The 461373-nt window shown below is 42.4% G+C and carries 396 protein-coding genes, 1 tRNA gene and 2 pseudogenes (2 of these 399 only partly in view); 201 read left to right on the forward strand and 198 right to left on the reverse strand.

The window, feature by feature from the left end; translation table 11 throughout:
* A protein-coding gene (locus BFS30_RS21670; protein ID WP_069381198.1) for a hypothetical protein crosses the window boundary here: on the reverse strand, positions 1-194 show its start. 583 nt of this gene lie to the left of the window's left edge; the window shows 194 of its 777 coding nt (coding positions 1-194); it begins with the start codon at positions 192-194; the stop codon falls past the left edge of the window.
* Positions 195-399: 205 nt separating this feature from the next.
* Here BFS30_RS21670 and BFS30_RS21675 point away from each other — a divergent pair, with 205 nt between their 5' ends.
* Both BFS30_RS21675 and BFS30_RS21680 read left to right on the forward strand, forming a co-directional pair.
* Complete coding sequence (locus BFS30_RS21675) at positions 400-3405, forward strand: SusC/RagA family TonB-linked outer membrane protein (protein WP_069381199.1); 3006 nt, start codon at positions 400-402, stop codon at positions 3403-3405.
* Between the two features lie 18 nt (positions 3406-3423).
* A complete protein-coding gene (locus BFS30_RS21680; protein WP_069382599.1) occupies positions 3424-4821 on the forward strand; it encodes a SusD/RagB family nutrient-binding outer membrane lipoprotein in 1398 nt (465 codons plus the stop codon).
* A 50-nt stretch (positions 4822-4871) separates the two neighbouring features.
* Here BFS30_RS21680 and rocD read toward each other — a convergent pair whose 3' ends face one another.
* Positions 4872-6131: an ornithine--oxo-acid transaminase gene (rocD, locus tag BFS30_RS21685; RefSeq protein ID WP_069381200.1), complete on the reverse strand. Its 1260-nt coding sequence runs from the start codon at positions 6129-6131 to the stop codon at positions 4872-4874.
* A gap of 107 nt (positions 6132-6238) precedes the next feature.
* Between rocD and BFS30_RS21690 the strand changes: the two genes are divergently transcribed.
* Together BFS30_RS21690 and BFS30_RS21695 are read left to right on the forward strand one after the other, a co-directional pair.
* Complete coding sequence (locus BFS30_RS21690) at positions 6239-6691, forward strand: Lrp/AsnC family transcriptional regulator (protein ID WP_069381201.1); 453 nt, start codon at positions 6239-6241, stop codon at positions 6689-6691.
* 173 nt (positions 6692-6864) lie between these two features.
* A complete protein-coding gene (locus tag BFS30_RS21695; protein WP_167353180.1) occupies positions 6865-7572 on the forward strand; it encodes an Imm19 family immunity protein in 708 nt (235 codons plus the stop codon).
* Positions 7573-7619: 47 nt separating this feature from the next.
* On the opposite strand, the gene BFS30_RS21700 is transcribed toward BFS30_RS21695, so the two are convergent.
* From BFS30_RS21700 to BFS30_RS21710, 3 genes are read right to left on the reverse strand one after another with little or no spacing between them, the layout of a single operon-like run.
* A complete protein-coding gene (locus tag BFS30_RS21700) occupies positions 7620-8567 on the reverse strand; it encodes a DUF5777 family beta-barrel protein (RefSeq protein ID WP_069381203.1) in 948 nt (315 codons plus the stop codon).
* Positions 8567-9112, reverse strand: a complete 546-nt coding sequence (locus BFS30_RS21705; RefSeq protein WP_069381204.1) for a YceI family protein — start codon at positions 9110-9112, stop codon at positions 8567-8569. The genes BFS30_RS21700 and BFS30_RS21705 overlap by 1 nt, the downstream gene beginning before the upstream one ends.
* Positions 9113-9123: 11 nt before the next feature.
* Positions 9124-9510, reverse strand: coding sequence for a c-type cytochrome (locus BFS30_RS21710; protein ID WP_069381205.1), 387 nt, complete (start codon positions 9508-9510; stop codon positions 9124-9126).
* 233 nt (positions 9511-9743) lie between these two features.
* Between BFS30_RS21710 and BFS30_RS21715 the strand changes: the two genes are divergently transcribed.
* The 3 genes from BFS30_RS21715 (at position 9744) to BFS30_RS21725 (ending at position 14292) form a co-directional block, all read left to right on the forward strand.
* Complete coding sequence (locus BFS30_RS21715) at positions 9744-10331, forward strand: RNA polymerase sigma factor (RefSeq protein ID WP_069381206.1); 588 nt, start codon at positions 9744-9746, stop codon at positions 10329-10331.
* Complete coding sequence (locus tag BFS30_RS21720) at positions 10315-11421, forward strand: hypothetical protein (RefSeq protein WP_069381207.1); 1107 nt, start codon at positions 10315-10317, stop codon at positions 11419-11421. Before BFS30_RS21715 ends, BFS30_RS21720 begins: the two co-directional genes overlap by 17 nt.
* Before the next feature lie 78 nt (positions 11422-11499).
* A complete protein-coding gene (locus BFS30_RS21725) occupies positions 11500-14292 on the forward strand; it encodes a glycoside hydrolase family 2 protein (RefSeq protein WP_069382600.1) in 2793 nt (930 codons plus the stop codon).
* Position 14293: 1 nt separating this feature from the next.
* On the opposite strand, the gene BFS30_RS21730 is transcribed toward BFS30_RS21725, so the two are convergent.
* The 3 genes from BFS30_RS21730 to BFS30_RS21740 all read right to left on the reverse strand — a co-directional run bounded on the left by BFS30_RS21730 (position 14294) and on the right by BFS30_RS21740 (position 19961).
* The gene (locus BFS30_RS21730) at positions 14294-16762 is read right to left on the reverse strand and encodes a histidine kinase dimerization/phosphoacceptor domain -containing protein (RefSeq protein ID WP_083252175.1); all 2469 of its coding nucleotides are present in this window, start codon (positions 16760-16762) and stop codon (positions 14294-14296) included.
* On the reverse strand, positions 16746-18725 hold the full coding sequence (locus tag BFS30_RS21735; RefSeq protein ID WP_069381209.1) for a sigma 54-interacting response regulator: 1980 nt from the start codon (positions 18723-18725) through the stop codon (positions 16746-16748). Before BFS30_RS21735 ends, BFS30_RS21730 begins: the two co-directional genes overlap by 17 nt.
* A 129-nt stretch (positions 18726-18854) precedes the next feature.
* The gene (locus BFS30_RS21740; protein WP_069381210.1) at positions 18855-19961 is read right to left on the reverse strand and encodes a sigma-54 interaction domain-containing protein; all 1107 of its coding nucleotides are present in this window, start codon (positions 19959-19961) and stop codon (positions 18855-18857) included.
* Between the two features lie 193 nt (positions 19962-20154).
* On the opposite strand from BFS30_RS21740, the gene BFS30_RS21745 reads away from it, so the two are divergent.
* The 13 genes from BFS30_RS21745 (at position 20155) to BFS30_RS21800 (ending at position 30685) form a co-directional block, all read left to right on the forward strand.
* Positions 20155-20787, forward strand: a complete 633-nt coding sequence (locus BFS30_RS21745; protein WP_208602998.1) for a hydrolase — start codon at positions 20155-20157, stop codon at positions 20785-20787.
* A gap of 18 nt (positions 20788-20805) precedes the next feature.
* Positions 20806-22185 (forward strand): alginate export family protein, encoded by a 1380-nt coding sequence (locus BFS30_RS21750; RefSeq protein ID WP_069381211.1) that lies wholly within the window; start codon positions 20806-20808, stop codon positions 22183-22185.
* An 11-nt stretch (positions 22186-22196) separates the two neighbouring features.
* Positions 22197-22904, forward strand: coding sequence for a M17 family peptidase N-terminal domain-containing protein (locus tag BFS30_RS21755; protein ID WP_083252176.1), 708 nt, complete (start codon positions 22197-22199; stop codon positions 22902-22904).
* A gap of 36 nt (positions 22905-22940) precedes the next feature.
* On the forward strand, positions 22941-24836 hold the full coding sequence (locus BFS30_RS21760) for an amidohydrolase (protein WP_069381212.1): 1896 nt from the start codon (positions 22941-22943) through the stop codon (positions 24834-24836).
* A gap of 3 nt (positions 24837-24839) precedes the next feature.
* Positions 24840-25271: a DoxX family protein gene (locus BFS30_RS21765; RefSeq protein ID WP_069381213.1), complete on the forward strand. Its 432-nt coding sequence runs from the start codon at positions 24840-24842 to the stop codon at positions 25269-25271.
* 79 nt (positions 25272-25350) lie between these two features.
* Positions 25351-25824, forward strand: a complete 474-nt coding sequence (locus BFS30_RS21770) for a Dps family protein (RefSeq protein WP_069381214.1) — start codon at positions 25351-25353, stop codon at positions 25822-25824.
* A 4-nt stretch (positions 25825-25828) separates the two neighbouring features.
* The gene (locus BFS30_RS21775; protein WP_069381215.1) at positions 25829-26512 is read left to right on the forward strand and encodes a YoaK family protein; all 684 of its coding nucleotides are present in this window, start codon (positions 25829-25831) and stop codon (positions 26510-26512) included.
* Between the two features lies 1 nt (position 26513).
* A complete protein-coding gene (locus tag BFS30_RS21780) occupies positions 26514-27446 on the forward strand; it encodes a ring-cleaving dioxygenase (RefSeq protein WP_069381216.1) in 933 nt (310 codons plus the stop codon).
* A 29-nt stretch (positions 27447-27475) separates the two neighbouring features.
* Positions 27476-28141 carry a TMEM175 family protein gene (locus tag BFS30_RS21785; RefSeq protein ID WP_083252177.1) on the forward strand — a complete coding sequence of 222 codons (666 nt, stop codon included), beginning with the start codon at positions 27476-27478 and terminating at the stop codon, positions 28139-28141.
* Between the two features lie 31 nt (positions 28142-28172).
* On the forward strand, positions 28173-28994 hold the full coding sequence (locus BFS30_RS21790) for an alpha/beta fold hydrolase (RefSeq protein WP_069381217.1): 822 nt from the start codon (positions 28173-28175) through the stop codon (positions 28992-28994).
* A 125-nt stretch (positions 28995-29119) separates the two neighbouring features.
* Positions 29120-29890, forward strand: a complete 771-nt coding sequence (gene xth / locus BFS30_RS21795) for an exodeoxyribonuclease III (protein WP_069381218.1) — start codon at positions 29120-29122, stop codon at positions 29888-29890.
* A 140-nt stretch (positions 29891-30030) separates the two neighbouring features.
* Positions 30031-30192: a hypothetical protein gene (locus BFS30_RS27840; protein WP_157263002.1), complete on the forward strand. Its 162-nt coding sequence runs from the start codon at positions 30031-30033 to the stop codon at positions 30190-30192.
* Positions 30193-30232: 40 nt separating this feature from the next.
* Positions 30233-30685 carry an META domain-containing protein gene (locus tag BFS30_RS21800; RefSeq protein ID WP_069381219.1) on the forward strand — a complete coding sequence of 151 codons (453 nt, stop codon included), beginning with the start codon at positions 30233-30235 and terminating at the stop codon, positions 30683-30685.
* Positions 30686-30960: 275 nt separating this feature from the next.
* Here the strand turns inward: BFS30_RS21800 and BFS30_RS21805 are convergent, their stop codons facing one another.
* The 7 genes from BFS30_RS21805 to BFS30_RS21835 form a co-directional block, all read right to left on the reverse strand.
* Positions 30961-31356 (reverse strand): DoxX family protein, encoded by a 396-nt coding sequence (locus tag BFS30_RS21805; RefSeq protein ID WP_069381220.1) that lies wholly within the window; start codon positions 31354-31356, stop codon positions 30961-30963.
* A gap of 55 nt (positions 31357-31411) precedes the next feature.
* Positions 31412-32185 (reverse strand): DUF1223 domain-containing protein, encoded by a 774-nt coding sequence (locus tag BFS30_RS21810; protein ID WP_069381221.1) that lies wholly within the window; start codon positions 32183-32185, stop codon positions 31412-31414.
* A 119-nt stretch (positions 32186-32304) separates the two neighbouring features.
* Entirely contained in the window at positions 32305-33066 is a 762-nt protein-coding gene (locus BFS30_RS21815) for a LytR/AlgR family response regulator transcription factor (RefSeq protein ID WP_069381222.1), read from the reverse strand.
* Positions 33047-34066 carry a sensor histidine kinase gene (locus BFS30_RS21820; RefSeq protein ID WP_069381223.1) on the reverse strand — a complete coding sequence of 340 codons (1020 nt, stop codon included), beginning with the start codon at positions 34064-34066 and terminating at the stop codon, positions 33047-33049. The genes BFS30_RS21815 and BFS30_RS21820 overlap by 20 nt, the downstream gene beginning before the upstream one ends.
* A gap of 43 nt (positions 34067-34109) precedes the next feature.
* On the reverse strand, positions 34110-34562 hold the full coding sequence (locus BFS30_RS21825) for an organic hydroperoxide resistance protein (RefSeq protein WP_069381224.1): 453 nt from the start codon (positions 34560-34562) through the stop codon (positions 34110-34112).
* A gap of 38 nt (positions 34563-34600) precedes the next feature.
* Positions 34601-35656: an alpha/beta fold hydrolase gene (locus BFS30_RS21830; RefSeq protein ID WP_069381225.1), complete on the reverse strand. Its 1056-nt coding sequence runs from the start codon at positions 35654-35656 to the stop codon at positions 34601-34603.
* A gap of 144 nt (positions 35657-35800) precedes the next feature.
* Positions 35801-36178 (reverse strand): winged helix-turn-helix transcriptional regulator, encoded by a 378-nt coding sequence (locus BFS30_RS21835; RefSeq protein WP_069381226.1) that lies wholly within the window; start codon positions 36176-36178, stop codon positions 35801-35803.
* A gap of 81 nt (positions 36179-36259) precedes the next feature.
* Between BFS30_RS21835 and BFS30_RS21840 the strand changes: the two genes are divergently transcribed.
* On the forward strand, positions 36260-37000 hold the full coding sequence (locus BFS30_RS21840) for an SDR family oxidoreductase (protein WP_069381227.1): 741 nt from the start codon (positions 36260-36262) through the stop codon (positions 36998-37000).
* Here the strand turns inward: BFS30_RS21840 and tssD are convergent.
* Positions 36974-37477: a type VI secretion system tube protein TssD gene (tssD, locus tag BFS30_RS21845; protein WP_069381228.1), complete on the reverse strand. Its 504-nt coding sequence runs from the start codon at positions 37475-37477 to the stop codon at positions 36974-36976. The genes BFS30_RS21840 and tssD overlap by 27 nt on opposite strands.
* Before the next feature lie 275 nt (positions 37478-37752).
* Between tssD and BFS30_RS21850 the strand changes: the two genes are divergently transcribed.
* Positions 37753-38439 carry a Crp/Fnr family transcriptional regulator gene (locus BFS30_RS21850; RefSeq protein WP_069381229.1) on the forward strand — a complete coding sequence of 229 codons (687 nt, stop codon included), beginning with the start codon at positions 37753-37755 and terminating at the stop codon, positions 38437-38439.
* A gap of 5 nt (positions 38440-38444) precedes the next feature.
* On the opposite strand, the gene BFS30_RS21855 is transcribed toward BFS30_RS21850, so the two are convergent.
* The 11 genes from BFS30_RS21855 to nirB form a co-directional block, all read right to left on the reverse strand.
* A complete protein-coding gene (locus tag BFS30_RS21855; protein WP_069381230.1) occupies positions 38445-38861 on the reverse strand; it encodes a hypothetical protein in 417 nt (138 codons plus the stop codon).
* Positions 38858-39433: a molybdenum cofactor guanylyltransferase gene (locus BFS30_RS21860; protein ID WP_083252178.1), complete on the reverse strand. Its 576-nt coding sequence runs from the start codon at positions 39431-39433 to the stop codon at positions 38858-38860. Before BFS30_RS21860 ends, BFS30_RS21855 begins: the two co-directional genes overlap by 4 nt.
* Before the next feature lie 137 nt (positions 39434-39570).
* Entirely contained in the window at positions 39571-39780 is a 210-nt protein-coding gene (locus BFS30_RS21865; protein ID WP_069381232.1) for a hypothetical protein, read from the reverse strand.
* A complete protein-coding gene (locus tag BFS30_RS21870) occupies positions 39780-40511 on the reverse strand; it encodes a sulfite exporter TauE/SafE family protein (RefSeq protein WP_069381233.1) in 732 nt (243 codons plus the stop codon). The genes BFS30_RS21865 and BFS30_RS21870 overlap by 1 nt, the downstream gene beginning before the upstream one ends.
* Before the next feature lie 3 nt (positions 40512-40514).
* Positions 40515-42005, reverse strand: a complete 1491-nt coding sequence (locus tag BFS30_RS21875; protein WP_083252179.1) for a rubredoxin domain-containing protein — start codon at positions 42003-42005, stop codon at positions 40515-40517.
* A 1-nt stretch (position 42006) separates the two neighbouring features.
* The gene (locus BFS30_RS21880) at positions 42007-45522 is read right to left on the reverse strand and encodes a nitrate reductase (protein ID WP_069381234.1); all 3516 of its coding nucleotides are present in this window, start codon (positions 45520-45522) and stop codon (positions 42007-42009) included.
* Between the two features lie 14 nt (positions 45523-45536).
* Complete coding sequence (locus BFS30_RS21885) at positions 45537-46847, reverse strand: NarK family nitrate/nitrite MFS transporter (RefSeq protein ID WP_069381235.1); 1311 nt, start codon at positions 46845-46847, stop codon at positions 45537-45539.
* Between the two features lie 54 nt (positions 46848-46901).
* Positions 46902-48113, reverse strand: coding sequence for a molybdopterin molybdotransferase MoeA (locus BFS30_RS21890; protein WP_083252180.1), 1212 nt, complete (start codon positions 48111-48113; stop codon positions 46902-46904).
* Positions 48110-49024, reverse strand: a complete 915-nt coding sequence (moaCB, locus tag BFS30_RS21895) for a bifunctional molybdenum cofactor biosynthesis protein MoaC/MoaB (protein ID WP_069381236.1) — start codon at positions 49022-49024, stop codon at positions 48110-48112. Before moaCB (BFS30_RS21895) ends, BFS30_RS21890 begins: the two co-directional genes overlap by 4 nt.
* A 42-nt stretch (positions 49025-49066) precedes the next feature.
* On the reverse strand, positions 49067-49411 hold the full coding sequence (gene nirD / locus BFS30_RS21900; RefSeq protein ID WP_069381237.1) for a nitrite reductase small subunit NirD: 345 nt from the start codon (positions 49409-49411) through the stop codon (positions 49067-49069).
* 16 nt (positions 49412-49427) lie between these two features.
* Entirely contained in the window at positions 49428-51941 is a 2514-nt protein-coding gene (gene nirB, locus BFS30_RS21905) for a nitrite reductase large subunit NirB (protein WP_083252181.1), read from the reverse strand.
* A gap of 277 nt (positions 51942-52218) precedes the next feature.
* Between nirB and cobA the strand changes: the two genes are divergently transcribed.
* Positions 52219-52962 carry a uroporphyrinogen-III C-methyltransferase gene (cobA, locus tag BFS30_RS21910; protein WP_069381238.1) on the forward strand — a complete coding sequence of 248 codons (744 nt, stop codon included), beginning with the start codon at positions 52219-52221 and terminating at the stop codon, positions 52960-52962.
* On the opposite strand, the gene BFS30_RS27845 is transcribed toward cobA, so the two are convergent.
* A complete protein-coding gene (locus BFS30_RS27845) occupies positions 52910-53092 on the reverse strand; it encodes a hypothetical protein (protein ID WP_157263003.1) in 183 nt (60 codons plus the stop codon). The genes cobA and BFS30_RS27845 overlap by 53 nt on opposite strands.
* 245 nt (positions 53093-53337) lie before the next feature.
* Here BFS30_RS27845 and BFS30_RS21915 point away from each other — a divergent pair, with 245 nt between their 5' ends.
* From BFS30_RS21915 to BFS30_RS21945, 7 genes are all read left to right on the forward strand, one after another.
* On the forward strand, positions 53338-54606 hold the full coding sequence (locus tag BFS30_RS21915; RefSeq protein ID WP_083252182.1) for an epoxide hydrolase family protein: 1269 nt from the start codon (positions 53338-53340) through the stop codon (positions 54604-54606).
* 157 nt (positions 54607-54763) lie between these two features.
* Positions 54764-55318 (forward strand): RNA polymerase sigma-70 factor, encoded by a 555-nt coding sequence (locus BFS30_RS21920; RefSeq protein ID WP_069382608.1) that lies wholly within the window; start codon positions 54764-54766, stop codon positions 55316-55318.
* A gap of 98 nt (positions 55319-55416) precedes the next feature.
* Positions 55417-56391: a FecR family protein gene (locus BFS30_RS21925; protein WP_069381239.1), complete on the forward strand. Its 975-nt coding sequence runs from the start codon at positions 55417-55419 to the stop codon at positions 56389-56391.
* 206 nt (positions 56392-56597) lie between these two features.
* Complete coding sequence (locus BFS30_RS21930) at positions 56598-59186, forward strand: TonB-dependent receptor (RefSeq protein WP_237028637.1); 2589 nt, start codon at positions 56598-56600, stop codon at positions 59184-59186.
* Positions 59167-60273 (forward strand): PepSY-associated TM helix domain-containing protein, encoded by a 1107-nt coding sequence (locus tag BFS30_RS21935; protein WP_167353181.1) that lies wholly within the window; start codon positions 59167-59169, stop codon positions 60271-60273. The genes BFS30_RS21930 and BFS30_RS21935 overlap by 20 nt, the downstream gene beginning before the upstream one ends.
* Positions 60274-60483: 210 nt before the next feature.
* Positions 60484-60879: a hypothetical protein gene (locus BFS30_RS21940; RefSeq protein ID WP_069381242.1), complete on the forward strand. Its 396-nt coding sequence runs from the start codon at positions 60484-60486 to the stop codon at positions 60877-60879.
* 31 nt (positions 60880-60910) lie between these two features.
* Entirely contained in the window at positions 60911-61927 is a 1017-nt protein-coding gene (locus BFS30_RS21945; protein WP_167353182.1) for a serine hydrolase domain-containing protein, read from the forward strand.
* On the opposite strand, the gene BFS30_RS27580 is transcribed toward BFS30_RS21945, so the two are convergent.
* Complete coding sequence (locus tag BFS30_RS27580) at positions 61814-62212, reverse strand: DUF2809 domain-containing protein (protein ID WP_083252184.1); 399 nt, start codon at positions 62210-62212, stop codon at positions 61814-61816. The genes BFS30_RS21945 and BFS30_RS27580 overlap by 114 nt on opposite strands.
* The gene (locus tag BFS30_RS21950) at positions 62209-62556 is read right to left on the reverse strand and encodes a TfoX/Sxy family protein (protein ID WP_069381244.1); all 348 of its coding nucleotides are present in this window, start codon (positions 62554-62556) and stop codon (positions 62209-62211) included. Before BFS30_RS21950 ends, BFS30_RS27580 begins: the two co-directional genes overlap by 4 nt.
* A 149-nt stretch (positions 62557-62705) precedes the next feature.
* On the opposite strand from BFS30_RS21950, the gene BFS30_RS21955 reads away from it, so the two are divergent.
* Positions 62706-63545, forward strand: coding sequence for a 3-keto-disaccharide hydrolase (locus BFS30_RS21955; protein WP_069381245.1), 840 nt, complete (start codon positions 62706-62708; stop codon positions 63543-63545).
* Positions 63546-63588: 43 nt separating this feature from the next.
* On the opposite strand, the gene BFS30_RS21960 is transcribed toward BFS30_RS21955, so the two are convergent.
* Positions 63589-63972, reverse strand: coding sequence for a DoxX family membrane protein (locus tag BFS30_RS21960; RefSeq protein ID WP_069381246.1), 384 nt, complete (start codon positions 63970-63972; stop codon positions 63589-63591).
* 214 nt (positions 63973-64186) lie between these two features.
* Here BFS30_RS21960 and BFS30_RS21965 point away from each other — a divergent pair, with 214 nt between their 5' ends.
* Complete coding sequence (locus tag BFS30_RS21965; protein WP_069381247.1) at positions 64187-66316, forward strand: FUSC family protein; 2130 nt, start codon at positions 64187-64189, stop codon at positions 66314-66316.
* A gap of 65 nt (positions 66317-66381) precedes the next feature.
* Here the strand turns inward: BFS30_RS21965 and BFS30_RS21970 are convergent, their stop codons facing one another.
* The 3 genes from BFS30_RS21970 to BFS30_RS21980 are packed head-to-tail and all read right to left on the reverse strand — an operon-like array spanning position 66382 to position 67928.
* On the reverse strand, positions 66382-66630 hold the full coding sequence (locus tag BFS30_RS21970; protein ID WP_069381248.1) for a hypothetical protein: 249 nt from the start codon (positions 66628-66630) through the stop codon (positions 66382-66384).
* 38 nt (positions 66631-66668) lie between these two features.
* The gene (locus BFS30_RS21975) at positions 66669-67031 is read right to left on the reverse strand and encodes a nuclear transport factor 2 family protein (protein ID WP_069381249.1); all 363 of its coding nucleotides are present in this window, start codon (positions 67029-67031) and stop codon (positions 66669-66671) included.
* A gap of 54 nt (positions 67032-67085) precedes the next feature.
* Positions 67086-67928 (reverse strand): VOC family protein, encoded by an 843-nt coding sequence (locus BFS30_RS21980; protein ID WP_069381250.1) that lies wholly within the window; start codon positions 67926-67928, stop codon positions 67086-67088.
* 164 nt (positions 67929-68092) lie between these two features.
* Between BFS30_RS21980 and BFS30_RS21985 the strand changes: the two genes are divergently transcribed.
* Together BFS30_RS21985 and BFS30_RS21990 are read left to right on the forward strand one after the other, a co-directional pair.
* Positions 68093-68554: a hypothetical protein gene (locus BFS30_RS21985; RefSeq protein WP_069381251.1), complete on the forward strand. Its 462-nt coding sequence runs from the start codon at positions 68093-68095 to the stop codon at positions 68552-68554.
* 35 nt (positions 68555-68589) lie between these two features.
* Positions 68590-69012 carry a hypothetical protein gene (locus tag BFS30_RS21990; protein ID WP_069381252.1) on the forward strand — a complete coding sequence of 141 codons (423 nt, stop codon included), beginning with the start codon at positions 68590-68592 and terminating at the stop codon, positions 69010-69012.
* Positions 69013-69080: 68 nt separating this feature from the next.
* Here the strand turns inward: BFS30_RS21990 and efp are convergent, their stop codons facing one another.
* The 10 genes from efp to BFS30_RS22040 all read right to left on the reverse strand — a co-directional run bounded on the left by efp (position 69081) and on the right by BFS30_RS22040 (position 85456).
* On the reverse strand, positions 69081-69641 hold the full coding sequence (gene efp, locus BFS30_RS21995) for an elongation factor P (RefSeq protein ID WP_069381253.1): 561 nt from the start codon (positions 69639-69641) through the stop codon (positions 69081-69083).
* A gap of 157 nt (positions 69642-69798) precedes the next feature.
* Positions 69799-72459, reverse strand: a complete 2661-nt coding sequence (locus tag BFS30_RS22000) for a glycoside hydrolase family 78 protein (protein ID WP_157263004.1) — start codon at positions 72457-72459, stop codon at positions 69799-69801.
* A 182-nt stretch (positions 72460-72641) separates the two neighbouring features.
* Positions 72642-74159, reverse strand: a complete 1518-nt coding sequence (locus BFS30_RS22005; protein WP_069381255.1) for a RagB/SusD family nutrient uptake outer membrane protein — start codon at positions 74157-74159, stop codon at positions 72642-72644.
* An 18-nt stretch (positions 74160-74177) separates the two neighbouring features.
* The gene (locus tag BFS30_RS22010; protein WP_069381256.1) at positions 74178-77303 is read right to left on the reverse strand and encodes a SusC/RagA family TonB-linked outer membrane protein; all 3126 of its coding nucleotides are present in this window, start codon (positions 77301-77303) and stop codon (positions 74178-74180) included.
* Between the two features lie 217 nt (positions 77304-77520).
* Positions 77521-78918 carry an FGGY-family carbohydrate kinase gene (locus BFS30_RS22015; RefSeq protein ID WP_069381257.1) on the reverse strand — a complete coding sequence of 466 codons (1398 nt, stop codon included), beginning with the start codon at positions 78916-78918 and terminating at the stop codon, positions 77521-77523.
* Between the two features lie 3 nt (positions 78919-78921).
* Entirely contained in the window at positions 78922-80196 is a 1275-nt protein-coding gene (locus BFS30_RS22020; protein WP_069381258.1) for a TIM barrel protein, read from the reverse strand.
* A 10-nt stretch (positions 80197-80206) separates the two neighbouring features.
* Entirely contained in the window at positions 80207-82327 is a 2121-nt protein-coding gene (locus BFS30_RS22025; protein ID WP_069381259.1) for a bifunctional aldolase/short-chain dehydrogenase, read from the reverse strand.
* A 23-nt stretch (positions 82328-82350) separates the two neighbouring features.
* On the reverse strand, positions 82351-83430 hold the full coding sequence (gene rhaT / locus BFS30_RS22030) for an L-rhamnose/proton symporter RhaT (protein ID WP_069381260.1): 1080 nt from the start codon (positions 83428-83430) through the stop codon (positions 82351-82353).
* A gap of 112 nt (positions 83431-83542) precedes the next feature.
* On the reverse strand, positions 83543-84574 hold the full coding sequence (locus tag BFS30_RS22035) for a substrate-binding domain-containing protein (RefSeq protein ID WP_069381261.1): 1032 nt from the start codon (positions 84572-84574) through the stop codon (positions 83543-83545).
* Positions 84575-84679: 105 nt separating this feature from the next.
* The gene (locus BFS30_RS22040; protein ID WP_069381262.1) at positions 84680-85456 is read right to left on the reverse strand and encodes a hypothetical protein; all 777 of its coding nucleotides are present in this window, start codon (positions 85454-85456) and stop codon (positions 84680-84682) included.
* A gap of 223 nt (positions 85457-85679) precedes the next feature.
* Here BFS30_RS22040 and chrA point away from each other — a divergent pair, with 223 nt between their 5' ends.
* From chrA to cysQ, 3 genes are read left to right on the forward strand one after another with little or no spacing between them, the layout of a single operon-like run.
* Entirely contained in the window at positions 85680-86867 is a 1188-nt protein-coding gene (gene chrA / locus BFS30_RS22045; protein ID WP_157263005.1) for a chromate efflux transporter, read from the forward strand.
* Between the two features lie 23 nt (positions 86868-86890).
* Positions 86891-87904 (forward strand): sulfotransferase family protein, encoded by a 1014-nt coding sequence (locus BFS30_RS22050; RefSeq protein ID WP_069381264.1) that lies wholly within the window; start codon positions 86891-86893, stop codon positions 87902-87904.
* Between the two features lie 9 nt (positions 87905-87913).
* Positions 87914-88678, forward strand: coding sequence for a 3'(2'),5'-bisphosphate nucleotidase CysQ (cysQ, locus tag BFS30_RS22055; RefSeq protein ID WP_069381265.1), 765 nt, complete (start codon positions 87914-87916; stop codon positions 88676-88678).
* 17 nt (positions 88679-88695) lie between these two features.
* Here cysQ and cysC read toward each other — a convergent pair whose 3' ends face one another.
* From cysC to BFS30_RS22090, 7 genes are all read right to left on the reverse strand, one after another.
* Positions 88696-89247 (reverse strand): adenylyl-sulfate kinase, encoded by a 552-nt coding sequence (gene cysC, locus BFS30_RS22060; RefSeq protein ID WP_157263006.1) that lies wholly within the window; start codon positions 89245-89247, stop codon positions 88696-88698.
* A 93-nt stretch (positions 89248-89340) separates the two neighbouring features.
* On the reverse strand, positions 89341-93888 hold the full coding sequence (locus tag BFS30_RS22065; RefSeq protein WP_069381267.1) for an efflux RND transporter permease subunit: 4548 nt from the start codon (positions 93886-93888) through the stop codon (positions 89341-89343).
* Between the two features lie 23 nt (positions 93889-93911).
* On the reverse strand, positions 93912-95051 hold the full coding sequence (locus BFS30_RS22070) for an efflux RND transporter periplasmic adaptor subunit (RefSeq protein ID WP_069381268.1): 1140 nt from the start codon (positions 95049-95051) through the stop codon (positions 93912-93914).
* Positions 95052-95246: 195 nt separating this feature from the next.
* Positions 95247-95615: a hypothetical protein gene (locus BFS30_RS22075; protein ID WP_069381269.1), complete on the reverse strand. Its 369-nt coding sequence runs from the start codon at positions 95613-95615 to the stop codon at positions 95247-95249.
* Positions 95616-95698: 83 nt separating this feature from the next.
* Complete coding sequence (locus BFS30_RS22080) at positions 95699-96406, reverse strand: LytR/AlgR family response regulator transcription factor (RefSeq protein WP_069381270.1); 708 nt, start codon at positions 96404-96406, stop codon at positions 95699-95701.
* Positions 96396-97430: a sensor histidine kinase gene (locus BFS30_RS22085; protein ID WP_069381271.1), complete on the reverse strand. Its 1035-nt coding sequence runs from the start codon at positions 97428-97430 to the stop codon at positions 96396-96398. Before BFS30_RS22085 ends, BFS30_RS22080 begins: the two co-directional genes overlap by 11 nt.
* Position 97431: 1 nt before the next feature.
* A complete protein-coding gene (locus BFS30_RS22090; RefSeq protein ID WP_069382609.1) occupies positions 97432-98616 on the reverse strand; it encodes an acyltransferase family protein in 1185 nt (394 codons plus the stop codon).
* A gap of 169 nt (positions 98617-98785) precedes the next feature.
* Between BFS30_RS22090 and BFS30_RS22095 the strand changes: the two genes are divergently transcribed.
* Entirely contained in the window at positions 98786-99346 is a 561-nt protein-coding gene (locus BFS30_RS22095; RefSeq protein ID WP_069381272.1) for a GNAT family N-acetyltransferase, read from the forward strand.
* Here BFS30_RS22095 and BFS30_RS22100 read toward each other — a convergent pair.
* The gene (locus tag BFS30_RS22100; protein ID WP_069381273.1) at positions 99297-99665 is read right to left on the reverse strand and encodes a winged helix-turn-helix transcriptional regulator; all 369 of its coding nucleotides are present in this window, start codon (positions 99663-99665) and stop codon (positions 99297-99299) included. The genes BFS30_RS22095 and BFS30_RS22100 overlap by 50 nt on opposite strands.
* Before the next feature lie 122 nt (positions 99666-99787).
* On the opposite strand from BFS30_RS22100, the gene BFS30_RS22105 reads away from it, so the two are divergent.
* Entirely contained in the window at positions 99788-100321 is a 534-nt protein-coding gene (locus BFS30_RS22105) for an NAD(P)H-dependent oxidoreductase (RefSeq protein ID WP_069381274.1), read from the forward strand.
* Between the two features lie 59 nt (positions 100322-100380).
* Here BFS30_RS22105 and BFS30_RS22110 read toward each other — a convergent pair whose 3' ends face one another.
* The 5 genes from BFS30_RS22110 to BFS30_RS22130 all read right to left on the reverse strand — a co-directional run bounded on the left by BFS30_RS22110 (position 100381) and on the right by BFS30_RS22130 (position 105799).
* Positions 100381-101511, reverse strand: coding sequence for a DEAD/DEAH box helicase (locus BFS30_RS22110; RefSeq protein WP_069381275.1), 1131 nt, complete (start codon positions 101509-101511; stop codon positions 100381-100383).
* A gap of 33 nt (positions 101512-101544) precedes the next feature.
* Positions 101545-102300, reverse strand: coding sequence for an SDR family oxidoreductase (locus tag BFS30_RS22115; RefSeq protein ID WP_069381276.1), 756 nt, complete (start codon positions 102298-102300; stop codon positions 101545-101547).
* 78 nt (positions 102301-102378) lie between these two features.
* Positions 102379-102792 carry a helix-turn-helix domain-containing protein gene (locus BFS30_RS22120; RefSeq protein ID WP_237028638.1) on the reverse strand — a complete coding sequence of 138 codons (414 nt, stop codon included), beginning with the start codon at positions 102790-102792 and terminating at the stop codon, positions 102379-102381.
* Between the two features lie 44 nt (positions 102793-102836).
* Positions 102837-105212 (reverse strand): ABC transporter permease, encoded by a 2376-nt coding sequence (locus BFS30_RS22125; protein ID WP_069381277.1) that lies wholly within the window; start codon positions 105210-105212, stop codon positions 102837-102839.
* 179 nt (positions 105213-105391) lie between these two features.
* On the reverse strand, positions 105392-105799 hold the full coding sequence (locus tag BFS30_RS22130) for a Dabb family protein (protein WP_069382611.1): 408 nt from the start codon (positions 105797-105799) through the stop codon (positions 105392-105394).
* A gap of 127 nt (positions 105800-105926) precedes the next feature.
* Here BFS30_RS22130 and BFS30_RS22135 point away from each other — a divergent pair, with 127 nt between their 5' ends.
* Together BFS30_RS22135 and BFS30_RS22140 are read left to right on the forward strand one after the other, a co-directional pair.
* Entirely contained in the window at positions 105927-106373 is a 447-nt protein-coding gene (locus tag BFS30_RS22135; RefSeq protein WP_069381278.1) for a GNAT family N-acetyltransferase, read from the forward strand.
* Between the two features lie 69 nt (positions 106374-106442).
* On the forward strand, positions 106443-107150 hold the full coding sequence (locus BFS30_RS22140) for an AAA family ATPase (RefSeq protein ID WP_069381279.1): 708 nt from the start codon (positions 106443-106445) through the stop codon (positions 107148-107150).
* A 23-nt stretch (positions 107151-107173) separates the two neighbouring features.
* On the opposite strand, the gene BFS30_RS22145 is transcribed toward BFS30_RS22140, so the two are convergent.
* The 12 genes from BFS30_RS22145 to BFS30_RS22200 form a co-directional block, all read right to left on the reverse strand.
* Entirely contained in the window at positions 107174-109513 is a 2340-nt protein-coding gene (locus tag BFS30_RS22145; protein WP_069381280.1) for a S8 family serine peptidase, read from the reverse strand.
* 30 nt (positions 109514-109543) lie between these two features.
* Positions 109544-111145: an amidohydrolase family protein gene (locus BFS30_RS22150; RefSeq protein WP_083252187.1), complete on the reverse strand. Its 1602-nt coding sequence runs from the start codon at positions 111143-111145 to the stop codon at positions 109544-109546.
* A 12-nt stretch (positions 111146-111157) separates the two neighbouring features.
* On the reverse strand, positions 111158-112459 hold the full coding sequence (locus tag BFS30_RS22155) for a hypothetical protein (protein WP_069381282.1): 1302 nt from the start codon (positions 112457-112459) through the stop codon (positions 111158-111160).
* Positions 112460-112466: 7 nt separating this feature from the next.
* A complete protein-coding gene (locus BFS30_RS22160) occupies positions 112467-113696 on the reverse strand; it encodes a hypothetical protein (RefSeq protein WP_069381283.1) in 1230 nt (409 codons plus the stop codon).
* Between the two features lie 6 nt (positions 113697-113702).
* On the reverse strand, positions 113703-115358 hold the full coding sequence (locus BFS30_RS22165) for a glycerophosphodiester phosphodiesterase (RefSeq protein ID WP_069381284.1): 1656 nt from the start codon (positions 115356-115358) through the stop codon (positions 113703-113705).
* Positions 115359-115370: 12 nt separating this feature from the next.
* The gene (locus tag BFS30_RS22170) at positions 115371-115676 is read right to left on the reverse strand and encodes a Dabb family protein (protein WP_069381285.1); all 306 of its coding nucleotides are present in this window, start codon (positions 115674-115676) and stop codon (positions 115371-115373) included.
* 6 nt (positions 115677-115682) lie between these two features.
* Complete coding sequence (locus BFS30_RS22175; protein WP_069381286.1) at positions 115683-116387, reverse strand: DJ-1/PfpI family protein; 705 nt, start codon at positions 116385-116387, stop codon at positions 115683-115685.
* 11 nt (positions 116388-116398) lie between these two features.
* Positions 116399-118057 carry a GMC oxidoreductase gene (locus BFS30_RS22180; RefSeq protein ID WP_069381287.1) on the reverse strand — a complete coding sequence of 553 codons (1659 nt, stop codon included), beginning with the start codon at positions 118055-118057 and terminating at the stop codon, positions 116399-116401.
* An 83-nt stretch (positions 118058-118140) separates the two neighbouring features.
* Entirely contained in the window at positions 118141-118635 is a 495-nt protein-coding gene (locus BFS30_RS22185; protein WP_069381288.1) for a gluconate 2-dehydrogenase subunit 3 family protein, read from the reverse strand.
* Between the two features lie 12 nt (positions 118636-118647).
* The gene (locus BFS30_RS22190; protein WP_157263007.1) at positions 118648-119649 is read right to left on the reverse strand and encodes an HAD family hydrolase; all 1002 of its coding nucleotides are present in this window, start codon (positions 119647-119649) and stop codon (positions 118648-118650) included.
* A 154-nt stretch (positions 119650-119803) separates the two neighbouring features.
* Positions 119804-122614 carry a response regulator gene (locus BFS30_RS22195; RefSeq protein WP_167353183.1) on the reverse strand — a complete coding sequence of 937 codons (2811 nt, stop codon included), beginning with the start codon at positions 122612-122614 and terminating at the stop codon, positions 119804-119806.
* An 8-nt stretch (positions 122615-122622) separates the two neighbouring features.
* Positions 122623-123429: a hypothetical protein gene (locus tag BFS30_RS22200; RefSeq protein ID WP_069381291.1), complete on the reverse strand. Its 807-nt coding sequence runs from the start codon at positions 123427-123429 to the stop codon at positions 122623-122625.
* A 57-nt stretch (positions 123430-123486) separates the two neighbouring features.
* Here BFS30_RS22200 and BFS30_RS22205 point away from each other — a divergent pair, with 57 nt between their 5' ends.
* From BFS30_RS22205 to BFS30_RS22215, 3 genes are read left to right on the forward strand one after another with little or no spacing between them, the layout of a single operon-like run.
* Positions 123487-124656, forward strand: a complete 1170-nt coding sequence (locus BFS30_RS22205) for a DUF917 domain-containing protein (protein WP_069381292.1) — start codon at positions 123487-123489, stop codon at positions 124654-124656.
* 15 nt (positions 124657-124671) lie between these two features.
* Complete coding sequence (locus tag BFS30_RS22210) at positions 124672-125433, forward strand: helix-turn-helix domain-containing protein (RefSeq protein WP_069381293.1); 762 nt, start codon at positions 124672-124674, stop codon at positions 125431-125433.
* Positions 125434-125463: 30 nt separating this feature from the next.
* The gene (locus tag BFS30_RS22215) at positions 125464-126627 is read left to right on the forward strand and encodes an FAD-dependent oxidoreductase (RefSeq protein WP_069381294.1); all 1164 of its coding nucleotides are present in this window, start codon (positions 125464-125466) and stop codon (positions 126625-126627) included.
* Positions 126628-126668: 41 nt separating this feature from the next.
* Here the strand turns inward: BFS30_RS22215 and BFS30_RS22220 are convergent, their stop codons facing one another.
* Positions 126669-127712: an NAD(P)-dependent alcohol dehydrogenase gene (locus BFS30_RS22220; RefSeq protein ID WP_069381295.1), complete on the reverse strand. Its 1044-nt coding sequence runs from the start codon at positions 127710-127712 to the stop codon at positions 126669-126671.
* Between the two features lie 231 nt (positions 127713-127943).
* Between BFS30_RS22220 and BFS30_RS28245 the strand changes: the two are divergent.
* The 17 genes and pseudogenes from BFS30_RS28245 to ligD form a co-directional block, all read left to right on the forward strand.
* A pseudogene (locus tag BFS30_RS28245) lies at positions 127944-128282 on the forward strand (DUF6597 domain-containing transcriptional factor); the annotation flags it as partial.
* Between the two features lie 3 nt (positions 128283-128285).
* Positions 128286-128807 carry a helix-turn-helix domain-containing protein gene (locus BFS30_RS27980; protein WP_167353184.1) on the forward strand — a complete coding sequence of 174 codons (522 nt, stop codon included), beginning with the start codon at positions 128286-128288 and terminating at the stop codon, positions 128805-128807.
* Positions 128808-128849: 42 nt separating this feature from the next.
* A complete protein-coding gene (locus tag BFS30_RS28035) occupies positions 128850-130268 on the forward strand; it encodes a S41 family peptidase (RefSeq protein WP_208602999.1) in 1419 nt (472 codons plus the stop codon).
* Positions 130269-130298: 30 nt separating this feature from the next.
* Positions 130299-130520 (forward strand): DUF6266 family protein, encoded by a 222-nt coding sequence (locus BFS30_RS22235; protein WP_257785608.1) that lies wholly within the window; start codon positions 130299-130301, stop codon positions 130518-130520.
* Between the two features lie 77 nt (positions 130521-130597).
* Positions 130598-130996, forward strand: a complete 399-nt coding sequence (locus BFS30_RS27585) for a hypothetical protein (RefSeq protein WP_083252188.1) — start codon at positions 130598-130600, stop codon at positions 130994-130996.
* On the forward strand, positions 130915-131514 hold the full coding sequence (locus tag BFS30_RS22245) for a peptidoglycan-binding protein (RefSeq protein WP_237028639.1): 600 nt from the start codon (positions 130915-130917) through the stop codon (positions 131512-131514). Before BFS30_RS27585 ends, BFS30_RS22245 begins: the two co-directional genes overlap by 82 nt.
* A 200-nt stretch (positions 131515-131714) precedes the next feature.
* On the forward strand, positions 131715-132788 hold the full coding sequence (locus BFS30_RS22250; RefSeq protein ID WP_069381299.1) for a sensor histidine kinase: 1074 nt from the start codon (positions 131715-131717) through the stop codon (positions 132786-132788).
* Between the two features lie 186 nt (positions 132789-132974).
* Positions 132975-134003: a chemotaxis protein CheB gene (locus BFS30_RS22255; protein ID WP_069381300.1), complete on the forward strand. Its 1029-nt coding sequence runs from the start codon at positions 132975-132977 to the stop codon at positions 134001-134003.
* Between the two features lie 74 nt (positions 134004-134077).
* Positions 134078-138127 carry a CheR family methyltransferase gene (locus tag BFS30_RS22260; protein WP_069381301.1) on the forward strand — a complete coding sequence of 1350 codons (4050 nt, stop codon included), beginning with the start codon at positions 134078-134080 and terminating at the stop codon, positions 138125-138127.
* A 139-nt stretch (positions 138128-138266) separates the two neighbouring features.
* Positions 138267-138677, forward strand: coding sequence for a response regulator (locus tag BFS30_RS22265; protein ID WP_069381302.1), 411 nt, complete (start codon positions 138267-138269; stop codon positions 138675-138677).
* A 137-nt stretch (positions 138678-138814) separates the two neighbouring features.
* Positions 138815-139465, forward strand: coding sequence for a response regulator transcription factor (locus BFS30_RS22270; protein ID WP_069381303.1), 651 nt, complete (start codon positions 138815-138817; stop codon positions 139463-139465).
* Between the two features lie 49 nt (positions 139466-139514).
* Positions 139515-140612: an ATP-binding protein gene (locus BFS30_RS22275; protein ID WP_069381304.1), complete on the forward strand. Its 1098-nt coding sequence runs from the start codon at positions 139515-139517 to the stop codon at positions 140610-140612.
* 119 nt (positions 140613-140731) lie between these two features.
* Positions 140732-144199, forward strand: coding sequence for a PAS domain-containing protein (locus BFS30_RS22280; RefSeq protein WP_083252189.1), 3468 nt, complete (start codon positions 140732-140734; stop codon positions 144197-144199).
* Positions 144171-144563 carry a response regulator gene (locus tag BFS30_RS22285; RefSeq protein WP_069381306.1) on the forward strand — a complete coding sequence of 131 codons (393 nt, stop codon included), beginning with the start codon at positions 144171-144173 and terminating at the stop codon, positions 144561-144563. The genes BFS30_RS22280 and BFS30_RS22285 overlap by 29 nt, the downstream gene beginning before the upstream one ends.
* On the forward strand, positions 144532-145635 hold the full coding sequence (locus BFS30_RS22290) for a glycoside hydrolase family 130 protein (protein ID WP_335645341.1): 1104 nt from the start codon (positions 144532-144534) through the stop codon (positions 145633-145635). The genes BFS30_RS22285 and BFS30_RS22290 overlap by 32 nt, the downstream gene beginning before the upstream one ends.
* Positions 145636-145660: 25 nt before the next feature.
* On the forward strand, positions 145661-147232 hold the full coding sequence (locus BFS30_RS22295; protein WP_069381307.1) for an FAD-dependent oxidoreductase: 1572 nt from the start codon (positions 145661-145663) through the stop codon (positions 147230-147232).
* A 68-nt stretch (positions 147233-147300) separates the two neighbouring features.
* Positions 147301-150060 (forward strand): DNA ligase D, encoded by a 2760-nt coding sequence (gene ligD / locus BFS30_RS22300; RefSeq protein ID WP_069382615.1) that lies wholly within the window; start codon positions 147301-147303, stop codon positions 150058-150060.
* Positions 150061-150069: 9 nt separating this feature from the next.
* Here ligD and BFS30_RS22305 read toward each other — a convergent pair whose 3' ends face one another.
* The 3 genes from BFS30_RS22305 to BFS30_RS22315 all read right to left on the reverse strand — a co-directional run bounded on the left by BFS30_RS22305 (position 150070) and on the right by BFS30_RS22315 (position 153370).
* Positions 150070-150738 (reverse strand): DUF6766 family protein, encoded by a 669-nt coding sequence (locus BFS30_RS22305; protein WP_069381308.1) that lies wholly within the window; start codon positions 150736-150738, stop codon positions 150070-150072.
* An 18-nt stretch (positions 150739-150756) separates the two neighbouring features.
* Positions 150757-152964, reverse strand: a complete 2208-nt coding sequence (locus BFS30_RS22310) for a hypothetical protein (protein WP_069381309.1) — start codon at positions 152962-152964, stop codon at positions 150757-150759.
* A gap of 109 nt (positions 152965-153073) precedes the next feature.
* Positions 153074-153370, reverse strand: a complete 297-nt coding sequence (locus BFS30_RS22315; RefSeq protein WP_069381310.1) for a hypothetical protein — start codon at positions 153368-153370, stop codon at positions 153074-153076.
* Positions 153371-153619: 249 nt separating this feature from the next.
* On the opposite strand from BFS30_RS22315, the gene BFS30_RS22320 reads away from it, so the two are divergent.
* From BFS30_RS22320 to BFS30_RS22340, 5 genes are all read left to right on the forward strand, one after another.
* Positions 153620-154780 (forward strand): zinc-dependent alcohol dehydrogenase, encoded by a 1161-nt coding sequence (locus BFS30_RS22320; RefSeq protein ID WP_069381311.1) that lies wholly within the window; start codon positions 153620-153622, stop codon positions 154778-154780.
* Between the two features lie 55 nt (positions 154781-154835).
* Positions 154836-155846 (forward strand): SDR family oxidoreductase, encoded by a 1011-nt coding sequence (locus tag BFS30_RS22325; RefSeq protein WP_069381312.1) that lies wholly within the window; start codon positions 154836-154838, stop codon positions 155844-155846.
* Positions 155847-155895: 49 nt separating this feature from the next.
* Positions 155896-156153, forward strand: a complete 258-nt coding sequence (locus BFS30_RS22330; RefSeq protein WP_069381313.1) for a hypothetical protein — start codon at positions 155896-155898, stop codon at positions 156151-156153.
* 10 nt (positions 156154-156163) lie between these two features.
* Positions 156164-156439 carry a hypothetical protein gene (locus BFS30_RS22335; protein ID WP_069381314.1) on the forward strand — a complete coding sequence of 92 codons (276 nt, stop codon included), beginning with the start codon at positions 156164-156166 and terminating at the stop codon, positions 156437-156439.
* A gap of 231 nt (positions 156440-156670) precedes the next feature.
* Entirely contained in the window at positions 156671-157207 is a 537-nt protein-coding gene (locus BFS30_RS22340) for an RNA polymerase sigma factor (protein WP_069381315.1), read from the forward strand.
* Between the two features lie 125 nt (positions 157208-157332).
* Here BFS30_RS22340 and BFS30_RS22345 read toward each other — a convergent pair whose 3' ends face one another.
* The 5 genes from BFS30_RS22345 to BFS30_RS22365 all read right to left on the reverse strand — a co-directional run bounded on the left by BFS30_RS22345 (position 157333) and on the right by BFS30_RS22365 (position 163324).
* Positions 157333-158274: a manganese catalase family protein gene (locus BFS30_RS22345; RefSeq protein WP_069381316.1), complete on the reverse strand. Its 942-nt coding sequence runs from the start codon at positions 158272-158274 to the stop codon at positions 157333-157335.
* 35 nt (positions 158275-158309) lie between these two features.
* Positions 158310-158864 (reverse strand): ferritin-like domain-containing protein, encoded by a 555-nt coding sequence (locus BFS30_RS22350; protein WP_069381317.1) that lies wholly within the window; start codon positions 158862-158864, stop codon positions 158310-158312.
* A gap of 135 nt (positions 158865-158999) precedes the next feature.
* The gene (locus BFS30_RS22355) at positions 159000-161096 is read right to left on the reverse strand and encodes a family 1 glycosylhydrolase (RefSeq protein WP_069381318.1); all 2097 of its coding nucleotides are present in this window, start codon (positions 161094-161096) and stop codon (positions 159000-159002) included.
* A complete protein-coding gene (gene glf, locus BFS30_RS22360; protein ID WP_069381319.1) occupies positions 161074-162219 on the reverse strand; it encodes a UDP-galactopyranose mutase in 1146 nt (381 codons plus the stop codon). The genes BFS30_RS22355 and glf overlap by 23 nt, the downstream gene beginning before the upstream one ends.
* 1 nt (position 162220) lies before the next feature.
* Entirely contained in the window at positions 162221-163324 is a 1104-nt protein-coding gene (locus tag BFS30_RS22365) for a glycosyltransferase family 1 protein (protein ID WP_237028640.1), read from the reverse strand.
* 298 nt (positions 163325-163622) lie between these two features.
* Between BFS30_RS22365 and BFS30_RS22370 the strand changes: the two genes are divergently transcribed.
* Positions 163623-164279 (forward strand): DUF4142 domain-containing protein, encoded by a 657-nt coding sequence (locus BFS30_RS22370; RefSeq protein ID WP_069381321.1) that lies wholly within the window; start codon positions 163623-163625, stop codon positions 164277-164279.
* A 6-nt stretch (positions 164280-164285) separates the two neighbouring features.
* On the opposite strand, the gene BFS30_RS22375 is transcribed toward BFS30_RS22370, so the two are convergent.
* The 5 genes from BFS30_RS22375 to BFS30_RS22395 form a co-directional block, all read right to left on the reverse strand.
* Positions 164286-164549, reverse strand: a complete 264-nt coding sequence (locus BFS30_RS22375; protein WP_069381322.1) for a hypothetical protein — start codon at positions 164547-164549, stop codon at positions 164286-164288.
* 86 nt (positions 164550-164635) lie between these two features.
* Positions 164636-165904 carry a M20 metallopeptidase family protein gene (locus BFS30_RS22380; protein WP_069381323.1) on the reverse strand — a complete coding sequence of 423 codons (1269 nt, stop codon included), beginning with the start codon at positions 165902-165904 and terminating at the stop codon, positions 164636-164638.
* 81 nt (positions 165905-165985) lie between these two features.
* Complete coding sequence (locus BFS30_RS22385) at positions 165986-166360, reverse strand: DUF1801 domain-containing protein (RefSeq protein ID WP_208603000.1); 375 nt, start codon at positions 166358-166360, stop codon at positions 165986-165988.
* Between the two features lie 129 nt (positions 166361-166489).
* Positions 166490-167236, reverse strand: coding sequence for a DUF3667 domain-containing protein (locus BFS30_RS22390; RefSeq protein ID WP_069381325.1), 747 nt, complete (start codon positions 167234-167236; stop codon positions 166490-166492).
* Positions 167237-167266: 30 nt separating this feature from the next.
* Entirely contained in the window at positions 167267-167455 is a 189-nt protein-coding gene (locus BFS30_RS22395; RefSeq protein WP_069381326.1) for a hypothetical protein, read from the reverse strand.
* 143 nt (positions 167456-167598) lie between these two features.
* Here BFS30_RS22395 and BFS30_RS22400 point away from each other — a divergent pair, with 143 nt between their 5' ends.
* The gene (locus BFS30_RS22400) at positions 167599-168360 is read left to right on the forward strand and encodes a response regulator transcription factor (protein WP_069381327.1); all 762 of its coding nucleotides are present in this window, start codon (positions 167599-167601) and stop codon (positions 168358-168360) included.
* Positions 168361-168375: 15 nt separating this feature from the next.
* On the opposite strand, the gene BFS30_RS22405 is transcribed toward BFS30_RS22400, so the two are convergent.
* From BFS30_RS22405 to BFS30_RS22415, 3 genes are all read right to left on the reverse strand, one after another.
* Positions 168376-169071, reverse strand: a complete 696-nt coding sequence (locus BFS30_RS22405) for a hypothetical protein (RefSeq protein ID WP_069381328.1) — start codon at positions 169069-169071, stop codon at positions 168376-168378.
* Positions 169072-169146: 75 nt separating this feature from the next.
* Positions 169147-169608, reverse strand: a complete 462-nt coding sequence (locus BFS30_RS22410) for a GNAT family N-acetyltransferase (protein WP_069381329.1) — start codon at positions 169606-169608, stop codon at positions 169147-169149.
* A gap of 180 nt (positions 169609-169788) precedes the next feature.
* Positions 169789-170487 carry an HAD family hydrolase gene (locus tag BFS30_RS22415; RefSeq protein ID WP_069381330.1) on the reverse strand — a complete coding sequence of 233 codons (699 nt, stop codon included), beginning with the start codon at positions 170485-170487 and terminating at the stop codon, positions 169789-169791.
* 77 nt (positions 170488-170564) lie between these two features.
* Here BFS30_RS22415 and BFS30_RS22420 point away from each other — a divergent pair, with 77 nt between their 5' ends.
* From BFS30_RS22420 to BFS30_RS22445, 6 genes are all read left to right on the forward strand, one after another.
* Positions 170565-171131 (forward strand): Crp/Fnr family transcriptional regulator, encoded by a 567-nt coding sequence (locus tag BFS30_RS22420; RefSeq protein ID WP_069381331.1) that lies wholly within the window; start codon positions 170565-170567, stop codon positions 171129-171131.
* Positions 171132-171399: 268 nt separating this feature from the next.
* Positions 171400-172296 (forward strand): ABC transporter ATP-binding protein, encoded by an 897-nt coding sequence (locus BFS30_RS22425; protein WP_069381332.1) that lies wholly within the window; start codon positions 171400-171402, stop codon positions 172294-172296.
* Positions 172289-173056: an ABC transporter permease gene (locus BFS30_RS28250; protein WP_069381333.1), complete on the forward strand. Its 768-nt coding sequence runs from the start codon at positions 172289-172291 to the stop codon at positions 173054-173056. Before BFS30_RS22425 ends, BFS30_RS28250 begins: the two co-directional genes overlap by 8 nt.
* A gap of 8 nt (positions 173057-173064) precedes the next feature.
* Positions 173065-174522, forward strand: coding sequence for a sensor histidine kinase (locus BFS30_RS22435; protein ID WP_157263009.1), 1458 nt, complete (start codon positions 173065-173067; stop codon positions 174520-174522).
* Complete coding sequence (locus BFS30_RS22440) at positions 174497-175207, forward strand: LytR/AlgR family response regulator transcription factor (RefSeq protein ID WP_069381335.1); 711 nt, start codon at positions 174497-174499, stop codon at positions 175205-175207. The genes BFS30_RS22435 and BFS30_RS22440 overlap by 26 nt, the downstream gene beginning before the upstream one ends.
* On the forward strand, positions 175204-176328 hold the full coding sequence (locus BFS30_RS22445; RefSeq protein ID WP_069381336.1) for a serine hydrolase domain-containing protein: 1125 nt from the start codon (positions 175204-175206) through the stop codon (positions 176326-176328). Before BFS30_RS22440 ends, BFS30_RS22445 begins: the two co-directional genes overlap by 4 nt.
* A 96-nt stretch (positions 176329-176424) precedes the next feature.
* On the opposite strand, the gene BFS30_RS22450 is transcribed toward BFS30_RS22445, so the two are convergent.
* Positions 176425-176497, reverse strand: a tRNA-Lys gene (locus BFS30_RS22450).
* A gap of 140 nt (positions 176498-176637) precedes the next feature.
* Complete coding sequence (locus BFS30_RS22455; RefSeq protein WP_069381337.1) at positions 176638-177354, reverse strand: 4'-phosphopantetheinyl transferase family protein; 717 nt, start codon at positions 177352-177354, stop codon at positions 176638-176640.
* Between the two features lie 307 nt (positions 177355-177661).
* Here BFS30_RS22455 and BFS30_RS22460 point away from each other — a divergent pair, with 307 nt between their 5' ends.
* From BFS30_RS22460 to BFS30_RS22510, 11 genes are all read left to right on the forward strand, one after another.
* Positions 177662-178672, forward strand: a complete 1011-nt coding sequence (locus tag BFS30_RS22460; RefSeq protein ID WP_167353185.1) for a S41 family peptidase — start codon at positions 177662-177664, stop codon at positions 178670-178672.
* 3 nt (positions 178673-178675) lie between these two features.
* The gene (locus BFS30_RS22465) at positions 178676-179374 is read left to right on the forward strand and encodes a porin family protein (RefSeq protein ID WP_069381339.1); all 699 of its coding nucleotides are present in this window, start codon (positions 178676-178678) and stop codon (positions 179372-179374) included.
* 66 nt (positions 179375-179440) lie between these two features.
* Entirely contained in the window at positions 179441-180412 is a 972-nt protein-coding gene (locus BFS30_RS22470) for an alpha/beta fold hydrolase (RefSeq protein WP_157263010.1), read from the forward strand.
* Between the two features lie 100 nt (positions 180413-180512).
* Positions 180513-180716 carry a helix-turn-helix transcriptional regulator gene (locus BFS30_RS22475; protein ID WP_069382616.1) on the forward strand — a complete coding sequence of 68 codons (204 nt, stop codon included), beginning with the start codon at positions 180513-180515 and terminating at the stop codon, positions 180714-180716.
* A 44-nt stretch (positions 180717-180760) separates the two neighbouring features.
* On the forward strand, positions 180761-181954 hold the full coding sequence (gene porV, locus BFS30_RS22480) for a type IX secretion system outer membrane channel protein PorV (protein ID WP_069381341.1): 1194 nt from the start codon (positions 180761-180763) through the stop codon (positions 181952-181954).
* A 317-nt stretch (positions 181955-182271) separates the two neighbouring features.
* Positions 182272-182778, forward strand: coding sequence for a DUF4402 domain-containing protein (locus BFS30_RS22485; protein WP_069381342.1), 507 nt, complete (start codon positions 182272-182274; stop codon positions 182776-182778).
* Positions 182779-182792: 14 nt separating this feature from the next.
* On the forward strand, positions 182793-183644 hold the full coding sequence (locus tag BFS30_RS22490; protein ID WP_069381343.1) for a molecular chaperone: 852 nt from the start codon (positions 182793-182795) through the stop codon (positions 183642-183644).
* A gap of 49 nt (positions 183645-183693) precedes the next feature.
* Positions 183694-194217, forward strand: a complete 10524-nt coding sequence (locus tag BFS30_RS22495) for a LamG-like jellyroll fold domain-containing protein (RefSeq protein ID WP_069381344.1) — start codon at positions 183694-183696, stop codon at positions 194215-194217.
* Positions 194214-194744: a DUF4402 domain-containing protein gene (locus tag BFS30_RS22500; RefSeq protein ID WP_069381345.1), complete on the forward strand. Its 531-nt coding sequence runs from the start codon at positions 194214-194216 to the stop codon at positions 194742-194744. Before BFS30_RS22495 ends, BFS30_RS22500 begins: the two co-directional genes overlap by 4 nt.
* 30 nt (positions 194745-194774) lie before the next feature.
* Positions 194775-197657, forward strand: a complete 2883-nt coding sequence (locus BFS30_RS22505) for a hypothetical protein (protein WP_157263011.1) — start codon at positions 194775-194777, stop codon at positions 197655-197657.
* 26 nt (positions 197658-197683) lie between these two features.
* Positions 197684-198034 carry an MmcQ/YjbR family DNA-binding protein gene (locus BFS30_RS22510; RefSeq protein WP_069381347.1) on the forward strand — a complete coding sequence of 117 codons (351 nt, stop codon included), beginning with the start codon at positions 197684-197686 and terminating at the stop codon, positions 198032-198034.
* 39 nt (positions 198035-198073) lie between these two features.
* Here the strand turns inward: BFS30_RS22510 and BFS30_RS22515 are convergent, their stop codons facing one another.
* The 13 genes from BFS30_RS22515 to BFS30_RS22575 form a co-directional block, all read right to left on the reverse strand.
* Positions 198074-198961 carry a PorP/SprF family type IX secretion system membrane protein gene (locus BFS30_RS22515; protein ID WP_069381348.1) on the reverse strand — a complete coding sequence of 296 codons (888 nt, stop codon included), beginning with the start codon at positions 198959-198961 and terminating at the stop codon, positions 198074-198076.
* Between the two features lie 66 nt (positions 198962-199027).
* The gene (locus BFS30_RS22520) at positions 199028-205573 is read right to left on the reverse strand and encodes an Ig-like domain-containing protein (RefSeq protein WP_069381349.1); all 6546 of its coding nucleotides are present in this window, start codon (positions 205571-205573) and stop codon (positions 199028-199030) included.
* Complete coding sequence (locus BFS30_RS22525) at positions 205567-206637, reverse strand: Ig-like domain-containing protein (protein WP_257785609.1); 1071 nt, start codon at positions 206635-206637, stop codon at positions 205567-205569. The genes BFS30_RS22520 and BFS30_RS22525 overlap by 7 nt, the downstream gene beginning before the upstream one ends.
* Complete coding sequence (locus BFS30_RS22530; RefSeq protein ID WP_335645381.1) at positions 206634-206951, reverse strand: Ig-like domain-containing protein; 318 nt, start codon at positions 206949-206951, stop codon at positions 206634-206636. Before BFS30_RS22530 ends, BFS30_RS22525 begins: the two co-directional genes overlap by 4 nt.
* A gap of 42 nt (positions 206952-206993) precedes the next feature.
* On the reverse strand, positions 206994-207584 hold the full coding sequence (locus tag BFS30_RS22535; protein ID WP_157263013.1) for an Ig-like domain-containing protein: 591 nt from the start codon (positions 207582-207584) through the stop codon (positions 206994-206996).
* Positions 207553-208026 (reverse strand): Ig-like domain-containing protein, encoded by a 474-nt coding sequence (locus tag BFS30_RS22540; protein WP_069381353.1) that lies wholly within the window; start codon positions 208024-208026, stop codon positions 207553-207555. Before BFS30_RS22540 ends, BFS30_RS22535 begins: the two co-directional genes overlap by 32 nt.
* Entirely contained in the window at positions 208020-213356 is a 5337-nt protein-coding gene (locus BFS30_RS22545) for a beta strand repeat-containing protein (protein ID WP_157263014.1), read from the reverse strand. The genes BFS30_RS22540 and BFS30_RS22545 overlap by 7 nt, the downstream gene beginning before the upstream one ends.
* Positions 213357-213387: 31 nt before the next feature.
* Positions 213388-214593 (reverse strand): exosporium glycoprotein BclB-related protein, encoded by a 1206-nt coding sequence (locus BFS30_RS28160; protein ID WP_083252192.1) that lies wholly within the window; start codon positions 214591-214593, stop codon positions 213388-213390.
* A 146-nt stretch (positions 214594-214739) separates the two neighbouring features.
* Positions 214740-215903, reverse strand: a complete 1164-nt coding sequence (locus tag BFS30_RS22555; protein ID WP_083252193.1) for a helix-turn-helix domain-containing protein — start codon at positions 215901-215903, stop codon at positions 214740-214742.
* 347 nt (positions 215904-216250) lie between these two features.
* Positions 216251-216820, reverse strand: coding sequence for a DUF6620 family protein (locus BFS30_RS22560; protein ID WP_069381356.1), 570 nt, complete (start codon positions 216818-216820; stop codon positions 216251-216253).
* Between the two features lie 11 nt (positions 216821-216831).
* Positions 216832-217656 (reverse strand): hypothetical protein, encoded by an 825-nt coding sequence (locus BFS30_RS22565; RefSeq protein WP_069381357.1) that lies wholly within the window; start codon positions 217654-217656, stop codon positions 216832-216834.
* 3 nt (positions 217657-217659) lie between these two features.
* Entirely contained in the window at positions 217660-217908 is a 249-nt protein-coding gene (locus BFS30_RS22570; protein WP_069381358.1) for a hypothetical protein, read from the reverse strand.
* A gap of 10 nt (positions 217909-217918) precedes the next feature.
* Positions 217919-218872: an SPFH domain-containing protein gene (locus tag BFS30_RS22575; RefSeq protein ID WP_069381359.1), complete on the reverse strand. Its 954-nt coding sequence runs from the start codon at positions 218870-218872 to the stop codon at positions 217919-217921.
* A 214-nt stretch (positions 218873-219086) separates the two neighbouring features.
* On the opposite strand from BFS30_RS22575, the gene BFS30_RS22580 reads away from it, so the two are divergent.
* Positions 219087-220970 (forward strand): helix-turn-helix transcriptional regulator, encoded by a 1884-nt coding sequence (locus tag BFS30_RS22580; RefSeq protein ID WP_069381360.1) that lies wholly within the window; start codon positions 219087-219089, stop codon positions 220968-220970.
* 5 nt (positions 220971-220975) lie between these two features.
* Here the strand turns inward: BFS30_RS22580 and BFS30_RS22585 are convergent, their stop codons facing one another.
* Positions 220976-221911, reverse strand: a complete 936-nt coding sequence (locus tag BFS30_RS22585) for a hypothetical protein (RefSeq protein WP_069381361.1) — start codon at positions 221909-221911, stop codon at positions 220976-220978.
* Between the two features lie 203 nt (positions 221912-222114).
* Between BFS30_RS22585 and BFS30_RS22590 the strand changes: the two genes are divergently transcribed.
* Positions 222115-222729, forward strand: coding sequence for a competence protein (locus BFS30_RS22590; protein ID WP_069381362.1), 615 nt, complete (start codon positions 222115-222117; stop codon positions 222727-222729).
* A 67-nt stretch (positions 222730-222796) separates the two neighbouring features.
* Here BFS30_RS22590 and BFS30_RS22595 read toward each other — a convergent pair whose 3' ends face one another.
* From BFS30_RS22595 to BFS30_RS22640, 10 genes are all read right to left on the reverse strand, one after another.
* Positions 222797-223270 carry a hypothetical protein gene (locus tag BFS30_RS22595; protein ID WP_157263015.1) on the reverse strand — a complete coding sequence of 158 codons (474 nt, stop codon included), beginning with the start codon at positions 223268-223270 and terminating at the stop codon, positions 222797-222799.
* A 132-nt stretch (positions 223271-223402) separates the two neighbouring features.
* On the reverse strand, positions 223403-224038 hold the full coding sequence (locus tag BFS30_RS22600) for a response regulator (RefSeq protein ID WP_069381364.1): 636 nt from the start codon (positions 224036-224038) through the stop codon (positions 223403-223405).
* Positions 224028-226019, reverse strand: a complete 1992-nt coding sequence (locus BFS30_RS22605; RefSeq protein ID WP_167353187.1) for a tetratricopeptide repeat-containing sensor histidine kinase — start codon at positions 226017-226019, stop codon at positions 224028-224030. Before BFS30_RS22605 ends, BFS30_RS22600 begins: the two co-directional genes overlap by 11 nt.
* Positions 226020-226513: 494 nt before the next feature.
* Positions 226514-227908 (reverse strand): glycosyl hydrolase family 18 protein, encoded by a 1395-nt coding sequence (locus BFS30_RS22610; RefSeq protein ID WP_069381365.1) that lies wholly within the window; start codon positions 227906-227908, stop codon positions 226514-226516.
* Between the two features lie 214 nt (positions 227909-228122).
* A complete protein-coding gene (locus tag BFS30_RS22615) occupies positions 228123-229478 on the reverse strand; it encodes a glycine-rich domain-containing protein-like (protein ID WP_069381366.1) in 1356 nt (451 codons plus the stop codon).
* Position 229479: 1 nt separating this feature from the next.
* Positions 229480-231012: a serine/threonine protein kinase gene (locus BFS30_RS22620; protein WP_069381367.1), complete on the reverse strand. Its 1533-nt coding sequence runs from the start codon at positions 231010-231012 to the stop codon at positions 229480-229482.
* A 15-nt stretch (positions 231013-231027) separates the two neighbouring features.
* A complete protein-coding gene (locus BFS30_RS22625; protein WP_069381368.1) occupies positions 231028-231819 on the reverse strand; it encodes an FHA domain-containing protein in 792 nt (263 codons plus the stop codon).
* A gap of 26 nt (positions 231820-231845) precedes the next feature.
* A complete protein-coding gene (locus tag BFS30_RS22630) occupies positions 231846-235931 on the reverse strand; it encodes an FtsW/RodA/SpoVE family cell cycle protein (protein WP_083252196.1) in 4086 nt (1361 codons plus the stop codon).
* A gap of 5 nt (positions 235932-235936) precedes the next feature.
* Complete coding sequence (locus BFS30_RS22635; RefSeq protein ID WP_069381369.1) at positions 235937-237349, reverse strand: PP2C family protein-serine/threonine phosphatase; 1413 nt, start codon at positions 237347-237349, stop codon at positions 235937-235939.
* 95 nt (positions 237350-237444) lie between these two features.
* Positions 237445-238398, reverse strand: a complete 954-nt coding sequence (locus BFS30_RS22640) for a hypothetical protein (RefSeq protein WP_069381370.1) — start codon at positions 238396-238398, stop codon at positions 237445-237447.
* Positions 238399-238573: 175 nt separating this feature from the next.
* Between BFS30_RS22640 and BFS30_RS28140 the strand changes: the two genes are divergently transcribed.
* The 3 genes from BFS30_RS28140 (at position 238574) to BFS30_RS22650 (ending at position 240576) form a co-directional block, all read left to right on the forward strand.
* Positions 238574-238708 carry a hypothetical protein gene (locus BFS30_RS28140; protein ID WP_257785589.1) on the forward strand — a complete coding sequence of 45 codons (135 nt, stop codon included), beginning with the start codon at positions 238574-238576 and terminating at the stop codon, positions 238706-238708.
* A complete protein-coding gene (locus tag BFS30_RS22645; RefSeq protein WP_069381371.1) occupies positions 238701-239534 on the forward strand; it encodes a DUF6929 family protein in 834 nt (277 codons plus the stop codon). Before BFS30_RS28140 ends, BFS30_RS22645 begins: the two co-directional genes overlap by 8 nt.
* A gap of 64 nt (positions 239535-239598) precedes the next feature.
* The gene (locus BFS30_RS22650) at positions 239599-240576 is read left to right on the forward strand and encodes a Gfo/Idh/MocA family protein (RefSeq protein WP_069381372.1); all 978 of its coding nucleotides are present in this window, start codon (positions 239599-239601) and stop codon (positions 240574-240576) included.
* A 19-nt stretch (positions 240577-240595) separates the two neighbouring features.
* On the opposite strand, the gene BFS30_RS22655 is transcribed toward BFS30_RS22650, so the two are convergent.
* Positions 240596-240760, reverse strand: a complete 165-nt coding sequence (locus tag BFS30_RS22655; protein ID WP_069381373.1) for a Sec-independent protein translocase subunit TatA/TatB — start codon at positions 240758-240760, stop codon at positions 240596-240598.
* Between the two features lie 12 nt (positions 240761-240772).
* Positions 240773-241018: a twin-arginine translocase TatA/TatE family subunit gene (gene tatA, locus BFS30_RS22660; RefSeq protein ID WP_069381374.1), complete on the reverse strand. Its 246-nt coding sequence runs from the start codon at positions 241016-241018 to the stop codon at positions 240773-240775.
* Between the two features lie 137 nt (positions 241019-241155).
* On the opposite strand from tatA, the gene BFS30_RS22665 reads away from it, so the two are divergent.
* The 9 genes from BFS30_RS22665 (at position 241156) to BFS30_RS22705 (ending at position 250235) form a co-directional block, all read left to right on the forward strand.
* On the forward strand, positions 241156-242943 hold the full coding sequence (locus tag BFS30_RS22665; RefSeq protein WP_069381375.1) for a DUF885 domain-containing protein: 1788 nt from the start codon (positions 241156-241158) through the stop codon (positions 242941-242943).
* Positions 242930-243721, forward strand: a complete 792-nt coding sequence (locus tag BFS30_RS22670; protein ID WP_069381376.1) for a hypothetical protein — start codon at positions 242930-242932, stop codon at positions 243719-243721. The genes BFS30_RS22665 and BFS30_RS22670 overlap by 14 nt, the downstream gene beginning before the upstream one ends.
* A gap of 211 nt (positions 243722-243932) precedes the next feature.
* Complete coding sequence (locus BFS30_RS22675) at positions 243933-244457, forward strand: GNAT family N-acetyltransferase (RefSeq protein ID WP_083252197.1); 525 nt, start codon at positions 243933-243935, stop codon at positions 244455-244457.
* Between the two features lie 55 nt (positions 244458-244512).
* A complete protein-coding gene (locus BFS30_RS22680) occupies positions 244513-245241 on the forward strand; it encodes a sterol desaturase family protein (RefSeq protein WP_069381378.1) in 729 nt (242 codons plus the stop codon).
* Positions 245238-247115, forward strand: coding sequence for a beta-ketoacyl-ACP synthase III (locus BFS30_RS22685; RefSeq protein WP_069381379.1), 1878 nt, complete (start codon positions 245238-245240; stop codon positions 247113-247115). The genes BFS30_RS22680 and BFS30_RS22685 overlap by 4 nt, the downstream gene beginning before the upstream one ends.
* A gap of 11 nt (positions 247116-247126) precedes the next feature.
* Positions 247127-248014, forward strand: coding sequence for a DUF6999 family protein (locus BFS30_RS22690; protein WP_069381380.1), 888 nt, complete (start codon positions 247127-247129; stop codon positions 248012-248014).
* A 112-nt stretch (positions 248015-248126) separates the two neighbouring features.
* A complete protein-coding gene (locus tag BFS30_RS22695) occupies positions 248127-248894 on the forward strand; it encodes an isocitrate lyase/PEP mutase family protein (RefSeq protein ID WP_069381381.1) in 768 nt (255 codons plus the stop codon).
* A 10-nt stretch (positions 248895-248904) separates the two neighbouring features.
* Complete coding sequence (locus BFS30_RS22700; RefSeq protein WP_069382618.1) at positions 248905-249948, forward strand: bifunctional transcriptional activator/DNA repair enzyme AdaA; 1044 nt, start codon at positions 248905-248907, stop codon at positions 249946-249948.
* A gap of 86 nt (positions 249949-250034) precedes the next feature.
* Positions 250035-250235, forward strand: a complete 201-nt coding sequence (locus tag BFS30_RS22705; protein WP_069381382.1) for a hypothetical protein — start codon at positions 250035-250037, stop codon at positions 250233-250235.
* Between the two features lie 27 nt (positions 250236-250262).
* Here BFS30_RS22705 and BFS30_RS22710 read toward each other — a convergent pair whose 3' ends face one another.
* Together BFS30_RS22710 and BFS30_RS22715 are read right to left on the reverse strand one after the other, a co-directional pair.
* Positions 250263-251447 (reverse strand): MFS transporter, encoded by a 1185-nt coding sequence (locus tag BFS30_RS22710; RefSeq protein ID WP_069381383.1) that lies wholly within the window; start codon positions 251445-251447, stop codon positions 250263-250265.
* Positions 251448-251532: 85 nt separating this feature from the next.
* On the reverse strand, positions 251533-252438 hold the full coding sequence (locus BFS30_RS22715) for a helix-turn-helix domain-containing protein (protein ID WP_069381384.1): 906 nt from the start codon (positions 252436-252438) through the stop codon (positions 251533-251535).
* A gap of 134 nt (positions 252439-252572) precedes the next feature.
* Between BFS30_RS22715 and BFS30_RS22720 the strand changes: the two genes are divergently transcribed.
* The 3 genes from BFS30_RS22720 to BFS30_RS22730 all read left to right on the forward strand — a co-directional run bounded on the left by BFS30_RS22720 (position 252573) and on the right by BFS30_RS22730 (position 258400).
* Positions 252573-252983: a VOC family protein gene (locus tag BFS30_RS22720; protein ID WP_069381385.1), complete on the forward strand. Its 411-nt coding sequence runs from the start codon at positions 252573-252575 to the stop codon at positions 252981-252983.
* Between the two features lie 113 nt (positions 252984-253096).
* On the forward strand, positions 253097-255847 hold the full coding sequence (locus BFS30_RS22725) for a M14 family metallopeptidase (protein ID WP_069381386.1): 2751 nt from the start codon (positions 253097-253099) through the stop codon (positions 255845-255847).
* A 111-nt stretch (positions 255848-255958) separates the two neighbouring features.
* Positions 255959-258400: an alpha/beta hydrolase family protein gene (locus BFS30_RS22730; RefSeq protein WP_237028642.1), complete on the forward strand. Its 2442-nt coding sequence runs from the start codon at positions 255959-255961 to the stop codon at positions 258398-258400.
* Positions 258401-258470: 70 nt separating this feature from the next.
* Here the strand turns inward: BFS30_RS22730 and BFS30_RS22735 are convergent, their stop codons facing one another.
* Positions 258471-259232, reverse strand: coding sequence for a CPBP family intramembrane glutamic endopeptidase (locus BFS30_RS22735; protein WP_069381388.1), 762 nt, complete (start codon positions 259230-259232; stop codon positions 258471-258473).
* 431 nt (positions 259233-259663) lie between these two features.
* On the reverse strand, positions 259664-261253 hold the full coding sequence (locus BFS30_RS22740; protein ID WP_083252198.1) for a M20/M25/M40 family metallo-hydrolase: 1590 nt from the start codon (positions 261251-261253) through the stop codon (positions 259664-259666).
* Positions 261254-261392: 139 nt separating this feature from the next.
* On the opposite strand from BFS30_RS22740, the gene BFS30_RS22745 reads away from it, so the two are divergent.
* From BFS30_RS22745 to BFS30_RS22775, 7 genes are all read left to right on the forward strand, one after another.
* Positions 261393-262076, forward strand: a complete 684-nt coding sequence (locus BFS30_RS22745) for a pseudouridine synthase (RefSeq protein ID WP_069381390.1) — start codon at positions 261393-261395, stop codon at positions 262074-262076.
* A gap of 34 nt (positions 262077-262110) precedes the next feature.
* The gene (locus BFS30_RS22750) at positions 262111-262572 is read left to right on the forward strand and encodes a DUF4268 domain-containing protein (protein ID WP_083252199.1); all 462 of its coding nucleotides are present in this window, start codon (positions 262111-262113) and stop codon (positions 262570-262572) included.
* A gap of 90 nt (positions 262573-262662) precedes the next feature.
* A complete protein-coding gene (locus BFS30_RS22755; RefSeq protein WP_069381392.1) occupies positions 262663-264669 on the forward strand; it encodes a tetratricopeptide repeat-containing sensor histidine kinase in 2007 nt (668 codons plus the stop codon).
* Between the two features lie 22 nt (positions 264670-264691).
* Complete coding sequence (locus BFS30_RS22760; protein ID WP_069381393.1) at positions 264692-265489, forward strand: HipA family kinase; 798 nt, start codon at positions 264692-264694, stop codon at positions 265487-265489.
* Complete coding sequence (locus BFS30_RS22765) at positions 265467-265850, forward strand: DUF3037 domain-containing protein (RefSeq protein ID WP_069381394.1); 384 nt, start codon at positions 265467-265469, stop codon at positions 265848-265850. Before BFS30_RS22760 ends, BFS30_RS22765 begins: the two co-directional genes overlap by 23 nt.
* Before the next feature lie 13 nt (positions 265851-265863).
* Positions 265864-266445 (forward strand): Crp/Fnr family transcriptional regulator, encoded by a 582-nt coding sequence (locus BFS30_RS22770; protein ID WP_069381395.1) that lies wholly within the window; start codon positions 265864-265866, stop codon positions 266443-266445.
* Between the two features lie 58 nt (positions 266446-266503).
* Positions 266504-266962 carry a hypothetical protein gene (locus BFS30_RS22775; protein WP_069381396.1) on the forward strand — a complete coding sequence of 153 codons (459 nt, stop codon included), beginning with the start codon at positions 266504-266506 and terminating at the stop codon, positions 266960-266962.
* Here the strand turns inward: BFS30_RS22775 and BFS30_RS22780 are convergent.
* A complete protein-coding gene (locus tag BFS30_RS22780) occupies positions 266959-267588 on the reverse strand; it encodes a DUF4159 domain-containing protein (RefSeq protein WP_069381397.1) in 630 nt (209 codons plus the stop codon). The genes BFS30_RS22775 and BFS30_RS22780 overlap by 4 nt on opposite strands.
* A gap of 148 nt (positions 267589-267736) precedes the next feature.
* Here BFS30_RS22780 and BFS30_RS22785 point away from each other — a divergent pair, with 148 nt between their 5' ends.
* From BFS30_RS22785 to BFS30_RS22830, 10 genes are all read left to right on the forward strand, one after another.
* On the forward strand, positions 267737-268735 hold the full coding sequence (locus BFS30_RS22785) for an AAA family ATPase (RefSeq protein WP_069381398.1): 999 nt from the start codon (positions 267737-267739) through the stop codon (positions 268733-268735).
* Positions 268736-269623, forward strand: a complete 888-nt coding sequence (locus tag BFS30_RS22790; RefSeq protein WP_069381399.1) for a DUF58 domain-containing protein — start codon at positions 268736-268738, stop codon at positions 269621-269623.
* Between the two features lie 2 nt (positions 269624-269625).
* Positions 269626-271038 (forward strand): BatA domain-containing protein, encoded by a 1413-nt coding sequence (locus BFS30_RS22795; protein WP_069381400.1) that lies wholly within the window; start codon positions 269626-269628, stop codon positions 271036-271038.
* Positions 271031-273208 (forward strand): DUF4175 family protein, encoded by a 2178-nt coding sequence (locus tag BFS30_RS22800; protein ID WP_069381401.1) that lies wholly within the window; start codon positions 271031-271033, stop codon positions 273206-273208. Before BFS30_RS22795 ends, BFS30_RS22800 begins: the two co-directional genes overlap by 8 nt.
* Complete coding sequence (locus BFS30_RS22805; protein WP_069381402.1) at positions 273198-274982, forward strand: hypothetical protein; 1785 nt, start codon at positions 273198-273200, stop codon at positions 274980-274982. Before BFS30_RS22800 ends, BFS30_RS22805 begins: the two co-directional genes overlap by 11 nt.
* A gap of 68 nt (positions 274983-275050) precedes the next feature.
* Positions 275051-276685 carry a TldD/PmbA family protein gene (locus tag BFS30_RS22810; protein ID WP_069381403.1) on the forward strand — a complete coding sequence of 545 codons (1635 nt, stop codon included), beginning with the start codon at positions 275051-275053 and terminating at the stop codon, positions 276683-276685.
* Positions 276686-276687: 2 nt separating this feature from the next.
* Positions 276688-278004: a TldD/PmbA family protein gene (locus tag BFS30_RS22815; RefSeq protein WP_069381404.1), complete on the forward strand. Its 1317-nt coding sequence runs from the start codon at positions 276688-276690 to the stop codon at positions 278002-278004.
* A gap of 196 nt (positions 278005-278200) precedes the next feature.
* On the forward strand, positions 278201-279841 hold the full coding sequence (locus tag BFS30_RS22820) for a TldD/PmbA family protein (RefSeq protein WP_069381405.1): 1641 nt from the start codon (positions 278201-278203) through the stop codon (positions 279839-279841).
* 94 nt (positions 279842-279935) lie between these two features.
* Positions 279936-281576 (forward strand): TldD/PmbA family protein, encoded by a 1641-nt coding sequence (locus BFS30_RS22825; protein WP_069381406.1) that lies wholly within the window; start codon positions 279936-279938, stop codon positions 281574-281576.
* A gap of 5 nt (positions 281577-281581) precedes the next feature.
* A complete protein-coding gene (locus BFS30_RS22830) occupies positions 281582-282919 on the forward strand; it encodes a TldD/PmbA family protein (protein ID WP_069381407.1) in 1338 nt (445 codons plus the stop codon).
* Between the two features lie 132 nt (positions 282920-283051).
* Here BFS30_RS22830 and BFS30_RS22835 read toward each other — a convergent pair whose 3' ends face one another.
* The 8 genes from BFS30_RS22835 to BFS30_RS28145 form a co-directional block, all read right to left on the reverse strand.
* The gene (locus BFS30_RS22835) at positions 283052-284557 is read right to left on the reverse strand and encodes a RagB/SusD family nutrient uptake outer membrane protein (RefSeq protein WP_069381408.1); all 1506 of its coding nucleotides are present in this window, start codon (positions 284555-284557) and stop codon (positions 283052-283054) included.
* Between the two features lie 11 nt (positions 284558-284568).
* On the reverse strand, positions 284569-287661 hold the full coding sequence (locus tag BFS30_RS22840) for a SusC/RagA family TonB-linked outer membrane protein (protein WP_208603001.1): 3093 nt from the start codon (positions 287659-287661) through the stop codon (positions 284569-284571).
* 521 nt (positions 287662-288182) lie between these two features.
* Positions 288183-288611 carry a GNAT family N-acetyltransferase gene (locus BFS30_RS22845; protein WP_069381410.1) on the reverse strand — a complete coding sequence of 143 codons (429 nt, stop codon included), beginning with the start codon at positions 288609-288611 and terminating at the stop codon, positions 288183-288185.
* Between the two features lie 55 nt (positions 288612-288666).
* Positions 288667-290055 carry an efflux transporter outer membrane subunit gene (locus tag BFS30_RS22850; protein ID WP_069381411.1) on the reverse strand — a complete coding sequence of 463 codons (1389 nt, stop codon included), beginning with the start codon at positions 290053-290055 and terminating at the stop codon, positions 288667-288669.
* 9 nt (positions 290056-290064) lie between these two features.
* A complete protein-coding gene (locus tag BFS30_RS22855) occupies positions 290065-293223 on the reverse strand; it encodes an efflux RND transporter permease subunit (RefSeq protein WP_069381412.1) in 3159 nt (1052 codons plus the stop codon).
* 9 nt (positions 293224-293232) lie between these two features.
* Positions 293233-294360, reverse strand: coding sequence for an efflux RND transporter periplasmic adaptor subunit (locus tag BFS30_RS22860; RefSeq protein ID WP_069381413.1), 1128 nt, complete (start codon positions 294358-294360; stop codon positions 293233-293235).
* Positions 294361-294870: a DUF2480 family protein gene (locus BFS30_RS22865; protein WP_069381414.1), complete on the reverse strand. Its 510-nt coding sequence runs from the start codon at positions 294868-294870 to the stop codon at positions 294361-294363.
* Positions 294871-295026: 156 nt separating this feature from the next.
* Positions 295027-295155 carry a hypothetical protein gene (locus tag BFS30_RS28145; protein WP_257785590.1) on the reverse strand — a complete coding sequence of 43 codons (129 nt, stop codon included), beginning with the start codon at positions 295153-295155 and terminating at the stop codon, positions 295027-295029.
* Positions 295156-295292: 137 nt separating this feature from the next.
* Here BFS30_RS28145 and BFS30_RS22870 point away from each other — a divergent pair, with 137 nt between their 5' ends.
* From BFS30_RS22870 to BFS30_RS22905, 8 genes are all read left to right on the forward strand, one after another.
* Positions 295293-295889, forward strand: a complete 597-nt coding sequence (locus tag BFS30_RS22870) for a helix-turn-helix transcriptional regulator (RefSeq protein ID WP_237028643.1) — start codon at positions 295293-295295, stop codon at positions 295887-295889.
* A 17-nt stretch (positions 295890-295906) separates the two neighbouring features.
* Positions 295907-296659 (forward strand): arylamine N-acetyltransferase family protein, encoded by a 753-nt coding sequence (locus tag BFS30_RS22875; protein WP_069381416.1) that lies wholly within the window; start codon positions 295907-295909, stop codon positions 296657-296659.
* Positions 296660-296825: 166 nt separating this feature from the next.
* Positions 296826-297632, forward strand: coding sequence for a hypothetical protein (locus BFS30_RS22880; protein ID WP_069381417.1), 807 nt, complete (start codon positions 296826-296828; stop codon positions 297630-297632).
* A gap of 122 nt (positions 297633-297754) precedes the next feature.
* Positions 297755-299155 carry a glucuronate isomerase gene (uxaC, locus tag BFS30_RS22885; RefSeq protein WP_069381418.1) on the forward strand — a complete coding sequence of 467 codons (1401 nt, stop codon included), beginning with the start codon at positions 297755-297757 and terminating at the stop codon, positions 299153-299155.
* A 4-nt stretch (positions 299156-299159) separates the two neighbouring features.
* Positions 299160-300188, forward strand: coding sequence for a PfkB family carbohydrate kinase (locus tag BFS30_RS22890; protein ID WP_237028644.1), 1029 nt, complete (start codon positions 299160-299162; stop codon positions 300186-300188).
* 45 nt (positions 300189-300233) lie between these two features.
* Positions 300234-300893: a bifunctional 4-hydroxy-2-oxoglutarate aldolase/2-dehydro-3-deoxy-phosphogluconate aldolase gene (locus tag BFS30_RS22895; protein WP_069381419.1), complete on the forward strand. Its 660-nt coding sequence runs from the start codon at positions 300234-300236 to the stop codon at positions 300891-300893.
* A 38-nt stretch (positions 300894-300931) separates the two neighbouring features.
* Entirely contained in the window at positions 300932-302299 is a 1368-nt protein-coding gene (locus BFS30_RS22900) for an MFS transporter (protein ID WP_069381420.1), read from the forward strand.
* 33 nt (positions 302300-302332) lie between these two features.
* Positions 302333-303958: an NADP-dependent glyceraldehyde-3-phosphate dehydrogenase gene (locus tag BFS30_RS22905; RefSeq protein WP_069381421.1), complete on the forward strand. Its 1626-nt coding sequence runs from the start codon at positions 302333-302335 to the stop codon at positions 303956-303958.
* A 26-nt stretch (positions 303959-303984) separates the two neighbouring features.
* On the opposite strand, the gene BFS30_RS22910 is transcribed toward BFS30_RS22905, so the two are convergent.
* Positions 303985-304734: a DeoR/GlpR family DNA-binding transcription regulator gene (locus tag BFS30_RS22910; protein ID WP_069381422.1), complete on the reverse strand. Its 750-nt coding sequence runs from the start codon at positions 304732-304734 to the stop codon at positions 303985-303987.
* A 92-nt stretch (positions 304735-304826) separates the two neighbouring features.
* Here BFS30_RS22910 and BFS30_RS22915 point away from each other — a divergent pair, with 92 nt between their 5' ends.
* The 8 genes from BFS30_RS22915 (at position 304827) to BFS30_RS22950 (ending at position 316882) form a co-directional block, all read left to right on the forward strand.
* Positions 304827-305378 (forward strand): 5' nucleotidase, NT5C type, encoded by a 552-nt coding sequence (locus BFS30_RS22915; protein ID WP_069381423.1) that lies wholly within the window; start codon positions 304827-304829, stop codon positions 305376-305378.
* Between the two features lie 61 nt (positions 305379-305439).
* The gene (locus tag BFS30_RS22920; protein ID WP_069381424.1) at positions 305440-306024 is read left to right on the forward strand and encodes an O-methyltransferase; all 585 of its coding nucleotides are present in this window, start codon (positions 305440-305442) and stop codon (positions 306022-306024) included.
* Positions 306025-306077: 53 nt separating this feature from the next.
* Positions 306078-309437 (forward strand): DEAD/DEAH box helicase, encoded by a 3360-nt coding sequence (locus BFS30_RS22925; RefSeq protein WP_069381425.1) that lies wholly within the window; start codon positions 306078-306080, stop codon positions 309435-309437.
* A 49-nt stretch (positions 309438-309486) separates the two neighbouring features.
* The gene (locus BFS30_RS22930; RefSeq protein WP_237028645.1) at positions 309487-310704 is read left to right on the forward strand and encodes a hypothetical protein; all 1218 of its coding nucleotides are present in this window, start codon (positions 309487-309489) and stop codon (positions 310702-310704) included.
* A gap of 47 nt (positions 310705-310751) precedes the next feature.
* Positions 310752-311954: an SGNH/GDSL hydrolase family protein gene (locus BFS30_RS22935; protein ID WP_069381426.1), complete on the forward strand. Its 1203-nt coding sequence runs from the start codon at positions 310752-310754 to the stop codon at positions 311952-311954.
* A 51-nt stretch (positions 311955-312005) separates the two neighbouring features.
* Positions 312006-314657, forward strand: coding sequence for an outer membrane beta-barrel protein (locus BFS30_RS22940; protein WP_069381427.1), 2652 nt, complete (start codon positions 312006-312008; stop codon positions 314655-314657).
* Between the two features lie 17 nt (positions 314658-314674).
* Positions 314675-315172 carry a gluconate 2-dehydrogenase subunit 3 family protein gene (locus BFS30_RS22945; RefSeq protein ID WP_069381428.1) on the forward strand — a complete coding sequence of 166 codons (498 nt, stop codon included), beginning with the start codon at positions 314675-314677 and terminating at the stop codon, positions 315170-315172.
* Between the two features lie 12 nt (positions 315173-315184).
* Positions 315185-316882, forward strand: a complete 1698-nt coding sequence (locus BFS30_RS22950; protein WP_069381429.1) for a GMC oxidoreductase — start codon at positions 315185-315187, stop codon at positions 316880-316882.
* Here the strand turns inward: BFS30_RS22950 and BFS30_RS22955 are convergent.
* Together BFS30_RS22955 and BFS30_RS22960 are read right to left on the reverse strand one after the other, a co-directional pair.
* The gene (locus tag BFS30_RS22955; protein ID WP_069381430.1) at positions 316827-317906 is read right to left on the reverse strand and encodes a phosphotransferase enzyme family protein; all 1080 of its coding nucleotides are present in this window, start codon (positions 317904-317906) and stop codon (positions 316827-316829) included. The two genes, BFS30_RS22950 and BFS30_RS22955, sit on opposite strands and share 56 nt — an antisense overlap.
* Positions 317907-317985: 79 nt before the next feature.
* Entirely contained in the window at positions 317986-319005 is a 1020-nt protein-coding gene (locus BFS30_RS22960; protein ID WP_069381431.1) for a LacI family DNA-binding transcriptional regulator, read from the reverse strand.
* Positions 319006-319456: 451 nt separating this feature from the next.
* Here BFS30_RS22960 and BFS30_RS22965 point away from each other — a divergent pair, with 451 nt between their 5' ends.
* A complete protein-coding gene (locus BFS30_RS22965) occupies positions 319457-320809 on the forward strand; it encodes a Gfo/Idh/MocA family protein (RefSeq protein WP_069381432.1) in 1353 nt (450 codons plus the stop codon).
* Between the two features lie 93 nt (positions 320810-320902).
* Here the strand turns inward: BFS30_RS22965 and BFS30_RS27850 are convergent, their stop codons facing one another.
* Positions 320903-321163, reverse strand: coding sequence for a hypothetical protein (locus BFS30_RS27850; protein WP_157263018.1), 261 nt, complete (start codon positions 321161-321163; stop codon positions 320903-320905).
* Positions 321164-321422: 259 nt separating this feature from the next.
* On the opposite strand from BFS30_RS27850, the gene BFS30_RS22975 reads away from it, so the two are divergent.
* From BFS30_RS22975 to uxuA, 6 genes are all read left to right on the forward strand, one after another.
* Complete coding sequence (locus BFS30_RS22975; protein WP_069381434.1) at positions 321423-321761, forward strand: helix-turn-helix domain-containing protein; 339 nt, start codon at positions 321423-321425, stop codon at positions 321759-321761.
* Between the two features lie 250 nt (positions 321762-322011).
* Positions 322012-323934, forward strand: coding sequence for an LTA synthase family protein (locus BFS30_RS22980; RefSeq protein ID WP_237028646.1), 1923 nt, complete (start codon positions 322012-322014; stop codon positions 323932-323934).
* Between the two features lie 34 nt (positions 323935-323968).
* The gene (locus BFS30_RS22985) at positions 323969-324646 is read left to right on the forward strand and encodes a response regulator transcription factor (RefSeq protein WP_069381436.1); all 678 of its coding nucleotides are present in this window, start codon (positions 323969-323971) and stop codon (positions 324644-324646) included.
* Positions 324643-325896 (forward strand): sensor histidine kinase, encoded by a 1254-nt coding sequence (locus tag BFS30_RS22990; RefSeq protein ID WP_069381437.1) that lies wholly within the window; start codon positions 324643-324645, stop codon positions 325894-325896. The genes BFS30_RS22985 and BFS30_RS22990 overlap by 4 nt, the downstream gene beginning before the upstream one ends.
* Positions 325897-326011: 115 nt before the next feature.
* Complete coding sequence (locus BFS30_RS22995) at positions 326012-326833, forward strand: SDR family oxidoreductase (protein WP_069381438.1); 822 nt, start codon at positions 326012-326014, stop codon at positions 326831-326833.
* Positions 326834-326838: 5 nt separating this feature from the next.
* Positions 326839-328014: a mannonate dehydratase gene (gene uxuA / locus BFS30_RS23000; RefSeq protein ID WP_069381439.1), complete on the forward strand. Its 1176-nt coding sequence runs from the start codon at positions 326839-326841 to the stop codon at positions 328012-328014.
* On the opposite strand, the gene BFS30_RS23005 is transcribed toward uxuA, so the two are convergent.
* The gene (locus BFS30_RS23005) at positions 328011-329045 is read right to left on the reverse strand and encodes a LacI family DNA-binding transcriptional regulator (protein ID WP_069381440.1); all 1035 of its coding nucleotides are present in this window, start codon (positions 329043-329045) and stop codon (positions 328011-328013) included. The two genes, uxuA and BFS30_RS23005, sit on opposite strands and share 4 nt — an antisense overlap.
* Positions 329046-329226: 181 nt before the next feature.
* On the opposite strand from BFS30_RS23005, the gene BFS30_RS23010 reads away from it, so the two are divergent.
* The 13 genes from BFS30_RS23010 (at position 329227) to BFS30_RS23070 (ending at position 348151) form a co-directional block, all read left to right on the forward strand.
* Entirely contained in the window at positions 329227-330339 is a 1113-nt protein-coding gene (locus tag BFS30_RS23010) for a glycoside hydrolase family 18 protein (RefSeq protein ID WP_237028647.1), read from the forward strand.
* Positions 330340-330400: 61 nt separating this feature from the next.
* Complete coding sequence (locus tag BFS30_RS23015) at positions 330401-331078, forward strand: hypothetical protein (protein ID WP_069381441.1); 678 nt, start codon at positions 330401-330403, stop codon at positions 331076-331078.
* A 37-nt stretch (positions 331079-331115) separates the two neighbouring features.
* On the forward strand, positions 331116-333176 hold the full coding sequence (locus tag BFS30_RS23020; RefSeq protein WP_069381442.1) for a hypothetical protein: 2061 nt from the start codon (positions 331116-331118) through the stop codon (positions 333174-333176).
* A gap of 72 nt (positions 333177-333248) precedes the next feature.
* Positions 333249-334577, forward strand: a complete 1329-nt coding sequence (locus BFS30_RS23025; RefSeq protein WP_069381443.1) for a hypothetical protein — start codon at positions 333249-333251, stop codon at positions 334575-334577.
* 140 nt (positions 334578-334717) lie between these two features.
* A complete protein-coding gene (locus BFS30_RS23030) occupies positions 334718-335317 on the forward strand; it encodes a TetR/AcrR family transcriptional regulator (protein WP_069381444.1) in 600 nt (199 codons plus the stop codon).
* 163 nt (positions 335318-335480) lie between these two features.
* Positions 335481-336620, forward strand: coding sequence for an efflux RND transporter periplasmic adaptor subunit (locus tag BFS30_RS23035; RefSeq protein ID WP_069381445.1), 1140 nt, complete (start codon positions 335481-335483; stop codon positions 336618-336620).
* Positions 336621-336628: 8 nt separating this feature from the next.
* Complete coding sequence (locus BFS30_RS23040) at positions 336629-339820, forward strand: efflux RND transporter permease subunit (RefSeq protein ID WP_069381446.1); 3192 nt, start codon at positions 336629-336631, stop codon at positions 339818-339820.
* 23 nt (positions 339821-339843) lie between these two features.
* Positions 339844-341253, forward strand: a complete 1410-nt coding sequence (locus BFS30_RS23045; RefSeq protein WP_069381447.1) for an efflux transporter outer membrane subunit — start codon at positions 339844-339846, stop codon at positions 341251-341253.
* A gap of 99 nt (positions 341254-341352) precedes the next feature.
* Positions 341353-341952 carry an RNA polymerase sigma factor gene (locus BFS30_RS23050; RefSeq protein ID WP_083252202.1) on the forward strand — a complete coding sequence of 200 codons (600 nt, stop codon included), beginning with the start codon at positions 341353-341355 and terminating at the stop codon, positions 341950-341952.
* 55 nt (positions 341953-342007) lie between these two features.
* Complete coding sequence (locus tag BFS30_RS23055) at positions 342008-343207, forward strand: FecR family protein (RefSeq protein WP_069381448.1); 1200 nt, start codon at positions 342008-342010, stop codon at positions 343205-343207.
* Between the two features lie 116 nt (positions 343208-343323).
* The gene (locus tag BFS30_RS23060; RefSeq protein WP_069381449.1) at positions 343324-343770 is read left to right on the forward strand and encodes a protein-disulfide reductase DsbD N-terminal domain-containing protein; all 447 of its coding nucleotides are present in this window, start codon (positions 343324-343326) and stop codon (positions 343768-343770) included.
* Between the two features lie 7 nt (positions 343771-343777).
* Positions 343778-345469, forward strand: a complete 1692-nt coding sequence (locus BFS30_RS23065) for a protein-disulfide reductase DsbD family protein (RefSeq protein WP_083252203.1) — start codon at positions 343778-343780, stop codon at positions 345467-345469.
* A gap of 147 nt (positions 345470-345616) precedes the next feature.
* On the forward strand, positions 345617-348151 hold the full coding sequence (locus BFS30_RS23070; protein ID WP_069381450.1) for a zinc-dependent metalloprotease: 2535 nt from the start codon (positions 345617-345619) through the stop codon (positions 348149-348151).
* A gap of 77 nt (positions 348152-348228) precedes the next feature.
* On the opposite strand, the gene BFS30_RS23075 is transcribed toward BFS30_RS23070, so the two are convergent.
* The 3 genes from BFS30_RS23075 to BFS30_RS23085 all read right to left on the reverse strand — a co-directional run bounded on the left by BFS30_RS23075 (position 348229) and on the right by BFS30_RS23085 (position 350155).
* The gene (locus tag BFS30_RS23075) at positions 348229-348675 is read right to left on the reverse strand and encodes a carboxymuconolactone decarboxylase family protein (RefSeq protein WP_069381451.1); all 447 of its coding nucleotides are present in this window, start codon (positions 348673-348675) and stop codon (positions 348229-348231) included.
* 65 nt (positions 348676-348740) lie between these two features.
* Positions 348741-349325 (reverse strand): Crp/Fnr family transcriptional regulator, encoded by a 585-nt coding sequence (locus BFS30_RS23080; protein WP_069381452.1) that lies wholly within the window; start codon positions 349323-349325, stop codon positions 348741-348743.
* A gap of 26 nt (positions 349326-349351) precedes the next feature.
* Positions 349352-350155, reverse strand: coding sequence for a murein L,D-transpeptidase catalytic domain family protein (locus tag BFS30_RS23085; RefSeq protein ID WP_083252204.1), 804 nt, complete (start codon positions 350153-350155; stop codon positions 349352-349354).
* Positions 350156-350510: 355 nt separating this feature from the next.
* Between BFS30_RS23085 and BFS30_RS23090 the strand changes: the two genes are divergently transcribed.
* Positions 350511-353318: a lantibiotic dehydratase gene (locus tag BFS30_RS23090; protein WP_069381453.1), complete on the forward strand. Its 2808-nt coding sequence runs from the start codon at positions 350511-350513 to the stop codon at positions 353316-353318.
* On the opposite strand, the gene BFS30_RS23095 is transcribed toward BFS30_RS23090, so the two are convergent.
* Positions 353292-354389: a sensor histidine kinase gene (locus BFS30_RS23095; RefSeq protein ID WP_083252205.1), complete on the reverse strand. Its 1098-nt coding sequence runs from the start codon at positions 354387-354389 to the stop codon at positions 353292-353294. The genes BFS30_RS23090 and BFS30_RS23095 overlap by 27 nt on opposite strands.
* Before the next feature lie 84 nt (positions 354390-354473).
* Here BFS30_RS23095 and BFS30_RS27855 point away from each other — a divergent pair, with 84 nt between their 5' ends.
* The gene (locus tag BFS30_RS27855; protein WP_157263019.1) at positions 354474-354641 is read left to right on the forward strand and encodes a hypothetical protein; all 168 of its coding nucleotides are present in this window, start codon (positions 354474-354476) and stop codon (positions 354639-354641) included.
* Between the two features lie 21 nt (positions 354642-354662).
* Here BFS30_RS27855 and BFS30_RS23100 read toward each other — a convergent pair whose 3' ends face one another.
* Complete coding sequence (locus BFS30_RS23100; protein ID WP_069381455.1) at positions 354663-355409, reverse strand: LytR/AlgR family response regulator transcription factor; 747 nt, start codon at positions 355407-355409, stop codon at positions 354663-354665.
* A 689-nt stretch (positions 355410-356098) separates the two neighbouring features.
* Between BFS30_RS23100 and BFS30_RS23105 the strand changes: the two genes are divergently transcribed.
* Positions 356099-356668 carry a porin family protein gene (locus BFS30_RS23105; RefSeq protein ID WP_069381456.1) on the forward strand — a complete coding sequence of 190 codons (570 nt, stop codon included), beginning with the start codon at positions 356099-356101 and terminating at the stop codon, positions 356666-356668.
* Between the two features lie 78 nt (positions 356669-356746).
* On the forward strand, positions 356747-357085 hold the full coding sequence (locus tag BFS30_RS23110) for a cupin domain-containing protein (RefSeq protein ID WP_069381457.1): 339 nt from the start codon (positions 356747-356749) through the stop codon (positions 357083-357085).
* Here BFS30_RS23110 and BFS30_RS23115 read toward each other — a convergent pair whose 3' ends face one another.
* Together BFS30_RS23115 and BFS30_RS23120 are read right to left on the reverse strand one after the other, a co-directional pair.
* On the reverse strand, positions 357086-358291 hold the full coding sequence (locus tag BFS30_RS23115; RefSeq protein ID WP_069381458.1) for an MFS transporter: 1206 nt from the start codon (positions 358289-358291) through the stop codon (positions 357086-357088).
* 3 nt (positions 358292-358294) lie between these two features.
* Positions 358295-359020: a class I SAM-dependent methyltransferase gene (locus tag BFS30_RS23120; RefSeq protein WP_069381459.1), complete on the reverse strand. Its 726-nt coding sequence runs from the start codon at positions 359018-359020 to the stop codon at positions 358295-358297.
* An 85-nt stretch (positions 359021-359105) separates the two neighbouring features.
* Here BFS30_RS23120 and BFS30_RS23125 point away from each other — a divergent pair, with 85 nt between their 5' ends.
* The gene (locus BFS30_RS23125) at positions 359106-359681 is read left to right on the forward strand and encodes a TerD family protein (protein ID WP_069381460.1); all 576 of its coding nucleotides are present in this window, start codon (positions 359106-359108) and stop codon (positions 359679-359681) included.
* A 6-nt stretch (positions 359682-359687) separates the two neighbouring features.
* On the opposite strand, the gene BFS30_RS23130 is transcribed toward BFS30_RS23125, so the two are convergent.
* The gene (locus tag BFS30_RS23130) at positions 359688-361970 is read right to left on the reverse strand and encodes a PAS domain S-box protein (RefSeq protein ID WP_167353188.1); all 2283 of its coding nucleotides are present in this window, start codon (positions 361968-361970) and stop codon (positions 359688-359690) included.
* A 216-nt stretch (positions 361971-362186) separates the two neighbouring features.
* Here BFS30_RS23130 and BFS30_RS23135 point away from each other — a divergent pair, with 216 nt between their 5' ends.
* The 4 genes from BFS30_RS23135 to BFS30_RS23150 are packed head-to-tail and all read left to right on the forward strand — an operon-like array spanning position 362187 to position 366659.
* Positions 362187-362822, forward strand: coding sequence for a vWA domain-containing protein (locus BFS30_RS23135; protein WP_069381462.1), 636 nt, complete (start codon positions 362187-362189; stop codon positions 362820-362822).
* A 14-nt stretch (positions 362823-362836) separates the two neighbouring features.
* Entirely contained in the window at positions 362837-363889 is a 1053-nt protein-coding gene (locus tag BFS30_RS23140; RefSeq protein ID WP_069381463.1) for a TerY-C metal binding domain-containing protein, read from the forward strand.
* Between the two features lie 8 nt (positions 363890-363897).
* On the forward strand, positions 363898-365139 hold the full coding sequence (locus tag BFS30_RS23145; protein ID WP_069381464.1) for a PP2C family serine/threonine-protein phosphatase: 1242 nt from the start codon (positions 363898-363900) through the stop codon (positions 365137-365139).
* An 8-nt stretch (positions 365140-365147) separates the two neighbouring features.
* Positions 365148-366659 carry a helix-hairpin-helix domain-containing protein gene (locus BFS30_RS23150; RefSeq protein WP_069381465.1) on the forward strand — a complete coding sequence of 504 codons (1512 nt, stop codon included), beginning with the start codon at positions 365148-365150 and terminating at the stop codon, positions 366657-366659.
* A 1-nt stretch (position 366660) separates the two neighbouring features.
* Here the strand turns inward: BFS30_RS23150 and BFS30_RS23155 are convergent, their stop codons facing one another.
* The 4 genes from BFS30_RS23155 to BFS30_RS23170 all read right to left on the reverse strand — a co-directional run bounded on the left by BFS30_RS23155 (position 366661) and on the right by BFS30_RS23170 (position 370209).
* Positions 366661-367266 carry a hypothetical protein gene (locus BFS30_RS23155; protein ID WP_237028648.1) on the reverse strand — a complete coding sequence of 202 codons (606 nt, stop codon included), beginning with the start codon at positions 367264-367266 and terminating at the stop codon, positions 366661-366663.
* Entirely contained in the window at positions 367247-368047 is an 801-nt protein-coding gene (locus BFS30_RS23160) for a metallophosphoesterase family protein (RefSeq protein WP_069381467.1), read from the reverse strand. The genes BFS30_RS23155 and BFS30_RS23160 overlap by 20 nt, the downstream gene beginning before the upstream one ends.
* 138 nt (positions 368048-368185) lie before the next feature.
* On the reverse strand, positions 368186-368647 hold the full coding sequence (locus BFS30_RS23165; RefSeq protein WP_069381468.1) for a hypothetical protein: 462 nt from the start codon (positions 368645-368647) through the stop codon (positions 368186-368188).
* A 35-nt stretch (positions 368648-368682) separates the two neighbouring features.
* Positions 368683-370209 carry a PLP-dependent aminotransferase family protein gene (locus BFS30_RS23170; RefSeq protein WP_237028649.1) on the reverse strand — a complete coding sequence of 509 codons (1527 nt, stop codon included), beginning with the start codon at positions 370207-370209 and terminating at the stop codon, positions 368683-368685.
* A 57-nt stretch (positions 370210-370266) separates the two neighbouring features.
* On the opposite strand from BFS30_RS23170, the gene BFS30_RS23175 reads away from it, so the two are divergent.
* Positions 370267-370665, forward strand: coding sequence for a GNAT family N-acetyltransferase (locus tag BFS30_RS23175; RefSeq protein ID WP_069381469.1), 399 nt, complete (start codon positions 370267-370269; stop codon positions 370663-370665).
* A 68-nt stretch (positions 370666-370733) separates the two neighbouring features.
* On the opposite strand, the gene BFS30_RS23180 is transcribed toward BFS30_RS23175, so the two are convergent.
* The 7 genes from BFS30_RS23180 to BFS30_RS23210 all read right to left on the reverse strand — a co-directional run bounded on the left by BFS30_RS23180 (position 370734) and on the right by BFS30_RS23210 (position 375314).
* Positions 370734-371045 carry a hypothetical protein gene (locus BFS30_RS23180; RefSeq protein ID WP_069381470.1) on the reverse strand — a complete coding sequence of 104 codons (312 nt, stop codon included), beginning with the start codon at positions 371043-371045 and terminating at the stop codon, positions 370734-370736.
* Positions 371046-371219: 174 nt separating this feature from the next.
* On the reverse strand, positions 371220-371831 hold the full coding sequence (locus BFS30_RS23185) for an ExbD/TolR family protein (RefSeq protein ID WP_069381471.1): 612 nt from the start codon (positions 371829-371831) through the stop codon (positions 371220-371222).
* Between the two features lie 60 nt (positions 371832-371891).
* The gene (locus BFS30_RS23190; protein WP_069381472.1) at positions 371892-372470 is read right to left on the reverse strand and encodes an NAD(P)H-dependent oxidoreductase; all 579 of its coding nucleotides are present in this window, start codon (positions 372468-372470) and stop codon (positions 371892-371894) included.
* Positions 372471-372535: 65 nt separating this feature from the next.
* Complete coding sequence (locus BFS30_RS23195; RefSeq protein ID WP_069381473.1) at positions 372536-373102, reverse strand: Crp/Fnr family transcriptional regulator; 567 nt, start codon at positions 373100-373102, stop codon at positions 372536-372538.
* Between the two features lie 149 nt (positions 373103-373251).
* Entirely contained in the window at positions 373252-373563 is a 312-nt protein-coding gene (locus BFS30_RS23200) for a hypothetical protein (protein WP_069381474.1), read from the reverse strand.
* A gap of 176 nt (positions 373564-373739) precedes the next feature.
* A complete protein-coding gene (locus BFS30_RS23205) occupies positions 373740-374564 on the reverse strand; it encodes a hypothetical protein (RefSeq protein WP_069381475.1) in 825 nt (274 codons plus the stop codon).
* A gap of 168 nt (positions 374565-374732) precedes the next feature.
* Positions 374733-375314, reverse strand: a complete 582-nt coding sequence (locus BFS30_RS23210) for a hypothetical protein (protein ID WP_069381476.1) — start codon at positions 375312-375314, stop codon at positions 374733-374735.
* A gap of 123 nt (positions 375315-375437) precedes the next feature.
* Here BFS30_RS23210 and yiaA point away from each other — a divergent pair, with 123 nt between their 5' ends.
* The 4 genes and pseudogenes from yiaA to ribB all read left to right on the forward strand — a co-directional run.
* A complete protein-coding gene (gene yiaA / locus BFS30_RS23215) occupies positions 375438-375848 on the forward strand; it encodes an inner membrane protein YiaA (protein ID WP_069381477.1) in 411 nt (136 codons plus the stop codon).
* Between the two features lie 62 nt (positions 375849-375910).
* The gene (locus BFS30_RS23220) at positions 375911-376408 is read left to right on the forward strand and encodes a hypothetical protein (RefSeq protein ID WP_069381478.1); all 498 of its coding nucleotides are present in this window, start codon (positions 375911-375913) and stop codon (positions 376406-376408) included.
* Positions 376409-376430: 22 nt separating this feature from the next.
* On the forward strand, positions 376431-377291 hold the full coding sequence (locus BFS30_RS23225) for an AraC family transcriptional regulator (protein ID WP_069381479.1): 861 nt from the start codon (positions 376431-376433) through the stop codon (positions 377289-377291).
* A gap of 102 nt (positions 377292-377393) precedes the next feature.
* A pseudogene (ribB, locus tag BFS30_RS23230) lies at positions 377394-378011 on the forward strand (3,4-dihydroxy-2-butanone-4-phosphate synthase); the annotation flags it as partial.
* Here the strand turns inward: ribB and BFS30_RS23235 are convergent.
* Complete coding sequence (locus BFS30_RS23235) at positions 378011-379282, reverse strand: prephenate dehydrogenase (RefSeq protein ID WP_069381480.1); 1272 nt, start codon at positions 379280-379282, stop codon at positions 378011-378013. The pseudogene ribB and the gene BFS30_RS23235 sit on opposite strands and share 1 nt — an antisense overlap.
* Positions 379283-379463: 181 nt before the next feature.
* Here BFS30_RS23235 and bla point away from each other — a divergent pair, with 181 nt between their 5' ends.
* Positions 379464-380357, forward strand: coding sequence for a class A beta-lactamase, subclass A2 (gene bla, locus BFS30_RS23240; protein WP_069381481.1), 894 nt, complete (start codon positions 379464-379466; stop codon positions 380355-380357).
* A 72-nt stretch (positions 380358-380429) separates the two neighbouring features.
* On the opposite strand, the gene BFS30_RS23245 is transcribed toward bla, so the two are convergent.
* A complete protein-coding gene (locus BFS30_RS23245; RefSeq protein ID WP_069381482.1) occupies positions 380430-381170 on the reverse strand; it encodes an SDR family NAD(P)-dependent oxidoreductase in 741 nt (246 codons plus the stop codon).
* A gap of 94 nt (positions 381171-381264) precedes the next feature.
* Here BFS30_RS23245 and BFS30_RS23250 point away from each other — a divergent pair, with 94 nt between their 5' ends.
* A complete protein-coding gene (locus BFS30_RS23250) occupies positions 381265-381639 on the forward strand; it encodes a winged helix-turn-helix transcriptional regulator (protein WP_069381483.1) in 375 nt (124 codons plus the stop codon).
* On the opposite strand, the gene BFS30_RS23255 is transcribed toward BFS30_RS23250, so the two are convergent.
* Positions 381636-383903 carry a family 20 glycosylhydrolase gene (locus tag BFS30_RS23255; RefSeq protein WP_069381484.1) on the reverse strand — a complete coding sequence of 756 codons (2268 nt, stop codon included), beginning with the start codon at positions 383901-383903 and terminating at the stop codon, positions 381636-381638. The two genes, BFS30_RS23250 and BFS30_RS23255, sit on opposite strands and share 4 nt — an antisense overlap.
* Before the next feature lie 152 nt (positions 383904-384055).
* Between BFS30_RS23255 and BFS30_RS23260 the strand changes: the two genes are divergently transcribed.
* Entirely contained in the window at positions 384056-384925 is an 870-nt protein-coding gene (locus BFS30_RS23260) for a YegJ family protein (protein WP_069381485.1), read from the forward strand.
* A 255-nt stretch (positions 384926-385180) separates the two neighbouring features.
* On the opposite strand, the gene BFS30_RS23265 is transcribed toward BFS30_RS23260, so the two are convergent.
* The 4 genes from BFS30_RS23265 to BFS30_RS23280 form a co-directional block, all read right to left on the reverse strand.
* Positions 385181-386419: an MFS transporter gene (locus BFS30_RS23265; RefSeq protein WP_069381486.1), complete on the reverse strand. Its 1239-nt coding sequence runs from the start codon at positions 386417-386419 to the stop codon at positions 385181-385183.
* 180 nt (positions 386420-386599) lie between these two features.
* Positions 386600-387424: a DUF6266 family protein gene (locus tag BFS30_RS23270; RefSeq protein WP_069381487.1), complete on the reverse strand. Its 825-nt coding sequence runs from the start codon at positions 387422-387424 to the stop codon at positions 386600-386602.
* 262 nt (positions 387425-387686) lie between these two features.
* Entirely contained in the window at positions 387687-388607 is a 921-nt protein-coding gene (locus BFS30_RS23275) for a metallophosphoesterase (RefSeq protein ID WP_069381488.1), read from the reverse strand.
* A 143-nt stretch (positions 388608-388750) separates the two neighbouring features.
* The gene (locus BFS30_RS23280; RefSeq protein WP_069381489.1) at positions 388751-389920 is read right to left on the reverse strand and encodes an immunity 26/phosphotriesterase HocA family protein; all 1170 of its coding nucleotides are present in this window, start codon (positions 389918-389920) and stop codon (positions 388751-388753) included.
* Between the two features lie 160 nt (positions 389921-390080).
* Between BFS30_RS23280 and BFS30_RS23285 the strand changes: the two genes are divergently transcribed.
* Positions 390081-391973 carry a beta-N-acetylhexosaminidase gene (locus tag BFS30_RS23285; protein ID WP_083252208.1) on the forward strand — a complete coding sequence of 631 codons (1893 nt, stop codon included), beginning with the start codon at positions 390081-390083 and terminating at the stop codon, positions 391971-391973.
* Between the two features lie 113 nt (positions 391974-392086).
* Here the strand turns inward: BFS30_RS23285 and BFS30_RS23290 are convergent, their stop codons facing one another.
* Positions 392087-392836, reverse strand: a complete 750-nt coding sequence (locus BFS30_RS23290; RefSeq protein WP_167353189.1) for a M57 family metalloprotease — start codon at positions 392834-392836, stop codon at positions 392087-392089.
* 453 nt (positions 392837-393289) lie between these two features.
* Here BFS30_RS23290 and BFS30_RS23295 point away from each other — a divergent pair, with 453 nt between their 5' ends.
* The 4 genes from BFS30_RS23295 to BFS30_RS23310 all read left to right on the forward strand — a co-directional run bounded on the left by BFS30_RS23295 (position 393290) and on the right by BFS30_RS23310 (position 397952).
* Positions 393290-395188: a hypothetical protein gene (locus tag BFS30_RS23295; protein ID WP_069381491.1), complete on the forward strand. Its 1899-nt coding sequence runs from the start codon at positions 393290-393292 to the stop codon at positions 395186-395188.
* Positions 395189-395201: 13 nt separating this feature from the next.
* Complete coding sequence (locus tag BFS30_RS23300; RefSeq protein ID WP_157263020.1) at positions 395202-395774, forward strand: outer membrane beta-barrel protein; 573 nt, start codon at positions 395202-395204, stop codon at positions 395772-395774.
* A 343-nt stretch (positions 395775-396117) separates the two neighbouring features.
* The gene (locus BFS30_RS23305; RefSeq protein WP_157263021.1) at positions 396118-396363 is read left to right on the forward strand and encodes a hypothetical protein; all 246 of its coding nucleotides are present in this window, start codon (positions 396118-396120) and stop codon (positions 396361-396363) included.
* A gap of 53 nt (positions 396364-396416) precedes the next feature.
* The gene (locus tag BFS30_RS23310) at positions 396417-397952 is read left to right on the forward strand and encodes an endonuclease/exonuclease/phosphatase family protein (protein WP_069381494.1); all 1536 of its coding nucleotides are present in this window, start codon (positions 396417-396419) and stop codon (positions 397950-397952) included.
* A gap of 36 nt (positions 397953-397988) precedes the next feature.
* Here the strand turns inward: BFS30_RS23310 and BFS30_RS23315 are convergent, their stop codons facing one another.
* Entirely contained in the window at positions 397989-399179 is a 1191-nt protein-coding gene (locus BFS30_RS23315; RefSeq protein WP_069381495.1) for an MFS transporter, read from the reverse strand.
* 90 nt (positions 399180-399269) lie between these two features.
* Here BFS30_RS23315 and BFS30_RS23320 point away from each other — a divergent pair, with 90 nt between their 5' ends.
* From BFS30_RS23320 to BFS30_RS23335, 4 genes are all read left to right on the forward strand, one after another.
* A complete protein-coding gene (locus tag BFS30_RS23320) occupies positions 399270-400112 on the forward strand; it encodes an AraC family transcriptional regulator (RefSeq protein ID WP_069381496.1) in 843 nt (280 codons plus the stop codon).
* A gap of 158 nt (positions 400113-400270) precedes the next feature.
* On the forward strand, positions 400271-400918 hold the full coding sequence (locus BFS30_RS23325; protein ID WP_069381497.1) for a DUF6266 family protein: 648 nt from the start codon (positions 400271-400273) through the stop codon (positions 400916-400918).
* 315 nt (positions 400919-401233) lie between these two features.
* The gene (locus BFS30_RS28040) at positions 401234-401434 is read left to right on the forward strand and encodes a hypothetical protein (RefSeq protein WP_069381498.1); all 201 of its coding nucleotides are present in this window, start codon (positions 401234-401236) and stop codon (positions 401432-401434) included.
* Positions 401435-401479: 45 nt separating this feature from the next.
* Positions 401480-402823 carry a PAS domain-containing protein gene (locus BFS30_RS23335; RefSeq protein WP_069381499.1) on the forward strand — a complete coding sequence of 448 codons (1344 nt, stop codon included), beginning with the start codon at positions 401480-401482 and terminating at the stop codon, positions 402821-402823.
* Here the strand turns inward: BFS30_RS23335 and moaCB (BFS30_RS23340) are convergent.
* The 12 genes from moaCB (BFS30_RS23340) to BFS30_RS23395 form a co-directional block, all read right to left on the reverse strand.
* Positions 402814-403758, reverse strand: coding sequence for a bifunctional molybdenum cofactor biosynthesis protein MoaC/MoaB (gene moaCB / locus BFS30_RS23340; protein ID WP_237028650.1), 945 nt, complete (start codon positions 403756-403758; stop codon positions 402814-402816). The genes BFS30_RS23335 and moaCB (BFS30_RS23340) overlap by 10 nt on opposite strands.
* On the reverse strand, positions 403727-404170 hold the full coding sequence (locus tag BFS30_RS23345; RefSeq protein ID WP_069381500.1) for a molybdenum cofactor biosynthesis protein MoaE: 444 nt from the start codon (positions 404168-404170) through the stop codon (positions 403727-403729). Before BFS30_RS23345 ends, moaCB (BFS30_RS23340) begins: the two co-directional genes overlap by 32 nt.
* A gap of 1 nt (position 404171) precedes the next feature.
* Positions 404172-405278 (reverse strand): ThiF family adenylyltransferase, encoded by a 1107-nt coding sequence (locus tag BFS30_RS23350; protein WP_069381501.1) that lies wholly within the window; start codon positions 405276-405278, stop codon positions 404172-404174.
* 6 nt (positions 405279-405284) lie between these two features.
* Entirely contained in the window at positions 405285-405518 is a 234-nt protein-coding gene (locus BFS30_RS23355; protein WP_069381502.1) for a MoaD/ThiS family protein, read from the reverse strand.
* Between the two features lie 247 nt (positions 405519-405765).
* The gene (locus tag BFS30_RS23360) at positions 405766-406506 is read right to left on the reverse strand and encodes a sulfite exporter TauE/SafE family protein (RefSeq protein WP_069381503.1); all 741 of its coding nucleotides are present in this window, start codon (positions 406504-406506) and stop codon (positions 405766-405768) included.
* Positions 406507-406510: 4 nt separating this feature from the next.
* Positions 406511-407689, reverse strand: a complete 1179-nt coding sequence (gene glp, locus BFS30_RS23365) for a gephyrin-like molybdotransferase Glp (RefSeq protein WP_069381504.1) — start codon at positions 407687-407689, stop codon at positions 406511-406513.
* A gap of 8 nt (positions 407690-407697) precedes the next feature.
* Positions 407698-408678 carry a GTP 3',8-cyclase MoaA gene (gene moaA, locus BFS30_RS23370; RefSeq protein ID WP_069381505.1) on the reverse strand — a complete coding sequence of 327 codons (981 nt, stop codon included), beginning with the start codon at positions 408676-408678 and terminating at the stop codon, positions 407698-407700.
* Entirely contained in the window at positions 408675-409265 is a 591-nt protein-coding gene (locus BFS30_RS23375) for a nucleotidyltransferase family protein (RefSeq protein WP_069381506.1), read from the reverse strand. The genes moaA and BFS30_RS23375 overlap by 4 nt, the downstream gene beginning before the upstream one ends.
* A complete protein-coding gene (locus tag BFS30_RS23380; protein ID WP_069381507.1) occupies positions 409262-410380 on the reverse strand; it encodes an XdhC family protein in 1119 nt (372 codons plus the stop codon). The genes BFS30_RS23375 and BFS30_RS23380 overlap by 4 nt, the downstream gene beginning before the upstream one ends.
* A gap of 14 nt (positions 410381-410394) precedes the next feature.
* Positions 410395-412551 carry a molybdopterin cofactor-binding domain-containing protein gene (locus tag BFS30_RS23385; protein ID WP_069381508.1) on the reverse strand — a complete coding sequence of 719 codons (2157 nt, stop codon included), beginning with the start codon at positions 412549-412551 and terminating at the stop codon, positions 410395-410397.
* 17 nt (positions 412552-412568) lie between these two features.
* Positions 412569-413183: a hypothetical protein gene (locus BFS30_RS23390; RefSeq protein WP_069381509.1), complete on the reverse strand. Its 615-nt coding sequence runs from the start codon at positions 413181-413183 to the stop codon at positions 412569-412571.
* The gene (locus tag BFS30_RS23395) at positions 413180-413653 is read right to left on the reverse strand and encodes a (2Fe-2S)-binding protein (protein WP_069381510.1); all 474 of its coding nucleotides are present in this window, start codon (positions 413651-413653) and stop codon (positions 413180-413182) included. The genes BFS30_RS23390 and BFS30_RS23395 overlap by 4 nt, the downstream gene beginning before the upstream one ends.
* 309 nt (positions 413654-413962) lie before the next feature.
* On the opposite strand from BFS30_RS23395, the gene BFS30_RS23400 reads away from it, so the two are divergent.
* Together BFS30_RS23400 and BFS30_RS23405 are read left to right on the forward strand one after the other, a co-directional pair.
* Complete coding sequence (locus tag BFS30_RS23400) at positions 413963-414172, forward strand: hypothetical protein (protein WP_069381511.1); 210 nt, start codon at positions 413963-413965, stop codon at positions 414170-414172.
* 93 nt (positions 414173-414265) lie between these two features.
* Positions 414266-415486, forward strand: a complete 1221-nt coding sequence (locus BFS30_RS23405; RefSeq protein ID WP_167353190.1) for an erythromycin esterase family protein — start codon at positions 414266-414268, stop codon at positions 415484-415486.
* Positions 415487-415618: 132 nt separating this feature from the next.
* On the opposite strand, the gene BFS30_RS27595 is transcribed toward BFS30_RS23405, so the two are convergent.
* From BFS30_RS27595 to BFS30_RS23435, 6 genes are all read right to left on the reverse strand, one after another.
* A complete protein-coding gene (locus BFS30_RS27595) occupies positions 415619-416248 on the reverse strand; it encodes a hypothetical protein (protein ID WP_083252209.1) in 630 nt (209 codons plus the stop codon).
* Between the two features lie 81 nt (positions 416249-416329).
* Complete coding sequence (locus BFS30_RS23415; protein WP_069381513.1) at positions 416330-416830, reverse strand: DUF2938 domain-containing protein; 501 nt, start codon at positions 416828-416830, stop codon at positions 416330-416332.
* A 5-nt stretch (positions 416831-416835) separates the two neighbouring features.
* Entirely contained in the window at positions 416836-417873 is a 1038-nt protein-coding gene (locus BFS30_RS23420) for an NAD(P)/FAD-dependent oxidoreductase (RefSeq protein WP_069381514.1), read from the reverse strand.
* Positions 417874-417966: 93 nt separating this feature from the next.
* Positions 417967-418923 carry a helix-turn-helix domain-containing protein gene (locus tag BFS30_RS23425; protein ID WP_069381515.1) on the reverse strand — a complete coding sequence of 319 codons (957 nt, stop codon included), beginning with the start codon at positions 418921-418923 and terminating at the stop codon, positions 417967-417969.
* 11 nt (positions 418924-418934) lie between these two features.
* On the reverse strand, positions 418935-419522 hold the full coding sequence (locus BFS30_RS23430) for a GrpB family protein (protein ID WP_069381516.1): 588 nt from the start codon (positions 419520-419522) through the stop codon (positions 418935-418937).
* A gap of 257 nt (positions 419523-419779) precedes the next feature.
* Positions 419780-420979: a DUF418 domain-containing protein gene (locus tag BFS30_RS23435; RefSeq protein ID WP_069381517.1), complete on the reverse strand. Its 1200-nt coding sequence runs from the start codon at positions 420977-420979 to the stop codon at positions 419780-419782.
* Between the two features lie 385 nt (positions 420980-421364).
* Between BFS30_RS23435 and BFS30_RS23440 the strand changes: the two genes are divergently transcribed.
* On the forward strand, positions 421365-421940 hold the full coding sequence (locus BFS30_RS23440; protein ID WP_069382629.1) for a hypothetical protein: 576 nt from the start codon (positions 421365-421367) through the stop codon (positions 421938-421940).
* A 50-nt stretch (positions 421941-421990) separates the two neighbouring features.
* Here BFS30_RS23440 and BFS30_RS23445 read toward each other — a convergent pair whose 3' ends face one another.
* The 3 genes from BFS30_RS23445 to BFS30_RS23455 are packed head-to-tail and all read right to left on the reverse strand — an operon-like array spanning position 421991 to position 423218.
* A complete protein-coding gene (locus BFS30_RS23445; protein WP_069381518.1) occupies positions 421991-422449 on the reverse strand; it encodes an SRPBCC family protein in 459 nt (152 codons plus the stop codon).
* A 12-nt stretch (positions 422450-422461) separates the two neighbouring features.
* Positions 422462-422785, reverse strand: a complete 324-nt coding sequence (locus BFS30_RS23450) for an ArsR/SmtB family transcription factor (protein ID WP_069381519.1) — start codon at positions 422783-422785, stop codon at positions 422462-422464.
* Positions 422766-423218 (reverse strand): SRPBCC family protein, encoded by a 453-nt coding sequence (locus tag BFS30_RS23455; protein ID WP_069381520.1) that lies wholly within the window; start codon positions 423216-423218, stop codon positions 422766-422768. The genes BFS30_RS23450 and BFS30_RS23455 overlap by 20 nt, the downstream gene beginning before the upstream one ends.
* Positions 423219-423421: 203 nt before the next feature.
* On the opposite strand from BFS30_RS23455, the gene BFS30_RS23460 reads away from it, so the two are divergent.
* The gene (locus BFS30_RS23460) at positions 423422-424108 is read left to right on the forward strand and encodes a substrate-binding periplasmic protein (protein ID WP_069381521.1); all 687 of its coding nucleotides are present in this window, start codon (positions 423422-423424) and stop codon (positions 424106-424108) included.
* A gap of 15 nt (positions 424109-424123) precedes the next feature.
* On the opposite strand, the gene BFS30_RS23465 is transcribed toward BFS30_RS23460, so the two are convergent.
* Both BFS30_RS23465 and BFS30_RS23470 read right to left on the reverse strand, forming a co-directional pair.
* Positions 424124-424948, reverse strand: a complete 825-nt coding sequence (locus tag BFS30_RS23465) for an ion transporter (RefSeq protein WP_069381522.1) — start codon at positions 424946-424948, stop codon at positions 424124-424126.
* A gap of 27 nt (positions 424949-424975) precedes the next feature.
* The gene (locus tag BFS30_RS23470) at positions 424976-425680 is read right to left on the reverse strand and encodes an arylesterase (protein ID WP_069381523.1); all 705 of its coding nucleotides are present in this window, start codon (positions 425678-425680) and stop codon (positions 424976-424978) included.
* A 104-nt stretch (positions 425681-425784) separates the two neighbouring features.
* Between BFS30_RS23470 and BFS30_RS23475 the strand changes: the two genes are divergently transcribed.
* The 4 genes from BFS30_RS23475 to BFS30_RS23490 all read left to right on the forward strand — a co-directional run bounded on the left by BFS30_RS23475 (position 425785) and on the right by BFS30_RS23490 (position 430360).
* Complete coding sequence (locus tag BFS30_RS23475; protein ID WP_069381524.1) at positions 425785-426474, forward strand: ABC transporter ATP-binding protein; 690 nt, start codon at positions 425785-425787, stop codon at positions 426472-426474.
* Positions 426467-429040 carry an ABC transporter permease gene (locus BFS30_RS23480; RefSeq protein WP_069381525.1) on the forward strand — a complete coding sequence of 858 codons (2574 nt, stop codon included), beginning with the start codon at positions 426467-426469 and terminating at the stop codon, positions 429038-429040. The genes BFS30_RS23475 and BFS30_RS23480 overlap by 8 nt, the downstream gene beginning before the upstream one ends.
* On the forward strand, positions 429041-429430 hold the full coding sequence (locus BFS30_RS23485) for a DUF2784 domain-containing protein (protein ID WP_069381526.1): 390 nt from the start codon (positions 429041-429043) through the stop codon (positions 429428-429430).
* Between the two features lie 177 nt (positions 429431-429607).
* On the forward strand, positions 429608-430360 hold the full coding sequence (locus tag BFS30_RS23490; protein WP_069381527.1) for a hypothetical protein: 753 nt from the start codon (positions 429608-429610) through the stop codon (positions 430358-430360).
* Here the strand turns inward: BFS30_RS23490 and BFS30_RS23495 are convergent.
* Together BFS30_RS23495 and BFS30_RS23500 are read right to left on the reverse strand one after the other, a co-directional pair.
* Positions 430353-431210, reverse strand: a complete 858-nt coding sequence (locus tag BFS30_RS23495; protein WP_069381528.1) for an HD domain-containing protein — start codon at positions 431208-431210, stop codon at positions 430353-430355. The genes BFS30_RS23490 and BFS30_RS23495 overlap by 8 nt on opposite strands.
* Positions 431211-431324: 114 nt before the next feature.
* The gene (locus tag BFS30_RS23500) at positions 431325-432185 is read right to left on the reverse strand and encodes an SDR family oxidoreductase (protein ID WP_069381529.1); all 861 of its coding nucleotides are present in this window, start codon (positions 432183-432185) and stop codon (positions 431325-431327) included.
* Between the two features lie 119 nt (positions 432186-432304).
* On the opposite strand from BFS30_RS23500, the gene BFS30_RS23505 reads away from it, so the two are divergent.
* The 3 genes from BFS30_RS23505 to BFS30_RS23515 all read left to right on the forward strand — a co-directional run bounded on the left by BFS30_RS23505 (position 432305) and on the right by BFS30_RS23515 (position 436582).
* On the forward strand, positions 432305-433471 hold the full coding sequence (locus tag BFS30_RS23505; RefSeq protein WP_069381530.1) for an MFS transporter: 1167 nt from the start codon (positions 432305-432307) through the stop codon (positions 433469-433471).
* A gap of 131 nt (positions 433472-433602) precedes the next feature.
* Positions 433603-435288, forward strand: coding sequence for a sodium/sugar symporter (locus BFS30_RS23510; protein ID WP_069381531.1), 1686 nt, complete (start codon positions 433603-433605; stop codon positions 435286-435288).
* Positions 435289-435565: 277 nt separating this feature from the next.
* Entirely contained in the window at positions 435566-436582 is a 1017-nt protein-coding gene (locus BFS30_RS23515; protein WP_069381532.1) for a type IX secretion system membrane protein PorP/SprF, read from the forward strand.
* 63 nt (positions 436583-436645) lie between these two features.
* Here the strand turns inward: BFS30_RS23515 and BFS30_RS23520 are convergent, their stop codons facing one another.
* From BFS30_RS23520 to BFS30_RS23535, 4 genes are read right to left on the reverse strand one after another with little or no spacing between them, the layout of a single operon-like run.
* Positions 436646-437848, reverse strand: coding sequence for a Gfo/Idh/MocA family protein (locus BFS30_RS23520; protein ID WP_069381533.1), 1203 nt, complete (start codon positions 437846-437848; stop codon positions 436646-436648).
* A 2-nt stretch (positions 437849-437850) separates the two neighbouring features.
* A complete protein-coding gene (locus BFS30_RS23525) occupies positions 437851-439209 on the reverse strand; it encodes a Gfo/Idh/MocA family protein (protein WP_069381534.1) in 1359 nt (452 codons plus the stop codon).
* 12 nt (positions 439210-439221) lie between these two features.
* Positions 439222-440583, reverse strand: a complete 1362-nt coding sequence (locus BFS30_RS23530) for a 3-keto-disaccharide hydrolase (protein ID WP_069382630.1) — start codon at positions 440581-440583, stop codon at positions 439222-439224.
* 39 nt (positions 440584-440622) lie between these two features.
* Entirely contained in the window at positions 440623-441639 is a 1017-nt protein-coding gene (locus tag BFS30_RS23535; protein ID WP_069381535.1) for a PmoA family protein, read from the reverse strand.
* 185 nt (positions 441640-441824) lie between these two features.
* Between BFS30_RS23535 and BFS30_RS23540 the strand changes: the two genes are divergently transcribed.
* Entirely contained in the window at positions 441825-442853 is a 1029-nt protein-coding gene (locus BFS30_RS23540) for a S66 peptidase family protein (RefSeq protein WP_069381536.1), read from the forward strand.
* Here BFS30_RS23540 and BFS30_RS23545 read toward each other — a convergent pair.
* Together BFS30_RS23545 and BFS30_RS23550 are read right to left on the reverse strand one after the other, a co-directional pair.
* Entirely contained in the window at positions 442850-443089 is a 240-nt protein-coding gene (locus BFS30_RS23545) for a hypothetical protein (RefSeq protein ID WP_069381537.1), read from the reverse strand. The genes BFS30_RS23540 and BFS30_RS23545 overlap by 4 nt on opposite strands.
* A 9-nt stretch (positions 443090-443098) precedes the next feature.
* Positions 443099-443359: a YtxH domain-containing protein gene (locus tag BFS30_RS23550; RefSeq protein WP_069381538.1), complete on the reverse strand. Its 261-nt coding sequence runs from the start codon at positions 443357-443359 to the stop codon at positions 443099-443101.
* A gap of 101 nt (positions 443360-443460) precedes the next feature.
* On the opposite strand from BFS30_RS23550, the gene xseA reads away from it, so the two are divergent.
* From xseA to BFS30_RS27600, 3 genes are read left to right on the forward strand one after another with little or no spacing between them, the layout of a single operon-like run.
* Positions 443461-444834: an exodeoxyribonuclease VII large subunit gene (gene xseA, locus BFS30_RS23555; RefSeq protein ID WP_208603002.1), complete on the forward strand. Its 1374-nt coding sequence runs from the start codon at positions 443461-443463 to the stop codon at positions 444832-444834.
* Positions 444812-445015: an exodeoxyribonuclease VII small subunit gene (gene xseB, locus BFS30_RS23560; RefSeq protein WP_069381539.1), complete on the forward strand. Its 204-nt coding sequence runs from the start codon at positions 444812-444814 to the stop codon at positions 445013-445015. The genes xseA and xseB overlap by 23 nt, the downstream gene beginning before the upstream one ends.
* A 40-nt stretch (positions 445016-445055) precedes the next feature.
* On the forward strand, positions 445056-445976 hold the full coding sequence (locus BFS30_RS27600; protein WP_083252210.1) for a tetratricopeptide repeat protein: 921 nt from the start codon (positions 445056-445058) through the stop codon (positions 445974-445976).
* Here the strand turns inward: BFS30_RS27600 and BFS30_RS23570 are convergent.
* The 3 genes from BFS30_RS23570 to spt are packed head-to-tail and all read right to left on the reverse strand — an operon-like array spanning position 445971 to position 449314.
* The gene (locus BFS30_RS23570) at positions 445971-446957 is read right to left on the reverse strand and encodes an NAD-dependent epimerase/dehydratase family protein (RefSeq protein ID WP_069381540.1); all 987 of its coding nucleotides are present in this window, start codon (positions 446955-446957) and stop codon (positions 445971-445973) included. The genes BFS30_RS27600 and BFS30_RS23570 overlap by 6 nt on opposite strands.
* A 33-nt stretch (positions 446958-446990) precedes the next feature.
* The gene (locus tag BFS30_RS23575; protein WP_069381541.1) at positions 446991-448112 is read right to left on the reverse strand and encodes a hypothetical protein; all 1122 of its coding nucleotides are present in this window, start codon (positions 448110-448112) and stop codon (positions 446991-446993) included.
* On the reverse strand, positions 448109-449314 hold the full coding sequence (gene spt, locus BFS30_RS23580) for a serine palmitoyltransferase (RefSeq protein WP_069381542.1): 1206 nt from the start codon (positions 449312-449314) through the stop codon (positions 448109-448111). The genes BFS30_RS23575 and spt overlap by 4 nt, the downstream gene beginning before the upstream one ends.
* A 400-nt stretch (positions 449315-449714) precedes the next feature.
* On the opposite strand from spt, the gene BFS30_RS23585 reads away from it, so the two are divergent.
* Complete coding sequence (locus tag BFS30_RS23585) at positions 449715-450059, forward strand: hypothetical protein (protein WP_069381543.1); 345 nt, start codon at positions 449715-449717, stop codon at positions 450057-450059.
* A gap of 73 nt (positions 450060-450132) precedes the next feature.
* Here BFS30_RS23585 and BFS30_RS23590 read toward each other — a convergent pair whose 3' ends face one another.
* Positions 450133-450756 (reverse strand): hypothetical protein, encoded by a 624-nt coding sequence (locus tag BFS30_RS23590; protein WP_083252211.1) that lies wholly within the window; start codon positions 450754-450756, stop codon positions 450133-450135.
* Between the two features lie 205 nt (positions 450757-450961).
* Between BFS30_RS23590 and BFS30_RS23595 the strand changes: the two genes are divergently transcribed.
* Together BFS30_RS23595 and BFS30_RS23600 are read left to right on the forward strand one after the other, a co-directional pair.
* Positions 450962-451813: a dienelactone hydrolase family protein gene (locus BFS30_RS23595; RefSeq protein ID WP_069381544.1), complete on the forward strand. Its 852-nt coding sequence runs from the start codon at positions 450962-450964 to the stop codon at positions 451811-451813.
* Between the two features lie 221 nt (positions 451814-452034).
* A complete protein-coding gene (locus tag BFS30_RS23600; protein WP_069381545.1) occupies positions 452035-452340 on the forward strand; it encodes an RNA recognition motif domain-containing protein in 306 nt (101 codons plus the stop codon).
* 113 nt (positions 452341-452453) lie between these two features.
* Here the strand turns inward: BFS30_RS23600 and BFS30_RS23605 are convergent, their stop codons facing one another.
* Positions 452454-453053: a hypothetical protein gene (locus BFS30_RS23605; RefSeq protein ID WP_237028651.1), complete on the reverse strand. Its 600-nt coding sequence runs from the start codon at positions 453051-453053 to the stop codon at positions 452454-452456.
* Positions 453054-453151: 98 nt separating this feature from the next.
* Between BFS30_RS23605 and BFS30_RS23610 the strand changes: the two genes are divergently transcribed.
* Both BFS30_RS23610 and BFS30_RS23615 read left to right on the forward strand, forming a co-directional pair.
* Positions 453152-454378: a sterol desaturase family protein gene (locus BFS30_RS23610; protein WP_069381547.1), complete on the forward strand. Its 1227-nt coding sequence runs from the start codon at positions 453152-453154 to the stop codon at positions 454376-454378.
* Positions 454353-455042, forward strand: a complete 690-nt coding sequence (locus BFS30_RS23615; protein ID WP_069381548.1) for a lysoplasmalogenase — start codon at positions 454353-454355, stop codon at positions 455040-455042. Before BFS30_RS23610 ends, BFS30_RS23615 begins: the two co-directional genes overlap by 26 nt.
* On the opposite strand, the gene pbpC is transcribed toward BFS30_RS23615, so the two are convergent.
* Both pbpC and BFS30_RS23625 read right to left on the reverse strand, forming a co-directional pair.
* Entirely contained in the window at positions 455039-457429 is a 2391-nt protein-coding gene (gene pbpC / locus BFS30_RS23620; RefSeq protein WP_069381549.1) for a penicillin-binding protein 1C, read from the reverse strand. The two genes, BFS30_RS23615 and pbpC, sit on opposite strands and share 4 nt — an antisense overlap.
* Position 457430: 1 nt before the next feature.
* Positions 457431-461373, reverse strand: partial view of an alpha-2-macroglobulin family protein gene (locus tag BFS30_RS23625; RefSeq protein WP_069381550.1) — the 3' portion only. The gene runs 1646 nt beyond the window's last position; the window shows 3943 of its 5589 coding nt (coding positions 1647-5589); the start codon falls outside the window, past its right edge — the gene reads right to left on this strand; its stop codon occupies positions 457431-457433.

Consider the following 461373-nt stretch of genomic DNA (forward strand, 5'->3'; position numbering starts at 1 on the left):
ATATCAAAGGCTGCATAGAACTCTCCCAGATGCAAAAAAGACGACAGCATAAGAATAGCAGTTGAAATAGTAATGAAGTAGGCAAGATTCAATTTGCCATTTGGCTTTTTTGATTTCTTTGTCATCCATACAGCGAATTTTGCGATGATTCTTAAAAACCACGAGTCTGTAGATGTTAATGTTTCTGTGATCATGACAGTGTTTTAATGGTTAGGAATTATTTTGTTATTTAAAATATGATTTCTTTATTGGAAATCAGCCAGATATACTGTTGAACTATCTAAATAATGCTCTGTAACGTAAATGTTAATATTCTAGGAATATCGGACAATATGCTAATCATCTATCTGCGATTTTGCTTCTAGTTTTGGTTTAGTACTAAACCAAAAACAAACAGGGATGAAAATCAAATTAATTATGTTACTAATTTGTGGCTTCGCAATCAGTTTTGCAAAGGCACAAACCAGCACGATCAGGGGGAAAGTATCTGATGATTCTGGGATCGGGATACCAGGTATATCGATAAAAGTAAAAGGCACTTCCATTGGAACGGCAACAGATGTAAAAGGAAATTTCAACCTGCAGCATGCTGTTCCGGCTACGCTTGTGGTTACCGGCATCGGTTATCTGACCAAAGAAGTGGTATTTAACAATCAGCCGAATTTTACGGTAGTGCTGCAGAATGATATGCAGGACCTGAATGAAGTGGTGGTTACGGCGCTGGGGATCAAAAGGGAAAAGCGGATCCTGACTTATAGCTCGCAGGAGGTAAAGGGGGATCAGCTGACGCAGTCTAAGGAACCCAACCTGGTCAATGCCATTTCAGGAAAAGTATCCGGAGTGCAGATTACCAGTTCTTCAGGCACACCGGGAAGTTCATCCCGTATCGTGGTGAGGGGTGCCAATTCCTTTTATGGTAATAATGAAGCTTTAATGATCATCGATGGTATTCCGGTCGACAATTCGGAGCGGGGAAACCTCAACTCCGGACCTGGAACAAACCGGATTGCCGATCTGGATCCTAATATCATTGATAACATCAACGTACTGAAAGGCGGTGCAGCCACAGCCTTATATGGTTCTGACGGAGCAAAAGGGGTAATCATCATCACCACTAAAGCAGGAGTGAAAAACCGCAGGCCATCGGTGAACATCAGTTCTGGATTTTCATTTGAGAATCCATTGCTTCCTGAATTACAGAACAAATACTCTTTGGGAACCAACGGAAAGTATTATGATGGGGTAACACAAAAAACAAGTACCTCCTGGGGAGCTTTAATGGATACTTTGAAAATTAACGGACAGCCGGCGAAGGTATATGATCAATCTGATCTCTTTTTTAAAACCGGAAGAACATATAGCAATACAATCAGTGTCGATGGGGGCAGCAACATTGGTTCTTACTTTCTTTCTTATTCTAACCTGAAACAGGATGGAACGGTCCGGTCGACCTCATTCAACAGAAATACACTCTTTGCAAAGTACAATGTGCAGCTGATTAAAGACCTGAACATGACCTTTTCCCTGAATTATGCAAATACTAAGAATAACCGCCAGCCGGAAGGTTATGCTTTGGAAAGTCCGGTATGGACCATATTTTCTGCACCGGTATCTTATGATTTACAACCCTCTCTGAATGAAGATGGAACTCAGCGCTTGTTTCGGTTTTCCCGTAACAATCCTTATTGGGTAGTCGATAACATCAAGAACAGGTCTGTAGTAAACCGCTTCATTCCAACTTTTACTGCCGATTATAAGCCCTTATCCTGGCTGACGATAACGGAACGCTTTGGAGCAGACGTTTATGTGGAGCAGGATAAGTATATAGAATCCAGGCTGTCAGTATCCAATCCTAATGGCCGCCTGGTAGACAATAACGTCAACTTCAGACAGTACAATAATGACTTTATGGTGAATGCCAGTAAAACATTTGGTGATTTTACAGCCGACTTGCTACTTGGAAATAACATCATCTCTACCTATACCCAAAACATGTATGCAAATGGTCTGGGTATTACTGTTCCCGGACTGGACAACATGAGTGCTGCTTCTAACGTCACTTATCGGGAAGACAGTTACCTCAGCAGAAAAATTGGTTTTTATGCGCAGGCCAATGTTGATTACAAAAAGTTTCTGGTCTTGTCTTTAACCGGAAGGTATGACGGAAATTCCGTGCTGGCGAAACAGAGTAACTTTTATCCTTATGGTTCTGCAGCAACGAGTTTCATTTTTTCCAACTTCTTTTCTTCTGGATTGTCGGATGTCATGAACTTCGGTAAGTTAAGACTTTCTTATAGTACGGTTGGAAATGCGAGTATAGGCGCATACAGTTTACTGACTCCTTTTGAGAACCAGACAGTGAGAAATATCTCCTTCCCTTATAACGGACAATCCGGGTTTTTAATCGGCGGGGTATTAAATGATCCTAATTTAAAGAATGAGCGCATCAATGAGATTGAATTAGGTTTAGAGACCGGTTTTTTCAAAAACAGGGTAAACCTGGAGGTCACTTATTTCAGTAAGAAAACCGTGGATGGCATCATTCCAAACGTAGCGATTGCACCTTCAACAGGGTATAATTCGACCAGTGTAAACTCTGCTGAAATGCGTAATCGTGGGGTAGAGGTTCTGTTAAATGTAAAACCTGTTAAAACAGACAACTTTAGCTGGGATTTCACGCTAAACTATAGCCGCATCCGCAATAAAGTGTTGGCAATCTATGGGGATTTAAAACAGATCGGTAATGGTTTTACCAATATCATCATAGACCAGCCATATGGAGTAATCTATGGAACGAGGTACGATAGAAATGCAGAAGGAAAGTTATTGATCGATGACAGTGGGTTACCGGTTGTAGCAGAGAGACAGGGAATTATAGGTGATATCAATCCGGATTGGATGGGCGGTATCGTGAACAATTTCAGGTATAAACAATTCGGCCTGAGCTTTTCATTTGATATGAAAAAAGGTGGTGACATCCAGAATAACGTAGATGGTTACGGCTACTTTTATGGTACCCCTAAGGTGACGGAAAACCGTGGGCCAAGGGTAGTAGATGGAGTAAACATCAATACCGGAAACCCGAACCAGGTGGAAGTAAATGGTCAGAGTTATTACCAGCGCATTAACGGAATTCTGGAGTCTGTAATTCAGGATGGTACTTATGTGAAACTGAGAAATGTAAGTCTGGGTTATACGGTTAAGCCTTCGTGGATCGCAAAGAGTCCTTTTAAAGCCATTTCTTTTAACATCACCGGCCGGAACCTATGGATCTATTCACCGCATTTTACAGGTGGCGACCCTGAGGTAAGTTCATTTGGTTCATCAAACGGATCGCAGGGAATATACTCTTTCTCTACGCCCACATCGCGCTCCTTTGATTTCAGTTTAAAGTTAACCTTGTAATTTAATAATACGATGAAGATGAAAAAGATATACCTGGTTTTAACGGTCATCAGTCTGGTGATGAGTTCAGGATGTAAGAAATATATTGATGTAAATAATGATCCCAACAGGCCGATCAGCGTGACGGAACCTTTAATGCTGGCACCGATTGAAATGCTGATCTCCCAGAATATCAATGCTGCAGGGGACGGAAATCTAAGCATTGTTTTGCAGCAATACCTGCAGGTGATTGCGCTGAATCAGGTGGCCCCGAACTTCGGTACCTACCTGATGTACAGTCAGGATATGGATGGCGACTGGAACAATATGTATGTCAGGACACTGAATAACCTGTCTATCCTTAAGGTGAAAGCAGCTGCAAACGGCAATTTTAATTATTCGGGGATTGCTAAAATTTTAACGGCTTATTGTTTAGGGACAGCAACTGATGCCTGGGGAGATATTCCTTACTCGACGGCTTTTGCAGGCAAAGACAACCTCACACCGGTATACGATAGTCAGGAGTCTATATACAAGCAAATCAACAGTTTGTTAGAGGATGGGATTGCAGATATCGCTAAACAGGGAGGCATTAAGCCTGGTAGCGACGACTATTTCTATAATGGCGAGATGGAAAAATGGACGAAGCTGGCTTATACCTTAAAGGCGCGTTACCTGATGCACCTCACTAAAGCTCCGGGCTATAATGCAGCAACCCAGGCGCAGCTGGCTTTAACAGCCCTGACCAATGGGATGACCGGAAATGCGGACGACCTGAAAATGATCTTTGTAGGAACTCCGGGTACAGAGAACCCATGGCAGCAAAATTTCCTTCCGGCCAGTACTTTGGTGCTCGGAGATACTTTTGTAAACGGGTTTAAAACAAGAAATGATCCGAGGTTAAGTAAAATGGTGGCACCGGCAAAAGAAACAGGACTTTATACGGGTAGGGAAGCAGGGCTGAACGAAATCGGTAGTCTGGAATCGTATTCTATTCCGGCAGCTTTTTATGCTGCGCCCAGTGCTTTTAATTACCTGGTGAATTATACCGAAGCCTTGTTTTTAAAAGCAGAGGCGAACTTAATCATCTCAGGTGCGGCAGCAGCTCAGCCCATATATGCGGAGGCGGTCAGGACCCATATGACAAAAGTTGGGGTGAGTACCCTTGATGCGAATGCTTACCTGATCAGTCGTGGGAACCTGAGCTCAGCAAATGCATTGAGGCTGATTATAGAAGAAAAATCCATTTCGAACTTCCTGAATGCTGAGAATTATACAGACTGGCGCCGTACCGGATTTCCGGTATTAACAAAGGTTAAAAATGCGCTGTCGGAAATTCCGCGCAGGGTATTGTATCCGAATACGGAGATGATCTCCAATCCGCAACCGCAACAGAATGCAAAATTAACGGATAGGGTATGGTGGGATAAAAACTAAGCTTAAAAAAAGAACCTGTTTCCATCCCGAACAGGTTCTTTTTTTAATTTCTAAGCCACACTGAGCAATGATCGCTCGATAATGTCCAGGCTTTCAATAATTTGTTCTTCCGTAATCACCAATGGGGGAGCGAAACGGATTTTATTTCCATGAGTAGGTTTTGCAAGTAAGCCATTCTCTTTAAACTTCATGCAGATGTTCCAGGCCATATCAGATTCTTCTGCGCAATTGATGACAATTGCATTCAATAATCCTTTACCTCTTACCGATTGGATCAGGTCTGTTTTTGTGGCAATATTTTCTAATCCTGCCCTGAACAGTTTTCCAAGTCTATCCGCATTTTCGGCAAGATTTTCATCTATGACTACCTGTAAGGCCTCTTTCGAAACGGCACAGGCCAAAGGATTTCCTCCATAGGTTGAGCCATGTTCGCCAGGCTTAATGGTGAGCATGATCTCGTCGTTAGCCAGCACTGCTGAAACCGGTAATACCCCGCCTGAAATGGCTTTCCCCAGTATCAGAATATCCGGCTGGTTGCTTTTATCTTCAGAATTAACATCGTAGGTAGCCAGCATGCTTCCGGTACGTGCAATTCCAGTCTGGATTTCATCAGCTATGAACAAGACATTGTAAGCCTGACAAAGGGCTTTAATGCGTACCAGGTAGTCGGCATCTGGTACCACTACGCCGGCTTCACCCTGAATGGGCTCCACGATAAAACCCGCAATATTTTTATCTGCTTTTAACAAGGCTTCAAAAGCCTCCACATCATTGTAAGGAACATGAGTGATTCCACCTACAAAGGGACCAAAGTCTTTCTTTGCGCTTTCATCGTTAGAGGCGGAGATGACAGAAATGGTCCTGCCATGAAAATTTCCTTCGGCAAAGACAATCTTTGCCTGATCCGGGCTGATGCCTTTGATCTGGTAAGCCCATTTTCTGCAAAGTTTCATCGCCGTTTCCACTGCTTCCACTCCGGAATTCATGATCAATGATTTATCATAACCAAAGAGGTTACAGACGAATTCTTCAAAATCACCCAATTTGTCGCTATGAAATGCCCTGGAAGTCAGGGTAAGTTCTTCAGCCTGTTCTTTAAGTGCGTTGATGATCCTCGGGTGACAATGCCCCTGGTTCACAGCTGAATAGGCGGAAAGAAAATCATAATACCTCATTTCTTCAACATCCCAAACGAAGACGCCTTTTCCTTTTTTAAGGACAACAGGCAGAGGATGGTAATTATGTGCACCATATCTTTCTTCTTTTTCTATTAGCTCCTCGCTTTTGCTTAAATTTGCTGAAATTTTCATAATTGACTGTTTATTAGTGCAAATATAATAATATTTATTATTTTGTGTTTTAAATAAAGTGAATTTGACTTTTTGATTGGCGGAAATAAAATAACTTTAGCAGAAGTATGGACCACATTGATGAATTTGACATCCAAATATTAAAACAACTGGAAATAGATGGACGAATGGCTTATTCGGCTATCGCAACCACGCTTGGCGTATCCAACACCATGGTTCATCAGCGGATATCCAGGTTAACCGAACAGGGTATCTTAACCGGGATTAAACCTGTTCTGGACGAGAAGAAGATTGGGTACGACTGGGGCGCTTTTACCGGGATTACACTCGAAAAAGACCATGATTCCAACCGGATTATTGAAGAGTTAAAGAAAATTCCGGAGATTACGGAGTGTTATTATATTAGCGGTACGTATACTTTATACCTGAAAATCATTGCCAAAAATCATGAGCACATGAGGCAAATTCTCTATGAAAAAATCGACAATATCCCCGGTATTGCCAAAACAGACTCTATCATGGAATTGGGCTGTGCATTTAAAAGAAATATCATCCTGTAAAAGGCTTAATCCAGCCTAAAGAACGAAAAGTAAAAATTATGCCGCGAATATGTGGTATAATTTTTTATTTTCATTTGCCGCATTTATCTTTGGGGTAGATCGTTTCAATCATCCCCAATGTGACATGGTCCAACACAAACCCGTGGTTTTGCCACGATATCTTAATGGATACCATGAAATTAAACTTATCAAATAAGGATTTCTGCATATACCTGATTACTCAGTTTCCGTTCGCTGTGGACGATGAAAAGGAAATGATGTTGTCTGATTATATGATGGAAAATTTTAACATGCCCTCTGAAGAGTGGTGTAAAGAACTATCAGGTCTTACTGATGAAAACGGATTAGAGGAAGATCCATGGTATGGCTATACCTATGTACATGAGATCAATGATCAGGTGACCCTGTTTGCTGAATTTCATGCCTACAATACCGTTTATTTTTTTAACGACATCTACTTAGGAAACACAGGTGGACATTTTCATCTGTCTCTCTTTAGCTGGACTGAGCTAAAAGAAATCATCGCAAATGACAAATCGGAGTTGTCGCCCTTGTTTTTATTGCTGCTTCCGCTAACCATTGGAAATGAATCCGAAAGGGAGGAAATTGAAAGCAGGATCCTGGATTGCTTAAAACAGACTGCACTGGAGCTAAATGAAGATCAATTGGACCAGATGACCAGACTGATGGTCAGGCACCTCATTTTCCAGGACAGGGAGAAAAATATATTGACCCATCAGGAGCATCTTGGCCTGGTAACCTGCCGTAATCATTCGGAAAGAAACCTGAAACAGGTGGATGAAGACCTCATCAAAATCAATGAAATCATCAGCCTGGCAACGGGCCCTGTTAATGGCAGTGGCTGGTTTGCCATGAGATAAGATGTTAAAAGAAGCACCTGTTCAGGATCCTGAACAGGTGCTTCTTTTTAATGTGCAAATGAGAATCTTCTGGATATGCTGAATCCCCAGCGGTACTGGCCTTTTAGCCAAGAGCTGGTGGTTTGCGGAATATACTGCATCTCCTGAATGCCTGTTGCATTTGTAAAGTTCAGGTGGAATACGTGTCCTCCGGTTTCCATTTCCAGTCCTACACCCAAGGGGTTGTAAAATTTTGTGGCACTGACCTTTTCGAGATAGGCTTTGTCGGACTTGTTCCGGAATGGCAGAAAGTAATCTACCACAAGGGCCATCCGGCGACTGAACTTCAACCTTCCGCCAGCACCAATCGCAAACATATCATTCTGATCACGGAAGGCGGTAAAATTCCGGTGTACATAACTTGGTGTAAGCGTAAAAGACAGATTGGGACTGAATTTCTTAGCCAGGATGATTTGTGCCACCCAATTCTGGCGGTCTTTAAAGCCATCATAGGCGATAGGCGAGGCAGGGTCATCCTTGTTTGCAGCTACGGCTGCAATGGTATTGCTGCCAAACAGTGTAACCGCAAATGGAATGCGGTTGTCTGTAGTTTGCTGAAGTAAACGATATTTCAGGCTTCCTTCATAGAGTTGTTGTACCGCTGTTGCGCCTTTTGCCCTGGCCAGGCCTATGGTCAGGTTATCGGTAAGGCCATATTCAAATCCGATGCGCACGTCTGTTGAGGCATCTAATCCGAAAAACTTCCGGATTCCTCCGTTGCTTCCTGCGATATCGCCAAATCGGTGGTCGACCTTAAAATCGAGCTCGTTCTTGTAAAGCGTTTCATTGGTATGCCCGTTGATCAGCTTGGTAGATTTGAAGGTAGCGCTTACTTTTTCCTTATCGGCAGCCGGAGCTGCCAGTTCTTTTTCCAGTTCTTCCTGGGCAAATGTGGTTTGGGCACTGAACAATAACAGGGCGGAAAGGGCGAATAATTTTGATGTTTTTATCTTCATTACTTTTTAGCTAAATAGGTGGCCTGAATACGGACTTCAACGGATTCAGCGATATTTTTAAATACAAGTTTTGGGATCTCAATGTTATGATCAGCGATTTTCACTTTGAAGACCGCGCTGGCATTTAGGGTGCCTTTACTCACTACCAGATCAGCCTGGGTTTTATAGGCCTTGCTGATCCCATGGATGTTCAGGTTACCTTCTATGGTTACCTTGTATGTTCCATCAGCAGCCAGGTTGATCGGTTCTTTAATCGTTCCCTTAAATTCTGATACCGGATATTTTTCGGACTCCATATAATTCTCATTGAAATGTTCCTGCATCAGTTTCTTTTTAAACTGAAAGGAGGTGTTCTTTACTTTGAAAATGATGTTGCCCGATTTGGTGTCGATAACGGAACCTCCGGTGGCACTTTTTCCCTCAATATCTTCCATCACCGTGCTGGAAAAAAAAGATACTTTGGCGTTGTTGGAGATCAGGATTTGCTGTGCATTTACGGCAAAACTGATCAGGGTAAATACAATAAAAAGACAGGTGTTTTTCATGGCAATTCAGGTTATTCAGGCATGTTATTATCGAACCATTCTTGTAAAGACTTCAGCTCTGCGGCAGATAGCGTTCCTCCCATAGGCATGGACTTATTGACCAATACCGCTTGCTGGATCCTGGTCTTATTGCTGGTAATGGAACTCAATCCGTTTAAGGTCCAGACTGCTGCTGCACCTCTTCCTGCACTGTGACATCCGGCACATTTGGTTTGAAAAAGCGCCTTTGCGAAATTGTTATAGGTCACTGATGTCCCTGGCTCTTCAGGGGGAGCCGGTGTTGGAACCATTTCGGCGGCTTGTCTTTTAGAACAGCTGAACAATAAGAGGTAGATTAAGGTCAGGGCCAGATAAACGGGAACCTGCGTTCGCCAGGCAGTTTTGAATTTGATTTGCATAATAGAGGGGTTAGGGTTGAAAATGTGTTTTAATTATAAGTGATACGTGGAGCCTGAAACAATGGTTGCTTACATTTTGAGATACCTTTCGGAAAATAAAATAATCAGCTGTATATCAGTTTGATAAGTTGATTAAAAAATATTTTCTTTGACCTGAGGCAACCTTTAGCTGAATTGATTCGTAAGAAGAGGTAGAAATGATCAGGTTAGCGAACGCAATTACATTTATATAGGTGCAGGAAATTATTAAGGGGTGTATTCGGAAAGACAGGTCCAGTCAGTATCTGCTCTATAAAGAATTCTATGGCTACTGCATGGGTATCTGTAAGCGCTACGCCATAAATGATGTGGATGCGGCGGAGGTACTGAATACGGCATTTCTGAAGGTATTTAACCACATTGAAAAGTACGATGCGAACAAACCTTTTAAAGCCTGGATGGCTAAGATTATGGCCAACACCGCAATTGACCATTATCGTGCAAAGCTGAAATTTTCAATGCATGATGACATTAACGAATACGGGCATATTGGTCAGGGGGCAGCTGTTTACGACCAGCTGGCTTATGATGACCTTTTAAGTCTGATCCAAACCCTGTCTCCTGCATACCGGATTGTATTTAACCTGTATGCGATTGATGGATATTCACACGAGGAGATTGCCGAAACTTTAAACATATCTGTAGGAACATCGAAATCAAATTTATCCAGGGCAAGGCAGAAACTACAGGAGAAACTGGCCACATACGATCAGTTCAGTTCCCGATTAAAAATCGCAATAGCGAACGATAAAAATATCAATGTAAATGAAAGACGAGCATAACATAGACCAGTTGTTCAGGGCTGGACTAGGAGATCCAGAAATTCCTTTCCATGAAATGGATTGGGAGAAGATGTCCGAAAAGCTTGATGCATATGAGAAGAAACGTATTTTGCCAATCTGGTGGTTTGCCGGCGCAGGTATTGCGGCAACATTACTCGTATTCCTCTTTACCATTTTGCTGGAAGAAGAACCGGTAAACAAAAAAATGCTGAAAGCTAAAGTGCAGAATCCGGGTAAGGAAGCGGTAGCAGTGCCAGTACCGGCCCCGGCTGAGCTGGCTGTTAAGGATTGGAGCAGTACCAGGTCCGACCATCGGAGTAAGCCCGGTCTAAGCCATAAAAATCAGGCTGAATTGCCTTCCGGAAACCTGATGCCGGTAAGCATGCTGACTGCTAAGGTTTCTTATTCCGGTTTAAGGCCATTTCAGGGAGATACGGTAAAATTCATTCCGATGAAAGTACATCAGGAAGGTATTGTTGTGAAGGCGCCCCGATATGCTGTGGTTAAACGTTCGGGTTTGTCGTTCAGCATTATGGCGGCTCCGGATATCTCCGGTACCGGTGCTAATGTTTCTCAGAAGATCAGTTCTAATATCGGTTTGATGGTCACCTATCCACTCAGCAATAAAATAAGTGTAAGTACCGGATTGATTTACGCCAAGAAGTTGTATAACTCAGCTGGTATTGCTGCAGCGGATAATGGATACGGGAATCAGGCCTGGGAGGTGAATGCGGATTGCCGGGTACTGGACATTCCGGTGAATGTTAATTATCAGGTGTTCAAAAAGCAAAAAATTGCAATAAGCCTGAATACAGGTTTATCAAGCTACCTGATGTTAAATGAACGTTATGAGCTCAGGAGTGGGCCTGATCGCAGTCTTTCAAGAGTGGAGGTAAGCAATAAAAACCAGCATATTCTGGGCATTGCCAACCTGTCTGTTAGTGTGGAGCGAAAGCTAAATTCGTCCATGAGTATAGGATTGCAGCCGTTTGTAAAGCTGCCGCTTACCGGAATAGGGAATTACGATGTAAAATTGAATTCTACAGGTGTTTCGGTTTTTTTGAACTTCGGTAAACCGCGGATTAAGTAAACCGGGAAAAAGTAAGAAAATCCATCATAATCGGAAATCAGTGCATTGACATGTTGTGCTGTGATGCTGATGTTTGTGATGATGAAGAAATTATTATTGATATGCCTTTTCCAACTTATCCTGAGTTCAGGGGTATTGGGACAAGAAAAAAGCAAACCTGAAATCGGAGAAGAGGAAATAAATCTGGCTGGAACATGGTCATTTCGCCTGGATTCTCTTAACACAGGGGAGCAGGAAAAATGGTATAGCAGGCCCGGCTTGTTTTTTGATCAGAAAATAAAATTGCCCGGCACTACCGATGATGCCGGTTTAGGGACGCCCTTAAAGTTGAAACCAGCACTAACGCGCGAGGTGATGTTGCATTTGTGGCGTAAGCATTCTTATATCGGAGCAGCCTGGTACCAGAAAGAGGTCATCATCCCAGCGTCCTGGAATAATAAACAAGTATCACTTTTCCTGGAAAGGGTGATCTGGCAAACCGACGTATGGGTTGACGGGAAAAAAGTAAATGCCCAGGGCGAAAGCCTCAGCGCAGCTCATCATTTTGATTTATCAGCTTTTTTAAAACCTGGAAAACACACGATTACGCTGAGGATCGATAACAGTAAAAAATATGATATCGGCGATGGACATGCCTATTCTGCTGAAACACAGATTATCTGGAATGGGGTAATTGGTAAATTAAAGCTGATTTCCAGACCAGAGGCTTATCTTAAAAATATACAGGTTTTTACAGAAGAAAATTTAAAGCGGATAAAAATTGTCAGCGAAATTGAGAATAGCCTGGATAAGCAACTGAAGTCAACGCTTAATTTATCCGCGATCAACGGACAGACAAAATTTAAGAAAACAAATATTCCGGTGTTGTTAAAACCTGGCGAAAATACCATTGTCAGTTATATCGAAATTAATGCCCCTATAAAAAAATGGGATGAGTTTAACCCTTCGTTATACCATCTGTCTGCATCGGTAAAATATGCAGGTGCAACACATCGCAAAACCACCAGCTTTGGGTTCAGAACTTTAAGTAGCCATGGTACGCAATTGCTGATTAACGATAGGCCGTTATTTTTAAGGGGAACCCTGGAATGCAATATTTTCCCTTTAACCGGGTATCCGCCAATGGAAGAAGAGGGATGGAAAAAGATTTTTGAAAAGGCAAAAGCTTATGGCTTAAATCACCTGCGTTTTCACAGCTGGTGCCCTCCGGAAGCAGCTTTTGAAGCTGCTGATAAACTAGGGTTTTACCTGCAGGTGGAATTACCGGCATGGTCCCTTAAAATAGGAAAAAACCAATTGGCTGATGATTTTTTTGATCGGGAGTCCGGCAGGATGATCCGGTATTATGGCAACCATCCCTCATTTTGTTTTTGGAGTATGGGTAATGAAATGCAAGGCGATATGAAATGGTTAAGTGATCAGGTGATGAAATTAAAATCATCGGATAAAAGGAGGATGTACACCACGACTTCCTATACTTTTGAGAAAGGTTTTGGCGACTGGCCGGTACCAGCTGATGATTATTTTATCACACAGCGATCAAAAAAAGGCTGGGTAAGGGGCCAGGGTGTTTTTGATGTTGAAATGCCTTCTTTTAATAAGGATTACGCCAAATCAGTTGACAGTTTACCTGTTCCAATCGTGACGCATGAAATCGGGCAGTATGCCGTATATCCCAATCTCAACGAAATTTCCAAATATACCGGCGTACTCAGTCCGGCAAATTTTATTGCTGTAAAAGCTGATCTTGAGAAAAAGAACATGGCTGCTCTTGCTGATGATTTTACAAATGCCAGTGGGAAGCTGGCGGTATTGCTGTACAAGGAGGAAATTGAAAGAGCATTGAAAACTAAAGGTATCAGTGGCATTCAGTTATTGGATTTACATGATTTTCCGGGACAGGGAACCGCGTTGGTGGGTATACTTGATGCATTTTGGGATAGTAAAGGTTTGATAAAGGAGGAAGATTTCAGGAAATTCTGTGCTCCGGTTGTGCCCCTGATCAGATTTGAAAAAGCAACTTATACCAATGATGAAATCTTTAAGGCCAAAATTGAAGTCGCCAATTTTGGTTCGGTTCCTTTAAAAAATACGAATGTAGTTTGGCAGGTCAGAGGAGCAGATGAGGCCCTGGTTGCATCGGGCAAAATAAGTGATGTTAATATCAATTTGGGTAATAGTGAGCTGGAAGGGGAGATTAATGCAAGCTTGACTAAAGTGTTGAGCGCCCAGAAATTAACGGTAAAAGTAAGTATTGAAAATACCGCCTATAACAACAGTTGGGAAATCTGGGTGTATCCTGAAAAAGTAGATGAAGTTGTTGCAGACGTCGTTTTTACAAAGGATTACGAGGAAGCACTCCGCGCTTTGGAAGAAGGAAAGAAGGTGCTGTTAAATCCGGCTAAAGAAACAATCAAAGGTGTTGAAGGAAAATTTGTACAGGTATTCTGGAGTCCTGTTCATTTCCCGAATCAACCAGGTACTATGGGATTATTGATGGATCCAAAACACCCTGTTTTTGAACATTTTCCTACTGATAGCCATACCAACTGGCAATGGTGGGACCTTTGCAAAAAATCAACTACGTTAGAGCTGGATAGTATCGGCTTGTCGCCCTCGTCTATTGTGTTAAGAAATATAGATAATTTCTTTAAAAACAGAAACATGGCCAGCATTGTCGAAGCAAAGGTTGGAAATGGAAAGTTATTGCTTTGTACCATGGATATTCATGCCGATCTCAGCAGCAGACCTGTGGCAAGGCAATTAAAATATAGCCTGCTGAAATACATGCGGGGTGATCAATTTAATCCTGTTACAGTCTGGGACAGCAAGGACTTCAAAAGAATGGAAAAGAATTCAGTGCAACGTTAAACTACTTTTCTGTTGGAACCAGGTCAAACTCAATGCTGATGGAGAGCCCTTTGTCTGATACGATTTCTGCTGTTCCACCAAGTTGTTCGGCAAGTCCCCTGATCAGGGTCATTCCCATAGTCTTGCTTTGATCAAGGTCTTGCGGAAGGCCAATGCCATTGTCACTGATGCGAAAAGTATATCTTTCATTTGGGTTTTTGCTAAGGCTGATATGGGTTTCTCCCGGGCTGTTGTTCGGAAATGCATATTTAATGATATTGGTAATGGCTTCATTTACGATGAGCCCCAGTGGTGTTGCCTGGGTAATGTCGAAAGATATTTTCGGAACCTCAATGAGGAAATTAATTCTTTGGCCAACATGAAAGGTATCGCAGAGGAACTTCACCAGGTCGTGTATATAGGCGTGAATGTCTACTATATTCAGGTCTTCCGATTGAAAAAGCTTCTGATGGATCAGCGAGATAGACTGGATTCTGTTCTGACTATCCTTGATGGCCAATCTTGCTTCTTCATTATCCAGATAGTTCAGCTGTGAATTCAATAAACTGGCTACCACCTGAAGGTTGTTCTTGATCCGGTGATGGATTTCTTTAATCAGCCATTCCTTTTCGTTCAGCAGTTTTTCCTGGCTCTCCAGCAACAGCTCCAGTGAATGGTTCTTATGGGTGATGATCTGCTGCTGCGCTAAAAGTTGCTGGTTGGCTTTTTTTCGGTGATGGTAGTTGCGGTAGACCAGGCCGATAATGAGCAGTAGGGCTGCTATTCCGGCAAAAGTGATTTTATTGGTCAGGTCTGCTTTCTGCAATTTACCCAGCTGAAGGATACTTTCCTTGCGTAGCAACTGGTTGTCTTTTTCCTGTTGTTTGGACTGGTATCGAAGGGCCATTTCGGAGATGGTCCGGTTTGCCGAGGCATTTAACAGGGAATCTGAGATTAACTTGTAAAGTTTATAATGTACAATTGCCGAGTCCAGTCTATTTGTGGCAGAATCCAGCTGGTACAAAGAAAGATATACATTTTTGATTTTAGAAAGGGGGTAGGTACCGGCTGGCAGCAGGGCAATCTTGTTAAAATAGGTCCTGGCATTGGCGAAGGATTTCGTGTGCATGTAAAATGAGCCAATGCTATAAAAGCCTTCTGCTTTGTGAAAGAAATGCCCGGGTATTTTCTTTTCCCAACGGATCATTTCGAGGAAATGTGTTTCTGCAAGCGGGTTGTTTTTCAGGGCTTCGTAGCATTTTCCCCGGATACCGGCAATGATCATCCTCCCCAGTTCACTTGGTTCTACCTTTGGGATGTTGGAATCCAGTACCTTGAATACTTCGTGTATTTTGCCCTGGATAATCAGCTGATCTGCAAGGTTTTTGACTGCAGTAAGTTTTGCGTCACTTTCTCTCGGATCTGTCCATTCCACCGCTTTTAGGAAGTAACTGATACTTCGCTGGGTGTCTCCCAGGTCTCCATATATCCTGGCCAGATTGCTGTAAAAGTAGCCTGCGGAAGCATCGCTTTCTGTCAGCTCCATGAACTCTATTGCAGAGATTGCATAGGATAGGGCGGCTTTCTGGCTCCCGCTGAACTGGTTAATTGCCGAGAGGAGGTCGTAGGTAAATTGCAGGTTTTTATAACCCAGCTTCTGGTATCTTTTTAGCACAGAAAGCAGTTGCTGTTCTGCAAGTTTAAGCTTTCCGAGGTTTAGGTTTACATCTGCGATTCCTTTTTCCATTCCGATTTCCTGCTCCGTCTGACCAATCTTTTTATAATACATCAGTGCGCGCTCGTAGAACCTGATTTTCTCGCTGGAAAAAGGAAGGTGATCGCCGATTCTGGAGGCTGTGGCTGCAGCGAGCTCGTCATCTCCGGTAGCTTCACAATCCTTTAGAAGCTGGGCAAAATGCTGGTCTGACTTTTCCCGCTGACCGCCTTCCCGGTAAAGGTCGCAAAGGTAAAGTTCGGCCTCATGTACCAGTTTAAGTGCATTCTTTGATCCGGCTATTTTTTTTGCCTGTTGGAGAAAGCGGAATGCCGTATCGAGGTCGCCCTTATGTTCCCCTCTTTTATAGACAAAATAGCTACCGGCATTGATCAGCATTCTGGCTATGGTTAGCCCGTCCATTCCTGAGGTCTGGGCCAGGGCAGCTTTAGTGGCGCCTTTTCTGAGCAATACTTCTGAAAGTACGGTTCGGCTTTCTTTGCTGCCTTCAGAACCGTGGCCATTTTTACTGTTTTCTGTTGCAGCCAATGCGAAGAAGTAGGCGCTGTCCAGGTTTTGTTTGGTACCTGACTTGTTATAAAGGTAGAACCTGCTTAGTTTGATCTGATAATGGCTTCTGTTTGCTGCATCCTTCTGTTTGGACAACAAGGTCCTGAGCTCGGGGAGGCTATTCCGCAGATTGGTCTGGGCAACTCCCGACAAGGGTAGTAAATATAAAATAAGGTAAAGAAGACAACACCTAATCGGTAAACTCATACGTAATTCCCAGTTTTTTGATTTTAGAATTTAGCGTGGTGGAGGGGATATTCAGCAGTTCTGCGGCTCCCCCCGGACCGGAGATTTTACCTTTACATAAATGAAGGATTTCCAGTATATAAGCTTTTTCCACTTCTTCGAGGGTTTTGGTTTTTCCCGCTGCAGGTTGATTTACACTTGCTGACTGATTTCCGATAGAGGTTTGGTTCCCGTCGGGGTATAGGGTGCCGTTGGCCGGATGACCGGTTTGTTTTCCGGAAGCAAGTCCGGTATCGGTAATCTCAGTTCCCGAACTTAGCAGCACTGCCCGTTCAATCAGGTGTTCCAGTTCGCGGATATTGCCCGGCCAGTCGTAGGCCATTAACTGCTGAAGCGCAGCTGCCGAAATGGATTTGACCGCTCTTTCAGATTTGTTGCTATATTTTTCAATGAAATGATAGGCGAGGGCCTCAATATCCTCTTTCCGCTGACGCAGGGAGGGAAGTTCGATCGGGAATACGTTGAGGCGGTAGTATAAATCAAGCCGGAACCTTCCTTCTGCCACTTCTTTTTCCAGGTTGCGGTTAGTTGCGGTAATGATCCGTACGTTTATTTTTTTTGTTTGATTTGCCCCCAGGCGTTCGATTTCTTTTTCCTGAAGTACCCGAAGGAGCTTAACCTGGGCTTCCAGTGGCAGTTCTCCGATCTCATCCAAAAAGATGGTGCTCCCATCGGCCTGTTCAAATTTTCCTATCCTTCGGTCGCTGGCACCGGTAAAAGCACCTTTTTCATGACCAAAAAGTGTGGATTCGATCAAAGTGAGCGGTAATGCTGCACAATTCACGGTAACCATCTTTTTCGACTTTCTTGGTGAAAGTTCGTGTAAGATCTGCGCGATCCGTTCTTTACCCGTTCCGCTTTCGCCAAGAATGAGTACAGAGGTGTCATCAGCGGCAACAATTTTCACTTTATCAAATACGGAATTTAACAGCGGACTATTACCAATGATCCTATAGAAATGGGAGGCAGGCACCTGATTCAGTTTAACTTCTTTAATTTCGGCAACAGGTTTACTGAAGAATACTTCATCAATCATTGCACTGAATGCGGTCATGATCTGATTGGCCAGGTCTACATGGATGCTGTTGTAAAGTTCTTTTTCTTTGCTGAAGAATGCCACCCGGTAAAGGTCGCCTTTAGGATCTGTAATGCTGGTCATGATGGCAGACTCCAATCCGAATTGATCAGAGATGACTTGCGTCCAGCGGTCTTCCATGCGCAGTTTTCTGAATTCGTAAGCGCAGTGCAATTGCTTGTCGAGCTTTAAGCCCAGCGGGTCCCAGAGTTTGTAATCGCGGCTGGATACAGAAAGCAGTTTGAGCATCGATTCTGTAGTTTCCAGCTGATAGTTTCCGGAGGGCGATTTGATGACACTGCAGTCGCGGGCCGGACTGCGGGGATTTATCCTGGTCAGAAACAGCTGGTCGAAAGGTAAGACTGGTTGCAGCAATTGGGCAATTTGCTTGACCTTTTCTGCACTGGCTTCCTTTTTTGTACTGATGGCCGCTAGTTGCTGCACCAGCCCCATCTGATGCTGAAGGTTATATTTAATGTTTTGTCCATGCCGGTATTGAGCAATGTCCAGCATCACCAACAGGTCCTTTTCCCGGAATGGTTTAACCAGAAATCCGTATGGTAGTGTTGCTTTCGCGGCCTGAAGGATGGTCTGATTTGTATTGGCAGAAATGTAAATGAAAGGAATGTCCATGTTAGAGAGTTGAATCCCCAGGTCTATTCCGGTACGCTCTCCCTGCAGGAAAATATCAATAAGTACCCAGTCGGGTTGCTGTTCGGCGATGAGTTCCAATGCCCTTGCTACCGAAGGCGCAATGCCACAGCTGTCGTACCCTGCTTTTTTCAGCATCAGGCTGAGGTCATTGGCGACAATAAACTCATCCTCAACGATCAAAATCTTATCTTTCATTTCCTGTTTCTTTCAGGGTTATCATTTACCAAATAAAATGCCATGCGTTAAGGCCTTGATTTGCTTTGTTTTAGGTGTTTTTCATCAGTAAAAATTGATGATATATCGTGAATTTACGAATCCATTCTGCTAACGTAGCATGTGTTTTCTCGAAATATTCAGTTTCTTAAGTTTTGAGTTTAAGGTGGTTGCCGGTACGCCCAGTATTTTTGCGGCGCCTGCAGGGCCGGATATTTTACCGCCACAACGTTTTAATACAGAAAGGATATGGCTACGTTCATTTTCAGCAATGGTTTTGATGTTCGAAACCTGATCAGCATCAGAGGCTTTTCCTGCCGGATCCGGAAGGGGGATGTCTTTGATGAGGGCTGTTTTTGTCAGGAGCATGCTTCTTTCCATCAGGTGTTCCAGCTCTCTGATGTTTCCGGGCCAGTCGTACGCCATCAGCACTTTAAGCGCATTTTTAGATAATTGTTTGGGCTTGGCTCCGGTTTTCATGGCCAGTTTGCGGAGAAAATGATAAGATAGCTGTTCAATGTCCTCTTTTCTTTCTCTTAACGGAGGCAGCTGGATTGGAAACACATTGAGCCGGTAAAAAAGATCACTCCTAAACCTTCCTTCCTGTACTTCTTTCAGCAGGTCAAGATTGGTTGCAGCGATGATTCTTGCATCGGTATGGATTACCTGTTGTCCTCCCAGGCGCTCGATTTCTTTTTCCTGCAATGCCCGCAGTAGTTTTCCCTGAAGCTCCAGCGGGAGTTCGGCAATCTCATCCAGAAATAAGGTGCTGTGATCTGCCAGTTCGAATTTCCCTATTCTGCGTTCCAGGGCACCGGTAAAACTTCCTTTTTCGTGTCCGAAAAGTTCACTCTCGGCCAGGTTAGATGGAATAGAAGCACAATTGAGTTTGACCATCGGTTTAACCTTTCTGGAAGAGGCATGGTGGATCGCTCTTGCGACCAGCTCTTTCCCTGTACCCGTTTCGCCTAGGATCAGCACGGTACTGTTGGAAGCCGCTACCTGCGCTATTGAGTTCAGCACCTGCCGGATCAATGGACTATTGCCCACAATATCATCATGATAGTTGAGGTATGCCTCAGTGGCCGACGGCAATTCTTCTGCTTCCAGTTGTTGCTGATACCCAATGATTTCCAGCTGCTGTCTTGCAATGATTTCCTTTGCTGTCTTAAGCTCTTCGCGAAGTTGAATGAGCATCTCTCGTTCCCCGTATTTCATTTCCCGAAGATACTAAAGCTGCAAATTAAAATAAGAATCAGGAGGTCATTTTACGACTATACGTAAATCCGCCTTCGTAAAATGACGAAATAAAGTAAGTTTTAATTTGTGGTGAATGAATTAAGTGTTTGTGGATCAGTTGATTATTTGCTTGGTATGCTTGTTGGTTAGCCCAGGTCAAAAATTTAAAATTATGAAACCATCACCAAATCTTTTATCGCCGGAAAACCACGCCTTAGTATTAATCGACTTTGAAGGCCAGATGGCTTTTGCTACCAAAAGCATTTCAATTACTGAATTGAGAACCAATGTTGCCATTGTTGCCGGTGCTTCGCAGATTTTCAAAGTACCTACTATCGTGACTACCGTTGCAGAAGATTCTTTTGCCGGGCCTGTATTTCCGGAAATTGAAGAATTCTACCCGCAGGCAAGTTCAGGTTATATCGACCGGACGTCTATGAATACCTGGGAAGATGAAGCGGCTTATAAAGCCATCACCGGCACGGGAAAACAAAAACTGGTGCTTGCCGGCCTATGGACAGGCGTATGTATTGTGGGCCCTGCATTATCTGCCTTATCTGAAGGATTTGATGTTTTTGTAATTACTGATGCCTGTGGAGATGTGAGTGCAGAAGCACACGAAAGAGCCATTCAGCGAATGGTACATGCAGGCGTGAAGCCAATTACTTCTGTTCAGTACATTCTGGAATTGCAAAGAGACTGGGCAAGAACCGAGACTTATGTGGCCGTGACTGACCTGATGAAAAAGTATGGTGCCGGATATGGTTTGGGAATTCAGTATGCGCATAAAATGATCAAACACTAATTGTCATTCCAGATAAAAATGAACATTAATTATCCCCGTCTGGCGATTGCTTTGGCCGCTTGTCTTTGTTTTTCATTAACAGGGGCATCCGGACAGGACATTAAGCTGATGCGTTATGATGAGGATTATAGTCATTTGAAAGATTCGAGCAGGAACTTATACAACACCTTAAAGTTCCTGCCACTTTCAGCTGATAAAAAGGTATACCTCAGTTTTGGCGGGGAGATCAGAGAAGAATATGGAGGAAAAATAAATGAGGACTGGATCAGCAATCAAGGTTTCAATTCTTCATTTTTACAGCGCTATTCGCTTTATGCCGATTTAAATATTGGAGAGAGACTGAGGTTTTTTGCTCAGGTAAACAGTGCGTTGGAGAATGGCAGTAAATACGGTCCGGCGCCGGTTGATGAAGATCAGCTTGCCGTTCAAAACCTGTTTGCTGAGTATCGGATACTTAAAGATTCCTCAAATCAACTGGCTGTCCGTATTGGCCGGCAGGAAATTAATTACGGTTCGGGGAGGTTAATTTCTGTCAGAGAGGGGACAACCGTCAGGCAATATTTTACAGGCGGTAAGGTCAGGTATGCGACACCCAGGTTTTCAATTGATGCATTTGTTTTAGCCGCCGATGAAGTTAATTTTGGCGTATTTGATAATCGTCCAAGCCATCAGGCAAACCTTTGGGGAGCCTATTCAAACCTTAATATTCAAAAAGGGGGAAACTTCGATTTTTATTACTTAGGCATCAGGCGCGACCGCACAGAATTTGAAGAAGGGACAGGAAAAGAAATCAGGCATACTTTAGCTACCAGATACTGGAAAAGTGGTGGCGGTTTTATCTATAATTTAGAAGCTGCCTATCAGTTCGGGAAATTTGGGAAAGGCGATATTGAGGCCTGGACAATGGCCATTGAGTTTGGTTATACTTTTGAGCAGGTCAGGTTTAAGCCTTCTGTGAACCTCCGTAATGATTACATCTCCGGTGATAAAAAGGCAGGAGATGGAAAACTGCAGACCTTTAACCCTTTATTTCCGAAAGGAGGTTATTTTGGGTTTAACCCGCTTGTCGGGCCATCAAATTTAATTGATTTACATCCCTATCTGACACTTGCCTTAACCGATAAATTGAGCGTTCAGGCAGATGTGGTGTTCAACTGGAGGTACTCCTTAAACGACGGGATTTACCGGCCGGGCGGAAATTTTAATGTTCCGGGCTCCATTTCCAATCATCGTTTTATCGGTACAACTTATCTGCTCAGCGCAGATTATAAATTCAATAACCACCTTTCATTGAGTTGTGGCGGACAATATTTCAGGGTTGGCGATTTCATAAAAGATATTGTTCCCCTTTGGGACAATTCAAAGTTTTTTAATGCACAGGTATCATACAAATTTTAAACCATAAGAAAATGAAAAAGAACTTCAGGATAGCCATCATGATATTTTCTGTATTCCTTACAGGAAATGCATATGCACAAGCCACTACAGCAATCGGGACGGCCAAAGTTTGGGGTACCGTTGATGGAATTGCCATCGAAGGTGTAGTTCAGGGACCCTCGGCACAGGTCAGCGATTTGCAGATTGCCTGTGTTTTCGAATATACCGAAGGCGATATTTTTAATACTCCACCAGCACTTCCTCCGGCTTTAAATGGCCTGGTACACTTAGATCAGGATATGGAAGGTCTGTTAACCGAAATCCGCAAGAGCGGGAAATTTCATGGTCATGCCAATGAAACGATTTTAATTTCCCCACCCAAAGGTACGATAGGTAGTAAAAAACTGCTTTTAATCGGTCTTGGCGACAGGGACAAATTTAGCCCGGATTTAATGACTGGAGTGGGGAGCGTTGCGATGAGAGAAGCGATTAATCTGGGCGTAGATAATTTTTCTTTTGCAAGTGATTTAAAAGATGCAGGAATTGACTCGCCAACGGCACTGGTTGCGGGGAATGTAGTGAGGGGTATTTTTGAAGCTTACCGGACACAAACCTGGTTAAAAGAAAAGAAGATGTCCACATTTAAACCGATCTCAAAAGTAATCCTTCTGGCTGGTCCGGCATTTTTTACTACTGCGGGAGAAGGAATTCAGGAGGCAATCGCTTCCCTAAAAAATTAACAGCTCAATTGGTTTCCATGGCTAAATAAAGAAAATATGACGACTGCAGATATCATTTTATTCAATGGTAAGATACATACCATTGCAAAACACAAAGAAGAAATAACCGCTGTTGCGATTAAAGACGGGAAGTTTATCGCTGTTGGTAAAGACAGTGATGTCATGAACTTTTCCGGTGCTGCAACAAAGCTGGTTGATCTTCACAAAAAAAGGGTAGTTCCCGGAATCAACGATTCCCACATTCATCTGATCCGTGGCGGATTAAATTTCAATCTGGAATTGCGCTGGGATGGTGTTCCCTCACTTGCCGATGCCTTAAGAATGCTGAAGGAGCAGGTAGATATTACCCCATCGCCACAATGGGTACGTGTAGTTGGAGGCTGGTCTGAATTTCAGTTTGCGGAGAGAAGGATGCCGACACTGGAAGAGATCAATGCCATTGCGCCTGAAACGCCTGTTTTTATCCTTCATTTATACGACCGAGCTTTTATGAACCGTGCGGCGCTTAAGGCCGTTGGATATACCAAAGATACACCTGCTCCTCCGGGTGGGGAGATCCAAAGGGATGCGAAGGGAGAACCTACGGGATTGATTATCGCGAGTCCAAATGCGATGATTTTATATTCCACGCTGGCAAAAGGCCCGAAACTTTCTTACGAACATCAGGTCAATTCTACCCGTCATTTTATGACTGAGCTGAACCGTTTCGGCATTACAAGTGTGATTGATGCCGGGGGAGGTTTTCAGAACTTTCCTGACGATTATAAAGTCGTAAATGAACTGAACGAGCAAAAACAGCTTACCGTCCGTATCGCCTACAACTTATTTACGCAACGTCCGAAACAGGAATTTGAAGATTTTGACAACTGGACAAATACGGTATCCCTTTATCAGGGTGATGATATGTACCGCCATAATGGGGCAGGGGAAATGCTGGTTTTCTCGGCAGCAGATTTCGAAGATTTTCTTCAGCCAAGACCAGACCTTTCGGATAACATGGAACCTGAACTGGAACGGGTGGTACGTTTGTTAGTTGAAAAAAGATGGCCGTTCAGGCTTCATGCTACTTATAACGAGAGCATCAGCCGTTTTTTAACTGTTTTTGAAAAGGTAGATAAAGACATTCCTTTTGCCGGACTACCCTGGATTTTCGACCATGCGGAAACGATAGACGAAAGAAACATTGAACGGGTAAAAGCACTGGGTGGAGGTATTGCGATTCAAAGCAGAATGGCTTATCAGGGCGAATATTTTACAGAACGCTATGGTGCAAAAGCTGCGCTGCAAACGCCACCAATAAAAAAAATGCTCGAGATGGAAATTCCTGTTGGCGGTGGCTCTGATGCCACCCGTGTAAGTAGTTACAATCCATGGGTTTCCATGTTCTGGTTAACGGCAGGAAAAACGGTTGGAGGCCTGAAAATCTATAATGAAGATACGGTTCTGAGCAGGGAAACCGCTTTAGAGCTTTATACCAGAGGCAGCGCCTGGTTTTCCAATGAACAGCAAAAGAAAGGCGATATCGAAGTGGGGATGCTTGCCGATTTAGCGGTTCTGAATCAGGATTATTTTGAAGTATCTGATGAGGAGATCAAAAGCATAGAATCTGATTTAACCGTTGTTGATGGTAAGATTGTTTATGCAAAAGGGGACTTCTCTTCCTTTTCGCCACCAAAAATCCCGATTCTGCCAGACTGGTCGCCGACAAACAGCTATAACGGATACTATTCTCTGGCAAGCCATAGCAAAAATCAACAAGGAAAAACAACAGGCGCAAAGGGAACAGATCCGGTTATTGCGATGGTACACGCTTGTGCTGGCAGTTGTGATGTTCACCATCATAACCACGATGCAGTAAGAACAAGTAACCTGCCTGTAAACAATTACACCGCATTCTGGGGCGCATTGGGCTGCTCATGCTTTGCTTTTTAAAACATGGAAAATATTATCAATTACCTGCTTTATTCTGACTTAGGGTCAGAGATCAACAACTGGGCTGTACTCTTGTTCAGGGTACTGCTTATGCTCGAACTCTTCAGGGTTCATGGCATGAAAAAGTTTCGTGTTCAAAATGGCGAAAAGGAGCACGTGCCCAATCCCCTGGGCTTACCGGATAAGCTGAACGGATTAGTGGCTACATTTTCCGATACTGTTGTCCCGTTTTTTGTTGCCATAGGTTTCGGAACCAGACTTTTCCTCCTGCCATCAATCGGTGTAACCGCAATTGGTTATTTCGTCGTTCACAGAAATGATTCCATAGAGGTCCGGGATGTGCCGTATATGTATACACTGGCGATGCTTTTTCTGGTGGTAATTGGTCCCGGGACTTATTCTATAGATCATCATTTAATCAGGGCATTTTTTTAACAGGCCCTTTAATACACACTTTTTCATCCTACATAAACATCTTTTTTAATAACAGATAACTATCAAAATAACAAAAATCATGGAAGCTAAAATTGGAATCAGCGCGGAAAACCTTGCCGAGGTGGCACATTCATTAAGTAAAATTCTTGCAGATGAATACGTTTTGTATACCAAAACAAGAAAAGCCCACTGGAATATAGAAGGACCAGACTTTTACAACAAACACAAGTTCTTCGAAGAGCAATACACGCAATTGGAAGGTATTGTTGATGACGTAGCAGAACGCATCCGCAAGCTTGGTCATTATGCACCAGCATCACTTAAACAATTCCTGGAATTAACACACCTGACCGAAGATGACCGCGGCAAGAATGATGCGCCTACCTACATCAGAATGCTGCTTGCCGACCACGAAAGTATTTTAATTCACCTAAGGGGAAATATCGACAATTATGCCAGTGCATTGAAAGATGCCGGCACAAGTGATTACATCACGGGCTTAATGGAAACGCATGAAACCATGGCCTGGATGTTAAGGGCTCATTTATCATAAAACTATGGAAGAAAAACAGAACAATATCTGGTTTGTAACCCTTGTGTTGACCATTATAGCGGGCTATTGCGATAGCATCACCTTTGTTGCCGCCGATAAAATTTTCTCGGCACATGTTACGGGAAACTTTATTGTGTTCGCTTATCAAATGATTAAAGGCGCTGAGGGCGATGCATGGATCAAGCTGCTGACTTTCCCAATATTTATGCTGTCGGTTATGGCTGGTGGCTGGATATCGGCGAGATTTTCGAACAGGCATTTTCTGCTTTTATGTGAGGGGATCATTCTTTTACTTGCCGGAGCCATAGCGTATTCACTCGGATATATTGATAATGGGGAAATCACCTGGCCAATGTATCTGGTTACCATGATTGTGGTTTTCGCCATGGGCTTACAAAATGCTTTCGGGAAACTTTTTGCGAAAGACACCTATGGGCCTACGACGATGATGACGGGCAATGTGACCCAGTTTTCGCTTGATCTGAGAGGCTGGCTTACGAAAGGGGTTGCTGAGCCAGGATACCTGGCCGGTTTAAAAAAGGGCTTGATTACCCTTGGTGGTTTTTTATTGGGTTGCATTTTAGGTGCTTATGCTGGGAAGGCTTTTGGGCTGACGGGCATTTTACTGCCGGGAGTGGCGATGGTGATCTGCTACTTTTCGACCAGAACAGTGGAGGAAAAAAATTAAAATGAATAAAATATTAGGATTGCACCATATCACCGCAATTGCGGGTAGTGCACAGAAAAACTACGAATTCTATACCCGGGTGCTGGGCTTGAGACTGGTAAAGAAAACCGTCAATTTCGATGACCCCGGAACTTATCACTTGTATTATGGTGATGAAAGGGGGTCTGCAGGAACGATACTTACCTTTTTCCCCTGGGAGGGGATTGTTCAGGGATCAAATGGCACCGGTATGGCTACAGAAATTGGCTATGCGGTAAACAGCGGTAGTCTCGCCTTCTGGAAAGACAGGTTTGAACAATTCAAGGTGAACCATCAGGAAACTGAGGAGCGATTTGGAGAAACATTGCTGAAATTTAAGGATCCCGACGGGCTTGAGCTGAGCCTGATCATTCCGGCTACAGCGGATACCAGAATTCCATGGGAAACAGAGGAGGTTAAAGCTGAAAATGCGACGAAAGGTTTCCACAGTACCACACTTAATTTAAAAAGCATTGACGAGACGGCTAAAGTGCTGACCGATATTTTCGGTTACAGTTTATTGGCTCAGGAGGGAAACCGGTTCCGTTTCATGACGGATAGCGTGCAGAATTCATCGATCATAGACCTTCTGGAAAGTCCGGATGGGCAGCCGGGGAAATCTGGTTCTGGCACCAATCATCATGTGGCATTCCGTGTACCTGATGAAGCAGTTCAGCAGGAATTCAGAGAAAGGATCAGCAGTAAGGGACTTCCTATCACACCGAAAATAGACCGTGATTATTTCTATTCCCTTTACTTCCGTGAACCCGGAGGTGTACTTTTTGAAATCGCAACGGATAATCCAGGTTTTACGGTAGATGAACCGCTGGCAGAGCTAGGTACGCATCTGATGTTGCCTCAGCAGCACGATTATTTGCGGGCCGAACTTGAAAACAGCCTGCCAAAATTATACTGATAGAAATTACACCGATAGATGAACTGCAAATGAGGAAAACAGGGCCGATGATGGAAAAGGAAACAGCAAGGATAGAGGCCTTTAGTGACGGCGTATTTGCCATTGCCATTACTTTGCTTGTGCTGGAGCTGCGTGTTCCGGAGGTTGTAGGGGCTGAAGGCCCAGGAGTGGTAGCAGGTAAACTGATGGCGCAATGGCCGACATATATTGCGTTTGCCATTTCGTTTTTCAGTATCTTCATTATGTGGGTGAACCATCATAAGCTGTTCAAACAGATTTACCGGAGAAATACGGAAATCATGTTTGCCAACGGATTGATTCTTTTCCTGGTTTGCTGCGTTTCGTATCCCAGTTCATTACTGGCACAATTCTACGATACTGATTCGCAGCAGCTTGTGATTAGTATTTATACCGGAACGTTTGTGCTGGTAAATCTTTCCTATAACCTGTTGTGGTTTTTGGCTTGCCGGGACAGGACGCTGTTAAGACCGGGACTTAGTGAGGCGGCAATTCTGGGAATCAGAAACAATTATTTGTACGGATTGCCCACTTATGTAGCTGCTTTTGGCCTCTCATTTTACTTTCCGGTTTCGGCACTGCTGATCTGTATTTTGCTATGGATCTACTGGGCCATCTCTTCTAAAAAAGTGGAGATGCGTGGTAACAGCGAAGGGGAAATTAACAAAACCTATTAAAATCATTACTTATTAAATAAAATCAAAGAACATGAACAAGATCACAGTAAAAGACGGTACAGAAATTTATTACAAAGATTGGGGCACAGGACAACCGATCGTTTTTCATCACGGCTGGCCTTTGTCTAGCGACGACTGGGACGCACAGATGATGTTTTTCCTGGATAAAGGATTCCGGGTTATTGCACACGACCGCAGAGGACATGGAAGGTCATCTCAAACAGCAACAGGTCATGATATGGACACATATGCAGCAGATGTTGCAGAACTGACAGCGGCACTGGACCTGAAAGATGCAATCCATGTAGGACACTCGACAGGTGGTGGAGAGGTGATCCGTTATGTAGCAAAATATGGTAAAGGCCGTGTAGCTAAAGCCGTATTGGTGAGTGCGGTTACTCCAATCATGGCTCAGACAGAAAGCAATCCTGAAGGTATTCCACTTGCTGTATTCGACGAAATCCGTCAGGGAACGGCAACACAAAGACCTCAGTACTTCAAAGATTTTACCACTGCATTTTATGGATATAACCGGGAAGGAGCAAAAGTATCTGAAGGCATCAAAGAAAACTGGTGGCGTCAGGGAATGATGGGCGGAATAAAAGCACATTATGATTGTATCAAAGCTTTTTCTGAAACAGATTTTACAGAAGACCTTAAGAGCGTAGATGTTCCCGTATTGGTAATGCACGGTGAAGATGATCAGATCGTGCCAATTGCACTGACCGGAGAAAAAGCCGCGAAACTGGTAAAAGATGGAAAGCTGATTTCTTATCCCGGTTTCCCTCATGGAATGCCGACTACCGAAGCTGCCACAATCAATGCAGATCTTTTGGCTTTTATTAGGGCATAAAAGAGAAGGGAATTTGAATCCGATTATGAAAAGCCTGCAATCTCCTTGCAGGCTTTTTGAATATCATTCGTAATAAAACAAAAAGCGTTATGCAATGTTGTCGTTTGTAAGAAAGGACAGGCAATATGAAAATAGCGACGTATAATGTAAATGGGGTTAATGGCCGTCTGCCGGTACTGCTTCGTTGGTTAAAAGAATCAAAACCTGATGTTGTCTGTTTGCAGGAGCTGAAAGCACCGCAGGAAAAATTCCCCTTAGCTGCGATAAATGATGCAGGCTACCAGGCCATCTGGCATGGACAGAAAAGCTGGAACGGAGTCGCAATCCTTTCCGCTGGTGCGGAGTTGAAAGAAGTACGCCGGGAGTTGCCAGGTGATCAGGAAGACATCCAAAGCAGATACATTGAAGCGATTGTTAATGATATGGTTATCGGCTGCCTTTATATGCCAAATGGTAACCCTTATCCTGGTCCGAAATTCGACTATAAGCTAGGCTGGTTTAAACGGTTTTCTGCGCATGCTAAAAATCTTTTGGATAGGGGTATTCCGGCTATCCTCACCGGAGATTTTAACGTGATGCCCACAGAAAAAGATGTATATAAGCCGGAACGCTGGATAAATGATGCGCTATTCAGAGAGGAGGTTCGTGAGGCCTTTAAACTCCTGGTTGATCAGGGATGGACGGATGCGATCCGGAAACTTTATCCGGAAGACACGATTTATACCTTTTGGGACTATTTTCGTAATGCTTACGGTCGTGACGCAGGGTTACGAATCGATCATTTTCTTTTAAGTTTTTCAATTGAGAAACGGTTGACAGGGGCAGGAGTAAACCGGGAAGTAAGAGGTTGGGAAAAAACAAGTGATCATGCACCGGTTTGGATAGAGATTAAGTAAGAAATTCACATAGGCTTGTTATCTTTACTAATAGATATGGAAATTAACTATACCATTGCAGCTCCGGTATTGATTGCTGTAGCCGTACTGATATCTTTCTGATCCAAAGGAATAACAAGGACAGGGAATATTGCTGGAAAGTGTTAAAGACTTATCCTGATCTGAAAAAGGAGGATTGGTTTATCGGAATGGAAGGAGGGGATGATATCTGGAGTTTTAATGTGATTGGTAGTCCGCCGGTACTGGATTTGCTGGCAGAAAAGATGAAAGATCTTAGGCGTCTTTTCAGGGAATTTCAGTAATTTGTAAGTATAAGTTTTATAATCCCTAATTTAAATAGCTATGAAATCGATACAATACTTCGGCTTTGGCCTGTGTCTGCTGTCTCTTAGTGCATGCAGCATCTTTAAAAAACCTTCGCAGGATACAGGCAAAGAGTCTAATCAAAGCAACGTCATCACAGAGCGTAAATGGAAGTTGGTTGAACTTGCAGGTCAGCCGGTGGCAGATAAAGTAAACGGTAAGGAACCATTTCTTCTGCTTCAGAAAAGTGATAACCGTTATTCGGCTTCCGGAGGCTGTAATGGAATCGGAGGGACATTTACCCTGCAGGGTAATGGAAGGATCAAATTCTCCCAAGGCATGTCTACAATGATGGCTTGCGAAAATATGGAGATCGAACATGGGCTGAACAACGCTTTGATTACTGCAGATAATTATACCCTTAGCGGAGATAACCTATCTTTAAATAAAGCCAGAATGGCGCCCCTTGCTCGTTTTAAAGCGGTAAAATAGAGCGTTATACCGGCTTCATTGCTTTCACGAATCCGTATCTGATAGGCCTTTAGAATATCCCGTAAAGCCTTCACTTCCTGAACAGGTGTTGGGGAGTTGAGTACCATGGATTCGTTGGAAAGCACCTGTGCAACTTGGTAGCCTCCAATGCAAAGGCAAGACAATCGCAATTAAACAAGAGGAGCAATTGATAAGGATTGTGAAGGAGGATAATCAAGAAAGCTAGACCATAAGAAAAGGCCAATCACTAACTTGATCAGCCTTTCCTTCAGTGTTTAGCTTGTTGCTACCTTCTGGTAGTTCGCATGATAAAGCTTTCTGAACATCGCATATGTTACACTGACCATTATAAAAGCGATTACCGCATCGCCCGCAGCTGCCAGCCCGATCACACTTACTTTAGAGGCAAAGGCGAAAATGATATCAAAAAATATACCTGCGAAAACCCATTCTTTTAATCTGAGCAGTTTATTGGGGATGAGCAGAACGGTTATTCCGGACAGTTTTGCCACACCGAGCACATAGATGAAATAAGCAGGATATCCCAGTTTCACCGTAATGTCCCACACGATAGGATTACCGGTAAGTTCAAAGAAGCCGCTTGCTCCGAACCATAATGAAGTTAATATTACGCCTGTCCAATAAATTGCTTTTGCTGTTTTTGTGTTCATGATTATTGTTTTTTAAGGTTGTTTAAGAATTTATTTATTAATAAGGATTTGTTTATTAAAATGCCACTTTGGCTGCGGCACTGATTGCTCTTGTTTTGGGATGTTGAAGCAGGCCGATTACTTCCCAGCCCTTACTATTGAAATCTTCAGGAATTGAAATGTTTACCTTGCCTTTTTCGACGGTTTCCAGATTAAAGGAATTGAGTTGTCGTACGATCTGCGCATGGGCCAATGTCCGGCCTTCATTTTCGCCGCGTTTTACCTTGCTAATGGCCTGTTTCTGTACTACTGCAATGACCAGTTCACTTTGGTCTTCATTTCCCTTAATCTGGTAATCCAATGCCATTTTACCGGATTGTATTTTCCCCTGAAGGTTTAGTGAGGTAGTGGGAGTGCCTTTTAAGGCGCTGTTAATGGCATAATCTGTGGCGGCTTCATTGGAACCTACAAACTCCGTTTTGCCGTTAACAACCAGCTGAGGTGTATAAACCTGAGCGCGAAGCTTGCTGGCATACTGGTACTGGCGTTTGGAGTAATCGGAATTGCTGAAGGAATCCTTCCATCCCAAACGGTCCCAGTAGTCAACATGGTAGGTTAAAACGTATACAGGTCTGTTGCCTGCCTCTTTCTGGATTTTCGCCAGTAGCTCGTCTGCGGGTGGGCAGCTTGAGCAGCCTTCGGAGGTAAACAGTTCCAGAACGGCAAAGCCATCTCCTTTAACTGTGCGTTCTGTTGATGATTTTGAAGCGATGCTTCTATTAGCAAGAACAGCGCTGAACAATAGGAGCGCTACCAGCGCAGCTATCATTGAAATTTGTGTCGGTTTCATAACTTTTGATTTTTTTATTTGATTCAAAAGTATTTTTCCCTGACACCTAAACTAAGCTTGAAATGGCTGAACCGGACGTTTCAAACCCTGAGTCAGACAGTTCCAGGCTTAGAGAACGCTTACCTGTTCTCCATCCAGGAGAGAAAATTGGCTGACTTTTCTTTATTGATGAGCAATTTGTCTGGTGTCTCAATCAGCAGTTTAACGTACAGCTTGCGTAAAAAGTAATGCTCCACCTCTTTGATCGCTTTAAAGTTGACCAGGTACTGTCGGTTTACCCTAAAAAACTGCTTCTGTGAAACGGTGTTGCCAATCTGATCCAGGGCCTGATTGAGTGCGAACTCTTGTCCGTCAAAGCACATGATGGAAGTAGAATCGTTGCGGATATAAAAGAAAGCGATCTGTTCAACTTGTACGGTCGTATATTTCTGATGCTTAAACACGAGGAAACTGGTCTTTTCTGTGGGTTGCACGATGCTGATCAGCATTTCTGCCAGATCGGGAATACTTTTCTGCTGGAAGAAATTTTTAAGCTCATCGACCTTTTTAAAGGAGCCTACAATGTCTTCTTTTGAGAATGGTTTGAGGACATAATCCACCCCGTTACGTTTAAAGGCTTCGAGTGAATATTCATCAAAGGCGGTACAGAATACCACAGGACAGGTGATTTTTACAGACTTGAAGATCTCAAAACTGAGCCCATCTGCCAATTGAATGTCCATAAAGATCAGGTCGGGCTGCTGACCTTCTGAAAGTGCCGAAACGGATGCTTCTATACTTTGGTAGGGGCCGGTGATTTTGGCTTCTGGCCTGATTTCACGGATAATATTTTCGAGAGATTTTGCTGTTCTTAGCTCATCCTCAATGATGGTGATGTTCATAGATAATGGGGAGTTTGATTTGGAATTTGTGGTTGTCACTGATGATTTCTACTTGCTTATCCAGCAAATGGCTGTACCTGAGTTCTATGTTTTTCAGGCCCACACCAAGTGAACTTGCTTCGCCGGTTTTCAGCTGAATCTGGTTTTCGACCACAATCTTTTCGTCTTCCTGATAGATCCGGATCTTTAAAGGTTTATGTAGGGAAACGATATTGTGCTTGAGGCAATTTTCTACCAAAAGCTGTAAAGTGAAAGGTGGGATGAGGGTAGCTAAAACCTCATCATTCAGCGTACTATTAAAAATAAAACCTTCGTCGAACCTTGCTTTTTGTAAAAAAAGATAAGCATCCAGGATCTCCATTTCCTCCTTTACATGGATCAGGTCCAGCTTACGGCTTTCCAGTGTAAAGCGGTAGAAATTGGAAAGTTTCAGGATGAAATCAACAGATTGCTGATCCTGGGTTTCGACCATTGCTTTCAGGGTGTTCAGGCTGTTGAATAAAAAATGCGGATTTACCTGTTGCTTGAGCAATTCGTATTGTGCACCCAGATTGTCATTTCTGGTACGCTCCAGTTCCATGTTGACGTGCTGGTTCTCATAATTTTGTTGAAGCAGGTTCAGGAACATATAAAATACCAGGTTAATGAGTATACCTCTGACCTCCACCATCAGCATGACTGGTCCGAAATCAATATGAGAAAGGATGAGTTGCTGAATATAGGCCAGCCCCAGCATAATGACCAGTCCGAAAAGCAAAGAGTTCAATAGTTTTTTGTAGGATATGCTCTGCTTTCTGGGTTTATCGCTTTTGCGTGAAAGCATGTAGATATTGAAATACCACATCATCACCGCAAAAGCTCCGGTAATGCCTGCATTAACAACAGCTTCTAAAGCATTAAACTGGTGTGAAGCCAGTTGTGGTACGGATGAGAGCAGTCCCAAAAAAATTGAACTGGTCCAGATGATGGTGTGGGAAATCTTGAAGCCTGCTTTATTCATCAACGGAATTTTAAAAAAGCTAATGTATTGATAAATATTGTGATTAAATGCCGATGCTGATCTCGACCCCAATGTTGCCACGGGTGGCTTTTGAATAGGGGCAGGTTTGATGAGCCGCTTCAACTACGGTTTGAGCTTGCTCAGGACTAAGTCCGGGCAGGTTAACCTGCAGTCTCGCCTGAAGGGCAAAGCCCTCATCTCCGCTGGCCAGATCTACCTCTGCATTTACTGAGGTTTCTGCGGGTAGTGGTATTTGTAACCTGGAAGCATTGTGCTTCATTGCTCCGATAAAGCAGGCAGACCAGCCTGCAGCAAATAATTGCTCCGGATTGGTGCCGGTACCCAAGGTTCCCGGTGTTGCAAGTTTGATCTCCAGTCGGCCATCTGAGCTTTTGGCTTCACCCTCACGACCTCCGGTAACCTGTACTTTTCCGGTATATAAAACTTTACTGATTGGAGCAGCCCCAGCTGCAGTAATTACGATTTGATTTTTCATCTCTGTATTTGTTTTTAAAATTTATAAGTATTGTTAGGTTATTTCGTCCAGTTTGAAACTTCAATGATGGCATCGGCAAAGGCCTGTGGAGCTTCCTGCGGAAGATTATGTCCGATTCCTCCGCTCAGGTTACGGTGGCTATAGCGGCCTTTGAATTTTGCAGCGTAAGCGGCAGGATCGGGATGTGGGGCACCATTGGCATCTCCTTCCATTGTAATTGTGGGAACAGTAATGAAAGGGGTGTCTGCGAGTTGTTTTTCCAATGCATCGTATTTCGCTTCTCCTTCAGCCAGACCAAGCCGCCAGCGATAATTATGGATAACGATAGCCACATGGTCAGGATGGTTAAGCGATGCGGCGGAACGCTCAAAAACAGCGTCTTCAAATTGCCATTGTGGCGAAGCAGTTTGCCAGATGAGCTTTGCAAAATCATGGCGGTTTGCTTCATAGCCGATACGGCCACGTTCGGTAGCAAAATAAAACTGATACCACCAGGCTTGTTCAGCTTTAGGGGATAGTGGCATCTCATTGGCCTTTTGACTACCGATCAGGTAGCCGCTTACCGATACCAGTGCTTCGCAACGTTCTGGCCATAATGCCGCCAGGATACCGGCAGTACGGGCACCCCAGTCAAAACCTCCGATGATGGCTTTATTGATTTTCAATGCATCCATTAATGCAATCACGTCCAGGGCGAGTGCAGCAGGTTGTCCGTTACGCAGCTGCGCTGAAGAAAGGAACCGGGTGCTGCCATGGCCGCGAAGATGTGGTACGATCACTCTAAAACCTTTTTTTGCCAATAGGCTTGCACTGTCGGCAAAGCTATGGATATCGTATGGCCAGCCATGAAGAAGAATAACGGTACGGCCATTTTGAGGTCCGAGTTCTGCGTATCCCACATCCAGCAGTCCTGCATTCACTTGTTTGATGTGTTCAAAACCAGCGGAAATGGGGTTTCCATTTCCAGTTGCCGGAACTTTAGTTTCTGTAGTGGCAGCTTTTAACACAGCGGTATTGCCAAGTCCGGCAGCTGCAATAGTGATGGACGCAATGCTCAGAAAGCGACGGCGACCTAAGTTTGGTTGATGTTCCATTTGTTATCCTTTTTATGATTTGTAATTCAGATCTTTTAATCATCTGACAAGACAAAACTATACTTCAGGATATACCAAAGGAATCAATATCGGGTTGAAGCAGACAGTCTCCGCTGTTAACCGGACGTATCGCCGTCCGAAAAATTAAAGGCGTTTGATCAATTCCCTATGGGCCTTACCCCATTTGATCATTTCGAGAATAATATCTCCAAAAGACTGGCAATAATCCGTAGGGGAATAGGTTATCATAACCGGAATATCAGGTGTCACGGTTCTTTTGATCAGCTGGTTGGCCTCCATTTCCTTTAGTTCACGGGAAAGCATTCTGGTGGTGATGCCAGGAATACTGCGCTCGATTTCCCTGAATCTCCGGTTGCCGTTGCAAATAGAATTAATGATAGGTAATTTCCATTTACCACCAAGCACATAGATCGTGTCCTGCAGCGCCTGTACTTCTTCCTGTTGATTACGGGGATTGGAAAGCACTTCCCTGATCATTTTAAGCCGCTTTTTATCTTCCATTGTGGTATCATTGGTTATACTGGTTACAAAGTTATACCATTTTCGCTATAGCTTTGCTGGCAGAATTAAATAAATCTAATCATGGAAACTTTAAAAAACAAAATAGCTGTTGTTACCGGGGGGAACAGTGGCATTGGTTATGCAACAGCAATAGAATTAAAGGCTCAGGGGGCTGAGGTAATCATTACCGGAAGGCGAAAAGAGGCGGTCGAAACTGCAGCACAGGAGCTGGGGGTTACCGGTCTGGTAGCAGATCAGGCGAGCCTGACAGATATTGAGCAATTGGTTACCACGGTAAAGGAAAAATTTGGAAAAGTAGACATCCTGTTCATCAACGCCGGAGTATTGGGAGGTGCAGGAATTGCGGAGGCAACTGAAGAGACTTTCGACTATGTGATAGGAGTCAATTTCAAGGGCGCATTTTTTACACTCAGTCGTTTTATTCCTATTCTGAATGAGGGCGCCTCGGTGGTATTTTTATCCTCAAATACGGCCAGTATGAATGCCGCCAGTTCCTCCATTTATTCCTCTACGAAAGCCGCACTTAATTCGGTCATGAAGATTGCAGCTGTGGAACTTGCCGCACGCGGGATCAGGGTGAATGCAGTAAGCCCTGGTCCGATAGAAACAGAAATCCTGAATAAACAAGGGCTTACCGATGATGAACTAATTGGGTTAAAGGACTGGATTATTGGCCGGGTCCCTCTGCAACAAATGGGGAAGGCCAGTGATGTCGGGAAAATGGTAGTTCATTTGTCAACTGACGCAGCTTCTTTTGTTACAGGTGCGGAATTTTTAATGGACGGAGGGATGAGTCTTTAATTGGCTAAATATAGTGATGCCATCAACTGACAGTGTTCCCGCAGAAATGGTAATCAGGGGGAAAGTGTTGGCACCGGCGGAAGTATAAAAACTTTCTGATGAGCCCAGGACCTGCATTTCGCTAATCGCAAGAGTCCTGGGCTTTTTTACACTGTTAAGTGTGGTTGTGGTAATGACACCAGATACATTTTTTACATTCCCGGCGATCCATTTTAGTAAAAATTCATCGGCATCCTGTGCCATCTCCATGCTAATGCTGCAACTGCCGTTGTTAATCAGCTTGCTCTCATCCTGCATATAATAAGGATTGCTGATGCTGTAGTTAACACTATTGACCTTATAGGTATGACTGGTTTTATTGGTGTTATCGGTTAACTTAAATACAATTTGTAGTGCAGATTCGTCCTGTGCCAGTACATCGATCTGAAATGATAGCAAAAATAAAATCAATGCCGGGAAATACCATTTAGTTTTCATAATTCATGTTTTTTGTAGGATACAACTTTAATTGTCGTTCATCCGAAATGTTATCGGATTGAATCATACAAAAATACAGGGCATTGCTCAGAGCGCCATAAAAACAGCGACTACTTAGCGACTATCGACTGCGGGTTTAGCGTCACAATACGACTACGTAGGAACTTTAATGAAATATTGACTCGTTTTTAAAGAAGGTTAATAAAATACAGCATGCGCTAATCGAAAACTTTTAGGATATTAGAAGCCTGTACTTAACTGCTGCGGTATAATTTATGAAGAAAGGTAAATGCTGTGATCTTAATACCTGCCTGATGTGCGGGATGGTGCTGAAGGAATGGAAACCTGCGATCGACAGTAACCGCAAAAATTTTATTGCAAAAAAGGGTGAGCAGATCATTAAAGAGGGAGATCCGGTAACCGGTATGTACTTTGTCCAGAAGGGGAATGTGAAAGTGCACAAACATTGGGGCGATAAGGAACTGATTGTACGTTTTGCCAACTCCGGCAAAATCTTCGGCCATCGCGGTTTAGGCACCAACAGCTCTGTATATCCGATTTCTGCTACTGCTCTGGAAGAAACATCCCTTTGCTTTATAGACCTGGAATTTTTTATAGCTACGTTAAAAGTAAACCATGATTTTGCCTTTAACCTGATGCTATTCTATGCAGACGAATTACAGGAATCAGAGAAGAAAATGCGTAATCTGGCCCTGATGTCGGTTAAAAGCAGACTTGCGGTAGCCTTGTTGCAATTAAAAGATCAGTTTGGCCTTAATGAAGCCGGACAGCTGAATATAGAATTGAGCAAACAAGACCTGGCGGCATTTACCGGTGCAACCTACGAAACGGTATTCCGAATGACCACCGAACTGGTCAATGAAAAACTCATCTCCTTGTCGGGAAAAAGTATCTCTATTGCAGATGAAATAAAATTAAGATCCCTTACACAGGAATCTTAATCTACCTAAAATTTGTAGCCGATTCCTATACCAGGATTCCATTTTCCGTCTTTGCTGCTTGTTTTAGCATTGTAATACACCGGAACCTGAATGGCCAGATGTTTGTAAATGGCGGTGATGCCTGCGCCCAGGTTGGGAGTGAGGATCGAATTTTGCGGTGCACCAGCTGCTACCTTGTCTTTCTTTATGCGTAAGCTGGGTAGTAATCCGATCAATACCGACAATGGTTTTTTGCTGAATTTGATGGCCGGTCCGGTACAATTGATATACGCACCATGATCTACATAACCCGCAACAATTACTCCCTCAAAAAGGGTTGCTTTTGTCTGTACTGAATTGCCATTGCTTTGCGATCTTGCGGTTAAAGTCAGGATGCTAAGACTAAAGAAGAGATAAGCTGATTTTTTGTAAAGGTTTGTCATATGAGAAATTTATTGGTTAAGGTATTGTGGTTATTGAAAGTCTGAATGTTGCTTATGGGAAGGCTTTTGTAATTGCCCTTTTTAATCAGTTTACCCAGGGAGAAATCATTTAAACTGCCGTTTTCCAGTTGCTGATACAGGTCTTTTAAAGCCGAAGAACGGTATAGGGCAGATAGAGGTTCCATAATGTCTTCCCGCGTATAAACATAATAGTCGTGGTCGGGGAATGTGCAGGCGATATCCAGCAGGAATTTTAAGGTGTCTGTATTCATTTCGGTCATGTCGCAGGCCAGAACCAGAAAATCATCATCCGGGTATTTAAGGTATGCGCTGAGCAAGCCTTGCAGCGGTCCTTTTGCGCTGGTTGTATCGATGATCAGTTGTTCTGCAGGAAAGAAATCTCCATAAGTCTGTTGTTGCATGGGATTAATGGAAATACTTAGCGGAAGATTCAACTGCTCCAGCTTATGGGCCGCGTTTAAGGCCCAGTTATTCTTTCCAATAGCAAGCAGGCCTTTGTCTTTGCCCATTCGCCTGCTTTCTCCACCGCATAATACTAGTGCCCTTATCATAAGATTTCAAATGTTTTCATCTTTTTATCCTCCTTTATGAAGCATGCTCAACTTGCTTCCTGTAAATTTTAGACTTTGTTTTTGTGCGAGTGCTTCTTTCAGGCGCAGGTCCAGCTCTTCTGGTACTGAAACACCTTTTATCGCGATAGGCTGGTTATTGCTGCTTCGGTTTGCCAGTAATTGGCCGTAGCCGCCTGTTTTCTCTCGATGGGGCTAAAACGGTAATGGGTGCTGATGAGCTGAAGCATTTCCGATTGTGAAAAGAAGTATTCATCTGCTTTTCTATGTAAATGTCCCATGGCCATGATACCCAGGAAGCGGATGAGCTGATCTCTCAGTTGTTCCATCACATGAAAAATAAAAGTTTAACGGAAGCAATGGTCAGTACGGCACTCAAAAGGTACCGTACGGTAAGGTGCTGAAAATGACTGCTGCCAAAATAAGCACCGGTGATTCCACCTGTAGCAGCCATAATAAACCAGGTAATCGCCGAAGGGCCGATGGTCAGAGCTGCTGAACTGCCTAGCAGGCCGCTCAGAGAGTTGAGTACGATGAAGAGGGCAGATGCAGCGGCGGCTTCCTTTACATTTGCCCAGCCCAGCAAAATGAGAACAGGGCTTAAGAATATGCCTCCGCCAATGTTGAGCATTCCGGAGAGGCCGCCAATGAGGCTGCCGATCAGAAGGGCAGGCAGGAGCTTTACCGGTTTAGGGTTTTCGCTTTCATTAGGTTTAATACCCAGCAGCTTAATGATGGGAAGTACCAGAGCCAATCCCAATAGGTAATGGTAAATATTGCCTTCGAGCGAATATTTTGAGCCGATAAATGCGGCAGGGACAGAAGTAATGAGAAATAGCCTGCATAATTTCCACCTGAAATAACCCGCTTTCCAGAAATGATAGAATCCCATTCCTGCCACCAGGATGTTCAGGACCAGAATCAGGGGTTTATACGTGCTTACCGGGATGGAAAATAAGGAAAGTACAGCGATATACCCACTTGCGCCGCCATGGCCAACTGAGGCGTAAAGAAAACCTACAAGATATAAAGCGAATGCGATGCTGATGTCTAGTTCCATGATTTAAAATGTATTTAGGCTTTCTTTAATAACGGGATTGAATTCTGAGGGGCTTGCCTCGCAAAGCGGACAACGGTAATGGGCTGGCAATGCAGAAAAAGGAGTGCCTGCGGGGATATTCATACTGTTTTCTCCCCAGGCTTCATCATAAATGCTTAGGCAATGTTTGCATTGATGTACATAGGTCAGTTCTGGTTCTGCACGGGGGCTGGTTTCATAATAATGGTCTGGCTGTTCTCCGGCAACCAGGGTCTGCTGCTGATAATAGGTTTCGCAAAGGCTGCTTAAGGCAGGAAGCAGGTTTACTTTGCTGATGCCGGTTGCATAGGTATAGTAATGCTTGGAGTTGGGGTTAAAATCTATGGTATGCATCAGATCAAAAAGGGCCTCAGTAGGTTCAGCTATCGGCTGATTTTGTTTTCGGATGATTACGGAACCAAAAAGTCCGCTTTTCGGATTAATCTTGATGGCAAAGCAAAGTTTGAATGTGCGGAGATCAGCGGTATTAAATCCATTGATCAGTTCGTGTTTAAGTTTTAATCCCTCTTCACAGAGGTCTTCTGTTTGCCAGTTGAGCTCATTGGAAGCATGCCGCACATTCATCCGGTTTTTATCCAGTACCGCATTCCATAATTTCCGGTCTGAAGGTTCTACCCCTTTGATGATGATGGATTTCCAGGGGGTGGTATAGAGTTGCCCGATTCGCGTTTTACTGCAAATGACACAGAGCTCCTTCAAAAAGCTAATGGGAAAGAGTTCATTTCTACGGTAAATGCCCAGCCAGTATTTTCCGTTGTATTGATTAAAGCCTTCATAATATGGTAGCTGGAAATCCGGGAGTTTAAGCGGAGAGGAGGCCTCCTGAAAGAGAAAGCTGCCACCGGCCCTTACTGCAGTTTCGAGCGGCTGTCCATCAATCTCCTGCTGGTCGTAGTATAAGTTTCTTTGGGTTAATATGGTGTTTTCTATCGCTTCACTCAATAGGGCGATGTCCTCTGAATAAACCAGAGAGGACCAATAATAGATGATATTGGTTTTTGGAAAACGGATATACAGGTGCCAGTAACTGCCAATATCGGAGGAAATGAAGTTTAAATTTCCACTGAAAAAAGGGATCAGGTTCTGGCTGTTGTCAATCAGGTTTATTTTGAGTCCGGGGGTGTAGCTAAAAGTATCTAATATGTCCTTGTAAACTCCTTCGCGCAACCAGTTTGAGCTGTTGAACAGGTCTTCGGCCACATAGGAGCTGACAATGTTAGGGTATTTATCGGCGTCTATCTCAAAATCAGTATCAGAAATGAGAAAACCATGATCAATATCATCCAGTTGATCTGGTGTTGCCGAAAAATACAGCTGTTGCCGGGTACCGAAGCGGATGTTCTCTATCCCGGCCTTTTCCAGTATTTCCAGCATCACCGAAAGGTCACCCACAGATACGATTCCTCCGGGAAGGTTAATCTTGATCTGGTGATTTTTAATTTCTGTGTTTTCCATGTCAACCTATTTTTTCTAACAATTGGGTTTCTAAGGCTTCCTGAAGAATCTGCTTAACTTCCGGTCTGCAGGAGCCGCAGCCCATTCCTGCTCCTGTAGCCTCACAAAGTTGTCCGAGCGCGATACAACCCGAGGCGATTTTGTTTTGCAGGTTCCCTATACCGACATTATTGCAGCTGCAGACCAGTTTTCCGCTTACGGGTTCTGCCTTTTTTCCACTTCTGAGCAATTGCAGCCTTTTGTCACTCAGCTCGGTTCTATTGGCAATCAGGTCTCTGAACTCCAGGAACTCACTTTTATCGCCTATTAAAATGGTTCCTACCAGTTTGTCCTGATGAATGATACATTTTTTATAATAGCGTTTGGCTTTGTCTATAAATACGATTTCTTCATAGTTTATCTGATCCGGGCATTCTGCCAGTCCGATGCTGCAAAGGTCAAATCCATGAATTTTGATGATGTTCATGAACAGACTGCCCTGGTAATAGGTGCTGATATCGCCGTTATGGAATTTGGCTACAACTTCCGCCTGTTGCTCAGCTGCTGCGGTGATCCCGTACAACGTTCCTTCAAACTCCGCAATTTCTCCAATGGCATACACCGAAGGGTCGCTGGTTTGCAGGCGTTCATTTACCAATACCCCTCGTTTACAATCCAGTCCGCATTCCCGGGCCAGTTCAATATTTGGGGTGGTACCGATGGCCAGTATGACGGCATCACAGTTGATTCTTCTGCCACTTTTTAACTCGATTCCTGTTAGTTTTGAACGGCCATAATAGATCTGTACCTCATCGTTGTAATAGATGTCGCAGCCCTGATCAACCATTTCTTCGTGTAACAGCTGACTGCCCAATGGGTCCAGCTGCCGGTTCAGAAACCTGGATACCCGTTGTATAATGGTGATCTGTACACCAGTTTCCCGTAAGGAAGCAGCCATTTCCAGACCAAGCAATCCGCCGCCAACAATTGCTACATGGGCGTTTTTAGGGATGTGTTTTTTGAAGTTATCGGCATCTTTGCGGTTGCGCATGGTAAAGATACCCGGTAATGAGGGGGCGTTTTTCGGCAGGGTAGCCCGGCTTCCGGTTGCCATCACTAAAACATCATAAGGTGTTTTTTTGCCGGTAACATCGGTCACGTATTTTTTCTCCCGGTTAATCGCTTCGACAGCAATTCCCCTTAAGTGCCTGATGTTATAAATGGGCTCTTCCTCATCCTTCATCTTAACCAGTTGTTCCCATTTCTGTGTCCCGCTGATATAGTCGGGCAACATGACCCGGTTGTAAAAGGGGAGGTTTTCCGTGCTGAAGACGGTGATCTCATCTTTGGTGTTGATTTCCCGGTAGGACCTTACAAAGCCATGGGATCCTGCGCCGGCACCAATCACGACTATCCGCTGGAAATCCTTTTTATATTTTTCTATATGCACTGCACAGTACTTGAAATCCGGTTCTTTTGATATCGGGTCGATGATGGTACTGGTGATGTTATTAGCACGGTTCAGGTCGCTCCCCAGGATCTTACCCCAATGCATCGGGAGGAAAACTACTCCTTGTTTTATCGTTGCAGATACCTTTGCTTTTACCTGAACTTCTCCTCGTCTGGATTTGATTACCAGTACTTCCTGGTCTATTATATCAAGTAATACTGCATCTTTAGGGTGGATTTCCAGGTAGGCATGTTTCAAGTGTTGCTTCAGCTTGCTCACCTTGCCAGTTTTAGACATGGTATGCCATTGGTCGCGTATTCTTCCTGTAGTCAGGATAAAAGGAAAATCTTCGTCAGGCAACTCGCTTTTCAATTCATCCGAAGGACTGTGTATAATTGCCTTCTTAGATTCGGTATGGAAAAGGTGATTGGTAAACAGTCGTTTTGTGCCCTTTTCTGTTTTCTTATTGTAAGGCCATTGTATGGTTTTGCTCTTGTCAATCCGTTGATAATCCAGTCCGTTGATGTTGATGCTGGAACGGTAGGTAAGCCTGGTATGTTCCTTGTAGATGTCTTCCATGCCTTTGTACTCAAAGCCTTTATAGCCCATTTTTATAGCAAATCGGCAAATGATTTCTGCATCAGGCAAGGCTTCTCCCGGAGCATTTGTTACTTTCTGAAGGTGACTGATCCTCCTCTCGGAATTGGTCATGGTGCCTTCCTTTTCTGCCCATGCTGCCGCAGGTAAAATCACATCGGCATAGGCCAGGGTTTCCGCCTTATCCGTAATCTCCTGAACCACTACGAACTTTGCTTTTTTTAAGGCCTGCTCTGCAAATCTTGCATTAGGTAAGCTGGTTAAAGGGTTGGTACACAGTATCCATATCGCTTTTAGTTTCCCTTCATCCAATGCCTCAAACATTTCTGTTGCAGTTAATCCGGGCTTATCTGAAATGGTGGTTCCTCCCCAGAACTTCTGTACTTCCAGCCGGTGTGTTTCATTGTTCAGGTCCCGGTGAGCAGGGAGCAGGTTTGCCAGGCCACCAACTTCGCGGCCGCCCATGGCATTGGGTTGTCCGGTCAGAGAGAAAGGACCGGAGCCAGGTTTTCCGATATGTCCGGTAATCAGGTTCAGATTGATCAGGCTCAGGTTTTTATTGACTCCGATAGAACTTTGGTTCAGTCCCATGGTCCATAAGGTTAAAAATCCTTTGGCATCTGCAATATAGTCCGCTGCCAGTTCTATTTCGGCTACGGTAAGTCCGCAGATCAATGCCGCTTCTTTTAAGGTTCTTTCGAATACGCGGTTCTGGTAATCTTCAAAACCCCTGGTGTGCTGGTTGATGAAGTCGGTATCGATGTTTCCCTTTTCGATGAGGGCCCTTCCTATGGCATAATTCAAGGTCACATCTGTGCCGGGATTGAGTTGAAGATGCAGGTCTGCCAGTCCGCAGGAGTCCGTTACCCTTGGGTCTGCAATAATCAGTTTAACTTCCGGATTGGCGGCTTTATGAGCTTCTATCCGGCGCCAGAGAATAGGATGGCACCATGCCGGATTGGCTCCGGTTACAAAGAAGCAGTCTGCCAGCTCAATGTCTTCATAGCAAACCGGCACGCTGTCTTCTCCCAATGCCATTTTATAGGCGGTAACCGCACTGCTCATGCACAAGCGGGAATTCGTATCTATATTGTTGCTGCCTATAAAACCCTTAATCAGTTTGTTGATGACATAGTATTCTTCGGTAAGGCATTGTCCTGAAGCGTAAAATGCGACAGAATCAGGTCCATATTTATCAATGAAAGTCTTAAATACCGCCGCCGTACGGGTCAGCGCATCATCCCAGCTTACCCTTTGTATGGGCATACTTTTACCATAACGCATTTGCGGATAAAGCAGGCGGTCGCTTTTGTCATTTACCGTATACTGCAGGTTGAGTCCTTTACTGCAAAGCGTACCGCGGTTTACGGGGTGGTCCGCATCACCTTCCACGGCGATGTTATCGTTTTTATCCAACGTTACTTTTACGCCACAGCCGACCCCGCAATAGCAACAGGTACTGGTATATACTTTATTTGTGTGCGCTGGCATAAATTGAGGTTAGGTTAAGCTTGTAACAGTTCCGGTTTGATGGTTTCCCGCTTTGCAGCGCCTTTAACCTGGAATTTGGTGATGAAGACCATCAGGCCGATTATGGCCACTCCGATGCCGATGTAGTGAAAGGCATCTGCATAGGTCAGGTGTTCCGATTTAAAGAGAAAGCCAACCAGCATTGCGCCAATGTTTCCACCGGCACCAACAATACCGCTCACCGTTCCAATGGAATCTTTATTGATAAAGGGGACAATTCCGTAAGTTCCACCATTGGCCATTTTAAGGAAAAGCGCGAAAAATAACATGGCAGCGATGGCCATGCCAAGGGTTTGCGATTGTGCAAAAAGACTGATTCCGATGCCTTCTAATATCAGGAGTCCACCCAGCAATAGGCCTTTTCCGCGTAAACCATAGGATTTCCCTACTTTGTCGCTTACGTAACCTCCCAATGCACGTGCAAATATATTCATGCCACCAAATATGCTGGCCATGGCACCAGCCATGATCATAGAGGCTCCAAATTGATCTGTAAAAAAAGTAGCAGCTACATTATCTACTGTGATCTCTATTCCGAAACAGGCAGCGTAGGCAAGGGCAAGTACCCAGGTTCTGTAGTCTTTTAATGCGGTCATAAAAGAACCTTTTTTTGCAGTTTTAACATTGGTTTGTTCCAGGTCTTTGAAGTTTCCTTCAGGTGTATCTTTAGTGTACTTGTAATAGATGAAAGCCATGATTAACAGGATGATACCTGGAATCACCATGGCCAGTCTCCAGGAGTCGGCCTGACTTACAAAACCAAGACCGGCAAAGCCTGCTGCAATCAGCGGCATGATCAGGTTGGTGACTCCTCCGCCCAGGTTGCCCCAGCCTCCGGTTACCGCATTTGCTGTTCCTACCACATTGGGTGCAAACATCATTGAGGTATGAAATTGGGTGATGACAAATGAGGCTCCGATAATTCCGATAATGAACCTGAATAACAGAAAGCTTTCATAGCTGTTGCTCAATCCTATGCACATAACCGGAACGGAGCCAATGGCGAGTAAAATGGTATAGGAAAGGCGTGGGCCCAGGGTGTCACAAAGTTTTCCAATGATTAAACGGGCAATAATGGTTGCAGAAACGGAAGCGATAATGATGTTTCCAATCTGGTCTTTGCTTAAATGCAGTTGTTCACGGATCAGCGGCATTAATGGGGCAACCCCAAACCAACCAAAGAAACAGAAGAAGAAGGTCACCCATGTGATGTGAAAGGTTCGCATTTGAATGCCTCTGGCTGAAAAAATGTTGAGTTTACTTAGTGGCTTAAAGTCAGCAGTCATGGTTTGTTTAGGTTTAGGTTTCTGGAATTGTTGATTTATAGCGCCGTTTTTTATTTATAATGGTGAATAGAATGAAGGATTAAATGGATAGAAGGTGATGAGTTCGTCTTTGTGGAGTTGTAATGAAGCTGCCGGTTGCATGGCAAGGCCATGAGCCTGGATGGTGGCGGTTACATCACCGGATCCATTAAAAGAGATTGGGCTTAAGCCGCCGGAATGCCCCAGTGCAACCGGAAAAAATTCAGTTAAGGGATGTTTTTTTGTTCTGCTTTTCAGGACTGGAAGCATTTGAATAGGTCTGGCTTCGTATCCGGAGCAGCGGTATAAATAATGCTCTACGAAAACGATAAATGTGCTGAGGCAGGAAAGCGGGTTTCCCGGCAAGGCAAAAACGATGGCTCCGGATATCGCTTTTCCTATCAATATCGGTTTGCCAGGACGGATGCTCACCTTGTGAAATAAGGTTTTTACGCCCAGTTCCTGTAGTACAGCAGGCACATGGTCGGCATCCCCGGCGGAAACAGCACCGTTGATGATCACCAGGTCGGTTTCCAGTGCAGCGCTTAATATGCTGGTTAGTTTTTCTTTATGATCGTCGACATGCGTGCATAGCACAGGCCGGATTTTCCACTGACTGAGTAATGACCTCAAGAGATACTGATTGCTGTTGCGGATCTGAAAAGGGCTGATTCCGGCTGCCGGGCTAACAATTTCATCACCAGTGGTAATGATGGCTACTTTTGGTCGTTTATAAACCTCTACTGTTGCTTTGCCTACAGTGGCGAGCAGGGCAATGACCTGTGGTGTGCATTTTAATGGAGCGGATAGCAGTAGGCTGCCGGTATTGCTGTCTTCTCCCTTCAGGGCAATGTTCTGATAATTTTTTAAGGCGCCGGCTCGCAGAGTGACCTGATTTTCAGATTCTTCCGCATCTTCTCTTCTGATAATGGCATTTGCCATTTCAGGTGTAGCTGCGCCCGTCATGATTTTATAGCAATTGCCCGAGCTGAGTGCATATCGGGCAGGCTGACCAGTAAATATGGTTTCTATAATTTTGTATGTTCTGATACCTTTTTCCCAGTCTTCCTGCATGATGGCATAACCGTCCATCGCAGCTCTGTTAAAAGGAGGGTAATCCCGGTCTGCGTAGATGTTTTCTGCCAGGATCCTGTCGTCTGCTTCTTCCAGATAAATTCTTTCCTTTCCAAATGAACCGGAAATTCCGGAAAGGATAGCAATCGCCTCCTCAAAACTTTTCAGGCTCAATGTCCACCTCCCTTCATCATTTTTCGGGCATGAAATATTCCCGGTAATACCGCTTCGAGTGATTCTCTGGCTCCGCTGCTGCTGCCAGGTAAGGTGAGGATGAGTGTTTCTGAAATGGAGCCGGCAACTGCCCGGCTCATCATGGCCATTGGCGTACGCATTTGCCCGAAGTTGCGCATGGCTTCTGTAATGCCATCTGCATCTCTTTCCAGGATTTCAGTAACTGCTGTTACTGTATGGTCACGCGGGCCGAGTCCTGTTCCTCCTGTGGTAAATATAAAATGTATGTCTTCGGCTACCCATTTCAATAATTGCTTTTGTATCAGCTCTTTGTCGTCCGGAAGAATTTCGTAAGCTTTTACATTTGCATTGGCCTGCTCCAGCATCTGTCTGATTATTGTTCCGCTTTTATCTGTTCTTTTTCCTGCAGCTGTAGAATCCGAGCATACTAAAATTGCACAAACAGGAGGAGTGGAGAAGTATTTATTGCGGTCGCTTTTGCCACCTGTTTTCTCTAGCAGTCTGATGCCTCCGATTTCCAGTGTCTTATCTACAGGTTTAAGCATATCGTAAATTTCCAGCGCTGCCACGGATACGGCGGCCAGCATTTCCATTTCGATGCCCGTTCTTCCTATAGATTTCGCCTCCCCATTTATGGTGATTCCTGGTCTTGGGTTGTTGTTGATTTCAAAGCTGATCTCCATGCCGTCTATGGCTACAGGGTGGCAATGCGGAAGCAGTTGAGGGGTAAGTTTGGCTCCCAGAAACCCTGCGGCTCTGGCTACATCAAAAAGGTTTCCCTTAGGAAGCTGGTTGTTTTTGATGAGCTCCAGGGTCTCCGTTGTGCAATAAATCACCGCTACAGCTTTCGCTGTTCTCAATGTGATCTGTTTGCCGGTGATATCGCGCATAGGTTAGGGGTGCTTTGATTTAGGCGTTCTTATATTTGGTGCTTAATTTTTCAGTCCGATGTAGACCAGCCCATCCTCAATTTTTACAGGGTAGGTTTGGATTGCGCATTCATCTCCGCTGAGACATTCTCCTGTCGATAGAGAGAATGTTTTTTTATGGAAAGGGCAGGCAATTTTAGGGTCTTCTCCAACAGAGCCGATCATGCCACGGCTGAGCGCCATTTGTTGACGGTGTGGGCAGAGATTTTGAGTGGCGTACCACTCATTGCGGCGTGTGAAATAGAATAATGCGATCTGCTCGTCGCCACATTTTACGCATACTCCGCCATTTTCTACTGCATCTTCTACGCGGCAGGCTGCAAACCAGTTTGTTGTTGTTTCTATCATGATTTCTAGTTTTGGATTAAGCCAGCGTCCAGTCGGCCGCTTTTTTCTGACCCCGCATTTCATCAAATTTTACGCTCGGATCTTTTTCTTCAGGAGCATTTACGAAGTGGTTAAAGCGTTTTCGGATCTCCGGATCTTCAATTGCTGTTTTCCACTCGCACTGATAGCTGTCTACCAGCGCCTGCATTTCCAGTTCCCATTGTTCTGCCATGCCCAGACTATCATTTACGACTACATTTCGCAGGTATTCCATGCCGCCTTCCATTTTATTTAGCCATGGGGCGGTTCGGGTAAGCGGATCGGCTGTGCGGATGTAGAACATCAGAAAACGGTCGATGTACTTAATGCAGGTGTCGCTATCTACGTCTGCTGCAAGCAGTAAGGCATGCTGGGGTTTGCTTCCTCCATTGCCGCATACATACAGGTTCCATCCCTTTTCCGTAGCGATGATGCCAAAGTCTTTGCTTTGTGCTTCCGCGCATTCGCGGATACAGCCGCTAACGGCTGATTTTAATTTATGGGGTGCCCGTAAGCCTCTGTAGCGTTCTTCTATCCTGATGGCATAGCTTACGCTATCGTGTAAGCCAAACCTACACCAGGTGCTGCCTACGCAACTTTTTACCGTACGCAGGGCTTTGCCATACGCATGTCCGCTTTCAAAACCTGCGGCAATCAATTCTTCCCAGATCAGAGGGAGGTCGCTCAGGTGTGCACCGAACAGGTCTATTCGTTGTCCGCCTGTGATTTTAGTATAGAGGCCATACTTTTCAGCCACCTGGCCTATGATGGTCAGTTTTTCTGGGGTGATTTCTCCTCCTGGTATCCTTGGTACGACGGAGTAGGTGCCGCCTTTCTGGATGTTTGCCAAAAAGCGATCGTTGCTGTCCTGGGCGGTATCATTGCCTTTTTTGAGGATCATGTCGTTCCATAAGCTCGCTAAAAGCGATGATACCAATGGCTTGCATACTTCGCAGCCATCACCTTTGCCCAGGTTGTCCAGCACCTGCTCGTAACTTTTTAGGTTATGTATTTTTACAAGATCATAAAGCTCCTGTCTGCTTAGGTGGAAGTGCTCACAGATCACGTTTCTGACGTATTTGCCATTTTGCTTCATGGTATGGAGCATCAGGTCTTTTACCATTGGAATGCAGCCTCCGCAACCTGTTCCGGCCTTGGTGCAGCTCTTTATGGCGTCAACTGATTCGCAGTTGTGTTCGGTTACGGCATTGCAGATGGACCCTTTGCTGATGCCTTCACAGCTGCAGATCAGGGCTTCATCCGGAAGGCCGGCCAGTCCTGCATTTTCTGTTTGTGAACTGCCGCCTCTTGAGCCCAGGATCAGGTCTTCCGGGTTGGCTGGAAGCAGGATCTTGTTGTTTACCGTTTGGAGGAGCATGTTATAGGCTTCTGCTTCTCCAATTAATATACCGCCAAGCAGGTATTTTCCGTCATTACTGATGTTAATGCGTTTGTAAATGCCTTTATGACTGTCTTCGAAAAGTATGGTTCTTGCATCTGGTTCGGTAGTAAAAGGATCTCCAAAGCTGGCTACATCCACGCCGATCAGTTTCAGTTTGGTGCTCATGTCAAAACCCTTGAAAGTTTTGTCTTCATGGCAAAGTTTTGCAGCAGCAACTTCCGCCATCTCATAACCAGGGGCTATTAATCCGTAAATATTATGATCGAACAGGGCGCATTCGCCTATGGCAAAAACAGAAGGATCGCTGGTTTGCATATACTCGTTTACGATAATGCCACCCCTGGTACCTACTTCAATGCCGGATAATTTAGCTAGTTCATCTCTGGGTCTGATTCCGGCAGAGATCACCAGCATATCTGTTTTTAATTCGCTGCCATCATTAAATTTTAATGCAGTGATGCGATCGCTGCCTTCGATGCTGCTCGTGCCTTTGTTGGTGTAAATGTTCAAGCCTAATTCGGCCAGTTTGTTTTGCAACATCCCGCTGCCGGCACTGTCGATCTGTCTTGGCATTAAGCGGGGTGCAAATTCGATTACATTGGTCTCTTTCAGGTTTAAATCAATGAGGGCTTTTGCGGCTTCGAGTCCTAGAAGGCCACCACCTAATACGGCACCTGTCCTGGCATTGAGGGCGTAGTTTCTGATCAGGTCCAGATCTTCTATGGTGCGGTATACGAAAACTCCTTCTTTATCGATACCCGGAATGTCGGGAACAAAAGGAGCGGAGCCGGTAGCAATGATCAGGTAGTCGTATTCCAGGGTAAGTCCCTTTGAGGAATGAATGGTTTTGGTGGTCCTGTCTATTTCTTTTACCGGATCATTCAAATAAAGTGTAATTTCTTTTTCTGAATACCAGTCTTCCTTACATAAAGATAGATCGTCTGCAGATTTTCCGTTGAAGTATTCACTCAGATGAACCCTATCGTAGGCCCTTCTAGGCTCTTCGCCAAAAATTGTAATGCTGAAATCGCTGGATTTGCTTATTATTTTCTCACAAAACTTGTATCCCACCATTCCATTTCCAATTACAACTACTTTTTTATGTTTCATGCTGGTTGTTTTTATATTGTTTGTGTATTAGTCAGTTTGTTTGGTTGTTTTTAGTCTTGTTTTGTGATTTTATTTTGGTTGTTGTGTCATTTTTAGTGTATATAATTAATATTTCGATATTATTTTATTGATAATTTTGAATTATATGATTTTTGTAGTGTAAATATATGATTTTATGAACATAAAAATACAATAACATGATTTTTATCATTAAATAATCTATTTTTGGTTATATTATTAGTTTGTTTTTAGTTTTTATGTCTAAATATTTATAGAAATGAATAAAAAAGAAGATGATTTTGGGCTTTTTGTGATGGGTGGTGGTCCTGGAGATCCGGAATTGATCACTTTAAAAGGATATCGGGTGTTGAAGAGGGCAGAAGTGATACTTTATGACAATTTAATCAACAAAGAACTGCTAAAAATTGCTCCGAAGCACTGTAAAATGGTTTATGTAGGCAAACAGCCGTATGGAAACTATACTCCTCAGGAGATTATTCATGAATTGATCAGAGAATATACCCAAACACATCAGGTAGTCGTACGGTTAAAGGGGGGTGATCCGTTTATTTTTGGAAGAGGCTTTGAAGAAGTATTATTTGCTGAAAAACACGGGATTTCTGCGCATTACATTCCTGGTGTCAGCAGCATGCAGGCCAGTGGGCTGAGTGGTATTCCTTTAACGCATCGGGGAGCCAGTGAAAGTATGTGGATCATTACGGGCACGAAGAAGGATGGAAGCCTGTCGAACGATTTGCGTTGCGCGATTAACAGCGCTGCAACGGTTGTTATTTATATGGGGATGCGAAAACTGGTGGAGATCGCAGGAGTTTATAAAGATGCCGGACTAGGGGATATGCCTGCAGCAATCATTCAACATGCCTCTTTACCACAACAAAAGAAAGTGGTGTGCAAGGCCGGGGATTTGCCGGCTGCAGCTGCCGGGGCAGGGTTAACTTATCCGGCAATTATAGTAGTGGGGAAAGTGGTGGGGATTGCTCATTCTTCTTCTTTCTCTTAATACTCGTTACCATCATTCCGCAACTCTGCGGATTTTGCTCGAATCTGGCAGTGGAAATGGAAAGCGCCGATGTAAAGAACATCAGGATAGCGAGTAATTGTTTTCTGATTGCAGTTTCTGGATTTTTCATAGGATTGAAATTAATTCCTATTGTAATTGAAATCAATGTTTTACCGGTTGAAGTGGACAAATTCAACCCCGGGATTTGGCTTTGTTTGCAGGTCATTATTTGAATTTGAAAATTCAAGGTTTAAAATGACTAACTCAGGCTGTGCTTCGTCTGCTTAAGCCATTTGCTGATTGATCAGCAGGCCAGATGGCAGTAGTTTTGGATCAGTAATCAAATAAATTTTACAAAATCTAAAACTTAAAACAATGAAGAATAACAGATCTATCCTGACTAATGTAATTATTGCAACGGCATTAATGCTAAGCGGAACTTCCGGTTTCGCGCAAACCTCGGCTGATGTTAATAACCCAACTTCAATTCGTCCGTTTCCTATTCATGTTCCGGAAGCTGCAGTAAAAGATCTTCGTCAGCGTATCCTGGCTACGAGATGGCCGGATAAGGAAACGGTGAGCGACCAAAGTCAAGGTGTGAAGCTGGAGAAATTCCAGAAACTCGTTGCTTACTGGGGCAAGGATTACGACTGGAGAAAAGCGGAAGCTAAACTAAATGCCCTGCCGCAGTTTGTGACCACAATTGATGGACTGGATATTCAGTTTGTACACATTCGTTCCAAACATCCGAATGCTATGCCTTTAATTATTACGCATGGCTGGCCTGGTTCCATCTTTGAATTATTGAAGATCGTTGGTCCGCTTACTGATCCAACTGCTTTTGGCGGACGTGCAGAAGACGCTTTTGATCTGGTACTGCCTTCAATGCCTGGCTACGGTTTTTCAGGTAAACCCACAACTACAGGCTGGGATGCAGATCATATTGCCAGGGCGTGGGATGTATTGATGAAACGATTGGGTTATAAACGTTATGTATCGCAGGGTGGCGACTGGGGTTCTGTGGTTGCGGATAAGATGGCGCGTCAAAAAACTGAGGGTTTACTTGGCATCCATGTAAATATGCCTGCTACCGTCCCTGCAGACATTGCTAAAGCATTAAAAAACGGAGATCCGGAACCGGAAGGTTTATCTGATCAGGAGAAAAAGGCGTTTAAATCACTAAATCATTTATATACCAAAGGCGGGGGGTATGCAGGGATGATGGTTACGCGTCCACAGACCCTTGGCTATGGCTTGTCTGACTCTCCTGCAGGCCTTGCTGCTTTTTTTTACGATAAAATGAACGAATGGACTTATAGTGGCGGAGATGCGGAAAAATCATTAACCAGAGATGAAATACTGGATGATATTTCGCTTTACTGGCTCACGAATACGGCTGTATCTTCAGCGCAGCTTTATTGGGAAAATAACGCCAACAATTTCAATGCGGTAGATATCTCTATTCCTGCAGCGGTAACGGTATTTCCTGGGGAGATTTATCAGGCACCAAGAAGCTGGGCGGCGCGTGCGTACAAAAACCTGATCTATTTTAATGAGGTTAAAAAAGGCGGCCACTTTGCTTCATGGGAAGAACCGCAATTGTTTGCGGAAGAACTTCGTGCGGCCTTCAGATCACTGCGCTAAAAATTACATCTGGAAAATGCTAATATAGCCGCAGTGGTCAGGTTTTGTCTGACCACTGCGGCTATGGGCATAAGGTCCTAATGAGGTGAGCGGAATAAAATTATTATTTATTTAGATTGATTCCAGTTAATTGTTAGCTTTGGGGAAATCTGATCAAGTGCCATTATCTAATTCAAATCCGGATCAACTCAGGCAAGTTGCTGCCCCGCTTATAGAAGAGCGTGGCTTTGAGCAAATTTACCGGAATTGCTGGGAAAATGTCTTTGGAATTATCTTCCACTATACTCAGGACGAAGAGGTTGCTGAGGAAATTAGCCAGGATCTGTTTGCCTCCCTATGGGAGAGAAGGCATAAAATCACCATCAATACCAGTATCGAAAAATACCTGAACCGCGCTGCAAAGCTGGAAGCATTCGATTATTTGCGTACTAGTAATAGTCGGCGGGAACATATCAATTGTGCTTTACAAAGTCAGTGTTGCTCAAAAAACTGTACAGAGGAATCGGTTTTGTTTAATGAACTGAAAGTAAGTCTGAATCTGTTGCTGGATGAGTTGCCTTGCAGATGTCGCGAGGTCTATCGCCTGAGTCAGGAACAGGGTATGAACAATAAAGCGATTGCAGCCGCATTAACGATCTCGGAGAAAACGGTAGAATATCACCTTTACAAAGCACTTAGTTTTTTAAGGATTAATTTGCAGGAATTCAGGTAGTTGTAAAATAATGTCATTTTCTTGGAAATTCCACCTAGGGAAAATCTTTACTTATCCGGCTTATAGATACAGGTGTATGATAGGGGTGCCTGATATTTATGAAGGTTAATAAGGAAGTTATTGAACGTTATCATCGGGGAGAATGTAGTCCGGAAGAACAGCGAATTGTGGAGCAATGGCTGGATTCGGAAGAAGTAGAAATGAGCTTTCCGGAAAATACCGATTTAAAAGTAATCGGAGATCGGGGCTGGAGGAAGATTTCCGGTCGCTACCACATTTCCCCTAAACCTGAGGTTGTGGCTAGTCTAAAATTAGACAATTATCGTATGATTTGGCAGTTTGCGGCTTGCCTGATGCTGGTAATTGGCGCTGCCTTTTTCTATTATTCAAATACAGATTCGAAGAATGAAATTCAAAACCAGATACAGGCTTATAAAGAAGTAAAAACTGCGAAAGGAGAAAAGCTGATGGTAACGCTACCCGACGGAACAGTGGTTTGGTTAAATGCGGAAAGTGTGCTGCGCTTTCCTGAGAATTTTAAAAACGATCTGAGAGAATTGGAATTCAGTGGAGAAGCTTATTTCAATATTGCAAAGGATGCTTCAAAACCTTTTATTGTCCACACTAAAAAAACAAAGGTACAGGTGCTTGGTACGAAATTTAACTTAAGGGCGCTGACAACCGAAACCACGACATCTGTTGTTGTGGAAGAAGGAAAGGTTAAGTTTTCTGGGGATTCGGATAAACAGCAGGTGATACTGACCGCCAATAAAAGGGGTGTTTTTGATCTCTCAGCAGGAGCTCCATTCCTGAAGACAGAAGAAGTTTATGCCGTTAAATATATCGCCTGGAAAAACAATGAATTGTTACTGGATAATTTAACCATCGGAGAGGCTGCCCAAATCCTGGAACGCTGGTATAACGTGAAAATAAAAATCAACAGAAAAGGATTGCACCTTGAGCGTTACACCGGAAATTTTAACAATCCCTCACTTAAAGAGGTACTTGAAAGCATGGCTTTTGCCATGAAATTCCGTTATCAGCAAGATGGACAGACATTTGTATTCTATTGATCATCCCTCGCTTAATATAAATAAACCCGGTTTCAGTCGGCAAACTTCACACCGGGCTATTGAAAAATCAATTCATCATTAATTTAACAACAAACAAAAGTATGTACAAAGGATGTACCCAGAAGAAACAATTCGTAAAATTTCTGCTTTTAATTTTCAGCATTTTATATCTGCCCTGTGTTAGTTTCGGGCAGCAAAATCAGGTATTGGAAAAAACTGTAACACTCCAATTAAACAACATAAGGTTAGGTGATGTGCTTATAGCCATTACAAAGGAAACGGGAGTACAATTTTCTTACAGCAGTACGCAATTGGACATACAAAGGAAAGTAAATATAGATTTCAGACAGAAGCCCCTAAAGGAGGTATTGGCGGACTTACTCGGTGCTGAGCTCAAAGGGTTGAGTGTAAAAGGGATGCAGGTAACCATCCGGACCTCCGATGGCAGAGGTAGTATTAAGGGGACGGTCAGAACTAATGATGGAAAAGCTGCTGAATTTGTTACGGTAGGGATTAAAGGTTTAAAGAGTGCACAGGTGGATGCAAAAGGCAATTACCTGTTGAAAGACCTGGAAGCCGGTGAGTATAAACTGATAGCGAGTTTTGTAGGACTGGGCGTTCAGGAGAAGGAGGTGAGGGTTGTAGCCGGAGAAACGGTATCCGTAAATTTTATGCTTGCAGAAAGTAATGAGCAGTTGGAAGAAGTGGTGATTAATGGGGGAAGTACCAATAAATTTTCTGTAAAGAAAACCACCACCTCTGCAAAAATGCCCCTGGGTAATCTGGAAAATCCACAGATCTATACCACCATTCCAAAAACCCTGCTTACCGAACAGATGGTAACAGAGTTCAGCATGTCGCTAAAAAATAGTCCGGGTGTGTATAAGATCCAGGGAAGCAGAGGGATCAATAGTGATGGCGCTTCATTTTACAGTATGCGTGGTTTCAGAACAGAGGCAGCCTTGACCGACGGTGTGCCTGCCCAAACTAATGGGGAGATTGAACCTGCAAATATCGAACGTGTTGAACTGATTAAGGGCCCTTCAGGTACTTTATTTGGTGGAGCAGTAGTTTCTTTTGGCGGATTAATCAATATCGTCACTAAAAAGCCGGTAGACAGCCTCGGGGGTGAAGTGAATTACACGACGGGTAGTTATGGGTTGAATCGACTGAGTGCCGACGTGTATGGTCCCGTAAATAAGGACAAAAAGTTGCTCTTCCGGATGAATGCTGCTTATCAGAACCAGAACAGCTTTCAGGATGCCGGATTCAGGAAGTCAATATTTGTTGCGCCGGCATTGGAATACCGCGTAAATGAAAAATTGAACGTCAGTCTGAATGCAGGATTTTATCAGTTGGAAGGTACGAGTCCTTCGGTAATCTTTTTGAACAGGGTTCGTGGTTTCATTGCAAAAACACCTGAGGAGTTGAATTTTGACTGGAAGCGGTCTTACACCACCAACGACCTGATCATGAAGAACCCAACAGTGAATATTAAAGGTCAGCTTACTTATAAGCTTTCTGATCAATGGACTTCACAAACTATTTATTCAAGCAATTCACGTAAATCCGATGGCTTTTACCAATATGAGTTTATTCGGGAAGCGAAGTCAGATGAAATGCTGGAAAGAAATATTTCGCTGCAGAATTCGGTGAACACCTCTACAGATCTGCAGCAGAATTTTATTGGCGATTTTAAAATATTCGGCTTGCGCAACAGAATGGTAGTTGGATTGGATTATTTGAATCAGACCGTAAATAACAGCAATTCGCCCTATATTGTATTTGACAATGTAAGTGGGTTAAATCCTTCCGATCCAAATTATGTAAAGATCTCCCGTTCTGCAGTGGAGGCTAAGCTGGCCACCAGTACAGCCCTCCCAACCAAGAACAATGGAAAAAGTAATATTTATAGTGCCTATGCCTCTAACGTGTTGAATCTTAACGACAGATTAATGGCGATGCTAAGTTTAAGGGTTGATCGTTTTCAGAATAAAGGAATTTTAAATCAAAATAACAATACCCGTTCCGGGTATTATATGCAAACGGCGGTATCTCCGAAGTTTGGTTTGGTTTATCAGGTATTGAAAGACAGAGTTTCATTATTTGGAAATTATATGAACGGATTCAGCAATGTGGCACCCATCAGCCAGCCTGAAGGTTCGGGTGCTTCCGGGACGTTTAAACCGCAACATGCCAATCAATTTGAAGCGGGGGCGAAAATGGATCTGTTGGAAGGTAAATTAAGTTTTACGGCAAGTGTATACGATATTGAAGTGACGAATATGACCAGACCTGAAGAGGTTAATGTTGATGGGAAGGATTACCTGATCACGGTACAGAACGGTACACAGAAAAGTAAGGGAATAGAGCTTGAACTGATTGCAAATCCATTTGCGGGGCTGAATGTAATTGCAGGTTACAGCTATAACGACAGCAAGCTGGTTAAAGGAACTGTAGCGCTTGAAGGCCGACGTCCAGCATCGGCAGGACCTACCACACTGATCAACTCATGGATTAGCTACGCCATTCCCAGAGGGAGTTTGAAGGGCCTGGGTCTTGGAACAGGGGTAAACTATATCGGTAAACATTTAACGGCCAATTCGAAAACTACTGGTGTATTTATATTGCCTTCTTATATCATGGCTACTGCTACGGTGTTTTATGATAAACCGCAATACCGGTTGGGCGTTAAAGTCGATAATCTCGCCGATGAACTTTATTTTACAGGTCAGGGGACATTAAGTCCACAGCTACCAAGAACAATTGCTGCAAGTGTCACATTTAAATTTTAAGAAAATCATACGCTTTTTACACCTCTGGCTCGGATTAATTTCCGGGCTGGTGGTATTTGTGCTCGGACTTACCGGCTCAATTTATGCCTTTGCTGACGAAATCAAGGAATGGATTTATAAAGACAGGCTCTATGTAGAGGTTCCGGCCGGTGCTTCACATTTGCCCCTAAGTCAGTTGCTGCCGCTGGCGGAACAGGCGATGGGAAAGGAGCATAAGATTTCCCGTGGAGAGCTCTCCCTGGAAAAGGGGCGTACCTATATGTTCCGGGCCCTGAAGCTCAACCGGGAAGCTTTTGGCTACTGGAATTATTATGATTATTATTATAAAGTATACCTGAACCCATATACCGGGCAGGTAATCTATAAAGAAAACGCAAAGAATGAGTTTTTTACTGTAGTGCTGGCTTTGCATATGAATCTGCTGATGGGCGATCGTGTCGGACATTTCATTGTGCAATGGTCGGTTGTTTGCTTTGTTGTTTTACTGCTTTCAGGTGTGGTGTTGTGGTGGCCAAAAAAGTGGAAACGAAAGCAACTAAAGAAGAGTTTTAAGGTCAAATGGGATGCGAAATTTAAGAGGCTGAATTATGATTTACATAATGTAACCGGCTTTTATAGTTTCCTGATTCTGATGATAATTGCTTTAACCGGATTGATGTGGTCTTTCGAACTGACGACCGAAAAGAAGTCAAAGGTATTTTCTGATACCACGCGGATGGTTGATGTGATGCCGGCAGACCGGATTTTGGATCAGGCATTAAAAGCCTCTCCGGAGACCGCTTATTTTTTATACAATTTTCCTGCTGCTAAAAGCGGAACAGTGAATGTGTCGGCCTATCAAAGCGAAATGAATTTATATGATAAGGTGCAATACAGGTTTGACCGGTACAGCGGAGCATTGCTGCAAAAAGGGCTGGAATTTAACAAGCAGGCTTTAGGTTCCCGGCTAATCTCCATGAACTATGACCTGCACACGGGAAGTGTATTGGGACTTACCGGAAAAGTGCTGGCTTTTTTTGCCGGACTGGTAGCTGCAGCCTTGCCGCTTACCGGCTTTTTGATCTGGTGGAAAAAGGGTAAGAAGTAGATCAGACTGTCCGGCATTGTGCGCCAGCTGTTCAATATCGGACATGTAGGCTGTGCGTTGTTGTTTTTAATTGACTGATATATATTGATTTGTATTTCTGTTTGTTCGTGGCATCATAGCTGGAAGAAGTGCTGCAGCTTATAAAATATTATGAAGAGTTCAGCGCTAACATCGAAAATAAAATGCATCATCTTTAACCTTGAAGCGTTAATGGAAACAGTAGGGGTTAAAGAGGTGTTAAAAGATCTGGAATTACCATATTTCGTTCTTTCCACTGATAGCAAAACCAAAATAGAAGATGTACTAAGGAAAGCAGGCTTAAATTCCTTTTTTACGGAGGAACAGATCTTCAGTGAATCCATGAGTTTTCCTGATGCCGCTAAAGCCATTGGACTTGAACCTTCTGAATGTGCAGTGGTTGATCACAGCAAGATCGGTATGGAATTGGCAAAGAAAGGAGATTTCTGGATTTTCGGAAAGAGTGAGGGGGCCATTAAAGACGAATTTGAAAATAAAGGAATCTTTATGTTCAATGAATTTTATGAACTTAGAGAACTTATTGATCTGTTCAATGCTGAAGTTGATCTGGAAACCAAAAAACATTAATATTCTGCCCCATATTTAAACGATGTATATCATGTCTAAAACCCTCTTGAAATTCATAGCTCCCTTTATATTGCTAATCGCCTTCCTGAGTCCAGGCGCTGTATCGGGACAAATATCTGTGGATAGCATTTACACGATCCTAAAAAACGAAGTTGCGAATAAGCGGAGTAAGAGCATTATTGTTGGAATTGTTGATGCCAATGGCAGACATATCGTTAGTGCAGGAGTATTAAGCGATAAAGACCATCGTTTACCGGATGGCAATACGGAGTACGAAATTGGTTCGATCACAAAAGTAGTTACCGGAATCATGATGGCTGATATGAGCTTAAAGAAACAGCTCAAATTAAGCGACCCGCTTTTGAAATTTCTACCGGAACTGATTAATCCCCGAAGTAACAGGATAAGAGAGATTAGCCTGTTGAGTTTACTTACCCATACCTCAGGATTCCCACGCTTTCCGGATAACAGTTACCCCAATGATCTGGAAAACCCTTATGCAGATTATACCCTTAAACAATTGTATGATTATGTATCCAGGTTTCAGCCTGCCAGTGAACCAGGTTCCTCATTTCAGTATTCCAATACCGGCTATTCGCTGCTGGGACAGGCACTCAGTAAAGTGTCTGGCAAGGATTATGAAACCCTGGTAAAGGAGCAGATCTGTGTACCTCTAAAAATGACCAGTACGGTGATTACCTTAACACCCGCAATAAGAAGTAATATGGCGATCGGGCATAATGCCTATGGACAACCTGTTGCGAATTGGGATATGCCGGCAGTAGCGGCTAATGGTGCACTAAGGTCTAACGTAAATGATATGTTAAACTTTGTTGAGGCGAACTTAGGGTTGATGAAGTCTGATTTGTACCCGGCGATGGAATTGTCTCATGTTAAACAGTTAAGAAAAGGTGATGATAATGCCTTTATCACCTTAGGATGGACGCTGTTTGACGACAATGATAAGCAAATACAGGAATACGCAAGCTGCAGTTCCTATGGTATAGGCAGCCATGTCGCTCCAAAGAAATCCACGTCCCAGCACTAATGCGCCTAAACTGGTATTCCTAATCTGGTCTATCCAGGCCACATGATAGAGCTGGCTAAGTTCAATTAGGTAACATATTGTCAAACTGATTAAAGCAGCTTTAAGATAATTTAACCTGATGAACAGAAATCTGATGAGAAAAAACATCATTATCGCATAGAGTATATCACCTGTGATTAAAGGAATAATAGTTGTTTTTCTGGATAGGATACCTAAAATAATTACAGTAATCAATAATAAAGCATAGTTAAGCCTGCTCCTAAGGTTGCTGTTCTGCGATTTCATGGTTTCTTTTTTTTCTTGCTTGCTTTGGCTTTTGGATTAAAATCGAGGCAAAGGTCCACCCAGTACCGAAGTTTCTGTGGTTGATCAAATGCCAGCTCTTCTACGTATACATAATCTTTCATCACCCGGCCATTATTCATCATGTTCCGGCAATTGCCATTTTCCAGTTCCGTTTCTACTTTTTCCGCACCAATGCGACATAGCAGTTCTACACCCGAGATGCAGATGCACATCTTTTCATCCACCATAAAACATACACCACTGAACATTTCTTTTTCAGTCACATCGTTACGATCGGAAAGTAGTTCCCGGACCCGGTTGGCCAATTGATCATCGTATGCCATATCTTTTTGTAGTTAACTAAAGCTTGTTCCAAATATAAGGTAATTGTCGCAAGTGTTTCATTCCATTGATCAATACCCCCGGAAGAGATTTTACCTGTTGTCAGCTCGATTTAAATTCCTATTTTTAAAACGAACCATTTATTTTAAGTATGAAACTAAAAATCAGCCTGTCACTCTTTGTATCCTTAACCTTTTTATTCGTAAACCAGTCCTCCGCTCAAAAAGGCTGGATTCAACTGTTTAACGGCAAAAACCTGAAAGACTGGAATATTAAAATTTCCAAACATGATTATAACGAGAACTATGCTAATACATTTCGTGTAGAAGAAGGACTGATAAAGGTAAATTACGAAGGGTATGGAGATTTTGATCAGCAATATGGTCATATTTTTTACCGCAAACCATTTTCCTTTTACCTGTTAAGAGTCACCTATCGTTTTGTTGGAGAACAAGCCAAAGGGGGAGAGGGATGGGCTTTACGGAACAGTGGGGCCATGCTACATTGTCAGGCTCCTGAAACCATGTTAAAAGACCAGGATTTTCCAATTTCTATAGAAGCACAAATCCTGGGGGGTGATGGTACACACATTCGTCCCACCAGCAACCTTTGTACACCGGGTACACAAGTTGTTTATGAAGGGAAATTATTTACCCCGCATTGTTTAGATTCTAAATCAAAAACTTATGCCGGCGACCAGTGGGTTACCGCTGAATTTCTGGTGTTGGGTGATTCAGTGATTAAACACATCATCGATAAGGAAGTGGTGCTCGAGTATACAAAACCTCAGATAGGTGGAGGAAACGTAGCGAATTATGATCCTAAAATGAAAGAGAATGGCAAAGCTTTAACAGGGGGGTATATTGCCTTGCAGAGCGAAAGTCATCCTATTGAATTTAAAAAAGTAAGTCTTTTTAATTTAGCGCCTTATCAAAAAGACAAGCAGAAGTTAGCGAAAATGATAGCTAAGCTTTTAGCACAAACAAACTGATGGCAGCATGCTTAACCAGCTGCTTCCATCAGTTTGTTTAAACCTATGATTTGTAGTCACTGATCATAGGTTTATATTTGTTCCAGTTGTCTCCGATGATCCATAGGTTGATCAGAAAAAATGGCAGGGCGATGGCCAGGCCTGATGGCTCGAAAATGGCATTGTGCATGACAATACCTACGGTAACCGGTAAAATAACAATGGCGCCAAGGGCTCTGAACTTTGGTAACATAAACAACAGCCCTCCAATGATTTCAATTGCGCCGATTAATGGCATCAACCAGGAAATCTTAACAAAAGCTTCCATTAGTTTCATTTGCTCGGCCGTCATTTCCGGCATAGGCATGTAATTAAGGAATTTGTTTAATCCGGCATTGACAAACATCAGACCGAAAAGGATACATAGTACAGTTTTTACGATTTTCATTTTATTTGGTTTAGTGGTGAATAACCATATTCTTGAATTCAACTATTAAATATATTCAAAATCTGTTTCATTTGGTAATCAGGTTTTTATCAGCCAATATTTATACTTCATGAGGTGGACCGGGTTTAAATTTTAGAAAAAATAGCTGAACTTTAACCACATTCGGTTTTTATACAATAGTTTTGCCGCTAAATAATAAATTCATATCATAATTATGTTTAGTAGGGATTTGCTGAAATGGGATAACATAAAAACCAGCTTGATCAGTTTAGTGTATGGGGAGTACTTTACTGATGCCTTACGAAATACCATAACTATTGTGCTGCCCTTTGCGCTGCTGTTTTTTTATCATCAGCCCAATATGGCCATAGGAGTAGGTGTGGGTGCTTTACTGATCAGCCTGACAGATGCTCCCGGAAACAGAACCAATAAGCTGAGAAGCTCGGTGATCAGCATCCTTTCCTTCTTTCTGACCGCTCTGACTGTTTCTTCCTCGCTCGGAAATCAATGGTTAACTGCGGGCAGCATTTTTCTGCTTTCTTTTGTTTTTTCCATGTTTGCCATATTTGGAAACCGGCTCGCTTTAACAGGAACCATGGCCATTATCCTGGGTATTTTTACCCTTGGCTTACATCCGCATGATCCGCTGTTGTTTAGCTGGTATGTTTTTCTTGGTGGTTGCTGGTATTATCTGATCAGCCTTATCCAGATTGTGATCTGGCCATACCGTTCCCTGCATCAGGCTATTTTTGAATGCATTACCACTACTTCTGCATTTTTAAAGTCTAAAGCCCGTTGTTATGATCCCGAGGTTGACCTGGAAGAATGTTATAGTGAAACGATCGCTTTACATATAAAAGTAAATGAAAAGCAGGAGCTGGTGAGAAACCTGTTGCTCAGCGATAAAGGAGCGATGAAACCTGCAAATGAGCGTGGACAACAATTGTTGCGTACGGCCATCAGTGTAATTGACCTTTATGAACAGGTTACGGCGATTCATTATGATTATGCAGATGTAAGAAAAGCGCTCGACAAAACGGGGGCGTTAAACCTCATCATGGAATCAATTGAGATCCTGGCGGAGGAACTGGATGTGCTGAGTGGCGTTTTCTTAAGGCCAAAGAAAATTCTGGCTTCAGGGCGTTCTATTGAATTTGAGCGGGCTAAAGCAGAACTGACCCGGCTTGCTGACTCAGAAAAAGAAACCAATGCCCAGATCCTTTTTAAGATACTTAAGAACCTGGAAGACATTGTGCTGCATATTCAGGTAATTAAAGGAGATCAGCCGATGTCTTTGATTCATCCTGACCTCAGCTGGAGCAATACAGATTATGAACATTTTTTATCTCCTCAGCTGTTTAGCCTGACTTCCTTAAAACAATACTTCTCTTTCAGTTCACCAGTATTTAAATTTTCCTTAAGACTGGCACTGTTATGCTTACTGGCTTATCTCATTACCCTGGTATTTCCTTTTGGAAAATATAGTTATTGGTTATTGCTTACCATCGTTATCGTTGCAAAACCGCGTTTCGGACTAACCTGGAAGAGGAATGTGGAACGGTTATCCGGTACTTTCATCGGTGCCGTTATCGGAATTGCTTTATTGCTGATCATTAAACAGGTATTGGTACTTTTAGTCATATCAGCATTTTTACTGCTTGGATTTTTCACGTTCAACCGCATCAAATATGCCGTGAGCGTGATGTTCATTACCTCTATGGTGATTTTATGCCTCAGTATTTATGACGGTCATACCGATCATATTATTACAGAAAGGATCCTGTATACTGTTATTGGTTGTGTCATCGCTTTCCTGGCCGCTTTTCTTTTTCCAATCTGGGAAACAAAAGGGTTAAAAAATCTGATTTCAAACATTCTTGAAGCCAACAGGAATTATTTACTTAAAGTCCAGGGAGAGCTATGGGGAACTGAAGTCGGAATAACGGAATCTAAACTGGCCAGAAAAAACAGTTATATCCAGCTGGCCAAATTTTCTGAGGCCCTTCAGTATATGCATCTGGAACCTAAAAGTAAACAGGTAGACCTGAGGGGAATTTATGGGATTCAGATTCTCAGTTACCGGATCAACTCGATTATTGCTTCCTTATCGCTTTCTGCAAAACAAAATATAAAGCAGGATTCGGGCATATTGCTTTTATCGGAGGCCCTGAGTAATCTGGAATACGGTGTTGCTCATAGCGGGAACCTGAACCTGAAAAGTGTTAATACAGTATTGAATTCAGATAAACCTGTAGAAATGAATGCGCATGAGGGGACACTGCAACATCAGCTAAATCTCTTGCTGGCTTTGTCTTCGGAACTGAAATTGTATTTCAGCGCATGAGCTTTAACCCAGCACTAGCAGAAGAAAATAACAAATTCCCGCGAAGGATGTCATTCGGTAAGATTCTAATTCAGGGTAAAGATAAAATCTGCTTCGGTTGTCGTGCCTACGTAGAATTTAAGGGAAGTTTTAGGTGATTTAATTAAGGCGGCCAATGGGCCAATCAGATCCGAGAATTGCATTTTCAGCACGTCCATGTCGGTATCTTCAGGTACACGTATCAGCAAGTCACCACCACTGGACCTGATCTTCCAATCTTTAAATGCCTCCTCTTTCTGAAGCATCAGTTTCCATTCCTGTTGATATTTGCCCATTGTTGTTCTTTTACTAAAGATACAAATTTAACCAGATCCTAGCCATGGTAAACCCTCGAGGCTTTTATTTTTCCATTGCTGATTTCCAGCACCTCAGCAATCAGCATATCTGGCTCCCCATCCACGGTTCTGATGTACTCCATAAAGACGCGTTGATCATTGGCGGTGAATGAAGTCGGCTGATAACGCAAGGAGGGCAAACGCTCAAAAGACTCCTTCCACCACTGCCGGAGAGCAGCATTGCCGCTTACCAGGCCTTTAGTATCAGGATGCCTTATCTTGAGTTTCGGACTGAAGTGAATGGCCTCCTGATCGTACAATTCCAGTAATGAATCCAGATCCTGTGTATTGAAGGCTGCAAACCATTGTCTGGCGATATTTTCGAACTGGAGGTTATTCATATAAAAGCGGAATAGGGCTGGCAAATTAGCTTTTATTTTACAAAAACAAGCAGGTTACGCGTTTTCCAGGTTCGCAATAATCAGTTTTTTCATCTTCATTAAGGCGTTCATCACCCTTCCGCTGCGTTCAGGGTCAGTCACTAATTTCCCTAAGTCCTTGGGTATGATCTGCCAGCTGATTCCATAGGGATCTTTTAACCATCCGCAGGCCACTTCGGCACCTCCATTAGCGGTTAACTGCGACCAGTATTTATCAATTTCTTCCTGCGTTTCACATTCTACCACAAATGAAATGGCATCATTAAAACCAAAACCATGATCGAAAGAGTTTTCCATAGCCATCATCGTAAAATCATTGATCTTAAATTGGGCATGTTTAACAAAATCAGGATTCTGGCCTTCTTCCTTTGTATATTTTAATATTCCCTGAATACCGGATTGAGGGAATAGCCGGGTGTAAAAATTTATAGCAGCAGTAGCTTTACCTGCATCAGCTCCCGCAAACATCAAAGCAGGACTGAATTTCTGCGGTGTATCTGCTTTGCTTCCGGTATATAGCTGCCAGGAAACGCCGAATTTATCTTCTACCCAGCCATATTTCGGACTCCAGTCGTAGCGGTCTATCGGCATCAGGATCTTACCCTGGTCTATTAATTTATTCCAGTATTTCTCTGTTTCTTCTGCCTGCTCTGAAACCACCATAAAAGAAACCGCAGGGTTGGGCGAGGCCATTGGCCCTTCATTAAGCAGCATAAACTTTTGCCCGCTCAATTCAATTTGTATAACAAAAGGAGAGGTCTGGCTAACTTTTCCGGCTCCGAAAGTTTCCAGGTAAAAATCTGAGGCTGTTGCAATCTTACCTCTGATGGTCAGACATGGATAAATGGAATTTTTCATGGTTTTTAAAGCTTTAATGGTTAAGTATTTTCGCTATGCAAATATAAGCATCCCCGCCACAGGAAATAACGGGTATAACCGACAAATAAAGGGGGATGTTGCGACATGCGATATGAGCTGAAATTTAAATCCCAACCGAAAAATAAAATTCTGATATTTAGAAAATGGAAAACAGGAAAACATTGGTGATTAAAAAATCCTGGAGATTTTTGCCTTTGGAAATGGCCAATGTGATCATATTCCTACTCCCGGCAGCTTATATTTTGTACGACTACAATGTGGGCATCATCGCGTTTATACTCCTGATTATTTATATGCTTTTTGTGACCTGGATCGGGGTTTATGTCATTTATTATCTACGGTTCCCGCAGGAAATGATATTGACTGGTATAGGGGTACGATTTAGACAGGATGGATTTTACGAATGGAAGGACATCGCGTCCAGTCGGATAGAGAAGACGGTCTATCAGAGCAAAACCGAAGAAGGTACGATGATCAGCCACACGAGACATACCCTGGTCGTTGAACTTAAAAATGCCAGCTCAGTTCGTGTATCGGCAGATCAGCTGGATAAGACTCCAGATCAGATTGTGAGGCTCTTCGAAGAAAGAAAATCCTTATCTTAACGTGATCATTTAATCCCTAAAATAACATTATCGTTATGAAAAAAACAATCATCCTCAGCCTGTTGTCAGTTTCAATTTCTGCCGCAGGTTATGCAACACCATTAACCGGTTCCCTTATCGATCAGCGAACTGCTTTTAGAGCCCCGGTATCATCAGAGAAAAAAATCAGCACCGATTATAACGTGCGCATCACCTTGGTTGACATTTATGGCAACCCGGTTTCAGGTGGCACCGGCCTGCGTGGTTTTTGGGCAAGGAATGAAGCCACAGGAGAATACTATTATCCGGGTGGCCAGGAAGATGAAGACAAATTTGAAGGGCTTCCTGCCGGAACCTATACTTTTGGTGCTTATCCCGGAGCCTGGGAGGGGGCGGTTCAGAAAACCGTTACTCTAAGTAATCCGGAGGTTGGACCAGACGGTTATGTTGTTGTGCAATTAACCTATTGGGTAGAATAGCCGGATTTCCGGATAAAAGAAAAGCGACTCATATTTCTACGAGCCGCTTTAAATTTTTTTTGTGTTCACTATTTCACACGCTCCACATACTCTCCGGTACGGGTATCTACTTTTACTTTATCACCCTGGTTCACAAAAAGAGGCACTTTTAACTCTACTCCATTTTCTGTAGTCACCATTTTCAATGCGCCAGAAGAAGTATCACCTTTAACTGCAGGTTCTGCGTAAGTAATTTCCAGCTCTACAAAGTTTGGTGCCTGAGCCATAATTGGCTCTTCGCTTTCAAGGGAAACGATCACATTCATTCCCTCTTTAAGGAACTTTGCAGATGGTCCGAAAAGCGATTTAGGAATATTGAACTGCTCAAAAGAGACATTGTCCATTACTACAAAATAATCTCCTTCTTCATATAGATATTGATAGTCATTCGTTTCTACACGGCAAATTTCAACCTGCTCATCAGTTCCTAAACGGGCTTCTACAATTTTCCCTGTTTTAATATTACGAAACTTACCTAAGTAGAAAGCTCCACCTTTACCTGGTGTACGATGTAAGATTTCAGTCACTGTTACCAGTTCATTATTGAAACGTAAAATATTTCCTACTTTAATTTCAGATGCCTTTGCCATAAAAATATAATTGTAAAATTTGAGCCCAAATATATAAGGTTTTTTGTTTAGTTATATGTGCATTCGTCACTCTGATTATTTTTGAAATTTAAATGTTTGATTTTATGTTTGTTATCTGTTTTTAATTGGCTTTTTCCTTTATCCCTAAAAGCCATGTTTAAACGATTTCAAATTGATATACGCCAGCCCCAAGTGTGATTTTTGGAGCAATAACCTTTCCGTTCCGGTATACTTTTTTACCATCATCTACCGGAAAACTAACTACGGCGTCCGAATTGGGTGGAATGGTAATCATATACCTTACTTTATTTCCTGTTCTTTTCCAGTCTGAGATGATTTTTCCATAAGGACTTTCGTGCACTGCTTTAAAATGATCAAGACCTCTGACAAAATTCGGGCGTAGCTGTATCCGCTTAAATCCAGGATATTGTTCGTCAGGGTGGATGCCGCCCAATCCTTTAAAAAACCAGCCACCTATTTCTCCAAACATCATGTGATTCAGTGAAATGTCTCTTTCTGCTTTAATGTCCCAGTTTTCATAAAGGGTAGTGGCTCCATTTACGATCCACCATCCCCATGAGGGATAGGTATCCTGTGCGGCTAACCTGTAAGCTGTTTCTGCCTGCCCGTTATCACTAAGTGCATTTAATATTGCTTTTGCACCCAATACGCCAACGTCCAGATGCATTCCATCGGCCGCAACTCTTTTGGCCAGGTTTTCTGCAACTTTAGCTTTATGTATTTCCGGTACCAATCCCCATTGCAGGGCTACACTCAATTCGGTTTGAACTCCTGAGGCATAAATTCCGGTTTCCGCATTAAAATATTTACCATTGATTGCGGCTTTGATTTGATCTGCAAGCTTGCGGTAATGGTCATAATCCGCGTGTTTATGCAAAATCCTGGCTGTTTTTGCCAGTATGGTTGCATCTACAAAGTAATAGGTGGAGGAAGTATATTCCAGGTCGGACTTAGATTTAACGGGTACCCAATCTCCGCGGCCAAAGGTAGTAAGTCCCTTAGGGCTGATCTGTGTGATGTAATCCACATATTTCTTCATGCTATCGTAGCTGTCTGCCAGAAGCTGACTGTCGCCATAAAAAAGATAGATATTCCATGGGATGATGGCTATTGTACTGGTCCAGTCGGTTCCATTGGCGGTTCCATATCCCCAGCCTCCGGTAGGAATAATATCAGGCAGCACGCCATTTGGTTTTTGCTCGTCCCTGTGATCAGCCAGCCATTTCTCATAAATGGTAATCCCATCGAAATTAAATAAGCCTGTTTCTATCGCGAAATGCCCGTCGCCTGTCCAGCCATTTTTTTCGCGTTGCGGACAATCGGTAGGGTAGCCCATGAGGTTCGACAGATAAGAATTGTTGGTCGCCCACCACAATCTATCTATTAAAGGATTAGAAGAGCTGATGCTGCCTTTTGAAGCCACATCGCTGTGCATGAAGTAGCCGGTAATGCTTTCTTTGGTCAACTGTACCGGCCTGTTGCTGGTTACTTCTACATATTGAAAACCTTTATAATTGAATTTCGGCATAAATTCCAGATCTCCTTTTCCTGATAAGGTGAGGATATCAGTTTGAAAAGGATCAGTTTGATCTTTGGGGCGGTAGTAAACATCAATATTGGAAAGGTCAACTCTGCCATTGGCATACAAACGTTCACCATGCTTTAAACGGACAATCGTGCCTTCTTCTCCCTTAATCCTGATTTTAGTGACTCCGGATATATTGCGGCCCAGGTCAAAAACATACGTAGTATCATCCAGTTTTTTCATCGATTTAACCGGGATTTCTTCCACATTACGGACGGGTTGCATGGCCTGACTTACCACCAGATCTGAAGGTGCTTTTCGGACGACAACAGGTTCCCATTTGTGATCGTCAAAATCTACGGTGTTCCATCCGGCTTGTTCCCGGCGGAAATCATAGTGTTCTGCGGTATAAATGTTATTCGATACAATCGGACTTAAACTAGTCTTCCAGTCGGCGTCTGAAACAATTGTGGCCGTTGTTCCGTCGGTATAGGTAATTCTAAGGTTCATGCAAAAAGCTGGTCTGGCCCTCCATGCTGCCTTATCAAAATTCCAGACCGCAATTGCCTGATGGTTGTACCAGCCATTGCCCAGGAGTACACCAATCGCATTACTGCCTTTCAGGAGCTGAGCCGTCACATCATAAGAAACATATAAATTTCGCTTGTCGAAACGCGTGTACATCGGATCCAGCCGATGGTTACCCACCTTTTTACCATTCAGGTATAATTCATATAATCCCGCTGCCGCGATGTATGCACGGGCAGACCTGACCTGCTTTTTAGGTTCAAATACTTTTCTGAAATAAGGAGCCGGTCGTTTATTGATGTCGTTCCCATCACTGATCCAGGATCCTTTCCAAGGATCTGCCGTCATCATTCCGGTTTCAAAACTTGCTACTGGTGCCTTACCTGCCAATTTTCCGTTTTTATCCCAGAGTTCTATAGTCCAGAAATATTTGCTGAAGGCAGTCAGCGGCTCCCCTGTGTAGTTTACCAGTCGGTTAGCCGAAGTTATTTTACCCGAATCCCATGAAGTTCCTCTTTTTTTACTGACAGCTACAGAATCTTTTCCAACCACTATCCGGTAAGCTGTTTGTTTGGCATCCTGACGTGTATCTGCCATTGACCAGGATAAACGTGGTTTTGTGGCATCAATTCCGATCGGGTTGAGGAGGTATTCACATTGGAGGGCGACAGGTTTGGCGATCACCGGATCTTTGGCTATACTGCTCAGTGGTAGCGCAAGTAGTAACGTTGAAAAAAAGTTCATCAGCATAATTTAGGTGTAATTCTACAATAATAACCCCTTCAGCGATCATTAGCAACCTGTACTGTCCTGACAGGTTCAGAATTGATGCTGAAATTTTACGCTATTGATCCTTATGGATAAAAAAATGCTGACAGTCGCCACAACTGCCAGCATATTAACCTAAAAAGAGCGCGTTAATTATTTTACTGAGGGTTTTGAGGTAAATTATCCAGGTTAACCTCTCGTTGTGGTATCGGCAGTAATAACTTGTTTTGTGTAGGCTGATAAGATCCTGCCGGAAACTGACTTGGGTTTTTGGCAATTTCTCTTTGTCCATGGGCGGTTAGCACCGGTATGGCGGTACCGGTCCGGACAAGGTCATACCAGCGGTGATTTTCAAAAGCAAGCTCTACTTTGCGTTCCTGATCGATGGCAATTCTAAACGCTGCCTGGCTGCTCACCTTCAATGCAGGTATCGGATTGTCAAACGTTTTAGCATTGAGACCCGCACGTCTTCTGATCTGATTTAGCAAGCCAAATGCTTCACCATCAGGAGCAAATCCCTGTTCGTTTAAACATTCAGCAATCATCAGCAGCACATCTGCATATCGGCTCACCGGAAAATTAACATTGGTCTGACCCGGTTGTACAAAACCCTGGTTGTATTTCCTGACATAAGGCACAGCCACAAAGCCAGAACCACTGGTAAAACCTTCTGCGAGGGAAACGTCTTTACGTAAATCACCAGACTCATAGGCAGCAATCAGATCCGTTGTAGGCGTGTTCCATCCACTGTTAAAGTTCAGGTTTGTTCCCGGATCATTAGTTACAGCCGTACCTGAATTGAAGGGGGCAAACTGATACATGAAGTTGCTGGACAAATTTGTACCGGCCGTTGAATAATACTGTATCTCAAATATAGACTCTGCGTTGTTCTTATTCGTGGTCAGGAAAATATCCTTATAGGCCGACAGAAGACTATATCCGGTCACTTTTCTCAAAGTAGTTAATGCCTCTCCAAACTTTTTCTGTGTCAGGTAAACTTCGCCGAGAAGCGCATTTGCTGCACCTTTTGTCGCCCTTCCTTTTTCCGAAGCAGGGTAGCTGCCCACATCCGGTAATTCGTTTGCCGCATCCGTCAGGTCTGTGATGATCTGTTTGTAAACCTCATCTACTGAAGCTCTTCCTTTTGAAGGTGCTTCGCCCGGCGATTTGATCGCTTCCAAACGCAAAGGAACCCCACCAAATTGTCTGACCAGGTTGAAATAATGGAAAGCACGGAGAAACTTAACTTCTCCTGTCGCCTGACTCTTAGCGGCTGCCGGCATTTCGATTCTTCCCACATTGTTCAATACATCGTTACAGCGGGAAATGGCTACATAGCAATCTCTCCAGTAGTCCTGAATCAGGGTATTGGTAGAATTTACCAGCAATTGATCCACGAGTTCCCTGTTTTCCTGACCCCGTTGCGGCGCATTGTATTGAAAAGTAGTATTGTCCGAACGCATTTCGCCAAATACCCAATAGCTGAAGGTCCCCATTCCACGTAAGGAACTATAGGCGCCCACGACTCCCTGTTTAAGGTCTGATTCTGTTTTCCAGAAATTGGCATTGGTTAAACTGGATTCCGGTGCCTGGTTTAAAAAGTCTTTCTTACATCCTCCAACTAAGGTGGTTATGGACAGGAAGGCCAGGATGATATATTTTGATTGGTTTCTCATTGTTAAATTCTTTTAAGGTTAAAAAGTCATATTAATTCCGGCAGTAATGACCCTTGGTAGCGGATAACTGGTAAAATCACGTCCCGGAGTCAACACAGAAAAACCATCATTGGTGCTTGCCTGAGGATTCGAACCGCTATACTTACTGAATGTGGCCAGGTTCTGTATACTGCCATATAAGCGAAGCGCCTTTATAACCCCGGAACTGCTGATGAATTTTTGATTGAAATTATAACCCAGGGTGATGTTCTGGATGCGCATAAAACTGGCATCTTCTATCCATTGCGAGTTGACTTCCCGATAAAGTGTTCTGCCATTTACTGTGGTAGGCACACGACCATCTCCAGGGTTTGACGGCGATCTGAATCTGTTTAATACCTTACGATCCACATTGAACACGCCGTCGATATTTGTTAAGAATTCATTTCCGGTTTTCATGATCTGTCCACCCTGTGAACCGATGATCAGGACCGTCAGATCAAAATCCTTGTAACCGAAACTGTTGGTGATTCCGTAGTTGAAATCAGGCTGCGAATTTCCGATAACCGTGAAATCTTTAACTGCCTCAATCACACCATTGCCGTCAATATCTTTATATCTTACTGATCCTACGATGGAAGAATTGTGTTTCGGCTGACCGGCAAGTTCAGCTGCATTTTGGTAAATACCATCAAATACAAATCCGAAAAATTGTCCCAGCGGTTTTCCAACCTGACTAATATGGGTATAATTACCTTCTCCGCTACGACCGCTATAAATAGGGGAATTGTTATTGCCTGGGTTAAGTTCTAAAACAATATTGCGGTTAAAGCTAATGTTGAAATTAGTATTCCAGGTAAATGCACCGGTCAGATTTTTGGAAGTCAGTCCAAATTCAAAACCCCGGTTTCTCACTTTCCCAAGGTTTACCGTAGCAGAAGAATATCCTGAGGCAAGCGGAAGTTCAACATTTAAAAGCAGGGAGCTGGTAATTCGGTTATAAAAATCTGCAGTGAGATTCAATCTGCTTTTAAAAACAGAGAAGTCCAGACCCAGATCAAATTCATCTGATTTTTCCCAGGTCAGGTTTTCGTTTGCGATCGATCCTGAAGCACGGCCATTGGCAAGTTGTCCGCCAAAGGAATAATTTGCTGATCCTATTCCTGAGGCATAGGAATAATTGCCTATGTTAAAGTTACCTGTACGGCCATAACTCGTTCTTAACTTCAGGTCGCTGATCCATTTTACGTTTTTAAGAAACTCTTCTTCAGAAGCCCTCCAGGCAAATGCCCCCGATGGAAATGTTCCATAACGGACACTCGAACCAAAACGCGAAGAACCATCAGAACGAATGGTACCGGTAAGTATATACTTGTCTTTAAGAGTATAGTTTACGCGGGCAAGGTAGGAGATGAGCGACCATTTTTCTACTCCTGCTGCTGCTCCATTGAGTAAAGTGGAAGCATTAATGGTTTGGATCAGGTCGTCGGGATAATTTGTTGCCCCAAAAGAATAGCCGTTGTAACGTTCCTGCTGTGCCGTATATCCTATAATTGCGTTGATGCGGTGGTCTTTTCCAAAGCTTTTATCGTAACCAAGGGTTAATTCTGAAAGCCAGTTCGTAGTGGTATTCTGTGCCGTATTGGAACCGGGAATAGAGAGGTTTGGTTTTTGATTTCCCGTTTCGCCAATCACAAAGGTAGGGCTGAATGCAAAGGAACTGTTGTTGGTATAATCAAGGTTATAGCTATATTTTGCTTTTAAACCATCAATGATCTGATATTCGGCAAAGGCAGTGGCAAGGCCTCTGAAATAATTGGCTTTAGTGCCCGAAAATTCCAGGGTATTTAAGGGGTTTCCTGCCCCAATAGCGCCAGGGGAGGTGATAAAGACCGTTCTCTTTCCAGATGCATCCGTAATCGGAACAAGTGGACTAAGCCAAAGTGCACGGGTCAGTACGTCTCTTTGTCCGGACTCAAATCCACTCCGGTGCTGAGTGCCACCACTTGGCGCAAGGCTAATGCCCACTTTAATTTTTTTACTCAGGTCGGATTGAAGGTTGAAATTCAGGGAGTAACGTTTATAGTCTGTATACCTCACTGTTCCATCCTGCTCCAGTCTGTTAACAGAAGCGGAATACTTGGTATGCTCATTTCCGCCTCTGATGCTGGCATCCACACTGTTTTGCATTGCTGTACGCAACACCGCATCATACCAGTTCGTGCCCTCACCGTATTGAGCAGGGTTTCTGAATTCTGCGGGAATATCATTATCAGTGGCCACCAAACCTCTGGAAGCAAAGTCATCGGTAATGATATCTCTTCTGTATTGTGCATATTCTGTGCCGTTAAGGACTTTCGGCCTGCCTTTTTGAGGGACCTGCTGACTACCGATATAGCTGTTTACATTCACGACCGGGGCGCCTGTTTTTCCTTTTTTTGTGGTGATGACAATCACGCCGTTTGAGCCTCTTGATCCATATATTGCGGTGGAAGAAGCGTCTTTTAAAACAGTAACAGATTCAATATCATCAGGGCTAAGGACGTTCAGTGGGTTATAGCTCTGACCTCCGGTGTTGGAGATCGCGAAGCCATCCACCACAAATAAAGGGCTGTTGGTTGCACCGATGGAGCCGGCACCTCTGACCTGTATGTTCACGCCACCACCCGGCGCACCGGTAGGCGTGCTGATTTGAACACCGGCAATTTGTCCAACCATTTTCTGGTCGATGGAGCTTACCGGCAAGTCTTTGATCTGCGAGGCTGAAATGCTGGAAACGGAGCCGGTCAGGTCCTTTTTCTGAGTCGTACCATAACCGATCACGATCACCTCAGACAACTGGTCATTCTGTGCAGAAAGCGCCACATTTAGCGGGTTGTTGTCTGCTATGGTTAATTCTTTGCTCGCATAACCAATATAGCTGAAAACAAGGATTGCTCCTTTGGGTGCTTCCAGCGCAAATGCCCCGCCGGTATTGGTTACCGTTCCCGTTGTGGTGTTTTTAACTTTAACGGATACGCCTGGAAGCGCTCCTCCATCGCTAAGGTCTGTCACCCTTCCCGTAATTTTTAAATTTTGTGCATAGATGAAGCTGCTGAGGAAACACAGACAGCACACCAGGCCTATTCCTTTTTTAGATAGACCGATTAGATTTTTTTTGCTCATAATGCTTGGATTTGGTTTAGTAAGTTTTTGTTCATTTTAACGTTTTACTTGATGTTTAAATGGGGATTTATTAGCTAATCTCGTATATCCGATTTGCGCCGGCAACCTGCACCGTCCTGTATGGAAGGCGAGTGCTTTTCAAAAGAAAAGGGCATAAAAAAAAGAGCCGGTTGGCCCTTTTACAGAAAGATAGGTCAGGTATTCGGGGAGGCAGGGATCAATAATGGTGTTGCGCCGCCGAATAAAACTTGAGTTGTATAATGTCGTTTGGCAAGGGTTTGGTATTCCATGACTTGTGGATGGCAAGCGCAGCACCAACTGCCGTAGCCTGTGCCATGGAAGCAGCAAATACTTCAAGTTCAGGAAAAGAGGCCGATAATAAATTCATAAATATGGCATTTTTGCTAAAGCCTCCATCTACGAAAATTCGCTTTACTTTAGTTCCCTTTAATACCCTTTGTGTCGCCTGGCATTGTTGGTCTACCAGATCCAGCATGAGCTGATGATAGGCAATGATATCTGTGGCATAGTCGGATAGGTTTCTTTTGGAAAACCGGGACTCCTTTATGATTTCTGATCCGGGTTCTGGTTCCGGTTTACCATTCTTCCTGAGCAGCTCGATGATTCCCGGATCAAAAATAGCATTGCGGTAGCTGATCACATCTGCACCAAAATGAGCAGCAATCCGTTTTACCTGCTGTTCATGTTCGTAACCAGCAAAAACACGGGAAGCTTTTACCGGTTTACCCTCAAACTGAAGGTAACACAAGCAATCGTTCTGGAGTTCTTCTACGGTTAACGGACTCGAATTAAATGGATTCAAACTGATACACCAGGTTCCGGTAGACAAGAGGATAAAAGGCTCCTGAAAATTGATCAGGTAAGGGATCAGCGCTGCTGAACTGTCATGGAATCCGATGCCCACGGCATAATTGTTTCCTGGAAAAGCAGCAGGCATCACATGGTCTGAAGGCGCAATAGGGGCCAGCTTATCCAGAATACCTTCTGTTTTTACCCAATCATGGTAGTCCTGTGTTTTGAAATTCCACAATGCAGTATGACAACCAATGCTGGTGAGGTCAGAATAAAGTGCTCCGGAGATCAGATAACTTAAATATTGAGGCAAATGAAGTGCATATTTTATCTGTTTAAAAAGTTCTGGTTTTTCATGCTTAATCCGATATAACTGTAAGCCGGAATTCAAGCTTCCCAGAACGGGGGAGGCCGTCGTATTGGAAAATGCTTCTTCGCCTCCGTAACTCACATAAAACTGAGATTTTAATTCCTCAGGATAGGATTTCAGGTAGTTATATAAAGGCGACAAAGGTTGGCCATCTTTATCGATGTAGACCAGGCTCGCTCCATAAGTGGTGAAATTGATGGATTTGACCTCGAATTCCTCTTTTTTAAAAACTTCCCTCAGAGAGTCAAATACCGAGAGCCGCAGGCTTTCCAGGTTTTCACAGGGATCACCGTCCTCATCCACAGTCTCGGTAAATCTGGCGGTTCTTTCAAAGACGATTTGGTATTGCTCGTCAAACAGGAACAATTTCTTGTTCGTTTTGCCTACATCAAAGATGGCAATTACAGGAACCGGTTTGTTTTTTTGTCCCATTAATTATAATCCTGTAGCTATGGTTTTATTGCCGCGGTTTTTGATCAATTCTTTACGGATCTCAGTTTCTCTGTATAGGGCTAAAGGCGATAAAGCTGCGCCAGCACGTAAACGTGCCTCTGCCACCAATGGCCGTACATCTGTTCTGAAAGCCTGTTGTAGTATTTCCTGACACCGAACCACATCGTTTTCCTGCTGAGCCTGTACCAGGGCTATGCGGTCTACAGAAAGGGCCTGCGCATAAGCAATCATGATTGCCTCTACCGACTGAAGCAGGTCTTCCAGTGGATCTTTTACATTGTGTGAAGCATCGATCATCCAGGCAAGGTCGTTCTTGTGGTTCATCCCGCGTTGGTCCATTCCTTCCACCAGTTCATTGAAGATCAGGAACAACTGATAAGGTTTCATACAACCCGCAGTCAGGTCATCATCCCCATATTTTGAATCGTTAAAATGGAAACCGCCGAGTTTTCCTTCCATCAGCAGCAGGGACACGATTTGCTCAATATTTGCATTTGGCAGGTGATGTCCAAGGTCGACTAAGGTAAAGGCCTTAGAACCCAGTTTATTGGCGTACAACAAGGACTGGCCCCAGTCGCCAACTGTAGTCGAATAGAAATTAGGTTCGAAGGCCTTATATTCCACAAATACTTTCCAGTCTGCCGGTAAAGCGGCATATATTTCCTGAAGGCTTTCCAATGTGTTTTCAAAAGCCTTTCTGAAGTTCAGCTGCCCGGGGAAGCAGGAACCGTCTGCTAACCAGATGGTCAGCGCATTTGAGCCCAGTTCTATACCCTGGCGGATCACTTCAATATTATGTGCGATGGCTTGTTTTCTGACTTCCTTATTCACATGTTGCAGGGAGCCAAATTTATAGCTGTGCAGCTGATCGCGCTGATCCTGAAAAGTATTGGAATTCATCGCGTCAAAGTGTAGGCCATACTCCGCTGCCAGCGCTTTTATCGCAGGTACATTCGTTGTGGTATCCCATGGAATGTGTAGGGAAACTGCAGCACTGGAAGCATTCAGCTGATGAAGCAAGCCAATGTCCGCAAGCTTTTCTTCTATATTTCCAGGTTCACCTCCAGGGGAAAACCTGCCAAAACGAGTCCCGCCAGTTCCTAAAGCCCAACTTGGGATGCCGATCTGAAAATCGCTGATTTTCTGCAGTATATCTTTTGAATTTGGGATCTCCTGTGTTGCAAAATCCAGTCTCTGTTGGTGTTTGGAAAGTAAACGCTCATTATGTGAGGCAATTTGATTTGGTTCTAATTTCATAATCTATTTTTTAACGTAAAAAGGCGTTGGCAACACCACCATCTACATTTAATACATTTCCGGTTGATTTGTTCATCAATCCACCCACAAAGACAAAACAAGCGTTTGCAATGTCTTCAGGTAGGATCATTTCGTTAAGTAAGGTACGTTTTGCATAGAAAGCTGGCAACTCTGCTACGGTAATTCCATAAGCCTTTGCTCTTCCTTCAGCCCAGGCGCCTTCCCAGATTTTACTATCCGAGATGACCGCATCGGGATTAACCGTATTTACACGGATATGATCTGCACCCAGTTCTGCCGCATTAAGTCTGCTCAGGTGTAGCTGGGCCGCTTTTGCGGAACCGTAGCCCGCATTATTTGGCCCGGAAACCAGCGCATTCTTGCTCACGATGTTGATGACATCACCGCCGATAGCTTGTTTTCTCAGGATTTCAACACCTGCCTGTGTCACCAGGAACTGGCCTTTGACCAAAATGTCGTACAAGAGGTCCCAATCTTTTTCGGTATGCTCTTCGATGGACTTGGAGATGGATATTCCTGCGCAGTTGACTACAATGTCTACTCCGCCAAATGCTAAACCCGCGTATTCAAATGCATGACGAATGGCATCGGCATTGGTTACATCCAGTAAAACAGTGGCATAGGCATCTTTACTGAATTCAGCTTTAAAACTTTCTTCTGCATTTGCCAGTCGCGCGGCATCATTGTCATTGATGACCACACAGGCACCTTCATTGATGAATTTCCGGGCAATTGCTTTTCCAATACCGCCTGCACTGCCTGTAATCAGGGCGATTTTTCCGCTAAGGGCTTTCGGTTTGGGCATTCGCTGTAACTTTGCTTCTTCCAGCAACCAATATTCTATATTAAAGGCTTCCTGTTTTGGCAATGACGTGTATTTGGAAATGGCTTCCGCACCTTTCATTACATTGATGGCATTGGTGTAAAATTCGGCGGCAACTCGTGCCGTTTGTTTATCCTTCGCGAAAGAAAACAGGCCAATTCCCGGGTATAAAATAATGACAGGATTGGTGTCACGAATTGCAGGACTATCCTCGTGTCTGCAGGACTGATAATATTCCGCATACATTTGCCGGTACGCTTCAAATTCAGGGGCCAGTTTTGCCTGGAGGGCTTTCAAATCACTGAGGTTTTCATTCGCGTCAAGTTTCAAAACCAGGGGACTGATTTTGGTCCGTAAAAAATGGTCAGGGCAACTCGTTCCCATAGGGGCCAAACGCTCCAGGTCATTGGAATTGATAAATTCCAATACACGGGTATCATCAGTAAAATGGCCAACCATATGTCTTTCATTTGAGCAGAAGCCTCTCAAAACAGGGGCAATCAGCGAGGCTTGTTTTAAACGCAGGTCCTGCATTAAAGCCCCGATCTTTTGTCCGCCGAATACGGGTCCTTTTTTGCCGTACGCAGATTCCAGATATTCCGAACATTTTTCCACCACCTCCAAGGTATTGATATAGCATTCATAGGCGGTATCTCCCCAGGTAAACAGGCCATGTGAACCCAGCATAATACCCCTGATTCCAGGGTTTTCATCCAGGCATTTGCGCAATTGAAGGCCCAGTTCAAAGCCTGGCTTTTGCCAGGGTACCCAGCCTATGGTACCATTAAACAATTCTCTTGTAATTTGCTCCCCGTCTGCTGCTGCTGCAATAGCGATGGCCGCATCCGGATGTAAATGGTCTATATGGGTAAAGGGTAAGAACCCGTGTAATGGCGTGTCGATAGAAGGGGCCTTTGATTCCAGGTCATAGATACAGTGGTTAAATAGGGCTACCATTTCATCTTCATATGCTAAACCCCGGTAGATGTTTTTCAGGTTTCTTAGCTGATCTACATATAAGGCTGCAAGACCACTTTTTTGAAGGGTACCAATATCACCGCCGGAACCTTTCACCCACATGACTTCGGTATATTCTTCCGTCAGGGGATGTTTGGTGATGGCCTTGCAGGAAGTATTTCCGCCGCCATAATTGGTTAAGCGCAGATCTGCACCCAGTAAATTTGAACGGTAGATCAGCAGTGCGATTTCATCTCCGGCCAGTTCAGCGGCCTTTGCTTCATCCCACAAATAGCTTACATGCTTAAAATCAGTTGTTCGAGAAGTCATAAATTCCAGTAATTATATTTGTTTTATTTGATAGAATTTCCATATCCGACAATCAGTATAGACAAGATAATCATAGTTATACCGAGGATTACCGTCACCAGGGTTTTTCTTTTTACCCCTGCCCATTCTTTTAGGATCAGGCCCCAGGTATTGGCTACCAGGATGATAAAGGCCATATGCAGAATCCAGGAGCTCGCCCCGTTGCCCAATTTACTTTCGCCCATTCCATAAAAGAAGAACTGTAAAAACCAGGTAATACCTGCAAGGGCCGAGAAAGCGTAGTTGGCCATTAACGGAGTTTTGGTATTGGTGTAATCCCCGAAAGTTTTATTGCGAAAGTTTAGTACCATACACCAGCTGAGGTTGGTCGTGAGGCCGCCCCATAAAATGAGGATATAGGTGACATTGTTTTGAAACAGAAATTCACCCTGGCCAGGATGACTGCTCTTCCAGATCTCATTGGCCTGATGGGCCATCTCCTTACCCGCATCAATTCCGAATGCAAAGCAGGCACTGAGCACCCCGGATATGATAGACAAAACCAGTCCCAGTCCCAGTTTGTATTCTTTATTGGAAGGATCTGTCTTTCCTGCAGAAATGAGGTCTTTCTCTTTCATTCCACCAGCCCTTCCACAGATGACGATGCCCAGAACACAGATCAACAGGCCTAATAGTACCATTTGTCCCCATTGACTGTTCAGCATATCGGTAAAGCTGTCCTTTCCTGCTTTCGGATTAAAATTGTAATAAATAGAAGGGATGACTGCGCCAAAAACAGAACATAAACCAAGTATAACAGAGCTGCCCAGAGAAACCCCCAGGTACCTGACACCCAATCCGTAAGTCAACCCGCCAACACCCCATAAGACACCAAAAAAATAGGTGAGGAGCAGAATTTTTCCTTCGGTAGCAGCAATGATGGCTGGAAAATCTGTGATAGTCAGGTAAGCCGCCAAAGGGGGGATAAAGAGCCAGGAAAAAAGCCCGCCAACAATCCAATAACTTTCCCATGCCCATCCTTTTACTTTTTTATAGGGAATGTAAAAGCTACCTGAGGCAAAGCCTCCCGTAAAATGGAAAATGATACCTAGAATTACCTGCATAACGATCTGGCTCTATAAATGGTTAAATTTAAAATCGCCCTAATTTATGTAAGTTGTGAGGATCAACTGTCCTGTACTGTCATGCTAACCGAAAGAAATAGCTGGAAATAAGCTACAGAGAGGCTCTTTTTGTGTAATAAAAAGGGATTTCCAGGTGCCTTCTGGAATGATCCAGAATAAGTTCCGCTGCTACTGCACCCATAAACCTGAAATCAGTGGATATGGTGGTGATGCCATCCAATAAGATTTTTTTCAATGGGGTTTCATTATAGGAGATCACTCCAACGTCCTTACCAATCTTATAATTCATGTCTATCATCCGCTCCAAAAGAATAACCAGATCGTCTTCCATTAAATTGATGAATACTTCTCCTTCGTTAATCGGTTCCAGGGAGATGTTGCTTACCACCTGGTGGGAAAAGGCATACTGCTGACAAAAACGATGAAAGCCATCCAGAATTTCATTAGGGAAATAACCAGGCTCCGGAAAAATGATCTTTAACGTATGGTATTTACTTAACGGCTCCAGTGCCTGCTCCAGGGCATCGTAAATGTTCTTTTCAAAATTTTCATATACCGCACCAAAATCACCCTCAATACCTGGGATGAGTTTATCCAGTAAAATCAGTTTTGCTTTAGGGATGGCATTGATAATTTCTTTTGCATATTCTTCCCCCTCCATAAAATGAGGAATAATAACATAATGGGTATAGTCTTCTTTTTTATTGGAAAGAAAACGCTTGAAAAGCGTGAGGTCATTGTTATAGATGTAAAAATCTACAGATACATCATTACCCAAAGCATGGATAAAGGCGTCATAAACGATTTTCTTGTGCGCACTCAGTTTATTGAACAACAGGAAAACTTTTAATTTTCTTTTCACATCGGTACTGCTGATGTAATAGCCTTTGCCCGGCACCGAATTAATCACGCCTATAGATTTCAGATATTTATATCCTTTTTCGGCCGTGTCTCTTGAAATCTCCAACGTATAGCTCAATTCATTGATCGATGGGAGCAACGCGTCTTTTTTGAGTTTCCCAAGTTCAACCGACTTGATGATGGCATCAGAAAGCTGCAGGTACTTAGGCGTTGCCGAATATTCATCAACATGGATAAAATCAAAAAAGGTTTCGGTTTTCATAATGCTAAAAAAAGCAATTTACAGATATTACTAATATTCTTCAATTTATCTTTTGTTGTCCTGCAGCAGGCTTCATCTAGTCGGCTGACATATAAATAAGAAATGCTATTTGAAATCATAAATAGTTTCTGTATCAAGCGAATATATCCTTTTCCAGTCGTTCCCGATTTTAAAGAATAAATAATTTTTCGTTCTTCCAAGATATTTCATTTTTGAGCTCGATTTAACTTTTGTTTGCTGATTGATGTGGATGGAAAAAGGAGCCGCCTTTGATGAAAATAATATTTCTGCCTTACTTATGCTCGCATTAGAAAATGCCAACAGCACATAAAAGCTAACAACAGTTAAGAACAAAGAATAAGATGTGAAGGTATTTATGGAATTGAATAGGAAAAGAAGCAATAAAAAGAACGTGAGCAGAATGAGTACCTGAAGTACTTTCAGACTCAGTAGATTTATAAAATACGTAAAGGACTCAGCCTCGTAAATGTGATAAATATAGGCAGCTATTCCGATTGCAATTAGCGCAATGATGAATGTCGCCATTATTTTATAAAACCTGTTGTTATTGAGAACGGCATTTGTAAATAAACCGATGCTGATGATGGTCAAAATTCCGATCAAAGTAATGGTAATTAGTGAAGAAATAGCATATTGAATAATTTCTGAAACATCCATCAGACTAAAAATGGGAATTCCTAATCCAATGAAATAGTAGCTATAAAGATATGCTCCTCCATATACAAATGCCAAAACAACCAGGAATGCAGAAATTCCTGTAAGTGTTGGCCCTTTTCCTGCAGTAGTCATTTCCTTTAAAAATGCCATTGCGTTTGATAATGTTGATTTTAAGAATGATGTTGCTGGTTCCTGATTTTCCATTTTTATCTATTTGTTTCTATTAGTATGTTTTTGATGAAAACATAGCTTTTTTTTATGAATAAATGATTTGATTCAAAGTTTACGATAAACATCTGTATGATATATGAGCTTATTGTAAAAAACAGTATTTTACAGGCTCATAAGCCATAGGGGATTGAAATCTGGGAAGTATATACTTCCAGTTTCACAAAATCAAAAGGCGCAAAACAGCAAGCGGAATAACATGATTAAATACCTCTTCTTTACTTTCCTCAAAATAGGATGTGTTTCCTTTGGCGGGCACATGGCTTTAATAGCAGTTGTGGAGAAAGAAATGATCGAAAAAGACGGAAGTATTAGTCGGGAGGAGCTCCTGAATGCCATCAGTATTGCCAGTTTACTACCGGGCCCCTTAGCGGTCAATGTTGTCGCTTATATCGGGTATCACCTGAAACGGAAATCCGGACTGGCTGTAAGCATGCTAGGGGTATTGCTACCGGCATGTATCCTGATGTACGTCCTTTCCTGGTGTTATTTCAATTACATCCACGTCAAAGGCCTGTCTGGTATTATGGTCTATACCGTAGCGGCAGTTAGCGCGATAATTTTAAGCACCGGACTGAATATTTTTTTGAAAGAAGTAAAGGGGAATAACAGTAAGCTGGTTTTATGTCTGCTTGCCGTATTATTGCTTTCCTTCATTAAAGGATATTTCATTATCCTGTTTCTGATGTTAACCGGCGGATTGTGCGGTGTTGTTTTTAAAATGGGAAACCAGAACGCTACCCAGGCAGATGCTGGTTTTAAATGGAAAAAGCTGAGTTTTAGTGCCAGGGCGGGTTTGTCTGCACTGGGGCTTCTGTATCTGTCTTTTATCTCTGGTATCTATAAATACACAGATCAGATTTTACTAAAAATCATTGCTGTGTTTTCCGGTATCAGCTTATCTCTTTTTGGAGGAGGCTATGTCATGATTCCCATTATGCAATCTCTTTTTGTAACAGAATTGAAATGGCTCAGCAATCAGGAGTTTATAGACAGCATCGCTTTTAGTCAGCTTACTCCCGGTCCAATTCTGGTCAGTGCTTTCTTCACTGGTTATAAGCTGGCAGGTATAGCCGGGGCTTTACTGGCCACTGTAGCGATTTTTTTGCCCTCAGCCATACTCATGATCATTGCCGCCAAGGTATTTAAAGAAAATGTAGATTCTTTGCTGATGAAGAATGCATTAGCGGGGATTAAACCTGTTGTGGTGGGAATGATCCTGGTCTCTGCTATCAAACTGTTGCTTTCTGTGGCTTACACTCCGCTTAGTATTGGCCTGTTTCTGGCGGCTTTTCTGTTAAGTTTCCGCTTTAAATTTAATCCGGTATACTTAATTCTGATATCTTTAATGGTTGGCATCATACTCCATTTTACCAGCAATTTTTAATATAATCCATCCATAACCCGAACATGAACAACGGAATACAAATCATAGGAACCCAAAGATCAGGATCAAATTTGCTGAGGGTGATTTTGGACCAGTCGCCGGAAATAGCTTCTCCACATCCACCTCATATTCTGGTTACTTTTATGCCGTTACTGGCTGCGTATGGAACTCTTGACGCTGTCACTTACCGGAGATTGGTAAAAGATGTGGTTGCTTATGTTAATGCGAACCCGGTACCCTGGGATGGAGTGGTCCTGGATGAAGAGCAGCTCTTCCGGCAGTCAGAGACTTACCACCTGTTTACCTTAAACCGGCTGATCTATGAGCAGGCAGCAATCAGTAAAAATGCGAAGTACTGGTGCTGTAAAAGCATGGCCAATGTACATTACGCTGCAGAAATGGAAGCTTTTGGATTGCGTCCTAAATACGTTTTTCTATATAGAGATGGGAGAGATGTGGCCTGTTCTTTCAAAAAGGCAATTGTGGGCGAGAAACACATTTATCATCTTGCGCAACAATGGAAAAAGGACCAGCAGGCCTGTATTCGTTTAAAAGAAACATTGCCGGCCGACCGTTTCTTTTCGCTCAGTTATGAGCAGCTGATTACCGAACCTGAAAGCGAAATCCGCAGGCTTTGTCATTTTCTGGATATCGAATACCGGGCCGATATGCTGTTGTTTCATGATTCTAAGACTTCTAAGCTCACTGCTGCTGCGGGTGAGATGTGGAGTAATCTTGAAAAACCCATCATCAGTAACAATACCGGCAAATTTTTAAAGGAGTTTAAAGCACATGATCTGGATATTTTTGAGCTCGTGGCCGGAGAAACCCTGACCGCACTTAATTACGAAAGATATGCACCACAAGCCGATCCGGCTTTAATTGATGCGCAGCAGCTGATGGATTATGATAAAGAGAATGAAATTCTAAAGCAGGAAGCATTGGCCCTTGCCCGGCCAGCAGATCTGGAAAACAGGGCTCCTCAATTGCATATCCTGAAGGAAATAAAATCAAGGACCATACAAGAGCCTCAATAAATTGATCATATGAATAAGATAACTATCAAACCGATACTAGATATTGCTGTTGAAGCAGGACAGGGCATACTGAAGGTTTACCATGATCCTGCTCAGGATTTTCAGATTACTTCAAAAAAAGACAATTCACCTCTAACCGCTGCTGATCAGGTCGCTCATGAAATCATCATGAAGGGCCTGAGGAGCTTGCACCCGGATATTCCTGTCTTGTCTGAAGAGGGGGCCGATATCCCACACGAAATCAGGAAAGACTGGTCTCTTTACTGGTGTGTAGACCCGCTGGACGGAACAAAGGAATTTATTAACCGGAACGGAGAATTTACGGTGAACATTGCGTTGATGGAAAACAATGAACCGGTGATGGGCGTGATCTATAGTCCGGTCTTAAATGTCATTTATTACGGAAGCCTGGGGGAAGGTAGTTTTAAAATGACTCCCGGGGCTCCGGCTGAACCTATTTTTGTGGGTAAAGAAAAGAGCAACTGGACTGCGATTGGCAGTCGCTCTCACTCAGACCCGGACGAAGAAGAAGTATTAAAGGAATTCCCGGTAACGGATAAGCTCTCAATTGGGAGCTCATTGAAATTCTGTCTCATTGCTGAAGGAAAAGCACATGTTTACTATCGGAAAGGACCAACGATGGAGTGGGATACTGCAGCAGGACAAGCCATTGCCGTGAGCGCAGGAGCGACCATGCTAAATGCATTAAAAGAGAAATTCTGCTATAATAAACCTAATCTTCTAAATCCGGGTTTTTTTTGTTACAGCAGTTAGATCATTTGTTACAGCAGTTAGATCAATTGCAGGCCCGCGAGTCTGGGACTTATTGCAGCATATAAATGATCGCAGCAGCGCTGCGGTGTCTGGTCTTCAGTAAGTAATACCAGGTCTGCATTTTCCGGTTTTTCAAAAGCGGAGCTGATCCCTGTGAAATTTTTAAGGGTGTTGTTCCCGGCCATTTTATAAAGCCCTTTTACGTCTCTTTCCTGACAAACAGAGAGGGGACAATCTATAAAAACCTCAAAGTACATTTCCCCCAGTATTTCCCTGGCTATTGCCCGGTGCGCATTTAAAGGGGTAATAAAAGAGCAGATGACAATGATGCCCTTAGCGGCCATAATTCTGGCCGTCTCGGCTGCTCTTCGGATATTCTCCGCCCTGTCTTCCATGCTGAAACCCAGATTTTTATTCAGGCCGGCCCTCAGTTCATCGCCATCCAGTTGTATCGAGAAGATGTTTTCTCTTTGTAACTGCTCTTCTAATAGATTTGATATGGTGCTTTTTCCTGCTCCGGATAGTCCCAGTATCCAGATGACCATTCCTTTTTGCGGCGTTGATTTCATCAGCCCTAATTTAGGATTAATATAGAGATGTAATGGCAGAAGATAAAAAAAGGTGTGCAGAAATCCTGCACACCTTTTTCTGAAAATCAGCGATTATTTCCATCCGCCTCCCAGCGCCTTATATAAGGAAAGCTGGTTGAGCACCTGATGTTTCCTGGCCTGAACTTCGTTCATCTCCGCATCCAAAACATCTCTCTGACTGGTGATGATGTCCAGGTAAGTTACCCTCCCCGTTAAGAAAAGAATATTTGCTGCTTTGACCGCTGCATTTAAAGCCTTCACCTCATCCGAAATGTGAACTCTTTTCTGGTTGATGAATGCCTGTGATTTTAACGCATCCTGAACTTCCTGATAGGCCTTCAGGACGATCTTCTCATAGTTTTGAAAGGCAATGCCATAGGCAGCAACATAGCTTTCATACTCGGCCCTTATGCGGTGCTGATTAAAAATCGGCGCGGTTAAACCTCCAACTAAACCGTAAGCCAGAGCGGTTTGCGGCTGGAAGAGTTTAGTCAGGTCGAAGGATTGCAATCCGATTTGCGGTGCGAGTACAATGGCGGGTAAAAATGCAGCACTGGCTGCCTTACCCTCTTTTTGAGAAGCAATCAGTTCCAGTCCTGCCTGTCTGATATCCGGCCTCAGTGCGATCATTTGTAAAGGCGTACCCTCATCTAAAGTTTTCGTAGAAATGAATGACTCAAGTCCATTTTCTGTCAGCTGGATAGGAGTGTCAAAGTTTCCGGTTAAGAAGTTTAAATGGTGTTGCATCAGGCTCTGCTGTTGCAGCACTTCCTGTTCTTTTGCTTTTGAGTTGGCGAGCACCGCTTTAAACTGCTGAACGCCTAACTCTGTTGCCATACCCGCTTCTTTTTGAACCTCGATCAGTTGAAGCCCTTTCTGCTGCAGGTCGATATTTCTGTTTAGGATTTTAAGCTCATCGTCCAGTGCCAGCAGCTCAAAATAGGCTGTGGCAACATTGCTGACCAATTCTGTCTGAACCAGCTTTTGCCCTTCATAAGAAGCCAGGAATTTATTCAGTGCCGCTTGTTTCTTGTTTTTAAGCTTGCCCCATAAATCCAGCTCCCAGGAAGTTCTGATGCCTACAAAATAATCGGGCACCGGATTCGGCAGTCGCTCATTGTCCTTCAGGTTTCCGGAAAAATTAGTGTCATAATTACCAATCCCATCAATCGTATAAAAGCCGTATCTACGCAAACCGGCCTCCACAGCTAGGTCTAAATTAGGCAACATTGCGCCTTTACGCATGCGTAAATTAGCTTTGGCCATTTCAATATGATGCAAAGCCTGCTTCATATCTGTATTGTTGGCCAGCGCGGTGTCAATCAAAGCAATCAGATGTTCATCCTTAAAGAAATCCTTCCATTGGGTGTTGGCAATGGTTACAGTATCAGTGCCTTGTCCGTATGAAGAAGGCGCGGTCCGGTGTTGATGTTCAGGAAGTTCTTTCTTCAGATTACAACTGCTGATCAGCATAATACCAGCGATCACTGTTGCTGCTTTGGTTGCAATAGTCACCTTCTTTTTCATTAAGGAAGAGAAGAGCACATAAAGCCCTGGGATCACAATTACACCAACTATTGTTCCGATGATCATTCCACCTACCGCGGCTGTTCCAATCGACCGGTTCCCTAATGCACCGGCTCCGGTGGCAATCATTAAAGGAATAAGACCTGCTGCAAAAGCAAAGGAAGTCATTAAAATCGGGCGCAAACGGGCTACTGAGCCTTCTATTGCCGCCTGTAAAAAGCCCATGCCTTCCTGTTGTTTGATGATGGCATATTCAACGATAAGAATGGCATTTTTTCCAAGCAAACCGATGAGCATCACCAGGGCTACCTGTGCATAAATGTTATTTTCCAGGCCAAACATCCATAAAAAGAGGAAGGCCCCAAAAATACCTGCAGGTAAAGAAAGCAATACAGGTAGCGGAAGCAAAAAGCTTTCATACTGTGCAGCCAGAATCAGGTATACAAAGAGCAAACACAATGCGAAAATATACAAGGCCTGGTTTCCGGAGAGGATCTGTTCACGGGTCATACCAGACCATTCAATTTCATAACCTGCAGGTAGTTTTCCGGCTACCTCTTCGACCGCCTTAATTGCCTGGCCGCTACTGAATCCAGCTTTAGCCTCACCATTCAGCATGGCCGATGAAAACATGTTATAGCGGGTAATCTGCTCTGGACCATAGACGCGCTCCATGCTGATAAAAGAAGAAAATGGCAGCATCTCTTCCCGGTCGTTCTTGATGAAAAGGTTCAGCACATCTTCCGGTTTTTCCCTGTAGTTGGGGCCAGCCTGTACCATCACTTTATACATCTGTCCATAACGGATAAAGTTGGTGGCATAAAAACTACCCATTAAAGTCTGCAGGGTGTTCATTGCATTTTCTACGCTGATCCCTTTTTTTGCCGCCAGGTCATGGTCCACTTTGATGAGGTATTGGGGGAAACTCACATCGAAGGTGCTGAACACATTTCCTATTTCAGGCTTTGCTTTTAAATCTGCAATGAATTTTTTCATCACCGCTGATGTTTTATTCAGGTCGTCATTACCTGTTTTGTCCAGGAGGCGTAATTCAAATCCGGAAGAGTTACCGAAACCAGGAACAGTAGGTGGGGGGAAGAACTCAATTTCAGCATCCATGATATGTGCAGTAGCTTTTTTCAGTTCTTCAATCATTATGCTGACTGATTCTTTCCTATCTTTCCAGGATACCAGGTTAATCATGCCCATACCATAGGAAGCTCCTGAAACCTCGTTGACAAGGCTATATCCTGCGAGGGTAGAAACGGTTTCTACGGCCTTCATCTTACGACTGATCGCATCAATTTCATTAAGTACGCTTTCTGTCCGGTCTACCGTTGCACCAGGAGGGGTGGTCACGTTTACATAGATCATTCCCTGATCTTCCGTCGGGATAAAACCTGAAGGCAGGATGCTGCTCATTCCCCAGGTCGTGACAAAAAAGGTGATCAGTAAGCCAAAAGTAAGGACCCTTCGTCCGGCGATTTTTCCAAGCAGGTTTTTATAACCTCCGGCCATTCTATTATACCCTTTGTTGAAGGTGGAGAAAAATCTGGTCATCCAGCCTTTTCCAGCAGGCTTATCGTGTGGAGAGCGTAGAATGATGGCGCACAAGGCAGGGGTGAGCGTCAGTGCATTTATTCCGGAAATGATAATGGCCGATGCAAGTGTCAGGGAAAACTGTCTGTAAAAAATACCTACCGGACCGGAAAGAAAGGCCACCGGAATAAATACGGCCGACATCACCAGGGTGATCGCCACAACCGGTTTACCCACTTCTTTCATGGCCGCAATTGTTGCTTCCATGGGTTGCAGGTGTTCCTCTTCCATTTTAGCATAGACCGCTTCTACTACCACAATGGCATTATCAACCACAATACCTATGGCGAGTACCAGAGCGAAAAGGGTTAACAGGTTAATGGAGAAGCCCAGCATTTGCATAAAAAATAAAGCACCGATCAGACATACCGGAACCGCGAGAGCGGGAATCAGGGTGGAGCGGAAATCCTGCAGGAAAATAAATACCACAATAAATACCAGCACAAAAGCTTCTAATAAGGTGATGAGTACACTGGATATAGAAGCATCAAGGAAACGGGACACGTCATAACCCATGGTGTATTTCATGCCCGGTGGAAAGGAATTCTCCTGCAGGGAAGCCATCTTTTCTTTCACGTTCTTAATGACATCCTGTGCATTCGAGCCAGGCAATTGCTTCATCATAATAGAAGCAGATGGCCTACCATCAGTTTTAGAAACCATTTCGTAGTCGAGTGAACCAAACTCTACGTCCGCAATGTCTCTAATCCGGATAATAGAACCATCTGCATTTGCTCTGATGGGAATGTTTTTATACTCTTCTGATTCAGAAAATTTACCAGGATAGCGCAATACATATTGCTGCATGTTCACTGATTTATCAGATCCAATGCCCGTTTGACCGGGAGCGGCCTCCACATTCTGCTTTCTCAAAGCGGCAATCACATCGTCACTTGAAATTTTGTAAGCTGCCAGACGATCAGGTTTTAACCAGACCCGCATGGCATAATCCCTTAAGCCCATAATCTGGGCAAAACCTACACCTTCAATACGTTTGAGCTCTTTCAGGATGTTAATGTCGGTGAAGTTGTAGATAAAGCGTTCATCAGCAGACTTATCCTCACTATAGATATTGAGGTACATGAGCATACTGTTCACTTCTTTTTCAGTAGTTACACCCGCTTTAATTACCTCTTCAGGTAATTCATCGAGCACGGTCGTTACTCTGTTCTGCACGTTTACAGCTGCAATGTCCGGGTCTGTACCTACCTTAAAAAACACCTGGATTAAGGTGGTTCCATTATTGGTGGATACCGAGTTCATATAGGTCATTCCCGCGACCCCGTTGATGGCCCTTTCCAAAGGAATAGCAACGGCATTCGTGCTGACTTCGGCATTGGCTCCGGTATAGTTTGCGGTAACCACCACAGAGGGGGGCACTATGTCGGGGAATTGGGTTACCGGCAGGGTAAACAAAGCCAGTAGCCCCAAAAGGGTAATAAAAAGGGAGATCACCAGTGATAATACCGGTCGTTTTATAAATTGTTCAAACATAATATGATAGAATTTATACCGGTTTAGTTTTTTGCTATTGGATTGGTGCCTTTTATGTTAGTTTCGATGGGGTTAATTTGAATCCCATCACGCAGACTTTGAGTGCCTTCAAAAACAATCCTGTCTGATTTTGTCAAACCGGAACTGACCATGTAGTAATGACCTACTCTTTGTCCGGCCTGAAACGGCGTCATCTTAATCTTGTTGTCTGCCCCTAAAACATAAACATAAGTTCTGTCCTGGATCTCAAAAACGGATTTCTGGTGCACGGCCAGGATTTCTCCGGTTTCTACAGGAACACTGATTTTACCCGAAGCACCATGTTTTAATAAACCTTCAGGATTGGGGAAGTTCGCTTTTAATGACAATGAGCCAGTCTGACTGGCGAATTCACTTTCTGCAAATCGTGCCTGGCCTGCAAAGGGATAAACAGCCCCATCTGCAAGGGTCAGTTTAACCTGTTTCTTAAAGCTGTTTTTCGCATATCCGGCATCACTGGCGAGGTTCAGATACTCTTTCTCGGTAATGGAAAAATAGACATTTACAGCGCTCAGGTCAGATACGGAAGTCAGCAGGGAACCTTCTTCCAATAAGCTGCCGGCTTTTAATGGCAAGCGGTCAATCCGGCCACTGAAAGGGGATTTGATCAGGGTATTGGATAACCTGGATTTTGCATAGCGCAATACCGACCTGGCTTCGGCAATGCGCGATTCTGCCGCTTTAACTTTGGCTGCTGCCAGATCAAGCTCTGTTTTGGAAACGATATTGTTTTTTACCAGCAGTTTCGTCCTTTGTTGTTCCAGCTCAACCGTCTTTGCATCTGCTATGGCATTGTTCAATACCGCTTCTGCTTTACTAAGGTCAGCTTTATACTCTTCGTCATTTATTTTAAACAGAATTTGTCCTTCTTTCACCGCTGCGCCTTCCTCTACATAAATCTTTTCCAGGAATCCGGATAAGCGGGACCGGACTTCTACGTTTTTTACAGCCTGTATATCGGCAATATATTCTTTGTAAATGGTGGTGTCTAATACATGGATCGCAGCAACAGGTACGGATTTGAACTTGTCGGCGGTAGAATGTTCTTTACTTTCAGAAGAGGTACAGCTGGCAAATGCAAGTGCAACAAAAAGAGGGGAATAAGCTAAAAAATTAACCTTCATGGCAATACTGATTTTTGTGGACGTATTTACGCCCAGATGTATAAATGGTTTAATGAAATTCGATACGGAAATGGAATGGCGGCTGCATTAGTAAATGCTGGAGATCAGGGCAAAAGCGAAAACTTGCCCGCGCTTAATGCGAGGCAGATCATAGAAATGCCAGCTCTTAGAAATTACTAATAAAAGATATTTACCCTAGAATGGTTTTAACCTGAAAAGGTGGGAGTAATAACTTGGTAAACAAACGCTTTTTGTTTTGTAAAGCGGATGCTCAATAACGATTAGTTTTCCAATCTGTTTAAACAGGAAAAAGGAAAGGAGAACAATAATTGCAGGTAAGATATAAATGCCGGTATGGAAAAGACGGTAATTCTCGTTTGGAATTTTTATGTCGTCTTCATAATTATGCATTGGAATATCGAGTAAGTCATCAAGTACAAACTCCAGAACTGAGTCGCCCGCAAAAGTAGATTGCTTTTGATTTAAGGAAGTGTCTCCTGCTTCATAAGCAATAATGTTGAGGTACGCAAACAACGACAGAAAATGAAATAGTTTGATAAACATACGGCGCCAAAGATAGAAGAATAGGGTAGCTGATTGTTCGAATAATGCGCTCTTGACAATTTTATGATAAAATACCCTGAATCTTATTGGTCAGCTGAGTTCATAATCACTTCCAGCACTGTTTTTCGTAAGTATTTGCTCAGCGGTATCCGGTGGTTTTGAATGTGAAGCAGGTTGCCATCTATCGTATCAATCTTATCCATCCGTACAATAAAAGATTTATGAGTTTGTATAAACTGTCTGTCAGGTAATTTCTCAAGCAATGATTTAATGGTGCTGAGCGTAATGATTTTTTTATCCCTGAAATGAATGGCTACATAGTTTTCCATTCCTTCAATAAACAGGATATCTGCAAAGACTATTTTCTCAAATTTACCATTCACCTTTAAAAACACATAAGTATTCAACTGCTCCGGCTGGGCTTTCATAGCAAAATATTCTTTCGCCTTGGTCGCGGCTTTTAAAAACCGCTCATAAGAAATGGGTTTTAACAGGTAATCCATCACGTCCAGTTCAAAGCCCTGAATTGCATACTGCTCAAATGCTGTTGTGAAAATCACTTTAGGTGGGTTGCGGACCCTTCTTAAAAAGTCTATGCCACTGATATGCGGCATCTGTATATCCAGGAAAAGCAGGGCAACAGGCTGCTTTTCTAAGAGCGCATTCAATTGCAAGGCATCCTCGCAAGTTCCTTTGAGGTCGAGGAAATCGATTTTTTCTATATATCCCTGTAAACCTTTACGTGCATAAGGTTCGTCGTCGGTGATGATGCAACTGATTTTATCGCTCATATTTTATAGTTAATGTTGCCTTAAACCGGTCAGTTTCCTCTTGTAATGTTAAGCTATGCTGATCAGGATAAAGCAGGTTGAGACGTCGTTTCAGGTTTTCCAGTCCGATGCCTCCGGTTTTAGTTTCATTAAAGCTGACTAAAGGAATTGAATTTTCTACACAAAACCGGATTTGTTCCTGATCTATGGCCGCCTCAATACTCATCTGATAATTTCCGCCTACAAATTTAAAGGCGTTCTCCACCAGTGGCAAGAACAATAGTGGATACACCAGTTGCTGGTTCAATTGCGGATCAAAAACGACCTTCAATTGTAATTTATCTGAACTTCGAATCTTTTGCAGCTCAATAAAACTGTTCAGGTAGTCTATTTCCATGACCACAGGCACCTGCTGTTGCTGATCATAAAGCTGATAGCGCAATAGTTCCGAAAACTTTTCAATACTTCTCTTTGCGCCGGCTAAGTCCTCATCCATCTGAAAATATATGGTGTTTAAGGCATTAAAAAGAAAATGAGGATGATACTGAGCTTTTAAAAACTTAAGTTCGGTCTCTAAATGTTCGTTCGTGATCTTTTCCAGCAGCACTTTATTGTCTACATATGCTTTTAGCCAATTGCTGCTGCGTACAATGCCATAGTAAATGATGGCATATAGCGTAGGAATCATGATGAGGTCGGCCACATCAGCCCAGGAAAGCCCATCATCCGTAAATGCGGCCATAGGAAGAAATATGAGGTTTACCAGGACCAGATTGGCCAGAACAAACAAGCTCAGCTCTTTGCCTACGCCCTGATAGTTTAACCGCCCGGACTGCAGGTTATGGTCGAAATACCGGAAGAGCCGTTCGAAAATAATGATGCTTAAATACCCAATCAGGATACTGCAAATGATTTCAAAAGTGTTTAGGACCCAGTTTCTTTCCCAAAACCTGGAATCCGAAGCCAGGTCATGCAGCAGCCTGATCGTAAAGTAAACGAGTAAGCCGTAAAGCGCGGGGAAAATATATTTTTTGAAAAACTTCATCTTATCCTGTGACTTCCGTTTGGTTTTTCTGCTCTTTTTTTATCGGTTTCATGCCGAATAAAAACCTGCTGAAATTAAATGGGCGGATCAGCAAATGGCAGGTCAGTACCGATATAAAAAATGTAGTTCCTAATGTATAAATATATTTAGATAAAATACTTTCATTAGATAGCTGTACAAAATAATAAACCAATATCACGATCACCGTCTGGTGCAGGATGTAGAAAGGATAGGCCGATTCGTTTAAATAACCGAGTATCTTGTGTTTGCGGTTCAGGTAATGTTTACCATATCCGATCAGCGCAAATACCCAGCTCCAGGCAATGATTGGTTTGATGGCATCAAAGAGATAAGTGAAAAATTCCTGTTGAAAATACCACAGCTCATGGCCCGGTTCTATTTTGTTCCACCGCAGATAATCCAGGAATATCATCGCGAGAAAACCGATGGTCAATGCAAAGCGGCGGTTTCGTTCCAGGCTGTCCATTAATTTAGGTTGCAGGATACAGATGAATCCGGCCATCAGGAACAACAGCCAGTAAACGAAATAGCAGGGATCAGCAATCAGGTCGTTGGTTTCAGGATATTTCCGGCTCAGCAGGGCATACCAGATCACTCCGGGAAGCATCAGCAGGTAAACCCGTCTGCCCTTGGCCAAATGGGCGATGCTGGCTTTAAACCGATCACTTTTGGAAGAGATCATCCAGGCAAACAGCGGCGCAAACAGGAGGTCGTAAATAAACAGATAGGCGATAAACCATAAGTGATGCCAGCTAAAGTTGCCTTTCGGGTAGGGTGTAAAATCAAATACAGCCGGATACCATTGCCAGAAACTACCCTGATAACCATTTGTCAGCCGTTCCATATAAATCTGAGGCGGAACGATAACCAGCATGCAGAAGACCAGGGGAATCAATAATCTGCGGCAGCGTAAACCAATAAAACTTAAGGTACTGCGGCGCTGCATCATATAATAACTTACCGTGCCAGAAATGAAGAAAAGCAAAGGCATCCGGAAAAGATGAAGGAACAGGTTGGATTCCATGAGCAGGTTGCTCGTTTCTGCATTTTTGATGTGCCAGCCATCTTCAGCCACGTAGGGCATTGCTGAATGAAAAAATAATACCCCCAATATGGATAGTATTCTAAGCCAATCAAGGTAGGTCTGACGCGTTGTGGTTTCCATCTTTTTTCTTTTTTGATGCAAGGAAAGAACTTCGCTTAAAATCGAAGGGATTTTTTTGACCACCGGGCAGACTTTCCTGATCAATAGACTTTCGGGTGGAATGATTAGGGATGATCATAAAAACATTGTATTTTCATGACCTGAAAATAATCGACTGGCAAAACAACCAATGAAGATAAATATAGACGAAAATACGAGGTTAGAACTCACGGCTCAGCAACATGCAGAAGGGCTTTTTAATGCAGTAGATAAAAACAGGGCACACCTCTCTGAATTTCTGCCCTGGGTGGGGCACATGCAGTCGGTAGCTAATTTTAGTGACTATATCCGGTACTGTGAAACGCTGTATGAACAAGGCCAGGAAGTAAGTTTTGTGATCATATCGGATGAAATTCCTGTTGGCAGAATTGGGTTACATCACATCAATGCACAGAATAAATGCGCGGCAATAGGGTATTGGCTGGCTAAAAGTGCAGAGGGGAAAGGAATCATTACTAAATCCTGCAAAGCCCTGATCAGCTATGGTTTTAAGGAGGTGGGCCTGCAGCGGATTGAAATTAAAGCGGCCACCGGTAATTTAAAAAGCCAGGCCATTCCAAAGAAACTGAATTTTACCCGGGAAGGGGTATTGAGACAGGCAGAGCTGGTCAACGGTCAGTTTCTGGATCTGGTATTGTATGCTATGTTAAATGAAGAATGGGAGCAGGCTCTGCTATCATTTGAAGGGTAGGTGCAAAATCCAGGCCCCATTTATCGAGTGCAGCGGCCAGTGGCAACAGTGATTTTCCCGTTTCAGTGAGGTAGTATTCCACCCGCAAAGGAACTTCAGCATAAACTGTCTTTCCTAAAAGGCCATGAAATTCCAGCTCACTTAACTGCTTCTGCAATACCCTTCTGGTGATGCCGGTTATGGCATTCATCAGATCTCTGGGACGTTGAATTCCTTTTGAAATTTCATCCAGTAAACAGAATTTCCATTTAGAGCCCATTACCTCCATGGCAACGGTAAGGCCACAATTATAATCTATCGGAATTTTTCGTTGATACATATGCTTTTTTATCTTTTAAATAAGGGTGACTAATTTATCACTGAGTGATTAATTAACCCCGTATTGTTCCACGAGTCTATGAACTTCATATTTGTACCTACAAATTTATTGATAAAAATCAGATGATGAAGACTCTTGTAATGATCATTCATCCGGATCTTGAAAATTCGGTGATCAACAAACGATGGAAAGAAGAATTAGAAAAACATCCCGATAAGTATACTATACATGATCTGTACCGTTTATATCCCGATGAAAGGATTGAGGTAAGGAAAGAACAGGAGCTGATAGAAGCCCACGACCGGATCATTTTTCAGTTTCCCTTCTATTGGTTTAATTGTCCGCCGCTCTTAAAAAAATGGCTGGATGAAGTATTGATCCATGGTTGGGCGTATGGAGTAGGAAGCGAATATAAGCTGGCCGGCAAGAAAATTGCGTTGGGCATTACCGCTGGTATTAACGACGACGATTACCGCAGTTCAGGAAAGTATAAATATACCCTGCAGGAACTCACGGCCCCCTTTGAAATTACTTTTGATTATGTGAGGGCCGATTATAAACCGCTTTTTGCCTTTTATGGGGTAGAGCATGAGCCTACTGCAGAAAGAATAAACAGCAGTGCATCGGATTACCTTTCCTTTATCGAAGCTTTATAACACAAAAGCCTCAGATTTTCTGAGGCTTTTGTGTTAGGTTATCAGCTAATAGCTATTTATCATTTGATATTTTCACTGTCCACCAGCGTTACTTTTTTACCCATCTTTTTTTGGATGACTTCAAAGTGGTGTAATTCATGGTGGCTCACCAGGGAAATTGCGTCTCCCGCAGTATCTGCACGACCAGTTCTGCCGATGCGGTGAACATAATCTTTAGGTGAGCGTGGTAATTCGTAATTAATCACAAAAGGAAGAAAATTAATGTCAATTCCTCTGGCCATTAGATCTGTAGCGACCAATACCCGCAGTTTGCCTGTTTTAAAGAGATACAATGCTTCCGTTCTGGCACCCTGGCTTTTTTTACTGTGAATGGTTCTGGCATCGATATTATTCTTACGGAGTTTGTTCACTACCGCATCAGCCTGATGAACAGAAGACGTAAATACCAATACCTGTTTCATTTCATGATGATTGATCAGGTACCTTAAAAAAGGACCTTTCTTTTCATCAGAAACAATATAAGCCACCTGGTTGATCAGGTCCAGTGAAACCTCTTCAGCTGCAATTTTGATCACTACCGGATCGTGTAGCAGGATTTGGTGAATGTGTTGCAGATCATCACTCAGGGTAGCAGAAAACAAAATGTTCTGACGCTTCTTTGGCAGGAGTGCAAGGATTCTGTTTACTTCGTCCTGAAAGCCCAGATTCAGCATCTTATCTGCTTCATCCAGCACCAGTGTTTCAATCCCCGACAGGTGGACCGCATTTGAGTCTGTTAACTCCAATAACCTTCCCGGTGTGGCAACGAGCACATTTACCCCCTGTAAACCCATCATCTGAGGGTTAATAGAAACACCTCCATACACCGCCATGGTTTTGATGGGTTGAGGGAGCGAGCGGCTAAAATCCTGAAAGACATTTTTTACCTGTTCAGCAAGTTCACGGGTAGGTACCAATACCAGGACATCCGCATGTCGGTTTTTTACCAGATTGCTTTGTTGTAAATTCATTAAAAGCGGTAAAACATAACTGGCGGTTTTTCCAGAACCTGTTTTAGCAATGCCTAAAACGTCTTTTTTACTTAATATAGCTGGTATTGCGGTTTCCTGAATAGGGGTAGGTACGGTGAAATTCTGATCTACCAGTGCTTTTAACAAAGCAGGTGATAAACCTAAGGACGTGAAAGGCATATTACTTTTTTTGTGTAAAAGTAAACAAAATAATTACCTGGTCGTATAACCGCCATTTGCAAAGATGGTCTGACCGGTAATCCACCAGCCATCCGTAACCAGGAATTCTACCAGGGGTGCAATGTCTTTAATGTTGGTTAACCCGCCCAGTGCCGAGGCTGATTTGTGGTAGGCTACTGCTTCCGGCGCTTCCTGACCATAGAAGAAAGGAGTGTCCATCGGGCCTGGCGCAACTGCTGTAACTGAAATGCCCCGGTTACCAAACTCTTTGGAAGCCATCCTCGTAAAATGCTCCACTGGTGCTTTAGCTCCGGCATAGGTAGAATACAATCCGGTATAAGCAGCTAACAAAGAGGTGACTATGGTGTTGATCTTCCCATTGTCGTTCAGGTGTTTTCCTGCTTCCTGAATAAAGAAGTAAGCGACTTTAGAATTGATAGCAAACATCTGGTCATATTCTGCTTCTGTCGTTTCCAGAAATGGTTTTTTCAATACCATACCCACCGTATTTATGGCGATGTCAATGCCGCCAAATCTGGCTTTGGTGTCCGTAAACAGCTGCCCAATATTTTCTACTTTAGTCAGATCTGCCTGGAATAAAAATGCTGTTCCACCTGCAGCCTGGATATCTGCCAATGTTTTTTCTGCATCAGATCTGGTACCCTCACTGTTGTAATGTATCGCTACTTTTGCTCCTTTTGCTGCGAAATCCCGACTTAACAAGCCACCTAAATTTTTGGCACCGCCAGCTACCAGTACCACTTTTCCGTTTAAATCATTTTTTGCCATTGTCTTGTGTTTTAGATTTTTAATAAGACAAAGGTGGCCTGCCGGAATGGGTTTATCGTGGTGAACTTTTCGGAACTTTTATAAGGAAGCTGATTTTTTGTATTGTTTTCTAAATTCGCCGGCGGTTTGTCCGGTAAATTTTTTGAAGAACTTGGAGAAATTGGAAGGATCGTAAGTCAGCGTCCTGGCTATTTCTGCAATAGAGGATTTAGTATCTGTCAGTAAGGACTTCGCTTTGTCAATAATTTTCAGGTCATAAAAATGGCAGGGGTGATGTCCCATTGTTTGTTGTATGGTGTCGGAGAGATGGGAATGGGAGATAAACAATGCGCTGGCAATTTGATTGAGCTCCATGAAATCAGTGGTCTCTCCCTGAACCACCTCTTCAATATGCTTGTCCAGGAGATCGAAATAAGCAGTAGTGATTTCCTGGCCGCGATTTAACGAATTGCTCAGCGTATTATCCCTCATTTTTTTATCTTCTTTTTTCATACAAATGCTGTTTTTAAATATACAGCTATTTTCAAAAGTATGATCTACTCGTATTTTAAGGCATCAACAGGTTCTGAGATAGCGCTTTTATAGGCCTGGTAACTTAATGTCAGCAAAGCAATAAGTAAGGTGCCCGCTGAAGCGGCCACAATAATCCACCAGGATATCGTGGTATGAAATTCAAAATTCCTAAGCCATTTATTCATCAGGTAATAGGAGATGGGTACCGCAATTAGGATGGCTACACAAATCATCTTGATGAAAGAAAAAGATAACAATTGCATTAAGTTGGCAACCGAAGCACCCAGTACCTTTCTGATGCCAAATTCCTTGGTCCGTTGTGCCGCGCTAAAAGCTACAAGCCCGTATAAACCCAGACAGGAAATGAAAATGGCGAGCCCGCCGAAAACATTAGACAAGATACCCAGCTTTTGCTCTTTTTGCATCATCTCCTGGTAGGCGGTACTGGTAAAATTCAGCTCAACAGGGTATGCAGGGTTGACTTCTTTGGTAATCCGGGTAATCGTTTCCATGTTCTGCTGTAGGTCTTTCGATGTATCCAGGCGCATGGTAACGGCGCCTGTATGTTGCCGACTAAAATAGACGATCAATGGGGAATTGGATTTATATGGGGAGTCCCAGATAAAGTCTTCAAACACCCCTATAATTGTCTTTTGGTACCCAGACATTTTTATGGTGCTGCCCAATGGATGTTGCAATTTCATGGTCTTCACAGCAGAGGCACTAACCATCACCGCAACCGAGTCAGAGGCATATCGATCTGAGAAATCTCTTCCGGAGATCAGCTTTAATCCGGTGGTTTTAATAAAATCATAGGTCGTGCCGATCCGGTTGAATAGAATGTTGGCTTCTTTAGGTGTACTGCCCGGCCACTCCAGATTGTTAAAGAAGGAATTGTGGTGAACCAGGGGCTGGGATGATTGAAACATGCTGGTCACTGCGCCGGATTTGATCAGTCTGGTTTTCAGCAATTCATATTTATCCGCTAATAAGCCGTCCTGCGGCATTTCAATCAAAGCCTTTACATCCGCACCAATAGGTTTATTTTTGATGTATTGGATTTGCTTATAGATCACCATCGTCGAGATAATCAATAACACAGTAAAACAAAACTGGCCTACGATTAATACCTGACGAAGGCTGACAGAAAGCAGGCTCCGGCTTATTGTTTTCTTTTTTAAGGTTTGAATGGGATTAAATGAAGACAGGTAAAATGCGGGGTAACTGCCTGCTGTTAAGCCGGTCATGCAAACAATTCCTATCAGGCCAAACCAGCTGTAAACATTAAAGTAAGTGATGCTCATGTTAACACCCAGCAGGTTATTGAAGGATGGCAGACAAGCCTCAATCAGGGCCAATGCCAGCACAATGCTCATAATTGCCAATACCAGAGACTCGATCAGAAACTGCATGATCAGAGAAAACCTGCTGGCACCTATTGTTTTTTTAATGCCTACTTCTTTGGCACGTCTCTCTGATTTTGCCGTGGTCATATTCATAAAATTGATGCAGGCAATAAGCAGGATACCAAAGGCAAGCGCCATAAAAAGCCAGATCTGTTCAATTGCACCACCCACACTTTTTCCACCTTCAAATTTTCCATACAAATGCATTTTGTTTAAGGGGAAAAAGAAGTGAGGCTGCTGTCCGACGATGTTTTGATTTTTTCTGACCAGGGCATCCAGCTTTTTATTGACAATGGAAATATCCGCATTGGAATTTAACTGAACTAAAGTGATGAAACTGTAATTGCTCCAGTTTAAATTCTTTGCATCCGAATTAACGATCTCGTAAAAGGACCAGGGCATTAGAAAATCAAACTTATTGGAGCTGTTCTCAGGTAAATCTTTAACAACTGCCGTTACCTTTAAATCTTCCCGGTTCTCATACTTTACGGACTTATTGAGTACATCAGTAGAACCAAAGAGAACTTTTGCCAGGCTTTCGGTCAGGATAACTGATTTCGGTTGGGCCAGTGCCGTTTTAGGGTCCCCCGCGATAAACTGGTAATCATACATCTTCAGGATGTCTGGTTCTGCGAACTTCCCTGATTTTTTGAAGGTGTTTTCTTTGTTTGAAATCAGGTTTTTCGCTCCGTAATTCATTCTGGCGATATATTTAACCTCGGGAATGCCCTGTTTAACCAATGGTGCGAAAGCAGTTGTGGTCCCATCAAATGTGGCTACAATTTTCCCGCTGTCGTCGGTTACATTGGTCATTCCTATATATACATCGGCAGCATGCTTTGATTGTTTATCAAAATTCCATTCATAGGAAACATAGAGCAGCAACATTAAACAGGCAGCCAGGCCAATCGCTAGTCCGGTGACATTAATAAAAGAAGATACCCGGTTTCTAAGGATATTACGCAACGCGATTTTAATGTTAAGTTTGAACATGGCCTGGTGTTTAATTAACCTATAGGTTTCTGATAAAACCAATGCTTTACGAACACCATGCCAATGATCTGAACTTATGTATCGTGCTGAAAATGAATGTTTTAGTTTGTTTGTTTTGAGCATGGTGGCCGAAAATGGACACTTGCTGTGCAGCATCGGACACCAGGGCCATCAGCCTGTTAAGCTTCCAAAATATCATAAACGAGCACTTTGGCCCAAAGGTGACTGTAGTTTTTTATGAATTCCAGGTGTATAGGATGGGTCTGATAAATGGCCTGTCCTTCGAGGTCCTTAAAGAACAGCAATTCAGAAACTCCCCAGCTGCTGTCAATGACATCGCGTTTCTCTGTACCGGCCACTATACCAACATGAAGATCCAGAACGGTTTCTATTTTTGACAGGGTTTTTACTCCTTTTATTAATTCCTCACGGTCTGCTTTGGAATCGGGGTTTTTCAACCAGAAGAATACGTGATGGACCACAGGATATTTTCCTTTTTCAGTTGACAGGGGCATTGCAGAGGCGGCAGTTCCAACTGCAATCGCAGCAGCGGTGCCAATAAATTTTCTTCGGTTTGATTTGTTCATAATCATGAATTTATAAAAAAGTACCGGATTTCTATAATTTATACTGGACCCATTTAAAATCTAAATACTGGACCAGTACCCTGAGCCTGTATTTCCTCACATTTGCCGGAAATAAAACATTAGGAAGATGAAGCATATTATTAAAAAAGCGAGTCTGGAAGACTTAGATCAAACTGCAGAACTGTTTAACCTTTACCGTATTTTCTACCGTCAGGAATCTGACCTTGAAAAAGGAAAAGCTTTCCTCAAAGAAAGATTCCTGAATAGTGAATCGGATATTTTCCTGGCCATGGCAGATGGTAAAGCCGTAGGCTTTGTGCAGTTGTACAAATTGTTCCACTATACCAAACTTCAGAAGCAATGGTTGCTGAGCGACCTCTTTGTTCATCCTGATTTCCGGGGACAGGGGCTTTCTGTAGCGCTGATAGACAGAAGCAAGCAATGGTGTGAGGAAACCGGAGCATGTGGCCTGATGCTGGAAACAGAAAAGACAAACGATATCGGTAACAGCCTGTATCCACGCTGTGGATTCGAATATGACGGATTGCACAATTACTACCATTGGTGGAAATAGTCTTATCTTTACATCATTTCCGGTATATGCTGCTTGCGACAAATACCGGAAACACCATACCATTATCAAATGAACGTATACGAACTGATCATCAGCGACAAAGAAAAGGTAGCATTGGAAGATGTGTTTTTCAGTACTGAAAATAAGGCCATTTTAAATCAGATTTTAAAAGAACACCAATACCTGGAAGAGTTGCGTGTTTATAACTTGCCGGTAGACAACAAGATCTTACTTTATGGTGATTCCGGTTGTGGAAAGACGACTACCGCCAAAGCCATTGCAACCGCCCTGGATAAGCCAATTGTAATCCTGAGTTTAAGTACTGTCATCTCTGCGAGAATAGGGGAAACCTCTAAAAATCTAAAAGCTGTTTTTGACCAGGCCATACGACAAAAAGCAGTGTTGTTTCTGGATGAGTTTGACCAGATCGGGAAAATGAGGGGAAATGACGATAAAGAAGTGGGTGAAATGCGCCGGCTGGTGAATACCATCATCCAGTTGATTGATTATTTTCCACTGGATTGTCTGTTGATCTGTGCTACCAATCACCACGATATTATCGACCGGGCGCTATTGAGAAGGTTTCAGTTGAAACTCAGATTTGACATGCCTGAAGAAGAGAAACTGAATTCCTACTATGATAAAATGCTGGCCCCTTTTCCTGAGCATTTAAAAGCAATTGACCGGAAATATGGGGTTTCTTTTGCTGAAGTTAAAGATTACGTACATACCACCATGAAAAAGCGGATCATCTTAGAGCTGGAGCAAAAGAAGTAATCAAAATTTATGGCGTTGCCGAATTATCTTTCTGTAAAACCAGTTCCATTGCCAAGTACGGCTAAACTATAACCTTGCTTTGATAAAGTATTCTGTGCGGTAATCCGGATCAGGTATTTGCCGGGTAAGGGATCTTTAATCCATACCTTTTCGGTATTGTTATTTTTATCCAGTGGTTTTAAATCGAACAAAGTATCAAAAAGAGGGTCCTTTTTATAATTATGTTCCATATTGCCTAGTCTCCATTCATTGTCTGGTAGTTTTACACTCAGCTGCAGGTTATTCTGTATTCCTTTTGCCGGTGGGTCAATCCAGCAAAGGGTAACCGACAGGTCTGCGCTGGCTTCTGCAAGGTCTATCACATATTCACGTACAGATTTCAAGGGGCCTCCCAATTCTGCCCTGCTCACCAATGCGGTGGCCTCGGTATTCAGGATGTCCACAAATTGCAGCTGGATGTTCTGTTCATTTAGCAGCCGGTTCATGTCTACCAGACCAAAGCCCTGATCAAAATCCGGAAAGCCGATTTTCTCCAGACTGGGGTCTTCGGGTGCATGGCGGTAACTGTCTATCTGGCGACTGTTCCCGATAATAATTGCTTTGATCAGCGATGAGGAGGGATTGTTATAATGATGTACTTTCCTTAAATACTCCCTGATGAGTGCAGCCATTCCGCTGACCACAGGTGTGGCCATGCTTGTCCCTGTTTTAAAAGTGTAATGTTCATCGTAAAATTCACTGTTTGTGGCAGCGATCACCACATTGCCAGCCTTTGCCGAAAGGATATATGCACCTGGTGCCAGGACTTCGGGTTTGATGCTGTCGAAATCAGTCGGACCGGTACTGCTGCCCAAAGAAGGGTGGTCTATGTCGGATATCAGTTTCATGGTATTGAGCGGTGGTACCGGGAAGCTTGCCGGACGCAGGTCACCCCAGGTCTGATTGATGACCGGATGGGTCCTTCGTCCGGAACAGGAACCCACCGTCAGCGCATTTTTTGCCGTTGCCGGTGCACCCACAGTCTTATAAGCCAATCTGCCATTAACGGCATTGCCTTCATTTCCCGCCGCCACGACCAGCAATATTTCCGGATTTTCATAGATGAATTTATCTACACTGAAGGAGCCAAACTGATATTCCCCGTTTACTTTCCATCCCAGGCTCAGGTTGATGATTTTTGCGCCCTGATCTGCCGCAATTTTCAATAGTTTTCCAATATCTACCGGCAGGTCTAACTGCCCGCTGCTGTTCACAATTCCTATCGTAACCACTGCTGCCTTTGGTGCTATTCCGGTAATCTTACCTCCGGAAGCGGTACCATCGCCGCAAATAATACCGGCCACATGTGTTCCATGGCCATGTTGGTCCTCTACAGATCCCATTCCATATTGTAAGCTGGTTTTGATCCTGTGCTGCAGGTCCGGATGATGCTGATCTATACCACTATCGATAACTGCCACCGTTTCTTCTGCTCCATAAAAGGCAGAAGTATGGGTATCCGGGTATTCCAGTCCGATCACCTTTCTGGATACATCACAAAAAAGGGTAGGAGGTTCGTATACCGCCATTCCACTTACATAAGGGGAGTCGGCCAAGGCACTGATTAAGGAGGAGCCCGGGTTAATTTCAATTCGGATAATGTTTAGCCCGGAATCCACAATTGTAGCTTCGCCGGTAGCTTTGATCAGCTCGGTGACCTTGTCGATTTGCTTTTCTTCCGATACTACAATATCAAACTGTTTAAGGGAAGGCATTCCCTTAAGGCCAGCGCTGGCCTGATCAAGTTCTTTCACCAGACTGTCTGTAATTTTTCTTTCGATCTCATATTTACCTATTGTTTTGGTAATCTCCTGTGCACGGAGGTACTGGTATTGCTTTTCTGTCAGCGATACTTTATAGCAATATTCATTTCCACTGTCAAAATAAGTGCAGAATTTTAAGCCATGATTCCGGAATGCTGATCTCCATACCGAATTAAGGGGGCCATTAAAAGTGACAATATACAAGCCTTCCGGATCTGAAGAAACCTCTAAAGAGGGATCAACCCAATCAGAATAGGCCTTTCTGGCCTTGGTTTTAAAAACCGACATCCACTCTGATTCCCTGACCCCGGTTTCCGCCTGGGGATTGGAAACCCCTAATAAGGAGGCATCGTTGTCTGTGCTTAGTTTTTGTTGATAAGGGAAATCCATCAGGATGTGTTTCTTCTTCAGTATTTCCAATGAAGAAGCCGGAATATCGACTTCGAACATACCATCATACTGTCCGATGATGGTGGCACCGGAAAGTGAAATTTCCTCATTAATCGTTTTTAGTTCCTCATCTCCCATATAGCGGAGTTCTACCCGGATTAAATTTTCCATTGTATGCTGTTTAATGATGACCGTTCTGATTTAATGCTGATAACAGGATTTTAACCAGTTTTTTAGTTCTGCTGAAATATTTTGCTGTGCTTCAATTCTTTCCCAATAATCATTGCCGCTCACGGTATGGGTATCCAGTTCAATAGCATCCACCATCGGGGGATCGGCTAATAATTCCGCCTCATCAGGATGTTCATATTCCTGAAATACATCCGACTCAATCTCAAACTCGTTGTCCAGCTCCAGGGTAAATTCCTCCTGGGTATCCACCCCCAGATCCAGGAGTGTGGCTTTTTCCTGTTCCATTCTATTCAGAAAGCCCGGAAGGTCTCTCATGATCTCTGTTAAGGTTTGAGTGGCGGTGTTAAAGCCAATATCATTGATCATGGAATTTTCACGGTACAGGTAAAACCCTTTCTGCCGGTTGCCGATGGTCAGCTCTTCAATTGGGTGGGCAGTATCGACACGAAGCCTTTTCATGAAATCAAGATTTCCATAACGTGCAATACCATCTATGATCACGAGTTCAACCTCAGGTTCTGCGGCCTTGATCAATTGCATATAGGCATCGTCCTCATTGCCTTTGATCACGAGAATATCAGCCAGCTTTCCCGCTTCCAAAGTGCCCAGATGTGCTCCCCATCCGGTAACTGCTGCAGCATTACTGCTGGCCGCGCAGACCAGTTCATAATTGCTGAATACCTCGCCTTGCTGCTGATTGGCAAACCAGGCGACTTTAAGTTCCTGGAGGATATTTTTGCTTCCTGTAGGAGACCAGTCGCAACCCAGACTAAAGAGTAAGCCCGAGGCTTTCAGCGCGCGCAAATCAATGGTCTTTCCATAAAGCAGCTGATTGCTGAAGGGCGACCAGACTACTTTGGCCCCTTTTTGCTGCAAATGGTTCAGGTCTGTTTCCTGTAAGCCCAGGGAATGGATGCCGACCAGCTTATCATTGATCAGGTCATTTATTTTAAGATTGGAAAAATGTCTCCTCGCACTTTCATCAATGCCTTCCGAGAGGTGGTAAAAGTAAACGCCTCCGCTCTCATCATTCAGGGCTTCCCGAAAATTACTGATCCGTTCTGCCGCAGTGGCTCCTGTAACCACCAGGTCTGGTACCATGCTTCGTGCCGGGGGAAGGCTTTCGTTTTCAGGTTGTTCTGCAAACCTCAAAGCACCTCTGAAAAGTCGGCTTCCTCCGTTCACCTGTGTTCGCATGCCCTGTCCGGTAGTGGTGCCGCTAAGCAAGGCTTTGGCTTCTACATAGCGCACCAATGCTTTGGCCGATACGCTGAATTTTGCCAGGGCCTGTTTTATCGGTTTGGAAACTCCTGCTCTATACTCCGGATGGGATGGCCATTGGGAACGGTTATCATAACGTTTCGGAACCACCCAGAGGGGAAGTACATTATATACAAAATGATTGTGCAGGTCAATCAGACCAGGGTATATGGTACCTTCAGTTTCTACAATTACTTTACCTGAAAACTCTGCCGGAAGTTTGCGCTGATCATCAGTGATTGCTGCAATTCTTCCTTCTTTTATGGCGAGGTAGCCATCATTAATGATCCTGCTTTCTGCCTGCATGGTAACGATACGCCCATGTAAAACAAAACTTGGTTTCTGTGCCATATTATTTTAGATTTATTCGATATTGTTTTTGTAATCTTCAGGTTCTTCTGCCCATATCTCCGTTGTTGCGGTTTCCTTAGCCTTTACCGTATCCATCAGCGCCAGTTGCGCCTTTTTCTCTTCATATAGCAACATCCCCGGAGAATCGGCGGTAAGCGAAGGATGATCTGTGATCGGAATGAGCTCGTTCTCATAATCACATTTTCCGATTTCCATCATCGGACACAATACACAGGAGCCTTTAGGCCGTAGCAGATGACGGGAATTCTGATTGAGGACAATCCTGTCGTTTCTGGCTTCATCTACCAGTTGTTCCAGTATTTTTGCCCTGACAATTTTGTAGTTGGCCGGATTGCCGGTGATGTGTTCAGAAAAAATTACCCTTGCCGTCAGTTCAGTGCCATCGGGCAGGTCCCCGTATTTCAATACATGTTTTCTGCTGAGCAGGTCTTTAACCTTTTCTTCAGGCTGTGGATTGCCCTGGATGAAACGGTCCTGTAAAGCCGTGATGAAGGGTCTTGCCGTGGTGGCGCCAACCACCATAATGATTTTAGGAAGGCTCTGAAACAACTGACGCAGAAAATATTTTCGGTAATGAAAACATTCCTGCACAATCTCTTTTACCTCTGTGCCCGTCATTTCCAATCCGGGATAACCGTCATTTTTCTGCGTTAACCAACGGGCAGAAGGGCAGGCCACCATATTGCCATAGGAAAGGTCTTCACCTACTTTCAGCTCATGGTCTGTCCAGCCCATTTCTTCAGCCAGATCGTCCAGCAGTTTCTGTAATTCATGGTAATAAGTCACCTGCTGCAGTTGCAGGGGAATGCTTCTTTTACCATCCTGCTCAGGGACATTCAGATCGGTGCTGAGCAGGGGCGGAGCTTCTTCATTTGACCCTCCGAGTGCCGTAAATTTATCTTTGGGGATTTCCAGTTTATCGGTACTGCGATACCGGAAATAATGCGCATACTGCTTGTACTCATCAAATAGAGGATAAACTGAATTTTTCCTCCGGATGTCAAAACCCGTCAGGTTTGGGTTGATGCCTACCACAAAAATAGGGGATTTCCTGCAGCCGCTTAATACTTCCGGTGTCAGGTTGGCGAGACCGACATAGTCAGATGGTTGTTCAATACCCGGTTTTGGCGGTGGGCCATCCGCATTATAATCATAGCTGTGATAGGCACCCCATTTTCTAAAATAGGTGCAGGAATGTTTGGTTCCGCTGGGTTCCTGTGCAGCGCGCATTGCGCTGCAAGGCATCACCTCATAGATCAGCTCTACTTCGGTGGGTAGTTTGGAGTTGTTCATGGCTGTTTTAATTGAGGCCCGCAATAACGGCCCAGGTGGTTAAAGCGCTGTTTACACTGGTCCAGTATCCATATTTTTCGTAATACCAGACCGCCCAATGCGTTTGCATGTTTAGTATTGCCGGTTTGGTTGGCAATGACGCATTGATCTGTGGATCCGAGAGGTTGCGGATCACCAGCCATTTCGGAGGTTGCTCCATTTCTTCACAGACCAGCCCCAATACGGCGTCGCCCATCTCCATGGCCGATCCCTGCTCTTCCATTTTATTCCCGGAAGTACCAAATTCAAAAAAATCGGTACTGATAATCGGATGAAATTCAGGAAGTTCATGCGTTCCGTCCAATCGTATTTTAGCCTCATTGGCCCATGACCTGATCGGCGCCGGAACCTGGTCATACCGTATCGTTGGTGTGGTAAATTCCGGTTCTACCAGGTTCTTTTTGAAAGAAGCCATCATTTGCAATGCGGTATTGAAAAAGGTGGTAGGAACATTCCAGTCGCTTTTATATTGCGCACCTTCGTGATTGATGCCATTAAAAGGTTCATTCTTAAATTCATCCTGTAACCGGAATTTAGCACCTCTGGTTACTACCACATCACCCAGACCATGTTCTTTAAACACTGCACCCGCCGTGCCGACAGTGAGGACATGGGAAGGTCGCACTTCCTCAATCAGCTGTTTAAAAAGATCCCTTACCGGTAGTGTAGCAAAGCCGGTATTGGTATCAGATGGTGTTCCATCTGCATTTAAGGAGATGCCATCCTGGTTCAGGTGCAATTCTGATTTAAAACAGATCACTGTCAGGTCGCCGATTGTGATTGGAAACCAGCTTCCCAGTCGGTTGACGGTCCGGGATGGCGGTTGTTTAACCCCGTTTCCGGTACGGATCAGGGCATCAAAATGGGAATCAAAATTTCTCCTGTAGCGGTACCAGCCATTTCTGCTGACTCCCGGCGTTAAAATATCTGCCATTGCATTCTGCTCGGCAACCGTCCAGGTAACCACCAGGATGTCTGCTTTTGGCAAAGCCGATTCCGGATCGGGTTTAGGATTAATGGGTTTTGGTTTCGGGCCCAGACCTCCCGGATATTCCAGGTTATCGGCTAAGGCCATTAAGCTGGCTTCTCTGGCAAGTGTGAGCTCATCAACTTCAAGAAATCCATCGATTTCAGAAATATCATTGGCAATCAAATCTCTTGCGATCTCTTTTCTTAAGGTAATTTCACTGTGATCCATGGCGGTTTATTTTATAGGTTTAGTGATGAGTAAATTTTTAAAGGTGAAGGTGTTTTCCTCTACGGTATGGTATCCGGACCCGCCATCCTGTTTCTCCTGCAGCCACCTTTTGGCAACACAACGCAGGAAAATCCGGTGGTTCAGGGTTTCATTTTTTACCACACCCGCACAGATCCAGTAGGGGGCATCATAGCTGTTTTTATAATAGGCAGAGAAGTAATGTCCTCTTCTTTCCAACCGCAGTGTTCCCGCCTGCGGGATTTTTCCATTGCCAAAAGGTGATCCATATTGATTGTTATCATAATCTGCACCCAGGTTCCAGTTGATGCGGTAACCATCGTCTTCATCATGTTCCACGCCTACATAAGGTGGACAGCCATGTGGATCATAAAAGGCATCTATATCCCGAAAGGTCTGCGGAGGTTTATCGCGGTGTGCTGACGGGTCCACATTTGTAACCGCCATTTCCAGTGTCTGGGCCTGCGACATTGGTCTGGTCATCTCGTAGTCGACAGTTGCAATGAAATCACCTTCCAGCGGTTTAACGATACCCAGACCTCCGCCCGAATAAAAGGGCCAGGTTTTTTCGGTGTACATCATCCGCAGTTCCAGGTTATTCAACCGTTCTTTTACCTCATCCGCATCTGGTGGCAGGGGCAGGAAACCATCGTATTTCTGGAGTGCTATCTGTACACCATCCTGCTGGTAAATCCGGTAGTACCGGTTGGCTTTAGCATAACCCAATGCAAACCAGTCGCGATCTATTACATTGCCCTGAAAAGTGGAAAGTGGCAGCCAGTCGTATTGCGGATAAAGCCATTTTGAAAAGTCGGTTGCCTGGTTGTTCTGATAGGTTCCGATCATGCTGTCGGTAGAAACAGACCATATAAAGTCCAGCGTACGGAGCGCTTTTACTTCTTTTTCTGTAGGTACACCCGGTTTTCTAAAAGGATAGAGAATCACCCCTACTGAGAGCTGCTGCTCCTGGAAAACCTTTTGCAATTCCTTTCCAAAATCAGTTACTGAGGCATTGCTGTCCAGCACACTATCCAGGTCTGTTACCAATCCGTCGGCTTTTTCTGCTATCAGCAATTTTAACTGATCTGCGGGAGATAGTTCCCAATCGAATACCGCAGTTTTAATACCTGGGATTTGCTGTTTCAGTAAGTGCAACGACAACTTATCTTTGGAATAAACCACGACCTGTTCCTGTAAAGCCCGCTCTACGATTACACTGGCAAAAAGGGTGACAAAGGTTTGGCGCATCTCCTCATTCAAAGAAGAATCGTGCTTCAATTCGATTAATTTGTCAATGTCTGCCGGCAAATGGTCCAGCAAATCCTGAAGTCTTTCTATCTGGATTCTTTTTTTTGTCTGATGGTAACGGAAGCCTTCCACCTGATAAGGGTTAAAAGTTTCACCGAAATCATAACTTCCCCATCGAAGCTCCTGTAGTGTAAGGTCTTTGATGAATACATCCCCCGTATCCGTTCCGGTAAGCCGGTTAATCGTGCCGTCGTGTGAAACTACCAGCTGATGATCTTTGGTGAGCTGGACATCAAATTCCAATACCCCGGCACCACTGGTATAAGCTGAAATCAGAGACTGCAAAGTGTTTTCAGGGGCTTGCAGGTTATTTCCTCTATGTGCGACTATTCTCATGGTATTTTCTTTTTAAAAAGGGTGTTCCAAATCATAAATCAGCAGGTCATCCGCAAAAGCCTGCCGGTATGCTGATAACTTCACATGTTCCGGATGCATCAGAAAAGCATCTCTGTGGGCTTCAGAAGTAAAGATCATGGAGCAGCCTTCTGTCCATCCTTTGGCAAAAGGGCTCGGACTGATATTGGCCGCCCAGTGCACCCGTTCTATCCCTGGTATTTTATCTTTCAACTCCACAAACATGGTTTTGAATTCATCCGCTTGCGCTGCGCTGATCTCAGGTTTAACCTTAAACAGCAGAATATGTAATAGGCTCATGGTTGTTTATTTATTAGGTAAAAGCATTTCCTGCATCATGTCCTGGACTATTTTTTCATAGGCCGGGTTGCTTGCATAATCAGGGCCCTGGAGCTGCAATAGCTGATCGCCAAACAATGGAAGAGCATCCCACATTGCAGCGACGATTTTGCCCACTTCCTCGCCAAAATACTGTACAACCAGGGCTACTGTGCTGCCATGTACACCGCTTCCTCCGGCCGTTGTCCATAGCCGTTGCTCAGGAAGCCCGATCCACATTTTGCGCGGATTTGACAGATTCGCCCCTTCGCGTACCAGCTTTTCCGATACCGTTGCCGGAGCCGTGATCAGGTGGTTTGCGATGATACCTGAACGCCAGAGAATGCTGATTCCGGAGCAGTTTGTAGCCACCACTTTGTCGTTCGAATAATGCTTATTGATCAGGTCCAGGATGACTTTGTTTTTGGAGGCTTCGCCACTGCCCATTCCTCCGGGAATGTAAAGGAGGTCAAACAGTTCCTGACCATCGTATACGCCATCCGGAATTACGGTCGTTCCCATTTGCATCAGGATATTGCCCGGTTCCAGTACCAGCAGTTTTACGCTTAAGGCCGTTTTGTATTGGGAATCCAATAGCCAGGCCAGTGATTTTAATATTTCCAGGACAGTCAGCGTGTCCTGTTCTCCACATTTCGGATATGCGATCACTCCGATAGTTTTAATTTGTTTCATTTTGTTTAGGTTTAATAAGATTTTTTGGTGATTTTTTCACAAACACGGTATACGTTGGCAATCTGGGTAAGTGTTGGGTTTGAAGCGCCGGCCGTAGGCATCCAGGCTGCATCGAGCACATATAAGCCTTTTACCGTCCAGCTCTGACAATTGCTGTCCAGTACAGAAGCCCCTTCGTTTTTACCAGCCCGCAGGGAGCCATGATTATGGCCATAACCTGGATTTTCCAATCCCTGGGCTTCTTTAAGCCTCAATTCGCCTCCTGCATCAGTCATGATTTCCTCTACCTTACCCAAGGCATATTTACTCAGGTCCATATCGTACTGATGGTGCTTGTAGAAGACTTTGGGTAGGGGAACACCCCATTCGTCTGTTCTGGTTGCATCCAACTCGATGCGGTTATCATACCTGGACATGGTTTCTCCGGTAAAAGAGAAAGAAGCACCCCCGTAAGTACGCAGCTCGACCATTCTTTCCACCAGGTCTTTGCCCCATACATTTTTTGCTTTTTTAGGGTGGAACCCACAGCGGCTAACCGCTTTAATCGGAGGGTTGATGGTATACGGATCATAAATGGAGAACTTGCCGCCTTTGGAGAGGTAAGTGTTTTTATCATTGATCAGATAAAGGTCGCGCAGCTGCAGACTGCCAAGCCCGGTTCTTGGCTGCGAGATAGAGTCTGCACGATAACTGCCCCAAACAGGCGCATTTTTAAATACAAATTCCAGGGAGCCTTTGGTATGATAGGTAAAGTTATGGCCAATCATTTTGTTGGGATCCGGAATTCCTGAATTCAGAAATAAGCGGGCAGAGTGGATGGCCTGTACAGAAACAAATACCAATGGAGCGGTCATTTCCTTTTCCGGGCCACCGGGTTCAGTTTTATAAACCACACCTTTAATCTTCCCTTGTTCATGGATCAGACGCATCACGTTATAGCCGGTCAGCACCTCACATTTACCCGTTTCCATGGCTTTTTGCAGTACGGTATTTGCCGCTGTGGCCCGGTCGTTTACCGCACAGCCAAATCCCTGACAAAAGCCGCAATAAGGACAGGCAGGTCTGCCGCCAAATGTTTTTGAATTGATGCCTCTTGGGCTTTGGTATGGATTCATACCAAATTTGCGAAAGGCTTCCTGAATAAACTGATTGGAAGCATGGGGTTTAATCGGTAGCATAGGATAGTTGTATCCTGATCTGGTTTTTTCCTGCGCAGCAGATTGGTTGACTGCACCGGAAACTCCCCATTCCCATTCTGCCCTTTCAAAGTAGGGCTGAAATTCTTCATAGGTCCAGGGCCAGTCTACCATGCTTGTATCTGCGGGAATGTCCTTCATAAACCTGGTGATGCTGAAATCTTCTTCGGTATAGCGGGGGAGGTTGGCTTCCCATAAGTTTGTTGCGCCACCCACCATGTTCGCCAGCCACCACTGGTGTACCGGTTTCTCTTCGTTCTTCGAGTTTACCCAGATCATCGGATCCTTCTTCTCATTTGGAGTCAGGAATTTATGTTCCGCAAAATGCAGCTCATCATAGGGAAGAAAGTCTTCTGATTTTTTCCAGTCGCCTTTTTCCAATACTGCAACGGTCAGTCCGTTTTGTGTGAGTACCCGGGCGGCAGTGGCACCACCGGCACCGCTTCCAACTATTATTGCGTCATATTTTTTCATTGGAATACAATTATTTTTTAATGGTCATGAAGCGATCATGATCTTTTTATTATTCATTGATTTTCAAAATTCTCAACGGTTGTTTATTTCAGGAGTTCTTTTGCTTCCTCCTGATATCCAAACCACCTCCACATGATCCCCTCTGTATTTCCGCCCCATCGGCTATCGGCAAAACAGCCCTGTATGCAATGTTTCCTCAATATGTCAAATAAGGAGAGCTGATCCAGCAGTTCCGTATGGAAGCTGAAATTCTGCAATGCACCGGTTTCAAGTTTGCTGATCAGGGAGCTTGCTTCCTCTGCATTCAGGTCTTTTAAAGGTTTGGAAAACAGCAATGCCGACTGCGCATCCAATGCCTGTAAGGCTTTAGGATAAAGCAACTGCCATTTCGGGATATCTTCAAACACCGAGGCATCCCTGGCCAGCAATAAACTGAGGAAATTGATGGCGCCCGACTGCTCTGCATCAGGTACCTTCCTTAAGGTATCGCCTGGTTGAAGGGCATTAAAGAGTACCCTTACCTGTGCTTTCTGGACATCGTCCAGGAAGCCGTTTTTTTGTTCTGGTAGTATCCACATGGGTTTATATTTTTATTTTTCCAATTCAGATTCTGTTTGTGCAATGAGCGCCAGATAAGGCGTGAGATCCGGAGGGCCAGCTTTAGCAAAAAGATTTACGAGCAAGGCGTCATCCTGCGGCGAAAATAACCGGCATGCTTCCGGTAAAAACTCATTGTCTTCCCTTGCCCCATGTTGTTTATAGAGTGCCACAAAACCATCGAGGTTAAGTTTCAGGTCGGCAAAGGCAATGGTATCCCCATTTTGTAGCCGGTGATAAGCGATTTCAATGGCATTGAAATAATTGCGTCCCTGATCATGTTCCAGTAAGATCCACGCAGTTTTATTTTTCGGGTAACCACGTGAAATGGCAAAAGGGATCAGGATTTTTTCTTCTTTTCTATGGTGGAAGGGATCCACAAAATTCTGGAGCAGATAAACGAGGTTCCCCAGGGCAATCATGGATACGAACTGATTGGCGGCAATCTTTTCGGAGATTTTTGCCGATGCTCCGACAATGCGTTTCCCTACCAGGTGTTCTTCTTCCATCATTACTTCCGCCAGACGGCCACTATCCGTAGGGCTTTCCGGTCCGGAAGGAAGGGCTTTGAAAATAAAATCCTGTGCAGGAGGGAAAGGTTTTAGAGTAGCCTGGAGTCCGGCAGCTTGCGCACCCACGACTTCCAGCAGGTTTTCCCCGATATACATGGACTCTTCGGGGCTTACTTTTAACTTTTCGCAGGCAAAATGGTAAATGTTGGCCATTGGTTTTTCTGAGCCCGCCTCATGACTGGAGATCACATCTCCGGGATTTACATAGTCGAGCACGCCGGCATTTTTAAGCATTTCAATACCCTGCTCATGGCTTACATTTCCAGGAAGGTTAGTGATCACTCCAATTCTTACCTTCATCTCATTTTTGAGGGATTGTAAAAACTGGATGCTGCTGGGCTTAAACAATACCAGGTGTCCGGGGCGGTCTATATAACCGAGTGTATCCCTGATGTCAATAAAAACAGTGGTAATAGCTTTCATGTTCTGTGTGGTTTTGGTGATGCTGAATTTTTGAAATTTTGCATAACCGAAGTTGAGCACAAAAGCTTTTTTGGGATGTCAAAAAAGGGACAAATGTCCTTAATTTCAGGACAATCTGTGTCGGTTTAATCGGGAAATGATAATATGGAATTAATCAGGATATTTTTCTACTTTGTTGAAATTCGCTCGGTGTAATTGAATATACATTTTTGAAGCATTGTCCAAAGTAAGAAGGGCTTTCAAAGCCCACTTCATAAGCAGTTTCGGAAATATTTCTTCCGGCGGCAAGCAATTCGGCAGCTCTTTTCAGCCTGAAATTTTTGATCACCTCATTCGCACTAACCCCGATCAGGGAGGACAATTTTCTGTTCAGTGTTCTGGAGCTTACGGCCAGTTCTGAAGCCAGGTGATCTATCGTAAATTCCGAATTGTCCAGGTTGTTTTCTATTTGCAGGTAGAGCTTCATTAAAAAGGGATGTATTTTGGTACCTTCTTCTACAGGTTCCAGACTAATCAGTTCTTTCTGATGGTTATTTCTCAGGGTTTGCTGATAGGTTAAAAAGTTCTGAATTCTAAGCATCAGCTCCTGAAAATGGAAGGGTTTGGTCAGGTAATCATTGGCACCGCATGACAAGCCTTCAATTTTACTTTCGGCGGCAGACTTGGCGGTCAGTAAGATCACTCCGATATGGTCTGTTTCTGTAGAAGATTTAATCAGCTCACACAATTCAAAACCACCCATCAATGGCATCATGACATCACTGATCACCAGGTCCGGCATTTCCTTCTGGCAAATTTCCCAGGCTTCTGCTCCATTGCAAGCGCTGAGGACCTGGTAATGATCTGACAACATGGTTCCAATAAAGTCCATTAATTCCGGATGATCTTCTACCAGCAGGATTGTTTCCGGATGCTTTCTCTCTGTTCTTTCCTTTACTGATGCCGGATTAAAGAGACTGAGCACCGGAATAGAAGCAGGAGGGAAGGGTTCAATTTCTGCTGCTTCAATCCCATCAGCAGTTAAGAGATCTTTAGTTAGAGGAATGGATAAGGTAAATGAGCTTCCTTTTCCCTGTTCAGATTCCAGCCCGATGGTGCCACCCAGAAATTCAGTAAGTTCTTTGACCAGGGAGAGGCCAATGCCCGTTCCAGAATATACATGAGCCCCATTGTTGGCCTGCACAAAGCGCTCAAACACCGCGTCCAGCATATCCTCCGGAATGCCCATGCCCTGATCATGTACTTCCAGCCGGAGCATTTCTCCTTCCATTTTTGCTGCTATATTTACTTCTGTATCCGGAGGACTGAATTTTATGGCATTGGAAATCAGGTTGTAAATGATCTTTTCCAGTTTTTCCGCATCAAAGATCCATAGGTCTTCATTTGCGGTTTTATTGAAAACTACTTTGACCTTTCTTTCCTCTGCATAGGAGCTGAAGGTATCAATGATCTGCGCTATAAAGAGGTTTATTCCTCCTTTATAGTTTATTTTCTTCATGTTCCCTGACTCCAGTTTGGTCAGGTCCAATAACTGGTTAATGAGCTGTAATAAGCTGCTTGCATTTCTCTGAACCGTACCCAGTGCTTTCTTTAACAATTCATCACCTTGTCTTTTTTGAAGCAACTGTTCAACCGGAGAGATGATCAGTGATAATGGAGTTCTGAGTTCATGGGTCACATTCGCAAAAAAGCGGTTCTTCATTTCTTCTACAGATTTGAGCTGCTCTGCTTTTTGCAGGGCAAGACCAAGTTGTTCAGAAGACCTGAAAGCATTTGAGAAACGAATGGCCAGCAGGAGCGACTGACAAAGGGTGAATACAAAAAAGCCAAAGGGCAGTAAAAAATAGGAGTTGATACTTCCGGTTTCGAAAAGCACGTCATTTACAAAGCATAAGATCAAAGTGATCACTCCAATCAGTACCAGTGTATTTTCCAGCCTGCTTTTTAAGCCGTGTTTCTGCGTCAGGTATAACAAATGGATCACCTGAAGGCTAAACATCAAAGAAATTATAGGAAGATAAGCGCCGTAAAAGGTGTTTTTTGATCCGGCAATTAAGGCGATGTATAAAATGCTGATCAGTAGTCCGGCCCGTTTTACCAGTCTGGAATAAGCAGGATAGAGGGTTTCAAAGAAAAGTATAAAGGCAATTAAACAGATTGGAAAGCAGGCGTATAAAAGCTTTAAAGAGGCTTCATATCCAAAATCAGGAAAGAGCTGATAAAAAAACGCTGGCCCTCCAAAGGATTCTCTTAGAGCAATAAAAACACAGATCAACCCGAAGCAAAGCGGTCCTTTATCCCGTTTCCACAGAAAAAACAACGAGAAATGATAGAGGCCCATCATGAGCAGACTGCCGATAAGAAAGGCTGATAAAAACCATTGTTCGCCCTGTTCTTTTACGATGCCATCCGGACTGCCCAGCATCAATGAAGACCAGATGCCACCGGCAGTAAAATGGTAATTTGATACTTGAATGCTGAGCCTGATTTCTTTATCCGGCGCGATAAACAGAACCGATTGAGGTTTCACGGCAGGAACCATACTGACATCCTTTTTAGGGATACCGGCACTGCAAATCAGCGAATCATTGATGTACAAACGATAAGCTGAGTTGATCGATGGAAGTAAAAGTGCCCATTTTTGTCCTTTTGAAGGAAGAAGGACCCGGAGCGCATAGGTGCCATATCCGAGGTTTCCACTAAAAACCGATGCCTTTGTAAACTTCCCCCAGGATCCCGGAACCTGAATATAGCTGGTCGATTCAGGCCCTTCGATCTTATTGTCAAAGCGGCTCCATTTAAACATCCATTCTCCGTTTAGTCGTACGGGAAGATTTTTATGATATTGATATCCGGATAGATCCAGCAGCCCCTTTTCAGCCGGGACAAAATCCTGTCCGACGGCTGGTAGCCCAAAGATTAAGAAAACTATAAAAAGTAAGGCCGGCTTAAAATCTTTAAGCAAAAACACCATTATAGATTCATATTGAAAAACATTTCCTGACCAAGAAAAGCGTTGTCGAGCAGGCGAATGGTACCCTCATTAGAAAAATCCTTAGGGGCATAGGCATTGCTGACATGGTTTTGGGTAAGTAGTCCGAGTTTTTTATAGGTGTAGGCCACCAGTTCCGAACAGTAAATCTTTTCTTTATCAATATCCACTTCAGAAAGACTTTCTATCATTTTCAGCCCGTTGTTGAAACCTAGAAATCTAACGTCTCCGGTAGAGAAATTGATGTCAAGGCTGATTTCATTTTCAGGCTGGTTGCTTACGCGGTTGTACCGCCTCCCTAAATATACCGAGTAAATAATTTCACTGTTACCCGGGAATTTTTTATCAATAAATTCATCAAAGAGCTCCGGTAGTCCTGTAAAGTCCAGTATAGCTTCTGTAATCAGTGGTTTATAAGCCAGTGTTACATTGTCAAACTGATTCTGAGTATGGTATAAGCGTTCTTCCAGATCCACCAGCATGGGGCCTTCTTTATAGGTTTGTACCGTTCCCCAGCGGTTGATTGCCGCATCTTTAATCAGGGTATTGGCTTCCCATAACAGCAGCGGTGGTAAGCCAAGCTTATTTTCCGGATCAATGTCTTTGGCCAGAACCACCATTGCCGTATGCCCCCAGTTGCTGCCCTGTAAAAAGGTAACCACCCAGCTAAAAGGGTATCGGCCATGAACAAGTATTAAGTCTCCTGTTTTAAGTTCTGATTTGATTTCTGAGAACTTAGTGACCCAGGTCGGATCAAAAATGTTTTGAGTGCCAACTAATGCATTCATTTTTTGAGAGTTATTAGTTAATATTGATATATGAATTTATAAAAAAAAATTAACGCCATGTATCTAAATGAAAATTTATTAAAAAGAGTCGTTGAGGGCACTGCTTTCCTGGGAAGCGGGGGTGGAGGCAAAATGGAATCCGGTTTTACTTTTATTCGTGAGATTCTGAATTTTACCGATCAGGTGGAGATGCTGACTTTCCCCTTAACGGAAGTAGATAAAAAAAGAACTGCCTGTATTGTCTGTGATATGGGCTCCATTACCGCTTTTGATCCTAAGCAGGATGAGGCTTTATGTTTTGCTTTTGAAAGTTTATCCGGGCATTTTTGTAACGAACTGGGGAAGATCGATGCCGTATTTCCTATTGAAACTGGTCCGGAAAATACAATGGCACCTTTTCTGCTTGCTGCGAAATACAAAATCCCGGTAATTGATGGCGATGGAGCTGGCAGGGCGGTACCGGTATTGATGTTGAGTACCTTTGCTGCCGGTCAGGTCAAAAACTGGCGTCCTATAGCCATTTCCAATGGGCTTGGGGATTCCATGCTGGTATCGGCCAGTGACTTATCAAAAGTCGAATCCGTACTTCGCGAAACAACACATACCTCTCTGTTTTCGAATTCTTCCAGTCTGGCGTTATGGCCGGATGAGGTTGGTCGTATTGCGGATAAATGCGTGCAGGGAAGTATCTCTATGGCTTTGCACTGCGGACAATTGTTAAGAGGGATCAGGATCAAAGATGGGGCGTTAATTGCGGGGGCTTTGGCACATGTCAATCAGCTCGAAGGATTTCTGATCGGGAAGGGAAAAGTGATTTATAAAACCAGTGATGAAAAAGGGGCCTTCAATTTTACCACTACAAAAATAGAGCAGGTGGATGGAACAATCATTACCATTATGTCGCAGAATGAAAGTCTGATTGCATTTCAAAGTAACCTCAATTACCCGATTGCCATTGCACCTGACTCCATTTGTTATTTGAAATCAGATTTCTACCCTTGTACAAATGCAGAAATCGGAATACCTGCAGAAGATCTGCAGACTGAGGAGTTGTACCTGATTGGCGTGAAGGCAAATGATAAATTGCTGACTGAGAAAATATTAGCAGGGTTTAAGACGATCATTAATGAGCTCGGTTTTGCAGGAAACACGGATATCCCCCATACCAATAGCAGACCATTAGGGGATTTGTTTTTGGACCTGGCTGAAGCAGCAGCGCTATCATAACATGAGGCCGGAAATATGCTAGAGGATAAAAATATAGTACTTAAGGTGGCCGAGCCTGATAAACAGCTTGCTGATTTTGTGGAAAGCTTCTGGATGATTGACAATCGTTCTGATGCTGCCCATGAAATTGTTATTCTGCCCGACGGGCGATTTGACATTATATTTTGTCATTCCTTAGCGGCGCCTTATCAGGTTATGCAGATGGGTTTAGGCAGTCATCCTGAACAAAATTCAATTCTGCCCGGAACTGTCATGTTTGCGGTTAGTTTTAAGCTGCTTGCAATGGAGTATCTGTTGGATATGAAAGCTGCCTTTTTATTAAATAGTGCCCATCGGCTGCCAGATGATTTTTGGGGAATAACAAAAAATGACCTGAATAACTTTGATGGCTTTTGCCAAAAGGTTTCGCTAAAGATGCTGGCCTTAATCAAGCCGGAAATTGACAGCAGAAAGCAAAAACTATTTGAATTGATTTACGCTTCAAAGGGTTCATTCACGGTAAAGGAACTATCTGAAAAGGTGTTTTGGAGCAGCCGGCAAATCAACCGTTACTTCCATTCGCAGTTTGGAATTTCACTCAAGGCATATGGCAATATCTTACGATTCAAGGCCTCATTGTCGCATATTAAAATGGGTAAACTTTATCCTGAACAGAATTTCAGCGATCAAAATCATTTCATAAAAGAAATCAAAAAATTTTCGGGCGTGGTTCCTAAGGAATTGTCCAAAAACCAAAACGACCGATTTATACTATTATCTGCATTGCCTGAGGAATAGATTTGTCTATCAAAAACAAATTTTAAAAGCATGCTGATACAAAATAAAAAAGTTGCCATCATTGGTGCCGGGCCCGGAGGCCTGACACTTGCCCGACTGCTGCAGCAAAAAGGAGCAGAGGTAAAAGTTTATGAGCGGGACCTCCATCAGGAGGTAAGGCTGCAGGGTGGCGCACTCGATCTGCACATGGAATCCGGTTTAGCCGCATTAAGCGAAGCCGGTTTAATGAATGAGTTCAAAATGCATTACCGGCCGGGAGCGGAACTGGTCAGGGTGCTGGACCATCAGGCAAAAATTCACTCGGATCAACATGCAGAAAAAATAGTGCAGAATTTTGAAGAGGAGGGTTACAGACCTGAAATTGACCGGGGACCACTAAGGGATATCTTGCTGAATTCACTAAAACCAGATACTGTTATCTGGGATAGTCATATCCTGGCTATTGAGAAAATACAGGGTTCCTGGAAGCTGGTTTTTCAAAATGGTAAAAGTGTTGTGGCAGATATAGTAATCGGCGCTGATGGGGCAAGTAGCAAAATAAGACCTTTCGTTACCGATATCAGGCCTTTCTGGACGGGCATTACTATGATTGAGGGTTCAATAAAAGATTCAAAAAAGACAGCTCCTCATATTGATGCACTTTTGAAAGGCGGAAAGATATTTGCGTATGGAAATGAGCAGACTTTAATTGTGAGCTCGAAGGGTGATGGTAGTTTAGGGTTTACCACGAGTGCAAAAACAAATGAATTCTGGTATCGGGAAAGCGGAATAGATTTCAAAGACAACAAACAGGTATTGGCCTGGTTCAAAGGGGAGTTTTCGGGATGGAGTCGTATCTGGTATGAATTATTTGAAAGCGAAGACACGCTTTTTATCCCACGACCGCAATATTGTATGCCATTAACACAAAAGTGGGATGCTCAACCGAATATTACCCTTATAGGTGATGCTGCTCATTGGATGCCACCCTTTGCAGGTGAAGGGGTGAACATGGCCATGTTGGATGCTTTAGAATTGAGTGAATCTTTTAGCAATCCGGAATTTGAAAATATACAGGCAGCTATTGCGAATTATGAAAAACAAATGTTCAGGCGGTTCGAAAAAACCGGTGAGGAAACGTTATTCAATACGGAATGGATGCACGGGCCAAATGCATTAAATGATATGCTTTCAATGTTCAGCAAACATGAATAGACAAAAAACGGGAAGCAATGTCTTCCCGTTTTTTGTTTTGTTTAAAGTGTTGCCATATCAATTACAAAACGATAGCGGACATCTCCTTTTAACATCCTGTCGTACGCAGCAGTGATGTCTTTAATGTCGATCATCTCAATTTCAGATACAATGTTGTGTTCCGCACAGAAATCCAGCATTTCCTGAGTTTCGGCGATGCCGCCGATGCCGGAACCGGCAACACTTTTCCGGCCACCCAGCAAGCTGAACGCTGCAATTTCTGCTGGCTTAGAAGGTACGCCTACACAAATCATCGTGCCATTGGTTCTTAGCAGGGACAGGTACATGTTAAAATCATGTTCTGCCGAAACCGTATCCAGGATAAAATCAAATGAATGCTGAGCAGCTTTGATTTGTTCCGGATCTGAAGTCACTACAAAATGTTGAGCTCCTAATTTTCTGGCATCTGCTTCCTTTTTTGCCGAAGTACTCAATACTGTTACTTCTGCACCAAAGGCTACTCCAAATTTCACAGCCATATGGCCTAATCCACCAAGACCCAGAACCGCAAGTTTATGGCCTTTTCCTACTTTCCAATGTCTGAGTGGAGAGTAGGTGGTTATTCCTGCACATAGCAAGGGAGCCACTGCGGCCAGGTCTAGTTTTTCAGAAACATGAAGTACAAATTCCTCTCTTACTACGATTGTATTGGAGTAACCGCCATAAGTTGGGGTCTTACCATCTCTTCCATAAGAGTTGTAGGTTTGTGTATTTCCTTCCAGGCAATATTGCTCCAGATCCTGTTTACAGTTTTCGCAAACCTGACAGGAATCTACCATACAGCCCGTTCCGGCAAGATCGCCAACTTTAAATTTGGTCACATGATCTCCTACTTTTATTACCCGTCCTACAATTTCATGACCTGGAACCATCGGAAATATCCCCGGAAACCAATCGTTTTTAATCTGATGAAGATCTGAATGACAAACCCCACAATATAAAATGTCAAATTGCACATCATGAGGGCCTACCTCGCGACGTTCAAAGCTCCAGGGAGCTAAATCTGTTTCAGCATTTTGTGCTGCATATCCTTTTGCTTCGATCATAATATTTAAGCTAATTTTTCAAAGTAAAAATAGTTTAGAAAAGCGGAAGAAAGATTATGAGAATCAAAGTTTTTTCTGCAAAAATCAAACAATTTAGACCTTTTTTTGCCAATACTGTGTAATAAATGTGCCAATAAGCAAGGCAATCTAATTTCGAAATTTTAAATTGCAGGATAAACCAGCTTGCTAGCGATTTTCTTTAAGCTACCAAGTCATTTAATCAATGAAAAAATGAACACGGTTATTCTTAAACCCAGGAACGAAATCTTAAAAAGGTACGTACAGTACTTTCTTTTTTTTAATAAAATGGACAACAGTACGCAGAATTATACTACTTTCCCAAACAATAACCTCTGTCTTGCAATCTACAAACAGAATAATGTGAATTATTTCAACGATCAACAATCAAATCATTGCGTCATTACCGAAGGGGACAGCAATTTTGTGAGTAGATGCTACGGATTTCATAAAATGCCATTTCAAGTCAGTATAAATTCCTGTCTCGACCAGGTTTGTATTATCTTTTATCCCTCTGCTTTAGGGGCTTTCACTGCTGAGCCCTATAGAGATCTAATGAACGCTGATCATATTTTTGAAAATATTTTTCCTGACAAAAACTCCTACTTTTTAGAGCAGCTTTTTGCGGAACATGACTTAGTAAAACGCGCTCAGAAAATAGAATCCTTATTAATAAAAAACCTGAATTACGAGATACCCAATAAACTAAGAGATAGTTTACTGTTTATTTCAAAAAGTAATCACGAAAACCTGACTGTTGAAATACTTGCCCGGCAACTGGGCATAAGTGAAGCTTCAGTATTCCGGCTATTTAAAAATCACCTTGGACAAAATCCAAAGTCATTCCTGAAAACGATCCGTTTCCGAACGGCTTTGGATAAAATGCTCAGAAAAAAAGATTCTTTAACAGAAATTGCTTACCTCAATCAGTATTATGATCAGGCGCATTTAATCAAAGATTTCAAATCGTTCTCTGGCCATTCCCCCAAACATTTAATGAGTAAAATTACGAGTACTCAAAATGACCTGCTGTGGATTTGTGATAAAAATATCCTGAATGATTTTTACAATTTTTAATCTTTTGTTATTGCTTCCTTTGGCAAACAAAATTAAAAAATAATGATCAAAACGATTCTTTCAATAGCTGTACTTTTCGTTTCCAATATAGTTTATGCACAAAGTGTCTGTGAATGCAGTGATGCTTTGGATCGCTTAATTAAAAAGATTGAAAGTGAATATCCCGGATTTGAAGAAAAGACAAAGGACAAAATATTATATAATAATTTTAAACAACAACTGAAGGATCAGACAAGTAAGGCAGAGCCGGCAAAGTGTTTGGATATTTTAAAGAAGTATACCTCGTTCTTCAGAGATGGCCACATTTGGATAAATCCTGCAACTTCAATAAGTGCAAAAGGCACAACAAGTACAAATCTGATTAAGATTAATATTGAAAGATTCCGGAAAAGGCTGAAAGTTAGTCCTGATTCAATCGAGGGAATTTGGAAAAATAGGTTTGAATGGACAGGCGGGCCAGTTTATGAAATCGGAATTACCAAAAATAACGATGGGGTACAGGTAGGCTTTGTAATTAATTCAACATCCGCTTTCTGGAAACCAAATGAGATAAAATTCAGGCTGTATCCTGATGGAAAGTACGAATTTTACGCGTTTGATAAGACATTGAAGACCGGGAGTTATGAGATTTATAACCACAGCATCATCTATTTCAAAGAGCTAAGAGCTTCTTTTATAAAAGAAATGCCTCAGTCAAATTTGACAGAAGAACAGATCAAAAGAAAGATAGCTGACTTTTATGGTTTCGGAGCAAAAAAGCTTAGCGGGGAGACAATGCTGATCACACTTCCATCTTTTGATTACCCTTTCGTTGATATTATTACTGGTCTTGTCGCAAACAACCGCAACCTGATAGAAGATTGTAAAAATTTAATCATAGATGTAAGGGGGAACTCAGGGGGAACTGATGATGCCTACCAAATACTATTGCCTTATATTATGAGTAACTCAATCCGGAATATGGGAGTTGAGTATCTGGCGAGCCCAACTTTGGTGGATGGTCTAAAAAAGTATATAAAAACAGCGGGCGACAACAAAGAGAAGGAGATAGATATGGTGAAGCGGTGGGTTGGCCTTTTTGAAAAAAACATGGGGAAATTCGTAAATGTTAAGGATAGTACATTTTCTTTACAAAAAGTAGTTCCTTCGGAAAAAAGCCCTGTTAATGTGGTTATTTTAACAGATAAAAAGGTAGGAAGTTCTGCCGAGAGTTTCGTGATGAAGGCCAAGCAAAGTAAAAAAGTAAAAATAGCAGGCACTGTTACCTCCGGAGGATTGGATTATGCTGCAGCCCGTATGTTCGATTTTGGTTGTCCTGAATACTTATTACAATTACCAACCTACCGTTCATTAAGATTGCCGGATTATCCAATTGATAACATCGGTATGCAACCAGACATTTACCTGGACAAGAACGTTAAAGACTGGGTGCAATTTGCACTGGAATATTTAGAACAATAAAATCTATTGAGGTTGTAAACTTATTGCAGTATAAGACATACTGATAAAGCGTACATCCTGTTGTATAATCCGGCAAAAAAGAACAGTGTAAGTTTAAGTGGAAATATGCTTAGAAGTGCATTGTCTGCAGAGGTGCCGGTACCGAGTTTTTATCTCGGAGATGTGCTTCATTGCTGGCTGTTTTTTGCTTCAGCAGATGGCAAAATTGTTTCTGAAACCAGTTATCTGAAAACAGTGACAGTCATTGAGTAATCTTTAGAGCCCGGCAGCGTTTATGAAACCCTGCCGGGTTTTTTATCTATCTGAATTCCTAAATAAAACTTTTTGTTATGAAAACGATCAAATTATCCGATTCTAAGGAATTGGCAGGGACTCCTTTGTTTAAGTTGAGACCTTTTAAATGGGCAGAACCCATCGCAATATTTTCTATTTTACTATCAATATGGACTTTTTCGCCGGTTTTGTTACGCTTCGCAGATGATACAGCAGGAAACATCGACCAAAGCATCTGGCTCCTGATTGTTCTGAGCCTGATGAGTTTCCTGCTGATCACAGGTTTATCCTGGTGGATACTACAACGCTTTTGGTTCATGAGCGGATTACCCTCAATCTTATCTATGGTTTCACAGTTTAATACCTTATTGTTATGGCAACAAATCTCTTTTTTCTTGGCATCATTTGCCTTGCTTTTAATGTCATCTACAGGAGTGCTAATCGCTCTGTGCTAGAGCATGATAAATTGGATCCATACAGGGCTGGTGTGGCCAGATCCCGGATGGAAGTAGTCAGAACAGCGGTAAAGGAGTTGGGCCTGAGGGAACGGTCAGGACGTAATGATGGGGCGCAAGTGGAAAGGTTTTTGAAAGTAGTGGGCTTATTAAAAGGTGAGCCCTGGTGCGCTGCTTTTATCAGCTGGGTCTTTTATGAAACAGGATTTGAAAAGCCAAGAACAGGCTGGTCTCCTGCGTTATTCCCTGTTTCAAGGCTGGCAAGATCGGCGCTTCCGGGAAATGTGATCGGGATTTATTTCCCGGATAAAAAGAGAATTGCTCATGTTGGCCTGATAGAAAAGGAGGATGGTAGCTGGATTGTGGCTATTGAGGGAAATACGAATGTAGAAGGCAGCAGGGAAGGTGATGGCGTATACCGAAAGCGCAGACACAAGAAAACAATTTATCAGATCTCAGACTGGATCAGTGATGCTTCTTATTCTGGCTGCTATATGGTGGGTAAGCAAGAAGATTGATTGATAAGAGCCTGGTGGACTTTGGGTGAAAGTTCATCAGGCTTCTTAGAGCAGATCATGGAAGCTTTAAATCATTTACAGCGTTTTGACAACTTAATCGTAACCCACAGTTAAAAAACAAACAATGATGCTGCGTATTTGTTAACATAGTTGATGTAGCGTTAAACGTTACTTTTTGATAGCTAATTATCCGCCTCGAAATGCAAAGTAAAAACGAACAAATCAGTACATTAATAGAAATTAATGAAGAACTGGAAAATTATTTCAGCAATACCATTATACCTCAACTCTTCGTGGATGCAGAGCTAAGATTACGAAAATTTACCCCGCCAGCGATGAAGCAATTTGACCTGAAGGACGAATTCATCGGCAGGCATTTAGAAGAAATCCGGGAAAATTTCAGGTTTCCAACGATCATTGATAACATTCGATTAGTGATCGACACAGGGACAATCCTGGAGAAAGAAATTCAAACCACGGATATGCGTTGGTATCAGATGAATATACTCCCATATTTGATACGAAAGGAAAACAAGACCGACGGTGTGATCATTACGTTTGTAGACATCACCTCACGTATCAGAGATCTGAAAGAACAGGAGAAGCTGATCACCGAACATGAACTGTTGCTGGACACGATTGCACACGACATTAAAAATCCATTACTGGCACTTGGACTAACCATTCAAATGCTTAAAAGGTTACCCGAGAAAAGTATGGAAAAATATCCTATCCTGCTCGGAAATGTCGAAAACAGCTTGTTGCAGATGAAGAAAGTTGTAAACGATCTGGTTGATTCCCGCTGGGAAAAGCACAAATACCAACCTGGAACAGAATTGTTGGATCTACAGAATATTATTGAAGATGTAAGGCTTACCCTCGCTCCTCAAATCCTTGAAACAAAAGCAACAATAAAACAAGAAATTCAGATTTCGGAACTCTCATTTGCCAGGCGTAAACTTCGCAGTGTTATTTATAACCTGATAAACAATGCAATCAAGTACACTCCGCCAGAACGTAGCCCCGAGATCCTGATAAAATCCTATAAAGATGACGAATACATCGTGATCAGTGTTTCTGATAATGGTATCGGTATGAACAAGGAAGAACTGGAATCTATATTCGATAAATTTACCCGGGTCAGGTTATCATGTGAAGGATCGGGGGTCGGACTTTATCTGGTCAATACTATTGTCTCAACAGCAGGCGGGAAAATCTCCGTTCAAAGTGAACCAGGCAAAGGATCCGTTTTCAATGTATTTTTAAAAGTTTAAAATAAAGCACAATAAATCGCCTGAAACCAGATCGTCAAAAGGTTCCGTATCAACGCAATTTGATATTTTGTAGGTTTATAAAACAGTTTTATTTTTAAACTGTTAGTCCGTAATGTATAAACAGCCTGTCTGAATACTTGTATTTAGTATATCCCTTATTAATTATAACACGTCTAATATTGCATTATGGAAAAAAGGAATATTGTCGTGATCGGTGGATCTACCGGCGGCTTTGAAGCGTTTAAAAGAATAGTGCAGGGCCTGCCACCTGATCTGGATGCTTCTATTTTTATCGTGTGGCACATGAGTCCGAATATTCGTGGCATACTGCCTGAAGTTTTGAATAAACTGAATACGATAAAGGCTGCCCATGCTTACGACAATGAGCTCATCGTGTCTAACCGGATATATGTGGCGCCTCCGGACCATCATTTGCTGATTGAAGAGGGACGTGTAAGAGTAACACACGGGCCTAAAGAAAATCGATTCCGGCCAGCAGTTGACCCTTTGTTTCGTTCAGCTGCATATGCCTATGGGAAACGGGTAATTGGTGTTGTCTTATCTGGAGGTCTTGATGACGGAACAGCAGGACTTTGGCGTATAAAATTTAGCGGTGGCCTGGCGGTGGTTCAGGACCCGAATGATGCGGAAGTTGCTTCCATGCCGGAGAATGCCCTGCGCGAAGTAGAGATTGACTATTGTGTGGCTCTGGACGATATGCCGGCGTTACTAGTCAAGTTATCACAAGAGGTCATTGGAAGTACAGAAATCATGAAAGATGAAAAAACAAAAATAGAAATCAACATTGCCGCCGAAGAGAATGCGTTAAAACAAGGTTCTTTAAATATAGGGGTACTGTCGCCTTATACTTGCCCGGAATGTCATGGCGTGTTATCAAAAATTATGGATGGTGACCTTAGCCGTTTTCGCTGCCATACCGGTCATGCCTATTCTGCGGATACCCTTATGGCAAGCGTTACCGAAAAAATTGAGGATAGTTTATATAGTGCAGTGAGGGGCATGGATGAAAGTATATTGTTGTTGAATCATATTGGTGATCATTATGCGGAAGCCAATCAGCCCAAACTGGCTGCTGTATATTTTAAAAAAGCAAAAGAAGCAGAGGGACGTTCAAATCTGGTTCGTAAAGCAGTACACAGCCATGAACAGCTCAGTAAAATCAAGTTACTGAAGGATGCTGAAGATGAGGCTTAATTAGGTACTGTATAATTAAAAATCTTCTGATAATCGATTTATCTTAAAACATTAACTATCCTTGTTGTCATTATATGAAAAAGGTCGCTAAACATAAAGGAAAACTAAGCCCGGTCGAGCAGTTACAGGAAAAGCCAAAGGAATTTTTAATCGTTGGCATTGGTGCATCCGCAGGTGGCATACAGGCAATGCAGGAATTTTTCCGTATGGTGCCCGAAAATTCAAACCTGGCTTACGTTGTCATACTTCATTTATCTCCAGATCATGACAGTCAGCTGGCAAGTGTGCTACAACAGGAAACCACAATACCCGTATTGCAGGTAACAGAAAAAACCGTCATTAAGCCTGATCATATTTATGTGGTACCGCCCGACCGCCATCTGACCATAGAAGATGATTATATAGCTGTATTGCCAAATTTGAACATAGAAGAACGTAGGGCGCCTGTTGATATTTTCTTTCGCTCACTCGCAGACCAGCACGGGCCGAGAGCAATCAGTGTCATATTATCGGGTACTGGTGCAAATGGATCTATGGGTTTGAAACGTATCAAAGAGCGGGGGGGGGCAACCTATGTTCAAAATCCTCGTGAAGCGGAATTTAACGAAATGCCGAGGAATGCCATTGCTACCGATTTAGTAGATGATGTACTGAATGTGGGAGAAATACCGTCCCGTATCATTGCTTATCGGGATAGCATCGGAACTGTGGAGATCATTGAGGAAGCTGAAAAACAGCCCGAGCCCCAACAACCGGCACTCCGCGAAATATTCACCCAGCTCAGGGTTCGTACGGGCCATGATTTTTCCAATTATAAACGTCCAACCTTATTGCGTCGTATTGAGCGACGGATTAATATACATAACCTGCCAGACCTGGCTTCCTATATTGCTTTTTTGCAGGGACATCCTGATGAAACCCAGGCCTTACTGAAAGACCTGCTGATCTCAGTAACAAACTTTTTCCGGGATGCAAAAGCTTTTAATGGTCTGGAGGAGGGGATACTGCCGGGCATCTTTGCTGGTAAAACATCGGAAGACCAGGTACGTATTTGGGTGGCTGGCTGTGCTACAGGTGAAGAAGCTTATTCCATTGCCATGCTTTGTGCTGAACAGGCCGCTACCATTTTTGACGCCCCAAAAGTGCAAATCTTTGCCAGCGATATCGACGAAGCGGCGATTGCGACAGCCAGGGAAGGACTGTATACGCTTAATGATGCCGCAGATGTTTCTCCGGAGCGTTTAAGGCAGTTTTTTAACCGAGATGGAGATGGTTATAGGGTGCGTCGGGAAATTAGAGAAATGATCCTTTTTGCCCATCATAATTTTTTAAAAGATCCCCCTTTTTCAAAACTTGACCTGGTTACCTGTCGCAATGTACTTATTTACCTCAACAGCACTGCCCAGGAAAGGGTGCTGGAGACGTTTCATTTTGCTTTGAGGCCACAAGGTTACCTTTTTCTAGGTTCTTCTGAATCAGTGAATGGCACTGACCTTTATACTATAAATAACCGTGATCACCATATTTTCCAGGCGAGAGAAGTCACGCCCAGAAGCTATCCGGTACCCGAGTCTGTGCCTCAGTTTAATTTTCCTAAAATCGACACTTTTCAAAAGCAAGATGAAAGAGAGGGGCGTAACCCACGCGTGTCTTTTGGAGAACTCCACCAGAAAATGCTGGAACAATATGCTCCGCCATCGGTAGTAGTCAATGAGGAATATGAAATCGTGCACATGACGGAAAGGGCCGGTAAATATTTTGAATTTGCTGGCGGTGAGCCAACCCAGAATCTGCTGAAATTGATTCGTCCGCAAATAAGATTAGAGTTACGGTCTGCACTTTACCAGGCGGTGCAAAGTAAGACGGTGATAGAAGCCCGTAATATTAAAGTGACCGTGGACGGTGAACAACAATCACTAGACATCCAGGTGCGGCCAACGCTGGAAGCCAGGGACATTGCGAAAGGCTTTATTCTGATTATTTTTAAACCTGGTATGGAGGCTTTTAAGGAAAGTGCAACCGTGAAAGTTGCGTCGGATGAACCCTTTGCCAGACAACTTGAAGAGGAACTAATAGGCGTAAAAGCGCAGCTTCGCAGCTCTATAGAACAACACGAATACCAGGCCGAGGAACTGAAAGCATCAAATGAAGAACTGCAGGCGATGAATGAAGAATTACGTTCGGCCGCCGAAGAGCTTGAAACAAGCAAAGAAGAGTTACAGTCTATCAATGAAGAGCTACGTACAGTAAATCAGGAGCTTAAAGTGAAGATTGAAGAGATCGGAGTTGCCAGTAACAACCTTCAAAACCTGGTGAATTCCGCAAACGTTGGTACGATCTTCCTGGATAGAAATTTTGCGATACGCCTGTTTACACCGGCGATCCTGGATATATTCAATCTGAAGATCAGTGACTATGGCCGGCCAGTTACTGATATTACCAATAAATTGCAGTACGATGGCTTGCTCAAGGATGCCGAAACTGTGTTGGAAAAACTTACAGCAGTGGAGCGCGAGGTGACCACAATTGATAACCGTTTTTTCATGATGCGGTTATTGCCTTACCGTACTGCTGAGGACCGTATTAACGGCGTTGTAGTTACATTTTTTGACATTACTGCACGACGGGAATCGGAGGAAGCTTTGCGTCGGGCAGAAGAAAAATACCGCTTGCAACTGGAACAGAAAGTGGCTGACCGCACCCGTGAATTGCGGGAAAACTACGCTTTACTGCAAACAATTTATGACACCACCCTGATCGGTATGTCAGTCTTCGCGCCAATTAGAAATGCAAAACAAGAAGTTACGGATTTCAAGGTGATCAGTGTCAATAAAAAAATGGAACAGGCTTATGGAATTAAGAACATGAATGGACAACTATACAGTGAGTTGTTTCCAGACCCTGTACAAATCGGTTTGTTTAACTTAATGATTAAAACCATTGAAACCGGTGAGCCTGGGCAAATGGAATATAAATATACTTTTGAGGGCGTTGACAGCTGGTATTCTACTATGTTGGTCAAAGGTGAAGATGTGCTGGTAAGTACCAATCTGGATATCACGGAACGAAAGCGCTTAGAGGAAAAGCGATTGAGGGCGTTTGCGCTTTTGCAACAATCTGAAGAGTTGGCGGGAATTGGTACCTGGGACTATGACCTGATAACTGGTGATTTTACCGGGTCTGACCGGATATATAGTCTTTTCAATTTGCCTAAAGGAAAAGCGTTAAGCCCGGATATCTACCTGGAGCATGCAACAGAAGCATGTCGCGCTAAAGCCGAACAGTTATTGGCTCATTTACGGGCGGGAGATGAAGATTTTGAGGAAACAATAGAAATCGATGTCAGCGGAGAGATCAAGATCGTACATTTAAAAGCAACAGTCTTAAAAGATGACCTGGGCAATCCTGTTCGTGTGCTAGGCGTAGATATGGACATTACCGCAACGCAGGAAGCTGAACGCAAGCTGCGACAGATGGAAATCCAGCAGCAGCAGGAGATATTGCAGGTAATTCTGTCAACGCAGGAAGAAGAACGGCGCAGAATTTCAGAGAGTTTACATAATGGAGTCGGTCAGATACTCTACGGTACCCGGGTAGCGATGAATAACCTGACCGTTCAGATGGCCGTTGAAAAACCTGACAAATTTAACGAGTACAAAGCATATACGGCTGATTTGCTATCAACGTCTATCAAAGACATCCGCCGTATATCGCACGATCTCATGCCAACGGTATTGGCAGAATTCGGCCTCAAGGCTGCGATTAAGGAGGTATGCGAGCAACTGCAAAATGGCATTCAATTTGATTATCAAGTGTCACTCGGACCGATTAAACTAGATAATTTTCTGGAATTGGCAGTGTTTCGCACCGTACAGGAATTGATGATCAACGTTGTTAAGCATTCCAAAGCTACAAGTGCGACTGTTGAAGTTACTGCTGATGGAGGTGAGGTGCTCATCTTGGTAATCGACAATGGACAGGGAATGCCGGTAGATCAGGAGGAGAAACCAGGTATGGGTCTGCGGTCGATCCGGAATAAGGTTGACCTGCTGAAAGGCAGTTTAGATATTCAGTCCCTAGCGGGAAAAGGCACAAAAATTAAAGTGCGCCTCCCACATAAATAGCCCGGAATTCATATCTGTTCAGAACTGAGCGAGGTAATGTATGATATAAAATAAGGTAGATATCCCAGGCAAATCACGTATTTTGTACAGAATTATTGTCGTCTAAATTGGGTATTTTAGATTACTCAATCCCTACATTATGCAAGTACAGATAAAATCTGATTTTCTGGATACGGCTAAGCGAAAAATTTTTGTTATAGAAGATGACAATGGATTAGCCGAATTTATGCAGCTTTTTTTTGATATCTCTGGGTATCGTTATCGGATTATAGGTAAAACGGAGAATATATTACCGCTGATTGATGAATTCAAACCGGATCTCGTAATTTTGGATTATATGTTACCTGAAATTAATGGAGGCGAGATTTGCGCTCAGATAAAGAATAATATCGGCACTCATTATGTTCCGGTTCTTATCTTCTCAGCTTATCCAGGGGTTTTATACTCCCTGGGGGACTGTGGTTATGATGCTTTTTTGGCAAAACCCTTTGAACTGAACGATCTTGAAAAAATAATTGAAACATTGGCTGGAAGGATGCATCTTATATAATACTTTAATTAAGGATCGTTATACCAATAAATGAAATCACGTATAACTACGTTGGGTACCGTATTTATACGTAAACAAAATTGGTAGTTAACACAGAACATTTTGAGTAAAAATGTGTTCTTAATGATAAAAGACAAATGATTAATATACTTCTTGCTGAGGATCACAATGTTGTCCGAAATGGACTCAAAATGTTGCTGGAAGCTGACAAAGATCTTAATATAACTGGCGAGGCGATCAACGGACAGCAAGTCCTGGACCTTTTGGAAGGTAGTGATCAAGTTGACGTGGTTTTATCTGATATTAATATGCCGCTAGTGGATGGGATTTCTCTGATCACAGAACTCAAAAATCGCGGATGCAAAGCTAAAGTTATTATATTGACGATGCACGAAAATGAGCAATATGTGCATGAGGCTTTCCGTGAGGGCGCTTTTGGTTACCTGATGAAGAGTGCAAAAGAAGAAGAACTCGTTTATGCAATTAAGCATGTTTATTCAGGTGGTTATTATTTGTGTTCAGAACTGGCTATGATTATGTTAAAAAAGAACATGCATAGTACTTTGCATCTTCAACCAAAAGAACCCCTGGATATTGATTTTACTGAGCGGGAAATAGAAGTTTTACAACTGATTGCAGAGGGACTAACCAATCAACAGATGTCAGATAAGTTGTTTTTAAGTAAACGGACGATCGAAGGACACCGGCAAAGTTTGATCGATAAAACCGAGGCGCCTAATACCGCGGGGTTGATCAGTTTCGCGTTGCGAAACGGTGTGATTGACTAAATCAGCTATTAAGATTATGAACACAACACAGATATCCAGTTAATTTTCTATGCCAAATAAAAATGAACAAATCAGCACATTGATTGAGCTGAATGAAGAGTTGGAAAATTACTTCAGCAACACAATCATACCGCAACTCTTTGTGGATGCACATCTGATACTCAGAAAATTTACGCCACCAGCTATGCGGCAGTTCAAGCTTAAACATGAATTTATCGGAATGCATCTTGAAGATATTAAAGAGAACTTCAGGTTTCCAACTATCATAGAAAATATTAAGGTTGTTATCGCCACAGGTAAAATTCTGGAAAAAGAAATCCAGACTAATGATCTGAGATGGTATCAGATGAATATACTACCCTATATCATCCGGAAAGAAAATAAAACCAATGGCGTTATCATCACATTTGTGGATGTTACTCCCCGTATCAGGGATCTCAAGGAGCAGGAAAGGCTGATTGCTGAACATGAACTTTTGTTGGATACCATAGCCCATGATATTAAAAATCCGCTGCTGGGACTTAGTCTTACGGTTCAGGTACTTAAAAGATTACCTGAAAAGAGCATGGAAAAATTTCCGGTGCTATTGAGAAATGTTGAGAATAGTTTAACGGATATAAAGAAAGTGGTAAACGATCTGGTCGATTCCCGCTGGGGTCACCAGCGGTACCAATCGGCAGAAGAATTGGTGGATTTGCAAAATATACTGGAGGATGTAAGGCTGACTTTGGCCCCACAGATTCTGGAATCCGGAGCAATAATCAAAGAAGATCTGGCGATTTCTGAAATTACTTTTATTCGCCGCAAGCTGCGTAGTGTGATTTACAATTTGTTAAATAACGCGATTAAGTATACTCCGGCAGAACGTCATCCCGAAATTCTGATAACATCATACGAACAGGATGGTTTTATGGTGATTAGTGTTACTGACAATGGGATTGGGATTAGTGAAGAAGATCAGAAATTAATTTTTGAAAAATTTCAAAGGTTAAGATTAACTGTTGATGGATCGGGTGTTGGATTGTACCTGGTCAATACGATAGTATTGAGCTCCGGGGGTAAAATAATCGTGGAGAGCGAGCTGGGTAAGGGATCAGTTTTTAAAGTGTTTTTAAAAATGGATAAAGGCCTGCCGGCGTCGGTATAAGTACGCATAGGATGTACAAATACGTATAATTGAGATTCTTATAACATTCTACGATACCAGCTGTTAAGGTTTAATATGTGTCATATGAAATGTTGTGTTGAGATAGATAAAATTAGCTAATGGATATTTCTACCGAAATTCTGGATCTTATTCCCCTGGCATGTTGTCACTTTGATCGGACTAGTGTTTTAACGTATGTTAATGCGCAGGCGTTACACCTTTTTTGCAAAAGCCATGAAGAGTGTGTCGGTAGAAAGCTCTCTGATATATTTCCGGTAAGTTTGGCTGAGCTATGTTCGAGCGCGCTGGATACCGCCTTGTTCCAGGGAATTGTAGCCGAAACGGATTTTATATCGCCCGTAACAGATCGATGGGTAAGACTAACAGCGGCTCCTGGAAGTAATGGAGTTGTAATGTCCTTTGTAGATATCCATGACCTTAAATTTGCTGAATACGCAGATCATCAGTTTAAGCTTCTTGTAACAGCCGGTTCTAATATCGTGTACCGGATGAGTGCGGATTGGACACGGATGTACCATCTGAAAGGCAAAAATATGCTTGTTGACACTGAAAAGGTCACTGGAAATTGGATGGATAAATATATTCCTGAAACGGACCAGCTTCTGGTCAGAGCATGCATCGCCCAGGCTATTGAATCCAAGAGTATTTTTGAGCTGGAGCATCAGGTCATACAAGCTGATGGATCCCTGGGATGGATTTATTCCCGTGCCGTTCCTGTTTTCGATAGCCAGGACCAGATTACAGAATGGCTGGGTGCAGTAAGTGATATTACCATGCGTAAGAAGGGCGAGCACGCTCTACGCGAATCACAGAAGAGCTTTAAAATTTCTGCTGCAAAATATCTTTCTCTATTTAATTCTATTGATCAGGGATTTTGTGTGATTAAAGTACTTTTTGATGGTAATCAAAAGGCTACAGATTATCAATTCCTTGAAATAAATCCCGCTTTTGAAGCCCAAACGGGTTTAAAAGACATAATTGGCAAATATATGCGGGAACTTGCTCCCGATCATGAAGAGCATTGGTTTCGTAACTATGGAAAAGTAGCACTAGATGGGATGCCAATACGTTTTGAGGCCGAAGCAGTAGCTTTAAAACGTTGGTTTGATGTTTATGCATTTGCAATTGATGAGCCGGAAAAACATCATGTAGCGATATTGTTTAATGACATTACGGCTAGAAAAGAAATAGAAGATAAGCAAACTTTTTTGCTCAAATTGAGTGACGCACTTCACCCTTTAGCAGATCCAAAAAAAACAGTGTCAGTTGCCATGCAGTTACTTGCCGTCCATCTTGGCTTATCGCGGGCACAATATTATGAAATAGAATCCAAGGATGAATACCTGACCTCCAGAGGTGGCTACACGGATGGTAAATCATTGATTAGCAAATCCCTGCAGGTGAATGAGTTTGGTGTTGATGCTAAAAAAACATTTCTTGCGGGTCAAACCATGAGCGTAAGAGGTATTGAATCATTAGTTGGTGTTCCCGTTGTTAAAGACGGTCGGCTTGTAGCTGTTCTTGGGCTTTATCACAAGGTTTCACATGACTGGTCGGCTCACGAGATTGCTCTTGCTGAAGAAACGGCCCAGCGTACCTGGGCAGCTTTCGAACGTGCTAAAATAGAAGAAGTGTTGCGTAAAACTGAATTGCGGCTTTATACTGTATTACAACAGGCTCCGATTGCAATAGCCATTTCTGGGTCCAGTGGTGAAATTTTGTTTCGCAATCGGGTATTTGATGAATTATGGGGCCGCCCGGCCCATGAAACCACTGCCAGATTGTATAGCGATTTTTATCAGGGATTTCATTTGGATGGGAAAGCTATTGTTTCTGAAGATTGGCCAGGATCGCGTGCAGTTCTGGAAGGAAAAGTAATTGATGGCGAGGTACTGGAAATTGTGCGCCAAAATGGGGAGCATATATTTTGCGCCTTTAATGCTGCCCCCATCCGGGATGAGCAGGGGAGTATCACCGGTGGGGTGGTGCTGTTTCGTGATGTTAGTGTAGAACGCAGTGTCGAAGCTGCTTTGCGTGCCAGCGAAGAGAAATACAGGAATGAACTGAAAAAGGAAGTTGCTGACCGCACACGGGAACTCCAGGAGAATTATGCTCTGTTGCAAACTATTTATGATACTAACCTGGTTGGTATGTCGGTCTTTGCGCCGGTAAGAGATAACCTTGAGGAGATTGTTGATTTTCAGATTCTTATGGTCAATAAACTGATCGTTAGTGCTACCGGACGTGATGATATGGTGGGAAAATTGTATGCTGAATTATTCCCTGGGGTAAAGCAAATGGGCCTTTTTGATTTGATGGTTAAAACTTTCAAAACGGGAGAACATGGAAAGATGGAGTACCACTATGCCTATGATGGTATTGACCGGTGGTATTCTACGATGTTTGTGAAAGGGGAGGATATTCTGGTCAGTACCAATCTTGATATCACCGAAAGGGTAAAAGCCGAAGAAGAGCGGTTCAGAAACTATTTGCTATTGCAGCAGTCCGAAGACCTGGCGCAAGCCGGGAGTTGGGACTTTGATTTGCTGAGCGGGGCACTTAGTTGGTCTGACGGCATGTACAGGCTTTTTAATTTGCAAAGAGGTGTTGAGGTTAGACCAGAAGTATACCTTGATTTTGCTACACCTGAATGCCTGCCTGCTGCACAGCGGATTGTAGACCACTTGCGTAATGGCGATCGGGATTTTGAGGAAACACTGGAGATTCAGGTTAATGAAAACGCTACTGTTTTACATATTAAAGCTAATGCAGTTAAAAATGAAAATGGAGATTCCGTGCGTGTGCTGGGTGTGAATATGGATATTACAGCAACTCGTGAAACCGAACGCAGGCTGCGACTTTTGGAAGCAAGGCAGCAGCAGGAGATTTTTCAGGTCACTTTGAATACCCAGGAACAAGAACGTCGGCGGGTTTCGGAGAGTTTGCATAATGGTCTTGGTCAGTTGTTGTATGGAACAAAACTGAGCTTAAATTACCTGACGCCTGAAACAGCCATTGAAAATACGGAAAAGTATATACAGGCCAAACATTATACTCAGGACTTATTAGCGGAAGCTATAAAAGAGACGCGCCGTATTTCTCATGAGCTTATGCCAACGGTTTTGGCTGAATTCGGACTGAAGGCTGCGATAAAAGAAGTTTGTAGTCAGTTACAGAGTGGTGTTCGGTTTAACTGTACGGTATCTTTAGGAGATTTTAAATTAGATAATTACCTGGAGCTTGCGGTTTTCAGAACAGTGCAGGAATTGATGATTAATGTGGTAAGACATGCAAATGCAAGCCAGGCTACAGTTATAGTAAATGCCAAAGATAACGAAGTAAGGGTTTATGTTAAAGATAATGGGCGGGGAATGGCGATTAAAGCCGATGGCAAGCAGGGAATCGGTCTCTCTTCTATCCGTAATAAAGTTGAGCTGCTCAAGGGAACGATTTCAATCAAAGGCAAGTCAACATCAGGCACTGTGGTGGATGTCTGTTTCCCAATTTATAATTCCAATCAAATAAAAAAAGAAACTCATGGTGAAGATATTACTAGTCGAAGATAATGAAGTCATCAGGGCAACCATATCCGATTTAATCGGAATGGAAGACAATTTTAGCGTGGAAGGACAGGCTGCTAACGGGAAAATTGCTCTGGCGCTCATCCAGGACGGTTTGACTGTCGACATTGTCATTACGGATCTCAATATGCCTGAAATGGATGGGATTGAACTCACACAAAATATTATAGCCATGAATAAGGATATTAAAGTAATTATTTTGACGATGCATGATAAACAAACCTATCTGGACCGGGCTTTTGCTGCCGGTGCCAAAGGATATCTGCTTAAAAATGGAGACATGGACGAACTTTATTCGGCAATTGAGAAGGTGTATAATGGCGAAAGCATCATTGGATTATCAGAATAAGAACATAATGAAAGATCTGGCTAAACGTTTTCCCCAAAATCCGTTGCTGATGCCGAAAGATCTGGTCGCCAGCCGCCATGAATTGCAGATCATCAGCCTGCTGAACCCGGGTGTGTTCCGTTTTCAAGGTAAAATATGGCTGCTGGTAAGGGTGGCGGAAAGTATTGCTCAAAAAGAAGGGGTAATCTTTTTTCCGGTCATGAATGAAATGGGCCAAATGGAAATTATAGAGGTGCCGCTAAATGATCCCGACCTGGTAGCTACGGACGCGCGGATTGTAAATTATAAAGGACTGGATTATCTGACTACTGTTTCTCATCTGCGCCTTTTGGTAAGTACAGATGGAATCCATTTTTCTGAACCGGAAACCTGCGAGGCTGCCTTATTTGGTTGCGGAGAGCTAGAACGTTATGGTATAGAGGATTGTCGGGTGAGCCAGATCGGAGAGGATTACTACCTGACTTATACGGCTGTATCTGAGAACGGAGTTGGGGTAGGACTAAGAGTCACCCGGGATTGGCGTCAATTTGAATTTAAAGGTATGATCCTGCCACCTCACAATAAGGATGTAGCAATTTTTGAAACGCAGATTGCGAGTAAATTTTATGCCTTACACAGGCCCAGCAGTAAGGAAATTGGCGGCAATTACATCTGGCTTTCAGAGTCGCCGGACGGTTTGCACTGGGGTAATCATAAATGCCTGATTAAATCGCGTCCGGGATTTTGGGATAGTGAAAGGGTCGGTGCCGGAGCAGCACCAATCCGAACGCCGTACGGCTGGCTGGAAATTTATCATGGAGCCAATGCAGCACAGCAATATTGTCTGGGTGCGTTTTTAATGCAGCTGGAAGATCCAGCAATTGTCATTGCAAGAACCAATGATCCGATCATGGTGCCTACCGAAAAATATGAGCTGAGCGGTTTTTTTGGCTATGTGGTCTTTACAAATGGACATGTGGTGGACGGTGATCAGTTAACTGTTTATTACGGTGCCGCTGATGAGTTTGTTTGCGGAGCCTATTTTTCAATCAACAAAATCTTAAGGGCAATGGGCTTTGGACCATTGCTATAACGCAAATTATTTATACCCTAAATTGATGATGATGGAAAACAATAAAGATAGTTCTTTTTTGAGAGATAGTGTCAGTAAGAGTGTCTGGCAGGGAACTGCGAATTTTAACGGGGTTAAGCAAGCTACCGGTGTGCTGGAATCCGGCAAAATATATGATTGTCTGATTGTTGGCGCGGGAATTACCGGGATTACAACAGCTTTACTATTGCAGCGTTCGGGATTATCATGCGTGATTGCGGAGGCTCAGGAACCGGGGTTTGGAACAACTGGCGGTACTTCCTCGCATTTGAACACTTTCTTTGATGCTACTTATCCTGAAGTGGAAAGTGACTTCGGGGAGGAATCGGCTAAACTGCTCGCCCGTGGAGGGAAGGAGGCTTTTAGTATGATTGAGGGGTTTGTCAGAACGCTAAAAATAGATGCTGAGCTGGAAGGTAAGTCGGCATGGCTTTATGCGGAAAATGAGAAAGAAAGTAAACAGTTACAAAAGATCCTGGAGGCTTCCCAGCGCGCTGGGGTTTCTGTGGAACCTGATGGTGAAAACTTGGTGCCCGTTCCTTTTGACTCAGTGATCTGTTTCAAGGGACAGGGGCAGTTTCACCCTCTAAAATATATCCATGGATTGTTGGAAGAATTTATTAAGCTCGGGGGTGTACTGGTGAATCATACTTTAATTCGGGAGAGTAGTTTTGAAGACGGTATCTATACCGCAAATTCTGATTCAGTCTCTATCCGCGCGAAGAAGCTGTTTTATGCTACACATATTCCACCAGGAGTAAATCTGATGAGTTTGAGGAATGCTCCTTACCGTAGTTATGTGCTCGGCCTGAAATTGAAGGATGAGAATTATCCCGATGGCCTGGCTTATGATATGCAGGAGCCTTATCATTATTTCCGTACGCATACGATAGACGGACAACCCTATTTGATTGTAGGCGGTGAAGATCATAAGACCGGTCATGGTGATCCGGAGTTGGCTTTTCGGGAGCTGGAAGAGTATGTACGTCAATATTATGAAGTGGAATCAGTTTCTTACCGCTGGTCTGCGCAGTATTATATTCCCGTGGATGGATTGCCCTATATCGGACAACTACCTGGTGCTGCTGAAGGTACCTATATCGCTACCGGTTTTAATGGAAACGGGATGATGTTTGGTACGCTATCAGCGAAGATCATTGCTGATCTGGTTCTGGGAAATGAAAACGAGTATACCAGTTTATTTAGTCCATCCCGTATGAAACCTGTAGCGGGTTTTACTGAATTTGTGAAGGAAAATGCGGATGTGGCCTGGCATTTTATTGCCGACCGGTTTTCCGCCGGGCAGCTGCCGGCCTTGAGCGACCTACAATCTGGCGAGGGAAGAATAGTGGACTTTGAAGGCAAAAAAATAGCGATTTACAAGGATGAGTCTGGAAAAGTAACTGCTTTAAATCCGATATGTACACATGCTGGCTGCACCGTTCAGTTTAATACTGCTGAGCAAAGCTGGGACTGTCCTTGCCATGGAGGGAGGTTCGATGTTTTAGGAAAGGTACTCAATGGTCCGCCTACTAAAGATCTGGAAATGGTGTTGATCAGTTATGACCGGAAGTCTTAAAAAAATGTGGTGATTTATAGGGACGTAGCCCCGATTGCATAAAAATGTTAAACTTTAAATGCCTGATCATGAGTCTTGAAAAATATAATAAAAAACGTGATTTTAGTAAGACAGCTGAACCTAAGGCGGGTAAACCGAAGGCTGAAGGTAAGTTGCTGTTTGTGATTCAAAAACATGACGCTTCGCGCCTGCATTATGACTTCCGGCTGGAAATGGATGGAGTGCTGAAGAGCTGGGCGGTGCCGAAAGGACCTTCTACTGATCCTGAAAATAAAAGATTGGCGATGATGGTGGAGGATCACCCGTTTGATTATAAGAATTTTGAAGGTATTATTCCTAAGGGAGAGTATGGTGGCGGTACAGTGATCGTCTGGGATGAAGGTACTTATGAACCTTTAGAAAAAATTAAAGGAAAAAAGGCACAGGAAAAGCATTTGCTGGCACAGCTAAAGGCCGGTTCACTGAAAATTGTGCTACATGGTCAGAAACTCAAAGGAGAATATGCCCTGGTCAAAACTCAGGGTATGGGCGAGAATAGCTGGCTGATGATCAAACATAGAGATGATTACGCATCAACTACTGACATCATAAAAAAAGATAAATCTGTACTTTCTAAAAAGAGCATCGAACAGATGGAAAAGAGCAGTGATAAGGTCTGGAGAAATGGCCATGAGGAGAAGCTGAAAAAGCCTGCGAAAGCCAAGGCAAAAGTGGCTGATGAAGAGGTTGCAGCAAATTTTACTGGAAATGGCGATAGCGAAAGTATTACATCTGAACGGCTAACCCCGGATGTAAAGACTTTGCTTAAAAGGGGTAAAAAATCCAAGATTCCAATTGGTATGAAACCTATGCTGGCTACTCTGGTAGACGAGCCTTTTGATAATCCTGAATGGATTTATGAAGTGAAATGGGATGGTTACCGGGCCTTAGGTTTTAGTTTGAAAAATGGTGACGTACAGCTGTTGTCCCGCAACAATAAGCAGTTTAATGAAAAATTCTATCCTATTTTTGAATTGATGCAAAGCTGGAAAATGGACATAGCGGTTGATGGCGAGATTCTCGTGATCAATGATAAGGGTGTTTCTAACTTCGGACATTTGCAAAATTGGAGAAGTGAGGCGGATGGGGAGCTGGTTTATTATGTATTTGATTTGATCTGGTACCAGGGGAAAGATTTAACCGGACTGCCACTATCGGATCGACAGGCGATCCTGGCAGAGGTATTGCCTCAGGAGGATGACAGAATTCGGTTGAGTAAGGTATTTAAGACTAAAGGAACTGATTTTTTCCAGGCCGCGACCAAAATGGGACTGGAAGGCATTATTGCGAAAAAAGCAGATGGCCAATATTTGAAAAATAACCGGTCGTCCGAATGGCTGAAGATCAAAGTGCATCTTCGGCAGGAAGTGGTCATCGCTGGTTTTACTAAAAATGAAGGCACATCCAAGCAGTTCAGTTCCTTGTTACTGGGTGTTTATGAAAATGGACACCTGAAGTATGTGGGGAAAGTAGGGACAGGGTTTAACGATAAAGATCAGAAAGAAATGATGGCACAGTTTGAGCCATTAGTCACCGGTAAAACACCTTTTTCTGAAGAGCCGGATGTGAATAAAGCATCACGTTTTCGTCCCAATCCACCAAAGGCTAAAGCAACCTGGCTGAAACCCGAGCTGGTGTGTGAAGTGGCTTTTGCAGAAATAACCAGTGATGGTGTATTCCGTCATCCCTCTTTTCGTGGAATGCGGATAGACAAAAAGGCGAAGGAGGTAGTTAGAGAGTCGGCTGTGGAAACTAAAGCCATCATGGAAATGGAATTGCCTGATGACACAGAAACTAAACCCGTTCAGAAGGATCAGCATGCTTCGGCGATCCGGCCACCGCAGTCTACGGGTCGTAAGACCCTGCTCAATCCCAAAGACGAGACACAGGTGCGAAAGCTGAACGGACATGAGCTGAAATTCACGCATTTGAGTAAACTTTACTGGCCGGAAGATAAAGTGAGTAAGCGTGATATGTTTAATTATTACTACCAGGTGGCAGATTATATTTTACCTTACCTGAAAGACAGGCCGATGTCACTTAACCGTTTTCCAGGAGGGATTCATGGAAAAAGTTTTTACCAGAAGGACGTTAAAGGTAAGGCACCGGACTGGACGAATACTTTTCCATATACCACTAGCGAGGGGGAACACAAGGAATATCTTTTGGGTAACGATAGTGCGGCCCTGCTATGGATGGCTTCACTGGGTTGTATAGAGATGAATCCCTGGTTCTCCAGGAGCAAATCACCCGATCATCCGGATTACTGTGTGATTGATTTGGATCCGGATAAGAATACTTTTGATGAGGTGATTCGTGTTGCACAGATGGTCAAAGAAGTCTGCGACCAGATTGAGGTCCCTTGTTATGTGAAAACTTCAGGCTCTACAGGGATACACATTTACATTCCATTGGCTGCTAAGTATACCTATGATCAGTCGCAAATGTTTGCTAAGATCATTGTATCGCTGGTGCATCAGCAGGTCCCGGAATTTACCAGCATGGAAAGGATGATCGCTAACCGTAAAGGAAAAATGTATCTTGATTTTCTGCAAAACAGGCCCGGTGCTACCATTGCCGGACCTTATTCCTTAAGGCCTAAGCCCGGAGCAACGGTTTCCATGCCCTTGGATTGGGAGGAGGTAAAGCCTGGAATGACGATGAAGGATTTTACGATATTCAATGCCCTTGACCGGTTGAAAGAAACAGGCGATCTGTTTAAAGGTATTTTGGGTAATGGCATTGACCTGGCTAAAGCTATCAATAAGGCTAAGGAGGTCTTCGGATAGGGTTCTTATTTATTTTCCGGTTTCCATATGCGAGGCATCCACAGGCTTGGACTCGGGCGAACCTTTTTGTCGTAAGTATATGGACAGAAAGACGATGGAAGCCACTGATAGGAATTCACTTTGCCAATTTTGAAAGGTTTCGAACCAAAATTCTGCTTGACCCAGGTAAGCACTTATGCTTTCTTTGGGCAGGTGTTTAGCTAGCTGTTCGATGTTATGGTTTTGCCAACTACCGTACAGGTGCAGGGCCCAGCTACCCAGGAAAAGGATGGCAAAACAAATGGAGAGTGAGTTGCTGTATAGTTTTAATATCCATCCTCCTTTCCGTACCGCCCAGGGGGCGTCTTTGGAGGGTTTAGGCTCACGGTCTACTTCTTCGGGCTCATCCAGTTTCTTGGATTCTGCCGATCCGACCTGGCGCAGGGAAATAGTAAGTAAGACGTATAAGGCCATTTGGAGAAATTCACTTTCAAAGTTTTCGAAGGTGGCGGAAATGAAATGTCCGCTTTGAAGATAAGTGCTGAATCCGATTTCCGGGGCATCGTCTTCCTGTAGATCCTGATTGTGCTTATTCCAGCCTGTTAAAGCCTGAGCAGCCAGAGTAATTATAAATAAGGTGAGGAATACGGCGGTCAATCCGTTTCTGTAAAAAAAATTACGATTAGATTTTGTTTTCATTTCAAAATGATTTTCTTCTTAAGAATGCAATTGAATTGTGATATCACTGTTTCCAGGAATAGTGTATTCCAGATTGCCGTTTGATACCGGACGTGCTTTTAGCGGCACTTTATGACCTTTGATTAGCACCTTAAATCCAGGTATTTTCTTTTTTTTAGTTTTTACCAGCATCATCCGGCAGCTAATTCGCGGGTCACCCAATATGGTAAAACTGATTTGCTTTCCTTTTTTTGCATTAAATCCCGAGGTAGGGTAGTCAGTATAGACCATAAAGGGCTCAGCTGGAATTTGCAGGTAATGTCTAGGCAGGATCCCGAAGGCATTGCCTGCACCGTACACTTCCTGGCCTACAGTTCCTGATTTCAGCCATCCATCCTGAAGATCTTCAAGCGCGATCCAGAGTTTAGGATCCACTTCCCCCATTTTAACTTTTTCCTCCAGCATGTCTGTTGGCAGCATTGACGGATAATAATATACAGAACGATCTACAAGGTAGCGGATGTATTCTGCAATGAGTAGTTTTACCGAGGGTAGGATGTCCACATCTTCAGCATGTTTCAGGTAATCGTGAAAGGCACTGAAGACTTCCTGTTCTTCATATACTGCGGTATAAGGGGCATCGTTGAGTGGATATAGGGAAAAGAATTTCGGGAAGTTTTTTCCGTATCCATAGTTACAGTCCCAAAGCTGAACGTTTCGGAATATTCCTGCCAGACACATATAGCTCAGCTCCAGATACAGCTTATTTTTGGTGATTTTATAAAGCCTGAGTAATGCCCCGGATGAAAAAGCCGTATTGTTAGCCTGGTAGAAGATTTCAAAGCCATAGCCCTGCAGGGTTTTAGCGGCGCGCTCTGCTTCATTTAAATAACGATGTTCTTTAGTCAATTCCCAGGCCTGGAGCATAACATGAGCAAAAATGCCAGCCACATCTTTTTCTCCGCCTTTGCCTTCGGCAGTTTCGGCTTTGATAACTTCCATAGTATCCATTTTATAGAATACGGGCCATTGATATTTAAAGTGATGCGCTACCTTTATGGCAAATTCCAATGAATCGAGGAAGAGCTGTTTAGCCATTTTGTCTCCTTTAAGTGCAAGTCTGGAAAGATTCAGCAAGGGATGGTGCAGGTACCAGGAATCCATCACTTTTGGCACTTTTTGCTCTTCTTCTCCTTTGAGCTTGTCTTCAGCGGCAGGAAGCCAGCGCATAATTGTGCCTAGTTTTTTATCAAAAAAGGCTGGCAGACCTTCTTTTATAGTTTTGGTCACTTCCATTTCTTTTTTGCTCCATTCTATGTAATCAATCAGTGGGAGTAAAACAGCGAGCTGTACCATGATCTCAGGCGGTGTTTCATAGTCACTTACATAGGCGTTAAAGTATTTATGTCCCGTTACTTGTGACCAGCAGCCTGGGCTGTCGATAAGGTCTTTGAGTCCTTTGTCCAGGATGTCGGGCCAGTGCTTGTATGCTGTTTCCGGTTTGGGTAATAGCAGGTAAATTCTGGCGAGTAAGTCCAGATATAACCGCATAAGATCTGATTCTTTTTCCGGCACCTCTTCACTGAAAGCGATAAAGGCATCAGAGAGGATAACTTCTTCGCCGGCTGGTAATGGCTTTTTAGAAGGTGGTAGGGAAAACCCCAATTCGGGCCATTCTCCACCAACAGTATCGCCGAGAGAGGTTTCAGTTCGATCGCAGTAATCACACAATGCGGTCAGGTTTTGTAGGTATAGCAAGGTAGCGGATTTTGGTCTGGTCTGGCTTAAATACAGAAATCCTGTCCGGGTGCCGAACTGGCCGGCATGGATCTTTCCATCGGTTTGTTCAGGATTATCTTTTTGTCCATTAAACAAAATGTCTTTTGGCCAGTTGGGTATAAGCATTTCTTTTGCTGGTATCAGGCTGCTGGTATACCGCAATACAGGGGAGCTTTCCGTCTGATCTATGACAATGCTGAGATTTTGCTTTCCTATAGCTGAAGCAAGGCTGAGGATTATTCCTTCTGCCTGAGGAGTAGTTTTTACGATCTCCAGGTTGGTTCCCGGGCTATATGCGGCTCGAAAGGCGACCCGTCCGCCTGCGGGTAGTTCTGTTTGAATCCATATAGAATCCGAGGTAAGGTTCACTTTAAAAGTAACAGGATCTGCTTTCAGTTCAAAAATTACTGATGTGTTGCCGGCCAGTTCAGTACTCGAGGATATGGCCCATGGGGATAATGCATTCATAGTCAGCTTAAAATCAGTTGTGCTTTAATTGAGTGCTCAGTTCGCTTTTCATATCTTTGTTTTAAGTTGCTTACCCGACCTATTGGCCGGGTAAGCACTGAGAAAATTGCTATGCCGGATCATCTTTCGGATTTTCATAATCCGCGTCTTCATCATTCTCGGTGTCGGTATCCTGATCCTCGTAATCTTCGGTTTCCGGATCATTTTCCTGTTCTTCAATTTCCTCGTTCAGGCGGGTGCCTTCTCCGTCGGCGAATTCTGTTTCTCCTGGTGTGTAACCGGTTTCTTCAGTATCAGCTGTGCCCTCATCGTTTTGCTCGTTTTCCTGTTCTTCGGGATTACGACCAACCTGGAATTGTCCAGGATTTACAATTTCTTCTTCTGGTGATTGATTTTGATTTTCCATAGTAGTAGATTTTTAGGTGCTGATCATTAACCATAATGATCAATTGCGGGTAACTAACCAGCAGCTTTAAGATTTGTTTAGAATATTTAAAAGGATTTTTGCTTGAGCGCAAAAAGCAGAAAGGAATGCGTGCGACAACATCTTAACTTAAATTTTGTTTCAGAAATTCAAACAAAAATGAGCTGAAAGTTTATTAAACAATCTCAATTTCAGGTTGTTGGAATAGCTCATCTACTAAATGTCGATACTATGAAAGCAGCAGTATTTCACAAACCCGGGGATATCAGTTATACCACGGTCGCCGATCCGAAGATTGAATTGGCTACAGATATCATTTTGAAAGTAACCAGTACAGCGATATGTGGTTCAGACCTGCACATTTTAAGCGGGGCGGTGCCACAAACTACCGATATGGTGATGGGACATGAGTTTATGGGGATCGTAGAGGAAGTTGGTGCAGAAGTGAAAAACCTGAAAAAAGGTGATCGGGTGATCGTTCCTTTTCCGATTGCCTGCGGCCAGTGTTTTTTCTGCAACCATGCCGCTTCACCAAGTTGCGAAAATTCCAATTACAAACATTATGGCCCAAATGGGGATATGATGGATCAGAAAGGTGCCGCATTGTTTGGTTATACAGATCTGTACGGAGGTTATTCCGGGGGACAAGCGGAATATGTCCGCGTACCTTATGCAGATGTCAGCCCCAGGATCATTCCTGATCACCTAACAGATGAGCAGGCTTTGTTTTTGACGGATATTTTTCCTACGGGTTGGTCCGGGATAGACTGGGCGCAGTTAAAAGGCGGTGAGGTAGTAGCGATTTTCGGTTCCGGCCCGGTCGGATTAATGGCGCAAAAAGCCGCCTGGTTAAATGGGGCGAGCCGTGTGATTGCCATTGATCCACTGAATTATCGCCTGGAAAAGGCAAAGGCGGTTAATAAAGTAGATATACTAAACCCACATAAGGTTGATGTGGTAGAAGCGATTCGTGAAATGACGAACGGACGGGGAGCTGACGTTTGTATTGATGCGGTAGGATTCGAACCTGAACGCAGTTTTATGGATAAGGTAAAAGCTACCATTAATTTTGAAAAGGGAAGTATGAAAGTGTTGGAAATGTGTTTTGAAGCGGTTCGCCGGAGTGGGACGGTATCGATTTTGGGTGTTTATGGTAGCCCATATGATAACTTTCCATTGTTTAGAATCTTTGATAAAGGCATTACTATTAAACAGGGGCAGGCGCCGGTGTTGAACTATATCGATCATTTGATTTCGCTGGTAACTGAGGAGAAAGTAGTGCTGGATGATATCATTACCCATAGTATGCCCTTAAGTGAAGTGGCTCAGGGGTATAAACTCTTTGATGAAAAAGCGGATGAGTGTGTGAAAGTTGTGTTGAAACCTTGGTAGGCAGCAGAAGTCTGCAGGGTAATGAAATAAATGTTTGAACTAAAAATTGGAAATTATGACAAATGAAGAGAATATGATGAGTCGTCGTGCGGTTATAGGTGGTTTAGGTGCAGGGGTGGCTGCGATGGCTGCGGGTCCTGTATTGGCTGCAACTGGTTCAACGGCAGGAAGTTACTCTGTTTCAGCCGGGCTTGAGGATCCGACAACGAAATATGCCAAACCGCCTTTTAAAGAACAGAAACAACCATGGCCCGGACTAGCCAGTAAAATGGATCCACGGCCGGATCACGGAGAAAGCAGTTATAAAGGATCAGGCCGGTTGAGCGGTCGTAAGGCGCTGATCACTGGTGGAGATTCGGGGATGGGACGGGCAGCTGCTATTGCTTATGCCCGGGAAGGTGCTGATGTGGCCATCAACTACTTGCCTGCTGAGGAGCCGGATGCAAAAGAGGTCATTGAGCTAATCAAAAAGGAGGGACGTAAAGCGATCGCTATTCCTGGTGATTTGCGGGATGAAGCTTTTTGTAAGCGTTTGGTGGATGAGGCGATAAAAGGACTTGGTGGCCTGGATATTCTGGTGAACAATGCCGGCCGTCAGCAGGCCAGGGAATCTATTTTAGACATCAGTTCAGAGGATTTTGATGCAACGATGAAAACCAATATTTATGCACCTTTTTGGATTACCAAGGCTGCTCTACCGCATTTGAAACCGGGCGCTGTGATTATTGCCACAACTTCGGTACAGGCTACAGATCCCTCGGCTGAACTATTTGATTATGCGCAGACCAAGGCCGCAAATACGAGTTATGTAAGGTCGCTGGCTAAACAACTGGGACCAAAAGGGATTCGTGTAAATGGCGTGGCGCCAGGTCCGATATGGACGGCATTGCAAGTTAGTGGCGGAGCGACGATGGAAAAGCTGAAAAATTTCGGAGGAGATACGCCTCTGGCCAGACCTGGGCAGCCTGTTGAATTGTGCTCCATTTATGTACAGCTTGCTGCGAATGATGCGAGTTACTCGACAGGTCAGATTTATGGAGCTGCAGGTGGTAGTGGGCAGCCTTAGGTCATATAAGAGTTCTTATGAGGATTTTAACGATAAATATGATTGAAATATGGGACAAATAGCAGAAGAATGGGAGCCATTTCAGATACTGGTGACCATTGAAGGGGAAAGCAAGTCTTTACTGGTGGTTCCCGACCGTGAGGAACCCAAATATGCGATTTTTGACGAGCATATTCCCCTGGGAACCATCTGGCAGGAATTCCGTAAGACAGGGAAAATCTGGTGCGGGGAAGGAGTTGTGGTTATAGCGCTGTTGACGCAGTTAGCTGAACAGACTGAAGAATATTTAAATAATAAACCAATATAATTAATTTTCTATGGATCCTTTTAATATTATTCTTAGTGGTAATGGAGAAAAAATTGACCTGAACATTCATCCGCAGGAAGCGGGTAACTACAAAATCTTTTATCATGGAGCATTGGTGGGCGAGGTCTTTATGGGAAGTGATGGTGAAAACTGGGAAGCGATCACGGCTGAGCAGTTACAGCCTGAGGGATTTCCAATAGACGAATATGGGGAGACCTCAGCTTATCGGGATATTCTGCTGGACAACCTGATCGTCCAGCAGATAGGCAGGCATATTTCGAAGTAGTACTTTGAGAGGAATTTATTCAACGGAATCTAAGTAGCGCTAATTTGAATACAGGTATTAATTTTTCAGACACGTATATATTCCCGTGCCCGACAAATTAATACGTGTTTAGAAGTGTGGGCTACCCAAAGTTGCACTGGAATGGCCATTTTCGTCGTTTGCTTACGTTTCCGGATTTATAGGGTATGGTGTTTGGAACTTTGTTCGCATCTATCAATAAATAAATCGACTATGAAAACAGCGCCACTAGATTTCAACCATCAATTATTTACATTTAAAGACAGCCTGCAGAAATTCGCTTTCCATTACACCAAGGATCAGGAAGAAGCTGCAGATCTGGTTCAGGAAACTTTACTAAAAGCGATACGATACGCTAAGGGTTTCGAGGAGGGAACTAATTTAAAAAGCTGGCTATTCACCATCCTGAAAAACACTTTCCTTAACAATTACAAAAAGAGGGTCAGGTTAAGATGTTATATGGAAGAAACTTTCAATATAGCGATGAATGACGTCCATAGTAATATCACCTATAATAGAGGTGAGAGTAACTGTAATTTAGCTGACATCCATAAGGCACTGGATAACCTTTCACATGAGTACTATTATCCATTTATTAAATATTTTGAAGGGTTTAAATATCATGAAATAGCGGAGGAGCTGAATATTCCTATTGGAACCGTTAAAACACGGATTCATATGGCAAGGATAGCGCTGAAAAAAAATCTGAAGATGTTTAGTGGGCAGTTTCGCGTAAAAAATGCCTCTTGATCTTTATAAGTGACGAGGACTTTGATATGCATCCCGACTGAAGCAACAAACGAGTTAAAGAAATAGCGGCGAGAGTTTTGTAAACTACTCGCCGCTATTTTAATTAAGATAATATAAAGCTTTCTTTATCTCTGAGTATCGTAATCACTCCATGCAGCAATACCTTCTGGCTCTGTGGATTTAACTTCGGTACTTCGCAGCTCGCTCATTTCCTGATCCAGCTCATCGGTTTCCTCAAGTTCATCAGTTTTAGGATCATCTAAATCCGTAAGTCCTTCTGTCTGTTGCACATGATTTAGCGGATCTTCAATGTATTCCCATTCCTTACCTAGATTTGGCATTTCCCCCTGGTTCCATGGTCCGCGGACGCTGTTCTCTGGAGAAAAGTTGAAATACTGTTGTGTAAAACGAGGATCTGCCTGTAATACTCCCGGTGGGAAATTTGGCTGTATGGATTCCAGTGCTGCTTCAAACATTTTATAATGCGCCACTTCACGGGTCATTAAAAAAGAAAGTGTGTCTTTAACATACGGGTCTTCGGTAAATTTCATCAGATGTTCATAAACCAGTTTAGCTCTTGACTCGGATGCCAGATTACTCCTTAGATCGACAGTCAGATCCCCATTAGAATGAATGTACGACGCGCACCAGGGAATGCCCTGACTGTTTCTTAAGGTCGGTCCGCCACCGGTTATAATCGGGAATTGTGGATTGGCGGTTAATGCGGCATGAATGATGTTCTCTTTCGCTGCTTTACCCTCTAAAACCTGCATGATCTCTGAGGAGTCTGCAGCATTTTTAAGTTCTCCGTTTACGCCCTTCAAAAGCATCTGGATGGTTGCACCAACAATCTCCAGGTGAGAGAATTCCTCAGTGGCGATGTCCATCAGCATATCGTATTTATCGGGATGTGGGTTTTTGGCACCAAATGCCTGTGTAAAGTACTGCATTGCTGCAGCAAGTTCGCCATTTTCCCCGCCGAACTGTTCGAGCAGGATGTTAGCAAATGCCGGATCTGGTTTAGAGACTCTGGCATTAAATTGTAAGTCTTTCGAGTGATGAAACATAATTGTGTTTTTTTTAGGTAGATGTGTTTTTTGCCTTATTCGGCAGTTGCCTGCTCGTTGATGGCGGTGACAGCAATATCGGTTAACGCTACATCGGTCGCTTTTTCATTTTCTAAAGTCAATTGTAGGAGTTCTGCGGCATCCGTATGCCCCATGTTTTGGGCAAAAACGACAAGGGTTCCGTAGGTAGCGATTTCGTAATGTTCTACCTTTTGGGCGGCCAGAATCAATCCCGCGTCGCGGATTAGTGTGCCGGAATCGGTATCTTCAATGATGCCCTCGGCCTCTTTTACCAAACCTTCCATCGCGTCGCATTTTTTTGCCTGGGCTTTCTCGCCCAATAACTCAAAAACCTGTTCTAAGGTATTGATGTGGGTTTTAGTTTCCTCGGTGTGTTTTTCAAATGCTGCTGCCAGCTCAGGACTGGTAGCTGCTTTTTTCATTTTTGGTAAGGCCTTTGATAAGTGTTTTTCAGCCCAATAGATGTCTTTTAGCTCATCTACAAAGAATTTATGAAATTCTGAATTTTCCATTTTACCGGCCTTAGATTTAGTGCCAGTTGTGCTGTTCTTTTTTGTTGTAGTTGCCATAGTGTTGATTTAAAATTCTATATAAATAAGGTGAATATGCAGCTATAACATCCCCTGGAGGGCTTAGTTTTAATGATTTCAAAGACCAGTATTTAATCCGATTTATGTGCGTTAAGTACGGGCTTAATTCAGTACTCAAACCGATGCAAAGTATTCATCTAAACCTATTTCCAGGGTGGGCAAGTGTTTTCCTCTACTGCTTTCAATGGCACTATTTGCAGGCCGCAAAGCTGGCAATTTTGAGTTTTGCTGAGAAATGCGCAGGATGCGGGTGCTATCATAGCCACCTCGTTCCGCTACACTTACGGCCAATTCGTACCAGCTTAAAGCCCCATTATTAGTCAGGTGCCAAATTCCGGATTCTTCATCAATAAGCAGGTTCATCGCTGCATTTACCAGATGTGGAATATAGGTAGCGGTCATTACGACATCATCCATTGCACTGAATTCCTTTCCCTTTCTTAAGTTTTCTAAAACTACTGCCACGAAATTGTGGCGATCCCACGGACCAAAAAAAGAACTCGTGCGAACAATGAGCGCTGATGGATAGATGGATAAGACTTGTTTTTCCGCTTCGGCTTTGCTTAGGCCGTAAATATTTAAAGGTTTGACAGGATCATTTTCCATGTATGCTGCAGGTTTACTTCCATCAAAGACCAGGTCCGTGGAAAAGCTCATTAGCTGGATATTTTGATTTTCACATACTTCTGCCAGATTTACCGGACCGATGGTATTGGTGAGTAAGCAGTTTTCTACTTCTTGTTCCGCAATATCCACGTTAACGTAACCAGCCGCATTGATGATCGCCCAAGGACGATAATTTGCGATGGCATTTTTAATTTGTCGTAAGTCAGTGATGTCCAATTCATTGCTCTTAGGGGCAATAGCTGGTATATTTCGTTCAGAACAGATTTTATAGATTCCAGAGCCGAGTGTCCCTGAACCGCCAATTATAAGAATTGGACGGACATCGCTGGAGGGGGGGAGTTTAGTTTGCCACCAGCCGCGACCATTGATTACTGCACTTTGGTAAACCTGACCATGCGCCAGGGTGGAGATGAACTTTGCTATTGCTGTTGGCCTGGGCCTGCCAGAACTAAGGTCAAAGGCACCTGATTCGTAGGTTCCCTGTTTTTTTGTCAGCAGTTTATCCCAGCCATAGGCACCAAAGAGTGCCCAAAACGTAATTGCAATCACATTAATACCTTCTGCATTGAGTATGGTGCAATCGTCCCAGATGGATTTCAGCCAACGAAGCTGGTCTTCTCTTCCACAGCAAAGATGTGCTTCTGTAATGGCCATGGGCAGCCCGTAGCGTTGCCATGCTTCTCGCATCAGCGCTGCCAATCCAGCAACCTTGGCATCGGAGTGGCGGACCGCTTCAATATCAGCATACATCTTTTGCCCGTTTCCACCATGCGTCCAGGGGGGATGGTTGTTAAATTTATGATCCAGGAAGCGTTCAGATGTGACGTAATAGTTGAAACCAAGCAGATCTGGTGGCATAGCATTTTCATTGAAAAAGCTGAGCTGATCTTTTTGGATTCCCTGTTCGATGAGGTATCCCCAAAGGGGATGGGTGCTGTCTACCTTACCACAAAGCAGGTCAATGCTAAGCCACCTACGATGGTTTTCAAAAAGGGTTTGGGCTTCCAGTTCCTGTGTACCATGGATTTTAGTTAGATCTTCTGTGAAAATAAGCCTCGCCTTGGGGTTAACTTCTCTGATAGCCTGCATAGCCAGGATAGTAGCCCTGCATTGATTGATCAGAATTTTTAGAAAAGCCATACTTTCATTATGGTGAGGATGCCATAGGCTATAAAGCCCACAGAACCTGGCAGTGGTCAGCGGTTCGTTCACTGGGGTATAGTCATTGATCCAGGGGAACTTTACGGCTACCATTCTGGCATATTGGGCAAGCTGTTCTGCAAAATCATCGCTAAGGATCGGGGCGTAGCGTGGCCCCGATCCATGATGAACTAGTCCGGCAATAACATTGATTTTATGGTGCTTTAGTAGTTCAAGATGTTTCTCTACCACCCAGTTCGGCTCGTTGTTGTTATCAGGGCGATTGTTTTCCCATAAAATGGGAAACCTGAGCGTTTTCACTCCCAGGCCAATAATTTGTGTAAGTAGTTCTGGCCTGTCGTACAGGCTGTCGTACTCCAGTTGGTCAAAATAATTTTCGCCCACCCGGTTGACGCTACACTCAATTCCGCCCCAGACTTCCATGTTCTATTTGATGGCCGACAGCGTTGGTTGATTCCTCGCTCTGGATCTTTTTAAATGTGCTCAGCGCCTGAGCAACCACCTGATCCATGTTATAATATTTATAGGTAGCAAGACGTCCAACAAAATAAGTATGCTCTAGTTTTGCTGCCAATTTTTGATACTTTTCATAAAGCAAAGTGTTATCTGGTTTTGGTATGGGGTAATAGGGATCCCCCTCTGCCTTCGGAAACTCATAGACAATTGAGGTCTTTTTATGTTGTTGTCCGGAAAGGTGTTTGAATTCGGTGATACGGGTAAATCCATAATCATTTGGATAGTTGACTGTACCTGTGGGTTGGAAATTATCCTGGTCTAAGGTTTCGAACTTGAATTCGATTGATCGATAAGGTAGCCTGCCAAACTGATAATCAAAATACTCATCGATTGGTCCTGTAAAGATGAGCTTTTTATAATTCACTTCCCCGATCACATCCTTGTAGTCTGTATTTAACATAATGTGAATATTAGGATGATCAAGCATCTTTTCGAACATTTTTGTGTAGCCATAGAGCGGCATGGACTGATAGCTGTCAGTGAAGTAACGGTCATCCTTATTGGTACGTGTAGGAACACGGGCTGTAACCGAGGCATTGAGCTCCGAGGGATCCATGTCCCACTGTTTTTTTGTGTAACCTTTAAAGAATTTTTCATAAAGTTCTCTTCCCACCACGCTAACTACCACATCTTCGGATGTGTTGATGTCTTTCTTTTTCTCTGCTTTTGATTCAAAAAATGCGGTGAGTTCGCTACTGGAAAGATTTAGGCCATAGAGCAAATTAATAGTGGTCAGATTGATGGGCATAGGTACTAACTGTCCGTCGAGACTAGCGAGTACTCTGTGCTGATAGTTGCGCCATTCTGTAAATTTAGATAGGTAGGAAAATACCTCCCGGGAATTGGTATGGAAGATATGCGGTCCATACTTGTGCACCAGTATCCCTGCCTGATCATAATGATCATAAGCATTACCGGCGATATGGTTGCGTTTATCGATAAGAAGTACTTTTTTATTCGCTATGGTCGCCAGGCGTTCTGCAAGGACACTGCCTGCAAAACCGGCTCCAACAATCAGGTAGTCATACATCTTAGCTGGCTATTGAAATTTTCTCTTTTTCGGAGATACAATCGCAGATTTCACTGGTCATCTCTAATTGTGTTTTGTCCCATGAAATGTCTGCTAGAAAATCTGTCACCTGCATTTCCCATTCGGTCCGGTTCTGGCTATGCAGTTCCTTTTCAATGGCTGTTGCAAAGGTTTTACTACATGAGCAGATGTGCACCAGGTTTTGATTTCCATAGGGATTGATCACATCGCGGATTGGCGTAGAAACTACAGGGATATTCGCTGCAAGGTATTCCGGCGTCTTTGTAGGTGAAATAAATCGGGTGGATTCGTTGAGCAGGAAGGGGAGCAGGGCAACGTCCCAGCCAGCAAGGTAATTTGGCAAATCATTGTAGGATTTCTGACCAAGGTAATGGATGTTCGGTTGCTGTGGAAGGGTTGCAGGATCGATCTTTACTACCGGCCCGATCAAGATGATGTTCCAATCAGGCCTATCGGTTGCCAGCTGCCGGATTAACTCAAGGTCGAAACGTTCATCAATCACTCCGAAAAAGCCAATTTTCGGTCCTTTGATGCTCATCTGATCAGGTGCTTCGTCACAGGTTCTGGCCTTGGCAAAGTGTTCCTTTTCAATGCTGCTGGGAAACGGATGGATGTTTTCATGGTATTGTTTTTTGGCTTGATAAAGTGAATGGCCACCGGTAAAAACTATATCTGCTTTTTCAAGGAGTCGTTGCTCATATACGCGAATCTGTGAATGGGCAAATTTGAAGCCGGAGAGTTCGTCCATGCAGTCATAAACAATCGCTTTTGGCCGATACTTCGCGGTGTAAGTAAGCGCCATCGGTGTATAATACCAAAAGAGTGTCTGTTCAAGATCGAAATCGGCTATGAATTGATCGAATAACGCAGTGAGTGCCACTGCGATTTGCTCCTCATTTAACCCTCTTTGCAGGTGGGGAACAACTATGTGTAGATTTTCCTCCCGTTGCGAAACTGACAGGAAGGATTCTTCATTTCCATCCAAAACAGGCTCTTCGTAAAAAAATACGCTGGTCTGTTTTGCGAACCTGGTTAATAGGTGTTGGGGGCGCTGATAAACAAAATCCCATCTTAGGTGGGACAAACAAACGAGATTGGCAGGTAGTGCGGATTGTTCTTTCATGATATTTTTTATATAGGTGATAATAGGTGTAAGTGGTGTCTACGCCAGTTTACCGTAGCGTAGACAATAACTCTGTCTTTGAAAAACTGTTTTTGAAATAACCCGATATGGTATTTATTCTGATGTTTAAGCGTAGTTCTTTCAGGATTAGTGGGAAATACCTGGTTTGTTGGAAACCTAAAGGATAAATGATAACGAACTTAATGAAAACTATTTTGAGAAAAGGTTGTTAGCTGTTGTCAAACTTAAATATAGATATATGAAAAACTACTTGAAAAACTTGTTACCTGTTTGTTTATTGATCGGGTTACAATCATGCGGCAACGCAGAGCGGAATGGCCGGGATGAGACAGCAAATGAAATCACTGATTCTTTGAGCGACACTACCCAACGAGCGAAGGCGATTAACGCAGATGTTGATTTGAATGGAGATGCGAAAGTATTTACATTAAGTGCTGCTGTTGGGGGCATGATGGAGGTAGAGGCAGCTGGAATAGCATTGAAAAAAAGTAAGAATAAAATGGTTAAGGATTTCGCGACCCGTATGTTAAAGGATCATGGTTTTGCCAATACGGAGTTAAAAGGAATCGCAGAAACCAAAGGACTTCAGCTGGCGCGGACGCTTCCCACAGAAATGGCTGCACACCTGGAAAAGTTGAACAGTTTGGAGGATAGGGCGTTCGATGTGCAATATATGCGTATGATGATTAATGATCATGAAAAAACAGTGCAATTGTTTACTGAGGGTGGTCGGCTAGCTGATCAGGAGCTGAGGGCTTTTGCTGTTAAAACACTTCCGCTTATTCAACAGCATTATCAATCTGCAGTGGAGATCGGTAAAAGCATTAACATCAGTAACGCTAATAATGGGGATGATTTATTAGGTATAAGTCCGGCTAAAGTTGAAAAAAAATAATAACCTTTATCGCTTCATAGAATAACCCGCTATCGCATCAGATAGCTCATTTATTGTCTTTTTACTAAAAGAGTGTTTGCCCGCCAGCCACCTTTTGATTTCGTCTGGATTGATGTCCAGGGCAATAGCAAGGTCATTTTCTGAAAGGTCTTTATCCGCTAACTTTTTTGAGGCCTTACCGGCTAGGTCCAGGTTAAGTTGCGTCAATTCTTCTATAGCGGGGTTACCGCTCTCTTCCAGCCAGATGGATACAAAGTCGTTTTCTTCCATTTATGTTTTCGTAATTGGGCCGCAAATCTATGATATTACTTTTATTATCACAACTACAGGTGGAAGTTATAGTTTAAGATGGCTTTTTAGTTCTTATTTAGACGGTCCAGGATTAAGGAGGAAAAACATTTAACCCCCGTTCTGATACATTCTTCATCGACTTGAAAGTCAGGCGAATGATTCATTGCAATAATTCCTTTTTCAATATCGGAACCACCAAGAAGGAAATAAACACCAGGTATTTTTTGTTGAAAATAGGCAAAGTCATCATTAAAAAATGGGACCTGGCCATGATCAGTAACGATTACGTCTTTTCCATAAATATTTTGAAGGGTTTTTGATGCAGCGTTCGTTAACTTTTCGTCATTAATAACTGTTGGATTCTCTTGTGTAAATGAAACGGAAAGCAGTTGATCTTTATAACCACTGTCTTCTATTGCTTGTTTAATTTTAGGAATGATGTCTTTCAGATATGTTGAATTGGTCTCGTATAAATACGTTTCCAGAAAGAGCACGTTATTTTTAGAACGATTGATAAAGTTCTCATCCATAAACAGGTAATCTTTAAAAATTGTATTGGGGTTCGTAAGTCCAATTTTTGGGTCAGCCATGTGGTGTATTTCCCAGGGCTTGCTGTTGGCTGTTGAACGGAATAAAAAACTGTGGATTTTTTTTGTTAATACGTTCGCTTCCTCTTTCGACAGTTCATTTTTTAGCTTGATTCTTACTCTTCTTTGATAGGCGAACATCTCATTTGGTTTGACCATTACCTGTCCAACCGGTAATGCGCTTACATGCAATCCATAAATCTCGTCTGGCTTTATTTTTGAAAACAAACCGTCATTAATCATGCCTTTTGCTCCAATAAAGGTTTCTTCTTCAGGTTGAAATATAAAGTATACGGTTCCACTTAAATATGCTTTATTTTTTGCGAGGACTTTAGCTATTCCCAGTCCGATTGCCATATGTATATCATGACCACAACCATGTTGGATGCCCTTGTTTTTGGATTTGAAAGGGGCTTTGTCAGCATGGTCAGTAGGTAGGGCGTCCATTTCTGATCTCCAGGCGATCTTTTTTCCCTTTTTACCACCCTTTAAAATCCCCACAACACCATGTCCGTAAATGTTGGTATCCACTTCAAGTCCTAAATCAAGTAAATATTGTGCAATAACTTTTTGGGTACATATTTCATGACCTGCCAACTCTGGATTTTCATGAAATTCTCTCCTGATTTTGACCAGATTATTAAAAATGCGATCAGTTTGGAGCTGGATAGACTGATGAGAAAAGCGCTCTTGTGCAGATGCAGGAGAGCTAAGAAGGCAAGCTAAAATGAATACAAGTCTTTTCATATTTTAAAGCCAATTGATTTCAAACCAGCAACTGTTAGACTGACTATAAATCTAATTGGTTACAATAATGAAATAATTTTATCAGCTTATTTTTTCATTCCTGGTCTTACCCCCAAATCGTACTGCCGCTTCAAGTATGTCAACGTTTATATCTTTTAGCGTTTTGAACCTAATGCAATATCCGGTTACACTCGCCTTGCCTAGTTTTTTTCCATATGTTTGAGCTAAGTATGCCTTATCCTCAATACCAAGGATATAAACGGAAATTCCGGTTTTGTTTGCACTTAAGCCAATTTGAAAAAAATCCCTTGTCTTTCCATCAGCATATTTTATGATCTGAAATCCATAGCCTATAGTCGGGTTACTAACTGTTTTATTTTCACTGTTTTTACCGTTGTCGAACCATAATCTACACCCTGGCAGAGCTTGAAGTACGAGCTGGTGTAACTCCTGCATTTCAGTACGTTTGGGTTCAGTTTGACTGGTAATATAATTTTTGATCTGTTCTTGTATGTTCATATAAGATATCAATAATCTATTTTATCCGGACGTCAATATAGCTAAGTCTTAACATTAAAAATACTTTCAATGTGTTAATAATTGTACTAACCCCCAAATAAACCCGATAACCACCTGCAATAATGAATAGGATACAATGACTAAAATACTTCTGAAAAACAATGCTTTTTTACTGTACCCATAGCCTGAATAAAACTGATAATAATACCAGATTCCGTAGATAAATACGGAAGGGGTGATTAGTGAGAAGTAAATAAATGTGAGTGTTTTAACATTTGTACAGAATGTGGCGAAAACAGTAAAAAGAAGCCCGATGATTAATTCTGAAGAAGCTTTGTAGGAATTCAAAACCAAATTTTCCGAATAATTTAGCTTTGCTTTTCTAAACCATACAAAACTAAATAATGAATTAATGGGTATGGTAACAATCACCAGTAATTTTGGATATTTTGTGACAAATTTCTCGAACGAATTCATAGTTTCTGCGTTACCTGGCATCAAATCGGATAATTTGATGTGTAGGTAAGGCGCTAGAAGACTGGAGATGGTTAAAATTAAAAGTATTAGCGTAACGAAGCTAAAATAGTTTACCCTTTTGCCTTGGATAAATTCACGAACACTATGGCCAGGTCTCGTAAAAAGCTCTTTTATAGTAAAAAGAATTCCTTTATCTACATGCCAAACCCCATGAATAAAATCATGTTCCACAAAATGTTTAACTGAGTATCGGTGGGTACTTGATTTTTGTCCGCAATTTTGACAATAATTATCGTTTGCCTGATGGTTGCAATTTAAGCAATAATGCTGTTCCATTTAGCGCGCCTTATTTATGATAACACCTGATTAACTGTTCGATTTTTTCTTTTTTACAATAAGAAAAATGGTGGCGATAAAAGTTAACAGATAGACAATTCCCAAACCTGTATTTTTAAAGTTTAAGTTTGCAAAATCTATTTGTTTATATGTGGCTATCCCTAAAATAACTACTAAAATCCAATAGGGTAGCGATACCGAATCCTGCTTATTTTTCATGTTTTTATGATTAAAGAAAACGCAATAATCTTAAAGAAGCCTGCTCATGGGCCCTACAAAAATTGTTTCTCATAAAAGTGGGTACAAAAAAATTCTCAAAGACTACACTTTAGTGTAGATTTGACGTTAAGCCATTGCCACTAATGAAACACAAGATTAATTCAAGCCTGCTTACCAAGAATAAACTCGGAAAAATATCAGAAGAGGATCATCTTCAACAGCAACATTATTTGGAAGTCGTAAAATCTTTTTCACGGTTAACTTACGAAAGCATATATGTTATTGATTATGAAAAGATGGCATTTGAGTACGTTTCAGAAAACCCATTGTTTCTATGTGGACATTCTGTTGAGGAAGTGTTGAATATGGGCTATGAGTTCTATTTTAAAAATGTTCCTGAAAAAGATCTGGAATTGCTGAATCTGATTAATGAAGCAGGGTTTGATTTCTTCACAAAAATACCCGGGAATACGAAAAAATTGTACAGTATAACTTACGATTTTCATTTGATTAACAAGGATGGTAAACCTATACTCATCAACCATAAGCTTACTCCCTTGTTTTTGACAAACGATGAAAAGATGTGGAAAGCGATGTGCATGGTTTCTATTTCACATCATAAAAATGCAGGTAATGTTTATATTCATAAACAAGGTACTGATGAAAGCTGGGAGCTAGATACTGAACACAATGTCTGGCGTAAATCAGAGAAACCGAAACTCACGAAAAGGGAGATAGAGATATTGCGGTTGCATGCACAAGGCTTAACAATTAACCAAATTGCAGAAAAAATATTTGTTTCTCCTGATACGGTGAAATACTATAGAAGACAAATCTTTGGGCGTTTAGGGGTGAGTAATATCGTAGAAGCGCTTTCATATGCCGTTAATAACAAGATTATTTAATACGGGACATGTAGATTACCTGTTGAAAATATTGGGAAACTGATGGCGGTTTTTATCAATTAACACAGCAAGACGGTAGTTCTCTTCCGAATCAATGGCGAGATTTTCGATCTCCTCAACGATATAGGCAAAGGGGTTTTTTCCTACTTTACGATTGCCTGAATTTCGGAATGTTGCCCGGTTAAAAACGTGCAATATTCCATCTTCTATGAAGGTATTTGGACGATCTTCGCGTATGAAACTGGTGTCGCTATCATAGTATCTGCGGTTCAGGGTTTTAATGGTAAAAACCGAATCATTACTGAAATCTTCCTGATGGATCACGTATTTGTAGTAGGTATCGATTACGTCCTGGATAGTTTTTTGTTTCAGGAAGGGGAAAATCGGCCCGAGCTGCAGGAAATGTTCTCCATCTGTATGTTCAAGCAATGCGGTGGTGACTTTGTCGGAGCTAAGTTCCATTTCGATCTCCTGTGGTTCTGCTTTATACACGTTTATCACTTTTACTTTTCCCGATCGGAAAGAGCTACCTTTAATCCGGCCAGAATCGGTGTTGATAATAATCCTGTTAATTTGTGGAATGGATTCAAGTTTTGTAATCATTAAGTGGTAAAGATATTCGTCGGAGATCCATTCAAAATGTCTGTTGGGAAAGAAATAACCTGCTTCTTCAGGGATATTTAACAATGCGGTTAGGGGAGCGTTACTCATCGTTTGAATAATTTTGTTTAGGAAGCTAATGTACGAATCGTAATGATTGATGGGCGGGCAAGATTTAATAATTTTTTAGAACCCCGAGCTGAGGATATAGGTAAGCATAGCTGCAACTTCTGTATGTGTATGTCCGTAATTATCAGAGGTCAGATTAAAGCCCATTTTTTCAAGAAGTTTAACCGAAGCAAGATTCTCAGCGGATGGAAAGGCTATAATTGACTTTGCTGCCATTACCCGAAATCCATATTCAACCACAGAAGGAACTACTTCTGACATTACACCTTTGCCATGAAATTCTGCGAGCAATTCATATCCGATTTCTACAGTTTCATTTGGGGTGTTGAAATTCCATAGGCAAATTGCACCTACCATTTCTTTGGAATTTTGATAGGAGATTCCCCAAAGTATACATTCCTTTCTGCTGATCATGCCATCAATTTTTTTGATGTAATCGGTATCTTCTAAGGAAAGGGGTCTGAGGGTAAATCTCTGCGTGCTTAATATTGGGAATTGTGAAAAGTCTGGCTGCTTCATGTTTTTCAAATAAACTGGTAAGGTACCGGAAATTCTTTAAATCGAAATCATGTATGAAGTTGGCTATACTGATGAAAGGACATTCAGAGCTGTTTTTAAAAGAATAACCGGCCTTTCACCGACTGACGATAAAACCCGATTTAGTAAAGAATCTGCGTTTATTTAGGATTTGAATTAAGCTTAATATTGTGGTAAGTATTTAAGCACTTCATCAATGCTTTTCATTTCTCTGAAATTATCATGTTTCAGATTGTGGTCGTGTTGTTCGTGAGTCCAGGTAACGTGGTAGGGGATATGGGCGGCGAACCCGCCAATTTCCAGTACTGGCAGAATATCTGATTTTATAGAGTTTCCTAACATTAAAAAGTTTGAAGGTTCGCAATCTAAATGTTTTAGCAGTTTTTGGTAATCGCTATTTTTTTTGTCGCTCATGATTTCTATATGATGGAAATAATCCTGTAATCCTGATTTTTTAAGTTTTCGTTCCTGATCCAATATATCGCCTTTTGTAGCTACTACCAATCTATATTTTCCTTTTAAGCTTTCTAAAGTTTCGGTTACTCCCTCCAAAAGTTCAATGGGTTTTTGTAATAAATCTTGTCCGATTGCTATGGTTTTGTTCACCAATTGGAGGGAGGCCCTTCCGTCAGAAATCCGGCTAATGGTTTCAATCATACAAAGCATAAAGCCTTTTACCCCATAACCATACAAGTGCAGGTTTTGCATTTCCGTTCTAAACAGTTCCTGCGATACGGAATGTTGTGGCAAATAGTCTTCAAGCAGCATACAAAACTCCTTTTCGGCTTCCTGAAAATAGGGTTCATTTATCCATAAAGTATCATCTGCATCAAAGGCAATGGTGGTGATATTATTATTCATTTTACTTTTGTAATTTTCCGACGGCAAAACTCAGAATATAAATCGAATTAGGAAAGGACATTTGTCCCGGGTAAAATATGGTACGAACCAATCAGTCTTTTTTGAGCTATTTAGAGCAACTTTACAAAACACAACAACGTAAGGAAGATATTATAGTGAAGTCATTTCCCAAGGGCAAGAGACTATTCGTACAGAATGAAAATGCTTCTAAGATAATGCTGATAAAAGAGGGGATAGCAAAATGCTTTTTTACTGAAGAAAATGATAAAGAATATATTGTAGAATTTTTGGGTAAAGGTGAAATCCTGGGCGAAATTGAACTAATCCGTAATATTCCCTGTTTGTGCAACATCGAAGCAATGACCGATGTTACGGTTTATGCTATAGCCATCCCTTACTTTACTTCTTTACTTAAAAACGAGATCAGTTTAAACAATTTATTGCTGGAGGTTTTTGCAGAGCGTATTGTTAATACATCAAGTCGGGCTTCCTATCAGCAGCTATACACAACAGAGCATACCGTAGCGAAGTTACTGGACTTGCAATTGAAGCAAGGAATAGAAATATCCAGAGAAGATAAAGCAGCCTATTTAGGTATTACTATAAGGAGCCTGAATAGGGCCTTAAAGAGTTTGGAGCGGTAAATCGTAAACATAGTTCTCCGTTTCCTCTACCGGCCAACGTTCATAGTAATCATCATACAATGTGGGGGAAGTTTGCTTTGTTCACGATCCGGCTGGTGTACTTTTGCATTTCGCTAAAATATATAAATAGGTATATAGCACCTTATAACCGGGAGGAATTCATATCTTTTAATAAAGCTTAAATCAATTTTTACCTGCTTCACATTACCAAATGGGGTATTCATACCATTCTCTTTTTATGAATAAATAATGATCATAACTTGGTCTTATGAATGTAATTGAGACTAACTCACTTGTATATACTTTCGGAAGTAAACCAGTTCTGAACGGAATTGATCTCACCGTTCAGAGGGGAAGTGTATTTGGCTTTCTTGGACCAAATGGTTCAGGTAAGACAACCACAATCAGAACATTGCTTGGGCTAGCCCATGTGCCTGAAAAAAGCGTTATGCTTTTTGGTAAAGATATTCGGACCCACCGCATTGAAATTCTTAAGAATATTGGGTCACTCATAGAATATCCAGCATTATATAATCACCTTAATGGATATGATAACCTGCATATTTTATGCAATCTAACTTCCACTCCAAAAAAAAGGATAAAGGAGCTGCTTGATCTCGTTTTGCTTACTGATGATAGTAGTAAGAAGGTTAGCAAATATTCTTTAGGTATGAAACAAAGGCTAGGCATCGCGGCTGCTTTGCTAACAGATCCCGACCTGTTAATTTTGGACGAGCCCACAAACGGTCTTGATCCGGCAGGAATCAGGGATATGAGGCATTTAATTAAAACGTTGAATCAAGACTTTGGAAAAACTATTTTTATTTCAAGCCACCTCCTGTATGAAGTAGAAATGATATGTAGCCATCTGGCGATTTTAAATGAAGGAAAACTGGTATTCCAGGGGAAAGCTTCTGAGCTTAGAAACAAATATGCTAAGCTTTTATTAGTAGACACTTCAGACAATAAAAAGTCAGCGGAATTGATCGAACAGCAATATCCTGTCAAACTAACCGAAGATTTACTTGAGATAGTCGTTAAGGAAGAAAATGATGCGGCAGTTATCTCAAGGATACTGTTCAGAAACGATATAGATATCTACAGGCTGGAACCGAGAAGTCAAAATTTAGAAGAATTATTTTTTAATCTCACCACAAATGATTGAACGCGTTATTAGCTCCACATTAAGGTTTTATGCAGAGCTACAAAAACTCAAAAATACCCTGGCTATTTTAGTTGCAGTCGCACTCCCATTGTTTGTTGCCTTTTTAAGTTTTGTAATCTATCTTTCTGAGGGGCATAAACTAATTAATGCAGGAACAAATCCCTGGCACGGATATATATACCACCTGCAAAAATTTTGGGCCGGTCTGCTGTTGCCGCTCACAATTATTCTTGAAGCATCATTAATCAACTCAATTGAGCACTCAAATAACATGTGGAAGCAGATTTACTCTTTACCGGTTTCTAAATGCGCTGTTTATTTTTATAAGCTTTTAGCTTTCATCTTTCTAAATATCCTAACGGCGGTCAGCCTAACGTTTTTCATCCAATTGTTTGGCTTTCTTTTAATATTTATAAGACCCGAATTTGGATTTGATTCCCCGAGCCTCATTAAAGAAAGCCTGCTACTGTCGTTAAAAATGATGCTTGCATCCTCCGCAATTATTGGTTTTCAATTCTTACTGAGTTTCAATTTCCGGTCTTTTGTAATACCTACAGTGATTGGTTTTTGTATAACAGTGGGCACGGGAATAGCCTCATCATGGAAACATATTGAGCTTTTACCTTATTCTTATCCCTCATTGTCGACAAATAGTCCGGATGCTCAAATTGGGAATATCTATATAATTATCGCTTTGTTATCCCTGGTATTGACATCAGCAGCAGGTTTTTATGTATCTTCAAAAAAGGAAATAAGTTGAGACCCGTTTTGAAGACAGCGATTTATACCATCATTCATATTTCAGTGTGGCTAATAGCGTATTCCCTGACCCTCAAAATAGCCAGTACGTCATTCTTTTATAATCCAGTGATGTGGATTACTGGGATATTGGCTTTTTACATCAATATTTGTGTATTTATTCCCAGCTACCTACACAATAATAGCAGGTGGTTCAAGTATACCTGCTTAACTTTACTGGTGATTACCATTCTTAGCAGCATCGAATTTGGATTGGATTACCTGCTAAAACTAGAGCCTGTATTTATCAGAGGCAGATCACCGAATACATTTGTTGAAACCATTATCATATTCGGCGCTATTGCTTTCGTAAAAACAATTATTGTGATGCCACTATCTTATCTTTTTCAATTCATAAAAGATCTGATCGTTTATAAGAAGGTGAGTGTATTCGCCGAAATATCTTTGCATATCCTCATCATCGCGATGTTTTACTTGCTCAGGATTATGGAATATCCGCAATGGGCACCGGAAAAAACGCCTTTTTTATTTTTATTCAAAGCGGTATATTCGTTCATACTTGTTACCATCAGCTTATCATTTTTCTATCTGAACTCCTTTTGGTTTATACCTTCTTTTCTGACTAAGGGGAAATACATGTTATATTTTTCATCGCTGATATTGATGATTATCGGATCAGTCTTGCTAGAATGGGCTATCTATTCCATCCCGGTCTTTACCCCTGAACAGATAAACGTACTAACGAAAACCATAGTCCCTTCGCTGGCATTTAAACTATTGATACTTTTAGCTTCCTTTTTGTATCAATTTACAAAAGACTGGTTCAAACATGAAAACCTGCGCAAGAAATTGGAATCAGAAAAGCTGCTTACAGAACTGGATCTTTTAAAGTTGCAGGTCCATCCGCATTTTTTATTCAATACGCTGAATAATATCTATTCGCAGGCTATGCAGGAAGATAGTCCCAAAACTGTTCAAAGTATAGCCAGATTAAGTGGTTTAATGCGTTACATGCTAGAAGAATGCAACCAGGATCTGGTGCTGGTGAATAGGGAACTAGAATATATCCGAGATTATATAAGCCTGCAGAAATTAAGAATAGACCAGCATAATCAAATTAAAGCTGATTATAAAACCGATCAATCCGACACATTTTTAATCGCGCCCATGCTATTAATTCCATTTATTGAAAATGCATTTAAATATGGAATCAGTAATAAATTCGTATCGTTTATTCACATGAAAATAGAGGTAACCGATGGTAAGCTACTCTTCTCTATTCAAAACCCAATTCATGAGCATAAGAATAGGCAAATAAGTACAGGGCTGGGCCTATTAAATGTCGGCCGGCGATTGACTCACTTATATCCGGACAATCACAAGCTTTCAATAAATGATAAGGATGGTATATTCAATGTAAATTTAACAATCAAGCTTTCATATGGACTGCATAGCAATAGACGATGAGCCGCTGGCGCTGGATGTGATCGAATATCATTCAGAAAGAATTCCGTTCATTAACATAAATTCGGTATTCACCGATGCCTTTAAAGCACTGGATTACCTACAATGTAATGCGGTAAACCTGGTTTTTATGGATATTTCCATGCCGGATATTTCCGGTTTACAATTGATTAAAAGTCTCCCAGATCCTCCAATGGTTATTTTTACAACAGCTTTTAGTAATTATGCTGCCGAAAGTTATGAGGTGAACGCAGTTGACTACCTGATAAAGCCTATTGAATTTGATCGGTTTTTAATTGCCTGTAATAAGGCAAATGCTATTTACAAGAGGGAGATGAACCCTGAAAATGTTCCATCAGGTAAATTCATGATTATTAAAAGCGGGCATGAATCCTTTAAGATCAATTTTGAAGATGTTCAATACATTGAGGCAGAAGGTAACCTTGTGAATTTTGTAGCTAGCGACAAAAAGGTCGTTACAAGGCTATCCATAAAAGAAGTTTTGAAATTACTTCCGAAAGAACAGTTCATTCAAGTACACAGGTCTTTTATTATATCATTGTCTTATCTAAAAAAGTTTGAAAATCATCAGCTAATTGTGGCAGATAGGAGTATACCATTAGGTGGAATTTATAAACAGCAATTTATTGACCTTCTCAACGGAAATAAAACTAAATCAACATCATGAGACTCGCACTGATCTATCTTATACTACCCATTTTTTTTTTAAGCTGCTCATCTTCCCATCATGAATTTGAAGGTAAAAATAGTGAGGAAGCAGTTATTCTGGAGCTTGATAAGATTATTGCAGAAAATTTACCCAAAAACAGAAGTATATCCGGGGCTATCGTCAAGGGGGATAAAGTCATCTGGTCGAAAGCATATGGAGTTTCTGATTTGGAGACTCAGTCTAAGGCAGACACGGCTACTATTTATCGTATTGGTTCAATTTCAAAACCATTTACTGCCTTTTTAATGATGCTTTTGGTACAGGATAGCATCATTAATCTGGATGATCCTGTTGAATTATATTTCCCGGAGATAAAAAGACTCAAAGGATATTCGGATGCTACAAAAATCACCTTCAAACAATTAGCTAGTCATACTTCCGGATTGGTGAGAGAACCAGATTTACTAAAGGCTGCTTCCGGCCCCATTGAAGGATGGGAGAGTAAAATTTTGGCAGCCATACCAACCACCTCCTTTGAATCTAAACCTGGCGAGAAGTTTAGCTATTCAAATATTGGATACGGGATTTTAGGATTGGCTCTTTCCAAAGCTGCAAAAAAGCCTTTCATTGAATTGATTGAGAAAAGGATTTTTGAGCCCTTGAATATGAATTCCAGTTACTTTGCTGTGCCTAAAGAAAAACTTTCAGATTTAGCAGCTGGGATTCAGGATTCTGATGGAGAGATGGATGTCAAAACGCCCCTGCTTGAGCATAAGGGGCGTGGATACAAAGTTCCTAATGGAGGCATATATTCTACTCCCAATGATTTGGCGAAATTCATGATATACAACATGGGGACTTCATCTAATCTTGTGTCAGGTGAAAATTTAGCAATGATGCAAAATGAAATAACTGGTATTGGGGAGCGGAATTATTATGGCATAGGATTTTTTGTTAATAAGAGAGACCAATTGACCGTAATAAATCACGGTGGGGCGGTTGCCGGGTATACCGCTAACTTTGCTTTTACAAGAGAGAATAAATATGGAATCATACTTATGAGGAACTATTCTCAAGGAGAACCTGATATTTGGGAACTACCCTTTGAATTATTAGAGGCTCTGAATAAAGTTAAGTAATAAATGAATATAAAAACATCCGGAGGCATACTATAGTAGGCTGTTTTTGAAATATCTTTTAATGCAAAAAGCCCCAGATTTCTCTGAGGCTTTTCGTGATCCCGCTGGGATTCGAACCCAGGACCACTACATTAAAAGTGTAATGCTCTACCAGCTGAGCTACGGAATCGTACTATTTTCCCTTGTTTCGGGAGTGCAAAAGTATAATTTTTACTCAAATATTCTGCTTTACAGTTATGAAATATTGAAAATAAAATCAATTTACTTTCTAATATATTGATATATAAGAATAAAAATTTTTGGCTGGCACTAAATATTGAGGTCAGTTAATTGCATTTTGGTGTTTTTTGGAAGTGCAATTGATAAAGCATTTCCCTCAATCAGATAGCTCTGTACCTTATACTGATCGAAGTTTGTAAAATAAGAAAGATAAAAATCTTTTTCTTCTTCGAATTTCTTCAGCTCAATAATTTCCAAAGGAATCATCAACCCACATCTGATGGTTTTTGCTAAAGCTTCTTTTACCGTCCAGAATAAAACCTCTCCAAGAGGAGCTTTGAGTCCGGAACTTCTTATCAGTAAGCGCTCCTGAGCGGTAAGTTGTTCGTCGATTACCTGCGCATTGCCTGTCGCAATTGCTTCTATATCAATTCCCATCGGATGTTCCTCGGGGAAAGCAATAGCGGTAGCCCAGGAATCGCCATGTGCAATGCTCACCTGAATATTTTCTGTTCCCTGATGTCTGACCACTGGCTGCTGAAACACTCCAGGAGCAATTTCAATGGCCGAAGGATCTTTACAGGACAAACATTGCATTAAAGCCATCTTTGCACAATAACGACCTAAAAGATAACTATGCTGACGTTTTTCATACTGAAGCGTTTTGAAATATTCATATTCTGAAAGATGCAGAAAACCCTTTGCAAGACCTTTCAGTTCTTCGAGGCTGCTTTCAATGATACATAAGGCACCAGAATAGCTACTTTCCGCCCTTAACAATTCAATCTTTTTTAAATAGGTTTTCATTAAAAATGTCAGCTGCTATACACTTGTTTGATCAGGTAAACATAAACAAATTATCTCAGGACATCTTGTCTATAGTTTGGTAAACAGTGTTTTTTCTTAAATATTAATTGATTTATGTTTTTTATTTTTAAACTACCTGTTTTAAGCAGGAAACGATCTATATTTGGCAATGAAAAAAATAGGTTATTTAAACATCGTCTTTGTTTTTATTCTTTTTTTTGCGGTCTCCTGTAAAAAAGATCCGGTAATAAACCATAATGGTGCTACGGATAGTTTTTCGCAAATATTCATACAGTTTTGGGATAAAATGAACTACCAATATGTTTATTGGGATAAAGAATCAACAGACTGGAACCTGGTGTATAAAAAGTATAAGCCTCTTTTTGATCAGCTTGGAAACAGCGATGAGGATAAAAGAAAAGCAGCGACCTATTTTCAACAGATGACCAGTGGTCTTACCGATAATCATTTCAGCATCAGCTTTAACGATGGGGCTTTAAGCAATTTAACCGTTAACCCGGCTTACGACAGGAAAATCAGATCTGAGAATTTTCATAGCAGGTTTAATTATGTGGAGGTGGTTAAAACCTATTTAGATCCCGGTTTCTTGTCGGGCAAAGGAAACATTACCAAAAACGGCGTGCCTATAAATGTTACTTCCGGTACCCTAAACAATAACCTGCTCTATTTTCATTGTAATTTTTTTGCACTTAAGAAATCCTATGATTCAAATAATACACAGGTAAAGATGGTGTTGGACTATTTCTTTTCCCAGCTTAAGCAAAGTACAAATCCCATAAAAGGAGTGATACTTGATTTGAGGAGCAACAGTGGGGGAGAAATTATTGATCTGAATTTTTTTGCGGGAAAACTCGTTAATAAAGACATCACATTTGGATACGCCAGGGGCAAAAGCGGACTCGGGAAATTAAGTTATCTGCCCTGGCTGGAGTCCAGATTGAAGCGTGACCCTACATATGAAACCACTATTCCTGTGATATTATTGGCAGATAATTTTTCCGCATCATTGGCTGAGATTATGACTCTTGCCTTAAAATCTCCAAAAAACCTGGTGATCGGTGAACAAACGTACGGTGCCACCGGGGCGATCTCTGACGCTGCAATTTTTAATTCCGGATCTTTCGAGCTGGGAAACTTTGCATCGGTAACCACATCGGCAGTAGAATTCAAAGGTATAGATGGAACGTTTTATGAGAATGTGGGCATTACTCCTGATTTGTATGTTCCATTTAACCTTCAGGAATTAGCCCGGAATAAAGATCTTCAACTGGAATTAGCCATACGTCAATTTAAATAAGAGATGACCATTAAAAAATTACGCTATATATTGACCGTGTTAACTGTGATGTATGCAAGCACGGCCATTGCTCAACTGAACATCGGTGTTGATGCCGGGATATCCTATAATAAACTGCAGGTTGAAATGGCAGATGATGAAATACGCCTGTCAAAGAATAGTGGTTATATCGTCAATGTTAATATCGATCAAAAGATTAATAAATGGCTTGCGATAGAAGTTTCTCCAGGCTTGATACAAAAGAACTACAGGGTTGAAAACAAGAATAATATCTATCAAAACGTAACTAATACTTATCTGCATTTGCCCATCACCGCAAAATATGAGATGAAAGTTTTAAAAAAAATAAATCTATCCGCGGCTTTAGGCGCTTATTATGCATATTGGATAGAAAGCACGATGGAAGGGGTTGCGCCTAATGTTTTTGAACTTTCAACCAATCCGGAAGGAAATGAAACCGTTAGGTTGGAGCGGATTAAATCGAACTATAGATTTAATGCGAAACAGGATAACAGGTCTGAATTTGGCTGGGTTGCCAAAATTGGATTGGACTATAGGGTCTTAAAAAATGTTTCTGCCACTATAAAAGGACATTTTTATCAATCGATTACTGATCAGCAAAAACGGGTATCTGAGATACATGCCCAAAAGTACAACCAAACCACAGCGCTGACCATAGGGGGTGTTTATCATTTTCAATAAGTTGGATTGGCGTCACAATTAAATAAATATTGCTCCGTTTTACGTATGGTGAAAAAGCCGGTGCTTATGAAACAATTAATGGCGATCATTATCTTCACTTTTTCCGTTGCAATTGGAAAGGGTAAATCGATAATAAAGAAAAATACAGCCAGAATTGATACGACAGAAGTGGTCACGATCGGAGGAATAAAGCAATTCATAAAACTTCAGGGAGCAGACCAGGCCAGGCCATTACTGCTGTTTCTTCATGGAGGTCCCGGAACTTCATTGATCCCCGTTGCTGATACATTTACCGATAAACTTAGGGAGAAATTTGTAGTCGTTCAATGGGACCAAAGAGAGGTTGGGGAAACCTTAAAACTAAACTCTTCTCCTGAAAAGCTCTCTCTTGCCCTGGTTCAAAAAGATACCCACGAATTGATCCGGTATCTGCTTAAAAAGTTTAATCAAAAAAAGCTGTTTCTGGCTTCGCATTCTTTTGGTTCAATGTTGGGATTTAATATAGCGGATAAACATCCCGAATTACTGCATGCTTATATCCCAATCAGTGGAATTATAGATCAAAGAAAAAGTGAGAAGTTAACGATAGAGATGCTGATCAATTGGGCTGGAGAAACAAAGAATGAAAGCGCTATAAGAGAGCTTACCCTGGTGAAGCTTCCGTTTGATGACCAGGATGATCTTTTTTATGCTCAAAAATGGTTATTTATACATAATGGTGTTGATTTTGCGAAAAAGGAAGACTTTAAAGCTAAATATTATAATTGGTTGGCCACCTGGTTTCCGATGTGGAAGACTGCAGTAGCCAATAATCTTTTCAAAACACTGCCTGCACTGAAATGTCCCGTTTATTTTATAGAAGGGAATGGCGACCAGCAGAAATCTCATTATCTGGTGGAAGATTATTATAAGTTTTTAAAAGCGCCAAAGAAAGGGCTGTTCTGGTTTGAGGAATCCGGACATACGGTTTTCAATACTGAACCGGAGAAGCTACAACAGGTAATCATAGAAAAGATATTACCAGCAACACTCCAATAATGCCGGGTTCGTGTTCATCTTATTCATTATTCGGTAAAGCGGGGTTTTGACATGCAAATCGCTATTGATCTGTATATATTTGAACATGAGATGTTTTATGATGCAAAATCGAATTCGGCTCTATCGCAAGGAAAAAGGGCTCACACAAATGGAATTTGCTAAAATACTTAACCTAACTCCATATAAATTCCGTAGCTTGGAGAATGGAAAAGTATTGCCGTCTCAGGAAATGGCGATGAAGATGGTGGAAATACTTGAAGTAACCATCGAAGATGTTTTCTTTATTGAAGAAACTCAACGTTGACAAATTAAGCCGGTAGACGTATTGAACATTGTAATTTTCAAGGCATGAACGTTAAATCTATAGTAATTATTCTTGGGCTTGGTTTATGGATAAACCCTGCATTACTACAGTTAAAAGCACAGGTTAATCCCCAGGTTCAGACCAATGGAAGCAAAGCTACAAACGTGGTTACTGCTGTTCCTTTTTTACTGATCGTCCCTGATGCACGTACCGGAGGAATGGGAGATGCGGGGGTGGCCAGTCTGCCCGATGTCAACGCCTTAGCGGTTAACCCTTCAAAAGTAGCCTTTTTAGAAAAGAAATATGGCGTTTCCGCATCTTATAGCCCATGGCTGAACCGCTTAAAAGCAGATATAAATCTGGCTTATCTGAGCGGTTATTATAAAGTAAGCGACCAAAATACCCTGGCCGCGTCATTACGGTATTTTTCTATTGGTAAAGTCCAGTTATTTGACAATAACCAGCAGGACCTGGGTTTCTATAGTCCAAATGAATTTGCTGTTGATTTCAGCTTTGCAAGAAGGTTCGGAGAAACATTTTCACTGGGTACTGCGGTAAGGTACATCCGGTCAAACCTAAGTTCCGGAAGGTTCACTTCTGGTCTGGATAGTAAAGCAGGTAATGCGCTCGCGGTTGATGCCTCGGCCTATCTGAGGAAACCAACTCATTTCTTTGGTAAAGATGCTTTGCTGGCCTTTGGGTTAAACCTCTCTAACATCGGAACAAAAATGAGTTACAGCGATGCTGCAGATAAACTTTTTCTTCCTACCAATCTTAAGCTGGGAGGGGCTTCTACTTTTTATCTCGATGAGATGAACCAGATTACATTTGCGCTGGACTTTAACAAACTGCTGGTACCTACTCAACCGGTTTACGACAATGATGGAAAGATTGTTAAAGGTAAGGATCCCAATATATCGGTACCTGCAGGAATCTTCGGCTCCTTTGGAGATGCTCCTGGAGGGATGACCGAAGAATTAAAAGAATGGAGTATCGGGACGGGATTGGAATATACCTATAACCGTCAGCTGGCCTTACGCTGTGGCTATTTTTATGAAAACCCGGATAAAGGAGATCGTCGATATTTTACGCTTGGAGGAGGATTTAACTATCAGTCTTTACAGATAGACCTGGCTTATATGCTCGCGGAAACTAAAAATAGCCCGCTCGCAAATACCCTTAGATTCAGTCTGACTTTCAGTCCGCAAATTTTGGAAAAAAATGACAAAAAAAAGTAACAAGTTTAAGCATGTTTCATAAATGTTAAACAAAATAGTTCATTTGGCATAACATGACTAAAAGTGTAAAAACATAATACATCAAAATTTTAAAATGTCTTTATAAGAATACTTATTTTCAATGAATGAAATAAAAGTTTCAGTATTTTATTTATTGAAAAAAATAAAAATTTTAAGGAGATAAAATGCTGATATAAGTGTATATTTGCATATAAAGTTTATTACAGTCTCAGAGAGCTCCAGCTAAACCCGATTTTCAACGACTCTCTTCCGCTCTGAGCTACAAAATTGTAACAGTTCACCAAATATATACCATCATGAAAAAGTTAATTATCTCCACTGGCATCTGCTTTTCAGCTCTTTTTATAGCTTCATCGGCTTTCGCCCAAGCTTCAGCCACCGCCGACGCTTCTGCAACAATTGTGACACCAATCAGTATTGTGAAGAATACAGATATGGATTTTGGTAATGTAGCCACCAATGGTACTGTGGGTACTGTGGTATTAACTCCAGCGGGAACGAGAACATTTACAGGTGGGGTTACTTTACCTGCAACCACGGGGACGGTAACTGCGGCTTCTTTTACGGTGTCCGGTTCAGGATCATTTACCTATGCGATTACGCTCCCTTCTTCTGTTACCATTACAAGCGGTTCTGACAATATGATCGTCAATACTTTTACCAGTACTCCAAGTACTGCAGGTATTCTTACGGCCGGCGAACAGATCATTACAGTAGGGGCAACGCTGAACTTAGTGGCATCACAGGCTGAAGGAGCTTATACCTCGGCTACACCTTTTACAGTTACGGTAAATTATAACTAAGATTAATCGCCCATATGTTTAGAAAAGCCGGAACTCGTTTAATAATAGCCGTTGCCTTTTGTATCATAGGCCAGTTGTGGTGCCTGTCTTCTGTGATGGCTCAGGGAAACCTGATCATCATGCCAAGAAGGGTCACCTTTGAAGGCACCAAAAGAACTCAGGAGCTCAATGTAGCCAATACAGGTAAAGACACTGCCAAATACCTGATCTCTGTACTTCAGTACAGGATGCTAGAAAATGGCAATTTTCAAGAAATCAGCACCCCAGATTCAGGACAGAACTTTGCGGATAAGAATTTCAGGTTTTTCCCCAGGAGTGTGGTACTCGCCCCAAATGAATCTCAGACGATAAAAGTACAGGTGATCAATGCTTCTGAACTAAAAGCCGGTGAATACCGCTCGCATTTATACTTCAGGGCTGTGCCCAATGAGAAACCTGCGGAAGTTAAGAGCGACGCTAAATTTGCAAAAACAATGACTGTACATCTTGTCCCAACATTTGGAATTGCAATTCCGGTGATCATCAGGGTTGGCGCAGCTAAGGCGACAGTAAGTCTGAATACACCTGAGTTTGAAATAGGGGATGATGGCATTCCGAAGGTCCGGCTCATTTTTGCCCGCTCCGGAAATGCATCCGTTTATGGAGACCTCCAGGTAAATCATATTTCCGAACAGGGGAAAATGACTCAGGTTGGGATCGCGAAAGGATTCGCCATTTATACACCGAATACTGGCCGGACCTTTACGTTTAATCTTGATAAATCTGCTAATGTAAATTATCACAAGGGAAAATTGCAAATTGTTTATGCTACTTCATCAGACAAAAAACCGGTAATTATCACAGAATCTACCATCAACCTGCTATAAATAAGCTGCTGAATTCAGATTCTTGATTGTTGCGCTAAACGCTCAAGGAATGAAAAAACATATACTTTATAAGAGTGTACTGGCCATTGCTGTGCTCATTTTTCTCCATTTTCGAGTGGGCGCCCAGGCGGTAACCAACTATACATTTGCAGCCTCAAATGGTACTTTCACTGCCTTAAGCAGTCCTAATTCTACCACATGGACTGGTTCAACAGACGACGGCGTATCTGCACTGATTCCCATAGGATTTGATTTCTGGTATATGGGGGGCAGGTATAACAATGTTTCTGCAAGTACCAATGGCTGGCTGGCTTTAGGTAGCGTTCCGACAGATTTTATTTATACCAATAGCTTGTCTACAGGAGGATCACCAAGACCTGTAATTGCACCCCTATGGGATGATCTTGATATTGTTTCCACTGCAAATGTAACCTATAAGACTTCAGGAGCTGTAGGTTCCAGGATCTTCACGGTACAATATCTCAATGTGAAATGGAGTTATCGGGCTTTAGGTGCGGTATGTTCCTTTCAGGTGAACTTTTATGAGGGAACCGGTAGGATAGAATATGTTTACCGTTCAGACCTGACGCTGGCAACTTCCCCGTCCGCATCAATCGGGATTACTGAAGCCACTACAGGATCAGGAAATTACCTGTCTGTAAACAATGCAGGAACGAGTGTCAGCTCTACATCAGAAGCCAGTATCACGACAAAAAGAACTACCGGACGGACTTATACTTTTACGCCGCCTGTGCCTGTTGCTCCTGGAAGTCTGAGCTTTTCAGCTATAGGAAATCTGACCATGACGCTGAACTGGACGGACCTTTCCACAAATGAAAATGGTTTTGTGATTTACCGCTCTACTGATGGAACCAATTATTCTTTTGTAAATCAGTTGGCTGCAGGAGCAACCAGTTCAGTGCAATCCGGACTCACCACCGGCACGACCTATTATTGGAGGGTATATGCCGTTACTGAAGGAGGGCTGAGTACTGCTTTAAGTGGAACACAAGCCACCAGTTGTAATGGACCGGTACTTTCCCAGCTGCCCTCCGGTTTGCTTTCCTATTATAAATTTGAGGGAAATGCAAATGATGCAACCGCAAACAATGCGGGGACATTTCAGGGAGGGAGCCCGGTGCAAACTGCCGACCGTTATGGGATTGCCAATAAAGGGTATACTTTCAATGGCACCAGCAATTACATTTCTACCAGTGTTGCTTATGCAAACCCTTCCACTTTCAGTGTATCCCTCTGGTTTAAAACAACAACTAGTGTAGGAGGGGTGTTAAGTGGGTTTTCTTCGCTTCAGACAGGAGGCGGGGGTAGCCGGGACCGTTTTATTTATATGACCGGAACTGGAACGCTTTATTTTGGACTCGCTCCGGGATCGGTGAAAAAATATGTAAGTACAACCTCTTCCTATAACGATGGCAACTGGCATATGGCGACGGCAACGCTCGGGGCATCGGGAATGAAATTGTACGTAGACGGAAGTCTGGCAGCAAGTGATGCTGCCGTAACGACCGCCGAAAGTTATAACGGATACTGGCGCATTGGGCATGATGATATTGCCACCTGGCCAAATGAACCTTCCAGCCATTATTTTCAGGGAAGTCTGGATGATGCGATTGTTTATCAAAGAGAATTAAGTGCTTCAGAAATAGGGATATTATACAATTCTCCGGACGGTGCAGGAAGCAACGCCCCGGTATGTGCAGGATCTATGTTAAACCTGACTGCAACCACGGTTGCCGGAGCAAGTTACTCCTGGACCGGACCAAATGGTTTTAGCTCTTCTCTGCAAAATCCCAGCATTAGTTATAGTTCAGCCTATGCTGGAACGTATACTTTACAAGCTACGTTACCTGGTTGTGCTACGCCGACAATAGCTTATGTCAGGGTGTTGTCTACCACTAGTTCGGGACAATGGACCGGAAATGTAAGTACAGATTGGGCAACTGCGGGAAACTGGTGCGATGGGCTTGTTCCGGGCCCGACTACGGATGTGATCGTTACCGCGGGGGCAACAAGGATGCCAAATATTAGTACGAGTGTGAACAGCAGAAGTCTTACTATTAATACCGGGGCCACATTGACCCTGACAGGAACAGGTACTTTAAATGTAGCGGGGACATTAGTCAACAATGGAACGTTTACGAATAGCGGAACGGTTAATTTTAACGGAACTTCCGGGCAACAGAGCTTTACAGGGATCAGTACATTTTATAACTTAACTTTAAGTAATAGTGCGGGCCTGCTTTTACCTTCAGCCATTGTGCTGAGTAATAATCTGACCATTTCTGCCGGGGTACTGAATGCCGCCAACTTTAACCTGACCGTTGGAGGAAACTGGATCAATAACGTGAACAGTACGGCTTTCACTGCCGGAACGGGAACGGTGACTTTTAACAGTAGCAATGCCCAAAGTATTGGCGGTACAGCCAGCACAACTTTCAATAACCTTACGGTTACAAATACAGGTAATACGGTAACACTGGGTGTAAATACCATCATTAGCGGAAACCTTTCTGTAACTACAGGTACACTGGATCTGGCTGCTTTTACGGCCAACAGGGCTACCGCAGGTGGAATACTGACGGTAGCTAATAATGCTACGCTGAAAATCGGAGGAACAAATAGCTACCCGACAAATTACAGCACAAATACGCTGGTTGTGGCAAGTACGGTGGAGTATTCAGGAACGAACCAGACAGTGGCAAATCAGCCTTATGGCAATTTGAAACTGAGCAGTTCGTCAGGAGCAGCGGTGAAAACCTTTCCCGCAACGGCAATGACGGTATTGGGTAACCTGAGCAGTGTTCAGGGAAGTGGCACTTCTGTCGCTTTTACCGCGGCAGCCGCAATTACGGTAACTGGAAATGTAAGTATAGGGGCATCTACTACTTTTAACGGAGCAAGTTTTAGTCATAATATTGGTGGAAACTGGGCCAATGCAGGGGTTTTTAACGGAAATACCGGAACGGTAGTATTTACAGGAGCGGGAACTACGGTTAGTGGCGCCGGAACACAGAATTTTAACAGCCTGACAGTTGCAGCCGCAATGGTGGGCTTCTCAGCAGAAGGGCTGAGCTTAAGCGGAAATCTGGCGACTACAGGTTCGGGCTCTTTTACTCAGGCTTCAGGAGGTACTTTATCGATGACCGGAATAGGCACGACGATCAGCGGCGTGGACATCTCGCCGGATAACCTGAACATCACCGGTACGGTAACCACAGCAGCGTCAATGATCATTACAGGGAACCTTTCTGTAAGCGGAAGCTTTAGCGCAAGTGCAGGAGTGATCACTTTAAGTGGAACGACAAAAAGTATTTCTGGAAGCGGAAGTAAGACTTTTTACCAGCTTTCAGTAACAGGGACGCTGACTTCAGCCGTGAATTTCAGCATTTCCTCAGGAATGGCGGTATATGGAAGCCTTACGGCTTCAGCAGGAACTGCAACTTTTACCGGAACTTCAACCCTGAGCGGAACGGCAAACCTTTTCAATACAACAATCAACGGAACCTCATTACAGCTATCGGCAAATGCGGTTCTCGGCGTTGCAGGTGCATTAACCATTACGGCAGGAACACTGAACGTGAGTTCTGCACCAAATACGGTAAACTTTAACGGAACGGGTGCACAGAGCATCAATGCGATTACCTACAGCAACCTTAGCTTCTCTACCGGAGGTACTAAAACAGCTGCAGGGGCAATCACGGTAAACAATAACATTACTATTGGTACAGGAACGACCTTTGTTTCAGGGACATTTACACATTCGATTTATAACAGCTGGTATAACAATGGAACTTTTACCGCAGGATCCGGAACGGTGCAGTTTCTGGGAAGTCAGAACTCCATCATCAGCGGGGCCACAACGTTTAATATTCTGACAGTAAATAATTCGGCATCAAGTGTAGAAGTAGCTTTGCTGAATAATGTGACGGTTGCGACGGTAAATATGACGCTTGGAACGATGACTACCGGAAGCAATACACTAACGATTACGACAACGAGAACAGGAAATGGAATTATCCTTGGTACCATCACCAGAAATCATTCCTTTGCGGCGCTTACTGCGTATGCCTTTGAAGGGCCGAATAACCTGATCACCTTTACACTTCCTATTGGAATAAACAGCGTTACGGTATCGGTTGCCACAGGACCAATCAGTGATTTTCCATTTGGTGGTTCAATCAGCAGACAATACAATATCAGTGTTCCTTCCGGCACCTATGTGGGCGCAACGCTGAGGCTTCACTATGAAGACACAGAGTTGAATGGCAATTCTGAAGCTACGATGGCTTTATGGCATTATAACGGGAGCTCATGGGGCGCAAGCGGTAAAACCAGTAACAATACAACGAGCAATTATGTGGAACAGACTTTATTACTGGATATTACGAACCGATGGACGCTTTCTGCCAGTGCAAATGTGGTACAATGGAATGGTAGTGTCAGCTCCGATTGGAATACGGTGGCCAACTGGACGGTTACACAGGGATCGGCATCCCGGCCGCCAGCTGCAACTGATGTAGTAAACATCGGAACTGCTACTTTTACCAATCAGCCAGTGATCAGTACTGCAGTAACGGTAAAAAATATAAATTTTGGCAGCGCTAAGGCAGTGAACCTGTCTCTCGCATCAGGAGGATCACTTAGCTCTGGTGACATCAAAGGAAACTGGTCAGCTAATGCTACACATACCATTGATGCGGGAAGTCAGGCGTTGGTAGTGAATGGAGACCTGGCGTTAAGTGACGGTACAGCCGGACATGCGATTAACCTGAGTATCGGATCTGGAAGTGCGACTATCGGAGGGGCATTGACTGAAAGCGGGGGAGCGAATATTACCTTCAGCGGAGCGGGTAACCTGAATGTGGCCGGGGATTTTAATTATGTAAGCGGAACTTTTACGCCAGGATCAGGGACAGTGACTTATAATGGATCCTCGAATCAGGTATTGGGAGTGGTGACATATAATCACCTCTCAGTTAACAAAAGTGCAGCGAGTATTGCCGTAGCCAATCCACTTACTGTAAATGGAAACCTGACCATTACAGCAGGGGAGCTTGACAATAATGCGGCGATGACCATTTTAGGGAACGTGAGTATTGCCTCCGGGGCAATACTGGAGAACAACAGTAATTTAATGGTGGGCGGAAACTGGACCAATGCAGGGAACTATAATGCCAGCAATGCTGGGTCTGGTGTGGTTTTTAACGGATCGGGTACCCAGTCGATTTCTGCGAGTACATTCAATAATCTGGAAATTAATAAGCCTGTAGGTTCCCAGGCAGTCCTTACCGGAGATGTTACCTTAAAAGGAAATCTGACCGGTACGTCCGGGACATTGGATATCAAATCTTTCTTTTTTAACAGGGATGTTTCCGGCGGAACAGCAACAATTACAGATGCGGGAACCCTGATCATAGGCGCAGATAATGCACCGAATAAGTTTGCAAATTATGTTTTAGGTCCCAATAGTACGGTTATTTTTAACGGGACAGCTACTCAGCACCTGTTGTTGCCTGGACTGGTATATGGAAACATTACTTTTCGCAATGCCGGACTGAAATCTTTACTTACCCAGATCTCCATAAAAGGCACGCTGACAATAGATAATGGGGCAACACTGGATGGTGGAAGCAATACCATCACATTAAATGGGAACTGGTTAAACAATGGAACGTTTACTCCCTCCACAAGTACGGTGATTTTTACGGGCACTACTAAAACCATCACCGGAAACACCACTTTCAACAAAGCTACAGTAGCCGGAAGTTATACGATTCTCAATGATATGACTTTTAACTCGCTGCTGAATATTACCAATACCGGTACCTTAAACGGAGGTTCAACCATCAATACTACCATGAACGGGGATCTGATCAATAGCGGGACTTTATATACTTTAGGCAGTACTACTTTCACTGGAAATGTGGTGCAGACGCTGAGTCTGATTAATGCAGTGAGTACGGTGGCATTAACTGTAAACTTTAACGGAACAGTATCACCGGTACTCAACTCTACTTCGGCACCCCAATTTGGTTTTTTAAATATCAACAATACCGCTGGGATATTTCCAAGTGTGGGATGGACGATACAGAATAGCATGACGGTGGGTGCAGGTGCCTCATTTAACGGAGGGACATCCAGTCATAACCTCATGGGCTCGCTTACCAATAGTGGAACGATTACCAGCGCAGGAACCCTGAATTTTATTCCGGCAGCTGCTGCAACGCTCAATCTGGGAACTAATTTTTCAAGTACAGGGACAGTGGTATTTGGAGGGGCAGGGGCAGTGAGTATGGCGGGAAGCCCTGGTACTTTGCATGACGTGTTGATTTCCAATACCAATGCAGCGGGAATCAGTCCATCTTCCAACTGGACTTTAAGCAATAAACTGACAATTAATACCGGGGCAATATTGAATGCCGGCACACGGAGCTATCTGATTGCCGGAAATATACTGAATAACGGACAAATCAATGGCGGCTCTTCCACATTTACGCTGAATGGTACTGGTATTCAGGATATCTATTCGGCTTCTGCATTTTACAAGCTTACCCTCAATAATACGGGAGGCACGGTCAGCATCTCTTCTGATGTAACGGTTAATGATGCGCTGACGTTTACGCTGGGTAAAATACAAACCGGCTCATTTGTCCTGATACAGCCTGCTTCAGGAACGGTAAGTGGTGCAGCTCAGCTGACTGGCTGGGTAAACGGCAATTTTCGGAAAAATATACCCTCCGGCGATGTAACCAAGGTTTTTGAAATTGGAAACGCAAGTAGTTATCTGCCGCTTTCTGTAGCTTTTACGGGGGTAAATACTTCCGGAGACCTGACTGTGGCAACAAATACCGGAGATCATCCGAGCATCAGCAATTCCATGATCAATGCGGCTAAAAGTGTGAACCGGTTCTGGACGATGACCAATAACGGAATTGTCTTTGCTACAGCGAATGTGACGTTTAACTATCTGGCCGCTGATGTAGATGCGGGCGCGAATACGAGCATTTTTGTATTGGGTGAATACACTGGTGGATCCTGGGCATATCCTATGGTCGGATCGGTTTCTGCTACAAGTCTGACCGCTACCGGATTAACAGCATTCGGTGATTTTCAGATCGGCGAGATGACCATTTATATCAAAACATGGGATGGCGGGGCCGGAACAGCCAATTGGGGAGATGCGGCAAACTGGAACACAGACGGAGTGCCCTCGGTAAATGATAATGTAGAGCTTACCGGTCCATATGTCATTAATATCAATGTTGCTGCAGTAACTAAGGATTTGTTACTGAGTGATCCGGGACTGGTGCTGACCACAAATGCAGGAAATTCCTTATCGGTGTCGGGCAATATGACGCTGGTGGCTGGAACGTTTAATACGGCTGCGTCATTTCCTACAGTTACCGGTATCGTAGACGTATCCAGAGGCACGGTTGGCTTTACCGGAACAGGATCACAAACCGTTCCAGCTTATAATTATTATAACCTTAGTAGTAGTGGTAGCGGAGCCAGGGTGTTAAGTAACACGGGGACCATTGGTATTGCGAATACTTTTAGTCCCGGAACCAATGTGTATACCGTTACCGGAAGTACTATCGATTATAACGGACCTGGTGCTCAAACAGTGGCTGCAGCCGCCTATCATCACCTGAGCCTGAGTAATGGGGGAATAAAATCATTTAGCTCCGGCATTGCCAGTATCGCCGGGAATTTTTCTGTTTCTTCAGCGGCGACCGCTGATGCAGTAGCGAACGGAGGAACAATAAGTTATAATGGTGCTGCGGCACAAACGGTCAGGGCGATGAATTATTACAACCTGGTCGCGGCTAATGCCAGTGGATTAACCCTGCTTGATGCCAATATTAATAACGACTTTACAGTAAGTAACGGAACAGTAAGCATTGGAAACAGCAGTACGGTACAGAAAATAACGGTGAATGGAAACATCGCGATATCCAATGGGACCACTTTTACGGTAGCAGGATCTTCGGATGCCACGCACCTGTTGACCATAAGAGGTAACGTGACCAACAGCGGAACACTTAATTTGCGTCCTGACGCGAACAGCCTGTGTAATGTGATCTTTAACAAGGATGGAAATCAAACGATTTCAGGAACCGGAGCACAAAGTAGTTTCAACCTGATGACGACCAATCTTGGATCGGTAAATACCAATTATGTGGAAGTCACTGCTTCCGGATTTTCAGCACCAGATGGCTTTCTGACTTTAAATAACGGATCTTTTAACCTGAACAATGCTGCTTTGAGCATCACACCTTTTTTAGCAGATATTACGGATGGCGATTATTTAGTTCCTGCCACTGCAGGTTTATGGGTAAATGCAGGAACAATCAATTCTCCGGACATGAACTGGACCATTGCAGGTTTAATCAAAGTGACTGGAGGTACAATGAATATAGGAAACGCAGCTGATAACAGGGCGATTACGCTGAATCCTGCACATGTGCTGGTTAGCGGAGGAAACCTTAACCTTGCCTCGGCAATTGGTAATCCTGCTACGGCCTGGCAATATGAGATGCAGGGGGGCCAGACAACGGTAAATAGTGCTGGCAGCACTACAGCAGGTATTGCGCCTTTTTATATGGATGATGCTGCTGCAACATTCAGCATGTCTGGAGGAACACTGGTGATTCAGAATTCAGGAGGGAGCAGCGGACAGCATCTTGGTTATACAAATCTGAGTGCTGTGGGCACGGGTTTTACCGGTGGAACATTGCAGATGGGAAATGGGTCTACAGCAACTACACAGATCATGAATGTCACTGCGTTGGGTCCGGTATACAATCTTCAGGTCAGCAGCAGTAACGTCACGGTGCCTTTAGTATCTTCTGATCTTACAGTAAGGAATAACGTCAGCATCACAGCAGGAACACTGGATATCAACGACGAGACTTTAAAAATAGGTGGAAACATCAGCAATAGCGGTAGTTTTATCGTGAATGAGGGCACTATTGAGATGAATGGTACTACGGCTCAGAGTATACCGGCAGCGGCCTTTACCGGAAATCTGATTAAGAACCTGACCATCAGCAATGCTGCTGGAGTGAATCTTAGCGGAGCATTAAACCTTTCCGATATCCTGTTGGTAAATACCGGATCTTTTCATTCAGGAGGAAATCTGACACTGATTTCTTCTCCGACGCAGACCGCCCTGATTGATGGTGCCGGTTTGGGTACCGTATCCGGAAATGTAACGATGCAACGCTACCTGATTGCAGGATTTGGATATAAATATTTTAGTCCACCTGTTCAGGATGCTACCGTAAACAGTTTTGCGGCAACAGTAGACCTGAATGCCAGCTTCCCTAATTTTTTCCATTACATAGAAGATAAAGTAAGCAGTGGGTTTACTTCTTATACCAATCCTGCTAACCCTTTACACCCCTTACAGGGTTATGCTGCCGACTTCGGCTCGTCGATGGCGCCTAAAACGGTAAACATGACGGGTATTGTAAATAACGGAGCACTTTCTGCAACCTTGTATAACCACAATCAGCCGTATACCAAAGGGTTTAATCTGATTGGGAATCCTTATCCTTCTCCGATAAATTGGGATGCAGTGGCTGGCTTGACCCGAACAAATATTGACAATGCCATCTATTTCTTTAATTCAGGAATAGTAAGTCAATATACTGGTGCTTATAGTACTTATATCAATGGTGTTTCGAGTGATGGGATTGCAGGGCCGGTAATTGCTTCCATGCAGGGTTTCTTTGTACATGTAACTGACGGGACCTATCCTGTGACTGGTACTTTGGCAATCAATAACAGTGCGAGGGTAAATGACCTATCGCCTGTTTTTCATAAATCTATGTCTGCGCGTATGGATGCAGGCCTGGCCGAACGCCGGATGTTGTTGAGGTTGAGTGCTGGTTTTGCAGATCAAAATAACACTTCTGACCCTTTGGTCCTCTATTCCAATACCAACGCAAAAAAGACTTTTGATAAAGAGCTGGACGCCATTAAGCTGATGAATGACAACGAATTGCTACCGAACCTTTATTCCATTGGAACTGATGCTTCCAAACTAGTGGTTAAAGCGCTATTGGGTGTAGATAGTAATACCGTTATTCCTCTGGGTATAGCCACACAAAAAGATGGAAATGTGAGTTTTAACCTGAGAAACCTGGAAAACTGGCCGTCTGGCCTGAATCTATACCTGAGAGATGCCCTGACGGGAACAAACCAGGACCTGCAGAAAAACCCGGTATACACAGTAAACCTGAAAAAGGGAACGATAGAAAACCGTTTCTCGCTACGTTGTAAAGCGGTAGCCAGCCTTGATGCCAATGCAGATGTTTACACCATATTCGGCGCTAACGGCGAGTTGTTTGTCAGGATTAAGCTCATGGATGAGCGGCCAGGAGATCTTATGATTAGTAATCTTTTAGGTCAGGTTATCTCACGTAAAAGAATAGATGGAAACGGGGTTTATCAATTGGATCAGCTCCAGCCAAATGTAGTATATCTGGTGAGTTTTATCACCTCAAAAGGAACACATACGACTAAAGTACAAACCACAGGGAAATGATGAAGACGAACAGAATTATATACAGGATAATTTTGCCGGTTTTACTGCTGACGGGGCTTTCCTCAGCTGCACAACGGAATTTACTGGCTTTGGGCCCGGAGAATCCTCCACGACCGGTAGTGATCTATGTGAATCCGGCACAAGGATTACAATTTGGCGCTTTTTATCAGGGTGCTACCGGTGGAACGGTGATTGTTTATCCCAATGGATCCAGATCTACCACGGGAAGTGTGATCCAGGCCAATCAGGGCATTTCCTTTTCGCCGGCCATATTTGAGGTCGATGCCGAACCGGGAACCCTGGTTACCATTGTGAACGGGCCGGATGTGACCTTAAATGGAAGTAACGGAGGAAGCATTACTTTACAGATTGGTGGTTCAGATCCTGTAAGTCCTTTTATTGCCACGGAGATCTCTCCGGGAAGAACACAGATCAGAATAGGAGGAACTCTGACTTTAACCAGCCCCCTGGCTAACCCACCTGGAAATTATAATGGAACTTTTTTAGTCACATTTATCCAACCCTGATGTATGCCGGAAAACCAGATCAATCCCTATATGAGAAGAATAAAGGGTTCTTTATGGAGAACGTTATGGCTTTTTGTATGGTTGACTGCTGCCTGGTTGCTGACGGTAGGTTCCTGCTTCGCCCAAACGGAGCCGGAAGAGCCAGAGGAGATACCGGTATTTCTAAATGTGCAGCGTGTGGGTGCTACCGAAATACAGGCATTAATTCGCGCTGAACGGGTTTGGTTGCCGGTGGCTGAGCTTTTTAATTTTCTTAAAATCCGCTATGAAGTATCAAAAAACAGAGATTCTGTGAGCGGGACTTTCATTAAGCCGACTTCGGCCTATGTGATTGATCAGGTACATCATCAGATTATATACGAAGATCAGCGTTATGAACTGAAAGCGGAAGACCTGATCCGGACCAACACAGGCCTCTATTTGCAGTCTGACTATTTTGGAAAGGTATTTGGATTAAATTGTCTGTTTAGTTTTAGAAACCTCTCGGTGGTGTTGAGTACGCAACTAGAGTTACCGGTGCTCCGTGAGATCCGGCAGGAGCAGATGCGTGCTAATCTGAATAAATTAAGCGGAATATTTAAGGCGGATACGGTTATAGGCAGAAATTATCCCTTATTCTATTTCGGAACAGCAGATTATGCTGCGCTTACTTCGGCTGGAAATAAAGGAACTCCCCAGGATGCCCGGGTTAGCCTTGGTCTGGGAGGAATGCTTGCCGGAGGAGAAACAAATGTGGTGCTGAATTACCACAACAATGCCGGCTTTTCCGGTCGTCAGCAATATTATTTATGGAGGTACGTGGACAATAATATGCGCTATGCGAAACAGGTGATGGCAGGTAAGATCCAGGGACAGTCGATCTCCTCAATATATGCGCCTGTGATCGGGGTTCAGGTGACCAATGCGCCAACTACTTACCGGCGTTCTTTTGGTACGTATACGTTAAGTAATCATACAGAACCTAACTGGATGGTAGAATTATATGTAAATGGAGTACTGATTAATTACGTTAAAGCCGATGCAGCCGGATTTTATACGTTTAATGTTCCCTTGGTATATGGCAATACCATGATTAAGCTGCGATTTTATGGTCCTTATGGTGAGGAACGGTCGACGGAACAAAACATCAACATCCCCTTTAATTTTTTGCCAAAGAATGAATTTGAATATACCGCCAGTTCCGGAATATTAGAGGATGAAACGCGTGCTAAATTTGCCCGTTTAAGTACCAATTACGGACTGACGCGTAATATTACGGTTGGAGCCGGTCTGGAATACCTTTCTTCGATCAGCTCGGGTACAAAGATCCCCTTTGTGAATACTTCCATTCGTTTGCTGCCCAATCTTTTGTTCTCTGGGGAGTACGATCATGACGTGCGTTCCAAAGCACTGCTGAGTTATAATCTGCCTTCAGGACTGCAGATTGAGATCAATAATACCTGGTATAAGAAGGGACAGACGGCGATTAACAATACTTTTGTGGAAGACCGGAAAGCGATGTTTTCTTTTCCTTTCCGGGGGCGTTCTTTCTCCGCTTATACGAGACTGACCATAGAGCAGATTTTGCTTTCCAATACGAGGTATACGCTGGCCAATTGGATGCTTTCCGGCGTGATAGGGAATATGAGTGCAAGTGCAACCACCTATTCGATATTTATGAAAGAGGCTGATCCGTATGTATATACCAATTATTCATTCTCACTACGGGCTTTTAAAAACCTCCTGATCACACAGCAGCTGCAATATGAATATGTACAGAAACAGGTGATAGGTATCAAAACAGAGCTGGAAAAGCGGGTATTTAAACGGGGATATTTAAACCTGTCCTATGAACAGAATTTCCTCAGCGACATCAGCAACGTAGAAGTTGGCTTAAGGTATGACTTTTCTTTTGCTCAAACCCGGGTTTCGGTACGAAGGAGTAATGATCTGATCAGAACTTTGCAAGGCATCAGCGGAAGTCTGATACATGATGGAAAATCGGGTTTCACCAATTTTAATAACTATACCAGCGTTGGAAAAGGAGCCGTTCTATTGATTCCATATCTGGATTTGAATGGCAATAACAGGCGGGACCGGGGGGAACCTAAAGCGCAGGGATTGAAAGTGAGAATCAATGGAGGTCGAATTCAGCAATCGGTTAAGGATACCACAATCCGGATAACCGACCTGGAGGCCTACACGAATTACGCTATTGAGCTGGATGGTTCCGGTTTTGACAGACTGGCCTGGAAATTCCCTAAAAAGAATTACAGCGTAGTGATTGATCCCAATTTTGTCAAAAATATAGAAGTTCCGATTTCCGTATTCGGTGAAGTTTCCGGAAGGGTAATCTTGAAAAAGGGAACTAAAGAGGAGGGACAGGGGAATGTGCTAATCAATTTCTATAATGAGCAGGCTAAGCTGATTGGATATACGACTTCTGAAGTGGATGGTTATTTCTCTTATCTGGGATTATTACCAGGTAAGTATCTGGTGAAAATGGATTCGCTGCAATTAAAGAAAATGGACCTGATCGGAGAAACGCCGGCCATTCCGGTGGTCATCGTCCGGAGTACAGATGGAGATCTGGTAAATGGGCTCAGTCTGGTTACCAGACCAGCACTTGTTGAAGAGGAGAAAACAGAAGAGCCAGCTATGCCTCCCGTAGTTCAGGCGGTTCCAGAGGAACAACCTGTCGTAATTCCCGCCATGGGTCCGTTAACCGTTCAGGCCGCACATTTTAAATTCCAGATGGCCAGAACATCTCAGCGTATTTTATTAAAGTATTATAAAAATGTAGTCATTGTTCCTACCAAATGGGTGTATTATAACATTCAGATTAAAGGCATTAAAGATGTGGAGGAAGCGAAAAAGGTGATTAAAATGATTAAAACTATTGGATTCCCGGACGCTTATTTGTTAAAGGACTAACTATATTTGACGTTTGAGTTTTGTCTATGAATATTGAAGAATTACGTGATTATTGCCTGCAAAAGAACGGGGCAACTGAAGGCTTTCCTTTTGGTGAGGAAACACTGGTTTTTAAAGTAGGAGAGAAAGTCTTCTTACTGATCGGTCTAATCAACGGCAACAGGTTTAATGCCAAATGTGATCCGGATCGTGCGATTGAGCTGAGGGAACAATATGAAGAAGTGATACCCGGGTACCATATGAACAAGAAACACTGGAATACCGTTTATATGAATGGCCGTTTGACTTTTAAGCAGTTACAGGAAATTATAGATCATTCTTATGATCTGGTATTTAATAGCTTACCTAGGAAAAAACAGGAAGAAATTACAGGTTAAAAAAAGAAGGCAGTCTAAGCTGCCTTCTTTTTCCATCTTTTACTGACCAAGACTTAACCTGAGGTTCAGCTCAAAGCTGCCATTGGTATAGGCACTTAGCGCCGAGGTTTGGGTAGTGTATGATCCGCTGATCATGTATTTGTTTCTGAAGTCCATGCCTAGTCCGAAGGTGGCACTTTCCGAGCTGTGGTACATCACCATGGCAAAGACCTGCCGGTTTGCAATGCCTACCTGAACGCCTGCATCCCAGATGTTGTCATAACCTTTTACACCACGATAAGCCACTTTAGGCTCTGCGTCAATTCCTTCAGCTCCTTTAGTAACCTGAAACCGATAGCTTAGTGCCGAATAAAAAGTTTGCTGATCGGCGACTTTAACCGTTTCCTTTTTAAGGGCATCTTTCAGATTGGGTAATGCCGCTTGTACGGTCAGTCTGTTGCTGGTATAAGCGATTCCGAAATCTCCGTCCAGATGGGTTTTACGATTGTTGTACTGGCCGATTAACGGATCACTGGGGTTGCCGTGAATATCCGTTTCTTCCAGTCGCTGGCTTAAAAAACCGATAGACAATCCGAAGTGTAGCGCATCGCCGTCCTGATTTAGTTTCAGGTGATAAGCGTAGGAACCCAGTACCCGGGTTTGCCTTTGCAGACCGGCACTTTCGTTATTTACCGTGATACCGATACCAACTCGTTTGAAACCATAATCTGCAGTAAGACTTTGCGTTACCGGTGCGCCTGGCACATTGTCCCAGAGTTTGCGGTAAGAGCCGTTTATTTTTATTCCTCCGTTATATCCTGCAAAAGCAGGATTGATCACATATTGGTTGGTATAGTATTGTGCCGACAGGGGATTTAACTGCGCTTTTGCTGAACTTATTGCTGCCATAAAGGCAACTACTAAGCATGTTTTGTGTATGATTTTCATGTCTCTTCGTCATTTGATGAAGCCTGCATTCCCTTAGGTAATGAGTTCCTGCAGGCCTCTTAAATATTAATTTTCTCTGATAACCGTAATAAAGCCTCTGAATTTAAGTGTGTTCGGTCCGAAGTCTATGATGTAATAATAGGTTCCTTCATCCAAAGGACGGCCATTTAGCATGGCATCCCAGCTGTTGTCGTATGCTCTTTTGGTATAAAGAATACGGCCTGCTTTATCAAAAACCTTCACTTCGTTATTCGGATAGAAATCAATGTTATCTATGACCCATTTGTCATTAAAACCATCACCGTTAGGAGATATGATATTGGTGCCTTTAATCAGCGCCAGATCGTCCAATACCCTCAGCGTAAAGGTTTGTGATTGCGAACAACCATTGGAATTAGTGGCGGTTACGGTATAGGTGGTGGTTTCACGTGGTCTTACTGTAAGGATTGCAGTGTTTTGCCCGGTTAGTATACCTTCGCTGTTTTCCCAGACATAGCTTGTTCCACCACTTGCGGTTAGGATGACCGTTGCCCCTTTACTCACCTGGTTTCCACTATTGCTGCTGATCATAAGTTGCGGAGCAGCATTAACTGTAATCTGGAAAGAACTGGTATAGGTATCTGTGCCACCATTTGCTGTGCCTCCGTTATCACGGACCATTACGGTAACTGTGGCAGTTCCTGAGGCACCATTTCTCAGTCTATAGCTCAGTGTTCCTGTATTTCCGCTACCGGTTACTGTTAAGGTCTGGAACAGGCTGGAATTGCTGCTGCTTACACTTAAGGTAGTCGTCTGGTTACTTTCCGGTCCGGCACTGATTCCTGCTAAAGCTACCGTTTGTGTTGCTGAAGTATAGCATAACGTTTGATTGCCGATGGCAGAAAGCGTAGGAATTTCATTTACATCGGTTAAGCTGATGTTGAATTCTTTTTCCAGTGCGGTGTTGTTTTGGGTAACAGAACGAACCCTTACCTTATAGCTGGCTTTACTTTCATAATCAGGACTGGTATTGCTGATCAGTTTGTTGCCGCTGATGGTAAATAATCCATTGTCTGCATCTCCCGCACCTGATACCAGTGTATAGGTAAATGTGGCAGCAGGATGATCTGAAGTACTGCTAAACGTTCCTGTTTCAGCTCCGGGAGCTGAATTCTCATACCATGGGACACTGGCCAGACTGATGTTTGTGATTGCATCCAGTTTAACGGTTAGTGTTCCTTTCTGATAGGTGATGGCATAATTGGCAGCTGCTGCAGCACCGACATTGATGTCGTACGTGCCTATAGGGCTATTGGTTGTTGCGGTTGTTGATAAGTTCGGCTGGGTACTCAGCACCGAGTTACTTTCTCCGTTTGCCAGACCAGAATAGCTGGCGGTCAGCACCGGATTCACTTCGCCAAGGAATTTCTCTTTAGCATCTGCAGTGATCAATAAGCCTTTCCTGTTTACCGTCAATTTACCGTTGGTATAGCTGATGTTATAATTGCTTATTCCTGTTCCGGCAGCATTGGTTGCAATGATGTCGTAATCGGAACCTGCAACACTTGCCGTTGCTGCTGCACCCGGACTGCTGAGTGTTACTGAAGTCACTACATCTCCATTGATCAATCCGTTGGCAGTAAACTCAGTTCCAGCGAAAACGAGTGTTTCCCCATAGGTTTTGCTCAGGTTAGCTACGGTGATGCTGAGTGCTTTCTGAGTGACCGTCAGCACTCCATCTGGATTGTTGACCGAGTAGTTAGACAGTTTGTTACCTGGATCTGTTAACGTAGCAACAATCGGATAAGTAAGTCCTCCTGCGGCATTTGCAGCAGCACCGGTACTACTTCTGGTTACGGTAATCTGATCGCCATTTTGAAGTCCGGTAATGCTACCGTTGAAGTCAGCATCGGTCAGCACATCTCCATATGCTTTAGAGCGGTTGTTGTTTACGATAGTCAGCGTTCGAGTGTTTACTGTTAATGTTTGCTGAACGTCGGTTGCCGGACTAAAGGCTGCATTTCCTGGCTGACTTGCAGTGATGGTAGTACTTCCGGCTTTTAAAATTGTGGCGGTATTGCCCACAATAGAAACAATGGAAGGATCTGCAGCGGTATACGTTACCGGAAGGTTTGCCGAAGAGTTTGCATTACCCAGGCTGAAAGGAGCATCGCCATAGATTTTTGCAGCAATGGTATTGAAGGTGATGGTCTGACTGCCTTTAGGAACTGCAGATACATCAGCACTCAATGCGCTTAGGTTACCGGCCTGATCTATGGTCTGGATGCGGTAATAATAAGTGGTACCATTCGTTAATCCAACATTTGTATAGGTTGTTGTACCTGCTGGGATATCGGCCAATACTGTAGTTGGAGCTGGGCTTGTGCCGGAATAAATGCGGTATTTAGCCAGATCGGGTTCTGTATTAGCTGCCCAGTTTAATAGGATTTCTGTATCACCGGCGGTGGCAGTTAAGCCAGTTGGAATTGCCGGTGCATTTTGATCAAATGTAACTGAACCTGTTCCTGTAGAAACCGGAATACCTGTATTTCCTACCAGATCATTGAATGCGATTTGGTAAGGAACGAGGCCTTCTGCATCTGTTGAAACAAAGGTATAGGTTGCTGTCCAGTTGTTTCCTGAGGCCGTTGGGATTACCGTATGACCTGCAATCGTAACTACCGGAGTTTGTAAGGCTTCACTTGCAGTGAAGGTCAGGGTTGCAATATTTCCTGCTTTTGCAAGTGTCGGAACTGAATTGTCCGAACTGATGTTCACTGCAGCTAGGGTAGGGATGACCTTATCGAAAGTCACCGAGCCTGTTCCTGTAGAAACCGGAATACCTGCATTTCCTGCCAGGTCACTGAAAGTAATTTGGTAAGGAACTAAACCGTCTGCATCTGTTGAAGTAAAGGTGTAGGTTGCTGTCCAGTTATTTCCGGAAGCAGTTGGAGTAACCACATGACCCGCAATAGTAACCACCGGAGTTTGCAGCGCTTCAGTCGCTGTAAATGTTAATGTCGCTGTATTGCCTGGTTTGGCCAGGGTAGGTATGGCATTATCTGAACCAATATTCACCGCAATCAGGGTTGGTACTGATTTATCTAATGTTACTGAACCTGTGCCTGTAGAAACCGGAGTGCCTGCATTTCCTACAAGGTCACTGAAGGTGATCTGATAAGGAACGAGGCCTTCTGCATCTGTTGGAATAAAGGTATAGGTTGCGGTCCAGTTGTTTCCTGAAGCAGTTGGGGTAATCGCATGTCCTGCTATGGTGACTACCGGCGTCTGTAAGGCTTCACTGGCTGTGAAGGTTAACGTAGCGGTATTGCCCACTATGGCAAGTGTAGGATCTGCATGATCAGAAACAATGTTGACTGCACTTAAAGTTGGCACTGATTTATCTAAGGTCACGGAACCTGTTCCAGTAGAAACCGGAGTGCCTGCATTTCCTGCCAGATCACTGAAGGTAATTTGGTAAGGAACCAAACCTTCTGCATCTGTTGAAATGAAGGTATAGGTTGCAGTCCAGTTATTTCCGGAAGCAGTTGGGATAACCGTATGTCCCGCTATGGTGACTACTGGTGTTTGCAATGCTTCGCTGGCGGTAAAGGTCAAAGTAGCTGTATTACCCACTTTTGCAAGGGTAGGGTTTGAGAAATCAGAAACAATGTTGACTGCACTTAAAGTTGGCACTGATTTATCTAAGGTTACGGAACCGGTACCTGTAGAAACCGGACTGCCGGCATTTCCTGCAAGGTCACTAAAAGTGATTTCATAAGGAACCAAACCTTCTGCATCTGTTGAAGTAAAGGTGTAAGTTGCTGTCCAGTTATTTCCGGAAGCCGTTGGCGTCACATTGTGGCCGGCAATCGTAACTACTGGAGTTTGCAGTACTTCGCTTGCTGTAAATGTTAACGTGGCGGTATTGCCCGGTCTGGCAAGTGTTGGGTCCGCATGGTCAGAAACAATGTTTACCGCAGTTAAGCTCGGTACCGATTTATCCAAAGTGACAGAGCCTGTACCTGTAGAAACCGGAGTACCTGGATTTCCCGCAAGATCACTGAAGGTGATGCTATAAGGAACCAGACCTTCGGGATCTGCTGAAGTGAAGGTATAAGTAGCTGTCCAGTCATTTCCGGAAGCGGTTGGAATTACCGTATGACCAGCGATTGTAACCGCAGGTGTCTGTAATGCTTCGCTTGCTGTAAATGTTAGGGTTGCTGTATTACCCACTATCGCCAGGAATGGAACAGGATTGTTAGAGGTAATTTCTACTGCTGTTAAGGTCGGTATTGATTTATCTAAAGTGACAGAGCCTGTACCTGTAGAAACCGGAGTGCCTGGGTTTCCAGCCAAATCAATGAAAGTAATTTGGTAAGGAACGAGGCCTTCTGCGTCTGTTGGGATAAAGGTATAGGTAGCGGTCCAGTTATTTCCGGAAGCCGTTGGAATGACAGTATGACCTGCAATCGTAACAACAGGTGTCTGTAATCCTTCGCTTGCCGTAAATGTTAAGGTAGCCGTATTACCTACCACAGCGTAAAGCGGATTGCTATTGTTCGACACAATGTTTACTGCTGATAAAGTCGGTATACTATGGTCAAATGTATAAATACTGCCCGTGAAACCGCCTGAGATGTTGTTTCCAGCTGCATCGGTGATTCCTGTTCCGCTGGCATTCAGGTTCAGACCCATCGTTCCATCTCCGGTGATCGCATTCACAGTTACGGTGAATACCTGGTTGTTTGTAGGTGTAATGCTGGCTATTGTTCCACTGGTGCCGGTTAGCGCCAAGTTGAAATCAGCCGGATCTACATTGAACACATCTTTAGAGAAAGTGACGGTGTAATTAACGCTGGTTGCTGTAGAAGGATTAGGATCTGCAAGTGCAATTGCATTGACAATCGGAGCGGTGGTGTCTATAGTTACCACCAGCCCTGTTGAAACCGGACTTACATTACCTGCTACATCAGTTGCTTTTGCAGTGATGGTATGTGTTCCTGGTGTCAATGTGTTTGCTGTAATTGACCAGTTTCCACCGGTAGCAATACCGGTTCCGATTACAGTTGTCCCGTCAGTATCATATAACGTTACGGTTGAACCTGGTTCTGCGGTACCTGTGAATACAGGGGTGATCACATTGGTGATGTTATCAGAATTCGATATTCCACTATCACTTGCTGCAGCCAGAACAGGCGCAGATGGAGCGTTAGGACTCTGAGTATCGAAAGTCAGGGCAGGGGTTGTTCCTGCGCCACCATCATTACCAGCCGCATCTGTATACGTTGCTGCAGCTACAGTAATGCTTGCTGTTCCAGAGCTTGCCGGTGTCGGTGTAAAGGTTGCGGTACGGGTTAAACCAGAACCGGATATGGCTCCAAGTGTTCCTCCGCTTACCACGACATCACCGGTAGTTCCGTCCCAGGCAAAAGTTGTTCCCGGATCTTCACTGAAGGTAAAGGTGATGTTGGCTGTTTCTCCTGATTTTAATTGAGGCACATCACTGGTGATGGCCAGGGTCGGAGCAGTGGTGTCAATAGTTACTGCCAGTCCTGCTGAAGCCGGGCTTTCATTACCCACTGCATCAGTTGCTTTAGCAGTAATGGTATGTGTGCCTGGTGTCAATGTACTTGCTGTAATTGACCAGTTTCCACCGATAGCAATACCGGTTCCGATTACAGTTGTCCCGTCAGTATCGTAAAGGGTTACAGTAGAACCTGGTTCTGCGGTACCTGTAAACACAGGAGTGGTCACATTGGTGATGTTATCAGAATTCGATATTCCACTATCACTTGCTGCAGCCAGAACAGGCGCAGATGGAGCGTTAGGGCTCTGAGTATCGAAAGTCAGGGCAGGAGTGCTTCCTGCTCCACCATTATTACCCGCTACATCGGTGTAAGTTGCTGCTGCTACGGTAATGCTTACCGTTCCAGAGCTTGCCGGTGTCGGTGTAAAGGTTGCGGTACGGGTTAAACCAGAACCAGATATGGCTCCAAGTGTTCCTCCGCTTACCACGACATCACCGGTAGTTCCGTCCCAGGCAAAAGTTGTTCCCGGATCTTCACTGAAGGTAAAGGTGATGTTGGCTGTTTCTCCAGATTTTAATTGAGGTACATCACTGGTGATGGCCAGGGTTGGAGCAGTAGTATCAATAGTTACTGCCAGTCCTGCTGAAGCCGGACTTTCATTACCCACTGCGTCAGTTGCTTTAGCAGTAATGGTATGTGTGCCTGGTGTCAATGTGCTTGCTGTAATTGACCAGTTTCCACCGGTAGCAATACCTGTTCCAAGAACAGTTGTCCCATCGGTATCGTAAAGGGTTACAGTAGAACCTGGTTCTGCGGTACCTGTAAATACAGGAGTAGTCACATTGGTGATGTTATCAGAATTCGATATTCCACTATCACTTGCTGCAGCTAGAACAGGAGCAGATGGAGCGTTAGGACTCTGAGTATCGAAAGTCAGGGCAGGGGTTGTTCCTGCGCCACCGTCATTACCTGCTGCATCGGTGTAGGTTGCTGCAGCTACAGTAATGCTTGCCGTTCCAGAGCTTGCCGGTGTCGGTGTAAAGGTTGCGGTACGGGTTAAACCAGAACCAGATATGGCTCCAAGTGTTCCTCCGCTTACCACGACATCACCGGTAGTTCCGTCCCAGGCAAAGTTGTTCCCGGATCTTCACTGAAGGTAAAGGTGATGTTGGCTGTTTCCCCGGCTTTTAGCTGTGGCACATCACTGGTGATGGCCAGAGTTGGAGCAGTAGTGTCGATCGTTACTCCCAGTCCTGCTGAAGCCGGACTTTCATTACCCACTGCGTCAGTTGCTTTAGCTGTAATGGTATGTGTGCCTGGTGTCAATGTACTTGCTGTAATTGACCAGTTTCCACCGGTAGCTACACCAGTTCCGATTACAGTTGTCCCGTCAGTATCATATAACGTTACGGTTGAACCTGGTTCTGCGGTACCTGTAAACACAGGAGTGGTCACATTGGTGATGTTATCAGAATTGGATATTCCACTATCACTTGCTGCAGCCAGAACAGGAGCAGATGGAGCGTTAGGGCTCTGAGTATCGAAAGTCAGGGCAGGGGTTGTTCCTGCGCCACCGTCATTACCCGCTGCATCGGTGTAGGTTGCTGCTGCTACTGTAATGCTTACTGTTCCGGTACTTGCCGGAGTTGGTGTAAAGGTTGCGGTACGGGTTAGACCAGAACCGGATATGGCTCCAAGTGTTCCTCCGCTTACCACGACATCACCGGTAGTTCCGTCCCAGGCAAAAGTTGTTCCCGGATCTTCACTGAAGGTAAAGGTGATGTTGGCTGTTTCTCCTGATTTTAATTGTGGTACATCACTGGTGATGGCCAGAGTTGGAGCAGTAGTATCGATCGTTACTGCCAGTCCTGCTGAAGCCGGACTTTCATTACCCACTGCGTCAGTTGCTTTAGCCGTAATGGTATGTGTGCCTGGTGTCAATGTACTTGCTGTAATTGACCAGTTTCCACCGGTAGCAATACCGGTTCCGATTACAGTTGTCCCGTCAGTATCGTAAAGGGTTACGGTAGAACCTGGTTCTGCGGTACCTGTAAACACAGGAGTGGTCACATTGGTGATGTTATCAGAATTCGATATTCCACTATCACTTGCTGCAGCCAGAACAGGAGCAGATGGAGCGTTAGGACTCTGAGTATCGAAAGTCAGGGCAGGGTTGTTCCTGCGCCACCGTCATTACCAGCCGCATCTGTATACGTTGCTGCAGCTACAGTAATGCTTGCCGTTCCAGAGCTTGCCGGTGTCGGTGTAAAGGTTGCGGTACGGGTTAAACCAGAACCAGATATGGCTCCAAGTGTTCCTCCGCTTACCACGACATCACCGGTAGTTCCGTCCCAGGCAAAAGTTGTTCCCGGATCTTCACTGAAGGTAAAGGTGATGTTGGCTGTTTCCCCGGCTTTTAGCTGTGGCACATCACTGGTGATGGCCAGAGTTGGAGCAGTAGTATCGATCGTTACTGCCAGTCCTGCTGAAGCCGGACTTCATTACCCACTGCGTCAGTTGCTTTAGCCGTAATGGTATGTGTGCCTGGTGTCAATGTCTTGCTGTAATTGACCAGTTTCCACCGGTAGCAATACGGTTCCGATTACAGTTGTCCCGTCAGTATCGTAAAGGGTTACGGTAGAACCTGGTTCTGCGGTACCTGTAAACACAGGAGTGGTCACATTGGTGATGTTATCAGAATTCGATATTCCACTATCACTTGCTGCAGCCAGAACAGGAGCAGATGGAGCGTTAGGACTCTGAGTATCGAAAGTCAGGGCAGGGGTTGTTCCTGCGCCACCGTCATTACCAGCCGCATCTGTATACGTTGCTGCAGCTACAGTAATGCTTGCCGTTCCAGAGCTTGCCGGTGTCGGTGTAAAGGTTGCGGTACGGGTTAAACCAGAACCGGATATGGCTCCAAGTGTTCCTCCGCTTACCACGACATCACCGGTAGTTCCGTCCCAGGCAAAAGTTGTTCCCGGATCTTCACTGAAGGTAAAGGTGATGTTGGCTGTTTCCCCGGCTTTTAGCTGTGGCACATCACTGTGATGGCCAGAGTTGGAGCAGTAGTATCGATCGTTACTGCCAGTCCTGCTGAGCCGGACTTTCATTACCCACTGCGTCAGTTGCTTTAGCCGTAATGGTATGTGTGCCTGGTGTCAATGTACTTGCTGTAATTGACCAGTTTCCACCGGTAGCAATACCGGTTCCGATTACAGTTGTCCCGTCAGTATCGTAAAGGGTTACAGTAGAACCTGGTTCTGCGGTACCTGTAAACACAGGAGTGGTCACATTGGTGATGTTATCAGAATTCGATATTCCACTATCACTTGCTGCAGCCAGAACAGGAGCAGATGGAGCGTTAGGACTCTGAGTATCGAAAGTCAGGGCAGGGGTTGTTCCTGCGCCACCGTCATTACCAGCCGCATCTGTATACGTTGCTGCTGCTACTGTAATGCTTACTGTTCCGGAGCTTGCTGGCGTTGGTGTAAAGGTTGCGGTACGGGTTAAACCAGAACCGGATATGGCTCCAAGTGTTCCTCCGGTTACCACGACATCACCGGTAGTTCCGTCCCAGGCAAAAGTTGTTCCCGGATCTTCACTGAAGTAAAGGTGATGTTGGCTGTTTCTCCTGATTTTAATTGAGGCACATCACTGGTGATGGCCAGGGTCGGAGCAGTAGTATCAATAGTTACTGCCAGTCCTGCTGAAGCCGGACTTTCATTACCCACTGCGTCAGTTGCTTTAGCAGTAATGGTATGTGTGCCTGGTGTCAATGTACTTGCTGTAATTGACCAGTTTCCACCGGCAGCTACACCAGTTCCGATTACAGTTGTCCCGTCAGTATCATATAACGTTACGGTTGAACCTGGTTCTGCGGTACCTGTAAACACAGGAGTGGTCACATTGGTGATGTTATCAGAATTCGATATTCCACTATCACTTGCTGCAGCCAGAACAGGAGCAGATGGAGCGTTAGGACTCTGAGTATCGAAAGTCAGGGCAGGGGTTGTTCCTGCGCCACCGTCATTACCCGCTGCATCGGTGTAGGTTGCTGCTGCTACTGTAATGCTTACTGTTCCGGAGCTTGCTGGCGTTGGTGTAAAGGTTGCGGTACGGGTTAAACCAGAACCGGATATGGCTCCAAGTGTTCCTCCGGTTACCACGACATCACCGGTAGTTCCGTCCCAGGCAAAAGTTGTTCCCGGATCTTCACTGAAGGTAAAGGTGATGTTGGCTGTTTCTCCTGATTTTAATTGAGGTACATCACTGGTGATGGCCAAGGTTGGAGCAGTGGTGTCAATAGTTACTGCCAGTCCTGCTGAAGCCGGGCTTTCATTACCCACTGCGTCAGTTGCTTTAGCTGTAATGGTATGTGTGCCTGGTGTCAATGTACTTGCTGTAATTGACCAGTTTCCACCGGTAGCAATACCGGTTCCAATTACAGTTGTACCGTCAGTATCATATAACGTTACGGTTGAACCTGGTTCTGCGGTACCTGTAAACACAGGAGTGGTCACATTGGTGATGTTATCAGAATTCGATATTCCACTATCACTTGCTGCAGCCAGAACAGGAGCAGATGGAGCGTTAGGACTCTGAGTATCGAAAGTCAGGGCAGGGGTTGTTCCCGCGCCACCATCATTACCAGCCGCATCTGTATACGTTGCTGCAGCTACAGTAATGCTTACTGTTCCGGAGCTTGCCGGTGTCGGTGTAAAGGTTGCGGTACGGGTTAAACCAGAACCGGATATGGCTCCAAGTGTTCCTCCGCTTACCACGACATCACCGGTAGTTCCGTCCCAGGCAAAAGTTGTTCCCGGATCTTCACTGAAGGTAAAGGTGATGTTGGCTGTTTCTCCTGATTTTAATTGAGGTACATCACTGGTGATGGCCAAGGTTGGAGCAGTGGTGTCAATAGTTACTGCCAGTCCTGCTGAAGCCGGGCTTTCATTACCCACTGCGTCAGTTGCTTTAGCAGTAATGGTATGTGTGCCTGGTGTCAATGTGCTTGCTGTAATTGACCAGTTTCCACCGATAGCAATACCGGTTCCGATTACAGTTGTCCCGTCAGTATCGTAAAGGGTTACGGTAGAACCTGGTTCTGCGGTACCTGTAAACACAGGAGTGGTCACATTGGTGATGTTATCAGAATTCGATATTCCACTATCACTTGCTGCAGCCAGAACAGGTGCAGATGGAGCGTTAGGACTCTGAGTATCGAAGGTCAGTGCAGGGGTTGTTCCTGCGCCACCGTCATTACCAGCCGCATCTGTATACGTTGCTGCAGCTACAGTAATGCTTACTGTTCCGGAGCTTGCCGGTGTTGGTGTAAAGGTTGCGGTACGGGTTAGACCAGAACCAGATATGGCTCCAAGTGTTCCTCCGGTTACCACGACATCACCGGTCGTTCCGTCCCAGGCAAAAGTTGTACCCGGATCTTCACTGAAGGTAAAGGTGATGTTGGCTGTTTCTCCTGATTTTAATTGAGGCACATCACTGGTGATGGCCAGGGTCGGAGCAGTAGTATCAATAGTTACTGCCAGTCCTGCTGAAGCCGGACTTTCATTACCCACTGCGTCAGTTGCTTTAGCAGTAATGGTATGTGTGCCTGGTGTCAATGTACTTGCTGTAATTGACCAGTTTCCACCGGTAGCAATACCGGTTCCGATTACAGTTGTCCCGTCAGTATCGTAAAGGGTTACGGTAGAACCTGGTTCTGCGGTACCTGTAAACACAGGAGTGGTCACATTGGTGATGTTATCAGAATTCGATATTCCACTATCACTTGCTGTGGCCAATACTGGCGCAGACGGAGCATTTGGAACGGAAGTATCAAAGGTCAGTGCAGGAGTGCTTCCCGCGCCACCGTCATTACCAGCTACATCAGTATACGTTGCTGCTGCTACAGTAATGCTTGCCGTTCCGGTACTTGCCGGAGTTGGCGTAAAGGTGGCGGTACGGATTAAACCAGAACCAGATACGGCTCCAAGTGTTCCTCCGCTTACCACAACATCACCGGTAGTTCCGTCCCAGGCAAAAGTTGTTCCCGGATCTTCACTGAAGGTAAAGGTGATGTTGGCTGTTTCTCCTGATTTTAATTGAGGTACATCACTGGTGATGGCCAGAGTTGGAGCGGTGGTATCAATGGTTACGATAAGTCCGGATGAGGCAGGACTTATATTGCCAATTGCATCCGTTGCTTTGGCGATAATAGTGCGTGCGCCTGGTATCAATGTACTTGAAGTAATTGACCAGTTTCCAGCTGTTGCAATGCCAGTTCCGATTACGCTTGTACCAGCGACTGTTCCGTCAGTAACATAAAGTGTTACTGTTGAACCTGGTTCTGCGGTACCTGTAAATACAGGTGTGGTGACATTGGTAATGTTATCAGAATTAGATATTCCACTATCACTTGCTGTAGCCAGAACAGGCGTAGATGGGGCATTTGGAATGGCTGTATCGAAGGTCAGGGCAGGGGTTGTTCCTGCGCCGCCATCATTACCAGCTACATCAGTATAAGTTGCTGCTGCCACAGTAATGCTTACTGTTCCGGAACTCGCCGGAGTTGGTGTAAAGGTTGAGGTACGGGTTAAACCAGAACCAGATATGGCTCCGAGTGTTCCTCCGGTTATTACTATATCACCGATAGTTCCATCCCAGGCAAAAGTTGTACCCGGATCTTCACTGAAGGTAAAGGTGATGGTTGCTGTTTCCCCTGCTTTAAGTTGTGGCACATCACTGGTGATGGCCAAGGTTGGAGCAGTAGTATCTATAGTTACTACCAGTCCTGCTGAAGCCGGGCTTTCATTACCCACCGCATCAGTTGCTTTAGCGGTAACCGCATGTACTCCAGGAGTCAGAACGGAGCTGGTGATGGACCAGTTTCCACCGGTAGCAATACCGGTTCCAAGAACAGTTGTCCCATCGGTATCATATAGCGTTACGGTTGATCCTGGTTCTGCGGTACCTGTAAATACAGGAATGGTGACATTGGTAATGTTATCTGAATTAGATACTCCACTGTCGCTTGCTGTTGCCAATACTGGCGCAGACGGAGCATTTGGAACGGAAGTATCAAAGGTCAGTGCAGGAGTGCTTCCTGCTCCGCCATCATTACCAGCTACATCAGTGTAAGTTGCTGCTGCTACAGTAATACTTACCGTTCCGGAGCTCGCCGGAGTTGGCGTAAAGGTTGCAGTACGGGTTAAACCAGAACCGGATATGGCTCCAAGTGTGCCTCCGCTTACCACGACATCACCAGTAGTTCCATCCCAGGCAAAAGTTGTACCCGGATCTTCACTGAAGGTAAAGGTGATGGTTGCTGTTTCCCCGGCTTTTAGCTGTGGCACATCACTGGTGATGGCCAGAGTAGGAGCAGTGGTATCAATAGTTACTGCCAGTCCAGCTGAAGCCGGGCTTTCATTACCCACCGCATCAGTTGCTTTGGCGGTAACTGTATGTACTCCAGGAGCCAGAACGGAGCTGGTGATAGACCAGTTTCCACCGGTAGCTACACCAGTTCCCAGAACAGTTGTCCCGTCGGTATCATATAGCGTTACGGTTGATCCAGCTTCTGCGGTACCTGTAAATACAGGGATGGTCACATTGGTGATGTTATCTGAATTCGATATTCCACTATCACTGGCTGTAGCTAATACTGGCGCAGACGGGGCGTTTGGAATGACCGTATCGAAGATCAGTGCAGGGGTTATTCCTGCGCCACCGTCATTACCTGCTGCATCGGTGTAGGTTGCTGCAGCTACAGTAATGCTTGCCGTTCCAGAGCTTGCCGGTGTCGGTGTAAAGGTTGCGGTACGGGTTAAACCAGAACCAGATATGGCTCCGAGTGTTCCTCCGGTTACCACGACATCACCTGTAGTTCCGTCCCAGGCAAAAGTTGTTCCCGGATCTTCACTAAAGGTAAAAGTGATGGTTGCTGTTTCCCCTGCTTTAAGTTGTGGCACATCACTGGTGATGGCCAGAGTAGGGGCGGTGGCGTCAATGGTTACTACAAGTCCGGCTGAAGCCAGGCCTTCATTGCCTGCGGCATCTGTAGCCTTTGCTGTCAGTGTATGTGCCCCTTCGGTCATCGTAGTCGCTGTAATAGACCAGTTTCCACCGGTAGCTACACCGGTTCCCAATACGGTTGTGCCGTCGGTATCATATAGCGTTACGGTTGATCCAGCTTCTGCGGTACCTGTAAATACCGGAATAGTGACATTGGTAATGTTATCCGAATTTGAAACTCCACTGTCGCTGGCCGTAGCCATAACAGGTGTAGATGGTGCATTTGGTGCGGTAGTGTCAATGACGAAATCTTTATTTGCGCCTAAAGAACCGGCTGCACCAGGTGCAGGTAAGGTTAATGCTGCATTGGCGCCCATTGCATTCTGAATCGTACTGCCTCCTGCAAGTGTCAGGGAATTAATCGCGGTATAATCCAGATCTGCTGAAGTCTCACCGGCAGCTACTGTATAAGTAAAATTAAGGGTATTGGTTCCACTGCCTGAGGCATAAATGGCCTTACCGCCACTATTCAGGGCAAGCTCAGGATTCCCGGTTACGAAAACAGGCTGGTCAAATGTAATGGTCACATTAATGACTCCTCCTTCTTTGTAAAGGGTGACTGTGTTTGTAGAGCTGACATTAGTTACTCCGAGGAATAACAGGGTCTGGTGTAGCCCCTGGGTGAATATTGGATTGGTTCCAATTGTGGAGATGATTGCTTCTCCGACAGTAAAATCCACAGTACTCCCTCCGGGCAATGCGCCCGTGCCACCTCCGGCACTGGCTGTATGGCTATTCGCAGATTGAGCATTTGCTGTTAAGCAAGCCAAAATCGAAACCCATAACAATATAATTGTTTTAAGGTATCTCATGATAATATGTTTAATGATCTGCTTAACTGATTTACTCAATACTTAATCCGGCACCGGCATAACCAGCTGTGGTAGTAAGCAGGCTTATCCCCGCAGCTGAAGTAGAAAACACCAGCAAAAATCGCGTCTGAGCGGTTACCGGAATGTTGAGGCCTGTCGTAATTCCATTGGATACTGCTCCTATACTAATGATGCCTGACAATGAAGGTGCTAAAGTAACCGAGGCTCCTGGAACAGCGGTAAAACTGTTATTGGGTGCTGTACTCGAGTAAAGTTGTGCGGTAATGGCTACAGTTGTACCGATAAGTGATAAGGCAGCTGTAGTACTGAAATAAGCAGACATACTTTTGATTGTCCCAGATCTTGGCATGGAGAAAGCGAAGTTTAAAAGTGTACCCGCTGCTCCTGTCAGGTCAATTGTAGAACCAAGTAGGGAGAGGCTGGGTGCACTGTTACCGAAGCCAATAAAGCTGGGTGTACCGGCAAGTCCACCTGCAATGGTCGTCAAGGTTACAGGTACGCCCGATGCAAAAGGAATAATTGCGCCACCATTTGTGCTACCCGATGCATCATTTGCATCGGTGAGTCTTACCCATACACCTGTTTTTGAATAGTAAAATCCTTTCGGTGCATTAGTTTGATAAACCAATAAACCATCACTTGGAGAAGCTATTGCTGCTGCTGAGGCCACTCTGGGAATTAGTATTCCCTTGGTGCTTGACCAGATATCTAAAACGGCATCTGTTGCCGGAAAAGTACCCGTTCCCGCTCCAATACCTACGCTTCCAGCATTATTGTTTAAAATGTCCGTGCCAGAAAGAGACCAGCGATTATCATTGCTTTTCTCTGAATTTAAGGCATAAGGTACGCTGACCAGCTCGACGGTTCCGATGGTGGTATAGGCGGTACCCCCGGTTATATCGGCCTCAATTTTAAGGTATTTATTTCCAGTATTCCAGGGAATGGCTGAAAAGGTTCCGCTCACCACGGTTCCTGCTCCGATTTGCAAATTTACCAGCCCGAATGCATTAGAAGTTGGTAGTTGTGTCTCTGTATATACAGCGGCACCCACAGGTCCTTCCTGTACGGTTAACCTGAGTCCCACAGCCTGGTTGGGTACAGGCTGTCCGGCGGGGTTTCGGATGACGGCCTGATAGTTTATTTTTTGTGGAGCTTGCGCGAAACTTTTAAGCGCAAATAAAAATAACACTAATAGAGTAAAAGTTGCTTTTTTCATAAGAGAGAGGATAAGAGGTGATTAATTTATATGATGGTATAACTTTTCTTTGCGCGTTACTCAAAGTTATCAGGCATGTTATACTAAAAATCAAATTTTAACGTTGTATTTGTCTAACTATTCAATAGTTGTAAAAAAAAGAGGGTTTAAGAGACTTTCTTTCGGGAAAAATAAGCGGTAGGCATTAAGCCTGTTTCTTTCTTAAATGCATTATAGAATGTGGCGATGCTTTTGAAACCACATTCATGAGCAACAGATTCTATGGTCATTCTTTCCGCTTTAAGTGGATACTGCTCCATAAAGGAATTAATCCGGTACTCATTGATCCAGTCGCGGAAATTTTTCCCGATGAGGTTATTGAGCACAAAAGAACAGTGATGAACCGGGATATTAAGTTCTCCGGCAAGATCAACAATCTGAAAGCTCTCCAGCAGGTACGGCCGTTTCATTTCCATCACTTCTTTCATTGAATTGGAATAACTGATCAGCTGATCAGGTAAAAGGCTTACTTTTTTTGCAGAGTTCAGAACAGGAGGGGCATGAGATTTAATGGCTTCCATATCCAGGTCAACGGAGACAAATAGATATCCGTAGAATAATTTAGGCTGATGCAGCACAAAAATGAGAATGACTAGTAGGATCATACAATTCAGTATCATCAACACCGTATTGATCCCTGGTTTTTCTACATTCCACAACAGGAGGGGAAGGAAACCTGTCAGCTGAAAAAAGGTGGCAGTCTTAAGAAAGAATGAAAGCCAGTTTCTGCCGGAATGACCTGCTTTACTATCCAGTATTCTTGATTTCAATACCACATACCAGGTGGCAATGAGATAGCCCACAATCAGGACAGGTCTACCGAGGTAATAGAATAATGCAGGAAACAGACCGGTTCTTTCGGTTATAAACAATTGTTTGTTCCTTTCAACTTGGTCGGCCACTACAGGCCAGTTAATTTCATTCAATGGCCAGGGAAAGACATGAATTAACGCTAAACAGGCAGGAATAAAATGCATCCATTGAAATTTAAGCAGGCGGCTGTTACCCTGGATAAAGCTGGAGACATATAAATAAAAACAGGCAGGAGCCGCATAGCTAATCGGGGTGAAAACCTGGTAAAGTGTTGGGTATAGATGCTGTTGATCGGAGTGAATGAGTAGTGAAATCAGAATCTGACCAAAACGTGTAAAGAAAAGTACAGCCAGTAAACGGTTCAATAGCTTTATTCCTCGTTTTGCGAAAAACAAGTGTTGTGAAAACAAGAGTAGAAAAAAGCAGCTAATGCTGGTGAAAAATAGATAGAGCGTCATAACAACCAGGTAGTTAACTAAATATAATTCTTTTTTTTTGAATAAAAGATAAAATATTTGGATACTATCGGGTTAATAGTTTATCTGAAATAAGCTATATTTTTCTCTGTGTGAACGTAGGAAGTTTTAATTGTTAATTATTAAGCTGTCTTTTTTATTTTTAATACTTAGTAGAAAATATTGGAGTAATTTTTATGTTTTTCGGATATTGTCCTGTAAACTCACATTGAACAAAATGAACAGTTTTGAGCTTTGAAAGCTCAGCGGTTCCTGCCCGGATGGGCGGTGGTTGCGGTACAAAAAAATAGAGCGGTAATTATTCTTATACCGCTCCGGGTTAGGTGATACTAGAATTCAATATCGTCAGCCAGATTTCCACCTTGTGCATGACTAAACAATTGCGTGTATTTTTCTCTGTAGGCGTTCTGTGTCTGATTGTATTTTTGATAATCAGCGGCAATATCTTTATGGATCTGTTCGTTCCATAATGAAGCGGCGATTTGAAAATCGCCCAGAGGAATTCCGTATTGATCTACAATCCAGTTTGCTCCGTCCAAACCATAATCATAAGCAACCTGTCTGGCCACCTCCAGTTCCTGATAAAAATCTTTATCTGTTTTGATTTTTTCAATATTTCCTACACTTTGCGGAGAGACATTCGTTTGCAGGTTACTGAATTTCGGATGTTGGTCTGCGGTACCAAAATATTGGCCAAAAAGAGTGACAATCTGATAGGTCGCATCTTCTTTCATCCGTTCTTGCCACAATAAATTGGCCTCCTGCCATACTGGGAATTCTACACCTAAGGCTTTTGCTGCTTCATTTTCGCTTAAACCGCTTCCCATTTTTGCGCAGGCAGCGCTGTAATCTTCTAAACTAATACCGTGAATTGGTTCTAATAGTGGGTTCTCAGACATTTTTTTAATATTTAATAATGATGAATAGTATGATCTTTTAGTAAACGTTGGTAAAACCGCTCATTTTCGGCTCCCGTGTCCGGCGTTATTTTATTCCATTCATCGAACATGGAACGTAAATATTGCTGATATAGGACTGGATTTTTGGGTTGACTTTCTTCATAAAGCTGAAGCAGGTGAGCGGTACGTTGCTCTGCAAGGCTCCTTGCCTGATAGAATATCATCTGCATTTCAGTAGAGGGGGTATAGGTGTTTTGTGTCTGACAAAATTGGCAACGGATATAGGTCGCAATGAAGAACATTTTTGGAATGATTATTTTTCCGCCACATTGTTTGCAGATAAATTTGTCTTTTATGCGTTCAAATTCCGCCAATTGTTCTCGATAAGCTTTTTCCAGATCATGCTTTCCTTCCGATGATCTGAGTAAAGAGATCGCCTCATTTATTCTGGTTTCAAAATGATGGTGCCGGTCAAAACAGCTCATTTTAAATTGATAAAGGCGATTATCGTTGCGTCCGGCACTGGAAATTAAATCAGGCAGGAGAGAAGTGGCCGCATAAATAAAAGGAATAATGTGTTCTTCCTTTGCATTGTTAGCTTTCTGTCGCATTTGGTTAATTTGTCCAAGCAGAGCATTCAGCATCCGGCTATGGGTTCGCTTATAAGGATCGCTATCCTGATTGAACACAGCAGTGAGTTCAGGCATAGCAGCAGTACATAACTCTTCGAGCCTGTTTTCCAGCTTATCAAGAAAGACAAACCATTTTTCTTCCGTTTGTCTGATTTCTTCCGGCAGTGCGGGGTTGTTGTATTTAGACTTCAAAAATCCGAACATCAGCTATGAATTATTTGTCTTCTTGATATGTATACCGTTGCTAAGCTTAACGGTCATGAATTTAAAACCGCAATAGGCACAAATGGTAAGCCCGTCAACAAGTGCACGGCCGGCACCGCATTCAGGGCAATCACAGACCAACATATGGGCCTGTTCATATTTGATTTCTGCTCCATAATTTTCCTGCTCCGATGCTTTCTGTTTTAATTGTTCCACATAGGTTTGTGCTTTTTTCTTGTCTGTGCTGCTCATCGATGTCTTGTTAGAGCAGTTTTAATAACTCTTCTTTTTTAGCGGCATATTCTGTCTCAGTTATTAGTTGCATATTAAAAAGTTCCTTTAAGTTTTTGAGTCTTCCCAATACATCTTCCGCCGGCCTTGTTTTATCCTGAACGATTCCATTGGGAGACATATTCATAATCATTCCCATGGCCAGACCTTGTCTTGCTGTATCGGCCATTTCAGAATGATCTTTATCCATTGCATTGGCAATACTGAATTGAGAATATTTATGAATGTCTGTGATCATATTCATACCCGTTACCTTGTCATAATACTTCAGCACTTCGTCTGGTAAGGTAACGCTGGTAATGGTGAATTGTGTGATGTCAATCCCAAATCCGGTGAAAAAGGATTGAATTAAAGGTCTTATCTTTTCATTCAGCTCGGAAATATTTCCCGCGACATCCATCACCGCTATTTTTTCCTGCGCCAATACTTCTGCAAATTTAGGGGCAATGAAATCACGTAATTGTAACTCCAGTTCTGCAATACCAAGATTGGGATAAGTGCCTGCATATTCTTTAAAGAAGAGGCCGATATCGTTAATCCTGATATTGTAGTTGCCGAATGCCCGGACACGTACCTGTCCGAAATTCTCATCCCTCATTAGTATCGGGCTTGGCGTTCCCCATCTGAGATTCACAAATTGATGGGTGTTGAAAAAATAGATATCTGCTTTGAAAGGACTTTCAAACCCGTATTTCCATCCCTTTAAAGCAGATAGTATAGGAATGTTTTCTGTTTTTAGAGTATGTTTTCCAGCAGAAAAAACATCGGCAAGATGTCCTTCATTCAACATCAATGCCTGCTGACTTTCTCTGACGGTCAATACTGCGCCATTTTTGATTTCCTTATCTGCATCCGCAAATTTCCACATCAGCATATTTGGATGTGGACTAAGGGATTCAATAATTTCTATAAATGGTAATGCCATAATTACTGGTTTTTAAAAAGCCACCACCAGGTAGGGGCCCTGGCAGTGGCATGGGGGCTTTTTAGTAAAGATCCTGTAGTTTGTTGGTAATCTTAAATTTTTACATGCTACATAGTATCTACGGTAAGCCTACCGACGACTACAATATGACTACAGATTTTGATGTCATTTACATTTTGTATCGATTCTAATCAATTTGTATTATTTTCATGGCATGAAATCCTCCCTGTTTAAGTCGTTATTTTGCAGTTTCCTTTGTCTGTTCGTGTCGAATGTATTTTCACAGTCAGTTTTAACCGATAGTCTAAATACAGCAATAAAAAAATCAACTACAGATCCTAAAGAAAAGTCAAGGTTATTGACCCGTTTGTCGGAAGTGTACCGGTTAAACAAAGACGATAGAATGGCGACCATAACAGGGAAAGAAAGTGTGGCCTTCGCTTTGAAAAACGAAAATTATGAGGAGGCCGTAAAGGCCTGGACAGTACTTACCAATATTTACGCAATCACTCAGCAGTTCTCTGCTATGAAAGCATCGAGTGATTCAGCTTTAATCATGGCACGTGAACACCATCAACCCATCTCAATGGCTTATGCCTGGTATGGAAAGGCGTTGTTATACAAAGCCTTATCTAATGCAGATGAAGTAGTTAAGTATTGTCAGCTGGCATTGAAAGCTCTGGGGAACGTCGATGATCCCTATTTGTTGTCTAAGATCTACTATCAGCTTTATGCGGTGAATTCAGGCTGGAATAATGTAGCTAAGGTGAACCTATACGCCCGTAAAGCGAGTGAAAATGCTTGGAAAGCAATGGATTATAATGCCTTAAGTAATGCTTATACGGCCTTGTCTGTAGCATATGAATACAATTATGCTGCTTCGAAAGAAAAAAACGACCTGGATAGTATTTTGTTTTATCTGAACAAAGCAGAAGTGCTTTATAAGCAATATCCTGGGAAGGTAGCTGATCATACTTACGCCATTGGTTGTATCAATATGGCCAGTTACTACCTTAAATATTTTCCGGAAAGCGATCCTTCGGCTAAAAAGAATGGAATCCGGTATGCAAATAAAGCACGGGCTGTATTAAAGGACGGCTTGAGAAATCAGCAAATCATAGCCAGCAGCCTGGGGATATTAAGCGAGTATGCCAGACAGGAGGGGGATCTTGTATCGATGGAACGCTACCTGCTTGGGGCCTACGAGGTGATGAAGACAGAAAAAGATCCGTCTTTTTATACCTGGATTAATGTAGCACAGGCCTTGGCTGATATGTATGAGAAGAAAGGAGCCTATCCCAAAGCATTGGGCTTTCAAAAGCTGGTCACGGAATACAATAGTAAGAGCTTTAACAAAGAGCAGGCGATGAATGCTCAAAAATTGGAAATACAATACGATACTGAAAAGAAAAACAATGAAATGCTGGTGCTGAAGGAGCGGGAAAGTAGCAGGCGGTTACAGTCCGTTTTATACGGCTGTGTTGCTGTTGCATTACTGATTGGATTGGTGTTCTTATTTCGTTCTTACCATTTCAAATTGCGTTATTCCGTGCAATTAGAGAAACAATTGAAGCTGGAAAAGCAGGAATCAGACATGCGGATTATGCTGGAAAAAGAAGAACGGGCAAGGTTGAAAGCCGAACAGCGCCTAATGGAAACTGAACAGCAGCAGTTGAAAAAGGAAGTAATGGCAAATGTGTTACAAATTGATCATAAAAATCAGATGTTACACCACATTAAGACGCAGTTAAATGATGGGGATTCCATAAACATGCATAAAATATTAAGATCGGAATCGATGCTGGACCTTAACTTTGATCAGGCAAAATTACAGATCCAGCAGGTACACCCGGACTTTTTTCAGTTGTTAACGGAACGGGCTCAACAAAAGCTGACGCCTCTTGACCTTAAGTTATGCGCTTGCCTGCATTTAAACATGGATACGAGACAAATTGCTCAGCTCATGCATGTGGAAGCGAAAAGCGTCAGGATGAGCCGTTACCGGATCAAGCAAAAACTAGGTCTTTCAAAGGATGATGATCTTAATGTTTTTATACAGCAACTGGGTAAAAATCAAACCGGAGCAAAAGCCATTTAAAGTCTTTATTTAATAAAGGTTCCAGTGATGTTACCGATGACATCCGGCAGGTATACGGCGTTACCATTTTTCCAGTAAGTTGCTTTTCCTTCCAGGTAACCGGCAACATAAACGTCCTGACCAGATACGGACATGGCACTTACTCCGGCACCTTCTTTACCATCGGTTAACCTGGTTGGTTGTCCGTTTTTCCAGCTCACTGCAATGTTTATTCCCTCTGGATTTCTCTCGAAACCAGCAACATACACATCATTACCGGATACTGAAATTGCTTTTGCGCTTGTTCCTGTAGCAAGTATGGTTTCTTTTCCATTTTCGTTCTTTCCTTTACCTGCTACATAAACATCCGTTCCCGAAACCGCAATTCCATTGGCCTCGGAGCCCGGGTTTGCCGTTGCCAGTTTGGTTGCTTGCCCATTTTTCCAATAGGTAGCCACATAATCTCCATTGTCGTCGATCTGATAACCGGAAATATATACTTCTCCAGCAGCCACAACAATATCTGTCAGCGTAATTTCTTCACCCATTTTTGTGGCAATACCATTTTTCCAGTACATCGCAATGGGCCCATTGTTTCCAATAACATGCACATCAGAACCTGAAGCTGTCAGGGCAACTGCCTTTGCATAGGTTTTACCATCGGTTAGTACGGTTGCTTTTCCGTTCTTCCAATAGTGAGCAACTGGTTCTCCTTCGTTGTTATTTACATATCCGGCTACGTATTCATCATCCCCTGATACTGCGATATCTAAAGCTTCTGCGAAATTTTTTCCATCAGTTAATTTCATTGTTTGGCCATTTTTCCAATAGTTAACAAAATTTGACGCTCCGGAGTGATCAGTGTAAGTCAGGTACAACCCGGGAGTAGATTGGGCTTTGAGCGAAGTGTTCAGCACAATGCAAAAAAGAACCAGATAGACTGAAGGCAGAATGTTTTTCATTATTAGTTGTTTTTTTATTTTAAAGGAATATCAATTGCCTGCAAAGCTAGTTTAATTGCTAAAAAAAATCAAAAAAGATTCAAGCAGCCTTATTGAGCAGATATTTGCTCTAAAATTAGGTAACAAGAATAATTATATATTTTTTGGATGCTAATTATTTTAGTATATTTTTGTTCCTGCTAAAATTCATCTGGAGTCATAATATGGAATCTAATTCTCCCTTATTGAGATATTATCCTGGAGAAACGCCCTGGCATCGCAATTGGAAGAAAGCGTTTCCTCCTTCTTTCAGAGAAGTTTCGTTTATGGATCAAACATTGGGTGAGCTGCATCGGGCTGATGTACATACGCCTTGCGGAACCACACTGGAGTTCCAGAATTCTCCGATTTGCATAGACGAACTGAGGAGCAGAGAATCATTTTATCCCAATTTGGTCTGGATCCTTAATGGAAAGAAATTCAAAGGATTTAAAATTCTGAAAAGCTTGCCAGATGTGGATGATGTTCGACTTTCAGCTTATGAATTTTGCCTTAGTGATCATCTTTCTGTGATCAGAAAGTCAGACCTGTTGCAGGCCAAACCAAAGATTTTAAATTTCCACCATCCGGAGGTTAAAGGAATACCTTTTACTTCCTATTATTATTCTTTTTGCTGGAAACACCCACATCGTGTCTGGTATGAGGCAAAAGCACCTATTATTGTGGATTTAGGAGGACATTTCCTGTATCAGTTAAAACAGCGGAGACAACTTTCCGGCGATTATGCTTATCTACATATGATTCCCAGGAAATCTTTTATTGAAAAGTATGTCATTTAGATCCGGATCCGCATTTTCTCCTTCCTAATCGGGGGAATTAAAAAGGAGGGAAATACGGGATCCGTTTCTATGATTTCTTTTTACCAAGGTTGACTGCAATTTTTCCGTCTTCGAGACCTTCCAGGTTTTTATCTGCAAGAATATCTTTTGAGCCTGACTTTTGTATCAGTTTTAACAGGTCTTCTGAAGAACCACTATGCTGAACATCAATGGTGGAGCCTGCGGCATTGTATTTAATTTTAGTGCTTTCTACACCTGTACATTTCTGAATATTTTCATTGAGTGTTTTTAGGGTGCTAAAATCAATTCCGGTCAGGGTGATGACGGTGGTTGCTCCCGTAGATTCGGGGTCTGTAGTCTTTTTCTTTTTAGAAAGAAAACCGAACAACTTGTCGCCGGTCCCTTTGGTACGGTCGGCCGCATTTGCGGCCTTGTCGACTTTGCCTAATGCTTTGTCAATTTTATCAAATACGCTTTGAGCTTTTAGCGATGTGCTACAGAATACCATCAGTGCAAAACACATCATTGGAATAATTTTCATGTTGGTTTTATTTTCGGGGTTTAACTCTTGTTGGTTAGATTGTTACCTCAAAAATATCTAGTATTTGACTGCTTAACAATACCCGAAAACATGGCTTTATTTCTACCTGATTCCAGGTATTGGTCAGATTTTTTATACAAGTCCCTGATCCATAGCTGCTTTTATTAGTGAGGCTACGTTTTTGACCTGAAATTTCTGCAGGAGGTTTTTACGATGGGTTTCTACTGTTAAAGGACTTAAATGCAGGCGCTCGGCAATGACGGGGGTGGTGAGTCCCTGAGAGATGAGGCAGAGGATTTCTTTTTCTCTTTTGGTGAGTTGCGCGGGGGCATCCAGTTCATTCATGGTTGGTTGTGCCATGATTTCTTTTACGGCATTGCTGAAAGTAATTCTTCCCTGAAGCGCATCGTTAATACAAGTGATTAATTCCACGGAAGATATGTTTTTCAACATATAACCCGTTGCCCCATTTTGTAGCATTTGAAGAATCATACTTCGTTGACTGTGATTACTTAAAGCAAGCACATGTGTATGAGGGGAGATTTTCTTGATTTCCTTACACAACTCGATGCCATTAGCATCCGGAAGGGTAATGTCCAGTAGAACCACATCCACTTTATTCTCCTTTAAAAAGGCGATAAAAGTAGCGCCGAGGGTAAAACATCCGGCAATTTCTATCCCATCCAGATCCGTGAGTAGCTTTTGTAGTCCTTCAAGGACAATGAGGTGATCATCTACTATAGCTAATGTTGCTTTGTCAGTCCACATGTAATTCTATATTAATAATAGTGCCTTCGTTAATTGTTGATTCTATTTCCATTTTGCCCTTCAGGAAGCCCACTCTGTTTCTGATATTGTTTAAACCTGTTCCGTTTTCTGCATGGGCTGAGTTCAGTTCAAATCCCTTGCCATTATCTTCCTGAGTGATGAAGAACATATGACCATTTTTACTGCATTGCAATAGAATTTTTGTCGCCTGGGCATGACGGATCGCGTTTGCCAGCATCTCCTGCACAATCCGGTAAATGGTGATTTGCGTTTGTTCCGGAATGGGGCCATCAATTTCAAATGCCTGAAAATCTATTTTAGTACTATTGGTCATCAGCGTTTCGCAGAGGTCTTTTAATGCAGTTTTCAGGCCGAAATTGAGTAGATTTTCGGGCATCATATTGTGTGCAATCCGACGTAGCTCTGTTACTGAATTGTCCAGCTGGCCAATAACCTTACGCAGGTTTGCTCTCTGGCCGTCAGAGGGTGGGTTCTCCAGTTGTCCGGAAAGGTTGATTTTGGCTCCGGCAAGCATTCCTCCCAATCCATCATGAAGGTCTCTTGCCAACCTGCGTCGTTCCTGTTCTTCGCCTTCCAGCATCGCCTGACTATATTGAAGTTGTTGTTGCTGTGCAATTTCATTTAAATGTTGTTGATGGCTCAGTTCTTTCTGTGCCAGCAGTTTTCTATTGTTCCGATAATACAGCAGTGAAAAAGCGGCTACAATCAATAGAAAGAAACTTATAGATCCCAATAACCAGCTGATGAGGCGATTGTTTTTTGCTGCCAGTGCCGCCTGTACATTGTTGGCTTTTAATTCGTTGATTTCTTTTTGTTTTTCAGTGTTTTTATACTTTATTTCCAACGCGTTGACTTCGCTTTTTAATTTACCATGAAAGATGCTGTCGCTAAGTTTGCTGTAGCGATCCATCCAATCGTATGCAAGACTCATTTTGCCAAGGCCCTTATAGGTAATCGCCATTCCGTGATAAAGCTGTAACCTATTGATGGAGAGCTTCATCATTGGAGGTTTTTCCATCAAATAGACCAATACCGTCCTGGCTTTTTCAAAATCCTTATCGTAATAACTGGCATAAAATTTTTGCAGGAGTAGTCGTTGTTCTTTATAAGCTATTTTAAGCTTTTTGGAAAGGGTGATTCCTTTTTCAATACTGGATAATGCCTTTTTAAACTGATCGCCCACGGTGAAATACAATCCTTCAGCAGCGTAATAATCAAGCAGGTGCTCTGATTCCGGATAGGGTAGTAGCATGCGCCAGGTATGGTCCAATACCGCTCTTGCTTTAGGATTTTTTCCTGATAAAGTATAGTTTTCAGCAATGACATGATAAGCGCTGACCAGTTCAGCAGAACTCGCCTTATCCTTTTTGAAAAGTTCGATTGCTTTCAGGCCGTAAGTTTCAGCTTTATCATACTCGGCGGCATTCTTAAAGATGTTGGAGAGAATCAAATAACAGCTGCCTATAAAAGGTTTGTCACCAGCTTTTTCGGCGAGGGGAAGGCTTTTATTGAATACAATGTCGGTGAGTACATCATACTTGTCTTTTTTAAATTGCAGGATTCCATATTCATACCATGCCTTTGCTCTAAAGAGGTAAGCATCTCTTGTAGAATAACTGCGGAGTTGCAGTTCTGTTTTCCTAAAGATTTTTTCGCTTTTATCCGGATAGACGCGGGCGAGAAAATAGGCTTCATAAAATTGATAGAGTATTTTTAAGTAGGCGGATTGATGCGCAAGCAGCTTTCCTTGTTGTAAATAGTTTTCAGTTTTGAGGCTGTCTTTGTAGGCCCAGTATCTGGATAATTCAAACTTTGCTCTTGCTTTAATGCTATCTGTTTTCGCCTGACTGGCTGTAGAACCCAGACTGTCCAGATAAAACTGCTCATTTAAAGGTACCTGACCTTTACACCATGACATGGTGCTGAGCAGGACTAAAATGAGCACTATACGTTTAAGCATATGCACAAGTATATGGAACATTTCCAAAAATGCCCGGTTTCGGTTAAAAAATACCTGGAAGCAGGTAGCTGTAAAACCCTCATAATTGGGGATACTTCTTACCGATCTGTAATTGTATTTTTGAAAGTACGATTAGATCTATGTTGAAATAGGATCAATAGATTTTTCTTTTAGAAAAATCTGGAACAAAAGCCCTTAACCGGGCTTTTGTTGTTATTAGTTAATTAACATTACGATTGAGCTGCAAATGCAGAGCTCAGCTGTAAAAGGTTATACCTGCTTCCGGGTAATGGTAAACCCTTATTATTGGGTATTGTACTTCTTAACAGACAGTGGTATTTTAGGTGAACCAATTAGATCTGTTTAAAAATTAGATCAGGAGGCTTTCTTTGCCTTGAAAGCCTGAAGCAAATGCCCCGGATGGGGATTTGCATTAGTTAATAGAAGTTTGATGCAGAATCCTTTAGAAAAAGAACTCTGCATCATTACTTTAATTAATTATTTAAGGCAAAAGCTTCCCATCCCGAAATTGTGGTACGGTTGCAGGTCATCGCTTGCGTTCCATTTTCACAGGATATATATTTTCCATTATTCCCTCTGAATGAAATAGATCCATCCGCATTAGCAATCCAATCGAATTTCTCCCAGTCACCCATAACGGTACGGTTACAGGTAATCGGAGCAGCTCCGTTTTCAGAGGACATGAATTTACCTTTACTTCTCAGCGCAACTTTGCCTCCTCCTGCATCTATTACTGTAAAGGTTTCGGTAGCGCTGGCAGAAGTCCGGTTGCAGGTCATTGCCTGCAGCCCATTTTCGCCGCTTACATACCTTGCATTAAAGCCTTTCAGTGTGATGGTTGTTCCGATTGGGATTGATCCTCCCGGGTTGCCGGTTCTGGAAACTACAACCTGATTAATTGCTGTTAGCAGCGAGTTTCCTCCGGTTGCATCCTGTGATAATTCCCAGATCATAATACCACCTCCCTGATCAAAGGCGAGATTGGTCTTGTTTTTTATGGTCGGTATACCGTTATAACCTATTCCGGCAAAGGAATCAGAATTTGCACTTCCACCTCTGGAGAGGATGGTTTTGTAATCTACATATTCACTTGCCGATCTGCCATAAAATGGAACCCCTAAGTTGGCTTTACTTGCAGGTAGCCCTCTGCCTTTCCAATAATTTAGGGACTGGACGGCAAGGTCATAGGTGGAATGGTTAGGCCCGCTTTCATCGTAGGCCATGATATTCAGAAAATCTACATAACCGAATACATTGCTTTGGATACTGGAACCATTATAGGAAACTACTGCTGCTGTAAGTAGTTTCCCCATATTATGCATGGCAGTGCTTAACTGTTGCATCAATAAAGAATAATTAGATGCAGAACTTCCATTGTCCGGGTATTCCCAATCAATGTCAATTCCATCTAATCCATACTGATTAACCAGGTTAATCACATTGTTGGTAAAGTTGCTGCGTCCGGACGAACTTGCGGCAAAGGACTCAAACGCACTGTCATTTCCATTGTTCCAGCCTCCAACGGATACCAGAACCTTTACATTATTGGAATGAGCAGCGGAAACGAGTGCCTGAAGTTTAGAAGGGTTCTCCAATGCCTGAAAGCCACCTGACGAGGTGGGAAGAATAAAAGCATAATTGATATGCGTTAATTTACTGAACTGAATCTGGCTCACTTCGCCGGCCCAGGAGGGAACATAGCCGATTACCTTGAAATCGGCAGCAGCGAGAGCATGTACATCTGCCCGTTTTGAATTCACTTCTGAATCCGGTGAAGCAAAGTCAGCTTGTTTGGTCTTACAGGAGGCCATGCACAAGAGCATTAGTGCTGACAGGAAAAAGGACCTTAATTGATTTTTTGTTTTCATGATATTTAGTTTACGTTAGGGATTTAGTTTTAATTTACCCTAATAAACTGTATTAAACAAAAAATATTTTTATCAAAAATTAAATTAAAATACGGTAATGATAACTCTTAATACGTTTTAAACACAATCAATTTCTCGCTTTTATGCCTACAGATCGATAAAAGAAGAGGAGATGATGTAATTAGCTGAAACGTTAAAAAATCATTAAAAAAATTTAGTCTCCACCACATCCACCACAACCGGAGCTTCCACATGAACCTCCATCGCCCGGTGTAGAGCAGCCTCCAGAGTCTGCGCTATTTTCCCTTTGCTTTTGAACAAGTGGAATTAAAACAGGGGCTAAGGCCGCTGTTCCCATTAAGAAATAATCCCAGTCCCATCGACCCGCATCAATTTGTAGAGAGGATGTATTGTTTTTATAGAATTCAGGAAGAGTTTTTAGGGGAAACATCTTCTTTACCCGGATGAGGTAATAGACCATAAAAATTAAATAAGCGATCATTATAATGATCAGTAGCATGATGGGTTTATCCTTGGCAATTCCAGTAGCGAACCTCATCAGGCCCAGAAATAAAACAGACGATAGAATCAGTGCATTAAACATATATTGACGGACGAAATATGCAGATTTCCTGAAATATTTGTTAAATGAAGTGATCACCCTTGCGGTTGCATTAAAGCCAGGTTTCAGAACCAATATGTACAATAGCTTCTCGTAACCAACTGGTCCTTCAGCTTCTAATGTTGCGATCACGATAAACTCTTTTACATTTTTTGCATTCCATTCTTTGTTCAGACTCAATTTTTGATCAGGAGATATCAAAATGACATGCTCCTCAATCAAATGACTAATTACCCCATGAACCACATGAGAAAGATTTTCATAGCTTGAGTATATCAATTCGAAGGGGGATAAATTGAAGATAAAAGCATTGTCTGGCCAACTTTTTAATAAAGTTGAAAAGCGCTTTCTATTATAGATTTCGAGCGTTATGCCAGTTGTTAAAATCAGAATAATATACCCGATAATGAAAGCTGGATTATTGATCTTGGGATAAACCTGAATCAAGGCATAGGTAATGATAAGAAACAGAATAATCGCCAATAACGATCCATAAATCAGCTTGAAAGTATGATATTGGTATTTTGGAAGATGTAGCGGTGCATACATATTAGGATAAGCCCATATTGCTTCAGGTTGCGGGCCAAATATTTTTACATAGGCCCTGCTTGTTCTTTCCTTTGCCTGCAGAAACTTTTCAAAGTCATTGTGGTTGTGGGTTGAAGGAATATGTTCAATTCTCTTTCCCAGAATAACACAAAAATGATGATAAGATGTACTAAATATTAAGTGCTGATGCCATACCAGATCTATGATTTCAGATGGTGACACCATGAGGTCTGTCGATGCAGCGAGATACATAAATTTTTTATACTCCAGAATGGCGGCCTCAGTAAAGTGAGTGGTCCATAAGTTTTCATTTTGAAGACGTGTAAAAAAGCCGTATTCACTTATCGGATTGTCAAAATCATATAATTCAATAGTTTCCCAGAGCGTTTTGTCATTCATTCTATTGTTCTTTCAGGTCACTTTTATTGAGCCAGCCTTTAGTAACCTGTCCATCATTATCTTTATGGGTAACATAGATAAATCCATTCTGCTCATCTATAACCGTAAATTTGGTGCTTACCCATAAGCCCAAGACTCCATGTCTTGGCGCCTCCGGGCTTGGAGAATCATAAAAATAAATTGCAGTTTTTGGAAGACGGTATTTTTTTCCTTCACTTACAATAATAGGTTCCGCGTTACTTTCTTTTTTTTGTGCTGCAGTTTTAGCGCTTATTCCCATTTGTCTTTCATATTCTTTTTGCAGTGAGTCCACATTGGTTTGCTGTTCAGTAGTATCCAGTATGATTGGCTTAATCTCAGTCGCAGTATCCTGGTGTACGATGGTATCTATCATGGTATGGCTTGGTTTTGCTACCTGACTGCTATCGGTTAACAGAGCATTATCTCTTTTGTTTTTCTGGTTCTGATCTTTAAAAACCAGGGCATAAACAGATAGGATGCTCAAACCAACAATCGCCAGTATCATTAACGTAAACAGAGGTTTAGATACTTTTACCCCATTGGCGGGAATTTCTTCCCTTACGACTTCATTCCGAACAGGTACAGGTGGCGGAGCTATGACCATGTTTTCAATGTTGTTGCGGGCAATGGCTTCATGTAAAGCCTCGCCATTGGCAAATCTTTTTTCAGGCGCTTTTTCCAGACACCGTCTGATCAGGTCTAACAGCCATACCGGGACTTTCATCTCGCTTTCCTGGATGGAAGGAGACCAACTTTCCGGCAACTGATTTCTCCGCAGACTCAATAAATCAGGGACCGGTCTTTCCATATGGGAGAGCATCACCGAATTGCGGGAATTCTCAGCTTTATTGATTAATGGGAAAGGAACGGTACCAGCCAAAAGCTCATATAGAATCACACCAAAGCTGTAAATATCTGTCTGAAAAAACATTTCTCCATCATGTTGTTCAGGAGCCATAAATTCCACTGCTCCTGCATGTCTGACACTACTTCTTCGCTGCTCATCCGACATGATTGCTAAACCAAAATCAAGCAAGATATAATTACCTGTATATACATTGAATTTTACATTATTGCTTTTGATGTCTCCGTGTTTAACACCTACTTTATGACAATGCGCCAATGCATTCGACAGTTGTTCTGCGAGTTTAATGGTTTCCCGGATGGTAAATACCGGACTATGGGGTGGTTTTAGTAAATCTTCCAGATCCGGCCCCTCAATATATTCCATTTCTATAAAAGGAAATGAGCCACTTTCGGTTAATCCCGAATTCAGGATCTTAACCACGTTTGGATTGGGAACCTGATTTACCTTCTCTAATTTTTCAACTTCATTCTTGAAATTCCTATAGTTTTTATCTTCTGTATCTTCAGAGTGAATCGGAGTGGGGATGATTTTCACCGCGGTGATGATGGTACCCATTCTTTTACCTTTGTACACAGAACCCTGTCCACCTGTGCGTAAAGCACCCATGTTTTCTAATCCTTCTGCTATAGTAAATATTTTGCTCATCTTGTAATTGTCGTTTTAAGAGGGGTTTGAAACATAACTAAATTCTAAAACAGCTGATTCGCCCAAAATAATCTGGTCTCCTTCCTGTAAAGGATGACCTAGTTCTGTAAAGGTAAGTTTAACAGGATTATGATCTGCTTTAGATCTGATTTTTACTTTATTTCTTGGCGGGACACCACCTTCGTCGGCAAATAAAACAAAGGATCCAGTATCTTTACTCCATTCAATATGGGCATGTTGACGGCTGATGTATTTATTGCCTTCATTACTGCTGGAATCTGGAAAGGCAATCTTGTTTTCTCTAATAAAGCCATCTGTGTCCTGCACTTTTCTTTCTCTTCCGATATTGATTTTACCATCTGCAGAGGTAATCAGGTATTCACTTTGCTCAGCCTCACCATTTAAGACCCTTACATAAGCTTTTTCCGATTTTTGTGTGATGGCATGTTCCGGCGTCTTGATATAAAGTGCTACTTCCAGGTTGGCCATTTTGATCACATCCGGTGGTAATTCCTCCACAAAGAAACTTTCCATCGTCCAGTTTTCAGGAAGATCAATAGCAAAATCATCAGCCAGCCTTTGCACTTCAGCCTTGAAACGGCCTTCTTCTTCCATGAAAACAGCGGATTCATACAAGTATTTCTCTACGGGTAGGCAGGCGACAAATAACTCAAATCCTTTGATGTGTTTCCCTTCTCCACCTTCCAGTTTTTGGAGCTCCTGCTTAATAAACACAAGAAGGGCCTCTCTTACAGCCTTTACATCCTGAGGTTTTTCGGACGAATCCTTACTAAATATGTTAAACATGCTCATGTGTTTTTTCTTAAAATATTTTATTGATCTATTTCGGGCTCTTCTGTAGGGACCACCTCAATACTGTCTGTTTTTACCACTTTAACCTCTTTCGTCTTAGCGACTTTTGCAGCTGCTTCTTTTAAATCACTTACATATCCAAGTTTAAGCAGGGCAGGAACTACATGTTTTCCGGCAAGCAAAACCGCCTTACTGGAACCTCTCGTCGACTCTATTCTGATACAAACAACGATATGTCCTTTGCCTGACTTTTTCTGTGCAAAAAAGACATACCAGCCGTCATTTATTCTAGCCGCTTTCCAGACCCGCTCCGGTGTACCCGTTTTACCTGCAACTTTCAGTCCTAAAGTATAGGACTTATTGACGCTTTGCTTCACCATATAGTCTGTAAGTAACTCTGCATATTTCGGATCGTTACTTAGCTTGATGCCAGGCTGAATAGCGGTCAGCGAGTCACTGATCTTTAAGACAAAACGGTTTGGAACAAGTACACCTTTATTGGCTACCCCAGATACCAGTCTGGCAATAGCCGCCGGAGTAGCGATCAATTCACCTTGTCCCCAGGCCATTCCTGAAATTCCTTTAGCGCGTGTACGACGGATATTGGAAGGGTCATATTTTGGTTTAGTATTAAATTCAGTCTTTCTCCAATAGTTGAGCCATTTATCTTCCTGCTTTTCATTGTTAGCTCCTTTATTGTAATAATATCCACCTACACCTCTTAAAAACATTCCTGTTTTCATATATAAGGAAGCCATGTCTTCCTGAAGATGTTCCTGATTAGCGAGTTTGATAAAGTACACATTGTTTGATTTTACCAGGGCCTTTTCCATATTTATTGTTCCTGTTTCATCAGGTTCTATTCCTTTGGTCCGGATTCTTTCTGCACGGCTAACTGTAAATGTCTTATTAACAACTGATGGTCCAAGTTTGTTAAAAGCAGCCATAGCAGTTAGCACTTTAGCCGTAGAGCCAGGTTGGGTCGCATATGTGAAACCCAGATCAGCATTGGTATGCCATCCAGATAACCTGTTTTGTTCTGCGGTGGTCATGGTGAGTAGTTCCCAATCTTTAACTGTAGGCAAAGGATAAACAGCAGAGGTCAGTACATCACCAGTTTCATCTTCCATAATGACCACAGATACGCGACTCTTTTTTAGAGAATCATCCTGTGCAATGGATTGCTGAATAGAGGTTTGTAATCTCGCATCGACTGATAATTTAACATCTCTGTTCCTCTTTTTAAAGGCGGCTACTTCCTCACTGTTTACACCGGCAAGAAGTAGTGGTGCCAATGCCGCATAATCCCGTTTGCTAACGGTCATTTCTTTTACACCTCTTGGTAGAAAACGATCTTCACGGTAACGGTTGGCTATGGTGTTAAATGAAGTAGTAGGGGTATGGAACCCTCTGAGTTCCGCTGCATGTTCATACTCTGCAAAATACCCGTTTGTACTTCCGTTAAATACGCCTGTATTGGCATCACCAACCCAAAAGAAAGCCTGTTCTTCGAAAGGATAATATCTGTCTACCCGTTTATGAACTGCTGAATCCAGATTATAAGAAAGTCCGGATTCTTCTAATGTGCTATTTTGCTTCCTGATCAGATCAGGATTGCTGGTTGCTAGTACCTGTCCATTTCTGTCGTACAACTGACCTGCTTCGAGTTTATTCATCAGGATTGCAATACGGGGATTATAGCTGAACATACGTAATCCACTGCGGTCGGCTACCAGGGCAGGTTGCACCACCCACTTTTTATTGTTGGCGATATATCTGGATACCGTTATGGTAAGGAGTAACACCGCAACACTGGCCGACAACAACGCCGGTACCAGGTTTTTATCCTGTTGTTTGGTGATGAATTCCATTTGTACGGCTGTCCCCCGGATAGAAGATACAGACAGTAACAAACCGGCTGCAAGCATATTTGCAACAAGAGAGGAGCCTCCATAACTGATAAACGGGAGTGCTACCCCTGATAAGGGAAGGGCCCCGGTAGATCCCCCTGCGATTAATAAAAACTGGGCAAACATACTGATTCCAATTCCGGAACTTAAATAGAACAGAAAGGGCGTTCCGGTTTGTCTGCCGATATTAATAGAACGGTTTAAAAAGACCAGAAAGAGGATAAATACCGCTACAATTCCAGCCCATCCGAAGTCTTCACCTATAGCAGGGAGGATCATATCGGTATGTGCTTCCGGAATGCTTTTCGCAAAACCTTCTCCGACACCCTGACCGGTAATACCACCGCCCGACATAGCCCAGATTCCATTGGCCACCTGATCACCACCATAGACCTCGTTGTTCCATGGGTTCTGCCATATTGATTTACGCTCTGTAAGCCGGTTAACTGGTCCTGGAATAATGCGATCAAGGTAAGGAACCTGGTCTATCAGCAGGAATCCGGCAATGACCATAATAATCATAATTGCGGATTCGCTGGTTCTCTTTTTGTTGAGTACCATAGCCAGTGCAACCAGAAGTACCGTAATTAGACTGGCCAGCCAGATGTTTAAAAACCATACGGTAAAGGTGTAGGTGATGATCGCGATGATCATCATCATAAAATCCCCGCGGGAGAAAGAGAAAAGAATGATAAAGGTAAAACAGATGACCATGGCTGGTCCAAGGTCCCCTAAAACAAGGTAAAGTAAAATTGCGATAACCATTGCAGTTAAAGCAAAAGAGAAAAAATACCAGCGCTTTCTCCAGGTATGGTATTCTGTAATAAACTTCTCATTGCTGGCGAAAAATCCAGCGAGAAATAGAATAATGGAATACTTAACAATTTCACTCGGCTGTACGCCAAAAAGGTTAACTTTTACACCACTACCCTCAGGACCGGTTCCAAATATAATGGTTAAGGAAAGCAGCGCCAGGGAAAGGCCTGCCCATTGCCAGCCATTTGCTTTTCCAGTGCTTTTAGGGAGCAGCAGCATCCTGTAAATCCGGGAATCTACAGTGAATTTCCGGAACTTGATAAAAAGAAGGATAGTTATGCCAAGGATGCCCATTCCGAAAAAACTAAGGGTATCTTTTGCCAGGAATCGATCGCGCAGGGGATCCTGCAGGCTCAATAACGTGATAAATGATAAGCCCGTCATGAGCATGATTACAGGTAGAATGAGCTGATCTGCCTGAGGGAATTTGACCGTCATTAATAAGTGGATCAGGAAAAAACCTAGAAAAAAGCAACTGGTGATGATCCAGTACCATTGGTTATATTCCTGCGGTGTACGCACAATTAATGATTTCTCTTTCTTGAGGATTTTAAAGTCACGTGCCGAGAAAAGCCGGATGCTATGCGGACTTTGTTTAAAAGTAAAGGAAGCATCTTTTTGCAATTCCTGTACACCTTGAGATTTGCCGAATTGATAACCAGGTTGCATTGGGAGCACCGCAAAGGCCTGCTCAGCAGGAAGATTTTTGAATGCAAACTGTCCATCTTTGTTTGTTCTTACGTAAACCTTTAATGCCGGTTTTGCAATTTCCTCATCGTCATTATCGGTATAAGCGCTGTCCTGCGGTAAAATCATTTGTAGCCGGATCAGAACTCCTGAAACCGGTTTTCCAGCGGTATCGATCACCTTTCCACTGATGTGATTTTCACCCTGATGGAGATCTGTTTCCGAATTCAAAATTGCAGGATTTACCTTTTCCTTTTTGAAAAGAAGAGAATCATCACCGGTATAACCCAATAACGCCCTGGAATCAAGAACTCTCTTTTTAAAATTTTGTCCACCTTTATTGAAAGCTTCATCAGCTTCTATAAAAAACCTACTCTTGTTTAGTTCACCCACATTATCTATAGGTTCCTTAAATGACTTTGCCCCGCTGCGTACTACGGATTCGACCAGGCTGATGTCTCTCTTATCCTCAAAATAATAACCTTTTTGCAATAACCTTTTAATCAACTGCCCCGGATTCTTATCATTGATATTGATCATGGTGCCGCTTTCTAGCCGGGAATCTACATCAAGAAAACCTTTTTGCAGCGTTTGGAAAAGTGTAAAGAATAAGGCTGCCAGTATTACTGTTGCCAGTAAAATCAGCTTACGCTCTGTTTTTCTATTACTACTTTTAGTTATCGTTTCTTCCATGGGGCTTATTTGGAAGTATTTGGTATGGAATCCGCCTTGAACGAACTACGGGAGATCTTTCCGTTAATATATCCCTTTGCTGGTAAATCATAAATGGTTTGTATGGCGTTAGGAGAATTTTTAAACTGTATATTTTTTAATACCAGTGCATTGTTTTTTGAAGAAATGGCTGTATTGAAATCCTGAAAAGTGATGTTTTCCAGGTATACATAATTGTTTGCCGACTGGATGATCATCGCATTGCCCCTAAATGCAGAGTCACTTTTTATGGTGATTTGATTTTTAGAAATCAGGAAGAGAGAGTCTTTCTCAAATTGTAAAGACTCGGTAAGTATGATTGGCGATTTAAAGATAGAATCACTTAAAATTAACGTATTTCCTTTGAGCTGATGAAGGGCTTCCTGAAGTTTGATCTCCTGGGCATTTTTGCCGTTTCCGGTTTTTACCGGCAGGGGCTCTTTGGAATAACTCAGCTGATACTTTTGCCAAAATAAATAGATACAGGCAACTAAGAGAATCAAACAGAGAGCTGAAAGTAGTATAATGATGTTTTTATTGTTTTTTGGCGGGGCTTGCATTTCGGGAATGTCTAGTTCATTGACCGTTGCCGGGGCAGTGATTGTGTTTTTGGGCCTGGAAGCAGGTTTAGTAGCTTCATGGATCCTGGATTGATTGTCGTTTTTTACAAGGACGACAGTAATGTTGTCCAAGCCTCCGTTTGTATTGGCTGCGTTGATGAGCTGAGTACCCTTTTCTCTCAGGGAGCTATCGGTAGTTAAGATGCTAACGATTTCCTTTTTATTAACCATATCCGACAGGCCGTCACTGCATAATAATAAGAGATCCCCCGGAAGGAATGGAGATTCTCCTGTTTCCAGGTAATCTTCCTGACCGGCCATTCCCATCCCAAAACCAAGCGCTTTATTGATTTCATTTCTTTTGGGATGTTGCATCGCCTGTTCTTCAGTAAGTCGTCCGGAGTCTTCCATGAATCCAACAAAAGATTGATCTTTTGAAATCTTTATTAAGGAGTTATCGCGAAGGAGGTATAATCTGGTATCACCTACATGAACATAATATAGCTTATTTTGACGGAGATCAATCACAGCCAGTGTCAATACACAAGCCATGTTTTCATGTCCTTTTACCCTTTGTTTTTCCACGATAATCTGTGCGTCGGCAGCGAGAATAGCCTCCTTCATTAGCAGGGGCAAATCTGCTTCTGGGTTAGCCAGGTAATGAAGTATAGATTTTCTGGTAATTTCTGCTGCGATTTCACCTCCTGAGTATCCACCAACGCCGTCAATGACACAAGCAATTATAAAGTCATTTGCCGAACTGCGCTCTGCAATAAAAGCATCTTCATTATTGTCACGAATTTTTCCAATATCGGTTATTCCAAAATAATTATTATCCATTTCTATTTGGGCGAATTTTTAATGTCGTTGAAATGTGCAATCAACAAGAGCACACATAGTACTAATAACGCTATAGATAGTGCATGCGACATATATCAGGGTTTAAAAATATTGATGCCTATGATCCCGTTGAGTATAATTCTTGAATTGAGGGGTAATTCAGTCCACTTTGGTCCGTAAATGTCACTTCTTTCCACCAGATTTTCATTTAAGATTGTCTTTTCTCCAAAGGAAGCCATATAAAATTTATCCTCTGCATTATTATAGTGGATTTTGAGGTGAGGACTGTTGACCCATTCTGATGGAATCTTAAAAATATGGGTGCCTTCGCTTGTCTCCTCGTTTCCTGAAATCACAATATCTTCTGCTTTCATCAGGTACTCCAGCTTCTGACCAGCATATGCTTTATTAGGCAGGGTAGTTTCAAAGCGCGCAAGAACGCTGGTCTTTCTGGTTTCAGCGGGTGCTCTGTCCGGCATTTTCAAATCTGCCAGGTAGGGAATTTCATAATAGCCCTCGCTATAGAAAATAAAATCCTTCAACAGATCATTATCCATATCAAAAGTCTGTGCAAGTCCGGTTTGTCTGGGTATGAAGGTTACCCTCAGGTTTTCGTCTTTAAGGTTACTGTCTGGCAGTAATTTGCCAATAAAGCTAATGTCCCCGCGACGGTAATCAGGGTGAGATACGAAACGGAAAACCCATTTATTGCTGGAAGGTTCTACCTTTTTTCCCGAGGCCGCCTGTTTATTCAGAAGCAGATAAAAATTATCTACCGATTCCTGGGCAACAAGTCCCAATATGCCTTTTTTATTATCCACAAACTCTCTGTAATCGTCTGCATTAAGGCAAATGATAAACTCATGATAGAAGACTACCCGTTCGGCAAATGACAGTTCAGCAATGGATTCCTGAAATTTCTGTATGATATATTTATAAACTATGTTGGGTGTTAGTGGCTTTAGCTTAGCGGATGATTTGGTACTGTTGTCATTTAAGAACCAATCCTGGATACCTATACGTTGCCAAAAAGTAGGTTTTGTAGTCATTTTTTAATTTAAGTATCTAATAAGAGCTGAATATAGTGATATTGACTAATACTATATAGGAACAAATATCCACAATAGATGTTTTAGTAGCTGAAGTCACTGGCATATTTCTGAGTAATTTATCTATCTTGGTAAAGTATACTTTCTTCAACAACCATTTATCGCAATTATTGCAATGATGAAAAAAAACGTTTCCATATTTGTTTTGTTCCTGCTCATTTCAGGGTCAGGATTAGATAGCAATGCACAATATAACAACGCGGTTAAAGCGCAGATTAAAAAAGTAGAATCGGGATTAAGAAATGTATAGGTTTACACTTGAACTGTTGTTCCAGATCATAGGAATAGGTTCAGCATCCGGTTTATTTTTGAAAGACAATTCGTTATATGTAATCGGCGATAACAGCTCGTATTTCTATGAGTACGAGATCAAGTCTTCAACGTTGAAGCGCTTTGCCTTATACGATAAGCCTGCTGAAAATATACCGAAGAAACTCAAACCTGATTTTGAAGCCCTGACTTTTTATGGAGATTCTTTTTATCTTTTCGGATCGGGTTCTACAGAAAACCGAACTAAAATGTTTAAAGTGGATGCGGATTCCAGAGCCGTAATCTCCGTTGTAGATTTAGCTGATCTTTATAAGTCTATGCAGCTATTAGCAGGATTGAGTGCAGAAAATTTTAATATTGAAGGAGTGGTTTATACCGGATCGTATTGGTGTTTTTTTAACAGGGGGAATGGAGATATAGGGAAAAACATGGTCTTTGTTGTCCATAATAAGAGTTTAACTGATCATCCGGAAATTACATTTAAGGAATTCAGGCTTCCTGAAATCGGGGGAGTCCGGGCTGGTTTTACAGATGCAGTGGAACTGGATGGCAAGCTTTATTTTCTGGCAGCAGCAGAGAACACAAACTCGACTTATAATGATGGTGAAGTTTTAGGAAGTATGATCGGTTGTATTGATGTAAAAACTATGAAGCTGGATTTTACAGAGAAAATCTCCGGCCAGCACAAATTTGAGGGACTGGCTTTGCAACATAAAGGGGAGCAGGAACTATCCTTTATGTTATGTGAAGATAATGATAATGACCAGTTAAAAGCAGATATTTATCTATTGAAGCTCAAGCGGTAAACGATACAATAAATAATGTTTTTGTTTGGTTTTTGCTATTTTAGCGGGAATTTTAAACAGAAATATGCAAGAGATAAAATGGGGTATTATTGGTTGTGGTGATGTTACAGAAGTTAAAAGCGGACCTGCATTTAACAAAGTTTCCAATTCTTCTTTAGTGGCAGTAATGCGGAGAGATGCTGCCAAAGCACAGGATTATGCGCTTAGACATGGTGTGCCAAAGTGGTATACCGATGCAGATGAATTGATTAACGATCCGGAGATTAACGCCATTTATATCGCCACGCCACCCGCTCAGCATGAAGCTTATTGCTTACTTGCTCTTGCGGCCGGAAAACCGGTATATGTAGAAAAACCAATGACTTTAAATGCGGCGTCCGGGAGGAGAATGCAAGCTGCATCGGTATTATATAATACCAAACTTACAGTTGCACATTACCGGCCTGCCCAACCCATGTTTTTAAAGATCAAGTCTCTTCTTGATGAAGGTGCGATCGGAGATATCCGTTTTGCCAGTTTGCAGATGTTACAACCTCAGGAATCAGCAATTATTGCAAATTCAGCAACCAACTGGCGCCTGGATCCGGCAATTTCCGGAGGAGGCTTATTTCACGATCTGGCGCCTCACCAACTGGATTTGATGGTTTACTTCTTTGGTGAATTTGATCAATCCTCAGGTTTATCTTTAAATCAAACGGGAAAGGCCAGGGTCGATGATCTTGTGACCGGACATATTCAATTTAAAAGTGGAGTAATCTTTACCGGAACCTGGTGTTTTTCAGTTTCAGCACAAGACAAAACGGATAGCTGTGAAATCATCGGGTCCAATGGAAAAATCAGCTTCCCTGTATTTGGAAATAGAGTTGTGCTGAAAAAAGAAGGTAAAGAAGAAGTATTTGTTTTTGATGCATTGGAGCATGTTCAGCAGCCCATGATTGAAAAAGTAACTGCTTATTTCCTTGGTGAAGCGGAAAATCCCTGTTCTGCTGCCCAGGCTATATTATCTATGGAACTGATGGATAGCTTCACCTATCAAAAATAAGAAAAATGTTGGAGCAAAATTATTCTACACCATCTTTCCCATTTTTAAACTCTTTTATTCCTTTCCCTAATCCACCCAATAGTTCCGGGATCTTTTTGCCTCCAAACAGCAATAAAACGGCTAATAGAATAAGGACAATTTCTTGTGTGCCAAGCGCGGCAAGCAGGGGAGTATGCAACAACATTTAGATTGATTTTTAGTTTTTTGGAATAATTGGTTCTTTTGTTTCTGTGCTTACAGGTTCATCGTCTGCATTTACAACATTGATATTCCTGTGAATTTCACGTTTTACACCTTCGGAAGCATCCTTGAAATCCCTGATTCCTTTCCCCAGTCCACGGGCAAGTTCAGGTAGTTTTTTACCTCCAAACAACAACAGGACAACTGCGAGGATCAGCAGGATTTCACCACTGCCCATATTTAGAAATTCGAGTAAGATCATATTCGTTTCATTAGTGTAGTTACAAAACTACTTGTACGAGATTAAAGCCGCATTAAAATGGGATTAAAATTCAAAAGGGCATATCGCAATGAAAGTTGTTGCGCTTGATGTTTTAAATAATTTTAGTAATTTTCGATATGAATAAATTAGGTCTCCTTTGTGCAGCCTTAGTCTTAAGTTTGGCGGGTTGTAAAAATAAATCTTCAGAAACAGTAAACGATTCAAAAGAAATTGCAAGCCTTTTTGATTCCTATTGGGAAAAAAATTCCAAACTGTTCCCTTTGGATGCGACTTCACAAGGAGATAACCGTTATAATGATCAGCTGCCTAACGACGGCACCAGGGCATTCCGGGATACCTTGAAAAACTTTTATCAGGACTATCTTAATAAGGTAGAGAAGTTTGACCGGGAAGTATTGAACGACAATGATAAACTAAGTTATGATGTTTTCAAATATGATCTTCAGATGAAACTGAAAGGTCTGGAGTTGAATACCTGGATGATTCCTGCGCAACAGTTCTTTTCATTGCCTTTAACGATGGGACAGCTGGGCTCCGGATCAGGAAATCAGCCTTTCAAAACGCTAAAGGATTACGAAAACTGGTTGGGACGTGTTAAAGGATTTGCGGTCTGGACGGATACAGCTATTTCTAACTTCAGACAAGGAATGGCGGCAGGTATGGTCTTGCCAAAACCTCTGGTGGAGAAGATGATTCCACAAATGGACGCAATGATCGTTACTGACGCGCAGAAAAGCTTATTCTACGATCCGATCAAAAACCTGCCAAAGGACATTTCAGCAAGTGATAAAGCAAAAATAACTGCGCTGTACCAGCAGGCCATCTTAAAAGAGCTGGTTCCGTCATATCAGAAACTGAGTACTTTTCTTAAAAACGAATACCTTTCTAAATCCAGGTCTAGCTCGGGAATTTCTTCAGTTCCGGCGGGGAAGGAAATTTATGACTATAATGTAAAGTACTGGACCACTACCAATAAAACTCCGGAGGAGATTTATCAGACCGGATTATCTGAAGTGAAAAGGATTCGCACGGAAATGGACAGCGTTAAAAATAAGGTGGGCTTTAAAGGTGATTTAAATGCATTCTTTACCTATCTGAAAACAGATCCGAAATTTACCCCATATAAAACACCAAAAGAAGTTATTGCCGCCTTTAATGCCATTTATGATAAGATGAAACCTCAGCTTCAAAAGTTATACCATAAGGTTCCTAAAACTCCTTTTGAAGTCAGACAGACTGAGGCTTTCCGCGCTGCTTCTGCAAGTGCAGAATACAATCCGGGATCTCCGGATGGATCAAGACCAGGAATCTTTTATATTCCAATCCTGGATGCAACAAAATTCAACATCACCTCAGGAATGGAGTCTTTGTTTCTTCATGAAGCCATCCCTGGCCACCATTATCAAATCTCTTTACAGCAGGAAAGTAAAGACATGCCTAAATTCAGACGCTTTGCGTGGTATGGTGCAATGGGGGAAGGTTATGCCTTATATTCAGAATCTTTGGGTAAAGAACTGGGTTTATACACCGACCCTTATCAATATATGGGGGCATTGGGTGATGAAATGCACCGTGCGATCCGTTTGGTGGTAGACGTTGCCATTCATACAAAGAACATGAGCCGTGAGGCAGCGATTAAATATATGATGAGCAACGAAGCCATCAGCGAAGAAGCAGCTACTGCGGAAGTAGAACGCTATATGGCTTTGCCGGGACAGGCATTATCTTATAAAATTGGCGCTTTAAAGATCAGAGAGTTACGTGCTAAGTACGAAAAACAGCTGGGTGCTAAATTCATGATCGTGGATTTTCATGACGAAATTTTAAAGGATGGCGTAATGCCTCTTGACGTTTTGGAACAAAAAATGGATGCATGGGCTAAGCGGATAAATGAAGGAAAGTAATTTAATATTATCCTATATCATTGCACTGGTTACAGTTATCCTGATTTATTTCCTGCGACTCTGGTGTTTTGAGATGATCACCACAAATTATGGAGGTTTCTATTATGCCCTGATATTTTTGCTCAGCATGGCAATTGTAATTTTTTTCCATATCAGGTATAAAGTATCAAATCGTTTTAAGACACACCTGATGGCTGTGGTCTATACAGGCTTACTATCTTTCTTTCTGTACTACACCAGTGTAAACCTGCAGATGTTGTTTTATAGCACTGTTGGAGAGTCTAAAACAACGGTGCTCAAAATTGACAGTGTAAAGGGACACCGGATAAGAAGTACAATAGAAGGTGGTTTAATCTTTGTGACCTATGAAAATCAGGCTATAAAATTTAAATCTTCGGGAACTACTTATTTTGCATTGAAGGATAAAGACCAAATCCGGCTGGACATTGGAACAGCTGGAGCAAACAATTTTTATGTGAGCCGGATCTATTGGAAGGATGGGGAGAAATGGACGGCCAGAGTGCTTTATTGGAAGTACCGGTTTAAATTTTTAAAGTATTTACTGGGTTTCGTTTTAATTGTAGGAGCAGCCGGTTTGCTTGCCCAATGGCTAAATAAGAGAAGGGGAGTTCCAGATAAGCCTTTGCTGGATTTTGAGAAATCCCCTTTCAAAGTGATGCTGGTTATCTTTGGTATTTTGATAACTATAGGACTCATTCTTTATATCGGTTTGTTTTTATACATGCATTTTAGGTATGGTTATCCTAAAAGTAATTGATATTCATTATTTTATGTTAAAATGTAAAATAATACTTTATTTTTTTAGAGATAATTCTTATCATTGAAAAAAAATATCTCTTTGATGAATCAGATTTTAAACAGGCCAGTCACTCTGCCTGGAATTGCGTAACAACAGCCTGCTCTTTACAGGTAATAACTTAACCTCGGGTTAAGCAGTTATTCTATTGTTTTAAAATCAAGAAAATCCAATGTTTTTTATAGAATCTAAACGGTTGAAATTAATTCCGTTAACTCACCAGTTACTACGTTTGTGCCAGGTCAGCAGGCCTGCCATGGAGACTTCACTGGGAATAAATATCTCTGCAATGCAAATTGATCCTGCCTATCAGGTAGAACTCCATGATGCCCTTACCAACTTCTGGCTGCCAAAAACGAAAGAACATCCTAAGCAGTATCAATGGTATACCAACTGGGAAATTGTGGATAAGGCAACCAATATCGCCATCGGCGGAATTGGCTTTGTGGGACATGTGAATGAAAACGGAATCGTAGAAATGGGCTATGTGATCGATCAACGTCAGCAAAGAAATGGTTACGGCACCGAGGCGATACAGGCGATGGTAGACTGGGCTTTCCAGGATGAGGCTGTTCAGGCAATAATCGCACAAACAGCTCCGGAAAATTTTCCTTCGCAAAAAGTGCTGCTTAGGAATGGCTTTGTACAAATCGCGGGGACTAATGAATTACTTGCTTTCAAAAAGAAGCGCAGGTAATTTCTTTAGTGTCAGTTGTTATTGAGATTAAAATAATATTTTACTACTTTAGGAAATGCTTGAGGCAATATTTGGTTGGGTGTTTGAAACCTGGTATAATGCTTTTATTGCATTATTCATCTTCTTCAATACGCTGTATTGGTCCATAACCGCGGCCGGGATTTTGATATTCAGGTATATGGTCCGCAAAAAAGGTTTAACCAAAGTTCCAAATCATCACCTGTATGCCGGTCAGATATCAAAAGAAATCAGACAAAGCATGCGTTCTATTTTGGTGTTCAGTCTACAGGGAATTCTAATTCAACAGGGACTTAAACAGGGGTGGTTTCAGGTCAGTTACGAGGTCAATTGGTGGCTATTGCTGCAAATCCTTGTTTTGTTTTTTTGGAATGAAGTTCATTTTTACTTTTCTCATGCTTTGCTTCATACCAGGTTCATGATGAGATATATTCATAAAGTACACCACCAGTCAAAAGAACCTACCGTGTTTTCTACATTTAGTTTTCATTGGATAGAAGCTTTTTTGCTGGGCACGGTGATTGTATTTCCTTTACTTTTATTTCCATTTCAGGCATTGGCAATTTTATCCTTGCCGGTAATGAGTCTGGTTATCAATTTGCTTGGACATTGTAATTATGATTTTTTTAGCCAATATGCACCCGAACATATATTTAAATTTTCCTATCGTCACAGCATGCATCATAAAAAGGGAAAAGGGAACCTGGGCTTCCTATTGCCCTGGCTGGACAAAATTTTTAACACTTCTGTAAAAAACATTTCATGAACAAAGTATACATCACTTCCACAGGAAGCTTCTTACCCAATGAGCCGGTAAGCAATGAAGAGATGGAGGGTTTTCTAGGGAAAATTAATAACGTACATTCCCGTACAAAAGATATTTTTCTGCGAAAAAACGGAATTAAAAATCGCCATTATGCTCTGGACAGAGAACAAAGGACGACGCATAAGGCCTATGAAATGGCAGCCCTGGCCGTAAAGGACTGTATGGACCGAAGTCATCTTGATCAGGTAAATGTAGAAATGCTGAGTGCCGCGACAACTCAGAGTGATTTGCCCGTTCCTGGCTTTGCCAGTATGGTACATGCAGAAACCAGTATTGGCAGGTGTGGACTGGCTTCGCATCAGAGCGTATGCGCTGCAGGGATGATGGCTATCCAGAATGCCTACTTACAGGTAAAGTCAAATACGGTAAGGAATGCAGTCTGTTGTGCCGCGGAGCTGCCCAGCAGAATGTTCAAGTCCAAGCGCTTTGAAGGACAAGAGGCCTTTGCAATTCAGGGAGCTGCCTTGCCGCTCGAAACTGATTTTCTCCGGTGGATGTTGAGTGATGGAGCGGGAGCAATGCTGTTGCAGGATGAACCAGGAGATGCGCTTGCACTGGAGATTGAGTGGATAGACCTGAAATCTTATGCCCATACCTATGAGGTCTGTATGTATACCGGAACGAATAAAGAAAATGATGGCAGTATAGTAAAAACCTGGTTGGATTATGATACGATTAGTGAGGCCAATTTTGAAGGAGTGTTGAACCTGAAGCAAGACATGCAGCAGGTTGATAATATCGTTAAACTGGGCATACAGCGCTTTTTTGAGTTTATCGATGAAGGAAGATTTAAGCCCGAAGAGATAGATCGCCTGGTATGTCATTATTCTTCTCATCATTTTAAACCTCAAATTATTGAGCTTCTTAAAAACGGCGGAATAGAGATCCCTGCTGAGAAATGGTTTAGTAATCTGTATACGGTAGGGAATATTGGTTCTGCTTCTATTTTTGTAATGTTAGACGAACTAATGAAAAGCGGGGAATTGAAAGCAGGGCAAAAGATATTGTGTATGGTACCTGAAAGCGGACGGTTTATTACCGGTTATATGATGCTGACGGTCCGTAAAGATACATCGAAAGCAGTCTCGGGATATACTGAACAGATTGAGGAGATTAAGCCACCCGAAATCCGGGTACAGGATAAACCGGTTCAGGAGTGGCTGGTACGTCAGCTAACTGGTGTCTGGTTTGACTTTGAACGTGGATTACAGCAGGTACCGATCGTTAGAAAAATCTTTAAGGGTACATTGACCCTGGAGGAATATAAACGCTTATTGGTGAACCTGCGTCAGCAGGTGATCGATGGTTCTCAATGGATTGCGCGGGCCGCTTCAAATGTAAGCATGGAATATTTTCCGGTAAGATCAGCCTTTATCAGGCATTCTTCGGACGAACATAGAGATTATCAGATTCTGGAGAAAAATTATATCAATTGTGGCGGGCAGGAAGAAGAGATTCTGACCGGTATTAAAAATATAGGGAGTGAGGCTTTGAGTGCTTTTATGTTCCATAGGGCCAGTCAGCCTAATCCATTTGATCTATTGGGCGGAATGTTTATTATAGAAGGTTTGGGAAACAGGGTTTCTGGAAAATGGGGGCGGGCAATCCAGCAACAACTACATCTGGATAAGGATCAGGTTTCTTTTTTCATTTACCACGAATCCAGCGACAGTAATGACAATCATTTTGAACGCTTTGAACAAGCGATACAATCGGATTTACTGACCCAACAAATGGCCGAGAAAATTGTTAAAACAGCGAAAGTGGTAGCTAAATTATATACCATGCAACTGGAAGAACTGGATAACTTTTAATAGAGACAACTATGCTACATAAAAGAGAGTATTATGAAAAGATGGTCAATGAACCCCGGAATCCAAGTCATTGGCATGCACTTTACCTGGATAAAAGCGTTCCTTTTAACCCCGATGCAAAGGCAGCATTTTTGTATGACTCTTCTTCAAAAAGCCGACAGTTTTTATATCCGGTAGCAAAGGTGTTTGCAAGGCTCTCCATTGTATTGATGCAACTTTTTAAGATTGTAATTCCCAACTTAATTAATGCACCAAAGTTGTTGCATAAATGCCTGTATCTGGGCATGAAGTATTTCATCACTCCTGAAGCAAATTTTGTCATTTTACGTCATTTTTACCTGGGTTCGGAAGTATTACGTTTCATTAAAGACAATGTGGATGGCGCTCAGGACATCCCGATGAATCCTTTGAAGCCCTTGTCTGTGAATGAGGTGAAAGATAACCTGTTTCTGGAGCATGACCTGAACCTTTACAATTTTATCATTAACCTGAATATTGCGATCGCTGAGAAAGGACTTCAGATTGTAAAAAAAGATAATCCTGATTTTAGCGCAATCTCTGAAGGAGAGATCCCGTTCGAGAATTTTAGAGATGGCTGGACCAATTTTATAGACCTGGGTACCGCGATAGAGCTTTTTACCCCGGTGTATCAGTTTTATCTAACGGACAATGATTTTTGGAGGGCTACAAATTCTCTTCAGCTAGATGAAGTAATTGGTATTTATGCCAGTACAATTATGGATTGTCCTGAAAAGCTGACCGCTTTAAACAATAAACATCCTATGATTCCATTGCCTACTGCCGGTGCTGCTTTCAGGTTATTGCTGCACGGCTTTTCTACGGAGGTATTGCATGGTATGCTTGTTCAAAGAAAGATATCTCTTCAGAAAGAAAAATAATAAAAATTAGATAATCGATCTATCGAATATCATTGGCGGAAAAAAAATACTTGTTAATTTTTCGGTTGTTCAACCATTTTGATTACTGTTCTTTTGTATCAAAGAAATTGAGATGAGTAATTATAAAAAATTTAAACAACTTCACAACCAGGAAGAGGCACTGCTAATAGGAAATGTTTGGAGTGTAAATACTGCCCAATTATTTGAAAAAAAAGGATTTCAGGCTGTTGCGACGTCTAGTTCAGCCATTGCTCAATCCTTAGGCTACGAAGACGGGGAGCAACTGTCTTTTGGCGAGTTGCTTTATATAGTGGGAAGAATCGTAAAAAATATAAGCATCCCATTATCTGTAGATCTGGAATCCGGCTACGGGGAGAATCCACTTGCAGTTGTACAAAACATCAAGTATCTGCATGAGCTTGGCATTGTAGGGGTAAACCTGGAAGATTCTGATATCAATGACGATGGAAGATTGGTTAGTATTGAACAGTTTTCGGAGAAAATCTCTTTGATTAAAGCAGAGTTGTCAAAAGAAAATATTGATATTTTTATGAATATCAGAACCGATGCCTTTCTTTTGAATAAGGAAAATGCATTGAAAGAAACGCTGAACAGAATTACGGCTTATGTGAACGCAGGCGCCGACGGCATCTTTATTCCCGGCATTCAGAATGAGGAAGAGATCAGGATTGTGGTAGGAGCGAGTCCCGTTCCGGTTAACGTAATGTGCTTACCTGGATTACCTTCATTTGAGAAATTAAAAGCCTTAGGCGTGAAAAGATTGAGTATGGGTGGTTTCCTGTACCGTTATATAGATAATCAATTTGCAATGGCTATAGACCGTGTAAAAGAAGCCGGATCATTTAATCCTCTATTTTAAAATGATGAATATGGAACTGAATCTTGATGACACTTATTATAAAGCCATTCTGGCAAAAGATAGTTCTTACGAAGGGACATTTATTACGGGGGTAAAGACTACCGGTATTTTTTGTCGGCCAACCTGCCGGGCACGAAAACCGAAAAGAGAAAATGTAGAGTTTTTTAAAAACACGAAGGAAGCGATTCTAAGCGGATATCGCCCTTGTAAGGTCTGCAGTCCTTTGGAGCATCTCGATGAAACTCCAGAGTTTATAAAAGTTATTCTGGAAGAGTTGACTTCAGATCCTTCTACTAAATTTAAAGATTGGGACTTACTTCAAAGGGGCATTCAACCCAGTCAGATCCGTCGCTGGTTTCTCAGGAACCATGGAATGACTTTTCAGGCTTATCAACGGGCATTTCGGATCAACTCCGCCTTTAAGAAAATACAAAACGGAGCGCCAGTTACCAGTGTCGCTTTTGATTCAGGTTTTGAATCGCTCAGTGGTTTCGGAGATTCTTTTAAAGCAATTTTTGGGATTTCACCAAAGAACAGTAAAGACAAGAGGATTATAGACCTGGCTCGTCTGGAGACACCACTTGGAACCATGTTCGCCTGTGCAACAGCTCAGGGAATTTGTTTATTGGAGTTCTCGGACAGAAAAATGCTCGAAACGGAGTTAAAAGCAATTGCAAAATACCTGAATGCAACCATCATGCAAGGAGAAAATAAACATTTTGATACGTTGAGGGTGCAGTTGACAGAGTATTTTGAAGGAAAAAGAACCAATTTTTCAATACCTATACATAGCCAGGGTACAGATTTTCAACAGGCAGTTTGGGAAAAACTTCAGGAGATTCCTTATGGGGAAACCTCTACTTATCTCAGACAGGCGATCAGATTAAACCGTTCGGAGGCGGTCAGGGCAGTTGGAAATGCTAATGGGATGAACAGAATTTCCATTATTATTCCCTGTCATAGAGTGGTAGGAACCGACGGCAGTTTAACAGGGTATGGTGGAGGTTTATGGCGGAAGAAATGGCTGTTAGATCATGAAAAACAGCATCGTTAATTCAATTTGTTGGTGTTATTTGATTAAAATTTATATTTTTGGATGCAAATTAAATTTTAGATAAAACTTTCATAATTTTCGCTCTCATGAATACCATTCTAGAACAGCATCCTGCCATATTTAAGGTCCTGGAAATTGCTAAACTATCAGTTGGTGATAAACTTATTAATTTAGGTGAAATACTTGAAATCGAAGAATACGATTATTATTATGCCCTGGTGATATCCAGAATGGGGCAACGACAGGTCTGGACTTTTGATAAAGAAGCAGAATTATTTATTGAATAGCTTAATACCAAATATTTTAGCCTGAATTTAATGCACCTTTTTTCTGGTCGTAAAGAATATTAGAAAGGCTAATGTAATCAACACCAGATAACTCATTCCCAGACTGGCCTGTCCATTAGCTGGAATAGTGTACACTATTCCATAGCTGAGTATTGAGGTGATGGCATAAATCGAGCCTCCGGTAACTCCGCTGGCGATACCGGCATTTTTAGGGAATAAGCTTAAACAATAAGAAAAGTAATTGTTAAAGATAAAACCTGCGATAAAATGAATTACAAATGCAAATATCATTAGGGTGCTGAGACTGGAATGAAGTGCAGGACTGAGGAGCATCAGGATTGCAAATACCAGTTGAACCACGATAGCTATAATCATCTTTTTAAAAAATGGACGGTTAAGCGTCGCTTTTCCAAGGAAACCGCCTAATAACAGCGCTATGCCAAGGATCAAGGCACAATATCCTGTGGTAGTAGCTGGTAGCTTGAAGGCGTGCTCAATAATGAATGGACCACTCATTCCATAAACCATAAAAACGGAGTTCGTTAAGCCGAGAATAATCAATCCTAAACTAAAACTGGTTGTTTTTAGCATGGATCCGTAAACTTTTATAATGGATTTAAAATGAAAGTTTTGGAATGTTCTTAAGGATTCACCACCAAATATGAGTTCCAGCAACACCATGATCAAAGCAAAAACACCTAAAACATAGAAATTGGATTCCCAACCGAAGGTGGTTTGAAGATAACCACCAAAGAAGGGGGCAATAATCGGAGCGGCAGACCAGACAATGGAAAACAAACTCGTATAATGCTTTAACTTCTCACCAGAGAATATATCGACAAAATAGGCTCTTTTACCCACCACAATCGTGGCTACAGTAATACCATGAATAACCCGCATCAGATAAATCAGGTAGATGTGATGTGAGTTGGCAATGCTGAAACTTGCGATACTGAATAGCAACAATGCAGCTATCGTTAATTTGTATCGGCCGAAACTATCTAACAGGCTGCCCACAAAGAGCTGGGAAATGCCATAGCTGATCATGAAAAAGACAATGGTTAACTGTACTTCTGCATTTGTTGCCTGCAGATGCTTAGCCATTGCCGGTAAAGATGGAAGATAAATATCTGTTGCTAATCCCGAAAGCGGGATAAGTAGGAATGCCAGTAGAGTACCTATGCCGTCCTGCTCTTTTTCTATGATTCTCATGTTCCCACAAAGTTAGATTCCTTCTCTTATTGGCTGATAAAAGAAAACAAAGAAATCATTACAAAAATCAAAGAATTGAAAAATATCAGCTGTGGCTTTTGAAGACAGAGGGACTGAGGCCTGTGTTTTTTTTGAAATAGTTGTTAAAATGCGCTGGATAATCGAAGCCCAGACAATAGCCAATTTCTGCGACGTCCCAATCCGTATGCTTCAACAGGCTCTTGGCTTCTGCTACAATTCTGTTGCTAATCATCTGCGTAGTGGTTTTTCCGGTATGAGATTTTAAGACATAATTGAGGTGGTTGACATGTATATTCAAGTGATTGGCAAACTCCGATGCGCTTTTTAGTTTTAAAGGATTCTCTGGTGAATCGACTGGAAACTGACGCTCCAGTAATTCGAGGAACATAGGAACAATTCGATCTGAAGCCCCTGGTTGTGAAATAGCATGATGAGCGGAATGCAATTTAATTCCTTCATGGATGATGAGCTTCAAAATACTTCTGATGACTTCAAATTTGTACTCATAATCGCCCTTTAGCTCATTTATCAGTTGAAAAAAATAAGTATTGACACGATCGTAATCAACAGTATTAAGGAAATAAAGTGGCTCCATGGTCGGGTTAAAAAGCGGGCAGCTTCTTTCCAATCCTTTCTTCAGTTCGGGGGAGACAAAAGAATCATTGAACAAACAATAATAGCCGCCTTGTTTTTTGGAAATGGACTCCCAGGAGTAAGGAACAGTTGGATTGGAGAAGATCAATGCAGGGCGGTCTATCTCTATAATTTTATCCTTCATATGGAGTTTTCCTCTACCTTTTGTCAGACAGATTTTATAGTGATCTCTTCTATTATAGGGAGTTATTTTTCCGGAATAACTTCTCTCTTTAACATTAAAATGACTGGGTTTACCCACTGCATTCAGCAACTCGGAAGGGATAATCTGGTTAGTTCTTTTGTAGAACTGATCAATTGTCTCAATGTTATTCATCGTTAATGGATTGAATATTTCAAAGAACAAAGATAATTTATTTGTCGTGTATAACCCCTTTTATTGTCGCGTTTGCACTACTGTAGTTTTGCTTTTGGAACTTAATTTTGTCTTCAACATTCAAGACATCGACTATGGCTACAAATATGTTTGTTAACCTGCCGGTTAAGAATCTGGAAAAGTCTATTTCATTTTTTAAAAAACTGGGTTTTAAATTCAATGCACACTTTACCGATGAGAAAGCAACCTGTATGGTGGTCGCTGAGAACATTTTTGTAATGCTGCTGGTTAAGGAATTCTTCCAGACTTTTATCCGTAAAGAGATTGCGGACGCGAAACATATGACTGAGGTAATTATTACTTTATCTGCAACAAGCAAAGAACAGGTCGATGAGATGGTTGATAGGGCAGTGCAGGCAGGTGCAACGACACCCCATGGCAGACAAGATCATGGATGGATGTACGGCCATGGCTTTCAGGATCTCGATGGCCATCTTTGGGCGATCATGTTCGTAGACGAAAGTAACTTGCGACAAATGGACTAAATTGTTACACATTTCCAAATCAATTGCTCCTGTTTTAATATTAACTTACCCCTGGTATTTCTTCCAATATAAGCTGTAAAACAACTACTGGCTTTAATCTGATGAAACGAACTATGAGGTATACTAAATTATTATCAGCTATTGCTTTTGTATCGATAGCCTATTTATCGCCGGCGATAGCCCAGAACATTCCAAACATTCCAAGTCCGAAATCACATTTTGGTTTTAATATTGGTGATGATTATAAACTGGCTAATTACTCCCAGACTGAAGCCTATTTTAAAAAACTGGCAGCGATATCCGATCGGGTATTATTGAGAGAAATTGGCCAGACTGAAGAGAACAGGAAACAATATGTCATGGTGATTTCTTCTCCGGCAAACCTGAAGAAAATAGCACGTTATAAAGAGATTTCGCAGAAACTGGCCAGGGCGGAGGGCCTTACTGATGAAGAAGCCGCAGAGCTTTCCCTGGAAGGAAAACCAATCGTTTGGATTGACGGGGGATTGCATTCTACGGAAATGGTTGCTACTCAGCAATTGATAGAAATCTACTATAAGCTATTGAGCGCTAACGATCCGGAGACCATGCGTATCCTGGACAATGTGATTATTCTTTTATCACAGGTCAATCCTGACGGACAGGAACTGGTAGCAGACTGGTACATGCAGGAAAAAGATCCGGCAAAAAAGAACATGAATGTTCCCCGCCTGTATCAGAAATACATTGGTCATGATAACAACCGTGATTTTTATATGATGAACATGAAGGAAAGCACCAATATTTCCAGACAGCAGTACATCGAATGGATGCCACAGATCATTTACAACCATCATCAGACTTCGCCTGCAGGAGCTGTAGTGGCAGGGCCTCCATATCGGGATCCTTTCAATTACGTATATGATCCTTTACTTATTACCGGAATTGATGGGGTAGCTGCCTCCATGATCAACCGGTTAAACACAGAAAATAAACCTGGATATACCCGCCTGAGCGGATCGGTTTATTCCACCTGGTGGAACGGAGGATTAAGAACAACACCATATTTCCATAATATGATCGGAATCCTGACGGAAATTACGGGAAATCCAACCCCTACAGAGATTCCTTTGGTACCGGAAAGATTGATCCCAAACAACGCTACACCAAATCCGGTCAGACCCCAGAAATGGAATTTCAGACAGTCTATAGATTATTCTGTTTCGTTAAATTATGGAATCCTGGATTACGCCAGCCGGCTTGGGGATAAGCTGCTGTATAACATCTATGTGATGGGAAGAAATGCCATTCAAAAGGGAAATCAGGATAATTGGACTTTAACACCAAAGCATATCGCTTCGATTACTGCTGCCTTTGAAAAGGACAAAAAAGAAGGAATGCTAAAAAAGGATAGCACAGGGAAAGTATCAAATGATATTCCTATAAAATACTACGATGCAGTCTATAAAAACCCGGCTTTAAGAGATGCAAGGGGATACATTATTCCCGCTGATCAGCCGGACTTTCCTACAGCAGTAAAATTTATCAATACACTGATTAAGTCTGGCATTCAGGTGCAACAGGCGAGGGCTGCATTTAAAATAGCAGATAAGTCTTATCCTGCTGGTTCTTATGTAGTAAAAGCCAATCAGGCCTTTCGCCCACATCTGATGGATATGTTCGAAGCTCAGGATCATCCTAATGATTTTCAATATCCGGGCGGCCCACCAGTACGTCCGTATGACGCTGCAGGGTGGACCCTGGCTTTTCAGATGGGCGTTAAATTCGATCGCATTTTAGATGGTTTCGATGGTCCTTTTGAAAAGATCGGATATGGGGTGTTGCAAAATCCACCTGCTTATAAACTAGTTGCAGCAAAAGGATATTTGCTTAGTGCAGCACAAAACAATTCTTTCATTGCTGTAAATGATTTGCTAAAAGCAGGAATAGAAGTCTCAAGGCTGACCAAAGCAGAACGCAATATGCCGGAAGGCTCGTTTTACGTGCCAGAAAAAGGAATGGAGATCCTGATCCGGTCGGGTGTTTCCTTTGGATCAATGGCGATGCAAACAGAACGTAAGCCGAAGGGAATGGTTAGAATTACTCCCGGACGTATCGCTTTATTTGATCAGTACGGAGGTTCTATGCCTTCCGGTTGGGTAAGGTGGATTTTAGAACAGTTCCATTTCTCGTTCCAGCTGGTTTATCCGCAAGATATTGATAAAGGAATGCTCAATTCAAAATACGACAGGATTCTGTTTATCAGTGGAGGAATACCAGCAGTTAACCAGAAAGCGAGTCCGGGAAGAGGAGGCCTTGCACCTAAACCGGAAGAAATTCCCGAAGCTTTCCGCCCTTGGCTGGGAAGCATCAGTCCGGAGAAATCTATCCCTCAGTTAAAGGAGTTCCTGGAAAAAGGTGGAGATATCATCACGATAGGAAGCAGCACCAATCTGGCTTATCACCTTGGTTTACCGGTTCAGAATGCGCTCGCAGAAACCAAAACGGATGGGAAAGAAACCGCACTGCCTGGAGATAAGTTCTATATTCCGGGCAGCTTATTGAAAGCGACTGTAGCCACAAACCAAAACTCAAATTGGGGTATGCCAGGGGAAGTAGATATGGTGTTCAACAACAGTCCGGTATTTAAGCTTGGAACTGAAGCCGAGGGGCAGGGAATCAAACCTTTGGCCTGGTTTGGTAAAGAGGATGCACTGAGAAGCGGATGGGCATGGGGGCAAGCGTACCTGAAAGATGGGGTGATTGCTTTTGTGGCACCTGTAGGAAAAGGAAAGCTGTATGCCTTTGGGACAGAGATTACTTTCAGAGCGCAAGCGCACAGTACCTTCAAAATGCTCTTTAATGAGCTGTACCTGCGTAAGTAACGATTACGCTATACATCGCCAGGCATGCTTTTAGATTGCCATTTTTGTATGATCAGGTGATTCCAGGCTCATAAAAAATGGCGGCCTGGAGAATAAATCAAAATCAAACGAATGAAACTGACCAATAATTATTACCCCATGAAAAAAACCTTGTTGAGTTTTCTCCTGATGGGAGGACTGAGCACTTATGTTTATCCTCAGGAAAACCTGACCTATCAACTGCCACCAAAAAGTATTGTTGATCTGGTTGACGCGCCCGGTAGTCCGACTGTACAATTCAATAAAGACGGTAGTCTGATGTTGCTCTTGCAGGCACCTGGTTATGCTTCGATAGAACAGGTTGCGCAACCGGTAATTGGATTGGCCGGAATCAGGATCAATCCTGCAAATAACTCCACAGAAGGAGAACTTTCCGGAGTATATAACGGATTAACTATTAAAGACCTGAAAACAGGCAAGGAAAATAAACTTTCCGGACTTCCGGAAAAACTCAGAATGACAAATATCAGCTGGAATGCTGATGGCAGCTGCTTTGCTTTTGCAAACAATGGCATGAATGGTGTGGAATTGTGGCTGGCTGATATGAAAAGTTTTAAGGCGACAAAACTGTCTGATGGATACCTGAATGACGCTTACGGAACAACTTTACAGTGGCATCCCGATGGAAAGCATATTCTCGCACAGTTTATCCTTTCTGAACGCGGAACAAAACCCGCGGAAAATATTGTACCTACAGGTCCTGTGGTACAGGAAAACCTAGGTGTCGTTACGCCTTCCAGAACATATCAGAACCTGTTGAAAAACAGTTACGATCAAAACTTAATGGAGTATTACCTGACCTCGCAGTTGCAATCTGTAGACCTCAGTGGAAATGCAACGAAAATCGGAGCTCCGGCAATCTACCGTAATGCGGCTTACTCGCCTGATGGACAGTATCTGATGGTTCAGACAATAGAGAAACCCTATTCTTATTTGGTTCCCATTTATTATTTTCCATTTCAAACCGCGGTTTTAGATGGAACAGGAAAACTGGTTAAACAGCTGTACAATGCTCCTCTGGCAGAAAAACTACCTACAGGATTTGACGCAGTGGCAATGGGACCACGCAGTTACGAGTGGAGAAGTGATGCCGCAGCCACTTTGGTATGGACAGAAGCACAGGACAAAGGAGATCCTAACCTTAAATCTGAACTTCGTGATGTACTTTACACCTTAAAAGCTCCATTCACTGCAGAACCTGTAAAGCTGTTCTCGATGGGTTTAAGGTATAGCAACATCTTATGGATTAACCAGACCTATGCTTTGGTAAAGGAACAATGGAGAAAAGACCGTAAGGAAAGGATGACTTTGATCAATCCTGAAACGGGTAAAACGATCAAAGAAATTGCAAACCGCTCTTCTGAAGACACCTATACTGACCCCGGAGATTTTATCTATGGTAAAGGACCTTACGCGGCAAAAGTATTGTTGTTCGATAAAGGAGCGCCGGGAGTGGTATTTACCAAAGGAGCAGGAGCATCACCCCTGGGCGACCGTCCTTTTATTTTGAAATGGAACCTGCTTTCCAATAAGCAGGATACCCTGTTTAAATCCAAATCCCCATATTATGAAGATCCTGTTTTCTTTAACAATACAGGAAAAGTTTACATCTCCAGAGAATCGACGGAAGAAACACCAAACATCTTCGCAATTAATCTTAAAAATAAGTCCGAACGGGCATTTACCAGCTTTTCAGATCCTTATCCAAGCTTAAAAGGTGTTCAGAAAACCTTACTTTCTTATCCGCGTAAGGATGGAATTAAGTTATCTGCTACCTTATATCTGCCAAAAGATTATAAAAAAGAAAGCGGACCATTGCCGGTATTGATCTGGGCTTATCCAAGAGAATTTAAAAGTCTCGCTGCTGCAGGACAGGTTAAAGGTTCACCTTACCGCTTTACCCGTCTGGCTTTCCGTTCTCCGGTGTTCTGGGTAACCAGAGGTTATGCTGTCCTGGATCAGGCAGATATGCCAATTGTTGGTGAAGGAAAAGAAGAACCTAATGATACGTTCCTGAAACAGATTGAAGACAATGCGACAGCATTGATCGACTATGTAGTAGATATGGGCGTTGCAGACAGAGGCAGGATTGGGGTAGGAGGACATTCTTATGGTGCGTTTATGACCGCCAACTTATTGGCTCATACTAAGCTATTTGCCGCAGGAATTGCAAGGAGTGGTGCGTACAACAGGACCTTAACACCTTTTGGCTTTCAAGGAGAAGCCCGTACTTACTGGCAGGCAATGGATGTGTACAATAAAATGTCGCCATTCAATTATGCGGATAAGATTAAAACGCCATTGCTAATGACTCATGGTATTGATGATGAAAATTCCGGAACATTCCCGATTCAAAGCGAGCGTTTATATAGTGCAATCAAAGGACATGGGGGGACGGTAAGATTGGTTTTATTGCCTAAAGAGTTTCATGGGTACAGAAGCAGAGAGTCTATCCTTCATACCTTCTGGGAGCAGGACCAATGGTTAGAGAAATATGTAAAGAATAAAAAATAATGATTATAAAAGAAGTGGTCGTTTCAAATTCGATTTGACCACTTCCTTTTTTATGCCTGAAACACCTTGTCTAAGGTTGATTTGCTTTCCTTCCTAAAGCATATTTCAATAACAGAATAGCGATTAGTGCAGTTCCAAACCGCAACAAATTTCCAATCCAACCCATTGCTGCTGCATCAGAAACCGTGAATACCAACCAGGCGGCGTTTAATGACCCGTGAAGCACGAATCCGCTCCATATCGTATATCCATCCAGCATATTTAACAGGGCAAATACAATACTGCCAAAAAATGTAATGAAGAAAATCTGAAGCGCGATACCAGTACCACCGCCATTTCCCCACCAGTGAACCGCTCCAAAAGCAATTGCCTGTAGCAATATTGCAGGAACTAAAGACCAGCCCAAAGTCTTTCGTGTAAAAATGAATCCGAAGCTACGGAATACCAACTCTTCAGCAAGTGGGAACAATAGGGTAAGAAAAGCAATGCTTTTGAAATCAAGGTCTTTAGTTGGCGTCCCTAGCATGGATAAGCCGATCCAGCAAGGGATGGTCGCAAGCAGGACAAGCGAAGGTCCTTTAAAGCCATTCCAGTTGAGGCCTAGTACCGTACTAATTTTCAAACCAGATTTGGGAATGAGAATGATGGTAACAATCAATACCAATAGAACAGATAATAAATTATCCAGAATGCTCCCGCCAAATGGAATTGGGAAACCCGGAATCTTCAATCCCGCCCATTTTGCAATGTCGCGGATTTGTAGCGCAATGAAAATGGTAATGACGACAAGGATAGATGATAAAACGGGGCTTTTGTATTCAGTTCTTTTCATATTTAACTTTATAGTGTGTAGGATATTTCAAAAAAGAGTATTCGTGATTTTATTAAGACGCCAAAACTTTTTAAAAGGTTGCAAAAGAGGCTGTAAAGACACTGCCTTCAGAAGGCTTCGGGACTGGTTTTACCTATACTAGGTCTAAGCTCGGTCTATACTCGGTCTATACTCGGTGCACACTCGGTCAGAAGTGTGCTAAAGGCGGGTAAACAACGAGTAAGAATTGAGGCTAAAACGTGTATTTCTGCAAGCAGTCTGCCGGCAGTCAGAACTCCTCCTAAAAAGAACAAATTACCGGGTTGAATCCGTAAATAAATACATGGTAAAAAACAGGTTATAAAGAGAGTGGTTTTGACCATTTCAATAAAAACGAAAGGCCGCTCTGTGAAACAACACAGGACGGCCTTTTTTGAAAGATAACAAATAGCCTAATTCACTCCGCCTTTGCGGGTTGCTTTTACCGGCTGCGGCCAATTTCCGGGTTCACCGGTTCTTGCGTTAACAGGTAACACGCTTTTTTCTTTCGAAGTTGTTTCCGGATCTTCACTGGCCATATAAGCCAGAATTGCGGTTAAAATGGCATTACTTCTCACATCGTCAAATATAATTTTATCATAAGTATCTCTATTGGTATGCCAAGTATAGGTACCATAAGACCAGCTATTCGAACTCAGAGAGAATGCCGGAGCCCCTGCGGCTACGAAGGAAGCATAATCTGAACCACCACCACCTGGAGTACCTGGAAAAGTAGTCGCTATCTGCTTTCTGATTTCTTCCGGAACAGCAGATAACCAACGACCCAGGTAAGCGTAAGAATTCAAGAACCCTTGTCCGCCAAGATTAACTACACGACCTGTTCCGTTATCCTGATTAAAGACCACTTGTATGTTCTTAACAATTTCCGGATGATCTTCAACGAAAGCTCTGGATCCGTTTAAGCCTTGTTCCTCACTTCCCCAATGACCTACAAGAATGGTTCTTTTAGGGTTTGGATATATTTTTTTAAGGATACGGATTGCTTCCATCATCGTAATTGTTCCTGTGCCATTATCAGTGGCTCCTGTACCACCATCCCAGGAATCAAAATATGCGGAAAGGATTACATATTCATTTGGTTTTTGTGATCCCTTTATTTCTGCTATCGTATTAAAAGTCGGAACCATTCCTAGTTCTTTTGAGCCTACATTAACACTTATCTTTGGTTTTTTGCCAGATTCTGTTAGCCTGTAAAGCAGGCCATAGTCTTCCAGGGAGATATCAATAGATGGGATTTTTGTGGTATTTGCACCAAAAATCTTGTTTACACCGAATCCTGAAGACCAGTTACTGGTTATTACGCCCAGTGCTCCTGCACTTTCAAAGGCGAGGGCCAACGCTTTTAAATTCAATCCTGTTTTACTGATTCTCGAACGCCATGCATCAGTTTGTTTGGTTCTGTTGCTTTTCATTTTCTCAAAAGACTCCGGCGTTGCGAATTCCTGCCAGTTATAGTCAGGCCTTCCGGTTGGCTGATTCATTGAAAACATCACAAATTTTCCTCTGACACTAGGAAGCCAGGATTTAAAAGAAACAGAATCAGGAAGATCAGGGTAGATCACCAGTTCTCCCACCACTGATTTTCCCTTCGTAGAAGGGCTCCATGCCAATTGCATTCCCTCCAGGGATTTTACCCTTGGGTAAACCATATCGATGTGTGAAATTCCTCTTTCCCATCCACGCCATTCTCCCCATTTTTCATTTTTAGCAGTAATTCCCCAGCTGGCATATTTTGCCACCGCCCAGTCTGCGGCTTGTTTCATTTGAGGAGAACCCACGAGTCTTGGACCTACTACGTCCAGCAGTTCATGAGCAAGGTTTTCCAGTTGAGAATTTTCTGTTGCTTCTTTGACGATGTTGTCTACAGTTTGTTTTTTGGTTTGGGCATAACTGATATTTCCGGTAATCAGCATAGCCATAAAAAAGGCACTTGTCCTTAGTTTTAGCGAGGAAAAGCACATGTTGGTTAGTTTGGTATTCATTGAATTAAGCGTTTAGATAATTAGAAAATAGGTGTCGAAAGATAAGAATAAATGCTTCTCTCCGTCAAAATGGAACAAAGTTGATACAATGAGGGAATTCTAAAACTACAAAAAGCTATCTTCGCCAAAAAAAAGATAAATGCTGGAAATTGTATATCAGGATGAACACCTTATTGCCATTAATAAGCCTCATGGATTATTGGTTCACAGGTCCTCTATTGCCAATGATGCAAAGGAGTTTGCTTTGCAGATGCTTAGAGATCAGGTAAACAGGCATGTGAGTCCGGTGCACCGTCTGGATAGGAAAACAGGTGGCTTGTTGCTCTTTGCTTTTGAAAAAGAGGTAGAGATCGCGATGCACCAGCAGTTTCAGAATGGGGAAGTGCAAAAGAAATACCTGGCTGTACTGAGAGGATATGCTCCGGACAGCGACGATATTGATTATCCGCTAGCCAAAGAGAATGGGACCATGCAAGAGGCATTTACGGCTTTTGTTACTTTAAAAAGAGCGGAGATCGATGTAGCCTTTGGTAAACATTCTACCTCCCGTTATTCCCTGGTGGAAGCAACTCCAACTACAGGCAGGATGCATCAGCTGCGCCGGCATTTTGCACACATCTTTTATCCCATTATCGGCGACCGCAAACACGGTTGTAACAAGCAGAATAAATTTTTCAAAGAAGAGTGGGAGATGACCACCATGTTATTACATGCTTCGGAACTGATCTTTGACCATCCGGTAACAAAAGAAAAAGTGCAGCTTAAGGCAGCTGTTCAGGACGAATTTAAAAGAACAATGGATCTCATGAGCTGGTCCTTTTAATAATTAAATATTTATCCGGTTAAAATTTTACAAATTGTATTCTAAAGAACAGGCTTCACAACTAAAACAGGCTTTTTGGACAGCTTTTGGACAATATATTGCTCCACATCTTTCAGCAGAAGGACTCAGGACCAATTGGGTGAACTATAAAACAGGAATTAAAAATTTGCATTTTAAGATGCAGGCGGATAAAAAATCTGCATCAATTGCGATAGAAATGTCTCATTCGGACCCGGGCATGCAGGAATTGATGTTTGAGCAATTTCTGGAGTTTAAAAATATCCTGAATGCCAACCTGAACGAAGAATGGGAATGGCAGCTCCATGTGCAGGATGAAAACGATAGGACGCTGAGCAGAGTTGTGAAAATTCTACCTGGTGTCAGCATCTTTAAACAGGAAGACTGGCCAGCCTTGATCTCTTTTTTCAAGCCCAGAATCATTGCTCTGGATGAATTCTGGTCGGATGCAAAAGATAGTTTTGACACTTTTAAATAACTTTTGAACCGGCAATTTTGTTGCTACCAGTTTCCAGGTATTTTGAGTTCAGTGCTATAGTAGTGTTTTAAATATTATTTATCTTGTTGTATGACAAGATTCTTTTATACGTTGTTCCTCCTTGGAATCCTTGCTACCGGGATTAAAGCACAGAAACCTTCCAGGAAAATTTCCCTGGTTGATAGCTTGAAACGGATGTTGGAACAGAAACTCCCAGACAGCCTTAGGGCGAGAACAAACTTCAGTCTGTCGGAACAACTGATATATGCAGACAGCCTGAAAAGCACCATTTATCTTGAACAAGGCAGACGACTCATAAAAAAGAATACCTTTCTGCAGGCAATCTATTATTACTATGCCGCAACGGTACAGTCCCTGAGTGATTTAGATAAGAGTGAGGCCAGTTTCAAAAAGGCACAAGTGCTGCTTACCGATTTTAAAACAAAAGAGGCTTATCTTTTCCTGGCAAAGTCCTGGCATAATTACGGGGTCCTCCAACAGTTAAAAGACAATTACAGAGGAATGGCCGATGCTTTATTAAATAAGGCGATTCCGTACGCCCGTTTATCTGGCGATACCGCTTACCTGGGGATTAATTATATGGATCTGGCCCTGGTGTTCAAGAACAACAAACAGTTTGATAAAGCGCAGGTTTATATTGACTCTACGCTGCAGATCCTGGAAAAAGTAAAAGCAAGGAAAACATATCGGATTGTGGCTTATCATACCGCTGCAGAAAACTATACTTTTCTGAAAAAATATCCCCAGGCGAAACGCATGTTAGATAGTGCCGGCACATTGCTTTTTCCAACTCCTGACTCACCTTTTTATCTTGATTACTATTTCGCGCAAGGGCTATACTTTGATGACACCAAGCGATATGACAATGCGATTGTCAGTCTGGACAAGGGAATTGAATTGGCTCTGAAACTCCAGAGAAGACAGGAAGAGCAGCGCCTGCTGATGCAAAAACTTCATGTATTGCAAAACCAGAAGAAATTCGACAAGGCGCTTTCCGTAGCTACCTATATTTTGAAACAGAAAGATATGTTATCTCTCAGTGAGGACCGGCTGCTTGTTTATGCTGATCTGGCAGAAACTTATGCGGGATTGGGAGACATGGGGCAGGCTTATAAATGGATGAAGAAAGTTAGTCAGTTGAGCGATAGCATTAGTGAAAGCAAGATCAAGAAGGATGTGCATGAGCTGGAACTGAAGTATAAGAAAGCAGAAAATCAACGCGAGATCGGCTCCCTTAAAGCAACAAATGAAAAGGCAGCCTTGTCACTTAAAAACAATAGATTGATCGCCTGGTTATTGGGCTCCATTGCCGTATTTCTATCCGTCATTACTTTTTTCGGACTGTTATACCTCAGGAACAGCAAAAAGCTGACTAAACAAAAGGAAATCAATTACAGGCAGCAACTCAGGGAGTTGGAACAGGAAAAGCAACTGACCATCAGCAACGCGTTGCTGGAGGGAGAAGAACGGGAACGTCAAAGGGTAGGGCGCGACCTGCATGATGGACTTGGCGGTACACTTGCCGGTATCAAGATAAACTTATCAGATGTTGTGGCTAACTCTTCTTCTATGGGGAAGGACACCGAACTGGGTAAGATTATTGCTCAGCTGGACAGTTCTGTCAACGACCTCAGAAATATTGCAAGAAATCTGATGCCTGAAACGCTGCTAAAATTCGGACTGGAGACGGCTTTGAAGGATTTATGTGAGACGTTTAACAACAATGGTTTGAAGATTACTTTGCAATTACTGGATATACAGGAAGATATGGAAGTTGGTGTGAAAATTAATATTTACCGGATCATCCAGGAAATATTGAGCAATACCGTGCGTCACTCGGGCGCATCAGAGATGCTGCTCCAGTGTAGTCAGAATGAAAGCGTTTTTCTGATCACGGCAGAAGACAACGGCAGGGGGTTTGACCTGGCATCGGCGGAGCATGCTAAAGGAATCGGCTTAACCAATATCAGAAACAGGGTTGCTCTTTTACATGGAAAAATGGAATTGAACACGGCTATAAATGAAGGTACTGCCATAAATATTGAACTGAAACCCTTCTCTAATCTGTCCATATAAGGAATTGTAGTATATTTGGCTTGTGAAGAATTACCAGCCACAGCTCAGAACTGTTAATGTGATCAGATATGTTACCCCCCTGCGTGAAGGGGGCTCAATGCCTGCAATTGCGGAGGCAGATGATGAATTTTTATATGTACTGAAATTTCGCGGTGCCGGTCAGGGACTTCGCGCATTGATTGCCGAACTAATCGGGGGTGAAATAGCGCGTTTACTTGGACTAAGAATCCCGGAGCTGGTATTTGCAAATCTGGAAACAGACTTTGGAAGAATAGAGCCCGACGAGGAAATTCAGGACTTACTGAGGGCAAGTGTGGGTTTAAACCTGGCGTTACATTACCTTTCCGGAGCAATTACCTTTGATCCTCTGGTGAACCAGGTTGACGAAAGAACTGCTTCTCAGATTGTATGGCTGGATGCATTCTTAACCAATATGGACCGTACGGCCCGCAATACAAATATGCTCATCTGGCATAAAGAATTATGGCTCATAGACCATGGTGCTGCCTTATATTTTCATCATTCTATGGAAAACTGGGAAGAACAGGCGGTCAGGCCATTTAGTTTGATTAAAGACCATGTATTGCTCTCTAAGGCGACAGAATTGGAGCAGGTAGATGCGGCCTTTAAGGAAATTCTTAATCCTGAGCGCATCCGGTCTATCGTTTCACTGATTCCTGACGACTGGCTTTCAGGGGACCAGAGCTTTGAATCAATTGAAGCACATCGCGAAGTATATTCCAGATTTTTAGAATTGCGGATCGCAAAATCAGAAATCTTTGTAAAAGAAGCACAAAATGCAAGAGAAAAACTTATTTGAGTATGCCGTAATCCGCGTCGTACCAAGGGTAGAACGGGAGGAATTTCTGAATGTGGGAATCATACTTTACTGTGCGAAACAAAAGTTTCTGAAGTCCTTGTTTGAACTGAATGAAGCAAAACTTAATGCCTTTTGTGGGAAACTGGATTGCCAGGAACTTCAGGAACATCTACGCTCTTTTGAATTGATTAGTGAAGGAGGTAAAACTGCCGGAACAATCGGACAACTGGACATGGCTTCCCGGTTTCGCTGGCTGACGGCCACACGGAGTACAATTGTTCAGACCTCTAAGACGCATCCTGGATTTTGTATAGATGCAAAGGAAACACTGGAGAAATTATATCATCAGCTGGTGCTATAACAATTAGAATCTTATGGAAGGTTTAAACAAAATGCGTGATCTGATCTCTTCCTTCGTCAATTTAGCAGATGAAGAATGGCAGCAGTTCTCTAAGTCATTATCGCAAAAGACCTTTCCAAAAGGAAGTTTCCTCTGTAGAGAGGGGCAGGTAGAAAATTATATTTTTTTTCTTGTAAAAGGAGCAACCCGTAATTACTTCTTAAAGGACGGTAAAGAATTTACAGTCGACTTTCTGTTTGCGGGGGATATGGTTACGGCTTATTACTCCTTTATCACCCGCGAACCATCTATGATAGCAATTCAGGCAATCGAAGACATAGAAGCCATACTGATTCCTTATCAGTTGCTTCAGGACTTTTATCGGAATTCGCATTCCGGAGAGCGAATAGGCAGATTGATTGCGGAACGTCAATATAAAAACAGACTGGAAAGAGAAATGGAGTTGCTTTCATCAACGGCAGAAGAACGATATGGCCAACTCATGAAGCGTAACCCGGAGCTCATCAGAAAAACTGCTGTAAAACATCTTTCTACCTATCTGGGTGTTCAGCCTGAAAGTCTGAGCAGGATCAGAAAGCTATATTCCCGAAACTAACATATGTTATTTTTTAGGTCTTTAACTTATCGGAAGTTTGTAGGACAAATCAAACATTATGAAAGTATTGGTCGTATTATTTGTTGCTTTTTTATGTAGTCTGCTCATTTATAAACTTGCAAATGGTTCCTGGAACCTGCTGATGGCTGGGAATATCTCACTGGCTGTGATGATGTGTTTCGCTGCCAGTGGCCACTTTGTTTTTACAAAAGGAATGGAAATGATGATCCCTGAATTTATACCCTTTAAAAAAACAATGGTTATCGGAACGGGATTTCTGGAAATTGCGGCTGGCATTGGTTTATTGTTTAATCAGACCCGGCAATATGCGGCAGTGTTTCTAATCGCATTTTTTGTATTGATTTTGCCAGCTAATATTTATGCAACAATACATCACATTGACCTTCAAAAGGGAAATTTCAACGGACCTGGTCCTGCTTATCTCTGGTTTAGGATTCCAATGCAGTTATTATTGATAGGCTGGGCCTGGTATTTCGGAATAAAGCTGGCTGCCTAACTGTTAATGCCCATTGCATATAGAATGATATTTACACCAAACTTGGTATTGTCTTCAGCCAGGAAACGTTTGTTTCTGAAATCATAATCCCATTCACATCCATAGTCTTTATTACTATATAGTACACCAATACGGCCGTTAACGGTGATGGCCTTCAGGTAATCATGAACCAGGTCATCACCCCAGCCATTGAGTTCAAAAGAAGTAGTGGGAGGGCCCTTTTCAAACTTAAAAAAGGAATGGTAAATTTTATGGTCATTCGGTATCTTTTTAAGTGCCTGAGCTCCAAATAAGCTGCTCATCTGCGTTTCAAATGATTTAGCAAACAAACCGTCAATATCATGGTTGCAATCGTCAACAAATACAAAGCCTCCATTGTTGACATATCTTTTAAAATTAGCCGCCTCCTGCTGACTAAACTGAACGAGTTTATGACCGCTCAGATAACAAAATGGATATTTAAATAGGTCATGGCTGCTCAATTCAACAATCTTTTCTTCCTGATCTAAAGGAATAGTGGTATACTCTAACAGGGAGTTGAGCAAGTTGGAGGGCATCCGCTGATCGGTATCCCAATCTCCGGATCTGTATTTTATTCTGGCAAAAGTAAACCTCGATCGTTGCATAGTTCTAAAATAGCGTCAATTTTGGTTACAATCTAGTTTTTTAGTGTTGATATCTGTAATTTTTTTGATATTCTGCTGATCAGGCAATGAAAAATAGCACAGATGCCCTATATTGAATTACAATAACTTACCCTCTAAAAATATTGTCTTGGAAATTTCAGAAAGCAACCTTAAAATATTAATAGATAAGATTTCGCAGTTAAAGGAAGAGATTCAAAAGGTGATTGTCGGACAGGATATCATTATTGAAGAAATGCTGGTGGCATTGCTGGCTGGCGGACATTGTCTCTTAGAAGGAGTTCCCGGACTGGCCAAAACATTAATGGTAAGAACCATGTCTCAGGCACTGGATCTTTCTTTCCGAAGGATTCAATTTACCCCGGATCTGATGCCTACAGATATTATAGGCACAGAAATCCTGGAGGAAGACCATCTGACAGGAAAGAGATTTTTCAAATTCAATAAAGGCCCCTTATTTGCCAATATTATCCTCGCGGATGAGATCAACAGAACACCACCAAAGACTCAATCAGCGTTACTTGAAGCCATGCAGGAGTTTGAGGTTACTTACGGTGGACAAACCTATCCTTTAGACCGTCCTTTTTTTATTCTTGCTACGCAAAATCCAATCGAACAGGCGGGTACCTACCCGCTTCCCGAAGCTCAGCTGGACCGTTTTCTTCTTTATATCAAAATCGGTTATCCTACGGCTGCTGAGGAAACGAAAATATTGAGCAGCACTACCGGAACCATAAAGAATAAGGTAGAGGCGGTGATTGGTGCGGAAGAAATTAAGCAACTTCAGGCGCTGACCAGAGAGGTCAGTATCAGTGATGACCTGATTTCGTATGTCGCAGATCTGATCAGAGCCACAAGGCCGGAAACTTCATCCATAGCCTATGTAAAAGAATGGGTTAGGTGGGGAGCAGGACCAAGAGCGGGGCAGGCTTTAATCCTTACCGCAAAAGCAAGGGCACTCATTCATGGTCGCTACGCAGTGATCATGGAAGATCTGCAGACCATGGCTTATCCGGTATTGAGGCATCGGGTGCTGATGAATTTCAAAGCGGATGCAGAAAACGTAAGCTCAGATATGGTTGCTGCCGAACTGATCAGAACCATTTCCAGAACTAAAGTGAGTATTTAAATGAGCAAGTTGCTGGATCCTAAAGTACTAATGGCCATTAAAGAGCTTTCGTTATCGGCAAAAATGACGATAGATGGCTTTATGAGCGGCATTAATAAAAGTACAGTGAAAGGTCCGGGCCTGGAGTTCAGCCAGTACCGAAGCTACCAGCCGGGGGATGACTTGCGCTCGCTGGACTGGAAGATGTTTGCGCGTTCAGATCGTTATTATATCAGGGAATCAGAAGTGGAGACCAACATTTCCATACGGTTGTTAATTGATGCAAGTGCATCTATGAACCATCAGGATGGGAACTTCAGTAAAATTGATTATGCCCGTTATCTGGCCGCTTCGCTGGCCTATCTGGGAAACCTTCAGGGAGACGCAATAGGTTTATATGTGTTCAGGTCCGGAGGAATATTCTCGATGCTTGCCAAGCAGGATTTTCAGCATCTGGCAAGATTGTTTTATCAGTTGGAACAGATCAGACCGGAAGGAATTTTTACCAGGCCTATTCATTATAAAGAACTCTATGGCGGAGTACAGAAACGGGAGTTGCTGATCTTCATTACAGACCTTTATGAAATGAATGATGAGATTTTCACTTTACTGGATAGCTTGAATACGCTGAGACATGAAGTCGTGGTTTTTCACCTGATGTCAGGAAATGAACTGGAACTCGATTTTAAAGGTTATACTTCTTTTGAAGATCTGGAAACTAAAGAAACCATACAGATTGACCAGGACAAGGCGAGGGCCGCTTACCGGCAAAAGATGGATCAATACCTGGAAGAAACCCGCATAAAGTTGCTCGACAGAAGGATATTTTATCGCCTGCTCAGAACGGATGAACCCCTTGATCAGGCTTTGAGAGACTTTTTGAATCAAAGAAACAAATTAAAGATCTAGACGTGTCATTACTTTATCCCATAGGTTTATTTGCACTTGCCGGATTGCTGATTCCGCTGATCATTCATTTATGGAGTGTCAAGCAGGGGAAAACACTGAAAATCGGAAGCATTGCCCTGCTGGGAGATGGAGCACCATTGAGCTCCAGGAGCTACCGCATTAAGGATTGGTTGTTGCTATTGTTGAGGCTTTTACTAATCACTTTAGTGGGCTTCCTGCTGGCAGGTCCTTATTTTATGAAGAAGGCTGTAGCCGGGAATGAAAAAGGCTGGGTACTGATAGAGAAAAGTATATTTATTCCTGTTTATGAAACGCATAAAAAGGAGATCGATAGCCTCCTTAACTCGGGTTATCAATTGCACGATTTCAATATAGGTTTTTCAGAAATAGATATAAATGATACCTTAAAAAAAGACTCGGTAACTAATATGAATACAGCTGGTTATCATTCTATGTTAAAGCAATTGAACGAACGGCTACCTGCTGGATTCCCCGTGTATCTTTTTGCAGATCGTCGTCTGGGTAAACTGACCGACGAGCTGCCCCTGATTGATTTTAATCTGCAATGGAAAGATACTGGTAAAAGAGATACCATCAGCAACTGGACAACCAGCTTATCTGGCAAGAATTATGAGTCGATATCCAGCCCTGCCTTAACCAGATACCGTTCTCTGGATGCGGGAAAAGACTGGCCAACGATTGCTGTTCTCCTTTTTAAAAGTGCCAATGAAAAAGACGCGGATTACGTTACTGCAGCGCTAAATGCAATCACAGATTTTACCAAACGTAAAGTAGAGATAAAGTATTGGAATAATCAGTTTAACAGTGATTTAAAATTCGATGTAGGCTTTTGGCTATCTGATGGGCCTGTAGCAGCAGGCTTTTTGAAACATTTGAATCCGGAAGGGCGTTTATTTAGTTATGAAAGAGGAAAAACGATCTCCTTTCCTTCCGAAATTGATCTTCTGCCGGGAAAAACGGGAAGTATACCTAGGCTTACCTTACATAAAAGAATTGCTGCTCCGGCATATATCGGAGAAAACATTTGGAACGATGGTTTTGGGAGGCCGGTTCTGACATTAGAAAAAGAGAGGGAAATGGATCATTATCATTTCTACAGCCGTTTAAATCCGCAGTGGACCACATTGGTCTGGAGTGAAATGTTTGTGAAGGCCTTGATGCCCGTTGTCCTTGGAAAAGAGGGGGACAATTTTGCTTTTGAATCACATCCGGACGATCAACGGAGGAGTCCGGATCTATTTTCAGGAAAGCCTGCCTCAGGAAAACCTTTATTGAAACAAAAGGGAGGCCAACCGCAAACACTTCATCAATATTTCTGGATATTGGCATTGTCAGTTTTTATACTGGAGAGAATGTTGTCTTTTAATCATAAAAGAGGGGTTGGTCATGGTTGAGCAGGGGACAGAAAAGAGAATTCAGCTTTGGAAAATACAATGGAGAATGGCCCTTCTGTTTCAGCTGGTGGCCGTTAGCCTGGGGCTTTCCATGGTTATAACCTCGGTAATTATTCAACTGTTTTCCTGGACTTCCTGGACAATAGTTATGCTTTTCTCTATTTTTCTCCTGGCATTTATTGTCGGTAGCCTTAAAAATCCTTTTTGGAAAATCGATGCCTTGAGTATCTCCAGGTATCTGGATGCGCAATTTCCGGAGCTGGAGGAGAGCACTGGCCTCCTGTTGAAGTCTTCAGCGAAATTATCTCTGCTGGAACGCTTACAACAACAAAAGCTGCATCGGTTGATTAGGGAAATACCTGCTCCTAAGGAACCCCTGAGGAAACTGGGGTGGTCCATATTACTATTGATAACAGCTATGGTGCTGAGCTTTGGTATTTCTTCTTTAAAGCGATTGGATACGCTACAGAAGGCCACTGTTGCCGGACAAGCGACTTCGGTCGTAAAAGAGCATATTCCAGCTCAGATTGCTTCTTTCTCGCTAAAAATCAGCCCACCTGCTTATACCGCTCTCAACGAAAGCAGGCAGCAGCAATTTGCTATACGGGCAGCTACAGGATCGGTAGTTAGCTGGGAGATTCGAACGAATGAACCGGTTAAAAAGCTAAAGCTAATTTTTAATGATCAGCAAGTGGCAACATTGGCTTCAACCAATGGACAAGGGCTGGAATGGAAATTCCTGAAAGCCATGAATCAGGCAGGCTTCTACCAGATCGAGCTTGATGGAAAAAAATCAGATCTTTATCAGGTTACGCTAATCCCTGATTTGCCCGTATCCATCCGAATCAGGCAACCAAAGCCGCATACTACGATAGACTTTGGACAAGCTCAGCGCGTAAACCTGATGCTCCATCTAAGCGATGATTACGGTATTAAAGATGCCTCAATCTCTGCAACCATGGCTAGTGGTAAAGGCGAGGGTGTCAGTTTCACAGAGAAAAAGTTGCTTTTCAATACTACTTTTAGCAATAGCAGATCGATGTCCCTGAATAAGACAATAGATTTAAAGAGCCTGGGTATGAAACCAGGTGATGAACTCTATTTTTTTGTAAAGGCGCTGGATAATCATGGCCAGGTCAGCAGATCGGACGTCTATTTTGTATCTATTGTTGATACCACGGAGCTCATGAGTATGGCAGGGATGACCAATGGGGTAAACCTGGTTCCTGAGTATTTCAGAAGTCAGCGTCAAATCATCATAGATACGGAAAAACTGCTAGCTGAACAGCCTAAGCTGACAGATGAAGCATTCAAAAACAGAAGTAATACATTGGGTATAGATCAGCGGCTGTTGCGCCTGCGTTACGGTAAATTCCTTGGAGAGGAAACGGAGACTGAAATCGGTGCAGATCACGATCATGAGGAAGGTCACGAGCACGAAGGAGTAGAAGAACACCATGAAAAAGAAGAGATTAAGCCGGCGCAAAAGTTTGGTGATGTAAAGGCAATTATGGATAGCTATTCCCATAAACATGATATCGCCGAAGACGCTACTTTTTTTGAACCGGAATTGAAAGCACAATTAAAAGCAGTACTTACTGAAATGTGGAGTTCTGAATTAAGGTTAAGGACGTATAAAACGAGAGATGCCCTGCCGTTTGAGTATAAAGCATTACGTTTACTCAAAGACCTTCAGCAGAAATCCAGAGCTTACGTAGCCAAGACTACGGTTAAGGTGGCACAGTTAAAAGAAGAAAAACGCCTTTCTGCAGAGCTGGACAAGATCACTCAACCGAACCAGCAAAATACTTTCGAACCTAAAGATAAAAAAACTACAATTTTAAAGCTTGCGCTGAGTGCATTGGAAAGCAGAAAAACCGGAATGATGTTTAACACTGAAGAGTCTGCTTTACTCAGAGAAACAGAAAAATATATGGTCATAGCCGCTTCAGATAACCCATCCGTTTTTTTACCCGCATTAAAGGAATGGAGAAAACTCCTAACAGGTGGGAAAGTATCAGAAAGAGAAATCGCCAGGATTCAAAGTGCGATTGGAAAGATGATCGGACCAGAACAAGCCTTTCCTCAATTGCCTTCTTCAACACCTGCGTCAACACTTTACCAAAAGTATTTCCATCAGCTTAAGGGAGGAGGAACCAATGGAATTTAAATACATTGCTATTGCCATTTGTCTGATTCTGACAATTTTGTTTTTTGTAAAGGAATGGCGTAGACCCAATCGGGCGAGGTTGGGCTGGAGGCTGGCAGCAACTGGTATTGCAATGATCTGTTTTGCGTTATTCATCATTCCCATTACTTACAAGGTACAGAAACCGGAACGTCTGAACGAGATAAATCTGCTTAGTCCGGGCGTATCAAAGGCTCAGGTTGATGGTTTAAAAGGCCGGACTGTGACGAGCGACCGGCAGTTGTATCAATCATTAAAGATACCTGGGCTCACTCTGATTACCGATCTTCCTTACTTTTTACAATCTGAGCCGGGAATAAATCATTTAAATATATATGGTTATGGCTTAAGTAAGGATCAGCTTCAGGAATTAAAAGACTATCAGTTGGATTTTTACCCTGCAGCAGGGCCCAAAGGGTTGATTTCAGCAAGCTGGAATTCCAGGTTAAAGAATACAGAACAATTGTCCTTACAAGGGACCTATCAGCATGTGGGGAAACTTCCCGTAAAGTTGTTGCTGCAGGGGCTGGGTACTCCTCTGGATTCTCTGATAATTAGCACTGAAGGCGAAAACACTTTCTCTTTAAAAGCCAGGCCACGGCAATCAGGAAAAGCAGTGTATCATTTGATAGTTATGCAGGATCAAGATACACTTTCAAAGGAACCATTAGCTTTGGAAGTAAAGGATGCAAAGCCGTTAAGAGTACTTATGCTGGCTGCTCATCCTGATTTTGAGTATAAATTTCTTAAAGAATGGTTTTTTGAAAAGCAATACCCGGTGATTTTAAGAAGCAGGATCAGTAAAGATAAATACAGTACGGATTTCCTGAATAGTGAACGCACAAATGTAAACCGGATCGATAAGGGCTTATTAAATAAAACAGACCTGCTGATCATTGATGAAGAAGAAATGAGTATGCTCAGCGGATCTGAGCTTGGAGCCATTAATACTGCAGTAGATTTAGGCTTGGGGCTGCTGGTCAGGATAAGCATGCAGAAGCCTGGCACCGCAATCAGTAAGTATTTTAACAGATATGAATCTCCGGCTCTAAAAAACAAATCACTGACGGTTGGCTTTTCGGAAGAAAAGCATTTTTTTAATCCATTGCCGTTTGAGCAAACACTATTGATCAGATCTGGTTCTGAAGATCAGCCCTTAGTTGTAGAAAAAACGGGTAGGGTATTGGTAAACACCCGCATCAGCGGAATGGGTAAGCTGACCGGCAGTGTAATTCCGGCTACTTATCACTGGCTGCTGAATGGTCAGGACACTGATTATGCTGATTTCTGGTCTGAGGTGTTGACGCAGACGGCAAGAAAGGCAGCTTTAGAGGAGAGCTGGTATATGGAACCGGCGATTCCAGCGCCCCGGCAGAAGCTAACGGTTACCGTTGAGCAGGCCTTGGTGGAAAAAGTGCCTGTAATTGCTATAAATGGCGGAAAGCTAAGTCCTTTGCAAAACATAGAACTCCCATTTCAGTGGCAGGCCACAGCCTGGGCTACTGATCGGGGTTGGAATGCACTCCAGCTCAATGGCAAAACAGAATATTTCTACGTGTATGGGAACGAAGACTGGGAGGGGCAACGGAATACTATAAAATTAAAAAATACCTCTGCATTTGTAAATGCACAAAAACTCAATACCAAATCTTTAGAAACGAGCATTTTAGTGAATAAACAGATTTCTTTATGGTGGGTTTTTATTCCTTTTCTTCTGGCTGTAACTTTTCTATGGTGTGAAACTAAAATGTTATAAAAGTTCTTAGCCATTCCTTTTCGGAATAAGTAAATTGGGGATATTATTAACCTAACCAATCGAACCACTTGAAAAGAAAAGACTTTCTCTACTTATCCGGAATAGGTATGGGGGCGTTACTGCTTCCCGATCTCTCTGCTTTCGGAAATCCAATAGATCCCTTACAAGCGTTGGAGGGAGTAGATGTTAAAATTAAAAAAGAACTGGCCGATGTAGCGTTAAACGCGGCAAAATCTAAAGGGGCCAGTTATGCCGATATCAGAATCGGACGGTACCTGAACCAGTTTATCGCCACCCGGGAGAAAAGAGTTCAGGGGGTAGCAAATACCGAGTCCTATGGAATCGGTGTACGGGTACTTGCAAATGGATGCTGGGGTTTTGCAGCAACGAATAAAGTAACGAAGGAAGATGTGGCGAAAGCCGCTGAACAGGCTGTGGCTGTTGCTAAAGCAAATGCTAAAATACAGGGTGAACCGGTTCAGCTGGCTCCTCAGAAAGGATTTGGTGAAGTAAGCTGGAAAACACCTATAGAGATCAATGCTTTTGAAGTCCCTGTAAAAGAAAAAGTAGACCTGTTGCTGAATGTGAATGATATTGCCATGCAGAATGGAGCTAGTTTTGTTAATTCCGTGATTTTTGCAGTCAACGAGCAGAAGTATTTCGCTTCCACAGACGGTTCTTATATCGATCAGGACATTCATCGTATTTATCCGTCCTTTAATGTAACAAGGATAGATCGGGAATCCGGAAAATTTCAGACGAGATCTGCCCTCAGCTCTCCAATGGGAATGGGTTATGAATATATGACTGCCCGTCCGGAGGATAAAGTACAGGGTGTGGTTACGCGTTATAAAGGCCGCTATGACATGCTGGAAGATGCGAAATCTGCAGCACTTAATGCCAGTGAAAAAGTAAAAGCCAAATCTGTTGAACCAGGAAAATATGATTTAGTTCTTGATCCTTCTCATTTATGGCTGACCATCCATGAATCTGTCGGCCATCCTACGGAATTGGATAGAGTATTAGGTTATGAAGCGAATTATGCAGGAACCAGTTTCCTTACTCTTGATAAATGGAAATCTAAAAATTTTAAATTCGGTAGCGATAAAGTAAATGTTATTGCAGATAAAACACAGGTGGGCTCATTAGGTGCGGTAGGTTATGATGATGAAGGAGTAAAATGTAAAAAGTGGGACATTATTAAGGATGGTGTGTTGGTAAACTATCAGGCTACCCGTGATCAGGCTCATATTATTGGATTAGATGAATCCCAGGGTTGTTGTTACGCTCAGGGATGGGATGACGTGCAGTTTCAGCGGATGCCCAACATCTCCCTCAAGGCAGGAAAAGAAAAACTGAGCGTGGACGACATGATTAAGAATGTGGAGAAGGGGATTTATATCATTGGAAATGGCAGTTTTTCTATTGATCAGCAACGCTATAATTTCCAGTTTGGCGGACAAACATTCTATGAGATTAAAAATGGAAAGATTGTGGGCATGCTGAATGATGTCGCTTATCAATCGAATACCCAGGAATTCTGGAATTCATGTTCTGCAATCTGCGACCAGAATGATTACCGTCTGGGCGGCTCTTTTAACGATGGTAAAGGACAGCCATCTCAAAGCAGTGCAGTGTCTCATGGTAGTGCAACTACCCGTTTTAATGGAGTTAATGTTATTAATACAGCAAGAAAGATTTAATTATGGCCATATTAAGTAAAGAAGAAGCTCAGGCAATACTAAAAAAAGTACTCAGCTTTTCAAAAGCAGATTCCTGTGAAATCAGTTTAAACGGATCAGATGGCGGAAACATCCGTTATGCCAGAAATGCGGTATCTACAGCCGGACAAATCAGTGTGATGGACCTGGCGGTAAGTTCAACTTTTGGCAAAAAAACCGGAACAGCTACGATTAATGAATTTGACGATGCTTCCCTTCAGAAGGTCGTAAAAAGGGCAGAAGAGCTGGCGATGCTGGCTCCGGAAAACCCGGAGTTTATGCCTTTGCTTGGACCTCAGGATTTTGAAGATTCCCCAACCTATAACGAAAGTACAGCTGCTATAACGCCGGATACCAGAGCAGAAATGGTGGGTAAAAGTTTACAGGTTTCTAAGGCAGCAAACCTGGAGGCCGCTGGATTTCTTGAGAATTCGACAAGGTTTGATGCGGTTATGAATTCAAAAGGCCTGTTTGCTTACAATAAAAGAACGAATGTGTCTTTCTCGGTTACTGTGAGAAATCAGGCAGGAACAGGGTCAGGGTATATCGAACAGCAATTCAATAACCTTGATAAAATGGATACGCTAAGCTTAAGTAAAATCGCTGCATCAAAAGCAACAGGTTCGGCAGGTGCAAAAGCGATAGAGCCAGGAAAATATACGGTCATATTAGAGCCACTTGCAGCCAGTGATATGTTGGGGAATATGTTCCGGGGATTTGATGCCCGCAGTGCAGACGAAGGCAGAAGTTTTATGAGTAAAAAAGGAGGAGGCACCCGTTTGGGGGAACAACTATTCTCTGAAAATGTAAGCATCTATTCAGATCCGATGCATCCCGAAGTTCCTTCGGCAGCATGGACAGAGGACGGCTTAAAAGTAAAAAGAACACAATGGGTGGAAAAAGGTGTGGTTAAAAATCTGTCTTACTCCAGGTATTGGGCCGGACAAAAAGGAGTAGAACCTGTTCCCTTTAACCGGAGTATTGTGATGGAGGGTGGCACTCAGTCGTTGGAAGAACTTATAAAAAGCACCGAAAAGGGAATTTTGGTCACCAGGTTCTGGTATATACGATCTGTAGATCCTCAGACTTTACTGTTAACTGGACTAACCAGGGATGGTACATTTTATATAGAGAATGGCGAGATTAAGTTCCCCGTTAAAAACTTCAGGTTTAATGAAAGCCCGGTGATTATGCTCAATAATGTGGAAGCATTGGGTAAACCGGTAAGAACGGGGAGTGGCATGATTCCACCAATGAAAATCAGGGACTTTACTTTTACTTCTTTGTCTGATGCAGTCTAGATTTATTTTAAAGGTATTTGTTGAAAAAGAAGCATTATTATTCAAAGGCTGGAATGTTTGCCCTGAAGGGGGCAAATCTTCCTATGCCTGTTCATAATAAGCATCTTTTTCCTGGAAGCCCACTTACCGCTTTAATTCCATAAAGCGGGGTTTATTAAGCGTAAAAGATTACCAAACGACTACTAAATTACAGAAATTGAGAAGAAGAGATTTTTTATATATGACCGGAATGGGCATAGGTGCCTCCATGGTTCAGGGCATGCCGGTTTTTGGAAAAGAAATTAGTGTGGAAGAAGCATTGACACCGGTCGATGTACGCTTAAAAAAAAGAATGGCTGATGTTGCCCTCAATGCAGCCCGCTCAAAAGGCGCTACTTATGCAGATGTACGCATAGGCAGGTATTTAAACCAGGTGATTGCCACCCGGGAAAACCAGGTGCAGAACATTGCCAATTCAGAGTCTTATGGAATGGGGGTCAGGGTAATTGCAAATGGTAGCTGGGGTTTTGCCGCAACGAATAATCTGGACAACGACAGCATTGCAAAAGCAGCAGAAATGGCGGTCGCCATTGCTAAAGGAAACGCAAAGCTGCTTGTGGAACCCGTACAGCTAGCAGCACAGAAAGGTTTTGGTGAGGTAAGCTGGAAAACTCCTGTGGAAATCAATGCTTTTGAGGTTCCGATTACAGATAAGGTGAACCTATTGCTGAATGCAAATAATGAAGCCATTAAAGGAGGGGCAAAATATGTGAATTCAAACCTGTTTATGGTCAATGAACAGAAATATTTTGCTTCTACAGATGGTTCTTATATCGATCAGGATATTCACCGCGTCTGGCCTACATTTACGGTAACCAGGATTGATCCGGCAGGAGGGAAATTTGAAAGCAGAAATGCACTAAGCGCACCAATGGGAATGGGTTTTGAATACCTGACACCCAAAGACAGCGAGCAGATCAAAGGTGGCCCTTTAACTATGTATAAGAAACGTTATGACCTGATTGGAGATATCAGGGAAGCAACAGTACATGTAGCAGAAAAGCTGAAAGCCAAACCAGTATTGCCAGGCAAATATGATCTTGTACTGGACCCTACGCATTTATTTCTTACCATTCATGAATCTGTTGGCCATCCTACGGAGCTGGACAGGGTGCTTGGTTATGAAGCTAATTATGCCGGAACCAGCTTCCTGACGCTGGATAAATGGGAGAGTAAGAAATTTAACTTCGGAAGTAAAGCAGTCAACGTTATCGCTGACAAGACGGAGCCTGGATCATTGGGTGCTGTTGGGTATGATGATGAGGGCGTGAAATGTGGCAACTGGGACATTATCAAAGACGGCATTCTGGTCAACTACCAGACCATACGGGATCAGGTTCACATTCTTGGTCTTAAAGCATCTCAGGCCTGTTGTTATGCAGATAGCTGGGAGAGCATCCAGTTCCAGCGAATGCCAAATGTTTCGCTGGCACCAGGTAAAGAACCGTTGAGTGCCGCAGACCTGGTTAAGGACGTAGAAAAAGGAATTTACATGTTTGGCAGGAATTCCTATTCTATCGATCAGCAGCGTTATAATTTCCAATTTAGTGCACAACTGGCCTATGAGATCAAAGATGGTAAAATAACCGGCATGCTTAAGGATGCATCCTATCAGGCCAACACCCAGGAGTTCTGGAATTCCTGTACTCAGCTTTGTGATCAGGATGACTACCGTTTAGGAGGAACATTTGCGGATGGAAAGGGGCAGCCCGGACAGGTGAGTGCCGTTTCCCACGGCAGCCCTACTTCCAGGTTTAACGGGGTGAATGTGATCAATACGGGAAGGAAATTAGGCTAAAAATATAGGGGGAGGTAAAGCCGGTAGACTGTAACTTTTACTGACAATTGGCGTCTGACAATTAATATTAATTAACCTTAAAAACCACCTTAACTTGAAAAGAAGAAATTTTATTTACTTATCAGGGGTCGGAGCTGCTGCTGCGATGCTCCCTGCCATTCCCGTTTGGGGGAATGAGATCTCCGTGGAAAGGGCATTAGAGTATATTGACCCCGCCGCGAAAAAAATCCTGACTGATGTAGCCATGAATGCAGCACGTTCAAAAGGGGCAACCTATACGGATGTGCGTGTGGGCCGTTACCTGAACCAATTTGTGGTAACCAGGGAAAATAAAGTACAGAATATCGTAAATACAGAATCTTATGGGGTTGGGATCCGTGTCATCGCAAATGGATGCTGGGGTTTTGCAGCAACGGATAAAATGGATAAAGACAGCATTGCAAAAGCTGCAGAGCTTGCCGTGTCTATTGCTAAAGAGAATGGCCGGCTACAGTCGGAACCTGTAAAACTGGCAGCACAAAAAGGATATGGAGAGGTCAGCTGGAAAGCTCCGATTGAGAAGAATGCCTTTGAAGTTCCCATTAAAGAAAAAGTAGACCTCTTGTTGTCCGTTAATGATGCAGCAATGAAAGGTGGAGCGGATTACATCAACTCCATTCTGTTTATGGTGAACGAGCAGAAATACTTTGCTTCCACTGATGGATCTTATATTGATCAGGACATTCATCGCATCTGGCCTACGTTTTTTATCACTAAAATCAATAAAGAGACGGGTAAATTTGAAACCAGAAATGCCTTAAGTGCACCTACAGGTAAGGGCTATGAGTATCTGGATGCCAGACCACAGGATAAAATAAAAACTGCTTCAGGTACACTCTATAAAGGTCGCTATGACATGCTTGAAGATGCAAAACAGGCTGCGACTCAAGTAGGTGAGAAATTAAAGGCTAAATCCGTAGAGCCCGGTAAATACGACCTGGTACTTGACCCATCGCACCTCTGGCTGACCATTCATGAATCCTGCGGACACCCGACAGAGCTGGATCGTGTACTTGGTTATGAAGCGAACTTCGCGGGCACAAGTTTCCTTACTTTGGATAAATGGGAGTCTAAAAAATTCAAGTATGGAAGTGCTGAAGTGAACATTACCGCTGATAAAACCGAAGAGGGCTCTTTAGGAGCAGTTGGATATGATGATGAAGGGGTGAAATGTGGTAAATGGGATGTGATTAAAGATGGGGTACTCGTGAATTATCAGGCGATCCGGGATCAGGCACATATTGTGGGATTGGAACACTCGCAGGGATGCTGTTATGCAGATAACTGGAGCAGCGTACAATTTCAGCGTATGGCCAATATCTCTTTGCAACCAGGCAAAAAGCCTTTGACCATTGCAGATCAGATCAAAAATGTGGAAAAAGGAATCTATATCGTCGGAGACGGTTCTTTCTCTATTGATCAGCAGCGCTACAATTTCCAGTTCGGAGGCCAGTTGTATTATGAGATTAAACAGGGTAAAATCGTAGGCATGCTCAAAGATGTCGCTTATCAGGCCAATACCCAGGAGTTCTGGAATTCCTGTTCTGCCATCTGTGATCAGAGTGATTACCGTTTAGGAGGATCATTTTTTGATGGCAAGGGACAGCCAAGTCAGTCGAGTGCAGTGTCCCATGGATCTGCTACCGCGCGTTTTAATGGAGTAAATGTGATCAATACAGCTAGAAAAATCGGATAGAAATCATGGCAATACTAACTAAAGAACAAGCCAAAGCACTTTTAACTAAAGTCCTTAGCTACTCAAAAGCAGAACAATGCGAAGTGAACCTCAACGGATCCGATGGAGGAAATATCAGGTATGCCAGAAGTTCAGTTTCTACCAGTGGCGGAATCAGTACAAACAGTCTGGTCGTAACCTCGGCCTTTGGAAAGAAATCTGGTGTAGCCACAATCAATGAATTTGACGAAGCCTCTCTGGAAAAGGTCGTACGGAGATCTGAAGAGCTGGCTCAGCTGGCACCCGAAAATCCGGAATTTATGTCTTTCCTTGGTCCACAGGAGTACGGACCTGATTCCCCGACATTTTCTGAAGCTACCGCTGCGATGGGACCTAAGGAAAGGGCCGACGCAGTGCAGGCCAGCTTAAATCAGGCAAAAGAAAATAAACTCAATGCTGCGGGATTCTTATCCAACAGTGCCGGTTTTTCGGCCATGATGAATAATAAGGGCCTATTTGCCTATAATAAATCCACAGATGTTGCTTTTAACATCACCATTAGAACCGAAGATGGAAAAGGTTCCGGATATGCCACTAAGGGATACAACGATTATACAAAGCTCAACACAAAGGCCGATACCGCTATTGCAGCAAAAAAAGCACTGGCTTCAGTATCTGCTAAAGCTATCGAACCTGGAAAATATACCGTTATCCTGGAGCCGACAGCGGTAGCAGTGATGTTGGAAAACCTGTTTTTTGACCTTGACGCCAGACAGGCCGACGAAGGCCGCAGCTCGATGAGCAAGCCGGGAGGGAAAACAAAAGTAGGAGAGCAACTGCTGGATGAAAGGGTAAATATATATTCTGATCCATGGAACCCGGAATTGCCGACCTCTACCTGGTCGGGCGATGGAAGACCTCAGCAAAAGGTTAACTGGATAGAAAAAGGAGTGGTGAAAAACCTCTATACTTCCAGATATTGGGCAGAAAAAACCGGTATTAAATCACTCCCTTCTCCTGATGGGGCAATCATGCCGGGAGGAACAAAAAGTCTGGAGGAATTGATAAAAGGAACAGAAAAAGGAATTTTGGTAACGAGGTTATGGTATATACGTTCAGTAGACCCACAAACCTTACTGCTGACAGGCCTGACCAGAGATGGTACGTTTTACATTGAGAATGGAGAGATCAAATTCCCTGTCAAAAATTTCAGGTTCAATGAAAGTCCGATTATCATGTTGAACAATCTGGAAGAAATGGGTAGATCTGAAAGAACAGTGAGTGCAGAATCTAATGCAAACTATCTGTTACCCCCATTAAAAATAAGAGACTTTACCTTTACTTCTTTATCGGACGCGGTTTAGTACGAAATCTTAAAATAAAAAGAAGCATGCTAAGAAAAGGCCTTAGGAAATTTGCTCCTCTTCGGGGCAAAGATTCCAGCCTTTGAATAGTATGCTTCTTTTTATAAAAGCAGGATCTACTTCAAAATCCGGTTAATTATTAATGTTTGGATTGTTGTTCAGCTCCGTCAAAGGCAAAGGGATCAGGTAATAAGAACTGTTTGGAGTAAATGCACTCTTATCCGGGAACCTCAAAGTAGTATGTTGTTTGGCCAATACTTCTTTGGTTTTTCCATCAGGAGTGGTTACTGTTACTTTTAGGGGTTCTCCGTCTGTACCCAGTGCCGGAAGTCTGACTACAGCAGATTGGGTTCTCAGGATATCAGATAAGGAAAACCCTTCTCCCCAGAGCTCTTTCCTTCTTTCAATCAGAATCGCAGCAATCACCTCTTCCTTAGACTTTGATCCCAGATCAAACGGTGTGGCCTGTCTGGCGCTCAACAATTCATTCAGCCTAAGCGCAGCATTGGTCAGATCGCCGTTTCGGGCATAACCCTCGGCCGCAATAAGGGTCATTTCTGCAGACCTCATCATCACGATATCAGCTGTTACATCCGGACGGAATTTGAATTTCTGATAGCGTAAATAGCCCTCACGTCCAGGTAATCCATCCCAAAGAAACAGTTTTGCCCTGATGTCTGTTGCATCAAACAGCTTTTTAAAATTAGGATCAGCCATAAAGCTGTAATAATAGGAAGAAGCGCTGCTCACATCCAGAAAGTGGAAAGTATAACTTGCTGTACTTTGATCAGCTTGTTGTCCGTGCCCCCAGATCCATTCACTGTTCTTCAGGTCATTGAAACCATTGGCATATTCGGCAACAGGCATATAGCTGTAATTCTTCTTAGCAGCTAATGCTTCCTGCGTAGCAAGATCCCATTTTCCCATGTTCAGGTAGGTTCTGGCTAATAAACCGTGTACCACATCAATATTGATCTTGTATTTTGTGGTATTCGGACGATTATAAGCAGGCAGCAATTGCGAAGCCTGATTTAAATCAGACACAATCAGTTTATAGATATCCTCCACACTTGACCTGGGCTTAGCCACTGTTGTTGGTGTAGTCGGTTCTGTGTAAACCGGCACCCCTTTAGCCAAAGGGTTAAGCTGATAATTGAATTGATAATAGGTAACCAGGTTCAGGTAGCTGTTTGCCCTTAACGCAAGGGCCTGGCCCTTAATTCTGGCTTTCTTATCTTCTGGTCCTGTTGCAGCATCAATTTTAGTAATGATGTTATTGCAGTTATCGATCACCTTGTACAATATCGTCCATATCGCACCTAAACGGGTCTGATTACTTGCATGAGTGAAGTTATAAGAATCCCTGTAACCATATTTATTTGGAATGACGGCCACATCATCCCCCATGGCATCACTGGTCCTCAAAATGGTAGAGTATCCTGGATTGGCAAAAGTGAAATAGGTATCCTGCATGTAAGACCAGGTACCGTTCAGTACAGTTTCAATATTGTCGGCATTGGCATAAATCAATGCGGATTCCACCGAATTGGTGGGACTGGTATTCAGCTCTTTCTTGCAACCAGCAAATGGAAGCAGGAGGGATGCAGCAGCTATATATGTGAATTTTTTTAGATTCATTGTCTTAAGAATTAGAAAGTAAGGTTAAGTCCGGCAGAGAAAGTTCTCATGGAAGGATATCTGAAATAAGTTGTTCCTTCAATAGTCTGTTCAGGGTCCATTCCTTTATGACCATAGAAAGTAAGCAGGTTTTCACCGGTAAGTGTAAGTTTCAAATTGGCAAGACCCCATTTACTGGCGATGGCTTTAGGCAGACTGTAACCAATCGTCAGATTTTTAAGACGCGCATAAGTGGCGCTATAAAGAAATCTTGTTGAAGACTGTGTCCAGCCCGCATCGTCTACATTTAATCTTGGCACATTGGTGTTTCGGTTTTCAGGCGTCCAGTGCGTCAGAATTTCTGTTGACCAGGGTCTTCCTATAGAACTTCCTGCATGCATAAGGCCGGTATAATCATTATCCAGGATTTTACCTCCAATGCTGTATCCCAGCAGTGCAGAAATTTCAAATTCTTTATAATTAAAGGAATTGGAGATCCCGCCTACAAGGTCAGGTAAAGAAGTCCCCTGAACGTATTGACTGGCCGCTGAATAGTTATTGGTCGTCACCTTATTTCCATTGGCATCGTCCATATACCATTGCGGGTCTCCGTTTTCAGGATTGACTCCTGCCCATTCTCTAAGGTAGAAATCGGAGGATGTTCCGCCTACACGCATGATTTTCGTTGCCGTTTTAATATCACTTTGTGGAAGAGCAGTAATGGTATTTTTATAGTGTGTAGCATTCAGGCTGATGGTCCATCTGAAATCTGTGGTACGTACAGGAACAGCATTTAACTGAACTTCTATACCGGTATTTTTTAAGGCGCCGATATTCTCGTCTATAGAGCCAAATCCCAGTGAGGGGGCTTTAGGGCGACTAAATAATAAGTCCTTAGACCTTCTGTCGAAATATTCTATGGTACCACTGATGCGGTCATGGAACAAACCAAAATCAAGCCCGATGTTTAAGTTCAGGTTAGATTCCCATTTCAGGTCCGGCGTTTCCAGTCTGGAAGTAACCAATCCGTTTTCACCCAGATTACTTCTGATGGAATAGAGACCTTTATAGGCATAATAACTTCCGATATTGTCATTTCCCTGTGCACCATAACTGCTTTTTAAAGTCAGGGTGCTCAACCATGGCGTTTCTTTAAGAAAATCTTCTTCCGAAACTTTCCAGGAAGCACCCAGTGACCAGAATGTTCCCCATCGTTGAGCGGGAGAGAACCTGGAAGTTCCATCGGATCTTAGTGATGCGGAAAGGAAATACCGTTTTTTATAATCATATTCAGCTCTTCCAAGGAAACTCAATAAGGTGTAATCAATAGAATTTCCATCAAAACCTGTGATTTGTGCCGCAGCATCCGGTTCATAAAAACCAGGCAGAACGAAACGTTGTTTGGAACCGGAGATCACCCGGTAATTGTATTTATAAAGCTCTTGTCCGGCCAATAAATTAATATGATGATCTTCTTTAAAGGTTTTATCGTAAGTCAGGATATTATTCCATGTCCAGGAATAGGTTCTGCTGTTACTTTTAGATACCGAACCCTGGATAGGTGCACCGTCTCCCAATAGTGGATTGCTGAAATTATGGGTGTTGGTGTTTACAAAATCACCGCTGTAGGTGGTTTTAAACTTCAGTTCCGGAATAATAGTCGCTTCCAGGAAGGTCCTTGCAGATACATTATCTTTTAATATTTCAGATTTGTCCAGCCCAACTGTAGCAGGGAGGTTACTTCTTGGAATCGCTGAAGCAGGTCGGTAGGCACCAAAATCATACACTTTATTGCCATTTGCATCCAGCTTATAAGACCCATCAGGATTGCGCTCATAGATCGGATAAAAGCCAGGGATAGCTCTGGAGTATTGGATGACATTGGAAGTTTTGCTGTCTTCTGAGGTTGGATAATCCTGGGCCGTGTTCGCTGCAGAGATATTCAGCCCTGCAGTGAGCCATTTCTTAGCCTGTGTGGTCAGGTTTACTCTGGCATTATAACGTTTGTAACCGGAGCCCAATGCAATACCTTTATCATTAAGGTAGCCACCTGAGATGTAATATTGTCCTTTTTCATTACCACCACTGAAACTGAGGTCTGCCTGAGTACGTCTTGCCGTCTGTTGGGTCGCATCTCCCCAGTCATCATTCCACAATGCTTTTGCTCCGGGAACAATCTTTCCATCTAATCCAACAGGATTGGGATAGTTTACACCGTAAGGGTTAATACCAAGATCGGTAATGAGCTGACGGTTTGCAGCAAGGCCCAGCTGTTCATCCGTATAAGTTGGATTAGATATCTGTTGCTTGTTTTTGGCTGCCAGCCAGTATTTTTCAAAGTATTGATCTGTCGTTACCTGTTCGTAGTCTTTTACTGAACGGTTGGAAATTCCCTGACTAAAGCTGGCATTAATCTGTGTATCACTGCCTCTTTTTCCGGTTTTTGTAGTGATGATAATGACTCCGTTAGCTCCCCTGGAACCATATAGGGCACTGGAGGCAGCATCTTTAAGCACACTTATCGACTCTATATCACTTACATTTATAGCACTTAAATCTCCTGAAAACGGATTTCCATCCACCACATAAAGAGGAGAACTGGAAGCATTAATGGAGCCAATTCCACGGATCCGGATGGTGGCAGAAGTTCCGGGCTGACCGCTGGAGGAGACTGCCTGGATTCCAGGAGCCATGCCTTGCAATGCTTTAGTCAGGTTGGATACCTGGCGGTTTTGAAGCTGATCTCCGTTGATGCGGGAAACAGATCCGGTAATGTCTCTTCTTTTAGTAGTACCATAGGCAACTACAACCACTTCATCCAATTCATTGGAAGCGTCAGCCAATACCACGTTTAAGGTGTTGCCGGATTTTGCGCTGATCTCCTGACTGGAGAAACCTAAGAAGGAGAAGGTAAGTGTTTCCTGAGCCCGACTTAATTTAAGATTGAAATTACCAGACTGATCAGTCGTGGTCCCTGATTTTGACCCCTTAATCAGGATACTTACCCCAGGGAGGGGGAGGTTGGTTCCTTTTTCAATTACCTTACCGGAAACCTGATAGATGTCCTGAGCTTTAGCGAATTGAATGAAGAACAAAAGAAATAAAATAGATAACCTTGTTTTCATTTGAATAATTGTTCGTTAATTAAAAATTGTGCTTTCCCTAAAGCTTTCCGGACGGAAATTTCAGGCAATAGTATTCCCCGGCCCCTTAAAGGACAGTAGAGAATATTTAAATGTTAATACAGGATTAAGCCATACAACAACACATTCGATGTGCTGTCGGGCGGTTTAGAATTAGGCTTGCTGTGAAGTCAGCAATTTGATGGAAATAAAGTAGAAAATTGTTCATAATGTGTCTTTGCTTGTGCGTATCATCCGTTACGGCTGCAAATATAATTAAAAACACTACTAAATCTGTAGACTTTAAGTAATATCTATCAGAAAATTGTCATAAGAGCTTTAGGAGCTTCTTTTACAGTCCGATAATTTCAACACAACAACGACATCTCAAAGAAGATAATTGATAATTAAGGATAAAGACCTTGCTTTTTTGCATCAGAAGAAAGGGAGATGGAATGAGGGCATAGAAAATTTGCCCCTTCAGGCAAAGATTTCAGCCCGAAAACATCTCCCTTTTTTAATTTTTACTCCATCAGTAACTTACTGAAATATTTAGGGAATTCAACATAGCCCTGCCGCTCATAAAACCGGTGAGCTGCAGTTCTGCGAATACTCGAATGAAGTTCTATTCTATTACATTTTCTTGCTTTCGCCAGCAGGACGCAATATTCCTCCATTTCTTTCCCCAACCCACGACTCCTTAAGTTATGGTCAACAGCAAAGTAACTGACCATAGCAAAATCTCCGGGGTAAGCGATCTGAGGTAAAAAGTGTATGGACATAAAAGCAACCACCTCATTATTCAGCTCATATACGATCAACGCATGATCGGGGTGAGCAATTAACTGAGTCAGTCTTTCTGCTACCAGATTTTCTGCTGTAGGATGTTCCAGTTGCGCTAATAAAGCCCCTATGGCCTGCGTATCTTCTTGTCTTGCTGTTCTTATGCCCATAACCTAAAGAATAGATTTATTAAATCTTCGCTGGTAAAAATAAGATTCTCCCTGATCAATTCCAGCCGCCACCCAATGCGCGGTATAAATTTACGATCGCATGTAACTGCTGACTTTGGTCATTGATCCCTTTTAATTCAGCTGTTAACAGGTTTTGCTCCGCTGCAAGTACATCGGTGTAATTCGTATTTTTACTATTGTTCAACAATTCCTTATTGAATTCTACTGCCTGGGTCAGTGCTTTTAGTTGTTTATTGCGTTTTTCTGCCTTTTGGCTGGCATGTTCATAAGCAGATAAGGCATCTGAAACTTCCTGACTTGCCTTTAGAAGCGAGTATTCAAAAGTATAAAGTGCTTGCTGCTGCTTAGACTCTGCGGTGTTTAACCTCGCTTTATTAATTCCCTTATTTAGGATAGATTGAGTTAACCCTCCTGCGATATTTCCAAATAAACCAGTACTGCTAAGCCAGTTACTCAAACTTAGGCTGGAAAAACCTCCGGCAGCTGTAATACTCAGAGAAGGATAGAAGTAGGTTCTTGCCACATTGCTGTTTTCAAACGCAGCCCTGAACTCATATTCTGCTTGCTGTACATCCGGGCGGTAAGCCAGGAGCTGAGCAGGGACTCCTGGTTTTAAATCATAGGATAATCGTTGCTGCGCTAAGGATGTTCTGCTAATTTTTGATGGTGATCTGGCCAGCAGAATACATAGTGCATGCTCCGTTTCTTTAATCTTCTGTTCCAGATCAGGAATGGCCAGCTCGGCTTCATAGTAATTGGCCTCACTTTGTACAACTGCCACGCCATTTAAAATGGAGCTTTCAAATAGTAACCTGATGGCTTCCGCATCCGCGGCCCTGTTTTGTGCTGTTTTTTGAGTGACGATCAATTGTTGATCCAGACTAAGCAGTTCAAAATAATGATTTGCAATATCCGCAATCAGCTGAGTTTGAACAGCCCGCTTTGTGGCATCACTGGCCAGGAGCGTTGCATAGGCCGCCCGCTTGGCACTGCTGAGTTTGCCCCAGATATTGAGCTCCCAGTTGGTGCTGATTCCAAGATCATATTGAGTGGAGTTGTCAATCATCCCAAAACCCTGAGGGAAGGCAAGTCTGCTTTGTTTTACAGATACATTCCCATTTACACCAGGCAGAAAGGCAGCTTTGCTCATTCTGAGATTGATTTTTGATTCGTTAATGCGCTCCACAGCAATCTTTAGGTTCAGGTTTGCGGCTAATCCTTGCCGGATCAGCTGATTTAACGCAGTATCTGTAAATAGTTCGGACCATTTCATCGCAGCCATGCTGCTGGTATCTGTGTTGGTCACATCCCGGTAGCCTGAAGCCGGAGTAACTTCAGGTTTATGATAAGGTTTGGTAACTTTACATGAAGTCCATAATCCAATGGAAATCAATGAAAATATAAATATGTGAAGTGTTTTCATGATAGTAACTTAAATGATTTCTGGTAATGGGCGTGGAGCATGATTTGGTGTGGGGATACCTGAGACTTTTTCATGTGCGGATTGGAAAATAATGAACAAAACCGGAATAACAAATACACCAAACAGGGTGCCGATGAGCATTCCTCCAACCGCTGCAGTACCGATGGAGCGATTGCTGAGTGCCCCCGCACCGGTTGCCATCATTAAAGGAACAAGGCCGAATATAAAGGCAAATGAAGTCATCAGAATCGGCCTTAACCTTGCTTTTGCACCATAGATGGCAGATTGCACAATGCTTCTGCCGCTTAGTCGGTGCATCAATGCAAACTCGACAATCAAAATGGCATTCTTGGCCAACAATCCAATCAGCATAATTAAACTGATCTGAAGAAAAATATTGTTGTCGATATTAAAGAGATTGGCGAAAATAAATGCACCGGCCAATCCGATTGGCAATGACAGCAGAACGGAAAATGGCAGAATGTAGCTTTTGTATTGAGCGCTCAACAGGAAATAGATGAAGACCAGACAAAGGGCAAAGATCATGACAGTCTGACTCCCGCTGGATAACTCTTCCCTGGTTAAGCCGGAAAACTCATAGGTATAACCTCGGCTTAAAGTCTGGGCAGCAACTTCTTCTATTGCCTTAATTGCATCTCCGGAACTATAACCTTTATTTGGTGAGCCCGTTACAGTAGTTGAGGTGAACAAATTAAACCGGTTAATAAACTCCGGACCATAGGTCTTTTTTAACGTAACAAATTCAGAAATGGGAGCCATAGCGCCCTGATCTGTTCTGACATACACTTTGTTGATATCCGCTTCCTTTTCTCTGAAATCGGGATGGCTTTGCATCATCACCCGGTACTGTTTTCCAAACTTATTAAAGTCTGAGGCATAGACCCCTCCGAAATAACCCTGCAAGGTATTCAGTACAGCGTTCACACTTACCCCGGCATCTTTGCACTTCTCTACATTTACGTTCACCTCCAGTTCCGGGAATCCGATGTTAAATGGACTTGTGGCATACATAATCTCCGGACGCTGGTTAATGGCAGCCATAAATTTACCGATGGATTTGGCAAATTCCTTGTAATCGCCCCCGGTTCTGTCCTGTAACTGAACTTCGAAACCATTGTTATTTCCAAATCCCTGTAGGGTCGGGGCGGCAAAGAAAATTACTTTAGCTCCTTTGATATGTGCCGTTTTAGCAAACAATTGATTTACTACAGCGCTAACGTCCTGATTTTTCCCTTTTCTTTCTTTCCATGGTTTCAGACGTATAAACAAAGCCCCGTAAGAGCCTCCAAACCCATTGATAAGGTCCATTCCCGCCAGTCTGGAGGAAAGTTCCACTTCCGGGATACTTCTGGCAATACTGTCTACCTGATTGGTGATCTCCTCTGTTCTCTCCAGTGTAGCCGAGGGGGGCAGGATGACGTCTCCATAAATAGCACCACCATCTTCATTTGGTACAAATCCGGTTGGTGTAGTTCTTAACAGCGTATAAAAAATAAAGCCAAATAGTAGAATCCCGATAATTGAAATCCACTTTCTGCGGATCAGGAAACGCACAGCACGCATGTATTTCCCGGTTACAGCATCGAAGGCCGTATTAAACCCTGCATAGAAAGCAGGCAAAAATCCTTTGGGCTGATGTTCCTCACCAGGCTGATGCGGCTTTAAAAAGATGGCACAAAGTGCCGGACTTAGGGTCAGCGCATTCACGGCAGAAATGACAATCGCCACTGCAAGCGTCAAACCAAATTGTTTGTAAAATACACCTGCTGAGCCAGTGATGAAGGTTACAGGAACAAATACAGCCGACATAATCAGAGTGATGGACACAATAGCCCCGCTAATTTCACTCATGGCGTGAATCGTTGCTTTTTTAGCCGATTTGGCACCCTGATCCAACTTGGCATGAACGGCCTCAACCACTACAATAGCATCATCCACCACAATTCCAATCGCCAGAACGAGTGCAAATAAAGTCAGCAGATTGATGGTGAAGCCAAAGAGTTTCAGGAAAAAAAACGTACCAATGATAGCTACCGGAACTGCAATGGCCGGAATAAGGGTAGACCTGAAATCCTGAAGAAAGATAAATACGACAATAAAAACAAGGATAAAAGCTTCTACAATGGTATAGATTACTTTTTCTATTGAGGCATCCAAAAACTCGTTGGCATTTAGAAAGGTATGATATTCTACTCCGGGAGGGAAATCTTTACTTGCTTCTTTCAGAATGTTTTCACAAGCGATGATTAGTTCTCTCGCGTTGGACCCTGAAGATTGACTTATCGCTCCTCCGGAAGATACCTTTCCCTGAGTCACCAGGGAGGTGGTGTAATCAAGCGCGCCGAATTCAATTTTTGCGACATCCTTCAATCGGATCAGACCGCCCTGGCGGGCGCTGCGAAGCACGATATTTTCGAACTGCATCTCCTCATCCAGTCTGCCGGTGTATTTTAATGCATATTGAACGGACTGCCTGCTATTTTCACCTATCTTGCCCGGGGCAGCTTCAATATTCTGCTCTTTTAATGCGGCTATTACATCATCTGGTACCATTCCATGATTGGCCATAGCATCTGGCTTAAGCCAGATTCTCATGGAATACTCCTGATTTCCATAAATGACAGCCTCACCAACACCTTCTACACGTTTCATCTGGGGCATGATATTAATTCTCAGGTAATTGTCCAGGAACTTTTGATCATAGGCCTTGTCTTTACTATATATCAGGAAGCTGAAAGCAGTACTACTCAGCTTCTTGCTGGTGGTAATGCCAGCCTTAATTACTTCATTTGGAAGTAAACTGGTTGCTTTTGTCACCCTGTTCTGAACATTTACTGCGGCCTGATCAGGATCAGTTCCCTGCTTAAAGAAAATAGTAATGGTTGCACTTCCGTTATTGCTGGCTGTGGAAGTCATATAGGTCATATTTTCAACACCATTGATCTGCTCTTCAAGTGGTACAATAACACTTTTCATGACTACATCCGCATTGGCACCCTGATAAGCAGCAGTCACGGCAACTGTTGGAGGAGCAATTTCAGGATATTGAGATACGGGTAGGGATAGGAGGCCGAGAAGCCCCAGAATAACGATAATGACCGATATGACTGTCGACAGTACCGGGTTTTCAATAAATTTTTTTAACATATCTTTTTTTTATTTCGATGAGGATGGTGTCGCTTTAATTTTCATTCCATCCTTTAAATTACCCAGGCCTTCAGTCACGATCTTGTCTCCGGATTTTACTCCGCTTATCACTACATAATCCTTTTCTGTTACGGCATCCATGACCTCAACAGCGGTATTGTGAACTGTATTTGTTGCATCTACGCTAAACACAAAGTGTTTGCCCTGTAACTCGAAAGTTGAACTTTTAGGCACAAGTATTGCCTCATTGATTGTGGTAGGTATACTTAAAACTGCACTTGCACCACTCCAGAGCTTTGATTCAGGATTGGGAAATACGGCTTTAAAGTTTGCAGCCCCGGTATTAGCATTTAGAACCCCGCTTAAGGTTTCAATTTTTCCTTTTACCGGGTACCGAGTCCCGTCAGCAAGAGTTAGTGATACTTCAGGCATGTTCCTGAATTTATCATTTACCCTTTGTCCATCATATTTGCGGAGAAATGAAGCGAGTTGTTGCTGGCTTAATGAAAAGTAGGCATAGATCTGTCTGGTGTTAGCTACTGTAGTCAATGCTGAAGCAGAGGTACTGCTCACAAGGCTCCCGATTTTGTAAGGAAGGCTGCCTACAACACCTGCTATCGGACTTACAATATGAGTATAGGCGAGTTTTGACCGGGCCGAAGATAAATCTGCCTTTGCCTGATTCAATTCAGCTCTTTTTACCCTTTCCACATTTTTAGCCGAGGTCAACTCAAAAGAATTGACAATTTTTCTATCCACCAGTACTTTTGTTCGCTGACTTTGGATAGTTGCTGTTTCCAGATTGGCCTCGGCGGCAATTACTGCTGCCTGTCTGCTGTTTACTTCCTGCTGATAACTATTGGCGTCGATTTTAAATAAGGGCTGACCTTTACGTACCTGAGCGCCTTCATTCACATAGACCTGTTCGATATACCCATCTACTTTCGATCGGATTTCCACCGTCTGTTCCCCCTGTAAAGTGGCGGGATATTCTACAGAAAGCGCTGTTTTGCGCGCTTCCAGTAATAATGTTGGGAATTCCTGAACTTCTTCTTGTTGCCCTTGATTCTGGTTGGGTTTACAAGCGGTCATAAGGATGCTTAGTAAAAGCGGGTATAATAATACTTCTGTTTTCATTTATATGTTCTTTTTTCTTTTATAAATCATTAAGGGGGAACCGGCCTCACCCCACATCAGGCTTTGTACCTGCTCCATTAATCTTCCTGTTGCGGCTACATAAAGGGTTTCGGGTACATCTGACCTTGCTTTAAGGACTACTTTCCGGTCTTTGTAGAGCTGGTAGTCTATAGTCATTATTCTTCGCATCCAGATGAGCTGCTGATGGTCCTGCTCGTTTCCAAAGCAGACAAAAGCAGCGTGAGGCTGAAGGAGGGAACTGATAAATACATAAGCCCAATAAGGAACTATGGCATCATTGGAGCAGTAAAGGACTACTTCCTTGTCCCGATATTGATGCCAGTCTACAAGTCCCATTTCTGCCCTGAATAATTTTTCCTGCAACAGGTAACCATGGAAGAGATAAGGCACCATGTCAAATACCTGGTATTCGCCATTAGCCGGTTTATACAACAGGAGGTCCAGTGTCAGGATTCCTGACTGTTCTACTTTATTGATAATCGTATCCATTAAAAGATGTTTTCGTTGTGCTGATTTTTATGGTTTAATCACTGATTTTTGGGCATAAGAATCCCGATCCGGCTAAAATCCCTTGCAGGAAACCGAATAATTAAATGGGAGAACCTCAACAATGCTCCCTGTTTGTATAGAGTTGGAAAAAGCTGACTAAGTCAGGTTGTCTGCCTTGGGTGTACGTTTAAAGAGTACGTTCCAATAGGGAATAAGGTATACGGGAAGGGTTCCGGCAGCAGCAAAAGGGAAGGTGCTTATGTTTTTTTGTACTTTGGTTGGCATAATCCTTTGTTTAATACGTAAATAAATTTTGATCCATATGAGTTTTCAGCCATTAATATTGAGGCAAAGTTAGTATTTTTGTCAATAAAACAACTGATAGCTTGTTTTATTAGATTATGAAGACAAACAGATTTTTAATGTTATTGAAGACCAGGGGCGGACTAACCGCTGCTTCGGTTGCGCAGGAGCTTGGAATAACTAATGAAGGTGCAAGGTTACAGCTGTTAAAATTTGTGGAAGAAGGTTTGGTGAGCGCTTCTAACGAATCAACAGGAGTAGGACGGCCAAAACAAATCTTCAGCCTGACCCCACAGGGGAATTCTAAATTTCCGGATACCCATGCGGAACTTACAGTGAAACTGATCAACCTGATGAGGGATACCTTAGGAGAGGATGCGCTAAAAGCGGTAATGGATGCAGGAGAGGTATTTGGTAAAGATCGTTATATGAAAGAACTGGAGCCCTTCTCCAATCTCGAAGAACGGATTGCCGGCTTGACCGAAATCAGAACCAGGGAAGGTTATATGGCGGAGTATACCAAAGATGAAGCCGGATATCTCCTGATCGAGAATCATTGTCCGATCTGTGCAGCAGCAAAATCCTGTCAGGGTTTTTGTACCGGAGAACTGAATATTTTTAAACAGGTACTCGGCAGTAAGGTCGAGATCAGCAGAATCGACCATATCCTAAGTGGAGACCGCCGATGTGCTTACAGAATCGCAGAAACTCAGTAAAGATTTTAGGTAAACACATGAATTATTTAAAATACCTGGAAAGGATAAAGTATAAGGGAGATCTCAACCCCTCAATCATTTTGCTCAACAACCTGCAGCATTTACACCTGCTTCATATTCCTTTTGAAAATCTGGACATTCATCAGGGGCTGGAAATAAAAATGGAAAATGCCTTTGATAAAATTGTGGAAAGGGGAAGAGGTGGTTTCTGTTACGAACTCAACGGGACTTTTTTCGGCCTGTTAACCTACCTGGGCTTTAAAGCGAAATTAATCTCAGGAAGGGTCGGCAATAAGGATAAGGGCTTCGGGGCTGAGTTTGATCATATGGCCATTGTAGTGGAAATAGATGATGACGCCTATCTGGTAGACGTGGGATTCGGCGACTTTAGCGCGCAGCCTTTAAGAATCTGCCTGAATATTGTACAAGAAGATCGTTATGGTGACTTTCTGATCGAAAAATATGACGATACCTATCTGGTGGTTAAAAAGCGGAAAGATCATGACTTTTTGCCTGAATATATTTTTACTGAAATTCCCAGAATCCCGGCAAATTTCAGGGAGATGTGCGTTTATCATCAGAGCAGTGAAAAATCCAACTTTACCAGGAATAAAATCTGTTCTGTCGCGCTTGAAAACGGGAGAATCACGATTACCGGCGAACGCCTGAAAATCAGGAAAGGAGAGCAGGTTATAGAAAAGGTATTTGCTGATGAAACGGAATTTCATAACCAGCTTCGAAAATATTTTAATATTGTACTGGGTACATAGGGATTTCCTTAGGCAGGTTTTGCAATTGGTTTTCTCTTGCTGGTTTACGCCAACGATTGCGTAATTTTTTCCGGTTCATTTGTTTCATTACCTCGCAAATCTTTGTAGACTTGTATCAGGCCCTTATAGCGGCCAACCAAATATTCAAATGAACTAATTCCAGGATATGAACAAAAGTTCCATTTTCCCTATTCTGTTTACCTTGTTTACAACCCCGGCCTTCCATACCCAGGCACAAAACCCTCAATCTGATAAACCCATCGTAATTCTGGATTCTTATTTTAATCATGAAGTCAGGAAGGATGCAAACGGCATCGAAACGCCCTGGCATTACAAATGGGAGGAAAATTCGGGAGTCGGCTTTTCTTTGTTTTCAGGCGTATTTAACGATAAAGGATTTATAACAAAGACGCTAACTGCTGCGCCATCAGAAGACAACCTGAAACAAGCTTCGGTATACATTATCGTTGATCCGGATACAGAAAAGGAAAGTCCAAATCCCAACTTTTTAGCTGAAAAAGACATCCAGGCGATTGGCACCTGGTTGAAATCCGGTGGTGTATTGCTGCTGATGGCAAACGATACAGGGAATGCGGAACTGGAACATTTGAACCGACTTGCAAAAAGATTTGGTATACAATTCAACTCAAACAGTAAAGGTAGGGTGGTCAAAAATCAGTTTGAAATGGGGCGGGTAGATGTTGGCCCTGGAAATGGGATCTTTAAAAACGCAAAACAGCTGTTTATCAAAGAATACAGTACACTTCATTTAAGCGGAAAGGCCCAATCTATTCTGAAGGATAAAGACGGAGATGAGGTGATGGCAATTGCAAAGTATGGTAAGGGAGCTGTGTTTGCCATTGGAGATCCCTGGCTTTATAATGAATATGTAGATGGAAAGAAGCTTCCAGCTGCTTTTGATAATTTAAATGCAGCCAAGGACCTGGTCGACTGGATCAGGAGTTGTCTATAACGATTGCGCAAATAATTCCTCATGAAGCCTGTTAATCCTTACAATAATTATGTAGAATTGTTTTTAACCTATAACTCCTGGCCGCTTTCTCTTTAAAAATTAATACATTTAAAAATATTATTGTGAAGAACTTTTTAGACGACAATTTCTTATTACAGACCCAAACAGCTCAGCAGCTATATCATAAATTCGCAAAACAGATGCCGGTTATTGATTACCATAATCATTTAATGCCGGATCAGATTGCAAACGATTTCATGTTTGAAAATATTACCCAGGTTTGGTTGTATGGTGACCATTATAAATGGCGTGCCATGCGGGCAAATGGGATTGATGAACATTACATTACCGGTAAAGCTACAGATCTGGAGAAGTTTAAAAAGTGGGCAGAAACCGTACCCTATACGTTAAGAAATCCACTATACCATTGGACACATCTGGAACTGCAACGTTATTTTGACGTATATGAAGTGCTTTCCCCCGCAAATGCGGAGAGGATTTATGAGGAGTGTACGGCAAAACTCAGAACACCAGAGTATTCCGTGCAGAACCTGCTGCGTAGGATGCAAGTAAAGACCTTATGTACAACAGATGATCCTTTAGACTCCCTGGAACACCACCAGAAAATAAAAAAAGACGGACTGGACATTAAGGTCCTTCCTGCATTTCGTCCGGACAAAGCCATGCATGCAGACGATCTGCCAGGTCTGAACAAATACATTGATCAGCTCTCTGCATTAACAGGTAAGGAACTAAACAGTCTGGATTCCTACCTTTCTGCGCTCAAATCAAGACATGACTATTTCGCTGAAAACGGCTGCTCTGTTTCCGATCACGGACTGGAACAGATCTATGCTGACGATTATACACTCGAAGAAGTACGGGACATTTATCAGAAAATCCGTAACAAATCATCCTTAACACCTTCGGAAACTACGAAGTTTAAATCAGCTTTACTGTTTCAGTTTGCACTATGGGACCACGAGAAGGGATGGGTACAACAATATCATCTGGGCGCCTTAAGAAATAACAATGACCGCCTGCTGTCTGAACTGGGGCCTGACACCGGATTTGATTCAATTGGTGATTTTAGTCAAGGTAAAGCCTTGTCCAGATTTTTAAATAAACTGGATGCTCAGAATTGCCTGGCAAAAACCATACTCTACAATTTAAATCCTGCGGACAATGAGCTGATGGCCACGATGATTGGCAATTACAATGATGGAACGGTAGCCGGAAAAGTTCAATGGGGCTCTGCCTGGTGGTTTCTGGATCAGAAAGAGGGGATGATCAAACAAATCAATACCTTGTCTAATATGGGCCTGCTAAGCCGTTCTGTAGGCATGCTTACCGACAGCAGAAGCTTCCTTTCTTACCCTCGTCATGAATATTTCAGAAGGATTTTATGTAATCTTTTCGGAGAAGATGTGGAGAATGGAGAATTACCTGATGATCAGGAATGGCTTGGCAAAGTGATTCAGGACATCTGCTATAACAACGCAAAAGAATATTTTAATTTTTAATTATATGATGGGAAAGGTTTTAAATTTTGGTGAACTGTTATTGAGGATTTCTCCGGACATAGACGGAGCCTGGCTGAAAGAGAATAACCTTCCCTTTTATGTTGGAGGTGCAGAAGCCAATGTGGCTGCTGCCCTGGCATTATGGGGAGTACCATCAGCTTACCTTTCTGCAGTACCCGATAATTTTATGAGCAGACAAGTCGTTGCTTATCTGGATCAGCTGAATATAGATACTGCTCCAATGCAATACCTGGGAGAGCGGATCGGTCTGTATTACCTGCCAAACGGAAAAGACCTTAAGAATGCAGGGGTAATCTACGACCGCAATTATTCATCATTTTCTACGCTTAGAACCGGTATGATAAATTGGGATGCTGTTTTTGAAGGAATTACAGTCTTTCATTTCAGTGCCATATGTCCGGCATTAAATGAAGATGTCGCAGCGGTATGTGAAGAAGCTTTAAAAGCGGCTTCAGATCGGAATATCCGGATTTCACTGGACCTGAATTTTAGAAGTAAGCTCTGGAAATATGGTAAGGATCCGATAGACGTGATGCCTTTACTGGCTCCATACTGTGACCTCATTATGGGCAATATCTGGGCTGCCGAAAACATGCTCGGTATTCCGGTACCCGCAGGGTTGGTGGAAGCGGATCTGAAAGAAAATTACCTGGAGCAGGCAGAAATAACTTCTAAAGCCATTATGAAAGCATTTCCGAAATGTACCTCGGTAGCCAATACCTTCAGGTTTGACTTTAAAACCGGTGTGAAATATTATAGTACATTATACACAAACCATGAACTCTTTGTTTCTAAAGAGTACCGGGCGGAAAAAATCACCGGAAAAATAGGTAGTGGAGATTGTTATATGGCGGGACTGATATATGGTTTTTACCACCAGTTAGGGCCTTCGGATATCCTTGGCTTTGCCACAAAGGCTGCCTTTGCCAAGCTCTTTACCAGCACTGATTTCAGTACGACAAAGATTGAGGATATTCAGCCAATGGTTCAACCCTATGAAACCAATTTTTAAATTAAATAATTAAATAAGAAGACGAACGGTTAACAACATATAAAAATGAAAACAAAAGAAAGCTCTTTAAAAGCCATTACTGATCAGGGAATCCTTCCCTTGTTTTATTTTGAAGATGCTCAGGTAAGCCTGGACATCATCAGGACCCTATATCAGGCGGGAATCCGGGTTTTAGAGTATACCAATCGCGGGCCGGCTGCTTTGTCTAATTTTAGCATGCTGATAGAGACATTGAAAACGGAAATGCAGGACCTTCATCTGGGAATCGGAACGATTAAAACTGTTAAAGAAGCTGAAGAGTTTATTGCCGCGGGTGCCCATTTTATTGTTTGTCCGATTGTAAATCCGGAAGTAGGTGAATTGGTCCATAAGGAGGGCCTGCTTTGGATTCCCGGATGCTTTACCCCGACAGAAATTAATACTGCTCATCAGATGAAAGCCGGACTGATTAAATTGTTTCCGGCAAATATCCTTGGGCCATCTTATATGGCAGCAATTAAAGACCTTTTTCCTGGTCAGTTGTTTATCCCAACCGGTGGTGTGGAAATTGAACAGAGCAACATCAGCAACTGGTTTAAATCAGGTGTATGTGCAGTCGGAATGGGTAGTAAGCTGATCAGTAAAGAAATATTAGACCAAAAAGATTATAAACAACTAAATACCTTAACCAGAACAACAATTGACCTGGTAAAAGCGGGTAGATAAGCCCCTAAAAACGACCTAACCAACCAAAACCAAATATAATGAAAGAGACTAAAATGGGTAATTACAGATGGACAATCTGTGCATTATTATTTTTTGCAACCACAGTCAACTATCTTGACCGTCAGGTGTTAAGCCTCCTGCACCCAACGCTGGAGAAAGAATTTAACTGGACCAATAGTGATTATGCCAATATCACAGCGGCATTTCAGTTTGTATACGCGATTTCAATGCTCTTTGCAGGACGGTTCGTAGATAGGTTAGGTACGAAATGGGGTTACATTATTGCCTTGATCATCTGGTCAATAGGAGCCATTATGCATGCGGTTGCATTACCCATCGGCGTAAGTGCTGCTGCACTGATCAGTTGGGTTGGATTGGGAATGGTACCGGTATCGGTAATTGGTTTTATCCTTGCCAGGGCAGTATTGGCTTTCGGTGAATCAGCCAACTTCCCGGCAGCAATTAAAGCTACCGCAGAATATTTCCCTAAAAAAGAACGTTCTTTTGCCACCGGGATCTTTAATTCAGGGGCTAACGTGGGGGCGATTTTAGCACCGCTTACCGTGCCATGGATTGCTAAAGTCTGGGGATGGGAAGCTGCTTTCCTGATTGTAGGTGCGGTTGGTTTTATCTGGCTGGGCTTCTGGTTTGTTTTTTATGATAAACCGGAAAGTCAGAAAAGATTGAATGCTTTGGAGTTCGCTTATATCAATAGTGACCAGGAGACGGAAACTACTGTGGTAGAAACGGAAGCTACTGAAAAAATTGCCTGGTTTAAGTTACTGGGCTACAGACAAACCTGGGCATTTGCATTTGGAAAGTTTATGACCGACGGGGTCTGGTGGTTTTTTCTGTTTTGGTTGCCTTCGTACCTTAAGGTACAATATAGCCTGACTGGTACCGACATCATGATTCCGCTAACGGTATTGTATAGCATGACCATGATTGGAAGTATCGGGGGAGGATGGTTTCCTATGTATTTTATTAAAAAAGGATATTCCCCTTATGATGGCAGAATGCGGGCAATGTTTGTGATTGCCTTATTCCCTTTACTGGTATTGGCCGCTCAGCCGCTGGGGCATATCAGCTTCTGGATTCCGGTAGTCCTGATCGGGATCGGAGCATCAGCACACCAGGCCTGGTCAGCTAATATTTTTACCACAGTTTCTGACATGTTTCCTAAAAAAAGTATTGCTTCTGTTATTGGAATAGGTGGAATGGCCGGTGGTATGGGTGGAGTAGTCATGTCTAAATTAGGAGGAGCGCTATTTGACCACTATAAGCTATTGGGGCATACCCAAACTGGGTACACCATTATGTTCGCAATTTGTGCGGTAGCTTATTTACTGGCCTGGATGGTGATGAAATCGCTGGTTCCTAAATACGCGCCGATCACCGATCTGTAAATCTGTATTATTTACCTAACTGACCATATAACTATGAATTTTAATGAACAGCTCCAGGCAATTTTTGTGGAGGAGCAACAAATTCCGGAGGAATTTAAATTAGAAGAGGAGGTTCATCAGCGGGAATACCTGAGCAATGGTGAACTAAGGGCATGGGATGGAGAAGTACATGAGGTTTTGTCGCCGGTTTGTCTGAAAACCCCCGAAGGTTTAAAACGTAAAGTGATTGGAACTTATCCTTTGTGCAACGAGAAGGAAGCTACAGAAGCGCTGGATGCGGCCGTTGCTGCTTACAACAATGGAAGAGGTGAATGGCCAACCATGAGTGTCGGCGACAGGATCAGCTGTGTAGAGAAATTTACGCATCGTATTATTGAAAAGAAAGCCATTGTGGTCAAACTACTGATGTGGGAGATTGGTAAATCTTATGCAGACTCAGTGAAGGAGTTTGACCGTACTGTAGAATATATCCACGCTACAATTGATGCTTTGAAAGACCTCGATCGTCAGTCTTCAAGGTTCAGCATTGAGCAGGGAATAGTGGCACAGATCAGACGATCCCCATTGGGTGTAGTGCTGTGCATGGGGCCTTTTAACTATCCCCTGAATGAAACCTTTACGACGTTGATTCCTGCATTAATTATGGGAAATACCTTGTTGTTTAAACCGCCTAAGCATGGCACGTTATTACATTATCCATTGCTGGAGGCATTCCGGGATTGCTTCCCTAAAGGAGTGGTAAATACCATTTATGGACGTGGAAATAAAATTATTCCCGATCTGATGAAATCAGGGAAGATCAATGTCCTGACTTTAATTGGTTCCAGCAAAGTAGCTAATGAATTGAAAAAGCTTCACCCCAAAGTAAACCGATTACGTGCGATTCTGGGACTGGATGCAAAGAATGCCGCAATTATCACTGCCAGGGCAGATGTACAACTTGCCGTTCAGGAAACTGTATTAGGTGCCTTATCGTTTAACGGTCAAAGGTGTACGGCCTTGAAGATCGTATTTATTCACCGTAGCCTGGCGGAGGTCTTTTTAAAGGAACTGGCTGCTGCCGTAGCCCAGCTTAAATTTGGAATGCCCTGGGAAAATGGCGTCTCCTTGACTCCTCTGCCAGAACCTCATAAGCCAGCTTACCTGCAGGAATGCATTGCAGACGCGATTGCAAATGGCGCTACGGTAAGAAACGAAAACGGTGGGGCCGTAAATGAATCTTTTGTATTTCCGGCTATTGTTTACCCGGTAAACAGAAAGATGAAATTGTATACGGAAGAACAGTTCGGGCCGGTAATTCCTGTTGTTCCTTTTGACGATCTGGAAGAAACGATTGAATACCTGATTGAGTCTACCCATGGTCAGCAGGTCAGCATTTTCAGTAATGATGAAGAAGAAATCGCGGCATTGATTGATCCTCTGGTAAATCAGGTGAGCCGTGTAAACATCAATTGCCAATGTCAGCGGGGACCTGATGTATTTCCGTTTACAGGAAGAAAAGATAGTGCGGAGGGGACTTTATCCGTAGTTGATGCCTTAAGGTCATTCTCTATCCGGTCACTGGTAGCAACAAAATTAAATGACAATAACAAACATCTGATCAATGAAATTGTAGATGGAAACAGTTCCAATTTCTTAAGTACCAGGTATCTGTTTTAAGAAAAGAAAAGCAGAATCGGATTGGATTATTCCAGTCTGATTCCAGCATCTTTATAGGCCTTCAGACTTTCGTCATCAGGATCAATATCAGTAATGATCGTATCGATGTCACTCATGCTGGTGATATAATAAGGTTCTGTGGTACCTAATTTTTCTACAGTTGCCAACGCGATAATCTGTTTAGAAGTTTCTACCATTGCCTTTTTCACCTGACAATCTTCATAGCTGATCCCGGTCACACCCGAAATTAGATCAATGCTGCAAATGCCCAGAAAACAAATGTCTGGTCTTATACCCCTGATGGTCTGGATTACTTCAAAACCAGAGGTAGAGAAGGAAGATTTATTTAATCTTCCGCCAAGGAATATGACTTCTATACAGGGATGGTCTTCCAGGACAGTAGCTACCGGGAAACTATTGGTAATGACTGTTATTTGTAAATCCCGGGGCAAAAGTGTGGCAATGGCAAGAACAGATGTTCCTGAATCAAATAAAACCACCTGTCCGTTCTTTATCAGTTTTACCGCTTTTTCTGCTATAATTCCTTTATGACTGACATCATAGTGCTCACGCTCACGGAAATGTCGGGGAATAGGAGAGCGTGAAATGGCGCCACCACGAACAGCTTTTAATAAGCCCTGGTCTGATAATTCTTTAATGTCGCGTCTCACGGTGTCTTCTGACACACCTAATAACGTACTTAAATCACCCAATAGAACTTTTCGCTCTTTGCGGATATGTTCTATGATCAGTTGTAATCGTTCTTCCTTTATCATATTGTTGCAAATATAAGTATTTAAGCTGAGGCTTTTGTTGCAAAATATTGCAAAATATTGCTATATTTGCTGCAACATATTACGAAAAACAAATGAATAAGATAAAAAAGACAATTGGAATTGATATGGATGGGGTTCTTGCAGATATAGAAGAGCAATTCATGGATTGGTACGAAAATGAACATGGCATCAGGGTGCCAAGAGAGGAAAGACTGGGCGTGATGGAACCGGAAGGTTTTCCGGATAAAGGTGCAGTGAAACGGTATGTATATACACCTGGTTTCTTCAGGACCATCCCGGTAATGGAAGGAGCAGTGGCCGCAGTTAAGCAATTGATGGAAGATTACGAGGTTTATATCGTATCAGCCGCAACGGAATTTCCACAATGTTTATCGGAGAAGCTGGAATGGCTGGCGGAACATTTTCCATTCATCAGCTGGACAAATATCATATTTTGCGGAGATAAAAGCATCATTGATACCGATTACCTGATTGATGACCACTGTAAAAACCTGGATTTCTGTAAAGGAAAGGCCATCATGTTTAATGCTTCGCACAATGTGAACCAACACCATCATGTGAGGGTAAATAGCTGGACAGAAGTATTGGCTTTATTGGAAAAAGAAAGCCTGGTCGGCGCCTAAGCAAGGCTTCAATCCCTATCTTTTTTCTATATTGGGATTTCAAACAAAACCAGGTAGAAAAATGATAGAAGAAATCAAACAGGCTTATCCTATAGCCTATATTGCCATCAACGAAGCCACTGCAGATTCTGAATTTTCAATGGCCTCGGATCTTTTGACCTGTTCACTGCTAAAAACCCTGGCCGGCTCAAAACCGGGAGGTCGTTTTCTGGAGCTGGGAACAGGAACAGGATTATCTGCTTCCTGGATATTGGATGGAATGGATGATGCTGCTACCTTGATTTCTATCGATAATGACGATAATTTTTTATCAATTGCCAGACGTTTCCTGGTCAATGATAAAAGACTGAAGCTGGAATATGCAGATGGAGGGGATTGGATACAACGCAATAGTAAGCAGAAATTCGACTATATTTTCGCAGATACCTGGCACGGAAAATACCTGATGCTGGACGAAGTGATAGAAATGCTGAATCCGGGTGCGTTTTATATTATAGATGATATGTTACCACAAGCCAACTGGCCGGAAGGGCATGCCGAAAAGGCAACCCGGTTAATAGAAGAACTGGATAAAAGAACAGATCTGGTGATCACTAAACAATGCTGGGCAACTGGAATTGTAATTGCAACAAAAAAGAAAGTATAGCCGGGTTAAATTCATTTTCTCCTTACCTTTAGCTCCAGAAATTGCCGTAGCGAATGGAGGTTAGAAAAGAATACATTTTAAGAGATTTTGATTTTTCAGAATTAACAACCTTATTTATATTAAAACATATCAATGAACAGGTGGACACTGATGTTAAAGGCTTTTATGACCTTGTTCCGGATTCCATCGGCATTGATTTTGTTTTTTTCAACCATCCCGGCAGCAGCATTCCTTTTCCAGGAGTGGGCATTATTCAAAATGAGCAGATCACGACACTGACTTGTGGATGCAGGGATACCAGCACTAAATTATGTGTACATCAGGCCCAGGCATTATACAATATTATAGAGCGCCCCGCTATCCGTATGTTCCTGGATCGCAAACTTCGCCTGGAACAAATGAGACTGCAGGCCAGAGATTACGGACTGGAAAAAGAAGCACAGATTTCTGATTTCTTTGAGCTTGAATATGAAAATGGCCAAACGAAGATTAAAGCGGTCAAAAAGGAACTCTTTCCATTAAATAATCACAGTAAACAAGCACTTAAAAATACCCTGCTGCCAAAGGAAGGATTGCAATTGCCGGTTTCAGGATCTTTTAAAGCGAACCATAAAATGGGATTGGTGTTTGGACAACATCGTTTTTACAGCCACCTGACTTTAGAATTGATTGAAGCGCACACCACCCTGGACGGGAAGTTTAAAAACCCGGTAACAACCATCAATCCATCCGATCTGATCTGGAAAACTGAGCGGACAGAGGAGCTTAAATTTTATAGTGGGGTACTGAAATTTCAAAACAATTATAATTCTGAACGTACAGGTTCAGATCTGGATGCGCTTAAAGCACTTGCGAAAAATCCCCTTAAACTGGATGTTTTTCTGCACGATGCAAAGGTATCAGCTAATATTACAGCAAGTTCGATCCGGCCAATTCAGTTAAAAACACTGAGTGTAGATATGAGTTTACATGTCAGCCAGCGACAAGAGTTCTATGAGGTGTCGGGCAAACTGAGCCTCGATGGTACCGACTACGCGCTGGACCAGATTCAGCTGAAATATCATTATTTCATTCAGATGAACCGGGATCTTCATTTAATTGATAACCCTGACTTTTTAAGGGTGATCGATTTCTTTAAGCAGCACCATGATAAGATGCTGATCCACCATTCTAAATTTGAAGCTTTTCAGGATGATATCCTCTCCAAATTGGAAAACAGGATTAAGATCACTTATGATTATCTCAAGCCCGCCACAAAAAAACAGATAGAAGAGAAAGGTTTTGACCTGGAAAATGAGCAGATCATTTACTTATCAGAATCCGAAGATTTTGTATTGTTTACACCAGTAATGAGGTACGGAGACCTGGAAATCCCCGTATTGTCCAGAAAGCAGATCAAGTCGAGAGATAGAAATGGCAATCTTTTTACTTTATCCCGCGATACGGAAACAGAACTTCAGTTTACCTCTGACGTGGTACGGCAACACCCATATTTTGAAGATCAGCTGGAAAGCAACGATTGTTTTTACCTGCACAAAACCCGGCTTTTAGAGGATAACTGGTTTCTTCATGCTTTTGAGGAATGGCGGAACAAGAATATCAGTATACTGGGTTTCAACCAGCTAAAGAACAACAACCTGAATGCACATCAGGCCAAAATCTCGATCAATGTAATGAGCGGGATCGACTGGTTTAAAACAGCGGTAAAGCTGAAATATGGAAACCAGGTGGTTTCCTTAAGACATTTACACCAATCTATTCGCAATAAAAACAAGTTCGTAAAACTGGATGATGGTACTCTGGGGATCCTTCCTGATGAGTGGATTGAAAAGTTTACCAAATATTTTAATGCCGGGGAGGTGATTGAAGAACACATTCACACGCCAAAGATCAGTTTTACTGCAATTGAAGAAATGTACGAAGACCAGCTTTTGGATGAGTCGGTGAAAGATCAGCTGGCTATTTATAAGCGCAGGCTTTCGGGTTCAGACACCATCACCGATGTAGCGGTACCAGAAGGCTTGAATGCAACCCTGAGAGAATATCAGAAACAGGGTTTAAACTGGTTGAACTTTCTGGATGAGTTTAATTTCGGGGCCTGCCTGGCCGACGATATGGGGCTGGGAAAGACCATACAAATTATTGCTTTCATCCTTTCCCAAAGAACAAAAGGCCACCACAACACCAACCTCATTGTGGTTCCTGCATCTCTGATCTTTAACTGGCAACAGGAAATCGAGAGATTTGCACCTTCTATAAAGGTGCTGACGGTTTATGGTTCAGAGCGGATTAAGAATCATCATGAATTCGATAAGTATGAAGTAGTGATCACTTCTTATGGCACCTTACTTACAGATATCAGGTTCTTAAAAGATTACCGCTTCAATTACATCTTTCTCGATGAATCACAAACTATTAAAAATCCCGAATCCCAGCGTTATAAGTCGGTGCGCTTGCTGCAATCCCGTAATAAAGTAGTCCTTACCGGAACACCGATAGAGAATAATACATTTGATCTTTACGGTCAGCTCTCTTTTGCCTGTCCTGGCCTGCTGGGTAGCAAACAATATTTCAGAGAGATCTATTCTACGCCGATAGACCAGTTTAAGGACCGTAGAGCGGCCATTCAACTTCAAAAAAGGATCAATCCTTTTCTTCTGCGACGTACAAAAGAGCAGGTAGCTAAAGAGCTTCCTGATAAAACAGAAATGGTCATCTATTGTGAAATGGAACCTGATCAGCGTAAAGTTTATGATGGGTATGAAAAGGAAATCCGCGACTACCTGACCAATCAGACAGATGAAGAAGTAGCGAGTAATACGATGAATGTCTTGAAAGGTATTACAAAGCTGAGACAGATCTGCAATTCTCCGGCACTATTAAGCGAAGATGAGTTTTATGGTAGCTCTTCTGCCAAAATGGAGGTCTTACTGGAGCAGATAGAAAATAAATCACCACAACATAAAATCCTGGTTTTTTCCCAGTTTGTAGGGATGCTGGAACTGATTAAAAAGGAATTAAAACATAAAAAGATCGCTTTTGAATACCTCAGTGGACAAACCAGGAACCGGGAGGCGGTTGTGGCATCCTTTCAGGATAACCCGGAAATTCGTGTCTTTCTGATCAGTTTAAAAGCAGGAGGGGTTGGACTTAATCTGACTCAGGCAGATTACGTTTATCTGGTGGATCCCTGGTGGAACCCTGCGGTAGAAAATCAGGCAATTGACCGTACCTATCGCATCGGACAACAGAAAAATGTCATTGCAGTCCGTCTGATCTGCCCGGATACCATCGAAGAAAAAATTATGAAACTGCAGGCTTCCAAAAAAGACCTGGTCAGAGACCTGATAAAAACAGATGCCTCTATTTATAAATCTTTATCCAAAAAAGAATTGCTGGCTTTATTTAGTTAAATAAGACCTGATTATCACATTAAACTAAAGTAAATTTTAGGTATATTTAATGTTAAGCGCAGCAATTCTTATGGACCGTCTTTTTAAAATTTTCGGGACTTTATTTCTGATGTTTACTTTGACAAACGTTTATGGTCAGGGTAAGCAATGGATTTCTTTTGAATTTTATGAAGGGGTGTTTAATACTAACATTGATACATCAGTCCTGGTTCCAGCACCTGAACTTTCACAACAATCGATAAAATCAGCCTATGAACGGCTAAATACCGCGGAATACCGGGCAATCATAGATTCTCTGCTGGGTTATCGGAAAAAATATGAACTAAACGACTGGTTATACTATCAGCTGATTCGGAAAGTAGCCCAGCAAATCAGCCCTAAGCAGAATAATTATAGCCGTTATACCCTGTATAAATGGTTCTTCTTAGCAAAATCGGGCTATGATGCAAGACTGGCACTGAGTAAAGACAGAATCATCTTCTATATTTTTAATGATGAAGACATCCGGGATATTCCATTCTTTATGGTGGATCAAAAGAAATTCATGTGTTTGAACTATCATGACTATCCTAAAGCAGATCTGAATGAAGATCCACCTATTCCTGTGACTATCAATATTACTGGCGCAACAAAATCCTTTTCCTACAAAGTGACTAAAATGCCGGATTTTAAACCGGATAATTATTTTGAAAAGAGACTGGAGTTTGTGTATAAACATAAAGCTTACCATTTTAACATTAAACTGAACCGGGAGATAGAGGCCATTTTTGCCAATTATCCTGCGGTAGATTTTGAAACTTATTTTAACATCCCCCTCAGTAAAGAAACTTATGGATCCTTGATTCCCCTGCTTAAAAAGAACATTCAGGGAATGAGTCAGAAGAAAGGGGTTGACTATCTGATGCGATTTACCCGATATGCTTTTCTATATGAAGATGATGCCGCTAATTTTGGAAATGAAAAGCGACTGTCTCCGGAAGAAACCCTATTTGCAAGTCATAGCGATTGCGATGATCGCGTGGCACTTTTCTTTTACCTGGTAAAAGAGATTTATAACATACCTATGATTGCACTGTTATATCCTACGCACATCACTATGGCCGTTCAGTTTGACAAGCCGATTGGAGATGCCATCGTTTACAAAGGAAAGCTTTATTCCGTTTGTGAACCTACTCCTCAGAAAGAAGATCTTCCAATTGGGGTGATCTCTGCAAAACTGAAAAATATTCCTTATCAAATTGTCTATCAGTACGACCCTGGACATTAAAAATAGCTATATTTAATGCCTTATTTAATATAGTTGATCTGATTTTTATGACCCGGAAGGTTTTATTTTTTTTCTCTGCAGTACTCGGTTTTATAAACTTTGCAAATGGACAGCTTCCTGTCCTTGATGACTTGAATTACCTCTCTTCAAGAGATGGACTCGAAAATGCATTTCAGGTTTTTAAAGGTCAGAAATCGGCTACTGTAGCCTTTCTTGGTGGCTCAATTACCTATGCACCTGGCTGGAGAGATTCTGTATCTGTTAGTCTGCAACGTCGTTTCCCAAATACTTCTTTTCATTTTATTACCGCAGGTATACCCTCATTGGGTAGCTTGCCACATGCCTTCCGTTTAAAACAGGATGTGCTGGATTCGGGAAAAGTAGATTTACTGTTTCTGGAAGCAGCGGTCAATGATGAAGTGAACGGTACGGATAGCCTGGTCCAATTGCGGGCATTGGAAGGCATCATCAGAAATGCAAGACTACATCAACCCAAAATTGACATCGTTCTGATGTCTTTTGCTGATCCAGATAAGACTAAAGCTTACAATGAAGGAAGAACTCCGGTTTCTGTTGCAAACCATGAACTGCTGGCCGCTTATTACGGATTGCCCTCCATCAACCTGGCTAAGGCAGTCAGGGATAGAATGCAGAACAAGGAATTTAGCTGGGAGGAAGATTTTAAGGACCTGCATCCTTCTCCATTTGGACAGGGAATCTATGCACGGGCCATCAGGAAACTGCTCTCTCTTAACTTTGATCCGCAGAAAACAACAATCCCATTAGCAAGCAGCCATCGGAAGCTATCCTTGCCCATGAATAATGGTAGTTTTGAAAAAGGGCATTACGTAGAACTAACCGATGCAACACGCTCAGAGGCTTGGATTTTACATAAAAACTGGCTGCCAGAAGACGGTTTAAATACGCGTAAAGGTTTTGTAAATATTCCGATGCTAACTGCACAGAAACCTGGGGCTATCTTAAGCCTGAACTTTAAGGGAAATGCGGTTGGCATGGCTATCGTATCTGGAGCGGATGCCGGAAAAGTAATATATACCATAGACAATGGCCCAGAAAGAGAACTGGATTTGTATACTAAATGGAGTAAATCCTTACACTTACCCTGGTATGTGCTATTCGACAGCAACCTAAAGAATGGCAATCATACGTTAAGACTCAGAATCAGTGAAAATAAAAATGGGAAAAGCACAGGAAATGCTTGTCGTATTGCTCATTTTCTCGTCAACTAACCAGAGCTTTTATCTATCTTAGGGACTTTTAAGCTGTAAACTGAAATTAAATTGACTATTGCTGAGCGGATTTGCTTATTTCTTATTATTGTATCAGGTCTCGGACTGAAAGCAACTGCCCAGATAAAGCGTGATGTCCTCGGTAAGGTAACAGACAGCACAAAGCAGGCTATTCCGGGAGCAAACGTGAGAATTATTGCAGGTAAGGATACCCTGAGCACCAATACAGATAAAAATGGTAAATTTTCTTTTAATCAGGTTCTGTCTCCGGATTTTTCTCTCCTCATCAGAAGCATCGGTTATAGACCCCATTCTGGCAATTTCAGTTTCAAAGCAGGAGCAAATACCCTTCAGCTGGAATCCTTCATTTTACAACCCGATACACTGATGTTGAAGGAGGTCGTTATTGAAGGAAAAGTGGTCGCCATGAAAGTCAAAAAAGACACACTGGAGTACAATGCTGCAGCTTATAAAGTTCGTGAAGGAGATTATGTGGAACAGTTACTCAAGCAACTGCCGGGAGTGGAGGTAGACCAGAATGGAAAAGTCAGCAGCATGGGTAAAGAAATGACTAAAATCCGGGTGAATGGTAAAGACTTTTTTACTGGAAATGTAAAAGAGTTTATTAAACAGCTTCCTGCGGAAATGTTCTCTCATTTACAGGTTATAGATGATTATGGGGATGAGGCCAGACTCACAGGAATAAAAATGGGCCAGCCTAAAAAGATCCTTAACCTGGTTACCAAACCGGGAAGAAACAGAGGTAAATTCGGAAATGCAGGGGTCGATGGCGGTACAAATAATAGATATGGCTTCCAGGCTACGGGTAATGTTTGGAAAGACAATAAACAGGCAGGACTGAGCACAAACCTTAACAATACCAGGAATACCGGGGGAGCAAACCGGTCTTTCTACACCTCCGCAAATTACCGGGATCAGATCACTAAAAGAACCAATGGATCCGGAAATTACTCTTTTAACAATAACCTGAATGAAAGCAATCAGTTCAACTACATTGAACGGGTTAACTCGCTGGGAACACTATATACTACAAATGACAATAAATCAAAGTCCAGGTCTGACAGTCATAATTTTGACCTGAATATGAATGGGACTTATGATCAGCAATTTTTCACCGGGTCTTTAAACGGAGGTTTCTCCAACGGCGTGTCCAACAGCAGTTCGGAATCCGTTCAGAAAGGAGCCATTCGTCAGGATTTGTCCAACAGAAGTAACTCCAGTCAGTATAACCCCAGCCTCAACGGTAACTTTGGATGGGGTAAAGGGTTTGCAAAAAAAGGAAGGGCAATTTACCTGAATTTCTCCGGGAGTATAACGGACTCGAAAAGCGAAGAGGATATGATGAACCGGATAGGTTATTACGATCAGAAAACCGGAGAGTTTGTGAAAGAGTCGTTCCTGAACCGTTTGATTGACAACAACAGCGCTAATCGTCAGATGAGTACAAGTATCAGCTACAGCGAACCATTGAGCCAGGCCGATGATACGGTAAGCACCAGGAATATTGACTTTAACTATACCTTTTCACTGTCCTCAACCAATAACGGACTACAGACCAGGGTTAAGGATGCAAACGGCACGATCAGTTTTGTGGATTCACTCAGCAATGTCTACCATTCCAATTTTATCAATAACAATTTACGGGTCAGCTATAGGTATGGTTCAAAGCGCCTGAATTATAGTGCCGGAATCTCTTTGCAGCCGAGTTCGTTAAAAGGAAGCTATGAAGGCCGTACGGACAGGATCAGACAGAACACCCTGAATTTTTCCCCTTCCGGAGACCTGAATTTTGTGATTTCTCCTTCACAATCCCTGAGTGGAAATTACACCGGTTCCAGCAATGCACCGGACTTCCAGCAATTGCAACCGGTACCGGATACAAGGGATTTGCAAAACATCATTATTGGCAATCCTGATCTGAAAACTTCTTTTAACCATACCGGAAACATAGATTACCGACTTTTTGATCCGAAAGGCGGACTGTCTTTTCAAATGGGACTGAATACCAGCTTCGTGCAAAATAAGGTGGTTGCCAATGTGCTGCTGGTAGGAGATACGTTAAATAGCCTGAAGCAGGAAACACGTTATGTAAACGCCAATGGAAATTATAACGTTGGAAGTTCCTATTCCTTAAATTATCCCTTTTCAAAAAGAAGGTTTGCTCTTACGATTAATGGAAACCTGGACCATGCAAATGATGTTCTGTTTACGGATGGAAAGAAAAGCTTTAGCAAACGGTTTAACTTTAACCAACAACTGAGCCTCTCGGTAAATACAGATAAAATTAGCCTGAGTGCACAGGCGGGTTATGTACTGAATACCAATACATACTCTTTGAATGCGGGTCAGACACGAAAAGTAGAGACCTGGATGTTCAACCTCTATTCCCGGTGGATCATGACGAAATCATTTACCCTGAATTTTTCCGGATCCAAGCGGATTAACAGTGGATACTCACTTTCAGCAAATAATCCTTTGCTGATCAATGCCGGCTTTGAAAAAACCTTCTTTAAAAATAAAACAGGAATGCTGACCTTTGCCGTAAATGATCTCCTGAATCAGGGAAACGGACTGAACAGAACTTTCTCTGATAATGCCGTTACAGAAAGCCGCACAGAAGGGGTAACCCGTTTTTTCGTGCTTGGTTTTTCTATGAGACTTCAGGATTTTGGATTACATTAGCAGCACATCATCAATCAATGAACAGACGTTTAGCTATAAAACAAGTACTCATATTCGCAGGGGGATTGGCCCTGCTGCCTTCCTGCTTAAGGAATGAAGGCAAAGTTTCTATTCAGTTGCAACACCTCGATATCTCTGCTGCACAGGAGAAATTACTGGCGGAGATTGCAGAACTGATTATCCCAAAAACAAACACTTCAGGTGCAAAAGACCTTGGACTTCACCTTTTTGTATTAAAAATGCTGGACGATTGCTATGATAAAGCAGAACAGGAACAGTTTATCAACGGCTTAAAAGCCTTTGAAGGACTGGAAGGAGCAGAGCTGAAACAACTGCTAACCGAAGCCAATGCGAACAAAGCCGGCCTTGCTAAAGAAATCAGCCAGTTTTTCTCTATTATGAAATCACGTACCATTGGCGGTTACCTGAATTCCAAATATGTAATGAGCAACCTGGTCATCTGGGAATTGGTTCCCGGAAGGTACAATGGTTATTTCCCTGTTAAAACAGCTTAAGTAAAAGAGAAAATGTCAAACAAACAACATACTTATGATGCCATCGTCATTGGCTCGGGCATTAGTGGTGGATGGGCCGCCAAAGAATTTACAGAAAAGGGCCTGAAAACATTGGTCCTGGAGCGGGGCCGGGATGTGAAACACCTGATTGATTACCCGACAACAAATAAATATCCCTATGAATTTGAACACCGGGGTGAGCTGACTTTAGCGATCCGAAAGGAAAACCCGGTGGTCAGTAAATGTTACGCCTTCAGAGAAGACGCGATGCACTTTTTTGTGAAAGACAAAGAACATCCCTACGTTCAGGAGAAACCGTTCGACTGGATTCGTGGTTATCAGGTAGGTGGTAAATCTTTATTATGGGCAAGACAAACTCAGCGCTGGAGTGACCTTGATTTTGAGGGACCTTTGAGAGATGATTTTGCGGTAGACTGGCCAATCAGGTACAAAGACCTGGCCGCATGGTATACTTACGTGGAACAGTTTGCGGGAATTTCGGGTAATAAAGATGGATTGCCACAATTGCCTGACGGTGATTTTTTACCGGCTTTTCCTTTGAATGCGGTGGAAGATTATTTTAAGAAGACAGTCAGCGAAAAATACGAGGGCAGGCATGTAATCAGTGCGCGTTGTGCACATTTGTCGCAACCTCGTCAGGTTCATTTTGATCAGGGAAGAGGCAAATGTCAGAACAGAAACCTATGTCAGCGGGGCTGCCCATTTGGTGGTTATTTCAGCAGCAATGCTTCCACTTTACCCTGGGCAGCTAAAACAGGAAACCTTACTTTAAAACCTTTTTCTGTCGTAGAATCGATTATTTATGACGAAAAACTAGGTAAAGCTTCAGGGGTAAGGGTAGTGGATGCGAATACAAAAGAAGTAACTGAATATTTTGCAAAGGTGATTTTTGTGAACGCCGCTGCAATCAATACTAACCTGATTCTTTTAAATTCAACGTCTTCCCGCTTTCCTGATGGACTGGGAAATGACAGTGGTGTATTAGGTAAATATGTAGCTTTCCACAATTACAGTGCAAGGATCAGCGCGGAATATGAGGGCCTGAAAGAATTTACAACGGACGGCAGAAATCCTTCAGATGGCGGATATATTCCGAGGTTTAGAAACCTGCTGAAACAGGAGACAGATTTTAAAAGAGGCTACGCAGCAGGATTTTCTGCTTACCGGGCACCGGAAAGAGATATGTCAGGTATTGGAACTGATTTAAAAGAACAACTACTCCATAAAAACCTGGGTCCATGGCAGGTCGGTTCCCACATGATGGGAGAGACAATTCCGAAGGAAAGTAATTATGTAAAACTGGATAAAGACAAAAAAGACGAGTGGGGAATTCCCTTGTTGCGCATCTCTATAGATTATGATGAGAACGATGCAAAGATGAAGAAAGATTATCTTGAGCAATTAACCGGGATGTTTACGGAAGCTGGATTTAAAAACATCAAGGCTAATGACGCCGGACAAGCCCCGGGGCTGGATATTCACGAGATGGGAGGTGCCAGAATGGGACATGACCCCAAAACATCGGTACTAAACAAATGGAACCAATTGCACGATTGTAAAAATGTATTTGTTACAGATGGGGCCTGTATGACTTCAACCTCCACACAAAACCCATCCTTAACTTATATGGCGCTTACTGCGCGTGCGGTTGATTATGCGGTTCGTTCAATGAAGAAAGGGGAGCTTTAAGTTCCTCTTCAATTTTGATGTATTCTTTTAACAGGGTGATTTGATTGACTGCCCTGTTAAAATTATGGTCTTCATATTTAGCGCCATAATAGACGTCGTTCTGAAGGTAATCTGCCAGGAAACGAATGGCCTGCATATAGATGATGAATTTTCCCGCATACGTAAAGTACTCTTTTTCCGTAGCGGTGAGCACGCCTTGCATTTCTTCCATATAGCCGTCATAGACCGCTTTAAAGAATTCTTTTCTGATGCTGATTTTACTGAAGTCAGTTTCTTCTTCAGTGGCAGCACACAGATAGGTACGCATCATATCCCCGACATCACTGATAAAATACCCGGGCATTACGGTATCCAGGTCAATCACACAAATACCTTTATAATCTTTGTCAAACAGGACATTGCTTATTTTGGTGTCATGGTGGATTACCCTTAATGGAACTTCTTTGTTGGCAACAATGTCCAGATAGGTATCTACCAAATCCTGATGATCATTGATAAAATCAACATAGGCTTTTGCTTTTTCCATTCTTTCCGGATTGGCGTTTGCACAGGCTGTTTTAAACTGTTCGTACCTTAAACTCAGGTTATGAAAATCAGGAATGGTAATATTAAGGTCTTCTGCATTAAAATCAGCAAGTAAACCAGAAAATTTACCGAATTGTCTGGCCGCTTCATAGGCTTCTTCTTCTTTCGTCAGTGCATTTAAAGAAACAGAGCCATCTACAAATGGAGACAAGCGGAAATAACCAGATGCGGTATGCAATAGCGATGCACCGGATAATGTCTTTATTGGGGATACAAATAAGTAGTCAGGATCTTTTTTACTCAAAAAGTCTTTTAGTAAACAGAGGTTCTTGTCAATATCCGAAGGATTTTTGAATACATCTGTATTTACTTTTTGAAGGATATAGTTCTGCCCGCCCGCAGTTACTTTCCATGTATGGTTAATCAGGCCATCGCCAAAAAGGTTAACAGTCGTATCTTCAGAATCCAGGCCATACAATGGTAAAATATTTTCAAACATGCGTCTTATCAGAATTGGTTATAGAATTCAAACGTAATTATTTAAGTCATTAAACCATTGAGCAAACGTTTGCGCAAAATTATTTAGGGTTAGATACAATCAATTCCGATTCTACAACTACATTAAAATAAGCCTGTTCCGTTCCGGTTTCGTTTTTAGGCCGGTTAATCAGATCGATTAAAATGTCTGCTGCTTTCTTTCCTTGCTTATATGGGAATTGCTCCACAGAGGCAATCGGAGTGTAGTCCATATAGTTTATAATAGGAAGATTGGCATAGCTCACAAAGTCTATCCCCTCCAGTTCCAATGAACGGGTATACCTCATCGCAAATAAAGCCACATAATCGTTAAAGGTGACGATTGCAGTTGGTTTACGCCGGTGATTTAACATGGTATTCATCACGTCTATGGTGCCACTTTCAGAAAGGTCACAACTTACGATCAATGAGGGGTCGAATTTTAAGCGATTGGAAATCATCGCTTTGATATAACCTTCTTTCCGCTCATGACTGGCAACCAATGTGGTAGGACCGTTGATCATTCCTATGGTACGATGTCCTTTTTTCAATAGAAAATTAACGGCTTCATAAGTTCCGTTTTCGAGATTGGAGGCTACATAGTGAATATCTTTAATAGGAGGGATCCGATCAAAAAATACAACGGGAATATTGAGCTTTTTGAAAATTTCAAAATGTTCATAGGTACTGGTAGTTTTTGAAACCGAGACCAATAACCCGTCTACACGCTGGGTTTTCATCTTTTCAACCAATAACTTTTCACGATCTGCATCGTCATGCGATTGAGCCAATAAAACAGTATAGTTTCTCTTATAAGCTACATCTTCAATTCCGCTGATGGCAGTAGAAAAAAATGATTCCGACAATTCCGGTAAAATAACACCTATAATATGAGACTTTCCCTGCAGAAACTGAATTGCCTTCTGATTCGGTTCGTAATTTAGCTCGGCAGCTAACTTTTTAACCCTCATTTTTGTTGTTAAACCGATACTGGAATGGTCATTTAAAGCCCTTGAAACGGTAGAAACCGAAATCTTAAGTATTTTGGCTATTTCTTTTATCGTGGTAGGTTTATCAGACATGATATTCAAATATTAGAATAAACTTTCAATAACCTTGAATAATTTTAAAAAAACAATTCGTTCTCTCCATAAATTGGGCTGTAATTTACATTAAATGTGCGCAAACGTTTGCTTGAAAATAAGAGCCCGAATTTAAATTTGAGACTGGATTTTTTGAATGTAAAAGACGTTATAGTCCTCAAATTAGCGCTGATTTTACAAATTATGCAAGTATTTGGCCTAAGAATGATCATATAATTGTTACAATTCACTTTAATCGCATTTTTTTTCGTTACCAGTCTTTTTAAAATAGGATTGGCGATAAAATATCAAACGTTTGCGTGTTTTTTTTAAAGCTTAGTTTGTGGCGTTGCTGATATAGTCTATACCTTGTAATCGATTAATAACCCCCGGTTACGCCTGGCCGGAGATTTTAATCAGAACCGAACATATATAATGAACTAAATAAATTATGAACAGAAGACAATTTGTTAGAAGTAGTGGCATCACTGCGGCAGCCCTGACTGTTTTACCTGAGCAATCAGTTTTTGCAGGTACCAAAGCGGAGAAGATAAAGGTAGCCATGATTGGAGTTGGATTGAGAGGCCAGAATCATCTTGATCTTTTATTAAAAAGAGATGACGTAGAATTGGTAGCAATCTGCGATGTGGATGATAGAATGCTGAATGCTTCTAAAGCACTGATTGCAAAGAGTGGTAAGCCAATGCCTAAAATCTATACAGGCGATGAAAATGCCTGGAAGAAACTACTGGAAACAAAAGGTTTAAAGGCAATTGTAATCGCTACGCCATGGGAATTGCACAAACCAATGATCATTAAATCTTTAGAAGCAGGTATTAAATACGTAGCGACTGAAGTGATGCTGGGGATTACGCTGCAGGACCATTGGGATGTGGTACAAGCCACAGAAAGATATAACGGACATGTAATGATGTTGGAAAACGTTTGTTACAGAAGAGATGTATTGGCTGCCTTAAATATGGTACGTCAGGGAGTGTTTGGAGAAATCCTTCATTTGCAGGGCGGCTATCAGCATGACCTGAGAGAAGTTAAGTTTAACGATGGAGTAAAACCATATGGTGGTGGGGTAGAGTTTAATGAGAAAGGATTCTCAGAAGCAAAATGGAGAACAAATCATTCCGTACACCGTAATGGCGATTTATATCCGACTCACGGAATAGGTCCGGTTGCACAATGCGTCAACATCAACAGAGGAAATAAGTTTTTAAAACTAAACTCCTTTGCAACTAAATCAAGAGGTCTTCATAACTATATTGTAGAGAAAGGTGGAGAAAGCCATCCAAATGCGAAAGTAAACTTCCGCTTAGGAGATATCGTGACCACTACGATCGACTGTGCAAATGGGGAAACGATCATCCTGCAACACGATACGAATTTACCCAGACCATATTCATTAGGTTTCAGAGTTCAGGGAACTAAAGGCTTATGGATGGATGTGAATAAGAGTATCTATGTAGAAGGAGTGAGCAAACCACATGCATGGGACCCGGCCAAAGAATGGCTGGATAAATATGATCACCCGCTTTGGAAAAAATACGGTAATGACGCACAGGGTGCAGGACATGGTGGGATGGATTTCTTCGTGATTCATGCCTTCATTGAAGCAGCGAAAAGAAATGAGCCAACTCCACTGGATGTATATGATGCTGCAGCCTGGAGCGCAATTACGCCTTTAAGTGAGCAATCTATCGAAATGGGAAATGAAACGATCGATTTCCCTGACTTCACCAGCGGTAACTGGATGACCAGAAAGCCGATCTTTGCGCTGAATGATGATTATTAATCCAGAGTAATAACTAATCTTATAAAAAGGACCAACATGTAAAGATGTTGGTCCTTTTTTTGTTAAAAAAAGATGAATTCATCTTTATTAACGTTAACTTAACATTGGAAATGCATCTTTGTATATGTTTTTAAATATTCTAGCTTTAACGTTTTTAGCGTTTGCCCTCATCGCAGCTTTCAAAATGGAGACTTTTTTACAAGGTTTTTTATTTATTGTGGCCTTAGCCCTTGTTGCCGGACTTTTATATTTATTTATCCTTTTTCCTGGCTTTTCGGGATTGGCAGTTGCCATCATGTTAGGAACCTTTATATTAAGGCAAACTAAAAAATAATTGCATTCTATTTTGTTCATAAACAGTCTATTATGAGCGAAAGTGGTGACATCAGGAAAAGCGAAAAAATCTCTTCCAAAGACTTAATTAAGGCCAGAAATCACAAAAAAATCAGTGGTTTTTAAGGCCTCTTTTTTGCCGTTTTTTTGACAAAAAGTTCGGGTTCAAAAGTCGTTTTTCATTATTAATTTCAAAATTTTGTAATAATATGATAATATTATATTTAATATTTCTTAAATTTATTTCAATTAGGGGTTATTTAAAATAATAATATTCATTATGAAAACATTAGGGGAGAAATTTAGAATTTTACGACAAAAAAAAGGGGTCAACCAAAAAGCGATGGCCGACCTGCTGGACATCTCAATTCCAGCGTACTCAAAATTAGAAACGAGTATTACTGATCCAAACTTTAGCCGCATCAATCAGATCGCTGAAGTCCATGGATTAAGTTTAAGAGAGTTTCTGGATGTTGGGGAAGAAGGAGTAAGTGAACACATTCAGATTATTGAACAACTGAAAGAGAAAATCAGTCAGTTGGAAAGTTCAGTAATCCGTTTGCAAAGTAAACTGATTGACTTATATGATAAGGAAGATCAGCGAAACAAAATCGCTTAACCTTTAAACACCTGGCAGTATCAGAGGCTTTTCATTCCTTTAGAATTTAGTAAGATATATATAGTATAATTACTATGCATGTTATTATTCTCAAAAGATGTTGAGCCTCTGGTAATTCCAGTCTTTTGCCTTTGAACCAGGTAAAAAGCATTGTTTAACTTCAGTTTTTCTTCAGAATAGGAAAGTACATTTGACCGTACTCAGATATGGTCTTATGAATTGTCTTTTTTTGTTTAAAAACCGGTACAGTGTGCTTTTTTCTTTTGTAGCTGTCTTTATAGCCGCGTCGTTCCTGATTCGTCTCGGACTGCTGACAGCTACAATAGAAAAAACAGGTTTCAGTCTTCTTTCTATCCTCCGCATTTTCACCCAGGGGCTGATTTATGATCTTGGCGTGTCTTCCTTTTTGGCACTGGCTTATGCCATCTATTTGTTGGTTCTGCCACAGCGGTTTATCCAATCCTGGTTTAATATTTTCATCAGCTACGCCGGCCTGTTTTTTATGGTCACAATAGTGATATTTTCCTTCTTTGCAGAGCTTACTTTCTGGCAGGAATTCGATAGCCGCTTTAACTTTATTGCGGTAGACTACCTGATATACACTTATGAGGTTATTCATAATATTAACGAATCTTATCCTTTGCCATTGCTGATCGGAGGAGTATTGGCCATCAGCTGTCTTTTCCTCTGGCTATTCATCAGGATGGGTGTTTTCAAAACGACTTTTCAATCAGATACTTCTTTGAAAATAAGAGGAATGATCTCTGGGTTCATTGTCATTATCGCCTTATTATACGGCTTTTTCATCAACAATTCCTGGGCGGAAGAGGGGAACAACAGGTATCATAACGAATTGGCTAAAGCAGGCATATACTCCATATTTTCGGCGTTTAAAAATAATGAACTCAATTATAATCAGTTTTATAAATTACTGGATAAACCGGAAGCTTATCGGCTGATCAGATCTCAGCTACTGGAGGCTAACAGTACTTATCTGAATAATAATAGTAGTATTAAAAGAGAAATAAAGGGAAAAGGACCCGCTTTTAAACCTAACGTAATCATGATTACCGTGGAGAGTCTAAGTGCTGATTTTATGGCTCACTTTGGAAATAGAGAAAATTTAACCCCGGTGCTGGATGGGCTCGCTGAAACCAACCTCTTATTTACCAATATGTATGCAACGGGCACCAGAACAGTAAGGGGGATGGAAGCTTTGTCACTTGCAGTCCCACCTACGCCAGGAAGCAGTATTGTAAGACGCCCGAACAACGATAGCCTGACCACAATCGGAAATATCTTCCGGAAAGCGGGATATGAACAGACCTTTTATTACGGAGGTGATGGTTACTTTGATAACATGAACCAGTATTTTGGCGGTAATGGTTATAACATCACTGATCGGGGAAGAAAGATCATGGCCGGAGATCACTATACAACCAAAAGAACGATCATCACAGATCAGGAGGTTCATTTTGAAAACGCCTGGGGAATCAGTGACGAAGATTTATACCAAACGGTAGTCAGCAATAGTGATGAGCAGTTTAAAAGGGGAATACCCTTTTATAGCTTTGTAATGACTACTTCCAATCATCGTCCGTTTACCTATCCTGCAGGTAAAATAAATATCCCTTCCGGGACCGGAAGGACAGGAGCATTAAGGTATACCGATTATGCGATCGGTCAGTTTATCCTTCAAATCAGTCATAAGCCCTGGTTTAAGAATACAGTCATCATTATCGTAGCCGACCATTGCGCCAGCAGTGCAGGTAAAAATGAAATTGACATCAGTAAATATCACATTCCCTGTATCATTCTGAACCTTCCAAATTCGGGAAAAAGAGAAATAAATAAAGTCTGTTCGCAAATAGACCTTTATCCGACATTATTTAACCTGTTTGGATGGAGTTACGAAAGCAATCTATATGGAAAGGATGTACTGGCGGCCGGTTATGTCCCAAGAGCATTGCTTGGCACCTACCAAAAGCTAGCTTATCTTAAAAAAGATAGCCTGGTGATTCTGAGCCCTCAACAGCAAATAAATACATTTATTTATCATAAAAACACCAATGAACAACTGCCAAAGTCATTTTCAGGAAGGGTGATAAAGGAAGCAATCGCCAATTATCAAACCGCTTATGATCTTTTTAAAAATGGCGGTTTACATCAATAATAATTAGCTAACTTGAAAACCAATACGCCTTGCGATGAAATTACTATTAATTGAAGATGAGCAGTCACTTAGGGAAAGTATCCTTAGTTATTTTAGTGCAGAAGGAAATATCTGTGAGGTAGCTTGCGATTTTCATGCGGCAATGGAAAAGATCAGCCTTTATAGCTATGATTGCATTCTGCTGGACCTGAGTCTGCCGGGGGGAGAAGGAATGGAACTGCTCCGGGCTTTAAAAAAAATGAATAAAAATGATGGGGTATTGATCATCTCTGCCCGTCATTCCCTGGATGATAAAGTAGATGGCCTTAATTTAGGTGCAGATGATTATCTTGTAAAGCCTTTTCACCTGTCTGAACTTCAGGCAAGGGTTACTGCAATTATACGCAGGAAAAGCTTTGATGGAAACAGTACGATCGTATTTAATGAAATTACCATTGATACACTGGCCATGAAAATTAATGTAAATGACCATTTACTGAGCCTGACCAAAAAGGAATTTGACCTGCTGGTCTACTTCATTGCCAATCAACGTAAAGTGGTGACAAAGAACGCCATCGCAGAACACCTTTGGGGAGATGAAATTGATCTTTCTGACGATTTTGATTTCATCTATACACACATTAAGAACCTGAGAAAAAAACTGATAGAAGCGGGGTGCAAAGATTACATCAAATCCATGTATGGAGTGGGGTATAAGTTCGAAAATATATGAAACTTGCCAGTCAATATAATAAGGTTAACCTTTTCATCTCCTTAATCGTATTAATCCTGACTGGAGTAATTTACTATGTCGTGATCCATTTCATACTGACGGAAAAGTTAGACAGGGACCTTAGAATTGAAGAGGATGAGATCAGTTCTTATGCCAAAAGCTATCGTAAATTGCCGCTTCCCGCTGATTTCCATGATCAGAAGGTATCTTATCGTCTGGTTAAAAAAAAGGATACCAATGGGCGGAAGTTTAGCAATTGCGTCTACCTGAATGAAAAGGAAAATGAAAAAGAACCAGGGAGGAGCCTGGTTACTTATTTGCAGGTTAATCATCAGATTTTTGAGGTCACCATTATAAAATCACGATCGGAAGCGGAAGGACTGATCAAAATAATTTTCCTCATTAGCCTGGTAATTATTGCTTTTTTATTGCTGGCGCTGTTCCTGATTAACCGGTTCTTATTAAGCAATCTATGGCGGCCGTTTTACAATATACTTGAACAGATAAAAACTTTTAACCTCAGCGGTAAAAGTGAAATCAATACCGAACTTACGAAGATCGATGAGTTTACCGAACTCAATGAGGCAGTTTCGTCGATGTCACAACGGGTTAAACAGGATTATAAAGAACTGAAATCTTTTACGGATAACGCTTCACATGAAATGATGACTCCATTAGCGGTGATAAATTCCAAGCTGGATACCCTATTACAAACGGAGGGTTTTAATGACCAGCAAGGGGAGCTGATTGAAGATATTTACCTGGCAGTAGGCCGCTTATCCAGGTTAAGTCATTCTTTACTGCTCCTGGCAAAAATTGAGAATAACCTGATTAAGAATGAAGAACTGATCGATTTAAAGGAATTGCTGAATCAGAAATCAAGGCAATTTCAGGAATTAATTCAGTCTAATGAAATCAGCATCAGTTTAAGTCTGGAAGAAAAAATGGTCTCCATGAGCAAATACCTGGCAGACATTTTAATCAATAACCTGATGAGTAATGCCATCCGTCATAATTTAAAGTCCGGACAGATTAAGGTCTTGCTGAATTCAGAACGATTGGTATTCAGCAACACAGGGATTGCTGAAACCTTGGATCAGACGAGAGCTTTTGAGCGTTTTAATAAAACCAACAGCTCGGAAGGAATGGGTCTGGGACTGGCCATTTCCCGGCAGATCTGCAACCTGTATCACTTCAAACTCAGCTACCGGTATGAAAAAGGAGAACATTTCTTTACCATTGAGTTTTAATAAATGATCTGAAAAACGCAAACGTTATCGTAAATATTTAAGAGGAATCCTGGTTATTCAAGGCTAAATTTCATTAACATTGAATGAAGTATTTAACCTAATATACACGTAAAATATGAATGGGAAAGATCTGTTTTCATTGAAAAACAAAGTGATCGTCATCACCGGGGCTACCGGCGTACTTGGAGAATCGTTTGCATTGGCAGTAGCTGCCGCAGGAGCTAAAGTGGCTATTTTAGGCAGAAATGAAGAAAAAGCAAATGAAAGGGTAAAAGCAATCACAGTAAATGGCGGTGAAGCCATTGCAGTAATCACAGATGTTTTAAATGAAAAGGCACTGATAGAAGCAAGAACGCAGATTTTAAATGCATGGGGAACCATTGATGGACTGGTGAATGCCGCCGGAGGAAATATTCCCGGTGCAACCATTGCCCCTGATCAGAATATTTTTGACATCAATATCGCAGACACACAAAAAGCAGTAGAACTTAACCTTTTCGGGACCGTATTGCCTACACATGTATTTGGAAGGGTGATTGCTGAAAAAGGAAAAGGCTCTATTGTCAATATTTCTTCTTTGGCTGCTCAAAGACCGCTGACAAGAGTCTTAGGTTATACCATGGGTAAAACGGCTATTGAGGGGTACACCAAATGGATGGCTGTTGAACTTGCACAGCGTTATGGCGACCGCGTAAGGGTAAATGCCCTGGCTCCAGGTGTATTTTTAACGGAACAAAACCGTAGTTTATTGACAAACACGGATGGTACTTTTACCGATCGTGCACAGCGTTTCGTAAATCATACTCCTTTCGGCCGGCTTGGAAATCCAGAGGAGCTGAATGGAACACTGATTTACTTACTGAGCGATGCCTCGGCTTTCGTAAATGGAGAGACAATATTAGTTGATGGTGGATTTAATGCCTATAGCGGAGTATAAAAACAATGGATAAACGCACACACAAATTACTACAGACATGGCGCTGGTATGGACCATCAGATCCGGTTAGCCTGCAGGATGTCAAACAAGCCGGGGCAACCGGAATCGTGACGGCACTCCACCATATTCCTCATGGAGAAATCTGGCCTCTGGCCGATATTCAGGAGCGAAAATCAATTATTGAGGCTGCTGGACTACATTGGGCAGTGGTGGAAAGCGTTCCCGTTCATGAAGCAATTAAAACTCGGCGAAAGGATGCTGACCGCTATATAGAAAACTATAAGACGACACTCAGAAACCTGGCTTCCTGCGGAATTAAAACGGTTTGTTATAATTTCATGCCGGTGTTGGACTGGACACGTACACAGTTAGACCTGGTGATGACGGATGGCTCCAGGGCACTTTATTTCAACTGGACAGATCTTGCAGTTTTTGATCTTTTTATCTTAAAACGAGAAGGGGCCGCTGCAGATTATAAAGAAGAAATAAGAAGCAAAGCAGAACAACGTTATGCGGCATTGAGCCCCTCGGAACTGGATCTGTTGAAGACAAATGTCCTGATGGGCATTCCAAATGAAAAAGAAATTGAACTGGAAGCCCTGCGGAACAGCATTGATGAATACAAGGCGATCGGTTCAGCAGGACTTAAGGAAAACCTGACCTGGTTTTTAAATGGCATTTCAGCAGTATGTGAAGAGGAGGGTATAAAAATGACGATTCATCCTGATGATCCTCCATATCCGATATTGGGATTGCCAAGAATTGCAAGCACCAAAGCAGACCTGCTACACATCATCAACAGTGTAAACCAGGAATTTAATGGAATCTGTTTCTGTACCGGTTCGCTTGGTGCAGGAATGGACAACAATCTCCCGGAGATCTTTGAAGCAGTTAAAGAACGTGTTCATTTTCTACACCTTAGAAACGTGACTAAAGATGAAGAAGGGAATTTTTATGAGGCAGACCACCTGGGAGGTGATGTAAATATGTATGAGGTGATGAAAGCAATAGTAAAGGAAAATGCAGTCAGGAAACACCCGATACCTTTCCGTCCTGATCATGGCCACCAGATGCTGGACGATCTGAACAAACAAACAAACCCCGGTTATTCGGCAATAGGACGCTTGCGCGGACTTGCAGAACTACGCGGACTGGAACTAGGGATTACTGGAAATTATTAGTTTTTTTGAGTGGAAGACCTCACCAGGATATGAGTTGCCAGCTTAATGGTTTCAAATTCTTCTTCCGGATGCTTCCGCTCTATCAAAGAAATCAGTTTACCGGCAGCAAGCTGTCCGATTTCAAAAGCTGGCTGATGTATGGTACTCAAAGCAGGGTTCATCGCATCGGCCAGTTCTGTATTGGTAAAGCCAATCAGCGCAACCTCCCCGGGTATCTTGTAACCCAGCTTATTCAATAAAGTCACACACCTTGTGGTAATCTGATCTGTTGCCGTAAATATGGCGTCGGGAGGAACTGGCAGGGACATGTAGTATTTTATGGCCTCTTCCAGGTCTGCATTGAGTTTATTGGTATCCGTATAATCACAAGACCTTAGATAATCTTCCCTAAATTCAATTTTATGATCGGCAAGAGCTGCTTTATATCCATTCAACCGATCAATCGAAATGCTTAGATTGGTATTTGTATTTAAGTGTGCAATCTGTTTGTAGCCGTTTTGGATCAGGTGCAGCGTGGCATCATAAGCACCTTTAAAATTATCAGCCCCAACTTTATGAGTGTCCATCTGATCGGTAAGGCGGTCAAAGAGCACAACAGGTAATCCCGAAGACTGTAAGCCCTTAAGGTAACTGAAATCGGTAGTCTCACAGGCAGGAGATATCAACAAGCCATCTATTCCTCCGGCGTATAGTAAATCGATACAGGCAATCTCCTGTTGCTGGGATTCTTTACTTTGCATGATGATAATCTGGTAGGATTTACCAGTGCTTACCTTATCAATCCCATCCAGCATCTGCGCAATTACATTATTGTCCAGTGAGCAAACCACCACACCAATAGACCTGCTTCGTCCTTGTTTTAAACCCTTGGCCATTCGGTTGGGAACATAATGATGCTCCTTAGCATAAGCCATTACCCTTTTCTTAGTCTCCTCCCCAATTTCATAACTATCGTTTAAAGCTTTGGAAATGGTGGAAGTAGATAGTTGGAGCGCTTTCGCAATATCTTTTAACGTGATACTGTTGTTCATGCCGGTTTCATTTTGATGCCTAAATTGCAATTATTAGGGGAGATAAGGATAATGTTTTTTTTATATTTTCAGTAATTCTTTAATTACATCAGGGAACTCTGGCTGAATCCGGCCCAATTACCAGTTTTAATTCGTCACAATGTTTTATATCTTTAACTAAAATGAAATTAATGCTGATTCTATGAAAACACAAAGAACCCTGGTTTTATTCTTGCTGGTAATATTGTTCGGATCTATGAAAAACGAAAACCCTCAAAAAGTCGTTATCGGCTATGTGGGTGGTTTTAGAGGTTTGGTCAATACCGATTTAATCGCCGCAGAGAAGCTGACTCATATCAATTATGCTTTCGTAGATGTACAGGGAAACAAGGCATTCCTGACCAATGAAAAAACAGATACCGTTAACTTTCGCAAACTCTTATTGCTGAAAAAGAAAAACCCTGCGTTAAAGATTTTGATTTCCATAGGGGGCTGGGCCTGGAGCGAAAATTTCTCCGATGCAGTGCTCAGCGAAGCCTCCAGGGCAACTTTCGCCTCAACAGCGGTAGAGATCATCAGAAAATATAAACTGGATGGGGTAGACATCGATTGGGAATATCCGGCACAGCCGGGAGAAGCAGGAAATGTAGTCAGACCGGAGGATAAACAGAATTTTACCCTGATGTTTGAAGCACTGAGAAAAGAACTGGATGTTCTGGAAAAGGAAACAGGGACAAAAAAATTACTGACCACCGCAGTGGGCGGTTTTGCTGAATTTCTTGCCCATACGGAAATGGATAAAGCAGCCCGGTATCTGGACTATATCAACCTGATGACTTATGATTTCTATTCTGGAAAAATTGCCGGACATCATACCAATCTGTATCCCTCAAAAATTTATCCAACAGTAAATTCAGCAGATAAAGCCATCACTGCTTACATTGCAGCGGGAGTCCCGGCAAAAAAACTGGTTATGGGTATTGCTTTTTACGGAAGAAATTCCAGGGTTGCAGAAGGTACAGAAACCGGATTGGGTGCGGGATACGTAACCGGGGAATTTGGAAGCGGCTTCAGTAAAATTAAAGACAGCCTGATCAATAAACAGGGATTTAAAGAGTTTAAAGATCAGGATGCAAAGGCTTCTTATCTTTTCAATGCAGGTACACGTACGCTGATTACTTATGATGATGAATGGTCGGTCAGGGAGAAGTGTAAATACGTAACAAATCAGGGGATGGCAGGGGTCATGTTCTGGGAATACGCCTCAGACCCTAAAGAATACCTGTTAAATGAAATTGTGAAGTCCCTGAGGTGAAAGCCTGAAATAAAAATATATCTTTGCGAAATTATATCTATCTAATATTGTCAAATTACGCATGATAAAGAGAAATTCGGGTTACTTTATATTAATACTGCTGGTAGGCTTGTTTTCTTCCTGTTTTCAGATTATTGAAGAGGTTAATGTAGCAGCCAATGGCTCAGGAACTGTGAATCTAACGGTAAACCTGAGTGCAAGTAAAACGAAAGTCGCTTCTATTATGTTACTGGATAGTGTAAACGGATATAAAGTTCCTTCAAAGCAAACCATCCAGAAAGAAATGGATGAAGTGGTGGCTTACCTGAGAAATTCTCCTGGAATCAGCAATGTCAAAAAGACGGTAGACCTCGAAAATTATATCGCCAGTGTCAGCTTTGCTTTCAAAAATATCTCGAACATCAACAATGTAAATCAGAATGTGTTGAAAAAATTGAAGATTAAGGCCATCAACAATTCTTCCTACACCTATAGTCCGGAAACCAATACTTTCCGGAGAGATTATACCCATACTAAACAAGCGCTGATAGAATATAACAAGCTTAAACCTGAAGTTAAAAATGTGTTTAAAGAAGCGAGTTATACCAGCATTTATCGCTTTGACAAGACAGTGAGCACTTGTTCAAACCCGCTTGCTAAAATCTCGAAAACCAAAAAAGCAGTCATGCTGAATACCGGCATGATGGGCTTGATTAACGGAAAAACCAATATTTCCAATAAAATTATTTTATCTAAATAAATCCTCATCTTTACCTTTCTAAATTATCTATCTACTCATGAAGTACTTTTTTAAATCTGCAGTTACCGGAGCTTTTCTCCTGGGTACATTGACGCTCAACGCTCAGGATTTGTCCAGAAAAATACCGGCAGATGCTATGGCGGTAGCAACCATTAAAGGCAATAATTTTCTTGAACTGATGTCTGTTGAAGAATTCAACAACACTTTTATCGGAAAAGAAATGCTGGAGAAACTAAGCAAAGAGCAGAAAAATACCTATAACAGTGTGGCGGATTTCGGGTTTGACCTGTCTGCAACATTCTATTATTATAACCAAACGAACGATAGCGTTAGCTATAACTGCTTTCTTGCACCGATAAAAAATGCGGCTCAACTGGACAAACTATACGAGCAGTCGGGTAAAAAGTTTAGCATTAACGGAAAACAACGTTCTTATTTCAATGCAGATTCTACAGAAATTGTCCGTTGGGATGAAGAACTCTTCCTGATGGTAATGGCAGATGCAAGAAGTGCTTATTTCGACCGCCCCGAGGTTCGCGAACGTCTGGGGATGTCTGTCCTTGAAACCCCTCAGGAAGCAGTTTCCGTGGATAGCGCAGCAACTGCTGTAGATGTAGTCGATGCCGCAGCTGAGGTAGCAGTTGCAGAAAGCGCAGCTGAGGCTGCTGAAGTAGCAGTTGAGGAACCCAGACCAATAGTAAAAGTAAAGAAAAAACCTGCTTATCAGTCGAAGTCTAAAAAATCGAAAGCAAAGCTGAAAGGAAAGAAAACTGCTAAAAAAGCTTACAGGAAGAAACCGGTAAAGAAACCTGTTGTGGAAGAAGCGGAAGTATACGCCGAGCCTTATGACGAGGCGGCCGTTGCAGTAGATAGTGCTGTAGCAATTGTTGAAGATGCCCCTTATACTTACGAAGAAGATAAAAACTCTCCATATTATAAAGATAAAGCAATCAAAAATGCAGTAGCAGCCCGTTCGGCAATTAAAATGATCGACGACCTGTTTGCAGGTGTAAACCAGAACTCTATCCTTAAAAACTCAGATTTCACTAAAAACATAGACCCGAAAGCGGAAGCAAGCATCTGGATTGCAGGAGTAGAGAAACTGGGTAACGCTTATATGCCTGCAACCCCTTATTTAAAAGGAATGAATTTCCTGAATGGTTATGGAACTGCAAATGCGAAACTATACCTGGAAGACAAATCTATCCGCATCAGCTCTGCAATGACTTTTGGCGATGAAATGAGCACAGTGCTGAGGAATGTACACAAGAGAAAACTGAATAAAGCCTTTTTAAAATATGTAAATGAAGACAAACTGATCGGTTATATGGCTTACTCTTTGGATACCAAATCCTATCTGCAGGAATATCCTAAACTGGTTTCTAAAATCTATGGATCGCTTTATTCAGATGAAATCGGAATGGCAACAGACCTTTTCTCTTTAGTTATTGATGAAGATGCCATTAGTAAAGTAATCAAAGGTGATGGAATCTTTATCTTCAACGGATTATCACAAAAAGAGGTTTCTTATAAATCTTATGATTATAACGAAGAAAACTTTGAAACTACCGAAGTGATGAAAACCAAAAAAGAGACTTTACCTGATTTTCTGGCAATGATCTCTACTGAAGATACCCGTCTGATCAATAAGCTGATTGCTTATGGTGTGAAAAAAGAAGTGGTAAAAAGCAAAAACAGCTATTATGAGGTTACGATCCCTAAAAGCCCGCTTGCGTTATACTTTACCATTAAAGACGGAATCATTTTCCTGGGTACCAATGGTGCAGAGATGGAACAAATTGTCAGCAATACCTACCAGGCTAAAGTTTCCGGTCGACATAAAAGTGCTTTACTAGGAAACAACTATGCAGCGTATTTCAGCCCGAAAAGACTGGCAGGAAAAATACCTGCAGAAGAACTGGGAAGTCCGGCTAAAATTGAAAAAGCGAACAAGACGTTAAACTCCCTGGGAGATATTTATATCAAATCTTATCCAATGAAGAGCAATACATTTTCGGGAGAGATCAGCATGGATACACCTGCAGACCAGAAGAATGCATTGAAGTACTTGTTCTCGGTGATGGAGAACCTGAAATAAACAGGCTGTTGTTTCCGCAGGAAAAGAGCCGGCGGAAACAACATTACTGATCTAAAATGAAACTACTTTTTGATGAAAAAAATATTTAAAATATCAGCAGCAATAGTCGTATTGCTGCTGATTTCTGTTTATGGGTATCTGCAATTCAGAGCGTACCGTTCTTATCAGGACAGCATCCATCAGGAAGCGAACCTGATTTTTAAGGTTAATCTGGATGGAATCTTTGAAAGCATGTCGACAGATTTTATCAGCAACCCGGCTTATTATCTCAAAACGGGTAAAGGGGAGGAAAACAGCAGGAGAGGGATCTCTTTACCGGCAAATATTTTTGTTTATACCTTAAAATCAAAATCCTCAGGGACCTACTTCTGCACTTTAGCGGTAACAGACAGTACGGCGCTTCGACAGTACCTGAAACGGGTATTTAAGCTGAAGACCTTTCAAAAAACAGCTGAGGGAAACATAAGCGCTTTGTCGGCAGATCAAAAACTGACTGTCCTCTATAATTCCAAAAGACTGGCTATGGCTTATAGCTTTAAAAAGGACGCGGTAACAACAGTCCTGAAGGACTTACTGGAAAAGAAAAACATGATGAGCGGTGCTGAACCTGAACTGACGGCACTAAAAGCTACAGATGGACACCTGACCTGGAATTTAAACGATTATTCCGGAAGCATCAATTTTAAAGACGGAGCTGTGGAAGTGGATGGCACATTCCCGATTGCTGATATAGCTATCCCGGGTCAAACAGGGTATCTGGATAACTTTACAAAAGAGGCAACACTGAAGGTATGGCTGAACGCCGGGATCAGGAAAATCTTTGCCCATCAGGAATTCAATTTCAGGGATTTCCATTTTCAGGCGGATAGTTTATTGAAATCTTACCAGGACTATACTGCTCTTGAACTGGGAAAAAGCATCACACAAAAAGACAGTGTGATTACCTATGAATATAATGATGATTTTGAGAAGGTAGCGCAAACTACACTCAAAGAAGTGGCAGTGCCTCATATCCGGCTTACTTTAAGCGCAAACACAGCAGATCTGCTAAAATACCTGAGGAAGCAGCAGGTCATTAGTACTTCAGGACAGCTGAACAACAAACTGTTCCCCTTATATCAGGTGTTCAGTTTTGAGCAAAATCAGGCATGGCAGCTCAGTACTCTTGAAAATGAACGGTTTAGTGGAAGTTTTAAGCCTGCCCCGTATTTCTTTTTTGCCGAAGCTGATGTAAACCGGCTCAAAAGCCAGCAGCAATTCCCATTGCTAAACCCTTACCTCAGTGCATTGAGTTACGCGAAATTTACCGCAACTAAAGTCGATACCCAAAAGGGGAGACTGCAGGGGAGAATAGATTTCCATAGAAAAAATATCAATTCCTTTTCTCAGTTGATTAAATAAATGTCAGTAAGAACCGCTTCTAAACATTCATAGAAGGGGTTCTTGTTGTATTTGACAAAGTAATGATATTAATATTCCAAACGCTGCTTACATTTGCTTAACGGTGTTAAATTATTTACACTATTTAATTTTCTAAAACAATGGGAAGTAAAGAACGCATACAGAGGTTGAAAGAGGAAACAAGACTCAATATACTAGATGCTGCTCTGGAGATCGTAAAGGAAGATGGCTGGCAGTCGCTCAGCATGAGAAAGATTGCGGATAAAATTGAATATACAGCACCGATTATTTACGAATATTTTGCCAATAAAGAAGGTATTCTTCTGGAATTAACCAGAAAAGGATACATTATCCTGTTACAGGAATTAAAGGCGGCAAAAAGCAAACACCAGCTTCCTGAAGACCAATTAGAAGGCATGTGGCTGGCCTATTGGAATTTTGCCTTTAAATATAAAGAACTGTACCAGCTCATGTATGGAGTAGACATGAACTGTTGCGAGGTGATGAAAGCCTTTCCGGAAGCGGAGGGCACTACAAATATCATTTGTGATGCCATTAAGGAACTGATGACTGCAAATCCGGTTGATGATGACCTGGTCTGTAGAAAATACTTCACCTTCTGGTCTGTGGTACATGGCCTGATCTCTATCAATTTTGTAAGAAAAGGTACCGACAGTGAAACAAATCAACATATTCTTAGTGATGCACTAAAAGGAATTATAAAATATATCAACGATTAAATCTTTAAAAATGGGTTTAATGGCAACCCATTTTTTTATTAACAGCTACTTAACACTGTTAAATTACTTATCCACGTTACACCCTCTTTAAATCAAACATATCATGAAATATTATCCGCAATCCCCCCAATTACTTAACACTGTTAAACAATCTAATAACGTTATGAAAACATTAATTTTACTTTCCACCGCTATATTTCTTCTTGGCTGTTCCAGCGAACCGCCACAGGTTGCCAGCGCTCCGGCGCCATCACTACCAGTTATCTCTATCACTAAAAGCGCTGAAACGACTTTTCAGGAATATCCAGCTTCCGTTCAGGGTGCTATAGACCTGGAGATCCGTCCACAGGTAGGAGGTGTACTGGAACAGGTGCTCGTAAATGAAGGAGCATTGGTAAAAGCAGGACAGCCTTTATTCAAAATCAACTCCCTTCCGTTTTTAGAACAACTGAATAATGCTAAAGCTAATCAGCGTGCAGCAGAAGCGGCAGTACTAAATGCACAGTTGGAAGTAGATAAACTGGTACCTTTAGTACAGAATAAAGTGGTATCTGACATTCAGTTGAAAACTGCAAAAACAGCCCATCAGATCGCTGTTGCCAATGTAGCACAAGCGAAAGCAAGCGTAGGTACGGCACAGATCAATATGGGATACACACTGATTAAGGCCCCTGTGAGTGGATATATTGGTCGTCTGCCTAAGAAACAGGGTAGCCTGGTTTCTCCTTCAGATGTTTTACCATTAACCAATCTTTCTGATGTACATGAAGTACATGTTTACTTCTCTATTGGAGAGGCCGATTTTATCAGTTTCAAAGAGAAATACCCTTCTGCCACCACTGCCGGCAACCTGAAAAATCTTCCTCCCGTAGAGCTGGTTTTATCCGATAATGGCACCTATGCACAAAAAGGTAAAATCGATATGATTGACGGACAGTTTGATAAAACAACTGGCTCGATCACATTGAGAGCTAGTTTTCCTAATACTTCCGGTCTGTTGAGATCTGGAAATACCGGGAAAGTCAGACTAAGCCTGGAGCATCAGGATGCAATGATGGTTCCTCAATCGGCAACGGTTGAAGTACAGGATAAAGTATTCGTCTATGCAGTAGGTAAAGACAACAAAGTAGCCAAACAGCCGATAAAGATCATCGGAATCAGTGGTACCAATTACCTGATCAAAGAAGGTTTGAAATCCGGAGACAGAATTGTGTCTAAAGGAATGGAAATCCTGAAAGACGGAGATGCAATTGTTCCTGAAGCATCAAAAGAAGAAAAAACATTAAAAATTGCCGCTAATTAAGACCAGTCATGTTTAAGATATTCATTCAAAGACCAGTCCTCGCCACCGTTATCTCTATATTATTAGTGATCTTCGGGGTGTTGGGACTCTCCAAATTACCCTTACAACAATTCCCTGATATTGCGCCTCCGGCCGTTCAGGTAATGGCACTATATCCGGGTGCGAATGCGGAAACTGTATTGCGTTCCGTAGCACCTTCTCTGGAAGAATCCATCAACGGGGTAGAGGGAATGAGCTATATGAGCTCTACCGCTAGTAATGACGGATCGCTAGCCATCACTGTTTACTTCAAGCTGGGAACCGATCCGGATCAGGCTGCAGTAAACGTACAGAACAGGGTAGCCCAGGCAACCAGTCAGCTTCCGGCTGAGGTGGTACAAGCCGGGGTTACCACTGCCAAACAACAGAATAGTCTGATCATGGTACTGGATATGTACACCGATAAAGAATCGGATTATGATCAGACTTTCCTGGCAAACTATGCGCAGATTAACCTGATTCCGGAGATCAAAAGGATCCCCGGAGTAGGCTCTGCAAGTATTTTTGGCGGAAATAAAGACTATTCCATGAGGGTTTGGTTAAATCCGGCACAAATGGCCAGTTATAACCTGATGCCAAATGAAGTTATGGCTGCCATTCAAAATAAAAACGTGGAAGCAGCTCCCGGAAAATTCGGTGAGAGCAGCAAGAATGCCTTTGAATATGTGATCAAATACAAAGGAAAACTGAACCAGCCTAAAGACTACGAAAATATGGTCATCCGCTCTAATGCAGATGGTTCTATATTGAGACTTAAGGATGTGGCTAGAGTGGAATTCGGTGCTTATACTTATGGAAGTTTAACTCGTATCAATGGCAAGCCTGGTATCGATGTCGGCATTTTACAGCTGGCAGGATCGAATGCAAATGAAATCCAGATCAAAATCCAGGAGTTCATGAAAAAGGCAGAAAAAGATTTCCCTAAAGGAGTGAAATACGATGTGCTTTACAGCACTAAAGTTTCTCTGGATCAATCTATCGATCAGGTAAAACATACCCTGATTGAAGCATTTATCCTGGTATTTATTGTCGTATTTATTTTCCTTCAGGATTTCCGTTCTACCTTAATTCCGGCCATTGCAGTGCCGGTAGCGATTATCGGAACATTCTTCTTTATGCAGTTGTTCGGTTTCTCTATCAACCTGCTCACTTTATTCGCACTGGTTCTGGCCATCGGTATCGTAGTGGATGATGCCATTGTGGTTGTGGAAGCGGTGCATGCCAAAATGGAACACCACAATCTGCCACCAAAAGCAGCTACTGCTTCTGCGATGCAGGAAATTACAGGGGCCATCATTTCGATCACCCTGGTCATGTCGGCGGTATTCCTTCCGGTAGGTTTTATGGAAGGCTCAACAGGTGTTTTCTACAGACAATTTGCCTTTACACTGGCCATCGCCATCGTGATCTCTGCAGTAAACGCCCTGACTTTAAGTCCGGCGCTATGTGCATTGTTCCTTAAAAATCCGCATGAGCATCAAAATGAAAACGCAAAGAAAACATTTAAAGAGCGTTTCTTCATTGGCTTCAATACTGGTTTTAACAGCTTAACCAATAAATACATTGGCAGTCTGAGATTCCTGATCCGTTTTAAATGGGTGGGTATCGCTGGATTGATCCTCATTACCCTTTCTACCATCTGGATGGTAAAGAAAACACCTACAGGATTTATTCCTTCGGAAGATCAGGGATTTATTGCCATCGCTTTGTCTATGCCGGCTGGTGCCTCTCTCGAGCGTACTACAGAAGCCCTGAAAGAAGCGGAGAAAATATTAATGCCCCTAGAATCTAACCGTTTGTTAAACGTACTTTCAGGTTTTAACATCATGACACAAAGTACCAGCCCTTCGGCCGGAGTTGCATTTGTGCTCCTGAAACCTACTGAAGAACGTGGTAAATTAAAAGGAATCAATGACATCATGAACGACATCAGGGGTAAATTGTCTACTATAAAAGGAGCCAGCTTCTTCGTCTTTACTTTCCCTACCGTTCCGGGTTTCAGTAATGTGGATGGTCTGGACCTGGTACTACAGGATAAAAGTGGTGGCAAGCTCGATAAATTCAGTGGGATCGCTTATAATTTCATTGGAGAACTGATGAAACGTAAAGAGATTGCAGTAGCCTTTACAACCTTCAAAGCTGATTACCCTCAGTTGGAACTGAAGATAGATGATGAAAAAGCAGAGCAGCTGGGCATCAACACCAAAGATATCCTGCAGACCATGCAGGCCTATTTCGGAAGTGCACAGGCCTCAGATTTCAACCGCTTTGGTAAATACTACAGGGTAATGGTTCAGGCCGATGTGGCTAACCGTTCAGAAGCTTCAGCAATGGATGCGGTATATGTTAAAAACAAACAGGGCGAAATGGTTCCGATCAATACGGTAGCGACCTTATCAAGGGTTTACGGTGCGGAAACGGCTTCCAGATACAACTTGTTTAACTCTATTGGGGTAAATGCAATTGCAAAACCAGGATACAGTTCAGGTGATGCCATTAAAGCGGTAGAGGAAGTTGCACAGAAACACCTGCCTTCAGGTTATTCATTCGAGTTTTCCGGTCTGACAAAAGAAGAGATTTCTTCAGGCGGACAGTCAACGGTGATCTTTATCCTGTGTCTGGTATTTGTTTACTTCCTGTTATCTGCTCAGTATGAAAGTTATATCCTGCCTTTAGCGGTAGTGCTATCTATCCCTGCAGGTGTATTCGGGGTGTTCGTAGCCATCGGATTAACTGGTATCGAAAACAACATTTATGTTCAGGTGGCATTAGTGATGCTGATCGGCTTACTCGCTAAAAATGCAATTCTGATTGTAGAATATGCGGTACAGCGAAGAAAAGCAGGAAAAACATTGATCGCCGCTGCCTTGGAAGCTGCGAAACTGCGTTTACGTCCGATCATCATGACCTCACTGGCCTTTATCGTAGGATTAATCCCAATGATGAGCGCAACAGGGCCATCAGCCCTGGGTAACCACTCTATCAGTATTGGTGCAGCAGGAGGGATGATCTCCGGAGTAGTGCTTGGCCTGTTTATTATCCCGGTATTGTTTGTGATCTTCCAATACCTGCAGGAAAAAGTAAGTGGCAAACCACCGGTAGCAGAAGAGATTGGTCATGGGGTAACGGTAAATCCGGAAGCCAACATCATTTATTCCTAATTGATTAAAATAGATATATACTAATGAAAACATATATAAATAAACTTGCCCCGATTGTAATACTCGCATTACTTGCAGGATGTAAAGTTTCAAAAGATGTGGTAATCCCTAAAGCTAGCATTCCTGAAAATTTCAGGAATGCTGCATCAGCAGATTCGACCAGTATTGCGGCACTTAGCCTGAAACAGTTTTTTACAGATGCGACGCTTCAAAACTTGCTGGACACTGCTTTAATCAGAAATTACGACCTGCAAATTGCTTTGAAAAATATGGAAGCTGCCGATGTGTTGTTTAAACAGTCGAAATTGGGAAACCTTCCGGAACTGAACCTCAACATTACGGCAAATTCAAACCGCCCTTCAGATAACAGTCTCAATGGATTGAGTGCAGGTCAGTTTTTAAAAACGAAACACGTTGAAGACTACAATGCAAACCTGGCACTTAGCTGGGAAGCAGATATATGGGGCAAAATCAGAAGCCAGAAACAGGCTGCATTGGCCACCTATCTGCAAACTGCAGAAGCTAAAAAAGCAGTGCAGACACGCTTAATCTCAAATGTGGCTCAGGGATATTACCGCCTCCTGATGATGGATGAGCAAATGGCCGTTGCCAAAAGAAACCTGGCTTTAAGTGACAGTACCCTGAGGATCATTCACATGCAGTTTGATGCCGGACAGGTAACTTCCTTAGCCATTCAGCAGGCGGAAGCACAACAACTGGTTGCTGCCCAGCTGATCCCTGAACTGGAACAAAACATCAGCATCCAGGAAAATGCCCTGAGCATTCTGGCAGGTCAGCTTCCGGGAGCACTGGCCAGAACCGCCAGCTTAAATAAAATCAGTTTTCCGGAACAACTTTCAGCCGGTTTCCCCTCAGCAATGGTCAGCAGAAGACCAGATGTGAAAAGTGCAGAATTGTCTTTGAACATTTCCAATGCCCAGGTAGGGATCGCGAAAGCCGGTTTGTATCCTTCACTGAGCATCACGGCCAGTGGAGGTCTGAACGCTTTCAAAGCAAGCAACTGGTTCAACATCCCGGCTTCCTTGTTTGGAACGGTAGCAGGGGGGATCACCCAACCGATTTTTCAGCGCAGACAATTGAGAACACAATATGAAACCGCAAAGATTAACCGTGAAAAAACCGTAATTCAATTCAGACAATCGGTATTAAATGCGGTAGGTGAAGTTTCTGATGAACTTGTTAAAATTGAGAAGCTTAAACAACAATACTCCATTGCACAAAATAGGGTGAGCACCTTACAGCAGGCGGTAAAAAATGCCAACCTATTGTTTAAAAACGGAATGGCCAATTACCTGGAAGTAATCACGGCTCAAAGCAATTCTCTGCAAAGTGAATTGGAACTGGCTACGATAAAAACAGCCCAACTCAACGCTTCAGTAGAGCTTTATCGCGCTCTGGGGGGTGGCTTTTAGCCCAAACCGCGATTAATTTGTAAATTTTACATCGCGATATGATAAAACTAAAGTTTTAATTATTTAACATTGGCCTTTATATGATCTTTTATAAAGGCCGTGTTATTTAATAGACCCAAAGGTTATACCGAATCAGAATTGCTGGATGAAATTGCAGGGGGCAATGAATCTGCATTTAACCTGTTATACGAAAAGTATGCAGGTAAGGTATATACTATGGGCATCAAATACCTCAAATCCCCCTTCCTTGCTCAGGATGCCGTACAGGAAATCTTTGTGAAGGTATGGAACAACAGGGCGCAATTGCCTCAGCTGAACAGTTTTCCTGCCTGGTTGACGACCATTTCCAGAAACCAGCTCATCAATGAGCTTCAAAAACAGATTCCAATGGAAACCCTGGAAACCTTTCATCCGGATGAAACAGATGTAGCTGGCCCCTCCGCAGGTAATGATGTGGATTTCCGCGAGCTGGAACAACTGATCCGAAAAGGCATCGAAAGCCTTCCACCGCGTCAGCAGCAGATCTATAAACTCAGCCGGGAAGAAGGATTAAGCCATAAACAGATCTCGGAACAACTCAGCATTTCCTATGATGTGGTCAGGGAACACATGAGCAAGGCCCTTAAGAATCTCCGGATATTTTTGGAAAGCAATTACCGCTATATGCTATTGATATGGCTGTTTTCCAGAAATAATTAAAAAAAATAAAAAGGCACCCCCACAACTTTTCTTTTTAACTGTCTATATTATTGTAATGACACCAGAAACATTTAAATCACTTTTAGCAGGTCACCATTCCGGTACCCTGACTGCACAGGAAAAGCAACAGCTTCTATCGCTATTGCATGACCCGCAGTACCAGGAAGAGCTGCAAGGTCTCTTTACAGAAGATTTATCTGATGAGGATTTTCAGGTTACGGCCAGAAAAGAAGAATTGGATATGGTTTATGAGCGTATAAAATTGCAAACCACGGTTCAGGAGCCAAAGGTAATTTCTCTGCGTCCGCTAAGATGGGCAGCAGCAGCTGTTGTGCTGATTTCGGTAACCGTTGGTGCGTATTACCTGAACTCAAAATACAATAAGGAAGTCCTTCCGTTGGAATTTGCCGGTCAGAAAGGAGAGTACATTAAACCTGGAGGCAACAAAGCAATACTGACTTTATCCGATGGTTCTCATATTGCTCTGGACGATGTGGCCAATGGTGAAATTGCAAAAGAATCAGGTGTTCAGATTACAAAAACTGCAGACGGGAGATTACTTTATGCTGCCCGTCCGGGATTGAGCCATGTAAAAGTCGGATACAATAGCATTGCCACGCCAAAAGGGGGGCAATACCGCATTGCACTTCCGGATGGAACCATGGTTTGGCTAAACGCCGCTTCATCTCTGAAATATCCATCCGCATTTGTGGGTAAAGAAAGAAAAGTTGAACTCAGCGGAGAAGCTTATTTTGAAGTGACAAAAAATAAAGCCATGCCTTTTATGGTAAAAACCAGGCAGCAGGAAGTGGAGGTATTGGGAACTCACTTCAATATCAATGCGTATGATGATGAACACGGCGTGAAAACAACGCTGATTGAAGGAAGTGTAAAAGTGAAACTCCCTTCCAATAAATCAGTACTGCTTAAACCTGGAGAACAAGCTGAAGTCTTAGCAGATATAAAGGTGAGCCCGGTGGATGCCAATGCCGTTATAGATTGGAAACAAGGCTTGTTTTGGTTTAATGATGAAAGTATTTTCAGCATCATGCGTCAGTTTTCAAGATGGTATAATATTGAAGTAGAATATAGGGGAGATGTGAGCAATATCCGTTTCGGCGGGCAGGTATCGAGGATGAAAAATTTATCTCAGGTCCTCCGGATTATGGAGCTCACAAGATCCGTAGAGTTCAAAGTGGTAGGAAACAAAATTATCGTGATGCCGTATACTTCAAAAAATGAAAGACAAGACTAATAATTTATAAAGAGTACCAACCTGTATGTCGGCTTTAAGCACTTCATTAGTAATTAAAGATAACCACGATATATATAGTAATACATAAGTTTACATACACATAAAAAAACAACAACATGAAAAACCTATTCTTATTTGCTGTCGGATTACTTTTCAGCATGACCGCCAGCAGCCAGATTTTAAAGCCGGTAAAATGGAGCTATGCAGCAAAAAAAACTTCTAAAACGGAAGCGACGCTATACCTTAAAGCAACAGTAGATGAAGGCTGGCACCTGTATTCCCAGAATATCCCTGATGGCGGTCCGGTAAAAACATCTTTCAAATTCAGTCCGGCAAAAACCTATAAGCTGAGTGGTAAAACTACAGAACCAAAACCGATTGTTAAGTTTGAAAAAGCTTTTGACATGAATGTAGGTTATTTTGAGAACTCAGTAATCTTCCAGCAAAAAATCAAATTGACTGGTGCAAATGCAACAGTTAAAGGCACTTTGGAATATATGGTTTGTGATGATTCTCAATGCCTTCCTCCAGAAACAGTTGAATTTTCTATCCCGGTAAAGTAAGCAGAAAATGACTTTAAATAATTATCAGACGAGCATAAAAATGCTCGTCCTGGGACTACTCATGCTTTTTGGTTCGGTAACTACTGGTTATTCGAGACAGGCAGATACCTCCCTGGCGGACATAGAATTTACTGAAATTAAACCAGATAGCGGCACTAAAGATAGTGTTACAGCTACAGTAGTAACCAAGGCAAAAGACAGCGCTGCTGCCCCTGTTGCGGATGCGGATAAAGCCCTGCTCAAAAAGGAAGAAAAGCAGAGTCTGACCGGAATTTTTATTGCGGGCTTCATTGGCGGTCTTGCCGCACTATTGATGCCTTGTATCTTTCCCATGCTCCCCTTAACGGTTAGCTTTTTTACTAAAGGAAGTCAGACTAAAGGGAAAGCAGTCAGCAGGGCCATGTTTTACGGCTTCTCTATCATCGTGATCTATGTGGTTTTAGGATTACTGGTGACCGTACTCTTCGGTGCTGATGCCCTGAACAGTTTGTCGACCAATGGAATTTTCAACTTCCTGTTCTTTATTTTGCTGTTGATCTTTGCCATATCTTTTCTGGGCGCATTTGAAATTACCCTGCCATCTTCCTGGGTAAATAAAATGGATGCCAATTCTGATAAAGGCGGACTGGCAGGATTATTCTTTATGGCGGGTACACTTGCCCTGGTTTCCTTTTCCTGCACCGGTCCGATTATCGGAACTTTACTGGTTCAGGCGGCAACGAGTGGCGCATTATTAGGACCGGCAATCGGTATGTTCGGTTTTTCTTTTGCCCTGGCTATTCCTTTTGCGTTGTTTGCGATGTTCCCATCCTGGTTAAGTGCATTACCTAAATCGGGCGGCTGGTTAAACAGTGTAAAGGTAGTACTGGGCTTCCTGGAATTGGCACTGGCGATGAAATTTTTAAGCAACGTAGACCTTGCATACCATTGGAACTGGTTCGACAGAGAAGTCTTTCTGGTACTTTGGATTGTCATCTTCGGACTGATGGGAATATACCTGCTGGGGAAACTTAAATTCTCCCACGACAGCCCGGTTAATTTTATTTCTGTTCCCAGGTTGCTGATCGCTATCATCGTATTGTCTTTCACCGTTTACATGATTCCAGGGTTGTGGGGAGCACCATTGAGATCAGTATCTGCATTTCTGCCTCCTCAGGCTACTCAGGATTTTGACTTATATACTGCCACATTAACCGGCAACTCTTCCGGTCCTGCGGAAAAACACAAGGAGGGGCCTCATAAATATGCAGACATCTTCCATGCGCCCTTAAACCTGAACGTATTCTTCGATTATGAGGAAGGAATGGCTTATGCCAAAGAGGTGAATAAGCCGGTGATGATCGATTTTACCGGTCATGCCTGTGTGAACTGCAGAAAAATGGAAGCGAATGTATGGCCGGATAAATCCGTATTCAGTAAACTCAATAACGATTATGTAATCATTCAGTTATATGTTGACGATAAGACTGAGCTGGCGGAGAAGGAAAAGTTTAAATCAAAATTCAGCGGTAAAGCAATCAACACTATTGGAAATAAATGGAGTGATTTCCAGGCAGCGAGATTCAATTCGAATTCGCAACCGTTTTATGTTCTGCTTGGGCATGACGGCCAGCTGCTGAGCCCACCTACAGGTGCAAATTACAATGCAGAGGAATACCTTGAATTCCTCAATAATGGCTTAAAAACTTTTCATAAATAACTGAAAAGTCTAGGTTAATAGTTAATTAGTAAAAACGATGGTCAGTGGATGCTCGCCATCGTTTTAAAATATCATCCAACAGGTAAACACCATAAATAACCTGTTCCGGTATAAAGGAAAAATATATCTAAAACCAATTTATAACTAATGAAAAGAATAAGTTTGATCACACTGGTGCTTTTAGTCGCCGGTTTTCAGGGTTTTACTCAACGAAATCCAAAGAAAAATGCAGCTCCGGCACAAGGCCCGGCTGCAAACCCGAATGCGGTTAACCGTCCGCCTGCAGGAAACGGACCTAAGCCTTATGCAGAAGTGATCACTGCTAAAGCAAAAACAGACAAAGGACTGTTTAAAGTACATAACGTAGAAGACCGTTACTTCTTCGAAATCCCGGATTCACTATTAAACAGAGATATCCTGATCGTCAACAGGATCAGTAAAGCTGCCGCCGGCAACCGTTCTCAGATGATGGGTTATGGGGGCGACCAGATTGGCGACAATGTGATCTCCTTTCAAAAAGGACCTGCAAACAAATTATTTATAAAAAGCATTTCTTATGGCGAACGTTCTCAGGATACCACTGCTCAGGGATTGTATAAATCAGTAATGAACTCCAATGTTCAGCCACTGGTGGCTTCATTTGACATCAAAGCACTGGCTAAAGACTCCGTTTCAGGAGCTAAAGGTGTCGTGATTGATGTAACTGAATACATGAATAGCGACAATGAGATTTTCTTTTTTGATCCGCAGGTAAAAAAAGCATTGTCTTTAGGTGGGATGATGGCCGACAGGAGTTATATCAAAGAAATCAAAGCCTATCCACTCAACATTGAGATCCGTACTTTGAAAACTTATTCCAAATCGGCCCCTCAGATGCCAGGTGGAATGCCTTCCGCAGGAAGTGCTACACCAGCGACTTATGAACTGAACAGTTCTATGGTCCTGCTGCCTTCCTCACAGATGAAAGCCCGGTATTTTGACCCCCGTGTAGGTTATTTCGCAACCGGATTTGTAGACTTTGACTCGAACCCGCAGGGAGTAAAGAACCTTTCCCTGATCACGAGATGGAGATTAGAGCCTAAAAACGAGGATGTAGAGAAATACAAAAGAGGGGAACTGGTAGAGCCTAAAAAACAAATCATTTATTACATCGACCCTGCGACCCCTAAAAAATGGGTGCCTTATCTGATTCAAGGCGTAAACGACTGGCAGATTGCTTTTGAGAAAGCAGGATTTAAAAATGCTATTGTAGCCAAAGAAGCACCGGCAGATCCTGCATGGAGCCTGGAAGATGCCAGACATAACGTAATTGTGTACAAACCATCAGATATTCCTAATGCAAGCGGACCACATGTACATGATCCACGTACCGGTGAAATTCTGGAAACTCATGTTAACTGGTATCATAATGTAATGCTGATCCTCAGGAACTGGTACCTGATTCAGGCGGCCGCGGTAGACCCTGCAGCCAGAAAAATGACTTTTGATGATAAGCTGATGGGAGAACTGATCCGTTTTGTCTCTTCACATGAAATCGGTCATACCCTTGGACTTCGGCATAACTTTGGCTCCTCAGCTACCGTACCTGTAGAGAAATTAAGGAACAAACAATGGGTGGAGAAAAATGGACATACACCTTCAATTATGGATTATGCCCGTTTCAATTATGTCGCTCAACCAGAAGACAACATCAGCTCTAAAGGAATTTTCCCAAGAATCGGAGATTACGATTTATGGGCAATAGAATGGGGTTATAAATGGATGCCTGAATTCAAAGGCCCTCAGGAGGAACTGGCCAGCTCTAACCAATCCATTATCAAGCGGACTTCTTCAGACAAACGCCTTGTTTTTGGAACAGAGAGCGATTCCAATGATCCGCGCAACCAAAGCGAAGACCTCGGCGACAATGCGATGCTGGCTTCTTCTTATGGAATCAAAAACCTGAAACGCATTTTGCCCAATCTCCTGACCTGGAGTAAAGAGCCTAATGAAGGTTATCAGAATGCGAAAACCTTATATTCTGAGTTGGTTGGGCAATATGGCCGCTATATGGGACATGTGGTTAAAAATATAGGAGGGATCTATTCCACTCCAAAAGCGGTAGAAGAAAGTGGTGCTTCTTTTGTTGCAGTTCCATATGCCACGCAAAAGGAAGCAATGACCTTTTTAAATACACAGTTATTTACCAGCCCAACCTGGTTAATTAATAAAGAATTGATTGAACGTACAGGAGTTAACCCTGTTGACGTTTTTCAGGGGATTCAGAAAAGCACATTAAACAGGCTGCTGAATGCCGGTAATATTGGCAAACTAATCAATGCAGAGGTAATGAGTGGTGCCAAAGCCTATACCGCAGAGAATATGTTTGCCGACCTTAAAAGCGGAATCTGGTCTGAGCTATACAGCCATAAAAACATCGACGTATACAGAAGAAACCTTCAGAAAGCTTATGTTGACAACCTGAGCAAGCTCCTGGTAGCGCCGGCAGCAAGTCCCGGAGCTTTCCCTGGAATGAGGTCAGCTGACCCAACCAGTACAGATGTATCCAGCATTGGCCGCGCACATATGGCTGGCTTAGCTAAAGATATCCGTCTTGCCATACCTGCCGCTACCGGTATGAGTAAATATCATTTACAGGATTTATTGGTGCGCATCAACAACGCGTTGAACCCGAAATCCTAAATTATTTATTATATGGCATTCAAAAGGGCCATCTTTGATTTAGTGTAAAAACTAAGTCAGAGATGGCCCTTTTTAAATCAGGCTTTTTCCAACGCAGGTTTCAGATGAGTACTGATCGCAATCCTGTTCCAGGAATTAATGGTGATGATTGCCATCAGGATTTCCGACAACTGGATCTCATCAAACAATTCCGCAGCGCGTTGGTAAGTGTCTTCAGATACACCTGTTGGGATTAACGTAACTTCCTCTGTCAATGCCAGAATGGCCTTTTCTTCTTCAGTAAAAAATGAGGTATCTCTCCAGGCACTTAAGGTATAGATACGTTGTTCGGTTTCCCCGTATTTCCTGGCATCTCTGGTATGCATATCCAGACAAAAAGCACACCCGTTTATTTGTGAAGCCCTGATTTTGATCAGTTCTTTATGAGTTTTACTAAGGGAACTTTCATTTAAAAAATTCTCCAGTGCATACATGGCCTGATAGGCTTTAGAGTTTACCTTTTGAATATTGATTCTATCTTTCATTTTGCTGATGTTTAAATTTCTATTCAAATGTCAGCATAAAATGGCTCGAAAAAACTTAACCTGGATTAAGAAATCTTTTTGACTTTCCTCGCCCTGATTTTACTCAGAAACTCCGGGGTAAAGCCAAGATAGGAAGCAAGCATGTATTGCGGTACCCTCTGGACGAATTCGGGAAAAGCGGTACTAAACAGGTGATACTGGGCTTCCCTGGACATCGTATAATTGATTTTTGTACGCACCTGACTGGCCGCATAGGCACGTTGCAGGATCAGACGGAAATACCTTTCCAGTTTAGGTACCAGCTCAAAAAGACTATCCTGTATTTCTTTATCAAAGGCAATCACTTCAGATGCTTCGACAGCCTGAATCTGAAACTCAGAAGGAACTTTATTCTCCAGACTGTTGTAATCACTGATCCACCAGTTCTCAATCGCAAACTGAGTCGTCTGTTCTGCTCCTTTATCATTGAAAAAGTATAACCTCAGACAGCCTTTCACGATGAAATAACTGGAGCGGCAAATCTTCCCCTGACTTAAAACAATCTCTTTCTTTTTCAGTTGCAGGTATTTCAGCTTTTGAGCGATGAGGGCTTCTTCGTTCTGATCTAAAGAAACATACCTGCTGATGTGCTGTAGAAGTGGGCTATACATGAATCGAATTTCAGAGCAAGATACGACTAAATACTCATCATAGTCGTATCCGGCAACCTTTCATCGCTCAGTCTGCTGGTATCATTGGCTGCATATAGTGCCGCAACATGTTCATTCAGATATCTTGAAGTATAATAATGATCGGTCACATTGATAAACAAAACCGTACCACCTTCAATGGTGTTAATTACGGTATTTGCCAATTCCGGTGCTACTGCCGGGCATCCCTGACTGCGGCCAAGCCTTCCCAGGGCATTAATCGTTCCCTGACTCACATAATCTGCTCCGTGAACCACGATAGACCTTCTGCGGGCATTTGAATTGAAACCTTCATCCATTCCGTCCAGACGTAAAGACTTTCCATGCTGCCCCCTATAAACCTCTGCTGTTAAGTAAAATCCAATACTGCTTTGAAAGGATTCATTCAGGTTGGAAAAGCGGGTTGCTTTATCGCTTCCACTTCGCTGTCCATGAGCCACCCAGGTATTGAGTAACAGCTTCTTTTTGTCCAGATCAATAATCCAGAGACGCTTGCTTGTACTGCTCAGGTCGAAATCTGCAATTGTCAGAATCGACTTGTCCGCAGACACCTGTCCTGACTTCTTAAGGTTATAAAATCCGGTAATGGCTTTTTCAAAAACTAATGGGGTTAATCCGCTTTCAGCAAGATGTGCCGAACGGTAAATATCGCTGACGTGCCTGTTGTACAAACTGTCTTCAGTTGGAATAATAACTGATTTAGTTGGGGGAGTTACCGGCTCCCGGCTCATCATGGTGAAGGCAACTGTCATCGTAATAAATCCTGCTCCACCAAAAAGGTATTTCATCATAGAATCGGGTTTTAGTTATTAAGTACTTTTCTCCAATAGGCTTTACGTTTAAACGCTAAAATATTGATTAATTGATGTTTATGTATAAATTTACCATGCTATTACTTTCTCATGACTGAACTATCTTAATAGGATATAAACGTCATGTCAAATTATCCCCGATGATGTTCTTCTTAAGAATTATGATGTTTTTTTTCCTGGGTCATCCTCAAAGAAAATTTTGTTTCATCTTTTGTTTCTATAAAAGACTGAAAGTAGGACAAAAGGTTTAATACCGTGGTTTATTTCGCGTAATAGATCGGCTTGTTTACGTAATAGATTTTGTTCCGGCTCTAATCAGCAGGAAATTGTACATATGAAAATAACCATCCATCCAGTCGTTCTCCTTAGGATTCCGGCGTTCTCCATCAACGATCAGTTAGCTGAAGTATGGGAAGAGCTAAAATTAGCTATCCGCTTTTCTTCCAGTTCATTTTATGAAAAAATTAAAGACATCGAAGCCCATGAACTTGCTTCCTTAGACTTTAAAGTCCAGTTTACCATATGGAAGTATTTCAACCGCTCCAGATACCGGGGTACACCGTATGGCAGCTTTGCAGGATTTGCAGTTGCAGAACTCATGGACCAGGCAAGAGAAGTTGTCTTTTCCGCATCGCAGCATTTGCACTGTTTTAAAGACTGGTCGTACCGGAACGACCTGCAAGCATCAGACGAAGAGCTAACCTCGCCAGATCGCTTCTATTTCTCAAATTCAAGCACGTATTCGACCTCCAGGAACATCAGGTTCATTGCACTTCAGGATCAGGTATTCGAATTGGCTGAAATTGAGAAAAGTGCCTTCATCACCGGATTGCTGGAATACTGCAGCAAAAAGGTGAAATACACAGAACTGCTCGCCTTCGCGGCAGGCAAAGAAGTAGCAGAAAGCGTGCTGACAGGCATTCTTAAAGCCATGCTCGATTTACAACTGCTGTTTACCGACCTTCATCCCAATATCATTGGGCCGGATTACTTTAACAGAACCACCCAGCCGCTTTCCGAAACGGAAGAACAATACCTGATTGCCGAGAGAAAAGTACTTTCAGGTGGAGTCAATAAGACTGCCTTAAAGCATCTGCCAGCTTGTATTGATTATTTAATAAAGAACGCTACTGCAACAGAACATCAAGGGCTTAAAAGTTTCAAACAAGCCTTTCAGAAAAGATTTGACATTCAGGAATTACCATTGATGACCGTACTGGACCCTGAGCTGGGTATTGGTTACGGCGACCTTGTCCGGTCTGACCGGGAAGATTTAGCCAATGAACTGAGCGAAAAAAATAATCCATCTGAAGTTGCAGGAACCCGTCTGGGTGAATTTACCCGCTTATTGCTTAAGGAAATGCTTCGTACTGCATCGGATAAAGCAGCAGTGATACAGCTGGAGTCATTTGATGATAAGCAACTGATTAAAAATGAGATCAGGCCAGCCAACAGCTTCAGTACTTTAGCCAGATTTGCGGGAGACCTCGTGGTTCTGGAGCAAATAGGCGGCTGTACCGCCAATGCTTTAGCTGGTAGATTTACGCTGGGCAGCGAAGCGGTGACCTCACATTGCAGAGGAATTGCCGCTGCAGAATCAGCTGCAAATCCAGACGTCATCTTCTTTGATCTGGGTTATATGGCAGAAGGGAAAGTCGACAACATCAACAGGAGAAAGCAGATCTACACGCATGAAGTTGCCATTCTGAATTACTCCTGCTGTGATCAGGTCATTCCTTTAAACGACCTGATGGTTACCGTTAAAAATAGGGAAATCATTCTGTTTTCGGCTCATTATGGCAGGAGAGTGGTTCCAAGGCTGGCTTCAGCTTATAATTACAGCAGATCGGATCTCGCGGTTTATAGGTTTTTATGCGATTTACAACATCAGCAGATCCAGTCGCAAGTCTCATTTGATATTCAAAGTCGTTTGCCGGGCTTGGATTTCTACCCAAGAGTACAGTATAAAAACCTGGTTTTGTCTACCGCGAAATGGAGGATCAGGTCAACAGATTCCCACCGGAAATCCATTGCTGATCTGCTGAATGAAATGGGGGTGACCCGCTACTTTTCCGCAGGGAGCGGGGATCAGACGCTGTGCTTTGATAAAGAGAACGAAACGGATTTATTATGCTTTAAACACTACCTGAATCAATACAACGATTTCGTTATAACCGAAGTTATTATAGATGATTGTCAAGCATTTAAAGACATCAACATGAAGAATTATTTTACACAAATACTGATCACGCTAAATCACAACGAACAACTGTACCGGAATCATATTCCACAAAAAAACAACAGTAATAAACCCATTCAAAGAGTGATTGTGCCTGGTAAAGATTGGCTGTATTTTGAGATTTATTGTCATGAAGAACGGACCGATGTTTTGCTTGCCGGAACACTTGCTGAATTTATTAAACGATATTCCTCAAAATTCAAAACCTGGTTTTTCATCCGGTATAATGATCCCGCTCCACACCTCAGGTTAAGGCTGCAGTTAAGCGATGCTTCCGATGGATATCTATACATCTCACAGCTAATGGAGATGCTGTCTGAAGACTTATCAGACGGAATCATCAGTGACATCCAGTTGAAAACCTATCAGCGGGAAACGGAACGTTACGGCCTAAGCCAGATAGAGCTGACCGAAGGCCATTTTAAAGTTGATAGTGAGTATGCCTTAACCTGGATAAAAAGTGCCGCTGCGCCGTCAGATAAATACGCCAGCTGTGTGGTCTTAATGAAAGCTGTATTGAGCAGGCTCGAACCAGATCCAAAAGCCCGGCAACTGTTTATTCGTGAAATCCAGCGCTTTTTTGAAAAAGAACACCACATGGAAAGTGCGGAATTCAAAAAGGTAAACCGGGAATGGAGTCTTTTTGCAGCAGAATATCCAGGCAGTCGCCTCGATCATATGTCCCGCCAGTTGCCGGTTGACCTGTTGGGTTCCTTTCTGGACACCCTGGCCGAAAGCAGCGATGAAAATAGAAAATCCCTGTTCTGCAGTCTTTTTCATATGCACATCAACAGGCTGTTTGCCAGCAGCCAAAGGGCCCATGAAACCATCATCTACAGCTTCCTGTACAAACAATTACAGTCCGAAAAGCAAAACCTAAGCGTGATGAAGCTCGATTACTAATTGTGCATGAAAATATTGATCCTCAGTAACGAAAGTATCCAGACGGGCATTTTTGCCGTAAGCAGATTTCAACCGCTTTCTGACGTTACTGAGGCCTATATGGTGACTGGTATGCGCCTGATGTAAAGAAACCCGGTTTCTGGTAACTATATTCAATACTCCTTCAGAAAAACTCAATTCAATGGTAGCCGGGCAGTCTTTCTGTCCGAGCTCACCATGTTTAAACATATTTTCGGCCAGGGTCATGACCAGCAACGGAATAACCTGAATCCGCTCCAGCTCTTCTTCATCGTACTTAAGAGCAATGTTTAAACCATGGTTTGCTTTAATCTGATGAAGTTTAATCAGGTTTTCGACCTGTTCTAATTCTTCAATCAATGCTGACTGCGCATGATCCTTCACCTCTTCAATAGAATACCTCATAATTTCTGACAAAGCCATAATGGCTTCTGCAGCCTCAGGAGCAGTCTTCCGGGTATTGGTGTAAATAAAATTTAAGGTATTAAAAAGGAAATGCGGATTAATCTGTGCTTTAAGATGTGCATGTTGAGATTTAATCAGATCGGCATAAATCCTTTGATTTTCAATGATGACCATTAAACGTTCTTTTTCCTTTTCTTCCGCACGTTTTCTTTCCTTGAAATAATTGAGAATATAATAATATCCCGTGGCAAACAAGATAAAATAGACCGCGCGGTAAGCCACATTGGTGTGTGCCCGAAAGGTAAACTGCACGGGTTCAATCAAGGTTAATACCCCGTTTTTATTCAGAAAATCGGCAGTATGGAGTACGATCGGGATATAAACCAGGACCTCTATGCTAATGAAAAGTGGCAACCTCCATATGGCCTGCATGGTTTTCATTTTCGCTGCCGGCATGACTACCTGAGCATGAAAATAAAACAGTAAAATGTTAAACAGATAAAAAAGGGCATAATTTCCTAAGGTCGCAAAAGCGCCGCGGATAACGCCCATGATCACGACTTCGTAGAAAATGAAGATGAACCAGCCTAGAAAATGGATCCTGTAGCGGTACAAAAAGTCTCGTAAATTATCGGATATGAATTTCATTTCGTGTAAAAGAAGTCGGCGTTAACGTAATACTTTTCATCGGGCCTGTTATCCTGCCTAATTTTCAAAAAAAAACAACATAACATGAAAAAGGAAACAGCAATCAATTTAAAGAAAAGTACATTATTTGTGTTTAAGTCAAAAAAAGGTAAAACAGCTTTTTTTACTGATATTTTAAAAACGTATACTGATCCGACCAATACCAGTGCGACTTCGCATACCTCTGGATTTGCCGGACATGGAGTGCAATAGTGATGCCTTTCGCAATGAAATCTAATCGGATACATTCCGTTTGGATTTCATTGTCTTTTCTCCCAGAAAAACCAAAAATTGCTTCTTGTAAGTTGTCCCCAATGGCACTTCCATTTTATTACTCAGAATAATCGTGAAGCCTTCCACCTTAGTGATGTAATTCATAGAAACGATGAAAGATCTTTGTACCCTCACAAAGTTCTGGTTATCCTGCAGCTTCGACTCCAGCTCCTTCATGGTCAGATAGGCCACATGCGTCTCATGAACAGTATGTATTTTCACATAATTGTTTAAGCCCTCAATCATGATGATGTCCCTGATATTGATTTTTGTATATTTCTGAACCTGATCGGTTTTTATGAAAAAGAAGTCATCTGCTGCAACTGCACTTTTAACAGCATTCTCTGAATTCAGTAGTCTTTTGATCATCAGGGCAAATTTGCTCATGGAAATTGGTTTCAGCAAATACTCGTTGGCCTGCACGCCAAACGCCTCATAAGCGTATTTCGAATGGCCGGTAGTCACTACAAGGTATTTTGTCTTGTCTCTTATGGCAATTGAAAGATCTATTCCTGACATCCCAGGCATATCCATGTCCATGAAAACGATATCGATCTGGTCACTGGCCGTAATTTCCATCAAAGCCTGCAGAGGATTAGTAAAGTACTTTACAAGTTGCAGATTCGGCATGGTATTGATGTAATCTACCAGGAGTTCTACAGCGTGTTTCTCATCGTCAATAATTACGCAGTTTAATTTCTTATCCATTGATCTCCTCCTATAATTGGAATAATATTAATAAATCTAACCTAAAAATATTCACAACGCAAAACAGGTCCTTGGCGTAATACTTTTTATTATTTCACGAAATTTATTAAGAATGTGTAAAGTTAAATCAAATTCAGGGATAAAACTATAATTTTCTGTGCCCACAGGTATGATTTCTTGCGTTTGAACAAAGTTATGAAGGGTTTTAACGGATTTTTAAAGTTGTTTTTTCATTCACCATGCAGGAAGCATTATTCACCACGTGAAACCCTTCATTGGCGTAAAAGAATTGGCGATATGACCGATCTTATCTACTTTTATGACATCCCCCCTATAAACGAAAATTCCTGATGCATGGAGGTGCATCGGGGATTTTTACTTAGATAGTGTGGCGATTGGGACTCATTCTACAAAAAACATGTCGCGTTCTCATATAGTTTGTTAATTCAAAAGGGGAGTATTCCCCTTTGTTTAATGAACAGCCTGTTTTTTCACAATTCATTTCATTTTTTTTTCTTAAACCTGCTGAACCATGAAGGCGGGCCACCAAATCAGGACCAACATTCGTTCGGGCCTTCTGATTGATGTTTAATTATTTTTTTCCCCGGCGTAGGGGTAAGCTTCCTTCTGGTTGTCCTACTCACAAATAAAGAAATTAAACAGATCAAATTATTTAAAAGAACAACAAAATGAAAACAATCAAGTATCTATTAGTGGTTACAGCAGGTATTTTCGGTATGAACTCAGTTAAAGCACAGGCACCGGATCTGACCTTTGGAATAAAAGCAGGCGCAAACTTTGCGAACCTTCATTCCGACCTTAAGGAGCTTTCTAAAGAAAAAGGGAAGATGGGATACACTATAGGCGCATTTGCCAGAATAGGAAATCAGCTTTATTTCCAGCCTGAGATTAATTATACCGCTTTTAAAAGTGAATACAATTATGGCTCGGAAACTTATCGCCCTAAGTTCAAGCAAATGAACGTTCCATTGATGGTTGGTTATAAGCTCATCAATACTGAAGCCTTTAACCTAAGGGTGTCTGCAGGTCCCGACTTTAACTATACCCTGAACAAGCCCAATGCACCAACCTCTTTTGATTACAAGAAATTTAACCTGGGAGGGGTGTTTAATGCTGGTGTAGACGTAGGAAACCTGACCATCGATGCCCGTTACAGCAGAGGTTTCACAAAAATCAATAAAGGATTAAACGAAAAAACAGGTATCTACAACCTATCTGTAGGCTTCAAAATTCTATAGTTCCGCTTTTTTAAAAAACCTGAAGGGCCGGTGATCAAATCACCGGCCTTTTTTTATATTTGGATAAATTATTTCAGTATGCAGAGCGAATTATTTCAGATAGAGAACGATATGCCATGGGAAGACCTGGGCAATGGGATTCAAAGACAGGTTTTTGGATATGACAACCGGATTATGCTGGTTAAAGCCAAATTTGAAGCCGGGGCCATCGGTGTATTACACGAGCATCACCATACACAAGTCACTTATGTAGACAGTGGTGTATTTGAAATGACCATCGGCGACGAGAAGAAGATCATCAGAAAAGGGGACGGCTATTATGTACCTCCACATGCCATTCATGGATGCGTTTGTTTAGAGCCGGGAATTCTGATCGATGCGTTCACCCCGCACAGAGAAGATTTTCTGAAAGACTAATTACTCCGTTTTCATGAATTTGTAAAGGTAGGCACAGGCCAGCAGCAGTGCGCTTAAGATCAGCCAAAGGACATTATATCCCTGGTGTTCTGCAATATAAAAACCTGCTGTAGGCCCCACTACCTGAGCCACAGACCAAACCAGCATATAACCGGCGGCATATTGCCCTCTGTTAAATTCGTTTGCCCTGCTCATCACAAAAGTGTTTACAAATGGTAGTGCAAACATTTCGCCTACCGTGAAAAACACGATGCATAGCGTTCCCAGCAACACCGGAGAACCAAATGGAATCATCAGTACCAGGAAAGACGCGGCAATAAACAACACCCCAACGGTAATGAAAAATACAGGTGATTTCTTTCCCTCAATCTTGTGCACCATTACCATTTCAAACAAGGCAATAATTACTCCGTTCAACCCCAGGATCAGACCGATCATAAACTCATCAATCTTCCAGGATTCCTTGAAAAACACCGGAACCACGCGGAACATCAGGAAAAAACAAATGATAAAAATCATACTCAACAAGAGAAACCTGATGAAAAGGCCGTCCTGCCATGGTTTACGCACTACAATGCCTTTCACTTTTTCCTTTATCGTTTTTCGGTAGGCCTTGATTTTTGGCAGGAATATCAGAATGCTTAAACCTGCAAAAATGCTTACCGTTCCATCTACATAAAAAAGTAGCCTGTAGTCATAAGAAGCAATCAGTCCACCCATACTTACCCCAAATGCCCATCCGATATTCGTAGCCAGACGGTTTAAAGAATAAGACCTGGTTTCCAGTCCGGGTTTAGCATAAGCTGCAATCGCCGCGAAATTAGCCGGACGAAATGCCTCTGCAAAAAAACTAATGACCACTGCCAGGATACAAAGCGTATGAAAATGAGTGATACTTGCAAAGAATAGAAAAAATATACCGGCAATCACTGCAGAAAAAATCTGAACAGGCCTGAAGCCAATCATATCCGTCAGTTTTCCACCGGCAGCGGATCCCATAATAGAACCTACTCCAAAAAGAGTGATGATAAACCCGGCATCGGAAGCAGAGCGGTGCAGCGATTGGGTAACATATAAACCCATAAAAGGCACAGCCATATAACCACTCCGGTTAATCAGCATCACAATACTCAGGATCCAGGTTTCACGGCTCAGACCAGAAAAAGACTTCTTATAGTTTCCAGCAACAGTTTGAATGATCGACATCGCTTATTTTACCCCTCCAAAAGCTGCAAAACAAAGATTTTTATGCAATACTTCCACCTGCTTAAATCCTACCTCTTTCAACAGATCAAGCTGATAATTGATGGAACGGGGCGTATCCTCATATTCAATATAATCGAACACCTTCTGACGATACTCCGGACCACCTAGGCTCTCCAGATAGGCGCCATATTGCTGTTGAAAAAGGTCATTCAGCGAAGGGGAGTCATGGGTAATCAGATCCGAAATCCAAAAACAGCCTCCCGGTTTTAGCGATTTATAGAGTTTATGAAACAACTGCTTCCATTCCTCATCTCCTCTAAGGTGGTGAAGTGTTGCCGCAGCCAGAATGATGTCGTACTTTTCATCTTCCAGTTCCAGCTCCCTCATATCCAGCTGGATCAGGCTCACTTTTCCGGTTGTTTCCGCAGTTACCCGTTCCTTTGCTTTTTCCAGCATCGGCATACTCAGGTCATTTAAAGTACAATTCAGTCCAGGGATTTTACTCAGCATCTTCAGCGTATAATTACCTGCACCACATCCGATATCCAGTAATTCCTTTGCATCAGGAACAACATATTTCGCTGCTTCTGTACACAACTCCATAGTTAAAGGAGCATCAAGAGTAGTCAGCTGTCCGGTATCCAGATTGGAAAAACGTTCAACATCCTGATCAAACCTGCTTTCTATTTCCTGATTGGTAGCTTTCGCCGAATAGTCTTTTGTACTCACTCTTGTCAAATTTTTGCCAAGTTAAAAAAATAGAATTGCCATTCCCGCAAAACCTACTAACTTTAAAACGTTCAAACGATAAAAAATGGCAATTAACTTACGAAAAGGCGAAAAAATCAATATTGGTTTATCAAAAATCAGTGTAGGATTGGGATGGGATCCGAATGAAGGAACAGGACATGATTTTGACCTTGATGCCTCCGCATTTATGGTGGATACAAACCGGATGATTCCGGCGGAAGAGTTTTTCGTTTTCTATGGAAATGACAAATCCCCGGATGCGGCCTTATTTCATACAGGCGACGATCCTACAGGCGGAAATAGTGCGACCGGTGATGATGAGATCGTTAAAGTAGACCTTTCTGTGGTCGACGAACGTATTCAGGAAATCTTGTTTGTAGTGACCATTCATGACGCACACATCAGAAGACAAAATTTCGGACAGGTGAGGAGTTCCTATATCAGAATCGTAGACGATATTACAGGAGAGGAAGTCGCAAAATATGAGCTGGATGAAGATTTCTCTATAGAAACAGCTATTGAATTCGGCCGCCTTTATAAAAGAAACGGAAGCTGGAAGTTTGAAGCTTCAGGCAGGGGGTACAAAGAAGACCTGGCGTTTTTTCTGGCCAAATATTATACAGGGGAAATCATTAAATAGTTTTTCCTATCCCGGGATATTTATCGGAAGCACAATGTGGAATGTCGTTCCTTTTTCAGGTTCACTCTGGACCTGAATGCTTCCTCCTAAGTCCTCTATCTGGGTTTTCACCATAAACAATCCCATTCCTTTGCCTTCCACATCAGTGTCGAAACGCTTGTAAAGACCAAAAAGCTGATTCCCGTATTTATCCATATCAATACCCTTTCCATTGTCTTTGAATATCAGGTTTAATAATTTTCCGGTCTGATAAGTTTTAATCATCAGGCAGGGGGGATGGTTTGGTGAACGGTATTTTAAACTATTTAAGATCAGGTTATAAAAAATGCTGTGGATGTAACCACGTACGGTATAGGTTTCACTGACCTCCATATCGTATTCAAAAGTCATCTGCTCTTTTTTCACCAGGTGACTGATACTTTGTTTGATCTCTTCCACCAATATGCGGAGGTCCACGGGCTCTTTAATACTCTCAGGTGCATCTTTTTTCGACTGCAGGATGTAATTAAGGTCTTTAATTACCGTATCCAGGTTCCTTACCGAGGTGCGAAGTCCTTCCAGCAGTTCAGGAGAACCACTTTTATCCAGTCCCATGGAATGCATCAGTTCACTTAACCCGATGATATTAGCAACCGGTGCACGCAAGTTATGAGAAACGACATAGGTAAATTGCTCCAGGTCTTTATTTCTTCTGATCAGTTCTGAAGTAATCTGGTTCTGCTGATCGGCAAGTTTTTTCCTTCGGGTGATGTCTCTTATCGACAGAATGAAACCCCAGTTATTTTGTGCGGCATCATTTATACCGATCCATTTCATCGCGTACCATTTCTCCACATCGTTCTTCTCAGTCACCTTAATTTCGTAAAAGACAGTCTTGCCACTGCGCACTTCTTCTACGATTTTCTCCAGTTTTGACCTTTTCTGTTCTACGAAATAATTGAAAACATGTGTTCCTTCAAAGGGTTTGGGGAAACCTCTGAATTCGGCAATGTCACTGGCTTTCTGGCTATAGGAAACGATTTTCAGCTGATGATCGGTCAGGATATAAGCCGCGTCGGTATGGTCCAGCAGTGTCTGCAGGTTCGCTTCCGATTTTTTCAGGGTCTCATCTGCAATTTTCAGAGAAGTAATGTCACTCACCACCCCGTCAACAGTAATCAATTCCCCGTCAAGAAACGTTGGAACCGCTTTCACTTCGATCCATCTCAATCCTTTATCCTTATGAAGAATCCGGTACTGACTTTTAACCTGTTCTCCTTTTAGCAGCAGATCACTATCCCGATGTGCAATGTACCGGTCTTCTTCAAGGATGACCTCATACCATAAATTTGAATTTTGTTCAAATTCAGCAATGGTATAACCATATATTTTAGGACATCCGACAGACAATTGAATGTATTTATCCTTTCGTATGTCCCTCAGGAAAAACCCTTCATTGACCGCATCAAACAGCTTGTCAATCTCCTGATATACGCGTTCTGTTTCTTTACGTGCCAACACCTGTTCGGTTACATCGATTCCAAAAATCAAGAGGCTCTCAACTGCGCCACGGCCATCCAGCAGAGGTTGCATGGTGAAATTAATATACAGGGAAGTGAGCAGGGGATCCCCATTCAGGCCTTGTTCCAGTTCAATGAAGACCTCCTTGTCTATAAATGTCTCTCCGTTTTTATAGGCCTGATCGGCAACCTGAATGATAAACTGATGCTCGGGCCCGGTGTACACTTCGCGTAGCGGCTTATTGACAATTTCTTCTTTCCCGGTAAGCTGCTGATAAAATGAATTGGCAAACTGAACCACATGGTCCGGTCCGGTCAGCAGGGCAACCGCAGAAGGTACGTTTTGTAAAAGCTGACCAATACGCTGTCCCTTTTTTAATATAGAGTTAAGTGCATTTTTTTCCTGTTTTTGTAACCTTTTCGTTTCCATGGCCCTCCGGATGGCAAAAGGAAGGCGGGTGAGCCGGTCCCTGAACAAACAATCAGCAGCACCATCTTCCAGCAATTTTATACTTTCCTGTTCAAATTCAATGCTGGTGATGCCTATAAAAACAGTCGGATCCGGAAGATTTTTAAGCAACAAAAAGACCTGATAACCAGCGGATTCCGGCTTTGAAAAGGAAGCCAGTACCAGATCAGGAGAAAAATCCCTTAAAGCAGCCAAACAGTCGTTTAACTCATTGGAACGAAAGAGGTTAAGGTTAAGCGCCGGACAATCCAGAGCACTGAGGATTTCTCCCTGATCGTACTCAGGGTCTTCAAGAAGAAGAATTCTTAGTGACTGTTTCATAGCGCTCGTTCCTGATGAATATAGACATAATTCTGCCCATTTTAATAAAAAAAATAAGGCCATCTTTTTTTATCTCAACGGTATTTAATTAAAGTAGAAAATGAACTGTCTCATCTGAATTAATTATTTTATATGTAAAAAACGCATTAACTTTATCGTATCGATAAGACTAAGAAGATACCCAAGAGTTTAGTTAATTACCTTTTGAAAAATTGAATGAGAAGATTACCTGTATATTTTTTGCTGGATACATCCGGGTCGATGTATGGAGAGCCTATTCAGGCATTGAATAATGCTTTAAACGGAATGCTGAGTACCTTAAGAACAGATGCACAGGCATTGGACTCTTTATGGATCAGCATCATCACCTTTGACAGAGAAGTAAAAGAACTGGTTCCATTAACTGAACTGGTGCAGTTTCAGTTGCCGGAAATCCTCTGTCCACAAAGTGGCCCTACGCATATGGGACAGGCCCTGGAGTTATTATATGAAAAAGCGGATAAGGAAATACAAAAAGCCACGGATGAGCAAAGTGCAGACTGGAGACCACTATTCTTTTTGTTTACCGATGGTAAACCTTCAGACTTAAAGTTGTACCGGGAGATGATACCAAAAATTAAATCCCTGAATTTTGCTTCTATAGTGGCCTGTGCAGCCGGACATCTTGCCGATGATTCCATATTAAAGGAATTGACAGATACTGTTGTCCATCTGGATACTGCCGACAGTACCACTTTGAAACAATTCTTTAAATGGGTGTCAGATGCCATAGATCAGGGCAATAAGAGCATGGGAACCACAGAGAGCATTGCTTTGCCGCCACCTCCATCTGAAATTCATTTAATCATCTGATCCCATTCCGTAAAATGAGAAGACTTCCTATATATTTTCTTATAGACATTTCCGAATCCATGATAGGCGAGCCCATTCAAAACGTTGAAGAGGGGCTGGCCAATATTATTAAAGCTTTAAAAGCCGACCCATACGCCATTGAAACCGTATGGGTTTCGATATTGGTCTTTGCCGGCCAGGCCAAAACAATTGTTCCCCTGCAGGAGATCGCAGACTTTTATCCGCCCAGATTTCCTATCGGGGGTGGAACCTCTCTGAGTAAAGGACTTGGACACCTGATGTACGAGCTGAGGTCGAACATCATTAAAACCACCCATGAGCAAAAGGGCGACTGGAAACCAATCATTTTTCTCCTAACCGATGGAGTACCTACAGACGATAGCCGTACGGCAATTCAGGAATGGAAGCAAAACTGGCAAAAGTCAACCAATTTAGTCGCCATTTCCTTTGGACAGGAAACAGATCTTTCCCTGCTTACTGAACTGACCGAGAATGTGCTGATGTTTAATAACAGCGATACCGCGCAGTATACTGCCTTTTTCAAATGGGTCACTGATTCCATTAAAACCAGCAGCGTCAGTGTAGACAACAGTGCTTCGGGCTTTGAACTGGCCAAACTGGATGATAAAGTAATCAGCAAAATTGACCTGAATAAAAAAACAATTCCTCAGGAATATATCGATCCCAATTATGTGGTGCTGGCTGCAAAATGCCAGAATACCAAAAGACCTTACCTGATGAAATACAAAAAGGTACTGAATGATTCTCCTTTTTCTGATCTGGGCCTGCAAACGGTAGCTTACCGTCTTAACGGGGCCTTTCAGGTAGACAATTCTTACTATGAACTCTCAGATCAATCGGTTAATTCTTTCAAAATCAATAGTGAAGAGCTGATCGGTGCACCGACATGTCCTTCCTGCGGAAATCAATACGGGCTTGCCATTTGCTCCTGTGGTAAAATTCATTGTATCGGAGAGGAGGAATACAGTACCTGTCCGTGGTGCGATACAAAGGCGCAATATGGAACAGGCGGTGGTGGTTTTGACATTAACAGAACTCAGGGATAAGCAGACAAATGGAGAAATGGGAAATATTTCAATGGAAAAAGAGCCTTGAAGAGAAACGTATTGTACTACCCAATGCCACAGTAGGAAAAAGCTACCGGCAGGAACTTGACTTGTCGGCAGCAGAATGGAATGAAGTAATTATATCAAACATAAATGGACTGGAACATACTGGTTTAGCTTATGATACAGAAAGTAATACCTTAACCGGAATTCCCCTGGTTAGCGCAGACCTTAAACTGGTTTTTAACCTGATTATTGCCGGTGAATCAATGGAAAAGAAAGTGCCTTTTGCCATTAATCCCGATCCGCGCTCCTTATGGAAAACAATAGATACAGATCGGGATGACCCCTGGTGGAAACCAGACGAATTTCTAAGCCAGCAAGCTCTTGGCAGCAAGTCCCTTGTGGCGGCTTCGAAACGGGGAAGGGCACATGCCAATGTCGGTAAATTCAGAGAGGATCATTATGCCTGTGCCACAGCGGGAAAACGAGGCTGGCACACCATTGCCGTATCTGATGGGGCAGGAAGTGCTGATTTATCAAGATTGGGTTCCAAAATTGCCTGCGAAGCTGCTGTCAGCTATTTCCGGCAACTTTCCGATAGCGCTTTTGATGAGCTGGAAACACTAGTCAATGGTACTACGTTACCAATAGCTCAGCCCCTAGAACAGAAGCTTCAGGAGCTGGCGGTAAAGCTGTTGAGTCCGGCGGCACTGGAAGTACATGGGGAATTGTCCCGTAAAGCCATTTCTATTGACGCTAGTCTGGCAGATCTACATGCAACATTAGCATTATGCCTGATTAAACAATTCCAGAATGCCTGGGTTATCTTAACTTTTAGCGTTGGTGATTGTCCGATCGGGCTCATCAGCAGCAATGAAGAAGAAGTTTCGGTTTTAAACTGGCTGGATACCGGCGAATATGGAGGAGCTACCCGTTTCCTGACCATGCCCGAAATATTGGAGCAACCGGATTTTCATACCCGATTTTCTGCCCGCATCGTCTCTGATTTTTCTTATCTGATGATGATGAGCGATGGCATTTACGATGCCAAATTTGAAACAGCCTTTAACTTATCACAGCCAAAGATCTGGAAGCAACTGATTGCAGACCTGAAAGGAGAGAACCCGGACGGACATCAGGTTGACCTGGTCAAAGAAAACCCTGATGTTGCCACACAGCTTTCTTCCTGGATGGATTTCTGGAGTACCGGAAATCATGACGACCGGACTTTGGTGATCATTTATTAATTTTAAAAATGGCAGTTGTAACCGTAGAATCTCCATATACCCGTAAAAGATATCAGTATTATGATAACGGAGACCCGAAAAAAGGCGGGCTCAAAGATGTTTACTTCAGTGTAGACAAGCAATATGTTGTCGCCATCTTCAGGGAACGCCTCGACGACAATCAAAAAGAACGTCTGAAAAGGATTACCGGCCATTATCTGCAGCAGATCAGTAGTAAAGAAGCGGGAGATTATTACCTCAATGAAGTTTACCGCTGGCCAACAGATGTGATAGAATGGAACGGATTAACAGGAATTGTGGTTCCTATTTATGCGCCTAAATTTTTCTTCTCCAAAGGATATGAGAAGAATGACCTGATTCAGGGTGCTGAAAAAAACGGAAAATGGTTTGCAGGATCTAAATTCAGGAATCCAAATTTTCCTTTAAGAATCGCCGGCTCCGAACTGGGCAACTGGATGAGCTACCTTCAGGTATGTGTTAACCTGTGCAGAGGTGTAAAAAAGATGCATGCCATGGGACTGGCGCATTCTGACCTGTCTTACAACAATGTTTTGGTAGATCCGGTCAGCAAATCGGCCTGTATGATTGACCTCGACGGGCTGGTAGTTCCTGGTTTATTTCCGGCCGAAGTGATCGGAACAGCAGAATTTATCGCTCCTGAAGTAATGGCCACCAAGCACCTCAGCAAAACAGATCCCAACAGAAAACTACCAAGAAGGGAAACCGATCTGCATTCGCTGCCTGTGCTGATCTATATGTACTTATTACACCGCCACCCCTTACTGGGCGGAAAAGTACATGACCTTGATCCTGAAACCGACAACCTGCTTTCCATGGGAGAAAAAGCATTGTTTATAGAACATCCTACAGACCTGAGCAACAGACCAAAAGTCAACCAATTGTCTAAATGGGAGCAACCCTGGGGAGATGTAAATAAACTGCCCTACACCCTTACCGGCCCTTATCTGCGTGAGCTGTTCGATCAGGCTTTTATTACCGGGCTTCATCATCCGGCATCCCGGCCGGCGGCCGACATCTGGGAGCAGGCCCTGTTAAAGACCAGCGACCTATTGCAGCCATGCAGCAACCAGGCATGTGAACAGAAGTGGTATGTATTTGACAATACCACCCAGCCTAAATGCCCTTTCTGCGGACAACTCCATTCAGGAACGTTACCTGTGCTTGATTTTTACTTTAAATCTGCAGATGGGCCATACCGCCCTGAACAGCATCGCCTGATGGTCTATACCAATCAGTATCTGTTCCCATGGCACGTCAACAGGAATATCGTGAGAAATGAAAAATTAAGCGAACAACATAAAACCCCTGCAGGTTACTTTGTCAAACACCAGGATAAGTGGGTTCTGGTTAATCAAACGCTGACTTCACTACGGGATGTAACCGAGCAGGCAGATATTCCTATAGGTGGCTTTGTTGAGCTAAGCCAGGGTAAGAAAATTCTATTTTCCAACGAAGAAGGTGGCAGGCTGGCATTGGTTACCCTGGTGGGAGCAGATTAATTTAAAACTTCAACCTTAACCCGATGCCCAATTGGAAAATATCAGCCAAAGTCAACTCCGAGGTATTCTGAAAATAATTGATCAGGTAATAATCGTTTGTATTAAACTCCGTATACAAACTTACCGCCCTTATTCCTGATCCCTTCAGAAATTTATCTCCATTGAGTTCAAGCTCAGTTGCAATAGAAAGGTGAGGTCTTAACGCCTCAGACCAGCGGTAATAATCAGAAGAGTACCGGTTTCTGTTGAAACGATAGGAGAGTTCGGGGTGGAACGTATAACTCAGAAAGAATCCTGGATTAAAGGGATAAAATTTCCCCCAGTCTTTGAGCTGAACCTCATAAGTCCGGTAGGCAAACTTTGCGGTAACGATATTTAACTCACCACCTTTGGAAGCAGGAACATAACCATAATTTAAATCCAGAATTCCTCTTTTGTTTTTAAACAGATCATAACCCGCACCTACGCTAAAATAGCCGATACTTCCTGCATACTGCACAATAGCATTATCAGGAATCAGAAACTTTAATCCCTGTGCTGAGGATTTTAGGGCTCCTGAAATCAGCAACAGGGCGACAAACGCCATTTTAAAACTGTATCCGCTCAAAACTTATTTTATGATTAATGATGGTAGCCAATATAAATTCTTCATTTCCCATGGAGCTCGTAGTGAGGTAAGGGATTCCGGAATCATCCGGATAAAAAAGGTCGTAATTATGGGTATGTGCATGCAGTGAGGCCAGAAATCCAGGAGTCTCTGCAAAAGCAGCAGTATATCCTTTAACCAGCTTTTCGTCAAAGTCCAGAGAATTTGGAGGGACATGAGAAATGCCAACAAAATTACTGACACCAGCCTGAGGCTGCATTTCTGCTTTTAACCAGGGAATATCAGGCGTATTGCCATCAAATTTATGTTCCCTGCTGTTGGTATCGTGGCAAACAAATTTCACTCCTCCATAGAGGAAAGAATAATTCAGCGGGCCAAACATATTGATAAAAGCATCTCTGCCACGAGAAGTAAGGTCGTGGTTTCCAATCACCGCCACATAAGGAACATTCAGCTTAGATAAACTTCTGCTGATCCATTCCATTTCCTGTAATACCCCGAATTCAGTAATATCACCGGCAATGACCACAAAGTCAATCCCCGGCATGTCATTTACTTTTTTCGTAAATCTTACCGTTTCATCGCGGGAGCGCTGGGTATCACCACTCAATACAAAACGAACGGTATCGTCACCTTTTCCATCACCAAGACGCTTGAGATTGCCGGCATTAATATCCCTATAGGAATTCTTGTCGAACACCTGATTGGGACTATACTCAAAGTTATTACAACTCAGCAATCCCATCATTGCAACCAACGCCGGTACTATAAATATTCTCATTGACAGAAATTAATGTTTCTATCAAATTTAGGATTAATAGGAGCTTGCAAAAAGGCCAAAACCGCTATATGGCATTCCTATAACCGTTAAATTGCATTGATTTAACAATTCTGTTAAACATAAATGGAAACAGAAAAACTAGGTAGAAACCTTGCTTTTTAAACCTAAGGTTGCTTTAATTTCCTTAAATTCAAGAGAGACAGCTACTTGCTCCATCGCCTGGTTAAAAGTATCCGGACTGATGTACTGCCAGCTGACTTCCTGTTCTCCCAATTCGAAAAGAATTTCGATAGGGTGGTTAATCAGGTGATCTTCAAAAAAGACGCGTTTACTTTCTGCCCAGGCATTCGGATCGCCAAGTCTTACCGGCCAGGTATATAATTTATGGGCTTCCAAAGACCGTTCACTATCTACATATACTGATCTTTTGGAAATGAGTTGACTGATCTCAAACTCCTGAACTTTACCACATAAGCCTTGCTCATCATCAGTAATACTTAAACCTTTTACAGTAAAATAAGGAACCAGTACATTCTGTCCCTGCTGTTGTTCGGGGCTACCGAAAAAAACATACTTTCCTTTTGTCAGTTGATTGATCATCGTGGCATCACTCGGTTTAATTAGCCAAAGCTACATTATATTTTAGGTTTTAATACCCCGGTCAGGATTTCTATGGCCGCATTCATTTCATTGATCTCAAGGGAAGCGAAGCCCATACGAATGGAATTGTCATCCCTAAGGTTGCCATGATTCCGGAAACCACGGCTGATCAGCAATCCTTTCGCAGCAGCGGCATCGGCAACCCTTATCAGCGGATAATCTTTGTTGAAACGTGCCCAGAGCGCCATTCCACCAGATGGTTTATCAAAATCCACAATTCCCTTTAGTTCTGTTTCCAGTACCAGGCAAAGATGATCTCTTCTCTCGAAATAGGCTTTATTTGCTTTTTTTAGATACCGGCCAATATCTCCGTTATGGATCAATTCGGCCAATGCATCCTCTAGAATATGATCGCCACGCAGGTCAATCATCATACGCAGTTGAATCGCCTGCCGGATAAAATCTGCAGGAGCAATCATAAAACCAACCCTGACAGATGGGGCGATAGATTTAGAAAATGAACCGATATAGATTACCCGCCCGTCATGCTGACTGCTGGCCAGGGGTAGGAAAGGGGCTGAATTGTAATGAAATTCGTAATCATAGTCATCTTCTATGATGGTAAAGTCAAACCTTCTGGAAAGTTCCAGTAACCTCATCCGGCGTTCGGGGCTTAAGGTTACCGTAGTGGGGTGATGGTGATGCGGAATCACATAAAGGGCATTGATCTGATTCTTTTTACAAGCTTGTTCTACCGCATCCATGTCCATCCCATAGCCATCCACCGGAACTCTAACCAAACGGGCACCGAGGCTTTCAAATACCTTATTTGCCAGAAAATAGCTGGGATCGGCTACAATGACCGCATCTCCGGGCTTTAGTAATAAACTCGCGGCAATATAAATACTCATCTGCGCACCGTGGGTAATCAGCGTATGATGGTCCTGAATGTCTAAGCCCCGACTTTCCAGCAGGTAACCGACCAATGCAGTCCTGAGCAATGGAGAACCTCCGGCTAAAGATCCCGGCATCCATTTCCAAACCGTGTTTTGCTTTGCGCGGCTCCTGTATGCTCTGTTTAAAAGATCCAGGGGTGCCAGCCGGGAATCCGGATATCCTTCATCAATGATGAAATCAGGCCGTCTTAAAACCGGACCAGATGGTATATTCGTATGTGTTTCTATCCTGTAAAAAGGAGCTGCCAACATGTTTCCATAAGAACTTAACCTGGGTTCATTCCAGCGTTGTGGCTGTAAATCAGGGAGGTTTTGCGCTATCCTGGCACCCTTTCTTGGAACCACTTCTATCCAGCTTTGTGCATAGAGTTCATCATAGGCAGCAATGGCCGTTTTCCGGTGAATGTTTAACAGTCTGGCCAGCTCCCGGGTACCGGGAAGCATAGTACCAGGTTTAATCTGTCCTTCGCGAATGATATTGACCACATTGTTCGCAATTTGGAGATAGACCGGCTGGTTAGACGTTTTGTCTATAGATAGCAGCGTGATAAATGGAAGCATCTGGACTACTTTGTTTTTTAAATCTGGACGATAAAGGTAGTCCATACGAACTGTATTTTTGAATAAATAAAAAACAAATCAATCAAAAATAACCCCCGCGAAATGAACATTACTTATAAAACGGATTGCTGTCCGGACACCAGCGAAATTATTAATTTGTACCTGAGCTCAGGATTAAAAAGACCAACAGATGATCCGGAAAGAATTCGCAAGATGTACGCAAACTCCAATCTCATTGTCACTGCCTGGGACGGAGCAAAATTGGTCGGTATTTCCCGTTCAATAACAGATTTTTGTTATTCCTGTTATCTTTCTGATCTGGCGGTGAACCTGGATTATCAAAAAAGCGGAATAGGCAGGAAACTGGTTGCAATCACGAAAGAGTGTATAGGAGAGGAGTCGATGTTGTTATTGCTATCTGCCCCAACGGCGATGGAATACTATCCTAAAATCGGCATGGACAATCTCAATAATGCATTTATGATTAAACGTACAACATAAAAAAAGGGCCAGATTGCTCTGACCCCTTTTTAAAACATACATTTGATTAATTGATTGATAGATAGGGACTATTGAATCACTTTACCATCTTCTCCAATTTTGATGGAAGCAGTTTCTGCTTCTTTTTTCACATCAATCTGGTAGTATTTAGTTTTGTCTGCGTTCGTTACCAGGAAAGCAGCTGTTGGAGTCCATGCTTTAACCGGCTCTGATTGCAGGGTAGTTTTTACTGCTTCAGGAAGATCTTTCAATTCAACCGGAGTTTTAGTTACACTGTCTTGTTTTACAGTGATCGATACTGGACTCTTTACTTCACTTGCGTTTGCTGCTGTTAATCCTGCGAAAGCTAAAAATGCTGCTGATAAAATGATCTTTTTCATATTCTTTGTATTTCAGTTATTATTCTTGTTAATTACGTTTAGGGTATGTTTAATAATGATGCCAACACCATTATAGTTTGGCACAAACCTGATATACAGCTAATTACATGATTAAGGAATAAAATAACTGTAGAGAAGCTCTACACTTTGCTGCTTTAAGTGGCACTAATCTGGTTATGGCAATGCTTCTGCATTGGTCAATAAACTGAATTTGTTGATTTTTTGCTTCTGCAGGATGTCAATAATCTTCTTAACCGAAGGGTATTCTTCTTCTGCATCTCCCTTAATGCTGACCCTCATGGCGCTGGAATGTAATTCTGCAACAGCCTGTCTGGAATGTAATACCCAATCTGCAAGCTGGTTGTTTGCTGAATCTGTTGGAATTCCGGTTTCCAGACCTGAAGAAGTCCGCTTTGCCCCATCCATCATGATATAAGCTTTAAGGTTTTGCACCGGCACCCCGAATGAACCGATCACACTGAATCTCTTTTTCTCTTCAGGACTGAACACTATTTGATATTGTTTTCCGATTTTTTCCAGCGTAGCGATTTTAATATCCTGACCAGTGGTTTCAAAAAACACTTTTCCTTTACCAATGGTCAGTAAAGCAATGTCCTGATCAGGAACCTTTATGGTATAGGTGGAAGTGGGAATTTTCACATCCAGGGGATCCGGTTGTTTCGCTGTAGCAGTTAAAATAAAAAAGGTGAGGAGTAGGAAAGAGACATCGGTCATGGCCGTCATATCGATGGTCAATGCTTTCCTTTGAACTTTTACTCTTGGCATATTGATCTATTTACGAAGTAATACAATTAGTTAAATTTGATTGCCGTCAATTAAATTGGGTTAACGCTGTTGTTGCCCTAAACGGTAAATCTGATTGATCCACTTTTGTCGTTGTTCGGGCTGAGCAGTTTTAATGATCCCCACATAAGTAACTTTAACCGGCTTTACTCCGCAAAATTCCAGCGTGCTCTTTTTTAACTGATTCACACTTGGTCTTCCGTATACCAGGCGGTAATACCATCCCGGCTGATCCAGTGTAGTAATGATGCGTGCCGTTTTCCCCTTCAGCAATTTGTCCCACCACATGGAATTTTCTCTATACTGATAGGTGAGTCCCGGAAGAAACAAACGGTCCAGAAAACCTTTCATCAATGCGGGGAGGCCGCCCCACCAAACGGGATGAATCCAGACCAGATGGTCTGCTGCTTTTATTTTTTCCAGGCTCTCCAGCAGATCCGGCTCTAAGTCCATTCTTTTGGTATAGCCAAATTGAAGGTTTGGATTGAAATGAAGTGCTCCGATATTGATCTCGGAAATTGTAGCGCCAGTTTCTATGGCGCCATCCCGATAAGCTTCAGCCAGTGCATGGTTGAAGCTTTCCTTATTTGGATGTCCGTTTATAATAAGAATTTTAGTCATCTTGTCCTGATTTTTTGTTCAGGGCAAAGGTATCTTCAGCCGGATTCCGGCTACAGGACATTTGTCTAAAAAACGACCTCTCTTCTTAAACGGCTGAGGTGCCTGGAAGTGATGCCGAGATAAGAGGCTAAATATTGCAAAGGAATCTGCTGAACATAATCCGGCTGGTTTTCCAGAAGATCCATATATCTTTTCTTTGCTTTTTCTTTTTGAAAAAGAAACAAACGTTTTTCCAGCTCCAGGTATTGTTGTTCCGCAATCATTTTGAGGAACTTTGTCCAGTTCAGACTGGATTGAGACAATTGATCCAGATCAGTCTTCTGAATCACAATTAATTCAGCAGGGGAGATGGCCTGAATGTTTTCCTGAGTAGGTAATCCAGTGATGAACGCAGAATATGCAGTGGTTAAACTATTAGGAAAAGTGATGCAATAGGTAATTTCTTCCCCTGATTCCGGGCTAAAGAAAGACCTCAGGATACCGCTTTTCAGAAAGGCAACCTCCTTACATAACCTACCTTCCTGTATCAGGAAATCACCTTTTTTAATTGACCTTAAACTGGTCTTTTCTTCAAAAGCGGAAATCTCTGCCGGGCTAAAAATATCAAATGACTTTAAAAAACTGCTGATCATACCTTTATTCTCATCTCCTATTATCTAAGCTGCCAAAGGTATTATTCTTATAGACTATAGGGTAGAAAAATATTAAAATGCTTTTAACGCGAAAAAGCCGGACGAATCCGGCTTTCTCCTAGCATATATAGGTAGATAACTTCTTGTTGTTATTTAACAGGTTTACCGTCTTTATCTAATCTTACAGAAGCAGTTTCTTCACCTTTTTTGATGTCGATCTGATAGTAAGTAGATTTATCTGCATTCGTTACCAGGAAGGCAGCTGTTGGTGTCCATGCTTTAACTGGCTCAGTTTGTAAAGTAGCTTTAACCGGCTCAGGTAAATCTTTCAATTCTACCGGTACTTTTGTAGTACTATCTTGTTTAACTGTGATGGCTACCGGTTCTTTTACTTCACTTGCGTTTGCTGCTGTTAATCCTGCGAAAGCTAAAAATGCTGCTGATAAAATGATCTTTTTCATATTCTTTGTATTTCAGTTAATATTCTTGTTAATTACGCTTAGGGTATGTTTAAGAATGGTGCCGTAAAGTTTCTTTTTTGGCACAAGACTGATTTACAGTTGGTTAATATTATTCAGGTCATTTTTAATTGTAGAGTTGTTCCACAATTTGGGGGATTAGGAATCGAATTACCAGCTTAATTTGTCTGGTTAATTAATTTATCCATCAGCGATACAAAGCTTCTTCCACTAAAGATGCCATTTGTTGCTGTGCTGAAAACCACTTTGTTTTCTTTGTTATACAAGCTGATCTGGCTGATCCAGTTATTCACCGAAAAATGATTTAGATCCGCTATCATGATCTTTTTAGCATCAATGATCAGGTGATCTTTATTCAAAATGATTTCTTTTGGCTGCACCTTTAAAAAAGACTGAGTTCCAGTTGCGAATAGTTTTTTACCCAATGCGGTATCATAACTGATGTATTGAAAAGTAACCGGCTTATTTTCTGCCAGTTCTTTCTGCATTTTAGGTACATATAAAAGCTCATGCTGAGTGGTAATGAATTCAATGGCTTTAAAGACCTTAGTATACCGAACGGTAATCACTTCCCAATTTCCTTCTTCTCTGTTACGGAAAGCAATGTTATTGGTGATGAAGGTACGACCGGAACTGAATAGGTAAAGATCATCCAGATTTTCAAAAAGCTGTATTTTACCTGCTCCGTTTCCTTCAGTAAGGATTCCCTTTTCATACAGATAAAAAGTCTTGCCTTTACTGAGTTTTAATGCGGTTAACAAGATCACTATTCCAAGCCCCATGATAAAAGCAATACACCAATAAAGTATGCTGATATCTCCTGAAAACCTCAGCCTTCCTTCCTGAACCGCAAGGATTCCTTCAAAATAAATCATGGCCGAAATCGCCGTGAACAAAATAAGTGTAAAAATTGCGAAATAAGTAAAGCCTTTTCCCGGATTGTGTTTGCTTTTCAGGGCTCCTAATTCTTGTGTTTGATTCATGTTAAAAGTTAAGTTGTTAAACGCTAGTTAATTGCTTTTTCGCAAGTCAACAAGCGTTTGCAATGGGCAAATGCGATGCCAGCAGGTCATGAATCATTACCCAATAAAAAGGGGCAACTGCTTTCTGACGAAAACAATTGCCCCTGTTGCGATTAAAGAAAGTATAGGTTAGTTCATATCTCTTTCCACTTTTCTGGCTGTGCTTTTTCCAGGAAGATAGATCTGGAATCCTACGCCTAAGGTTAGCTTATGCGCATAAGCACTGCTGCCAAAGCCCACAACTCCATTATACTTTAATAAGCCTTCCAATCCGATGGATGGGGTTACAAAATAAGTGAAACCAGGCCCAAAGCTAAAGCCCAATCCATTTGTAGAACCTCCGGGACCTGAAGGATTCACACCGTTAACCCCTAAAGTGGCCTCTCCAAAGAACCTGGAATTTTTTACCACTTCATTTGCTCCGGTAGCTCCATAATAACGTCCTAAGGCACCAATACCATACTCAATACTTGTTCCCTGGTTTTTTGCGGTACTCAGGCCAAATTCCAGGTTTCCACCCAACGCCAATCCATCTTGTACGAACCAGGCAGCTTTAGGGTTGATTTTTAAGCTGAAAGTATTGGGTTTGTCCAAACCGAAGCTAATGTCCGAAATGTTAGCACCCATCATTACATTGCCTTTTTGTATCTGTGCTTTTGCTCCAAATAAAAGTCCGGCACATAGACTCGCTGTTAAGAATAATTTTTTCATAAGATCTGTTTAAATGTATTTCTTTAACAAATCCATATAAGTTTTGTTTTTGAAAATATATTTTGCCTAATGAATAAATATATCTGATTATTCATTATAATTACAGTTACAAAAACACAAACTATGAATCAAAAAACATCAGGCGCTTTCATTGCGGCATCTTGGATAGCCCTTGGAGCAGGAATGATTGGCTATTTTGTCGGTTTAGCCAGAGCAGAAATGCAACTCAATGAAAAAGGGTATTACTTCACGGTTATGATGTTCGGTCTGTTTGCAGTAATATCTGTTCAAAAAAGTGTTAGGGATAGGCTGGAAGGAATTCCGGTAACAGACATCTATTATGGATTAAGCTGGTTTTCGACACTTTTATGCATTGTCTTATTGACCATTGGACTTTGGAACGCAACCTTATTACCAAGCGAAAAAGGGTTTTATGCCTTTGCCTTTCTCCTGGCCATGTTCGGTGCCATTGCTGTACAGAAAAACACCAGGGATAATAAACCGATGGGCCGTAACGAAGACAATTTAAACTAAAAACGGTGATCCCAATGCTTTATGCAGGAAGGTTCAAACCGCAAATCACACAAAATTAAAAAATGAAATTATCATTTGGAACAGTCATTAATGACCAACCCAATTACTTCATTGAAAAGATCTGGAAGGGCCTGATGGCCCTTTCTTCACATCTGGACAACGAACACTACAGATTCCAGGAAAGGCACATCCAGAAGTTCGACAGGAACTGGGATGGAGATACTTACACCGAATTTCTGGAACCCAAGATTCATACCATCAGAAAAGATCCCGATCACCAATGGCAGCCAGGTATGGAAATCGCCATGGTCATCTATAAAGATACCAGTGATGAATTTCAGTTTGCACCCATGCTCCACTGCATCAGTATTCAGAAAATTGAAATCAGGGAATCGGGTAATGAAAATTTTACCGTTAGCGTGGATGGAAACCAGCTTGATGAAGAGCAGCTCAACCGGCTGGCGATAAATGATGGTTTTCAATCTGCCGAAGAATTATTGTCGTATTTTAGCGGAAATTTCAGTGGTAAACTCCTCCACTGGACCGCAATGAAATACTAAAACTGCTAACAATTAATTGGTCATGATCATCAGCTACCATCTGGAAGATTTTAGCTCTTCTTTTTCTATTCCCGGACAGTTTATGATGGATAGGTTTGAAGACATTGGAAAACCTGCTGATATGGTCTGGCCTCATAAACATAGTTTCTATGAGGTCCTCTGGATAAGAAAGGGAAATGCCCTTCACCTGATTGACCAGCATAGCTTTGACCTCAGTGCGGATACTTTATTCTTTATCGCACCCGGGCAAATTCATGAACTGGATCAGTCGGAAAATGTAAAAGGGTATAGCATCATGTTTACCGAAGAATTCCTTTCACTGGGACATGCCAGTCCGGAAACACTTGCCGGTTTGCCATTTCTGGAAAACAGTTATTCCAGGCCTTCCCTGAAATTAAACTCCCGGGAAACAAAGGAGCTTTCCGGACTGATCAATATGATGCAGACAGAAGCCGGGAAGGAAGACCGGTCTGCCAACATCATCAGACACCTATTGCTCTCTTTTCTCTTTCAGATCCAGCGGATGATGACCTGCGACCATCCCATAGAAACAGACAACATCCAGGTGCTGAGCCTCAAGAAATTCAAGAAGCTGATTGAACAGCATTATAAACGGGAGACCAGGTTGTCTTTTTTCTCCGGACAACTGTTTATGACCGATGCCCATTTAAATGAGATTGCAAAAAAGATAACCGGTAAAACAGCTGGAGAGCTGATCCGGGAGCGGGTATTGCTGGAGGCAAAAAGAATGCTGATTCACGGACACTGGACCGTAGGGCAAATCGCTTCCGAGCTTGGATTTAAGGATTTCTCTTATTTTTCCAGGCAGTTTAAGAAACAGGAAGGTCTTACACCTGCCGAATTCAGAAAGGCAAATACCTAAGCACAATTCATGAAAAGTACCAATAAAGCAATCCTTAGTCCTAACTTTGGAAAATCCAGTCTGAATACCTTTGCATTTTAGTATTTAAATCTATACCGTACCATGCAGATTAAATTGAACAGCATTGCCGAAGCCATTGAAGAGATTAAGGCAGGTAAAGTCATTATAGTAGTAGACGACGAAAACAGGGAGAATGAGGGGGATTTTATTACCGCTGCTCAAAATGCAAGTCCTGAGGTGATTAACTTTATGGTAAGTCATGGTAAAGGGCTGGTTTGCGCCCCGCTGACTGCAGAACGGTGTGATGAGCTTCACCTGCATCAAATGGTGACTGAAAATACAGCGGCTTATGAAACCAGTTTTACGGTTTCTATCGATTTACTGGGAAGCGGCTGTACCACTGGCATTTCGGCGTCCGATCGTTCCAAAACCATTAAATCGCTGATCGATCCTAAGATAAAAGGCTTTGACCTGGGCAGACCCGGACATATTTTCCCTTTACGTGCCAAAGACGGTGGTGTGCTCAGCAGGCCCGGGCATACCGAAGCCACTATAGACCTCGCCCGTTTAGCAGGAATGGAACCGGCAGGAGTGCTGGTAGAAATCCTTAAAGACGATGGCGAGATGGCCCGCTTACCGGATTTAATGAAAATCGCAGCCAAACATCAATTGAAAATTATTTCTATAGAAGACCTGATTGCCTTCCTTAAAAAAGAAAACTAAGGAAGGAATGTCTGATCTGTCAGCCTTTTGATCATTGCTGAGCTTTGTTCACGGCCGTGTTCCAACCGGTCTTTGAAAAACAGCTTGGTCTGATCAAAATGCTGTTTATAACCATCCATATCTCCATATCCGATGATGGAAGTCCATTCCCTTACTGCAGAATGAAACTCCAGGTCGTCGGCCCGGATGCTTTTATCGAATAATGCGGCATTGATTGATTCTTCCAGCAATTCTTCATTTCGGAAAAGGTATTCTACAATCCCCAGTCTCAAACGAAAAGGAGGAGTCTGACAAATCAGGTTATCATACGGGTTGATCTTTAAATGATACCAGGCATCAGCCATACTCAGAAGACTGAGATGGGAATTGGCTTTTCTTACTCCCGGATTAGAAGAAAGAGAAAATTCCTGCATTACCTGATCATCCAGCAGCAAAGGCTTCCTGCTTTCATGGAAAACAAAATCCCGCACTTTATACAAGCGTTCCCGGAAGGTCTTTTCCTGCTCCATGATCATCATCTTAAAAAGTTCTGATTCTGATTGGGCATAACGTTTCACCTGTTGCCGGGCAAAGGGGTTTAGAATAGCCAGACCGGCATAGATATGCGCTTTATAGCTAAAAATCCTCAATGTAGTGAGGATCTTTACATTATCTATTCCACCCAGATAAGAGGCATTTTCCCAGGGGAAAAAGCCTGCTGCAGCCCAGGCCGTGCCCATACTTTCAAAGCCCACATGTGTGGCTGCCTGCGTATCTGCCACAATCCGGTCATGGTCATGGTAGTCCTTCATTTCTACCAATTCAGAGCCCAGGCAGGAGAGGAGGTCTGTCATGCGCTGATAAGCGGTTTCAGTGGTCCGGTGTGGAATGACAATCATTTTCTGGCCTGCAGGATCGAAGCCAGGCCCATGCAAAGAATGACAAGTAATAATATGTATGTCTTTAGGCAGATACTTTTCAAAAGCCACAATCTCCGGATGTTTTACCGAAGTCTGTCCGGCTACAATAGCCCCATATTTGGTAGAACTGCCGTACATGGCCAATACCTGCTCAATTTTTTCGGATTCAACCGCATAGAAAATCACGTCACAAACCCTCGACACTTCTTTTCCGTCCGGCAAAATGGTAATCCCATAGGGGTTTAAGGCTTCGTTCAGTTCATCTCTCCGTTCCGGAAGGTCTGAACCATAAACCTGATAACCAGCTTTAGAAAAGCCTATTGCATACATTTTGCCCATGTCACCAAGGCCGATGATTCCTACATTCATGATATACTACCAGTTATTTTATAATTTCCTAATCCCTGCAAATAAGGTAAAAATCTCCTTAACCGGAAATGATAGGTATCACAATAAGCAAATCAGGAATGTTACGATGAATAATTGCGTACTTTCAGAATATTTTCCAGCCTGATACGTTAGGAAGGAAACAAATCATTTAGATTGCATCATGAAACGAAATTCCCCAATTTTTTTAGCGCTTACCGCCTCCATTTTTTCTACCGCAGTATTTGCACAAACCAGCCCGCTCCAGCAAAAAATGGACAGCATCATCCACAGCAAAAAAGCTGATGTAGGGGTGTCTGTCTTATTTTTAGAAGATCATAAAATTGTCTCTGTAAACGGAGATAAACACTATCCCATGCAGAGTGTTTACAAATTTCATCTGGCCCTGGCGGTGTTGAACCAGGTAGATCAGGGAAAGCTTGCCCTTGATCAAAAAATCCTTGTTAAGAAAAGCGACCTGCTTCCGGATACCTGGAGTCCTTTACGGGATCAGTATCCTGAAGGAAATGTAGAATTACGTTTATCAGAAATCCTGAAATATACCGTCTCACAAAGTGATAACAACGGCTGCGACATTCTGTTCAGACTCATTGGAGGTACTAAAAAAGCCCATCAGTTTATTGTAAAGCAAGGCATTAAGGACATTTCAATTACCGGAACGGAAGAAGAAATGCATAAAGATGACCAGGTACAATTCCGCAACTGGACTACCCCAAAGGCTGCCAACGAACTGCTTAAGAAATTCTGGGAAGGTAAAGTACTTAAAAAGCCAACTGCTGACTTCCTGATGAAAGTGATGGAAGAAACCGTGACCGGTACCGGTAAGATTAAAGGGTTATTACCTCAGGGAACGGTTGTTGCCCATAAAACAGGAAATTCGGGAACCAATAAAGCAGGCATTATTTCCGCTTCCAATGACATTGGAATTGTAACCCTTCCTAATGGAAAAAAGATGCTCATTTCCGCTTTTGTATCGATGTCAAAAGAGAACGATAAAGAAGTCGATAAAATTATTGCCGAGCTTTCCAAAGCTGCTTATGATGAAGCAGTAAAATAAGGCCTCTTTGATGATAAAACAGCGTGTGTTGATTTGGTGAAATATAGATCAACACGCGCTGTTTAATCAGATTTAGGTATTTGTTCCGCTATCCATTGTTAGTGAAGTACCTGTCATATACTTCGATTCCTCACCAGCAACCCAGGCTACCAACGAAGCGATTCCTTCAGCCGTTCCATATTCTTTAATGGCCATACGTTCTCTGGCTGCATCTGCTGAGGGGCCGGTAGCCGGATTCATATCGGTTTCTGTTGGTCCCGGATTCACCAGGTTAACTGTAATTTTTCTATCTCCAAGATCACGTGCCAATCCTTTATTAAAGCTTACTAAAGCCGATTTACTCATAGCGTATAAGGTAATATTAGGAACGGAGACAATTTCCGCCAGACAGCTGCCTATGGTAATGATTCTGCCGCCATCAGGAATAAATTTTAATGCCGCCTGAGTACCAAAAAATACACCCTTCACGTTCACATCAAACATCTTGTTAAAATCCTCCTGGGTATATTCCTCGAAAGCTTTCCCATCTGCAACACCGGCATTGTTAACCAGGATATCTATTTTGCCAAACTGAGCCGCCGCTTTTTCTACAGCAGCAGTTACTTCTTCATAGCTTCCGCTATCTGCTTTAATCGCATAAGCCTGACCACCGTTGTTTTCTACCTCTTTCACCAGGCTCTCCGCTTTTTCTGCAGAGCTTGAGTAAGTGAAAGCTACCTGAGCCCCTTCAGCACTTAGTCTTTTTACTATAGCTGCGCCAATACCTCTGCTTCCGCCGGTAACCAATGCAACTTTGTTTTTTAGATTTGTCATATTGAATAGTTTTTTATTTGATTCAAAATTATATATAGATATTTGTAAATAAGGGTACACATCAAATTGTTAGGTACTAACAAAAAGGTAAGAAATGAGAAAAGAGAGCTCAACGAACAATATCAACGAGAAAAGGTTAAGGGAATTATGCGGTACATCTTACGCATTATCCATTATTGGCGGTCGCTGGAAGCCAACTATCATCTGCAGACTGATGTATGGAAAGGTGAGATACGGCGAACTCAGGGATTCTATAGTGGGGATTTCTGAACGGATGCTGGTGCAGCAATTGAGAGAACTGGAAAAAGATGGAATTCTAAAAAGGATTGTCCATGCTCAGGTTCCGCCAAAGGTAGAATACGAGCTTACTGAAGATGGATTGTCTATGCAACCCATGCTCAGTAAGATGTCGGAATGGGGAAATAACCACAAGGCTAAATACCAGAAAATGGAAGAAGAGGTCGCTTAATAAACGACCACCTCATCACTGAACATAAATCCTTTTTTCTCGTTTTTTCCCGTTATCCTAAGGTAACGGGCAGTATTTCCTTTCAGGTCAAATACAAAAGTCTTAAACCTTAGGGAAGCGTCTGTATAAGGCACATCATTCTCCAGGCATTGAATGGTTTTAAACTCCTTTCCGTCTTCGGAGACAGCTACTGTAACATTCGCAGGCATATATACCCCAGGACCGGTTAATTGCATAAACCGAACTTTCAACTGTGTTAAGGGGCTGGAAAGATCCATGTCAATGGTGACGTCAAAATCGCCAAGAAAGCCCTGCCATTGTCCATCTCCATAGGTCAGGTCTCCGCTTTGTCCGTTTACCAGGGTAATTTCCTTTTGGGCAGGGTAGCTATTGCTCCATTTATTGTTGTAGATGACCTTTTTACCAATGGCCCGGTGCACATCCAGTTCCAGTTCCTGAATTTTACCCATAGGAACTTTATTTTTAAAAATGACGGCTTTCACCTTTGCAGAGGTATTTAGCGGAATTCCTGCCTCGGTATATAAGGCTGAGCCCGCTACCGGATTACTTCCATCAACTGTATATCTTATTTCCGGCTTAAACTGCTCAGAGCTGATGCTCACCACTGCTTTCTGCTCTGCAATATTGAATTTAGAGAGGATGCTCAGTTCATTGGAAGGCGCATAATAGTTTACATTTAAGCGTTGCAGTAAAAGGTAATGCTTTTGCAGGCGCAACTGAAAATCATTCCAGTTTTTGTTTTGTTCAGGCGTCCAGGCTACTTCCGACAAAGCAAGTGCCCTTGGGAAAGCCATATATTCCACCTGATTCGTGGTCGGCATATATTCTGTCCATAGATTGGCCTGCACACCCAGCACATGTTTTTGTTTATCGCTGTTGATTTCTTTTGAGCGGGGTTGATAAGCATACACCTTTGGTAAAGGAAGGTAACCACCAATCGCTTCCGGTTGTCCGGTCGGATTGGTCTGATAGGCATCAAAATACAGGTGTGATCCCGGGGTCATGATCACATCATGGCCGGAATTTGCTGCTTCAATACCTCCTTTTTCACCTCTCCAGCTCATTACCGTCGCATCCGGGGCCAGTCCGCCTTCCAGGATTTCATCCCATCCGATTAGCTTTCTTCCTTTGCTGTTTAAATAGGTTTCCATTCTTTTAACGGCATAGCTTTGTAAGCCATGTTCATCTTTTAAATCGAAATCTTTAATGATTTTCTGACATTTCGGACATTTTTTCCAGGCTGATTTATCTGCTTCATCACCACCGATGTGGATGTATCTGGAAGGGAAGATCTCCAATACCTCATCCAGCACGTTCTGAAGAAAGTGGAAAGTCTCTTCATTGCCAATGCAAAATTCCGAATTTTTATAAGGCAGTCCGTAGCAGGACAAATGAGGGTAGGCTGCTAAAACTTCTTCTGTATGTGCAGGCATCTCGATTTCAGGGATCACGGTAATTCCCCGTTTCGCCGCATACCTGATCAGATCTTTGGCCTGTTCAGCAGTATAGTAGCCACCAAATGCATTCGGGCTACCGATTTCTGCGTATTGGCGTCCGTTATTCCACCAGTATTTCCAGTTGGCATCTGTCCGCCATGCGGCTTTGTTGGTTAACTCCGGATATTTCTTAATTTCCAGTCTCCAGCCAGCACCATCGGTTAAATGCCAGTGGAAGGTGTTTAATTTATATAGAGACATCAGGTCTATGTATTTTTTCAGGAAGGGGATCGGGAAGAAATGCCGGGACACATCCAGCATCAGTCCGCGGTAACCAAAAGCCGGACGATCTTCTATCCATACCGCTGGCAACTGCCTTCCGTCTTTTCTGGTTAAGGCCAGCTGGCGAAGGGTAGCTATGCCATTCAGTACCGCTTCCGGCTGATGAGCGGTGATGACGATGCGCGCTGTGCTGATTTCCAACCGGTAAGCATCCTTAGCAAGACTGTCGTCTTTTTCTGCAGCAATCAGGATAATACCCTTAGCCGGTGCTTTCTTTCCGGAGCGAAGGGTTTTCACTTTGTTAAACCTGATATACGGATGTTCATGAAGCAGGTCTGCAGCTTCCAGAAATGATTTGCTGGAAAACACTTCTGTTGCCGGACCATAGTTATAAAACCCTGGTTTTGCAATTTGTTGTAAAGGTTTAGGAATAATAAATAAAGAATCCTGGGCAAAAGTGGTGTTAGAAATTATACAAAATAATAACGTAATGGAAAAGGCAAAAGCCTGTTTGATGGTGTTCATTAAGGTCTGGTTCTGATTTGTGTAAACCAAATTTACAGTTTCTGTTGACAAAGTAAACGGAATATTGACAGCAGCACAATAATAAGAATGAGGAGATTGTTTTTTAAATATAGAAGAATTATTATATTTAAAAAATCACGAATTGAGCTATTATGGGTTTATTGTCACGTTTTTTTGGAAAAAACAAAGTCGTAGAAAGAACAGCTGAGCCGGATTTGGTTTATATACCAAATGAGGATGAGCGTATGAACTGGGCAATTGAAAAAGCCGGGCTCACCTTGTGGTATTTTGAAGAGAGCCTGAAGAGCCCTGATGCCGGTCAGGAGTATTTTTCGATTAAAGTGATGATTGAAGATGCTGGCCGGGTGGAACACATCTGGCTGACGGCCCCGGATTTCGACGAGGAGGGCAATTTATATGGCGAAGTAGGAAATGAGCCGGTTCAGATCAAAACGGTTAAACTAGGTCAGAAGATAGGGGTAATGAGGTCTATGATTTCGGACTGGATGATCGTAGAAAAAGGCCGCCTGATTGGAGGATATACGATCAGGGCAATCAGGGAAGGAATTCCTGAATCAGACCGGCCGGCATTTGATGAATCTATTGGCCTTCATGTAGATGCGGGTGTAGACCATTTTAAAGCTGATTTCAATACACCCGAAGGAGCAATACTATCATTGGAAGAAGCTTATCAGGAAAACGACATCGACAAAGCACTATTTTGTAAGGACTTTTATCAGGAAGCAAAACTAATGCTGTCCACGCTGGACTTTCAGATGGAGGAGGAGATGATCATCAGTACTTCGGAAGCTTTGGCACTTTCTTTTGTAAATTATATAGAAAAGGAGGGGATGCCTGATTTTTCGAACATCAGCAGGGCTTTTACGAACCGGGAAAAGGTGGACGAAAACTATTGGATCATTACTGAAGTTTGCACTTATCCGGATGGTGGCAGTTCAGAACAAAGGTTACAAACCTATAAAACCACCCAGGGATGGAGGGTATTAGGGGTAGCGAGCTAAAACGCCTCTTTTTGATTTTTATAAATGAATCAAAAAGAGGCTGAAAAATATCTTAATGATGTGAATGCCCGTTAGATTCTTTGTTTTTCTTGATGAAAGAAAGATAAAAGGCAGAAACAATGATAATTACGACAAGTGTAAGTAGAGAAAATAATGTTGACATATGCTTTAATATTTATATTTTAAAATATGTGATGAAGGTAAACATTCTTTTTAAGAATATCCCAATTAGAATTTATACAGGTAGTATTCCTATTATGAATCCAGGACCGCAGTACGTTTTTTGGAACGCATATAAACTACCAATCCCCCAAAGGCCAGGATCAAGGCTATCGGAATCACCAGCGTAGCTTGCAGGATCTCCGGACCAGCAAGTTTTTTAGCTTCGGCCAGCGCCTGTTCAGAGGCAGTACCGGCAGAAGGCAGGTGTTTAACAATCAGGTTGTCATAAAAGCTTCCCATAAATATGGTGTAAATTGAAACGGCAAACATTCCCGCGCCTCCCATCAGGTTTAAGCCTAAAGCTCCGGATTTGGGGATGTTTTCGGCCACAAAACCAATCATCGTAGGCCAGAAGTAACAAACGCCGATACCAAAGATCACTGCAGCAAAGAAAACAGCGTTTCCGGTAAAGGTACTCAGCATATATAGTCCCGCTGCAGCAAATATTGCCGACAGGAGTAGTACTCCTTGTGGAGCCAGACGCTGTACTACCGGCTCGGCAAAACCTCTTCCGATCACCATAATACCCGTGGTAAGGGTAAGCAGTAAAATCGCATTATCGGTTACATTTTTAAGTAATAAACCTATCCACTGACCCGTAAACAGCTCCGTAATGGCAGTACCAAACATGCAGATGAACATAAAAATAAATAGCGGAGAAAGCACCGCCTTATACATATCTTTATTAGAATAACCAGATGAGACCCTTTCTGTAACCGGAAATTCCAATTTTGAAAACAGATAACCGTAAATCAAGGTAGGAATCAGCATCATCGCTACCTGTAGTTTCCAGCCTATGCCAAGATGCACAAAAAAGGTAACCAACAATGTTCCGATTACAATACCACCAGGGAACCATAAATGGAAATGATTTAGGCGTGTGGTTTTGTTTTCCGGGTATAGGGCAGCTACCAACGGGTTACAGGCTGCTTCCACAGTGCCGTTCGCAATGCCGATAAGCAGGGTAGACAAAAACAAAGTCCAATAGCCTTGTGCAAAAATAGTGAGTACAATTCCCGCAAGGTGAAAGATGAAAGCCATTACGAGCAGACGTTTCATCCCGATCAGATCGACTACAAATCCTCCGATCACAATAGCCAGTGGAAACCCCCAGAAAGCTGTAGCAGTAATGGTTCCCAGTTGACTTGCATTCAATTGGAAATCGATCCCGAGCTGATTCATCATCCCGGCCCGGATGCCAAAGGACAGGGAAGTAACCAATAAAGCGAGGCAACTCGCCCAGAATAGTTTGGTGGTTTTAATGTTAAGCATATGTTTAGGTTTATATTGGTTTTACTACTGGTGCTTTATTCTCAAGGCCATTCCGAGTATAACTGATGTATGCCCTCGTATACTACCTATGTGTGAAGAGCCAAATTAGGCAAAGATTTTAAAAATTGCAATCGATTGCCTATAAATAAGTAACCTTAAATTCCTATCCGGATTATCTGCTTATGTTTTCCGCCCATATCCTTTGGGCTGCTCAAAAGGAGATATGCTGATCTCCCTTTCCTTATCAGCTATATCTTTATAACTAAGTTTAAAAGCACAACCACCAATTACTTTCTCCTTGTCCAAATCTTCGTCTTTTATCATCTCAGCATTTGAATCCACAGGACTTTCTGCTCCCTTACCGGCATTCAAAGAACCTGCATAAACACTGTTTGAAACCGCTTTCCCATCGTCTTTGATAAAAGAGATATAAGCCTCCATGCGTTCTCCTGCATGGGCCGCGTCGATGCGGATACTGTCTTTCCCCTCAGCTCTTTTTGACCCGATCAAGTGATAACAGCTTACTTTTAATGCCGGGAAATAGATCATCAGCATGGCACGGTCATTATCATATTGGTAAGACAGATCAGCCGGTACGTCCCAGTTAAACTCGATTTCATTACCATCGGCATTCTGACTGATTGCAGGATTAACCGCTACAGGAAGATCTCCCATACTCACAAGCACTTTAGTATAATCCAGGCTGATGTTTGGATATTCCCCCTGAAGGGCATTCATCTTATTATAAGAAACCGCTTCATTATATTCGTTTTTGTCCGTTCCGGCAACCGCCAGACGGAATCCGGCCCGGATAACAGGGAGTGAAGGGCTCAGTATTTCATTGACCACCTTCATTTTCTGGCAATTTGCTTTTCTTGCGGGGGTAAGCGGCTTAGTGCTGATACCTATTTTTCTGATGATGTGTTTACCTTTTAAAGTATAACCTACCAGATTGCCGATTCTGCCATGGAACCCGCCAAATATCCCGTTTATTAATTTTCCCATTTTACTGCTTTTAATTAACTAATTAAGTTTAATAGCAGTAATTTACGAAATGTTTTGCATATAATATTAATATGCAACTAATTAAAGTTAATAGTTGCTGAGTGGTAAAAACGTTGTTAAAAGGTGTGACAGACCAATAAATGACCTATCAACCACCTATTAAAGATGAAGCAATGACCAATAAAATAAGTCTGGAAATCCCACACATCTTAACCCTATTTTCAATGGAGTTCATCAAATTGTTCTCAGCAATAAAAGAAGATTAGTAAGTGTGTGGGAAATATTCATTTTCAACGGTTCCGTCTTCATACAGATTGAGCATTGCATAACCTGGAGGAGTTTCCAGATAATAACCGGGACCAGCTGATTCCGCATCACCTTTGCCCCACCAAAAGCCACTCATCGCACCATTGCAGCAGTATAATACATCGTTATAACGGGTTTGATCGGATAAATGGTTGTGCCCGCTTAAACAAATCTTTACTTTATCACGATGCTTGTAAAATAAGTCTTTTAATTTTTTACAATCAGAATGACCGCCACCAACCAGGGCCTGCGTGGTACCTAAAATCGGATAATGCGACATCAGAAGGGTAGGTGTAGATGCAGGCAGCTTCTCCAACTCAGCTTTTAACCAGTCAAACTGCTCCTCATCCAGAGAAATGTTGCTGTTGTTCCCATCCAGTATTATAAAATGCCAGTTCTTTTTCCTGAAGCTGTAATACCGATGTGGAATTTTCAACCGTTTCACCACATAGTTTTTTCCATACATCTCATCTTCTTTGGAAGGGGCTTTCCACCATGGGTCATGGTTACCAATGCAGCTATGTAGTTCGTACTTATAAAGTAGCGCCGTGCATTCATCCCAGATACTCCATTGTTTAATCACCTGATCATAAGTTACCTGATCATAAGATGCGTCGTTAATGGAATCACCTCCGTTCAAAAAGAAATTGGGTTTGTGTTTAGTGATGATTTGTTTTAAGCATTGTTTAAACCTTTCAGGGGCATTTTCGCCTTCCCTGATGTGCACATCGGTAATGTGTGCTACAGTAAGGGCTAATTTCTTTCCTTTTGAATTTTTAGATTTATTTGTGGAAGCCAGGGCAGGCAATCCTCCGGTTGCTACCATACCTGTAGCCAAGCCTGCTGCCTTTAATAGAGATCTTCTGTTTAGTTTCATCTTTTTGTTTGTGTGATTATCAGGCTAATTTCCGATGGTTATATTACCATTAAGTTAGGCATAAATTAACAAATAGATTGAACGATTATTCAATTAAAAACAGTAAATCACTTAAGATACCTGCTCTGGCCGGTGCTACACAATTACACCATACGATTTTGATCCGCCAGAATTAAGTTTTGTTCGTAACTTTCGTCGGCATCTAATCCAAAAAAGTTAAAAATCTCTCGTTTGATGTCGATATTAACCGGGTTTCGCAAGTCATATTTGATATCGTATTGATGATTGCTTTCCCAATAGGGTTTATTTGACTGTGCTACAATGCACTCGCTGAGTTTTTTGGTGTCGACATCAAATCCAATTGACTCCTTTCTGTACGGATTTTCGTGGTAGCCTCCATATAAGCTTTTGTCTTCTACTATTAAATACTTATTGAATTTACCAATGTCCGTTTCTTTAAAAATAAGCCCATATTGCAAATAAACGGTATTTTTATCATTCGCGCTGATGCTTTTGCTGTAAGAAATGAGCATGTCATAATCGGATATTTCCAGCGGTTTATGACCGATTATAAACTTCTCACCATAATAAAAGTGGTTATCCATTACCGCTTTAGCAGGCAAAGCCATCGTTTTTGAAAGTTCGTTTAAATCAACATCAAGCGAATTACTTACTTTGTGGTAAACTTTAACAATCAGCGCTTTTCCCATCAAACTCGTTAAGCCGTAATTTTTAGCAGCTTTTAATTTTTCTGTCTTATTTCGTTTAGCAACGTCTATTAAAATTCTTCCAAAAGCATAATCTCTTCTATTTAACCGGAACGCAAAGAAATCACCTTCTTTGTAGTTAAAGTGTTTGCGCTCTGCCAGCTTAAAGGCCCCGATTTCTTTTAAATCGTTATCTGTTGTTTCTTCAATCCATTTAGCCAGCCATTTTTTAAGTGTTTCAAGGTTGCCTTTTTCAGCGAAACTTTCGGAATAATAGGTGGTTTGAGTGCTGAAGTTGGAAATCCCAACATAATCGCCTGAAAAACTAAAATAAACCCCAAATGAACTGAAGGATTGTGTAGCAGTAAAGTTGAGTTTTTTAGGTTTTCCCTTTGAAGTTTTAGGTAATAAGATGGTCCGGTTTTCGGTCGTTTTCTCCTCCAGCTCCTGTTCAAAATAGGAATGCTCCTTAACACTTATCCTTTTTCTGATGGTGTCACCGTCAAAATACAAATACATATCATTTAATTTCACTACCTCCCAGTTACTTTCTAAGGGATTTAGCCCTAAATATTTCCGTTGTTCGTTTGTTAGTTCAAATATCATTTTGCTCTGTTTTGCAGGTTATTATCTCATCTTTCTTGACTATCAATAGAAAAGACGCTAAAATACCGGTTAACTTCCACTAAAGCAATTACTATAAACCTGGTTTTTATATTATTATAGTATCTTTAATTACAATGTCTTTTATTGATTAAATAATTATATGAACAACAGCTTTAAACCGCGGATTCCCATTTATTTATGTGTTTTGATCTTTATCTGCCATACTGGTAGAGCCCAAACAAAACCGGCAATTATTCCTGAGCCGGTATCTTTAATTCAAGGTAAAGGAGTATTTGTGATCGACAAGAACACCTCTTTAATCATCCCCTCAGGTCATGCAGAACTCGCTACATTAGGTAGTCGTCTCAACGACTGGATCAGCTTGCAAACGGGCCAGATGTTGCCAGTAAAAAATAAAACAACGGCATCGGATCATGCGATCCGGATCGTACTGAACCCCGCATTAAAGACATCCGGTAACGACGAGGGCTATGAGCTATCCGTTACTGAACATGAGGTGAAGCTGCAGGCAAGAAAAACCGCAGGTATATTTTACGGCTTACAGACCTTGCGGCAATTGCTTCAGCTTTCCGCAAAAGGGGATAAGCAAGGAGAACAAAGCAGTTTGCCAGCGGTAGAAATTATCGACTATCCCCGGCTAAAATGGAGGGGCCTGATGCTGGATGTAAGTCGTCATTTTTTTTCAAAAGATTTTGTGAAAAAGTATATTGATGATATGGCCCGCTATAAATTTAATGTTTTTCATTGGCACCTGACCGACGATCAGGGCTGGCGCATAGAAATAAAATCATTTCCACGCTTAACGGAAGTGGGCGCCTGGCGTGTGCCCAGAACAGGCCAATGGTGGTCCTTTGAACCACCTCAAAAAAATGAAAAGGCTACCTATGGCGGTTATTATACACAAGAGGATGTAAAAGAAATTATTGCTTATGCAAAGGAAAGACACATCACTGTTGTACCTGAAATTGATGTTCCCGGCCACTCACTGGCCGCTATTGCAAGCTATCCTTATTTGTCGGCAACAGGGTATATTTATCCGGTAAACCCGGGAAGTAAATTTTATGATATTGATGACAATACCTTAAATCCGGCAGACGAACGTGTGTACACCTTTCTGGATAAAGTATTTACAGAAGTGGCGGCTTTGTTTCCGGGGGATTATATCCACATTGGTGGGGATGAATGTACTAAACTGTTCTGGCAGCGTTCTGCTGTAGTACAGGATTTCATGAAAAAACAGGGCATAAAAACAGAGCAGGAACTGCAAAGTTATTTTATCAAAAGAGTAGAAAAAATTCTGAAAAAAAAGAAGAAAAAACTGATTGGCTGGGATGAAATCCTGGAAGGAGGACTGGCCCCTGAAGCGATAGTGATGAGCTGGCGTGGGATGGATGGTGGCATAGAATCAGCCAAACAAGGACATCAGGTTATCCTGACACCTAATAACCATACCTATCTGGATTTGTATCAGGGTGATCCGTTACTGGAGCCTGATACCTATGATATGCTGCGTTTACAAAAGACCTATCAATGGAATCCCGTTCCTCCGGGTATAGACAGTACGCTGGTTTTAGGTGGACAAGGTAATTTATGGACGGAGTCTGTACCGAGCGGGCGACATGCCGAATACATGACATGGCCCAGGTCTCTGGCATTATCCGAAGTGTTTTGGTCGCCGGCAGCAAAACAAAGCTGGACTTATTTTCAGGAAAAATTAACCCCACAGTTTAAAATTCTGGATGCCGCACAGATCAGTTATTCTAAAGCGGCTTTTGATGTGCTGGCCACTGCAAAGTTTGATCAGCAAAAACAATTGTTAGTTGACCTGGGTACTGATATTGACGGCCTGGATATTTATTATACCCTGGACAATACCAATCCGGATGCATCGTCAGCCCGTTATAGCGGAACATCAATCATCATCCCCAAAAGCAGTTATCAATTAAGAGCCCAGTCATTTAAAGGGAATATTGCAGTGGGAAAATTGTTAATTGCCCCGCGCGAAGTATTGACAAAAAGAGCCGGAGACTAATAGAATTAAAATAACAATAAGCCAGATAAAAGGCCTAAAAAAAGCTGTCTCAAAAAAGACAGCTTTTTTTATCATTACGCTTTTTTTAAAATTAGTTAGTTAATTTTTTTGAATTACAATGGATACAATACCGCAGTTGCCTGTTTATCTTTTGTTGATAAAACAGTAGCTCCGCTTCCACATTGTCCACCATTCATTAATGATGACGCATCGGTTCCTCCAACGCCTGGTACAGCGATAGAAGTAGACTGATTGGTGTGTCTGAAAGATATGGTATGTCCAAATTCATGGGTAATCGTTCTTGTACGTTGTGCAAAAGAATTATTTTTAATCAGTTCCTGATTAATCCACACCACACTACCTGCTTTACCATTGCTGGTAGATAAGTAGGCTTGTCCACAGGTCGAACTTCCGATCGTATTGTCTACTTTGATCAAGATATCATAAGTACTGCCGGTAGTAAGCACGAATTTGATTTTAGAATTAGGTACGGTATTCCACTGCAGAATAGCCGCATCAATTTCAGCAGCCATACTGGTGACAGAAGGGTCAACTTTAACCAGAATGTTCGCGCTATTGGTTACCAGATAACCATTGTAGTACTGCTCTGTTTTTATCTTGCCATTATCTGTGGGAACTTCCATGTTTTTATCGACAACCATATCTCCATCAACGATATAGCGGTCTCCTTTTTCAACGATCTGTGCATCAGAGAACCCAAGGCTTTTGATGTACGCAAGAACTTTGTCTTTTTGTTCTGCTTTAGTTTCCTGATCTGCAGGAGTGTCATTCTTTTTTGAACAAGAGGTAATTAAAATAGCAAATACTGCGATGAGAGCAATGCTTTTAAATAGGTTTTTCATAGTTTGAATTTTAGGGATGATCGTAATGATTCTACAATTTAATAAATTATTATAGAATTGCATCAAAAAAAATTTCAGGTAATAGGGGGTTATTCTGGCAGGAATGGAGTACGATTTATGAAAATCACCTTAAATAACAGATCAAGTCCAAAAATGGATTTTAAAGAAAATTATAATCTAATTGATTTAAAATAAAAATCTAAATTAATTTTATTTAATAAATAAATTTTTATATTTAATAACAATTTGAATAACAGATTACATTTGTTGTTCAAATTACTATGAAAGAAAAATTAACGCAAGTCTCAATCTTCATGAAATCAATATCCTTTCAGTAATTTTTGAGAAAACAGTCGCAGGATTTTCTTGCGGCTATTTTACAAACACGCAAATATTTCACCTCATAGAACCACAGGGAATTCAATTAAACCATTATCAAATATTTAGCCTGTTATGAAAAAACCAAAAATTACTCTGGGAGTTTGTGCGCTCCTGTTTACTGTCTGCGGACTAACCCTTGAGGGATGTCGGAAAGACCCCGGCCTAAAGTCAGATGTTACACAAGTTGTTACCGAGAAGGGCATGCTTTCTTTATCAAAATCCAGCTTTGATCAAATGTATGCCCAGGCAAGAAAATCCGGAAAAAAAGAAGCTGCAACAAATTTGGAGCGTAGGTTTCCCAAATTTTTATCGATGCTTAGTACAAAGCAAAACGTAGTCAGTAAGACGGCACAGTCATTTGCAAAAAATACAACAATGTCCGGGAAGGTCAGAAGTTCCTCTTCCGGAAAAAGATCGGATGTAAGCAATAGCAGCCAGGATCCGGCACATATACCTGATTATGATGTGGTTCTTAAAGAGCTGGTAGATGATGAGGCTTTTCAAGCTTTGTTAAATGTAGAAGGAGAGATCGAAGTAGAAAATATCATTTATAAGGTAACCCCTTATGGTACTTTCTTTACAGATGCGAATAATACAGAAGCGCTGGAGACTGTATTTTCTACTGTTGCCTTAAATAATGATTACACTTTACGACTGGAAGATCAAACTACACCGATCCTAATGGAGTCGGTACAGGTACAAGCTACCGAGTATAATGATGTGAGATTATTAAATAACAGTGTTTATTTCGTGGATTCATTTATCGAGAAAGAATTACCAAACGTAGATGTGAGCGTTTTTCCAACCGATGAAGCGATAGATCCGATTGTTTACGGAGACCGTAATGGTTCTACCGGTACTCCTGGTCCTTCAACCCCGCCGGATAATACACCGACCTACACACCAGATAGATTGCAAACAAATTATCTCAGTACCCAGGCTGTTGTGAAAAGTCCGCAAACAACTGATCCTGCCTATCAGAATATGCTTGAATATGATATGGAATTTAAAAGTGGAATTGGTGGATTCCTCCAGACATTTTTCGAAAACTCTACCAGGTACCACAACTTCACCAGCAAATACAGGGTAAGTGCCCTTATGTACGACAGGAACTATGGTATCATCAAAACCATAGGTATAAAAGTGAAGTGTCAGAAAAAAGGTTGGTTTTGGTGGAATAAAACTGAAGCCCAGGAAATCAGAGCAGGATGGGATTATATATCCTATGTTGCGCCAGGTACTGTGCCGAAAATATCCCTGCCAAATTACGATAATCCACCAAGCATAGGTGCTTATTACCTGATAAACCCTACAGAAAATCCGCTTTATGGAATACCGGCGCCTTTTATTGATGCTTATGCAAAACGCTATAATTTATACGGTTTTCATATGAAAAGAGGAAGCAATGAAATATTTACGATCATGATCCCTGGTGGTTTTGTGCCATTCAAACCAGATGGTTATGCGATTCCATCGAGCAAATTTAAAGATGCTGTTCACTCCGGATGGAACGCGTTAAAAGGCGTTTTGCAAAAGTCTGCACCACCTGTTGGTCCATCTCTTGTAAATCCTGATGCAAATAATTATAAATTTCCAGTTTACTCATTAACGACCAATGAAGTGAAGTATTTGTCAATTAATGATATGGAAAACATGCCGAAAAGCTATAGCTCAACAATTGAAAGACAGGACATTCTGGATGGCAATAAGATTGCTACCTTTATTTCACCTTATGAAGTTAAAGCCTATAATACGGATATGATAGATATTCCACTGGACTTCTCTACTGTAGAATTCAATTTTTCTACTGATCCAAGTAAGTTTGCGGTTAACCTGACTCAGATCGCGAAGTCACTTTTAACGCCACAATTAGCGGATGGCTACAAAGTTAAAGCGGCATCTGTATTTGCGGCAGTGCGATGGAATAATGAATGGAAAGGCATTCGTCTGTATGTAAAAATGAAAGGTTAAACCTGGTATCAGTATGAAAAACAAGATCACTTTATTCTCCGTCGCTATGTTATTTTCGATCTCTGTAATGGCTCAGGAGGTAACGAAACAAGAACGAGGATATTTTAATCTGACGGAAATAGGGTATTTCTTTGGAAATAGGACGTTTGAATATCAAACTGCAAAAAACGCTTTTAAATCCACTACAGATGGCGCTTACTCGCTTAGTTTAAGAAATATCAATGGTGTATTTATTACTAACAAAATTTCAGTTGGTGCAGGAGTCGGCCTTGAAAACTATACCCTTACCGAAGGTAGTCGCAGTTACAACAATTTACTGTTGCTCTTTTTAGATGCCAGGTATTACTTTAAAAATGAAAGCAATACTTTTTTCGTCTATGGAGATGCAGGTGGAGCGGCCAAAATTGCCGACAACTTTAGCAAAGGGACAATGTTTAACCTGGGAATTGGATATAAGTTTAAAGTTGCTCCAAAAACCGCCATGACGGGTAGCTTCGGCTACAATGATCAAACCATCAAACGGGAGCCCGATGTCACGAGAAATCGATTTTATGGTTTCGCTGTCCGGGCAGGAATCTTGTTCTGATTTAGTAAAGGCTGCACCTGATAAAAGTGCAGCCTTTATTGTAATCAAATATATTCATGACAGTTATTTTATAATTTCAGAATAGTAACCAAAATGATAAAAAATATTTTTCTATTTAATAGAATATATAATTACATTTAATGGAGGGGAAATAATTCACACACAAATTAACCTTAAAAATGAATCTCATGAAGAAGTACCTAAATCCGAAATAGCAGATCTGCTACATTAATCAAATCCGTTCTCCCGTAAAATCATCTTTTTTTTATTAACCATATAGGCCATATTTTTATTGCCTGGGTAAAAGCCCATGTCCGAAATCAGCCTATCAAACCCTATTGTTATGAAAATGATCTTGAGAAGAATTGAGCTGGCGTTACAAAAATACTTTGAATCCAGAGAAAAGCAGATGATACAGGAGCAGGCTCCGGTGCCACAGGAAGAGTGGTTAGATAACCTTCAGGTAATAGACCTGTTGCGCATCAGTCCGCGTAGTTTCTATAGGTTGGTAAAAGTGTCCAACTGGAAGGTAAAACAAATAGGCGGAAGAAAATATTACCTTAAATCTTCTGTTCTCGAAAGCCAGTGATTTCATTTTGCTATGTTTGTTTATCAGTATAAACAACTGATTTACGTTAGCAGATGACCCATAAAATAAAATCGCTTACCATGCTTGTGCTCATCAGCACAAGCATTTTTGCCCAAAAACCGGTATATCTTCATTCTTTTGAGCCCGCTCCCCAATATAGTACCACAAAAGGAATATCCGGATCAGCGCTGGATCTTTCTGCAAATGCAGCCATCCGTAAAATCCTGACGGTTAAAAATCAACTGCATGAAAATAATGGAGATTTTTCTGTGATGATCTGGCTAAAAGCTTCCCTGAATTTAAGCCTGGATTATGATGTATTTTCCTCCACAAGCGGAACCGATAAAAAAACAAAAGGATGGAGACTGGGTGTTCAGGCAAACGGAGCATGGTGTTGGGAAGCCAGTGGCAAAAGCAGATACGAATATCATCCTACAGTAGAGCGACAAACGGTTAAAGACAATAAATGGCACTTACTGGCCTTTACTTATGCAAAAGAGAAAGAGGAAATTCGTTTATACTATGACGGTTTAAATACGGCAATCTATTATTGCCCCGGCTTAGATTCCCTGAATGCAAAAGAACTCTTTATCGGAGGGCGCATCGCAGATCCAACAAATTCATCCAGTGCAGAATACCGGGACCAATGGCATGCCTTTAATGGTGTACTGGATCAGGCAGGCTTATATGCAGAAGTGTTGAATGCTGATTTCATCAACCAGCAATATCAGATTCATTTCCCGGCGCTAAACGTAGGAAAAAAGCAGTTATCAAATGAAAAACAAACGCTTAAAGTGATGAATTTCAATATTTTTCATGGCGGTAATGAAACAGGAAAAGAAGTAGGAGTAGAGCGGATTGTGGAAGTCATTAAAAACTCAGGGGCAGATGTGGTTTCCATGCAGGAAACCTATGGTTCAGGAGCAAGGATTGCCGATAAACTAGGCTATTACTTCTATCTGAGAAGTACCAACATTTCCATCATGAGCCGATATCCGATGGAAGAAACCTTAAATGGCTATAAGTCCTTTTATAATGGAGGAGCCCATATCCGCTTATCGAAAGATCAGAAGATCGCTTTTTTTGCCAACTGGCTTAATTTTCCGACCGACTATTGGGGTGATCTGGAGAAAAATCAGCAACTGAATGCCGATACGCTGGTAAAACAAATGGACAAAGGAAATACCGGAGACCTGCGTAATATCCTGGAAATCATTAAGCCTTATACCGATCAATCAGAACAGGTTCCGGTGATCTTTTGTGGCGATTTTAATACCGGATCTCATCTGGACTGGATTGAACCTACCAAACACCTGAATGCTGGTCTGGTAGTCCCATTTCCTTCCGGTCTGTTATTAATGAAAAATGGCTTTAAAGATTCTTTCCGGGAAATACATCCCGATCCACTTAAGGTAAGGGGGATCACCTGGAGCCCCATGTCTGATCAGGCATTTAAGGACCGGATCGATTATATCTATTACAAAGGCTCAAAAATAAAGGCCGTTGCTTCTGCTACAATTGATCAGCATCCGGTAAAATATCCATCCGACCATGCCGCATTGCTGACTACCTTTAAAATTCAAAAATAGCTGTCAATTAGAATGATTGACAGCTATCTGAAGGAATTAAACCCGTTCACAAACAGCTGCAGGGATTTTAATTCCTTTAACCTTTTCTTTCTCAGCTTTGATTTTTTCAGGCAATTTAATAAAGCTGATACCTAGTGTTGCGGCAAGCAATGCAATGCTCATCCAGACAATCTGGTGAATGCCGTAGTGTGCAATAACGAAGCCACCCAGCAAGGCGCCCAGTGATATCCCGATATTGTAACAAGAAGTCAGCAAGCTGTTTACAAATTCCAATGCACTATGCGGCACCGCTTGAGTGGTGCGTATATTGGGCACTAAAAATCCACCGGTATGTATCAGTCCCCAGAGGGAAAGGATAATGACCATGGGCGTAAAAATATCTCCAAAGTAATAGGCCAGAACCTGCGTCGAAATCAGAAGGATAAAAAACAACCTGGTAGCCAGTGTAATGTTTTTACTTAAGGCAATCCCTGCAATCCAGTTGCCCAGAATCCCCATAACACCAAACAACAGCAACATCATGCTGATCTGAATGCCGTTCATATGGGATATTTTTTCAAGATAACCAGCCAGATAGCTATAGCTGGAGAACATGGCCGCAAGCGTAAGAATGGTGGAAAGCAGATGAAGCCATAGCTGTGGATCTTTCAGTACAAACAATTGACTTTGTGCTTCTTTCTCTTTATTGGCCGGCATAGAGGGAACCAGAAACGATAGTCCCAGAAAAGCGATCAGGCTGATAAAACTAGCCAGGAAGAAAGAGGCCTGCCAGTTGTTAAAAAACTCGACGGCATAAGTGGTGATCGGAACGCCCAATACCGTAGCGAGACTCAGGCCGGTCATGACTACGGAAACAGCTTTGGCACCACCTTGTTTAAATGCTACTGCCAGAGAGATATTCCAAAATAAAGGATGTAAAAACGCAGGCAATATCCTCGCAATCATCAATACTGTAAAGCTGGGCGCAAAGGCGGAAAGCAGGTTTGATAATATAAACACAGCCAGCACCAGACACAACAAAAACTTACGGTTAATCTTAGCGGTAAGTGCGGTTATGAAAGGAGAGGATATGGCAACGGTGAGTGCGAAAGCGCTGAGGAGCCAACCGGCGGTATCCATAGATACCTGAAATTCCCTGCTGATAGTAGGCAGAATCCCGATAACACCAAATTCGGTAGTGATGATGCCAAAGGCACCCAAGGCGAGAATGTAAATTGATTTATTCATTTATTGGTTCTAAAATTCTATTTCACAAAAATGAACAGAATAATCTTATTATATCAGTACATTTTAATGATAAAACGGTAGATTTGCGGTATGACAAAAGAAAATATACACCGGTTGGTAGATGTAGAATATTGTAAAACGGAACATTGTCCGGTAAAAGATTTACAGCTTTCTTTTTTCCAGATGGTGTATGTGATTTCCGGCTCAGGATTTTTAAAAATCAACAACAATAGGGTGGATTACAGTACGGGTAGCCTGTTGCTGCTCACCCCGAATGACCTTCACAATTTTGAAATTTCCAGTGCGACAGAATTTTTGTTCGTGAAATTTAGTGAACGTTATGTGAGAGAATCCAAATGGAAAAGTATCAATTGTATTGAATGTCTATTGTACCATTCTTCTCATTTATTGGGTTGTATCCTGAGGAATAAATCTGATGCAGTTTTGGTCAGCGCTGTTGTCGATTCGCTCTTACATATCAGGAATCATAATGATGTCTATAATGAAGATTTAACACTGCATTATGTGAATGCCCTAATCGTAATTGCCGCAAGAAATATATCCAAGATGAGGCCTGCTCAGGCCACTGTAAATGCAGATAAACGGATATTGGCAATCATAGATTATATCCAATCGAACATCTATGATCCGCAACGGCTGAAAGCATCGGTAATCAGTGAGGAATTTGGTTTATCTGAAACCTACCTGAGCAGCTATTTTAAAAAGCAATGTGGCGAAACCATTCAGCATTTTATTTCAAATTATAAAATGAGATTGATCGAACACCGGTTGAGGTTTAGCGACAGGCGGATAAATGAAATTGTAGATGAGTTTGGTTTTGCGGATGAAAGTCATTTGAACAAATTTTTCAAGAAACGCCACCACATCAGTTTAACAGAGTTCAGAAAATCAGCGCCAATCTGTGCCATCTAGTGCCAATCACTGCCATTACCCATTGGTAGTTAGCTTATTAAAATATTGATCCATACGTTTGAATCGTAATGTTTAAGCGATTTCCGAGGCGCCCGGAATGAGCAGCTTGCAAGCGACTTACGAATCAACAGATTAATTCATTTTTAATAATTAAAGTCATGGGAAAATTATTTGCAGGTCCATGGAGCGACGTAAGAGGAATCGTCGGAAACAACGTTGGACGTTATGTAAATGGCGAAAACATCTTTTCAGTTAAGCCACATAAATCATCAAAACCTTCTTCAGAACGCCAGGTTAATCACCGGACCGGTTTTGGCCTGATGATGGGTCAGGTAGGCTTGTTCAGTGGAGCAATTGCTATTGGATTCAAAAACAATAATGCAAGGCTGGCTCCGGGAAACGCCGCTTTGAGATACAATCTGGAGAAGGCACTTGCCGGAACAGCACCAGATTATAGCATTAATTATGCTGAGTTCTCCATAAGCAGGGGCAAGTTGGCTCCGGTTGCTAATGCTGCTGTGATTGGTGCAACAGTAGAGGCGGGAGCGCTTGACTTTACCTGGGTATTAAACACAGGTTATGGCGAAAGTGACCCTAAGGATACGGTGAAGGTCTATATCCATACTCCGGAAATAGATCATCTCATCACCAATCCAACAGTAGTGTTACGGTCTGCCTTAAAACTCAAAATGGTAGTTCCATTTGATTTTATCGGGAAGCCCCTTCATTGTTACATGATGATCGTCAGTGCCGATGGAAAAAAGGTTTCTAACTCACAATATTGTGGTAGTGTTACCTTAACCTAATCAACTGGTCGCCCGCTATTCCGCAAGGATGGCGGGCGATTATTTCTTCCGCCTAAAACTATGCACATGCCCTACGAGAACAATCTTCTATCCAAGGACGCATTGAACAAAAAGCAAAGATTTAAAAGTGTGACACAATGCTTAAGCACCTGTAAATCCGTCAATCCTAAAAAAAGTCAGAATCCTATAAAAACCATACAGCCTAAACATTCGCAGTTAATGCAGCTAATTAAGAAACGATGGGCTATCTCCAGTTCGAAAATGAATCGTCAGAAGCGTCCTTAGTTCAAATAAACATCTGAATATATTCGTACCATGAGCTCGTTAAAAAGTGTTTTTATTCCTGATGAAGTGGTCATGAGCAAGATCTATGTGATCCGCGATCAGAAAGTGATGCTGGATGAAGATCTGGCCGAACACTATCTTATGCCCATTTCTACTTTAGCAGATATGGAAGCAATAGGAAGCTTAAAAAATTGCCATGTACTACTAGTTTTCTCTTGTAATTATGTTTAGTAAATCCTATATTTAGTTAAACAAACCAACTCTAACGCGCTCAGTATGGATCAGAACGGTTTTTACAGTTTATTTGAGAAGTCACCTCTTCCCATGTGGGTTTTTGACACGAAAACATTGAGATTCCTGGATGTCAATATTGCTGCCGTGGAGAATTATGGCTATTCCAGATCCGAATTCCTAAAAATGAAAATCAGCGATATCCGGCCAGAAGACGATGTTGAAGGGCTTTCCAATCTTGTTAAACACAACGCTAAAACCCGTAAGTTTTTCAAAAATATTTTCAGGCATCTGAAAAAGAATGGCGATTTGATATTTGTTGAAATCGAAAGCAACCCGATCGAATTTAAAGGCCTGCAGGCAAGATTGGTATTGGCTCAGGATATCACTGATAAATTAATTGCGGAACAACGTCTGGAGCTTAGCGAACGACGGTTTAAGGCATTGGTGCAGGAGGGATCAGACCTGATTGCCATTGTTGACCTAGACCTGAACTATAAATATGTAAGTCCTACTTCTTTGCGGGTGCTGGGAATAGATCCTAAGGACTTCCTTGGGCAAAACGCCCTACAATATATCCATCAGGACGATGTGCGTAAAGTAGTGGCAGATGCAGAACAACTGGTTACAGAATACCAGGTACAGTTTTCTCCTTTCAGATTCCGGCATCGGAACGGAGAATGGAGATGGATTGAAACCAGGGCTACCAATCTGACCAATGATGCCTCAGTAGGAGGAATAGTATGTAACTCCAATGATATAACCGAAAGGATAGAGAGTCAAAGACAGATTATGGACAGCGTGGAACGCTATAATATCGTGGCACGTGCAACCAGAGACGCGATCTGGGATTATGACCTCCATACTCATAAAATTAGCTGGAATCGGGGAATCAGTGGAATCCTTAAATATAAATCGCTTGGGAACCTGACAGATGCGGCCTGGTGGGAACATAATATTCATCCTGAAGATCGGGAAAGGGTAGTAGAAAAGATTACTGATCATATTAATCAGGGGGTAGAATTCTGGAAAGATGAGTACCGTTTTTTATGCGGAGATGGCATTTACCGATATATTCTGGACAGGGGTTATGTTGGTTTTGATCAGAACAATCAACCTTACCGGATGATTGGTGCCATGCAGGATATTACAGAAAACAAACTCCAGATGAAGGCGATTGAGGAACAAAATGATAAGCTGATGAAAATCGCCTGGATGCAATCTCATGCCGTACGTGCCCCCCTGGCAAAAATAATGTCTCTGGTGGATTTACTGCAAACCAATTGCACAGATGAAGAAAGTAAAACATTATTGAAATTTTTGGCTGAGTCCTCCCAGGAACTGGATCAGGTGATTGCCTCTATTTCAAAAAATGCGAATCAGGTATGACTCTGTCCCTTGTTTACTTTAAAAAGATGCAGAACCTGCGGAAATAAAGCATCAATATATTCTTCAATACCGTTTTTTGAACCTGGAAAAGTGAGTATCAACGTCTCTCCGATAAATCCGGCCACACTGCGGGATAACATTGCATAGGGCATGCGCTCCTGTCCATACCTCCGAGCAGTTTCCATAATCCCTTCAATATTACGTTCAATTAAAGGTGCAACTGCCTCAGGCGTCACATCTCTCGGAGACAAACCTGTACCGCCAGTAAAAATCAACAACTGATGCGCTGATCCGCATAGCTCCAGGGCCTTTTCGCGGATGCTGTTAACCTCATCCTGCAGCACTTCATATTTCAATGTCTCAATGCCAAACTGTTCCAGTCGCCCGACAATGGCTTTGCCTGAGGTATCCTGAGCATCACCTGCAAACACAGAATCAGAACAAACCACCACCGCGGCCTTTATTTCCGGAAACTGAAGTTGCTTCAGGTCAGATTTACCACCTGATTTTTTCTCCAGTCTGATGTTTTGAATCTCCACACCTTTATCTATCGGCTTCAGCATATCATACATCGTGAGCGCGGTAATGGAAGCACCATGCATGGCTTCAACTTCCACACCGGTTTTGTAAATGGTATGGACTTCCACAGTAATCCGGATCTCAAGTCCATCAATTGCATAAGTAATCGACGTGTACTCTATAGGCAGGGGATGACAATCGGGAATGAGGTCGCTCGTTTTCTTTACCCCCAAAAGTCCGGCAGCACGTGCAAATTCAAAAACATCGCCTTTAGGGATTTTCCGCTGCTCAATGGCTTCAATCGTTTCTTGCTTAGATACTTTAACGGTAGCCGTAGCAATGGCAATCCTCAGGGTGCTCGATTTCTTTGTAATGTTTACCATATCAGCTGTTTTCTTTCCATTGGTGAGTTTCATCCTCAAATATTTCCTTTCCCCAGATCGGGAGCTCGGCTTTTAACCTTTCCACAATTTCGCTACAGGCGTCTATTGCGGGTTTCCGGTGTGCCGATGAGGTGAATACAAAAAGGCAGATTTCTCCGGTTTTTACCATGCCCAGGCTATGGTGTACATGCAGACAACTAAGTGGATATTTTTCGAATATATCTGCTCTGATCTGATGCATTTTTTCTAAAGCCAGTTCTTCGTAAGCCGTAAATTCTATGGCGGCGACAAACTTTCCGTCGATCTCGTCTTTTCTCACCTGCCCCATAAATATGCTATGGCCCCCAATTCCTGTTTTTGAACTGTGTTTGGAAATGCTTCCAGCAACAAATGCAGGATCGATCCTTCCATCAACAAATATGTTTTTTACTTTTCTATCGCTCATGTTAAACTGCTAAAAAATGATCTCTCCATTTGGCAATACCTCCCTTTAGGCTGTATATCTTTTTCGTATCACCATATTTTTCATGTAAAGCTTCCGCCGCTGCAACGCTTCTGATGCCATGCTGACAAAGGAAGATGATGTTTTTTTCCGGAATATCTATTTTCAAAAAAGAGTTGAGCTCAGACATGGGAACTTTTTTGTAGATCTGGCTGTCCAGCATTGGTACTTCGTGCCGTTCTCTGACGTCTATAATTAAGGTTGAGGATTCTTGTTGAAGGGCGCTGAGCTGCGCAACATTTATTTCAGTATAAGCCTGTGCCAGTTCACAGGAATCGGCGTATTCCATAGTTAAAAAATCGTTTTCAGTTTCAGGCAGGGTGTAGTCATGCCCCGGACTGATGTTCATTTCGTATTGCTCCATGCTGAGCAGGTTATAATGCAGTAATTTATTGAGGAGCGGTTTACCAATTCCGGTAATGAGTTTAATGGTTTCTGCTGCTGCCATGGCACCAATCACACCCGGCAATACACCGAGCACGCCATTTTCTGCGCAATTTGCAATTTCTCCTGCCTGAGGGGGGATTGGAAAAAGATCCCGGTAATTGCATTGCTGATCCTGTTGATCAGGTACATTAAAAACGGCCAGTTGCCCTTCGTAACCAGAAACTGCAGCAAATATGAGTGGTTTATGCAATAAGGCACAGGCATCATTAATAAGGTACCTGGTTTCAAAATTGTCTGTTCCGTCGAGAATGAAATCATGTTTCTTCAGCAGGTCCAATATGTTTTTCTTTTGAATACGTAGCGGATGTGGAATGATGTCGATCTCCGGATTCATTTCCCGCAACCGTTCTGCAGCAACTTTAACTTTCAGTTTCCCCACATCTGCGGTATGGAAAAGTACCTGCCGGTGGAGGTTGGATAAAGCGATGGTATCGTCATCTGCAATCGAGATATGACCTACACCAGCGGCAGCGAGGTATTGCAGGGCGGGGCAGCCTAATCCACCGGCTCCAATTACCAGAACTTTAGCTTTCGACAATAATAGCTGTGATGCTTCGCCAAAGCCCTGAAGAATAACTTGTCTGTTATACCTTTCTGCTGCCATAAATAATTAACCTCCTGAAAAGGGCGGCATAAGCGCTACCGTATCATTGTTAGCAATATGCCTGTTCTCCCGAATCATATCTTTGTTCAGGGAAAGATTATATTTTATATTTTTCAGGTTTGGAAAGGAGGTTTCCAGATAGCTTTTCAACTCATCGGTATTGCTGATACCACTGAGCTCAATCTTCTGGTTTTTTATAATTTCAGCTATCTTTCCAAAACTGAGTATCTCTATTATCATAATGCTAATTTACCCTTAAAATGCTGATTTTGTTCAATCCTTTTACAATTCTTCTGCCCGTTGCTTTATCTCCGGGAACAATCATGGCGATATGACCCTTTTCTGCTTTTATCGGATCGGTATCGAAACTGGTTAAAATCAGGATATTGTCGCTTTTTTCACCTGACCGTCTACGGTAAACTCTTTGCTTTCCTGAGCAAAGGTATTAAGACAGAAAAACAACAAAAAAGGGAATAGGTATTTCATATTAAGCATGGGTAAATATTAATTTATAAGCGGCCAGCGCCAGTACAAAGGCCAGGACATTTTTTAAGATGTTCTGAGGGAATTTTAAGGCCCCGAAATAGGCCCCACAAATTCCTCCTGCAAAAGCGACTCCGACATAGGCCAGCATATGGCTGTTAAATTCAAAGCCTTTGATGAGTTGCCCCCCCAGGCCAGCCACCGAATTAACAAAGATGAAAGCTGCGCTGATGGCTGCAGTTTGCTTCTGGTCTGTCCATTTTAACAGCAATAAAACGGGAGAGAGGATGATGCCCCCACCAATCCCGATCATGCCGGAAAGCAACCCGATAATACCTCCTATACACAGGGAAAGCGGAATGTTTGAAGGCTTGAAATCTTTAGGATCTGTGTTCGCGAAAAACAGAAAACGAATCACGGGAATGAGCAATAAAAAGCCAAGAATCTTTTTGTAGACCGAATTTTCAATGACCATCATGCCACCTACAAAGGACAATGGGATGGAGGAGAGGGCAAAGGGCCAGAAAGTTTTCCATTTGAAATGACCACCCCTATAAAACTGAATAAATGAAGTGGAGGAAACGAATAAGTTTAAAAGCAAGGCTGTGGGTTTCATAATCGCTGGTGATACTGCGAATATGGCCATTAATGCCAGGTATCCGCTTGCCCCGCCATGCCCGACGGAAGCATATAAAAACGCCACCAGGAATAAGAGTCCGTAAAAAAGTATAAAGTTTTCCTGCATACGCTTATTGGGGTAATATCATTACATCGACGGTTTCACCTGCGGTAAAATTCTGCTGTTCTTCATTCAGACAGATGAGGCAATTTGCCTGTGCAAAAGAGCTGAGCCGGAAAGATTCCTGTGCATTCAGGGGCGTTACTTTTCCGTTCTCATAACTTCCTTTAAGGAAATGTGTTAAGCCGGACGGTTTTTGATAGTCGCTGGTAAGTCTTGCAGTAACTTCCTTTACACTATTTTCTTTTTGTGTCATTTGTTTGATTGCAGGAAGCACATAATTGTAATAGCAACTCAACACAGAGGATGGGTTTCCAGGCAAGCCGAACACCAGTTTTGTACCCCTTGTCCCAAAAAATAAAGGCTTACCTGGTTTCTGTTTTACTTTATGAAATACCTGTGCTACCGCGCAACGCCTGGAAGCCTCGATTACAAAGTCGTAATCTCCGACACTTACGCCACCCGTCAACAGCACCACATCACTGTCTTTCAGGGCTGTTTCCAATACCGTGCTGAGGATGTCCAGCTCATCATCGGCCTGAAAAATGTTAACCTGATCTATGTTTTCTATTTTTAATGCTGCAGAAAGGGAATAGGAATTGGATTCATACACCTGACCGAAATTCAGCTCCAATCCCGGTTGTTGAAGTTCTTTGCCGGTTACGATGATCGAAATTTTAGGCATTGGATAGACTTCCAGAGTTTTGACACCAATTCCTGCAAGAAACCCGATGGCTGCAGGGCTTAACAGATTGCCTTTTCTCACCGCCAGCTCGCCGGTTTTAACCTCAGCGCCCTTGTTTCTGACATTCGAACCCGCCTGGAGATTTTGATCCTGTAAAACAATCCTGCCATTTTTAAAGATCACCTTTTCCTGCATCACCACTGTGTCTGCTCCCTCAGGGAGAGGGGCTCCGGTAAAGATCCTGCTGGTTTCTCCCTCTTTCAGGACAAAAGAATGCTCAGTTCCGGCGGCCATTTCCCCATTTAGCTGCAACTCCTTTTCATGGTCCCTGAACTTCAGGGCATAACCATCCATCGAGGATTGCGGAAAGGCAGGAATGTCGCAACCTGCATAAATATCTTTTGCCAGAATATGTCCGGATGTCTTTTCCAGGTTCAGCTGAATCGGTTTTAATGGCGTAATGTGTTTAGAAATGAGGGCTTTTGCCTCCGAAACTGTGATCATGCTAAAATCTATCCTCCAATGGTAATCATACTTCTATTCTTAATGGCATCCGCATCGAGTTGTTCAAAATGAGCCCCCAGTTGTCCGCCGAGTTCCTTTTTCTTGCTCCATATAGAAGCATGGATTAATGGAAGTACGGCTTCCTTATTTCTCAGCGCGGAAAGCAGGTCTGTTTCCCCATCACTGAAGAGGCAGTTTTTCAACTTCCCATCGGCCGTTAAACGCATTCTGTTGCAAGTGCTACAGAATGGTGCGGTCATGGTGCTGATAACGGCAAAAGAGCCTTCATGCCCGGGAATCATGAAACTCTTGGCGGTATCATGCGGTTCTGCCTTGACAGGTAAGAAGGTAAAGTCATTGGCAATGGTGGCCAGAATTTCATCCAGCGAGCACATTTTGTTGCTGGTCCATTTGTTTCCGCTAAATGGCATAAACTCGATGAAACGGATCTGGATGGGATTGTGTTTCGTCCAGTCGATAAAGTCTTTGATCTCGTCGTCGTTAAGTCCTTTCATCACCACCATATTGATCTTTACCGTAATTTTATGCTGCAACAACAGTTCTATATTGCTTCGGACCTGGTGAAACAAATCCCTTCTGGTGATGAGTAAAAATTTCTCTGGTTGCAGGGTATCGAGACTAATGTTTACTGTTTTTATACCAGCCTCCAAAAATGTGGGCAGCATCTCGGTAATGCGCGTTCCGTTGGTGGTAATGACCAGCTCTACAGGAAGTTTCCCTAAGGCGGCGATAATTTCTGCAGCATCTTTACGCACCAAAGGCTCTCCGCCGGTAAGCCTGATCTTTTTAACCCCCTGTTCCACAAATATCCTGGCAAGCTGAACAATTTCGTCGGTCTGCATTAGTCTGGAGGCAGGGCTAAAGTCGTACTCTTCCTCTGGCATGCAGTAGAAACAACGGAAATTGCAGTTATCAGTAAGTGATATCCGCAGGTAATCGTGTACTCGTCCAAAAGAATCTGCTATCATCTGTAATTAATTAAATTGTTGTAATCGGTTTCTGTATCGATATCGATGTGTCCCAATTCAAATGAAATGGTTTCTGTATCTTCCGGATATTGTTTCAACAGGTGTTTTGCCCCCTCATTTCCGCTGAGTGATAATAGTTCATCGAAATATTTTCTATGGAAAAGAGCAGGGGTACCAATGGTTTGCGCATAACTGCTGGCTACCATTGACTTACCTGAATGTTGTTGTTTTTTGATCAGGTTTTCGAAAATCTCCGGACTGATAAAGGGTTGGTCGGAGACGGCAATGATCAGCTGCTGCAAAGTATTATCCTGAGCCAACAGGGTGGTTAATCCAGCAGAAATACTGGAAGACATGCCTTCTGCCCAGCTTTCGTTAATGATATAGCTGATCCCGGCATGTTGATGCTGTTCCAAAATCTCCGAAGCATAGGCACCAAGCACCACCACGAGGGGCCTACAGGAACTTTCAATAGCAGCCATGCTGGCAATGTCCAGGAGCGTCTTTCCCTGATAGCTGACCAGTTGCTTTGGTTTTCCCAGGCGGCTGGAATTCCCTGCGGCTAATATGATGATTCCGGTATTCATGGATTGGCTTTTATTTCGTGTACATGAATCGGACTTTTCTTCTCTTTTAGTAAACCAGCCGAGGCACCGCTGAACACAGATTTGATCTCAGCAATGATAGATATAGCGATTTCTTCGGCAGTTTCTGCACCGATATCCAGACCAACAGGGCCATGTATCCTGGATTTGTTTTCCGCTGTATTCCGGTTTAACTCTTCAAGCATCCTGGTTAGTTTTTTCCTGGGCCCAAGGGTGCCAATATAAGGTGTTTGGGTATCTAAAAGACGATTCAGCAGATCCAGATCGTAATTGTAATTATGTGTCATCAGCACAAATGCGGTTTGCTCATCTATATTTACCTGTCCGAGGACTTGTTCCGGCTTAGCAACCAGGACCTGATTGGCATTCGGAAAACGTGCTGCAGAGGCATGGGTAGGCCTGCCATCTACCACTGTGACTTCCCATCCCAGCAGGTAGGCGACCTCTGCCAAGGGTTGTGCATCATTTCCTGCACCGGCAATCACCAGGGAAACAGGTGGTCTGACAAATTCTAAAAAACAATCCAGTTCATTCCCGGCAATCGTATAACTGGTAAAAGCAGCAGTTTTATTGCGCCATACCTCAGCAATGTCTTCGATAATTGTCGGCCTGAGTTCGGCTGAGCTATTGGCTTGGATGCCATCTTTTCTGTACAACATACTGGTTCCGGGTTGTATTCTGGAATTCAATGAGAAAAGTGTAACCAATACCGCATCTTCACGCTTAGCCTGTAATGCTCTTAAGATGGCAATGGGGTTAAACACCACCTGATCAATTATGGGTTCAAAAAGAATGTGGACAATGCCATTGCAGCCGAGCTGAACCCCGATCTTCGCATCATCTTCATCAGTGGTATCATAAGTAATGAGTTTATTTTCCTGCTGCACAATGGCAGAAAGCGCCTTTCTTAAGGCATCACCTTCCAGACAGCCTCCACTGATGGCGCCGGTAAGCTGCCCGTCTTCGGTAATCAGCATCCTGGCACCGGGTCGTCGATAGGAGGAACCCTCTACCTTTACTACCGTGGCCAGCGCTGTTTTTTTATGGTCTTTTACCGCTTTTTGATGGGCTTTAAGTATGTCCGCAATTTCTTTCATCAGCACCTTGATCGTTATACCGCGTTTAAATCAAAAGGAAGTTTCCTGATCCTTTTTCCGGTTAAATCGTAAATGGCATTGGTCAGGGCAGGAGCAAAGGCCGGTAAACCCGGCTCACCAACTCCGCCTGCATTTTCTTCATTTTCCATGATGTGTACCTCGATTGGCGGGATATCCGTAATTCTCGGCATCTTGTAATCATAAAAGTTTCTTTGTTCTACCAGACCGTCTTTAAACGTGATTTCATGAATGGTTGCAGCGCCAATTGCCATAACAATGCTGCCTTCTACCTGAGCTTTGATGATATCCGGGTTCACATACCACCCGCAATCCATCACTGCCCAAACCTGATCGATTTTAACTTTTCCGTCTGCATTTCTGGATACCTTGACAATCTGGCCTACAGTACTGTTGAAACACTCCGTAATTGCAACGCCAAAGCCCTCATTTTTCTTGCGTTGTTTCCAGCCTGATATTGCCTCCATTTTGTCGATCAGGTGCTGACAACGTTCTTCTTGCAGGTATTTCCTTCTGAGATCCAGCGGATCTTTGCCTGCTGCGACGGCAACTTCATCCAGAAAGCTTTCATAAGCAAAGCCATTGGTAGAAGCATATACAGATCTCCACCACATGATGGGAATTGGAGTTTCAAATTTTACTTCGGCAAAGCTGATGTTTTTGATGCTTTCGAAATAGGGTTGTAGAAATCCTTCAGAGGTACTTCCGTTGGCCTTATCTGTTTTACCACTCATCCAAAACTCAATATTCTGACCAGCCATACGGAACTTTAGTGCAGTGACTTCTCCATTTTGAATTGCTGCCTGACACCTGTAAGAGATTCCCGGGCGGTAAGGGCCCTGAGTGGCATCGTCTTCTCTTGTCCATACGACCTGAACCGGCGCACCGATTTCTTTGGAGATGATGGCCGCTTCATGGGGATAATCCATAAATGCTTTTCTGCCGAATCCACCGCCAAGGAAAGTCATGTTGACAATCACTTTGTCCCGGGCCAGTCCGAGTTGTGTGCCAATGAAATCCTGCACCCATTCCGGAGCCTGAATTGGTCCCCAGATTTCTATTTTATCACCCTGATAATGGGCCACGCAATTTAAGGGTTCCATACAACTATGGGATTGGTAAGGCGTCTGGTAAACCACATCCACGATTTCAGCTCCCTGTTTAAGCGCATCATCCGGATCTCCCTGTTTCTTCAGGTACATCCCTTCCTTGGTTTGCAGCTCTTCCTGTTGGCGTTTGTAAATATCGGCAGTATTGATGTGCTCAAAGCCGGTATCGTCCCATTCCACTTTCAATACCTTCTTTCCCTGCATCGCTGCCCAGGTGGTATTGGCGACAATCGCGACGCCTTCACGGAAGGTGCTGAAAACCCCCATACGAACTTTAAAAACTTTTGTTACCCCAGGTACTTTCAGGGTTGCACTGGCGTCGAAGCTTTTTACCACACCACGTAAACGTGGATTGCGTTCTACAACAGCGTACTGCATACCAGGTAATTTCTTATCCAATCCGAAGATGGCGGTACCGTTTGTTTTTAAAGGCGTATCCTGTCTGAGGAGGGGTTTACGGATCAGTTTATATTCTGATATTTTCTTCAGGACCACTTCTTTTGGTGCCTCTAGTTTTGAAGCCTCCACAACCAGTTCTCCGTAATGAAATTTCTTTCCGGAAGGTTTATGGAAGACATGCCCTGACTGCGCATAACATTCAGAACTGTTCACGGCCCATTTCTTAGCTGCGACAGCGATGAGCATGACCCTTGCAGTGGCACTTAATTTCAATAAATTCTTATAGGAGCCCCTTATTGTAGAGCTTCCTCCAGTGATCTGATTACCGTATTTTTCCCTGTTGCCCTGTGCAAAAACGATGTTTACGTCTTTCAGGTCAACTTCGAGTTCTTCTGCAATAATCTGTGGGACGGATTGAAAGGAGCCTTGTCCCATTTCGGCACGGTGGTTAAAAATAGTAACCTTGCCATCTGTATCTATATGAATCCAGGCATTCAGCTCTACATTTGAACCTGCTGCTCCGGTTGCATTTATTATTTCTGCGTTTCTGGCGCTTGAAGGAAAATAGAAACCTAAGCACAATGCGGTGCCTGCCAGACCTGAAACCCTGAGAAAATCTCTTCTGGAAACTTGGTTAGTACTCATAGTTATGGGTTTTAAGTTTATTTTCTTTTAGGAGCATAGGCTCCGGTTTTGATCCATGTTTCCCATGCTTTTTTAAATGCTGCATGGCTCATTGGAGGTGTTGTACGTCCTTCGCCCGGATTCCAGCCTGCCAGTACCAATCCATCATCAGCATGTTCCAACAATTGTTTCATGGATTTATTGCCATTCTGTTTAGGGTCTACCAGTTGTTTCGCCAGCTCATGAGCAGTCTTGCCCTGAAACACCATCTTCATGTTAGCCGGTGGTAAATGCCAGTCCGGATTTCCAGGAGGGGTGTGCACACCAACAGTATTGTTTGGCTGATGGCAGTTCGCGCATTTCATAGCGAAAACACCTTTGCCATCATGACCTCTTTTCGGAAGCATTTCATGCAAATGGCTGTCGTCTCCCTGTAAAGGAACATCTCCTGAAGGATGGCAGTTCATACAACGTGGACTCATGAGCACCTTATAAACCTGTTCAAAGGCTTTAACAGAGGCCACACTATCTTTTTTAGTTTTCGGTACCGGCTTACCGGTAAGTCCTGGTTGCTGGTTTACCGCATTCAGACCGAAGGCCATCACTCCAACCAGAGAGAGCAGGAGGGCCATTATCGTGATTGATCTTTTCATTTCGCGCCGCCTTCCTTTTTATGCATCTCTGCAGCCAGGTGAATCGCTTTACGAATGCGGGGATAAGTGCCGCAGCGACAAATGTTTCCGGACATAGCGCTGTCAATATCTTCATCCGTCGGATTTGGATTTTCCCGCAGCAAGACCGCAGCAGACATCAGCTGACCTGAATGGCAATACCCACATTGTGGCACACTCACTTCATTCCATGCCAGCTGAAGGGGATGGTCATTATTTTTTGACAGCCCTTCTATGGTGACGATTTTCTGGCCTGCCGCACGGCTAACCTTTGTTACACAGGAGCGTACAGCTTCTCCGTTCAGGTGGACTACACATGCTCCGCATTGCGCAACACCACAGCCATATTTGGTTCCGGTTAAACCAACAAGGTCACGAATTGCCCATAGAAGCGGCATATCCGGATCTGCATCGACCTCATAAGATTTTTGATTGATATTTAAGTTAATCATATGCTAATGGTTTGGTTTCGTTTAGATTGGTCTTCTCTCAAAGTTACTGGACTTAAAGTCTTGTTTTTTACGATTTTCAAACAATATATTATGATAATCAAACTATTGTTAATACCAGGATTCTTATTTTCCTATTAAAATACTGTTTTTTTCTACCAATTTTGAGTTTTTATCTCGAAAATTTTGAAGGTTAATCCTTCTATTCCTGATCGGTAACAGTTTGCAGCCATACAGTAGGCCCATTTTGCCTGAATAATAATTATACTTGTATAGGTCTGAATCATAATAAGTACCTCTATCCAAATTTATATGAATATTTTGTCTCTTTTAATCGGTCTCTTGTCGCTGGTAGGTGGCACCTTCGTGTTGGTTACCTATAAGTTCCCCAGAAAAAACAGGTTTAGAAGGTACGATGCAATGTTTACCACCCGGATGGGTATTCACATTATGGTTATATCTGCAATTGTTGCCTTATACGGGGCTAAGACCCTAATTGAGGAACTGAAAAAGATCTTATGATTTATCCATATCAGGAAGGTCTTCTGTTAAAGAAAGTTAAAATAAATCCTTTTGGCAGGAGGAATGCTAATTTTAACTGAAACAATCTTTCTCATGAATTTATCTAAAATTAACATTCTCCTCTTCTTTACTTTTATCGCATTCACCTCTGTCCGATTGTTCGCTCAGGAAAGCAACTTAGCGGTAGTCAATAGTTTAAACAAAGTAATCAGACCCATTGAAACACTTGGAGCAGACAGCAGTTTCACAGATATTGACTTTTTAAAAGAAACGCTAAAAGATAAGGAGTTGATTGCCATAGGCGAAGTCAGCCACGGGACCGCTGAAGTTTTTAAATACAAAGATCGTTTGGTCAGGTTCTTAGTCACCAATCTTGGTTATAAAGCCATCGCCTTTGAAAGTGATTATATCGCAATGGAAAATATAGACAATTACATCAGTGGCAAGACAGATAGCCTGGTATTTATATATGGAACGCCTGTGATTTCTACCAATCGATTAATGATCGAATGGTTGAGAAAATATAACCTAAACCAACCCGATTCAGATAAAGTTCATGTTTACGGTATCGAAGCCCGGGGTTTTCCCAACGTGATTAAAAAGATAATTGAGGTAAATCGATCCTTGGACCAGGCTGACAAAACCTTGTTGGAAAAAGTTGCGCTCAAACCATTCAATAAGATAGATAAGGCAGAAATTAAAGCGATGAAAGCGGTTTTAACTAAACTTCAAAAAATAGAGGGCTCCGACCTTGACAAGCATTACACGGAATTGTTAAGCCAAATTGTATATGGTTATTATCATGAAACAACAAAGCGCGTTAGAGATCACGATATGGCTAATAATGTAATCTGGTTAAAAGAAAAGGCTAAAGATCAAAAGCTCATTCTAATGGCACACAATGGCCATGTGGCTAAATCTGAGATCTTTAACGTCCCCGCAACAGGCACTTATCTTGACAGAAAGTATGGTTCAAAGTATTTTGTCATGGCTACCGACTTCAACCATGGTAAAGCTTATGTAAATGTCTATGTGGCCAGAAATAAGCCAATGCTGGGATTTCAGCCTTATTATTATCCTGAGGTCAATTCAAAAAATGGATACGAGTTTTATTTCAAACAATGCAGGTTCAGGAATTTTATAATTGAAGTTGACGCTGCCCTAAAGGATCCGATATTAGATCGTTTCTTAACCCAACCACTTGACATGAGAATGATTGGGGCGCTAAGCATTCCGGCAAATACAAAGCTATCGATCTCAAAAAATTTCGATCTGATTATATATTTCGACAAAACAAGCAGCGCATTTAATTAAGCATATCGGTTCTTGCCCTGTCTGTGTTAAAAGGATCTGAGGACTTATTCCAGGCGGGTGTCAGCATCAATGACCGGACACCGGAATCATAGAAATACTTCCTCAGACCGAAGCGGAAAGCTATGAACAGGACTAAGGTAGATTCAAAAAGTAGTTCACCTCAAGAAACTTTTTGGATCCTTTATCTTCATCTTTTTTCGACTTCAATTCCTTTAAAACGCCTGCTACTTTAATTTTACGTTCAGGTAATTTCTCTGAACCCTTAGCATGGGCAATCAAAAAAGTATCGGAAGACTTTTCATCTCTTATCTCGTACACATCGTAACGGTCGATGATGGGAACGGGAATAAAAGTTGTCACCTTGCCAGCCAGCATCGGTATCAATATATAGCCCTTAAAATCTGACTTGGATTCAATCATTTTAGGAATTCCGGTTATAATGGCATTTGAAGAAACAATTCCAATACCATTTGCTTCAGAGGCCAGCAATTCCTGAGCCTTATACTTGTGATAACTGGATTCTAAACTACGATCAAATTTCGAAAGAACCTCTACTTTAGCCGCTGAATCCAGATTTGAAATAGCCACTTCGAAGAAGAGTATCGTTTTTTGTCTGTTGTTAAATAATCCTCCAACTTTACTTAGTTCAGACTGGGTAATTATCCCGTCATCTGCACTGGAAAATAAATTGTAAAAACGGCCGCCATTATCTAAAGAAAGTATTGCTTCGTCAACGTTTGTATAAGGTTCAATTTGTTTCATACATTATTGTTTCTTGTTGTTATAGCTTATAAAGCTATTATTTTTTATGATCGTTTTGAATAATGTAAAAAAAAATTTAGGCTATGAAAGCACAATACTCAACAATAATGCAGCTATATACAAGCCTATTCCGTAGATCGCATGCGCTTTCAAACTCCTGATTCTGGCTGTGGTGGGATGGGGTGTTTTGGAAGCTGCAATACCAAAACCAAATGCTGGTTGCATCATAAACCAGGGTGCTATTGTGGTTAAAAGCCCGACGGTGATGGCAGGCCAGAAAGTTGGATGATAAGCCCATTCTATACCCCAGATCAATAAAAGTAAAAAGGCAAAAGAAATACCGATCAGGTAATGCGCAAGCCATCCAATAGCCTTTTCATTATTAATCGGAACTGTCTGTAAGATATTTTTATGGGAAAATATACCATTTTTAAAATGTCCGATCCAGCGTCCCAGGATTCTGTAATCTAAAGAAGGAATGTTAAAGAAGCGTTTGATCATTAAAGCATAGATATCCATAATCAAGGTGGCACCTATGCCAATGACCAGGGAAAAAGTAAGGAGTTCTAAATAGGTTTTCATCTGTATTATTTTAAATTAAAAGTTTCTGTGGACAGGGCCATATTGATGGCTGCACCGGCTTGTGAACCGGTTGAAACCGCAGTTGTAATAGAGCGGAAGGCTGAATTGTCGCCACAGGCGTATATTCCTGGAACGGAAGTCTGTTGATGACGATCCAATTTTAACAAATGTTGTTCTGTAAGTTCACAGCCCAGTTCTATCGGAATTCGGCAGTGTTGCTCAAAGGAAGGCCTGGCATAAAGGGCATCCAGAGGATATGTCGTCCCATCCTGCAGTATAATATCGCTCAGTTGACCATTATGCTGCAGTATAGATTTTATAGGCTGTTCCACAATAGGTATGTTGTTTTTCCCGAGCGACTGGCTTTGATCAGGACTGAATGAGGCTTTTCCATCTGTAAAAACGGAAAGCCGACTGGTAAGGTTAGATACCAGCTGTGCGTAATGAAAAGCCAGGTTTCCATTCCCAAGAATACCTGTTTTGTGCCCTTTAACTTCATAACCATGACAATAGGGGCAATGGAAAATGGATATTCCCCAACATTCAGCAAATCCCGGAATAGGGGGCATAATGTCTTTTAACCCCGTGGCAAACAGCACTTTCTTTGCGAAGAACACCGTTCCGGACCGCGTACTGAGTTCAAACAGACTAGACTTCTTCTGCATCTTTACGGCAACATCCTGATGGTAGGATACAGTTTTATAATTCAATACCTGTTTCTTAGCGAGATCAGAAATGTCTTTTGGTTTTTCGCCATCCTGTGTAATAAAATTATGTGAATGCGGCGTCTGCCTGTTGCAGGGCAACCCGCTGTCGATGATCAGTACATTTCTTAAAGAACGACCTAAAGCCATAGCGGCGGAAAGTCCGGAATAACTACCACCAACAATGATTACATCAAAAGTACGATTGGTACTTTCCTGATCAAATCGTGTAAAAGACATCAAAGTTCCGGAAATGGACAGGGCAGAGGATAATATGGTACTTTGTACAATGAATTTTCTTCGGGTAATCGCCTGAATTTTGCGTTCGGGGTTTGTCATAATTCTTAAATTTGATCCGACAAAATTATCCCGATTGGCTAAGCATCCTCAACACTTATGGGAGGGAAACTGGTACAAATCACAGATGATTTGTTATTGATGCTTATGCTTTCTCCGATATTGCAGGGGAGTTAGCCCGGTGAATTTCTTAAAAAAACGTCCGAAGTAAGAATCATCGGTAAAATTAAGCTCCGTAGCAATCATAGAAACGGTAGCATTGGTCTGCATCAAGCGTGATTTCGCTTCCTGTACCAATTGTTTTTGAATGGTATAGCTCGCGGAGAAACCCGTAACTTCTTTTACCATATCATTCAGGTGATGCGGATGTATGCACAATATTCCGGCGTATTCGGTTACCTGTTTCTTTTCTAAAAAATGCTGGTTAACGAGAAGCTGAAACTGTGCCACCAATTGCTCTTTTCGGGATAGGCCAAAGGGTTGCTCCACAGCCTTGCGGTTATAGATCCGTTCGGCTTCCAGCAGGATGATGTTAAGAAACATTCTGACCAGTAAGTCATCATTAAAAGTAGTCTTCTGACATTTTTCACTGTTGAGTTTCCAGAACAAGTGCTCCATCATCTGCGTTTCCCGATCATTTAGATCTATAAACGGTACTTTATCCAGCTGAAAGAATGGGAATTGGTTAAGTTTAATCTGATGTTTGATACAGAGTAGAAAATAATCCGCATCAAACATGCAAAGGATTCCTTTGAGGTCTTCGCTCCAGGATTCAATGGAATGGATCTGATTTTCGGGAATAAAATACATGCTTTGTGGACCAAACCGATATTTTTGATGCCCTATGATTTCTTCGACTTCTCCATCCGTCAAAAGAATAATACTATAAAATTTTCTGCGGGCCTGATGGCCGATATGCCGGCTGTGTAATTTCTGTAAATCCTCCAGGGCAATAATCTCCAAAAATCCATTTCCATGGGAATATTCCATGTGGTTACATTCTGCACAAAAAGAATAATGGGAATCCTGGAGGTAAAACTCCTTAAATTCCTGCACATCGTTTATTTCCTTGATTTTAGAAGAAGGGCTCATATTGTAGAATTTTATTTATACCATTTTACTGCTTTTTGCTCTTCTCGTTTCAGGAAGGCATCTTTTGCGTCGTTGTATTCGTTGCCATCTTTCCATTCCCGTGTGCTTAATTTTTCTTTCAACAGCTGGTATTCCGCTTTGACCTGAGGATGCACACGAAGATAGTCACGGAAGGCAATGTGACGTAGCCAGTGCGCTGAATCCAATGGCAATACATGGATATGCGCTAAACGGAGTGTGTGGTCATGTAACTCCTCAGGAATGATGTCTTCAGGTTTGATATGAATGGGTAATGATAAGCTTTTCGGGGAGCCTTTTAGCTTCACAAAAAATCTCCGATAAGGCATATCTATATTGTAGTTCTCATAATAGATATAATCCTTATCCATCAGCAATGGGGGAATGACATCCAGCTCTTCATTATGATGCAGGCCAACCAAAATATCAATTATGGGCTTAGCCGATAAACCCTCCACTGATGTACTGCCAATATGTTCGATCTGAGGTTTCAGAAAACCAATCTCTTTTTTGAGTTCTGTTTCAATTTCATTGAAGGCCTGTTTCCATGAGGGCCTATAGGGTTCAAATGTAATTTTCATCTGATTGCTTTATGTGTTGGTTAAATGCGTCGGCTAAGTATAAATAATTTGGTTCAGAAACTGCAAGTATAAAAAATCTTTATCAGCGTTTCCCTGGAGTCCAGTTCGCATCTAAAAGATAATGATTCAGAATTTTGATCATCCGGATAACCTGGGAGATCCAAATCTGGCGAGCAGCATGGCTGCCTGGCTATCTGCTTTAACATTGCTTTTGAATTTGTAGTCTACATATGTTTTTTCTATAAATATTCATACCATTACTTTGAGAAGTTTTTGTAGGTTAAATACCTCCAAAGCCACTCGACAGGACCATATTTAAAGTACTTTAACCAAAGATTACTGATCAGGAGTTGAAACACAATGATGAACAGCGACATCAATAGGGTCAGTGTCGGACTAACTTTTGAATAAAGCGCGAATCCAACCCCTGAAAATAGGAACAGGCATAAAATGGATTGCAGCAAATAATTTGTTGCGGCCATTCGTCCCAATGCGCTAAATGGCTTGAGGATCTTTTTCCAGTTTTCATTTCTTAATAGCAACAGGGCAGAACAGATGTAAAAAATGCCCAAAGTTGGCCCCGCGATATACGTTCCAACAACCTGCATGAAATTGTAGGAGAAGGTGGTTACTGGCTGATCGAGATAAAGGATACTGGCTACACAAATTGGCAGTCCGATAATCAGGGCGCCGATCTGAACATTACGAATAAAGGACTCATGTTCTTTTAAATTGTCAAAAATTTTTCTTACTCCGGCGTATGCCCCCAACAGGAACATGGCAAATATCTGAGGAACAATTGACAGGTACCCTAATCTGGTTTGCATTAAATCCTGGAGATTCTGTCGAAAAATGAGAGATAAATCTCCACTCTGATAGCGCTGTATTGCAGTTAGTGCCAGTTCTTTTTTAATATTAACCAGATCTGCATTTTCGGCGTAGAAAGCATTTTCAAACAGCAATCCTCCAATGATAAATAAGATTACGGGAATGATCAGCAGATAGAAAGCCCAGCTAAGCAACCGCTGTGGTTTCGAATTCCAGAAAAACATCAGGAGAAAACCAAGAAAACTGTAGAACAAAAGAACATCACCATACCAGATAAAGTAACCATGGATTAAACCGATGATGAGCAAAATGAACAATCGGCGGGAAAAAAGTTTTTTCGGCTGGCTTGTCTTTACCTGCGCCCCCTTCATAAAAATGGTAAATCCAAGTCCGAAGAGAAAAGAAAATACAGAAATGAATTTCCCTTCGCCAAAAAAATGGATCAGTTTGATACTCCATTGATCCAGATTTCCATCCCAGAAAGCAGATTGATCCATATATAATGCCGGGAATGAAAACAGGGCCATATTTACCACCAGAATACCCCATAAAGCCAGCCCCCGTATGATGTCAATTTCGTGTATTCTAGCTGTAGAATGCGTACTTAAAGGTTCAGATTTATTATTCATTATTTTATCGTGTTAGTTCATTTGATGAGGAATTAAACAACAAATTTAGCCTACACCTACAGCCCGAGATATCAGGTTTGTGACTGAACTGACCGAAAATGTTACTGAAGGAACCAATTGAGGCATTTAAGCGGTAAAAGTAAGCACGATCACCATTTGCTGAAAAACAGGACAATTATCAATATCTTTAAGTCTCAAAAAATATTAATCACACTTTGTCGTTCCTGAAGGATTATCCTCAATAGCAATAAAACCGGTCAAATACATTGAATAAGAAATTTATTAATGAGTTTTATATACCAGATACTGATTTTATCATCGGCGTGTCTATACTAGCTATATTGACACTTTTGTTCAGTTTGCTATTCACATGGAAGTTAATGATATGAGGAATACAATTCTGAAGATATACATCTTGATCTCCATATTGCTTTTAGCGAATATGAGTCTGTATTTCTTTTATAAAATAAGCCTGAGGGGATATTACAGCGATGTGATCTTATTCTGGTTCTGGTTTTTCGGGAGCATTACAATTGTCGTTATATTTTGGAAAAAGGTATTGGCTAAGCTGCTTCTGGCAATGATTGTACTTTCTTTAATATTGAGCATTTTACCAATGGCCATCCCATTTTTCGCCTTTATATTTTCTACCACGCCATTTGGATTGTGGTTAGATAAAAATTTGAACCAGCGGTACAGAGCCCAGATTGTCGGCTATAGTGTGATGGCACACCCCGTATTGCAGGTGATAGAAAAAAGGGGCGTTTTTGAAAAACAAGTATTTCAATGCGACGACAGTCAGTTACTGAACGACAATCCTGATGTAAAGATCCGTCAGGCAAAAGACATCATCTTTAATCACGAAACAGACACAACGCTAAGCCTTACTTTATTTTATGGAGGCCCAAATAAGAAATTAACTTTTAGTAAAGCGAGTGGCAACATTATTGAAGAAAATTAAAATACACCTGGAAACCAGGTGCATTTTAAGTCCTATTGGATAATCCGGGATTACACATTAACACCCTCCCTGGGATTTGGCTCGCCCTGACCTGTAGTGATCAGCTTAAATAAGCTGCTCTTGATATAGTGATTCCAGCTATCAAAGCAAAGATCATAACATTCATATGTCGGAACCAGGCCTCTATGTGTAAAGTGAACATGGGTTTGATTTTCCTTTTCTGAGAGCTCAAACTCAATTGTTGTACCGGTCCATTCCGTCTTATCTTCGGTGAAATTGAAATAATTATCCAGAACCAGCCAAACGACTTTTTTATCTGGTATCACTTCTATTAGCCTCATGGTACACTTATGAATATCCCTGAACTGATAGCTGAACTCATCATGAAGTTTTGCTGTACCTCCTTCAATATTTTCTGACCACCATCCACGTACATTAGTGATGGCATCGAATACTGCATTCGGGGTTTGATCCACCGAAAAGGTTGTGTTAAAATCTTGTGTTGTCATTTTGTTTGTTTTTTAGTTAGGTAATTTGCTATTTAATAAAGCCTCCAATTTTTTCAGTTTAGAAGCCCAGAATTCGTCGAAGTAGGAGAGCCAGGCTTGCAGCTCTTCAAAACCATCTTTTTTCAAGATACAATAGCGCTCCCGGCCGATGTCCCGGATGGAAATAAACCCGGCGTTGTGTAATATTTTTACATGCTTTGAAACGGCCGGACGACTCATTTCGAAGTGCTCTACCAGGCTATTAATGGTAAGGCTATCCTCTAAGAGTAGCATCAGCATCTTTCTTCTGCTGGGGTCTCCGATGACCTGAAAAGCATCAAGCGTTGATTGTTCCATGTTCTGCAGCATCTAAAAGGTTTTTTATTTTATCGAATTTCTCCAGCCAGCCGGTATATAGGCCATTGTAAAAATCAAGGTTTTCTTTTTTTGCGAAGCCGCTGTGCTCCAGAAAGACCTCTGTGCCTTTATCCGTTGGTTTCAATTCCCATATCACTATAGAATCAAGAGTGATTTTACCTTCGCCTGGGCCGCTCTTCCAGGAATAAGAAAGTCTGCTGAAGGGAACGATCTCCAATACTTTGCAATAGAAGATCCCGTCGAAGTTCAGACCCGGTATCGGATTTGTCCGGAATTGAAAGTCCTGCCCTATGATGGGTTGAAAATCATTCTTCATGAGCCATTGTTCCATGAGCTCTGGTTTAGTCAGGTATTCCCAAACCGTTTCCTGCGGATGAGAATAGAAAAATTGATGTCTAATAATCTTTGCCATAATAAGTAACTTTGAAGTTACTCAAATATATAGGTAACTTCTGGGTTACGCAAATGTTTTTTCAAATTTTATTTTTTCATCGATTCATTTAAAGATTTTGCTTAAATTCCCTTAAGAAATAGCTTCTTTACATTCATTATAGGAACAAAATGCTTTTACTATCGTAAATTAGCCGCGCCAAAACACTTAATCCCCTAAAAAATATGGCCATAAAGAAAGTATTGAAAGTCGGTTTAGATTCTGCCGCACCATTTCCCATGCATTCGGACTATAATTCTGGAAAATTTGAAGGATTTGAGGTAGATTTATTAAAAGAAATAGCTAAACACCTTGATTTTGAGATACACTATGAAGTTTCTTTATGGCAAACTATTCTGGAGAAGTTGTTTAAAGGTGAGTTAGACCTGATCTGTTCGGCAGTAACCGTTACTTCTTCGAGAAAACACATCCTCGAATTTACAGAGCCCTATCTACATTTCAGACTGTGCGCTGTAGTACCAACAAACGGCTTATTGGAGGAATTAAAAGATTTCAAAAATAAAACGATTGGAGTAAGAACGGCAACAGAAGCTGAAAAGCATGTTCACACCAAATTCCCTGACAACAACATGTTTCATGCGGAGACGAATAAAGAGCTGTACAGAAAACTTCAGGCCGGAAAAATTGACATGTTGATTGACGATTCGCCAATTGCTGGAGGTTTCCTACAGAATAACAGCAAGTTAAAGATTGGCATGTTTCTTCCGAATACTGATTCCCATTATGCCATTGCCATGAAGAAAGGGGACCTTGAACTGAGAAAACAGTTTAACGGAGCACTGAAAATGCTGAGGGAAAATGGAATCTACGATGCCATTTATGAAAAATGGTTCAGCGATATACAATTTTAAAATTACGGCTGCGCTTTAGAGCTTGGTAGCGCAATACTTACAGAAATTAGCATCCTGATCATGGCCTTCACGACCGCATCCAGGGCAAACCTGATGGTGAAAACCCTTATTTCTTGCTGCTGCAGCCATTTCAGTGGTAATGATTCCGGTAGGTACAGCAATAATGGCATAACCGATCAGCATCATAAATGAAGCGACAAATTTCCCCATCGGCGTAACAGGAGAGATGTCGCCATAACCCACAGTAGTGATGGTCACAATCGCCCAGTAAATACTCTCCGGAATACTGGAAAATCCATTTTCCCGGTTTTCTACCAGATACATTACAGAACCCAGAATCACCACCAGAGTGAGTACAGTGAGCATAAATATGCTGATTTTTCGCAGGCTCCCGCTTATTGCCACAGTTAGAAATTTCATTTCTGAAAGGAACCTTCCCAGCTTAAAAATTCTGAAAACACGCATCAGTCTCAAAGCCCTCAGCGCTAGTAAGGACTGACCTCCAACAAAGATAATACTCAAATAAGAGGGGATCAGAGCGAGTAAGTCCACGATCCCCAAAGGACTTTTAACATAATTGAGCGGATGTTTGATGACCACCAACCGTAAGATATATTCTATAGTGAACAAGCCTGTAAATGTCCATTCAATTATAGAAAATAAAGTTCCGAACCGCTGATGATAACTGTCTATACTATCTAGCATGACCACCAGAATGCTGGTAAAGATGGCAATCAGCAAACCGATATCAAAAGCTTTTCCGGCAAAGGTATTGGCTTCATAAATGATTTCATGGAGCTTTGCCCGCCAGTCTTTATACTTTTCGTTCTCCGTATTCATAATGGTTTACCCTAATGTGATCATTTTTTATAAAAGCCCTTTTAGCCGTGCCCATACATTTTCTGCCAGGATTTTCTGTCCTGCTACAGTCGGATGAATTCCATCTTTCTGATTCAGTTTAGGCACACCACCCACACCCTGAAGCAGGAAGGGGATCAATACCATATTGTTTTTCTTCGCCAATTCCGGAAAAATGGATTTGAATTCCTGTGCATAATCAGCCCCCATACTAGGCGGCATCTGCATTCCTGCAAGTACAAACCTCACTTTCGGATATTTCTTTTTCACTTTATCAGTGATTTCCTGAAGATTTTCTTTTGTTTGAGAAAGCGGAAGTCCCCGAAGCCCATCATTGGCCCCAAGCTCCAGCACCATAATATCAAAGGGCTGGTTCAGCAACCAATCGATCCTGGTTTTTCCCGCCGCTGAGGTTTCCCCGCTCAGTCCGGCATTTACCACTTTATAAGGCAATTTCAGAGAATCGATTTTATGTTGGATCAGGGCCGGAAAAGCTTCTGTAATGTCCAGACCATAACCAGCAGTAAGGCTGGTTCCAAAAAACAAGATTTTCTTTACTCCATCATCAGCTTTTTTTCCTGTGGCTTTCACTGAATCTGCTTTTTCCTTTTCCTGATCCGCATTTCCTTGTCCGCCGCTACAGGAAGACATTAAGGAAGCAAGGGAAAACAGCGTCGTTAATACGATAGAACTTACAAAATAATGACGTAACATATGTGCTTAATAAGGGTCTGAATATAGTCAATATTGCCGATAGCTTGTATATTTAGCAGATATTAAGGCATAAAATAATTACCTGACCCTAAAGAACTACGCCTGTGGAAAACATCCTTAACATTCGGAATGTAAGTAAGATTTACCAAAATGCCGGACATCAGCTTACGGTATTGGACAACATTAGTTTTTCTATTCAAAGAGGTTCTACTGTTTCCATTACCGGTCCTTCAGGAAGTGGAAAAACCACCTTATTAGGTCTTTGTGCCGGATTGGACCGTTCGAGTTCAGGAAGTGTGGAATTAAACCAGGTGGCACTGGATCATTTAACTGAAGACCAGAGGGCAGCTGTCAGAAACAAATACGTAGGATTTATCTTCCAGAATTTCCAGCTCTTGCCCACCTTAACGGCCTTGGAAAATGTGATGGTTCCATTGGAACTGCGGGGAGAGAAGAATATTAAAAGCCATGCCCTTGAATTATTGGACAAAGTTGGCCTGGCAGATCGCTCCGGACACTACCCGGTGCAACTTTCGGGAGGAGAACAACAGAGGGTATCTCTGGCAAGGGCATTTTCCAATAAACCAGATATCCTGTTTGCTGATGAGCCCACGGGTAATCTGGATGCTGAAACCAGCGATAAGGTGATAAAATTAATGTTTGACCTGAATCAGGAAGCCGGAACAACACTGGTTATTGTAACCCATGACCTGGACCTTGCGGCTAAAACCAACCGGATGATTAAATTAAAAGGCGGACTGATCATTTCGGATTTAGAATTGAGCCATGCCTGATCAGAAATTTAACATCAAAAGACCCGTAAATTATGCCTGGCTACTAAAAATGGCCTGGAGAGACAGTCGTAAAAACAGGTCCAGATTGTTTCTTTTTATCTCTTCCATTGTATTGGGAATAGCGGCACTGGTAGCCGTTTATTCATTCAGAGACAACCTTCAGAAGGATATCGACAATCAGGCAAAAGAACTGACCGGAGCAGATTTAGTAATTGAAAGTCGGAGGGAGCCTAAAGCAACGGTCACAGCCCTGCTGGACACCCTGGGGCAACAGCAATCCAGGGAAAGAAGTTTTGCTTCTATGATTTACTTCCTTAAGGGCAATGGAAGCCGCTTAATTCAGGTGAGGGCACTGGAAGGCAACTATCCTTTTTATGGCACTATAGAAACTAAACCTGTTCAGGCCGCAGGGAATTTTAAGTCCGGCAGGAATGCATTGGTAGATAAAACACTGATGTTACAGTTTAATGCGGTAGCTGGTGACTCTATCAAAATCGGCTCAGTTCATTTTAAAATCGCCGGAAGCCTGGAAAGTATTCCCGGACAAAGCGGGATCACCAGTACGGTGGCACCAGTGGTTTATATTCCCTTACAATACCTCAAACAAACCGGATTGGACCAGATTGGCAGCCGGATTCAATACCGTTATTTTTACAAATATGACCGTGTATCATCAGTAGAGCGGGACCTTAAACGACATCAACGGATTTTAGATAACGAAGGCCTGGACCATGAAACCGTGGCCAGCAAAAAAGCAAGCACCGGAAGAGCTTTTGGGAATCTGAATAAATTTCTGGCCTTATCCGGTTTCATCGCCCTTTTACTTGGTTGTGTTGGGGTAGGAAGTGCAATTCATGTTTATATTAAGGAAAAGCTGGGAACCATTGCCACCCTCAGGTGCCTTGGACTGAATGCAGGAGAGGCTTTTCTGATCTATCTGATCCAGATCGCCGTTATCGGGCTGATCGGGGCTGTCGCCGGAGCAATTCTAGGTACACTGGTTCAGTTTGCCTTACCGGCGGTATTGCAGGATTTTATCCCTATCGACATCAGCATGCAAATTTCCTGGATGGCAATTGCGCAGGGATTGGCCATCGGATTGATCATCTCCATTTTATTTGCGCTTCCATCATTACTTTCGGTAAGGAACATTTCGCCCTTAAATGCCATCAGGGCATCTTTTGAATCGGCTATCCCGAAACGGGATCCACTGAAATGGCTGGTTTACCTGATCATTATCCTTTTTGTATATGGATTCACTTACCTGCAAATGGATGGATGGCTGGAAGCCGTGTTATTTATGGCGGGAATTCTGATTGCCTTTCTTTTGCTTGTCGGGCTTTCCAAACTACTGATGCTGATTTTGAAAAAGTCCATTCCGGATTCTATGAGCTATTTATGGAGACAGGGCTTTGCAAACCTGCACCGTCCGAATAACCAGACTTTAATGCTGACCGTTTCCATTGGCTTATCTACCGTGTTTATTGTAACACTTTATCTCGTTCAGGGAGTTTTATTGAATAAAGTTTCTCTTTCTTCGGATTCATCACAGTCTAATATGGTGTTGTTTGACATTCAAACCAGTCAGAAGGAACAGATTGCGAACCTAACCAGACAGCACAATTTACCTGTTATGGGACAGGTGCCTATTGTAACGATGAGAATTGAGGAGATCAACGGAAAAACAGCTGCGCAGATGGATCAGGCCGACAGCCTGGACAATAAAAACAGCAGACCGGTCTCCCGGGCCTTCAAAGGTGAAATCAGGGCAACTTATCAATCTGCTTTGAGGCCTACAGAAGAGCTGGAAGAAGGAAAATGGACCGGTATAACTCCTCCCGGAGAAACCGTTAAGATTTCCCTGGAAAAGAACTATGCAGAAAGAATCCATGTAAAAGTAGGGGACAAAATTGTTTTCAATGTACAGGGATTGTTGTTACCTACCGAAATCGGTAGCCTGAGGACCGTAGACTGGAATACCATACAACCTAATTTTCGGGTAGTATTTCCAACAGGCGCATTGGAACAAGCTCCTCAGTTTTATGTACTGATGACTCATGTTCCGACAGACAAAGCCTCCGCTGATTTTCAGGGAGCAGTAGTCAGAAGCTTTCCCAACGTCTCAATAATTAATTTAGGTTTAGTTCTGCAAGTACTTAATGATCTGTTAAATAAGATTAATTTCGTCATACGTTTCATGGCGGGATTCAGTATGGCTACCGGATGGATAGTCTTGTTGTCTGCGGTAATGAGCAGCAAAGGGCAACGCCTGAGAGAAAGCGTTTTACTAAGAACACTTGGTGCGAACCGGAAACAAGTACTGACCATTACCGCATTGGAATACTTATTTTTAGGCGTACTGGCTACTGCAGCCGGGATTATCCTGGCACTTGCTGCCAGCTGGGCGGTAGCGGCGTTTAGCTTAAACAGTACTTTTGCCCCTGATATTTTACCTTTAATTGCATTTTTCGTCATCATTCCGGTATTGGTGATGATTACCGGTATTTATAGCAGCAGGAGCGTACTCAATCATCCTCCACTGGAAATATTAAGAAAGGAAGCATAGATGAATTTAACTGTTCTGGATTTTCTATACACTTTAATTCACCTGCTGATTATCGGCTTTAATCTGTTTGCATGGGCTTTTCCGGCTATCAGAAAGCTTCATTTGTATGGTGTCGCAGTTACCCTTGGCTGCTGGCTGATTCTGGGGATCTGGTATGGAATCGGTTATTGTCCGGTTACAGACTGGCAATGGCAGGTAAAAGAGCAGTTAGGGGAACAGAATTTACCGAATTCATTTGTTAAATATTATGCGGATAAACTTACCGGGACCTCAGTTAATTCAACGCTGATTGATGGGATTACCGCCGGATCTTTCCTCTTATCCATACTCATCTCTGTTTATCTGAATTTTTTCAGGAGGAGCTCAAAGCTAAGAACGAAGTCTAACTAAAGCCGGCAATCCAACTGTTACTCTGGTTTTTATAAAACCTGATTATCACGTTCCGGAGTTTAATGGCTAGAATCAAAGTACATTTAAACCGCATTTTTTGTATCTAAATTCCTATGTTTAGAAAATTTAGCATCAGAAATCACGTTTGAATAGTGTTTTGTTAATGAATCTGCATTTATGAATAAACAACTGATATACCCATTCTTTTTAGTGCTGATTGTATTCAGCTCTTGTTCTTCTGTGTACATGCCAAATGTACCAAATACACCAATGTTAAGTCAAAAAGGGGAGTTTAGCGGAGGGGGGCACATCACTCCCAGAGGGAATTTCAGTCTCAATGGAGCGTATGCCGTTTCGAATCATCTTGGGGTATTGTTTAGTGGTGCTTATATGAACAAGGAAAGGACCAGGAAAGATTATCGCAATAAGTCTGTAGAGATCGGAGGGGGTTATTTTGACACTTTTGGTCCGGACAACAATCGGATTATCGAAATATACGTAGGTTATGGGGGTGGCAGCACCGATCGTAATTTCAGGGAATATGACGACAATAATGTTCTGACCAGCAATATCGCAGAGGAATTTACCTATACTAAAACTTTCCTACAGGTGAATTACAGTTCCAAGAAAAACAGCAACTTCAGGTTATTTGGAAACAACTATCCCTTAAACTATGGAACAGCGCTTCGGATCAGTCATTTGAAAATGGACACCTTCCTGAGTAACAATATCGGCCAGCCAAAGGAAGACAATATGTTCATAGAACCTATTTTCTTTACCAGGATGCGCCTAAGTGATGCTGTTCAGCTCCAATATACCACCAGTGGTAATTTTGGCTTAAAGAGCCGGAAATTCATGAATGCAGGCAACTCCATTTTTACTGTAGGTGCAGTAGTTAACCTTGGCGGAAAGAAAAAACAAGCTAAATAGACAATATGGCTTTCAGGTTGCGGAGTTTCGTTTTTAATCCGGATCCCTTTTTTAAGAAAGCAGAGTAACCTTTCTGAAGTTTAATTGACTTCACGGCTTCATAACCTAAAGCGATGCTCCTGATTTTATTCAGCAGGAAGGTATCGTCTTTAAACAGGTCTGATTCGTTCAGAAATCCATTTTTCAGAAAATCACGGATCAGTACTGCCATCTGCTGATTGGCATAAAGGTGTAAAGGGTGATTAAACACTTCGTTATTTAAGCGTTCAAAAAGCTCATTAATCCAGTTGACCTGGTCCACATCGGTTACCACCAGCTTACCTTCATCCAGACGAATGTGTTCCAGGAACAGTTTAGCGGCCGGCCTGTTGATCAAACCGGCATGTAAAGCATCTCTCAATGTATAATCCAAACGATCTGCACATAAATGGGGCAATGGCTGTTCCAGAATAGGAAACGATCCGTCCAGAATCTGATCCAGGTGGTAGCCATGTTTAACCAGAATTTCAGGAATATCAGAACTCATCAGTATCTCTGCAAACATTTCCTCATGGTAATTCTCTTCTCTGTTTTGAAACACATAATCCCCTACATGAGAAAACGCGGTATGGGAAGCGTCGTGTATTAAGCCGGCGATCTGTTCCAGCTCTGTACCACCAAGCCGTCTGATCAGTAACATCACACCAATGGAGTGCTCCAGGCGGGAATGACTTAAATCAGGATTCACTAAAAATATGGCACCACTCTGATGGATTCCCGCAAGTCTTTTCATTGTGGCGCTGGCCAATAAATCTTCAAAAACTGCAGGCAGTTCTACATTTCCATAAAGCAAATCACTTACTCTTACCATATTTTTAAATTTAATTAATTCCTGATCCTCCGTTTAATGCAACAGGGTAAACTGAGACACAATATTACTAATTATTTTAGTATTAAAAAACAAAATATGCTAACAATAATAGATTTATCCGTTAATAACCTCACCGCCATTTGGATGCAAAATCTGTCCGGTCATATAACTCGCATCCTCTGAGGCCAGAAACACATAACACGGGGCAATTTCTTTTGGCTCTCCTGCTCTTTTTAAAGGAACATCTGATCCGAAAGTGGCCACATGGGCAGGGCGGAATGACGCCGGAATAAGTGGCGTCCAGACGGGGCCGGGTGCGACACCATTGACCCTGATTTTTTTTGCCGCAAGGGAAGTAGACAAAGACCTGATAAAACCCACTATTGCGCTTTTAGTAGCGGCGTAATCAATCAGATGGTCACTGCCACGATAGGCCGTTACAGAAGTGGTGCAAATAATGCTACTACCTGCCTTGAGGTGTTTCAAAGCCGCTTTACTCAGGTAAAAATGAGAAAACACATTAGTCCGGAAGGTTTTCTCCAGTTGTGAAGCAGTGATCTTTTCCAGATCATTCTGAGGATACTGAACTGCAGCATTGTTCACCAGAATGTCCAGCTGCCCGAATTCTTTAATGGCCTGGCTAACCAGCTTTTTGCAATGCTTTTCATCAGAAATATCCCCGGCAATGGCCACACATTTTCGACCCAGCTGCTCCAGTGCTGCCTGAGTTATTGCAGCATCTTCGTGTTCATTCAGGTAGCTGATCAGGACATCAGCACCTTCCTGTGCAAATGCAAGAGCCACTGCACGCCCGATCCCGCTGTCTCCTCCGGTAATGAGGGCTACTTTTCCTGCCAGTTTCAATTTCCTGGTATCGGGTTCATATTCCGGCGCAGGCTTCATGAGTGTTTCCAATCCAGGCTGCTGTTGCTGGTGTTGCTTCGGGCGAATGCTCTTTTCTTTTTCTTTTTTCATCGTTATATATTTTCCTGTCTTTAAACCAATAGCATTGTTTTCCTAACAAATGGCAAGACAAAGGGTTTTCATGGGGACTGATATATACCTATATTTGATGCACATTCCATTACTTCCCGATGCAGCGATCTTCCGACACCATTTATACCTTACAATTTGGACTTGTTTGTTTAAGTTCCTTTCTGTTTTCCGCAAGCTTTAATATGCTGATTCCTGAATTACCGGCCTATTTAACCAATATGGGAGGGGCGGAATATAAAGGACTGATCATTGCATTGTTTACACTTACGGCAGGGATATCCAGACCATTCAGCGGAAAACTTACCGATACCATTGGCAGGGTTCCGGTAATGGCAGTCGGCTCATTGGTATGTTTTGTCTGCGGTTTTCTTTACCCTTTGCTAACCACCGTTGCAGGCTTTCTTTTTCTCAGGTTAATCCATGGCTTTTCTACCGGGTTTAAACCTACAGCTACAGCAGCTTATGTAGCAGATTTAGTGCCGGTTAACAGATGGGGAGAAGCGATGGGCGTGCACGGTGTGTGTTTCAGTACGGGGCTGGCTATCGGACCCGCAATAGGAAGTACAATTACCGACTATTACGCTATAAATATTCTATTTTATTGTTCTTCGCTATTTGCTTTACTGTCTATTGTGATCCTCGCCAATATGAAGGAGACCCTGCCAGATAAAGAGCGGTTCCGATTCTCTCATTTAAAGATCAACAGGAAAGATATTATTGAATGGCGGGTTATTCCTGCCGTAGTCATTATTTTCATGAGTTATATCAGTTACGGTGCCATTCTCACGGTAATTTCAGATTGGAGCAAACACCTTGGGACGAGTAATAAAGGATTGTTTTTTATGGTGTTTACTTTAACCTCTTTGCTGATCCGTTTTGTAGCCGGAAAGGCTTCAGACCGTTATGGAAGAGCCATCATCCTGAAGATCTCACTATTCCTGCTGGCCATATCATTGTTTTGGATTGCGGTAGCAGATTCCTCGTTCATGCTGATGTCGGCCTCCGCATTGTATGGAGTGGCAACAGGAATGCTATCTCCAACAGCCACTGCCTGGACAGTAGACCTGAGCAACCCGCTTCACCGTGGAAAAGCGATGGCCACCATGTACATTGCCCTGGAAGCTGGAATCGGACTGGGTGCTTTGCTTGCAGGCTGGTTATTTATAGACGACCTGGCTATGATTCCCGTTACATTTTACTATTGCGCCGGAATTACTTTACTCGCCCTTCTTTATTTGCAGTTTATATATAAACCCAAACCATAAATTCAGGTTCTGACTCCTGATTACCACAAAATTCCGCTCTTTATTTAAATTTATTTTGCTTTTGTGCTACTTTCTGAAAGTTATGCGGAATAAATTTATATTTTAGCTAGCTAATCAACATTTAAACCACAATGAGCTCACTTCACAAATACGATTACATCGTATTTTTCGTTTATTTTGTAATTGTATCCTCCTACGGTTTCTGGATCTATTACAAAAAGAAAACTGCATCAGCAGATTCCAAAGATTATTTTTTAGCAGAAGGTTCCTTAACCTGGTGGGCCATCGGCGCCTCTCTGATCGCTTCCAACATTTCTGCAGAGCAGATGATTGGGATGAGCGGCTCCGGCTTTAAGCTTGGTCTTGCCATTTCCGCTTACGAATGGATGGCCTCAGCAACATTAATCATTGTAGCTGTGTTTTTTATGCCAGTCTACCTGAAGAATAAGATCTTCACAATGCCTCAGTTTCTAAGTCAGCGGTACAATGAAAAAGTAGCGATGATTATGGCCGTATTCTGGCTCATGCTGTACATTGTGGTGAACCTGATGTCGATCCTATACCTGGGGGCACTGGCCATCAGTGGTATTTCAGGATTAGACCTTACCGCCTGTATTCTTGCCCTTGCTATATTTGCGATTTTCATTACCCTTGGAGGAATGAAAGTAATTGGTTATACCGACGTGATCCAGGTTTTCTTTTTAGTTCTTGGTGGACTGGTAGCCACGTATATCGCATTAAACCTGATATCCGGTGGAGAAGGCCTTGTAAAAGGTTTCGGACTCCTGAGAACAGGAGCTTCAGAGCACTTCCACTTAATCTTCAAAAAGGACAATCCAAACTATATGGATCTACCGGGCTTAAGTGTCCTGATTGGAGGGATGTGGATTGCTAACTTAAGTTACTGGGGTTGTAATCAATACATTACACAAAGGGCCCTGGGAGCATCTTTACCAGTAGCCAGGTCAGGTCTTTTATTTGCAGCCTTCCTGAAAATGTTAATGCCCGTTATTGTCGTAATTCCTGGTATCGCCGTATATTTAATCGTTAAGGATAACATGGGCGGAATAAACGGCAGCAATTTGCTGACCTCTTCCGGTGTTCAGGATCCAAACAAAGCTTATCCGGCATTGCTGGGCTTGTTACCTGTAGGTTTGAAAGGGCTTTCTTTTGCTGCATTAACCGCAGCAATCGTGGCTTCTCTTGCCGGAAAAGCAAACAGTATAGCGACCATCTTTACCCTGGATATTTATAAGAAAGCATTCGAACCAAATGCGGGAGAACGCAAAATGGTGAATGTAGGAAAGATCACTGTAGTGGTGTCTATGCTGATTGCTGTAGTGCTTTCTCTGATTGTAGGTGACGCACTTATGGGCGAAGGAAAACAAGGATTCCAATACATTCAGGAGTATACCGGATTTGTATCTCCAGGTATCTTTGCAATGTTTATCCTTGGATTTTTCTGGAAGAAAACCACGTCAAATGCAGCTTTGTTCGCCACTATTGGGGGTTTCATCGTTTCAGTAATTCTTAAATTCTTACCAGGATGGGTTGACCTCTCTGGTCTTTATGAATATGGATGGGCAGTAGCCAATTCTTCAGGAGTATTTGAAATTCCTTTTATGGACAGAATGCTGATTGTTTTTGCAGTATGTATCCTGGGAATGTACCTGATCAGTATTTATGAAAACAAAAAAGGAATTGTTCCTAAAGGACTTGAAATCGACGCTAAAATGTTTAAAGTATCAACTTCATTTGCCATAGGCGCATTAATCATTGTCAGCTTACTTGTTGCTTTGTATTCTGCATTCTGGTAGTCCGAGCCAAGAGAAAAAAAGCCTCCATTAATAGTGGAGGCTTTTTTTTTGCCATATCCTTTCTCCTCAATTGATCAATAATCAGTCTGTTTTATAATTAATTTGACTTAGTTACCAATAATATTAAAATATTGAAATATTATTTTTTATACGATAAAATATTTGTTAATCAGAAATTTGTTTAACTAATGTTATGTATTTAGATTAGTGTCATGACTAGTTATCCTTTACTTACGTTCAGAAAACTATTTCAGGATGATCAACTATTCTGTATTAAATGAGGAGAGGACTATTATTTACCCAGCTGCTATTACTGACCATGACCATGTTGTCCAGAGCACAACAAAGGCCACAGTACACCCAATACGTTTTCAATAATTACCTGTTGAATCCGGCCATTTCCGGAATAGAGAATTATACAGACGTCAGGTTCGGCTACAGGAACCAGTGGCGTGGAATAAACCAGGCACCGATTACGGCTTATTTTTCCCTGCACATGCCTTTAGGAAAACAATATCTGTATGGCAATTCCAACTCTTTTGATGAAAAAGGAAATAATCCGATGAAGCGCAGCTATATGCAGACCTATATGGCTTCAGAGCCACATCATGGTATTGGCATATACGGGGTCGTGGACAGGACGGGCCCCATCACCAGTAGTGACTTTAAAGTAACCTACGCTTATCACCTTGGTTTATCTCCAAAACTAAACCTTAGCGTAGGCGTAGCGGCAGGGGTCTCCAGGTTGATACTGGACATTTCAAAAATCAGCCTGGAAAACAATTTTGACCCCGCCATTGCGGAAAATGCAGACACCAGAATACAACCTGATCTGGCAGCAGGAGTATGGTTATATGGCCCGAAATTCTTTGCCGGCCTCTCTGCACAGCAATTATTAAACAGACCGATTAGTTTTACCAGAAATACCAGTTACGACCAGGGAAAGCAGGCTCCACATGTTTTTCTTACTGCGGGATATAAATTCTTTATTAGTGATGAGATCGCCGGCCTGCCTTCGGTTATGTTTAAATACGTATCACCGGCACCTGTTTCGACAGATCTGAATATGAAAGTCGCATTTAAAGATAAATTCTGGATAGGGGCCAGTTATCGCTCCAATGATGCCATTGCGGTACTTGCAGGCTTTAACGTAAGTTCTCTTTTTGTACTGGGATATTCTTATGATTTTACCACTTCAGAATTAGGTCGGGCAAGTACGGGCAGTCATGAGGTGGTGCTCGGCCTGTTGTTAAACAACAGATACAAAGTAACCTGCCCACAAAAAAACTGGTAAGCATCTTTTACCAGCTTTTTTGTGGGCAGGATTATAGAAGGATATTTGAATATCCCCGTTTATTTAAACATTATACTTTGGATCCCACTTCTCTATAGATTCTCCATATAGCGCTTTGTTGGCCAGGTGAACACATATGGCAGTGGTAGCTCCGGTAATCACGTTTGAATCCGGCTGGCTTTTTTCTACAATAGATTTATGAAAATCCTTTAACGAATAATAAGTACCATCTTTGGCAGGCGAGTCTGTTTTTATCGGAATTCCACCGTCTTTATCCCAAACAATTTTCGTAGCTCCCGTTACCCCATCAACGGTTTCCAATTCCTTTTTACTGGACTTTTCCGGATAAAATATAGCTTCATTTACCAATAAAGAGATGGTTCCTTTTGTCCCTTTCAATTTAAATAAATAGCTATCGCGCTCATTGGCTAAAGTAGTGCCAAAATTCCCGATCATTCCTTCCTTCTCATAGCGGAACATCACCTGGACATTGTCGTAAGTCTCCCTGCCATCTTTATAAAAATCAATCCCCCCGGTAGCAAAGATTTCCTGTGGGCGGGTATCAAATGCCCAATTGATAAAATCCATCTGGTGGGACAAAAGTTCTGCCATCAGTCCACCTGAATATTCTTTATACATACGCCAGTTGATCTTCCTTTCCAAAGATGGATCCGGAACATTCCTACGCCAGTTGTTGTTCCTGTCCCAACGACTCTCGACCTGGGTTACTTTCCCCAGATAACCCTTATCTATCATTTCCTTTACCTTATAATAAATAGGAGCATAGCGGTATTGATGACCTACCTGTAAGATCTGATCAGGATGTGCTTTAACAATTTTCACCAGGTCTAAAGCCTCGGTAATGTTGTAAGTCATTGTTTTTTCAAGATAAACATGCTTACCTGCCTTTAGCGCATCAACGGCAATAGGGAAATGCATGTTCAAAGGAGTGGAGATGAATACCGCCCCAATTGTCCGATCATCCAGCAAGGTCTTGTAATCTTTATATTGTTTTACTCCTGGCTGTTGTTTTAATGTCTCTTTGAGTCTAAAATCCAGTACATCACATATCGCAACCACTTCAAATTCTTCCTGAAGCTGTCGGGCAATATGAAGAAGACCTTTTCCCCGGTCTCCACAGCCAATTACGGCTATTTTGATTTTTCCTGCCGGATCCAAGATGTCTACTTTTCCAAATATATCTTTAGGCAGCAATAATCCACCGGCCAGAATCCCTGTATTTTGTATGAATTTTCTTCTGAACATGTTTAATATTTAAAGACTTTACCATCCACCATCACTTCCTGCTTTGCTGCATCGAATGTCGCCTTTTTTCCTGTTCTTACCGCAGCATTGGTCATGATATTTGCGATAGAATGGTAATAACCGGCTTCTACCGGCGCGTTGGTCTGTTGCCGGCTACGGATACACTCCATCCAGTTTCTCATATGCGCGGAAGTCAGTTTATCACCACCTGTATTTGCTGAGGCAACCACTTTCTCCATCATGTCTGTCAGTTTTATTTCCGGAAGCAGGTTAGGCTGCATCTTCATTGCGCTTGCCGCATTGGCTTTTAATCCCCCCTGAGGAGAAACCATATTGGTATTTAGGTTTAGCTCTCCACCATTGGCATAATATATTTCTGCCGGATTTTCATCGCCGTTGTGCATTCTGGACGTGAATACTACCTGAAATCCATTCTGAGGATCGTTTTCTTTCCCATAGTCGAATACGGCGGTGGTGGTATCCCAGTTCCGGCGACCATCTTTCCATTGATATATTCCACCATTGGCCACTACACTTCTTGGATGCTGAAGTCCCGTAAACCAATGCACTGTATCGATCTGGTGCGACATCCATTGTCCCGGCATTCCCGACGAATATGGCCAGAAAAGACGATACTCCAGATATTTTCTTGGGTCCCATTCCTCAAAAGGGCGGTTAATCAGGAAGCGCTTCCAATCTGTATCTTCCTGTTTCAATTTTGCCACCAGGTCAGGCCTGCGCCAACGGCCCGGCTGGTTCACGTTCCAGCTGAGCTCCACCATAGTGATGTCTCCGAATTTGCCATCCTGAATAAATTTGGACGCGGCTTTATAATTTCCACCGCTTCTTCTTTGGGAACCAATCTGCACAATTTGTTTAGATGCTTTCACTGCTTTCAACGCAGCCCTTGCATCTTCCATTGTTTCCGCAAAGGGTTTCTCGCAATAGACATCACAATTGGCTTTTATCGCTTCGATGGTATGTACCGCATGCTGGAAATCAGCAGTGCTGACAATCACAGCATCAATATCTTTCAGGCTATACAATTCCTCATTGTTGCGACAAGCCGTGATGTCATGTCCGAATTTTGTTTTGAGCAGGTCTACACCAAGGCCCCGGCGGTAATTCCAGAGGTCAGATACCGCCACCATATCAAAATTCAACTCCTTGTGATGGTTTAAAAAAGAGGGCAGGAGTGAACCTGCAAAACGGTCAGAAAACCCGACTACACCAACCCTTACACGGTCGTTGGCTCCTATAATATTTCCATAGCTTTTTGCACTTAAACCCATTGTTCCCATATAGGTACCAGCAGCTGCAATAGCCGATTGTTTAATAAATTTTCTTCTTGAAGATAACATAATATGGGGGATTTAAAGTTGTTTCAATTTAATGCTTCTGAAAGATACCTGATCTCCATGATCCTGGATCAGGATATGGCCTTTCGGCGCCATTCCAAAATCCTTCCAGTTCTTATATTTACTATCTGCTACCAGGGCAAGAAATTCTGCGGAACCTCTGGTATATTCCAGAATTTTATAGCCATTCAGCCAATACTCAATCTTATTATCCGGATATACCCTGATCAAGCCTCTGTTCCATTCGCCGATCTTTTTTTGTGCATTAGGGATCTTCTTGCTCGTCATCAGGTCATACAAAGAACCCAGTGTACGGTTACCATCTTTTCCAAGCTTCGCATCGGGATGTCTGGCATCGTCCAGAATCTGATATTCCGGTCCGATTGCTGAGCCTTTATTTCCTTCGGTCAAGGTTACAAAATATTTGATCCCACTATTTGCACCTTCCGTAAGTTTGAAATCAAATTTTAGTTCAAAAGCTGAGTATTGTTTTTCTGTCACAATATCTCCACCGTTGGTAGATTCGCCACCATTCGATTTTTGCACACTCAATTCACCATCTTTTATTAGCCAGCCGCTTTCAGGGAAAGCCGGTTTATAAGCTCCTTTCCATCCTTTACTGGATTTACCATCCCATAGCAAAGCATATCCTTCTGCTTTTTCCTGTGAAGAGAGGTTGTTTGGAACCAGGTTCACTACAAATATCCCGTCATTTTTTGAAGGTTTCAGGTTTTCAGTCTGAATGCGGATATTTCTCCAGCGGATCTGTTTACCGGGCTGGTCATTTTTACCGATGCTATGAACCTGCAGCGCGATAAATCCGGAAGGAGTAAGGGCATCCACCACATTTGCTGTTGGAATGCCATTCACCCAGGTACGTATAGAATTACCGATGCATTCTACCCGGTACTTATTCCATTGATTATTTTTAAAAGCTGTTTTTCCTGTAGGATTGATGTCCAGCGGATACAACCATCCTCTTCTTGATTCATCATAAATTCCTCCGCTAAACTGGCGGTCTGAGGGATCGATCTCTACCTGATAACCATGTACCCTTCCATTGGAATAATCCGCTTTGCTTTCACTGCGGATCTGAACTCCAGAATTCATGGATGGGTCGACCCATAGCTCCAGTTCCAGGATAAAGTCTCCATAATTCTTCTCTGTGGTCAGAAAGGAGTTGGGTTGATCGGATACCGTGGTACCTACAATCTCTCCATTAACCGCTTCATATTTTGCCTGTCCGTTTAGTTGTTTCCATCCGGTCAGGTCTTTTCCGTTAAACAGATTTTGCCATTTTTGTTTCTGGGCTTGTGTAGAAAGGGGGACTGTCCCCAGTAATAGAGCCGCTAGAATTAATAACTGTTTTCTTTTCATTGTGTGTTTTTGGTTTGATGCCATGTATTATGGTGGTTCTTATTTTATTTTACTGAATTTCAATGCTTCCTGCTTTAATTCTGCTGCAGTTGGTTTTGCTGAAGAAGTAATGAGCACCCGGTATTTAAAGGTGACAGAAGAGCCGGGCAGAAGTTTTAGGTTCAGCTGCTCTTTTCCTTTACTGAATATTTCCTGTCCAAGGGGATTTGCGGCAAACAGGCCATAATCACGGGCATGCCAATAGGTTGGATATCCCGGATTTTCAGGATGGTCAATTATTGTCACGGCAATTTCCTGTCCGTCTTTTACACCTGAGAGCATGCACCAGTCAGCCCTTGTTCCCCAGGCGTCATTTCCTTTTTTTCCGGCGCTGGTCAGGTAATCTCCATTTGCTCCGTTTGAGGATGCAGAGACTTTCGTCAGGTTTCCCTGACTATCGCTGAACTCAGCAACCTGATCCGAAGGAAGCTCCAGCTCTTTCGTTACCCGAAGTCCGAGCATTCCATCTTTTACATCTTTAAAGAGAACAGTATCTTTTGCCGTCAGCGTGGTGATGCGGTCAACGGTACGGCTATCTTTCGTCCCGGAGAATATCAGGGTCGTCTGTTCTTTTAACAGTACATGTTGGTCCTGCCTTTCCCAGTTGGCGGTATAAACGATTTTGCCTTCTTTTACCTGGGTGATTTTAACAGACCTGATCCATCCGTATTTATTTTTTTTCTCCGCCGGAATATTATAGGAATTGTTCCAGAAGTCGAGTCCGTTAACGCTTTCATAATTCAGCCATAAACCTACATGATGGGGATGATCTGTTCTTTCCTGATCACGGGTCTTTAATGGGAAACCACGGGTAATGGTCAGCCCGCTTGCTGTATTTAAAGGATATAATATTGGTTTTTCGATATTATCGGAGTAAAGAAAACTACTGAAATATTTTCCATCTATGTTAACGTCTATTTTCTTTGCGTCTTTATGCCGGAGAAATGTGACTTTTCCAGTCTGCGCATTAAGCCGCATACTCAGGCCGAGAAGGGCCAGGATCAGATATTTGTTCATATTCGGTGAGGTATATAAATCCATCAAGCCCGGATAACCGGACTGGTGTTTTAAGCTAATATACTTTACTTAGCGTATAAAGTACACCAAAACAGCCTTAATCACACTAAAAAATTACGAAAACGATGGAGTAAAAGCCCGTATTTCCTGAATTACTCTTATCATTGTGTATAGCAATCTGCAAAATGAACAGAAAACATTTTCTTTCTTTTATGGCCATGATGGGGCTCACCTTACCTGCGTTAAAATCTTTTGGAAACTTAAGCGGAGCGGAGCCGGAATCTGGCTTAAAGATTCCCGACTACTTAAAAGCGGGGGATACGATTGGGATCACCTGTCCGGCAGGTTTTATCACGATGGCAGAAATACTGCCTTCCATCCAGCTGATGGAAAGCTGGGGCTTTAAGGTTAAAGTAGGAAAAACTGTAGACCGCAGGGATTTCACTTTCGGCGGATCTGATCAAGAGCGGCTGCTTGACCTGCAAAACATGCTTGATGATCCGGAATTAAAAGCGATTATGTGTGCCAGAGGTGGCTATGGCGCAGTACGTATTATTGATCAGTTGAACTTTGATCGTTTTATAGCCAGTCCTAAATGGGTGATTGGTTTCAGTGATGTGACCGTATTGCATTGTCACCTGAGCCGTAAATATGGAATTGCTTCCATTCATTCCAAAATGTGCAACAGCTTTCCTGCAGACTGGACACTTGCAGATCCCGTTCAGATAGAAACCATTCTCTCTATACGCCAGGCGCTAAGCGGGGAGCAGCTGAGGTATAGTGCCCCACCACTAAGTTATAACAGGGCAGGTAAAGTTGAAGGAATACTTATCGGGGGGAACCTCAGCATCATTGAAACCCTGGCAGGAAGTAAATCAGACTTAAAGACTGAAGGTAAGATCTTATTTCTGGAAGATACAGGAGAATACCTGTATCGCATCGACCGCATGTTCTGGAACCTCAAAAGAACCGGGAAGCTGGATCAGCTGCAAGGACTGATTATCGGTGGTTTTAAGGTGAAACCCGACGATCCAGGCGAAGAATTCGGAAAAACGGTATACGAAATTGTTCAGGAAAAGGTCAGGGAATACAATTACCCGGTCTGTTTTGATTTTCCCGTTGGCCATCAAAGAAATAATTTCGCCTTAAAATGTGGAGTCAGACATACTTTTGAAGTCAATAGTAGCGGAAGCAGTCTAACTTCACTTTACTAACTCTTCTTTTTTCCACTGAACCAGGATTTCACTTTATGAAATAGGGAAGCTACTTTTTCCTTAGGTTTTTTCGTATACTTATTAATCAGATAACCCGGGCTATACTGATGGATATAGGTTTTAACGCCCTCTTTGATCGACTGCTCATGAAGATTCCCCTCATTTTGAAGCTCCTGTTGTTTATTTTTAAGGTCCTTTAAATTGTGGATCCCTTTGTAATCGTAAATTTTTCCCATTTATCCTGTCTATACGTGCTCCACATGATCGTTATAATCATCCCTGTCAAAGCTGGTGCCGATTGCATTGCTCAGGCGATCTTTAATATTTCCTAAATGATTAATTTTATTTTCAGCACCATCCTGAAGGCCATGGCCCAGATCTTTTAAAGAAAGACTGAGTTCATCCCGGGTATCCGTTCCCTTTTCCGGTGCAAGCAATAAACCTAATGCAGCACCTGCTGCCAACCCTGCAAATACACCCAATAGTATTCTTGTATTTTCGTTCATAAAAATTTTATTGTTCTATCCGTTCATTATAAACTGATACAACACCGGATTTGTTTTTAGAATTCCTAACTTTAGACAATTATCATAGATATTTATAACCCTTGAACACTATTCCTTCTATAAAACTGTCTGAGCTGACCGGCCAAATTCAACAGGTAATTGATGGATTTTTCGGTCATAAAACTTTTTGGATTATTGCCGACATTACCAATTATACTTATAAACCTCAAAGCAATTACCATTACTTTGATTTGGTGGAGAAGGATAAGTCGGCCGCAAAAATACTGGCCAAAGTAGCCGGAAGGGCCTGGGGCAATGCCTCAATTAATATTTCCAATTTCGAAAAAGCAACAGGTCAGAAATTTAAAAATGACATCAATGTACTCATTCAGGTATCTGTACAGTATAATCCCTCTTTTGGCCTGCAGCTCAATGTGCTGGACATTGATACCAATTTCACATTGGGCCTGTTTGAACAGCAACGAAAAGAAACACTGGAAAAACTGCTTCGTGAAAACCAGGCTTTTATCAAGAGAGCGGGGGATGGGTACCTGACCAGAAACAGCGGACTGGTGCTGAATCAGGTGATCCAGCGGATTGCCGTAATTTCTTCGGATACTTCTGCCGGTTTTCAGGACTTTAAGCACACGCTGCAGCACAATCCTTTTGGCTACCAGTTTGATGTCGACGATTATTTTGCGCTGGTTCAGGGAGATGGAAATGCCAAACAATTCCTGGCCAGGCTCATCGAAGTCTATGAATCACAAAAACCTTATGATGCGCTTGTGATTATCAGAGGGGGAGGTGCACAGACGGATTTTCTGATTTTTGACAATTACGAACTCAACCGGGCGATCGCCAAATTTCCGATTCCGATCATCACCGGCATCGGCCATCAGAAAAATGAGACCATTGCCGATTTAATGGCACATACCTCAACCAAAACACCTACCAAAGCCGCGGAATTTATCATTGCTCATAACCGGGCTTTTGAAGACAACCTGATTGGCATACAAAAAATGATTCTGATTAAAAGCTATCAGATGATTAATCACCATAAAGACAGGTTGGTCCGTCTCAATCAGATCACCATTAACACCACCAGAAACCTGTTGCATGACCATCATAAAAACATCATAAACTTATCCGGAGTGATGCTGACTAATCCCAGAATCATTATTTCCAATAAACGAAAAGACCTGAGCAATCTGATGCAAAACCTGCAATCGTACAGTAAAATGTATTTTCTGAACAAGGGTGCTCATATCGCACATTTTCAATCGGTCATGAGGATTATGAGTCCGCAGAACATTCTGAATAAAGGATTTGCCATCCTTAAAGTCGACGGAAAAATCACCGGAAATCCGGACCAGATTGAACCAGGTGCAGAATTGACGGTAAGGCTGGCCAATGTAGAAATAAAAACTATTGTAAAATCTAAATCAGTATACGATGAAAACGAATTTAACTTATGAGTTGGCTTACCGGGAACTTGCCGAGATTGCTCAGGAAATAGAAACTGAATCTGTTTCAGTAGATATCCTGGCCGAAAAGGTAAAGCGGGCATCCGAGCTCATTGAATTCTGTCAGAACAAGTTGCGCGCAACCGAGACTGAAGTAAATAAAATCATTAAGCAAATGGAGAATCAAAAGTAGTATCTTAGCCAGATTCGTAAACCATTAAAGCTTAAACAATATGTCAACACAAGGGAATTTTAATGCCGAACAAGAAGAAGAGTTTTTCAATAAGATTGACCAGGTTTATGATTTAACGGAGGCCTCAGATTTTGAAGCTGCAGAACAAATGTTGTTGCAGATCAACGGTTCCATTTCCGGGCCTAAGGAGAACAGTAACGTGGGAGGGGTAGTGCTGGACAGCATTTATTCTTTTTATGAACAGACGGGAGAACTAGAAAAGGCCTTGCCTTATTTCCTGGAAGAGACTGATTACCTGAAAGAAAAAATGAGCCATCAAAAGATCAGTTCCATGCGTCATTTCTTAACTACAGGAGCAATTTATTATGCGCTGAAAGAGCTGGACAAAGCCAGGGACTTTTTTGGTATTGCCTATGAAAAAGAAGGGAGTCGTATTTTCCAGGATGAGAATTCTGATTACCTGAGGATTGCCTTGATGGACGACCAGGAATTTGAAGATTTTAAAGCCGATTTTGTTCCTAACAAAGACGAGGAGCAGCTGGAACTTACGGAAGAACAACAGGAGCTTCTGGAAAAGTATTGTGAAGAAGGTAATGCAGAAATGGACAAAGAGAATTACTCAGGCGCTATCGATGCATTTAATAAGGCGCTGGACGTATTACCACAGCCTAAGGACGACTGGGAGGCTACGGCCTGGATATCGGCCTCTATCGGCGATGCTTATTTCAGCGAACAAAAGTATAAGGAAGCTTTAGATCATTTGCACCGTGCCTACCAGATTTATGGGGCTGAAGATCCAAGTGCGTTTGTATTGCTTCGTATGGGGCAAAGCTACCTGGAGCTAAAGGAAGAAAAACATGCCACAGACTACCTGCACCATGCCTATAAACTGGAAGGTAAAGAGCTGTTTGAAGATGATAAAAAATACCTTAAATTTTTAAGCTCGAAAGTAAAACTATAACCAGTTGTTGCTTTTATACCAGCTAACGGTTTCATTGAGTCCTTTTTCAAGGTCAAATTCCGGATCATAGCCAAGGTCAGCTTTTACATGGCCGATATTACAAGCCCAGTTAATGGCGGTAAGTTCGGCCATTTTTTCTTTATTCAGAGCAGGAGTATTCCTGCTCTTTGCATAAAAGATATCCATTAATGCTGCCATGGCTCCCACAACAGGGACCGGCAGGTGGAATTTCAGGGTCTTTTTATGCAATGCTTTTTTCAGGCCATCAGCCAGCGCGTAACGGTTGTAAACATGTCCGTCGGAAACATTAAATTGTCTGGACACCAGGGAAGAGAACAGCGCTTTTACGATCACTGTAGCAAGGTCTGTTACATATACAAAGCTCAGTTGTTGTGTAAAACTACCGATATGAGGTTCCAATCCTTTATTGATGCTATTGAAGAGGATAAATAAATCTTTCTCTCTCGGTCCGTATACTGCAGTAGGGCGAATCACAATCAATGGAAGTCCTGATATTTCTGCCAGGTATTGTTCAGCCAGTAGCTTGCTGGCCCCATAGTTCGTTACCGGACGTCCGGGGGTATCGTCCTGAATCTCCGCGGTTAAATCTGTAAGCGGGCCCAATGCTGCAAGGCTACTGACAAATACAAATTTCTCCAGATTTATCGCAGCGGTATTTGCGGCTAAGGCCAGGTTTCTGGAGTATTCCGCATTGACCTTATTATAAGCTTCCTTTGTTTTTGCCTTGGTGATTCCCGCCGCATGAATGATATACTGGTATTGTTTTTCTTCCAGCTCTCTTTTCAGGCTGTCTACGGAACTATAATCCAGGTGGGTATACTGTATATCAAATTCTTTCAAATGCGTCCTATCCGTATCCGGACGTACAGCAGCATACACTTCTAATCCGGCAGCGAGTGCTTTATTGATCAAATGATAACCAACAAAGCCAGTTGCTCCGGTAATCAGTACCTTTTTCATCCGTGTTTTTTGTAGGATTTCTTAATGATTTGATTATATCGCTTTTTCCAGGATTCTATATTTCCGGTACAACTTGCCATTGATTTGCTCAATTGCACTGTTGACCAGAGTATTGTGTTCCAAGGTCCAGGAAGCTTCTGCATATTCAAATTTTTTCTCCTGGAAAGTTTTAATGGTCAGTCCATACAAACAAGCTTCTATACCCATTTTGCGGTAACCATCCATCACACCAAGGGCCATAATTCTAAGCCCCTTGATCTTCCTTTTATACCATAATAACTTGATCAGCCCCCAGGGAAATAAACGGCCTCTTTTAACTTTGATCAGGGCCTGATTGAGGTCAGGAACCGAAAGTGAGATCGCCACCATTTTCCCTTCCTGTTCTGCGATATACACAAAATCAGGGTCGACAATCATTTTAAGGTCTTTGGCCAGGTAATGGAATTCTTTATCTGTTGCCGGCACAAAACCAGTATTGTGATCCCATGCGGCGTTATAAACTTCGCGGACTTTTATCACCTCATTCCAGAAATCCTTCATATTGATCTTTCTGATGATGATGTTATTGCGTTTCAGGCGTTCCTGAATGGCTTCTGCCAATTTTAAGGAACGGTCATTGTATTCGCCGGCAATAAATTTATAAGCCCTTAGATCTACCTTTTTATAAAAACCTGAATTTTCTAAAAGTTGCAGATAATAAGGAGGATTATAAGGCATCATGGCCACCGGTGGGCCATCAAATCCCTCGATTAATAAGGCGCAGATATCATTGGTGGAGAAATTCAACGGACCGACCATACTGGTCATGTTCCGTTCCTTCAACCATTTTGAAGCCGCATCAATCAATTGATCTGCGACTTCCTGATCGTTGATACAATCAAAAAAGCCGAAATGTCCTTCAGTAGTGTTGTTTTTCTTATTGTGGTTGTTGTTCTGAATACCCGCAATTCTCCCTACAACCCGATCGCCTTCATAAGCCAGAAACAACTGCAAAGTTGAATGCTCGTGAAATGGATGCTTACCAGGGGTAAGCATGTCACTTTGTGCGATGAAAAGTTCCGGAACATAATTCGGATCATTTTTATGCAGCTCGTGCGGAAAATCAATAAAAGCTGCTAATTTCTTTTTGTTGTCTACAGCAACGATATTCCTCATATAGCTACCTGAGAAGGTTTTAACTGCACCTCTTTTGCTGCCGCTGCAATTTTCTCGATTGCTTCTTCAATTTGAGCGAAAGTATGTGTAGCCATTAATGAGAACCTGATCAGGGAAGCATCCGAAGGTACTGCCGGAGAAACTACCGGATTCACAAAGATCCCATTATTGCTCAGGATATTGGTAATCATAAAAGTTTTATCATTATCTCTGATGTATACCGGAATAATCGGGCTATCGGTATGACCGATATCAAATCCTGCTTCCAATAATAACTTCTTTGCATAATTGGTGTTTGCCCAGAGCTGGTCGATACGCTCCGGCTCAGACTCAATGATATCCAGAGCTGCAATGACACTTGCAACTGCTGAAGGTGGCATACTTGCACTGAACATTAAAGAACGTGCCCTATGTTTTACATATTCAATGGTCTCTTCAGTTCCTGCAATGAAACCTCCGAGAGAAGCCAATGACTTACTGAAAGTACCCATAATCAGGTCCACCTGATCGGTAAGACCGAAATGCGAAGCTGTTCCAGATCCGTTAAAGCCGATTACACCCAGACTGTGTGCATCGTCCATCATAATATTTGCACCGAACTCTTCTGCAATTTTTACAATTTCCGGCAAGTTTACCAGATCACCTTCCATACTGAAGATACCGTCCGCAACAATCAGCTTAGCCGAATCTTCCGGCAGGCGGCTTAGTTTTTTACGAAGGTCATCCATGTCATTATGGGCATACTTAATAGACCTTGAAAATGAAAGACGGCTTCCGTCAATGATGGAGGCATGATCGTACTCATCAAGGATGAGGTAATCGTTTCTGTCCAATAAGCAGGAGATCACTCCAAGATTTACCTGAAATCCTGTACTAAAAAGTACAGCAGCTTCCTTACCAACATAAGCAGCAAGTCTTCTTTCCAGTTCGATGTGTATATCAAGTGTTCCGTTCAGGAATCTTGATCCGGCACATCCGGTACCATATTTATCAATTGCCGCTTTTGCTGCTTCTTTTATTTTTGGGTGGTTAGTCAATCCAAGATAGGAGTTAGAGCCAAACATCAGCACCTTTTTTCCATCTATTACCACTTCAGTATCCTGTCCTGATTCTATGGCCCGAAAGTAAGGGTATAAGCCTTTTTCCTTGATTGCTGTAGCGTCTTTAAAAGCGGCTATCCTATCGTGTAATTTTTTGCGCATGCTAGTACTGTATGTTTAGATCTCTGAGCTTTTGTTGATGTGTTGTTGGTTTCTCAGAAAGGTTATTAGCTCTGTCTTTAATAATCTTTCCCTGGGTTTAGTCTTTAGGTTTGACAAATTTGTCAAATACGGAAAAACTTTTCAAATCTAAGATCATAAACACAGAAAACAAAACTTGAAGTCATTCAAGACTGAATATATTACTTTTTAAAACAAAATTTACAATTTTCTTATAATTTCTCCCTGTTAAACCTTCATAAAGTAGAAAGCCTTCACATCAATTGTCAACCAAGTATACAATATTGATACCAAAAAATAAAGTAAAATCTAAAAAAGCATAAATAAAAGCTCATTCTGTCTGATCTGAAGATTTTATGTATTTTTGAAGAAAAAAGATTAGATGAGTACTATTAATATTATACCAACGTTCGAGAATTTCACTGAATTTTACCAAAAAGCTGTTGAACCATTAAAGGAGGCAAATAACGCTTACATCAGATTAGATGGAAAGCTAAAAGGGGGAACAAGAAATGTGTTTGCCTACTTCTGGTATAAAGATAAAAAATGGGCGGTAGCTGCAGATACTTTTATCGACAGATTGAAGATTGCTTTTGAAGCAGCTCAAAAAACAGAGGAGCCTTTTGAGATCAAAGCAACCCGGGACCATAAAGGAGAATCCTTATCCATCAAAGGACAACCCATCAGAAATCAGAAATTCAATGTTTATAAAACCGGAGAGAGATAATCCGGTTGCAGTTCATAAAAAAGGCGATAGGGTATACCTTATCGCCTTTTTTTTAGGAAACAAAAGAGCGGAATTAACCTTCTCTTTTCACATAAGTTTTGTTACCGTTTTTATTGATATAATATTTTCCACCACGTGGGCCGGTTAAAATCTGTTCTCCGTTTGGCCCTTGCAGACTTCTGTCCACTGTAGGCTTATAATCTTTTGGTGTTACCGTCGAAGTTGCTTCTTTTTTAACCTGAGTAGCTCTGGTTTTGGTCTCTTTCACTGCAGCTTCTGCTTTTTCCTTACTTGCCGTGTAACGCTTGTCCGGAGTACCGTCTTTTTTCAAACCGGGAGTGCTTGCCTTAACTTCTTTTACTGCTTCTTCTTTTTTAGCAGCAGCTTTGCTGGCCGTTTTTTTCGATGTCTCCGCCGCTACTTCTTTAGCGTTTGTATAACGTTTGTCGGGAGTACCGTCTTTTTTAAGCTTCGCACCGGAAGCAGCGGCTTTATCTGCAGCCTTTTTTGCTGCCACTGTTTCTTTTTTGGCAGCAGCCTTAGCTGCAGCAGCTTCCTTCTTCGCATCTGCCTTTGCCTTACTGACTTCCTTTTTGGCTTTTTGTGTGGCAACGGTTTGTGCAGGTTGGGCAGTTTGCGCCATACCTAAACTTACGCAGAAGCTCAGGATGGTCAGTAATGAAAATAGTTTTTTCATGATTTTGTTTTTTGATACGCTGTTTTATAAACTGTTCATAGTGTATTGATCTGTTAGCTTTACAAACATTAAACCAATTTAATATATTACCCTGAAATTTATACCAAAAAAGCAGAATATTTTTCAGTAATTTTCTTAGTATCAATCTGCTATAAGATTACTATTTCCTATATTGGTAGAGGTATTATTCAATAAACTTTTCATTATGGATCAAAGAATTATCAATCTTTACGACGAATACACCCACAGTGGCATCAACAGAAAAGACTTTATCAGGAAACTGGCTCTTCTTACCGGCAGTACTGCACTAGCCTTAACCATCCTTCCATTGCTGGAAAACAATTATGCCGCAGCAGCCGAAACCGACGATGAAGCCCTTAGCCTGGAAAACATTACTTACCCTGGAGCAGAAGGGGAGATGAAAGGCGTTCTGGCCAGGCCAAAAGATAAGAAACACCTCGGGGCAGTACTGGTGATCCATGAAAACCGCGGATTAAATCCACATACGATTGCGGTCACAAAAAGAGTAGCCTCAGCAGGTTTTTTAGCCCTGGGTGTAGATGCACTCTCTTCTTTTGGAGGCACTCCTGCAGATGAAGATAAAGCCCGGGATCTGATCGGACAGCTTGACCCGGAAAAGAACCTTCAGAATTACCTGAAAGGGCTTGATTATTTAAGGAAACACAAAGATGGGAATGGAAAGGTGGGTTGTGTAGGTTTCTGCTGGGGAGGAGGAATGGCCAACAAGCTGGCGGTAAATGACCCCAATCTGTTAGCAGCCGTAGCTTATTATGGGGCACAGGCAAAAGCAGAAGATGCAGGAAAGATCAAAGCCAGCCTGATGTTACACTATGCAGGTCTCGATGAAAGGATCAATGCCGGAATCGCAGCCTATGAAGCAGCATTAAAGCTCCACCATATTCCTTATCAGTTGTTCATATATGAAGGAGTGAACCATGCCTTCAACAATGATACCTCTCCGACAAGGTATAATGAGGCTGCAGCTAAACTGGCATGGGAGAGGACCATCGATCTGTTTAAATCAAAGTTATCCTAAAGAAGATCATCCTGAGATTCCGGCTTTGCAACCACATACTGAGTAGGTTGACCTCCCCGCTAACAGGCCGGATTATTAGGGTCAATAAGAATTTCCGCTAACTAAAACAAAAAACGTTTTCCAGTTGTTTGAAGATTAAATTGATAATTATACTTATAACTGACACTAGCATTGGAATTTAAGCTAAGAATGCTTAACTTTGTGCAAATTTTTAAACATTAATGAAGATATTTATTACAGGCCTTCCGTTAGAAGTAGGGGAAGATGAATTAACAGCCGTATTTGGTGATTTCGGTCAAGTAAAATCACTTAGGATTATCAAAGATCGCGAGACTGGTCAAAGTCGTGGGTTTGGTTTTGTGGAAATGCCGGTAGAAGAAGAGGCAAAAGAAGCAATCAAACGCATGAACGGTGGCGATTATAACGGTAATCGAATTAAAGTTGCTGAAGCTCAGGAAAAACCAGGTACTGGTGGAGGAGCTGGTGGTGGCTTTAAACGCAACAACCGTACAGAGAAAAGCTATTAATAGCTTTTTTCTTATTACAGTTTAAGATTCTATTCTTATAGATCAATCCATATAGGGCAGCAAATATGACTTATATCGTATTTGCTGCTTTTTTATTTGGATGCTATGAGTGATTATTTCTGGTTTACCAATGCAGTAACCAGACTTTTCCACTGTGGATAAGAAAATCCAATTTTGGCGCCCCATCCAACCAGTACATTTCTGACATTATTGATCAGCACACTGGTATCTGAATTGGGAACTTCGTTTCTCCCATGCACTTCTGCTCTGACCTCCAGGCCTTCTCTTGTAACCGTAAAAGTGGATGTTGCTTTATCTTTAAAAAAATGCGCGGTTTCCGGATTTAGGTGTAAAGGATTGGCGGCCGGTCTTGCTCTCATGATGATCGTTTGCCCTGCTGAAGACTGCTCTTCTTTGATGAGCTCTACAACTACCCAGTCAAATCCGTCGCCCGTAGTTGTTCCGGGACCTGGTATGTTGATTTTAAAATGGTCACCCTCCATTGCCGCACGTTTCACCGTTTTTCCGGAAGCATCAGTGAGTGTAAATGTTGCCGAAGGGAATCCGCAAAGCTCATCCCAATTGAAAACTTCCAGCAAACGTTTTTTAGCCAGGGCATAACACGCATTCGCTTCGGTTTCGTCTTTTAACAATGTTTTCTCAAAAACATCCATCTCTGATCCTTCTTCCTGTTTTGGAATTTCCTTTTTCATTTCTTTCCTTTTCATGACCTAACACCTGAAAGGTATTTTTGTTTCTTTTGACCCGCTATGCCGTCCGTTTTTACCGTCATTTTTATTAAATTAGTAAAATGAAAGTAGATTACATTGCCTTATCTGTTCCTGTATTTTTCATTTTGATTGGGATAGAACTGGCCTGGTCTTTCTATAAAAAGCTCAACTATTATCGTTTTAACGATTCCATTTCCAATCTGAGCCTGGGTATCGGGCAGCAGCTTACCGGAATTTTCATGAAAACAGCCTTGTTCTTCGGGTACAAGTACATCTTTGAACATTGGAGATTATTTGAGCTTCCTCAATCTATCTGGATCTGGATCATCCTGTTTATCGGTGTGGATTTCTTTTATTACTGGTTCCACCGGATGAGCCATCAGGTAAATGCGCTATGGGCTGCTCATATTGTACATCATCAATCGGAAGAATATAATCTGACCGTTGCCTTGAGGCAATCCTGGTTTCAGGGCTGGTTTTCCTGGGTATTTTATTTACCGCTGGCATTTGTGGGATTCGATCCGCTGATGTTCCTCACCTTAAGTTCGTTCAACACCCTGTATCAGTTCTGGATTCATACCCGGGCCATAAAAAGCATGGGCCCTTTGGAATGGATTTTAAATACTCCTTCCCATCATCGGGTCCACCATGGTTCCAATCCAAAATATATTGACAAAAACCATGCAGGAACCCTCATCATATGGGACCGTATTTTTGGTACTTTTCAGAAAGAAGAAGAGGAGGTTTATTATGGCATAACCTCTCCCTTGGCCAGCTGGAACCCGGTATGGGCCAATGTACATTATTGGGATGAGTTATGGAGAACGGCAAGACAAAGTCCACGCTGGCGTGATAAAATCAACGTGTTTATCAAACCTCCGGGATGGTTTCCTGCACATCTAGGCGGATTTAAAACCGCTCCGGAGATCGACCCGCTACAATATAAAAAATACGATCCACAGTACCATCAGCAGTTGACGGGATATGTGATCGTTCAGTTTCTGGTAGGCCTTATTGCCGGTTCCGCTATTCTTTTTTTAAATAACAGCATTCCCGTACCTGCCCTGATCAGCGGCACGGTATTCGTGATCTTAACCCTCCTTACCTGTGGAGCTTTGCTGGAAGAAAAGAAATGGCAGGTTAAATTCGAATATGCACGTTTGATATTGGGGATTTTAATAGTTTTGCTCCAGGATTTCCCGGTCGGCTATCAGGTTATATTTTCTGGCCTTAATATCTGCTCGGTAATCTGGTTTTATAACCTTCAAAAAAAGAATGTACATGCTGAAGAAATACCTGAAGTTTAATATTTTATTTGCCCTGATCTTTATCCTGCAGGTGTATGCGGAATTTAACGAAGTAAGTACCCTCAGGTATCTGATCAAACCTTGCATTGTACTTTCTCTGTTGGTGATGCTCTATATGGAAACCCGCTTAAAAGGAAGGTTTCATAAACGCTTGTTTACCGGATTGGTTTTCGCTCTCGCCGGCGATGTGCTGCTGATGCTGGCCTGGCAACATACGGCTTACTTCATGTATGGCCTGCTGGCCTTCCTTATTGGTCATATATTTTACATCAGCGCTTTCTATCTTGACTTCAGATCTGCTCAGGAACTGGACAAGAAAGGAGCAAGGATTGCCATTATATTGTGTGCTGCTTTCAGCATTACCTTTTATTTCTTTCTTCGTCCGCATCTGGGAGAAATGAAGCTTCCGGTGATGGTGTATACCTTTGTGATCAGCATGATGATGATGATGGCTGCGTTTAGAAATCAACGGGTAAACAAGCTTAGCTTTAACCTGATCCTTGCTGGAGCATTGTGTTTTCTACTATCAGATTCTATTCTCGCCTACAATAAATTTGTGAGGGGATTTGACTTTGCCGGGGTCTTTATAATGGCGAGTTATATGGCTGCACAATACCTGATCACGATGGGTGCGGTAGAAAGAAAACTATTGAAAAATGACTAGCGTTTTTCTTTTTCCAGAATCGTAAAAGACTGCACAAGTCTTTCCCCGTTTTCATCTACCAGGGTTAAAGTATGTTTTCCTGCAGCAGGAGCAATGGCCAGCTGATGATAAGCAGTTGTCGTAGCCACATATTCATTGTCAATATGCCAGTATATCTTCGCATTGTTATTGCGATGAGTTGCATTTAAAACCACTTTTCCGCGGCTTCCATCGAACTCTACCGGAATATAAATGCTGGCATTGTTCTTTGGATAAATCATTTCCATTACAAAGTTAGTACCTGCGTCTGAGCAACCTGGCTTAAAAGGAGGCAATACCTTATAATCCGTGTTTTTAACCTTATAATAATACTCCATTGCCGGAGGCAGAATAAACCAGGACTGATGTACCATCATGGAAATGGGCTCACACTGATCAGTAACCCGGTAGCTGGAAGTACGGTCCAGATGAATGAGTTTATGGTATGGACAGATTCCTGTTTTCTCTCCGGACGGGGCCACCAGCTCCTCCAGTGTCTCTTTGCAATACTCTCCGGCCTTATATCCGCTCTGTCTGCATACTTTCATTTTCCGAAGTTTATTTTTAGGCATCTGGAACCATTTCCCTTCAGGCAGCTGCCTGAAGATATCGAAAAGTACCGGGGCGGCAACATCAACTCCCGTTAAACCCGGACGGCCTTCACCATCGGCATTTCCCACCCAGACACAGACTACATATTTCGCCGTTAAACCAATCGCCCAGGCGTCCCTGAACCCAAAGCTGGTTCCGGTTTTCCAGGCTACCCTTTGTGAAGAGGAAAACTGTTCCCAAAGCCCTTCTTCACCCGGCCTCATGAGCTCCTCCATCGCGTTGAAGGTGTTCCAGATCGAACCATGATCGATTGTAGAACTGAGCTCGGTTTCTTCCTCATCCAAACGATCCTCTCTCTTGCTTTTGACATAGGAGGGAGCATCATAATCATGAGGATTATACTTTCCTTTATAGTCATTAAAGTGGTTCAGCGTCCTTGCCATACCCATATAAGTTTTGGCCAGGTCCCACATCGTTACTTCACTGCCCCCCAGGATCAGCGATAAGCCATAGTGATCTGCAGGTTGATTCAATGTACTGATTCCCATTTTCTTAAGCTTATCATAAAAACGCTGATATTTATAGCTTTGCAGCATTTTGACTGCAGGGATGTTTAAAGAACGACTGAGTGCACGATCTGCCGGAATGGCCCCGTCATAACCCAGGTCATAATTTTGAGGGGAATAGCCATTGATTTGAGTAGGCACATCGGGAATAAGGGTGCGGGGCAGGATAAAACCATCGTTCAGCATACTGGCATACAGCAGAGGTTTCAAAGTACTGCCCGGACTACGTGCAGCCTTAATCATGTCGACATGACTCTCCAGTTCCTTATTTTCCGGTTGATAAATGTTCCCTACATAACTGAGTACCGTTCCGTTTCTGACATCCAATACCAATGCCGCAATATTGTTGATGTCGTTGGCACGGTACCTGTTGTTGTACCGTTTCAATAAACTATTCAGTTTAAGCTGAAGGTCATAATCCAGCGTCGAAAGGACACGGGTAGAATTGTTTTTTAAGGAAACCCTTTCTGCTTTAAACCGGTTGAGCAGGTGTGGGGCATTCTGAGGCAATTGCTGAGGCTTTCCGGGGATCGGCTCCAGTTTGGAGAGGTTCGCTGTTTCCTGGTCTATCATTTTGAGCGCTGCGATTTTATCCAGGAGGTCATTTCTTTTCCTGATCAGCTTTGCCGCATTTTTACCAGGATGAACCAGAGATGGACTATTCGGAAGGACAGCCAGAGTAGCCATTTCTCCCCAGGATAAACTTCCGGCAGCTCTCCCAAAGTACCGCCAGGAAGCCGCCTCCAGACCAACCACATTGCTGCCAAAAGGAGCATTTGCAGCATATAATTTAAGGATATCAGTTTTAGAATGGGTAAGTTCAAGACGAAAAGCCAATATCACCTCAATCAGCTTTTGCCAGACCGTACGACTTTCTTTCCGCGACAGGCGGATGACCTGCATCGTCAAAGTGCTGCCGCCGCTCACCACACCTTTGGCTTTCAGGTTCTGCCGCATTGCCCTGGCCATTGCCAGGAAATCTACTCCAGGGTGATTGAAAAAGCGTTTATCTTCAAAGGCCACGATACATTGTTCGAATTTTCCCGGAATACTATCCGCAACAGGAAACCTCCATTGCCCGTCTTTGGCAATAGCTGCACTCAATAAAGTCCCATTCGAAGCTTCTACTACATATGAAGTAGGACTTAAGAATAATTTTGATGGCAAAAGAAACCAAAACCAGCATAGCAATAAAATACAAATGATATCGCTGACTACCAGTTTTGGTTCGTAACTGAACTTTTTAAACATGCTACTTAATTACCTGCACCCATTTCCCTGCCGTAGTTGCACTGATATTGTTATTATACATCGCTTCACACTGAACGGCAGAAAGGTAATAACGACCGATATAGGAAGCGTTTAACAGCACTTTATAGATAACTGTCTCATTCTCCCTCAGGTTGAAGTAAGTGAATACACGATCGTCTCTGATGTCTCTATACGTATATGGCGAAGAAGCAACTGCACTTTCGCTGTCGTTAATCCTGTTGTTGATGATCTCCCAGCCGGAAGGGAAGATCTGTGTTAGTGCCATTTGCTCATAATAGCCCATTCTTCCCGGATTTTTAATCGTTACCTCAGCATAAAAATCCGTTCCCTGTTTTAAGGTAGAAGGATCAAGCGATTTTCCATTTAACAACTTGTAATCGATATTCATTTCTAAAGCTTCTGCGTTATTCGGCAGGAAGTTGTTCTGCCCAGCCGAGGGTTGTCCCTGAAGGATCAGACGTCCAAACAGCACACGGTCGCCTGTATTGCTGATCATTACGCCATTTCCCTTAAAGGTCAAATCGGTAACGTTCATGAACTGTGCAGAGTTTACGGTTCCGCTTTTTCCATCAATCTTATAATTGTATTTCAATGAACTTGAACTCGTATTTGCCCCACAGAATTTGGCAATGGCCAGTAAACTATAAGCGGTAGTCTGTGTGCTGTACCAATCGTCCCTGCCCAGTTTAGCGGCCAATGGCTGAATGAGTTTTGCAGCATCTCCTTTTCGGCCCAGAAGGGTCAGGGTTTCCAGGATCATCGCCTGATCACGTACGTCAGACCCATAAGTTCCACCCATCTGGTTATAAGGTTTTACTTCTGTAGCCAATCCTCTGATCAGGCTATTTGCCGCATCTGTTTGCCCGGCAAGCTTATAAGCAGCAGCCAGTCTCCACTTCGCTGTTTCAGAGAGATACTGGAAGGCTTTCAGTCTGTTCATTGCCGCCATTTCCGGTCTTTTAGCCAGGGCAAGCACATATAAACGATAAGACTGGGAAAGATCCCCGCCATAGAAATTACTGCTGTTTGGCGCCCAGTTGGTTGCTTTGCCTTTTAAGTAACGTAACAATTCGTCCAGCATTCCTACCGGAAGGGTATAACCTGCATTTTGTGCCTCAACAAGGAAGTGACTGGCATAATTACTTCCCCATTCGTCGGAAGTACCTGCTCCCGGCCAGTAGCCTAATCCGCCATCGCCGGTCTGGAAGCCCCGCAATTTATTAATCCCCGCTTTCAGGTTTCTTTCCGTTGTTACTTTCTGCTGCTCTGTTAAAGGTGTCAGCTTATTCAGAAACAGTTGTGGAAATACCCCCGATGTAGTTTGCTCCACACAACCGTGTGGATATTGCATCAGGTAGCTGAGGCGCTTTTTAAGATTGATCGGAGGGATGGCAGACAACTCCACACTTCCGGTATTTGTTCCTGCCATGCCTACAGGCTGATAAGAAGTACCCCAGTTTTTACCTGGCTCGATCACAATAGGTACCACATTGGTCACATATGGATTCGGATTTCTGATGTCAAGCTCCACGTCATACGCAGTTTTCTCAGCACCACTTTGCGCAATCAGTTTTACTTTGGCTATGCCTGTTATTTCAGGAACTTTGATTTCAAAATAAGCCATTTGCTCTCCTGGTTGTTTGAAGCTGAGCTGCTGGGTTTTACTACCGATCACTTCCAGGTTTGAAGATTGCAATTGTAAGCTTACATTCTTCAGGTTTTTTTCTGTGGCAAATACCGTTGCAGGCAGAGTAAAGCTTTCACCAGGACCGATCACCCTTGGAAGGGTAGCCAGCAACATCAGTGGTTTCTTCACCTGTACACTTTTTTCGGCAAAACCATAAGCGCCATCCTGACCGGCAACTACCATCGCCCTGACCGCACCTATATATTGAGGCAGTTTAAATTTATGGGTATTGCTTGATCCTTTAGACAAAGCAAAAGGCCCCAGATATTTCACTACCGGAACAAACCGGTTGGCTTTCGCAGGGTTCAGGTTTTTATTGATACTGCCATCACCACCGATGCTCAGGATTCTTTCAAGATTGCCTCCCCATGCACCCAGGACATAGTCAAATAAATCCCATGTTTTTACGCCCAAACCTTCACGGGCATAAAAGATACCATGAGGATCAGGAGTTTTAAACCTGGTGAGGTCCAGTAAACCCTCATCTACAATGGCAACGGTATAAGTCATCGCTTTTCCATTTTGCTCGGTTATGGTAATGCTGCTTTCCGTTTCCGGTTTCAGTTTATCCGCCATTTTGATCAACGGTTTCAAAATCGTTTCCGGGTCTTCAATTAATAATGGAATAGCGCCATACATCCGGATTGGAAGGTCATTCAGTGTTTGTGCATGCGGTTGTAATAAAGTCACATTAGCAAACACGTTGGGAGCCATATTCTTCTCTGCCTTAAACTTAAATTGCGTTTGTCCGGCTTTGGTATCAGTCCAGAAGGTTTTCAATACTTTACTTCCATTTTCAATAGAAATCAAAGCTCTGCCGTCTTTTCCTGAAGGAATGGTCAGCACAATATCTTCGCCTACTTTAAATTTGGTTTTATTCGCCGTGAAGGAAAGCATGGATGCCTCAGTAGGGTTACTGCTTTGTTCACGCTGTGCCCATCCCGGCCAATCGATATATACTGATTTACCAGATACATGGCCACCATTGTGGTCCCTTACAATGATCATATAACGGCCCCATTCCGGCTCTTCAATTCTCAGGTTCCAGCTGGCTTTACCGCCACTGATCTGAACAGTTTCTTTTTTGATCAGTTTGTTATAAGAGTTCTGTGTAAAATTGGCAAACGAATTTTCATTGTCCTGTTCCCACCACCAGCGCCACTGCACTTTATACAGCTCCACATCTACAGATTTTGATCCAGCCAGCAATTTGCCATCCCGGTTGACATTCACAATGTCTATCTTATGGTTCTGTCCGGTCAGCAACATACCACTCAGGCGATCTCCTTCGGGAGTTTTAATCCCGTAGTAGTCCGTATAAACATGGTAAGGTATACTAAAATTATCTATACTGAAGTTTCCACCTGCCTCGAATACTTTAATTGCAAAATTAGCCCTGAGCATTCCAGGAGCACTATTGTTTTCATTTAAATTGGTATTTACAGCCGCGGTTCCATTCTCGTTCAGGGTTCCTTCAAAAATGGTTTTCACCTGCGATTGAAAGGATACCGTAGGGTTGTCAAAACTATAGCTTTCAAACCCCTTAAAAGTGGTTTGCATGGTATTCAGGCTAACATCAACCTTGGCTTTCAGGTGTTTGCCCGGGGCACCAAACAGCCAGGCTGCCGAAAGGGTTGCTGAAGCTCCGTTTCCTACACCAAGGTAAGGTCGGTTGCCATAATCAAAGTTGATTTTAAGCCTGTTCGGCATTACGGTTTCAATCTTAATTGTTTTAGAGAATGTTGCACCGCCGGCTTTTACCTTTGCCAGCCAGTTTCCGGTAGGGGCCGTACTTTCGGTAGCCGTTTTAAAAGCATAATATCCATTTAATGGTTTTCCATTGATGGCTCTTTTAACGAGTTGTCCCTGTGGATTATAAAACTCAAAAGTGACTGGATAACCTCCTGGTAATTTTTTCAGTTTATCTTCCAGAATAAAGGAAAGAAATACCGAATCTCCGGGGCGCCAGACGCCACGTTCACCATAGATAAATCCTTTTAAACCATTTTGCACCACATCACCACCCACATCGAACCTGCTTAACGGAAGCGAGCTTCCATCATCAAGCTTGAGGTAACCCCGCTCATCGCCATTCCTGGCAATTAACAGGAATGGTTTTTTCTTCAAATCAAATGAAGCCATTCCATCTCCGTCTGTTTTCACCGTATGGATCACCTGTTTTTGATAATCCAGCAATTCCAAAGTAACACCACTCAATGTTTTAGCGGTCAAAAGA

It is taken from the genome of Pedobacter steynii, assembly GCF_001721645.1.
GTDB lineage: Bacteria > Bacteroidota > Bacteroidia > Sphingobacteriales > Sphingobacteriaceae > Pedobacter > Pedobacter steynii_A.

What these genes read in the sequence shown, in the direction of transcription:
- BFS30_RS23080 (WP_069381452.1), bottom strand. Translation starts at nt 349,325, where the DNA reads ATGTATAGCCCACTTCTACAGCACATCAGCAGGTATGTTTCTTTAGAT.
- BFS30_RS22725 (WP_069381386.1), top strand. Translation starts at nt 253,097, where the DNA reads ATGAGGTATACTAAATTATTATCAGCTATTGCTTTTGTATCGATAGCC.
- BFS30_RS23285 (WP_083252208.1), top strand. Translation starts at nt 390,081, where the DNA reads ATGAACAACAGCTTTAAACCGCGGATTCCCATTTATTTATGTGTTTTG.
- BFS30_RS22935 (WP_069381426.1), top strand. Translation starts at nt 310,752, where the DNA reads ATGACCCGGAAGGTTTTATTTTTTTTCTCTGCAGTACTCGGTTTTATA.
- BFS30_RS27600 (WP_083252210.1), top strand. Translation starts at nt 445,056, where the DNA reads ATGTCAACACAAGGGAATTTTAATGCCGAACAAGAAGAAGAGTTTTTC.
- BFS30_RS22465 (WP_069381339.1), top strand. Translation starts at nt 178,676, where the DNA reads ATGACCATTAAAAAATTACGCTATATATTGACCGTGTTAACTGTGATG.
- BFS30_RS23135 (WP_069381462.1), top strand. Translation starts at nt 362,187, where the DNA reads ATGAGAAGATTACCTGTATATTTTTTGCTGGATACATCCGGGTCGATG.
- BFS30_RS22180 (WP_069381287.1), bottom strand. Translation starts at nt 118,057, where the DNA reads ATGAAAAAATATGACGCAATAATAGTTGGAAGCGGTGCCGGTGGTGCC.
- BFS30_RS22330 (WP_069381313.1), top strand. Translation starts at nt 155,896, where the DNA reads ATGGGACAAATAGCAGAAGAATGGGAGCCATTTCAGATACTGGTGACC.
- BFS30_RS23610 (WP_069381547.1), top strand. Translation starts at nt 453,152, where the DNA reads ATGAAAGTAGATTACATTGCCTTATCTGTTCCTGTATTTTTCATTTTG.
- BFS30_RS23010 (WP_237028647.1), top strand. Translation starts at nt 329,227, where the DNA reads ATGAAAACACAAAGAACCCTGGTTTTATTCTTGCTGGTAATATTGTTC.
- BFS30_RS23075 (WP_069381451.1), bottom strand. Translation starts at nt 348,675, where the DNA reads ATGAAAGATAGAATCAATATTCAAAAGGTAAACTCTAAAGCCTATCAG.
- BFS30_RS22545 (WP_157263014.1), bottom strand. Translation starts at nt 213,356, where the DNA reads ATGAGATACCTTAAAACAATTATATTGTTATGGGTTTCGATTTTGGCT.
- BFS30_RS23270 (WP_069381487.1), bottom strand. Translation starts at nt 387,424, where the DNA reads ATGGGAAAATTAATAAACGGGATATTTGGCGGGTTCCATGGCAGAATC.
- BFS30_RS23480 (WP_069381525.1), top strand. Translation starts at nt 426,467, where the DNA reads ATGCCTGATCAGAAATTTAACATCAAAAGACCCGTAAATTATGCCTGG.
- BFS30_RS22965 (WP_069381432.1), top strand. Translation starts at nt 319,457, where the DNA reads ATGAACAGAAGACAATTTGTTAGAAGTAGTGGCATCACTGCGGCAGCC.
- BFS30_RS22900 (WP_069381420.1), top strand. Translation starts at nt 300,932, where the DNA reads ATGAAAGAGACTAAAATGGGTAATTACAGATGGACAATCTGTGCATTA.
- BFS30_RS22265 (WP_069381302.1), top strand. Translation starts at nt 138,267, where the DNA reads ATGCAAGTACAGATAAAATCTGATTTTCTGGATACGGCTAAGCGAAAA.
- BFS30_RS22905 (WP_069381421.1), top strand. Translation starts at nt 302,333, where the DNA reads ATGAATTTTAATGAACAGCTCCAGGCAATTTTTGTGGAGGAGCAACAA.
- BFS30_RS23265 (WP_069381486.1), bottom strand. Translation starts at nt 386,419, where the DNA reads ATGCTTAACATTAAAACCACCAAACTATTCTGGGCGAGTTGCCTCGCT.
- BFS30_RS23180 (WP_069381470.1), bottom strand. Translation starts at nt 371,045, where the DNA reads ATGAAAAAGATCATTTTATCAGCAGCATTTTTAGCTTTCGCAGGATTA.
- BFS30_RS22630 (WP_083252196.1), bottom strand. Translation starts at nt 235,931, where the DNA reads ATGGAAGAAACGATAACTAAAAGTAGTAATAGAAAAACAGAGCGTAAG.
- BFS30_RS23430 (WP_069381516.1), bottom strand. Translation starts at nt 419,522, where the DNA reads ATGAAAATTACATTTGAACCCTATAGGCCCTCATGGAAACAGGCCTTC.
- BFS30_RS22375 (WP_069381322.1), bottom strand. Translation starts at nt 164,549, where the DNA reads ATGGAAGAAAACGACTTTGTATCCATCTGGCTGGAAGAGAGCGGTAAC.
- BFS30_RS22915 (WP_069381423.1), top strand. Translation starts at nt 304,827, where the DNA reads ATGAATAAGATAAAAAAGACAATTGGAATTGATATGGATGGGGTTCTT.
- BFS30_RS21885 (WP_069381235.1), bottom strand. Translation starts at nt 46,847, where the DNA reads ATGACTGCTGACTTTAAGCCACTAAGTAAACTCAACATTTTTTCAGCC.
- BFS30_RS23595 (WP_069381544.1), top strand. Translation starts at nt 450,962, where the DNA reads ATGGATCAAAGAATTATCAATCTTTACGACGAATACACCCACAGTGGC.
- BFS30_RS22100 (WP_069381273.1), bottom strand. Translation starts at nt 99,665, where the DNA reads ATGTATCAACGAAAAATTCCGATAGATTATAATTGTGGCCTTACCGTT.
- BFS30_RS22390 (WP_069381325.1), bottom strand. Translation starts at nt 167,236, where the DNA reads ATGGAACAGCATTATTGCTTAAATTGCAACCATCAGGCAAACGATAAT.
- BFS30_RS22035 (WP_069381261.1), bottom strand. Translation starts at nt 84,574, where the DNA reads ATGAAAACCGAAACCTTTTTTGATTTTATCCATGTTGATGAATATTCG.
- BFS30_RS23350 (WP_069381501.1), bottom strand. Translation starts at nt 405,278, where the DNA reads ATGGCAGCAGAAAGGTATAACAGACAAGTTATTCTTCAGGGCTTTGGC.
- BFS30_RS22805 (WP_069381402.1), top strand. Translation starts at nt 273,198, where the DNA reads ATGGAATTTAAATACATTGCTATTGCCATTTGTCTGATTCTGACAATT.
- BFS30_RS22345 (WP_069381316.1), bottom strand. Translation starts at nt 158,274, where the DNA reads ATGTTTCATCACTCGAAAGACTTACAATTTAATGCCAGAGTCTCTAAA.
- BFS30_RS21855 (WP_069381230.1), bottom strand. Translation starts at nt 38,861, where the DNA reads ATGACAAACCTTTACAAAAAATCAGCTTATCTCTTCTTTAGTCTTAGC.
- BFS30_RS22295 (WP_069381307.1), top strand. Translation starts at nt 145,661, where the DNA reads ATGATGATGGAAAACAATAAAGATAGTTCTTTTTTGAGAGATAGTGTC.
- BFS30_RS21815 (WP_069381222.1), bottom strand. Translation starts at nt 33,066, where the DNA reads ATGAACATCACCATCATTGAGGATGAGCTAAGAACAGCAAAATCTCTC.
- BFS30_RS22210 (WP_069381293.1), top strand. Translation starts at nt 124,672, where the DNA reads ATGCTAGAGGATAAAAATATAGTACTTAAGGTGGCCGAGCCTGATAAA.
- BFS30_RS23445 (WP_069381518.1), bottom strand. Translation starts at nt 422,449, where the DNA reads ATGACAACACAAGATTTTAACACAACCTTTTCGGTGGATCAAACCCCG.
- BFS30_RS22560 (WP_069381356.1), bottom strand. Translation starts at nt 216,820, where the DNA reads ATGTCTGAGAACCCACTATTAGAACCAATTCACGGTATTAGTTTAGAA.
- BFS30_RS23385 (WP_069381508.1), bottom strand. Translation starts at nt 412,551, where the DNA reads ATGAGTACTAACCAAGTTTCCAGAAGAGATTTTCTCAGGGTTTCAGGT.
- BFS30_RS22600 (WP_069381364.1), bottom strand. Translation starts at nt 224,038, where the DNA reads ATGTGGACTGACAAAGCAACATTAGCTATAGTAGATGATCACCTCATT.
- BFS30_RS22720 (WP_069381385.1), top strand. Translation starts at nt 252,573, where the DNA reads ATGGCTACAAATATGTTTGTTAACCTGCCGGTTAAGAATCTGGAAAAG.
- BFS30_RS28160 (WP_083252192.1), bottom strand. Translation starts at nt 214,593, where the DNA reads ATGAAAAAAGCAACTTTTACTCTATTAGTGTTATTTTTATTTGCGCTT.
- pbpC (WP_069381549.1), bottom strand. Translation starts at nt 457,429, where the DNA reads ATGTTTAAAAAGTTCAGTTACGAACCAAAACTGGTAGTCAGCGATATC.
- BFS30_RS23005 (WP_069381440.1), bottom strand. Translation starts at nt 329,045, where the DNA reads ATGAACAACAGTATCACGTTAAAAGATATTGCGAAAGCGCTCCAACTA.
- BFS30_RS28250 (WP_069381333.1), top strand. Translation starts at nt 172,289, where the DNA reads ATGATTGAACGCGTTATTAGCTCCACATTAAGGTTTTATGCAGAGCTA.
- BFS30_RS22335 (WP_069381314.1), top strand. Translation starts at nt 156,164, where the DNA reads ATGGATCCTTTTAATATTATTCTTAGTGGTAATGGAGAAAAAATTGAC.
- BFS30_RS22150 (WP_083252187.1), bottom strand. Translation starts at nt 111,145, where the DNA reads ATGGCACAGAAACCAAGTTTTGTTTTACATGGGCGTATCGTTACCATG.
- BFS30_RS22880 (WP_069381417.1), top strand. Translation starts at nt 296,826, where the DNA reads ATGAACAAAAGTTCCATTTTCCCTATTCTGTTTACCTTGTTTACAACC.
- BFS30_RS21800 (WP_069381219.1), top strand. Translation starts at nt 30,233, where the DNA reads ATGAAATCGATACAATACTTCGGCTTTGGCCTGTGTCTGCTGTCTCTT.
- BFS30_RS22370 (WP_069381321.1), top strand. Translation starts at nt 163,623, where the DNA reads ATGAAAAACTACTTGAAAAACTTGTTACCTGTTTGTTTATTGATCGGG.
- BFS30_RS23605 (WP_237028651.1), bottom strand. Translation starts at nt 453,053, where the DNA reads ATGAAAAAGGAAATTCCAAAACAGGAAGAAGGATCAGAGATGGATGTT.
- BFS30_RS21835 (WP_069381226.1), bottom strand. Translation starts at nt 36,178, where the DNA reads ATGGAAGATAAAAAGCGGCTTAAAATGATCAGGGAAGTGCTTTCCAAT.
- BFS30_RS23070 (WP_069381450.1), top strand. Translation starts at nt 345,617, where the DNA reads ATGAAAAGAATAAGTTTGATCACACTGGTGCTTTTAGTCGCCGGTTTT.
- BFS30_RS23450 (WP_069381519.1), bottom strand. Translation starts at nt 422,785, where the DNA reads ATGGAACAATCAACGCTTGATGCTTTTCAGGTCATCGGAGACCCCAGC.
- BFS30_RS23300 (WP_157263020.1), top strand. Translation starts at nt 395,202, where the DNA reads ATGAAAAACAAGATCACTTTATTCTCCGTCGCTATGTTATTTTCGATC.
- BFS30_RS21850 (WP_069381229.1), top strand. Translation starts at nt 37,753, where the DNA reads ATGAAGAAAGGTAAATGCTGTGATCTTAATACCTGCCTGATGTGCGGG.
- BFS30_RS23515 (WP_069381532.1), top strand. Translation starts at nt 435,566, where the DNA reads ATGAGGAGAGGACTATTATTTACCCAGCTGCTATTACTGACCATGACC.
- BFS30_RS23425 (WP_069381515.1), bottom strand. Translation starts at nt 418,923, where the DNA reads ATGAGCCCTTCTTCTAAAATCAAGGAAATAAACGATGTGCAGGAATTT.
- BFS30_RS22620 (WP_069381367.1), bottom strand. Translation starts at nt 231,012, where the DNA reads ATGAGCAAAATATTTACTATAGCAGAAGGATTAGAAAACATGGGTGCT.
- nirB (WP_083252181.1), bottom strand. Translation starts at nt 51,941, where the DNA reads ATGAAACATAAAAAAGTAGTTGTAATTGGAAATGGAATGGTGGGATAC.
- BFS30_RS21725 (WP_069382600.1), top strand. Translation starts at nt 11,500, where the DNA reads ATGATGAAGAAATTATTATTGATATGCCTTTTCCAACTTATCCTGAGT.
- porV (WP_069381341.1), top strand. Translation starts at nt 180,761, where the DNA reads ATGAACGTTAAATCTATAGTAATTATTCTTGGGCTTGGTTTATGGATA.
- BFS30_RS22120 (WP_237028638.1), bottom strand. Translation starts at nt 102,792, where the DNA reads ATGAAAAAAGAAGATAAAAAAATGAGGGATAATACGCTGAGCAATTCG.
- BFS30_RS22015 (WP_069381257.1), bottom strand. Translation starts at nt 78,918, where the DNA reads ATGGGACAAAAAAACAAACCGGTTCCTGTAATTGCCATCTTTGATGTA.
- BFS30_RS22895 (WP_069381419.1), top strand. Translation starts at nt 300,234, where the DNA reads ATGAAAACAAAAGAAAGCTCTTTAAAAGCCATTACTGATCAGGGAATC.
- BFS30_RS22085 (WP_069381271.1), bottom strand. Translation starts at nt 97,430, where the DNA reads ATGAAGTTTTTCAAAAAATATATTTTCCCCGCGCTTTACGGCTTACTC.
- BFS30_RS23145 (WP_069381464.1), top strand. Translation starts at nt 363,898, where the DNA reads ATGGAGAAATGGGAAATATTTCAATGGAAAAAGAGCCTTGAAGAGAAA.
- BFS30_RS22665 (WP_069381375.1), top strand. Translation starts at nt 241,156, where the DNA reads ATGAATAAATTAGGTCTCCTTTGTGCAGCCTTAGTCTTAAGTTTGGCG.
- glf (WP_069381319.1), bottom strand. Translation starts at nt 162,219, where the DNA reads ATGTATGACTACCTGATTGTTGGAGCCGGTTTTGCAGGCAGTGTCCTT.
- BFS30_RS22625 (WP_069381368.1), bottom strand. Translation starts at nt 231,819, where the DNA reads ATGTTTAACATATTTAGTAAGGATTCGTCCGAAAAACCTCAGGATGTA.
- BFS30_RS22955 (WP_069381430.1), bottom strand. Translation starts at nt 317,906, where the DNA reads ATGTTTGAAAATATTTTACCATTGTATGGCCTGGATTCTGAAGATACG.
- BFS30_RS22580 (WP_069381360.1), top strand. Translation starts at nt 219,087, where the DNA reads ATGAAATCCTCCCTGTTTAAGTCGTTATTTTGCAGTTTCCTTTGTCTG.
- BFS30_RS27980 (WP_167353184.1), top strand. Translation starts at nt 128,286, where the DNA reads ATGAACGCTGATCATATTTTTGAAAATATTTTTCCTGACAAAAACTCC.
- BFS30_RS22570 (WP_069381358.1), bottom strand. Translation starts at nt 217,908, where the DNA reads ATGAGCAGCACAGACAAGAAAAAAGCACAAACCTATGTGGAACAATTA.
- BFS30_RS23575 (WP_069381541.1), bottom strand. Translation starts at nt 448,112, where the DNA reads ATGAGGAATATCGTTGCTGTAGACAACAAAAAGAAATTAGCAGCTTTT.
- BFS30_RS23355 (WP_069381502.1), bottom strand. Translation starts at nt 405,518, where the DNA reads ATGATAATAGAGATACTCAGTTTTGGAAAGATAGCTGAAATTATAAAA.
- BFS30_RS22755 (WP_069381392.1), top strand. Translation starts at nt 262,663, where the DNA reads ATGACAAGATTCTTTTATACGTTGTTCCTCCTTGGAATCCTTGCTACC.
- BFS30_RS22815 (WP_069381404.1), top strand. Translation starts at nt 276,688, where the DNA reads ATGGCCATATTAAGTAAAGAAGAAGCTCAGGCAATACTAAAAAAAGTA.
- BFS30_RS23040 (WP_069381446.1), top strand. Translation starts at nt 336,629, where the DNA reads ATGTTTAAGATATTCATTCAAAGACCAGTCCTCGCCACCGTTATCTCT.
- BFS30_RS23460 (WP_069381521.1), top strand. Translation starts at nt 423,422, where the DNA reads ATGGCCATAAAGAAAGTATTGAAAGTCGGTTTAGATTCTGCCGCACCA.
- BFS30_RS21770 (WP_069381214.1), top strand. Translation starts at nt 25,351, where the DNA reads ATGGAAGCTAAAATTGGAATCAGCGCGGAAAACCTTGCCGAGGTGGCA.
- BFS30_RS22555 (WP_083252193.1), bottom strand. Translation starts at nt 215,903, where the DNA reads ATGACGCTCTATCTATTTTTCACCAGCATTAGCTGCTTTTTTCTACTC.
- BFS30_RS21880 (WP_069381234.1), bottom strand. Translation starts at nt 45,522, where the DNA reads ATGCCAGCGCACACAAATAAAGTATATACCAGTACCTGTTGCTATTGC.
- BFS30_RS21940 (WP_069381242.1), top strand. Translation starts at nt 60,484, where the DNA reads ATGGAAACAGTAGGGGTTAAAGAGGTGTTAAAAGATCTGGAATTACCA.
- BFS30_RS22995 (WP_069381438.1), top strand. Translation starts at nt 326,012, where the DNA reads ATGAATGGGAAAGATCTGTTTTCATTGAAAAACAAAGTGATCGTCATC.
- BFS30_RS23125 (WP_069381460.1), top strand. Translation starts at nt 359,106, where the DNA reads ATGGCAATTAACTTACGAAAAGGCGAAAAAATCAATATTGGTTTATCA.
- BFS30_RS21870 (WP_069381233.1), bottom strand. Translation starts at nt 40,511, where the DNA reads ATGGAACTAGACATCAGCATCGCATTCGCTTTATATCTTGTAGGTTTT.
- BFS30_RS22260 (WP_069381301.1), top strand. Translation starts at nt 134,078, where the DNA reads ATGAAAAAGGTCGCTAAACATAAAGGAAAACTAAGCCCGGTCGAGCAG.
- BFS30_RS22080 (WP_069381270.1), bottom strand. Translation starts at nt 96,406, where the DNA reads ATGAGCGATAAAATCAGTTGCATCATCACCGACGACGAACCTTATGCA.
- BFS30_RS27580 (WP_083252184.1), bottom strand. Translation starts at nt 62,212, where the DNA reads ATGAAATCGCAGAACAGCAACCTTAGGAGCAGGCTTAACTATGCTTTA.
- yiaA (WP_069381477.1), top strand. Translation starts at nt 375,438, where the DNA reads ATGAATCAAAAAACATCAGGCGCTTTCATTGCGGCATCTTGGATAGCC.
- efp (WP_069381253.1), bottom strand. Translation starts at nt 69,641, where the DNA reads ATGGCAAAGGCATCTGAAATTAAAGTAGGAAATATTTTACGTTTCAAT.
- BFS30_RS22780 (WP_069381397.1), bottom strand. Translation starts at nt 267,588, where the DNA reads ATGCAACGATCGAGGTTTACTTTTGCCAGAATAAAATACAGATCCGGA.
- BFS30_RS22745 (WP_069381390.1), top strand. Translation starts at nt 261,393, where the DNA reads ATGCTGGAAATTGTATATCAGGATGAACACCTTATTGCCATTAATAAG.
- BFS30_RS22145 (WP_069381280.1), bottom strand. Translation starts at nt 109,513, where the DNA reads ATGGAAAATTTAATCCGGGTAGAACTCCGCTATATGGGAGATGAGGAA.
- BFS30_RS22865 (WP_069381414.1), bottom strand. Translation starts at nt 294,870, where the DNA reads ATGGATACGATTATCAATAAAGTAGAACAGTCAGGAATCCTGACACTG.
- BFS30_RS23335 (WP_069381499.1), top strand. Translation starts at nt 401,480, where the DNA reads ATGGATCAGAACGGTTTTTACAGTTTATTTGAGAAGTCACCTCTTCCC.
- BFS30_RS23320 (WP_069381496.1), top strand. Translation starts at nt 399,270, where the DNA reads ATGACAAAAGAAAATATACACCGGTTGGTAGATGTAGAATATTGTAAA.
- BFS30_RS22065 (WP_069381267.1), bottom strand. Translation starts at nt 93,888, where the DNA reads ATGTTTGAACAATTTATAAAACGACCGGTATTATCACTGGTGATCTCC.
- BFS30_RS23590 (WP_083252211.1), bottom strand. Translation starts at nt 450,756, where the DNA reads ATGAAAAAACTATTTTCATTACTGACCATCCTGAGCTTCTGCGTAAGT.
- BFS30_RS21865 (WP_069381232.1), bottom strand. Translation starts at nt 39,780, where the DNA reads ATGGAACAACTGAGAGATCAGCTCATCCGCTTCCTGGGTATCATGGCC.
- BFS30_RS22925 (WP_069381425.1), top strand. Translation starts at nt 306,078, where the DNA reads ATGGAGGTTAGAAAAGAATACATTTTAAGAGATTTTGATTTTTCAGAA.
- BFS30_RS23465 (WP_069381522.1), bottom strand. Translation starts at nt 424,948, where the DNA reads ATGAATACGGAGAACGAAAAGTATAAAGACTGGCGGGCAAAGCTCCAT.
- BFS30_RS23035 (WP_069381445.1), top strand. Translation starts at nt 335,481, where the DNA reads ATGAAAACATTAATTTTACTTTCCACCGCTATATTTCTTCTTGGCTGT.
- BFS30_RS21690 (WP_069381201.1), top strand. Translation starts at nt 6,239, where the DNA reads ATGGACCACATTGATGAATTTGACATCCAAATATTAAAACAACTGGAA.
- BFS30_RS23060 (WP_069381449.1), top strand. Translation starts at nt 343,324, where the DNA reads ATGAAAAACCTATTCTTATTTGCTGTCGGATTACTTTTCAGCATGACC.
- BFS30_RS22990 (WP_069381437.1), top strand. Translation starts at nt 324,643, where the DNA reads ATGAAACTTGCCAGTCAATATAATAAGGTTAACCTTTTCATCTCCTTA.
- BFS30_RS23405 (WP_167353190.1), top strand. Translation starts at nt 414,266, where the DNA reads ATGAATTTATCTAAAATTAACATTCTCCTCTTCTTTACTTTTATCGCA.
- BFS30_RS23485 (WP_069381526.1), top strand. Translation starts at nt 429,041, where the DNA reads ATGAATTTAACTGTTCTGGATTTTCTATACACTTTAATTCACCTGCTG.
- BFS30_RS22710 (WP_069381383.1), bottom strand. Translation starts at nt 251,447, where the DNA reads ATGAGAATCATAGAAAAAGAGCAGGACGGCATAGGTACTCTACTGGCA.
- BFS30_RS23275 (WP_069381488.1), bottom strand. Translation starts at nt 388,607, where the DNA reads ATGAAACTAAACAGAAGATCTCTATTAAAGGCAGCAGGCTTGGCTACA.
- BFS30_RS21965 (WP_069381247.1), top strand. Translation starts at nt 64,187, where the DNA reads ATGTTTAGTAGGGATTTGCTGAAATGGGATAACATAAAAACCAGCTTG.
- uxuA (WP_069381439.1), top strand. Translation starts at nt 326,839, where the DNA reads ATGGATAAACGCACACACAAATTACTACAGACATGGCGCTGGTATGGA.
- BFS30_RS22385 (WP_208603000.1), bottom strand. Translation starts at nt 166,360, where the DNA reads ATGCAGGAGTTACACCAGCTCGTACTTCAAGCTCTGCCAGGGTGTAGA.
- nirD (WP_069381237.1), bottom strand. Translation starts at nt 49,411, where the DNA reads ATGATAGAAACAACAACAAACTGGTTTGCAGCCTGCCGCGTAGAAGAT.
- BFS30_RS22160 (WP_069381283.1), bottom strand. Translation starts at nt 113,696, where the DNA reads ATGGATCACAGTGAAATTACCTTAAGAAAAGAGATCGCAAGAGATTTG.
- BFS30_RS22575 (WP_069381359.1), bottom strand. Translation starts at nt 218,872, where the DNA reads ATGGCATTACCATTTATAGAAATTATTGAATCCCTTAGTCCACATCCA.
- BFS30_RS22705 (WP_069381382.1), top strand. Translation starts at nt 250,035, where the DNA reads ATGAATACCATTCTAGAACAGCATCCTGCCATATTTAAGGTCCTGGAA.
- BFS30_RS22255 (WP_069381300.1), top strand. Translation starts at nt 132,975, where the DNA reads ATGGAAAAAAGGAATATTGTCGTGATCGGTGGATCTACCGGCGGCTTT.
- BFS30_RS21990 (WP_069381252.1), top strand. Translation starts at nt 68,590, where the DNA reads ATGAAAAAAACAATCATCCTCAGCCTGTTGTCAGTTTCAATTTCTGCC.
- BFS30_RS23140 (WP_069381463.1), top strand. Translation starts at nt 362,837, where the DNA reads ATGAGAAGACTTCCTATATATTTTCTTATAGACATTTCCGAATCCATG.
- BFS30_RS22245 (WP_237028639.1), top strand. Translation starts at nt 130,915, where the DNA reads ATGGCAACAAATCTCTTTTTTCTTGGCATCATTTGCCTTGCTTTTAAT.
- BFS30_RS22700 (WP_069382618.1), top strand. Translation starts at nt 248,905, where the DNA reads ATGGAACTGAATCTTGATGACACTTATTATAAAGCCATTCTGGCAAAA.
- BFS30_RS22440 (WP_069381335.1), top strand. Translation starts at nt 174,497, where the DNA reads ATGGACTGCATAGCAATAGACGATGAGCCGCTGGCGCTGGATGTGATC.
- glp (WP_069381504.1), bottom strand. Translation starts at nt 407,689, where the DNA reads ATGATCACAGTTTCGGAGGCAAAAGCCCTCATTTCTAAACACATTACG.
- BFS30_RS22790 (WP_069381399.1), top strand. Translation starts at nt 268,736, where the DNA reads ATGAGCAAGTTGCTGGATCCTAAAGTACTAATGGCCATTAAAGAGCTT.
- BFS30_RS22175 (WP_069381286.1), bottom strand. Translation starts at nt 116,387, where the DNA reads ATGAAACAAATTAAAACTATCGGAGTGATCGCATATCCGAAATGTGGA.
- BFS30_RS23200 (WP_069381474.1), bottom strand. Translation starts at nt 373,563, where the DNA reads ATGAAAAAGATCATTTTATCAGCAGCATTTTTAGCTTTCGCAGGATTA.
- BFS30_RS22490 (WP_069381343.1), top strand. Translation starts at nt 182,793, where the DNA reads ATGTTTAGAAAAGCCGGAACTCGTTTAATAATAGCCGTTGCCTTTTGT.
- BFS30_RS22735 (WP_069381388.1), bottom strand. Translation starts at nt 259,232, where the DNA reads ATGAAAAGAACTGAATACAAAAGCCCCGTTTTATCATCTATCCTTGTC.
- BFS30_RS22510 (WP_069381347.1), top strand. Translation starts at nt 197,684, where the DNA reads ATGAATATTGAAGAATTACGTGATTATTGCCTGCAAAAGAACGGGGCA.
- BFS30_RS21705 (WP_069381204.1), bottom strand. Translation starts at nt 9,112, where the DNA reads ATGAAAAACACCTGTCTTTTTATTGTATTTACCCTGATCAGTTTTGCC.
- BFS30_RS22505 (WP_157263011.1), top strand. Translation starts at nt 194,775, where the DNA reads ATGAGAAGAATAAAGGGTTCTTTATGGAGAACGTTATGGCTTTTTGTA.
- BFS30_RS21810 (WP_069381221.1), bottom strand. Translation starts at nt 32,185, where the DNA reads ATGAAACCGACACAAATTTCAATGATAGCTGCGCTGGTAGCGCTCCTA.
- BFS30_RS22355 (WP_069381318.1), bottom strand. Translation starts at nt 161,096, where the DNA reads ATGGAAGTCTGGGGCGGAATTGAGTGTAGCGTCAACCGGGTGGGCGAA.
- BFS30_RS21785 (WP_083252177.1), top strand. Translation starts at nt 27,476, where the DNA reads ATGAGGAAAACAGGGCCGATGATGGAAAAGGAAACAGCAAGGATAGAG.
- moaA (WP_069381505.1), bottom strand. Translation starts at nt 408,678, where the DNA reads ATGATAGCAGATTCTTTTGGACGAGTACACGATTACCTGCGGATATCA.
- BFS30_RS23105 (WP_069381456.1), top strand. Translation starts at nt 356,099, where the DNA reads ATGAAAACAATCAAGTATCTATTAGTGGTTACAGCAGGTATTTTCGGT.
- BFS30_RS22105 (WP_069381274.1), top strand. Translation starts at nt 99,788, where the DNA reads ATGATGAAGACTCTTGTAATGATCATTCATCCGGATCTTGAAAATTCG.
- BFS30_RS22250 (WP_069381299.1), top strand. Translation starts at nt 131,715, where the DNA reads ATGCAAAGTAAAAACGAACAAATCAGTACATTAATAGAAATTAATGAA.
- BFS30_RS23095 (WP_083252205.1), bottom strand. Translation starts at nt 354,389, where the DNA reads ATGAAATTCATATCCGATAATTTACGAGACTTTTTGTACCGCTACAGG.
- BFS30_RS22765 (WP_069381394.1), top strand. Translation starts at nt 265,467, where the DNA reads ATGCAAGAGAAAAACTTATTTGAGTATGCCGTAATCCGCGTCGTACCA.
- BFS30_RS22485 (WP_069381342.1), top strand. Translation starts at nt 182,272, where the DNA reads ATGAAAAAGTTAATTATCTCCACTGGCATCTGCTTTTCAGCTCTTTTT.
- BFS30_RS23170 (WP_237028649.1), bottom strand. Translation starts at nt 370,209, where the DNA reads ATGGACTACCTTTATCGTCCAGATTTAAAAAACAAAGTAGTCCAGATG.
- BFS30_RS22200 (WP_069381291.1), bottom strand. Translation starts at nt 123,429, where the DNA reads ATGAATGCATTAGTTGGCACTCAAAACATTTTTGATCCGACCTGGGTC.
- BFS30_RS23345 (WP_069381500.1), bottom strand. Translation starts at nt 404,170, where the DNA reads ATGAGCGATAGAAAAGTAAAAAACATATTTGTTGATGGAAGGATCGAT.
- BFS30_RS22470 (WP_157263010.1), top strand. Translation starts at nt 179,441, where the DNA reads ATGAAACAATTAATGGCGATCATTATCTTCACTTTTTCCGTTGCAATT.
- BFS30_RS22445 (WP_069381336.1), top strand. Translation starts at nt 175,204, where the DNA reads ATGAGACTCGCACTGATCTATCTTATACTACCCATTTTTTTTTTAAGC.
- BFS30_RS21975 (WP_069381249.1), bottom strand. Translation starts at nt 67,031, where the DNA reads ATGAATAACCTCCAGTTCGAAAATATCGCCAGACAATGGTTTGCAGCC.
- bla (WP_069381481.1), top strand. Translation starts at nt 379,464, where the DNA reads ATGAAACGAAATTCCCCAATTTTTTTAGCGCTTACCGCCTCCATTTTT.
- BFS30_RS22455 (WP_069381337.1), bottom strand. Translation starts at nt 177,354, where the DNA reads ATGAAAACCTATTTAAAAAAGATTGAATTGTTAAGGGCGGAAAGTAGC.
- BFS30_RS22220 (WP_069381295.1), bottom strand. Translation starts at nt 127,712, where the DNA reads ATGATCGAAGCAAAAGGATATGCAGCACAAAATGCTGAAACAGATTTA.
- BFS30_RS22740 (WP_083252198.1), bottom strand. Translation starts at nt 261,253, where the DNA reads ATGAATACCAAACTAACCAACATGTGCTTTTCCTCGCTAAAACTAAGG.
- BFS30_RS23090 (WP_069381453.1), top strand. Translation starts at nt 350,511, where the DNA reads ATGAAAATAACCATCCATCCAGTCGTTCTCCTTAGGATTCCGGCGTTC.
- BFS30_RS23015 (WP_069381441.1), top strand. Translation starts at nt 330,401, where the DNA reads ATGATAAAGAGAAATTCGGGTTACTTTATATTAATACTGCTGGTAGGC.
- BFS30_RS23195 (WP_069381473.1), bottom strand. Translation starts at nt 373,102, where the DNA reads ATGATCAGCAGTTTTTTAAAGTCATTTGATATTTTTAGCCCGGCAGAG.
- moaCB (WP_069381236.1), bottom strand. Translation starts at nt 49,024, where the DNA reads ATGCGCGATATCACCGGCAAACAGATCACATTGAGAACAGCGAAAGCT.
- rocD (WP_069381200.1), bottom strand. Translation starts at nt 6,131, where the DNA reads ATGAAAATTTCAGCAAATTTAAGCAAAAGCGAGGAGCTAATAGAAAAA.
- BFS30_RS21805 (WP_069381220.1), bottom strand. Translation starts at nt 31,356, where the DNA reads ATGAACACAAAAACAGCAAAAGCAATTTATTGGACAGGCGTAATATTA.
- BFS30_RS22680 (WP_069381378.1), top strand. Translation starts at nt 244,513, where the DNA reads ATGCTTGAGGCAATATTTGGTTGGGTGTTTGAAACCTGGTATAATGCT.
- BFS30_RS22840 (WP_208603001.1), bottom strand. Translation starts at nt 287,661, where the DNA reads ATGAAAACAAGGTTATCTATTTTATTTCTTTTGTTCTTCATTCAATTC.
- BFS30_RS22110 (WP_069381275.1), bottom strand. Translation starts at nt 101,511, where the DNA reads ATGCCTTTCACGTCCTTAGGTTTATCACCTGCTTTGTTAAAAGCACTG.
- BFS30_RS23250 (WP_069381483.1), top strand. Translation starts at nt 381,265, where the DNA reads ATGAGAAAAGAGAGCTCAACGAACAATATCAACGAGAAAAGGTTAAGG.
- cysC (WP_157263006.1), bottom strand. Translation starts at nt 89,247, where the DNA reads ATGAAATCAACGCCGCAAAAAGGAATGGTCATCTGGATACTGGGACTA.
- BFS30_RS22845 (WP_069381410.1), bottom strand. Translation starts at nt 288,611, where the DNA reads ATGGGCATAAGAACAGCAAGACAAGAAGATACGCAGGCCATAGGGGCT.
- BFS30_RS22975 (WP_069381434.1), top strand. Translation starts at nt 321,423, where the DNA reads ATGAAAACATTAGGGGAGAAATTTAGAATTTTACGACAAAAAAAAGGG.
- BFS30_RS22460 (WP_167353185.1), top strand. Translation starts at nt 177,662, where the DNA reads ATGAACTACCAATATGTTTATTGGGATAAAGAATCAACAGACTGGAAC.
- BFS30_RS22125 (WP_069381277.1), bottom strand. Translation starts at nt 105,212, where the DNA reads ATGTTCAAACTTAACATTAAAATCGCGTTGCGTAATATCCTTAGAAAC.
- BFS30_RS23540 (WP_069381536.1), top strand. Translation starts at nt 441,825, where the DNA reads ATGAACAGAAAACATTTTCTTTCTTTTATGGCCATGATGGGGCTCACC.
- BFS30_RS22770 (WP_069381395.1), top strand. Translation starts at nt 265,864, where the DNA reads ATGGAAGGTTTAAACAAAATGCGTGATCTGATCTCTTCCTTCGTCAAT.
- BFS30_RS21825 (WP_069381224.1), bottom strand. Translation starts at nt 34,562, where the DNA reads ATGAAAAATCAAATCGTAATTACTGCAGCTGGGGCTGCTCCAATCAGT.
- BFS30_RS22890 (WP_237028644.1), top strand. Translation starts at nt 299,160, where the DNA reads ATGATGGGAAAGGTTTTAAATTTTGGTGAACTGTTATTGAGGATTTCT.
- tssD (WP_069381228.1), bottom strand. Translation starts at nt 37,477, where the DNA reads ATGAAAACTAAATGGTATTTCCCGGCATTGATTTTATTTTTGCTATCA.
- cobA (WP_069381238.1), top strand. Translation starts at nt 52,219, where the DNA reads ATGAATAAAAAAGAAGATGATTTTGGGCTTTTTGTGATGGGTGGTGGT.
- BFS30_RS28040 (WP_069381498.1), top strand. Translation starts at nt 401,234, where the DNA reads ATGAGCTCGTTAAAAAGTGTTTTTATTCCTGATGAAGTGGTCATGAGC.
- BFS30_RS23190 (WP_069381472.1), bottom strand. Translation starts at nt 372,470, where the DNA reads ATGACTAAAATTCTTATTATAAACGGACATCCAAATAAGGAAAGCTTC.
- xseB (WP_069381539.1), top strand. Translation starts at nt 444,812, where the DNA reads ATGAAAACGAATTTAACTTATGAGTTGGCTTACCGGGAACTTGCCGAG.
- BFS30_RS22395 (WP_069381326.1), bottom strand. Translation starts at nt 167,455, where the DNA reads ATGAAAAATAAGCAGGATTCGGTATCGCTACCCTATTGGATTTTAGTA.
- BFS30_RS27595 (WP_083252209.1), bottom strand. Translation starts at nt 416,248, where the DNA reads ATGAAACAAATTGAACCTTATACAAACGTTGACGAAGCAATACTTTCT.
- BFS30_RS23305 (WP_157263021.1), top strand. Translation starts at nt 396,118, where the DNA reads ATGAAAATGATCTTGAGAAGAATTGAGCTGGCGTTACAAAAATACTTT.
- BFS30_RS23400 (WP_069381511.1), top strand. Translation starts at nt 413,963, where the DNA reads ATGAATATTTTGTCTCTTTTAATCGGTCTCTTGTCGCTGGTAGGTGGC.
- BFS30_RS21860 (WP_083252178.1), bottom strand. Translation starts at nt 39,433, where the DNA reads ATGATAAGGGCACTAGTATTATGCGGTGGAGAAAGCAGGCGAATGGGC.
- BFS30_RS21760 (WP_069381212.1), top strand. Translation starts at nt 22,941, where the DNA reads ATGACGACTGCAGATATCATTTTATTCAATGGTAAGATACATACCATT.
- BFS30_RS23280 (WP_069381489.1), bottom strand. Translation starts at nt 389,920, where the DNA reads ATGATATTTGAACTAACAAACGAACAACGGAAATATTTAGGGCTAAAT.
- BFS30_RS23245 (WP_069381482.1), bottom strand. Translation starts at nt 381,170, where the DNA reads ATGACAAATCTAAAAAACAAAGTTGCATTGGTTACCGGCGGAAGCAGA.
- BFS30_RS22410 (WP_069381329.1), bottom strand. Translation starts at nt 169,608, where the DNA reads ATGAAGCAGCCAGACTTTTCACAATTCCCAATATTAAGCACGCAGAGA.
- BFS30_RS23550 (WP_069381538.1), bottom strand. Translation starts at nt 443,359, where the DNA reads ATGAACGAAAATACAAGAATACTATTGGGTGTATTTGCAGGGTTGGCA.
- BFS30_RS23510 (WP_069381531.1), top strand. Translation starts at nt 433,603, where the DNA reads ATGAGCTCACTTCACAAATACGATTACATCGTATTTTTCGTTTATTTT.
- BFS30_RS22280 (WP_083252189.1), top strand. Translation starts at nt 140,732, where the DNA reads ATGGATATTTCTACCGAAATTCTGGATCTTATTCCCCTGGCATGTTGT.
- BFS30_RS23505 (WP_069381530.1), top strand. Translation starts at nt 432,305, where the DNA reads ATGCAGCGATCTTCCGACACCATTTATACCTTACAATTTGGACTTGTT.
- xth (WP_069381218.1), top strand. Translation starts at nt 29,120, where the DNA reads ATGAAAATAGCGACGTATAATGTAAATGGGGTTAATGGCCGTCTGCCG.
- BFS30_RS23380 (WP_069381507.1), bottom strand. Translation starts at nt 410,380, where the DNA reads ATGAAAGAAATTGCGGACATACTTAAAGCCCATCAAAAAGCGGTAAAA.
- BFS30_RS21675 (WP_069381199.1), top strand. Translation starts at nt 400, where the DNA reads ATGAAAATCAAATTAATTATGTTACTAATTTGTGGCTTCGCAATCAGT.
- BFS30_RS22320 (WP_069381311.1), top strand. Translation starts at nt 153,620, where the DNA reads ATGAAAGCAGCAGTATTTCACAAACCCGGGGATATCAGTTATACCACG.
- BFS30_RS22185 (WP_069381288.1), bottom strand. Translation starts at nt 118,635, where the DNA reads ATGTGGATACTACCAGAACAAAAAAACGGCTTCCTGGACGATGTCCAG.
- BFS30_RS22205 (WP_069381292.1), top strand. Translation starts at nt 123,487, where the DNA reads ATGTATCTAAATGAAAATTTATTAAAAAGAGTCGTTGAGGGCACTGCT.
- BFS30_RS22140 (WP_069381279.1), top strand. Translation starts at nt 106,443, where the DNA reads ATGAACGTATACGAACTGATCATCAGCGACAAAGAAAAGGTAGCATTG.
- BFS30_RS23025 (WP_069381443.1), top strand. Translation starts at nt 333,249, where the DNA reads ATGAAAAAAATATTTAAAATATCAGCAGCAATAGTCGTATTGCTGCTG.
- BFS30_RS21710 (WP_069381205.1), bottom strand. Translation starts at nt 9,510, where the DNA reads ATGCAAATCAAATTCAAAACTGCCTGGCGAACGCAGGTTCCCGTTTAT.
- BFS30_RS22020 (WP_069381258.1), bottom strand. Translation starts at nt 80,196, where the DNA reads ATGAAATTAGAACCAAATCAAATTGCCTCACATAATGAGCGTTTACTT.
- BFS30_RS21875 (WP_083252179.1), bottom strand. Translation starts at nt 42,005, where the DNA reads ATGGAAAACACAGAAATTAAAAATCACCAGATCAAGATTAACCTTCCC.
- BFS30_RS22960 (WP_069381431.1), bottom strand. Translation starts at nt 319,005, where the DNA reads ATGTCTGATAAACCTACCACGATAAAAGAAATAGCCAAAATACTTAAG.
- chrA (WP_157263005.1), top strand. Translation starts at nt 85,680, where the DNA reads ATGATTAAATACCTCTTCTTTACTTTCCTCAAAATAGGATGTGTTTCC.
- BFS30_RS27845 (WP_157263003.1), bottom strand. Translation starts at nt 53,092, where the DNA reads ATGAAAAATCCAGAAACTGCAATCAGAAAACAATTACTCGCTATCCTG.
- BFS30_RS23390 (WP_069381509.1), bottom strand. Translation starts at nt 413,183, where the DNA reads ATGAAAAGATCAATCACGATAATGGCCCTCCTGCTCTCTCTGGTTGGA.
- BFS30_RS23325 (WP_069381497.1), top strand. Translation starts at nt 400,271, where the DNA reads ATGGGAAAATTATTTGCAGGTCCATGGAGCGACGTAAGAGGAATCGTC.
- BFS30_RS23600 (WP_069381545.1), top strand. Translation starts at nt 452,035, where the DNA reads ATGAAGATATTTATTACAGGCCTTCCGTTAGAAGTAGGGGAAGATGAA.
- BFS30_RS22585 (WP_069381361.1), bottom strand. Translation starts at nt 221,911, where the DNA reads ATGAAAAACATTCTGCCTTCAGTCTATCTGGTTCTTTTTTGCATTGTG.
- BFS30_RS22500 (WP_069381345.1), top strand. Translation starts at nt 194,214, where the DNA reads ATGATGAAGACGAACAGAATTATATACAGGATAATTTTGCCGGTTTTA.
- BFS30_RS23165 (WP_069381468.1), bottom strand. Translation starts at nt 368,647, where the DNA reads ATGATCAATCAACTGACAAAAGGAAAGTATGTTTTTTTCGGTAGCCCC.
- BFS30_RS22830 (WP_069381407.1), top strand. Translation starts at nt 281,582, where the DNA reads ATGGCAATACTAACTAAAGAACAAGCCAAAGCACTTTTAACTAAAGTC.
- BFS30_RS23055 (WP_069381448.1), top strand. Translation starts at nt 342,008, where the DNA reads ATGACACCAGAAACATTTAAATCACTTTTAGCAGGTCACCATTCCGGT.
- BFS30_RS23500 (WP_069381529.1), bottom strand. Translation starts at nt 432,185, where the DNA reads ATGAAAAAAGAAAAAGAAAAGAGCATTCGCCCGAAGCAACACCAGCAA.
- BFS30_RS22475 (WP_069382616.1), top strand. Translation starts at nt 180,513, where the DNA reads ATGCAAAATCGAATTCGGCTCTATCGCAAGGAAAAAGGGCTCACACAA.
- BFS30_RS23110 (WP_069381457.1), top strand. Translation starts at nt 356,747, where the DNA reads ATGCAGAGCGAATTATTTCAGATAGAGAACGATATGCCATGGGAAGAC.
- BFS30_RS21960 (WP_069381246.1), bottom strand. Translation starts at nt 63,972, where the DNA reads ATGAAAATCGTAAAAACTGTACTATGTATCCTTTTCGGTCTGATGTTT.
- BFS30_RS23310 (WP_069381494.1), top strand. Translation starts at nt 396,417, where the DNA reads ATGACCCATAAAATAAAATCGCTTACCATGCTTGTGCTCATCAGCACA.
- BFS30_RS23535 (WP_069381535.1), bottom strand. Translation starts at nt 441,639, where the DNA reads ATGAACAAATATCTGATCCTGGCCCTTCTCGGCCTGAGTATGCGGCTT.
- BFS30_RS22590 (WP_069381362.1), top strand. Translation starts at nt 222,115, where the DNA reads ATGGAATCTAATTCTCCCTTATTGAGATATTATCCTGGAGAAACGCCC.
- BFS30_RS22670 (WP_069381376.1), top strand. Translation starts at nt 242,930, where the DNA reads ATGAAGGAAAGTAATTTAATATTATCCTATATCATTGCACTGGTTACA.
- BFS30_RS22910 (WP_069381422.1), bottom strand. Translation starts at nt 304,734, where the DNA reads ATGATAAAGGAAGAACGATTACAACTGATCATAGAACATATCCGCAAA.
- BFS30_RS22270 (WP_069381303.1), top strand. Translation starts at nt 138,815, where the DNA reads ATGATTAATATACTTCTTGCTGAGGATCACAATGTTGTCCGAAATGGA.
- BFS30_RS22135 (WP_069381278.1), top strand. Translation starts at nt 105,927, where the DNA reads ATGAAGCATATTATTAAAAAAGCGAGTCTGGAAGACTTAGATCAAACT.
- BFS30_RS22930 (WP_237028645.1), top strand. Translation starts at nt 309,487, where the DNA reads ATGTTAAGCGCAGCAATTCTTATGGACCGTCTTTTTAAAATTTTCGGG.
- BFS30_RS21735 (WP_069381209.1), bottom strand. Translation starts at nt 18,725, where the DNA reads ATGAAAGATAAGATTTTGATCGTTGAGGATGAGTTTATTGTCGCCAAT.
- BFS30_RS21775 (WP_069381215.1), top strand. Translation starts at nt 25,829, where the DNA reads ATGGAAGAAAAACAGAACAATATCTGGTTTGTAACCCTTGTGTTGACC.
- BFS30_RS22850 (WP_069381411.1), bottom strand. Translation starts at nt 290,055, where the DNA reads ATGAAAACACTTCACATATTTATATTTTCATTGATTTCCATTGGATTA.
- rhaT (WP_069381260.1), bottom strand. Translation starts at nt 83,430, where the DNA reads ATGCAGGTAATTCTAGGTATCATTTTCCATTTTACGGGAGGCTTTGCC.
- BFS30_RS23530 (WP_069382630.1), bottom strand. Translation starts at nt 440,583, where the DNA reads ATGAAAAGAAAACAGTTATTAATTCTAGCGGCTCTATTACTGGGGACA.
- BFS30_RS21980 (WP_069381250.1), bottom strand. Translation starts at nt 67,928, where the DNA reads ATGAAAAATTCCATTTATCCATGTCTGACCATCAGAGGTAAGATTGCA.
- BFS30_RS22775 (WP_069381396.1), top strand. Translation starts at nt 266,504, where the DNA reads ATGAAAGTATTGGTCGTATTATTTGTTGCTTTTTTATGTAGTCTGCTC.
- BFS30_RS22090 (WP_069382609.1), bottom strand. Translation starts at nt 98,616, where the DNA reads ATGGAAACCACAACGCGTCAGACCTACCTTGATTGGCTTAGAATACTA.
- BFS30_RS23615 (WP_069381548.1), top strand. Translation starts at nt 454,353, where the DNA reads ATGCTGAAGAAATACCTGAAGTTTAATATTTTATTTGCCCTGATCTTT.
- BFS30_RS22425 (WP_069381332.1), top strand. Translation starts at nt 171,400, where the DNA reads ATGAATGTAATTGAGACTAACTCACTTGTATATACTTTCGGAAGTAAA.
- BFS30_RS22635 (WP_069381369.1), bottom strand. Translation starts at nt 237,349, where the DNA reads ATGGATAATAATTATTTTGGAATAACCGATATTGGAAAAATTCGTGAC.
- BFS30_RS21985 (WP_069381251.1), top strand. Translation starts at nt 68,093, where the DNA reads ATGGAAAACAGGAAAACATTGGTGATTAAAAAATCCTGGAGATTTTTG.
- BFS30_RS23545 (WP_069381537.1), bottom strand. Translation starts at nt 443,089, where the DNA reads ATGGGAAAAATTTACGATTACAAAGGGATCCACAATTTAAAGGACCTT.
- BFS30_RS23420 (WP_069381514.1), bottom strand. Translation starts at nt 417,873, where the DNA reads ATGACAAACCCCGAACGCAAAATTCAGGCGATTACCCGAAGAAAATTC.
- BFS30_RS22130 (WP_069382611.1), bottom strand. Translation starts at nt 105,799, where the DNA reads ATGAACAAATCAAACCGAAGAAAATTTATTGGCACCGCTGCTGCGATT.
- BFS30_RS22025 (WP_069381259.1), bottom strand. Translation starts at nt 82,327, where the DNA reads ATGACTTCTCGAACAACTGATTTTAAGCATGTAAGCTATTTGTGGGAT.
- BFS30_RS22920 (WP_069381424.1), top strand. Translation starts at nt 305,440, where the DNA reads ATGATAGAAGAAATCAAACAGGCTTATCCTATAGCCTATATTGCCATC.
- BFS30_RS23295 (WP_069381491.1), top strand. Translation starts at nt 393,290, where the DNA reads ATGAAAAAACCAAAAATTACTCTGGGAGTTTGTGCGCTCCTGTTTACT.
- BFS30_RS23440 (WP_069382629.1), top strand. Translation starts at nt 421,365, where the DNA reads ATGAGGAATACAATTCTGAAGATATACATCTTGATCTCCATATTGCTT.
- BFS30_RS22945 (WP_069381428.1), top strand. Translation starts at nt 314,675, where the DNA reads ATGAACAGACGTTTAGCTATAAAACAAGTACTCATATTCGCAGGGGGA.
- BFS30_RS22655 (WP_069381373.1), bottom strand. Translation starts at nt 240,760, where the DNA reads ATGTTGTTGCATACTCCCCTGCTTGCCGCGCTTGGCACACAAGAAATT.
- BFS30_RS23315 (WP_069381495.1), bottom strand. Translation starts at nt 399,179, where the DNA reads ATGAATAAATCAATTTACATTCTCGCCTTGGGTGCCTTTGGCATCATC.
- BFS30_RS22615 (WP_069381366.1), bottom strand. Translation starts at nt 229,478, where the DNA reads ATGAATGACAAAACGCTCTGGGAAACTATTGAATTATATGATTTTGAC.
- BFS30_RS22075 (WP_069381269.1), bottom strand. Translation starts at nt 95,615, where the DNA reads ATGTTTATCAAACTATTTCATTTTCTGTCGTTGTTTGCGTACCTCAAC.
- BFS30_RS21740 (WP_069381210.1), bottom strand. Translation starts at nt 19,961, where the DNA reads ATGAAATACGGGGAACGAGAGATGCTCATTCAACTTCGCGAAGAGCTT.
- BFS30_RS22290 (WP_335645341.1), top strand. Translation starts at nt 144,532, where the DNA reads ATGGCGAAAGCATCATTGGATTATCAGAATAAGAACATAATGAAAGAT.
- BFS30_RS21950 (WP_069381244.1), bottom strand. Translation starts at nt 62,556, where the DNA reads ATGGCATACGATGATCAATTGGCCAACCGGGTCCGGGAACTACTTTCC.
- BFS30_RS21695 (WP_167353180.1), top strand. Translation starts at nt 6,865, where the DNA reads ATGAAATTAAACTTATCAAATAAGGATTTCTGCATATACCTGATTACT.
- BFS30_RS23395 (WP_069381510.1), bottom strand. Translation starts at nt 413,653, where the DNA reads ATGATTAACTTAAATATCAATCAAAAATCTTATGAGGTCGATGCAGAT.
- BFS30_RS22495 (WP_069381344.1), top strand. Translation starts at nt 183,694, where the DNA reads ATGAAAAAACATATACTTTATAAGAGTGTACTGGCCATTGCTGTGCTC.
- BFS30_RS23235 (WP_069381480.1), bottom strand. Translation starts at nt 379,282, where the DNA reads ATGAATGTAGGAATCATCGGCCTTGGTGACATGGGCAAAATGTATGCA.
- BFS30_RS22690 (WP_069381380.1), top strand. Translation starts at nt 247,127, where the DNA reads ATGCTACATAAAAGAGAGTATTATGAAAAGATGGTCAATGAACCCCGG.
- BFS30_RS22285 (WP_069381306.1), top strand. Translation starts at nt 144,171, where the DNA reads ATGGTGAAGATATTACTAGTCGAAGATAATGAAGTCATCAGGGCAACC.
- BFS30_RS22380 (WP_069381323.1), bottom strand. Translation starts at nt 165,904, where the DNA reads ATGAAAAGACTTGTATTCATTTTAGCTTGCCTTCTTAGCTCTCCTGCA.
- BFS30_RS22010 (WP_069381256.1), bottom strand. Translation starts at nt 77,303, where the DNA reads ATGAGCAAAAAAAATCTAATCGGTCTATCTAAAAAAGGAATAGGCCTG.
- BFS30_RS22115 (WP_069381276.1), bottom strand. Translation starts at nt 102,300, where the DNA reads ATGGCAAAAAATGATTTAAACGGAAAAGTGGTACTGGTAGCTGGCGGT.
- BFS30_RS22415 (WP_069381330.1), bottom strand. Translation starts at nt 170,487, where the DNA reads ATGAATAATAATATCACCACCATTGCCTTTGATGCAGATGATACTTTA.
- BFS30_RS22155 (WP_069381282.1), bottom strand. Translation starts at nt 112,459, where the DNA reads ATGAACAACTCCAAACTACCCACCGAAGTAGAGCTGATCTATGAGGTG.
- BFS30_RS22715 (WP_069381384.1), bottom strand. Translation starts at nt 252,438, where the DNA reads ATGAATAACATTGAGACAATTGATCAGTTCTACAAAAGAACTAACCAG.
- BFS30_RS23030 (WP_069381444.1), top strand. Translation starts at nt 334,718, where the DNA reads ATGGGAAGTAAAGAACGCATACAGAGGTTGAAAGAGGAAACAAGACTC.
- BFS30_RS21820 (WP_069381223.1), bottom strand. Translation starts at nt 34,066, where the DNA reads ATGAATAAAGCAGGCTTCAAGATTTCCCACACCATCATCTGGACCAGT.
- BFS30_RS22000 (WP_157263004.1), bottom strand. Translation starts at nt 72,459, where the DNA reads ATGAACTTTTTTTCAACGTTACTACTTGCGCTACCACTGAGCAGTATA.
- BFS30_RS21745 (WP_208602998.1), top strand. Translation starts at nt 20,155, where the DNA reads ATGAAACCATCACCAAATCTTTTATCGCCGGAAAACCACGCCTTAGTA.
- BFS30_RS22050 (WP_069381264.1), top strand. Translation starts at nt 86,891, where the DNA reads ATGAACAACGGAATACAAATCATAGGAACCCAAAGATCAGGATCAAAT.
- BFS30_RS23085 (WP_083252204.1), bottom strand. Translation starts at nt 350,155, where the DNA reads ATGATGAAATACCTTTTTGGTGGAGCAGGATTTATTACGATGACAGTT.
- BFS30_RS23100 (WP_069381455.1), bottom strand. Translation starts at nt 355,409, where the DNA reads ATGGATAAGAAATTAAACTGCGTAATTATTGACGATGAGAAACACGCT.
- BFS30_RS23255 (WP_069381484.1), bottom strand. Translation starts at nt 383,903, where the DNA reads ATGAACACCATCAAACAGGCTTTTGCCTTTTCCATTACGTTATTATTT.
- BFS30_RS28140 (WP_257785589.1), top strand. Translation starts at nt 238,574, where the DNA reads ATGATGAAAAAAAACGTTTCCATATTTGTTTTGTTCCTGCTCATTTCA.
- BFS30_RS23205 (WP_069381475.1), bottom strand. Translation starts at nt 374,564, where the DNA reads ATGAATCAAACACAAGAATTAGGAGCCCTGAAAAGCAAACACAATCCG.
- BFS30_RS23175 (WP_069381469.1), top strand. Translation starts at nt 370,267, where the DNA reads ATGAACATTACTTATAAAACGGATTGCTGTCCGGACACCAGCGAAATT.
- BFS30_RS22165 (WP_069381284.1), bottom strand. Translation starts at nt 115,358, where the DNA reads ATGAGAATAGTCGCACATAGAGGAAATAACCTGCAAGCCCCTGAAAAC.
- BFS30_RS23045 (WP_069381447.1), top strand. Translation starts at nt 339,844, where the DNA reads ATGAAAACATATATAAATAAACTTGCCCCGATTGTAATACTCGCATTA.
- BFS30_RS22040 (WP_069381262.1), bottom strand. Translation starts at nt 85,456, where the DNA reads ATGGAAAATCAGGAACCAGCAACATCATTCTTAAAATCAACATTATCA.
- BFS30_RS21755 (WP_083252176.1), top strand. Translation starts at nt 22,197, where the DNA reads ATGAAAAAGAACTTCAGGATAGCCATCATGATATTTTCTGTATTCCTT.
- BFS30_RS22305 (WP_069381308.1), bottom strand. Translation starts at nt 150,738, where the DNA reads ATGAAAACAAAATCTAATCGTAATTTTTTTTACAGAAACGGATTGACC.
- BFS30_RS22420 (WP_069381331.1), top strand. Translation starts at nt 170,565, where the DNA reads ATGGTACGAACCAATCAGTCTTTTTTGAGCTATTTAGAGCAACTTTAC.
- BFS30_RS22565 (WP_069381357.1), bottom strand. Translation starts at nt 217,656, where the DNA reads ATGTTCGGATTTTTGAAGTCTAAATACAACAACCCCGCACTGCCGGAA.
- BFS30_RS27585 (WP_083252188.1), top strand. Translation starts at nt 130,598, where the DNA reads ATGAAAACGATCAAATTATCCGATTCTAAGGAATTGGCAGGGACTCCT.
- BFS30_RS22070 (WP_069381268.1), bottom strand. Translation starts at nt 95,051, where the DNA reads ATGAAGGTTAATTTTTTAGCTTATTCCCCTCTTTTTGTTGCACTTGCA.
- BFS30_RS22730 (WP_237028642.1), top strand. Translation starts at nt 255,959, where the DNA reads ATGAAACTGACCAATAATTATTACCCCATGAAAAAAACCTTGTTGAGT.
- BFS30_RS22675 (WP_083252197.1), top strand. Translation starts at nt 243,933, where the DNA reads ATGTTTTTTATAGAATCTAAACGGTTGAAATTAATTCCGTTAACTCAC.
- BFS30_RS21765 (WP_069381213.1), top strand. Translation starts at nt 24,840, where the DNA reads ATGGAAAATATTATCAATTACCTGCTTTATTCTGACTTAGGGTCAGAG.
- BFS30_RS21730 (WP_083252175.1), bottom strand. Translation starts at nt 16,762, where the DNA reads ATGAGTTTACCGATTAGGTGTTGTCTTCTTTACCTTATTTTATATTTA.
- BFS30_RS22315 (WP_069381310.1), bottom strand. Translation starts at nt 153,370, where the DNA reads ATGGAAAATCAAAATCAATCACCAGAAGAAGAAATTGTAAATCCTGGA.
- BFS30_RS22535 (WP_157263013.1), bottom strand. Translation starts at nt 207,584, where the DNA reads ATGAAAGTCCGGCTCAGCAGGACTGGCAGTAACGATCGATACTACTGC.
- BFS30_RS21970 (WP_069381248.1), bottom strand. Translation starts at nt 66,630, where the DNA reads ATGGGCAAATATCAACAGGAATGGAAACTGATGCTTCAGAAAGAGGAG.
- tatA (WP_069381374.1), bottom strand. Translation starts at nt 241,018, where the DNA reads ATGATCTTACTCGAATTTCTAAATATGGGCAGTGGTGAAATCCTGCTG.
- BFS30_RS22855 (WP_069381412.1), bottom strand. Translation starts at nt 293,223, where the DNA reads ATGTTAAAAAAATTTATTGAAAACCCGGTACTGTCGACAGTCATATCG.
- BFS30_RS23260 (WP_069381485.1), top strand. Translation starts at nt 384,056, where the DNA reads ATGGGTTTATTGTCACGTTTTTTTGGAAAAAACAAAGTCGTAGAAAGA.
- BFS30_RS22650 (WP_069381372.1), top strand. Translation starts at nt 239,599, where the DNA reads ATGCAAGAGATAAAATGGGGTATTATTGGTTGTGGTGATGTTACAGAA.
- BFS30_RS21840 (WP_069381227.1), top strand. Translation starts at nt 36,260, where the DNA reads ATGGAAACTTTAAAAAACAAAATAGCTGTTGTTACCGGGGGGAACAGT.
- BFS30_RS23375 (WP_069381506.1), bottom strand. Translation starts at nt 409,265, where the DNA reads ATGAATACCGGAATCATCATATTAGCCGCAGGGAATTCCAGCCGCCTG.
- BFS30_RS23020 (WP_069381442.1), top strand. Translation starts at nt 331,116, where the DNA reads ATGAAGTACTTTTTTAAATCTGCAGTTACCGGAGCTTTTCTCCTGGGT.
- BFS30_RS22310 (WP_069381309.1), bottom strand. Translation starts at nt 152,964, where the DNA reads ATGAATGCATTATCCCCATGGGCCATATCCTCGAGTACTGAACTGGCC.
- BFS30_RS22095 (WP_069381272.1), top strand. Translation starts at nt 98,786, where the DNA reads ATGAAGATAAATATAGACGAAAATACGAGGTTAGAACTCACGGCTCAG.
- ligD (WP_069382615.1), top strand. Translation starts at nt 147,301, where the DNA reads ATGAGTCTTGAAAAATATAATAAAAAACGTGATTTTAGTAAGACAGCT.
- BFS30_RS22400 (WP_069381327.1), top strand. Translation starts at nt 167,599, where the DNA reads ATGAAACACAAGATTAATTCAAGCCTGCTTACCAAGAATAAACTCGGA.
- BFS30_RS22325 (WP_069381312.1), top strand. Translation starts at nt 154,836, where the DNA reads ATGACAAATGAAGAGAATATGATGAGTCGTCGTGCGGTTATAGGTGGT.
- cysQ (WP_069381265.1), top strand. Translation starts at nt 87,914, where the DNA reads ATGAATAAGATAACTATCAAACCGATACTAGATATTGCTGTTGAAGCA.
- BFS30_RS23220 (WP_069381478.1), top strand. Translation starts at nt 375,911, where the DNA reads ATGAAATTATCATTTGGAACAGTCATTAATGACCAACCCAATTACTTC.
- BFS30_RS27850 (WP_157263018.1), bottom strand. Translation starts at nt 321,163, where the DNA reads ATGAACAAAATAGAATGCAATTATTTTTTAGTTTGCCTTAATATAAAG.
- BFS30_RS22870 (WP_237028643.1), top strand. Translation starts at nt 295,293, where the DNA reads ATGTTATTGAAGACCAGGGGCGGACTAACCGCTGCTTCGGTTGCGCAG.
- BFS30_RS27855 (WP_157263019.1), top strand. Translation starts at nt 354,474, where the DNA reads ATGAAAAAGGAAACAGCAATCAATTTAAAGAAAAGTACATTATTTGTG.
- BFS30_RS23185 (WP_069381471.1), bottom strand. Translation starts at nt 371,831, where the DNA reads ATGCCAAGAGTAAAAGTTCAAAGGAAAGCATTGACCATCGATATGACG.
- BFS30_RS22215 (WP_069381294.1), top strand. Translation starts at nt 125,464, where the DNA reads ATGCTGATACAAAATAAAAAAGTTGCCATCATTGGTGCCGGGCCCGGA.
- BFS30_RS22005 (WP_069381255.1), bottom strand. Translation starts at nt 74,159, where the DNA reads ATGAGAAACCAATCAAAATATATCATCCTGGCCTTCCTGTCCATAACC.
- BFS30_RS23525 (WP_069381534.1), bottom strand. Translation starts at nt 439,209, where the DNA reads ATGTTATCTTCAAGAAGAAAATTTATTAAACAATCGGCTATTGCAGCT.
- BFS30_RS23065 (WP_083252203.1), top strand. Translation starts at nt 343,778, where the DNA reads ATGACTTTAAATAATTATCAGACGAGCATAAAAATGCTCGTCCTGGGA.
- BFS30_RS23495 (WP_069381528.1), bottom strand. Translation starts at nt 431,210, where the DNA reads ATGGTAAGAGTAAGTGATTTGCTTTATGGAAATGTAGAACTGCCTGCA.
- BFS30_RS23570 (WP_069381540.1), bottom strand. Translation starts at nt 446,957, where the DNA reads ATGAAAAAGGTACTGATTACCGGAGCAACTGGCTTTGTTGGTTATCAT.
- moaCB (WP_237028650.1), bottom strand. Translation starts at nt 403,758, where the DNA reads ATGAAACTCACCAATGGAAAGAAAACAGCTGATATGGTAAACATTACA.
- BFS30_RS22640 (WP_069381370.1), bottom strand. Translation starts at nt 238,398, where the DNA reads ATGACTACAAAACCTACTTTTTGGCAACGTATAGGTATCCAGGATTGG.
- BFS30_RS21700 (WP_069381203.1), bottom strand. Translation starts at nt 8,567, where the DNA reads ATGAAGATAAAAACATCAAAATTATTCGCCCTTTCCGCCCTGTTATTG.
- BFS30_RS23415 (WP_069381513.1), bottom strand. Translation starts at nt 416,830, where the DNA reads ATGAAAACCTATTTAGAACTCCTTACTTTTTCCCTGGTCATTGGCATA.
- BFS30_RS23455 (WP_069381520.1), bottom strand. Translation starts at nt 423,218, where the DNA reads ATGGCAAAGATTATTAGACATCAATTTTTCTATTCTCATCCGCAGGAA.
- BFS30_RS22685 (WP_069381379.1), top strand. Translation starts at nt 245,238, where the DNA reads ATGAACAAAGTATACATCACTTCCACAGGAAGCTTCTTACCCAATGAG.
- BFS30_RS23435 (WP_069381517.1), bottom strand. Translation starts at nt 420,979, where the DNA reads ATGAATAATAAATCTGAACCTTTAAGTACGCATTCTACAGCTAGAATA.
- BFS30_RS22275 (WP_069381304.1), top strand. Translation starts at nt 139,515, where the DNA reads ATGCCAAATAAAAATGAACAAATCAGCACATTGATTGAGCTGAATGAA.
- BFS30_RS22350 (WP_069381317.1), bottom strand. Translation starts at nt 158,864, where the DNA reads ATGGCAACTACAACAAAAAAGAACAGCACAACTGGCACTAAATCTAAG.
- BFS30_RS22340 (WP_069381315.1), top strand. Translation starts at nt 156,671, where the DNA reads ATGAAAACAGCGCCACTAGATTTCAACCATCAATTATTTACATTTAAA.
- BFS30_RS22875 (WP_069381416.1), top strand. Translation starts at nt 295,907, where the DNA reads ATGAATTATTTAAAATACCTGGAAAGGATAAAGTATAAGGGAGATCTC.
- BFS30_RS22985 (WP_069381436.1), top strand. Translation starts at nt 323,969, where the DNA reads ATGAAATTACTATTAATTGAAGATGAGCAGTCACTTAGGGAAAGTATC.
- BFS30_RS21720 (WP_069381207.1), top strand. Translation starts at nt 10,315, where the DNA reads ATGAAAGACGAGCATAACATAGACCAGTTGTTCAGGGCTGGACTAGGA.
- BFS30_RS21830 (WP_069381225.1), bottom strand. Translation starts at nt 35,656, where the DNA reads ATGGAACATCAACCAAACTTAGGTCGCCGTCGCTTTCTGAGCATTGCG.
- BFS30_RS22950 (WP_069381429.1), top strand. Translation starts at nt 315,185, where the DNA reads ATGTCAAACAAACAACATACTTATGATGCCATCGTCATTGGCTCGGGC.
- BFS30_RS21790 (WP_069381217.1), top strand. Translation starts at nt 28,173, where the DNA reads ATGAACAAGATCACAGTAAAAGACGGTACAGAAATTTATTACAAAGAT.
- BFS30_RS21680 (WP_069382599.1), top strand. Translation starts at nt 3,424, where the DNA reads ATGAAAAAGATATACCTGGTTTTAACGGTCATCAGTCTGGTGATGAGT.
- BFS30_RS23470 (WP_069381523.1), bottom strand. Translation starts at nt 425,680, where the DNA reads ATGTTACGTCATTATTTTGTAAGTTCTATCGTATTAACGACGCTGTTT.
- BFS30_RS21750 (WP_069381211.1), top strand. Translation starts at nt 20,806, where the DNA reads ATGAACATTAATTATCCCCGTCTGGCGATTGCTTTGGCCGCTTGTCTT.
- BFS30_RS23130 (WP_167353188.1), bottom strand. Translation starts at nt 361,970, where the DNA reads ATGAAACAGTCACTAAGAATTCTTCTTCTTGAAGACCCTGAGTACGAT.
- BFS30_RS21915 (WP_083252182.1), top strand. Translation starts at nt 53,338, where the DNA reads ATGAAGAATAACAGATCTATCCTGACTAATGTAATTATTGCAACGGCA.
- BFS30_RS23290 (WP_167353189.1), bottom strand. Translation starts at nt 392,836, where the DNA reads ATGAAAAACCTATTTAAAAGCATTGCTCTCATCGCAGTATTTGCTATT.
- BFS30_RS22835 (WP_069381408.1), bottom strand. Translation starts at nt 284,557, where the DNA reads ATGAATCTAAAAAAATTCACATATATAGCTGCTGCATCCCTCCTGCTT.
- BFS30_RS22800 (WP_069381401.1), top strand. Translation starts at nt 271,031, where the DNA reads ATGGTTGAGCAGGGGACAGAAAAGAGAATTCAGCTTTGGAAAATACAA.
- BFS30_RS22860 (WP_069381413.1), bottom strand. Translation starts at nt 294,360, where the DNA reads ATGAAAACAGAAGTATTATTATACCCGCTTTTACTAAGCATCCTTATG.
- BFS30_RS28035 (WP_208602999.1), top strand. Translation starts at nt 128,850, where the DNA reads ATGATCAAAACGATTCTTTCAATAGCTGTACTTTTCGTTTCCAATATA.
- BFS30_RS22610 (WP_069381365.1), bottom strand. Translation starts at nt 227,908, where the DNA reads ATGAAAACAAAAAATCAATTAAGGTCCTTTTTCCTGTCAGCACTAATG.
- BFS30_RS22405 (WP_069381328.1), bottom strand. Translation starts at nt 169,071, where the DNA reads ATGAGTAACGCTCCCCTAACCGCATTGTTAAATATCCCTGAAGAAGCA.
- BFS30_RS21955 (WP_069381245.1), top strand. Translation starts at nt 62,706, where the DNA reads ATGAAACTAAAAATCAGCCTGTCACTCTTTGTATCCTTAACCTTTTTA.
- BFS30_RS21780 (WP_069381216.1), top strand. Translation starts at nt 26,514, where the DNA reads ATGAATAAAATATTAGGATTGCACCATATCACCGCAATTGCGGGTAGT.
- BFS30_RS22170 (WP_069381285.1), bottom strand. Translation starts at nt 115,676, where the DNA reads ATGAGCCTATTACATATTCTGCTGTTTAAGGTTAAACCTGAGATCAGC.
- BFS30_RS23360 (WP_069381503.1), bottom strand. Translation starts at nt 406,506, where the DNA reads ATGCAGGAAAACTTTATACTTTTTTACGGACTCTTATTCCTGGTGGCG.
- BFS30_RS22595 (WP_157263015.1), bottom strand. Translation starts at nt 223,270, where the DNA reads ATGAAAATTATTCCAATGATGTGTTTTGCACTGATGGTATTCTGTAGC.
- BFS30_RS23210 (WP_069381476.1), bottom strand. Translation starts at nt 375,314, where the DNA reads ATGAAAAAATTATTCTTAACAGCGAGTCTATGTGCCGGACTTTTATTT.
- BFS30_RS23115 (WP_069381458.1), bottom strand. Translation starts at nt 358,291, where the DNA reads ATGTCGATCATTCAAACTGTTGCTGGAAACTATAAGAAGTCTTTTTCT.
- BFS30_RS22695 (WP_069381381.1), top strand. Translation starts at nt 248,127, where the DNA reads ATGAGTAATTATAAAAAATTTAAACAACTTCACAACCAGGAAGAGGCA.
- BFS30_RS23490 (WP_069381527.1), top strand. Translation starts at nt 429,608, where the DNA reads ATGAATAAACAACTGATATACCCATTCTTTTTAGTGCTGATTGTATTC.
- BFS30_RS22515 (WP_069381348.1), bottom strand. Translation starts at nt 198,961, where the DNA reads ATGAAAATCATACACAAAACATGCTTAGTAGTTGCCTTTATGGCAGCA.
- BFS30_RS23160 (WP_069381467.1), bottom strand. Translation starts at nt 368,047, where the DNA reads ATGAGAATATTTATAGTACCGGCGTTGGTTGCAATGATGGGATTGCTG.
- BFS30_RS21925 (WP_069381239.1), top strand. Translation starts at nt 55,417, where the DNA reads ATGAAGGTTAATAAGGAAGTTATTGAACGTTATCATCGGGGAGAATGT.
- BFS30_RS22645 (WP_069381371.1), top strand. Translation starts at nt 238,701, where the DNA reads ATGTATAGGTTTACACTTGAACTGTTGTTCCAGATCATAGGAATAGGT.
- spt (WP_069381542.1), bottom strand. Translation starts at nt 449,314, where the DNA reads ATGCGCAAAAAATTACACGATAGGATAGCCGCTTTTAAAGACGCTACA.
- BFS30_RS22605 (WP_167353187.1), bottom strand. Translation starts at nt 226,019, where the DNA reads ATGCTTAAACGTATAGTGCTCATTTTAGTCCTGCTCAGCACCATGTCA.
- BFS30_RS22190 (WP_157263007.1), bottom strand. Translation starts at nt 119,649, where the DNA reads ATGAAAGCTATTACCACTGTTTTTATTGACATCAGGGATACACTCGGT.
- BFS30_RS23520 (WP_069381533.1), bottom strand. Translation starts at nt 437,848, where the DNA reads ATGTTCAGAAGAAAATTCATACAAAATACAGGGATTCTGGCCGGTGGA.
- BFS30_RS21945 (WP_167353182.1), top strand. Translation starts at nt 60,911, where the DNA reads ATGTCTAAAACCCTCTTGAAATTCATAGCTCCCTTTATATTGCTAATC.
- BFS30_RS23585 (WP_069381543.1), top strand. Translation starts at nt 449,715, where the DNA reads ATGAGTACTATTAATATTATACCAACGTTCGAGAATTTCACTGAATTT.
- BFS30_RS23225 (WP_069381479.1), top strand. Translation starts at nt 376,431, where the DNA reads ATGATCATCAGCTACCATCTGGAAGATTTTAGCTCTTCTTTTTCTATT.
- BFS30_RS23150 (WP_069381465.1), top strand. Translation starts at nt 365,148, where the DNA reads ATGGCAGTTGTAACCGTAGAATCTCCATATACCCGTAAAAGATATCAG.
- BFS30_RS28145 (WP_257785590.1), bottom strand. Translation starts at nt 295,155, where the DNA reads ATGCCAACCAAAGTACAAAAAAACATAAGCACCTTCCCTTTTGCTGCT.